Origin of the sequence: Peribacillus sp. NJ11 (assembly GCF_030348405.1) — a bacterium.
Taxonomy (GTDB): domain Bacteria; phylum Bacillota; class Bacilli; order Bacillales; family DSM-1321; genus Peribacillus.
Genome location: NZ_JAUCFO010000001.1, coordinates 2767453 through 3228825 on the forward strand (window position 1 = coordinate 2767453; position 461373 = coordinate 3228825).

466 protein-coding genes, 1 other RNA gene, 1 pseudogene, 3 riboswitches and 4 other annotated features (1 of these 475 only partly in view) are annotated in these 461373 nt (G+C 41.3%); of the genes and pseudogenes, 396 read left to right on the forward strand and 72 right to left on the reverse strand.

Features of this window, described 5'->3' with window-relative positions:
* The first annotated feature begins 337 nt into the window (after positions 1 to 337).
* The 4 genes from clpX (at position 338) to yihA (ending at position 6624) form a co-directional block, all read left to right on the forward strand.
* Positions 338 to 1606, forward strand: a complete 1269-nt coding sequence (gene clpX / locus QUF86_RS13655; protein WP_101222811.1) for an ATP-dependent protease ATP-binding subunit ClpX — start codon at positions 338 to 340, stop codon at positions 1604 to 1606.
* A gap of 194 nt (positions 1607 to 1800) precedes the next feature.
* Positions 1801 to 3471, forward strand: a complete 1671-nt coding sequence (lonB, locus tag QUF86_RS13660) for an ATP-dependent protease LonB (protein WP_289315460.1) — start codon at positions 1801 to 1803, stop codon at positions 3469 to 3471.
* A 253-nt stretch (positions 3472 to 3724) separates the two neighbouring features.
* Complete coding sequence (gene lon / locus QUF86_RS13665) at positions 3725 to 6046, forward strand: endopeptidase La (protein WP_289315461.1); 2322 nt, start codon at positions 3725 to 3727, stop codon at positions 6044 to 6046.
* Positions 6043 to 6624, forward strand: a complete 582-nt coding sequence (yihA, locus tag QUF86_RS13670; RefSeq protein ID WP_289315462.1) for a ribosome biogenesis GTP-binding protein YihA/YsxC — start codon at positions 6043 to 6045, stop codon at positions 6622 to 6624. The genes lon and yihA overlap by 4 nt, the downstream gene beginning before the upstream one ends.
* Before the next feature lie 74 nt (positions 6625 to 6698).
* On the opposite strand, the gene QUF86_RS13675 is transcribed toward yihA, so the two are convergent.
* Entirely contained in the window at positions 6699 to 7181 is a 483-nt protein-coding gene (locus QUF86_RS13675; RefSeq protein WP_289315463.1) for a LiaI-LiaF-like domain-containing protein, read from the reverse strand.
* Positions 7182 to 7433: 252 nt separating this feature from the next.
* On the opposite strand from QUF86_RS13675, the gene hemA reads away from it, so the two are divergent.
* The 8 genes from hemA (at position 7434) to ysxE (ending at position 16847) form a co-directional block, all read left to right on the forward strand.
* The gene (hemA, locus tag QUF86_RS13680; protein WP_289334638.1) at positions 7434 to 8783 is read left to right on the forward strand and encodes a glutamyl-tRNA reductase; all 1350 of its coding nucleotides are present in this window, start codon (positions 7434 to 7436) and stop codon (positions 8781 to 8783) included.
* A 10-nt stretch (positions 8784 to 8793) separates the two neighbouring features.
* Positions 8794 to 9624 carry a cytochrome C assembly family protein gene (locus QUF86_RS13685; RefSeq protein WP_289315465.1) on the forward strand — a complete coding sequence of 277 codons (831 nt, stop codon included), beginning with the start codon at positions 8794 to 8796 and terminating at the stop codon, positions 9622 to 9624.
* Between the two features lie 9 nt (positions 9625 to 9633).
* Positions 9634 to 10566, forward strand: coding sequence for a hydroxymethylbilane synthase (gene hemC / locus QUF86_RS13690; RefSeq protein ID WP_289315466.1), 933 nt, complete (start codon positions 9634 to 9636; stop codon positions 10564 to 10566).
* On the forward strand, positions 10566 to 11363 hold the full coding sequence (locus QUF86_RS13695; RefSeq protein WP_289334640.1) for a uroporphyrinogen-III synthase: 798 nt from the start codon (positions 10566 to 10568) through the stop codon (positions 11361 to 11363). Before hemC ends, QUF86_RS13695 begins: the two co-directional genes overlap by 1 nt.
* Entirely contained in the window at positions 11360 to 12355 is a 996-nt protein-coding gene (hemB, locus tag QUF86_RS13700; RefSeq protein WP_289325928.1) for a porphobilinogen synthase, read from the forward strand. The genes QUF86_RS13695 and hemB overlap by 4 nt, the downstream gene beginning before the upstream one ends.
* Positions 12356 to 12393: 38 nt before the next feature.
* A complete protein-coding gene (gene hemL, locus QUF86_RS13705) occupies positions 12394 to 13683 on the forward strand; it encodes a glutamate-1-semialdehyde 2,1-aminomutase (RefSeq protein WP_289334641.1) in 1290 nt (429 codons plus the stop codon).
* Positions 13684 to 14225: 542 nt separating this feature from the next.
* On the forward strand, positions 14226 to 15629 hold the full coding sequence (locus tag QUF86_RS13710; protein ID WP_289334642.1) for a LysM peptidoglycan-binding domain-containing protein: 1404 nt from the start codon (positions 14226 to 14228) through the stop codon (positions 15627 to 15629).
* Between the two features lie 147 nt (positions 15630 to 15776).
* Complete coding sequence (gene ysxE, locus QUF86_RS13715; protein ID WP_289318323.1) at positions 15777 to 16847, forward strand: spore coat protein YsxE; 1071 nt, start codon at positions 15777 to 15779, stop codon at positions 16845 to 16847.
* A 56-nt stretch (positions 16848 to 16903) separates the two neighbouring features.
* Here the strand turns inward: ysxE and QUF86_RS13720 are convergent, their stop codons facing one another.
* Positions 16904 to 17095, reverse strand: coding sequence for a hypothetical protein (locus tag QUF86_RS13720; protein ID WP_289315471.1), 192 nt, complete (start codon positions 17093 to 17095; stop codon positions 16904 to 16906).
* 238 nt (positions 17096 to 17333) lie between these two features.
* Positions 17334 to 17563, forward strand: a binding site (T-box leader).
* Positions 17564 to 17607: 44 nt separating this feature from the next.
* On the opposite strand from QUF86_RS13720, the gene QUF86_RS13725 reads away from it, so the two are divergent.
* A complete protein-coding gene (locus tag QUF86_RS13725) occupies positions 17608 to 20259 on the forward strand; it encodes a valine--tRNA ligase (protein WP_289315472.1) in 2652 nt (883 codons plus the stop codon).
* An 80-nt stretch (positions 20260 to 20339) separates the two neighbouring features.
* On the opposite strand, the gene QUF86_RS13730 is transcribed toward QUF86_RS13725, so the two are convergent.
* Together QUF86_RS13730 and QUF86_RS13735 are read right to left on the reverse strand one after the other, a co-directional pair.
* Positions 20340 to 21182: an ATP-grasp domain-containing protein gene (locus QUF86_RS13730; RefSeq protein ID WP_289334644.1), complete on the reverse strand. Its 843-nt coding sequence runs from the start codon at positions 21180 to 21182 to the stop codon at positions 20340 to 20342.
* Entirely contained in the window at positions 21151 to 22092 is a 942-nt protein-coding gene (locus QUF86_RS13735) for an ATP-grasp domain-containing protein (RefSeq protein WP_289315474.1), read from the reverse strand. The genes QUF86_RS13730 and QUF86_RS13735 overlap by 32 nt, the downstream gene beginning before the upstream one ends.
* Before the next feature lie 99 nt (positions 22093 to 22191).
* Between QUF86_RS13735 and QUF86_RS13740 the strand changes: the two genes are divergently transcribed.
* The 10 genes from QUF86_RS13740 to minD all read left to right on the forward strand — a co-directional run bounded on the left by QUF86_RS13740 (position 22192) and on the right by minD (position 31839).
* Positions 22192 to 23475, forward strand: coding sequence for a bifunctional folylpolyglutamate synthase/dihydrofolate synthase (locus QUF86_RS13740; protein WP_289334646.1), 1284 nt, complete (start codon positions 22192 to 22194; stop codon positions 23473 to 23475).
* Between the two features lie 482 nt (positions 23476 to 23957).
* A complete protein-coding gene (locus QUF86_RS13745; protein WP_289334647.1) occupies positions 23958 to 24710 on the forward strand; it encodes a prepilin peptidase in 753 nt (250 codons plus the stop codon).
* Between the two features lie 306 nt (positions 24711 to 25016).
* Positions 25017 to 25985, forward strand: a complete 969-nt coding sequence (locus QUF86_RS13750; protein ID WP_289334648.1) for a hypothetical protein — start codon at positions 25017 to 25019, stop codon at positions 25983 to 25985.
* 189 nt (positions 25986 to 26174) lie between these two features.
* Complete coding sequence (locus tag QUF86_RS13755; protein WP_289315478.1) at positions 26175 to 26744, forward strand: Maf family protein; 570 nt, start codon at positions 26175 to 26177, stop codon at positions 26742 to 26744.
* Positions 26745 to 26802: 58 nt separating this feature from the next.
* Entirely contained in the window at positions 26803 to 27477 is a 675-nt protein-coding gene (gene radC, locus QUF86_RS13760; RefSeq protein WP_289318324.1) for a RadC family protein, read from the forward strand.
* A 148-nt stretch (positions 27478 to 27625) separates the two neighbouring features.
* Positions 27626 to 28645 carry a rod shape-determining protein gene (locus QUF86_RS13765; RefSeq protein ID WP_034308871.1) on the forward strand — a complete coding sequence of 340 codons (1020 nt, stop codon included), beginning with the start codon at positions 27626 to 27628 and terminating at the stop codon, positions 28643 to 28645.
* Between the two features lie 201 nt (positions 28646 to 28846).
* Positions 28847 to 29719 carry a rod shape-determining protein MreC gene (mreC, locus tag QUF86_RS13770; RefSeq protein ID WP_289334649.1) on the forward strand — a complete coding sequence of 291 codons (873 nt, stop codon included), beginning with the start codon at positions 28847 to 28849 and terminating at the stop codon, positions 29717 to 29719.
* The gene (mreD, locus tag QUF86_RS13775; protein WP_289315480.1) at positions 29716 to 30234 is read left to right on the forward strand and encodes a rod shape-determining protein MreD; all 519 of its coding nucleotides are present in this window, start codon (positions 29716 to 29718) and stop codon (positions 30232 to 30234) included. The genes mreC and mreD overlap by 4 nt, the downstream gene beginning before the upstream one ends.
* Before the next feature lie 115 nt (positions 30235 to 30349).
* The gene (minC, locus tag QUF86_RS13780; protein WP_063232834.1) at positions 30350 to 31033 is read left to right on the forward strand and encodes a septum site-determining protein MinC; all 684 of its coding nucleotides are present in this window, start codon (positions 30350 to 30352) and stop codon (positions 31031 to 31033) included.
* Positions 31034 to 31035: 2 nt separating this feature from the next.
* Positions 31036 to 31839 carry a septum site-determining protein MinD gene (minD, locus tag QUF86_RS13785; protein ID WP_289315481.1) on the forward strand — a complete coding sequence of 268 codons (804 nt, stop codon included), beginning with the start codon at positions 31036 to 31038 and terminating at the stop codon, positions 31837 to 31839.
* 125 nt (positions 31840 to 31964) lie between these two features.
* On the opposite strand, the gene QUF86_RS13790 is transcribed toward minD, so the two are convergent.
* Entirely contained in the window at positions 31965 to 32408 is a 444-nt protein-coding gene (locus tag QUF86_RS13790) for a S1 domain-containing RNA-binding protein (protein ID WP_034308861.1), read from the reverse strand.
* Between the two features lie 283 nt (positions 32409 to 32691).
* Between QUF86_RS13790 and QUF86_RS13795 the strand changes: the two genes are divergently transcribed.
* The 10 genes from QUF86_RS13795 (at position 32692) to pheA (ending at position 40862) form a co-directional block, all read left to right on the forward strand.
* Positions 32692 to 33441, forward strand: a complete 750-nt coding sequence (locus tag QUF86_RS13795; protein WP_289334650.1) for a M23 family metallopeptidase — start codon at positions 32692 to 32694, stop codon at positions 33439 to 33441.
* Complete coding sequence (locus QUF86_RS13800) at positions 33434 to 34300, forward strand: M50 family metallopeptidase (RefSeq protein WP_289334651.1); 867 nt, start codon at positions 33434 to 33436, stop codon at positions 34298 to 34300. Before QUF86_RS13795 ends, QUF86_RS13800 begins: the two co-directional genes overlap by 8 nt.
* 42 nt (positions 34301 to 34342) lie before the next feature.
* Entirely contained in the window at positions 34343 to 35812 is a 1470-nt protein-coding gene (locus QUF86_RS13805; protein ID WP_289336228.1) for an Rne/Rng family ribonuclease, read from the forward strand.
* Between the two features lie 75 nt (positions 35813 to 35887).
* Positions 35888 to 35971 (forward strand) — a sequence feature (ribosomal protein L21 leader region).
* Between the two features lie 13 nt (positions 35972 to 35984).
* On the forward strand, positions 35985 to 36293 hold the full coding sequence (rplU, locus tag QUF86_RS13810; protein WP_034308849.1) for a 50S ribosomal protein L21: 309 nt from the start codon (positions 35985 to 35987) through the stop codon (positions 36291 to 36293).
* 13 nt (positions 36294 to 36306) lie between these two features.
* Positions 36307 to 36639 (forward strand): ribosomal-processing cysteine protease Prp, encoded by a 333-nt coding sequence (locus QUF86_RS13815; protein ID WP_061464244.1) that lies wholly within the window; start codon positions 36307 to 36309, stop codon positions 36637 to 36639.
* Between the two features lie 12 nt (positions 36640 to 36651).
* Positions 36652 to 36942, forward strand: a complete 291-nt coding sequence (gene rpmA, locus QUF86_RS13820; RefSeq protein ID WP_061143474.1) for a 50S ribosomal protein L27 — start codon at positions 36652 to 36654, stop codon at positions 36940 to 36942.
* Between the two features lie 544 nt (positions 36943 to 37486).
* On the forward strand, positions 37487 to 38026 hold the full coding sequence (locus QUF86_RS13825) for a Spo0B domain-containing protein (protein WP_289334652.1): 540 nt from the start codon (positions 37487 to 37489) through the stop codon (positions 38024 to 38026).
* Between the two features lie 48 nt (positions 38027 to 38074).
* Positions 38075 to 39364: a GTPase ObgE gene (gene obgE, locus QUF86_RS13830; RefSeq protein ID WP_289315486.1), complete on the forward strand. Its 1290-nt coding sequence runs from the start codon at positions 38075 to 38077 to the stop codon at positions 39362 to 39364.
* Positions 39365 to 39404: 40 nt separating this feature from the next.
* Positions 39405 to 39854, forward strand: coding sequence for an ACT domain-containing protein (locus tag QUF86_RS13835; RefSeq protein ID WP_289336229.1), 450 nt, complete (start codon positions 39405 to 39407; stop codon positions 39852 to 39854).
* Between the two features lie 132 nt (positions 39855 to 39986).
* A complete protein-coding gene (gene pheA, locus QUF86_RS13840; RefSeq protein ID WP_289315488.1) occupies positions 39987 to 40862 on the forward strand; it encodes a prephenate dehydratase in 876 nt (291 codons plus the stop codon).
* A 281-nt stretch (positions 40863 to 41143) separates the two neighbouring features.
* On the opposite strand, the gene QUF86_RS13845 is transcribed toward pheA, so the two are convergent.
* The 3 genes from QUF86_RS13845 to QUF86_RS13855 are packed head-to-tail and all read right to left on the reverse strand — an operon-like array spanning position 41144 to position 43139.
* Positions 41144 to 41386 carry a hypothetical protein gene (locus tag QUF86_RS13845; RefSeq protein ID WP_289334653.1) on the reverse strand — a complete coding sequence of 81 codons (243 nt, stop codon included), beginning with the start codon at positions 41384 to 41386 and terminating at the stop codon, positions 41144 to 41146.
* Positions 41387 to 41433: 47 nt separating this feature from the next.
* Positions 41434 to 41964, reverse strand: coding sequence for a transcription repressor NadR (locus QUF86_RS13850; RefSeq protein ID WP_430102565.1), 531 nt, complete (start codon positions 41962 to 41964; stop codon positions 41434 to 41436).
* Between the two features lie 50 nt (positions 41965 to 42014).
* Positions 42015 to 43139 (reverse strand): IscS subfamily cysteine desulfurase, encoded by a 1125-nt coding sequence (locus QUF86_RS13855; protein WP_289334654.1) that lies wholly within the window; start codon positions 43137 to 43139, stop codon positions 42015 to 42017.
* A 103-nt stretch (positions 43140 to 43242) separates the two neighbouring features.
* Here QUF86_RS13855 and nadB point away from each other — a divergent pair, with 103 nt between their 5' ends.
* The 3 genes from nadB to nadA are packed head-to-tail and all read left to right on the forward strand — an operon-like array spanning position 43243 to position 46761.
* On the forward strand, positions 43243 to 44826 hold the full coding sequence (gene nadB / locus QUF86_RS13860) for an L-aspartate oxidase (protein ID WP_289334656.1): 1584 nt from the start codon (positions 43243 to 43245) through the stop codon (positions 44824 to 44826).
* On the forward strand, positions 44807 to 45658 hold the full coding sequence (nadC, locus tag QUF86_RS13865; protein ID WP_289315492.1) for a carboxylating nicotinate-nucleotide diphosphorylase: 852 nt from the start codon (positions 44807 to 44809) through the stop codon (positions 45656 to 45658). Before nadB ends, nadC begins: the two co-directional genes overlap by 20 nt.
* A complete protein-coding gene (gene nadA, locus QUF86_RS13870) occupies positions 45655 to 46761 on the forward strand; it encodes a quinolinate synthase NadA (protein ID WP_289334657.1) in 1107 nt (368 codons plus the stop codon). The genes nadC and nadA overlap by 4 nt, the downstream gene beginning before the upstream one ends.
* Positions 46762 to 47161: 400 nt before the next feature.
* Here the strand turns inward: nadA and ypfJ are convergent, their stop codons facing one another.
* Positions 47162 to 48007 (reverse strand): KPN_02809 family neutral zinc metallopeptidase, encoded by an 846-nt coding sequence (gene ypfJ, locus QUF86_RS13875; RefSeq protein WP_289334658.1) that lies wholly within the window; start codon positions 48005 to 48007, stop codon positions 47162 to 47164.
* 410 nt (positions 48008 to 48417) lie between these two features.
* Here ypfJ and safA point away from each other — a divergent pair.
* The 10 genes and pseudogenes from safA to yajC all read left to right on the forward strand — a co-directional run.
* Positions 48418 to 48562 (forward strand): annotated as a pseudogene (gene safA / locus QUF86_RS13880) (SafA/ExsA family spore coat assembly protein); the annotation flags it as partial.
* A 2784-nt stretch (positions 48563 to 51346) separates the two neighbouring features.
* Positions 51347 to 52105, forward strand: coding sequence for a phosphotransferase (locus QUF86_RS13885; protein WP_289334659.1), 759 nt, complete (start codon positions 51347 to 51349; stop codon positions 52103 to 52105).
* Between the two features lie 102 nt (positions 52106 to 52207).
* A complete protein-coding gene (locus QUF86_RS13890) occupies positions 52208 to 52813 on the forward strand; it encodes a YhcN/YlaJ family sporulation lipoprotein (protein WP_289334660.1) in 606 nt (201 codons plus the stop codon).
* Between the two features lie 101 nt (positions 52814 to 52914).
* The gene (locus tag QUF86_RS13895; RefSeq protein WP_289315498.1) at positions 52915 to 53424 is read left to right on the forward strand and encodes an intercompartmental signaling factor BofC; all 510 of its coding nucleotides are present in this window, start codon (positions 52915 to 52917) and stop codon (positions 53422 to 53424) included.
* 355 nt (positions 53425 to 53779) lie between these two features.
* Entirely contained in the window at positions 53780 to 54394 is a 615-nt protein-coding gene (gene ruvA / locus QUF86_RS13900; RefSeq protein WP_289325897.1) for a Holliday junction branch migration protein RuvA, read from the forward strand.
* An 11-nt stretch (positions 54395 to 54405) separates the two neighbouring features.
* Positions 54406 to 55404, forward strand: coding sequence for a Holliday junction branch migration DNA helicase RuvB (gene ruvB / locus QUF86_RS13905; RefSeq protein ID WP_289315500.1), 999 nt, complete (start codon positions 54406 to 54408; stop codon positions 55402 to 55404).
* Positions 55401 to 55607: a DUF2905 domain-containing protein gene (locus QUF86_RS13910; RefSeq protein ID WP_289315501.1), complete on the forward strand. Its 207-nt coding sequence runs from the start codon at positions 55401 to 55403 to the stop codon at positions 55605 to 55607. Before ruvB ends, QUF86_RS13910 begins: the two co-directional genes overlap by 4 nt.
* 38 nt (positions 55608 to 55645) lie before the next feature.
* Complete coding sequence (gene queA / locus QUF86_RS13915; RefSeq protein WP_289315502.1) at positions 55646 to 56674, forward strand: tRNA preQ1(34) S-adenosylmethionine ribosyltransferase-isomerase QueA; 1029 nt, start codon at positions 55646 to 55648, stop codon at positions 56672 to 56674.
* 36 nt (positions 56675 to 56710) lie between these two features.
* Complete coding sequence (gene tgt, locus QUF86_RS13920) at positions 56711 to 57850, forward strand: tRNA guanosine(34) transglycosylase Tgt (protein WP_289315503.1); 1140 nt, start codon at positions 56711 to 56713, stop codon at positions 57848 to 57850.
* Between the two features lie 42 nt (positions 57851 to 57892).
* The gene (gene yajC, locus QUF86_RS13925) at positions 57893 to 58177 is read left to right on the forward strand and encodes a preprotein translocase subunit YajC (protein ID WP_289315504.1); all 285 of its coding nucleotides are present in this window, start codon (positions 57893 to 57895) and stop codon (positions 58175 to 58177) included.
* Between the two features lie 46 nt (positions 58178 to 58223).
* Here yajC and QUF86_RS13930 read toward each other — a convergent pair whose 3' ends face one another.
* Positions 58224 to 58595 carry a TIGR04086 family membrane protein gene (locus QUF86_RS13930; protein ID WP_289315505.1) on the reverse strand — a complete coding sequence of 124 codons (372 nt, stop codon included), beginning with the start codon at positions 58593 to 58595 and terminating at the stop codon, positions 58224 to 58226.
* 169 nt (positions 58596 to 58764) lie between these two features.
* On the opposite strand from QUF86_RS13930, the gene QUF86_RS13935 reads away from it, so the two are divergent.
* Entirely contained in the window at positions 58765 to 59445 is a 681-nt protein-coding gene (locus QUF86_RS13935) for a DUF421 domain-containing protein (protein ID WP_289315506.1), read from the forward strand.
* 28 nt (positions 59446 to 59473) lie between these two features.
* Here the strand turns inward: QUF86_RS13935 and spoVB are convergent, their stop codons facing one another.
* Positions 59474 to 61036: a stage V sporulation protein B gene (gene spoVB, locus QUF86_RS13940; protein WP_289334662.1), complete on the reverse strand. Its 1563-nt coding sequence runs from the start codon at positions 61034 to 61036 to the stop codon at positions 59474 to 59476.
* A 166-nt stretch (positions 61037 to 61202) separates the two neighbouring features.
* Here spoVB and QUF86_RS13945 point away from each other — a divergent pair, with 166 nt between their 5' ends.
* The 6 genes from QUF86_RS13945 (at position 61203) to dtd (ending at position 69952) form a co-directional block, all read left to right on the forward strand.
* Complete coding sequence (locus tag QUF86_RS13945; RefSeq protein WP_289315508.1) at positions 61203 to 61508, forward strand: post-transcriptional regulator; 306 nt, start codon at positions 61203 to 61205, stop codon at positions 61506 to 61508.
* A 186-nt stretch (positions 61509 to 61694) separates the two neighbouring features.
* Entirely contained in the window at positions 61695 to 63956 is a 2262-nt protein-coding gene (gene secDF, locus QUF86_RS13950; protein WP_289315509.1) for a protein translocase subunit SecDF, read from the forward strand.
* 144 nt (positions 63957 to 64100) lie between these two features.
* The gene (recJ, locus tag QUF86_RS13955; protein WP_289334663.1) at positions 64101 to 66476 is read left to right on the forward strand and encodes a single-stranded-DNA-specific exonuclease RecJ; all 2376 of its coding nucleotides are present in this window, start codon (positions 64101 to 64103) and stop codon (positions 66474 to 66476) included.
* Positions 66467 to 66979, forward strand: a complete 513-nt coding sequence (locus tag QUF86_RS13960; RefSeq protein WP_061464220.1) for an adenine phosphoribosyltransferase — start codon at positions 66467 to 66469, stop codon at positions 66977 to 66979. The genes recJ and QUF86_RS13960 overlap by 10 nt, the downstream gene beginning before the upstream one ends.
* Positions 66980 to 67294: 315 nt before the next feature.
* Positions 67295 to 69493, forward strand: a complete 2199-nt coding sequence (locus QUF86_RS13965) for a RelA/SpoT family protein (protein WP_289315511.1) — start codon at positions 67295 to 67297, stop codon at positions 69491 to 69493.
* A 15-nt stretch (positions 69494 to 69508) separates the two neighbouring features.
* Positions 69509 to 69952 (forward strand): D-aminoacyl-tRNA deacylase, encoded by a 444-nt coding sequence (gene dtd, locus QUF86_RS13970; RefSeq protein ID WP_289325890.1) that lies wholly within the window; start codon positions 69509 to 69511, stop codon positions 69950 to 69952.
* Positions 69953 to 70039: 87 nt separating this feature from the next.
* Here the strand turns inward: dtd and QUF86_RS13975 are convergent, their stop codons facing one another.
* Positions 70040 to 71809: an N-acetylmuramoyl-L-alanine amidase family protein gene (locus tag QUF86_RS13975; RefSeq protein ID WP_289334664.1), complete on the reverse strand. Its 1770-nt coding sequence runs from the start codon at positions 71807 to 71809 to the stop codon at positions 70040 to 70042.
* A gap of 129 nt (positions 71810 to 71938) precedes the next feature.
* On the opposite strand from QUF86_RS13975, the gene QUF86_RS13980 reads away from it, so the two are divergent.
* The 5 genes from QUF86_RS13980 to QUF86_RS14000 all read left to right on the forward strand — a co-directional run bounded on the left by QUF86_RS13980 (position 71939) and on the right by QUF86_RS14000 (position 77115).
* Positions 71939 to 72112 (forward strand): hypothetical protein, encoded by a 174-nt coding sequence (locus QUF86_RS13980; RefSeq protein ID WP_289315514.1) that lies wholly within the window; start codon positions 71939 to 71941, stop codon positions 72110 to 72112.
* 78 nt (positions 72113 to 72190) lie between these two features.
* Positions 72191 to 72429 (forward strand) — a binding site (T-box leader).
* A gap of 94 nt (positions 72430 to 72523) precedes the next feature.
* The gene (hisS, locus tag QUF86_RS13985; protein ID WP_289334665.1) at positions 72524 to 73795 is read left to right on the forward strand and encodes a histidine--tRNA ligase; all 1272 of its coding nucleotides are present in this window, start codon (positions 72524 to 72526) and stop codon (positions 73793 to 73795) included.
* A gap of 12 nt (positions 73796 to 73807) precedes the next feature.
* On the forward strand, positions 73808 to 75577 hold the full coding sequence (gene aspS, locus QUF86_RS13990; RefSeq protein WP_289334666.1) for an aspartate--tRNA ligase: 1770 nt from the start codon (positions 73808 to 73810) through the stop codon (positions 75575 to 75577).
* An 87-nt stretch (positions 75578 to 75664) separates the two neighbouring features.
* Positions 75665 to 75850: non-coding RNA, 6S RNA (gene ssrS / locus QUF86_RS13995), on the forward strand.
* A gap of 293 nt (positions 75851 to 76143) precedes the next feature.
* On the forward strand, positions 76144 to 77115 hold the full coding sequence (locus QUF86_RS14000) for an NERD domain-containing protein (RefSeq protein ID WP_289334667.1): 972 nt from the start codon (positions 76144 to 76146) through the stop codon (positions 77113 to 77115).
* Here the strand turns inward: QUF86_RS14000 and QUF86_RS14005 are convergent.
* Positions 77101 to 77256, reverse strand: a complete 156-nt coding sequence (locus QUF86_RS14005) for a hypothetical protein (RefSeq protein WP_289334668.1) — start codon at positions 77254 to 77256, stop codon at positions 77101 to 77103. The genes QUF86_RS14000 and QUF86_RS14005 overlap by 15 nt on opposite strands.
* Positions 77257 to 77417: 161 nt before the next feature.
* Here QUF86_RS14005 and QUF86_RS14010 point away from each other — a divergent pair, with 161 nt between their 5' ends.
* The 13 genes from QUF86_RS14010 (at position 77418) to QUF86_RS14070 (ending at position 91687) form a co-directional block, all read left to right on the forward strand.
* On the forward strand, positions 77418 to 78524 hold the full coding sequence (locus QUF86_RS14010; protein WP_289334669.1) for a M20 family metallopeptidase: 1107 nt from the start codon (positions 77418 to 77420) through the stop codon (positions 78522 to 78524).
* Between the two features lie 111 nt (positions 78525 to 78635).
* Positions 78636 to 79397 carry a tRNA threonylcarbamoyladenosine dehydratase gene (locus QUF86_RS14015; protein WP_230155021.1) on the forward strand — a complete coding sequence of 254 codons (762 nt, stop codon included), beginning with the start codon at positions 78636 to 78638 and terminating at the stop codon, positions 79395 to 79397.
* Positions 79398 to 79582: 185 nt separating this feature from the next.
* On the forward strand, positions 79583 to 80770 hold the full coding sequence (locus QUF86_RS14020; protein WP_289315522.1) for an ABC transporter substrate-binding protein: 1188 nt from the start codon (positions 79583 to 79585) through the stop codon (positions 80768 to 80770).
* Between the two features lie 75 nt (positions 80771 to 80845).
* Positions 80846 to 81724, forward strand: coding sequence for a branched-chain amino acid ABC transporter permease (locus tag QUF86_RS14025; protein ID WP_098369668.1), 879 nt, complete (start codon positions 80846 to 80848; stop codon positions 81722 to 81724).
* A gap of 13 nt (positions 81725 to 81737) precedes the next feature.
* Positions 81738 to 82709: a branched-chain amino acid ABC transporter permease gene (locus tag QUF86_RS14030; protein ID WP_289315523.1), complete on the forward strand. Its 972-nt coding sequence runs from the start codon at positions 81738 to 81740 to the stop codon at positions 82707 to 82709.
* On the forward strand, positions 82684 to 83463 hold the full coding sequence (locus QUF86_RS14035; protein WP_289334670.1) for an ABC transporter ATP-binding protein: 780 nt from the start codon (positions 82684 to 82686) through the stop codon (positions 83461 to 83463). The genes QUF86_RS14030 and QUF86_RS14035 overlap by 26 nt, the downstream gene beginning before the upstream one ends.
* The gene (locus tag QUF86_RS14040; RefSeq protein WP_289315525.1) at positions 83463 to 84170 is read left to right on the forward strand and encodes an ABC transporter ATP-binding protein; all 708 of its coding nucleotides are present in this window, start codon (positions 83463 to 83465) and stop codon (positions 84168 to 84170) included. The genes QUF86_RS14035 and QUF86_RS14040 overlap by 1 nt, the downstream gene beginning before the upstream one ends.
* A 556-nt stretch (positions 84171 to 84726) precedes the next feature.
* Complete coding sequence (locus QUF86_RS14045) at positions 84727 to 85905, forward strand: ABC transporter substrate-binding protein (protein ID WP_289334671.1); 1179 nt, start codon at positions 84727 to 84729, stop codon at positions 85903 to 85905.
* Between the two features lie 164 nt (positions 85906 to 86069).
* Positions 86070 to 86948: a branched-chain amino acid ABC transporter permease gene (locus tag QUF86_RS14050; protein WP_289315527.1), complete on the forward strand. Its 879-nt coding sequence runs from the start codon at positions 86070 to 86072 to the stop codon at positions 86946 to 86948.
* A 13-nt stretch (positions 86949 to 86961) separates the two neighbouring features.
* Entirely contained in the window at positions 86962 to 87924 is a 963-nt protein-coding gene (locus QUF86_RS14055) for a branched-chain amino acid ABC transporter permease (RefSeq protein WP_289315528.1), read from the forward strand.
* Positions 87899 to 88678 (forward strand): ABC transporter ATP-binding protein, encoded by a 780-nt coding sequence (locus QUF86_RS14060; RefSeq protein WP_289315529.1) that lies wholly within the window; start codon positions 87899 to 87901, stop codon positions 88676 to 88678. The genes QUF86_RS14055 and QUF86_RS14060 overlap by 26 nt, the downstream gene beginning before the upstream one ends.
* A complete protein-coding gene (locus QUF86_RS14065; RefSeq protein WP_063232914.1) occupies positions 88678 to 89385 on the forward strand; it encodes an ABC transporter ATP-binding protein in 708 nt (235 codons plus the stop codon). The genes QUF86_RS14060 and QUF86_RS14065 overlap by 1 nt, the downstream gene beginning before the upstream one ends.
* A 418-nt stretch (positions 89386 to 89803) precedes the next feature.
* Positions 89804 to 91687: a S8 family serine peptidase gene (locus tag QUF86_RS14070; RefSeq protein WP_289334672.1), complete on the forward strand. Its 1884-nt coding sequence runs from the start codon at positions 89804 to 89806 to the stop codon at positions 91685 to 91687.
* Positions 91688 to 91752: 65 nt separating this feature from the next.
* Here QUF86_RS14070 and QUF86_RS14075 read toward each other — a convergent pair whose 3' ends face one another.
* Both QUF86_RS14075 and QUF86_RS14080 read right to left on the reverse strand, forming a co-directional pair.
* Positions 91753 to 92205 carry a VOC family protein gene (locus QUF86_RS14075; RefSeq protein ID WP_289334673.1) on the reverse strand — a complete coding sequence of 151 codons (453 nt, stop codon included), beginning with the start codon at positions 92203 to 92205 and terminating at the stop codon, positions 91753 to 91755.
* 127 nt (positions 92206 to 92332) lie between these two features.
* Positions 92333 to 92524 carry a hypothetical protein gene (locus tag QUF86_RS14080; protein WP_289334674.1) on the reverse strand — a complete coding sequence of 64 codons (192 nt, stop codon included), beginning with the start codon at positions 92522 to 92524 and terminating at the stop codon, positions 92333 to 92335.
* A gap of 751 nt (positions 92525 to 93275) precedes the next feature.
* Here QUF86_RS14080 and QUF86_RS14085 point away from each other — a divergent pair.
* Positions 93276 to 94043 (forward strand): tyrosine-protein phosphatase, encoded by a 768-nt coding sequence (locus QUF86_RS14085; RefSeq protein ID WP_289334675.1) that lies wholly within the window; start codon positions 93276 to 93278, stop codon positions 94041 to 94043.
* 48 nt (positions 94044 to 94091) lie between these two features.
* On the opposite strand, the gene QUF86_RS14090 is transcribed toward QUF86_RS14085, so the two are convergent.
* Complete coding sequence (locus QUF86_RS14090; protein WP_289334676.1) at positions 94092 to 94874, reverse strand: SGNH/GDSL hydrolase family protein; 783 nt, start codon at positions 94872 to 94874, stop codon at positions 94092 to 94094.
* Between the two features lie 197 nt (positions 94875 to 95071).
* Here QUF86_RS14090 and QUF86_RS14095 point away from each other — a divergent pair, with 197 nt between their 5' ends.
* The 16 genes from QUF86_RS14095 (at position 95072) to QUF86_RS14170 (ending at position 112097) form a co-directional block, all read left to right on the forward strand.
* Positions 95072 to 95812 carry a YveK family protein gene (locus QUF86_RS14095; protein ID WP_289334677.1) on the forward strand — a complete coding sequence of 247 codons (741 nt, stop codon included), beginning with the start codon at positions 95072 to 95074 and terminating at the stop codon, positions 95810 to 95812.
* Positions 95805 to 96497 carry a CpsD/CapB family tyrosine-protein kinase gene (locus QUF86_RS14100; RefSeq protein WP_289334678.1) on the forward strand — a complete coding sequence of 231 codons (693 nt, stop codon included), beginning with the start codon at positions 95805 to 95807 and terminating at the stop codon, positions 96495 to 96497. Before QUF86_RS14095 ends, QUF86_RS14100 begins: the two co-directional genes overlap by 8 nt.
* A 96-nt stretch (positions 96498 to 96593) precedes the next feature.
* On the forward strand, positions 96594 to 97361 hold the full coding sequence (locus QUF86_RS14105; protein ID WP_289334679.1) for a tyrosine-protein phosphatase: 768 nt from the start codon (positions 96594 to 96596) through the stop codon (positions 97359 to 97361).
* A gap of 270 nt (positions 97362 to 97631) precedes the next feature.
* The gene (gene galU / locus QUF86_RS14110) at positions 97632 to 98507 is read left to right on the forward strand and encodes a UTP--glucose-1-phosphate uridylyltransferase GalU (RefSeq protein WP_289334680.1); all 876 of its coding nucleotides are present in this window, start codon (positions 97632 to 97634) and stop codon (positions 98505 to 98507) included.
* A 73-nt stretch (positions 98508 to 98580) separates the two neighbouring features.
* Positions 98581 to 99216, forward strand: coding sequence for a sugar transferase (locus QUF86_RS14115; RefSeq protein WP_421157112.1), 636 nt, complete (start codon positions 98581 to 98583; stop codon positions 99214 to 99216).
* A gap of 19 nt (positions 99217 to 99235) precedes the next feature.
* Complete coding sequence (wecC, locus tag QUF86_RS14120) at positions 99236 to 100507, forward strand: UDP-N-acetyl-D-mannosamine dehydrogenase (protein WP_353957660.1); 1272 nt, start codon at positions 99236 to 99238, stop codon at positions 100505 to 100507.
* 54 nt (positions 100508 to 100561) lie between these two features.
* On the forward strand, positions 100562 to 101305 hold the full coding sequence (locus QUF86_RS14125; protein WP_289334682.1) for a WecB/TagA/CpsF family glycosyltransferase: 744 nt from the start codon (positions 100562 to 100564) through the stop codon (positions 101303 to 101305).
* 37 nt (positions 101306 to 101342) lie between these two features.
* Positions 101343 to 102398, forward strand: coding sequence for a glycosyltransferase family 4 protein (locus tag QUF86_RS14130; RefSeq protein WP_289334683.1), 1056 nt, complete (start codon positions 101343 to 101345; stop codon positions 102396 to 102398).
* Positions 102399 to 102482: 84 nt separating this feature from the next.
* A complete protein-coding gene (locus tag QUF86_RS14135; protein ID WP_289334684.1) occupies positions 102483 to 103700 on the forward strand; it encodes a hypothetical protein in 1218 nt (405 codons plus the stop codon).
* A 250-nt stretch (positions 103701 to 103950) separates the two neighbouring features.
* A complete protein-coding gene (locus QUF86_RS14140) occupies positions 103951 to 104928 on the forward strand; it encodes a glycosyltransferase family 2 protein (RefSeq protein WP_289334685.1) in 978 nt (325 codons plus the stop codon).
* 90 nt (positions 104929 to 105018) lie between these two features.
* Positions 105019 to 106095, forward strand: coding sequence for a polysaccharide pyruvyl transferase family protein (locus QUF86_RS14145; RefSeq protein ID WP_289334686.1), 1077 nt, complete (start codon positions 105019 to 105021; stop codon positions 106093 to 106095).
* A 257-nt stretch (positions 106096 to 106352) separates the two neighbouring features.
* Positions 106353 to 107750, forward strand: a complete 1398-nt coding sequence (locus QUF86_RS14150; RefSeq protein WP_289334687.1) for a lipopolysaccharide biosynthesis protein — start codon at positions 106353 to 106355, stop codon at positions 107748 to 107750.
* Between the two features lie 144 nt (positions 107751 to 107894).
* Positions 107895 to 109037, forward strand: a complete 1143-nt coding sequence (gene wecB, locus QUF86_RS14155; protein ID WP_289334688.1) for a non-hydrolyzing UDP-N-acetylglucosamine 2-epimerase — start codon at positions 107895 to 107897, stop codon at positions 109035 to 109037.
* 658 nt (positions 109038 to 109695) lie between these two features.
* Positions 109696 to 111270 carry a glycosyl hydrolase family 28-related protein gene (locus QUF86_RS14160; RefSeq protein WP_289334689.1) on the forward strand — a complete coding sequence of 525 codons (1575 nt, stop codon included), beginning with the start codon at positions 109696 to 109698 and terminating at the stop codon, positions 111268 to 111270.
* A gap of 213 nt (positions 111271 to 111483) precedes the next feature.
* Positions 111484 to 111615, forward strand: coding sequence for a YwzD family small protein (locus QUF86_RS14165; RefSeq protein ID WP_289334690.1), 132 nt, complete (start codon positions 111484 to 111486; stop codon positions 111613 to 111615).
* A complete protein-coding gene (locus QUF86_RS14170; RefSeq protein ID WP_289334692.1) occupies positions 111612 to 112097 on the forward strand; it encodes a VanZ family protein in 486 nt (161 codons plus the stop codon). Before QUF86_RS14165 ends, QUF86_RS14170 begins: the two co-directional genes overlap by 4 nt.
* A 925-nt stretch (positions 112098 to 113022) precedes the next feature.
* Here QUF86_RS14170 and tagU read toward each other — a convergent pair.
* Positions 113023 to 113952, reverse strand: a complete 930-nt coding sequence (tagU, locus tag QUF86_RS14175; protein ID WP_289315569.1) for a polyisoprenyl-teichoic acid--peptidoglycan teichoic acid transferase TagU — start codon at positions 113950 to 113952, stop codon at positions 113023 to 113025.
* A gap of 154 nt (positions 113953 to 114106) precedes the next feature.
* On the opposite strand from tagU, the gene QUF86_RS14180 reads away from it, so the two are divergent.
* The 4 genes from QUF86_RS14180 (at position 114107) to QUF86_RS14195 (ending at position 116690) form a co-directional block, all read left to right on the forward strand.
* On the forward strand, positions 114107 to 114895 hold the full coding sequence (locus QUF86_RS14180; RefSeq protein WP_289334693.1) for a hypothetical protein: 789 nt from the start codon (positions 114107 to 114109) through the stop codon (positions 114893 to 114895).
* Between the two features lie 3 nt (positions 114896 to 114898).
* Positions 114899 to 115276, forward strand: a complete 378-nt coding sequence (locus tag QUF86_RS14185) for a GntR family transcriptional regulator (protein ID WP_289334694.1) — start codon at positions 114899 to 114901, stop codon at positions 115274 to 115276.
* On the forward strand, positions 115273 to 115965 hold the full coding sequence (locus QUF86_RS14190; protein WP_289334695.1) for an ABC transporter ATP-binding protein: 693 nt from the start codon (positions 115273 to 115275) through the stop codon (positions 115963 to 115965). Before QUF86_RS14185 ends, QUF86_RS14190 begins: the two co-directional genes overlap by 4 nt.
* Positions 115966 to 116207: 242 nt before the next feature.
* Positions 116208 to 116690 (forward strand): hypothetical protein, encoded by a 483-nt coding sequence (locus QUF86_RS14195; protein WP_289334696.1) that lies wholly within the window; start codon positions 116208 to 116210, stop codon positions 116688 to 116690.
* A 506-nt stretch (positions 116691 to 117196) separates the two neighbouring features.
* Here the strand turns inward: QUF86_RS14195 and QUF86_RS14200 are convergent.
* Together QUF86_RS14200 and QUF86_RS28610 are read right to left on the reverse strand one after the other, a co-directional pair.
* The gene (locus QUF86_RS14200) at positions 117197 to 118468 is read right to left on the reverse strand and encodes a replication-associated recombination protein A (protein ID WP_289325838.1); all 1272 of its coding nucleotides are present in this window, start codon (positions 118466 to 118468) and stop codon (positions 117197 to 117199) included.
* 509 nt (positions 118469 to 118977) lie between these two features.
* On the reverse strand, positions 118978 to 119190 hold the full coding sequence (locus QUF86_RS28610; RefSeq protein WP_353957661.1) for a nuclease-related domain-containing protein: 213 nt from the start codon (positions 119188 to 119190) through the stop codon (positions 118978 to 118980).
* Positions 119191 to 119631: 441 nt separating this feature from the next.
* On the opposite strand from QUF86_RS28610, the gene cymR reads away from it, so the two are divergent.
* From cymR to QUF86_RS14270, 14 genes are all read left to right on the forward strand, one after another.
* A complete protein-coding gene (gene cymR / locus QUF86_RS14205) occupies positions 119632 to 120051 on the forward strand; it encodes a cysteine metabolism transcriptional regulator CymR (protein ID WP_034308657.1) in 420 nt (139 codons plus the stop codon).
* A 61-nt stretch (positions 120052 to 120112) separates the two neighbouring features.
* Positions 120113 to 121258 (forward strand): cysteine desulfurase family protein, encoded by a 1146-nt coding sequence (locus QUF86_RS14210; protein WP_289334697.1) that lies wholly within the window; start codon positions 120113 to 120115, stop codon positions 121256 to 121258.
* Positions 121259 to 121287: 29 nt separating this feature from the next.
* Positions 121288 to 122403: a tRNA 2-thiouridine(34) synthase MnmA gene (mnmA, locus tag QUF86_RS14215; RefSeq protein WP_289315576.1), complete on the forward strand. Its 1116-nt coding sequence runs from the start codon at positions 121288 to 121290 to the stop codon at positions 122401 to 122403.
* A gap of 121 nt (positions 122404 to 122524) precedes the next feature.
* Complete coding sequence (locus QUF86_RS14220) at positions 122525 to 123190, forward strand: tetratricopeptide repeat protein (RefSeq protein ID WP_289315577.1); 666 nt, start codon at positions 122525 to 122527, stop codon at positions 123188 to 123190.
* A gap of 36 nt (positions 123191 to 123226) precedes the next feature.
* On the forward strand, positions 123227 to 125635 hold the full coding sequence (gene recD2, locus QUF86_RS14225; protein ID WP_289315578.1) for an SF1B family DNA helicase RecD2: 2409 nt from the start codon (positions 123227 to 123229) through the stop codon (positions 125633 to 125635).
* A gap of 107 nt (positions 125636 to 125742) precedes the next feature.
* The gene (locus tag QUF86_RS14230; RefSeq protein WP_370694013.1) at positions 125743 to 126312 is read left to right on the forward strand and encodes a LemA family protein; all 570 of its coding nucleotides are present in this window, start codon (positions 125743 to 125745) and stop codon (positions 126310 to 126312) included.
* Positions 126312 to 127085, forward strand: a complete 774-nt coding sequence (locus QUF86_RS14235) for a TPM domain-containing protein (RefSeq protein ID WP_289334699.1) — start codon at positions 126312 to 126314, stop codon at positions 127083 to 127085. Before QUF86_RS14230 ends, QUF86_RS14235 begins: the two co-directional genes overlap by 1 nt.
* 147 nt (positions 127086 to 127232) lie before the next feature.
* Positions 127233 to 127691 carry a PRC-barrel domain-containing protein gene (locus QUF86_RS14240; RefSeq protein ID WP_483313918.1) on the forward strand — a complete coding sequence of 153 codons (459 nt, stop codon included), beginning with the start codon at positions 127233 to 127235 and terminating at the stop codon, positions 127689 to 127691.
* Positions 127681 to 127896 (forward strand): hypothetical protein, encoded by a 216-nt coding sequence (locus QUF86_RS14245; protein WP_063233024.1) that lies wholly within the window; start codon positions 127681 to 127683, stop codon positions 127894 to 127896. Before QUF86_RS14240 ends, QUF86_RS14245 begins: the two co-directional genes overlap by 11 nt.
* A 227-nt stretch (positions 127897 to 128123) precedes the next feature.
* Positions 128124 to 129200, forward strand: coding sequence for an AI-2E family transporter (locus QUF86_RS14250; protein WP_144479414.1), 1077 nt, complete (start codon positions 128124 to 128126; stop codon positions 129198 to 129200).
* A gap of 309 nt (positions 129201 to 129509) precedes the next feature.
* A complete protein-coding gene (gene alaS, locus QUF86_RS14255; RefSeq protein WP_289334701.1) occupies positions 129510 to 132146 on the forward strand; it encodes an alanine--tRNA ligase in 2637 nt (878 codons plus the stop codon).
* A gap of 66 nt (positions 132147 to 132212) precedes the next feature.
* The gene (locus tag QUF86_RS14260; RefSeq protein ID WP_034311358.1) at positions 132213 to 132482 is read left to right on the forward strand and encodes an IreB family regulatory phosphoprotein; all 270 of its coding nucleotides are present in this window, start codon (positions 132213 to 132215) and stop codon (positions 132480 to 132482) included.
* Positions 132482 to 132907, forward strand: coding sequence for a Holliday junction resolvase RuvX (gene ruvX / locus QUF86_RS14265; RefSeq protein WP_064463555.1), 426 nt, complete (start codon positions 132482 to 132484; stop codon positions 132905 to 132907). The genes QUF86_RS14260 and ruvX overlap by 1 nt, the downstream gene beginning before the upstream one ends.
* An 11-nt stretch (positions 132908 to 132918) precedes the next feature.
* A complete protein-coding gene (locus QUF86_RS14270; RefSeq protein ID WP_289315584.1) occupies positions 132919 to 133209 on the forward strand; it encodes a DUF1292 domain-containing protein in 291 nt (96 codons plus the stop codon).
* 59 nt (positions 133210 to 133268) lie between these two features.
* Here the strand turns inward: QUF86_RS14270 and QUF86_RS14275 are convergent, their stop codons facing one another.
* A complete protein-coding gene (locus QUF86_RS14275) occupies positions 133269 to 133433 on the reverse strand; it encodes a hypothetical protein (RefSeq protein WP_289336305.1) in 165 nt (54 codons plus the stop codon).
* 295 nt (positions 133434 to 133728) lie between these two features.
* Between QUF86_RS14275 and mltG the strand changes: the two genes are divergently transcribed.
* The 8 genes from mltG (at position 133729) to QUF86_RS14315 (ending at position 142134) form a co-directional block, all read left to right on the forward strand.
* A complete protein-coding gene (mltG, locus tag QUF86_RS14280; RefSeq protein ID WP_289334702.1) occupies positions 133729 to 134865 on the forward strand; it encodes an endolytic transglycosylase MltG in 1137 nt (378 codons plus the stop codon).
* A gap of 270 nt (positions 134866 to 135135) precedes the next feature.
* Entirely contained in the window at positions 135136 to 135801 is a 666-nt protein-coding gene (locus tag QUF86_RS14285) for an O-methyltransferase (protein ID WP_289315586.1), read from the forward strand.
* Complete coding sequence (locus QUF86_RS14290) at positions 135788 to 136717, forward strand: peptidase U32 family protein (RefSeq protein ID WP_289315587.1); 930 nt, start codon at positions 135788 to 135790, stop codon at positions 136715 to 136717. Before QUF86_RS14285 ends, QUF86_RS14290 begins: the two co-directional genes overlap by 14 nt.
* Positions 136718 to 136749: 32 nt before the next feature.
* Positions 136750 to 138021: a peptidase U32 family protein gene (locus QUF86_RS14295; RefSeq protein ID WP_289315588.1), complete on the forward strand. Its 1272-nt coding sequence runs from the start codon at positions 136750 to 136752 to the stop codon at positions 138019 to 138021.
* Position 138022: 1 nt separating this feature from the next.
* The gene (gene udk / locus QUF86_RS14300; protein ID WP_144479404.1) at positions 138023 to 138661 is read left to right on the forward strand and encodes a uridine kinase; all 639 of its coding nucleotides are present in this window, start codon (positions 138023 to 138025) and stop codon (positions 138659 to 138661) included.
* Between the two features lie 304 nt (positions 138662 to 138965).
* Positions 138966 to 139442: a transcription elongation factor GreA gene (gene greA / locus QUF86_RS14305; RefSeq protein WP_289315589.1), complete on the forward strand. Its 477-nt coding sequence runs from the start codon at positions 138966 to 138968 to the stop codon at positions 139440 to 139442.
* 124 nt (positions 139443 to 139566) lie between these two features.
* On the forward strand, positions 139567 to 141318 hold the full coding sequence (locus tag QUF86_RS14310) for a peptidoglycan D,D-transpeptidase FtsI family protein (RefSeq protein ID WP_289325823.1): 1752 nt from the start codon (positions 139567 to 139569) through the stop codon (positions 141316 to 141318).
* A gap of 87 nt (positions 141319 to 141405) precedes the next feature.
* On the forward strand, positions 141406 to 142134 hold the full coding sequence (locus QUF86_RS14315) for a YrrS family protein (RefSeq protein WP_289334703.1): 729 nt from the start codon (positions 141406 to 141408) through the stop codon (positions 142132 to 142134).
* Positions 142135 to 142197: 63 nt separating this feature from the next.
* Here the strand turns inward: QUF86_RS14315 and QUF86_RS14320 are convergent, their stop codons facing one another.
* Positions 142198 to 142410 (reverse strand): DUF2536 family protein, encoded by a 213-nt coding sequence (locus tag QUF86_RS14320; protein ID WP_289315592.1) that lies wholly within the window; start codon positions 142408 to 142410, stop codon positions 142198 to 142200.
* A 160-nt stretch (positions 142411 to 142570) separates the two neighbouring features.
* Here QUF86_RS14320 and QUF86_RS14325 point away from each other — a divergent pair, with 160 nt between their 5' ends.
* The 6 genes from QUF86_RS14325 (at position 142571) to QUF86_RS14350 (ending at position 147099) form a co-directional block, all read left to right on the forward strand.
* Positions 142571 to 143209, forward strand: a complete 639-nt coding sequence (locus QUF86_RS14325; protein ID WP_289334704.1) for a class I SAM-dependent DNA methyltransferase — start codon at positions 142571 to 142573, stop codon at positions 143207 to 143209.
* A gap of 16 nt (positions 143210 to 143225) precedes the next feature.
* Positions 143226 to 143921, forward strand: coding sequence for a 5'-methylthioadenosine/S-adenosylhomocysteine nucleosidase (gene mtnN, locus QUF86_RS14330; RefSeq protein ID WP_289334705.1), 696 nt, complete (start codon positions 143226 to 143228; stop codon positions 143919 to 143921).
* A gap of 95 nt (positions 143922 to 144016) precedes the next feature.
* Positions 144017 to 144940, forward strand: coding sequence for a PLP-dependent cysteine synthase family protein (locus QUF86_RS14335; protein ID WP_289334706.1), 924 nt, complete (start codon positions 144017 to 144019; stop codon positions 144938 to 144940).
* 1 nt (position 144941) lies between these two features.
* Positions 144942 to 146078 (forward strand): bifunctional cystathionine gamma-lyase/homocysteine desulfhydrase, encoded by a 1137-nt coding sequence (locus QUF86_RS14340; RefSeq protein ID WP_289334708.1) that lies wholly within the window; start codon positions 144942 to 144944, stop codon positions 146076 to 146078.
* 115 nt (positions 146079 to 146193) lie between these two features.
* A complete protein-coding gene (locus QUF86_RS14345) occupies positions 146194 to 146460 on the forward strand; it encodes a YrhC family protein (RefSeq protein WP_289315597.1) in 267 nt (88 codons plus the stop codon).
* A gap of 498 nt (positions 146461 to 146958) precedes the next feature.
* On the forward strand, positions 146959 to 147099 hold the full coding sequence (locus tag QUF86_RS14350) for a YrzI family small protein (protein ID WP_072273247.1): 141 nt from the start codon (positions 146959 to 146961) through the stop codon (positions 147097 to 147099).
* 234 nt (positions 147100 to 147333) lie between these two features.
* On the opposite strand, the gene QUF86_RS14355 is transcribed toward QUF86_RS14350, so the two are convergent.
* The gene (locus tag QUF86_RS14355) at positions 147334 to 147522 is read right to left on the reverse strand and encodes a hypothetical protein (RefSeq protein WP_289315598.1); all 189 of its coding nucleotides are present in this window, start codon (positions 147520 to 147522) and stop codon (positions 147334 to 147336) included.
* Positions 147523 to 147712: 190 nt separating this feature from the next.
* On the opposite strand from QUF86_RS14355, the gene sigK reads away from it, so the two are divergent.
* Positions 147713 to 148444 (forward strand): RNA polymerase sporulation sigma factor SigK, encoded by a 732-nt coding sequence (sigK, locus tag QUF86_RS14360; protein WP_289315599.1) that lies wholly within the window; start codon positions 147713 to 147715, stop codon positions 148442 to 148444.
* A gap of 176 nt (positions 148445 to 148620) precedes the next feature.
* On the opposite strand, the gene QUF86_RS14365 is transcribed toward sigK, so the two are convergent.
* Positions 148621 to 148923 carry a hypothetical protein gene (locus QUF86_RS14365; RefSeq protein WP_289315600.1) on the reverse strand — a complete coding sequence of 101 codons (303 nt, stop codon included), beginning with the start codon at positions 148921 to 148923 and terminating at the stop codon, positions 148621 to 148623.
* 163 nt (positions 148924 to 149086) lie between these two features.
* On the opposite strand from QUF86_RS14365, the gene QUF86_RS14370 reads away from it, so the two are divergent.
* Positions 149087 to 150877, forward strand: a complete 1791-nt coding sequence (locus QUF86_RS14370) for a M3 family oligoendopeptidase (RefSeq protein WP_289334709.1) — start codon at positions 149087 to 149089, stop codon at positions 150875 to 150877.
* A 65-nt stretch (positions 150878 to 150942) separates the two neighbouring features.
* Here QUF86_RS14370 and pssA read toward each other — a convergent pair whose 3' ends face one another.
* Complete coding sequence (gene pssA / locus QUF86_RS14375) at positions 150943 to 151482, reverse strand: CDP-diacylglycerol--serine O-phosphatidyltransferase (RefSeq protein ID WP_289315602.1); 540 nt, start codon at positions 151480 to 151482, stop codon at positions 150943 to 150945.
* A gap of 135 nt (positions 151483 to 151617) precedes the next feature.
* On the opposite strand from pssA, the gene QUF86_RS14380 reads away from it, so the two are divergent.
* A complete protein-coding gene (locus QUF86_RS14380) occupies positions 151618 to 152403 on the forward strand; it encodes a phosphatidylserine decarboxylase (RefSeq protein ID WP_289315603.1) in 786 nt (261 codons plus the stop codon).
* Between the two features lie 53 nt (positions 152404 to 152456).
* Here QUF86_RS14380 and QUF86_RS14385 read toward each other — a convergent pair whose 3' ends face one another.
* Positions 152457 to 152597, reverse strand: a complete 141-nt coding sequence (locus QUF86_RS14385; protein WP_034311351.1) for a sporulation histidine kinase inhibitor Sda — start codon at positions 152595 to 152597, stop codon at positions 152457 to 152459.
* 465 nt (positions 152598 to 153062) lie between these two features.
* Between QUF86_RS14385 and QUF86_RS14390 the strand changes: the two genes are divergently transcribed.
* The 8 genes from QUF86_RS14390 to QUF86_RS14425 are packed head-to-tail and all read left to right on the forward strand — an operon-like array spanning position 153063 to position 158076.
* On the forward strand, positions 153063 to 153584 hold the full coding sequence (locus QUF86_RS14390; protein ID WP_289334710.1) for a YqeG family HAD IIIA-type phosphatase: 522 nt from the start codon (positions 153063 to 153065) through the stop codon (positions 153582 to 153584).
* The gene (gene yqeH, locus QUF86_RS14395) at positions 153581 to 154690 is read left to right on the forward strand and encodes a ribosome biogenesis GTPase YqeH (RefSeq protein WP_421156041.1); all 1110 of its coding nucleotides are present in this window, start codon (positions 153581 to 153583) and stop codon (positions 154688 to 154690) included. The genes QUF86_RS14390 and yqeH overlap by 4 nt, the downstream gene beginning before the upstream one ends.
* 20 nt (positions 154691 to 154710) lie before the next feature.
* The gene (aroE, locus tag QUF86_RS14400) at positions 154711 to 155553 is read left to right on the forward strand and encodes a shikimate dehydrogenase (protein ID WP_289315606.1); all 843 of its coding nucleotides are present in this window, start codon (positions 154711 to 154713) and stop codon (positions 155551 to 155553) included.
* Positions 155547 to 155837, forward strand: a complete 291-nt coding sequence (yhbY, locus tag QUF86_RS14405; protein ID WP_207437102.1) for a ribosome assembly RNA-binding protein YhbY — start codon at positions 155547 to 155549, stop codon at positions 155835 to 155837. Before aroE ends, yhbY begins: the two co-directional genes overlap by 7 nt.
* Positions 155838 to 155848: 11 nt before the next feature.
* Entirely contained in the window at positions 155849 to 156418 is a 570-nt protein-coding gene (locus QUF86_RS14410; protein WP_289315607.1) for a nicotinate-nucleotide adenylyltransferase, read from the forward strand.
* Positions 156408 to 156980, forward strand: a complete 573-nt coding sequence (gene yqeK, locus QUF86_RS14415) for a bis(5'-nucleosyl)-tetraphosphatase (symmetrical) YqeK (protein ID WP_289315608.1) — start codon at positions 156408 to 156410, stop codon at positions 156978 to 156980. The genes QUF86_RS14410 and yqeK overlap by 11 nt, the downstream gene beginning before the upstream one ends.
* On the forward strand, positions 156980 to 157336 hold the full coding sequence (gene rsfS / locus QUF86_RS14420) for a ribosome silencing factor (RefSeq protein WP_057218744.1): 357 nt from the start codon (positions 156980 to 156982) through the stop codon (positions 157334 to 157336). The genes yqeK and rsfS overlap by 1 nt, the downstream gene beginning before the upstream one ends.
* On the forward strand, positions 157333 to 158076 hold the full coding sequence (locus tag QUF86_RS14425; protein WP_289315609.1) for a class I SAM-dependent DNA methyltransferase: 744 nt from the start codon (positions 157333 to 157335) through the stop codon (positions 158074 to 158076). The genes rsfS and QUF86_RS14425 overlap by 4 nt, the downstream gene beginning before the upstream one ends.
* Before the next feature lie 99 nt (positions 158077 to 158175).
* Here the strand turns inward: QUF86_RS14425 and comER are convergent, their stop codons facing one another.
* A complete protein-coding gene (gene comER / locus QUF86_RS14430) occupies positions 158176 to 159006 on the reverse strand; it encodes a late competence protein ComER (RefSeq protein ID WP_289334711.1) in 831 nt (276 codons plus the stop codon).
* A 110-nt stretch (positions 159007 to 159116) separates the two neighbouring features.
* Here comER and QUF86_RS14435 point away from each other — a divergent pair, with 110 nt between their 5' ends.
* The 3 genes from QUF86_RS14435 to QUF86_RS14445 all read left to right on the forward strand — a co-directional run bounded on the left by QUF86_RS14435 (position 159117) and on the right by QUF86_RS14445 (position 162719).
* Entirely contained in the window at positions 159117 to 159752 is a 636-nt protein-coding gene (locus QUF86_RS14435; protein ID WP_289334712.1) for a helix-hairpin-helix domain-containing protein, read from the forward strand.
* A 74-nt stretch (positions 159753 to 159826) separates the two neighbouring features.
* A complete protein-coding gene (locus tag QUF86_RS14440) occupies positions 159827 to 160387 on the forward strand; it encodes a ComE operon protein 2 (RefSeq protein ID WP_289334713.1) in 561 nt (186 codons plus the stop codon).
* A 25-nt stretch (positions 160388 to 160412) separates the two neighbouring features.
* A complete protein-coding gene (locus tag QUF86_RS14445; RefSeq protein WP_289334714.1) occupies positions 160413 to 162719 on the forward strand; it encodes a DNA internalization-related competence protein ComEC/Rec2 in 2307 nt (768 codons plus the stop codon).
* A gap of 75 nt (positions 162720 to 162794) precedes the next feature.
* Here QUF86_RS14445 and QUF86_RS14450 read toward each other — a convergent pair whose 3' ends face one another.
* Positions 162795 to 162929, reverse strand: a complete 135-nt coding sequence (locus QUF86_RS14450; protein WP_289315614.1) for a YqzM family protein — start codon at positions 162927 to 162929, stop codon at positions 162795 to 162797.
* Between the two features lie 341 nt (positions 162930 to 163270).
* Between QUF86_RS14450 and holA the strand changes: the two genes are divergently transcribed.
* A complete protein-coding gene (gene holA, locus QUF86_RS14455) occupies positions 163271 to 164287 on the forward strand; it encodes a DNA polymerase III subunit delta (protein ID WP_289327355.1) in 1017 nt (338 codons plus the stop codon).
* 88 nt (positions 164288 to 164375) lie between these two features.
* On the opposite strand, the gene rpsT is transcribed toward holA, so the two are convergent.
* Positions 164376 to 164642, reverse strand: a complete 267-nt coding sequence (rpsT, locus tag QUF86_RS14460) for a 30S ribosomal protein S20 (protein WP_034308554.1) — start codon at positions 164640 to 164642, stop codon at positions 164376 to 164378.
* A 286-nt stretch (positions 164643 to 164928) separates the two neighbouring features.
* On the opposite strand from rpsT, the gene gpr reads away from it, so the two are divergent.
* From gpr to deoC, 13 genes are all read left to right on the forward strand, one after another.
* A complete protein-coding gene (gpr, locus tag QUF86_RS14465) occupies positions 164929 to 166047 on the forward strand; it encodes a GPR endopeptidase (RefSeq protein ID WP_289315616.1) in 1119 nt (372 codons plus the stop codon).
* 86 nt (positions 166048 to 166133) lie between these two features.
* Complete coding sequence (gene spoIIP / locus QUF86_RS14470) at positions 166134 to 167333, forward strand: stage II sporulation protein P (RefSeq protein WP_289315617.1); 1200 nt, start codon at positions 166134 to 166136, stop codon at positions 167331 to 167333.
* 20 nt (positions 167334 to 167353) lie between these two features.
* Entirely contained in the window at positions 167354 to 167677 is a 324-nt protein-coding gene (locus tag QUF86_RS14475) for a YqxA family protein (protein ID WP_289334716.1), read from the forward strand.
* Positions 167678 to 167853: 176 nt separating this feature from the next.
* Positions 167854 to 169689, forward strand: a complete 1836-nt coding sequence (lepA, locus tag QUF86_RS14480) for a translation elongation factor 4 (RefSeq protein ID WP_289315619.1) — start codon at positions 167854 to 167856, stop codon at positions 169687 to 169689.
* An 89-nt stretch (positions 169690 to 169778) separates the two neighbouring features.
* Complete coding sequence (gene hemW / locus QUF86_RS14485; RefSeq protein WP_289315620.1) at positions 169779 to 170930, forward strand: radical SAM family heme chaperone HemW; 1152 nt, start codon at positions 169779 to 169781, stop codon at positions 170928 to 170930.
* A 124-nt stretch (positions 170931 to 171054) separates the two neighbouring features.
* On the forward strand, positions 171055 to 172083 hold the full coding sequence (gene hrcA, locus QUF86_RS14490) for a heat-inducible transcriptional repressor HrcA (protein WP_289315621.1): 1029 nt from the start codon (positions 171055 to 171057) through the stop codon (positions 172081 to 172083).
* 98 nt (positions 172084 to 172181) lie between these two features.
* Positions 172182 to 172778, forward strand: a complete 597-nt coding sequence (grpE, locus tag QUF86_RS14495) for a nucleotide exchange factor GrpE (RefSeq protein WP_375089561.1) — start codon at positions 172182 to 172184, stop codon at positions 172776 to 172778.
* A gap of 37 nt (positions 172779 to 172815) precedes the next feature.
* Positions 172816 to 174648 carry a molecular chaperone DnaK gene (gene dnaK, locus QUF86_RS14500; protein ID WP_289325800.1) on the forward strand — a complete coding sequence of 611 codons (1833 nt, stop codon included), beginning with the start codon at positions 172816 to 172818 and terminating at the stop codon, positions 174646 to 174648.
* A 329-nt stretch (positions 174649 to 174977) separates the two neighbouring features.
* Positions 174978 to 176093, forward strand: coding sequence for a molecular chaperone DnaJ (gene dnaJ / locus QUF86_RS14505; RefSeq protein WP_207437135.1), 1116 nt, complete (start codon positions 174978 to 174980; stop codon positions 176091 to 176093).
* Positions 176094 to 176129: 36 nt separating this feature from the next.
* Positions 176130 to 177071, forward strand: coding sequence for a 50S ribosomal protein L11 methyltransferase (prmA, locus tag QUF86_RS14510; protein WP_289334717.1), 942 nt, complete (start codon positions 176130 to 176132; stop codon positions 177069 to 177071).
* 144 nt (positions 177072 to 177215) lie between these two features.
* On the forward strand, positions 177216 to 177968 hold the full coding sequence (locus QUF86_RS14515; protein ID WP_289315625.1) for a 16S rRNA (uracil(1498)-N(3))-methyltransferase: 753 nt from the start codon (positions 177216 to 177218) through the stop codon (positions 177966 to 177968).
* 6 nt (positions 177969 to 177974) lie between these two features.
* Entirely contained in the window at positions 177975 to 179312 is a 1338-nt protein-coding gene (mtaB, locus tag QUF86_RS14520; RefSeq protein ID WP_289334718.1) for a tRNA (N(6)-L-threonylcarbamoyladenosine(37)-C(2))-methylthiotransferase MtaB, read from the forward strand.
* 157 nt (positions 179313 to 179469) lie between these two features.
* A complete protein-coding gene (gene deoC / locus QUF86_RS14525; protein ID WP_289315627.1) occupies positions 179470 to 180141 on the forward strand; it encodes a deoxyribose-phosphate aldolase in 672 nt (223 codons plus the stop codon).
* A 33-nt stretch (positions 180142 to 180174) separates the two neighbouring features.
* Here deoC and QUF86_RS14530 read toward each other — a convergent pair whose 3' ends face one another.
* On the reverse strand, positions 180175 to 181107 hold the full coding sequence (locus QUF86_RS14530) for a Na/Pi symporter (protein WP_289334719.1): 933 nt from the start codon (positions 181105 to 181107) through the stop codon (positions 180175 to 180177).
* Positions 181108 to 181331: 224 nt separating this feature from the next.
* Between QUF86_RS14530 and rpsU the strand changes: the two genes are divergently transcribed.
* The 26 genes from rpsU (at position 181332) to QUF86_RS14660 (ending at position 205617) form a co-directional block, all read left to right on the forward strand.
* Entirely contained in the window at positions 181332 to 181505 is a 174-nt protein-coding gene (rpsU, locus tag QUF86_RS14535; RefSeq protein WP_028391853.1) for a 30S ribosomal protein S21, read from the forward strand.
* Between the two features lie 14 nt (positions 181506 to 181519).
* The gene (locus tag QUF86_RS14540; RefSeq protein ID WP_289315629.1) at positions 181520 to 181963 is read left to right on the forward strand and encodes a GatB/YqeY domain-containing protein; all 444 of its coding nucleotides are present in this window, start codon (positions 181520 to 181522) and stop codon (positions 181961 to 181963) included.
* 304 nt (positions 181964 to 182267) lie between these two features.
* Positions 182268 to 183587, forward strand: coding sequence for an NfeD family protein (locus QUF86_RS14545; RefSeq protein ID WP_483313954.1), 1320 nt, complete (start codon positions 182268 to 182270; stop codon positions 183585 to 183587).
* 50 nt (positions 183588 to 183637) lie between these two features.
* Complete coding sequence (gene floA / locus QUF86_RS14550) at positions 183638 to 184639, forward strand: flotillin-like protein FloA (RefSeq protein ID WP_421157110.1); 1002 nt, start codon at positions 183638 to 183640, stop codon at positions 184637 to 184639.
* Between the two features lie 22 nt (positions 184640 to 184661).
* Complete coding sequence (locus QUF86_RS14555) at positions 184662 to 185165, forward strand: hypothetical protein (protein WP_289315631.1); 504 nt, start codon at positions 184662 to 184664, stop codon at positions 185163 to 185165.
* 126 nt (positions 185166 to 185291) lie between these two features.
* Positions 185292 to 185576 carry a sporulation protein YqfC gene (gene yqfC / locus QUF86_RS14560; RefSeq protein ID WP_034308511.1) on the forward strand — a complete coding sequence of 95 codons (285 nt, stop codon included), beginning with the start codon at positions 185292 to 185294 and terminating at the stop codon, positions 185574 to 185576.
* A gap of 15 nt (positions 185577 to 185591) precedes the next feature.
* Entirely contained in the window at positions 185592 to 186779 is a 1188-nt protein-coding gene (gene yqfD, locus QUF86_RS14565; RefSeq protein WP_289315632.1) for a sporulation protein YqfD, read from the forward strand.
* Positions 186780 to 186782: 3 nt separating this feature from the next.
* Positions 186783 to 187745 carry a PhoH family protein gene (locus QUF86_RS14570; protein WP_289315633.1) on the forward strand — a complete coding sequence of 321 codons (963 nt, stop codon included), beginning with the start codon at positions 186783 to 186785 and terminating at the stop codon, positions 187743 to 187745.
* A 191-nt stretch (positions 187746 to 187936) separates the two neighbouring features.
* The gene (locus tag QUF86_RS14575; RefSeq protein WP_289334723.1) at positions 187937 to 190111 is read left to right on the forward strand and encodes an HD family phosphohydrolase; all 2175 of its coding nucleotides are present in this window, start codon (positions 187937 to 187939) and stop codon (positions 190109 to 190111) included.
* Positions 190108 to 190584 carry an rRNA maturation RNase YbeY gene (gene ybeY / locus QUF86_RS14580; RefSeq protein WP_289334724.1) on the forward strand — a complete coding sequence of 159 codons (477 nt, stop codon included), beginning with the start codon at positions 190108 to 190110 and terminating at the stop codon, positions 190582 to 190584. Before QUF86_RS14575 ends, ybeY begins: the two co-directional genes overlap by 4 nt.
* On the forward strand, positions 190562 to 190939 hold the full coding sequence (locus QUF86_RS14585; RefSeq protein WP_089361538.1) for a diacylglycerol kinase family protein: 378 nt from the start codon (positions 190562 to 190564) through the stop codon (positions 190937 to 190939). Before ybeY ends, QUF86_RS14585 begins: the two co-directional genes overlap by 23 nt.
* 38 nt (positions 190940 to 190977) lie before the next feature.
* Positions 190978 to 191376 carry a cytidine deaminase gene (cdd, locus tag QUF86_RS14590; RefSeq protein WP_289318330.1) on the forward strand — a complete coding sequence of 133 codons (399 nt, stop codon included), beginning with the start codon at positions 190978 to 190980 and terminating at the stop codon, positions 191374 to 191376.
* On the forward strand, positions 191369 to 192298 hold the full coding sequence (gene era, locus QUF86_RS14595; protein WP_289334725.1) for a GTPase Era: 930 nt from the start codon (positions 191369 to 191371) through the stop codon (positions 192296 to 192298). Before cdd ends, era begins: the two co-directional genes overlap by 8 nt.
* Before the next feature lie 99 nt (positions 192299 to 192397).
* Positions 192398 to 192541 (forward strand): YqzL family protein, encoded by a 144-nt coding sequence (locus QUF86_RS14600; RefSeq protein ID WP_101222596.1) that lies wholly within the window; start codon positions 192398 to 192400, stop codon positions 192539 to 192541.
* 33 nt (positions 192542 to 192574) lie between these two features.
* Positions 192575 to 193327 (forward strand): DNA repair protein RecO, encoded by a 753-nt coding sequence (recO, locus tag QUF86_RS14605; RefSeq protein ID WP_289315637.1) that lies wholly within the window; start codon positions 192575 to 192577, stop codon positions 193325 to 193327.
* Positions 193328 to 193385: 58 nt separating this feature from the next.
* Positions 193386 to 193562: a binding site (T-box leader), on the forward strand.
* Between the two features lie 100 nt (positions 193563 to 193662).
* Complete coding sequence (gene glyQ / locus QUF86_RS14610) at positions 193663 to 194559, forward strand: glycine--tRNA ligase subunit alpha (RefSeq protein WP_061140675.1); 897 nt, start codon at positions 193663 to 193665, stop codon at positions 194557 to 194559.
* Positions 194546 to 196615 carry a glycine--tRNA ligase subunit beta gene (gene glyS, locus QUF86_RS14615; protein WP_289334726.1) on the forward strand — a complete coding sequence of 690 codons (2070 nt, stop codon included), beginning with the start codon at positions 194546 to 194548 and terminating at the stop codon, positions 196613 to 196615. The genes glyQ and glyS overlap by 14 nt, the downstream gene beginning before the upstream one ends.
* A gap of 162 nt (positions 196616 to 196777) precedes the next feature.
* Positions 196778 to 197416, forward strand: coding sequence for a transcriptional regulator CcpN (ccpN, locus tag QUF86_RS14620; RefSeq protein WP_286182260.1), 639 nt, complete (start codon positions 196778 to 196780; stop codon positions 197414 to 197416).
* Positions 197417 to 197432: 16 nt separating this feature from the next.
* Positions 197433 to 198254: a pyruvate, water dikinase regulatory protein gene (locus QUF86_RS14625; RefSeq protein ID WP_289315639.1), complete on the forward strand. Its 822-nt coding sequence runs from the start codon at positions 197433 to 197435 to the stop codon at positions 198252 to 198254.
* A gap of 500 nt (positions 198255 to 198754) precedes the next feature.
* Positions 198755 to 199210 (forward strand): YaiI/YqxD family protein, encoded by a 456-nt coding sequence (locus QUF86_RS14630; RefSeq protein ID WP_289336231.1) that lies wholly within the window; start codon positions 198755 to 198757, stop codon positions 199208 to 199210.
* 51 nt (positions 199211 to 199261) lie between these two features.
* Complete coding sequence (gene dnaG / locus QUF86_RS14635) at positions 199262 to 201067, forward strand: DNA primase (protein ID WP_289336232.1); 1806 nt, start codon at positions 199262 to 199264, stop codon at positions 201065 to 201067.
* 35 nt (positions 201068 to 201102) lie between these two features.
* Positions 201103 to 202236 (forward strand): RNA polymerase sigma factor RpoD, encoded by a 1134-nt coding sequence (gene rpoD / locus QUF86_RS14640; protein ID WP_289315640.1) that lies wholly within the window; start codon positions 201103 to 201105, stop codon positions 202234 to 202236.
* Between the two features lie 206 nt (positions 202237 to 202442).
* Positions 202443 to 202973: a hypothetical protein gene (locus QUF86_RS14645; RefSeq protein WP_289334727.1), complete on the forward strand. Its 531-nt coding sequence runs from the start codon at positions 202443 to 202445 to the stop codon at positions 202971 to 202973.
* A gap of 236 nt (positions 202974 to 203209) precedes the next feature.
* A complete protein-coding gene (cccA, locus tag QUF86_RS14650) occupies positions 203210 to 203578 on the forward strand; it encodes a cytochrome c550 (protein ID WP_133352846.1) in 369 nt (122 codons plus the stop codon).
* 216 nt (positions 203579 to 203794) lie between these two features.
* Entirely contained in the window at positions 203795 to 204502 is a 708-nt protein-coding gene (locus tag QUF86_RS14655) for a tRNA (adenine(22)-N(1))-methyltransferase (protein ID WP_289334728.1), read from the forward strand.
* A complete protein-coding gene (locus QUF86_RS14660; RefSeq protein WP_289315643.1) occupies positions 204499 to 205617 on the forward strand; it encodes a Nif3-like dinuclear metal center hexameric protein in 1119 nt (372 codons plus the stop codon). The genes QUF86_RS14655 and QUF86_RS14660 overlap by 4 nt, the downstream gene beginning before the upstream one ends.
* A 47-nt stretch (positions 205618 to 205664) precedes the next feature.
* Here QUF86_RS14660 and QUF86_RS14665 read toward each other — a convergent pair whose 3' ends face one another.
* Positions 205665 to 206609 carry a 4-hydroxy-3-methylbut-2-enyl diphosphate reductase gene (locus QUF86_RS14665; protein WP_289325779.1) on the reverse strand — a complete coding sequence of 315 codons (945 nt, stop codon included), beginning with the start codon at positions 206607 to 206609 and terminating at the stop codon, positions 205665 to 205667.
* A 127-nt stretch (positions 206610 to 206736) separates the two neighbouring features.
* Positions 206737 to 207411: a VrrA/YqfQ family protein gene (gene vrrA / locus QUF86_RS14670; RefSeq protein ID WP_289334729.1), complete on the reverse strand. Its 675-nt coding sequence runs from the start codon at positions 207409 to 207411 to the stop codon at positions 206737 to 206739.
* Between the two features lie 423 nt (positions 207412 to 207834).
* Here vrrA and QUF86_RS14675 point away from each other — a divergent pair, with 423 nt between their 5' ends.
* Both QUF86_RS14675 and QUF86_RS14680 read left to right on the forward strand, forming a co-directional pair.
* On the forward strand, positions 207835 to 209148 hold the full coding sequence (locus QUF86_RS14675; protein WP_289315646.1) for a DEAD/DEAH box helicase: 1314 nt from the start codon (positions 207835 to 207837) through the stop codon (positions 209146 to 209148).
* A 12-nt stretch (positions 209149 to 209160) separates the two neighbouring features.
* Positions 209161 to 210057 (forward strand): deoxyribonuclease IV, encoded by an 897-nt coding sequence (locus QUF86_RS14680; protein WP_289315647.1) that lies wholly within the window; start codon positions 209161 to 209163, stop codon positions 210055 to 210057.
* A gap of 86 nt (positions 210058 to 210143) precedes the next feature.
* On the opposite strand, the gene QUF86_RS14685 is transcribed toward QUF86_RS14680, so the two are convergent.
* Positions 210144 to 210404, reverse strand: coding sequence for a DUF2624 family protein (locus QUF86_RS14685; protein WP_063233031.1), 261 nt, complete (start codon positions 210402 to 210404; stop codon positions 210144 to 210146).
* A gap of 214 nt (positions 210405 to 210618) precedes the next feature.
* Between QUF86_RS14685 and QUF86_RS14690 the strand changes: the two genes are divergently transcribed.
* From QUF86_RS14690 to QUF86_RS14700, 3 genes are read left to right on the forward strand one after another with little or no spacing between them, the layout of a single operon-like run.
* The gene (locus tag QUF86_RS14690) at positions 210619 to 211383 is read left to right on the forward strand and encodes a metal ABC transporter ATP-binding protein (RefSeq protein ID WP_289315648.1); all 765 of its coding nucleotides are present in this window, start codon (positions 210619 to 210621) and stop codon (positions 211381 to 211383) included.
* A 21-nt stretch (positions 211384 to 211404) separates the two neighbouring features.
* Positions 211405 to 212238: a metal ABC transporter permease gene (locus QUF86_RS14695; RefSeq protein WP_289315649.1), complete on the forward strand. Its 834-nt coding sequence runs from the start codon at positions 211405 to 211407 to the stop codon at positions 212236 to 212238.
* Positions 212239 to 212253: 15 nt separating this feature from the next.
* On the forward strand, positions 212254 to 212679 hold the full coding sequence (locus tag QUF86_RS14700; protein ID WP_289325774.1) for a Fur family transcriptional regulator: 426 nt from the start codon (positions 212254 to 212256) through the stop codon (positions 212677 to 212679).
* Between the two features lie 39 nt (positions 212680 to 212718).
* Here QUF86_RS14700 and QUF86_RS14705 read toward each other — a convergent pair whose 3' ends face one another.
* Positions 212719 to 213303: a 5' nucleotidase, NT5C type gene (locus QUF86_RS14705; protein ID WP_289315651.1), complete on the reverse strand. Its 585-nt coding sequence runs from the start codon at positions 213301 to 213303 to the stop codon at positions 212719 to 212721.
* A gap of 168 nt (positions 213304 to 213471) precedes the next feature.
* Between QUF86_RS14705 and QUF86_RS14710 the strand changes: the two genes are divergently transcribed.
* On the forward strand, positions 213472 to 213942 hold the full coding sequence (locus tag QUF86_RS14710; RefSeq protein WP_289334730.1) for a DUF308 domain-containing protein: 471 nt from the start codon (positions 213472 to 213474) through the stop codon (positions 213940 to 213942).
* Positions 213943 to 214041: 99 nt separating this feature from the next.
* On the opposite strand, the gene ispG is transcribed toward QUF86_RS14710, so the two are convergent.
* The 3 genes from ispG to QUF86_RS14725 form a co-directional block, all read right to left on the reverse strand.
* Complete coding sequence (gene ispG, locus QUF86_RS14715; protein ID WP_289318333.1) at positions 214042 to 215154, reverse strand: flavodoxin-dependent (E)-4-hydroxy-3-methylbut-2-enyl-diphosphate synthase; 1113 nt, start codon at positions 215152 to 215154, stop codon at positions 214042 to 214044.
* Positions 215155 to 215367: 213 nt separating this feature from the next.
* Positions 215368 to 215700: a type IV pilus assembly protein FimV gene (locus QUF86_RS14720; protein ID WP_289334731.1), complete on the reverse strand. Its 333-nt coding sequence runs from the start codon at positions 215698 to 215700 to the stop codon at positions 215368 to 215370.
* Positions 215701 to 216126: 426 nt separating this feature from the next.
* Complete coding sequence (locus tag QUF86_RS14725; protein WP_289334732.1) at positions 216127 to 216894, reverse strand: DUF1189 domain-containing protein; 768 nt, start codon at positions 216892 to 216894, stop codon at positions 216127 to 216129.
* Between the two features lie 163 nt (positions 216895 to 217057).
* Here QUF86_RS14725 and QUF86_RS14730 point away from each other — a divergent pair, with 163 nt between their 5' ends.
* The 9 genes from QUF86_RS14730 to phoU all read left to right on the forward strand — a co-directional run bounded on the left by QUF86_RS14730 (position 217058) and on the right by phoU (position 227038).
* Positions 217058 to 217543, forward strand: coding sequence for a DUF456 domain-containing protein (locus QUF86_RS14730; RefSeq protein ID WP_207440841.1), 486 nt, complete (start codon positions 217058 to 217060; stop codon positions 217541 to 217543).
* Between the two features lie 144 nt (positions 217544 to 217687).
* Positions 217688 to 218296: a superoxide dismutase SodA gene (gene sodA, locus QUF86_RS14735; protein ID WP_034308436.1), complete on the forward strand. Its 609-nt coding sequence runs from the start codon at positions 217688 to 217690 to the stop codon at positions 218294 to 218296.
* A gap of 558 nt (positions 218297 to 218854) precedes the next feature.
* Positions 218855 to 220075 carry an MFS transporter gene (locus QUF86_RS14740; protein WP_289334733.1) on the forward strand — a complete coding sequence of 407 codons (1221 nt, stop codon included), beginning with the start codon at positions 218855 to 218857 and terminating at the stop codon, positions 220073 to 220075.
* Between the two features lie 188 nt (positions 220076 to 220263).
* Positions 220264 to 222432 (forward strand): peptidoglycan D,D-transpeptidase FtsI family protein, encoded by a 2169-nt coding sequence (locus QUF86_RS14745; RefSeq protein WP_289315657.1) that lies wholly within the window; start codon positions 220264 to 220266, stop codon positions 222430 to 222432.
* Positions 222433 to 222637: 205 nt separating this feature from the next.
* Positions 222638 to 223600 carry a PstS family phosphate ABC transporter substrate-binding protein gene (locus QUF86_RS14750; RefSeq protein ID WP_289315658.1) on the forward strand — a complete coding sequence of 321 codons (963 nt, stop codon included), beginning with the start codon at positions 222638 to 222640 and terminating at the stop codon, positions 223598 to 223600.
* Positions 223601 to 223738: 138 nt separating this feature from the next.
* Positions 223739 to 224638: a phosphate ABC transporter permease subunit PstC gene (pstC, locus tag QUF86_RS14755; protein ID WP_289318334.1), complete on the forward strand. Its 900-nt coding sequence runs from the start codon at positions 223739 to 223741 to the stop codon at positions 224636 to 224638.
* A gap of 3 nt (positions 224639 to 224641) precedes the next feature.
* Complete coding sequence (pstA, locus tag QUF86_RS14760; protein WP_289334734.1) at positions 224642 to 225520, forward strand: phosphate ABC transporter permease PstA; 879 nt, start codon at positions 224642 to 224644, stop codon at positions 225518 to 225520.
* A 31-nt stretch (positions 225521 to 225551) separates the two neighbouring features.
* Positions 225552 to 226364 (forward strand): phosphate ABC transporter ATP-binding protein PstB, encoded by an 813-nt coding sequence (gene pstB / locus QUF86_RS14765; protein ID WP_483313955.1) that lies wholly within the window; start codon positions 225552 to 225554, stop codon positions 226362 to 226364.
* 20 nt (positions 226365 to 226384) lie between these two features.
* Entirely contained in the window at positions 226385 to 227038 is a 654-nt protein-coding gene (phoU, locus tag QUF86_RS14770) for a phosphate signaling complex protein PhoU (RefSeq protein ID WP_289315661.1), read from the forward strand.
* A gap of 72 nt (positions 227039 to 227110) precedes the next feature.
* On the opposite strand, the gene QUF86_RS14775 is transcribed toward phoU, so the two are convergent.
* Together QUF86_RS14775 and QUF86_RS14780 are read right to left on the reverse strand one after the other, a co-directional pair.
* Positions 227111 to 227563: a hypothetical protein gene (locus QUF86_RS14775; protein ID WP_289334736.1), complete on the reverse strand. Its 453-nt coding sequence runs from the start codon at positions 227561 to 227563 to the stop codon at positions 227111 to 227113.
* A 2-nt stretch (positions 227564 to 227565) separates the two neighbouring features.
* On the reverse strand, positions 227566 to 227946 hold the full coding sequence (locus QUF86_RS14780; RefSeq protein ID WP_289334737.1) for a hypothetical protein: 381 nt from the start codon (positions 227944 to 227946) through the stop codon (positions 227566 to 227568).
* 423 nt (positions 227947 to 228369) lie between these two features.
* On the opposite strand from QUF86_RS14780, the gene QUF86_RS14785 reads away from it, so the two are divergent.
* From QUF86_RS14785 to QUF86_RS14805, 5 genes are all read left to right on the forward strand, one after another.
* The gene (locus QUF86_RS14785) at positions 228370 to 228975 is read left to right on the forward strand and encodes a hypothetical protein (RefSeq protein ID WP_289315664.1); all 606 of its coding nucleotides are present in this window, start codon (positions 228370 to 228372) and stop codon (positions 228973 to 228975) included.
* Positions 228976 to 229094: 119 nt separating this feature from the next.
* Positions 229095 to 229244: a 50S ribosomal protein L33 gene (gene rpmG, locus QUF86_RS14790; protein ID WP_028391797.1), complete on the forward strand. Its 150-nt coding sequence runs from the start codon at positions 229095 to 229097 to the stop codon at positions 229242 to 229244.
* Positions 229245 to 229414: 170 nt separating this feature from the next.
* A complete protein-coding gene (locus QUF86_RS14795; RefSeq protein WP_289334738.1) occupies positions 229415 to 229987 on the forward strand; it encodes a 5-formyltetrahydrofolate cyclo-ligase in 573 nt (190 codons plus the stop codon).
* A gap of 76 nt (positions 229988 to 230063) precedes the next feature.
* A complete protein-coding gene (locus QUF86_RS14800; RefSeq protein WP_289315666.1) occupies positions 230064 to 230252 on the forward strand; it encodes a hypothetical protein in 189 nt (62 codons plus the stop codon).
* A gap of 176 nt (positions 230253 to 230428) precedes the next feature.
* Positions 230429 to 231967: a rhomboid family intramembrane serine protease gene (locus QUF86_RS14805; RefSeq protein ID WP_289334739.1), complete on the forward strand. Its 1539-nt coding sequence runs from the start codon at positions 230429 to 230431 to the stop codon at positions 231965 to 231967.
* On the opposite strand, the gene QUF86_RS14810 is transcribed toward QUF86_RS14805, so the two are convergent.
* The gene (locus tag QUF86_RS14810) at positions 231962 to 232819 is read right to left on the reverse strand and encodes a hypothetical protein (RefSeq protein ID WP_289334741.1); all 858 of its coding nucleotides are present in this window, start codon (positions 232817 to 232819) and stop codon (positions 231962 to 231964) included. The genes QUF86_RS14805 and QUF86_RS14810 overlap by 6 nt on opposite strands.
* A 239-nt stretch (positions 232820 to 233058) precedes the next feature.
* On the opposite strand from QUF86_RS14810, the gene QUF86_RS14815 reads away from it, so the two are divergent.
* The 5 genes from QUF86_RS14815 to QUF86_RS14835 all read left to right on the forward strand — a co-directional run bounded on the left by QUF86_RS14815 (position 233059) and on the right by QUF86_RS14835 (position 238935).
* A complete protein-coding gene (locus tag QUF86_RS14815; protein ID WP_076365307.1) occupies positions 233059 to 233268 on the forward strand; it encodes a YqgQ family protein in 210 nt (69 codons plus the stop codon).
* A gap of 14 nt (positions 233269 to 233282) precedes the next feature.
* The gene (locus QUF86_RS14820; RefSeq protein ID WP_289334742.1) at positions 233283 to 234254 is read left to right on the forward strand and encodes an ROK family glucokinase; all 972 of its coding nucleotides are present in this window, start codon (positions 233283 to 233285) and stop codon (positions 234252 to 234254) included.
* Between the two features lie 161 nt (positions 234255 to 234415).
* Positions 234416 to 236269: an LTA synthase family protein gene (locus QUF86_RS14825; protein ID WP_289334743.1), complete on the forward strand. Its 1854-nt coding sequence runs from the start codon at positions 234416 to 234418 to the stop codon at positions 236267 to 236269.
* A 153-nt stretch (positions 236270 to 236422) separates the two neighbouring features.
* Positions 236423 to 237589, forward strand: a complete 1167-nt coding sequence (locus QUF86_RS14830) for a M14 family metallopeptidase (RefSeq protein ID WP_289334744.1) — start codon at positions 236423 to 236425, stop codon at positions 237587 to 237589.
* A gap of 356 nt (positions 237590 to 237945) precedes the next feature.
* Positions 237946 to 238935, forward strand: coding sequence for a YqgU-like beta propeller domain-containing protein (locus QUF86_RS14835; RefSeq protein WP_289334746.1), 990 nt, complete (start codon positions 237946 to 237948; stop codon positions 238933 to 238935).
* A 41-nt stretch (positions 238936 to 238976) separates the two neighbouring features.
* On the opposite strand, the gene QUF86_RS14840 is transcribed toward QUF86_RS14835, so the two are convergent.
* Complete coding sequence (locus QUF86_RS14840) at positions 238977 to 239150, reverse strand: DUF2759 domain-containing protein (RefSeq protein WP_289315672.1); 174 nt, start codon at positions 239148 to 239150, stop codon at positions 238977 to 238979.
* Between the two features lie 233 nt (positions 239151 to 239383).
* Here QUF86_RS14840 and QUF86_RS14845 point away from each other — a divergent pair, with 233 nt between their 5' ends.
* A complete protein-coding gene (locus tag QUF86_RS14845; protein ID WP_289315673.1) occupies positions 239384 to 240010 on the forward strand; it encodes an MBL fold metallo-hydrolase in 627 nt (208 codons plus the stop codon).
* Between the two features lie 451 nt (positions 240011 to 240461).
* On the forward strand, positions 240462 to 241559 hold the full coding sequence (locus QUF86_RS14850; protein WP_289334748.1) for a class I SAM-dependent methyltransferase: 1098 nt from the start codon (positions 240462 to 240464) through the stop codon (positions 241557 to 241559).
* Positions 241560 to 241614: 55 nt separating this feature from the next.
* Here QUF86_RS14850 and QUF86_RS14855 read toward each other — a convergent pair whose 3' ends face one another.
* The gene (locus QUF86_RS14855) at positions 241615 to 241857 is read right to left on the reverse strand and encodes a DUF2626 domain-containing protein (protein WP_289315675.1); all 243 of its coding nucleotides are present in this window, start codon (positions 241855 to 241857) and stop codon (positions 241615 to 241617) included.
* Between the two features lie 85 nt (positions 241858 to 241942).
* Positions 241943 to 242644: a helix-turn-helix transcriptional regulator gene (locus QUF86_RS14860; RefSeq protein WP_289334749.1), complete on the reverse strand. Its 702-nt coding sequence runs from the start codon at positions 242642 to 242644 to the stop codon at positions 241943 to 241945.
* A 214-nt stretch (positions 242645 to 242858) separates the two neighbouring features.
* On the opposite strand from QUF86_RS14860, the gene QUF86_RS14865 reads away from it, so the two are divergent.
* From QUF86_RS14865 to QUF86_RS14905, 9 genes are all read left to right on the forward strand, one after another.
* Positions 242859 to 243239 (forward strand): Spx/MgsR family RNA polymerase-binding regulatory protein, encoded by a 381-nt coding sequence (locus tag QUF86_RS14865; RefSeq protein WP_289315677.1) that lies wholly within the window; start codon positions 242859 to 242861, stop codon positions 243237 to 243239.
* 106 nt (positions 243240 to 243345) lie between these two features.
* On the forward strand, positions 243346 to 244422 hold the full coding sequence (gene comGA, locus QUF86_RS14870) for a competence type IV pilus ATPase ComGA (protein WP_289336233.1): 1077 nt from the start codon (positions 243346 to 243348) through the stop codon (positions 244420 to 244422).
* Positions 244388 to 245440 (forward strand): competence type IV pilus assembly protein ComGB, encoded by a 1053-nt coding sequence (gene comGB / locus QUF86_RS14875; RefSeq protein WP_289334751.1) that lies wholly within the window; start codon positions 244388 to 244390, stop codon positions 245438 to 245440. The genes comGA and comGB overlap by 35 nt, the downstream gene beginning before the upstream one ends.
* A gap of 89 nt (positions 245441 to 245529) precedes the next feature.
* A complete protein-coding gene (comGC, locus tag QUF86_RS14880) occupies positions 245530 to 245838 on the forward strand; it encodes a competence type IV pilus major pilin ComGC (RefSeq protein ID WP_289336234.1) in 309 nt (102 codons plus the stop codon).
* Positions 245831 to 246289, forward strand: coding sequence for a competence type IV pilus minor pilin ComGD (comGD, locus tag QUF86_RS14885; protein ID WP_289315679.1), 459 nt, complete (start codon positions 245831 to 245833; stop codon positions 246287 to 246289). Before comGC ends, comGD begins: the two co-directional genes overlap by 8 nt.
* Complete coding sequence (locus tag QUF86_RS14890; RefSeq protein WP_289325722.1) at positions 246276 to 246614, forward strand: hypothetical protein; 339 nt, start codon at positions 246276 to 246278, stop codon at positions 246612 to 246614. The genes comGD and QUF86_RS14890 overlap by 14 nt, the downstream gene beginning before the upstream one ends.
* The gene (gene comGF, locus QUF86_RS14895; RefSeq protein WP_289334753.1) at positions 246562 to 247041 is read left to right on the forward strand and encodes a competence type IV pilus minor pilin ComGF; all 480 of its coding nucleotides are present in this window, start codon (positions 246562 to 246564) and stop codon (positions 247039 to 247041) included. Before QUF86_RS14890 ends, comGF begins: the two co-directional genes overlap by 53 nt.
* Positions 247034 to 247420, forward strand: a complete 387-nt coding sequence (comGG, locus tag QUF86_RS14900) for a competence type IV pilus minor pilin ComGG (protein WP_289315682.1) — start codon at positions 247034 to 247036, stop codon at positions 247418 to 247420. The genes comGF and comGG overlap by 8 nt, the downstream gene beginning before the upstream one ends.
* A gap of 127 nt (positions 247421 to 247547) precedes the next feature.
* A complete protein-coding gene (locus QUF86_RS14905) occupies positions 247548 to 247733 on the forward strand; it encodes a YqzE family protein (protein ID WP_289315683.1) in 186 nt (61 codons plus the stop codon).
* A 45-nt stretch (positions 247734 to 247778) separates the two neighbouring features.
* Here QUF86_RS14905 and QUF86_RS14910 read toward each other — a convergent pair whose 3' ends face one another.
* Positions 247779 to 248576, reverse strand: a complete 798-nt coding sequence (locus tag QUF86_RS14910; RefSeq protein WP_289325719.1) for a YqhG family protein — start codon at positions 248574 to 248576, stop codon at positions 247779 to 247781.
* Positions 248554 to 250242 carry a DEAD/DEAH box helicase gene (locus tag QUF86_RS14915; RefSeq protein WP_289334754.1) on the reverse strand — a complete coding sequence of 563 codons (1689 nt, stop codon included), beginning with the start codon at positions 250240 to 250242 and terminating at the stop codon, positions 248554 to 248556. Before QUF86_RS14915 ends, QUF86_RS14910 begins: the two co-directional genes overlap by 23 nt.
* A 374-nt stretch (positions 250243 to 250616) precedes the next feature.
* Positions 250617 to 250704, forward strand: a riboswitch (glycine riboswitch).
* 3 nt (positions 250705 to 250707) lie between these two features.
* A riboswitch (glycine riboswitch) is annotated at positions 250708 to 250791 on the forward strand.
* 134 nt (positions 250792 to 250925) lie between these two features.
* Here QUF86_RS14915 and gcvT point away from each other — a divergent pair.
* Genes gcvT through gcvPB form a run of 3 tightly spaced genes read left to right on the forward strand, consistent with a single transcriptional unit; the run spans position 250926 to position 254849 of the window.
* Positions 250926 to 252032, forward strand: a complete 1107-nt coding sequence (gene gcvT / locus QUF86_RS14920) for a glycine cleavage system aminomethyltransferase GcvT (RefSeq protein ID WP_289334755.1) — start codon at positions 250926 to 250928, stop codon at positions 252030 to 252032.
* A gap of 17 nt (positions 252033 to 252049) precedes the next feature.
* Positions 252050 to 253396 carry an aminomethyl-transferring glycine dehydrogenase subunit GcvPA gene (gene gcvPA / locus QUF86_RS14925; protein WP_289334756.1) on the forward strand — a complete coding sequence of 449 codons (1347 nt, stop codon included), beginning with the start codon at positions 252050 to 252052 and terminating at the stop codon, positions 253394 to 253396.
* Complete coding sequence (gene gcvPB, locus QUF86_RS14930) at positions 253389 to 254849, forward strand: aminomethyl-transferring glycine dehydrogenase subunit GcvPB (protein WP_289315688.1); 1461 nt, start codon at positions 253389 to 253391, stop codon at positions 254847 to 254849. Before gcvPA ends, gcvPB begins: the two co-directional genes overlap by 8 nt.
* A gap of 160 nt (positions 254850 to 255009) precedes the next feature.
* Here gcvPB and QUF86_RS14935 read toward each other — a convergent pair whose 3' ends face one another.
* Positions 255010 to 255393, reverse strand: a complete 384-nt coding sequence (locus tag QUF86_RS14935) for a rhodanese-like domain-containing protein (RefSeq protein WP_289315689.1) — start codon at positions 255391 to 255393, stop codon at positions 255010 to 255012.
* 214 nt (positions 255394 to 255607) lie between these two features.
* Between QUF86_RS14935 and QUF86_RS14940 the strand changes: the two genes are divergently transcribed.
* Positions 255608 to 256444 carry a lipoate--protein ligase family protein gene (locus tag QUF86_RS14940; RefSeq protein WP_289334757.1) on the forward strand — a complete coding sequence of 279 codons (837 nt, stop codon included), beginning with the start codon at positions 255608 to 255610 and terminating at the stop codon, positions 256442 to 256444.
* Between the two features lie 390 nt (positions 256445 to 256834).
* Entirely contained in the window at positions 256835 to 259405 is a 2571-nt protein-coding gene (locus tag QUF86_RS14945) for a vitamin B12-dependent ribonucleotide reductase (RefSeq protein ID WP_289334758.1), read from the forward strand.
* Positions 259406 to 259579: 174 nt separating this feature from the next.
* On the opposite strand, the gene QUF86_RS14950 is transcribed toward QUF86_RS14945, so the two are convergent.
* Positions 259580 to 259765 (reverse strand): hypothetical protein, encoded by a 186-nt coding sequence (locus QUF86_RS14950; RefSeq protein WP_289315692.1) that lies wholly within the window; start codon positions 259763 to 259765, stop codon positions 259580 to 259582.
* Positions 259766 to 259908: 143 nt separating this feature from the next.
* On the opposite strand from QUF86_RS14950, the gene splB reads away from it, so the two are divergent.
* Positions 259909 to 260934 (forward strand): spore photoproduct lyase, encoded by a 1026-nt coding sequence (splB, locus tag QUF86_RS14955; RefSeq protein ID WP_289334759.1) that lies wholly within the window; start codon positions 259909 to 259911, stop codon positions 260932 to 260934.
* Positions 260935 to 261017: 83 nt separating this feature from the next.
* The gene (locus QUF86_RS14960; RefSeq protein WP_289334760.1) at positions 261018 to 261899 is read left to right on the forward strand and encodes a patatin-like phospholipase family protein; all 882 of its coding nucleotides are present in this window, start codon (positions 261018 to 261020) and stop codon (positions 261897 to 261899) included.
* A 22-nt stretch (positions 261900 to 261921) separates the two neighbouring features.
* Here QUF86_RS14960 and QUF86_RS14965 read toward each other — a convergent pair whose 3' ends face one another.
* Together QUF86_RS14965 and QUF86_RS14970 are read right to left on the reverse strand one after the other, a co-directional pair.
* A complete protein-coding gene (locus QUF86_RS14965; RefSeq protein ID WP_061464010.1) occupies positions 261922 to 262296 on the reverse strand; it encodes an SA1362 family protein in 375 nt (124 codons plus the stop codon).
* A 137-nt stretch (positions 262297 to 262433) separates the two neighbouring features.
* Positions 262434 to 263387, reverse strand: coding sequence for a DUF1385 domain-containing protein (locus QUF86_RS14970; RefSeq protein WP_289334761.1), 954 nt, complete (start codon positions 263385 to 263387; stop codon positions 262434 to 262436).
* 334 nt (positions 263388 to 263721) lie between these two features.
* On the opposite strand from QUF86_RS14970, the gene QUF86_RS14975 reads away from it, so the two are divergent.
* The 27 genes from QUF86_RS14975 to QUF86_RS15105 all read left to right on the forward strand — a co-directional run bounded on the left by QUF86_RS14975 (position 263722) and on the right by QUF86_RS15105 (position 289078).
* On the forward strand, positions 263722 to 264234 hold the full coding sequence (locus tag QUF86_RS14975; protein ID WP_289334762.1) for a YqhR family membrane protein: 513 nt from the start codon (positions 263722 to 263724) through the stop codon (positions 264232 to 264234).
* A gap of 94 nt (positions 264235 to 264328) precedes the next feature.
* The gene (aroQ, locus tag QUF86_RS14980; protein ID WP_289315697.1) at positions 264329 to 264775 is read left to right on the forward strand and encodes a type II 3-dehydroquinate dehydratase; all 447 of its coding nucleotides are present in this window, start codon (positions 264329 to 264331) and stop codon (positions 264773 to 264775) included.
* The gene (locus QUF86_RS14985) at positions 264776 to 265837 is read left to right on the forward strand and encodes a M24 family metallopeptidase (protein ID WP_289315698.1); all 1062 of its coding nucleotides are present in this window, start codon (positions 264776 to 264778) and stop codon (positions 265835 to 265837) included.
* A 26-nt stretch (positions 265838 to 265863) separates the two neighbouring features.
* The gene (gene efp / locus QUF86_RS14990) at positions 265864 to 266421 is read left to right on the forward strand and encodes an elongation factor P (RefSeq protein ID WP_034308328.1); all 558 of its coding nucleotides are present in this window, start codon (positions 265864 to 265866) and stop codon (positions 266419 to 266421) included.
* Positions 266422 to 267136: 715 nt separating this feature from the next.
* Complete coding sequence (gene spoIIIAA, locus QUF86_RS14995) at positions 267137 to 268069, forward strand: stage III sporulation protein AA (protein WP_289325709.1); 933 nt, start codon at positions 267137 to 267139, stop codon at positions 268067 to 268069.
* Entirely contained in the window at positions 268062 to 268577 is a 516-nt protein-coding gene (gene spoIIIAB, locus QUF86_RS15000; protein WP_289334763.1) for a stage III sporulation protein SpoIIIAB, read from the forward strand. Before spoIIIAA ends, spoIIIAB begins: the two co-directional genes overlap by 8 nt.
* A 21-nt stretch (positions 268578 to 268598) precedes the next feature.
* Positions 268599 to 268802, forward strand: coding sequence for a stage III sporulation protein AC (spoIIIAC, locus tag QUF86_RS15005; RefSeq protein ID WP_034308319.1), 204 nt, complete (start codon positions 268599 to 268601; stop codon positions 268800 to 268802).
* A 14-nt stretch (positions 268803 to 268816) separates the two neighbouring features.
* Positions 268817 to 269206: a stage III sporulation protein AD gene (spoIIIAD, locus tag QUF86_RS15010; RefSeq protein ID WP_289336235.1), complete on the forward strand. Its 390-nt coding sequence runs from the start codon at positions 268817 to 268819 to the stop codon at positions 269204 to 269206.
* Positions 269207 to 269239: 33 nt separating this feature from the next.
* Positions 269240 to 270448 carry a stage III sporulation protein AE gene (gene spoIIIAE / locus QUF86_RS15015; RefSeq protein ID WP_289334764.1) on the forward strand — a complete coding sequence of 403 codons (1209 nt, stop codon included), beginning with the start codon at positions 269240 to 269242 and terminating at the stop codon, positions 270446 to 270448.
* A 16-nt stretch (positions 270449 to 270464) separates the two neighbouring features.
* Positions 270465 to 271073 (forward strand): stage III sporulation protein AF, encoded by a 609-nt coding sequence (gene spoIIIAF / locus QUF86_RS15020; RefSeq protein WP_289334765.1) that lies wholly within the window; start codon positions 270465 to 270467, stop codon positions 271071 to 271073.
* A gap of 7 nt (positions 271074 to 271080) precedes the next feature.
* Complete coding sequence (gene spoIIIAG / locus QUF86_RS15025) at positions 271081 to 271749, forward strand: stage III sporulation protein AG (protein ID WP_289315703.1); 669 nt, start codon at positions 271081 to 271083, stop codon at positions 271747 to 271749.
* Positions 271750 to 271763: 14 nt separating this feature from the next.
* Positions 271764 to 272357, forward strand: coding sequence for a SpoIIIAH-like family protein (locus QUF86_RS15030; protein ID WP_289334766.1), 594 nt, complete (start codon positions 271764 to 271766; stop codon positions 272355 to 272357).
* A gap of 624 nt (positions 272358 to 272981) precedes the next feature.
* Positions 272982 to 273479, forward strand: coding sequence for an acetyl-CoA carboxylase biotin carboxyl carrier protein (gene accB, locus QUF86_RS15035; RefSeq protein ID WP_289315705.1), 498 nt, complete (start codon positions 272982 to 272984; stop codon positions 273477 to 273479).
* 14 nt (positions 273480 to 273493) lie between these two features.
* The gene (gene accC / locus QUF86_RS15040) at positions 273494 to 274846 is read left to right on the forward strand and encodes an acetyl-CoA carboxylase biotin carboxylase subunit (protein ID WP_289315706.1); all 1353 of its coding nucleotides are present in this window, start codon (positions 273494 to 273496) and stop codon (positions 274844 to 274846) included.
* Between the two features lie 37 nt (positions 274847 to 274883).
* Entirely contained in the window at positions 274884 to 275288 is a 405-nt protein-coding gene (locus tag QUF86_RS15045; protein WP_222620245.1) for an Asp23/Gls24 family envelope stress response protein, read from the forward strand.
* Between the two features lie 451 nt (positions 275289 to 275739).
* Positions 275740 to 276132 (forward strand): transcription antitermination factor NusB, encoded by a 393-nt coding sequence (nusB, locus tag QUF86_RS15050; RefSeq protein WP_289315707.1) that lies wholly within the window; start codon positions 275740 to 275742, stop codon positions 276130 to 276132.
* 71 nt (positions 276133 to 276203) lie between these two features.
* Complete coding sequence (gene folD, locus QUF86_RS15055; RefSeq protein ID WP_289315708.1) at positions 276204 to 277079, forward strand: bifunctional methylenetetrahydrofolate dehydrogenase/methenyltetrahydrofolate cyclohydrolase FolD; 876 nt, start codon at positions 276204 to 276206, stop codon at positions 277077 to 277079.
* A gap of 124 nt (positions 277080 to 277203) precedes the next feature.
* The gene (gene xseA / locus QUF86_RS15060) at positions 277204 to 278556 is read left to right on the forward strand and encodes an exodeoxyribonuclease VII large subunit (RefSeq protein ID WP_289315709.1); all 1353 of its coding nucleotides are present in this window, start codon (positions 277204 to 277206) and stop codon (positions 278554 to 278556) included.
* Positions 278553 to 278786 carry an exodeoxyribonuclease VII small subunit gene (locus QUF86_RS15065; protein ID WP_064463276.1) on the forward strand — a complete coding sequence of 78 codons (234 nt, stop codon included), beginning with the start codon at positions 278553 to 278555 and terminating at the stop codon, positions 278784 to 278786. Before xseA ends, QUF86_RS15065 begins: the two co-directional genes overlap by 4 nt.
* A 1-nt stretch (position 278787) precedes the next feature.
* On the forward strand, positions 278788 to 279681 hold the full coding sequence (locus tag QUF86_RS15070) for a polyprenyl synthetase family protein (protein WP_289315710.1): 894 nt from the start codon (positions 278788 to 278790) through the stop codon (positions 279679 to 279681).
* A 250-nt stretch (positions 279682 to 279931) separates the two neighbouring features.
* Positions 279932 to 281824, forward strand: a complete 1893-nt coding sequence (gene dxs, locus QUF86_RS15075) for a 1-deoxy-D-xylulose-5-phosphate synthase (protein WP_289315711.1) — start codon at positions 279932 to 279934, stop codon at positions 281822 to 281824.
* 4 nt (positions 281825 to 281828) lie between these two features.
* The gene (locus QUF86_RS15080; RefSeq protein ID WP_289315712.1) at positions 281829 to 282656 is read left to right on the forward strand and encodes a TlyA family RNA methyltransferase; all 828 of its coding nucleotides are present in this window, start codon (positions 281829 to 281831) and stop codon (positions 282654 to 282656) included.
* A 316-nt stretch (positions 282657 to 282972) separates the two neighbouring features.
* Complete coding sequence (gene ahrC / locus QUF86_RS15085; RefSeq protein ID WP_061144401.1) at positions 282973 to 283422, forward strand: transcriptional regulator AhrC/ArgR; 450 nt, start codon at positions 282973 to 282975, stop codon at positions 283420 to 283422.
* A 22-nt stretch (positions 283423 to 283444) separates the two neighbouring features.
* On the forward strand, positions 283445 to 285160 hold the full coding sequence (recN, locus tag QUF86_RS15090) for a DNA repair protein RecN (protein WP_289334767.1): 1716 nt from the start codon (positions 283445 to 283447) through the stop codon (positions 285158 to 285160).
* Positions 285161 to 285322: 162 nt separating this feature from the next.
* The gene (gene spoIVB, locus QUF86_RS15095; RefSeq protein ID WP_289334768.1) at positions 285323 to 286615 is read left to right on the forward strand and encodes a SpoIVB peptidase; all 1293 of its coding nucleotides are present in this window, start codon (positions 285323 to 285325) and stop codon (positions 286613 to 286615) included.
* Positions 286616 to 286937: 322 nt separating this feature from the next.
* Positions 286938 to 287729, forward strand: a complete 792-nt coding sequence (gene spo0A, locus QUF86_RS15100) for a sporulation transcription factor Spo0A (protein ID WP_289315716.1) — start codon at positions 286938 to 286940, stop codon at positions 287727 to 287729.
* Positions 287730 to 288343: 614 nt separating this feature from the next.
* Entirely contained in the window at positions 288344 to 289078 is a 735-nt protein-coding gene (locus QUF86_RS15105) for a glycerophosphodiester phosphodiesterase (RefSeq protein ID WP_289334769.1), read from the forward strand.
* A 48-nt stretch (positions 289079 to 289126) separates the two neighbouring features.
* Here QUF86_RS15105 and QUF86_RS15110 read toward each other — a convergent pair whose 3' ends face one another.
* Positions 289127 to 289363 carry a DUF2627 domain-containing protein gene (locus QUF86_RS15110; RefSeq protein WP_101222519.1) on the reverse strand — a complete coding sequence of 79 codons (237 nt, stop codon included), beginning with the start codon at positions 289361 to 289363 and terminating at the stop codon, positions 289127 to 289129.
* A 207-nt stretch (positions 289364 to 289570) separates the two neighbouring features.
* On the opposite strand from QUF86_RS15110, the gene QUF86_RS15115 reads away from it, so the two are divergent.
* The 16 genes from QUF86_RS15115 to QUF86_RS15190 all read left to right on the forward strand — a co-directional run bounded on the left by QUF86_RS15115 (position 289571) and on the right by QUF86_RS15190 (position 308818).
* Positions 289571 to 291628 (forward strand): sigma-54 interaction domain-containing protein, encoded by a 2058-nt coding sequence (locus QUF86_RS15115; RefSeq protein WP_289334770.1) that lies wholly within the window; start codon positions 289571 to 289573, stop codon positions 291626 to 291628.
* A gap of 368 nt (positions 291629 to 291996) precedes the next feature.
* Positions 291997 to 293094: a branched-chain amino acid dehydrogenase gene (gene bcd, locus QUF86_RS15120; protein ID WP_289315719.1), complete on the forward strand. Its 1098-nt coding sequence runs from the start codon at positions 291997 to 291999 to the stop codon at positions 293092 to 293094.
* A 113-nt stretch (positions 293095 to 293207) separates the two neighbouring features.
* Entirely contained in the window at positions 293208 to 294629 is a 1422-nt protein-coding gene (gene lpdA, locus QUF86_RS15125) for a dihydrolipoyl dehydrogenase (protein ID WP_289334771.1), read from the forward strand.
* A 24-nt stretch (positions 294630 to 294653) separates the two neighbouring features.
* Positions 294654 to 295649, forward strand: a complete 996-nt coding sequence (locus tag QUF86_RS15130; RefSeq protein WP_289334772.1) for a thiamine pyrophosphate-dependent dehydrogenase E1 component subunit alpha — start codon at positions 294654 to 294656, stop codon at positions 295647 to 295649.
* A 12-nt stretch (positions 295650 to 295661) separates the two neighbouring features.
* Positions 295662 to 296645, forward strand: coding sequence for an alpha-ketoacid dehydrogenase subunit beta (locus QUF86_RS15135; RefSeq protein WP_289334773.1), 984 nt, complete (start codon positions 295662 to 295664; stop codon positions 296643 to 296645).
* A 26-nt stretch (positions 296646 to 296671) separates the two neighbouring features.
* On the forward strand, positions 296672 to 297961 hold the full coding sequence (locus QUF86_RS15140) for a dihydrolipoamide acetyltransferase family protein (protein ID WP_289315723.1): 1290 nt from the start codon (positions 296672 to 296674) through the stop codon (positions 297959 to 297961).
* Between the two features lie 351 nt (positions 297962 to 298312).
* Positions 298313 to 300190, forward strand: coding sequence for a methylmalonyl-CoA mutase family protein (locus QUF86_RS15145; RefSeq protein WP_289334774.1), 1878 nt, complete (start codon positions 298313 to 298315; stop codon positions 300188 to 300190).
* A gap of 1 nt (position 300191) precedes the next feature.
* Complete coding sequence (gene scpA, locus QUF86_RS15150) at positions 300192 to 302384, forward strand: methylmalonyl-CoA mutase (protein WP_289315725.1); 2193 nt, start codon at positions 300192 to 300194, stop codon at positions 302382 to 302384.
* A complete protein-coding gene (gene meaB, locus QUF86_RS15155) occupies positions 302384 to 303511 on the forward strand; it encodes a methylmalonyl Co-A mutase-associated GTPase MeaB (RefSeq protein WP_289334775.1) in 1128 nt (375 codons plus the stop codon). Before scpA ends, meaB begins: the two co-directional genes overlap by 1 nt.
* A gap of 192 nt (positions 303512 to 303703) precedes the next feature.
* Complete coding sequence (locus QUF86_RS15160; protein WP_289327348.1) at positions 303704 to 304141, forward strand: BrxA/BrxB family bacilliredoxin; 438 nt, start codon at positions 303704 to 303706, stop codon at positions 304139 to 304141.
* 68 nt (positions 304142 to 304209) lie between these two features.
* Positions 304210 to 304449, forward strand: a complete 240-nt coding sequence (locus tag QUF86_RS15165; protein WP_289334777.1) for a hypothetical protein — start codon at positions 304210 to 304212, stop codon at positions 304447 to 304449.
* A gap of 330 nt (positions 304450 to 304779) precedes the next feature.
* Entirely contained in the window at positions 304780 to 305583 is an 804-nt protein-coding gene (locus tag QUF86_RS15170; protein ID WP_421157108.1) for a transporter substrate-binding domain-containing protein, read from the forward strand.
* 130 nt (positions 305584 to 305713) lie between these two features.
* Positions 305714 to 306373: an amino acid ABC transporter permease gene (locus tag QUF86_RS15175; RefSeq protein WP_289334778.1), complete on the forward strand. Its 660-nt coding sequence runs from the start codon at positions 305714 to 305716 to the stop codon at positions 306371 to 306373.
* Entirely contained in the window at positions 306366 to 307088 is a 723-nt protein-coding gene (locus tag QUF86_RS15180; protein WP_289325684.1) for an amino acid ABC transporter ATP-binding protein, read from the forward strand. Before QUF86_RS15175 ends, QUF86_RS15180 begins: the two co-directional genes overlap by 8 nt.
* Positions 307089 to 307281: 193 nt before the next feature.
* Positions 307282 to 308271 (forward strand): aromatic acid exporter family protein, encoded by a 990-nt coding sequence (locus QUF86_RS15185; protein ID WP_289315732.1) that lies wholly within the window; start codon positions 307282 to 307284, stop codon positions 308269 to 308271.
* Positions 308272 to 308302: 31 nt separating this feature from the next.
* The gene (locus QUF86_RS15190) at positions 308303 to 308818 is read left to right on the forward strand and encodes a L,D-transpeptidase (RefSeq protein ID WP_289334779.1); all 516 of its coding nucleotides are present in this window, start codon (positions 308303 to 308305) and stop codon (positions 308816 to 308818) included.
* 42 nt (positions 308819 to 308860) lie between these two features.
* Here QUF86_RS15190 and prli42 read toward each other — a convergent pair whose 3' ends face one another.
* Positions 308861 to 308956, reverse strand: coding sequence for a stressosome-associated protein Prli42 (gene prli42, locus QUF86_RS15195; RefSeq protein ID WP_155726463.1), 96 nt, complete (start codon positions 308954 to 308956; stop codon positions 308861 to 308863).
* Between the two features lie 167 nt (positions 308957 to 309123).
* On the opposite strand from prli42, the gene mce reads away from it, so the two are divergent.
* From mce to gndA, 6 genes are all read left to right on the forward strand, one after another.
* Positions 309124 to 309549: a methylmalonyl-CoA epimerase gene (mce, locus tag QUF86_RS15200; RefSeq protein WP_289315734.1), complete on the forward strand. Its 426-nt coding sequence runs from the start codon at positions 309124 to 309126 to the stop codon at positions 309547 to 309549.
* Positions 309546 to 311096, forward strand: coding sequence for an acyl-CoA carboxylase subunit beta (locus QUF86_RS15205; RefSeq protein ID WP_289315735.1), 1551 nt, complete (start codon positions 309546 to 309548; stop codon positions 311094 to 311096). Before mce ends, QUF86_RS15205 begins: the two co-directional genes overlap by 4 nt.
* Positions 311097 to 311320: 224 nt before the next feature.
* Positions 311321 to 312442 carry a tripeptidase T gene (locus tag QUF86_RS15210; RefSeq protein WP_289315736.1) on the forward strand — a complete coding sequence of 374 codons (1122 nt, stop codon included), beginning with the start codon at positions 311321 to 311323 and terminating at the stop codon, positions 312440 to 312442.
* 329 nt (positions 312443 to 312771) lie between these two features.
* The gene (locus QUF86_RS15215; RefSeq protein WP_289315738.1) at positions 312772 to 312912 is read left to right on the forward strand and encodes a hypothetical protein; all 141 of its coding nucleotides are present in this window, start codon (positions 312772 to 312774) and stop codon (positions 312910 to 312912) included.
* Positions 312913 to 313009: 97 nt separating this feature from the next.
* Entirely contained in the window at positions 313010 to 314284 is a 1275-nt protein-coding gene (locus QUF86_RS15220; RefSeq protein WP_289315739.1) for a DNA polymerase IV, read from the forward strand.
* Between the two features lie 41 nt (positions 314285 to 314325).
* A complete protein-coding gene (gndA, locus tag QUF86_RS15225; protein WP_289315740.1) occupies positions 314326 to 315738 on the forward strand; it encodes an NADP-dependent phosphogluconate dehydrogenase in 1413 nt (470 codons plus the stop codon).
* Between the two features lie 120 nt (positions 315739 to 315858).
* On the opposite strand, the gene QUF86_RS15230 is transcribed toward gndA, so the two are convergent.
* The gene (locus QUF86_RS15230) at positions 315859 to 316032 is read right to left on the reverse strand and encodes an asparagine synthase (RefSeq protein WP_089361468.1); all 174 of its coding nucleotides are present in this window, start codon (positions 316030 to 316032) and stop codon (positions 315859 to 315861) included.
* Positions 316033 to 316324: 292 nt separating this feature from the next.
* On the opposite strand from QUF86_RS15230, the gene QUF86_RS15235 reads away from it, so the two are divergent.
* Positions 316325 to 316486 (forward strand): hypothetical protein, encoded by a 162-nt coding sequence (locus QUF86_RS15235; protein WP_289334781.1) that lies wholly within the window; start codon positions 316325 to 316327, stop codon positions 316484 to 316486.
* Positions 316487 to 316532: 46 nt separating this feature from the next.
* Here QUF86_RS15235 and zwf read toward each other — a convergent pair whose 3' ends face one another.
* The gene (gene zwf / locus QUF86_RS15240) at positions 316533 to 318032 is read right to left on the reverse strand and encodes a glucose-6-phosphate dehydrogenase (protein WP_289315742.1); all 1500 of its coding nucleotides are present in this window, start codon (positions 318030 to 318032) and stop codon (positions 316533 to 316535) included.
* Positions 318033 to 318260: 228 nt separating this feature from the next.
* Here zwf and rnz point away from each other — a divergent pair, with 228 nt between their 5' ends.
* The 5 genes from rnz (at position 318261) to QUF86_RS15265 (ending at position 323105) form a co-directional block, all read left to right on the forward strand.
* Complete coding sequence (gene rnz, locus QUF86_RS15245) at positions 318261 to 319202, forward strand: ribonuclease Z (RefSeq protein WP_289315743.1); 942 nt, start codon at positions 318261 to 318263, stop codon at positions 319200 to 319202.
* A gap of 63 nt (positions 319203 to 319265) precedes the next feature.
* On the forward strand, positions 319266 to 320084 hold the full coding sequence (locus QUF86_RS15250) for a squalene/phytoene synthase family protein (RefSeq protein WP_289334782.1): 819 nt from the start codon (positions 319266 to 319268) through the stop codon (positions 320082 to 320084).
* A 192-nt stretch (positions 320085 to 320276) separates the two neighbouring features.
* A complete protein-coding gene (locus tag QUF86_RS15255) occupies positions 320277 to 321272 on the forward strand; it encodes an ABC transporter substrate-binding protein (protein ID WP_289315745.1) in 996 nt (331 codons plus the stop codon).
* A 32-nt stretch (positions 321273 to 321304) separates the two neighbouring features.
* The gene (locus tag QUF86_RS15260) at positions 321305 to 322336 is read left to right on the forward strand and encodes an ABC transporter permease (RefSeq protein ID WP_289315746.1); all 1032 of its coding nucleotides are present in this window, start codon (positions 321305 to 321307) and stop codon (positions 322334 to 322336) included.
* Positions 322311 to 323105: an ABC transporter ATP-binding protein gene (locus QUF86_RS15265; RefSeq protein WP_289315747.1), complete on the forward strand. Its 795-nt coding sequence runs from the start codon at positions 322311 to 322313 to the stop codon at positions 323103 to 323105. Before QUF86_RS15260 ends, QUF86_RS15265 begins: the two co-directional genes overlap by 26 nt.
* 172 nt (positions 323106 to 323277) lie before the next feature.
* Here QUF86_RS15265 and QUF86_RS15270 read toward each other — a convergent pair whose 3' ends face one another.
* Positions 323278 to 323832 carry a MerR family transcriptional regulator gene (locus QUF86_RS15270; protein WP_289315748.1) on the reverse strand — a complete coding sequence of 185 codons (555 nt, stop codon included), beginning with the start codon at positions 323830 to 323832 and terminating at the stop codon, positions 323278 to 323280.
* Positions 323833 to 324120: 288 nt separating this feature from the next.
* Here QUF86_RS15270 and QUF86_RS15275 point away from each other — a divergent pair, with 288 nt between their 5' ends.
* Complete coding sequence (locus tag QUF86_RS15275; protein WP_289334783.1) at positions 324121 to 324552, forward strand: VOC family protein; 432 nt, start codon at positions 324121 to 324123, stop codon at positions 324550 to 324552.
* 141 nt (positions 324553 to 324693) lie between these two features.
* Here the strand turns inward: QUF86_RS15275 and proC are convergent, their stop codons facing one another.
* Positions 324694 to 325539, reverse strand: coding sequence for a pyrroline-5-carboxylate reductase (gene proC, locus QUF86_RS15280; protein ID WP_289334784.1), 846 nt, complete (start codon positions 325537 to 325539; stop codon positions 324694 to 324696).
* Positions 325540 to 326050: 511 nt separating this feature from the next.
* Here proC and QUF86_RS15285 point away from each other — a divergent pair.
* From QUF86_RS15285 to QUF86_RS15295, 3 genes are all read left to right on the forward strand, one after another.
* Positions 326051 to 327019, forward strand: coding sequence for an MBL fold metallo-hydrolase (locus QUF86_RS15285; protein ID WP_289334785.1), 969 nt, complete (start codon positions 326051 to 326053; stop codon positions 327017 to 327019).
* Complete coding sequence (locus QUF86_RS15290) at positions 327019 to 327834, forward strand: SDR family NAD(P)-dependent oxidoreductase (protein WP_483313919.1); 816 nt, start codon at positions 327019 to 327021, stop codon at positions 327832 to 327834. Before QUF86_RS15285 ends, QUF86_RS15290 begins: the two co-directional genes overlap by 1 nt.
* 150 nt (positions 327835 to 327984) lie before the next feature.
* Positions 327985 to 328512: a DUF3221 domain-containing protein gene (locus tag QUF86_RS15295; RefSeq protein WP_289315753.1), complete on the forward strand. Its 528-nt coding sequence runs from the start codon at positions 327985 to 327987 to the stop codon at positions 328510 to 328512.
* Between the two features lie 89 nt (positions 328513 to 328601).
* On the opposite strand, the gene QUF86_RS15300 is transcribed toward QUF86_RS15295, so the two are convergent.
* Positions 328602 to 329261, reverse strand: coding sequence for a C40 family peptidase (locus QUF86_RS15300; protein WP_289334787.1), 660 nt, complete (start codon positions 329259 to 329261; stop codon positions 328602 to 328604).
* Positions 329262 to 329674: 413 nt separating this feature from the next.
* Between QUF86_RS15300 and QUF86_RS15305 the strand changes: the two genes are divergently transcribed.
* The 3 genes from QUF86_RS15305 (at position 329675) to QUF86_RS15315 (ending at position 331864) form a co-directional block, all read left to right on the forward strand.
* Positions 329675 to 330934 (forward strand): Y-family DNA polymerase, encoded by a 1260-nt coding sequence (locus QUF86_RS15305; protein ID WP_289334789.1) that lies wholly within the window; start codon positions 329675 to 329677, stop codon positions 330932 to 330934.
* A 26-nt stretch (positions 330935 to 330960) separates the two neighbouring features.
* Complete coding sequence (locus QUF86_RS15310; RefSeq protein WP_289315755.1) at positions 330961 to 331293, forward strand: YolD-like family protein; 333 nt, start codon at positions 330961 to 330963, stop codon at positions 331291 to 331293.
* A 247-nt stretch (positions 331294 to 331540) separates the two neighbouring features.
* Positions 331541 to 331864 carry an iron-sulfur cluster biosynthesis family protein gene (locus QUF86_RS15315; RefSeq protein WP_289325663.1) on the forward strand — a complete coding sequence of 108 codons (324 nt, stop codon included), beginning with the start codon at positions 331541 to 331543 and terminating at the stop codon, positions 331862 to 331864.
* Between the two features lie 45 nt (positions 331865 to 331909).
* Here QUF86_RS15315 and QUF86_RS15320 read toward each other — a convergent pair whose 3' ends face one another.
* Entirely contained in the window at positions 331910 to 332809 is a 900-nt protein-coding gene (locus QUF86_RS15320; protein WP_289334790.1) for an alpha/beta hydrolase, read from the reverse strand.
* Positions 332810 to 332939: 130 nt separating this feature from the next.
* Between QUF86_RS15320 and QUF86_RS15325 the strand changes: the two genes are divergently transcribed.
* Complete coding sequence (locus tag QUF86_RS15325) at positions 332940 to 333200, forward strand: YqkE family protein (RefSeq protein ID WP_289334791.1); 261 nt, start codon at positions 332940 to 332942, stop codon at positions 333198 to 333200.
* Between the two features lie 163 nt (positions 333201 to 333363).
* Positions 333364 to 333801 carry a MarR family winged helix-turn-helix transcriptional regulator gene (locus QUF86_RS15330; RefSeq protein WP_289315759.1) on the forward strand — a complete coding sequence of 146 codons (438 nt, stop codon included), beginning with the start codon at positions 333364 to 333366 and terminating at the stop codon, positions 333799 to 333801.
* 571 nt (positions 333802 to 334372) lie between these two features.
* Here QUF86_RS15330 and QUF86_RS15335 read toward each other — a convergent pair.
* The 3 genes from QUF86_RS15335 to mciZ form a co-directional block, all read right to left on the reverse strand.
* Positions 334373 to 334798, reverse strand: coding sequence for an Ohr family peroxiredoxin (locus tag QUF86_RS15335; RefSeq protein WP_252281220.1), 426 nt, complete (start codon positions 334796 to 334798; stop codon positions 334373 to 334375).
* A 307-nt stretch (positions 334799 to 335105) separates the two neighbouring features.
* Positions 335106 to 336014, reverse strand: coding sequence for an aldo/keto reductase (locus QUF86_RS15340; protein ID WP_289315761.1), 909 nt, complete (start codon positions 336012 to 336014; stop codon positions 335106 to 335108).
* 56 nt (positions 336015 to 336070) lie between these two features.
* Positions 336071 to 336232, reverse strand: coding sequence for a Z-ring formation inhibitor MciZ (gene mciZ / locus QUF86_RS15345; protein WP_289315762.1), 162 nt, complete (start codon positions 336230 to 336232; stop codon positions 336071 to 336073).
* A gap of 75 nt (positions 336233 to 336307) precedes the next feature.
* On the opposite strand from mciZ, the gene QUF86_RS15350 reads away from it, so the two are divergent.
* Entirely contained in the window at positions 336308 to 336859 is a 552-nt protein-coding gene (locus QUF86_RS15350; protein WP_289334792.1) for an NUDIX hydrolase, read from the forward strand.
* Positions 336860 to 338038, forward strand: a complete 1179-nt coding sequence (locus QUF86_RS15355; RefSeq protein ID WP_289334793.1) for an endonuclease Q family protein — start codon at positions 336860 to 336862, stop codon at positions 338036 to 338038.
* Between the two features lie 47 nt (positions 338039 to 338085).
* Here QUF86_RS15355 and QUF86_RS15360 read toward each other — a convergent pair whose 3' ends face one another.
* Positions 338086 to 338649, reverse strand: coding sequence for a GNAT family N-acetyltransferase (locus QUF86_RS15360; RefSeq protein WP_289334794.1), 564 nt, complete (start codon positions 338647 to 338649; stop codon positions 338086 to 338088).
* Between the two features lie 139 nt (positions 338650 to 338788).
* Here QUF86_RS15360 and spoIIM point away from each other — a divergent pair, with 139 nt between their 5' ends.
* From spoIIM to lysA, 17 genes are all read left to right on the forward strand, one after another.
* Complete coding sequence (spoIIM, locus tag QUF86_RS15365; RefSeq protein ID WP_289315766.1) at positions 338789 to 339436, forward strand: stage II sporulation protein M; 648 nt, start codon at positions 338789 to 338791, stop codon at positions 339434 to 339436.
* 119 nt (positions 339437 to 339555) lie between these two features.
* Entirely contained in the window at positions 339556 to 340014 is a 459-nt protein-coding gene (fur, locus tag QUF86_RS15370; RefSeq protein ID WP_289318338.1) for a ferric iron uptake transcriptional regulator, read from the forward strand.
* 207 nt (positions 340015 to 340221) lie between these two features.
* Positions 340222 to 340449, forward strand: coding sequence for a YqzK family protein (locus tag QUF86_RS15375; RefSeq protein ID WP_095389711.1), 228 nt, complete (start codon positions 340222 to 340224; stop codon positions 340447 to 340449).
* Positions 340450 to 340454: 5 nt separating this feature from the next.
* The gene (gene xerD / locus QUF86_RS15380) at positions 340455 to 341348 is read left to right on the forward strand and encodes a site-specific tyrosine recombinase XerD (protein ID WP_289315767.1); all 894 of its coding nucleotides are present in this window, start codon (positions 340455 to 340457) and stop codon (positions 341346 to 341348) included.
* Between the two features lie 295 nt (positions 341349 to 341643).
* Positions 341644 to 342846, forward strand: a complete 1203-nt coding sequence (deoB, locus tag QUF86_RS15385) for a phosphopentomutase (RefSeq protein ID WP_289334795.1) — start codon at positions 341644 to 341646, stop codon at positions 342844 to 342846.
* Positions 342847 to 343659 (forward strand): purine-nucleoside phosphorylase, encoded by an 813-nt coding sequence (locus QUF86_RS15390; protein ID WP_289334797.1) that lies wholly within the window; start codon positions 342847 to 342849, stop codon positions 343657 to 343659.
* A gap of 66 nt (positions 343660 to 343725) precedes the next feature.
* On the forward strand, positions 343726 to 345030 hold the full coding sequence (locus QUF86_RS15395) for a pyrimidine-nucleoside phosphorylase (protein WP_289334798.1): 1305 nt from the start codon (positions 343726 to 343728) through the stop codon (positions 345028 to 345030).
* Positions 345031 to 345230: 200 nt separating this feature from the next.
* A complete protein-coding gene (locus QUF86_RS15400) occupies positions 345231 to 346397 on the forward strand; it encodes a D-alanyl-D-alanine carboxypeptidase family protein (RefSeq protein WP_289315771.1) in 1167 nt (388 codons plus the stop codon).
* Between the two features lie 131 nt (positions 346398 to 346528).
* Complete coding sequence (gene spoIIAA, locus QUF86_RS15405; RefSeq protein ID WP_061463936.1) at positions 346529 to 346879, forward strand: anti-sigma F factor antagonist; 351 nt, start codon at positions 346529 to 346531, stop codon at positions 346877 to 346879.
* 1 nt (position 346880) lies between these two features.
* On the forward strand, positions 346881 to 347321 hold the full coding sequence (gene spoIIAB, locus QUF86_RS15410) for an anti-sigma F factor (RefSeq protein ID WP_289315772.1): 441 nt from the start codon (positions 346881 to 346883) through the stop codon (positions 347319 to 347321).
* 13 nt (positions 347322 to 347334) lie between these two features.
* Positions 347335 to 348102, forward strand: coding sequence for an RNA polymerase sporulation sigma factor SigF (gene sigF, locus QUF86_RS15415; protein WP_289315773.1), 768 nt, complete (start codon positions 347335 to 347337; stop codon positions 348100 to 348102).
* 307 nt (positions 348103 to 348409) lie between these two features.
* On the forward strand, positions 348410 to 349699 hold the full coding sequence (locus QUF86_RS15420) for an NCS2 family permease (RefSeq protein ID WP_289318339.1): 1290 nt from the start codon (positions 348410 to 348412) through the stop codon (positions 349697 to 349699).
* Positions 349700 to 349849: 150 nt separating this feature from the next.
* Positions 349850 to 350473 carry a stage V sporulation protein AA gene (locus tag QUF86_RS15425; protein WP_353957662.1) on the forward strand — a complete coding sequence of 208 codons (624 nt, stop codon included), beginning with the start codon at positions 349850 to 349852 and terminating at the stop codon, positions 350471 to 350473.
* The gene (locus QUF86_RS15430; RefSeq protein ID WP_289318341.1) at positions 350463 to 350885 is read left to right on the forward strand and encodes a stage V sporulation protein AB; all 423 of its coding nucleotides are present in this window, start codon (positions 350463 to 350465) and stop codon (positions 350883 to 350885) included. The genes QUF86_RS15425 and QUF86_RS15430 overlap by 11 nt, the downstream gene beginning before the upstream one ends.
* 43 nt (positions 350886 to 350928) lie before the next feature.
* Entirely contained in the window at positions 350929 to 351510 is a 582-nt protein-coding gene (gene spoVAEA, locus QUF86_RS15435; RefSeq protein ID WP_289315774.1) for a stage V sporulation protein SpoVABEA, read from the forward strand.
* Entirely contained in the window at positions 351488 to 352981 is a 1494-nt protein-coding gene (locus tag QUF86_RS15440; RefSeq protein WP_483313920.1) for a spore germination protein, read from the forward strand. Before spoVAEA ends, QUF86_RS15440 begins: the two co-directional genes overlap by 23 nt.
* A gap of 280 nt (positions 352982 to 353261) precedes the next feature.
* On the forward strand, positions 353262 to 354590 hold the full coding sequence (gene lysA, locus QUF86_RS15445; protein WP_289315776.1) for a diaminopimelate decarboxylase: 1329 nt from the start codon (positions 353262 to 353264) through the stop codon (positions 354588 to 354590).
* A 37-nt stretch (positions 354591 to 354627) separates the two neighbouring features.
* On the opposite strand, the gene QUF86_RS15450 is transcribed toward lysA, so the two are convergent.
* A complete protein-coding gene (locus QUF86_RS15450; RefSeq protein ID WP_370017074.1) occupies positions 354628 to 355488 on the reverse strand; it encodes a DUF1002 domain-containing protein in 861 nt (286 codons plus the stop codon).
* A 590-nt stretch (positions 355489 to 356078) separates the two neighbouring features.
* Between QUF86_RS15450 and QUF86_RS15455 the strand changes: the two genes are divergently transcribed.
* A complete protein-coding gene (locus tag QUF86_RS15455; RefSeq protein WP_289315778.1) occupies positions 356079 to 356423 on the forward strand; it encodes a GNAT family N-acetyltransferase in 345 nt (114 codons plus the stop codon).
* Between the two features lie 27 nt (positions 356424 to 356450).
* On the opposite strand, the gene QUF86_RS15460 is transcribed toward QUF86_RS15455, so the two are convergent.
* Both QUF86_RS15460 and QUF86_RS15465 read right to left on the reverse strand, forming a co-directional pair.
* The gene (locus tag QUF86_RS15460) at positions 356451 to 356987 is read right to left on the reverse strand and encodes a DUF309 domain-containing protein (protein ID WP_289334801.1); all 537 of its coding nucleotides are present in this window, start codon (positions 356985 to 356987) and stop codon (positions 356451 to 356453) included.
* Between the two features lie 164 nt (positions 356988 to 357151).
* Positions 357152 to 357244, reverse strand: a complete 93-nt coding sequence (locus QUF86_RS15465; RefSeq protein WP_081108854.1) for a YjcZ family sporulation protein — start codon at positions 357242 to 357244, stop codon at positions 357152 to 357154.
* Between the two features lie 218 nt (positions 357245 to 357462).
* Here QUF86_RS15465 and QUF86_RS15470 point away from each other — a divergent pair, with 218 nt between their 5' ends.
* The 18 genes from QUF86_RS15470 (at position 357463) to QUF86_RS15555 (ending at position 375457) form a co-directional block, all read left to right on the forward strand.
* Complete coding sequence (locus tag QUF86_RS15470) at positions 357463 to 358230, forward strand: segregation/condensation protein A (protein ID WP_289315780.1); 768 nt, start codon at positions 357463 to 357465, stop codon at positions 358228 to 358230.
* Positions 358217 to 358798, forward strand: a complete 582-nt coding sequence (gene scpB / locus QUF86_RS15475) for an SMC-Scp complex subunit ScpB (RefSeq protein ID WP_289315781.1) — start codon at positions 358217 to 358219, stop codon at positions 358796 to 358798. The genes QUF86_RS15470 and scpB overlap by 14 nt, the downstream gene beginning before the upstream one ends.
* A 55-nt stretch (positions 358799 to 358853) precedes the next feature.
* Positions 358854 to 359270 carry a hypothetical protein gene (locus tag QUF86_RS15480; RefSeq protein ID WP_289315782.1) on the forward strand — a complete coding sequence of 139 codons (417 nt, stop codon included), beginning with the start codon at positions 358854 to 358856 and terminating at the stop codon, positions 359268 to 359270.
* A 22-nt stretch (positions 359271 to 359292) separates the two neighbouring features.
* Positions 359293 to 359781: a YpuI family protein gene (locus QUF86_RS15485; protein ID WP_289315783.1), complete on the forward strand. Its 489-nt coding sequence runs from the start codon at positions 359293 to 359295 to the stop codon at positions 359779 to 359781.
* Positions 359782 to 359901: 120 nt separating this feature from the next.
* The gene (locus QUF86_RS15490) at positions 359902 to 360777 is read left to right on the forward strand and encodes a superoxide dismutase (protein WP_289334803.1); all 876 of its coding nucleotides are present in this window, start codon (positions 359902 to 359904) and stop codon (positions 360775 to 360777) included.
* A 442-nt stretch (positions 360778 to 361219) separates the two neighbouring features.
* Positions 361220 to 361783: an alkyl hydroperoxide reductase subunit C gene (gene ahpC / locus QUF86_RS15495; RefSeq protein WP_063233159.1), complete on the forward strand. Its 564-nt coding sequence runs from the start codon at positions 361220 to 361222 to the stop codon at positions 361781 to 361783.
* A 178-nt stretch (positions 361784 to 361961) separates the two neighbouring features.
* Positions 361962 to 363608 carry an FAD-dependent oxidoreductase gene (locus QUF86_RS15500; protein WP_289315785.1) on the forward strand — a complete coding sequence of 549 codons (1647 nt, stop codon included), beginning with the start codon at positions 361962 to 361964 and terminating at the stop codon, positions 363606 to 363608.
* A gap of 163 nt (positions 363609 to 363771) precedes the next feature.
* A complete protein-coding gene (locus QUF86_RS15505; protein ID WP_289315786.1) occupies positions 363772 to 364932 on the forward strand; it encodes a D-alanyl-D-alanine carboxypeptidase family protein in 1161 nt (386 codons plus the stop codon).
* Positions 364925 to 365518 (forward strand): nucleoside recognition domain-containing protein, encoded by a 594-nt coding sequence (locus QUF86_RS15510; RefSeq protein WP_289315787.1) that lies wholly within the window; start codon positions 364925 to 364927, stop codon positions 365516 to 365518. The genes QUF86_RS15505 and QUF86_RS15510 overlap by 8 nt, the downstream gene beginning before the upstream one ends.
* 1 nt (position 365519) lies before the next feature.
* Positions 365520 to 366059: a spore maturation protein gene (locus QUF86_RS15515; RefSeq protein ID WP_289334804.1), complete on the forward strand. Its 540-nt coding sequence runs from the start codon at positions 365520 to 365522 to the stop codon at positions 366057 to 366059.
* A 312-nt stretch (positions 366060 to 366371) separates the two neighbouring features.
* Positions 366372 to 367112, forward strand: a complete 741-nt coding sequence (gene rluB, locus QUF86_RS15520; RefSeq protein WP_289315789.1) for a 23S rRNA pseudouridine(2605) synthase RluB — start codon at positions 366372 to 366374, stop codon at positions 367110 to 367112.
* A 204-nt stretch (positions 367113 to 367316) separates the two neighbouring features.
* Positions 367317 to 367847: a thiol-disulfide oxidoreductase ResA gene (gene resA, locus QUF86_RS15525; RefSeq protein WP_289334805.1), complete on the forward strand. Its 531-nt coding sequence runs from the start codon at positions 367317 to 367319 to the stop codon at positions 367845 to 367847.
* An 18-nt stretch (positions 367848 to 367865) separates the two neighbouring features.
* Positions 367866 to 369515, forward strand: a complete 1650-nt coding sequence (gene resB / locus QUF86_RS15530; RefSeq protein WP_289334806.1) for a cytochrome c biogenesis protein ResB — start codon at positions 367866 to 367868, stop codon at positions 369513 to 369515.
* Entirely contained in the window at positions 369508 to 370686 is a 1179-nt protein-coding gene (gene ccsB / locus QUF86_RS15535) for a c-type cytochrome biogenesis protein CcsB (RefSeq protein WP_289315792.1), read from the forward strand. The genes resB and ccsB overlap by 8 nt, the downstream gene beginning before the upstream one ends.
* A 295-nt stretch (positions 370687 to 370981) precedes the next feature.
* Positions 370982 to 371698 carry a response regulator transcription factor gene (locus QUF86_RS15540; protein WP_289315793.1) on the forward strand — a complete coding sequence of 239 codons (717 nt, stop codon included), beginning with the start codon at positions 370982 to 370984 and terminating at the stop codon, positions 371696 to 371698.
* Positions 371695 to 373488: an ATP-binding protein gene (locus QUF86_RS15545; RefSeq protein WP_289318342.1), complete on the forward strand. Its 1794-nt coding sequence runs from the start codon at positions 371695 to 371697 to the stop codon at positions 373486 to 373488. The genes QUF86_RS15540 and QUF86_RS15545 overlap by 4 nt, the downstream gene beginning before the upstream one ends.
* A 219-nt stretch (positions 373489 to 373707) precedes the next feature.
* Positions 373708 to 374268 carry an RNA polymerase sigma factor SigX gene (sigX, locus tag QUF86_RS15550; RefSeq protein WP_289336236.1) on the forward strand — a complete coding sequence of 187 codons (561 nt, stop codon included), beginning with the start codon at positions 373708 to 373710 and terminating at the stop codon, positions 374266 to 374268.
* Positions 374234 to 375457: a hypothetical protein gene (locus QUF86_RS15555; protein ID WP_289334807.1), complete on the forward strand. Its 1224-nt coding sequence runs from the start codon at positions 374234 to 374236 to the stop codon at positions 375455 to 375457. The genes sigX and QUF86_RS15555 overlap by 35 nt, the downstream gene beginning before the upstream one ends.
* 79 nt (positions 375458 to 375536) lie before the next feature.
* On the opposite strand, the gene serA is transcribed toward QUF86_RS15555, so the two are convergent.
* Positions 375537 to 377111 (reverse strand): phosphoglycerate dehydrogenase, encoded by a 1575-nt coding sequence (gene serA / locus QUF86_RS15560; protein WP_289334808.1) that lies wholly within the window; start codon positions 377109 to 377111, stop codon positions 375537 to 375539.
* Positions 377112 to 377435: 324 nt separating this feature from the next.
* A riboswitch (FMN riboswitch) is annotated at positions 377436 to 377570 on the forward strand.
* A gap of 165 nt (positions 377571 to 377735) precedes the next feature.
* On the opposite strand from serA, the gene QUF86_RS15565 reads away from it, so the two are divergent.
* Entirely contained in the window at positions 377736 to 378317 is a 582-nt protein-coding gene (locus QUF86_RS15565) for an ECF transporter S component (protein WP_289334809.1), read from the forward strand.
* Between the two features lie 135 nt (positions 378318 to 378452).
* On the opposite strand, the gene QUF86_RS15570 is transcribed toward QUF86_RS15565, so the two are convergent.
* Positions 378453 to 378701 (reverse strand): ferredoxin, encoded by a 249-nt coding sequence (locus QUF86_RS15570; protein WP_034308087.1) that lies wholly within the window; start codon positions 378699 to 378701, stop codon positions 378453 to 378455.
* Positions 378702 to 378991: 290 nt separating this feature from the next.
* Here QUF86_RS15570 and QUF86_RS15575 point away from each other — a divergent pair, with 290 nt between their 5' ends.
* The 20 genes from QUF86_RS15575 (at position 378992) to fni (ending at position 397647) form a co-directional block, all read left to right on the forward strand.
* Positions 378992 to 380056, forward strand: a complete 1065-nt coding sequence (locus QUF86_RS15575) for a YpbB family protein (protein ID WP_289334810.1) — start codon at positions 378992 to 378994, stop codon at positions 380054 to 380056.
* Positions 380056 to 381567 carry a RecQ family ATP-dependent DNA helicase gene (locus QUF86_RS15580; protein WP_289334811.1) on the forward strand — a complete coding sequence of 504 codons (1512 nt, stop codon included), beginning with the start codon at positions 380056 to 380058 and terminating at the stop codon, positions 381565 to 381567. Before QUF86_RS15575 ends, QUF86_RS15580 begins: the two co-directional genes overlap by 1 nt.
* Complete coding sequence (locus QUF86_RS15585; protein ID WP_289315799.1) at positions 381557 to 382183, forward strand: CPBP family intramembrane glutamic endopeptidase; 627 nt, start codon at positions 381557 to 381559, stop codon at positions 382181 to 382183. The genes QUF86_RS15580 and QUF86_RS15585 overlap by 11 nt, the downstream gene beginning before the upstream one ends.
* Positions 382161 to 382919, forward strand: coding sequence for a LysM peptidoglycan-binding domain-containing protein (locus QUF86_RS15590; protein ID WP_289334812.1), 759 nt, complete (start codon positions 382161 to 382163; stop codon positions 382917 to 382919). Before QUF86_RS15585 ends, QUF86_RS15590 begins: the two co-directional genes overlap by 23 nt.
* Positions 382920 to 383324: 405 nt before the next feature.
* Positions 383325 to 383783: a YpbF family protein gene (locus tag QUF86_RS15595; RefSeq protein WP_289334813.1), complete on the forward strand. Its 459-nt coding sequence runs from the start codon at positions 383325 to 383327 to the stop codon at positions 383781 to 383783.
* Between the two features lie 97 nt (positions 383784 to 383880).
* Positions 383881 to 384696: a metallophosphoesterase gene (locus QUF86_RS15600; protein WP_289334814.1), complete on the forward strand. Its 816-nt coding sequence runs from the start codon at positions 383881 to 383883 to the stop codon at positions 384694 to 384696.
* A gap of 98 nt (positions 384697 to 384794) precedes the next feature.
* Entirely contained in the window at positions 384795 to 385688 is an 894-nt protein-coding gene (locus QUF86_RS15605) for a MerR family transcriptional regulator (protein WP_289334815.1), read from the forward strand.
* Between the two features lie 88 nt (positions 385689 to 385776).
* Positions 385777 to 386352, forward strand: a complete 576-nt coding sequence (locus tag QUF86_RS15610; RefSeq protein ID WP_289315803.1) for a genetic competence negative regulator — start codon at positions 385777 to 385779, stop codon at positions 386350 to 386352.
* A gap of 271 nt (positions 386353 to 386623) precedes the next feature.
* Positions 386624 to 387901: a Glu/Leu/Phe/Val family dehydrogenase gene (locus tag QUF86_RS15615; RefSeq protein WP_289315804.1), complete on the forward strand. Its 1278-nt coding sequence runs from the start codon at positions 386624 to 386626 to the stop codon at positions 387899 to 387901.
* A 151-nt stretch (positions 387902 to 388052) separates the two neighbouring features.
* Positions 388053 to 389021 carry a YpdA family putative bacillithiol disulfide reductase gene (locus QUF86_RS15620; RefSeq protein ID WP_289315805.1) on the forward strand — a complete coding sequence of 323 codons (969 nt, stop codon included), beginning with the start codon at positions 388053 to 388055 and terminating at the stop codon, positions 389019 to 389021.
* A 26-nt stretch (positions 389022 to 389047) separates the two neighbouring features.
* The gene (locus tag QUF86_RS15625) at positions 389048 to 390013 is read left to right on the forward strand and encodes an asparaginase (protein WP_289315806.1); all 966 of its coding nucleotides are present in this window, start codon (positions 389048 to 389050) and stop codon (positions 390011 to 390013) included.
* 97 nt (positions 390014 to 390110) lie between these two features.
* On the forward strand, positions 390111 to 390797 hold the full coding sequence (gene prsW, locus QUF86_RS15630) for a glutamic-type intramembrane protease PrsW (protein ID WP_289315807.1): 687 nt from the start codon (positions 390111 to 390113) through the stop codon (positions 390795 to 390797).
* 135 nt (positions 390798 to 390932) lie between these two features.
* Positions 390933 to 391763, forward strand: a complete 831-nt coding sequence (gene sleB, locus QUF86_RS15635) for a spore cortex-lytic enzyme (protein ID WP_421157106.1) — start codon at positions 390933 to 390935, stop codon at positions 391761 to 391763.
* 14 nt (positions 391764 to 391777) lie between these two features.
* Positions 391778 to 393133, forward strand: a complete 1356-nt coding sequence (ypeB, locus tag QUF86_RS15640; protein ID WP_289334816.1) for a germination protein YpeB — start codon at positions 391778 to 391780, stop codon at positions 393131 to 393133.
* A 152-nt stretch (positions 393134 to 393285) separates the two neighbouring features.
* Positions 393286 to 393483: a flagellar brake domain-containing protein gene (locus QUF86_RS15645; protein ID WP_289334817.1), complete on the forward strand. Its 198-nt coding sequence runs from the start codon at positions 393286 to 393288 to the stop codon at positions 393481 to 393483.
* Positions 393484 to 393590: 107 nt separating this feature from the next.
* The gene (locus QUF86_RS15650; RefSeq protein WP_289315811.1) at positions 393591 to 393776 is read left to right on the forward strand and encodes a YpfB family protein; all 186 of its coding nucleotides are present in this window, start codon (positions 393591 to 393593) and stop codon (positions 393774 to 393776) included.
* Positions 393777 to 393967: 191 nt separating this feature from the next.
* Complete coding sequence (gene cmk, locus QUF86_RS15655) at positions 393968 to 394642, forward strand: (d)CMP kinase (protein WP_289315812.1); 675 nt, start codon at positions 393968 to 393970, stop codon at positions 394640 to 394642.
* Complete coding sequence (locus QUF86_RS15660; RefSeq protein ID WP_289315813.1) at positions 394639 to 395226, forward strand: lysophospholipid acyltransferase family protein; 588 nt, start codon at positions 394639 to 394641, stop codon at positions 395224 to 395226. The genes cmk and QUF86_RS15660 overlap by 4 nt, the downstream gene beginning before the upstream one ends.
* Before the next feature lie 215 nt (positions 395227 to 395441).
* On the forward strand, positions 395442 to 396581 hold the full coding sequence (gene rpsA / locus QUF86_RS15665) for a 30S ribosomal protein S1 (protein ID WP_289334818.1): 1140 nt from the start codon (positions 395442 to 395444) through the stop codon (positions 396579 to 396581).
* A 19-nt stretch (positions 396582 to 396600) separates the two neighbouring features.
* A complete protein-coding gene (gene fni / locus QUF86_RS15670) occupies positions 396601 to 397647 on the forward strand; it encodes a type 2 isopentenyl-diphosphate Delta-isomerase (protein WP_289315815.1) in 1047 nt (348 codons plus the stop codon).
* Between the two features lie 65 nt (positions 397648 to 397712).
* On the opposite strand, the gene QUF86_RS15675 is transcribed toward fni, so the two are convergent.
* Complete coding sequence (locus tag QUF86_RS15675) at positions 397713 to 397844, reverse strand: YpzI family protein (RefSeq protein ID WP_289315816.1); 132 nt, start codon at positions 397842 to 397844, stop codon at positions 397713 to 397715.
* A gap of 133 nt (positions 397845 to 397977) precedes the next feature.
* Here QUF86_RS15675 and QUF86_RS15680 point away from each other — a divergent pair, with 133 nt between their 5' ends.
* The 32 genes from QUF86_RS15680 to QUF86_RS15835 all read left to right on the forward strand — a co-directional run bounded on the left by QUF86_RS15680 (position 397978) and on the right by QUF86_RS15835 (position 430773).
* On the forward strand, positions 397978 to 398598 hold the full coding sequence (locus tag QUF86_RS15680) for a YphA family membrane protein (RefSeq protein ID WP_289334819.1): 621 nt from the start codon (positions 397978 to 397980) through the stop codon (positions 398596 to 398598).
* 506 nt (positions 398599 to 399104) lie between these two features.
* On the forward strand, positions 399105 to 400415 hold the full coding sequence (gene der, locus QUF86_RS15685) for a ribosome biogenesis GTPase Der (RefSeq protein WP_230156953.1): 1311 nt from the start codon (positions 399105 to 399107) through the stop codon (positions 400413 to 400415).
* 16 nt (positions 400416 to 400431) lie between these two features.
* Positions 400432 to 401484 (forward strand): NAD(P)H-dependent glycerol-3-phosphate dehydrogenase, encoded by a 1053-nt coding sequence (locus QUF86_RS15690; RefSeq protein WP_289315819.1) that lies wholly within the window; start codon positions 400432 to 400434, stop codon positions 401482 to 401484.
* 398 nt (positions 401485 to 401882) lie between these two features.
* Complete coding sequence (locus tag QUF86_RS15695) at positions 401883 to 403220, forward strand: APC family permease (protein WP_289334820.1); 1338 nt, start codon at positions 401883 to 401885, stop codon at positions 403218 to 403220.
* Positions 403221 to 403926: 706 nt separating this feature from the next.
* Complete coding sequence (locus QUF86_RS15700) at positions 403927 to 406032, forward strand: sigma 54-interacting transcriptional regulator (RefSeq protein ID WP_289315822.1); 2106 nt, start codon at positions 403927 to 403929, stop codon at positions 406030 to 406032.
* Between the two features lie 292 nt (positions 406033 to 406324).
* Positions 406325 to 407698 (forward strand): putrescine aminotransferase, encoded by a 1374-nt coding sequence (locus QUF86_RS15705; RefSeq protein ID WP_289334821.1) that lies wholly within the window; start codon positions 406325 to 406327, stop codon positions 407696 to 407698.
* Between the two features lie 225 nt (positions 407699 to 407923).
* A complete protein-coding gene (locus QUF86_RS15710; protein WP_284470311.1) occupies positions 407924 to 408121 on the forward strand; it encodes a DUF2768 domain-containing protein in 198 nt (65 codons plus the stop codon).
* Positions 408122 to 408134: 13 nt separating this feature from the next.
* Positions 408135 to 408860 carry a hypothetical protein gene (locus QUF86_RS15715; RefSeq protein ID WP_289315824.1) on the forward strand — a complete coding sequence of 242 codons (726 nt, stop codon included), beginning with the start codon at positions 408135 to 408137 and terminating at the stop codon, positions 408858 to 408860.
* A 231-nt stretch (positions 408861 to 409091) separates the two neighbouring features.
* Positions 409092 to 410570, forward strand: coding sequence for a stage IV sporulation protein A (gene spoIVA, locus QUF86_RS15720; RefSeq protein ID WP_289315825.1), 1479 nt, complete (start codon positions 409092 to 409094; stop codon positions 410568 to 410570).
* A 504-nt stretch (positions 410571 to 411074) separates the two neighbouring features.
* Positions 411075 to 411347 carry an HU family DNA-binding protein gene (locus QUF86_RS15725; RefSeq protein WP_034308023.1) on the forward strand — a complete coding sequence of 91 codons (273 nt, stop codon included), beginning with the start codon at positions 411075 to 411077 and terminating at the stop codon, positions 411345 to 411347.
* Positions 411348 to 411648: 301 nt separating this feature from the next.
* Positions 411649 to 412215, forward strand: a complete 567-nt coding sequence (gene folE / locus QUF86_RS15730) for a GTP cyclohydrolase I FolE (protein ID WP_285766234.1) — start codon at positions 411649 to 411651, stop codon at positions 412213 to 412215.
* Positions 412216 to 412236: 21 nt separating this feature from the next.
* On the forward strand, positions 412237 to 412485 hold the full coding sequence (gene mtrB, locus QUF86_RS15735) for a trp RNA-binding attenuation protein MtrB (protein ID WP_283897147.1): 249 nt from the start codon (positions 412237 to 412239) through the stop codon (positions 412483 to 412485).
* Positions 412486 to 412732: 247 nt separating this feature from the next.
* Positions 412733 to 413563 (forward strand): heptaprenyl diphosphate synthase component 1, encoded by an 831-nt coding sequence (locus QUF86_RS15740; protein ID WP_289315826.1) that lies wholly within the window; start codon positions 412733 to 412735, stop codon positions 413561 to 413563.
* Between the two features lie 3 nt (positions 413564 to 413566).
* Positions 413567 to 414277: a demethylmenaquinone methyltransferase gene (locus QUF86_RS15745; protein ID WP_289315827.1), complete on the forward strand. Its 711-nt coding sequence runs from the start codon at positions 413567 to 413569 to the stop codon at positions 414275 to 414277.
* Between the two features lie 34 nt (positions 414278 to 414311).
* Positions 414312 to 415274: a heptaprenyl diphosphate synthase component II gene (hepT, locus tag QUF86_RS15750; RefSeq protein WP_289315828.1), complete on the forward strand. Its 963-nt coding sequence runs from the start codon at positions 414312 to 414314 to the stop codon at positions 415272 to 415274.
* Between the two features lie 96 nt (positions 415275 to 415370).
* Positions 415371 to 415817 carry a nucleoside-diphosphate kinase gene (gene ndk / locus QUF86_RS15755; protein WP_034308008.1) on the forward strand — a complete coding sequence of 149 codons (447 nt, stop codon included), beginning with the start codon at positions 415371 to 415373 and terminating at the stop codon, positions 415815 to 415817.
* Positions 415818 to 415975: 158 nt separating this feature from the next.
* The gene (locus QUF86_RS15760) at positions 415976 to 416749 is read left to right on the forward strand and encodes a CheR family methyltransferase (protein WP_289334822.1); all 774 of its coding nucleotides are present in this window, start codon (positions 415976 to 415978) and stop codon (positions 416747 to 416749) included.
* A gap of 250 nt (positions 416750 to 416999) precedes the next feature.
* A complete protein-coding gene (gene aroC, locus QUF86_RS15765; RefSeq protein ID WP_289315830.1) occupies positions 417000 to 418172 on the forward strand; it encodes a chorismate synthase in 1173 nt (390 codons plus the stop codon).
* Positions 418173 to 418175: 3 nt separating this feature from the next.
* On the forward strand, positions 418176 to 419255 hold the full coding sequence (gene aroB, locus QUF86_RS15770; RefSeq protein ID WP_289325604.1) for a 3-dehydroquinate synthase: 1080 nt from the start codon (positions 418176 to 418178) through the stop codon (positions 419253 to 419255).
* A gap of 24 nt (positions 419256 to 419279) precedes the next feature.
* The gene (gene aroH, locus QUF86_RS15775; protein ID WP_095389661.1) at positions 419280 to 419648 is read left to right on the forward strand and encodes a chorismate mutase; all 369 of its coding nucleotides are present in this window, start codon (positions 419280 to 419282) and stop codon (positions 419646 to 419648) included.
* Positions 419649 to 419729: 81 nt separating this feature from the next.
* Positions 419730 to 420842: a histidinol-phosphate transaminase gene (hisC, locus tag QUF86_RS15780; protein ID WP_289315832.1), complete on the forward strand. Its 1113-nt coding sequence runs from the start codon at positions 419730 to 419732 to the stop codon at positions 420840 to 420842.
* Positions 420843 to 420889: 47 nt separating this feature from the next.
* On the forward strand, positions 420890 to 421993 hold the full coding sequence (locus tag QUF86_RS15785) for a prephenate dehydrogenase (protein WP_289334823.1): 1104 nt from the start codon (positions 420890 to 420892) through the stop codon (positions 421991 to 421993).
* 23 nt (positions 421994 to 422016) lie between these two features.
* Entirely contained in the window at positions 422017 to 423303 is a 1287-nt protein-coding gene (gene aroA, locus QUF86_RS15790) for a 3-phosphoshikimate 1-carboxyvinyltransferase (RefSeq protein ID WP_289315834.1), read from the forward strand.
* A 373-nt stretch (positions 423304 to 423676) separates the two neighbouring features.
* Positions 423677 to 424948, forward strand: a complete 1272-nt coding sequence (locus QUF86_RS15795) for a tetratricopeptide repeat protein (protein WP_289334824.1) — start codon at positions 423677 to 423679, stop codon at positions 424946 to 424948.
* A gap of 41 nt (positions 424949 to 424989) precedes the next feature.
* Positions 424990 to 425541, forward strand: a complete 552-nt coding sequence (locus QUF86_RS15800; protein WP_289315836.1) for a ReoY family proteolytic degradation factor — start codon at positions 424990 to 424992, stop codon at positions 425539 to 425541.
* A 162-nt stretch (positions 425542 to 425703) separates the two neighbouring features.
* Positions 425704 to 426165 carry a YpiF family protein gene (locus QUF86_RS15805; RefSeq protein WP_289315837.1) on the forward strand — a complete coding sequence of 154 codons (462 nt, stop codon included), beginning with the start codon at positions 425704 to 425706 and terminating at the stop codon, positions 426163 to 426165.
* A 160-nt stretch (positions 426166 to 426325) separates the two neighbouring features.
* Positions 426326 to 426829, forward strand: a complete 504-nt coding sequence (locus QUF86_RS15810; RefSeq protein WP_289315838.1) for a ubiquinol-cytochrome c reductase iron-sulfur subunit — start codon at positions 426326 to 426328, stop codon at positions 426827 to 426829.
* A gap of 3 nt (positions 426830 to 426832) precedes the next feature.
* Positions 426833 to 427507 carry a menaquinol-cytochrome c reductase cytochrome b subunit gene (gene qcrB / locus QUF86_RS15815; protein WP_034307974.1) on the forward strand — a complete coding sequence of 225 codons (675 nt, stop codon included), beginning with the start codon at positions 426833 to 426835 and terminating at the stop codon, positions 427505 to 427507.
* A 56-nt stretch (positions 427508 to 427563) separates the two neighbouring features.
* Entirely contained in the window at positions 427564 to 428331 is a 768-nt protein-coding gene (locus tag QUF86_RS15820; RefSeq protein ID WP_289315839.1) for a menaquinol-cytochrome c reductase cytochrome b/c subunit, read from the forward strand.
* A 179-nt stretch (positions 428332 to 428510) separates the two neighbouring features.
* On the forward strand, positions 428511 to 429107 hold the full coding sequence (gene lhaT, locus QUF86_RS15825) for a lipoprotein heptaprenylglyceryl N-acetyltransferase LhaT (protein WP_289327342.1): 597 nt from the start codon (positions 428511 to 428513) through the stop codon (positions 429105 to 429107).
* A 120-nt stretch (positions 429108 to 429227) separates the two neighbouring features.
* The gene (ypjB, locus tag QUF86_RS15830; RefSeq protein ID WP_289315840.1) at positions 429228 to 430013 is read left to right on the forward strand and encodes a sporulation protein YpjB; all 786 of its coding nucleotides are present in this window, start codon (positions 429228 to 429230) and stop codon (positions 430011 to 430013) included.
* Between the two features lie 85 nt (positions 430014 to 430098).
* Positions 430099 to 430773: a zinc metallopeptidase gene (locus tag QUF86_RS15835; protein WP_289315841.1), complete on the forward strand. Its 675-nt coding sequence runs from the start codon at positions 430099 to 430101 to the stop codon at positions 430771 to 430773.
* A 155-nt stretch (positions 430774 to 430928) separates the two neighbouring features.
* Here QUF86_RS15835 and QUF86_RS15840 read toward each other — a convergent pair whose 3' ends face one another.
* Complete coding sequence (locus tag QUF86_RS15840; protein WP_289315842.1) at positions 430929 to 431801, reverse strand: YitT family protein; 873 nt, start codon at positions 431799 to 431801, stop codon at positions 430929 to 430931.
* 167 nt (positions 431802 to 431968) lie between these two features.
* Here QUF86_RS15840 and QUF86_RS15845 point away from each other — a divergent pair, with 167 nt between their 5' ends.
* The 19 genes from QUF86_RS15845 to hpaB all read left to right on the forward strand — a co-directional run bounded on the left by QUF86_RS15845 (position 431969) and on the right by hpaB (position 451368).
* Positions 431969 to 432328 carry a nucleotide pyrophosphohydrolase gene (locus QUF86_RS15845; RefSeq protein ID WP_289325596.1) on the forward strand — a complete coding sequence of 120 codons (360 nt, stop codon included), beginning with the start codon at positions 431969 to 431971 and terminating at the stop codon, positions 432326 to 432328.
* Entirely contained in the window at positions 432321 to 433121 is an 801-nt protein-coding gene (gene dapB, locus QUF86_RS15850) for a 4-hydroxy-tetrahydrodipicolinate reductase (protein ID WP_289334825.1), read from the forward strand. Before QUF86_RS15845 ends, dapB begins: the two co-directional genes overlap by 8 nt.
* An 18-nt stretch (positions 433122 to 433139) precedes the next feature.
* Positions 433140 to 433565, forward strand: a complete 426-nt coding sequence (locus tag QUF86_RS15855) for a methylglyoxal synthase (protein WP_289325594.1) — start codon at positions 433140 to 433142, stop codon at positions 433563 to 433565.
* Positions 433549 to 434262 (forward strand): bacillithiol biosynthesis deacetylase BshB1, encoded by a 714-nt coding sequence (bshB1, locus tag QUF86_RS15860; RefSeq protein WP_289334826.1) that lies wholly within the window; start codon positions 433549 to 433551, stop codon positions 434260 to 434262. The genes QUF86_RS15855 and bshB1 overlap by 17 nt, the downstream gene beginning before the upstream one ends.
* A gap of 4 nt (positions 434263 to 434266) precedes the next feature.
* On the forward strand, positions 434267 to 435406 hold the full coding sequence (gene bshA / locus QUF86_RS15865; protein WP_289334827.1) for an N-acetyl-alpha-D-glucosaminyl L-malate synthase BshA: 1140 nt from the start codon (positions 434267 to 434269) through the stop codon (positions 435404 to 435406).
* Between the two features lie 13 nt (positions 435407 to 435419).
* Positions 435420 to 436613, forward strand: a complete 1194-nt coding sequence (locus QUF86_RS15870; RefSeq protein WP_289334828.1) for a CCA tRNA nucleotidyltransferase — start codon at positions 435420 to 435422, stop codon at positions 436611 to 436613.
* Entirely contained in the window at positions 436598 to 437578 is a 981-nt protein-coding gene (locus tag QUF86_RS15875; protein ID WP_289334829.1) for a biotin--[acetyl-CoA-carboxylase] ligase, read from the forward strand. Before QUF86_RS15870 ends, QUF86_RS15875 begins: the two co-directional genes overlap by 16 nt.
* Before the next feature lie 341 nt (positions 437579 to 437919).
* Positions 437920 to 438756, forward strand: coding sequence for a 3-methyl-2-oxobutanoate hydroxymethyltransferase (panB, locus tag QUF86_RS15880; RefSeq protein WP_289315850.1), 837 nt, complete (start codon positions 437920 to 437922; stop codon positions 438754 to 438756).
* The gene (gene panC / locus QUF86_RS15885; RefSeq protein ID WP_289334830.1) at positions 438753 to 439601 is read left to right on the forward strand and encodes a pantoate--beta-alanine ligase; all 849 of its coding nucleotides are present in this window, start codon (positions 438753 to 438755) and stop codon (positions 439599 to 439601) included. Before panB ends, panC begins: the two co-directional genes overlap by 4 nt.
* A gap of 25 nt (positions 439602 to 439626) precedes the next feature.
* On the forward strand, positions 439627 to 440010 hold the full coding sequence (panD, locus tag QUF86_RS15890; RefSeq protein WP_289315852.1) for an aspartate 1-decarboxylase: 384 nt from the start codon (positions 439627 to 439629) through the stop codon (positions 440008 to 440010).
* A 191-nt stretch (positions 440011 to 440201) separates the two neighbouring features.
* On the forward strand, positions 440202 to 442982 hold the full coding sequence (gene dinG / locus QUF86_RS15895; protein WP_289334831.1) for an ATP-dependent DNA helicase DinG: 2781 nt from the start codon (positions 440202 to 440204) through the stop codon (positions 442980 to 442982).
* A 155-nt stretch (positions 442983 to 443137) separates the two neighbouring features.
* Positions 443138 to 443308, forward strand: coding sequence for a YpmA family protein (locus tag QUF86_RS15900; protein WP_064505144.1), 171 nt, complete (start codon positions 443138 to 443140; stop codon positions 443306 to 443308).
* An 18-nt stretch (positions 443309 to 443326) separates the two neighbouring features.
* On the forward strand, positions 443327 to 443803 hold the full coding sequence (locus tag QUF86_RS15905; RefSeq protein WP_289315854.1) for a cell wall elongation regulator TseB-like domain-containing protein: 477 nt from the start codon (positions 443327 to 443329) through the stop codon (positions 443801 to 443803).
* 19 nt (positions 443804 to 443822) lie between these two features.
* Complete coding sequence (locus tag QUF86_RS15910) at positions 443823 to 445007, forward strand: pyridoxal phosphate-dependent aminotransferase (protein WP_289334832.1); 1185 nt, start codon at positions 443823 to 443825, stop codon at positions 445005 to 445007.
* A 219-nt stretch (positions 445008 to 445226) separates the two neighbouring features.
* Positions 445227 to 445904: a GntR family transcriptional regulator gene (locus QUF86_RS15915; RefSeq protein ID WP_289315856.1), complete on the forward strand. Its 678-nt coding sequence runs from the start codon at positions 445227 to 445229 to the stop codon at positions 445902 to 445904.
* 108 nt (positions 445905 to 446012) lie between these two features.
* Positions 446013 to 446930, forward strand: a complete 918-nt coding sequence (gene hpaI, locus QUF86_RS15920; protein WP_289325583.1) for a 2,4-dihydroxyhept-2-ene-1,7-dioic acid aldolase — start codon at positions 446013 to 446015, stop codon at positions 446928 to 446930.
* 77 nt (positions 446931 to 447007) lie between these two features.
* A complete protein-coding gene (gene hpaE, locus QUF86_RS15925) occupies positions 447008 to 448522 on the forward strand; it encodes a 5-carboxymethyl-2-hydroxymuconate semialdehyde dehydrogenase (protein ID WP_289334833.1) in 1515 nt (504 codons plus the stop codon).
* Positions 448523 to 448551: 29 nt separating this feature from the next.
* Positions 448552 to 449535 carry a 3,4-dihydroxyphenylacetate 2,3-dioxygenase gene (gene hpaD / locus QUF86_RS15930; RefSeq protein ID WP_289334834.1) on the forward strand — a complete coding sequence of 328 codons (984 nt, stop codon included), beginning with the start codon at positions 448552 to 448554 and terminating at the stop codon, positions 449533 to 449535.
* Between the two features lie 360 nt (positions 449536 to 449895).
* Positions 449896 to 451368 (forward strand): 4-hydroxyphenylacetate 3-monooxygenase, oxygenase component, encoded by a 1473-nt coding sequence (gene hpaB / locus QUF86_RS15935; RefSeq protein ID WP_289334835.1) that lies wholly within the window; start codon positions 449896 to 449898, stop codon positions 451366 to 451368.
* Between the two features lie 93 nt (positions 451369 to 451461).
* Here the strand turns inward: hpaB and QUF86_RS15940 are convergent, their stop codons facing one another.
* Genes QUF86_RS15940 through QUF86_RS15950 form a run of 3 tightly spaced genes read right to left on the reverse strand, consistent with a single transcriptional unit; the run spans position 451462 to position 453436 of the window.
* Positions 451462 to 451845, reverse strand: a complete 384-nt coding sequence (locus tag QUF86_RS15940) for a 5-carboxymethyl-2-hydroxymuconate Delta-isomerase (protein ID WP_289315861.1) — start codon at positions 451843 to 451845, stop codon at positions 451462 to 451464.
* A 17-nt stretch (positions 451846 to 451862) separates the two neighbouring features.
* The gene (locus QUF86_RS15945; RefSeq protein ID WP_289334836.1) at positions 451863 to 452651 is read right to left on the reverse strand and encodes a fumarylacetoacetate hydrolase family protein; all 789 of its coding nucleotides are present in this window, start codon (positions 452649 to 452651) and stop codon (positions 451863 to 451865) included.
* Entirely contained in the window at positions 452648 to 453436 is a 789-nt protein-coding gene (locus QUF86_RS15950) for a fumarylacetoacetate hydrolase family protein (protein ID WP_289334837.1), read from the reverse strand. The genes QUF86_RS15945 and QUF86_RS15950 overlap by 4 nt, the downstream gene beginning before the upstream one ends.
* 811 nt (positions 453437 to 454247) lie before the next feature.
* Between QUF86_RS15950 and asnS the strand changes: the two genes are divergently transcribed.
* The 4 genes from asnS to QUF86_RS15970 all read left to right on the forward strand — a co-directional run bounded on the left by asnS (position 454248) and on the right by QUF86_RS15970 (position 457564).
* Positions 454248 to 455540: an asparagine--tRNA ligase gene (asnS, locus tag QUF86_RS15955; protein WP_289315864.1), complete on the forward strand. Its 1293-nt coding sequence runs from the start codon at positions 454248 to 454250 to the stop codon at positions 455538 to 455540.
* A gap of 116 nt (positions 455541 to 455656) precedes the next feature.
* Positions 455657 to 456352, forward strand: coding sequence for a DnaD domain-containing protein (locus QUF86_RS15960; RefSeq protein ID WP_289315865.1), 696 nt, complete (start codon positions 455657 to 455659; stop codon positions 456350 to 456352).
* A gap of 22 nt (positions 456353 to 456374) precedes the next feature.
* Positions 456375 to 457031 (forward strand): endonuclease III, encoded by a 657-nt coding sequence (gene nth / locus QUF86_RS15965; protein ID WP_101222378.1) that lies wholly within the window; start codon positions 456375 to 456377, stop codon positions 457029 to 457031.
* Positions 457028 to 457564 (forward strand): YpoC family protein, encoded by a 537-nt coding sequence (locus tag QUF86_RS15970; protein ID WP_289315866.1) that lies wholly within the window; start codon positions 457028 to 457030, stop codon positions 457562 to 457564. The genes nth and QUF86_RS15970 overlap by 4 nt, the downstream gene beginning before the upstream one ends.
* Positions 457565 to 457588: 24 nt before the next feature.
* Here the strand turns inward: QUF86_RS15970 and QUF86_RS15975 are convergent, their stop codons facing one another.
* Positions 457589 to 460315, reverse strand: coding sequence for a penicillin-binding protein 1A (locus tag QUF86_RS15975; protein ID WP_289334838.1), 2727 nt, complete (start codon positions 460313 to 460315; stop codon positions 457589 to 457591).
* 27 nt (positions 460316 to 460342) lie between these two features.
* Entirely contained in the window at positions 460343 to 460954 is a 612-nt protein-coding gene (recU, locus tag QUF86_RS15980) for a Holliday junction resolvase RecU (RefSeq protein ID WP_289315868.1), read from the reverse strand.
* Between the two features lie 143 nt (positions 460955 to 461097).
* On the opposite strand from recU, the gene QUF86_RS15985 reads away from it, so the two are divergent.
* Positions 461098 to 461373: the 5' end (the start) of a DUF2515 family protein gene (locus QUF86_RS15985; protein WP_289334839.1), read on the forward strand. It continues 672 nt past the right edge of the window; only the first 276 of its 948 coding nucleotides appear in the window; its start codon is at positions 461098 to 461100; the stop codon falls past the right edge of the window.

Below are 461373 nucleotides of genomic sequence, written 5' to 3' on the forward strand. Positions count from 1 at the left end.
ATTTCAAATATCGGTTATTTCCTGATTGATTTTTTTTGGATTTCAGTGTAGATTAGTTCTAATACCGCATATACATATTTATACAGCAAATCCTGATTTTAAAAATCAAAAGTTTTGGGCATACTGGTAAAGGGCAAATACATATTGATTGATTATTGTACTTATTTAACAACTCGGACGCGTGAGCATTTTTGTTACTAAACTTCCAAGAACATGATAAAATGCAAAACATACTAGGAATGTTGGAATGCTTAAGTAGATGTGTGCCTAGTTTTTTCATTCGATTGGGTACCGCTATGTAATAGAGTTGGAAGAGTATTTAAAGGGGTGAACGTACATGTTTAAATTTAATGATGAAAAAGGACAGTTAAAATGTTCTTTTTGCGGTAAAACACAAGAACAAGTTCGTAAACTGGTTGCTGGTCCAGGTGTCTATATTTGTGACGAGTGTATCGAGCTTTGTACGGAGATCGTCGAAGAAGAGCTGGGCACTGATGAAGAAGTGGAATTCAGGGATGTTCCTAAACCTATGGAAATCCGTGAAATTCTTGACGAATATGTGATTGGACAAGAACAGGCGAAGAAATCTTTGGCTGTCGCTGTTTACAACCATTATAAACGTATCAATTCCAATAGCAAAGTCGACGATGTGGAACTTTCTAAAAGTAACATCGCCCTAATCGGACCGACGGGAAGCGGGAAAACCCTTCTTGCGCAAACATTGGCACGATTACTGAATGTTCCTTTTGCCATTGCTGATGCGACTTCATTGACGGAAGCTGGATATGTTGGGGAAGATGTCGAAAACATCCTTCTAAAATTAATCCAAGCAGCTGATTATGATGTGGAAAAAGCGGAAAAAGGCATTATTTATATTGATGAAATCGATAAAGTTGCCCGTAAATCGGAAAATCCTTCCATTACACGTGACGTGTCTGGTGAAGGTGTGCAACAAGCTTTATTGAAAATTCTTGAAGGAACGGTTGCAAGCGTTCCGCCTCAAGGTGGGCGTAAACATCCGCATCAGGAGTTCATCCAAATCGACACGACCAATATTTTGTTCATCTGTGGCGGTGCCTTTGATGGCATCGAACCGATCATCAAACGCCGTCTTGGTCAAAAAGTCATTGGTTTTGGCTCTGACGTGAAGAAGGATGATGTTGCAGAAAAAGAATTGCTTTCCAAAGTCCTTCCTGAAGACTTGCTTCGTTTCGGTTTAATTCCGGAATTCATCGGACGTCTTCCGGTAATTGCGACTCTTGAGCAATTGGATGAAGCTGCTTTGATCGAAATCCTGACAAAACCGAAAAATGCCCTTGTTAAACAATATCAAAAATTGCTTGAACTAGACGATGTTGAATTGGAATTCGAACAGGAAGCGCTTAGTGAAATTGCTAAAAAGGCAATTGAACGTAAAACTGGTGCACGTGGCCTGCGATCCATCATTGAAGGCATCATTCTTGAAGTGATGTTCGATCTGCCTTCACGTGATGATGTTGCAAAATGTGTAATCACAGGCAGCACGATTTCAAAAAATGAATCTCCAAAGCTCGTCCTAAAAGACGGTACTACCATCAAAGGACAAGAAAAGAAGACATCTGCTTAATTAATAGGAAAAGTAAGACTGCCAGTTCATCCTGGCAGTCTTTTTCTTTTGTCTTTTTTTATGTTTATTGAAAAATTGTTGTTCTTAAGGATGAAAACCCCAAAATTTACAACACGAATTTCTTGGATAATATCGCCCTTCCAAAGGAGATACTAACAGAAATGACAAACTAGGAGAGTGCAGGAGGGAATACGATGAATTGGACAGGATTGGCGTTGTTTATCCAGCTGTTTTTTGGGATTATTATTGGATTGTATTTTTTGAACCTATTGAAAGGCCAGCGGACACAAAAAGTTTCCATTGACCGTGATTCACGTAAGGAAATGGACCAATTACGGAAGATGAGATCGATTTCGTTAACTGAGCCATTGGCTGAGAAGGTTAGACCAAGCTCATTTAATGAAATCATCGGTCAGGAAGATGGCATTAAATCTTTAAAGGCTGCTTTATGTGGGCCGAATCCCCAGCATGTGATAGTTTACGGTCCTCCAGGGGTAGGGAAAACAGCAGCGGCCAGACTTGTTTTGGAAGAGGCTAAGAAAAACGGGAAGTCCCCTTTTAAGAATTCGGCAGTGTTTGTTGAATTGGATGCCACCACAGCCAGGTTCGATGAACGGGGGATTGCCGATCCGCTGATTGGTTCGGTGCATGATCCAATTTATCAAGGGGCCGGGGCAATGGGACAGGCTGGCATTCCGCAGCCAAAGCAGGGTGCAGTCAGCAATGCTCATGGAGGCGTATTGTTCATCGACGAAATAGGGGAGCTACATCCAATACAGATGAATAAACTATTAAAGGTATTGGAGGATCGTAAGGTCTTTCTGGAAAGTGCCTATTATCAAGAGGAAAACCAAAATATTCCCACTCACATCCATGATATTTTTAAAAATGGACTTCCGGCTGACTTTCGATTGATTGGCGCCACAACGAGAACGCCAAATGAAATTGCACCTGCAATACGCTCGAGATGCATAGAGGTATTTTTCCGCGAACTTGATCGGGAAGAAATAATCACCGTGGCTAAAAATGCATCAGATAAAGTGGGAATCACCATCAGTGAAAAAGGCTTGCATTCGATTTCGGATTATGCCCGAAATGGCAGGGAAGCCGTCAACATGATTCAGACTCTTGCAGGAATTTCAATTAATGAAGACAGGACTTTTATCAGAGAAGAAGATATAGATTGGATGGCACATAGCAGCCAACTGACCCAAAGAATGGACAGGAAAATAGAATCGAATTCTAAAATAGGCCTTGTCAACGGTCTTGCAGTCTATGGTCCCAACAGCGGGGCATTGCTTGAAATCGAGGTTACGGTCATGGCCGCCTCTGATGAAAAAGGCTCGATAAATATTACCGGCATCGTTGAAGAAGAAAGTATTGGCGGTGGTAGCGGCAAGTCGATTCGCCGTAAGAGCATGGCAAAAGGTTCGATTGAAAATGTCATTACGGTTTTACGGTCGATGGGAGTGCCTGCCGATCAATTCGATATCCATGTGAATTTCCCGGGCGGAAGTCCTGTAGATGGTCCTTCTGCCGGAATCGCGATGGCAACTGGCATATACTCGGCCATTTATAAAATCCCTGTTGATCACACAATGGCGATGACTGGGGAAATCAGCATTCATGGCGGTGTTAAACCGATTGGCGGTGTCATTCCGAAAATCAAGGCCGCAAAACTTGCCGGCGCAAAGAAAGTAATCATCCCAGCCGATAACATGCAGCCTTTGCTATCTGAAATCAAGGATATAGAAATCATTCCGGTTACGAATGTAAAAGAAGTGCTCGATCAGGCACTGAAAAAGGAAATGATATCGGAACAAATCCTCACATCCTTGGACCTATCGAAAAAAGAAAGTGTATAAACGAAATGCCCCGGCTAAAATAGAACCGGGGCATTTTAAGGACCATATTGGAGTCCGTCTTAAACCTAAAGAAAAAATAAACACGTGTTCAGACGTGCTTTTTTATCTAATATTGGAGATAATAATAGCAGTCGAAACGTGTTAAGGTAAACGAATAGACACTTCTATATAAATAGGATAGAATTGTTAAAAGGTTGAGTACATGGGTAAATAGTTTACAACGACGATACTAATTAGATGGAGGTGTCAGGAAATGACTGATAAAGAAATCATCGTCCCCCTCCTGCCGCTTAGAGGACTGCTTGTATATCCAACGATGGTACTTCATTTAGATGTAGGCCGAGATAAATCGGTACAAGCCCTTGAGAAAGCAATGGTGGAAGACCATCTTATATTTTTGACGACACAACAAGATGTTTCGTTGGACGAACCAGGTGAAGAAGATTTATTTACAATGGGAACTTTAACAAAGGTAAAACAGATGCTGAAGCTTCCGAATGGTACAATCCGGGTGTTGGTGGAAGGATTGAACCGGGCAGAGGTCATTGAATTTTACGATTATGAGACACATTATGGTGCCAAGATTAAAATATATGAAGACAGTGATGAAAAGGATGCTGAACATCAAGCATTAATGCGCACACTATTGGATTATTTTGAACAATACATAAAAATGTCCAAGAAAATAACCGGTGAAACATTTTCTTCCACTTCCGATATTGAAGAGCCTGGGAGATTAGCCGATATAATCGCTTCCCATTTGCCTTTGAAATTGAAGGAAAAGCAAGAAGTGCTCGAGACCATTGATATGAAAAAGCGTTTAAGCCGGGTAATCGAGATCATCAATAACGAGAAAGAAGTTCTTTTCCTCGAGAAAAAGATCGGCCAGCGTGTTAAGCGTTCGATGGAACGGACTCAAAAAGAATATTATTTACGTGAACAAATGAAAGCGATCCAAAAGGAATTGGGCGATAAAGAAGGGAAGACAGGGGAAATTGAAGTCCTCAACGAAAAGATAGAAGAAGCGGATATGCCGGAGCACATCAAAGAAACGGCATTAAAGGAATTGGACCGTTATGAAAAAGTACCGTCCAGCTCAGCCGAGAGTTCTGTCATCCGCAATTATATCGAATGGTTGATCTCGCTTCCTTGGTCCAAAGCTACTAAAGATGACTTGAATATTCACAAAGCTGAAAAAATCCTGAACCGGGACCACCATGGATTGGAAAAGGTGAAAGAGCGGGTGCTTGAGTATTTAGCCGTCCAGCAATTGACCAATTCATTGAAGGGACCTATCCTTTGCTTGGTTGGACCACCAGGTGTCGGGAAAACCAGCCTCGCTAAATCGATCGCGTCATCACTGAATAGGAATTTCGTCCGTATATCTTTAGGCGGGGTGCGTGATGAATCGGAAATCCGCGGACATCGCCGCACATATGTAGGGGCGATGCCGGGACGGATCATCCAAGGCATGAAAAAAGCTGGAACGATCAATCCTGTCTTTTTACTGGACGAAGTGGATAAGATGTCCAATGACTTTAGGGGAGATCCATCTGCAGCGATGCTGGAAGTACTCGATCCTGAGCAAAACCATAATTTCAGTGATCATTATATTGAAGAAACGTATAATCTTTCCAAGGTCATGTTCATTGCGACGGCGAACAATTTGGGATCGATTCCTGGCCCTCTTCGTGATCGTATGGAAATCATTTCGATTGCAGGTTATACTGAGATAGAGAAACTTCACATAGCCAAGGATCACTTACTGACTAGACAGTTGGAAAACCATGGTTTATTGAAGACACAATTGCAAATCCGTGAGGAAGCTCTTACCAAAATCATCCGTTATTATACTCGGGAAGCCGGTGTCCGGAGTCTGGAGCGACAGCTTGCAAGCATTTGTCGTAAGACTGCAAAAATCATCGTGTCCGGAGATAAAAAGCGGGTCGTCATTTCTGAAAAGAATGTCGAGGAGTTTTTAGGGAAAACCATGTTCCATTATGGACAGGCGGAAGTCGAGAACCAAGTCGGTGTTGCTAATGGATTAGCATACACGTCGGTTGGTGGCGATACGCTGCAAATCGAGGTTTCCTTATCACCAGGTAAAGGCAAGCTTATCCTGACAGGAAAGCTTGGCGATGTAATGAAAGAGTCAGCCCAGGCTGCTTTCAGCTATGTCCGTTCAAAAACCGAGAAACTTCATATTGATACGAACTTCCATGAAAAATATGATATTCATATTCATGTCCCCGAAGGTGCCGTCCCTAAAGATGGCCCATCTGCAGGCATCACGATTGCAACAGCGTTAATATCGGCCCTAACTAATAGGCCGATCAGAAAAGAGGTAGGCATGACAGGCGAAATTACATTACGCGGACGGGTTCTTCCGATCGGCGGGCTTAAAGAAAAATCTTTAGCGGCCCATCGCGCAGGACTTACGAAAATCATCATCCCGCAAAATAACGAAAAGGATATTGATGATATCCCGGAAAGTGTCCGTAAAGCATTAACATTTGTTCCAGTTTCACACGTCGATGAAGTCCTTGAGCATGCATTGGTAGGTGTGAACGAATGAAAGTAACAAGTTCAGATATTGTCATCAGTGCTGTGAAGCCTGAACAATATCCCAATACTCCAATACCGGAATTTGCCTTGGCAGGCCGTTCCAACGTTGGGAAATCCAGTTTCATCAACAAAATGATCAATCGAAAAAACTTGGCGCGGACATCCTCTAAACCGGGTAAGACGCAGACCTTGAATTTTTATATCATAAATGAAGCACTCCATTTTGTGGATGTACCGGGTTATGGTTATGCAAAGGTATCAAAAACGGAGCGCGATGCTTGGGGAAGGATGATCGAAACGTACTTCACTTCCCGTGATCAGCTCCGCGCTGCGCTTCTGATCGTCGATTTGCGTCATCCTCCGACTAAGGATGATATCGCAATGTATGAATTCCTGAAGCATTATGATCTGCCCAGGATCGTCATTGCCACCAAAGCGGATAAAATCCCAAAGGGCAAATGGCAGAAGCACTTGAAGATCACGCGCCAAACGTTGAATATGGAAAGAGAAGATGAATTGCTTCTTTTCTCAGGGGAAACAGGAGAAGGTAAGGAACAAGCATGGGGCGTCCTTAAGAAATATATGTAAAAGAAAAGGGTATTCCGCATCTGGAATACCCTTTTTCATTATGGAATTCACATAAAATGCGAATCGGTCCATATTCACTTTTTTCGAACCAAAAAGAAAATGCCGATCGCCATCAAGGCAAATGGCCAAAACCTTTCGATGTTCGCCGTGCTTGTTTCAACAATCCCGAAAGACGTTGTGATTTTATCATAGAACAAGAAAAGGATCGAGATGATGAGTATTACCATCCCGTGAAACATTCCAGAATTTGTTTTACGTGCACGAAGAATAAATCCCAGCGAGATGATTAAAATAAAGATACCTATATTGTCCGGCCAAATATCCAGGTTCTCGACAATGTGGAAGTGGGCCCCGAACCCCAGTAAGATGACGCCAGGCAGGATGGACTCATATTCATTACCGCTATAAGCCTGAATCAAGAAGGCGGCACCAACTATACATAATAAAGTGGGCCAGCTAAAAAAGCCTGGAAAGATCTCCATTTGGGAATGTTCAAGAAAAAAATAGAGTCCGAAACCGATTAAAACGATTCCAGGGAAAATACGCTGCGTTTTCATTTTATCCTCCTATCCAATTCGATTACTTGAAGTTTTTTGCCATTTTTGATATGGTACTTTTGTACACAATGTCGAAATATGTATGTAACTTACAAATCCCGCTTAGACACCTTTTGTAGCAATCAGGCGTTTTGGCTGTCTTTTCATGGTAGCATACGTTTTCATAAACTGTTCATATTATTTGCGTGAATCAATTTTAGTACATGGTATAATAAATTTACATGAAAAATTTTGGGGGTGCAAAACAAAAGGATGCATATTCTAGCGGTTGGTATTAATTACAAAACTGCCCCTGTAGAAATTCGGGAAAAACTATCGTTCAGCGAAGCCGAACTTGCCGAGGCAATGAAAGCTCTTAAAAATAAAAAAAGCATCTTGGAAAATATTATTATTTCAACATGTAACAGAACGGAGATATATGCGGTCGGTGACCAGCTTCATACAAGCAGGTATTATATAAAGGAATTTCTTTCGGAATGGTTTAATATCGATAAAGAAGAATTTTCTAAATATCTCTTCATATATGAAGGCGATGGGGCTGTCGAGCATTTATTTTCTGTTACCTGCGGCTTGAATTCCATGATACTGGGAGAAACTCAGATTTTGGGACAAGTACGTTCAAGCTATCTGTTAGGGCAGAAGGAAGATACGATCGGTACCGTTTTTAACCATCTCTTCAAGCAAGCCCTTACATTGGCTAAAAAAGCTCATTCGGAAACCGAAATCAATACCAATGCCGTTTCCGTCAGCTATGCGGCAGTCGAGCTTGCAAAAAAAATCTTTGGAGGCCTGAACGGCAAGAATGTCTTGATTCTTGGGGCCGGTAAGATGGGTGAGCTAGCCATTCAAAATCTTCATAGTAATGGAGCCGACAGCATCACAGTCATTAACCGCACCTTTCAGAAAGCGGTCGACCTGGCGGAAAGATTCAATGGTACAGCAAAACAGCTTCAAGAGCTGCAATGCGCTTTAGTGGAAGCTGATATCCTGATCACTTCCACTGGATCAAAAGATCTTCTCGTAACAAAAGAAATGATGTCATTCGTGAATAAGCTTCGTAAAGGCCGTCCTATTTTCATGGTCGATATCGCAGTGCCGCGTGACCTCGATCCAACATTGGGCGAGCTGGAAAATGTATTCCTGTATGACATTGACGATCTTGAAGGGATCGTGCAAGCCAATATCGAAGAACGTAAAAAAGCTGCCGAGAAAATAGAATTGATGATTGAATCTGAAATTGTGGATTTCAATCAATGGATTAATTTGCTTGGTGTGGTGCCAGTCATTTCTTCTTTACGGGAAAAATCCCTTTCGATACAAAAGGAAACGATGGAAAGCATCGAAAGAAAGCTTCCGCATTTAAGCGAACGTGACAAAAAGGTTCTGAACAAGCATACGAAGAGCATCATCAACCAAATGCTAAAAGATCCTATTCTTTATGCAAAAGAGCTTGCAGATGAGCCTAATGCAAAAGAGCAATTAAATAATTTCGTTAAAATCTTCAATTTAGAGGAATTGATAGAAGACCAGCTGGTTGCGGATGATGAAAAAGAACGGAACAGTTCCAAGGCATCCCTATTGAATCCAGTTCCTGTCCAGTAATGAGGTAGATATGGAATTACTAATGACAAGATTGCATGAAGCCACTGTGTTGTTGTATGCCATCAGTATGCTTTTATATTTTATTGACTTCCTTAATAATAACCAGAAGGCTAACAAGGTCGCCTTCTGGTTGCTTTCTATTGTTTGGGTACTGCAAACAATTTTTTTGTTTCTGTATGTAATGAAAACGGGAAGGTTCCCGGTATTGACGATTTTTGAAGGCTTATATTTTTATGCATGGGTCCTTATATCGTTATCTTTGATCATTAACCGATTGCTAAGAGTCGATTTTACGGTCTTTTTTACGAATGTATTAGGTTTCATGGTTATGGCCATCCATACCTTTGCACCTGTTCAGATAGAATCTCAAGTGCTTGCACAGCGTCTGGTTTCAGAGCTATTGCTCATACATATCACTTTTGCCATCCTATCTTATGGGGCATTCACGCTTTCTTTCGTTTTTTCACTACTCTACTTAATTCAATATGATCTGTTGAAACGGAAGAAGTGGGGGAAACGGCTGCTTCGACTCGGCGATTTAACTAAGCTCGAGCAAATGTCCTATGTCCTAGCAGTAATAGGTGTTCCATTATTGGTGGTCTCACTTATCTTGGGGATTCAATGGGCTTATATAAAAGTGCCTGGGGTATCCTGGCTGGATATGAAGATCATCGGCTCATTTATTTTGCTTATCGCATACAGTGTATTTTTATACTTGAAAATTCGGAAACAAATGTATGGAAGGACGCTAGCCTTTCTGAATATTGGATCTTTCATGATTGTGTTAATTAACTTTTTCCTTTTCGGAAGCCTTTCAACATTCCACTTTTGGAATACATAGGAGGAAACTATGAGAAAAATAATTGTCGGTTCTAGACGTAGTAAATTAGCGATCACCCAAACGAACTGGGTTATCGATCAACTTAAAGAGCTTGGGGTTCCATACGAGTTCGAGGTGAAGGAAATTGTCACAAAGGGTGACCAAATCCTTGATGTAACGCTTTCCAAGGTAGGCGGAAAAGGCTTATTCGTTAAAGAAATCGAACAAGCGATGCTGGACAAAGAAATTGATATGGCTGTACATAGTATGAAAGATATGCCGGCAGTGCTTCCTACAGGCTTGACGATTGGGTGCATACCACCGAGGGAGGACCATCGGGATGCCTTGATTTCCAAGAACCATGAAACCCTTTCTGAACTGAAACCCGGTTCCATCATAGGTACAAGCAGCTTGCGCCGTGGCGCTCAAATTTTGGCTAGAAGGCCGGACCTTGAAATTAAATGGATTCGCGGGAATATCGATACCCGTCTGAATAAGCTGAAAACGGAAGATTATGATGCTATCATTTTAGCTGCAGCAGGACTATCAAGAATGGGATGGGAACAGGACATCGTATCGGAATTCTTAGATGAAGATATTTGCATTCCGGCAGTTGGACAAGGAGCACTTTCCATTGAATGCCGCGAAGATGACAAAGATCTGCTGGCAGAACTTGCGAAATTGACCTGTGAAAAAACGAAAAGAACGGTTGAAGCGGAACGTGCCTTTTTGGATAAAATGGAAGGCGGATGCCAGGTTCCGATTGCCGGATTTGCGGTAGCAAAAGATAATGGATCCGTTTCCTTGACGGCTTTGGTCGCTTCTCCTGACGGAAAGGTGATTTATAAAGAAATGGTCGAGGGGGCAGATCCCGTGACGGTTGGGCATGATGCTGCCAAGCAGATTAGTGAAATGGGCGGTAAAGAATTGATTGATCGCGTAAAAGAGGAGCTTGACCAGTAATGAAACCCTTTCAACCTCTTAAGGATTATCGGGTATTAATCACGAGAGGGAAAGGGCAGGCAGATGGTTTAAAAGATTCGATCGAGAAAAATGGCGGAACGCCGCTTCTTGTGCCATTGCTTGAGTTCACTCTTCCTGATCATATGGAAGAGGTTCATCAGCGTTTAGGTGAGTTGCTTACCTATGACTGGATCATTCTGACAAGTCAAAATGGGGTGGATTTCTTCTTTAAGCTTCTTGGTAAACAGCCTTTAAAGCTTCCGAAAATAGCCGTTATCGGCTCCAAAACGGAAGCGGCCCTGAAACGGCATGGGTATAAGGCGGATTTCGTGCCAGCTCAGTTTGTTGCTGAAGGGTTTGTTTCGGAGTTCATGACCTTGCTTGATCCCGGGTCACGCGTGTTGCTGGCAAAAGGAAATCTCGCCAGGGCGGTTATTGCGGAGGCAATCAATGAAGGTGGAGCATCATGTGATGAAGTGATTATTTATCATACCGTGCTTCCTCGAAGCAGTGAAAAAAAACTCGTGCAACTTATAACGAATCACGAAATCGACATCATAACCTTTACGAGTTCTTCGACGATCCATCATTTTTTGCAGATTATGGAACGCTGTGAGTTGGATACATACATAGACCGGATCATCATCGCATGCATCGGACCGATTGCCGCTAAAACGGCTGAAAAACATGGGCTATCCGTCGATGTTTGTCCAGATGTTTATACGACGGATGCCATGGTTGCTGATTTAATACGCTTCATCGTGAAAAGAAATAATAAGGGAGGAACTTTAAAATGAAAAACATTCCATTCAATCGCCACCGTCGCTTGCGTGCAAGTGCTGGCATGAGGGCTTTAGTCCGTGAAACACAATTGCATAAAGAGGATTTGATCTATCCGATTTTCGTCATCGACGGTGAAAATGTAAAAAATGAAATCAACTCGATGCCGGGTATCTATCAGTTATCCATGGATAATCTGGGAGCGGAAATGGATGAAGTCGTGAGTCTGGGCATAAAGTCAGTCATTTTATTCGGTGTCCCTTTTGATCATGATAAAGACGAACAGGGCACAGGTGCTTTTCACCATAACGGACTTGTGCAAGAGGCAACCCGCTTTATCAAAAAACAATATCCTGAAGTCATTGTCATTGCTGATACCTGCCTTTGTGAGTATACAAGCCATGGACATTGCGGGGTCGTTGAAGGGGAAAAGATCCTGAATGACGCTTCTCTTGACCTTCTTGCCAAAACGGCAATCAGCCAGGCTGAGGCCGGTGCCGATATCATTGCCCCTTCCAATATGATGGACGGTTTCGTTGCGGCCATCCGTGCAGGTCTGGATGAAGCGGGCTATGAAGATATTCCGATCATGTCCTATGCAGTGAAATATGCCTCGGCTTTTTACGGTCCATTCCGTGATGCTGCGAATGGTGCACCACAATTTGGCGACAGGAAAACTTACCAAATGGATCCCGCGAATCGCCTTGAAGCATTCCGTGAAGCTGAATCCGATGTTGCTGAAGGTGCGGATTTCCTAATCGTAAAACCAGCCCTATCCTACATGGACATCATCAGGGACGTTAAGAATAACTTTAATCTCCCGATTGTTTCCTATAATGTCAGCGGTGAATATTCAATGGTTAAGGCAGCTGCCCAAAATGGCTGGATTGATGAAAAAGCGATAGTGATGGAAATGCTGACAGGCTTGAAACGCGCAGGTTCCGACTTGATCATTACGTATTTTTCAAAAGAGGTAGCACGCTGGATAAACGAAGATAATCAAGGATGATGACAAATAAAACCTGTAATGGAAAAGGGGATTGAATCATGCGGTCATATGAAAAATCGAAAAAAGCGTTTGCCGAAGCAAAAAACTTGATGCCAGGCGGCGTGAACAGCCCGGTACGTGCCTTCAAATCTGTGGACATGGATCCAATTTTCATGGAGCGCGGAAAAGGCTCAAAAATGTATGATATCGATGGGAATGAATATATAGACTATGTTCTTTCATGGGGACCGCTTATCCTGGGTCACACGAATGACCGTGTCGTGGAATCATTGAAAAAGGTAGCGGAATCAGGTACAAGCTTTGGAACCTCTACACTGATTGAGAATGAACTGGCTAAGTTGGTCATTGAACGGGTGCCTTCGATTGAGATGATCCGGATGGTATCTTCAGGAACCGAAGCGACGATGAGTGCCCTAAGATTGGCGCGAGGCTTTACAGGCCGGGATAAAATCCTGAAATTCGAAGGTTCTTATCATGGGCATGGCGATTCATTGCTAATCAAAGCGGGATCCGGTGTTGCAACATTAGGTTTACCCGATAGCCCGGGAGTACCGGAAGGCATTGCGAAAAATACGATTACCGTACCATATAATGATCTTGCTGCAACCAAATATGCGTTTGAACAATTTGGCGAAGACATCGCCTGTATCATCGTAGAACCTGTTGCGGGGAACATGGGCGTCGTTCCGCCACAGCCAGGTTTCCTCGAAGGCTTACGTGAAGTGACGACCCAATACGGGGCTCTATTGATCTTTGACGAAGTGATGACCGGGTTCCGTGTCGGCTATAATTGTGCACAAGGCTATTTTGGCATCGTACCGGACCTGACTTGCCTTGGGAAAGTAATTGGCGGTGGCTTGCCGGTCGGAGCTTTCGGAGGAAAGCGCGAATTCATGGAACAAATCGCCCCGAGTGGGACAATCTATCAAGCGGGAACATTGTCTGGAAACCCTCTGGCCATGACGGCTGGTCTTGAAACGCTGAGCCAATTGACTCCAGAATCTTATGAAGAGTTCACCCGAAAAGGTGATATCCTCGAAAAAGGCATTGGAGAAGCAGCGGAAAAATACGGAGTTCCCCATACATTCAACCGTGCCGGTTCCATGATTGGACTTTTCTTTACAAATGAAGAAGTCGTAAATTATGATACAGCAAAAACATCCGATTTAGAGTTCTTTGCTTCTTACTATAGGGAAATGGCGAATCAAGGCATCTACTTGCCGCCATCCCAGTTTGAAGGTTTATTCCTATCAACAGCACATAGTGATGAAGATATCGAAAAGACCATTGAAGCGGCAGAACAGGCCTTTGCAAAATTAAAAAAATGATGCAAAAAAACTATCTGGCTAATTAAGCAATCATAAATATTAAACAGGCTACCATTTTCCCAAAAACTTTGGGAGAATGGTAGCCTGTTTTTTTGAATTCAATCAGTAAGCGGCAGAATGCTGATTAAAAGTTGAAGGCCGAATAAAAGGGTGGTAGGACGGAATATAAGGTTGAAGGCCGTATTAATAGGGAGATAGGAAAGAATAATAGGTTGAAGGCCGAAATAATAGGGAGATAGGACAGAATAAAAGGTTGAAGGACGAAATAATAGGGAGGTAGGACGAATAAATAGATTGAAGGTCGAAATAAAATGGAGATAGGACCGAACACTGGTTTTAGGACCAAATTTAAATGGTTTCTGGCCGATTGATCCAATTCTACATTGATTTTAGCCTGGAAAAGTAGAATCTCCTCCTTTTTAGTGGTTCAGGATAAATAAGGTGGATGGCGGCAAATGAAATTAAGGAATAATCATCTTCCTACCTTCATAGATTGATAATGGTATAGGTACCGTTTCCTGAAGCTGAAAGGAGGAGTTGTCTTGTCGCAAGAAAATGAATCGTATTTACGATTTTCTTTAGAGGAATCCGTTTGGTTCCAGAAGGGACAGGAAGTGGCTGAGCTCTATTCCATTTCCCTGGATCCGAATGTGACGATTCAAGAAAGTGATCAATATGTTTTTATACGAGGCTCGTTAGATTTATGCGGTGAATACAAAGACTCGCAAAATGGTGAGGAAGAGGAGTTTTCGCAGACCTTTTTGCCAAAATCCGTTCAAAAGGTCGAGAGGCATCCCAATGGACTTAATGAGTTCACACACCGTTTTCCGGTTGATATAACGATTCCGAATAATCGGATTGCCTCATTAGAGGAGATCGATGTCTCTATTCAAAGCTTTGATTATGCCCTGCCTGAGCTAAACTGTTTGAAATTGCAGGCGGATTTGTTGATAACCGGAATCTATAATGATTCATATGTGGAAGAACGGTTCGATACGGAGCAGGAAGTTGGGGAAACAGAGGGAGAAGAAACGGATAGGGAAAACGAGTCATACATTCCTTATGCGGCTGCAGTGCCGCCAATCCCGGATTTTCAGCCTGTTTTCCGTGATGAGCAGGAGGAAGAGTTATACACGCCTTTTTCTGCAGAGGCAAGGCGAGTATCTGAAGCGAACGAAGAAGAAGAAGAGGAACCAATCTATTTAAGCGATCAGCATAGTGCCCCAGTTTTTGAAATTCCCGTTTCACCATATCCTGAAGAGGAGGAGTGGGAAACGGAAGTGCACAGACAGGAAGATGCTGAAGCTGAAGAGGAAGAAGGGAATTTTATAAGTGATCAGCCTGACTCCACAGAGGAGGTACCTGTGTCATTCGTGGATGAGGAGAAACTGGAGGAAGATGTAAGCAGGCAGGATTCCATAGTGGAGACGGAGACTCCTAGAGTGACTTTGAAAGAAGAAGTGGTAGAAGAGCCTCATCAAGATAGCCCAGTTTCAAATCTTGAAACCGAGGACGTCATCCGGCAGGAAGAAAATGACGTTGTAACGGGACCTATCCTAAATGAACATGTGAAGGTGGAACAGGAAGAGGAGTCCAATTCATCCATAAGCGATTTATTCAAAAAGAGGGAAAGACCAGCGCCCCCAGCCAAGGAAGTCAAAAATTTCAAAGGCAGGAAACAAGCAGCTGAGCGTGATGATAAAGATACGGCTGATCATGATGAAAAGCAGATTTCCATCATGGATTTATTCGGACGGAAACAAGAAGAAGAACTGGTAAGGATGAAGGTTTGCATTGTCCAGCAAGGGGAAACGATTGATGACTTGGCTCAACGTTATGATGTTACGGTTCAATCCATACTTTTCAGCAATGAATTGGAGTCGAATCAAAACGTCCATGAAGGGCAAGTCATCTATATACCGAAGGCGGTTGCATATAAGAATTGACCAGGACAGAGAGCAGAGCATATGGTCTGCTCCTGTTTTTTACTAGGATAAAGTTGTTGAACGGCGTTAGAGCAGCCTGATTGGCCACTGGACTTTGGTGACTAGAGGAATCGGGTTGAGTTTTTTTAGAGAAAGTGAGTGAGTCTCGTGAGGGAAAACGAGAATCAGCAGCCTGCTAATCGGGATCTTGACACGGAAACCGTCTTGAAGGAATATGCCATGTATGTACAATACATTGAAGATTTCGGGCGTGTAAAAAAAGTATACACTGATCGCGGTACATTTGCCTTGAAATCGATTTTACCGCATAACGGCATTGATTTTATAAAAAATGTTCAAAAACTGTACCATCGCGGCTATAACCGGATCGTTCCCATTTATCAAACGATGGATCAGCGTTACGCCGTTCTTCATAATGGACGTTTGTATTACCTGATGCCCTGGTTGAATAATGAAGGGGACGGGGAGCGCGTTGAAAAGCATAAGCAAATGTTCAGGGAGCTTGCCCGGATGCATACGCTGTCCGTTAGGGAAATACAGGTGGATCCAGAGGAACGGGAAGCCCATTATGAGCGGACGCTTGATGCCTGGAATAATGAGAAGGACTTTATGGATGAGTATATTGTCAGCTGTGAAAAGAAGTGGTATATGTCTCCAGTCGAAATGACGGTTTGTTCTTTCTACACTGATATTTCACAGGCAATGAAGTACTCGATCAAGAAGTTTGAAACTTGGTATGAAAAAACGAAGGAAAGTGAAAAGGTTCGAACCGTTGTCACGCACGGAAAGGTCTCTTTGAAGCATTTCGTTTATGACGAACGCGGATATGGCTACTTCATCAATTTTGAGAATTCGAATACGGCACCGCCTCATTTCGATTTACTGCCATTTCTCGTTAAGTCGGCCAGGACCTATCCTGTCCAATGCGATGACTGCGTCGACTGGCTATATAACTATTTTCGTTATTTTCCGTTGAAAGAAGAAGAATTGCTGCTCATGCAAAGTTATCTGGCTTTCCCCGGATCAGCTTTGGAATTAGTGAAGGGTTATTCCGATGGCAGGGGACATCGTTCAGAGCTTGATAATGTTACTCAACTGCAGCGGCAATTTTGGCTCCTGAAGAATATTGAGTATATGGTGATGAAAATCGAAGAGATCGAACAGAAGAAAAAGGCGGCTGCCGAGGCTGCCAAAGAAGAGCAATCACCCCCAAGCTAAATATACATGATTGGATAATCTCCAGTCATGTATATTTTTTTGCTGTAAGGGAATAATTAAATCCATTCGAAATACAAAGACATGGCCAAGAAAATAAAGGCGATTAGCAGGAGCATATCGAAGAAAGTAGGGAAGATCAGCGTACGCAATCCTTGGAATACGACAAAGGGGATGATGAACTGCTGGCAAACACCCCTGAATTTTTTCATCCATGGCGGTAAAGTATAGGGGGTATATCTTCGCTTCATATTATTACCTTCCTTTTTAGGGCTTCTTATATTCTATGGGCTGGTAGTGGAAAAGGTGAAAAAACCGTCACATTCACTGTTCCTGGAGGATAAAATAAAGAAAATGGCCGGGCAGCGGGATCGAATGCATGTAATGGAATGTTTCCTAAAGAAAGAAAGCGAAAAGATGATTGACTGGAGCCCCATATTTTTTGTACTATATACTATATGCATTCAATGATTTTACATATGAATATAAATCAATGCAAAGACCGGAAATAGTAAGATGAAATGCACTTTTCAGAGAGGAAACCAATTGGTGCGAGGTTTCCAGGCAGCAGCATCCGAAGTCGTCCGCGAGCAGTTTTCGTGAAAGATCTTAAGTAGCGAAGGCCGGTGAAGAGCCGTTATCCGATTTGAGAGCCGAAAGAGATTTTTTACTTTTTCGGAAAAAAGGTGGCACCGCGAACAACTTCCTTCGTCCTTTTGTGATGATGGAAGTTTTTTTTATGCCTAAATAAGGAGGAAATGACATGGAAGAGAACCAAATTTCAATGCCGACTAAATATGATCCGCAGACGATAGAGAAAGGCCGCTACAAATGGTGGCTTGATGGGAAGTTTTTCGAAACGACGGGTGACGATAAAAAAGAACCATATACGATTGTCATCCCCCCGCCGAACGTGACTGGTAAGCTGCATCTAGGCCACGCATGGGATACGACACTTCAAGATATATTGACACGCATGAAAAGGATGCAAGGCTATGATGTTTTATGGTTGCCGGGCATGGATCATGCCGGTATCGCCACTCAAGCGAAAGTTGAACAGAAACTTCGTGCGGAAGGCGTGAGCCGTTATGACCTTGGACGTGAAAAGTTCGTGGAAGAGACATGGAAATGGAAAGAGCAATACGCGAGCCATATCCGTGAACAATGGTCAAAGCTGGGTCTTGGACTTGATTATACCCGTGAACGCTTCACTCTTGATGAAGGGCTTTCAAAAGCAGTGCGCGAAGTGTTCGTTTCGCTTTATAAGAAGGACTTGATTTATCGCGGTGAATACATCATCAACTGGGATCCATCAACGAAAACGGCGTTATCCGATATCGAGGTTATTTACAAAGATGTACAGGGCGCATTTTACCATTTGAAATATCCGTTAGTTGACGGATCAGGTGAAATTGAAATAGCCACCACCCGTCCGGAAACGATGCTTGGCGATACTGCGGTTGCTGTACATCCTGAAGATGATCGGTATAAACACTTGATCGGCAAAAAGGTTCGCTTGCCAATTACAGGCCGGGAAATCCCGATTGTCGGTGATGACTATGTCGATATGGAATTCGGTTCAGGCGCGGTTAAAATTACTCCTGCTCATGATCCGAATGACTTCGAAATCGGGAACCGTCACGATTTGGAGCGCATCCTTGTCATGCATGAAGATGGCTCAATGAATGAAAAGGCCGGTAAATATGAAGGCATGGACCGTTTTGAATGCCGTAAACAAATCGTCAAAGACCTTCAGGAAGAAGGAGTACTATTCAAAATCGAAGATCACCTTCACTCAGTCGGTCATTCAGAGAGAAGCGGTGCTGTTGTTGAACCATATCTATCGACTCAATGGTTCGTAAAAATGCAGCCTCTAGCTGATGCATCCGTTGATCTTCAAAAAGGATCCGATGAGGAAAAAGTTCATTTCGTACCGGATCGTTTCGAAAAAACGTATCTCCATTGGATGGAAAATATCCGCGACTGGTGCATTTCCCGTCAGCTTTGGTGGGGTCACCGCATTCCAGCCTGGTACCATAAAGAAACAGGTGAAGTGTATGTAGGACATGAGGAGCCTGCGGATGCTGAAAACTGGGAACAGGATACAGACGTTCTGGATACATGGTTCAGCTCGGCTTTATGGCCGTTCTCGACTATGGGTTGGCCTGACAAAGACAGCGTCGATTTCAAACGATACTACCCAACAGGAGCGCTAGTGACGGGCTATGATATCATTTTCTTCTGGGTTTCACGGATGATTTTCCAAGCACTTGAGTTCACGGGCGAACGTCCATTTGAAGATGTACTGATTCACGGTCTTGTTCGTGACGAACAAGGACGCAAGATGAGTAAATCGCTTGGTAACGGTGTCGATCCGATGGATGTCATCGATCAATACGGTGCCGATTCGCTGCGTTACTTCTTATCAACGGGCAGCTCACCAGGTCAGGACCTTCGTTACAGCACGGAAAAAGTGGAAGCGGTTTGGAACTTCTCCAACAAAATTTGGAACGCATCCCGTTTTGCATTAATGAACATGAATGGCATGACGTATGACGAAATCGATTTAAGCGGTGAAAAATCTGTAGCCGATAAATGGATTTTGACACGTTTGAACGAAACGATTTCAAACGTGACAAGACTCGCTGACCGTTATGAGTTCGGTGAAGTCGGCCGTGTGCTTTACAACTTCATTTGGGATGATTTCTGTGACTGGTATATTGAAATGGCGAAGCTTCCGTTATATGGCGAAGATGAAGCGGCTAAGAAAACGACGCGCTCGATCTTGGCTTATGTACTGGATAATACGATGAGATTGTTGCACCCGTTCATGCCATTCATTACCGAAGAAATCTGGCAGAACCTTCCGCATGAAGGTGAGTCGATCACTGTTGCCGCTTGGCCGGAAGTGAATGAAGGATTGACAGATACAGCTGCAGCCGAGGAAATGAAGCTGCTTGTTGAAATCATCCGCTCCGTCCGTAATATCCGTGCTGAGGTGAACACGCCGCTAAGCAAAAAAATCAATTTGATTTTAAAAGCGAAAGATGAGTCCATCTTAGAAACGTTACAGAAAAACAGCAGTTATATCGAGCGTTTCTGTAATCCTGAACAATTGACGATCGGTATCGAAGTCGAAGAACCTGCTCAAGCCATGACAGCTGTCGTAACTGGCGTAGAACTAATCCTTCCGCTGACAGGGCTGATCAATATCGACGAAGAAGTGAAACGTCTTGAAAAAGAACTCGACAAACTTAATAAAGAAGTTGAACGCGTACAGAAAAAATTAGGCAATGAGGGCTTCGTTAAAAAGGCGCCGGCAAGCGTCATTGAAGAAGAACGTGCCAAAGAAAAAGACTATAGCGAAAAACGCGACTCTGTGATCCACAGGATCAGCGAACTGAAACAACTGTAAAACAAAAGGATGAACCAGCTAATATGCCGGTTCATCCTTTTTTGTGTTGGACGACATTGATTCGAAAATCAAATGTTCCGTTAGGAGGATAGACTATCTTTTATGAATGTAAGGTACTCCGATACGATATTGATGTCACTTAGTGCACTTAATGTCCGGCTGCCGACGACATCCTCGATTTCGTTGAGCATGAGGCTGCCATCCTCGGCAAATATGAAATCGATCCCGACCAGACCGAAATCAAACGCTTCGATAACTCTTTCTACAAGGGCTAAATCGGAAGCGGTCAGCTCATATATGGAAGCCGATCCCCCTAGCGTATAATTTGCCTTGAAACTTGAAGCGGATTCCCTAAGTACAGCAGCCTTCACTTTTTTACCAACTACAAAAACGCGGATATCCTTTCCGAATAAGCCGGGTTTTTGGACAATCCAATTTCCGTCATTCAGTTCGGCCAAATCATCGGCATGCTCGATTAAATACACTTGTTTCCCGCCGCGGCCACGTGTTTCTTTAGCAATGAAAGGGAACTCCATGTCATCGGCATTCGGCTTTCCGTTGCAATATATGGTATCGGCCATTGGAATTCCCATCGAGGACAAATATTGATGCGTCCTTGCTTTGTCATTAGCGATTTCCGATACGAATGAGGAGTTAAAGCAGGCAATCCCCATTTGCTCCAGTTGCCTTGTTAGAAAAGGATCGATGGCCCGGACGATAGCAAAGTCTGGCAATACGATTGGCTGAGCTGTATGTTCCACGTACAATTCGTTGGAACGATGACCGATTCTAAGGTCTTCCCGATGGTAAAAGTGTAAATCAAGATCAAGCTTACTGGCTTCGTCAAGCATCCAATCTATGTATCCTTGATTTTTCACGGCATCCTCACGGTTATAAATCAACCAACCTGCTTGTTTTTTCATCAGATGCACTTCCCTTTCCTAATTTGTTCAAGATATAATCGAACATGCTATCAGCAATGTTGATGCCAGTACATTCATAAATATTTAGTAAATGCGAATTCGAATTCACTTCGCACAAAAGCGGACCCTCTTTACCGAACAACAAATCGACGCCAGCGAAGTCGGCACCTAGTATCTCCGCACAACGGATGGCAAGTTGTGCTTCTTCCCTAGTGGGTGTATAGGGGGCAGCCTGACCACCGGCAGTCATATTAGCTCGGAAGTCGTTCTCGGAATGGCGTTGCATCGCTGCTATGACTTGATTGCCGACGACATTCACACGAATATCCCGTCCTTTACTATGTTCGATGAATTCCTGAATGATAAATGGTTTGTGGCCAAGATTGCGGATGGTCTTTAGTAACTCATCCTCTGTTTGGATCAAATATACTTGTTCCCCAAAAGAACCGTATGCTTCCTTAACGATAAGTGGATACCCAAGTTCAATGCCGATTTGTATGAAGGCATCCATATTGACCCTTTCAATACCTTCGTACGTGAAAGGTGGAAACAAGGTTTTTGGCATCGGTATGCCATGACTGGCCAATGCTTGATGTGTTTTTGCTTTGCTGTCGCAAATATCGATTGCCGTACTGCTGTTATGTACGGGGATGCCGAGCAATTCCAAATGGCGTGCCAAATGAATGTCTTTATCCATGAACAGAACAAAATCAGGCAGCTTATCAAAGGCTCCTTTAATTAGCGGCACTCCTTTTTCGATTATGGGAATAAGATCTGAATTGCGGATAAGGGTTGCCGTGATTTCTTTCCTTTCAGCCGCCTCTTTAATGAACAAAGCTAAACTGGAAAACTTATCATGCTGTAAATAGCCGTTAACGACAATCCAACAGTGGAAATCTGAAGGTTTCATGGTAAAACACTACCTTTCATCTAGGTTAATCGTTCATATATTGATAAAATAATCTTAACGCATAAGAGCGGTATAAAGAAAGAGGAGGCTCAATGATTAATGGTAACAACCATGAAAGACATCAATTATTTTTTTGAACGGCGCCAAGTTCAATTTGGCATGAATTTTGGCCTATCACGGATGGAAACATTGTTAACTGAATTAGGTGACCCCCATAAGGAGCTAAAGTATATTCACATTGCAGGATCAAACGGGAAAGGATCAACCTTGCAATATATTAAAGAAATCCTTCTTGCTGAAGGGATCCGGGTCGCTTCCTTCACTTCACCATATTTAGTGCGGATGAATGAACAGCTGAAGATAAATGCGGATGAAATAAGTGATAAGGATTTTATCGCTGCCTTCCGCGCGCTGTGGCCGTTCATCCAAGAGATGGACAGTAAGGGGAATGGTCCCACTCAGTTTGAAATATTGACTGCGATGGCATTCTCTTATTTTAGCAAAAAGGAAGTGGATTTGGTTTTGATGGAAACAGGGCTTGGAGGCAGGCTCGATACAACGAATGTCATCCAGCCGTTTCTTTCGATCATTACCTCGATTTCTTTGGAGCATACGAGCATCCTGGGTAACACACTTGGGGAAATTGCTTCAGAGAAGGCAGGCATCATTAAAAGCGGGGCGCCGGTCATCAGCGGAGTCAACGCTAGGGAACCAGCAAAAGTAATCGAAGAAAAAGCATCTTCATTAGGCGTACCCCATTACCAATTAGGCAAAGACTTTCATGTAGGGAATGTGAAGCAAAGTGAGCAAGGACAAAGTTTCTCCTTTTCGCTTGCCGATAGGTCCATCGAAAATGTGGAAATGCAGATGTTGGGACGTCACCAAATCGAGAATGCGGCACTGGCCATTGCTGCTGTCCTAGTAGGAATGGAAAATATCGATGAAAAAAGCATCCTTAAAGGAATAGGGGAGGCGAAATGGGAGGGGCGTTTTGAAAAAATATCGGATGAGCCGTTGGTGATCATTGATGGTGCACATAATCCTGCCGGCATCGATGTATTGATGGAAACGCTAAAATTGAATTATCCTGAATATAAGTACCGGTTCATATTCAGTTCATTTAAAGATAAAAATTATTCCCAGATGCTTCGTGGACTGGAAACGGAAACGATTGAAATCATCATTACCGAATTCGAACATGAACGGGCGGCGGATGCGCAAACGCTTTATGAAGAATGTCGTCATGAAAATAAAACAATAAACAAGGATTGGCAGACGGCGATAAGGGAAGGCAGAAGAAAAACAGGGGAGAAAGAGGTTCTTGTCATAACAGGTTCCCTTCATTTCCTTTCACTTGTGAGGGGATTTCTATCTGAAAGATAAAAAATTCAAAGTGGATGATTGATGTGGTACCTCCATAGAGAATGCTTAATGGATAGATGGTGAACTGGTTATTTTTTCTTCTCCATATGCAGAGGCACGATTGGAATTGAACTAGTGATTAATTAACTTACATCAGTAACAGTCTCAAAAAAAGGACCTTTTCAATGGTCCTTTTCCCTTTTTAAGAAGGACAGCTCATTTCTATTTAACAGAGACTTCGAAAAAGAAAAAAACTCTAATAGAGTGATTGATAACAAAACACCACGTATATTTGTTAAAATATGTTTATATATTGATTCTGAATAGTAGTTTGGACTTAACGCCTTTAAGCAGAGCCGGTTAGGGAAAATAAAATATGGGAGGAATGAATAATCATGAAGAACCCAAATGATTATTACAAAGTCGCATATCCTGTGAAAGGAATGGGACATGACCTTAGAGATACAACGAAAGTGAATCGAATCCTCGTGCAATCTGTATAAATGATGGGTATCCATTTCTATCTCTTCGTCCTGGGCTTAATTTTAGGCTCATTCTTTAACGTCGTCGGTTTAAGTGTTCCAGCAAATAATCCATTTGCGAATCGTCGCTCCGCTTGCCCATCTTGTGGGCGTACATTGACCTTCTTCGAGTTGATACCGGTTATTTCTTATATGTTGCAAGACGGAAAATGCCGGGGCTGTAAAGCAAGGATTTCCCCCCTTTATCCGGTAGTGGAATTGCTGACCGGTGTTTTGTTTGCCTCAGCTCCCATATTTCTTGGCTGGTCGGGTGAACTCTGGGTTGCCTGGACATTGATTTCATTATTTATGATCATCTTGGTGTCTGATGTAGCCTATATGCTCATACCTGATATAATACTGCTTTTCTTTACGGTGATTTTTATGGTTTTAAGGGTTTCATTTCCGCTGTCACCCTGGTGGGATTCAATTTTCGGGGCAGCGGTTGGTTTTAGCCTTCTGCTATTAATCGCTGTTGTGAGTAAGGGGGGCATGGGTGGCGGTGATATTAAGCTCTTTGCAGTGATTGGCTTTGCATTGGGGATGAAGATGGTCCTGTTATCATTTCTTTTTGCGTGCTTTTATGGGGCATTCCTTGGCATCATCGGGTTGCTAACCGGAATTCTAAAAAAGAAAACGCTGATTCCTTTCGGTCCGTATATCGTTTTTGGGACATTGACTGCCTATTTTTGGGGCGACTCCATTTTATATTGGTATATAACTTTTCTAAGATGAGCTTAAAGGACCATCACAGTTCACGGGGAATTTGTCAAAAATCATCTGAACAATGGGGCAGTAGGGAACTATCCCCATGCGGCTGCAAGTGAAGGTGACATGGAAGAGGAATGCATGTAATTGTTGAGAGGCAATATTAAAATGTTATGAAACAGAAGCACCAGTACCTGGAAGGCCCTTTTGGTTAACGGGATATGAATAGGGAAATTTGACGAAACCTATTAATGACAAGACGACAAAAGTCTTGTTATTTTTTTTTACCTCTATGATAGGATGAAAAAAATGACCTGGAGGGGAGGAAAAAAATTGGGCAAGCCGGAACAAAGCAAGGGTGTAACGATTAAAATAAATGGGGAAGAAAAAGTATTTGCCGATAAAAAGATTGAAAGTCAAGAGGCTGCGAGTGAGGAGCAGGAACATCCAGATGAGAGTTTCGAATGGATACTCCCTGAGGATTCAAACGAGAACAAGATCGTATTGGTTCCCACACCTCCAAAGAAGAAAATGCCAAAGCTGATCGGTTTTGGTACGAGTTCGCTGAAAAGCTCGGATAAAAGACCGATCAAGACATTCATGATCGCCGTCATTTGTGCTGTTTTTTTTGGGTCGATTCTTGGCTTGATTGCCGTTAAAACGATTACAAAGGAAAAAGCCGCAGTATCTTCGGTCGAGACCACGATTCCAACGGAAGCCACTGTTGAGGATAAAAAAGCGGCAGTGAATGAACCAGGTACCCAGCTGAAGACATTCCTTGTACAGGGAGGTGTATTCAGCAGCGAGGATGCGGCAAGGCAAATACAAAAGAAAATCATTGAAAAGCAGGTTCCAGCTGAAATTTTCAAATTGGAAGACAGCTATTATTTATTCTTGGGATCGGCAGAGAGTCTAGTTGCAAGTAAGGAGCTGGCCTTGTTCTTAAAGTCCTATGATGTGGACGTATATTGGAAGGAAATCAATTTTGAAGCTGCTGGGACAAGCCAGGAAGATGAGAAAACCCTCGACAAGATGAAGGAAGTATATGCTTCATTGGCAGAAACATCTTCAACCAAGCTTCGTGGAAAGGAAGGGACGGTAAACGAAGAAACCCTGAAAAAAAACATGGATGAACTGAAGGCGGGGAAATTATCGCCGGAGTTTTCGAATTTGAACGATGACTTGACTGCTGCGGCAAAGTCGATTGACGAATATGAGACTTCCAAAAAGGAAGAAAAGCTATTCAAGGCTCAAGAAAGTCTTCTTGATTTTTTATTGAATTACCAAAACATATCGAGTTAAGTAAAGAAAAAGGGGAGCTGTCTAATGGGACAAGCTCCCTTTTTGAACTCTCAGGTGACACTTTTTTTATTTTCCGGGAAATACTTACAGATATTTGTCGATTCCTAGTAAACAATAATTGTGGATTGCACCATAATTTGATAGGATAGATATGTATCTCCCTATGTAAAGAAAGGTGACTTTTTTATTATGCAGCCATTGATTTTAGCTTCTTCATCACCACGTCGTAAAGAACTTCTACAATTTCTTCAAATCCCCTTTGAAAGCATGAATTCCAATGTCGATGAAAGTATTGATGAAAACATGTGTCCGGATGCTGCTGTGAAAGAGCTGGCCTCCCGTAAAGCGGAAGCCATCTCAGCAAAATTTCAGGAAAGCTGGGTTATCGGCTCGGATACCGTTGTTGTCCTTGATGGTGAGATATTGGGTAAACCGACAAGCCGGGCGGATGGAAAAAGAATGCTGGAAATGCTATCAGGACGGACACATGAAGTATACACTGGTGTCGCGATCCTATTCGGCAGGCATCGCAGAGTATTCGCAGAAAAAACGGAAGTGACATTTTGGGAGTTGCCAGATGCTGAAATCGAACGTTATCTGGATAGCGGTGAACCCTTTGACAAAGCTGGCGGCTATGGGATTCAAGGATACGGATCTCTTCTTGTCGAACAGATCAAAGGCGACTATTTCTCTGTCGTCGGGCTTCCGGTCTCAAGACTGGCCCGGGAACTTAAAGCGATGCAGGCAGACTTAGGATAATGGATTTCCTCTGGCATCTTCCCTTTTCTAAGGAAGGGTGGATCTTTTGAGTGAAAAAATGTTAATACGGGATTACCCGAAAGAAGAGAGGCCGCGCGAAAGGTTTCTGCAGGACGGACCGCAAAGTCTCTCCAATCAAGAATTGCTTGCACTGCTCTTGAGGACGGGATCGAGGGAAGAATCCGTTCTGCAACTATCCGGCAGGCTCATCAATTCCTTCAAGGGCCTGCGCCTGCTAAAAGAAGCTTCAGTGGAAGAACTGACCGTGATGAAAGGGATTGGTGAAGCGAAAGCGATTCAAATCCTGGCCTCTGTCGAACTTGGCAGGAGAATTAATAAATTGAATGATCAAGACCGTTATGTGATTCGATCTCCTGAAGATGGGGCCAATTATTGCATGGAAGAAATGCGGTTTTTGTCACAGGAACATTTCGTCTGTCTCTATTTAAATACGAAAAATCAAGTGCTACAAAAAACTACGGTCTTCATCGGCAGCCTCAATGCCTCAATCGTGCATCCGCGTGAGGTTTTTAAAGAAGCTTTCAGAAGGTCCGCTGCCTCTATCATCTGTCTTCATAACCACCCCTCCGGAGACCCCTCTCCCAGCAGAGAAGATATTGAAGTGACAAAAAGATTAGTCGAATGTGGTAAAATTATCGGGATCGAAGTATTGGACCATATCATTATCGGGGAGCATAAATATGTTAGTTTGAAGGAAAAAGGTTATTTATGACACTATCAAAATTTTTGACGATACGATATAATATTATTTATGATTTTTAAAAGAGGAAACTTTTTCAAAACTCTTATTGTCAAAAAACGACAAATTATTATTTGAACTTATAAAAAGGCATTTTTGTTTACGAAAGGGAGATACCATAATGTTTGGAATTGGCGCTAGAGATATAGGGATTGATTTAGGAACGGCGAATACGCTTGTATATGTAAAAGGAAAAGGGATTGCTGTACGTGAACCATCAGTTGTAGCTGTGCAAACAGATACAAAGCAAATCGTTGCAGTCGGAAACGATGCGAAAAACATGATTGGCCGTACACCTGGTAACGTGGTTGCCCTTCGCCCGATGAAGGATGGGGTAATTGCCGATTATGAAACGACGGCTACCATGATGAAGTACTATATGAAGGAAGCTCAAAAGAAGGGCGTATTCGGCAACAAGCCATATGTCATGATTTGTGTGCCTTCTGGAATTACGGCAGTTGAGCAGCGTGCTGTCATCGATGCAGCTAGACAAGCTGGAGCCCGTGATGCATACCCTATCGAAGAACCGTTTGCAGCAGCGATCGGGGCGGACCTTCCTGTTTGGGAACCTACAGGCAGCATGGTCGTTGATATCGGCGGAGGAACAACGGAAGTGGCAATCATTTCCCTTGGCGGAATCGTAACAAGCCAATCCATCCGTATTGCCGGTGACGAAATGGATGATGCCATCATCGTTTACATCCGTAAGAACTACAATTTGATGATCGGTGAGCGTACTGCTGAAGCGATTAAAATGGAAATTGGTTCTGCTGGAGACACGGAAGGCGTAGAAAACATGGAAATCCGCGGCCGTGACCTATTGACTGGATTACCGAAAACGATCGAAATTACTGCTGAGGAAATATCCAAAGCATTAAGCGACACAGTTTCCGCAATTGTGGATTCCGTGAAAAACACTTTAGAGAAAACACCACCTGAATTAGCCGCTGACATCATGGACAGAGGTATTGTATTGACAGGCGGGGGTGCTTTGCTGCGCAATTTGGATAAAGTCATCAGTGAAGAAACGCAAATGCCGGTGATCATCGCTGAAAATCCGTTGGATTGTGTTGCAATCGGAACGGGTAAAGCGTTGGACCACATTCATTTGTTCAAGACTAAATCAAGAGATTCCCGATAAGCATTACTTCTCAAATAGGGCCGGCTCAACAAAAGGTGCAATTTTGAGCCGGTTTTTCTTATGTTTTGCTGTTTAATTTAACAGTTTTTTGGTCTGGATGAACAAGATAATTAAGTAAATTTTAGACCATTGAGTGAATTTTAGACCATTGAGTAAATTTTTAGACCATGGAGTAAATTTTTAGATAGAGGTGCAATTATCATGCCACAGTTTTTTAATAAAAAGCTCCTTCTCTTGCTCGTTAGTATTATCGTTCTCGTGGCATTGATCGGTTTTTCATTAAGAGAAAGAGAAGAGTTGACATGGCCGGAGCAATTCCTGAAAGATACGACAGGCTGGGTCGGAAATGTGTTTAATAAGCCGGTATCGGGTATAACAGGTTTTGTAGGGGGCTTAAAAGACCTTCAACATACATACGATGAAAACAAAAAATTGAAAGCCCGCTTGGATGAATATGTATTATTGAAAACCCAAGTCCAAGATTTAAAAGAAGAAAATGAAGAACTTCGCGATAACCTCAAAAAAGAAGATGACCTGCGGAAGTATTCGCCCACTCAGGCGACGGTCATCGGACGTAATCCTGACCGCTGGCATGAAATGCTGACGATTAATAAAGGGAAGCGTAATGGGGTAGAAAAAAATATGGCTGTCATCACTGCCAATGGATTAGTGGGTAAGGTAAAATCCGCGACGGATTTCACCGCTTCGGTTCAACTCTTAAGTTCGATCGATAAAGCCAATCGTGTCTCAGCCATTGTTCAAGGCGATGATAAAGCATATGGCTTGATTGAAGGATTCGATGATAAGAAGAACCTTTTGCTGATGAAACGTATTCCTTACGATAAAAAGATCAAGAAAAATTCATTGGTCATCACATCCGGTTATGGAGGGATCTTTCCGAAAGGTCTGCTGATCGGGAAGGTTGTCGATGTCAAAGTGGATCAATATGGGTTGAACCAGACCGCATATATTGAACCTTCGACGGATTTTTATGATATTAACAATGTTATGGTCGTTCAGCGCGAAGTGGACGGTGCACCGGAAGAAAGTGAAGGGGAGGATGAAGCTGAGTGAAATATTTCATCCTTTCTTTTATAGCCTTGGTTTTTTTTGTTTTTGAAAGCATCTTCGCCCAGATGTTCGCTGGAGATGCATTCGGGGCAGATAAAATCCTCGTGCCCCATTTCATGATGGTTTTCGTTTTTTTCCTGACCATGTTCGGGTCCAGGAAAATGGGTATGCTTTATGGAGCAATTCTTGGGTTGACCTATGATGTCGTATATACGGAAATCCTTGGGACTTACATGTTCCTGCTGCCTTTTCTTGCCTATCTGATATCGAAATGCATGAAAATCCTGCAAAATAATATATTGATTGCCTGCCTTACTGCGTTTTTATTCACGGCAGTTTTAGAGGTTGTCATCTTTCAGATGAATATCATCCTATCTTTTGCAGATATGGGATTTGGTGAATTTGCGGAACGAAGATTGCTGCCGACATTATTATTGAATCTCGCATTCATTATTATCAGCTGCTATCCTTTAAAGAGAATGATTGAAATGCTTGATTTACAAGGAGAAACGGAATAACGTTCCTGTGTCTTAAGAAGCAGGAGGAAATGTATTTTCTCTTTTCCGTGTACGTAGAAAAAGGAAATTTGTTTTCCTATGTCGAATTATATTTCATTGAGGTGAAACAAACGTCATGAATAAAAGAATTCAGCAAAATGTCATGATTAAGGGAACAAAAGACGGGTTTATGCTTCATCTCGATGATTCTTGCTCATTTTCCGAGTTATTGAAAGAGTTAGAAGTGAAGCTTTCGGCAAACTATCAGTTTCAAGAAAATGACCCGTCCATTTCCGTTAAAGTACATACAGGGAACCGCTATCTTGATGAACAACAAGAAGAAAAGATTAAAGAGGTCATCCATAAAAAGAAGAAGCTTTTCGTAGATGAGATGATTTCGAATGTCCTGACGAAGGATGAAGCGAAACGATGGAAAGATGAAAACCAAGTGACGACCGTGACCAAGGTGATAAGGTCAGGACAGGTTTTTGAAGTTCCCGGAGACTTACTGCTAATAGGGGATGTCAATCCCGACGGAACGGTTCGTGCGGGTGGCAACATATATATCATGGGACAGCTAAAAGGAATAGCCCATGCCGGATATAAAGGGAATAATGAGGCCATTATAGCTGCCTCTGTCATGAAGCCTGCCCAGCTGCGCATTGCCGGACAAGTGAATTTATCTCCTGACCAATATACGAAATGGGGACATGACTTGGAATGTGCCTTCATGGATGAAGAAGAAAATATCATAATAGAAAAACTGCAAGTCTTAAAGAAATATAGACCTAATTTAAATAGATTAGAAGGGGGTCTCTAATCGTGGGAGAGGCAATAGTTATAACATCCGGTAAGGGTGGTGTCGGGAAAACGACCACCTCCGCCAATTTAGGAACATCTTTAGCTCTTCTAGGCAAAAAGGTTTGCTTGATTGATACGGATATTGGTCTTCGGAACTTGGATGTGATCATGGGATTGGAAAATCGCATCATCTATGATTTGGTCGATGTGGTCGAAGGGCGCTGTAAGATACACCAAGCGCTTATTAAAGATAAACATTTCGAGGATTTGCTTTATTTGCTTCCAGCTCCACAAAATAGTGATAAATCAGCGGTGGATGAAGAACAGATGAGGAAACTCATAAGTGATATGAAGCCTGACTATGATTATATCATCATTGATTGCCCTGCAGGCATTGAACAGGGCTTCAGGAATGCCATAGCTGGGGCAGACAAAGCGATCATCGTTACGACTGCAGAGAGACCGGCTGTCAGGGATGCAGACCGTATCATTGGCCTGCTTGAAAAAGAAGAGCATATTGAACCGCCTCAATTGATCATCAACCGGATACGTGGCCATTTGCTTCATGAGGATGAAGAAATGGATATCGATGGAGTTGCCGATTTTCTTAAAATTGATTTGATCGGCGTCATTCCTGATGATGACCAAGTCATTGTGGCAGCGAATAAAAAGGAACCCATTGCCTATAATCCGGACAATAGAGTCTCGCTTGCCTATCGGAACATTGCCAGGAGGATCCTTGGTGAATCTGTACCCTTGACTCCAATTGGCGGCGAACCTAAAGGCTTCATGTCCAAATTGAAAAAATTCTTTAGCGTGCGGTAAATCTATATTTCATATTAAGAAGCGGGAGCACTTGATGCCCTCGCTTTTTTTTATGCTGAACATGTAAAATAAAAAAGGCAAGCCATATCCTGGCTTGCCTTATCCATATGCTGAAATCCAACGGGTTATCCGCGTCTTCCGCCTCTGCCGCCGCGTTTTGATTCGGTGCTGCGTTTAAGAGTCGATAAATTTTCTTCACTAGTCTTTAAAAAGCGAACCATTTTATCTTCGAAATTTTCCTTTGGTTGGAAATTACCTTTTGAACGAAAATCTTTAGAACGGCTATCCCCTTGGCGTGGTGGGCGTTTGGTATAAGAAGAGGTTTGCCCTTCGGGTCTATCTATAGCCTTTTTGATGGACAAGGCAGTTTTTCCGTCTTTCTCACTAATCACTTTTACTTCAATTTGGTCGCCTACTTTAAGATGGTCATTTACGTCTTTTACATAGCTATCTGCTACCTCACTGATATGCACAAGACCTGTTGAGCCTCCTGGTAATTCTACGAATGCTCCAAAATTAGTGATACCTGTTACTTTACCTTGTACTTTGCTGCCTATTTCGATTGACATAAAAAAATGTTCCCCCTCAATAATGTTAAAACCACTTTATTATAACAAATTCAGGGGAACAATATCAATTGGATTTTTCCCCAATTATTCGTTTTTCTGAATCGATGCCCAAATCACCATGGGAATTCATAAGTTTCTGGTTAATTTTTCATCAAAAAAATATTTTTCTGTCAATAAAAATTCAGGGGTGTGCAGAAAGAAATTCTTTTCTCCGGCATAGTCTGGACAAGATACTCATACGTTGTAATATAGCGCTTTGACATGAGCAGGGGGGAGATCTGGAATGGATGATCGCAGGAAAGATATCCGTAATCGTATCGCCAAGAGACGTAAGTTTAAGGATAATCCGGCAGGAAGCAGTAGTTGGACGGAGATCAATAATGAGGAACCATATGGGATTGATTCATATAATGGGTATTCCGAGAAAGATCATCCGCTCTTCAAGAAAGAATATTTTTTCTTTAAAATCCTTGCCAGTGTATGCCTGTTCCTGATTATCGCGGTGATGTTCAAACACCCTTCTGTGCGGCTCGACCCTGCCAGAAGTTTTGTCACGGAGAACATGAACAAGGAATTTCAGTTCGCTTCAATCTCCAATTGGTACGAAAGTGCATTTGGTAAACCAATCGCTTTCTTACCGAATGAAGCCGGTACGGAAACTGTCGAATCGGGTGAAGGCTATGCAATGCCAGCATCTGCGAAGATTACCCAAACTTTCGAAACGAACGGTGAGGGTATCATATTGGAAACGAGCAAAGGCTCGAAGGTCGAGGCAGTCAATGAAGGGGTAGTCATTTTTGCCGGTGAAAAGGAGGGGATTGGAAAGACGGTCGTCATTCAGCATGCCAACAAAAGTGAATCTTGGTATGGGCAGCTGGAAGAGATTGATGTGAAATTGTATGAGTTCGTTAAAAAGGGCAATGAAGTCGGACAGGTTACAGTAAGTGAAGATGGATCCAAGGGCAGATTTTATCTAGCGATAAAAGAAAATGACGCTTTCGTCGATCCTAAAAAGGTGATTTCCTTTGAGTGAATATGGGAAATTACTGTTTAAAGTCAGGGTGCACCCGACATTGTGGTTTGTCATTGGAATTGCCATCCTCACTGCTCATTTCGTTGAAGTGATGATGCTTCTGCTCATCGTCTTCATTCATGAGATGGGGCATGCCGTTTGTGCCCAGCACTTCAAATGGCGGATAAAGTCAATTCAGCTGCTTCCTTTTGGAGGCGCTGTCGAGACGGAGGAGTATGGTAATAAGAGTTTGAAGGAGGATTTGGCGGTGGTGCTTGCCGGTCCGCTTCAACATGTTTGGCTCATTGGTGCAGCTTTTTTGCTCTATTTCTTTTCTATTATTCCCTATGAGCTGTATCAGCCCTTTTTGTATATGAATCTTATGCTGTTGGTTTTTAATTTGCTGCCTATTTGGCCCTTGGACGGGGGACGGCTGCTATTCATCGGTGTTTCCCTATACTGCACCTTTCTAGAAGCGCAGAAACACACACTTCATTTTTCTGCAGTATTCGCTTCCCTGGCTTTTTTGACCTGGATCATTCTTGATCCGCTCAACTTGAACATCTGGCTCATCATCTTTTTCATAAGTCTCTCACTCGTCATGGAATGGCGGCAGCGGTATTATGCGTTTATCCGATTTCTTTTGCAGCGCCATTACGGGCATACGAATGATTTGGCGAAACTGAAGCCGATCTCGGTAGATTCACAAGAACCGATTTATAAAGTGCTGGAACTGTTCCAACGCGGATGTAAACACCCCGTCATCATCACGAAAAACGGGAAAGAGAGCGGTTCGTTGGATGAAACGGAGATCCTGCATGCCTATTTTTCCGAAAAAATGACAAACGGGAAAATCGGCGACCTATTATATTCTTATTAAATATGTTATCCTTTCTTCAAATTGAGGAGAGGATTTTTTTTGATGAAAAAGATGATCGCGAACCTAGCTTCACGCGAAAAAAGAGTGGCCGTACTTGAGAATGGTGTTTTACGTAAACTTGAAATCATGCCGCCCCACCAGCGCAGTACGGTCGGTAATATTTATCTTGGGAAAGTGACGAAGGTGTTACCGGGTATGGATGCCGTCTTCATTGATTATGGTGCAGAGAAGAATGGTTTTTTACACCGTGACGAGATTCCCTCTTTCCAGCTGACAAAAAAAAGCGATGGGAAAGCATCCATCGGTCAATATGTCCGTCAAGGAGAAAAGCTGCTCGTTCAGGTGACCCGGGATGAAACGGGCACAAAAGGAGCTAAATTGACAGGGCTGATCGAATTTTCAACGGATTCCCTCGTATACATACATGGAATGGATTATGTTGGCGTTTCAAAGAAATTCAAAAACGATGAATTGCATCAGCGGTGGCGGGAAACGGCCTTGCAATATAAAAAGCCTGATGAGGGATTGATTGTCCGCACCTCGATGGAGAACGAAAGCGAAACGGTCTTCCTGGACAGGTTAACCATATTGCGGGAGCTCTTTAAAGGACTTGAACTAAAGGCTGCGTCGGTCAAGGCCCCGACCCTTCTCTATGAGAGGGACACATACCTCGACATGATCATTTCTGAAATGTCGGGAACGGCTACCGGAGAACTTGCCATCGATGATTTCAAGGCCTATCAGGAATTGAAAAAATGGGTACAGGAAAACGGTAAGGAGTGGGAAATATCCCATGAATCGGGTAAGAATATTTTTTCCGAATGGAATGTGGAAGCGCAAGTGGAGAAACTGGCCAAGAAAATTGTCTGGCTTGATAATGGTGGATATTTAATTTTTGAAGAAACGGAAGCTTTCACCGTAATCGATGTCAATTCAGGTAAGTTCACCGGTAAGGTGGCGAAGGAAGCAACATTGTTTGCGGTGAATCAGGCTGCTGCGAAAGAGGTCGCCCGTCAATTGAGATTGAGGAACATCAGCGGGATCATCTTGGTAGATTTCATCAATATGGACCAATCGCGACATGCACAAGAAATCATCGACATCGTCAAAAAGGAAGTGGCGAGGGATGAGAAGCGGGTCCAGGTCATCGGCTTTACGGAACTGGGGATTTTACAAATGACGAGAAAGCGAACGTCCCCGTCTTTAAGTGAAATGATGACGGTGCCTTGCCCTGTGTGCAGTGGAAGCGGTAAAATCGAGAGCCCTGAAACGGTGGCTTTCCGGTTGGAACGTGACTTGCTGGAACACCGGAAGACTGATGATGAAGCGGTCTGGGTGGAGGTCAGTAAGGCGGTGGCGGACGTGCTGCTTGGTGAAAAGGAATCATACCGGCCGACACTGGAGGATTTGATCGCTAAAAAGTTATTTCTATCTTTAATCCCCGGTTCCAGTAATACCTATTCCATCAAGCGTTTCGGGAGCATTCAGGAAATCGGGCGGGCTTTCGAATGAAGGACGGGAATTCTTACAAATATATTGACAGCCATTCCAGTTTCATGTTAGGATTTTAATGTTATGTTTGTAGCACCCGTGCTACAACCGCTCAACAACAGGTCATAAGCTTTTGCCTTTCTGGTAAAACGCCTGTGATTGGCGAGTCTGAGACATTTAAGGAGGTGCAAGTATGTACGCAATTATCGAAACTGGCGGTAAACAAATTAAAGTAGCAGCTGGCGAAGCGGTTTACATTGAAAAATTAAACGCAGAAGCAGGCGAAACTGTTACATTTGACAAAGTTTTATTCGTAGGTGGCGAAGACGTGAAAGTCGGTGCTCCACTAGTTGAAGGCGCTACTGTAACAGGTACTGTCGAAAAACAAGGTAAGCAAAAGAAAATCACTGTTTTCAAATACAAAGCGAAGAAAAACAATCGTAAAAAACAAGGTCATCGTCAACCATACACAAAAGTTGTTATCGAAGCAATCAACGCGTAAGGGCTGATTCTAGATGATTAAAGTTGTCTTTGACGCTCCGCAGGAACGGATTACTTCGTTCACTTTAAGCGGACATGCTAATTTTGCTAAAAAAGGTTCTGATATCGTTTGTGCAGGTGTATCGGCTGTTTCCTTCGGGGCAGTCAATGCGATCATGTCCTTAACGGACGTGGAGCCTGAGATTGAGCAAGGGAGGGAAGGCGGCTATCTTCGCTGCGTCATTCCGGGGAATCTTTCGCCGGAATCGGAAGAGAAGGTTCAGCTCCTTTTGAACAGTATGCTCATATCGTTGCAAACCATCGAACGTGATTATGGTAAATACATGAAAATTATCCTCAACCAATAGGAGGTGGAACAAATGTTAAGATTAAATCTTCAGTTCTTCGCTTCGAAAAAAGGAGTAGGTTCTACAAAGAACGGACGTGACTCAATCTCTAAGCGTCTTGGCGCTAAACGTGCAGATGGTCAATTCGTTTCTGGTGGTTCTATCCTTTACCGTCAACGCGGAACAAAAATCTATCCTGGTGAGAACGTAGGCCGTGGTGGAGACGATACTCTATACGCTAAAGTAGACGGTGTTGTTAAATTCGAACGTTTCGGACGTGACCGTAAAAAAGTAAGCGTATATCCAGTAGCACAAGAAGCATAATTGGCATCTTTGAACAGAGGCTGACTCAAAAGGGTCTGATTCCTTCTACGAAACACTATATACCGCGTCATTTTTAATAATGGTATGTGATATAGTGAAGAAGGGGTCCGGCCCTTTATTTATACTATAGGAACGATAAATAACCAGCATTTTGCAGGAGACTTTAGTCATTAGTATAAGGAAAACAACCTCTGACTTAAAAAAGGCTCGCCAATCGGCGGGCTTTCTTAAACTTTCAGGGGGGAAATCCAAGATTACTCTTCCATCCCATTTGGTTAAACCAAATAGACAGTCCACTTCAACTATAATATCTCCAATTGGTGCATAAAAAAGGCCCATTCTCTTTTTTAGTTCAAATGGCTCTACCATCGTCCAAAGAACTCAGGGTGTGTGGCTGTATTTTTTGGACGGGGGCTTTCATGTGAAGGCATGTGAATCGAGCTTCATTTCCTGTTTGTTGTTTTTTTGATATACTGTACAAATGGAAGTATTCAACATGATAGAGCTGAAAAAAGTTTCTTTATCATAATTGAAGGTGTTAATAATGGATAAAAATTGGACGACTATTGAAACTCTGCGTCAAACCAGGCATGACTGGCTGAATAAAATTCAAATCATCAAAGGGAATCTGGAGTTGAACAGAATTGATCGTGTCAAGGGAATCATTGATGAAATCATTGTTGAAACCCAGAATGAAGCACGCCTTTCCAGTTTGAATTTACCTAAGTTCACCGAGATGCTGTTGACGTCGAATTGGAATAATGGATCATTTTATTGCGAATATGAAATCATTGATGTTTTTGAAGGCTCTTCTGAGATGGACGTGCTGATGCATCGCTGGACGAACGATTTCTTTAAAATTCTGGATAAGAATCTGGACCCCTATTTTGAAAATATACTAGCTGTTTCTATGTGTAAAAAAGAAGTGAGTGATATGCACTGTTCATTTCATATGCAAGGGAGGTTCATTGATCAATCCGCAGTGATGGAGTTTTTGGGAAGTTCATTAACGGCAGAGCAATCAATTGAAATTCTTGAATGTAATGAGGATGAAATATTTTTAAAGATGGATATTAACTTTTAGAGAAGTATACAGCAAGAAATGACTTGCAGAAAACAAGGAAGTGATAGCATGTTTGTCGATCAAACGAAAGTCTATATAAAAGGCGGAGACGGTGGTAACGGGATAGTTGCTTATCGTCGTGAGAAATTCATACCAAAAGGCGGACCTGCCGGCGGAGATGGCGGCAATGGAGCCAATGTCGTATTTGAAGTGGAAGAGGGCTTGCGTACGTTAATGGATTTCCGTTATCAACGTCACTTTAAGGCACCTCGCGGAGAACATGGCATGTCCAAAAACATGCATGGTGCGGCCGCAAAGGATATGGTCATCAAAGTTCCACCAGGCACGGTTGTCATTGATGAAAAGACGAAGGAAGTCATCGCTGATTTAGTTGAGCACGGGCAGCGCGCCATTATCGCTAAGGGCGGTCGCGGAGGCCGGGGGAATTCCCGTTTTGCTACACCAGCCAATCCTGCACCTGAAATCGCGGAGAACGGCGAACCTGGCCAAGAACGCGATATAATCATGGAATTGAAATTGTTGGCTGATGTCGGTTTGGTTGGTTTCCCAAGTGTAGGGAAATCCACTTTGCTTTCCGTCGTATCCGCAGCAAGACCTAAAATTGCCGAATACCATTTCACGACGATCGTCCCTAACCTCGGAATGGTGGAAACGGAAGATCACCGCAGCTTCGTCATGGCCGATTTACCGGGTCTGATTGAAGGTGCTTCAGAAGGAGTGGGCCTTGGACATCAATTCCTGCGCCATATTGAAAGAACGAGGGTAATCGTTCATGTAATCGATATGTCGGGTCTTGAAGGCAGGGATCCATATGAAGACTACCAAACAATCAATAAAGAGTTGGAAGAGTATAACCTACGCTTGACTGAACGTCCGCAAATCATTGTGGCAAGTAAAATGGATATGCCGGACTCAGCAGATAATTTAGCGGCATTCAAAGAAAAACTGGAAGAAGATTATCCTGTCTTCCCGATTTCTGCCGTAACGCGTGAAGGGATCCGTGAGCTTCTTTATGCAATTGCTGATAAAATCGAAGAAACGCCTGAGTTCCCTCTTGACCATGAAGAAGAGAATACTGGAATCCACCGGGTTCTTTATAAACATACATCACAGTCTGATGAATTTAATATTGAACGCGAATCCGATGGCAGCTTTGCCGTATCAGGATTCAAGATCGAGCGTTTATTCAAAATGACTGACTTCACCCGTGAAGAGTCCATACGTCGTTTCGCTAGACAGCTTCGTTCATTCGGAGTCGACGAAGGCCTTCGCCAAAAAGGTGCGACAAATGGCGATATCGTCCGTATCCTTGAATATGAATTTGAATTTGTTGATTGATTGGAGACCATGATGGCAGGCAAAAGGAGGCGTGCGGAGTTTGAATAAGTCCGATCAGAAGTTTTTCCTCGTTCGAGAGGATGTCCTTCCCGAAGCGATGAAAAAAACGCTGGATGCAAAAGAAATGATTGAACGGGGAAAAGCAGAATCAGTTTGGGAAGCGGTACAGCGGGTGGACCTAAGCAGGAGTGCTTTTTACAAATACCGTGACACGGTTTTTCCGTTTCATACAATTGTTAAGGAAAAGCTGATTACACTGTTCTTCTATCTCGAAGATCGTTCTGGTACTCTATCGTCGCTCTTACGGCTCGTCGCCTCATCCGGTTGCAACATCATGACTATCCACCAAACGATTCCCTTGCAGGGACGTGCCAATGTTACCCTATCTCTTAACACGGGTGGGATGACAATGGATATTAATGATCTGCTCACTAAACTGCGTAAAATGGAGTTCGTCGAAAAAGTCGAAATTATTGGTAACGGCGCATGAAAACAGCCTGTACATTTTAAATGTACAGGCTGTTTTTATTTGTAAGAGGAAGATTTAACGATTAAGTATTGTAAAAAATCAGAAAATGGCATAACATAAACATTAGATTTTCCGTGAAAAGGAGTTTATAATATGACATCAAAAATTGCATTTCTTGGACCAAAAGCAACGTTCACGGATTTAGCTGTTTCGCGACTATTTCCTAATGATATTAAAATACCGATGAACACGATTCCAGACTGTCTTGATGCTGTCCGGGACGGGGAAGTGAATCACACGCTCGTACCGATCGAGAATGCTTTGGAGGGGTCGGTAAATATAACGATGGATTACTTAGTCCATGAAGTTCCATTACCGATAAAAGGGGAAGTGACGATTCCCATCCAACAGCATTATATGGTGCATCCGGATCATGCATATCCTGGTTTCAAACCGGACATGGTTTATTCGCATTCCCATGCCATCGCTCAATGCCGTAAATTCCTACATAATGAACTTAGGGGTATTCCGTATGAGTATGTCACATCCACAGCAGCCGCTGCGAAGATGGTGATGGAGAATCCCGATATCAATATTGCAGCGATTGCAAATGATATGGCTGCAGCGGAGTATGGTTTGACGATTGTAAAACAAAATATTCATGATTACGAACATAATCACACCAAGTTTATTGTCGTATCCAACAGTGAAGTCGACTATGAAGGGCATTTGACCGTTGAAGGGAACAAGAAAACGACCCTGATGATTCAGCTGCCTGCCGATCATTCAGGTCAGCTGCACCAAGTCCTTTCCGCTTTTTCCTGGAGGAAGCTAAATCTTTCCAAGATAGAATCAAGACCCATGAAAACAGGATTAGGCAATTACTTTTTCATCATCGACATTGAAATGGGCCTTGACGATGTTCTCATTCCAGGAGCGATCTCTGAGCTCGAGGCCCTTGGGTGTACGGTTTCGATCATGGGAAGCTATACATGCTTTAAAGTTCAAAATGGTGTGCCGCAACGATGATTTCCCAGGAATAAAGAACGCTTAAAGCAGAGGTGGAAATTTTCCTTGGGTTCACAAAGTTATCGTTTTCCAAGTGTTGAATGGTACAACCTCAGTTTTTTTTACAATGTAAAAGGGAAATAATGAATAAGAAGGGTGTCCCGGAAGTATTTCCGGGGCATTTTTTTGTGAAGGTTTACGTTAAGGTTTGTATTTCCCTTCTGTACAAGTTCCTAAATTGGTTGGCTGTCATTTTATGAAAATATGGAAATAGGCAAGTAAGGAACGATGAAGGAATGAATTTAATTTTTTGGATTTTGAGGATGAGAAGTAAATAAACACCGTTCATGATGAACGCGTATACAATAGGTAAATCCCGGTAGGCTCCCTGTGGAAATAGGCATATGAATACATACCTTGATGACTAATTCAGTGGATGTACCATTGAGAAGTAACAATGAAGAAAACTCCGAGGATGGCAGCTCCAATGCAAGCAATTCCAATGATGGAGCGAGCATATAATCATACATGCGCTTTGGAGCCATTAAAAAAAATCCTCAAAAGATCTGGCTTTTGAGGATTTTTCGTTTATTCAATCGACCAAAATGCCGGCATCCCTCAATGCACCCTCCGCTTCGTCAAGCAGCTCTTCAGATGAAGCGCTCAGTGTATGGAGATGAATGCCACTCGTTAGTTCCGATAAAAAAGATGCGTTCGTTTCCGTTACCCTAGAGAGAAATTGCTGGACTTCCTTACGGCTGCTGACCATGATGGAAGCAGTAAGGTCACCGTATACGGGGTGCTCGATTTTGACATCTTTCACCGTGATGCCGATATCCACGAGTAAATATAGCTCTTCCTGGGTCCGGGAAGGATCATGCTGGCAAGCAATGATCCTTTCCGGCTTTTGAGTGCTCCCTGTTTGTAAGTACATATAGCCTTGGCTCGTGGCAATGATAGGTTCATTCCGCGCTTTCAGGAGAGTTATGTCACCAACGATAACCTGCCGGCTTACATTCGTTAATTGCGAAAGCTCGCTGCCTGTTACTGGCTGCGCGCTCGTTTGCAATATATGTAAGAGTTTCGTCCGTCTTTCTTCCCCGAGTAATTTCTTTCTTTCCATAATCATTCACCTCTTTATTTACAAAACATTCTACCACAGAATGGAGGGTTTTATCGAATGCCAGCTATTCCTTCGATGCAGTCTGCCAACTTGTGAATGTCATCGGCCGTCGTATTTTTCCCAAAGGAAAAGCGGACGAATTGATGGGCTTCATCTTCGCTTTTCCCGATGGCCATCATGGTTTTTGAAGGATCCTGTTTACCGATTTGACAGGCGCTTCCAGTCGATACAGCGAATCCTTTCTGGTTTAATTCGAGCATGATGTACTGTCCTTGCAATCCAGCAAAGGTCAGCGCCAGAATGTGAGGCAATTGGTTTTTCGCTTCGATGATTTGAAAATCGACTTTCCTTACCGTGAGCTGCTCGATCAATTGCATCCTAAGCATGCAAATCCGTTTCCGTTCATCTTCCATGTTATCCCCTAATTTCTTGGCAGCGGTTACGAAGGAAGCTATACCGGGGACGTCCACTGTCCCTGGGCGGAAACCATATTCATGGGTAATATTCGGTACCGGAGCCTTCAACTGATGGATGGCTGGGAAAAAGACGGCTCCAGTCCCTTTTGGACCATAAACTTTATGGCTGGAAACTGATAATCCATCACATAAGGCAGATATCTTCCCAAGCGGCAATTTAGAAAATGATTGGACACAATCCACATGTAAAAAAGCTTGGTGTTTTCGAACGGCTTTACTTATTTGCTCAATGGGTTGAATGACCCCGATTTCTGAATTCACATGTTGGACAATGACCAAGCAAGTTTTCTCCGTCAGACATTCCTCCAGATGTTCAATATCAACGCGGCCATCTTCCAAATGCCGTAAATATGTTACATCGAAGCCTTCTTGTTCAAGCTTTGCGACAAAATTGGCAATGGATGCATGTTCAGTTCGACTAACGATCAAGTGGTTCTGCCAGGATGGTTTTGAAGCGATAAATGTATCTATGGCAAGCATATTGCTTTCTGATCCGCCGCTCGTAAAGATGATTCCTTCCTTTTTTATGTTCAGCATATCTGCGAGTTGCTGCCGTGACATATCCAATAAACGTGCCGCTTCAGAACCAATATCATGCAAGCTGCTCGCATTCCCGAAAAACTTCCGGGATGCTTGGCTGAATACTTCGAGTGCCTCATCATCAATCGGCGTTGTAGCTGCATAATCCAAATAAATCAAGAAATCACTTCCATCCTTTAATCTTAAAAAACTCTTGATAATAGTTTAATAATATGTAAATATAGTTGTCAAGACACCTGTCATAAACAGGAGGAATGAAATAATGGTAAAAGCGGAAATCATCGTGATAGGCAGCGGGATTGCTGCCTTGAAAACGGCATTGGAAGCAAGTGAACATAAGCATGTGATACTCATCACAAAATCAGATATCCGTGATAGTAATTCCTATTTGGCTCAAGGTGGGATTGCTGCTGCAATATCTGATCGTGACACAGTATCCTTTCATAAAGAAGATACGCTGACGGCAGGACAGCGATATAACAAGGTGAAGGTAGTGGAAAAACTCGTTGAAGAGGCCCCTTCGATCATAGCTGAACTTATTAGATCCGGTATGCAATTTGACCATGATCATGACGGCACTCTCATGCTTGGCATGGAGGGCGCCCATAGTGAAAGAAGAATCCTTCATAGTCACGGGGATGCTACCGGAAAGTATATCATGGAACATCTAATAGGGTGCTTGAAAAACTCATCGATTACTGTGATCGAGAATGTGGCTGCAGTTGAGTTGATCATCGGGGAGGATGATTCTTGCATAGGCATCAAAACTCTTGATAAGACAGGGGAGCTAGTAACCTATCATGCAGAACAAACGGTTTTGGCAACAGGCGGCTGTGGTTCCCTATACCATTTCACTTCAAATTCACAAACGGTTTCAGGGGATGGAATAGCACTTGCATTCAAGGCTGGGGCAAAAGTTCGTGACATGGAATTCATTCAGTTTCACCCGACACTGCTTTTTATAAATGGTAAAGCGGAAGGGCTGGTTTCAGAAGCGGTCCGCGGGGATGGTGCAAGATTAGTGACTGAAACGGGAACGCCGATCATGGATGATGTCCATAGCATGAAAGATCTAGCTCCAAGGCATATTGTGGCACAGACGATTTTTTCTTATTTACAGCGCGGTGAAAAGGTATTTTTGGATATTTCGATGATTAAGGATTTTAAAAAACGTTTTCCGACTGTGAGCTCATTATGTGAAAAAAGTGGGCTTGACCTTCAATTCGGGAAAATTCCTGTTGCACCTGGAAACCATTTTCTAATGGGGGGGATTGAAGTGGATGAATGGGGGCAAACCTCTGTACCCTCTCTGTATGCAGTTGGAGAAGTGGCATGCACTGGTGTACATGGGGCGAACCGGTTGGCAAGCAACTCCCTTCTCGAGGGTCTGGTTTTTGGCAATACGCTTGGTCAGCTGCTTGCTAACATGCCAGTAAGGTCGATACCGGAAGAAAAAGAGCTGTCCAAAAGTTCCTGTCAATTTACCTTTTTACCTGATTTCACGACATTGCAGGAAAAATTAATGAGTGAAGCGGGAATCGTTCGAAATGAAGCGGGTTTAACGCGACTGAAGGATTATCTAGAGACATTTAATATCGAAGAATTGCTGCAAATGGAAGTAACTGCATTATCGATAAAAGAAATAACGAAAATCAATGCCATAATCGTAGCGTGGCTGATTGCCGAATCTGCATTGACCAGAACGGAAAGCAGGGGCGGTCATTTCCGCAGTGACTATCCAAGCGAAGATGACTCCCAATGGCTTGAAAATTCGGTTATCCTTGCTCGCACGGATGTGAAAAATCGAGTGAAAGGGAGACGACTAGATGAATATATTGAAGCTTAAGCAGATGCTGCAACAATTTTTAATGGAAGATATAGGTGAATGCGATGTAACGAGTGATACGATTTTTGATCAAGGTGAACAAGGGACCTTGACATTCATCGCAAAAGAAGGCGGGGTCTTTAGTGGAGGTGACGTCATCAAGACGGGGTTTGCATTGTTGGATGAACAAATCGAGGTTTTCCTTTTTGTTCAAGATGGTGAAGTTTTTGCAGAAGGACAGCAGCTTGCAAAAATGACCGGCGATATGGCCTCTCTTTTAAAAGGGGAACGGGTGGTTTTGAATTTAGTGCAGCGTATGTCCGGCATTGCGACACAGGCTCATAAAGCTACCATGATTTTAGCGGGGACGAAGACGAGAGCTTGTGATACGAGGAAAACTACTCCGGGCCTGCGGATGCTTGAAAAATATGCGGTCCGTTCCGGTGGTGCATTCAATCATCGATATGGTCTGTATGATGCCGTGATGATAAAGGACAACCATATTTCTTTCGCTGGGTCCATAACTAAAGCGGTTCAAACGGTAAAATCCAAGCTGGGACATACCACTAAAGTGGAAGTGGAAACGGAAACAATCGAACAGGTGCTTGAAGCAGTGGAAGCCGGTGCCGATATCATCATGTTCGATAACCGGAGCCCCGAAGAAATTAAGCAAATGGTCAAATTGGTTCCTGCCCACATCATAACTGAAGCTTCTGGAGGAATCCATTTAGGCAATCTAGCTTCATATCGGGAAACAGGGGTTGATTATATATCGTTGGGCAGCCTGACACACAGTGTCAAGGCACTTGATATTAGCGCAAAGGTCAAAGAACGTGAGGGGATAATGAAATGAACATATTGGAGATGGCTAGCACAGCAGGAAATGTATTGCCTGAAAAGTATAAAACGATGACTAAGGAAGATATGGAGAATCGGGTCCATGACATTAAGAAACGGTTGGGGAACCGTCTTTATATCCCAGGTCATCATTATCAACGGGAGGAAGTCATTCAATTTTCGGATGTAACGGGAGATTCACTTCAATTGGCCCAACTTTCCGCGCAAAATCGCGAAGCGGATTATATCGTGTTTTGTGGCGTGCATTTCATGGCTGAAACAGCAGATATTTTGACAGAGGAAAGGCAGACCGTTATCCTTCCTGACATGCGTGCAGGCTGTTCCATGGCAGATATGGCGGATATTGAACAAACGGAACGGGCCTGGACAAAGCTTCAGGATTTATTTGGCGATACGATCCTTCCGCTTACTTATGTTAATTCGACTGCGGCCATCAAAGCATTTGTAGGGAAAAATGGCGGGGCGACGGTGACTTCTTCAAATGCACAAGGGATGGTCTCATGGGCCCTCTCGCAAAAAGAACGGATCCTTTTTCTTCCCGATCAGCATCTTGGGAGGAATACAGCCTTTGACCTTGGCATTCCATTGAATGAAATGGCTGTCTGGGATCCTTATAAAGACGAATTGATCTATGAAGGAGAACTCGAAGATCTGAAGGTACTTCTTTGGAAAGGTCATTGTTCGGTGCATGAAAATTTCACTACGTCGAATATTGAAACGCTTCGGGCGGAGCAGCCCGAAATGAATATCATCGTCCATCCCGAATGTCGCCGTGAGGTAGTCGCCGATTCAGATTATGCGGGTTCGACATCGTACATCATAAATATGATCGAAAAGGCTGAACCAGGTAGTTCTTGGGCAATCGGCACGGAAATGAACCTTGTTAAGCGACTTATCGCCAATAATCCTGACAAGAACATCATCTCGTTAAATCCGAATATGTGCCCATGTCTTACGATGAACCGGATTGACCTGCCACATCTGCTTTGGGCGCTTGAATCAATTGAAGAAGGTATAATCATTAATCCGATAAAAGTGGAGAAGAGCATTGCGGATAATGCCATCCTAGCTTTAAACAGAATGCTGGAACGCGTTTGAGTTAGTCTTTTCAATGTTATGGACCCAAGAAAAAAGAGGGGACAGGAACCAATGGGGAATGGAATGGTCTCCTCCCCAATCCCTTTCATGATTTTATCAAGGGAATTATTGCCATGATTTTAAACCAAGACCTAGTTATCCTCATGTATTTTTACTGTTTTATATAACTGAAAACTCACTGGATTGAAGAAATTTGCGACACTCCTGCCGAATAATTGGCTAGCCGAGACCCTACAGACGCTTGGCAGACAGTCGGTGGAAAGGGAGCGGATTTCTGAAATCAACTGCCATTTTTAAAATAAAAAACTGCAAGCAAACTCGCTTTTCTTCGAATTTGTCTACAGTCTGAAAGGGGGCCAAGCCCCCCTATTTCTTATGTAATCGAAACATGTAAGAACTTTTAAAGATTACTCGCTTTAAAAGTATTGCCTTCATTCATATCACCGGATTTAAATCCTTTATTGAACCACCGTTTCCTCTGTTCGGAGGTACCGTGCGTAAAGCTGTCTGGAACCACGTACCCTTGTGCCTTTTTTTGGATACGGTCATCTCCCACACCACTTGCTGCATTCATGGCCTCCTCAAGATCGCCTTCTTCAAGCAAATTCTCTCCCTGGACATGATGTGCCCAAACTCCAGCCAAATAATCGGCCTGTAATTCTAGGCGGACAGAATACTTATTATATTCGGTCTCGCTGACCTTTGAACGATCGGGCATTGCCTTTTCCGTTGTCCCTAAAAGTGTCTGAACGTGATGTCCGACTTCATGGGCAATGACATAGGCCATGGCGAAATCCCCGGGTGCCTGGAATTCTTGCTTCAACTCTTGATAAAAGCTGAGATCAATATATAGTTTCATGTCACCTGGACAATAAAATGGCCCAACGGATGAACCTGCCAACCCGCATGCAGATTCGACGCTTCCTGAGTATAGGACAAGTTTCGGTTCCTTATATTCCAAGCCATTTTTACGGAATTCATCTGTCCAGACCTGCTCCGTATCTGCAAGGACGACAGATACGAACTGCGCAAGTTCCTTCTCTTCATCGGTTTCCACATAAGTACTGCCGTTGTCCGAATCAGTGGAGTTCAAGCTGCCTAGCAATTCGCTGGGATTACCGCCAAGGAGCGTCACGATCAGGATGATTACCAATCCAACCCCTCCGCCGATCCCAGCCATACCCTTGCCGCTCATACCTCTTTTGTCCTCGACATTTGAGCTGCCTTGCCTTCCTTTCCATTTCATTATTATTCCTCCCAGAATGTAAGATAAGTGCCTGAAGACAAAGCCTTAGGTCATTTACTTTCTTATACCCGGATTTCCATGAGTTTAGACAGGAGCTTGAAAGAAGCGTTTCATTCATAATGGCTTCCTAACCTAAAAAACCACTGTCTCCTTTTCTTGGGATGTATGCAATGGTTCATTTTTAATTATATATTCTTATTCGATCAATCAACCAGAATGGGTTCCAAAGTGGTGGTTCCGAGATGGCATATCGAATATTTCCTCTCCAAAAAAACACCTTTCATGTCCATAAATCATTGATCCAATCATAAAAGTCCTTTTTCAAGCATAAGTTTTCATGATAAAAATAATAGCAATTCATCCACTGCATCATAGAATATATGGACATATGCACAGGAGGGGTTAACAGCGTGAAAATTCATATAGTCCAAAAAGGCGATACACTTTGGAAACTCGCCAAAAAATACGGCGTCAGTTTTGAAGAACTTAAAAAAGTTAACGCGCAATTGAGCAACCCGGATATGATGATGCCCGGAATGAAAATTAAAATACCAGGGACATCCGGAGCTGTAATAAAAGAAAAGGCTACACCAAACGTGAATATTCAACCGGGAATGAAAGAATCCCAAGTTCAACCGTATCAGGCTCAGCCTGCACTTATGAAAGAGCAGCCAATCATGCAAAAACAGCCGGTCAAAGAACAGCCGGTCAAAGAGCAGCCGAAATTTCAGCAGCCAGTGAAAGAGCAGCCGAAGATTCAACAGCCGGTCAAAGAGCAGCCGAAATATCAGCAGCCAGTGAAAGAGCAGCCGAAGATTCAACAGCCAGTGAAAGAGCAGCCGAAATATCAGCAGCCAGTTAAGAAAGAACAGCCGAAATTTCAACAGCCAGTTAAGAAAGAACAGCCAGTTAAGAAAGAACAGCAAATCGTTCAGCCAAAGCCAATAAAAGGAAAGGAAATGATCGTTCCAAAAGAAGTACCGGTACCCATGCCGGTGATTCCGGAAGTTGATATCAATAATTATTATATGGTCAACATGACCAATATGAGTGTGCAAAAGCCTCCTGCACCGCCACCTTTACCAAAGAAAAAGGAAGAGCCGGCAGTCACTAAAAAGAAGAAGAAAAAGCCAGCTGTTCAGCCAGTTCAGGAAGAGCCAGTGGATGATTGTATTCCAGTAACGCCAATCATGCCTGGAAGTGGTTATTGTATTCAGCCGCCACCGTGGGCGCATATGCACATGCAAGGGATGCAAGCCCCATATCAAGACGCTCAAGGGTATCAGGCGGCTCAGGAACCACAAGGTTATTACATGATGGAAGAAAGCTCTGATTTTTGGGAAGAATCTCCTGACATGCAAACGATGGGTCAAGGATTCGTTCAAGGAGCAAGTATGAATCCACCAAGCCAGCAACATTATCCATATCAAGCCTCAGCACCCGTTCCGCACCATTTATATGGGGGGATGAATCAACAGGCTCAAGTAGCAGGTTCATATATGCAACAAGATTATGAGTCACCAGCCGAATCGCCATCTTCATACAATAACAATAACAATAACTACCCTCAGCAGTATGCCCAGACTGCCGGTGAAGAAGATTGCGGTTGTAATAAGGGGCTACTTGGAACCTATGGGCCGGAAGTGAAGGGGCAGTATCAAGCAAACAAAAAAATGGATTCCAATCCAAAACTTCATCCAGATTATCACCAATATCAATCCGTACAATCACAGCAGCAACATCAAGGGCAGTATCCAGGGGTACCAGCTAAAGAGTCTCAGATGGGAAAAGAGATGCAATATCAATATGAATCAGAGTCAGCAGAATCGCCTCAAGCGCAACCATATGAAGGATTCATGATGATGGGCGGTCAAAACGGAGGCCAGCCGGGCATGATGATGGGTGGTCAAAATGGAGGCCAGCCGGGCATGATGATGGGCGGTCAAAACGGAGGCCAGCCGGGCATGATGATGGGCGGTCAAAACGGAGGCCAGCCGGGCATGATGATAGGCGGTCAAAATGGAGATCAGCCAGGCATGATGATGGGTAGCCAAAATGGAGGTCCTCCAGGCATGATGGGCGGTCAAAATGGAGATCAGCCAGGCATGATGATGGGCGGCCAAAACGGAGGCCCTCCAGGCATGATGATGGGCGGCCAAAATGGAGGTCCTCCAGGCATGATGACGGGCGGCCAAAATGGAGGTCCTCCGGGCATGATGATGGGTAGCCAAAATGGAGGTCCTTCAGGCATGATGGGCGGCCAAAACGGAGGCCCTCCAGGCATGATGATGGGCGGTCAAAACGGAGGCCAGCCGGGCATGATGATGGGCGGTCAAAACGGAGGCCCTCCAGGCATGATGATGGGCGGTCAAAATGGAGGCCCTCCAGGCATGATGATGGGCGGCCAAAATGGAGGTCCTCCAGGCATGATGATGGGCGGTCAAAATGGAGGCCAGCCGGGCATGATGATGGGTAGCCAAAATGGAGGTCCTCCAGGCATGATGACGGGCGGCCAAAATGGAGGTCCTCCAGGCATGATGATGGGCGGTCAAAATGGAGGTCCTCCAGGCATGATGATGGGCGGTCAAAATGGAGGTCCTCCAGGCATGATGATGGGCGGTCAAAATGGAGGTCCTCCAGGCATGATGATGGGCGGTCAAAATGGAGGCCCTCCAGGCATGATGATGGGTGGCCAAAATGGAGGCCAGCCGGGCATGATGATGGGCGGCCAAAACGGAGGTCAACCGGATATGATGGGTGGCCAAAATGGAGGCCCTCCAGGCATGATGATGGGTGACCAAAATGGAGGCCCTCCAGGCATGATGATGGGCGGCCAAAACGGAGGTCAACCGGATATGATGGGTGGTCAAAACGGAGGTCAACCGGATATGATGGGCGGTCAAAACGGAGGTCTACCAGGCATGATGGGTGGTCAAAACGGAAGTCAGCCGTGGATGATGGGTGGTCAAAACGGAAGTCAGCCGTGGATGATGGGCAGTCAAAACGGAAGTCAGCGGAGCATGATGCCGGGACAGTTTGGCGGTCACCCGGAAGCTATGTTACCTGGACAAATGGGAGGCCAGCCTGGCCAATTCGGGGGCGTTCGTGCGCCTGAAACATTTGGGATACCGACATATGTAGATGAAAGCGATGACTACTAATTATCAAGGAGACAGTGTTTTTAACACTCGTCTCCTCTCTTATTTAAATCGTAAGCCAAAGAATGTCCAACATCTTCAAAGTAGTGTCTATTTAATAACTTTTGACAAGGGCCACCCAATAATCCTTAAAGGATTCGACAGTTTTGAAAAATGGGATCGGCAAAGAGAATTGACTACTTTGTTAAAACAAAAGGGATTCCATCAAACTTATTATATTCATCAGAATTTAATGCCCTTTCAATTTAAAGGGAAATGGTATGGCAGCATGGACTATTTCCAGCCGAATAAGAAAAAATTTCGATTTTCCAATCATAAAGACCGATTGGAGGGGATTCAGTTACTGGAAAGCTTCCATGATGTGTCGGAACACCTCTCCATTAACGCACCTGTTTTCAATCAATCAAAAAAATGGAAAGAGCGTTTATCACTATTTAAAAAGAACTTTTCTTATGTTCGCCAATATGTTTCCGAAGATACAATCAAAGAATGGATTAGATGGGGTGAGTGGGCACTAGAGGGTTTTGAAAAAAATCAATCTTTATGGAATGAAGAAAAGAAAGTCATCATCCATGGTGATTGTGCCCACCATAATTTCTTGCGGAGAGCAGACGGCACATTGACCTTAATCGATTTTGACCTAATGGCAAGTGCTCCAAGGTGCATTGACTATTTACAGTATGCGAATCGAATTTCGCATCATTTGGAAGATGCAGCCACTACGCTGTGGGAAGTGCCGCAATTGCAAAGGTATCAGTCAGACCTGGCCTTTTTATATGCTTTAACTTATCCAACGGATATTTTCCGTGAATGGAATCGCCTTAATAAAAGTTCTTCCCAGCTTCATTCGGTCTGGAAAATGACTGTGGAAGGCTTTTCGGAGCGGATGCAGATGAATGAAAAATTGGAGAAAAAGATTTCTTCCCTAAATAGGAAATAAAACGGGCTTTTGGCCGTAACTTACAGAGTACATTTCCCGTTCGACACCCATGCTAATTATGAGCGGAATATAGCTCATTCTATCGCAATGGGAGGGTTATTGGTGCAGAAAATAAAATGGGCACTGCCGCTTTACACGGTATTAGCCGCCGTCAGTTTGGTTGGATGTGCTAATAATGATACAGCGGAGAACGAAAATATCACGAATGATACAGGGTACCATTCAACTGAAAAAGATGTATTGGTACGAAACATCAATTATCGGAATATGGCCCAAGGTCTATACGATAAAGATGATGCGTACAGTGAACGTGACCGTAATTACCATGGCCATGAAAGTAAACCGCTTAGGGCACGATCATCTTATTATAATTCTTATGAAGGCACTTTAGCTGACAAAGTTAATGGGGTTGCCAATGAAGTGGGGGCGGTCACCGATGCCAGGACAATCATCATGAAAGACGAAATGCTGGTTGCCTTGCTGCTTGACGACTACAGTCAAGCAAAAGATGTTAAAGAAAGGATTAAGAAGGAAATCGGCCCCCTTTCTAATGGTCGAACCATACATGTCACCACCGATGAAGGTGTTTATTTTAGGACGATGACACTTGATAACAATCTTCGTGATGGCGATACGAGGGAAATGGTCATTCAGGATGCCAATGACATGTTCGATAACCTTAACATTCACGAAGACCACTTAAAGTAATTCGTGAGCTGACCCGATCAGGAGTCAGCTCTTTTTGATTTTTTTCTGGTTAATAATCCTTATTTGGGGTCAAACTATTTAAAAAGTAAACGCCTTAAGAGGTGAGTAAATTGACTAATCAACTAAGAATTCAATTTTTCATGATCCTATTCATATTGCCATTTTGCTTAACCGTTTTTGCTGAAGAACCAGTTCAAAAGGAAAATGAACCAATTGAAAGGAAGGTCATCCTTCAGCGTATGTATCTGGATGGCGAGTTAAGTGAGGAGAAATTGACAGAAAAAATTTGGTCGATGGAAGACTTTTGGTCAAAATATCAAGGATGGAAAGTAGTCGATCAAAATGAAGAGCAGATTGTCCTTAAGAAAATAGAAAATGACATATCTCCGCTTTTAAAAGCGAATGGATACCTTGGGATGAGGGAAGATGGTACGTTATCCATTTTTATAGGAAGGCCGGAGCACGCCAAGATCATTCATACTTTCTACCAAATAGACGTTGGTAAACTTGAAGTATACAAGCAGGAGGAACTGCAAAAAGGGATACCGATCATGAATAAAGACCAATATAAACAGCTCATTAAAGAATATGAGCCATATTCGGTAAACTAGGATGGGATGATATCCCATCCTTCAGACTGTAAACAAACCCGATAATAAGGGAGTTTGTCTACAGTTTTTTTTAGTATTTACAATTTGACCGTTGATTTCCACTGCAGGTACTCGCTTTCCGCGGGCGGTCCGGGAGCCTCCTCGGCGCTTTTACGCCTGTGGGGTCTCCCTTGGACGCGTATTTCCCGCAGGAGTCTCGCACCTTCCGTTTCAATCAACTTTTGTTTTAAGAATGATAGTAGCACCCGGAAATCCCTGTGAATAGACTTTGCCGATTATGAAATAACTTTTAATGAACAACCCTCCCTTTTTATGATAAAATGAGAGGTACAGCAAAATCAGGGAGAGAATTAATTTGTATGATTATATAAAAGGCAAGGTCGATTATATTGGACCTGAATACATAGTTGTGGAAAATGGGGGGATCGGATATCAAGTGATGACACCGAATCCTTTTATTTTTTCCGCTCAATACCAGAAAGAGATCCAAGTTTTTTTGTATCATTATGTGCGTGAGGATATGGCTGCATTTTACGGTTTCCAGACTCGTCAAGAAAAGGCATTATTCACAAAACTTTTGAATGTAACTGGAATCGGGCCGAAGGGTGCACTAGCCATATTAGCATCAGGCCAGGTTGATCAGGTGGTGCAGGCGATCGAAAATGAAGATGAGTCGTTCTTGGTGAAATTCCCGGGAGTCGGTAAGAAAACGGCACGGCAAATGATTCTCGATCTAAAAGGGAAACTTGAGAACATTATTCCGGATGCTTTTCCAAGCTTGTTTAACGAAGGCGTCACGGCTGCACTCAGTCCAAATGGTTATTCGGAGGAATTGGATGAAGCCATTCTTGCCTTGAAGGCTCTTGGTTATTCTGAAAAGGAAATCCAAAAGGTTGCCAAGAAATTGCAGACGGAAGATATGACGACCGAGCAATATATTAAGAAAGCATTGCAAATGATGTTAAGATAAGGAGTGGCGCAATGGAGGAGAGAATATTCAATCAGGAAGCCGATTTGAACGAACTATCCTTTGAACAAAGCCTGCGGCCCCAAAACTTAAAGCAATATATTGGACAGGATAAAGTTAAAGCGAATTTGAGTGTTTACATTGAAGCGGCAAGGATGCGTGAAGAAACGCTCGATCATGTACTATTATATGGACCACCCGGTCTTGGAAAGACGACGCTTGCCGTCATCATCGCCAATGAAATGGGTGTCAATATCCGCACGACTTCCGGTCCCGCCATTGAGCGGCCGGGGGATCTGGCGGCCATTTTGAGTGCACTCGAACCCGGTGATGTATTATTCATTGATGAGATTCACCGTCTTCCTCGTGTTGTCGAAGAAGTGCTATATCCGGCTATGGAAGACTTCTGTCTGGATATTGTAGTCGGTAAGGGACCGGAAGCCCGTTCGATCAGAATCGACTTGCCGCCGTTCACCCTCGTGGGGGCCACGACACGTGCAGGCTCACTGTCTGCACCGCTCAGGGACCGTTTTGGCGTTTTGAGCCGTCTGGAATATTATACGGAAAACCATTTGACTGATATCATCATCCGTACATCAAGAATCATGGATACGGAAATGGATGATCAAGCAGCTAGCGAACTTGCTAGAAGGTCAAGGGGCACCCCGAGAATTGCTAATCGGCTATTACGGAGGGTCAGGGATTTCGCCCAAGTACGCGGTGATGGTACGATTACGGCCGAGCTTGCCGATTATGCGCTTGAATTAATGCAGGTCGACCGTTTAGGACTCGATCATATTGACCATAAATTACTTAAAGGGATCATTGAAAAATTCCGTGGTGGCCCCGTGGGTCTGGAAACGATTGCCGCAACGATTGGCGAAGAGGCACATACGATCGAAGATGTGTATGAACCATATCTGTTACAAGTCGGTTTTCTTCAGCGGACCCCTAGAGGCCGGATGGCAACACAGCTGGTTTATGAGCATTTCGGCATGGAGATGCCTGAATGATGAATATACCAAAAATGGTCATGATGCTTGGTGTGATTATATTCGTGATTGGTTTTGCGATGAAATACATTCATCTCGGCAAACTGCCGGGAGATATTTTGCTGAAAAAGGGGAATACGACGTTTTACTTTCCTATCGTCACATCAATCATCGTCAGTGTTGTGTTGTCCGCCATTTTTTATTTGATTGGCCGTTTTAAATAAATATTACAGCTTGAAAGACAGGTTAGGAAGTGGAACAGATGAAATTGGATATGTTTGATTTTCATTTACCGGAGGAATTGATTGCCCAAGTTCCTTTGGAGGATAGGGAAGCAAGTAGATTGATGGTGTTGGACAAAGGAACCGGTAAGCTCCAGCATGATGTATTCAGCCATATCACGGAATATATCAAGCCGGGAGATTGCTTGGTTTTGAATGATACGAAGGTGCTGCCGGCCCGACTGTACGGCAGTAAGGAAGAAACAGGTGCAAAAATCGAGGTATTGCTGCTTAAGCAAGAGCATGATGATGTATGGGAAACGCTTGTGAAGCCAGCCAAAAGGATTAGAGAAGGCTCGACAATCATTTTTGGCGATGGTAAGCTGAGTGCCGTCTGCACAGGTGTACTTGAGCATGGAGGCCGAATCCTTGAATTTAAATATGAAGGCATATTTTATGAAATACTAGAAAAGCTTGGCGAAATGCCATTACCTCCATATATCAAGGAACAACTCGACGATCAGGACCGTTATCAAACGGTATATGCACGTGAACGGGGATCTGCAGCGGCACCAACCGCAGGCCTGCATTTTACGGAGGATTTGCTCGAGAAACTTAAAGGGATGGGTGTCCACATCGCTTTCATCACGCTTCATGTAGGGCTTGGTACGTTCCGTCCAGTCAGTGTCGACGATATTGACAGCCACGAAATGCATTCGGAGTTTTATCAAATGACGGAAGGCACAGCCAGGTTACTGAATGATGTGAAAGAAAAAGGCGGGAAAATCATCACGGTCGGCACAACGTCCACAAGGACATTGGAAACGATTGCGTCCCGTAATGATGGGGTGTTCAAGGAAGAGAATGGCTGGACGAGCATCTTCATCTATCCTGGATATGAGTTCAAAGGGATCGATGCGATGATAACGAACTTCCATTTACCGAAATCGACTTTAATCATGCTTATTTCTGCACTTGCAGGCAGGGAGCATGTCCTTCATGCCTATGAAACGGCCGTGGAAGAAAAATATAGGTTCTTTAGTTTTGGAGATGCAATGTTAATTAAGTAATATAAGAGTGAGAAGCTCTTGAAGGGAGTTATTGCGTTGACTGCAATACGATATGAGTTAATCAAAACATGTAAACAGACAGGGGCACGGCTAGGCCGGGTTCATACGCCGCATGGTTCTTTTGACACGCCGGCATTCATGCCGGTTGGAACGATGGCTACTGTCAAAACGATGTCCCCGGAAGATTTGAAACAAATGGGGGCAGGCATCATCCTGAGCAATACGTACCACTTATGGCTGCGTCCGGGGCATGAAATCATCAAGGAAGCTGGCGGATTGCATAAGTTCATGAACTGGGATCGGGCGATCTTGACGGACTCTGGCGGCTTTCAAGTCTTCAGTTTGAGCGAGTTCCGTAAAATTGAAGAAGAGGGCGTACATTTTAGAAACCATCTGAATGGCGATAAATTATTTTTATCTCCGGAAAAAGCGATGGAAATACAAAATGCACTTGGCTCCGATATTATGATGGCATTCGATGAATGTCCGCCATTTCCGGCGACTGAAGAGTATATGAAGAAGTCGGTTGAACGGACATCACGCTGGGCAGAACGCTGTTTGAATGCCCATGAGCGTCCAAATGACCAAGGGCTGTTCGGGATCGTTCAAGGCGGGGAGTTTGAAAATCTTCGCAAACAAAGTGCAAAAGACCTTGTCTCCCTTGACTTCCCGGGTTATGCTATTGGAGGATTATCCGTAGGGGAACCGAAGGATATCATGAACCGCGTTCTTGAGTTTACAAGTCCGCTGCTGCCAACTGACAAACCGCGTTACCTGATGGGAGTCGGTTCGCCGGATTCATTGATCGATGGTGCACTCCGCGGAGTCGATATGTTTGACTGTGTACTGCCGACGCGAATTGCGCGTAATGGTACGCTGATGACGAGCAATGGGCGGCTGGTTGTGAAAAATGCGAAATATGCACGTGATTTTGGTCCAATCGATGAAAATTGCGATTGCCATGTTTGCAAGAATTATAGCCGGGCATATATCCGCCATTTGATTAAATGTGAAGAAACCTTTGGGATTCGTCTTACGACTTATCATAACCTTCATTTTCTGTTAAACTTGATGGAACAGGTCAGACAAGCTATTCGAGAAGATCGTCTTGGAGACTTTAGGGAAGAGTTTTTTGAGCAATATGGTTTCAATGAACCTAATGCGAGAAACTTCTAATTCCATAAATATTTTAATGTATGAAAGGAGTGAATTTTACAAATGGGTAATTTAACACAAATACTTCCGTTGATCTTAATGTTCGTATTGTTCTATTTCTTATTGATCCGTCCGCAGCAAAAACGCCAAAAGGCTACGCAAAACATGCAAAGCAGTTTGAAAAAAGGTGATAAAGTTGCTACTATCGGCGGCATGCACGGAACAATCGATGCGATCGATGAATTGCAAATCGTCATTAAATCACCAGACGGTACAAAACTAACTTTCGACCGTGCGGCAATCCGTGAAATTAAGGAAAGCGCACCAAATAAAGAAGCAACTTTATAAGACAAACGAAAACCGGGCCATGTGCCCGGTTTTTTGCTGTGCTTTTTTAATTGGTACGTTGTTCGGAACTCATGTTGACCCCAAGCACGCCACCCATCATGGCCGTAATGACAAAACAGCCATAGTATATCCATTGCTTGATGGTGAAGAGCGCATCGTGACCTAAATATTGAAAAAGGAACACGACCAACAGATAAAGCAGCCCAGTACTACCGCCTAAGAATAGTCCTTGCTTTTTCCCTTTGCCTCCTGAGATGAATCCACCAATGAACAGTGATAAAAAGGACACGATCATGATCACGTATGTCAGGGATGATTCCGTCAGTGAAGTGAAACGTAGAAGGATGGAAACGATTAAACTTGCAATCATCACTATGGCAAAGATGGAGCCTACGCCATAAATTACGGCGACACTCATTTTTTTAGTTTCGATTGGTATTCCTCCTTTTTAAAAGGCTGATACGTATAGCCTGTTTATGTGTTTGTACAAGCATATTCCCCGTATCGAACCTTTAGACCAGGTTTAAGAAGCTTCCCGCAAAATTAGCAAAGATTATGGAGTAATTTTTCAGTTCCCAAGCCATGCTATGGATGAAGGAAGTGTTATTGAAGTGGATATCTATCTAGGGATTATTTTCCGAACGACGGTAATCTATCTAGTCATCTGGTTCCTTTTTAGAATGATGGGTAAGCGGGAAGTTGGGGAACTGAGCGTTCTTGATTTAGTGGTATCCATCATGATAGGGGACATTGCTGTGCTATCCTTTGAAGATTTGGAAAAACCGTTTATCCGACAGACTATCCCAATGTTTGTCCTTGCGATCCTCCAAATTACATTGGCATTTGCCTCATTGAAAAGTGTCAAATTTCGCTATTTCATGGACGGTAAGCCGCAGATCATCATTAATCAGGGGAAAATAGATGAAAAAGCGATGCGCAGACAACGATATAATTTTGATGACTTATTGACCCAGCTTCGTGAACAAGGAATTATTGATATGAACGAAGTTCAATTTGCCATCCTTGAAACTTCAGGAAGGCTCTCAGTGATTAAAAAATGCGACGAAGAAAGGTCGGAAAGTGAGGTACCATTTCCGCTAATTGTCGACGGAGAGATACAGGAAGAAAATCTTGATAAAATTGGGAAAAACCATTTTTGGCTCCGGCATCAGTTGAAAAAATTGGGAGAAACGAATATTAAAGAGATTTCGATTTGCGGGTACATAGATGGCCAATTTTACATTGATAAAAATGAAGTGAAGAAATGACCGAAGCCTTTGAATGCTTCGGTTCATTTTATTTCCAAGCCAATTTTGATAAAAAGCCTCCCACTACAGGTATCCTGATTAGATCCGCCTTTTTTATGCTGCCGGTCATGAGCAGGAAAAATGTGAACAGCAGGATAACGACCGTCACGGAAAGCAAAAGCCGTATGCCAAGAGGCTGTGAGGAGAGCGGGAATTGATAAAGATAATAACCGCCCCATCCGGAAATTAAAGCAAGGACCAAAGCTGACATATAGCTGCGGAAATGAAGCGTGAAAGGGACGACCTTCAGCACGGTTGAAAAATGCAGGAAGGTAACGAGCATCGTACCGACGGCTATCCCGATTGCGGCTCCCATGATCCCGAAGCTTTCCTTTGACGCCAGCAGCCAGATCACACCGATTTTAAGGATGTTCCCAGCCAGGCTGTTGAACATTGCGGCCTTTGCAAGATCCAGTGCTTGCAGCATGGATTGCAGCGGATATTGAAAGTAATAAAGGATGAAAAAAGGTGCCAGGAATTTAATGAAAACAGCAGCATGCGAAGAGCCATACATGACTTGTAAAATCGGTTCGGCAAAGATAAACAGAATGACGATAGCTAAACAGCCTGTGATAAAGGTGATTTTCAGGGCCTGCTGAAGCCTGTGTTCAACGAGTAAAAAGTTTCCGGTCGTACGGGCTTCGCTCACTGCCGGGACAAGAGCCGTCGCCAAAGAGGATGTAACGAATGATGGAAGCATGAGTAAAGGCAGTGCGTATCCTGTCAACTCCCCGTATTGACTGGTGGCTGCACTTGCGGTGACGCCGGCGATTGCCAAACTCTGAGCGACCACTATCGGTTCGAAAAACCACGAAACCGATCCAATCATCCTGCTTCCGGTGGAAGGAAGGGCAATCCCCATCAATTCGGTGAGCGTTCCTTTTCCGGATTTGACATTCTTGAAGAAACCTTTCCGGAACTTAAAATGTTTCTTTAATTTAAAACTAGTCAATAAGTAGAAGAGAGATACAAGCTCTCCGATAATAGAAGCGAACATCGCCCCGGCTGCAGCGTATTCGATTCCATATGGTAAAAAGGCCTTCGTCAGGACGGCTATGAACGTGATTCGCGCCACCTGCTCGATAACTTGTGAGAAAGCGAAGGGCTTCATATTTTGCTTGCCTTGGAAATAACCGCGCAGTACGGATGAAATGGCGATGATCGGTACGATAGGAGCAATCGCCATGAGCGGCCATACCGTCCGTTCGTCAGTGAATAGATATTCTGAGAGCACCGGCGCGAAAAGCAGCATTGCGGGAGTGAAAATCATCGATAGCGTAAAGGTGCAGGCCAAAGAGACGACAAGGATTTTCTTTATTTTCCGTTCATCACCTCTGGCATTTGCCTCTGCCACGTATTTGGAAATGGCGATAGGCAGGCCTAACTGGGTAATGTTTACGACGAGAAATAGGGTCGGTAAAGCCATCATATATAAACCAACGCCCTCTTCGCCGATGAAGCGGGCGATGACAATGCGGTTAATGAAACCAAGAACCCGTGTTATCAGGCTTGCGATTAATAAAATCAGCGTCCCTTTTAAAAATTTGGACATTGAACTCCCTCCCTTCTCAAAAAAGCGGTTATGCTATACAATTATCTATATGCTTGTACTTGGACAAAGCATGACAAAAGTGTTTGTTTGCGTTCTAACAAATGATTGAAACCCTTCTAAGAAAATGCGCATTCATTTGAGAATCATTTTTACTGGAGGCAAAGTGATGGCGAAAAAGAATCATCCCTATCAAAGGTATTATCTAAAGGTACGCCCATTTTTGAAGAGCAAGCGTGAGGAATTCGAAATGGTCGGATTGAATGCCGTAACAGAGGAAGACATATGGGGAACCTTGACCAAAAATAAATGGAAGCGTCCGCAGGAAAACATTCACCTTCATGAACTTGTCGCAGATATCGTGACATTTTCAAGCAACCAGTTCATGACCTTCCAAATGGTCGAAGCTTATAAATCACCAAACCTATTTGAGCCGCTTTCTGAAGAGGAACTGAAGGAACTTTTAAAAGAATGATGCAAAGATATACTTAAATTGACAGCTGTTTGTATATGACTCATAATGGTTATGGTTATGCTTTTTTTGGGAAAAAGTATGGGAAGCTGTGTCTTTTTTCTCTAGAAGCAAAGGGTATGCAGTTATCATATGAACTTTTTTTAAACTTCAGGAACAGGCGTATTATAGAAAGGGGCCTACTACATAATGGTAAAAAGAGGCAGGATCGTTGCATTTTTTCTAATTGCACTTTTGATTTTCGCAGCGATGGGATCGACTTCAAAAGGAATCCTAAAGGATATCAAGCTGGGTCTTGATCTTCAAGGCGGTTTTGAAGTGTTATATGAAGTAAAACCGCTGTCTGGGGAAAAGATCACCCCGGATGTTTTACGGGCTACAGTAAGCTCGCTTGAGCGGCGTGTCAATGTTTTGGGCGTTAGCGAACCTAACATTCAAATCGAAGGGAAAGACCGGATCCGCGTTCAATTGGCTGGAGTCAAAGACCAAAACAACGCTCGGGAAATCCTTTCGACACAAGCTAAATTATCCTTCCGTGATTATAACGATAAGGAAATGATGACAGGTGCTGACCTGAAAGAAGGCGGCGCGAAACAAACGTTCCAAGATAATAAACCGGTTGTCGAAGTCACATTGAAAGATGTGAATAAATTTAAGGATATCACCCAAAAAATTTCCTCGATGGAAAGTCCGACTAATGTCCTTGCAATCTGGTTGGATTTCGAAGAAGGAAAAGATTCCATTAAGGATACAGCTTCACAGGACAATATGATTTCAGCTCCAGCTGTCAGTGAAGTTTTCAATACGAAGAAGGTATATATTACCGGTCAATTCACGGTGGAAGAAGCGAAAGAGCTTGCAGCCCTTCTGAATGCAGGTGCACTGCCAGTAGATTTAACAGAAAAGTACTCCACTTCTGTAGGTGCCCAATTTGGCGCGGGTGCGCTGAATGATACCATTTTTGCGGGAATCATCGGGATTGCACTTGTTTTTATTTTCATGCTTGTGTATTACCGCTTCCCGGGATTCATTGCAGTCGTCACTTTAAGCATATACATTTTCTTGACGCTATTAGTGTTTGATTGGATGAATGCAGTCCTTACGCTGCCTGGTATTGCGGCATTGGTACTCGGGGTCGGGATGGCTGTCGATGCCAACATCATAACCTACGAGCGAATCAGGGATGAGCTGAAACTTGGCCGTTCAGTTAAAGCAGCTTATAAAGAAGGTACGAAAAATTCACTTGCTACGATCACGGATGCGAACTTAACGACCTTGCTGGCTGCGGCCGTTCTGTTCTATTATGGAACAAGCTCGGTTAAAGGGTTTGCAACAACTTTGATCATTTCGATTTTAATGAGTTTCATTACAGCCGTCTATGGTACACGTCTTTTCATGAGCCTGTGGGTGAATAGCGGGTTCCTGGACAAACGTACATCATGGTTTGGCGTGAAGAAGAAATACATTCACGATTTATCCGAGAAAATTGAATTAATGTCATTGCCAACGCGCTTTGATAAAATCGATTTCGTCAAACATCGGAAAGTTTTTTATGGCATTTCAATCGGTGTCACGATTATCGGGATCATTTTCCTGCTCGTCTTCAGATTGAATCTAGGGATTGATTTCACGAGCGGTACCAGAATTGAGATTGCGTCCAAAGATGTCTTGACGACTCAGCAAGTCAAAACCGAAATGAGCAAGGTCGGTATTGATAAGGATGACATCAAGGATGTCAGGCTCGCTGGAAAAGAAAATAAAAATGCTGTCGTTCGGACAGTCGGTGTCCTTGATAAACAGGAAATTGCTGAATTGAAGGACCATTTCAAGGAAGATTATGGAGCAGAACCGAATGTCAGCACCGTTTCGCCGACAGTCGGGAAAGAACTTGCGAAAAATGCCATGTTTGCGTTAGCGATTGCATCAATAGGAATCATATTGTATGTATCGATACGATTTGAATGGCGAATGGCTGTACCGGCCGTCGTAGCGCTAATACATGACGCATTCTTCATCATAACGGTTTTCAGCTTACTTCGGCTTGAAGTGGATATCACCTTCATTGCTGCGGTTCTGACGATCGTCGGTTATTCGATCAATGATACGATCGTAACCTTTGATCGCATTCGTGAAAACTTACGCTTCAGTCGTAAAGTCAAAACCGTCGAAGAGCTTGAGAACATTGTAAACATCAGTATCAGGCAAACTTTGACGAGATCCATTAACACAGTATTGACCGTTCTCATTACGGTTATCGCGTTGGCGATTTTCGGCAGTGAAGCTATCCGAAACTTCTCCATTGCACTGTTTATCGGTTTAATATGCGGCGTGTATTCATCACTATTGATCGCTTCCCAATTCTGGCTTGATTTGAAAATCAGGGAATTGAAGAAGAAAGGTCCGCTGAATACCGCAAAAGAGAAGAAACAAAGTCTTGAAGGACAAGTTTAATAGGTGAGAGGGGGCTGGCATGATGCCAGCCTTCTTTTTGTGAGACTAACTTGTTGAATAGGGAATTACAGCCATTTTTGAGTTTAAAATAAATTGAAACCGTTATTGCCGTTTTGTATAATGAGTAAGTTGAGGGGTGAATTAATGTTAAAGCCAAAAACTCGGTGGAACCTGCGAACTGCCGATGAAAACAAAGTTGCTGCACTAGCTGAAGAGCTCCATATCACACCTTTGGTTGCAGCGTTGCTTGTGAATCGAGGCCTGGATACGATTGAAAGTGCCCGATCATTTTTATTTGTAAAAAATCAAACTTTTCATGATCCATTTTTATTGAAAGATATGGATAAAGCAGTATATAGAATAAGAGAAGCCATTCAAAATGGAGAAAAAATACGTATATTCGGTGATTATGACGCGGATGGCGTGACATCGACCACAGTGATGATGACGGCACTAACGAGATTGGGAGCCGATGTGGATTTTTATATCCCGAATCGGTTTACAGAGGGGTATGGACCGAATCCAATGGCGTTCCACCTTGCAGCTGAGCAAGGGGTGAAGGTATTGATAACCGTCGATACAGGAATTTCTGCAATCGATGAAGCGAAGCTTGCCGGAGAGCTTGGAATGGATTATATTTTGACCGACCACCATGAACCGGGACCGGAATTGCCTGAAGCATTGGCAATCATCCATCCTAAACTAGAGGGCAGTTCCTATCCATTTAAAGACCTCGCGGGAGTAGGGGTCGCCTTTAAGCTGGCACACGCCTTGCTTGGAGAATTGCCTGAAGATTTGCTTGAAATAGCGGCAATTGGCACCATAGCGGATTTAGTGCCTTTACAAGGGGAGAACCGCGTCATTGCTGCAAAAGGCATCGAGCAGTTACGTTTGACCCGCCGTCCGGGACTTGTTGCATTAATGAAAGTGGCGAATGTTCAGCAGGAAGCATTGAATGAAGAATCGATCGGCTTTGCGATGGCACCACGGATCAATGCTGTCGGACGTCTTGGAGATGCCGACCCCGCTGTGGATTTATTGATGTCTGCAAGCTTGGAAGAAGCGACGGAACTCGCCAATGAAATCAATGATATCAATAAAGAGCGGCAGGCTATGGTTGCAGAGATGGCGGAAGAAGCGATTTCTGAAGTTGAGGAAAACTTCCCGCCGGATTCGAATGGTGTGCTCATCATCGGCAGGGAAGGCTGGAACGCTGGTGTTGTGGGTATTGTGGCCTCTAAACTGGTTGAACGCTTTTACCGGCCCACGATTGTATTGAGCTATGACCGGGAAAAGGGATACGCTAAAGGTTCTGCCCGGAGTATCGCCGGTTTCGATCTTTTTGAAAGTCTGTCCACTTGCCGTGAATTACTGCCTCATTTTGGTGGCCATCCTATGGCTGCTGGAATGACATTGAAAATTGAAGATGTTCAGGAGCTTAGGGACCGCATGAACTTGATTGCGAAGGAACAACTGAATGAAGAGGACTTCACACCCATTACAAATTTGGACGGTGCTACGACTTTAGCTGAAGTTTCCGTTCAAACGATTCAGGAGATGAGCCTGCTAGCGCCATTCGGGGTTACGAATCCTAAGCCGAAGATTTTGATAGATTCCGTACAACTTTCAAGCGCCCGTAAAATTGGTGCCAACCAAAATCACTTGAAGGTCCAGCTGGAAGATGGCGAAAATCATAAACTTGATGGCGTAGGCTTCGGTCTCGGTCATTTTGTGGATGAATTAGCTCCGCACGCTGAAGTCTCGGTGATTGGAGAGCTTTCCATCAATGAGTGGAATAATATGAAAAAGCCCCAGATCTTTGTCCAGGATGTCTCGGTGAACCATTGGCAGTTATTCGATTACCGCGGTAAGGGCCAGGCAGAGAAGTGGCTTGCCGACATTCCGGCACAAAACCGGAAAATCGTCATTTTCTCGGAAGATATTTATAGCAGATATCCATTTTTACAAAACCATCCGGATCTTGTTCATATCAAGAATGAACAGGATGCAGATCAGCTCGACTGCCTCGAAGGACATGTGGTTTTTATGGACATGCCACCGTTAAGGGAATATTTGAAACGGGTCATTGCCAATAAGAATCCATCGCGTATCTACGCTCACCTTTCACATGAACAGGACCATTTCTTAAGTACGATGCCAACAAGGGACCATTTTAAATGGTTTTACGCCTTCCTTGCCAAAAAGGGTCCGCTCGATGTGAAAAGATATGGTGATGACCTTGCCAAATACCGCGGCTGGTCAAGGGATACCGTGGATTTCATTTCTAAGGTGTTTTTTGAGCTTGATTTTGTTACAATAGAGAATGGGTTAATTATGCTTACAACCAATGCGAAAAAACGCGATCTCAGTGAATCTGAATCGTATATAAGAAAGAAAGAGCAATTTGAGCTTGAACAAGAGCTAGTTTATTCTTCCTATCAGCAATTATTCGATTGGTTCAATCATTATTTAGTCCATGAGGCAACAGACCTTGAGGAGGAAACAAAGCAATGGATTTAAAGCAATATGTAACAATTGTGCAAGACTGGCCAAAACCGGGTATTGTCTTCAAAGATATTACAACATTAATGGATAACGGCGCAGCTTATAAATACGCAACAGACCAAATCGTCGAGTACGCTCGCGATAAAAATATCGATTTAGTTGTCGGACCGGAAGCACGCGGATTCATTATCGGATGTCCAGTCGCATACTCATTGGAAGTCGGCTTTGCGCCAGTGAGAAAAGAAGGAAAACTTCCACGTGAAACGATAAAAGTCGAATATGGATTAGAATATGGCAAGGATGTTTTGACAATCCATAAAGATGCCATCAAACCGGGACAGCGTATCCTGATTACGGACGATTTACTTGCTACTGGCGGAACAATCGAAGCGACGATCAAATTGGTTGAACAGCTTGGCGGAATTGTAGCCGGGATTGCATTCCTTATTGAATTGACGGACTTGGATGGTAAAGATAAATTAGACGGCTATGATGTCTTGACATTAATGAGCTTTTAATAAAGAAGAGCACTCTGACCAGGGTGCTCTTTCTGTTTTACTCGTTTTAACTGGATTTTGTCGAATTTCCAGTGAAAAAATGCATTATTCTTTATAAAATACACGTTTAACCCTTTACATCCTTGCCTTTTTTTTCGATAATAGTAATAATAAAGAGTTTTTCTGCTAATAAGTTTATTTGCACTTGTATCCGTTTAAGCGGATTTATTTTTTTTCGCAAAAATTGTCACGTTTTGCAGAATAAAGGGAAGTGCTACCAATCATACTCAATCCGGATCATACCGGTGGCAGTTAAAGTGGGGTTAAGGTGATTAAATGGCTAATGATCAAATATTGACTGCCGAGCAGGTTGTAGAACGTGCCAGCTTATATCTTCAGCCGGAAGAAGCTGAATTTATTCATAGAGCGTTTAAGTATGCAGAATATGCTCACCGAGAACAATTCCGTAAATCGGGAGAGCCGTATATTATTCATCCGATTCAAGTGGCGGGCATTCTGGCTGATCTTGAAATGGACCCTGCAACTATTGCGGCAGGTTTTTTACATGATGTTGTTGAAGATACGGAGATCACTCTGAAGGATATTGAAGAAAATTTCAGTCCTGAAGTCGCCATGCTCGTGGATGGCGTGACCAAATTAGGGAAAATCAAGTATAAATCACAGCAAGAGCAGCAGGCGGAAAACCATCGGAAAATGTTCGTGGCGATGGCCCAGGATATCCGGGTAATCTTGATAAAGCTTTCCGACAGACTGCACAATATGCGGACATTGAAGCATCTGCCGCAGGAGAAGCAGAGAAGGATATCGAACGAGACGTTGGAAATCTTTGCACCGCTTGCCCATCGTCTTGGTATCAGCACGATTAAATGGGAACTTGAAGATACTGCACTAAGGTATTTGAATCCTCAGCAGTATTACCGAATCGTCAACCTGATGAAGAAAAAGCGTGCAGAACGTGAAGAGTATCTGGAAGAAGTCATTGATGAAGTGCGTAAAAACGTTGAGGAAGTCAACATTAAGGCTGACCTTTCCGGCAGACCGAAACATATATACAGCATTTATCGCAAAATGGCTTTGCAAAATAAGCAGTTCAGTGAAATTTATGATTTGCTTGCAGTTCGGATCGTCGTCAATAGCATAAAAGATTGCTATGCGGTTTTAGGGATCATCCACACATGCTGGAAGCCGATGCCTGGCCGATTTAAAGACTATATCGCGATGCCGAAGCCGAATATGTATCAATCGCTCCATACGACGGTAATCGGTCCGAAAGGCGATCCGCTCGAAGTGCAGATCCGTACTTCCGATATGCATCGCATTGCCGAGTTCGGGGTTGCCGCGCACTGGGCTTATAAAGAAGGAAAAGATGTCGGTGAACAGCCTTCATTAGAAGAAAAATTGACTTGGTTCCGGGAAATTCTTGAATTCCAGGATGACGCGACTAATGCCGAGGAATTCATGGAATCCCTTAAAATAGATCTTTTTTCTGATATGGTATTCATTTTCACACCTAAAGGCGATGTCATCGAACTCCCATCAGGTTCCAACCCAATTGATTTCGCTTACCGTATCCATTCGGAAATTGGAAACAAAACGATTGGTGCCAAAGTTAACGGGAAAATGGTACCGCTGGATTATAAACTGAAAACTGGCGACATCATTGAAATCTTAACATCGAAGCATTCATATGGTCCAAGTCAGGACTGGCTAAAACTCACGCAAACATCTCAAGCTAAAAATAAAATCCGCCAATTTTTCAAAAAGCAACGCCGGGAAGAAAATATCGAAAAAGGCAAAGAGCTTGTTGAAAAAGAAATCAAGGATATGGAGTTCGATCTGAAGGAAATCCTGACTCCCGAGAACATCAGGCGTGTTGCAGATAAATTCAACTTCCTGAATGAAGAAGATATGTATGCAGCAGTCGGATATAACGGAATAACTGCCCTTCAGGTAGCTAACCGCCTTACCGAAAAATGGCGAAAGCAGAAAATGGTCGAGCAGGAAGCAGATATTTCAGAAGCGGTAGCCGATCTGAAAACCTTCTCCAATTCAACTAAAAAACGTGACTCAGGTGTACAGGTGCCGGGGATTGATAACCTGCTTATCCGTTTATCACGCTGTTGTAACCCAGTTCCTGGAGATGAAATCGTTGGTTATATAACCAAAGGCCGTGGAGTTTCAGTCCATAGACAAGACTGCCCGAACCTGGAAAGCGGGGATTCCGATCATCGCCTGGTACCGGTTGAATGGGAAAGTACAATTAACGAACGCAAGGAATACATCGTTGAAATTGAAATCAGCGGGTATGACCGTCGCGGCTTATTAAACGAAGTGCTGCAGGCAGTCAATGAAACCAAGACCAACATTTCAGCGGTCTCTGGTAAATCCGACAGGAATAAGGTCGCGACCATTCACATGTCGATTTACATTCATAACATTGCCCATTTACAAAAGGTCGTCGACCGTATAAAACAAATTTCAGATGTTTATTCCGTCAGAAGGATAATGAACTAAGGAGTTTTTATTACCATGCGTGTTGTTTTACAACGTTCCAAAGCGGCAAAAGTCGTTGTTGCAGACCAAGTAATCGGGCAAATCGACAGCGGACTCGTTCTTCTGGTTGGTATTACCCATGGGGATACAATCGATGACGCCGTATATTTGGCCGATAAGATTGTCAATCTCAGGATATTTGAAGATGAAAATGAAAAGATGAACCACTCACTATTGGATGTAGGAGGTTCCATTTTATCAGTTTCGCAATTTACCCTATATGGCGATTGCCGTAAAGGCCGTCGACCGAACTTCATGGACGCCGCCCGTCCTGAAGAGGCGAATGAATTATATGAAGCATTTAACGAGGAACTCCGCAAGAAAGGCGTCCATACGGAAACAGGTCAATTTGGTGCCATGATGGACGTTCAGCTTACTAATGATGGTCCCGTTACATTAATACTTGAAAGCAAAAAATAACCTGCTGCGGCAGGTTTTTTTGTTTGGGTAAATAAATGCCGACGAATGGAAAAGCCAGCTTCGATGGGAAGCTGGCTTGTCTTGTCTTTATTTGAAATACCGCGCCAATCCATTATAGATGGCCGATGTGATCTTTTCTTGATACTCATTCGATGTTAACGTCAATTCTTCAACCGGATTACTTAAATAACCTAGTTCAATAAGTGTAGCTACACGTTTGTTTTCACGGGTAACATGAAAATTCCCGTAACGTGATCCGCGGTTGGGCACCTGCATGGTGGAACCGAGTGAATTGGCCAGTGTAGTGGCCAATGAACGTTGGTAGTCATGATAGTAGTATGTAGTTATCCCGCTGGTGATCTGGTCCTTGGTGCTATCATAATGGAGGCTGATGAAAGCATCCGCGTTATGGATATGTGAAGTGCCGACCCGGGAAGGAAGTGGAACATAGGTATTGCCGCTTCTGGTCAGGATAACTTTTGCTCCTGCCGCCTGAAGTTTGTCCCGCAGCAACTCAGCCGTCCGGATCGTCAGGTTTTTCTCAAGAGTGCCACCGACCCCTACTGTACCACTATCCCTGCCGCCATGGCCGGGATCGATAACGATGGTTTTATCCTTTAAATATTTTTCAACGCCTGGTCGCTGGATCTGTTCGGAATTCCCTTCGATCGTCACGATCCATCCAGCCACATAAGCGGTTTTTCCGCTCTTTAGTTTAATGGAATACCAGTCGCCTTCCTTACCTGATGCGGAGAACGTTTCACCTTCATTGACCTGCTCTACGATCTCCGAGTCGCCATCAGGCTCACTTCTAAGGATCGTTCCGTCATGAATAATGGTTATCTTGTTTCCTTTTACATCAATCTTCTTTTCCTTAGTCGTTTGTTCAACATTCTCTTTTTCCAAGTACCAACTCACTACCCAGCCCTTTTTTGTACCGGAAAGCTGGATCTGCGTCATTTTCCCCTTTGTTTGCAAGATGGCGTATGTCTCATCCTTGTTCACCGAACCGATGACCTTGCTGCTCAGAGAGGCATCTTTCCGGACATTTAAACCTTCAGCGGTCACCCTTGCAGTCGCGCCTGCCATATTAATTTTCGTATCATCTTCATCTTCGCTTATTTGTATGTAAGGTTCAGCTACCCAACCCCGGACTCCTTGGAAATCAATTTCAGCCCATTCATTTTCAACCCTGTAAACGGTCACTGCCGTATTTTTATTCAGCTTTCCGAGCGCGGCACTGCTTTTCGATGGTTCCGAACGGACATTGAGCCGGTCCACCAAAGTGACTCCGGTTTTTACGGATTGATTCGTTTCTTTTTCCTTAGTAGAATCTTTCTTCGCTGCATTCCCAGATGAGGCGGGAAGCTTAAGGTAGTCAGAAGAGACCCAACCTTCGATATCCGCCGTTTTAACCTTTATCCAATTTTCATTCTTTTCGATAATGTCAACAGCTGTTCCTTTACTCAAGGAACCAACCGTTTGAAATGTAGTTCCGGGACCTGTACGGACGCGGACGGAGCTACCGGATATCATACCTTGTCCGGATTCCTTTTTGACCTGATTGGTATCCGACTCCGATTTTCTCTCCACTAACCAATTGGCGACCCATCCTGTTTTGCCGACGCCAATCCGGATTTCAATCCAGTCGCCATCTTCTTTCAGTATTGGATACGATTCCCCTTTTGCCAGTTTTTTTACGATAGGGAAACTGAGACCTGCACCTTCACGGACATTGACCACTTTGGACGTCACGATAATTTCCCCTTCTTCTTTTCCAAAAGCATGATTGACGGGGAACATTGCTGAGATCATCAGCATCAGGATCAGGCAGAATAAACCCGATTTCTTCTTCATAAGTTGTCTCTCCCTTTTAATGTCTATATGTATGTATTCTCGTTCAATAAAAATTTCCCTCTTTCCCAGTGCAAAAAACATTTTTTTTTGGAAAGAATAAAGCTTATATAACTCGAGGAGGGAACCTACATGAAATTCAGCGAAAAAGATCAAACGAGCTTAAGCGGAGGCAATCAAGTATTAGGTGTCGATTTTCACGATTTCATCCAGAAGGAACAAAGCGCAAACCTTGTTGAATTGGCATCCGAATTCGGAGTCAATGTCCGGACGGTCAAAAATTTGAAAAAACATTTGAACCAATAAAATGCGACAAAATCCTCAGCCTGCCTTGACATTTGATGTTAACGTCCGTATGATTATAAAATATCAGACTTATTACTGCAATAACCAATGATGGAGAAGAGTAATTAAGAAACACATGAAAAGAGAGGAAATGCCGAGGCTGAAAGCATTCCACATGATGACTTAATGAAAGAACCCTCCGTAGGCTTCACTCCGAACGGTTTTACTTAATAGGAGATGGACGTAAAACAGGCGTTAACTGTTTTTGAGCGGGGGCACTTATTTTTTGTGCTTCAACTAGGGTGGCACCACGGGATATCCAAACTCTCGTCCCTTGTAACGGATAAGTTACAAGGGGCGGGAGTTTTTTGTTTGGAAAAAATCAGTATAGCGCTGGATAAAGGGCGTTTTGCTTTAAAGGAGGAAACATATATGTCTATTCAGATTCCTAGAGGTACCCAGGATTTATTGCCTGGCCAAACGGAAATTTGGCAGTATATCGAAAAGACAGCGCGTGATATTTGTCACCGTTATCAATATAAAGAAATCCGCACACCGATTTTTGAACACACCGAATTATTTTTACGTGGTGTAGGTGATACAACCGATATCGTACAAAAAGAGATGTATTCATTTCAAGATCGCGGTGAAAGGAATTTAACCCTTCGTCCGGAAGGCACCGCATCAGTTGTTCGGTCATATATCGAGAACAAAATGTTCGGGTGGGCCAATCAACCGGTCAAGCTTTATTATATCGGACCGATGTTCCGTTACGAACGTCCACAAGCAGGCCGCTTCCGCCAGTTCGTTCAATTCGGCATCGAAGCTTTAGGTAGTAAGGATCCCGGAATCGATGCAGAGGTTCTTTCACTTGCGATGAACCTATACAAAGAACTTGGATTGAAAAAGCTGAAACTTGTGATCAACAGCCTTGGTGATAAGGAAAGCCGGACAGCGCATCGCAATGCTTTAATCAAACATTTCGAACCTCGGATTGGAGAGTTTTGCGGCGATTGTCAGAACCGCCTGGAAAAAAATCCATTGCGTATCCTGGATTGCAAAAAAGATCACGATCATGAATTGATGAACACCGCGCCATCCATCATTGAATATTTAAATGATGAATCCCGTATTTATTTCGAAAAAGTGAAACAGCATCTTACGGATTTGGAAATAGAATTCGTCGAAGATCCTACACTTGTGCGGGGCTTGGATTACTATAATCATACCGCTTTTGAAATCATGAGTGATGCAGAAGGTTTTGGTGCCATTACTACACTTTGCGGAGGCGGCAGATATAACGGGCTGTCTGAAGAACTTGGCGGACCGGAAACACCTGGTATCGGCTTTGCTCTTAGCATTGAACGCCTGATTGCAGCATTGCAAGCAGAGAACATCGAGCTTCCGATCAAAAAGGGAATTGACTGCTATCTTGTTTCATTAGGTGAAACAGCCAAGGATTATAATGTCAAACTTGCCCATCAATTGCGGAAGGCCGGTTTTACTGTCGAAAAAGACTATCAAGACCGTAAAGTGAAAGCTCAATTCAAATCAGCCGACCGCCTGGAAGCGAGATATGTGGCGACACTCGGGGAAGATGAATTGGCAAATAATAAAATCAATGTAAAGTTCATGGAAACTGGTGAACAAGTCCAAATGGACCTTGCCACATTCGTTGAACAATTCAAAAAGCTACAGGCTTAAGGGGGAAATACCATGTTTGGCAGAACATACTTCAATGGTGAAGTGACAGAAGCAGCTATTGGTGAAAAAGTAACATTAAAAGGATGGGTACAAAAACGTCGGGATTTGGGCGGGGTAATCTTCATCGACCTGCGTGACAGAAGCGGAATCGTCCAAGTCGTTTTCAATCCGGACATTTCGGCAGACGCATTGGCCACAGCTGAAAAGATCCGTAATGAATACGTCCTTGATATCCAAGGGATAGTCATCAAACGTGATGAAGCCAACTTCAACCCGAATGTAACAACAGGTACCATCGAAGTTCAAGCAGAAAACGTTACAATTTTAAACGAGGCTAAAACCCCTCCATTCATCATTGATGAAAGAACGGATGTTTCAGAAGATATCCGTTTGAAATACCGTTATTTGGACTTGCGTCGTCCGGCGATGTTCGAAACGTTGAAAATGCGTAACCAAACAACAAAAGCAATCCGTGATTACTTGGACGGTGAAGGCTTCCTTGATATCGAAACACCTATCTTAACGAAAAGTACACCTGAAGGAGCACGAGATTATTTAGTGCCTAGCCGTGTACACGAAGGTGAGTTCTATGCACTTCCGCAATCACCGCAAATCTTCAAGCAGCTATTGATGGTATCCGGTTTCGAACGTTATTATCAAATTGCCCGCTGTTTCCGTGATGAAGATTTACGTGCTGACAGACAGCCTGAATTCACGCAAATCGATATTGAAACAAGCTTCATGAGCCAAGAAGATATCATTAACACCGCAGAAAACATGATGGCTAAAGTGATGAAGGATGTTAAAGGACTTGACGTAACACTGCCATTCCCTAGAATGACATACAATGAAGCGATGAGCCGTTACGGTTCAGACAAACCGGATACGCGTTTCGGAATGGAACTTAAAGATGTTTCGGAAATCGTGAAAGACAGTGATTTCAAAGTGTTCACCGGCGCTGTTGCAAACGGCGGACAAGTTAAAGCGATCGTCGTTAAGGACGGAAATGCGGACTATTCCCGTAAAGATATTGACGGATTGGCTGAATTTGCAGCGATCTACGGTGCAAAAGGCCTTGCATGGCTGAAAGTTGAAGAAGACGGAGTAAAAGGGCCAATCGCTAAATTCTTCGCAGAAGATCAACAGCAATTAGTATCCGTATTGGAAGCTGAAGTGGGCGATCTAATCTTGTTCGTGGCGGATAAAAAAGGCATAGTCGCCGATGCACTAGGAGCACTTCGTAACAAGCTTGGTAAAGAAAGAGGCTTGATCGATCAAAGCAAATTCAACTTCCTATGGGTGACGGACTGGCCATTATTTGAATATGACGAAGAAGAAGGACGCTACTATGCAGCACACCATCCATTCACAATGCCATTCCGTGAAGACATGGACAAACTGGAATCAGACCCAGCAAGCGTCCGAGCACAAGCTTATGACCTTGTCTTGAACGGCTACGAACTTGGCGGTGGATCACTGCGGATTTTCGAACGCGACGTTCAGGAAAAAATGTTCAAAGTCCTTGGATTCTCGAAAGAAGAAGCAAACGCACAATTCGGCTTCCTAATGGATGCATTCGAATACGGAACGCCACCACACGGCGGAATCGCCCTTGGATTGGACCGTATGATCATGCTGCTTGCAGGCCGCACGAACCTTCGCGATACCATCGCATTCCCGAAAACAGCAAGCGCAAGCGACCTACTCGTTGACGCACCGAGTGCTGTAAGTGACAAGCAATTGGCCGAACTTAACCTAAGGCTTGCTGCACTAAAAAAGTAATAAAACTGGGAAAAAATATGAAAAAATACCTAGATGCTTTCTCTTGAAACGGAGTTAAGCATTATGATATGATATCTTCAACAAGTAAGAGTCCTGATGTGTTCGTTCTTTAACCTATAAGTTTTGACCGAACACTTATAGTTACCGGGAGCACTAGTTTCCTGGCCGCGTAAATGCCTCCCTCGAAGAGGACTTACAAACGCGAGGAACCGAGCACCCACCTGCGGAGAGCGGGTTCAAAACAAAGGCGTAAACGGCACAATTGGGACTCTTACATATTACAAAGCAACTCATGTTAAATAACATGGGTTTTTTTGTGCGTTAAAATAGCGTAACTTACGAGTGAATGGCGTGGATTCACGAGTAAAAGCCGAAATTCACTAGTAAGAGGCGCAAATTCACGAGTAAAAAGCCAAAACTCACGAGTAAAAGGCCAAAACTCACGAGTAAGGAACAGATTCACGAATTAAACAGAGCAAACTCAGGGTAAAATGCTGATTTTCAGTTTACCAGCAGGAAAAGAGTGCATTAACAAAGAAGCTAAAGGACAAGGAGTTGATGAATGAATGCTAAAACCGTGTGAAAAGCCATTGAAAATGCTCAAACTGGAGGCATTAAGCAGGAGGCTATCACCAAACCATCCAAAACAGGAAAAGATAAGGAACGATTTCCGTAAAATCGATACAGGTTTTAACGGGGAGCGGAGTATTGGAAATGAGTTGAAGGATCTTTCAAAAGAATATCAAGTATTGCATGACTTGAGGTTAAGCAACGATGGGAGTCGTTATTTTCAAATGGATTTCCTTATAATCACCCGGAATGTCTGTATCATCATCGAAGTGAAAAACTTTGCGGGAATGCTCTACTTTGATCGCACCTATCCTCAATTGATTAGAACAAAAGATGGTCAGGAACAAGCTTATCTGAACCCGCTAATCCAGGTTGACGTGCAAAAATCCCGATTATCGGATTGGCTCGCTTTTCATAAATTCCCCGCGCTTCCGATTGAAACGCTTATAGCCAATGCAAACTCGAATACCATCATCAGGACTACCCCAGGTTTTACCCCCATTTTCAAAAGAATCACGGGAAAAGAAACCCTAATCTCCAAAATTCACACCCTTGAAGAAAAGTATCCTTCTGAGCAATTAACTCAAAGGCAGAGAAATAGACTTTCGAACACAATGATGCTAACAAACACTCCACATAATCAGGATATACTCGAATGGTATCAAATCGATGAGCAAGATCTGCTCAAAAGCGTTCAATGTCCTAAATGCTCAACTCTCCATATGCAATATCACTGGGGCAAATGGTCATGCGGTCAATGTTCTTACGCCTCCAAAGATGCCCACATACAAACTCTTCGTGATTTCGCTCTCCTTATAAAACCCAAGATTACGAATAAACAAGCACGGCTCTTTTTACAAATAGATTCAATCGATATCATGCAACGAATGCTATCTGCCCTGGGGTTGCCTTATTCAGGGCAATTTAAAAATAGAGCTTATAGTCTTGAAGGATTAATTCACGAGTAAACGAGCCGAATTCACGAGTAAAAAGCCAAAACTCACGAGTAAAAGCCCCAAATTCACGAGTAAGAAGCCAAAACTCACGAGTAAAAGCCCCAAATTCACGAGTAAAAAGCCAAAACTCACGAGTAAAAGCCGCAAACTCACGAGTAAACCCCAAAAACTCTCGAATAAACTTCAAATATCCCCATTTAAGTAACATTCCGCAATATAGATTCGTAAATTATAGTAAGGTTGGAATTATAATCAGCCAATGATAGAAAGTAGTGAGGGCTTTGAAAGATTTATTGAATGCAAAGAGGAACGAAATGCTTCAATTAGTGGAGCGGCTAGTGAATATAGATAGTGGTTCTCATACGAAAAAGGGTATTGATGAAATTGGTTCGATTTTAAAAGCGAAATTTGAAAGCCTGGATTTTATTGTGAATACCGTTGAGCAGCAGAATTATGGAAATCAGCTGGTCATCCAGCATCGTGAGGCACATCAACCGCATATTCTGGTCGTCGCCCATATGGATACGGTTTTTCCAGAAGGGACAGCGCAAAAACGTCCTTTTAGAGTGAAGGGAAATCGGGCATACGGTCCTGGTGTAGCTGATATGAAGGCTAGTTTAGTTGAGATTTTTTATGCGGTCCTTTGCTTGAAACAGACGGGGCAGACAGGCTATAAGCATATTCAAATCATTCTCAATAGTGATGAAGAGATCGGGTCTCCGTCTTCCGCTTCACTCATATCGGAAAAAGGGGCCAATAAGAAGTTCGCGTTAATTCTTGAACCGGCAAGGACGGATGGTTCACTTGTCACGGCAAGAAGGGGATGCGGTCAATTTAAAGTGGATATAGTGGGGGTGGCAGCCCACTCAGGGATCGAACCGGAAAAGGGTCGGAGTGCAATTGAAGAATTGGCTAATAAGATCATTGCCTTACACCGATTGAATGATCAAAAGAAAGGTATTAGCGTTAATGTCGGCATGATTGAAGGAGGTTCTGCTGTCAATGCCATCGCTGCCCATGCGGCTGCTTTTGTGGATGTACGGATCTCGGAAAAAAAGCAAGAAGCTATCATTCTTAAACAGCTGAAAAAAATCTGCGCTGAAACTTATATTCCAGGGACGAAAACGACATTAAGCGGGAAAATGGACCGGGCTCCCATGGAAAAGAACGAGAAAACGAACTTGCTTTTAGAGACTATCTGTCAGGCCGGGGAGGAAATCGGCATAAAAATCACAGATACGGCCACGGGTGGAGGTTCGGATGCATCTATTACTTCTGTATTGGGGATAGCGACAGTAGATGGACTCGGGCCCATTGGAGGGAATGCACATAGTGAAGAGGAGTATTTGGAAATTCCCAGCCTGACAGAACGGACTCTCCTGCTGGCGAACGTCATTCAGAAATTAGCAAAAATGACCTAGTACACTAATTCCGATTAGACTGCTCATATTTCGCTTGTCATAAATGATGTTTATGATATATTGTTAATTGGGAAGCTAAATAAGAACAGAATTTATTGGAGTTGAATATATATGCTGCATCAGTTTTCACGAAATGAATTAGCAATAGGCAAGGAAGGCATCGATATCCTGAAAAACACGACCGTTGCTGTCCTGGGTGTAGGAGGCGTAGGTTCTTTTTCGGCTGAAGCATTGGCACGCACGGGGGTCGGCCGTATTATTCTTGTGGATAAAGACGATGTCGACATCACAAATGTAAACAGACAGATTCATGCACTATTATCAACAGTCGGTCAACCGAAAGCGGAATTGATGAAAAATCGCATTCAGGACATCAATCCCGACTGCGAAGTGATTTCCCTTAAAATGTTCTATACAGAAGAAACGTTTGAAGAATTCTTCAGTTATGGACTGGACTATGTCATTGATGCATCCGATACGGTCATTTATAAGATGCATGTGATGAAGGAATGCCTGAAACGGAATATCAAGGTGATTTCAAGCATGGGGGCCGCCAATAAAATGGACCCGACACGTTTTCAAATTGCCGATATCTCCAAGACGCATACCGACCCGCTTGCCAAGGTCATTCGTACTAGATTGCGTAAAGAGGGCATAACAAAGGGAATTCCCGTTGTCTTCTCCGACGAAAGTCCGATTGTCATTCGTGAGGATGTCCGAAAAGAAGTCGGCAATGATGAGGCAAAAATCCGTAAGGCCCAAATGCCGCCATCTTCGAATGCTTTCGTACCATCTGTTGCAGGCTTAATTGCAGCAAGCTGGGTGATCAATGATATTTTAAAAGATATTGAAGTACGCCGTGTAAATGATTGATAAGTTGACTGACTCTATACAGGGTCAGTTTTTTTTGTCTAATAGGAGATATTCCCTTTTAATAACTTTTTTATCCATATCATATAGACGGGGTCGAAAGAATGAGATAAACTATTTTCAGAATATTATTTTTTATTCAAATATTCTATTTATTAAAAAGAACATACAAAACAAGGGGGTTTCAAATGAAGAAGAAAAAGCTAGCAGGAGTGTTCCTATCACTTTCTTTGGTTGCAGGGGCGCTGGCAGGTTGTAGCGGCGACTCGAAAACTAGCAGTTCAGGCGGGGGTTCATCCAAATCGGGTGACACGATCAAAATTGGGGCCAACCTTGAACTGTCCGGAGGTACGGCATCATTCGGCCAATCGGCTGCCGATGGTTTGAAGCTGGCCATCGATGAAATTAATAAAGAGGGCATCGACGGTAAAAAACTGGAAATCGTCAAGGTTGATAATAAATCAGATGCAGCAGAAGCTACAAGCGGTTCGATCAAGTTAGTCAGCCAGGACAAGGTTGTGGCTGTAGTCGGATCAGCGACAAGCACAAATACATTGGCACAGGTTCAGGTCGCACAGGATAATAAAGTTCCTCTTCTCACACCAACTGCAACAAATCCCGACATCACCAACAAAGCTGGAAAATTAAACGATTATGTGTTCAGAACTTGCTTTATCGATCCATTCCAAGGTACGGTGGCAGCCAATTTCGCATCTGACGAAATAGGGGCGAAGACAGCTGCGATCTATGTGGATAGCGCAAGTGATTATTCTAAAGGATTGGCCGCCGCTTTTAAAGAAGCGTTCACTGCCAAGGGTGGTAAAATCGTGGCGGAAGAAGCTTATGTTACAAAAGATACTGATTTCCGCTCTACATTGACACGTATCAAATCCGCCAAACCAGAGTTCGTTTTCCTTCCTGGTTATTATGAAGAAGTCGGATTGATCTTAAAGCAGGCACGTGAAGACGGCATAGACCTTCCATTCATGGGTGGGGACGGCTGGGATTCCCCGAAAGTCGTTGAAATTGCCGGAGCGGAGGCTTTAAAAAATACCTACATCACGAATCACTATTCCCCTGAAGATGAAGATGCAAAAATCCAGGATTTCGTTGCAGCCTTCGAAAAGGAATACGATAAAACACCGGATGCCTTTGCCGCACTTGGCTATGATACTGGTTACTACCTGGCTGATGCCATCAAGAGATCTGGAGATGCTTCCCCCGAAAAAATCAGACAAGCGTTGGAAGAAGTCAAAGATCTTCAATTAGTTTCCGGAACGCTGAACCTGGATGAAAATCATGATCCGATCAAATCGGCGACCATCTTGGAATATGTAGATGGCAAACAAACATTCAAGACGAAAATCAATCCATAATACCTACTTGGATAGGGGGCAAGTCCCCCCTATTCTATATTCACTTAAAAAACACCTTATCGGGGAGAGTGCAATATGGAACTGATTCAACAATTGGTAAATGGCATTTCACTCGGCAGCATTTATGCATTGATCGCGCTTGGTTATACGATGGTATATGGAATCGTCAAACTGATAAACTTTGCCCATGGCGACGTATTCATGGTTGGTTCATTTGTAGGGTTTTACGCCATTACCGTAATGGACTTATCCTTCATCCCGGCTTTATTGATTTCGATGGTCACTTGTGCCATCTTTGGCGTTTTAATTGAACGGATCGCTTATAAACCCCTTCGTAATGCAACACGGATTGCGGCCTTGATAACGGCCATCGGTGTTTCCCTTCTAATAGAAAATGGGCTGATTTACATCCGGGGCGCCCAGCCGGAAGCCTATCCAAATAATGTCCTTCCGATGGATAAACTCGATATATTGGGAGTTTCCATCAGCAGTCAATCGATATTGATCTTATCTGTATCCATCATTTTAATGATCATCCTACAATTCGTTGTCCATAAAACCAAAATCGGCAAAGCGATGCGTGCCGTTTCATTCGATTCCGAAGCCGCTAAGCTTATGGGAATCAATGTGAATAATACGATTTCAGCTACCTTCGCCATAGGCTCGGCTTTGGCAGGGGCTGCCGGCGTCATTTTTGGGATCTACTATATTAAAATCGAGCCGTTGATGGGTGTCCTTCCTGGCCTTAAAGCGTTTGTTGCAGCAGTCTTGGGCGGCATCGGCATCATTCCGGGAGCGATGGTCGGTGGTCTTCTGCTTGGAGTGATCGAGGCTTTGGTCAGTGCTGCCGGTTACTCATTATGGCGCGATGGTGTGGCTTTCGTCGTTCTTATCTTGATTTTGATTTTCTTGCCTCAGGGACTATTCGGTAAAAATAAAAGAGAAAAAGTATAGGGGAGACAAGGCGATGACTACTTTAAAGAATTCAAAGGGTTTTTGGCTCTCGATCGTGCTCGCACTTATTTTTTTCGGAATCATGCAGTACACCATTACAAACGGTATGCTCAATCCATTTTATATCAACACACTCATGTTCATAGGCATCAATATCATGCTGGCAACGAGCCTTCATTTAATCATTGGAATAACCGGGCAGTTCTCGATCGGACATGCAGGGTTTTTAGCGGTAGGGGCCTATGCTTCGGCGGTCATGACAATGAAACTGGAACTTCCTTTCATCATGGCGATATTGACAGGGGGCATCATCGCCGCAGCTGCCGGTATGGTGATCGGGATACCCAGCTTGCGTCTGAAGGGGGATTACTTGGCGATAGCTACACTAGGTTTTGGGGAAATTGTCCGAATAGTCCTCTTGAATATTGAATATGTAGGCGGGGCAAGCGGGATGCAGGTTTCCCATCTGACTACATGGCCATGGGTATTTGCCTGTGTCATGATCACCGTCATAGTCATCCGGAATTTCACCAATTCGACTCATGGACGTGCATGCATATCCGTAAGGGAGGATGAAACGGCGGCTGATGCGATGGGAATCAATACGACCTATTATAAAGTGGCGGCTTTCGTCATCGGAGCTTTCTTTGCCGGAATTGCCGGATCGCTTTATGCCCATAATTTCTATATTATCCAGCCATCGAATTTCGGTTTCCTAAAATCCTTCGATATACTGATTTTCGTCGTACTTGGCGGTCTTGGAAGTCTTTCAGGTTCGGTTTTGGCTGCCATTTTACTGACGATCGTGACGACATTCCTTCAGGATTATCCGGAAACGAGGATGATCATATACAGTCTTGTCCTGATCTTGATGATGATCTTCCGCCCACAGGGTTTAATGGGAACAAGAGAAATCACGACATTGTTCACACATAAAAAAACGAAAGGGGGACCAAAGGATGGGAGCCACAATACCGTTGCTTAAAGTAGATTCGGTGGGTATCCGTTTTGGCGGATTGAAAGCCGTGTCCGATGTGAACATGGAATTATTTCCGGGGGAACTTGTAGGCCTGATCGGACCGAATGGAGCTGGAAAAACGACCTTCTTCAATTTGTTGACGGGTGTGTATGTCCCTACAGAAGGGACGATTGCCTTGAACGGGGAAAATCTAAAAAAGCAGCAGCCTTATAAAATTACCCGAAAAGGGATTTCGAGGACCTTTCAAAATATCCGCCTCTTCAGTGAGTTATCTGTGATCGATAATGTGAAGGTTGCTTACCACTCGCTTGCCAAGCATATGATCCCAAGCTCCATATTCAGGCTACCGGGACATTTTTCCGGTGAAAAGGAAATGGATGAAAAGGCGTTGGAATTCTTGAGGATTTTCAAGCTTGACCATTTTAAGGATGAAAAAGCGAAGAATCTTCCATACGGACAGCAAAGGCGGCTGGAAATTGCACGTGCTCTCGCGGCAAACCCCAAACTGCTTTTACTGGACGAACCCGCAGCAGGTATGAACCCGCATGAAACGAAAGAATTGATGAATCTCATCGCTTTTATCAGGAAGGAATTCAACCTTACCGTATTGCTCATCGAACATGATATGTCACTGGTCATGGGGGTATGCGAACGGATTTACGTACTTGATCATGGACAGCTTATCGCTCATGGAAAGCCGGAAGAAATCCGCAACGATCCTAAAGTTATCGAGGCGTATCTAGGCGAGGAGGTTTCATGATGCTGAAAATAGAGGACATCAATGTATATTACGGCAATATCCAAGCGTTAAAAGGTGTTTCCATGGAGATTAACGAAGGGGAGATCGTGACTCTGATCGGGGCGAATGGAGCCGGAAAAAGCACGTTGCTCAAAACGATATCCGGGCTGTTAAAACCAAAGCAGGGAAAAGTTCTGTTCGAAGGCGATCCGATTGGAGGAAAAGCTGCACAGTCCATAGTGAAAATGGGTATATCCCATGTACCTGAAGGCCGCCGTGTCTTTGCGAACATGACGGTTGCCGAAAACCTGGAGCTTGGTGCCTATTTGAGAAACGACAAAGAGGGCATCAAAAAGGATATGGAAAAGGTCCATGAGTTATTTCCGAGGCTGCTGGAGAGAATCAAACAGCAGGCCGGCACGCTTTCAGGTGGTGAACAGCAGATGCTTGCTATGGGCCGGGCTTTAATGGCGAAGCCACGTTTATTACTGCTCGATGAACCTTCGATGGGCCTTGCACCGCTGCTGGTAAAGCAAATATTCAACATCATACAGGAAATCAGTGAAGCCGGGACAACGATCCTTTTGGTTGAGCAAAATGCCAACCTCGCTTTATCCATTGCAGATCGGGCTTATGTCGTTGAAACGGGCCGAATCGTCCTTTCGGGCAATGCCGAGGAACTCACTTCAAGTGAAGAAATTAAAATGGCCTATTTAGGAGGCCACTGAACCGCCGTTTGGCGGTTTTTTTTGTGGGGAAATGAGGATTGGGATATAAAAAATATACGAAGAAGCTTAAAAATGGGGTGGAGGTTCATGCAGGATTTTATACATTCAAATAGTATTATTCAATTTTGATATAGGAATTAAGACTAAAAAAGAGCAAAGAAACTGGGTTTAATTCCCTATCAAGATGCTTGTATTTTGGCAAAAATGTAATTAATAGGATGATATAAATGAAAGAATGAATAAATTTTTTTGAGTAGTAATAAAGGATTTTACAATATTAATATAGTTAAATTATCAGTTTTTTCTGATTATATCCACTGTTTTCGCAATATTTAAAATATATAAAAATAAAAACGACCTGTACATGCTGTGAAAAATATCCTATTTAGCGAATTCTTCTCACAATTATTGTATAGACGGAATGAAAATTATGCGGTAAACTATTTTTCGAAATATTAATTTAATTTGAAAAATTTCATCTAATCAATTTCTTCTGAAGCATCGTGAATAAATATTCACGCATCAGAGCTATGATTACAAAATGGAGGGATTATTTATGAAGAAGAAAAAACTAGCAGGTGCATTCCTTTCTCTAACACTTGCTGCAGGAGTTCTAGCGGGTTGTTCCGGCTCCGGTTCATCAGATAAATCAAGCGGGGACGGTGATACGATCAAGATCGGTGTCAACCTTGAATTATCAGGTGGTGTAGCTTCATATGGTCAATCGATTGCGGAAGGCCTGGAACTTGCGACTGCAGAAATCAATAAAGAAGGCATTGACGGAAAAAAAATCAAACTAATAAAAGTCGATAATAAATCTGAAGCGTCTGAAGCGACTAGCGGAGCAATCAAGCTGACATCTCAAGATCAGGTTGCAGCTATCGTAGGTGCAGCGACAAGCACGAACTCGATTGCCCAAGTGCAAATTGCACAAGATAACAAAGTGCCGGTCATCTCACCTTCCGGTACAAGCCCTGAAATCACTTTCAGCAAGGATAAATTGAACGATTACATTTTCAGGACAAGCTTCATCGATCCGTTCCAAGGAACGGTTGCTGCGAATTTTGCCAGTACTGAAATCAAAGCGAAAACTGCAGCCATCTATATTGACAGTTCAAGCGATTATTCAAAAGGTTTAGCCGCAGCCTTTAAAGAACAATTCGAAAAAAATGGCGGAAAGGTCGTGGCTGAGGAAGCTTACATTGCGAAGGATACTGATTTCCGTTCCACATTGACTCGTTTGAAATCGGCAAAACCTGATTTCATCTTCCTTCCTGGTTACTATGAGGAAGCTGGTCTGATCGTGAAGCAGGCACGGGAAACTGGACTTGATGTTCCATTTATGGGCGGCGACGGCTGGGACTCTCCTAAGCTAGTAGAAATTGCCGGTACAAAGGCTCTAAATAATACGTTCATCACGAACCATTATTCTTCAGGTGACCCTGATGAAAAAATTCAGAATTTTGTGTCAGCATTTAAAGCGAAGTACAAAGATAAATCCCCGGATGCATTTAACGCTCTAGGCTATGACACAGGATATTTCCTTGCAGATGCGATTAAACGTGCTGGATCGGCGGATTCAGAAAAAATTAAAGAAGCACTGGAAAAAACGGCGGACCTTGAGCTTGTAACGGGTACATTTACATTGGATGAAAAACATAATCCAATCAAATCCGCTACCATCCTTGAATTTAAAGAGGGTAAACAAGTATTCAACACTAAAATCAATCCTTAATTCCGGAGAACAACTCCAACCCTTTCGCCGGCCCTTCGTCAATCTGAAGGTGCTGGCGAATTCTCATTTTTCAAGCATACCAGGTCGCTGAACTTCCCCTTAGCGGAACGAGAAGAGTCTGGAATTATCACTTATAAAATTAGATTTTTCAAGGAGAGTCGAACATGGAATTGATACAACAGTTAATAAACGGGGTTTCACTAGGAAGTATTTATGCCCTTATCGCTCTCGGATATACGATGGTTTACGGGATTGTTAAATTGATAAACTTTGCCCATGGGGATGTCTTCATGGTTGGCTCATTCGTTGGATTTTACTCGATAACGGTTCTGGATCTGTCATTCGTGCCCGCTCTATTAATCTCGATGACGGTGTGTGCGCTCTTTGGGGTATTGATCGAGCGAATCGCGTACAAGCCATTGCGTAACGCAACTCGTATTGCCGCACTTATCACGGCCATCGGGGTTTCCCTTTTGATCGAATACGGATTCATCTACGTCCGCGGTGCACAGCCGGAAGCTTATCCGAATGATGTATTGCCGGCAGACAAGTTCAATATTTTTGGAGTTTCCATCAATAGTCAATCGGTCTTGATTTTTGGAGTGGCTGTAGTCCTGATGATCATTCTTCAAATCATCGTTCATAGAACAAAAATAGGAAAAGCCATGCGTGCCGTTTCCTTCGACGCGGATGCAGCTAAACTGATGGGAATTAATGTTGACAACACGATTTCTGCCACCTTTGCAATCGGTTCCGCATTAGCTGGGGCAGCGGGCGTCATTTTCGGTATTTACTATATTAAGATCGAGCCGCTTATGGGAGTGCTTCCGGGATTGAAGGCATTTGTTGCCGCCGTACTTGGAGGGATCGGAATCATACCGGGCGCGATGGTCGGTGGCTTATTGCTTGGTGTCATCGAGGCATTGGTCAGTGCCGCCGGTTACTCATTATGGCGTGATGCCGTAGCCTTCGTCGTACTGATTCTTATCTTGATTTTCTTGCCACAAGGCTTATTCGGTAAAAACAAAAAAGAAAAAGTATAGGGGAGACAAAGCAATGACTACAATTAAGCGAGCAAAAGGTTTTTGGCTCTCGATTTCACTATCATTGATCTTTTTCGCCGCAATTCAAGTGTTAATCGGCGGCGGATCGCTAAATCCTTTTTATCAAAATACGCTCATGTTCATCGGGATCAATATCATTTTGGCAGCGAGCCTTCATTTGATCATCGGGATAACCGGGCAGTTTTCCATCGGACATGCAGGATTCCTTGCAGTCGGTGCCTATGCTTCAGCCGTTTTGACCATGAAGCTGCAAATGCCATTTGCTCTAGCGTTGATAGTGGGCGGTTTGGCGGCAGCGTTGGCAGGATTGATCATCGGAATTCCAAGCTTACGCTTAAAAGGCGATTACCTGGCGATTGCAACCCTGGGATTTGGGGAAATCGTCCGGATCATGCTTTTGAATATCGATTATGTTGGCGGGGCGAGCGGCATGCAGGTTTCCCATTTGACCACCTGGCCTTGGGTATTCGCTTCCGTTATCGTTACGATCATCGTCATCAGGAACTTCACAAGTTCTACCCATGGAAGAGCGTGCATCTCGATCCGTGAGGACGAGACGGCTGCCGATTCGATGGGGATCAATACGACCTATTACAAAGTTGTCGCGTTTGCGATCGGTGCTTTTTTCGCCGGAATTGCTGGAGGGCTATACGCTCATAACTTCTACATCATCCAGCCATCGAACTTCGGATTCCTGAAGTCATTCGATATCCTGATCTTAGTCGTACTGGGCGGTCTTGGAAGTCTGTCAGGAGCCGTATTGGCTGCCATATTACTGACTGTGGTCACGACATTCCTCCAGGATTATCCCGAAACGCGTATGATCATCTACAGCCTAGTGCTTATCGTCATGATGATCTATCGTCCACAAGGTTTAATGGGGACAAAAGAAATAACTTCCATGTTCAAACGTAAAGGAGGCAGCAGCCATGAAAATAAAAACACCGCTGCTTAAAGTCGATTCGGTCGGCATCCAGTTCGGAGGGCTTAAAGCCGTTTCCGATGTTAACGTCGAGCTGTACCCTGGGGAATTAGTTGGCTTGATTGGTCCGAACGGAGCCGGGAAAACCACCTTTTTCAACTTGCTGACAGGGGTTTACGTCCCGACGGAGGGAACGATTTCTTTAGAAGGGGAGGACTTGAGAAAAAAGCCTCCATATAAAATTACGCAAAAAGGAATCAGCCGGACATTCCAGAACATCCGCTTATTCAGCGAACTATCCGTAATCGATAATGTAAAGGTGGCCTATCATTCCCTTTCGAAGCATAGCATTTTAAGTTCGATCTTCCGGATGCCGATCCATTTTAAAGGCGAAAAGGAAATGGATGAAAAGGCGATTGAGTTCCTGAAGATTTTCAACCTGGATCAATATAAGGATGAAAAGGCGAAGAACCTGCCATATGGTAAACAAAGACGTTTGGAGATCGCCCGTGCACTTGCAGCCAATCCGAAACTGCTTTTGCTGGATGAACCGGCAGCGGGGATGAACCCCCAGGAGACTCACGAGCTCATGAACCTGATTGCCCTCATTCGTGAGAAATTTGATTTGACCGTATTATTGATCGAACATGATATGCCGCTTGTCATGGGTGTTTGCGAACGCATATATGTACTCGATCACGGACAACTGATCGCTCAAGGAAAGCCAGAGGAAATCCGTAACAATCCAAAAGTCATCGAGGCCTATCTGGGCGAGGAGGTTTCATAATGTTAAAAATAGAGGACATCAACGTCTATTACGGAAACATTCAAGCCTTGAAAGGAATCTCGCTTTCTATTAACGAAGGCGAAATCGTAACCCTGATCGGGGCGAACGGAGCCGGAAAAAGCACGATGCTGAAAACCATTTCCGGCCTATTAAAACCAAAACAAGGGAAAATCATATACGAAGGGCAATCCATCGGCGGAAAGGCAGCACAATCCATCGTGAAAATGGGCATTTCCCATGTGCCTGAAGGACGGCGGGTCTTTGCTAACATGACGGTTGAAGAAAACCTTCAGCTTGGTGCTTATTTACGTAAAGATAAGGCAGGCATCAAGCAGGATATGGAGAAAGTCTATGAATTATTCCCGCGTTTGCTTGAGCGCCTGAAACAGCAATCCGGAACCCTTTCCGGCGGGGAACAGCAAATGCTCGCAATGGGCAGGGCACTCATGGCCAAGCCCAGGCTTCTATTATTGGACGAGCCATCCATGGGACTCGCCCCATTATTGGTGAAGCAAATCTTTCATATCATCGAAGAAATCAATAAAACCGGTACAACCATTCTGCTAGTCGAACAAAATGCCAACTTAGCCCTATCCATCGCGGACAGAGCCTATGTTGTCGAAACCGGCCGAATTGTCCTATCAGGTAAATCAGAGGAACTGACCGCAAGCGAAGAAATCAAGAATGCCTATTTAGGAGGACATTAAACCGCATATGGCGGTTTCGGACTGTAGACAAACTCGAAGTAAAGCGAGTTTGCCTGCAGTTTTTTTTGTTTGTAAAACTCGAACGTTGATTTCTACTCCAGGCACTCGCTTTCCGCGGGCGGTCCGCCCTCGGCTTGCGCCTGCGGGGTCTCCCTTGGACTCGCTTTTCCCGCAGGAGTCTCGCACCTCCGTTCCAATCACTTTTGTTTTAAAATTAGATAGAACCCATTTTGTCGACAATCTGAGACCGGTTTATAGCGGTTTTTTTGTTTTTCAAATAAGTTATTTTAACTAGTTAAAAAAGGTTAGTAAAACCAAATCACGCGGTATACAATCTAGTTAGGGATAATAGTAGAATGGGTTCATGATCAAACCTCATCCGTAGCTATTCTTAATCTTATTTTTTTGGAGTGATTTCATGCACAAACATATTCAGGCCTTACTGCCGGTATTATTGCTGTTTATGATTCTGCCAATCTGCCAGCCGGATGCTGCATCTGCAGAAGAGACCCCGCAATCAGATGGTGTCATCGTCAAATATAAAGAGACGAACGATGAGCCGATCAACGACTTGATAGAAAAGGTGGAGGTTCCTAAAGGGGAAACGACCGACAACCTGATCAAGGAACTTGAAGAACGGAAGAATGTGGAATATGCAGAGCCAAACTATCTTTTCAAGAAGATGGAAAGCCCGAACGATCCAGCCTACAATGACCAGTGGCATCATAAAAAGCTTGGTACGAATGCAGCATGGACAAAATCCATGGGTTCCAAGGAATTGATAGTCGCCATCATTGACGACGGTATCGATCGCAACCACGATGATTTAAAAGGGAAGATCGTCAAAGCCTATGATACTGTAAACAATCGGAAGAATATCATACCAAAAGGTGAACATGGAACGCATATCGCAGGCATCATTGCCGGTTCTGCCAACAACGGCATAGGTGGAACGGGTGTTGCGCCGAACATTAAACTAATGCCGATCAACGTTTTTGATGGGGAGTATGCCGATACTGCCGATATCATAGACGCCATACATTATGCCGTTGAGCAAAAGGCGAACATCATCAATATGAGTTTAGGAGACACCAGTTATTCGGAGGCTTTGAACAAGGCCGTCCAGGAAGCCTATAAAAAAGGCATACTGATCGTTGCGGCTGCCGGTAATGAAGGAGATATGGGGAAAAATGTACAGCGTGTCTACCCAGCTGCATTCAGCCATGTCATTTCCGTTGCCGCCACTGACTCAAAGGACAAGCGTCCCAGTTATTCCAACTACCATTCAACAGTCGATATTGCAGCACCTGGGGATGATATCCTTTCAACCTTACCAGGTGAAAAATACGGCTGGATGAGTGGAACGTCGATGGCCACGCCCATGGTGGCGGGTGTAGCGGCACTGATTTGGTCCCATGAGCCCAAACTCAACAAATTGGAGGTCGAATACCGCCTATATGATTCAGCCGTGGACCTCGGTACGAAAGGGAAAGACATATACTATGGAAACGGGCGGGTCAATGCCAAGAAAGCGCTGGAAATGAAGACGCTGACCAAACCGGCCGTGACCGCGATTTCCGATAAGGAAACCAAGATCAATGGGAAAATCCCAACCGATTTCAAAACGGGGACCGTCTCCATTTATACCGATAAAAAACAACTCGCCACAGTGAAGATCAACGGCGAAAAGACGTTTAAAGCGACGATCGGAAAACAACCAGCAGGCACGACCATCTCTACTAGGGTCATTGATAAATCGGGAAATAAAAGCATACCCGTTTCATTTAAAGTGGTTGATAAAACGGCTCCAGCAAGACCTTCAGTAAATTCGGTAGGTGACAATACCGTAAAAGTTACCGGGAAAGCGGAAGCGAGCACTACCGTCACTGTCAAAAATGGCAGCACGATTCTCGGTAAAGCAACTTCCAATAGTGCTGGGAACTTCACCGTAACGATATCAAAAAAACAAAAAGCCGGAAAAGTCCTATCCGTTACAGCAACGGATAAAGCAGGTAATATAAGCTCGATCAAAACAGTGACCGTCACAGACAAAACAGCACCAAGTAAACCGACGGTCAACACAGTGACGACAAAAACGACAAAAGTAACAGGCAAAGCAGAAGCCAACTCCACTGTATCCATCAAAGCATCAGGAAAAGTGATCGGTTCTGCCACTGCAACGACTAAAGGCACATTCTCGGTTAAAATCCCCAAACAAAAAGCGGGGAAGAACCTATATACCTATGCAAAAGACAAAGCGAAAAACGTAAGTGAATCGAGGAAAGTCACGGTTAAAAAGTGATAAAAAAACGGCGGCCCCCAATATTCGATGTGGGGGCTGTTCTTATCAATCTTTATTTCCATACATCAATTCCGTGCTTCAGCTGTAAAGTTCAATGATATTGCCGAAAGGATCTTCACAATATATTGAATAATAGGGATTGTTCTCCCATGTACTCCATATATCGCTACGCCTTTTTCGCCAGAAGAAGCAATTTCACCAGTCAGACTTTCAATATCATCCGCTATTAAGCAAATATGAAAAAAGCCCTCATAACCGCGACTCTTACTTTTCGGCATCCTTGCCTCCTCAAACTCAAAAAGCTCAATCCTCACTGAATTATCCGCCATCAAATGAGCATTTCGCATCATTTTAACAGTATCACCAAGAAGATCATTCGTCATATTATTTTCATTCTCCTCAGCTACATCAAACGAATAGGGACCCGCCAATAACCTGAATCCCAACACCTGCTCATACCACTTAATCGCAGCATCCAAATCAGGTACAGCCAATCCAATATGAGTAATTGCTGTCATATGTATCCCCCTGATAATTAAAATACCCTTTTAAGGTGAGGGGCAAACGGTACCGTTTTGGGACAAAAAAAAGAAGCAATAGCCAATACTGCTTCTTTGATTACATATATCGACTTCACGAAATTCTTTAAATTTCACCCTCTTCAAGCCTCCTATTATACTCAACTTTACTAATTAATCCTTTTGCATTACAGGTAAGACAATCTGTATAAATATCATAGGCACCTGTTCCTGCACAAACATGGCATTTAACATGAGTTTCCGGTATATCCTTTTGCATGAATGAAAAAAGTTTTTCAATATACTGCAGAATAATCATTACCAAAACTCCTTTTTTTTCTATCATACAACGAAAAAGAGAGAAGGAAACAGGGAATACAATAACATTACTTAAAACAAATAAAACCATTACATACTTTACATAGGGTTAAAAAATTGACTGGTTATGAAAGCATTTTTAGAGTATTAGGATAGTAGAGTTTCATGGTGAATAAAAATAAAAAGAGCCCTTGGGCTCTAAAATAAACTATTAATGATTAATTTTACCCATCCAATAAAAGAAATCCATAACGGTATGCTCAAAGATGTACCAAACAAAAGTCCTTTTAAGAAATTCCCTTCATTTTTACCTACCATATTGAACACACCTTTCGGCTTGGTTTTCTTATGATAATTATAAAAGAAAGCGCTTTCTTTGTATATGAGGCATTTGATGCAATTACTTTACAATTTGATCCTTAAGTGTTAGCCGACAAGTGGAAATCAGTCATGTCTAGAGTTTAAAACAAGGGAAAATTAGCGTACTGCTTAAAAAGACACATAGGACATACCTATTGAAATAAGTATTTAGTTATAGTTATTTCAAAAGAGTCATGCCTTTTTCCCTATTGTTCATTAAAAAGAACGGATGTAAGATTTATAAAAAGTGAAATAATTCACAATTCTATGGACTTCCAGCGTTTAATAGTAATTCCTATTAATTTTATTTGTATAAAATTCATTAAAATGTTAGATTTATGTGTAAATAATGACGAAGTTTGTCCGACGGAGCGGAAAGAGGTTTTTTATAGATGATTGATATACACTCTCATATTTTACCAGGTGTTGATGACGGAGCTAAACACATTACAGAGAGTATAGCCATGGCGAAGCTTGCTGTAACGGAAGGTATACAGACCATCATTGCCACTCCTCATCATAAAAATGGTTCTTTTGAAAATGAGAAATTTGATATTATAAAAAAAGTGGCAGAACTAAACAAAGCATTGAAAGCTGAATCAATTGATTTGGAAGTATTGTCAGGTCAGGAAACACGAATCTACGGGGATCTTTTAGCGGATTATCAGGAAGATAGAATTTTAACACTGAACGATGGCGGAAGATACGTGTTCATCGAATTGCCGTCAGACCATGTTCCCGCCTATACTGAACCCTTAATATATGAGGTGCAAATGAAAGGGCTAGTTCCTATCATTGTTCATCCAGAAAGGAATCTGGAGTTTTTAGAATCTCCAAATCTCCTTTACAAGCTTGTTAAACATGGAGCTTCGACTCAGATAACGGCAAAAAGTATTGTTGGTGGTTTTGGAAAGAAAACGAAAATGTTTGCCTTCCAACTCATAGAGAAAAATTTGACTCATTATATAGCATCTGATGCCCATAACACGAAAAGCCGTGCTTTCCATATGACCGAGGCTTTTACTGAAGTTGAAACTAAGTTTGGTGTCGATATGAGGTATTTTTTCATGGACAATGCAGAGCTTCTGGTTCAAGGGAAATTTGCTTACAAGGAAATGCCACAAAAAATAGAATCAAGAAAATTCTTAAGCATATTTTAAATGCAAAAAAGCCACATCTCCGTGATGGTAGATGTGGCTTTTTTTGTTTTAAATCTGCTTAATAAAGAATTCTTCCAGATACAAACTCCATATTTTATAGCCCTTTTCATTAGGTAATTCCCGGTCTTCGTTCAAGAGATCTATCATTTTATCTGATGTTTGATCAGGCCAGTTACTCCAATGATTGAGGTAAGGAATATCGTTGTCTTTTGCATACTTTTCCAATTCATCCACTTGGTTAGGATAGTATGTTGCATTATATAGTGGGTTAGGGGGCTGCAGGATGAATTGTGTTTCTTCATTTACTGCTGTGACATCCTTAATAACCGACGTGATATTTCCGAGAGAATCCTCAATGGCGACATTGCCATTGTCCTTTAATGTGAAAGGTTCGAATAAAATTAAATCGGCTTTAGCTTCTATTAAATCTTTTTGTTTGTTTTGACTTACAAATTGTGAAGACATCATTTCGTAAATTAAACCGTCTACATGAACGGTGTTCCCATAAACATGATTCAGCTGGTCAGCTAAATCATCAGGCAAGTTATACTCCTCATTGCCAAGGGAATTCGAACCAACCATCAAAATCTTAAAAGGTTTCCCTTCCGACAATCTTTTATTATATAATTCTTTGCTTTCTTTCGGCCAATTCCCTATGTATTTTACTAATTCTTCATTATCGGGACTTGGTTTACTAGATTCATCCTTCGACTGTTTTGTCCCAGGCTGGCTTACACCAGCATCAGAGATTTTATCGTTCCAATGAATATTACCTATTACTAAGGATACGATGCATGTTAAAATGATAAAAGTGGGTAAGAAGACCTTCATGTGATTCCTCCATAATATGCCGGATTTAGACACTTTTTTTTGTAATTTATACCAATTATCAAATATCCATACCAATTTATAGGGAAATGAGATTTAATATAGATATCAAATTACCTAAAATTATGACAAAAAAAACAATGAATGGCAAGGTTTTGTGTTATAATACCAATGCTGTTATTTAAAAGTTGGAGGGAATCATGGAAGAAACAATAAGTATAAAAGACCTAGTTTTAACTTTACGGAAACGTTTAAGTCTAATCATCATCATTACAGCACTTGCTGTTTTAGTAAGTGGAATTGTCAGCTATTTTCTATTAACGCCAATCTATCAAGCTTCCACACAATTACTAGTCAATCAATCCAAGAATGAAGAAGCGCTTTATAACAATAATGAAGTACAAACCAATCTACAATTAATAAATACATATAATGTCATCATTAAAAGTTCGGCGATATTAGAATTAGTTAAGGAAGATCTTAATCTAGACATGACAGCAGCAGAGCTAAATGAAAAAATTTCGGTAGCGAGTGAACAAAATTCACAAGTTGTCAACATCATTGTCGAGGATGAAAATCCCAAAACAGCAGTGGATATTGCGAATAAAACGGCAGAAGTGTTCCAAAAACAAATTGTCGAGATCATGAACGTAGATAATGTGACATTATTGGCAAAAGCAGAAATTGCAGATAATCCTTCTCCAATCAAGCCACAACCGTTACTTAACATTGCGATTGCTTTGGTGGTAGGTTTAATGGCAGGTGTAGGTCTTGCTTTCCTATTGGAATACTTGGATAACACGATAAAGACAGAGCAAGATATCGATAAGCAACTAGGTTTGCCTATACTTGGTGTCATTGGGACAATTGATGGTCAGGGAGATAATAGCTTACGTTCGGAAAGACCAGCAACGCGTGGAAGAGGTGAAAAAATTGGCTAAAAAGAAAAAGTTGGATTCTAAAAGAAAATTAATTGCTAAATTCAATCCAAAATCCCCGATATCGGAACAATTCCGTACCATCCGGACGAATATTCAATTCTCTGCCGTTGATGAAGAGGTACGTACGATCATGGTCACATCTACAGGGCCAGGAGAAGGAAAGTCAACCACAGCAGCCAATCTTGCAGTCGTATTTGCGCAGCAGGGAAAGAGGGTTCTGCTTGTCGATGCTGACTTAAGAAAACCAACTGTTCATTATACCTTCAATTTACCGAATGCCTTTGGAATGACGAATGTATTAACGAAACGTATGGATTTGAAGGATGCTGTCGTTGAAACGGATGAAAAAAATCTATATGTGTTATCCAGCGGTCCAATCCCACCTAATCCGGCTGAATTACTAGGCTCAAATTCGATGACTGAGTTATTCGAACGGTTCTACGAAGAATTTGACGTCATTATCATGGATACACCTCCAGTCTTAGCCGTTACGGATGCGCAGATTCTATCGAACAAATGTGATGGAACGATTCTAGTAATCTCGAGCGGAAAAACAGGAACCGAACAAGCGATAAAGGCAAAAGAACTATTGAATGCAGCTTCATGTAACCTTTTGGGTGTTGTATTAAATAACAAAAAAATGCAAAAAAACAGCGATTATTACTATTATTACGGAAATAAGTAAAGTCACTACTTATTTCCTGGTTTTTGTATTATATTCACAATAGGGAATTATTGTAATTTAAGTAGGTTAAAAGAATCAGGGAAAAGAGGTGGAGGTATGATAGATATCCATTCCCATATATTACCTGGGGTAGATGATGGTGCTAAATCGATTGAGGATAGTTTAGAGATGGCGAGAATGGCGGTTTCAGAAGGTATACATAAGATCATTGCTACGCCGCATCATATGAATGGTAAATATGAAAACCGGAAACAAGATATCATACACAGAGTGGCAGACCTTAATGCCGCATTAAAAGCGGAAGCCGTCCCATTGGAAGTACTGCCAGGACAAGAAACAAGGATATATGGAGAGATTTTGAAAGACTATGAACTAGAAGAAATCATCACCTTGAATGATGGAGGAAAGTTTCTTTTCATTGAACTGCCATCGGCACATGTCCCGCGCTATACGGAACAATTGCTCTCAGATATACAATTCGAGCGTCTGACACCGATTATCGTCCACCCAGAACGAAACCAGGAATTAATCCAAAATCCGGATCTTTTATACAAGTTTGTGAACAACGGAACACTTACCCAGGTAACTGCTGCCAGCGTTTCAGGTGCCTTCGGAAAGAACATACAAAAGTTTTCGATGCAATTAATTGAGTCTAATCTAACACATTTCATTTCATCAGATGCTCATAACATCACAAGTCGAAGCTTCAAAATGAACGAAGCTTTTGATGTGATTGAAAAGAAATTCAGCGTGGATTATGTTGATCTTTTTCTAGCTAACGCGGAATTGTTAGTGGAAGGTAAAACGGTTTATAAAGAAGTTCCTGAGAAGATTAAAAAGAAGAAGTTTTTGGGGATTTTTTAATGTCCGAAACTTTATATGGTACTGAATCCGATTACTAATTTTCTGGAATCTTTATTTTCGGTGAATTCTAATAACGGGCAGATAGATTTCTTTTTTTTGAATGTTGCTAATTTTTAAATGAATAAAAAAATTATGGCATTTTATATATCGGATTAAAACTCTAAATGTTTAATCCTTTATGAATCATTAGGAATATACATAAAATTTATCGGCATCCAGATTAATACTTAATTTAATAAATGATCACGAATAACATGAGGGGGAAAAAAAATGAAAAAAGTAAAAAAAGCAATAATACCAGCAGCAGGGTTGGGGACAAGGTTCCTGCCAGCCACTAAGGCTATGCCCAAGGAAATGCTGCCTATCGTGGATAAACCAACCATTCAATATATCATCGAAGAAGCGGTTGCTTCAGGTATTGAAGATATTATTATTGTTACCGGAAAAGGTAAGCGTGCAATTGAGGATCATTTCGATAATGCCTTTGAACTGGAAAATAATTTAATGGAAAAAAACAAATTCGAATTACTAGAAAAGGTCCAAGCTCCTTCCAAAGTTGATATTCATTACATTAGACAAAAAGAACCAAAAGGTCTAGGCCACGCAGTTTGGTGTGCAAGAAAATTCATTGGAAATGAACCCTTCGCCGTTTTATTGGGTGATGATATCGTCCAAGCGGAAACACCTTGCTTAAAACAGTTAATGAATGAATATGATAAAACCTTATCTTCAGTCATTGGTGTACAAACCGTTCCTAAAGAAGAAACCCATCGTTATGGAATTGTTGATCCAAGCAACCAAAACGGACGACGCTACGAAGTAAATAACTTTGTCGAAAAGCCAGCAAAAGGGACAGCCCCATCCGACTTGGCAATCATGGGCCGGTACATTTTCACTCCTGAAATATTTATGTTCTTGGAAAAGCAAGAACTAGGAGCAGGCGGAGAGATTCAGCTGACAGATGCCATCCAAAAACTAAATGAAATCCAACGAGTTTTTGCTTATGATTTTGAAGGAAAACGATTCGATGTTGGAGAGAAATTAGGATTCATTCAAACAACGATTGAGTTTGCATTGAAAGATGAAAATCTTAAAGATGATGTTTTAGAGTTTATAGAAAACCTACTGAAAAAACAAAAGATATAAAAATAAATCAGAGTAAGGAGGAGCCAATTTGAAGGCTGTAGCAGTTGAGCAGAGAGTGGCGTCATCTGAACACATTTTAACAGCAGATCAAGTAAATGCTAATTTGAGCTATTTAAGAATGAAAAGATTAATTGATATTTTTGGATCAATTATTGGACTTATCTTACTATCACCCATTTTTTTGATTGTAGCTATTTTGATCAAATTAGAAGACCCAAAAGGACCTGTTTTTTTCAAGCAGGTTCGAGTAGGGAAAAATGAAACTGAATTTCAAATGTATAAATTCAGATCAATGGTTTCCGATGCAGAAGAGAGATTAAAAGAATTACTAGCATTAAACGAAGTCTCTGGGGCTATGTTTAAGATGAAGAATGATCCTAGGATTACGAGGGTTGGGAAATTTATTCGGAGAACAAGTATAGATGAATTACCACAATTGTTGAACGTATTAAAGGGAGAAATGAGTCTTGTAGGTCCAAGGCCTCCACTTCGTCGCGAAGTTGATGAATACTTACCCTTCGATAAACAGAGATTGCTAGTAACACCTGGATGTACAGGATTATGGCAAGTAAATGGTAGGAATAGTTTGGGGTTTGAGGAAATGGTTAAATTAGATATCTACTATATTTATAACCGCAATTTATTATTTGATATCAAAATAATCTTGAAAACCGTGAAATGCATGATTAACTCGGATGAGGCTTACTAAAAAAATGGAGATGATTAAATTGAATAAAAAAGTATGTATAGTTGGCTTGGGTTATATTGGTTTACCAACAGCTGCTGTATTGGCAGATAAAGGGTTTACGGTCCATGGCGTAGACGTTAATGAAGAGGCTATTAATTTAATAAATAATGGGGAAGTTCACATTTATGAACCAGACCTAGAAAAAGTTGTGAAAAAAGTTGTAACAGCAGGGAAATTGAGTGCTGATATTGAGCCAATAAAGGCTGATGTTTATATTTTAGCAGTGCCTACACCATTTAAAGAAAATCATAAGCCAGATCTAGCTTATGTTGAATCAGCAACGAAATCAATCATTCCGTATATTGAACCAGGGAATCTAATAATCCTTGAATCTACTAGTCCAATTGGTACTACTGAAAAAATTGTTGAATTGATATTAAATGAAAGAACAGATTTAAGTATTGATGAAAATAGCTCTAGTCAAATATATGTATCGCATTGTCCAGAACGTGTTCTGCCTGGAAAAATACTAAAAGAACTGATTGAAAATGATCGTATTGTCGGTGGCATAAATAAAATGTCCACGCAAAAGACCGCAGAGTTTTACGAATCATTTGTTGATGGTAAGGTCCTTCAAACAACTGCAAAGACTGCTGAATTATCAAAACTAACTGAAAACTCGTATAGAGATGTAAATATTGCTTTTGCAAATGAACTTTCAATGATTTGTGATGATTTAGATATAGATGTTTGGGAACTGATAAAATTAGCCAATCATCATCCTCGCGTTAATATTTTACAACCTGGACCAGGAGTAGGAGGACATTGTATTGCGGTTGATCCTTGGTTTATTGTTGATGCTGCACCGGAGAGAGCACAACTAATTTATACTGCCCGTAATGTAAATGATACTAAACCACAGTTTGTTATAGAAAAAGTAGAAGAAGCTATAAGTAAAATAATTAATCCGACAATTGCTTGTTTAGGGCTTTCTTTTAAAGCAAATATTGATGATTTACGTGAGAGTCCAGCTGTAGAAATTGTTTCTAAGGTAGCTTCATTAACAAAAAATATGGTTTATGTTTCTGAGCCACATATAAACGAATTGCCCTTAGACCTTCAAAAATTAAATATTAAACTTTCTAGTACAGAAGATGCACTAAGGCACGCAGATGTTGTTTTATTATTAGTTGAACATGATTATTTTAAATTAATTGATAGTATAAGCTTGGAAAACAAAGTCGTTATTGATACAAAGGGAATATTTCAAATTAATAATAAAGGTATAGAAATTACGTCCAAAGCAAAATAACACTTTTAGTTTGATTTGGTAAATTGAAGAATAAACCAATGGGTGAGGGATAATGTGAGAACAAGTAAAATATATGATTGTGAAATTGCTGCAATAAATATGAATGAGACTTTAAAAGTTGTAGGAGATATTATTGATAAAAAAGTCTATACTCAACATGTTGTGTTGAATGCAAGTAAAGTAGTTTTAATGAAAGAAGATCCCGAGTTAAAAAAAATTATTCAAGATTGCTCATTGATTAATGCTGATGGGCAATCAATTGTATGGGCCTCTAAATTATTAGGTTATCCTTTACCAGAAAGAGTAGCAGGTATTGACTTAATGGAAAGAATTATAGAGATGGCTTCAGAAAAATCTTATGGCGTTTTTTTCTTTGGAGCTAAAGAAGAAGTAGTGGAAAATGTTGTGAACCATTATAAGGAATTATATCCTAACTTAAAAGTTAGTGGTTATAGAAATGGTTACTTTACTGATGATGAAAATCCTGAGATAGTGGAGACTATAAAAAAATCGAAAGCAGACATTTTATTAGTAGCTTTTAGCTCCCCCCAAAAGGAATATTGGTTATCAAAATATGGAGAAGAAATGCAAGTACCGTTTGTAATGGGAGTAGGTGGGAGTTTCGATGTCGTTGCTGGTGTTACTAAAAGGGCACCTAAGTGGATGCAAAATTTAGGACTTGAATGGTTTTATAGGTTCACCCAAGAACCTGGTAGAATGTGGAAGAGGTATTTAGTGGGAAATACCAAATTTATTATTTATACCTTGGAAGAAAAATTTAAAATGTTGAAGGGATAAGTCCAACAACATATAAATGGAAATGGTGAAAAAGTATATGAAAGTTATTATGATAGGCTCGCATTTGCGAACAACGGGTGGTATTACAAGAGTAGTTAAGAATTACTTTCAAGCAGGATTAAACAAAAAAGTTGATTTAGAATATTTACCGACATATTTTGGAAGTAATCATTTTGTTAATATTTTTTACTTTTTTACAAAGTTAATAGGATTGTATATTAAATTGTATTTTCTCAATAAAAGGTATGATGTCGCCCATATTCACATGTCATATAAAGGTAGTTTCATTCGAAAGAAATATATAATTAATTTATTAAAAAACAAAAAAATACCAATAATACTGCACATGCATGGATCACAGTTTAAAGAGTTTTATGATCAAAGTGCCGACAAGAAAAAATCAGATATTTCTAATACACTGAATAAAGTTAGTATCATTTTAGCTTTAGGGACAGAATGGAAGGAATACTACGAAACGATTTGTCAAACTAAAGTTGTTTCTTTAGATAATGCAGTATTCCCCAAAAAATTAGATAGTGATGATTCTAATAATAGAATTTATATTACAACTATGGGTATATTATCGAATCGTAAAGGTACATATGATTTAATTGAAGTGGCCAATAAATTAAAAGGTACAATTGATCCTAAATTTAAATTTCTTTTAGCAGGCGACGGTGAAATAGAAAAGGTTAGAAAGAAAATTAATGAATTAGGATTAAATGATCTCTTTATTGTTCCTGGCTGGATTTCAAATGAAGACAAAATCCAAGAAATATATCAAAAAAGTGTTATTTATATACTTCCTTCCTATAATGAGGGAATGCCAATGTCAATACTTGAAGCAATGAGTTTTGGCCTACCTATTATATCTACAAAAGTAGGTTCAATTCCTTCTGTAATTATAAATAATGAAAATGGTTTCCTTGTTGAGCCCGGAGATATTCAAAATTTAGGTAATGCAGTTGAACAATTACTAAAGGATGAACAAATGATAGAGAGAATGGGAAACAATAATATTAATAAAATAAAAGAGCAATACAATATCCATGAATCTATTGAAAACATTGTTAAAATTTATTCACAATTATAGATAGCTTCCATTTTTGAGTATGAAATAATATTTATACTCAAAAATATAAAACTAATACATTAAATTAAGTTGAGAGGCAATAACATGATTTTGAAGGCAGTAATAGTATTGTCCATTTTTTCTAATTTGTTGGCAGAACATATTCCTTTTTTTACTAACTTTGATGAATTATTAGCAATAGTCCTCTTTTTTAGTGGTGTTGTGCAATTATTCATAAATGAGAAAAAAGGAGTAAATGTATTTACAAAGTTAGAAATTATAATATTTGCATTGTTTTTTATATTTGTATTTTTTGGAGTTTTTTCAAGTGCTTTTTATGATATTAAAAATACATTTGTCCTTAGCGCATATACTTTATTCGCAGACATTAAATATATGCTTATTTATTTCGGAATCCGTATTATTTATCAAAAAATTGATATAGAAAACATTGGGAATTTCTTAATTAAGTTAAGTGTTTTTTTCAGTTATATTTGTTTGGTTCTATTCATATTCAATGTTTTTTTTAACATTCTACCTTCTTTTGGAGTAAGATTTGGAATTAATAATATTGCATATGGGTTTGGTCATCCTGCACAATTCGCTGCATCTATAATAGTACTTACAACTTTTAATTTATATTTCAATTATGTTCTTTATGATAAAAAAGTTAATAAATTATATTTAATGATAAATTTATTTTTAATCTTCACAGCAGGAAGGGTTACATCTATCTCCTTTTTTATAGGGATTATTTTTATTTTAGTATTCCTCTTTTATTTTAAAAGGATATCAATAACTAGTTTAATAATTGCTATAATATCTATTTTCGTATTTGCGAGAGAGAGAATATCTAATCAGTTTTTTAATCCAAATGAAGCGAGAGGTGTATTATTAAGAACCTCAATAGAGATTGCTAAAGATAATTTCCCTTTTGGAGTGGGACTAGGTTTGTTTGGCTCTCATGCATCACGATTAAACTATTCTCCACTTTATTATCAATATGGATTATCTAACTTATGGGGTCTTTCACCACTTTATTCTATGTTTGTTACTGATTCCTACTGGGCTATGATAATAGGAGAGTATGGTTTTTTTGGGCTTATTACAAATCTAATTATTTTTATTTTGATAATAACTAATGTTTTAATATTGTCAAGAAAAGTATTGGGATTCCTTGCGGCAGTTCCTGTAATATATTGTTTAATTACAAGCCCAATAGATACATTAATTGTCTCGAATAGTATAGTTCAACTAATTCTAGCAACTACTTTGTTAGTTAATATTGAGCAGTCAAAAAACTCTTTATTACAAAACAAATAGTTTAATTAATAAAGGCAATTATGGGAATTTACGGTTTGCAAAAAGTAGATCGAAGTTATTTTCCTATTAAGATAATATAAAATCCTCCAAGGGTAGTATGTTTATTTTCCCCCAATTTATTATGCTAAAAGTTAGTCCAATTACTCGAAGGTTTTTTTATGTAAGAATATTATAGCAATCTACCTAAGAGTTTATTTTTTGATTTTTAGTGGAGTCTACCAAAGTAAATTTATATAAGAAAGGAAATATTATGATCCCTAAAGTAAGTATAATAGTGCCGATATATAATGTAGAAAAATATCTAGTACGTTGTTTGGATTCCCTAGTAAACCAAACTTTTAACGAGATTGAAATAATTTTAGTAAATGATGGGTCTACTGATAACAGTATTGATATAATTGAAGAATTTCAAAAAAAATATGAGTTTATAGAAGTAATAAATAAAATAAATGGAGGCTTAAGTTCTGCAAGAAATGCAGGGATAGAAAAGGCAAGAGGGGAATTTTTGTTATTTATTGATAGTGATGATTATATAGAATTAAATATGGTAGAAATGTTGTATAGTGCAGCTAGTACTTCAAATAGCGAAATTGCAATATGTAAATTTTCGTATGTGTACAGCAATAATAACGATAAAGAAATTAATACAAATGAAGACTATAATAAATATAAGTTTGTAAATAATAATCAATTAATTAAACTTTTTTTACTAAATATTGTATCAGGACACGCTTGGAATAAATTAGTTAAAAGGGAATTGTTTATAAAACATAATATAGAGTTCCCATACGGTAAGTATTATGAAGATGCACCTACTATGATGAAATTATTTAGTGTAGTTAATAAATGCACTCTAATAAATGATTCTTTATATAATTATCTACAACGAGAAGACTCAATTATTAAAAGTACAGATATTAAGAAAGTGAAAGATCATTTAAATAACTTAACTGAAATTAAAAATCAATTAAGTATTCAACAAAAAAATGAATTAAATCATGAAATACAATATTTTAGTATTAATCAACTCTTTTATAATTCATATTTATTATCCAAAATAGAAAATAAAGAAAACGTTCTTGAACATAAACCCTTATTAAAGAAAAATATTAAAACAATTGATTATATCTCTTTATTACGTATAAAAAGTCTAAGAGCAAAAATGAAAATTATATTAATGAAATCTTATACCTTTAATATTTGGTTTAAATTTGTAAAAAAAATCTAAATATCCTATTTATATTAGATATAAAAATGTGAAAAAATCTACATTATATGTGAAACAAAATAAAAAACATCAACTCTAGGAGTTTTAATCATGAATAAATTAAAAAAGAATGTTAAGAAATTTGTTCCAAAATCTCTGAAATATAAAGCATACTTCAATTTTGGAAGTAATTATTCTGCACGTTTTAGTAATATTAATAAACCGAAAGTTTTTTTAATGCTTGCAGGGGATTACGGTAATTTGGGTGATATAGCAATTACACAAGCTCAAAAAGAATTTATAAAGAAGACTTTACCTGAACATCATATAGTTTCCATAAATCTAAAAGATACATATAAAATGATTAGGACTATTAAGAAAATTATAAGACCCGTAGATTTAATTACCATTATTGGTGGGGGAAACATGGGGGATTTATATGAAGGATTTGAAAATTTAAGAAGAAATATTATTTCATCTTTCCCTAATAATAAAATTATTTCTTTTCCACAAACAATCGATTTCTCTAATACAAAAAATGGGGCAAGGAGTTTTGAAAAAACTATTAAACTATATAGCCGTCATTCGAACTTACATTTATTCGCAAGAGAGTCTACTTCATATGATATTATGAAAAAGTCATTCCCTAATACTATGGTCAGTTTGATACCTGATATTGTATTAAGTTTAAATGTAAGTAAGAAACAAGAATCCACAAGAGATGGAATAATCTTATGTTTAAGAGACGACTCAGAGGCACAGCTGAAATCTGACACTAAACAGAAAATAATTAGTACGATCAAAAATAAATTTAACAATGTTTCTTTTCAAGATACACACATTGGAAGAGATGGAGATTCAATAAGTTCTTTAAATGAGGAATTTAACAATTTATTAGAGAAGTTCTCAAATTCTGAATTAGTTATTACAGATAGGCTTCACGGGATGATATTTTGCGTAATTACAGGTACACCTTGTATCGTTATGCCTAATAGTAATCACAAAATTACTGGCACATATAATGATTGGCTTAAAGACGTAGAATATATATGTTTAATGACAGAAATTAAGGATATTGACTTATTTTTAAAAAATGTAAATATTATCAAGGGTATTGACACAACAAAGATAGAAATACCAAATCTTAATGAATTTTATGAATCGTTAGAAAAATCACTGAAATTTTAGGGGGATTAATTAACTATTATTTGGCCTTATTTCTATAAGTTTTCTTAATAATGATTAAAACGTTAAGAATGGAATATGGGTATATACTTACTGGCAAACAAAAAACGTAATTTTACTTCAATTTGACCAAAATTTTGATTTAATAATTAGAAATACGGAAGATCTATAACACAGAATTATAAATTTCAAAAGTAAAGTACTACTTAATTGTAGTATTAATGATCCATACATAAATCCAGTAAGGTTGTTAGGTGATTATGAACGTATACAAGAAATTAGTTAATAATTCTCTTATTTTTGCAATAGGGAACCTTGGCACAAAATTAATAATATTTTTACTTTTGCCGCTTTACACAACGTATTTAAAGAAAAGCGAATTTGGACTAGTAGATTTATTCACTACGACATTAAGTTTTTTAATACCAATTTTCACATTGAGTATTTTTGATTCAGTATTAAGATTTGCCATGGATAAAAATTATGATAAACAAGCAGTATTAATTAACTCTATAGTTGTTACGCTTGGTGGCTTTATTTTGTCAATTTTAATTTACCCTATTTTTATTAATATACTACCATTTGATGACTTAATATTATACTTTTATTTAATATTATTCTTTCAATCTATTAACGCAACACTTACACAATACGTAAGAGCTCAAGGGAAAATCAAACTATTTGCAATTAGTGGCATTATAAATGCTTTTACCTTATTATTTTGTAATATAGTTTTACTTGTGATTTATCAAATGGGCATTATCGGGTATCTTGTTTCATTAATTTTTGCTAATTTAATTACAGGTATATTTTTAATATATAAAGGGAAACTTAAACAAAGTTTCAAGGTAAGTAAAATCAATATTAAATTAACAAAAGAGATGCTTTTATATAGTATTCCTTTAATACCTAATGCTTTAATGTGGTGGGTTATGGGGTTGTCAGATAGATATATTATTACCTATTTTCTGGGTTTAAGCGCAACTGGTGTATATGCTGTAGCAAATAAAATCCCAAGTATATTAAATATGGTCAATTCCATCTTTTTCCAAGCGTGGCAGATGTCTGCAATTGAAGAGCATGATTCAAAAGATAAAGATAAGTTTTTTTCTAACGTTTTCAATATTTTTTCTATTGCTATGTTAGTTTCTGCTTCAATAATACTAGTAAATTTGAAACTAATTATGAAATTAGTTGTTGCAGATAATTATTTTGAGGCATGGAAATATGTACCTTTCCTGCTTTTAGGTGTTGTTTTTTCTAGTTTTTCAGGTTTTTTAGGTACAAATTATATAGCAGCTAAAAAAACAAAGGGTGTATTCAAAACATCTGTAATTGGAGCAATAATAAATATTATAATAAATGTTATATTAATCCCAAAAATAGGAATTAATGGGGCAGCCATTGGAACTATGGTAAGTTTTGCGGTAATTTGGATCTTACGGATTATTGATACGAAGTCTTTTGTAGATATAAGTATTAATTATAAAAAAATTATATTAACGTTTATTGTTTTGTTTATTCAAATTAAAATATTATATATGAGTTTAAACTTGGAATATATTATTCAAATATTTTTATTCCTAATTATTGCCTTGTTAAATTTAAGTGAAATTAAAATATTGATTAAAAGGATACTACTGAAACTTCAAAAATAAATAAAGAATATTAGTATTAACGTACTTGTATCAGTAGTAAATGTGCCCAAAAAGTTTGATTGGACTCATAGTTTCCATCATAAAAATAATTAAGGTAAGGAACTCGAAAAAGATGAATATTGAATTAAAGAGAGGGGCTTTTAAATGGACAATAAAATAAAGATAATGACAATATTTGGTACTCGGCCAGAAGCTATAAAAATGGCTCCTTTAGTAATAGAGTTAGAAAAAAATAATGAGATGATTGAATCTATCGTTACTGTTACAGCTCAGCATAGAGAAATGTTGGATCAGGTTTTAGAGGTTTTTAATATTAAGCCAGATTATGATTTGAATATTATGAAAGAGCGACAGTCTTTAACAGGAGTAACTATTGGTGCATTATCAGGTTTAGATAATGTAATGAAAGAAGTGAAACCGGATTTAGTCCTAGTACATGGGGATACTTCAACCACATTTGTAGCAAGTCTTGCTGCTTTTTACAATCAAATATCAGTTGGGCATGTTGAGGCAGGTTTGAGGACTTGGGATAAGTATTCTCCATACCCAGAAGAGGTTAACAGACAATTAACAGGAGTAATAGCAGATTTGCATTTTGCTCCAACCGGACAATCCAAAGAAAATCTAATATTGGAAAGTAAAGAGGAGAAAAAGATTTTTGTAACAGGTAATACAGCTATAGATGCCTTGAAAACTACAGTAATTTCTTCATATAAACATGACCTATTAGATAAGATAGGTTCAGATAGAATGCTATTGCTAACTGCTCACAGACGGGAAAACCTTGGAGAGCCTATGAGAAATATGTTTAAAGCAATAAAGCGCTTGTTAGAGGTGCATAGTGATTTACAGGTTGTATATCCAGTGCATCTTAATCCTGCCGTCAGAGAAGTTGCCGATGAAATACTAGGGAATGATGAAAGAATTCATCTAATTGAACCTTTAGGTGTTATTGATTTTCATAACTTTGCTTCACGTGCATTTATTATATTTACTGATTCTGGTGGTGTTCAAGAAGAAGCACCCTCTTTAGGAGTACCAGTTCTTGTTTTACGTGATAATACAGAAAGACCTGAAGGAGTCAAAGCAGGTACATTGAAGTTAGTTGGAACAAATGAAGATAATATTTATCAGGTTGCAAATGAGTTATTAGAAAATAAAGAGGTATATGATGATATGGCAAGAACAGCTAATCCATATGGTGATGGAAAGGCAGCATACCGTATTGTTCAAAATATATTATATTGTTTTGATAAAATAGATAGTCCTCCAATAGAGTTTGAATAAGTGAACTGTTAATTTTAAAGGTAGGGCATAGTAAATGACTTTATTAAGTAATTTGTAGTAATCGCTCAATCTAGGGCTTTAATTTGGCTCTTAATATTTAAATAGGGAGGACAAAGAATAGAATGTGAAAAAGTGTCAAGTAGGAGAATCGGCTTAAGTATAATCATCTATAAAAATTATCAAGACATAGGCTGGGAGATTTTAATTAGATTCTCGCTATTATATTATGCTATATATACATTTAGTTAAAGTCACGCTGTCGAAAAACTTATTCGACAGCTTTTATTTTAGAGAGTGTCCAAAAGTGGATTAGCTTTTGTAACTCTGGTTATTCAATATCATTATTCAGATAGATATTTAGTATTAATTTTACTTTTCGTAATTTTATTAGAATTTATTAAAAGTTAAACAGGCAATTTAATAACTCGATGATGTCTCAATAACTTAGTTTTGGTTTGATTTGATAAGTTGTTAGATTACCTGCAATAGGAGTTAATTATATTTTGCAAATTTAGTGTTATTTTCCACGATAAAATTATATTTAATATATTATTTTACATTAGTTTTATTGAATTAAAGTTTGCTTAATTATGAATTTTAATGACGATAATTTCTATCAGAAAGTGAATAGTTCTATGCTTTGAAAGGGTGATATACAATGAAACGAAGAAACTTTGTACGTAATATTTTTCTTTTTATATTTGCTCTAATATTTGGTTATACATTAAAAAAAGAGGGAGAAAGTATACTATTAGAACGAAGCGATTCTTCCATGGTAAAAGGAAAAGGCGAGGAGGCAATTGCTGATATAAAATTATTAGAAAAAGAATTGTTGAGTATTTCAAAGTGTTATGATGAATTGAATGTCAATATTTCAAAATATGGAGCAGTAGGGGATAATTCTACAGATAATGCTCCTTTTATTAACCAAGCTATATCTGACTTAAAAGAAAGAGGTGGTGGTATATTATTTATACCAGAAGGCTATTTTAGAATTAAAACACCTATTACAATATCTGCTCCAGGTGTTTATTTAAAGGCAGCAAGTGCCTATAAAACAAGAATTGTTGCAGATTCATCTTTTGTCGGAAATGAATTAATCCGTTTTGAGCAAGATGAAATTACTTTTAATAAAGGAATAGGGATAGATGGATTATATATAGATTGTAATAATGTAGCTGCAAACGGCATTACGGTTGTAAATGGATATGATCAATTATCATTTAGGAACGTGGAAGTTCGGAATTGTAATGATAAGTTTATAAATTTTAACTTTATTCAAAATAAATCGAATCAATTGGGTCAAACGGTACTTCTTGAAAATGCTATTGGAGATCATTTTGGAAATAAGTCTTTACAACCTATTTACTTTTTTGATAGATACCAAGAAATAAACTTAGTGGGTTGTAAAGCGTTTGCAAATAAAGCAAATAGTTCTCCTTTAAACAGAACTTCACGTGTTGGGGATGGGTTTTATTTTAAGGATTGTCGAGGGGTAACTTTAATAGGATGTTCTGCTGCCTTTGGAGAAAATGGTGTTGTAATTCACTCAAAAACCCGAAATATTGCTGGATTTACTATAGTAGGGCAAACTCATGAGCAAATCACGGGGTATGCAATCAAAACGGTTAATCCCAAAAAGCATTCAATAGAAAATATTACTTGTTTACCCATACGAAGAGAAGGAAGTACTGGTGGGTTTTTACTAAGAAAAGCAAGACAATGTACTTTATACACTTTGGATAACAATGTTGAAATAACTAACGGATCAGATCAAAATACAATTTTCACAACAGATAGGAGTAAGGTAATAAATAATGGAATAGGTAATAGTGTCGTGGGGCTTGCGAACGTAAATGTATCTGGATTTTCAGTAAATGATATGTTAAACGTTCAGAAAGGCTCCACTCCTTCTATCCAACTAGAAGTTGAAAAAGCAGATAAGAAAGCAAGAATTGTATATAATGCTTCTGATACAGAGGATAAAGGAATTTCAATTGATAAAATGGTAAGTGGGAGCTATGTAAAGCAAGTTGAGGTTTTAAATGATACTATTGTTTTCAAAGATACAACTAAAAACGCTTATGCCAGTATGACAACTAATATTGCAAATGACAATACAGGACTATTTTTAACGTATAGAGTTTCGGGTGTTAATTATTACAGACAAGTAAGAATAGGAGAGGTGGATAGCGGGGGTACAGGGTTCAGACAATTAATTATACCTAATTAATTTTGAATTTTCGATATCCAGAAGCTAACCCCTTTAATATTATGGATTTTTTTAAATTATTACCAGATGTGTAAAATCCTCCTCTTTTTATCTTGCCAATACCCATAATATATGTAATTATCAAATAAATGAGCTATATTCCTTATTTTTGAAAAAAGGATTAGGACAACAGTATGAAATGGTGGCTCAATTATATTGGAGTGGAAATTTCGAATGGATTTTTTTGATATTTTAAGAGACACTTTTGCAAAGGGAGAGTCTGGGCAGGATGTTACTGTAAATGAACTTGTGGATGAGCTTAAGGAGAAATTAGGTGGGATCATGGAGGAGCCTGATAGAGTATGATCCGAAATTACATATTCCCCGTTCTACTCATTTTATGGGCGATGCTGATCTTCTTTTTTTCCACGCAGACGTATGAGGAGCAAAGTGTTACCCCTTTTTTAGCGCAGTTCAATACTCCGTATTGGTATGATAAGCTAAGTGGCATTTCATTCATGTATGGAGGGGTTGAGGTGAGTGCCCATACTGCTGGAGTGAGTGGTTTTGTGGAGTTTTTCATTCGGAAGGGTGCCCATCTTTTTATCTTTTTTGTGTTTGGTTTATTGACGTTGGGTGTTTGGCGGAGTTTTGTAAGGAATCCTATTCTTTCTTTTTCAGGGGCTCTTATATGTGTCCTTTTTTATGCGAGTGCAGACGAACTTCATCAGAAACTAACGGGTGGCCGTACCCCTTTATGGCAGGATGTCATGCTTGACACATTTGGCGGTTTGCTAGGAATCTTCTGTTTTCTTTTCTTTTATCGGAGAAGGCGTCATAGAATCTAAGAAATCTTTTTCGGTACATATACGTAAGGAGCATGTCTACCAACATGCTTCTTTTTTGTCGTTATCCTTATATATAAATGAATGATAACCTGTGAGGGCGATGAGGTGAGGAGACAAAATAAGATTCCTATAGGAGTATCGGCGAGCTTGTATCATTTTTTGGGAAGTCCAGGGATATGTTAAGTTTTGAAGTGAAGCTTCGGTTTTCCGAACCTGCGGATGTGCAAAATCGGTCCAGCGCGAGCATATGGAAGTGCAGACCTTTCAGTATGATGTAGGCCAATTTAAGAAAGTGAAGAACTGGAGGCTGGATAAGGATGGGAGGCAGCATAAAACGGCCTATGAAATTCCAGTTACACAGGTCTTCAATTCTCGCTTTGGGATGTTTACATGGAACAAGATTGCTATGTCGTGAAAGAAAAAGGCGAATGGCGTTTGTTATGGGATCACCAGTTTGAATAGATTCCTCTCCTTTTTCAGGCTCGAGTTCGTTTTATTGAAAAGGGAGAGGCGATGCTCTCATATAGCGATGATAAGATCTACTTCTCATGAAACATATTTCATTCTTGAACGATCACTGATGGCTTTAAGAATAAACATTTTGTCCTGTGTGCTTAGCATAGCCCAGCTGCCTGCTTTGATTTTCATGTAAATCCGCTCCTTTTGTTTAGGATTGTTTATTATAGTTGATGAATGGTGGTTGATGGAATTCTGGGTCCATAGAATAATAGGTCTAGTGATTTAAAGGGGCAAGGGGAAGATGGAATTTTCAGCTCATATTAGATTATACCGTCTTTTCATGCCTAATAAACAACAAAAATTCCTACAAATCTCTACAATTGGTGTTCGTTTTTTGTCAGAATATTGGACGGGAAAAATGAAAAAGCTGTCAGGATGCGGGTCCGGACAGCTCTTTCATTTTTTCTTATTTGATGGATAATTGTTCTTTTAATTCGGATTGAACCTTTTCTTTTTGTTCATCCGACACAATATTATAGTAGACTCCGTCGATTTTCGTTCCATTTCCTGGAATAGTTGCTTGGGTTATGCTTTTGCTTGCGTCCCTGTAGTTCTTTTGGATGTCCATCATGTCATCAAACGTCAAATTCGTCTGGATATTTTTACTTAATGCAGCGAAGACATCATCGTATTTCGTCAATGATGAAAGGCTTGCGCCTTCCTTGATGACAGCTTCGATGATGGAACGTTGTCTGGATTGACGGCCATAATCACCATTCGGATCTTCATATCTCATTCGCGAATATTTAAGTGCATCTTCCCCATTTAGATTAATGCTTCCCTTTGCAAAATGGACGCCTTCATAGGTGAAGTCCAAATCGTTTTGGACAGTCACGCCGCCGACTGCGTCAACGATATCCTTAAAGCCTTCCATATTGATCTTCATATAATAGTCGATCGGGATATCCAGGAAATTCTCAACGGTATCCATGGACATTTTCGCTCCGCCGAAAGCAAATGCGTGGTTAATTTTATCCTGTGTACCATGACCGACTATCTCGGTCCGTGTATCACGCGGAATGCTAAGCATTTTTACCGATTTCTTTTGTGGATTGACTGTCAAGACGATCATAGTATCTGAACGGCCTTTGTCGCCATCACGTTCATCGACACCGAGCATGAGCATCGAGAATGGCTCCTGATCTGATAGTGCAAGGTCTTTGGTTCGTTTATCCGTGGTACGGTCTATTGGTGTATGCATCGTGTCAACGGTTTTTGTCAGTGAATTCCATACAGAGTAGGCAAAAGCTCCCCCTGCTAATATAAAAAGTAGGACAATTATACCGACTACCTTCAGCCATGTCCGTTTCTTTTTCTTCTTTTTTTCATGTCTCATATTTTACTTCCTTCCTCTTTTTGTAACCACATCATCTATTATATTTAATTTTAGTATAAAAGAATAGTATATTTTGTTATTTTATAATACCTTTGACATAATTTGGTGTAACTGTGTACTATGTAACTAGAACAATTATGAAGGGGTTGGGAAGTTGAATTCATTTAAAGGTTTAGTGCAAAAGGAGTGGTTGATTGGGAAATCCACACTTCTGTGGTTGTTGGTTGCGCAAGTCGGCTTTGTGTTCATTTCTTTTTTAGTATCCAAATTTTTGGAAGTTGCAGGTCTTTTTTATATGTGTACATGGGTGATCTTGTTCTTACAGCCATTTATTATGTTCTCTTTGATTTTTGGTTGTTTGAATTATGAGGGAAAGACGCAATTGTGGATTCACAATCCCCAGTCTGCAGCGATTTTGCTTGGAAGTAAATTATTGTCAAGTGTGCTGTTTCAAGTGGTTTCCATTTTATTTGCCAGCTGTTTAGTTATTGTGGCATTTAAGGTTCCGACTAGTTATTTTCAGCAAGACTTTCAGGTGGGAAATATTACAGAATTAGGTGGCTTGTTACAGATAGGCGGGGTTATGACGGCGGTTAGTATTGGCATAGCTGTGCTTATGATGTTTTTATGGGTAGTGTATCATGCACTCGCAAGGATTCAATTTATTAAAAATATTCGTTGGCTGTTAGTGTCTCTTCTGTTTATAGGAATGGTTTTGTTGAAAAATTGGGTTGGTCATACAATGGTATATCAGAAACTGGATGATATATGGGCTGTACCGGCTTTTAGCGGTTCGTCGTTTAGCTTGTCTCAAGCCAAGTTGGAGTTTTATATAGAAAGCGGGGGAAATATTTCGCTTTTGACAAGCGGGTTGGATGTTATTGGATTAGTGATATTGTTCCTCGCTTCATGTTGGCTGCTGGACCGAAAGATTGAGGTGTAAAGGATGCCAGAGGATTTTCATGCATCAAAGCCGATTTATTTACAGGTTGCGGATCGAATTTGTTATTCAATTGTACGGGGTGAAATAAAGAGTGGGGATAAATTGCCATCGGTCCGCGAAATGGCTGTCGAAATGGGTGTCAATCCGAATACGATACAGCGTACTTATAGCGAGATTGAGAGGGATGGAATTGTGGAGACGAGAAGGGGGCAAGGTACATTCGTTAAAAATGATTCGGCGCTGATGGCTTCACTGCGTACTCGGATTCAAACGGAAGTTATTGAGACATTCGTTGAGAACATGAAAGAAATTGGCTTGTCGAGAGAAGAAATGCTGACGGCGGTACAGCAATTTCTGAAGAAGCAGGGGGATGCGGAATGACAGTTGAGCTGCATGATGTAACGAAAAGGTATGGAAGCATTGCTGCCCTTGATGGTGTATCACTCACGTTTGAAGTGGGGAAGATTTATGGGGTGTTAGGAGCCAATGGTAGCGGTAAGTCAACATTGCTCAAACTGATTGCGGGTCTCGCGAAACCGGATCATGGTGAAGTGACGGTCGCTGGGATGCCGGTAAGCAGGAGGACAGCTTCTGTTGTTTCTTATCTGACAGAGCTTGATTTTTTCTATCCCAATTTTACGGCAGGTCAGTATATTGAATTTCATGCATCGCAGTTTGCTGATTTTAATCGGGATAAGGCAATTGAAATGCTGGCATTCATGAAATTGGATGACCGGAAGAAGGTCCGTACGATGTCGATAGGTAATCGGGGAAGGCTTAAATTAGTGCTAGCCCTTTCCCGTGAGGCACCGGTCATATTATTGGATGAACCATTCTCAGGGTTGGACGTTATGGTCAGGGAGTCGATTGTACGGTGCTTGCTGTCTTCTATCGATTTTGAAAGGCAAATGGTTATTATGGCGACTCATGAAATTGAAGAAATCGAGAACATCCTTGATGAAGTCATTCTGATTAAGGATGGCGAGATCATTTCCAAGGAAAATGTCGAGGACCTCCGCGAAAGTAGTGGGAAATCGGTGGTCGGTTGGCTAAAGGGACATCATAGCTAACATGAAGGGAAAAATGTAAAGTAGCTTCGATTCCGAGGCTATTTTTTTGTTTGCAAGGAGAAAAAACTTTGAGTCTAATTAAATTGACCAGGTAAAATTGAATCACCAAATATTCCCAAGAGAATGAAGTTTTACTTTAAAATGGGTGATAAGCAAAGTCCCTATTAGAAAGAAGGAGCATATATATGCAGTACGGATATCCCTAAAGAATAAATAAATAAATATTGGAGGTTAAAAAATAAATGGAATATTCAACTGAAAGTTCATCGTACGAAAGTGATTCAACGGAAAGCTCATCGTATGAGAGTGATTCAACGGAAAGCTCATCGTATGAGAGTGATTCAACGGAAAGCTCATCGTATGAGAGTGATTCAACGGAAAGCTCATCGTATGAGAGTGATTCAACGGAAAGTTCATCGTATGAGAGTGATTCAACGGAAAGTTCATCAGATGAAAGTAGTTCAACGGAAAGCTCATCATCAGATGAAAGTAGTTCAACGGAAAGCTCATCATCAGATGAAAGTAGCTCAACGGAAAGTTCAGCAGATGAAGGCAATTCAAATGAAATCCTTTCCGGCGAAATTGGTACAAATGAACTCACCGCAGAAGAAAATTCAGCTGAGGGACAAGAGAATGGCAGTCCTCGTCGTGTAAATGTATTTAAGAAAATGTGGCTGGAAAATATGATTAAAGCATCGAAGGGTATCTATAAAGAAGAAGATTGACCACACAGGTACAGCAACCAAAAAGTTGTTGTGCCTTCTTATGAAAGTGGACATGCCGCTAGCAATCGCAATTGACATATCCTTTTATTGGATACGAGGAAACCTAATTTTTCTGCGGCTAAAAGTGCGCGGATTGCAGTCTGCAATAATCTAAGATTAAATGCTGTAAAAGTTATCGGGCTAGAATCATATATTGAAATGTTGTTTCTGCCCTTGATGCGGACTAATTCCCGGGGAAAATTGTCCAAGTAAGGCGATTCAAAGGGAATTTAGCCTAAGCGTTCCGGTTTTTAACTAAGAAAGTCCTAGCCGGAGCGTTTGGCTGACAGGTGTACATACAAACCAATAAACTGGTCGTTCTCAATTTAGTTATGCATCCGCAGAATATTGGAATGAGTAATAAGGTTGATGAATGCTCATGAGGAGGCGGTCTTTGTCAATCTGAGGAATATTAAAAGTTTTCATTTCCCACAATAAAAAAACTCCGGGTCTGAAGTGATCCGGAGTTATTTCTTTTTCTCGATATTTTCATAGACCGAGGCAAGGGCTTGTTCAAATTTTCCGCTCTTTTTAGGTTTGTAATATTTTTTGCTGCGCAGTTTGTCCGGTAAGTATTGCTGCTTCACCCAGCCATTCTCGTAGTCATGCGGATAAAGGTAGCCGATGCCGCGTCCGAGGTCAGTGGCGCCTTTGTAATGGGCATCCTTGAGATGATCTGGTACATCTCCACTATGGCCGCTGCGAATGTCGGACAGAGCTGCATCAATTGCGACAATGGCCGTATTCGATTTCGGTGATAGGCATAACTCGACCACTGAGTTGGCAAGTGGAATCCGGGCTTCAGGAAACCCAAGTCGTTCAGCGGCTTCGACGGCAGCGAGTGCCCTGGGACCAGCCTGGGGATTGGCAAGACCTATGTCTTCGTAGGCAATGACCACCATGCGGCGGGCAATGCTGACAAGATCACCGGCTTCGACCAATCGCCCCAAATAATGAAGGGCTGCATTCACATCACTTCCGCGAATTGATTTTTGGAATGCCGACAGAACATCATAATGGGCATCTCCGTCCTTGTCATGTGAGAAGCTTTTTTTCTGCATGCATTCCTCGGCAATTTGCAGATCTATATGAATCGTTCCGGACTCATCGGTTTCGGTGGAAATGACGGCGAGTTCAAGAGCGTTAAGGGCACTGCGGACATCTCCGTTGGAAGCAGTCGCGAAATGGGTAAGGGCATCAAGGCTGACATCGGTTTTATACGCACCAAGCCCCCGTTCTTCATCATGAAGTGCCCGTTCCAGAGCTTTGGTTATATCATTGGTTTCCAATGATTTGAGCTCGAAAATCTGGCACCGGCTTCTGATGGCCGGATTGATTGCATGATAGGGATTGCTGGTCGTTGCACCGATCAAGGTGATCATCCCGTTTTCAAGATAAGGCAATAGGAAATCCTGCTTTGCCTTATCGAGTCGATGAACCTCATCAAGCAGCAGAATCACTTTCCCGGACATCTTAGCCTCGGCTGCCACGATTTCCATATCCTTTTTATTATTGGTCACCGCGTTCAGCGTCCGAAAAGCAAACTTCGTGCTTCCTGCAATCGCACTTGCAATCGATGTCTTGCCAATTCCCGGCGGACCATACAAAATCATGGAAGAAAGCTGCTTGGCTTTCACCATCCTTGCGATAATTTTTCCTTCACCGACCAGATGCTCCTGCCCGATGATCTCATCAATCGATCGAGGCCGCATCCGGAAAGCAAGCGGTTTAATATTCATTGCGCACCTCTCCTTTTTATATAAGGTATCACAACTGATAGGGGAAATGCGCTGATTATGGTGTAAAAGAGAGCGAATTCTTAATATAGTAGTCCGTTTGGGGATTTAATTTGTGCTATAGTTCGATAAATCGACCTACCGGGGCAATAATCCGTCCTAAAAAGAATTAATTCGACCTGCCAGCAGAATAATCCGACCTACCAGGGAATAATTCGATCTATCCTTCTAAGAGAGAATTTAATAGATAAACTCACCCTCTAGTATGGCCGGAAAGATTCAATTTCAGTGAAAGTAATAGTTTTTTTGCACTGGATGGGGATTGGAGTTGGACGAAGTTTCGAAATTCGCTGTTTGTAATTGTAGGTTTAACGAGGTATAGATAATCATAAATTGCCGAAATGTGAGCATCAAGGGAAATATCCAAACAGGTACGGCAAATCCACTTTTTTAATTTTCGCTCCATGGTAAATGCAGAACACTTAAAGATTTCACCAGCCATGTTTTTGACTTCAAGGATTAAAAGGAAAGAGGATGTGGATGTCCATTTGGAAGGGAAAAGGTGATCCAAATAGACGGAGGTCATGAAAGAGTAGATACTCTTTTTCAGGAAGGGATTTAAGAGATTGGAAGACTCTGTATTCACCGTTGTATCCTGCCTTGATTTTTTTGATATCTGCAATTATTGCAGGTTGCCTCGCATGTCCGGGAGGTAAGTGTCTCATCAGAGCAGAGCTTCTAGCATGTCTATCTTAAAAGGCATCTTGCAGTTTTTAATGATCATGATAACCACTCCTTATAGATTTAAGTGAAGTATTCTCGGTTAATAAAGTGATTTCCGTATTTGGTGAAAATAAATGTGGCATGGAACGAACTTTTGTATTAAATCGATCTAGGGCCCAATAATCCGGCCGTCCGAGCGGGAAATTCGACCTATCCCCACTATCCGACCGTGCGTACGAATAATCCGTCCTAACCCAAAATTCCGTCTACACCGGAAAAAAATCCGTCATCCGATCGGTTACATTTCATTCTTTTTTGCATTTTCCTACCTTTCCAATTAGGATAATTTGACAAATGAAGGGCGGGTGAATGCATTTCCGGCGGGAATATGCTATAATTTCAAAAGAATTTAGAAACGGATAAATAATTTGAGGTGTATATGTATGAAGATATCTACTAAAGGCCGTTATGGTTTAACGATCATGATCGAGCTTGCTAAACATTATGGAGAAGGCCCGAAAAGTTTGAAATCGATTGCCCAGACGCATAATTTGTCGGAGCATTATTTGGAGCAGTTGATTGCGCCGCTTCGTAATGCAGGGTTGGTGAAGAGTGTCCGCGGTGCTTATGGCGGGTATGTCTTGTCTAAAGATCCTCAGGAGATCACTTCGGGTGATGTTATCCGCGTATTGGAAGGGCCGATTACCCCGGTTGAAGGCATTGAGGATGAAGAGCCGGTTAAGCGCCAGCTTTGGATCCGGATTCGCGATGCTGTGAAGGATGTATTGGATAATACGACGCTTATGGATTTGGCTAGCTACAAGGATACGGGTGAAATCGATTCTTATATGTACTATATTTAAGTGATTAGCAATGCGCCTATTATGTAGGCGCTTGCGTTTTTTTAATGGAGGCGACAAAAAAGTGGACAGAATATATTTAGATCATGCTGCGACTTCACCGATGCATCCGAATGTGATCGATAGGATGATGGTAGTCATGAGCCATGACTTTGGCAATCCGTCGAGCATTCATGCTTTCGGGCGGGAGGCGCGCCATGTTTTGGATGAAGCGCGTTCGAGTATTGCTACGAGCATAGGTGCCGGGCGGAATGAAATCATTTTCACGAGCGGTGGAACCGAGGCAGATAATACGGCAATCATTGGTGTTGCCAATGCTTATAAAGAAAAGGGAAAGCACATCATCACGACAGAGATTGAGCATCATGCGGTCTTGCATACGTGCCAATTCCTTGAGAAGTCTGGCTTTGAAGTCACATATTTACCTGTGAATGAAGCGGGGCTTATTTCAATTGCCGATTTAAAGGCTGCATTGCGGGACGATACGATTTTGGTTTCGGTCATGTTCGGCAATAACGAGGTTGGAACGATCCAGCCGATTGCTGAAATTGGACAGCTGCTCAAGGGGCATCCAGCCATTTTCCACACGGACGCAGTCCAGGCATATGGTTTGATCCGTATTGACGTTCGTGAGTTGGGGGTGGATTTGCTGAGTGTATCAGCACATAAAATCAACGGTCCCAAAGGAATCGGCTTTCTATATATGCGTGAAGGTTTGAAGCTGAATCCGCATTTATATGGCGGGGAACAAGAACGCAAACGCCGTGCAGGTACGGAGAGTGTGCCGTCAATTGCTGGTTTTTCAGAAGCTGTTTTACTTGCACAAAGCTCGATGGAAGAGAAAACGGAGCAATACAAGCGATTTAAAGACGTATTGCTTGCCGTCTTTGATGAGGCGGATGTACAATATGAAATTAACGGATCTATGGAACAGTCGCTGCCACATGTGCTGAATGTTAGTTTTCCGGGTACGAATGTGGAATCGATGCTCGTCAATATGGACTTGGCAGGTGTTGCGGTATCGAGCGGATCCGCTTGTACAGCCGGGTCAATCGATCCGTCGCATGTACTAGTGGCGATGTTTGGGAAAGATTCGGAGCGGACGAAGAATTCGATTCGTTTCAGCTTCGGTTTGAACAACACGGAAGAGGACGTCAGGCAGGCAGCTGAAACCACCGTTAAAATCGTTCAAAGATTAGTGGGAAGATAATTCCTTCTTTAAATAAATGAGGTGACAGAATGAATAAAGCACCAAAGGACACCCGCGTCGTCGTGGGCATGTCAGGAGGCGTGGATTCTTCTGTGTCAGCCCTGCTATTGAAGAATCAAGGCTATGATGTGGTCGGGATTTTCATGAAGAACTGGGATGATACAGATGAAAACGGAGTTTGTACGGCAACGGAAGATTACAATGATGTAATTGCCGTATGTAATCAAATCGGTATCCCTTATTATGCGGTCAATTTCGAAAAGCAATATTGGGATAAAGTTTTCACTTATTTCTTGGATGAGTATAAAGCGGGCCGCACTCCGAATCCGGATGTAATGTGCAATAAGGAAATCAAGTTCAAGGCATTTCTTGAACATGCGGTAAGTCTTGGTGCTGACTATGTGGCTACAGGTCATTACGCACAGGTTGAATACCGGGATGGCGAATACAAAATGCTTCGCGGTATCGATAATAATAAGGATCAAACGTACTTCTTGAATCAACTTACTCAAGAACAATTGGAAAAAGTCATGTTTCCGCTTGGACATATTGATAAGAAGGAAGTCCGTGAGATTGCGAAAGAAGCGGGTCTTGCTACGGCAACGAAAAAAGATTCTACAGGCATCTGTTTTATCGGTGAACGTAATTTCAAAGAGTTTCTAAGCAATTACCTTCCAGCTCAGCCAGGAGATATGGTCACGATGGATGGCAAGGTCATGGGCAAGCATGACGGATTGATGTATTACACCATCGGTCAGCGTCACGGTCTGGGGATTGGCGGCAGCGGCGATCCTTGGTTTGTTGCGGGTAAAGACTTGAAACGCAATGTTTTATATGTGTGTCAAGGGTTTGATAATGATGTGCTGTATTCCAATTCGCTTCGTGCAGTGAATGTTAGCTGGGTAGCGGAACATATACCTGCGGATGAATTTACATGTACGGCAAAGTTCAGGTACCGTCAAGAGGATAGCGGTGTTAAGGTGAAGGTCTTGGAAAATGGTGATGTCGAAGTCATCTTTGACGAGCCAGTCCGCGCGATCACACCTGGACAAGCAGTCGTATTCTATGATGGTGAAGTGTGCCTTGGTGGCGGTACGATTGATGAGGTATTTAAAAAAGGTGAAAAACTGACTTACGTAGGGTAAAATAAGCATGTCCCCAGCTGTGTTTGCGGTTGGGGACTTCTTTTGGATTGCGGGTGTGCTGTCTGAATTCGACTACTGTTATGCTATACTTTTTAATATAAAAATGGAGTGTGAAATGATAATGGATAAGAATCAACTAGGAATTGAGTTAATGCAGCAAGGGAAATACGAAGAAGCGGCGAAAGTTTTTAATGAGGCGATCGAGGAAAATCCGAATGAGCCTGTTGCCTACATAAATTTCGGGAATGTATTGACTGCCGTTGGTGAAACGGATAAAGCGGTCAAGTTTTACAGAAAGGCGATTGAGCTGGATGAAAATGCAGCTGCGGCTTATTATTCATTAGGTAACTTATACTATGAATCCGATTCTAAATTAGTCGAAGCGAAGGATATGTTTGAAAAGGCAATCCGCTTGGGACTGGAGAACAGCGATGCTTACTTCATGCTTGGATTGACATTGATGGCGTTGGATCAACCGAAGTTGGCGATGCCTTATTTACAGAGAACGGTGGAGCTGAGCCCAGAGGACGTTGACGCGAGATTCCAATATGCACTATGTCTTGCCAATGCGGAATTATACGATGAATTGATCAATCAACTGAATTTAGTTGTGGAGCAGGATCCGGGACATGCCGATGCTTATTATAATTTAGGTGTTGCGTTTGCCGGGTATCGTGAAGATGCGCAAGCAGCGATTGCTTATTTTGATAAGGCTTTGGAAGCACAGCCTGACCATATGCTTGCTGCACACGGTAAGAAACTGATGGAAGAAATGAATGCTGAGTAAATAGTCGGCATATGCATGGAAAGGTGGGGAGTAGCGTTGAGCCAGCAAGATTCGTTGGATTTGTTTTCAGAGGAGAAAATGTTCATGAAAGGAAGTCATTTAGTGACGATCTTTCATAATGAAGAAAATATGTACTCGGTTGTAAGAATTCGTGTGCATGAAACGAATCTGAATTATGAAGAGAAGGAAGCTGTCGTAACAGGTTATTTTCCAAGGATGCATGAGGATGAGATCTATATTTTTTATGGGGCGATGAAGGAACATGCGCGTTTTGGCCTTCAATTTCATGTGGAGCATTTCCGTAAGGATTTGCCTCAATCCAAGGAAGGGATCGTCAGTTATTTATCCGGTGATCTTTTCAAGGGCATTGGGAAAAAAACAGCCGAAAGCATTGTTGAGACACTAGGGGAAAAGGCAATTTCCAAAATTCTGGCTCAGCCTTCGTTACTTGATGATATCCCGAAGCTATCAGGGGAAAAGGCAAAGGGCCTCTATGATACATTAGTCGAGCATCAAGGTTTGGAGCAGGTGATGATCGCCCTGAATCAATATGGCTTTGGACCACAGTTGTCGATGAAGATTTATCAAATGTATAAACAGGATACGATCACGATGGTTCAGGGAAATCCTTATAAGCTCGTAGAGGATATTGAAGGGATTGGTTTTGGACGGGCGGATGAGCTTGGGCATCAGCTTGGCATTTCCGGCAGCCATCCCGACCGAATCAAGGCTGCGTGCTTGTATACACTTGAATCACAATGCCTCCAGGATGGAAATATCTACATAGAAGCCGAGCAGCTATTGGAAGCGGTCAAGCGGCTGCTTGAGGAAAATAAACGGGATCGCATTGAATTCACAAACATTTCCTCGGAAATAATCGAATTGACGCAAGAGGGGAAAATAGTTGTCGAGGATCAACGAATTTATCCGCCTTCACTATTCTATTCCGAAAAGGGAATCGTCATGAACATCAAGCGGCTGCTTGCTCAAACGGAGTATGAGGACCAGTTCCCGGAATCGGAGTTTTTGCTGGCACTTGGGAAGCTGGAAGAGCGGCTTGATGTATCCTACGCCCCGGCCCAAAAGGAAGCGATACAAACAGCCCTGCAATCCCCCATGTTAATCTTGACGGGGGGACCGGGTACCGGTAAGACGACAGTGATCAAAGGAATTGTTGAGCTTTATGCGGAGCTGCATGGTGTATCCATGGACATTAACGATTATAAAAAAGAAGGAAGCGATCCATTTCCATTCGTACTTGCGGCTCCTACTGGCCGTGCAGCGAAACGCATGGCCGAATCGACTGGACTTCCCGCTGTTACGATCCACCGTTTGCTGGGGTGGAACGGGAGTGAAGGCTTTTCCCATGATGAGGATAATCAGTTGGATGGCCGGATCGTGATCATCGATGAGGTTTCCATGGTGGATACGTGGTTGGCCCATCAATTGTTTAAAGCCTTGCCGGAAAATGTCCAAGTGATATTGGTAGGTGATGAAGATCAGCTGCCATCAGTCGGCCCTGGGCAGGTTTTAAAGGATTTGCTTGCATCGGATTGTGTACCGACTGTCAGTTTGGAACATATATACCGTCAAGCTGACGGCTCATCGATCATTGAATTGGCGCATGACATCAAAAAAGGAAGACTCCCGGATGATGTTACGAAGCAGCAGGAAGATCGATCGTTCATTCGCTGCCAGACCGGGCAAATCGCCCAGGTAATCGAGAAAGTGGTTGCGAATGCCAGGACAAAGGGTTTCACGGCCAGGGATATACAGGTGCTGGCTCCGATGTATAGGGGGCCTGCCGGGATTGATGCACTTAATAAAATGCTTCAGGAAGTGTTCAATGGCAATGCGGATGAAAAGCGACGGGAAATTAAATTCGGTGACGTGATATACAGAACGGGTGATAAGGTGCTTCAACTGGTGAACCAGCCAGAGGAGGGTGTCTTTAATGGCGATATGGGTGAAATCGTGTCCATACTGTTCGCTAAGGAAAATACCGATCATGTCGATAAAGTTATCATATCTTTCGAAGGTATCGAGGTGACCTACACGAAACAGGACTTGAACCAGATTACTCATGCATATTGCTGCTCCATCCATAAGTCGCAGGGAAGCGAATTCCCCATTGTCATTTTACCTGTAGTGAAAAGTTATTATCGGATGCTCCGCCGAAATTTATTGTATACGGCGATTACCCGCAGTAAAAATTTCTTGATCCTTTGTGGTGAAGAGGATGCATTCCGTTTAGGGATCGAGCGTAATGATGAGATGCGCCGGAAAACGACTTTGCGTGAAAAGCTGCGGGAGATTTTGAGTGAGGAAGATATGCCGGTTGAAAAGGGAGAGGTACATGCACAAGAGGCAAGTTACCTTGATACTCTCATGCATGCTGACCCGATGATCGGGATGGAAAGTGTCACCCCTTATGATTTCATGTAGCTGGTGATCAATGTTTTGTTTCTTCATTTAATGAATTTTGTTTAAAATTCATAGTTTTGGTGGAACTAATATAGAATATAACTTAAACGTGAAAGAGCAGGGGGGATTTGATGAAAAAAGGGTGGATAATAGGTATAGTCGTTGTCGTTTTACTGGTCATTTATGGGGCATCTTCGTACAACGGCCTTGTAAGTGCCAATGAAGACGTCGACAATAAATGGTCACAGGTGGATAACCAATTGAAACGAAGGGCGGATTTGATTCCGAATCTTGTCGAAACGGTGAAGGGTTATGCTTCGCATGAAACGGAAGCCATTAAAGCGGTGAGTGATGCACGCTCAAAGTTGGCTGGTGCCAATTCGACTGAAGATGCGATTGATGCCGATCAAGAATTGAGCGGGGCATTGAGCCGTCTTTTGGTGGTTGTCGAGAACTATCCGGATTTAAAGGCCAATGAGAACTTCAAGGGTCTCATGGATAGTTTGGAAGGAACGGAAAATCGACTGACGGTAGCACGAAAAGACTATAATGATGAAGTTACCAACTATAATAAGATGATTAAACGCTTTCCGAAGAATATGATGGCAGGAGCGTTCGGGTTCGATGCTAAACCATATTTTGAAGTGACCGATCAAGAAAAAGAAACGCCAAAGGTTGATTTCGGGAGCGATAAATAATGAAAAGACTCGCTGTGTTTGCGCTATTCTTCATTCTCACGTGCAGTTTAGCAAACGTGGTCGCAGCACAACCTAACATCCCTGAACCAGTTGGGGATATATATGTTCAGGACTTCGCCGGAGTCCTGGATGATCAGGAAAAATCCGAACTCATCGAACTTGGGAAACGATTGGATGATGCCACAAAAGCACAAATTTCCGTTTTGACGGTTGATTCGATGGAAGGATCCGAGATCGAGGAGTACTCGGTCGAGGCATTGAGATCATTCAAGCTTGGTGATGCCGAGCAGAACAATGGAGTCCTCATTGTTCTGGCCATGGAAGAACAAAAAATCCGTATTGAAGTGGGTTACGGTTTGGAAGGGGCCATTACCGATATAAAATCTGGACAGATTTTGGACAATGTGGCTATCCCTGCGCTGAAAGAGGGTAAATATGATGTTGCCCTGACGGAAACCTATAAGGCCGTATATAAAGATGTCACGAAAGAATACAACCTAGGTGACGAGTTTTATCAAGATCTCTCCGTTCAGCCTGAGTCAGAAAACTTTCAGCCATCAGGTTTACAGATTTTCCTCATTATCATCGTAGTCATCATCGTATTCATCCTCGATGCCAAGTTCTTTAAAGGATTTTTCCTTCAAATGCTAATCAATATCCTTTTGATAATCATTAGTCGCGGAGGCGGCGGTGGCCGTGGAGGCGGCAGCGGCGGTCCACGGGGCGGCGGCGGAGGAAGTTCCGGTGGCGGAGGTGCCAGCAGGGGATGGTAAAGCAGGTGGGTCAGACCGGGAAACCGGTCTTTTTTTTATGCCTGTTCCCTGTATTTCCGGAAGATCGAGCAACAATGGAAAACCTTTCAGCACATCTATTTTCAGCAGAAAAGAGATAATAAGAATGTTCGGAAAGGCGGGATGACCTTGCGGACGTTTTCATTATTGAAAGGGATGCCGGTTTTTACAATCAAAGGAGAAAGAGTCGGCACGGTCCACGATTTATCAATTTCTGAAATGGGTCAGGTAACAGGCTTGGTCGTTCATCAGCAAGCATTGTTCAAAAGAGCTTTTCATTTGAAACTTGACGATATTTCTTCATTCGGTCCAGATGGGATCGTCATCTTGCAACAGGATTCAAGCTTAAGGAAAGTACCTGCGGATTCCATATGCCTTTCGAAGGACGAATTATTGGGACGCATGCTTTTTTCAGAAATGGGCGAAGAACTGGGTTTACTGCAGGATGTATATTTCAAGGAGAAAATGGGCACGATTATAGCGTATGAAACAACGGATGGGTTTTTCTCGGAGTCGACAGTGATAGAATCAAAACAGCCGCCTGCATTAGGGAAGGATACCATCATTGTTTCAGTTTATGAACAGTGAGGTGTCCATTTTGGAAATTAAATGTCCGAATTGCCGCAGTAAAGATGTTGGGAAGATTGGCGTGAATCAATATTATTGTTGGAATTGCTTTATTGAAATGACCTTATCCGAAGGCCTAATTAATACGCACCAAGTCGAGGAAGATGGAAGTTTAAGCTCATTGGACGATTTGTTTGAGGAAAATGACCGCCGCTTCAGTATGTAATTTAACGGAAGAGGTGTTTGCAATGGCTAGACGTTCACGGAATACTTTAATGAATATGGGTTCGGACTTGATGAATTCGAAGATAATCAAGCGGAACATGAAGAAAATACGCAAAAGATTAAAGTCATTATTATAGCGGGAATGGGTGTCCTGATAATGAGGACACTCTTTTTTATGTATGAAAACCTTCCGCCTTTCGAAGAATAAATGAGCGGGAGGTGTTTATAGTGAGTATTCGTCTAAAGTGGTTTTATCGCCTGGGTTTTTTATTGCTCTTATTTTTCGTTATCTATATTTTTATGAAACTTAAGCCCATGTGGGGACCTGCCTTTACTGTATGTGTGACGGTACTGCTGCCTTTTTTGATTGGTGCGTTCATCAGTTACTTGCTGCATCCTGTTGTGGAATATTTAAATGAGAAAGGGATGCGTCGCTGGCTTTCGATTACGATTATCTATTTGTTGTTTTTCGGAGGGATCGGCTTTGCTGTGTATAAAGGTATTCCAGTGATGGTCAGCCAGGTACGCGAGCTGTCGGAAAGCGTACCGGAACTGGTTGAACAGTACCGGGGCAGAATTGATAAACTCAACCATCAGACGGCGGCCTGGCCATTCGGAATTCATGAAAGATTCGAAGAAGGTGTCACCCTTTTCGAAAATTGGCTGAAGCGTATACCTGAAAAGGCGATGGAGTATGCAATGAGGATGATTGATTTCATACTCCTTATTGCGTTGATTCCATTCATTGCTTTTTATATCCTGAAAGATTTCACAGCTTTAAAAAAAATGGCATGGTATATGACTCCGAAGAAGTGGCGCAAGCAGGGACGGGCATTCGTTCGTGATGTGGATGCGTCGCTTGGCGGATATATCCGCGGACAAATCATCGTCTGTGCCGTGATCGGTTTGATTTCCTCGCTGCTCTTCTGGGTAGTCGGAATGCAATATCCGCTTCTATTGGGGGCGATAATCGGAATAACGAATGTCATTCCGTATTTCGGACCGATTATTGGAGCCATTCCCGCAGTGATCATCGCCGCGACAATGTCAGTTAAAATGGTGTTGATCATCGCCGTAATCGTGCTTGTACTTCAATTTCTTGAGGGAAATATCCTGTCGCCGCTAATAGTCGGTAAAAGCCTCCATATGCATCCGCTGTTCATCATGCTCGCATTATTGGCCGGAGGTGAAATAGGCGGTATCACGGGCATGGTCCTTTCGATTCCCATTTTGGCTGTGTTGAAAGTATTTGTACTTCATGCCCGCGTTCACTTTAGAAAGAAGCCGCCCCTTATTGACAAATAAAAGTCTTGTGAATATAATCCATTACATAAGATAATTCGTTGAAGGATGAAGTATGCTGAAGTCCATCTAAAAGAGAGGGGTCCCCCAGGCTGAAAGGGACTGCAAGGTGAAGAGCAGCAGAAAGCTAGTCCTGAGAGCAGCTAATACCTGCCGTCATGCCGCGTTAAGGCTTTTATGAAGGTGATGGACCCGGGAATGTTTCTGCGTCCATAATCAGGGTGGTACCGCGAGTTAACTCTCGTCCCTGTTTTTGGGATGGGAGTTTTTTGTGTGCTCAAAATTACATAATTTTAAAAGGAGGATATATATATGAAGTATTTAACTGGTGCTCAAATCCGCCAAATGTATTTAGATTTTTTTAGTGAAAAAGGCCATAACATCGAACCAAGTGCGTCATTGGTTCCTCATGAAGATCCATCATTGCTATGGATCAATTCCGGGGTGGCGACGTTAAAGAAATATTTTGATGGACGGGTGATTCCTGAAAATCCAAGGATTACAAATGCTCAAAAGGCCATCCGTACAAACGATATTGAAAACGTAGGGAAAACGGCACGTCATCATACGTTTTTCGAAATGCTCGGAAACTTCTCCATTGGTGAATATTTCAAAGAAGAAGCCATTACATGGGCATGGGAATTTTTGACGGATGAAAAATGGATTGGGTTCGACAAAGAGAAATTGGCTGTGACGATCCATCCTGAAGATGATGAAGCATTCGAACTCTGGAATAAGAAAATCGGTGTTCCTGCTGAAAGGATCATTCGCCTGGAAGAAAACTTCTGGGATATCGGTGAGGGTCCAAGTGGCCCGAATACAGAGATTTTCTATGACCGCGGACCAGCATATGGCGATGATCCGAATGATCCGGAACTATATCCAGGCGGGGAAAATGAACGGCATCTGGAAGTCTGGAATCTTGTGTTTTCTCAATTCAACCATAATCCTGACGGTTCTTACACACCGCTTCCAAAGAAAAATATCGATACAGGAATGGGCCTTGAACGTATGGCTTCCGTCGTTCAAGATGTGGCTACGAACTATGATACAGATTTATTCATGCCAATCATCCGGGCAGTCGAAGAGATTTCCGATGTGAAGTATGGTGTTGATTCAGAAAAAGATGTTGCATTCAAGGTCATTGCCGACCATATTCGTACGGTAGCCTTTGCAGTAGGTGACGGGGCTCTTCCATCCAACGAAGGCCGAGGTTATGTACTGCGCCGTTTACTCCGCAGAGCGGTTCGATATGCTAAGCAAATCAACATCAATCGACCATTCATGTTCGAGCTTGTGACGGTCGTCGGCGAAATCATGAAAGACTTCTACCCTGAAGTCCTCAATAATAAAGAATTCATTGCAAAAGTTATCAAGAATGAAGAGGAACGCTTCCATGAAACCCTTCATGATGGACTGGCCATCCTTTCTGAAGTCATTAGAAAGGAAAAGGAAAAAGGCGGTACAACCATTCCAGGCAGTGATGCATTCCGTTTATATGACACATATGGTTTCCCGATCGAGTTAACGGAAGAATATGCAGAAGAAGAAGGCATGACCGTCGATCAAGCCGGTTTTGAAAAAGAAATGGATGCACAGCGTGAACGTGCCCGTTCAGCACGTCAAGATGTTGATTCCATGCAAATCCAAGGCGGGGTATTAGGCGATATTAAAGTTGAAAGTGAATTTGTCGGCTATGATCAAGTTGCGGTTGAAGCCAAAGTTTCTGCCATCATTAAAAATGGCGAGCTTGTTACGGAGGCACAAGAAGGTGAAGAAGTTCAGGTAATATTGAACAAGACTCCTTTCTACGCGGAAAGCGGCGGGCAAATAGCTGATAAAGGAACGATGGCTAGTGAAGCCGTGAAGGTTGATGTCCATGATGTTCAAAAAGCTCCTAATGGCCAAAATCTGCACCGTGTAACAGTGGCTGCCGGCACTTTAACATCAGATTCCGATATCGTTGCTGCGGTAGATCAAGAAAACCGCATCCATATCACGAAAAATCATACTGCGACACATCTTCTGCACCAGGCGTTGAAAGATGTGCTTGGTACACATGTCAATCAGGCTGGTTCACTCGTACAAGCTGAGCGCCTTCGCTTCGATTTCTCTCATTTTGGCCAGATAACGGCGGAAGAGATTGAGCGGATCGAAACGATTGTAAATGAAAAGATTTGGCAAAGCTTACAAGTGAATACGGACTATAAAAACATTGAAGAAGCTAAAGCGATGGGTGCAATGGCCTTGTTCGGCGAAAAATACGGCAAGATTGTCCGTGTCGTTCAAATAGGCGATTATAGTCTTGAACTTTGCGGGGGTGTCCACGTCCCGAATACAGCGGTGATCGGTTTGTTCAAAATCGTTTCAGAAAGCGGCATCGGTGCAGGGACTCGCCGGATAGAAGCGGTAACGGGTGCCGGGGCATACAAATTGATGACTGATCAAATCGGTGTCTTGAAAGACGCGGCTGCTAAGTTGAAAACGAACTTGAAAGATGTACCTTCAAGAATTGAAACGGTCTTAGCTGAAGTGAAGGATCTTCATCGTGAGAATGAAAGCCTGACTGCAAAGTTAAGTAATATTGAAGCAGGAAGCCTTGTTTCTAACGTAAAAGACATAAATGGGGTTCAAGTATTGGTGGCAAAAGTTCAAGCTACCGATATGAATAATCTGCGTGCCATGGCTGATGATTTGAAACAAAAGCTCGATTCTGTCATTATCGTATTAGGATCGGCCCAAGGTGATAAAGTCAATTTGATTGCCGGGGTTACCAAGGATTATATCGATCGCGGTTTCCATGCTGGTAAATTGATCAAAGAAGTTGCTTCCCGTTGCGGCGGAGGCGGTGGCGGACGTCCAGATATGGCCCAAGCCGGCGGAAAAGACCCTGAAAAATTGGATGCAGCACTTAATTTTGTTGAAGAATGGGTCTTATCGATTTCATAATCAATGAAAAGTGTTGTACAATGTAGGTAATAGTGGATTCTGGACGCTGAGGAGAGGTGCATGTTAATGAGTTCCTTTGATAAAACGATGAAATTTAATTTTCCCGAAGAACCATTCGAAAGAGATGTACAAGAAGTATTGTCTCAAGTTTATGTTGCTCTTCAGGAAAAAGGTTATAACCCGATCAACCAAATTGTCGGTTATCTATTATCTGGTGACCCGGCCTACATCCCGCGCCATATGGACGCTCGGAACATTATTCGTAAGCTTGAACGCGATGAAATCATCGAAGAATTGGTTAAGTCGTATCTTAAGAACCATCGAGAGGAATACTAATGCGCACAATGGGACTTGATTTAGGTTCAAAAACCATCGGCGTTGCCGTGAGTGACGCGATGGGTTGGACTGCACAAGGATTGGAAACGATCAAAATTAACGAAGCTGGAAATGACTTCGGCTTTAAACGTCTCAATGAAATTATAAAAGAGCATGAAGTTTCTAAAATTGTCCTGGGGTTACCTAAAAATATGAATGGAACTGTTGGACCGCGAGGCGAGATCAGTCAAGATTTCGCTAAACGATTAGAAAAAAAATTCAAGCTGCCGGTGTTTCTCTGGGATGAACGGTTGACAACTATGGCGGCTGAACGTGTCCTTCTTGAGGCGGACGTGAGCCGAAGCAAACGCAAGAAAGTCATTGATAAAATGGCTGCTGTCATGATTCTGCAGGGATTCTTGGACAGACAAACAAATTCAATATGAGGTGAATACAAATGGAACACGGCGAAAACAACATTACAGTAGTAGATGAAAACGGAAACGAGCAGCTTTGCGAAATCCTTTTCACATTCGACTCAGATAAATTCAACAAATCTTATGTACTTTACTATCCGATGTCTGCAGAAGATGAAGAGGAAGAAATTGAAATCCACGCTTCATCATTCATACCAAGCGAAGATAATAAAGATGGTGAACTTACACCGATCGAAACAGAAGAAGAATGGGATCTAGTCGAAGAAATGTTAAATACATTCCTTGACCAAGAAGAAGCTGAAGAAGAATAATATCAGAAAAAACCGACCTCGATCGAGGTCGGTTTTTTCATTTATGTACCAGTAAACCCTTATCTTTTAGCTGCGAATAAAAGAATAAAAGTAGCGAGCGGACCCAAAAATAATGAGAGCAAGAACCAATTCAGCGCCGTTCTATTTTTACCTTGAGCAAGTCCTGCGTTAATGAGTGCCAATGTCCCCCAACCTACAAAATAAGAATTATCCAACTCCTTCACACCTTCCCTCATCTGAAAATTAATATCGGCATCACTACATGATATTCCTGTCATTGACTGAAATGCCTAACACATGCAGGGAAACAAATTTAAGGGCTTTTTCTATTAAATAATACCTGAATATTGACAAAACTAGTGCTTTTTTGCCATAAATAGAGTAGTAATGAATGTAGTTTTGCAAAAACCATGTAATTATTTGTTGATTTTAGTATAATGTTCGAAGCAAAGTTTAATTAGAGAAAGCATCATCGAGAAACCATTCTGTAGTTGGTGTGAGTTTGCAGGGGGAATGAAAATGGATGAAAAAGATAAAAATTTATCTAAAAAGGAACATATCCGTATGAAATTGTTAGAACAGCAAGGAGAAGCCAGGCTGGTCCGTAAAATCATCATGATTACGATAGCTTCGCTTATTGTATTAATTGGGATAGTTGGTCTTGTGGGCTTTTTATATATCAACTCAGCCATGAAACCAGTCGATCCTGATGATGATACCATCAAGAAAGTGAAAATCCCAATCGGTTCTTCCGTGAATGGAATTTCAACACTGCTAGAAGAACAGGGAATAATCAAGGACGCACGTGTATTCAAATATTACATTAAGTTCCGTAATGAATCCGGTTTTCAGGCAGGTGAGTATAAATTATCGCCTTCGATGCCAATTGAAGATATTGTCACAAGCATCAAAACCGGGAAACTCATGAAAGAAGCTGCATTGAAGATAACGATTCCTGAAGGAAAGCAGCTTATCCAAATTGCCGATATCATCGCAGTGAAGACCGGTGAAGATCCGAAAAAGGTCTTTAAGGTATTGAATGATAAGAAATTCGTCAAGTCCATGCAAGAGAGATTTCCGGAGCTCTTGACGTCGGAAATTGAAAATGAAAAGGTATTATATCCGCTTGAAGGATACCTTTTCCCAGCTACTTATGACTTTTATGAGGAAAAGCCGACCATGGAATCCATAGTCATCGAGATGCTGAAGAAAACGGAAGAGACATTACAGGCATACGAAACCCAGATGGACAAAAACGATTATTCCGTACACGAGATGCTGACCTTCGCTTCGCTTGTCGAAGAGGAAGCGACGGCACAAGTCGATCGCGGAAAGATAGCTTCCGTCTTTTACAATCGTATCGAGGAAGATATGCCGCTTCAAACGGATCCGACTGTTTTGTATGCAAAAGGTTCACATAAGAGCAGGGTATATTACAAAGACCTTGAAGTGAAATCCCCTTATAATACGTATAAGAACAAGGGGCTGCCGCCAGGACCGATTGCCAATGCCGGAACGACATCGATCGATGCGGTATTGAAACCTGAGAAAACAGATTTCCTATACTTTTTGGCAACACCTGAAGGGGAAGTCCTGTACTCCAAAACCTTGGATGACCACAATAACAAAAAGGCAGAGCATATTTCCAATAAATAAATAAAAAATGCAATGCGACTGAGGGGGGAGAGATATTACTTTCCCCTTGTTTTTATGATAGAATAGTACAAGTGAATTTTAGATCCGATTTTTATCGGTGACGTAACTCGGCGAATGCCGGGTTTTATTTTGAAAGATAAGGAAATGTAGATCGTCAAGCATACTTGTTTCAGCTCCTTGTGAAAAATTGTAGGCAATAGTTTTTGACCGATCAATTTCTTCATGCACTGACCAAGCGCTTTCGTTTTTCTTATAATTGGAGGAAACGTTTTGAACGGAAAAATAGAACAATATCTTCATTCCTTAATTCCGGAGCGTACGGGTTTGATTAAGGAGTTGGAAGATTTTGCAATGGAAAATAATGTGCCGATCATGGAGCCGGAAGGCATTGAGGTGCTGCTTCAGATTTTAAGGCTCCACCAGCCTAAGTCGATATTGGAGGTTGGTTCAGCGATTGGATATTCGGCCATAAGGATGGCTGAGACCCTTCCGGAGGCTAAAATCGTCACACTTGAACGGAATGAAGCCCGTATTGAGCAGGCAAGAGCTAACATCAAGAAGGCTGGGCTTTCGGAAAGGATTACCCTCATTGAAGGGGATGCCCTTGAAGCAGGACCGAAAGTCATGGAACATGGTCCGTTTGATATCATCTTCGTTGATGCAGCTAAAGGGCAGTACAAGCGATTCTTTGAACTGTTTGAACCATTCCTTGCTGATGCTGGCATTATCATTACTGATAATGTTTTATTTAAAGGCTTGGTTGCCGAAAACATTGAAGAAATGGAAATGACGAGACGAAAGCGAGCTCTCATCAAAAAAATCAGAGACTTTAACATCTGGTTACATGACCATCCTCATTTCGATACCGTAATTTTGCCGATTGGTGATGGTGTGGCCATAAGTAAACATAGAGGTGACAAAAATGAAAAAGCCTGAATTACTCGTGACTCCGACAAGTGTCGATCATATAAAAGAACTTATCGATGCTGGAGCTGATGCCTTCGTCATTGGCGAACAACGTTATGCGCTTAGGCTGGCAGGGGAGTTCAAACGTGAAGACGTCAAGAAGGCGATTGAGCTTGCACATGCCGCAGGCAAGAAAGTATATGTATCCATGAACGCCATTTTTCATAATGAAAAAGTGGACGAGCTTGAAGGGTATGTCACATTCCTTAAGCAGGCTGGGGCCGACCGGATCATATTCGGTGATCCAGCGGTCTTAATGGCTGTCCGTGCCGTGGCACCTGATATGCCCCTGCACTGGAATACAGAGATGACGGTAACGAACTGGTACACATGTAATTATTGGGGGAAACGCGGTGCTGTCCGTGCCGTGGCTGCCCGTGAGATAAGTATGGACGAGATAGTGGAAATGAAGGAAAATGCCGAAGTGGAGATTGAAGTGCAAGTGCACGGCATGACATGCATGTTCCAATCGAAGCGGACGCTCCTTGGTAATTACTTTGAATACCAAGGCAAGGCATTGGAAGTGGAAAATCGGAAGGAACATAGAAATATGTTCTTGCATGATAAGGAACGAGAAAATAAATACCCGATTTATGAAGATGAAAATGGTACACATATCATGAGTCCGAATGATATGTGCATGATCGATGAACTTCAGGAATTGATTGAAGCGGAAATTGATTCCCTGAAAATCGAAGGGATATTACAAACACCGGAATATATCAACGAAATGACAAAGTTGTATCGGGAAGCGATTGACGTTTGTGCAGAAGACCCTGAACGTTATGATGACCTGAAAACGGAACTTTTTGAAAAAGTAAAAGCGGTTCAGCCGGATACCCGTGAGTTGGATACAGGATTCTTCTTTAAGGAATCGGTTTATTAAAGAAAAGGGTAAGAGAAAGAGGAGGAATAGCCTTGAATGCTATTGCTGATAAAATTTCCAAGATCGTTGATGGAAAGAGAGTCATTGTAAAAAAACCGGAATTGCTGGCTCCGGCTGGCAACCTGGAAAAATTAAAAATTGCCGTCCATTACGGTGCGGATGCCGTGTTCATTGGCGGTCAGGAATATGGCCTTCGTTCCAATGCCGGCAACTTCACGTTTGAGGAAATGCAGGAAGGCGTCGAATTCGCTAAAAAATATGGCGCTAAAGTATACGTAACAACCAATATCTTCGCACATAATGAAAATATCGATGGTCTGGATGAATACCTGGAAGGCCTTCAGGAAGCTGGAGTTCATGGTATCATCGTCGCCGATCCATTAATCATCGAAACGTGTAAACGGGTCGCTCCGAACGTCGAAATCCATTTAAGCACGCAGCAATCGCTATCGAACTGGAAGGCTGTTCAGTATTGGAAAGAGGAAGGCTTGGAGCGGGTTGTTTTGGCACGTGAGACGAGTGCTGATGAAATCCGTGAGATGAAGGAGAAGGTCGATATCGAAATCGAGGCTTTCGTTCACGGGGCCATGTGCATTGCCTATTCTGGACGCTGCACCCTTTCGAACCATATGACGGCGCGGGATTCGAATCGCGGCGGCTGCTGTCAGTCTTGCCGTTGGGATTACGATTTATATGAGTTGGATCAAGAAGGGGAAAAGGCTTTATTCGATAAAGAAGATGCTCCATTCGCAATGAGTCCAAAAGACCTGAAACTGATAGAATCCTTGCCAGGCATGATTGAAATTGGCATAGATAGCTTAAAAGTCGAAGGAAGAATGAAGTCCATTCATTATATTGCTACAGTTGTCAGCGTTTATCGTAAGGTGATTGATGCGTATTGTGCCGATCCGGACAATTTCAGGATTAAACAAGAATGGCTGGAGGAGCTTGATAAGTGTGCGAACCGTGAGACGGCATCATCGTTCATGGAAGGGGAAATTCCTGGGTATAAACAGCAAATGTTCGGGAATCATACCGTAAAGACTCGCTTCGACTTCGCTGGTTTGGTGCTTGATTACAACGAGGAAACTCAAATCGCCACCATGCAGCAACGTAACTTCTTCAAGCCTGGAGATGAAGTGGAGTTTTTTGGACCGGAAATCGAAAACTTCACTCAAAAAATCGGTACGATCTGGGATGAGTCAGGTAAGGAGCTGGAGGCAGCCCGCCATCCGCTTCAAATTGTCCGCATTCAAGTAGATAATCAAGTATATGTGAACAATATGATGCGGAAGGAGAATTGACATGACAAGGAAGAAACCAGTGGTCATCGGAGTTACCGGAGGTTCGGGATCAGGTAAAACAAGTGTTACCCGTTCCATTTTTGAATTCTTTCAAGGACATTCGATCTTGATGATCGAACAAGATTATTACTATAAAGATCAAAGTCATCTGCCTTTTGAAGAGCGGTTGAAAACGAATTATGATCATCCGCTGGCATTTGATAATGATTTGTTGATCGATCACCTTAACGCATTGCTGCGCTATGAAACGATAGAAAAACCAGTTTATGATTATTCGATCCATACACGTTCGGAAGAAGTCATCACAGTTGAGCCGCAGGATGTCATCATCCTTGAAGGGATCCTTGTACTGGAAGATGAGCGCCTTCGAGACCTGATGGATATGAAACTATATGTTGATACAGACGCAGACTTGCGGATACTCCGTCGGATGACCCGTGATATTAAAGAACGTGGACGTTCCATAGATTCAGTCATCGAGCAATACATCAGTGTCGTTCGCCCGATGCATAATCAGTTCATAGAACCGACGAAGCGTTATGCCGACATCATCATTCCAGAAGGCGGTCAGAACCATGTGGCGATTGACCTTATGGTGACAAAAATTCAAACAATCCTTGAACAAAAGTCTTTTTTGTAATAACATAGCATAAATAATGATAGGTGCCATTTTCCTCCGTTTTTTAAATAATCCCATTTATTTATTGGGAAAGACTGGACAAATGCTGGAAAACGCAATACTCTATTCTTGATACAGAACGAACCGGCTGCCACCGCAGTCGGTTTATATACTAAGGACCGAGTTGTTCCTTAGTATAAATGCGCGTACTTTTTAAGTCGTGCAAATATATATTTTGACTCGAGTTTTAGAGTTAAGCATTATATACTACATAAACTTGTCACAGCGAAAGCTTGCTGTAAAGAATTTGAAGGAGTGAAGGGTTTTGGCAATCGAAAAAGAATATCCAATGACTAAAGAAGGTAAGTTAAAGCTTGAACAGGAACTGGAACAATTAAAAACGGTTAAACGTAAAGAAGTGGTGGAGAGAATTAAAATCGCCCGCAGTTTTGGGGACCTTTCCGAGAACTCAGAGTACGATTCCGCAAAAGAAGAGCAGGCATTCGTTGAAGGACGTATTACAACAATCGAAAACATGATCCGTAATGCAAAAATCATTGAAGGCAATGATTCGAATACAGATACAGTTTCACTTGGAAAGACGGTAACATTCGTGGAACTTCCAAATGGTGACGAAGAAACATATTCCATCGTAGGAAGTGTTGAAGCGGACCCATTCGATGGGAAAATATCAAATGATTCTCCAATCGCGAAAAGCTTAATAGGGAAAAGGGTCGGCGACAAGGTATCGATCATGACACCTGGCGGCGAAATGAGCGTCAAGATTGTATCCATCAGCTAATTAACGGCTTAAGAGGATGTCCATACGGGCATCCTCTTTTCATATCGGAAAAACGCCGCGTTAAATTTGTTCATAATTGTTTAAAAATTCGCACCTCGTCAACAATGGTTACGAGGTGTATTTTATGAAAAAGAAACGAATGAGGTTGCTGGCTCTTTTTTTGACCACTTTTATGCTGATGCTCATAGGCAGGCTTGCCTACATCCAACTTGTATCGACAGAATCTTTTTCGAAGCATGATGTGAACCTGATAGAAGCAAGTGTGAATCAGCGTTCACAGATATTAAAGATTGATGATGGGCGTGGAAAGTTTTATGACAGAAATGGGGAACCACTTGCACATGAAGAAATCCCAACACTCGTCCTATTTCCATTTTTGAACAAAATGACATGGCCTATAGATGAAATTGCCTCGATCATAGGCAGATCGGAAGCGGAGCTGAAACGGGCAATTGAACAAGCGGATGAACCATTCGTATTTGGCGGAGATGAACCGATAGAGTTAACGCCCAGCCAATCAAAGGCAATCAATCAATTGAAGATACCCGGAGTCTTTGCGGTGAACGAGAAATTATATCATGATCAAACCCCTGCAGCCCAATTGATCGGCACGACGAATATATCGGATGCGGAAAAGAAAAAACGTTATCCGGACATGAATTTATCTCCTGAAACGAAAATAGGAAATACGGGACTGCAAAGGACCTTTGATGAGTTCTTGCTTTCCGCTGGGGAATCGAAGCTCGTATTTCACGTGGACGCCAGTGGGGGCCCCATGTTCGGTGTCGATGTAAAATACGTAGAACCTGCTAATCCTCTTTACCCAGTGAAGGTCGTGACGACGATAGATAAAGAAATTCAGGAAAAAGCGGAGAAGCTCGTTGATGACCGCGGGATAAAAAAAGGCGGTCTCGTCCTCATCGATATCGAAAAAAGTGAAATCGTCGCCATGGTATCACGTCCGGCGCTTAATATAAAAGATCCGAATGGCGAAGGGGCCGTCAATATGATGTTGACTCAAAAAACGCCGGGTTCCGTCTTTAAAACGGTTACGGCAGCAGCTGCCATCGATTATGAAGCGGCAAGTCCCACTAGGACATTTAATTGTAATTTAACGATTGACGGCAAAACGGATAAGCAGAGGGAACTGGGCATACTTAATTTTGAAAATAGTTTTGCCCAAAGCTGTAACAGGACATTTGCCGAATTGTCCCAGGAAATAGCTGAGAAGGATCCCGAATTTTTGGATAAATATGCAAAAATGTTAGGGTTGGTTGGCGAAACGGGCTGGCAAGGGGACGTATATCACACGGAAGTTACTCAGTTGCATCATGAACAAACCGGGAAGGTCTGGCATGATGACGACTTAAAAAAAGATCCCAAAATGATTGCCAAAACAGCCATTGGCCAGCAGGATGTCCAAACGACACCGCTCGCGATAGCGAATATGATGGCCACGATTGCCCGCGGTGGCAAGAAGGAACAGGTCAAAGCCGTTTCCAAGGTCGAATTTAACAATAGTACGACCGTAGTCGATTTCCCTAATCAAAGTATTGGCGGCGAAACGCTGTCTCCATATACAACGATGAAGATGCAGCATCTTCTGAGGAAAGTCGTAACGGAGGAGAAAGGGACTGGCGCTTCTTTGAGAGATTTACCTGTGGAGGTCGCTGGCAAGTCTGGAACAGCTCAGACGAATATTAAAAAAGGAGAGCTCAATAAATGGTTTGCGGGCTACTTTCCATATAAAGATCCAAAATATGCCCTTGTTACCGTAAGTTTTGAAACAAAGGAAAACAGTTCCAGTATGACGCCGCTTTTTTCAGATATTGTAAAAGTCCTGTACTCCAAGAACCAGGACAATAGCGAGAATTGACGAAAAGTGTAGGAAACCCTTCCCTTCTATCTCTAGCTAAATCATGTTAAAATGAGGCAGTAAGAAATGGTAAGGGAGGAATGGACCTTGGGCTCACGTTTCAATCAGCGAGATCAAAAAAGAAAAGTAAATAAAATATATAATATTGCAATCACCATCGTTTCCATTTTAATTGTCATTGTCGCAGTCACGATTTTCTTAAGTGATGATGGCACAGAATCAAAGAAAACCACGACCGAACCTAAGCAAATTGCCGAAGAAAAGGGAAAAGTAGTGGACAAACCTGCTGGGAAAGAGGAAGAAACGGATTCAGAGAAGGTAGAGGCAGAAGAGGATAGTAAAGCAACAGAGGAAGAGGTAGAAGATAGTAAAGCAACAGAGGAAGATGAAGAAGATAGTAAAGCGACAGAGGAAGATACAGAAGAGAAGGCTGAAGATGGTTCAGACCCAGAAAAAGCAGGGGATGCCGAACTTGTGGAAGTGGAAGGCAGCGGAGATGGCAATGTCGCGGCTACATATACGAGTGAGGGCTGGAAACCAGTTGGAACTGAGCAATCCGGGGAACACACTACAAGCTTCGAAAAGGGCTCGGTCGATTGGAATGAAATGAGTAAAGCCATTGCTAATGGCGCTGGAATCGATGAAGGAAGCATGATGCTATGGTGGCTTCAAAACGGCGGTTCGCCTAACACGGCAATCGGAACCGTTTCTGAAGGGGACAATCCTAAAACCTTCCGTGTCCATATTGAATGGGTGGACGGATCAGGTTGGAAACCTGTAAAAGTCGAAGAGCTGAAGTCAAACGATAAAAAGTAATAGTTAAATTATTCAAACTAAAAACCCCCGAAAGGAATCTTTTCGGGGGTTTTTTCATGGAGATTACTTTTGGGCTTTAAAGTGAACGACTGCGCTATAAAATCGTCTGCCTTCCTCACTAACATACATTTGGTGTGACACGGATTGAACCTGAAGCATGATCGCTTTATTGATTTCAATTTGTGATTGGATTTTTTCTTCAAGATTCTTAATGCTTTCTGCCTCGAAAAATTCTATTTTATCTTCGAATAATTTTAAGTCGAGTTGAAAACCCATGATTGTTCCCCTCCAACATTTAGATACTGTTAGTTTAACATACCTTTTTGTTTGTATTTGAACCTAATGATGGATTTGCCTAAAAAACAAGAACTGTTTTTGTGTTTAATTCATATTATGCTTATAGGTTTTATTATTCCATCATAAAAAGGTGATTAAAATGGGCAGAGAATTTTTAGATTTATTCGAAGAATGGTCAAAATCGTATGATGATACTGTTGGTGGACACGATATTGAGTATCAAGAAGTTTTTAAACATTATGATAGGATATTGGACAGCGTCACGTATCGGGCACAGGGTCACGTGCTGGAGTTCGGCGTAGGTACCGGGAATTTAACGGAAAGGCTTTTGAAGAAAGGCCTAAAGGTATCGGGAATCGAGCCTTCACCCGCCATGAGGGAAATAGCGGTAAGCAAAGTGGGCGAAAAAACGGAAATTGTAGATGGCGATTTCATCGATTTTCCGAAGCCGGAACAGGTGGATTCGATCGTGAGTACGTACGCGTTTCATCATTTAACCGATGAAGAAAAAGAAAAAGCGATAGCCAACTATGGAAAGTTACTGAATACTGGTGGTAAAATAGTGTTTGCGGATACGATGTATCAATCAAGGGAAGCGCATGAACGAGCGATTCTAGATGCAAGGCAGGCAGGCTTTCATAATTTGGCGAACGATTTGCAAACGGAATATTATACTACGATTCCTTTTTTGGAAAAAGTACTTGAAGAAAATGGATACAAAGTGAACTTCGAGCGCTGCAATCAATTTGTCTGGATTATGGAGGCGGAAAAATTATAGGAAGAGGTTTTTACTAATGAAAGTAGCCATAATCGGAGCAATGGAAGAAGAAGTTACGATTTTACGTGATAAATTGGAAGGTTTGGAACAGGTGACCATTGCCGGTTCTGAGTTCAATACAGGCACACTGAATGGTGTTGAGGTCATTTTGCTTAAATCGGGAATCGGTAAAGTGAATGCGGCAATGTCCACTGCGATCCTTTTAGAAAAATTCAAACCGGATGCTGTCATCAATACTGGCTCTGCCGGCGGTTACCATCCAGCACTTAATGTCGGGGATGTGGTCATATCCACGGAGGTTCGCCACCATGATGTCGACGTGACGATTTTTGGATATGAGTACGGTCAAGTCCCTCAGCTGCCGGCAGCTTTCATTCCGGATGAAAAGCTTTTCGCAATCGCAGAAGAAGCAGCTAAAGAAATCGAGGATATACAAGTGGCGAAAGGGTTGATCGTGACAGGGGATTCTTTCATGAACGATCCTGATCGGGTTGAATTCGTCAGAGGGAAATTTACGGATTTATACGCGGTGGAAATGGAAGCGGCAGCCATTGCTCAAGTGGCCTTCCAATTTAAAACACCGTTTGTCATCATTCGTTCCCTTTCGGATATCGCAGGTAAGGAGTCCAATATTTCCTTTGATAAATTCCTGGAAACTGCGGCTCTTCATTCAGCGGCACTGATTTTAAAAATGGTTGAAAAAATGAAATGAAATGTTAAGTGATCAGCGGAAGACTTTCCGCTGGTTATTCTTTATTGCATAAACCTCATTAAATTGGTAGGATAACTATGAAAGGATGTCCGAATATGAAAGTCTTTCAAAATATTCATGAGTTGATAGGGGAAACGCCGATGATGGAAATCACCCATTTCCCGCTTCCGGATGAAGTCCGTATCTTTGCCAAACTGGAATACTTTAATCCGGGAGGCAGTGTGAAGGACCGGCTTGGTCAAGAACTGTTAGCCGAAGCTTTGCGGACTGGGAATGTAAAAAAGGGTGGGACGATAATCGAACCGACTGCCGGAAATACTGGGATTGGCTTGGCGTTGGCGGCGATAAACAGTGGAGTGGACGTGATATTTTGTGTTCCGGAGAAATTCAGTGCCGAGAAACAGGAATTGATGCGTGCCCTTGGAGCAAAAGTGATCCAGACCCCGACAGAGGAAGGAATGAAAGGAGCAATCGCCAAGGCTAAGGCGTTGCTGGCTGAAATTCCGGGATCCTATTGTCCCCAACAGTTTGCCAACCCATCCAATCCTGATGCATATTATAAAACGCTGGGACCTGAAATATGGGAACAGATGGATGGCGATGTGGATGTGTTTGTTGCCGGTGCGGGTACGGGGGGGACATTCATGGGAACATCGCGATATTTAAAAGATAAGAATGCTGCCGTCAAAACGGTCATTGTCGAACCAGAAGGATCGATTTTAAACGGTGGCAAAGCAGGACCCCATAAAACCGAGGGGATAGGGATGGAATTTTTACCTGCCTATATGGATGAAACGTATTTTGATCAAATTCATACGATAAGCGATCATGACGCTTTCCATATGGTGAAGGAATTGGCGATCAAAGAAGGCCTGCTTGTCGGCAGTTCTTCCGGAGCGGCATTTGCAGCGGCCATGAAGGAAGCGGCCAAGGCTTCCCAGGGTACGAATATCGTCGTCATATTTCCGGATTCCAGTGAACGATACTTAAGCAAAAAAATTTATCAGGGAGGTATATGAAATGAGGAAAAAAACACAATTGATCCATGGCGGCATTTTTGGTGATGAAAAAACAGGAGCGGTTTCGGTGCCGATATATCAAGTGAGCACTTATAAACAGGATGGTCCGGGGAATCACCGGGGATATGAATATTCCCGTACAGGCAACCCCACCCGCCATGCACTCGAGGAATTGATCAAGGACCTGGAGGAAGGAGAAAGAGGATTCGCCTTCGGATCGGGAATGGCAGCGATGACGGCGGTTATGATGCTGTTCAATCAAGGTGATCATGTATTGATGACCGATGACGTTTATGGAGGGTCTTTCCGGGTCATCACTAAAGTGCTTAACCGCTTTGGGGTGGAAGCTACGTTCATCAATACGAGTGACATACATTCGATCGAAAACGAGATCAAGGACAATACCAAGGCACTGTTCATTGAAACCCCGACGAATCCATTATTGAAGATTACTGATCTAGAAGCGGTATCAAAAATAGCTAAAGATAACGGCATCCTTACAATTGTGGACAATACCTTCAGTACGCCATATTGGCAAAATCCACTTACACTTGGAGCCGATATCGTACTTCATAGCGCTACGAAGTATCTGGGGGGACACAGCGATGTTGTAGCGGGTCTTGTAGTGGTGAATGATGAAAAACTTGGCAATGACCTTCATTTCATCCAAAACTCTACAGGAGGCGTGCTAGGGCCCCAAGATTCATGGTTGCTGATGCGTGGCATTAAAACGCTGGGAATCCGGATGGAAGAACATGAAAAAAATACATCTCGGATCGTCAGCTTCCTATCCGGGCATAAAGACGTTTCCAAGATTTATTACCCAGGTCTTGAAAACCATCCAAACCATGATATTGCAAAAAAACAATCGCGTGGCTTCGGCGGTATGGTTTCGTTCGATGTCGGCAGTGCCGAAAAAGCCGAATCCGTTTTGAGTAAAGTGAAATTCTTCACACTGGCTGAAAGCCTAGGGGCAGTGGAGAGCTTAATTTCGATTCCAGCCTTGATGACACATGCCTCGATTCCGGCAGAGCGCCGTGCAGAGCTTGGAATAACCGATGGGTTGATTCGTATTTCAGTTGGTCTGGAAGACGTTGAAGACTTATTGGAAGACTTGGAACAAGCGCTAAAAGGATAAATCGGAAAAGGAACCGCTTCATAGCTACCTGCCATTATTTACACCCTGTCATTTGGAATAAATATGGTAGAATGAGATATCGATATCTTATTAGCTTGAAAGAAGGTGGAATGGCATGAAAAACCGCAAAAAACAAACGGCGGCAATGCTCCGTTCGAAAATGGTCGATTTTAAACAATTTGCGATCACATTGTTATGTGTGGGCTCGTTCTTCTATTTAGGAACCATCCTTCCCTCGGGCGACAAAACGATGATTGACACATATGTCTATATGGGAGCGACAATAATGTTCCTTGGCATATCCATAGTATTTTTCCGATTATCCAATAAATATAAAAGGACCCTGGCGGAAATGGATGACCAGGATTCTTTACAACAATAGAAGCAAACCTGATTCTTTCAAGAATCAGGTTTTTTTGTTTTTTCTTACGTTATTGCCCGTTGTATGGGCAGATATATCATACTCATTGCCTCCTTGAGGTAATAGTTGCTCTTGAAAATGGGAAAAAAGAATGAAGTTTCAAAAAAATAGGCAAAAGCCGTTTACAAATATCGAATTTATGGATATACTTACCAGGTAATAAAAAATATTCCAAAGGGAGGTCGAAGAAAATGAAGTTGTATCTATATGATGGAATCGTTACTGATCAGATTAGCCGGTCCGTTTCAAATGACAATCACATACAATTCGACCTGTGCCAAGCGGAATATTTCTAAAGCAATTTTTTGGCTTTATTAATCATTCACATAGCGGCCGCAGGGAGAAGTGTTTTATCCTGCGGCCTTTTTATATTTTCTAAAAAATCCCGCAGGAGGACGTAACTTTCTGCGGCCTTTTTATGCCTTTTTGTTGGGCCGCTCCCTTAAAGGAGGTGATATTATGACACTGAATATGCTTTTTTTCACAATCACGATAAAAATGAAAAAAATGACTGCTGAGGAATGTTTGCAACAGGAGAGAATCCACAAGATTAGAGAAGAACATCTGGACAAAGCGATGAAACATCGTCCTTTTTTCTAAAGACATAAGAGGTTGGTATCCCGATAATAATTTAAAGAAAGGTGGAGGTTAATATGTTGAATCTGGTATACGCAAAAGGAGAGAAGCGTTGCTATTGGCAGGAGAAGGATACCGGCTAACGGCCGGAACTGTGATAGCCGTTTCCGTTGTTGTCGATCAGTCGCTACGCAATTTGAAATGAATAGTAAAAGAGGAAAACTCGGCACTCGGGCCGAGTTTTTTTCTTTGCTTGCATCAGCAGCACGGACCAGATCCGCCATAACCAAACCCACATCCGGTGAACCACCAAAACCCGAAAATGAGCAATAAAATCAAGAGGACGATAAACAGGCCATAACCAAACCCGTAACCGGATCCGGCATAACAAGGTGCAGGAGCCGGATAACCATAGCTGCACCCGTATGGTCCATAGTTATATCCCATCCCTAAAAACCCCCTTTCCTTAAAAATTCCCTTTCATTATATGAACGTTTGCCCGTGTCCGTTTGGGAATTCAACCAGTCTGGTTTGAACATTTAATACTTTCATGATTTCTTTTAGCTGGACAGACACGAACAAGCCCATTGCTGCATAGGTATGAATAGGGAAACCAAAGAAACGGGGGATGAAACCAATGCCCGGAATACTTACAGTTGTCGGTTACATTATCAAAGAATTTTACTTATTTGTTTCCTATGTGAAAAACAACGCTTTTCCCCAGCCCTTGTCATCTCAGGATGAAAAGAGATATCTGAAGCTTATGAGTGAAGGGGATGGTGATGCCCGTAACATCCTGATCGAGCATAATCTCAGGCTTGTTGCCCATATTGTCAAGAAATTCGAGAATACGGGCGAAGATACAGAGGATTTGATTTCGATTGGGACAATTGGATTGATAAAGGCCATTGAGAGTTATTCGGATGGAAAGGGTACGAAGCTGGCCACATATGCGGCGCGATGCATTGAAAATGAAATCTTGATGCATTTACGGGCTACTAAGAAAACGAAGAAGGATATTTCCCTGCATGATCCAATCGGTCAGGATAAAGAAGGAAATGAAATCAGTTTAATCGATGTGCTGAAATCGGAATCGGAAGATGTAATCGATACGATTCAGCTTAATATGGAAATTGAAAAAGTGAAAAAGTACATTGATATTTTGGATGAACGGGAAAAGGAAGTCATTGTAGGCAGGTTCGGACTCGATTTAAAAAAGGAAAAAACCCAGCGGGAAATAGCTAAAGAGCTTGGCATTTCCCGCAGTTATGTATCAAGGATCGAAAAACGTGCCTTGATGAAGATGTTCCACGAATTTTACAGGGCGGAAAAAGAGAAGGAAAAAAAAGCTAAAGGATATGAAAAGTAAAAAGAGTGCGGGGATCTTTCCCCGCACTCTTTTTTTAATATTTATTTCTGATCAAATCTGCAAATGCATGATAAATCTCGATTCCCTGAAAAAGAAACAGACGTGAAGCGGTTAAAGAAAAGACCCCTATCATAATTAGTCGGAACCACATATGAATCACTCCTCCATTTTATTTTTTATAAAATGTCAGAGCGTAAGGCAACGTAATTCGCCTGATAAAAAACTGGACTGAGATATCGTTGGCGGAGATTTGAGTGAAAATAAAGAAAACTTAAAATGGAAAATTCGAAAATGAAAACAATGATAATGGACTGCCAGGAACTAAGGAAAGGAACGAAAGGCAGCTTCTTGTCGGCCTTTTCCCATTGATGAACATCTGTATGTTCTTCAATGGTTAGCTGCTGTGCATGATGGTGGAACTGTATGGGCAGTGTCCATAGGAGAAGGATGATAGCAGACAGGTGGATAAATAATTTCATATGAATCAACCACCCCTTTCCCAAGAATATAATTATCATATCATGCTTTTATTGTGGGATATAGAAAAATGTTCTGACAAAAATACTGAAAATTCTTTTTAATTAGAAAAATTTTGAAAAAACCTCTATAATAGGATTATTGATAAAAAGGGGGCAATGCAGTATGGGATATTCTTTGACATGGGATTTGGATATCTTTTTTAAAGGAGGAAGTTCTTCCAAGGAGTTCCTGCTTTTTTTAGATGAAATTAACGAAGAGGTAAAAGAATTAGACCGACTTGTAAGCAATATCAATCCAGAAGGAAATGATGAAATCAGTTTAATCAGGGCATTTGACCTTTTAAAAAACACTAATATGAAATCGTCACAGGCCGGTGCTTTCATCGGGTGCCTGCAAGCTCAAAATGAGCAGGATAAAAAGGCAGGTCAGCTGCGGATCAAACAAATGAAGATAGTCGCTTCACTAAAAATGGTGTTAAGCAAGCTGGATGAAAAGTTGTTGCAGCTTGATGATGCGTTTTTTAAAAAAATCCTTGAAAAAGAACCATTGAATGAATTGAAATTCGTATTGAACGAACGTCGGGAAAGGGCAAAGGAAAAGCTTTCCGTAAAGGAAGAATCATTAATCACCCAATTGTCCATGGACGGTTTCGAAGGTTGGGGCCAAATGTATGATACGATCGTTGGTTCAATGACCATCCCTTATAAGGGTGAAAATCTTTCTGTAGGCCAAGCGGCGAATAAATTTTCTGATCCCGATGGAATGGCCCGAAAAGAATTATTTACTGCATGGGAAAAGGCTTGGGAGGAAAAAAATGATCTTTTTGCCCGGACTTTGAACCACTTGGCGGGATTTCGTCTCAGCGTGAATGAAAAAAGGGGCTGGGATGATATTTTGAAGGAGCCTCTTGAAATAGGGAGGATGAAAAAAGAAACCCTCGAAAGTATGTGGAATGTAATTGCCGACCATAAGGAGCCGCTTGTGAGGTTTTTACAAAGGAAGGCAGAGTTACTGGACTTGGATAAATTAAGTTGGGCGGATTTGGATGCACCGCTGGCTGTCACAGCCGAGTCCAAAGTGATGGATTATCAAGAAGGTGCGGACTTCATCGTGCAGCAGTTCTCTAAATTTGGCACTCAATTAGCAAACTTCACCCAAAAAGCTTTTGAAGATAGCTGGATTGAAGCGGAGGACAGACCAGGTAAGAGGCCAGGAGGTTTTTGCCCGGGCTTTCCATTAAATAAGCAGTCAAGAATTTTCATGACGTACTCGGGCACCCCTTCCAATGTATCGACATTGGCCCATGAATTGGGGCATGCATTCCATTCTTATGCGATGAGGGATATCCATCCATTGAATCGATCATATGCAATGAATGTGGCTGAAACAGCCTCTACTTTTGCTGAAATGGTTGTATCGGATGCAGCTGTGAAGGAAGCGGCCAGTGAAGAAGAAAAGCTGGTTCTTTTAGAAGATAAAATTCAGCGTTCCGTATCATTATTGATGAATATCCATGCCCGTTTCTTATTCGAGACAAGATTTTATGATGAGAGGAAACAAGGATATGTCAGTGCCGAACGGTTAAATGAACTGATGGTTGATGCACAAAAAGAAGCTTATGGTGATGCGTTAAGTGATTATAATCCAACGTTCTGGGCATCAAAGCTACATTTCTATATTACAGGTGTACCATTTTATAATTTCCCGTACACCTTCGGATACTTATTCTCATTAGGCATATACGCGAATGCCCTGAAAGAACCGGCAGGATTCGAAGAAAAATATATCGCCCTATTAAAGGATACCGGTTCCATGAAGGTCGAGGATTTGGCGGAGAAACATTTAGGCGTCGATTTGACGACCCGGGATTTTTGGGAAGAAGCGGTTAAGTCCTGTTTGGAGGATGTAGAAGAATTCATACGATTGACTGATCCCCTTGTCCGAAAGGCATAAAAAGCTTTAGGCTGAATATGAACGAAAAAAAGCGGATGTCCGGTTTAGGACATCCGCTTTCCTATTTAAACTTTCCTCATTTTAAATGGACTGACCATGAGTAATGATAATATAATCATAAGGGATAAGAAAAAGACCGGATGAAAATATGGAATGGCGAGATAACTTAAGGTAGCGATGCAGCCGGCAACCGTAATGGGAACTCCTGTAAAATACCCATTGCTTTCACTTATATTGAAGCGGGCGAGGCGAAATGCGCCGCAGCCGATATAGAAAACCGTGAAGAGTGTGCCAGGTGCTCCGAATTCTATTAATATTCCTTGGTATAATAATAGAGCTGGTGCGACGCCAAAAGAAATGATGTCACACATGGAATCAAGTTGCTTACCCAATTCCGATTCAATGTTGAACTTCCGTGCAACCATACCGTCAAAGCGATCTGCAAGGGCAGCCAGGAAGATTAAAAGCAGGCTTAAATTCAATTGGCCGTGCATCACGGCAATTATCGCAAATCCACCAAGGGATAAATTCATTAAAGTAAGTATATTTGCTGTTTGTGCTTTCACTTTTTTAATGGTTTGATCTAGGGCGTGTAATAAAAACATCTTTTCACTCCTTTCAAATGAAACAAAATAAAACAAAATATAGTAAACATAAGTATTTATTATATAATAATATTTTATTTAACACAATTTATGCAAGTCATTTTTGAATAATTTTACAATTTGGAGTGGTTTTATTTGTATCAGTCTTTGTATCGCATTCTTATTGAACTGACGAATGGTCGGTATTCATCAGGTTTATTAAAGCATTTTAGCCAATCTCGTTGGAGCAGGCCCTTAATTTTACTATATGTAAAAACTTTCAACCTTAATCAACAAGAATTTGGTAAGGATTTAAAAGGGTATACGAACCTGCATGATCTATTTACAAGGCGGTTAAAGGCGGACGCCAGGCCCATCACTGCCGTTCCTTCTGCAGTGGCTTGTCCCGTGGACGGTATACTCGAGGATTCAGGGGAGATATCCGCTGATAAAAAGATCATCGTTAAGGGAAAGGTATATTCAATGGAGGAGATGCTCGGGGATGAGCTTTATTTGGAAAAGTACCTAGGCGGCAAATATCTCGTGTTATACTTAAGCCCAAGTCATTACCATAGGATCCATGCACCAATCAAGGGTTCCGTAGTCAAACGATGGACGCTTGGAAGAAAATCGTACCCCGTTAATAAATGGGGGATGAAATATGGAAAAGAGCCATTGTCAAAAAATTACCGTACAATAACTGAACTTCAAAATGAAGCTGGAAGCCTGGCAATGGTGAAAGTCGGGGCCATGTTTATAAATTCAATCGTCATTACCGATGAATCGGATGAATTGGAAAAAGGACAGGAATTTTCATATTTCAGCTTTGGGTCGACAGTGGTACTTCTTTTTGAAAAAGGCAGTTTTGAACTTGAAGGAAACTTATCCATTCCGGCTGATGTCCGTGTCGGTGAAACAATCGGATTCATGAAAGCCGTCTAACTCCAAATGAAAATAAGAAGGCTGACATTTAATGTCAGCCTATGTATTTCATATTAAAAAATTGATCGGATTTTATGTGTTAAGGATCTTCGATGAATTTCCGTTTCTATGAGGCGGATGAAATCGGTACTTAACTTTAAATTCTGCGCTTTAAAATAGGATTCCAGCAACAGGTCATCAGATAGTTTTTGCATCAGAACGCCATTTACGGCTGCTCACCTCCAGTAGGTATTGCGAGGAATAATTTGGTTTTCGCTTGCATATATTGATAAGTCTTCCTTGATGTACCCCTACTGTATCAGAAATAAACGTGGAGAACAATCGTTCTGTTATCCACAGTTAAAAGTGGATAACCTGTGGTTAAGTTGTTTACAAGGTGGACGAAATGGTGCACATCAGTATGGAAAATGTTAGTAAAGTTATCCACAGGTTGAACAAATGAAATTTTTGTCGAAATCTTTTAGGAATAATTAGTTCTTTGGTTCTGGTCTACCTGCTAATTTTCCATTCCTTAATAAAAAATGCCTTTCCATATCAGAACACATACATTATGATGTTTTTTTACCGTCAGCCTTTCTTTCCTAATTTTTTTTGAAAGTAAGCCGGAAATTCGATATGATGGAGACGGTAAATTTTAATGAAAATACAGAGGTGTCAATATGCTTAAATTATTTTTGCCGAGTGAACATGTTAAAAGCATTTTTAATATAGATCCTCAAGAATTGAAAAAAAGAGGGATTAAGGGAGTCATTACCGATTTGGATAATACTCTCGTTGAGTGGGATAGGCCAACTGCCACCCCCGATTTGATCAAATGGTTCGACAATATGAGGGATCATGGGATTTTAGTGACGATTGTATCCAATAATAATGAAAATCGGGTTCGGTCTTTTTCCGATCCGCTTCACATTCCGTTTATCTTCCAGGCAAGGAAACCGATGTCAAGGGCTTTTCATAAAGCACGTAAGTCAATGGGATTGAAATTGGAAGAAACGGTTGTAATCGGTGATCAGTTATTGACGGATGTATTGGGAGGAAACAGAGGCGGGTTCCATACGATCTTAGTGGTCCCTGTCGCACAAACCGACGAATTCAGAACGAAAATCAATCGTTATTTTGAAAGAAAGATCATGGCGTTTTTTAAACGAAAAGGAATGATAGAATGGGAGGATCACAATTGAACAATCATCAAGAATTAGTGTGCATCGGCTGCGGTGTGAAAGTCCAGACTGAAGATCCGAAGGAGTTGGGCTTTGCCCCTACATCGGCTCTGGAAAAAGAGAGCATCGTTTGTCAGCGCTGCTTTAAATTGAAACATTATAACGAAGTTCAGGATGTATCCTTAACAGACGATGACTTCTTGAAAATCTTGAATAAAGTAGGCGAAACCGATTCTTTAATCGTCAAAATCGTCGATATTTTTGATTTCAATGGAAGCTGGCTGCCTGGCCTGCATCGATTTGTAGGAAGAAATGATGTTCTTCTGATCGGTAATAAGGTCGACTTATTGCCTAAATCAGTAAAACCGAACAAGTTGATTAATTGGATGAAGCAATCGTCCAAGGAATTAGGGCTTAACCCAGTTGATGTCCTGCTTGTCAGTGCGGAAAAGGGAAAGCACATACTTGAAGCGGCTGATGCGATTGAGCGGTATCGTAAAGGTAAGGATGTCTATGTGGTAGGCTGTACGAATGTAGGTAAATCGACTTTCATCAACCGTCTTATAAAAGAAGTGAGTGGTGAAGGGGATATCATCACGACATCCCACTTCCCAGGGACAACATTGGATATGATCGAAATACCTTTGGATGATGGACAAGCATTGATCGATACACCAGGAATCATCAATCATCATCAAATGGCTCATTATGTGGACAAACGGGACTTCAAGGTGATTATGCCGAAGAAGGAAATCAAGCCGAGAGTGTACCAACTGAATGAAGCGCAGACGCTATTTTTTGGAGGGTTGGCCCGGCTGGACTATGTCTCAGGCGGAAGGCGTTCACTGACTTGCTACCTTTCGAATGAATTGAATATCCACCGTACGAAATTGGAAAATGCAGATGAATTGTATAAAAACCATGCCGGGGAATTATTGACGCCCCCACGGCCTGAACAAATCGAGGAGTTCCCGAAGCTGATTCCACATGAATTTTCCTTGAAAGATGGTAAAATGGATATTGTGTTTTCAGGTCTTGGCTGGGTTACGGTCAATGAGCCAGGAGCGAAAATCGTTGCCCATGTACCAAAGGGCGTAAATGTGATCGTTCGTAAATCATTAATCTAAATATAGGGGTCGTCTAGGCTATGAAAAAGATATATGGGGTAATGGGAGATCCAATTGCACATTCGATGTCACCGGACATTCATAATGATGCATTTGAAAAAGAAAATATAGAAGCGGTTTATCATCATTTTCATGTGACGAAAGAAGGTTTGAACGATGCTGTAAAAGGCATGAAAGCCCTTGGTATAGAAGGGTTTAACATCACGATCCCTCATAAGACTTCAATCATTCCATTCCTTGATGAAGTGGATGAACTGGCCCTTGCAATCGGGGCTGTAAATACGGTTGTTAACAAAAATGGTCGGTTTATAGGGTATAATACAGACGGAAAAGGATTTTTTAAATCTTTATGCGATGAAATATCAGGTGACATTAAGGCTAAAAAAACGTTAGTGATCGGAGCGGGCGGTGCTGCGCGTGCGATTTATTTTACCCTTGTAAAAGAAGGGGTAAAGCAAGTTGATATTGCAAACCGGACAAAGGAAAGAGCGGCCCAGCTTGTTTCTGATTGCCCATATGATAAAGTATCGAAGGCACTCTCGATTATCGAAGCGGAAGAAAGCTTATCACAATATGATTTAATCATCCAAACGACTTCTTCAGGAATGAGCCCGGAATTGGATCATTCACCGTTGAAGGTCGACCAGCTTAAAACCGGTGCAATTGTCAGTGATATCATCTATAACCCTCTGCATACCAAGCTGCTGCGTGAAGCGGGGGAAAAAGGGGCGAAAACGCAAAATGGTTTGGGGATGTTCATCAACCAGGCTGCGCTCGCTTTCGAGATATGGACGGGCATTATGCCGGATACAGCAAGAATGACAGATATTGTCTTGAACAAACTAGGAGGTAACACATGTTAACAGGAAAACAGAAAAGATTTTTACGATCAAAGGCCCATCACCTCAATCCAATTTTTCAAGTTGGTAAAGGCGGGGTCAATGATAATCTCATCAAGCAAATTGGTGAGGCGCTTGAAGTACGTGAATTAATCAAGGTCAGCATCCTGCAAAACTGTGAAGAGGACCGCAATGATGTGGGACGTTCTTTATCAAAAGGTGCACGGGCGGAATTGGTTCAGATTATCGGCAACACAATTGTGCTGTATAAAGAATCAAAAGAAAACAAACAACTTAAATTACCTTAAGGAACCTATCTATGAAAAAAATTGGAATTCTTGGCGGTACATTCAACCCTCCACATATCGGGCATTTAATTATAGCGAATGAAGTGCTGGATGCCCTTGAGCTAGATGAAATCAGATTCATGCCAAATCACGTTCCTCCACATAAAGAAAAATCGGAGGAAGTAACCGATATGGACAGGCTGGCTATGTTGGAAAACGCGATAGCCGGAAACCCATCTTTTTATATTGAGGGTATTGAAATAGAAAGAAAAGGCACATCTTATACGTATGATACGATAAAATTGCTGAAAGAACTTGAGCCAAGCAATGAGTTCTATTTCATAATTGGCGCAGATATGATTGAGTATTTACCGAATTGGCACCGTATTGACGAGCTGGTGAACATGGTCAATTTCGTCGGGGTGAAACGCCCTGGCTATAATGAAAAGACCGTATACCCAATCACGATGGTGAAAGTCCCTCAGATGTTCATTTCTTCTTCCATGATACGAAGGAAGTTAAGAACGGGGAAAACCGTGAAATATTTAATAGCAGATCCAGTGGTGAAGTATATTAAAGGGAATGGTTTATATGAATCGTGAGAAAGCTTTGGCGCTGGTCAAAGAACAAATCACCGAGCGCAGGTACATTCATACCTTGGGTGTGGTCGAGTCGGCGATTGAACTTGCTGAACTGTATGGTGCCGACGTCAAAAAAGCGGAACTGGCAGCCATTTTCCATGATTATGCAAAATTTCGTCCAAAAGAGGAAATGGAGCAAATTATAATCGCTGAAAAAATGGATCCGGAGTTACTTGAATACAATATGGAGCTGTGGCATGCTCCTGTCGGGGCTTATCTTGTAAAAAAGGAAGCCGGTATCACTGACGCTGAAATATTGGATGCGATTGCCCATCACACGTCTGGCAGGGTTGGCATGAGCCTTTTGGATAAGGTCGTATACCTTGCTGACTATATTGAGCCGGGACGTTCCTTTCCCGGAGTCGACGAAGTCAGGCAGACAGCAAAGCGAAATTTGGATCATGCTGTCATCCAGGCTTTAAGGAATACAGTTGTTTTTTTAATGAAAAGAAATCAGGCAATTTACCCTGACACATTTAAGACATATAATGATTTGATCATGAATTTGAAGGAGAAGATGTAATGACTGAACGTGAACTTCTTGTAATTGCAGCAAAAGCGGCGGATGATAAAAGAGCGGAGGATATCGTAGCATTGAACATGCAAGGTATTTCCCTTGTAGCGGATTACTTTTTGATCTGCCACGGTAATTCTGAAAAACAAGTACAAGCAATAGCTCGTGAAATGAAGAGCAAAGCTGATGAATCAGGAATCAATGTAAAACGTCTTGAAGGTTTTGACGAAGCGAAATGGGTGCTTGTGGATCTTGGCGATGTAGTGGCCCACATCTTCCATAAGGATGAAAGAAACTATTATAACCTCGAACGTTTATGGGGAGATGCACCTTTTGAAGATCTAGAGAGTGAACTGACTCCATGACTTACGAACGCTTTGCCTATGTATACGATGAATTGATGAAGGACGCTCCCTATGAAAAATGGCTGATGATCCTTACGGCGAAGCTGGAACAGTACGGAATTGGTGGAAGGAAAGTCCTGGATTTAGCGTGTGGAACCGGGGAAATGACTGTTGGATTGGCGCAACACGGATTCGAAGTCACCGGCGTGGATTTATCCGATGAAATGCTTCTCGTTGCCAATGAAAAAGCGGTGAAGCTTGGATTATCGATTCCACTTTTCCAACAGAATATGGCAGAACTCGAGGGACTTGGTCAATTTGACTGTGTCACGATTTTTTGTGATTCGCTGAACTACCTTCGCGACGAGGCGGATATAGTGAAAACGTTCAGCCGGGTTCATGAGCATTTGAAGGATGGCGGATTATTCTTGTTTGATATCCATTCCATTTATAAAATGGAAGAAATCTTTCGTGATCATACGTTTGCTGTCAATGGTGAAGAAGTATCCTATATATGGGACTGTTTCCCAGGTGAAGAACCTTACAGTGTGGAACATGATTTAAGTTTTTTCGTGAGGGACGATGAAAGTGGTCTGTATGACCGTTTTGATGAGTTGCATTATCAACGGACCTATCCGGTTGAACAATATAAACAGTGGTTGCAGCAAGCAGGTTTTACCGTTTCTGACATTCTGGCGGATCTTGAAGAAGAACCGCTTGTAACGGAAACCGAAAGAATCTTGTTTGTAGCAAGTAAATGAATTAAGAGGTCAGTAATCGCCGTTCGTACATCACTGTACGAGTGGAGGTCTGACCTCTTTTTTTATTTTTAGAAGGAAATGAGATATTGATTACGAATATTAATAAGGATGGCCGAACTGTTTTTCCACTTCTTGAAGATCCTCTGCAAACTTTTCATGTGTAGCTTGAAAGAGATGATGGAACATTTCCCCTGTTTCAGCTTCTAAAACCTTGATCCCTTCACCCGTGATTCCACCCTTTACACAAACCTTTTCCTGCAAGGCCGGCAATGTATAAACTCCTTTACCAAGTAGTTCACCTAAGCCAATCAACATGTTCTCAGTCAAAGTCGTAGCGGTTTCTTTATTAATCTTCGTCGTTTGGCATGCCGCGTCAATGAAAGCTTGTGCTAAATAGCTGAAGAAGGCAGGACCGCAGCTGACGATGTCGGAAGCTACCCGGGTGATATCATTTTCAATGATGACCGGTGCCGATATGGCGGAGGCCAATTCATATAATTCCGACTTTTTTTTCTCACTACAGCCATTGCCGAAACTCAGTAACGATACCCCTGAGCCCACCCGGTTGGTTATGCTGGGGATAAAACGGGCGCAGGGGGCTTTCACTGCCGATTCAAGCTGGGACACTGAAAGCGGGCTTGTAATGGAGATAACTAGTTGTTCCATTTTTATATGATGTTTGATGCCCTGTAACAGGCTGTCAATTTGTAATGGTTTTACACAGAGAAAAATAAAGTCCGCTTGCTGGACGACTTCGGCTGCGCTTTCCGCCACCTTGATTCCGGGGTGTTTTTCTTTCAGCACCAATGCTTTGGAAAGCGTTCGATTTGTAATGATTAGATCAGCCGGATTCAAAATTTTCGCCTCCAGCCACGCCTCGATTAAAATGGTACCCATATTGCCGGTTCCGATTACACCGATTTTCTTCAATGCCGATCAACTCCTCTCACTTAAAGCGATTGATACTCCTAAAAACACTATGTATTTTTAATCTGTCCTATGACAATGTATCTTGAGAAATCAAACAAGGAGGCAAAGAAATGGATAAAATTTTAAAAAAGAAAATGGCGTTGATTACCGTTGCAGTGGCATCTGGGGCAGCGGGAATTTACTTTTTTTTGCAACCAGGGGAGGATCCGGTTGATACGGAAGATATATTTTCCGTTACGGCAAAAGGAGATGAAATCGAACAAAGTGAAAATGAAACGGAAACCGAACCGGTGATCATTAAAGTGGACGTTAAAGGGGCTGTACAGGTCCCAGGGTTATTTACGGCACAGGCAGGTGACCGGGTGATCGATTTGATTTCGGCTGCAGGCAGTTTTACGGACAAGGCCGATAAGGATAAAGTGAATTTTGCCCAAATCGTTGAAGATCAAATGGTCATTTATGTACCGGAAATAGGTGAAGAAGACAAAGGGAACTTGGAGGACATATCAGTCGTTTCGTCTGGTAATGCTGCTTCCAAAGGGACATCAGAAGGACGGGTGAACTTGAATACAGCTACCCAGGAAGATTTAGAAACCCTGACGGGAATTGGACCATCCAAAGCGATTGCGATCCTAGAATATAGGGAAACGGTAGGGAAATTCAAGCAGGTAGATGACTTGAAGAAGGTATCGGGAATCGGCGATAAAACGTTTGAAAAGTTACAGGAGTCCATTTCGGTGCAATGAATGATTGAATATGCTACACAAATGAACGGGAAGAGGGTAAAATTGAAGAAAATCATTGAGTAAGGGGATACAACATGAACAGGATTAGTTGGGATCAATATTTCATGGCGCAAAGCCATTTATTAGCTTTAAGGAGCACATGCACACGCCTCACTGTAGGAGCGACGATCGTCCGGGATAATCGAATCATTGCTGGAGGATATAATGGGTCAATTGCTGGCGGAACCCACTGTATTGATGATGGCTGTTATGTAATTGATAATCATTGTGTCAGAACGATACATGCTGAAATGAATGCACTTTTACAATGTGCGAAATTTGGAGTGCCTACTGATGGGGCTGAAATATATGTGACGCATTTTCCATGTCTGCAGTGCTGTAAATCACTCATCCAAGCTGGAATCAAAGCTGTTTATTATGCGGAGGATTACAAAAATCATCCATATGCTCTGGAATTATTTAAACAGGCTGGTGTCAAGACTGAAAAGGTTGAAGCAAAAGGGGCCATCGATGTTAATGGAAAAGAAAAAAAGGACTTTGTGTTCTCATTGCTAGCTCAACTTGAACGAACAGGTCTGGGAAAAGAAGCTGTATTGGAGCTGGAAAAGCAGGCCAAACAGATATTTGACAATTAAATCTTAAATCGGACGGGGGGCAGGCATGGCTAGGCACCTTCTCTTATTAGCCGTCTCGGCCACATTTGGAGTTTCGGCCCATTCATTTTTAAATGTAAGGCTTTTGATCATTATCTTTATTTTTCTCTGTTTCCTTTATTTTTCGGTCGGGTTAAGTGTGAAGGCCCTTAGCATTCATTTAATGATTATGGGGATTTTTTTAGGGGCCGCCTCCTTCTCCGATCACCGAAACAACACGGCCTATCATGGAACGGAAAGCCAATTTATCATCACATTTACCAATCAGCCGAATATAGATGGAAATTCATTAAAAGGATTCGTGGGCAGTGAGAAAGGCGAACGGTTAATGCTTCGTTATAAAATCAACACCGAACAAGAAAAGGAAAAGCTGGGCCAGCTTCTGCGTATCGGTTTATCCTGTCCCGCTGTAGGGAACTTGCAAATTCCCGACAAAAACAGGAATGAAAACAGTTTCGATTATCAGCGCTACCTTTTCCGCCAAGGCACCCATTGGATATTTAACGCTGATTCCATATCATTTCGAGAATGCCAAGAAGTTGGAAACTCGATTGTCATTTCGATTCGTAATTTGCGCCTGAAGGGAATTACGTATATTAGAGAACACTTTCCGGAAGAATCGAGCGGTTTTGTCGCAGCACTCATATTCGGCGACCAGACATATATAGATGAAGGTGACCTTGCTAATTATCAGCGGCTGGGTCTGGTTCATTTACTGGCGATTTCCGGTCTTCATGTCAGTTTTTTAACGGGGATGTTATTTTATCTTGGCATCAGGGTTGGAATTACAAGGGAAAGAATGATGGTGGCCATCCTGATTTTCCTTCCAGTTTACATGATACTCTCAGGTGCTAGCCCATCAGTGGTAAGATCCTGTTTAATGGCTATGCTTTTCTTTTTACTCCTGCTATTCAAGAAGCGGATCTCGGCGGGTGCCGCAATCGGATCGGTTTATATGGCACTATTGTTTTTTCAACCTAATATGCTCTATGATATAGGTTTTCAGCTCTCATTCGCAGTCACTTTCTCCATTATCATGTCTTCAAGCATTTTCTTAAGATACCCCCAAAAAACGATGCAGCTATTCATCATCAGTTCCATCTGCCAAATGGCAGCCCTTCCCATTTTGCTTTTTCACTTTTTTGAAGTATCTTTTCTTGGCGTGTTCTTGAACGTATTGTATGTTCCGCTTTATTCGATCATTTTGCTTCCATTTTCATTAATTACCCTCTTCATTCATTTATTACTGCCTTCCCTGGGGCAGCTCCTCATAACTATATTGAACTTCACCTTCATACTTTGTAATAAAGTCGCGGATGTAGCATCCGAGTTGCCACTAGCCTCCATTGCATTTGGAAAACCACCCTTCATCATGATGGCATTACTTGTTATTTCCCTTTTAGGGTTATACCTGACTTGGGATGAATCTTTTGGAAAAAGTAAAATTTGGTGCGGAATACTGATTGTCCTATTACTTCTTCAATATAATTTACAAAGGTTCTCACCTTTTGGTGAAGTACAGATGATCGATGTTGGACAAGGTGATTCCATTTTAATTATCCTGCCGTTCAATCGCGGTAATTATTTGATTGATACGGGTGGACAAATTACATTTCCAATCGAAACATGGGCAAAAAAGCGAAAGAAGTTCAACACGGCGGATGATATCATCGTTCCATTATTGAAAAGTAAAGGAATCCACCAATTGGACAAACTGATTTTAACCCATCCGGATGCAGATCATATGGGAAGTGCAGGAGAATTAATTGAGAATTTCAAAGTTGGGGAGATCGTCATAGGAGGCTGGAGTGAGGAGCATTATCGGAATTTGGATTTTGTGTCCATGGCAAGAGATAAAAAGATGAAAATGACAGTCTTGAAGAGGGGGGACCTTTGGGTAGTGGGCGGAGCGCAGTTTTCCGTGCTAAGTCCATATGAAAAGGAAGACAATAAGAATGATTCATCGATAGTCCTTCACTCAGAGATTGGGGGATTGTCATGGATATTTACTGGAGATATGGGAGAAGAGGGCGAAAGGGAGCTATTAAGCACATTTCCGCAGTTGCAGGCGGATATCTTGAAGGTTGGTCACCATGGCAGTAAAACTTCTTCTTCCACGTTATTCCTTGAACAGCTACAGCCGAAAGCTGCTCTTATTTCGGTTGGAAAAGAAAATGGCTACGGTCACCCACACGGAGACGTAATTGGGAATCTGGAGGGAAATGGCATTAAGGTGTTCAGGACGGATGAGGATGGATCTATAATTTATAAGTATTACAAAAGGAGAGGAACCTTTCGGAAGACACTTCCATAGTATGTAGAAAATCAAAAAGAAAGAGACTGCAACGGCAGCCTCCATCAGGAAAAATAAGTGCATGTAGTAATGAAATCAGGATCCGACAGCTTTAACGACGACAGCTATGGTGAACAAGGCAGCGAAAAATACAAAAGAACCGATGAATCCCATAGCGGAATCAGCGACGTCATCTGTCTTGGATTGGACATTCTTTTCGAATTCGTTCATTATTACCCCTCCTATTTCTGCTAATAGTATAAAACATTACCAAAAAAAAATCTACAGGCTTCATTTCTTCATTTCCTTTACTGACAAGAGTTGTCACAAATAGTTTGGGATTTTGAGGTCAAAATAAAAGTACAAACAAAGCAAGCGAAAAAAGAAAAGCCAATTTTTGTTCTACATGAATACTTTACCCGCTTTCAAGGAAGATTACCCGGGCCTTGCTTGAAAGTGTTCATATAGATCCGGAATTAGTCCTTTAGGGGGCTAGTTCCCTTTATAGCTTGTCAAATGGTCCATCCACCTATACCATTAGAGAAGAATACATAAAAAAGAGGCGGATTCTATTGGTATTAGACGTATGGAAAAGTATAAAAAAAGGGCAGTTCGCTCCAGTATACTTGTTATATGGAACGGAAGCCTACCTAATTAATGAAACGAAGCAGCTATTGATCGAGAATGTCCTTCACGAAGATGAGATGGATTTTAACTTTTCTCAATTTGATTTAGAAGAGACGCCTGTTGAAACAGCGCTTGAAGATGTCGAAACCCTCCCATTTATCGGGGAAAGGCGCCTTGTTTTCATGCAAAACCCATTTTTTTTGACAGCAGAAAAAACGAAGTCAAGAGTTGAACATAATGTGAAAAGACTGGAAGCTTATTTGGCTGATCCGGTTCCTTATTCTATTGTCGTTTTGACCGCACCTTATGAGAAACTGGATGAACGGAAGAAAATCACCAAGGAACTGAAGCGTAAGGCGGTTCTCGTTGAAGCGAAGAAGCTTGGTGATCATGAGTTAAAGGTGTGGGTGAAGGAGCGGGTAGAAGCTTCTTCTGTCCAAATAGATGAACAGGCTACAGAGCTTTTACTTGAACTTGCAGGAACGAATCTGATGATGCTGACGAATGAACTGGATAAAATGGTCCTTTATGCAGAAGCTGATAAACATATTACGGTCGAGATAGTGGAAAAGCTGGTCGCTAAATCCCTTGAGCAGAATATCTTCACGCTAGTTGATCATGTCTTACAGCGGAAGATGGAAAGTGCCATGACGATTTTACACGATCTGCTCAGGCAGAACGAAGAGCCGATCAAGATCTTAAGTGTCATGGCTGGACAAGTCAGGCTAATGTATCAAGTGAAAGAGCTTTCCCGTCAAGGCTATAGCCAGCAAAAAATTGCGGGACAACTGAAGGTGCATCCATACAGGGTGAAACTGGCACTCGAAAAGACGGGGAAATTCCAGGAACGCGAGCTGTTGTCCATCATGAACGACTTAGCGGAGGCGGATTATAAAATGAAGACCGGCCAAGCCGATAAGGCGATCACGCTTGAGCTGCTGCTTTTAAAAATCAGATCATAAAAAAGGTGGCAGGAACCCTGCCACCTTTTTTATACGAAAAAACACGCACAAAAAAAACGATCCAATTGGATCGTTTAATTTTTTGTCATTATGCGTTAAGAGCGTTAAGTCTTTTCGCTAAACGAGATTTTTTACGGGCTGCCGCATTTTTATGGATTAATCCTTTAGATGCAGCTTTGTCTAATTTCACAGCAGCTGTTAATAGAGCTTCTTTAGCAGCTTCAACGTTTTCACCAGCTAATGCAACTTCAGCATTTTTCACTGTAGTACGCATAGTTGATCTAACAGTAATGTTATGAACGCGTTTTTTGTCGTTGATTTTTACACGTTTAATAGCAGATTTAATGTTTGGCATTCCGTTCACCTCCTACAAAGAAATCGAGATTATATGAACTCGACTTTTCAAATCCATATCAAATAGCACAAGTGATATTCTATCAGACTGCTCATAAATATGCAATACTTCAGATTGAGAATCGAAAAGGAATTATAAAAGGAATTATAATTTCAGTAATAAATTCATCTCGTCATAATTCATTGTATCAAAAAAATGAATAATAAAAAAGCAAAAACGACAGAATGTTTAAGAGAGACCATGAAAATTACTAGATTAGATACAATTCAAACATCAGGAGGCCGTTATGGAAAATAATTTGGACCTTAGTGAATACGGAATTCGAACAGATTTGGCGATTGAAGCAAAGGAAATTGCCCTTGAACATAAAGGTGTCGTTGAGGAAGTGGATGTATCCCATATTGAAGGGGTCATAATTAAGGAAAAAGAAGTGGAAGATCTGAAGGTATCCTTAGTCGAGGTCACGGCTGAAGGGGAAAAAGAAATCGGTAAAAAACAGGGCAGCTATTTGACCATCGAAGTCCAGGGAATCCGCCAGCAGGATACGGATACTCAGCAACGGGTGGAAAAGGTGTTTGCCAATGAACTGGCGTACTTCTTGAAACGGAATAAAATCACCAAGGAAAGCAGTTGTTTAGTTGTCGGCCTTGGTAACTGGAATGTTACTCCCGATGCTCTGGGACCTGCAGTCGTTGAGAACCTTGTAGTCACAAGACATTTGTTCGAATTGCAGCCTGAGTCGGTCAAGGAGGGCTATCGGCCGGTCAGTGCGATCTCCCCTGGTGTGATGGGGATTACGGGAATCGAGACGAGTGACATCATAAAAGGAGTCATCGAAAAAAGTAACCCTGATTTCCTGATCGTCGTTGATGCATTGGCTGCCCGTTCGATTGATCGTGTAAATTCCACGATTCAAATTACGGATACAGGCATCCATCCAGGGTCTGGTGTTGGAAATAAACGAAAAGAATTGAGTCAGGCTACCCTGGGAGTTCCTGTTATAGCCATTGGAATACCTACCGTCGTGGATGCCGTATCGATAGCAAGCGATACGATTGATTATATCTTGAAGCACTTTGGCAAGGAAATGAATGAAGGGGACAGACCATCCCGTTCGTTGGCACCCGCTGGATTCAGTTTTGGAAAGCGGACAAAGCTGACCGAAGAGGATATGCCAGGTGAACAGGAACGCCAAACTTTCTTGGGAATGATAGGTGTCCTCCCTGATGAAGAGAAACGGAAATTGATTTATGAGGTGCTTTCGCCACTTGGTCATAATTTAATGGTTACGCCCAAAGAAGTGGATGTTTTCATTGAAGATATGGCCAATTTGATAGCTAATGGATTAAATGCTGCCCTGCATAATTCAATAAATCAAGAAAATACGGGCTACTATACCCGTTAAATCATTTTCAGTGCCCAAAAATGGTGTTCTACCCTTTCTAGCAAAGTCATAGGTATTAATAGACAAGCTATAGAGAGGGTGGAAAGATGAAAAGAAGAAATTCCCCAGGGATCATAACAGCTATTCACGGATCAACAATAATAAAAACTTTTCTAGGTATTCTCGCCTTGCTTCTTTTTGTATTTTCAGTCAGTGGTGTCATGACTTCCCTAAGACCGGAGTATCGGATATCTTCGAATTCCGTACATACTGTAGCCAACCAATTCTCGGGAAAAATGCTGTTCTCGATGCTGGCCAATGAAAACCATTATTTTTTTAATGCCCTGCCAGAAGGTAAGCAGGAATCGGTTATCACGAATCAATTGATAAAAGTCTCTACTAACATTTCATTGGAGGACCCGAGAAGTTTACTTGGCAGGGAACTTCCTGGCTTTTCGATTTTTGATAATGAGATCCTCGTGGCTGGTGAAGGAACGAATTATACGAATATGCCGTATGAATCCTCGCCGCCAGTAGACGTCCTGAATGAAGAAAGGGATGCATCCCTGCAAAACCTGGATGAGATTGAAGAACCGGAAAAAGGAGTGGCCAATCAGCCGAATCAAACGACCAATGGACGGAAAGTGGTCGAGATTTACCATAGCCATAACCGGGAATCGTATCTTCCTTATTTAAAAGGGGTGACAAATCCGAATCTAGCCTACCATTCTAAAATCAATATTACGAAATTGGGGGAACGGATGGTGGAGGACATGGCTGATAACGGGATAGGGTCATCGCTTGATAAAACAGATATCATGGGCAATTTGAATAATAAAGGATTGAATTATGCCAAATCCTATCAAGAGTCTCGTAAATCTGTTCAGACTGCGTTGGCTACCAACAAAGATCTAGAATATATCATTGATATCCATCGTGATTCTAAACGAAAAAAACATACGACCATTAACATTAACGGTAAAGATTATGCCAAGATTGCCTTCGTGGTCGGGGGCAATAACCCGAACTTCGAAAAAAATGCAGCGCTTGCCAATAAGCTTCATAAAGCTTTGGAGAAAAAATACCCAGGCATTTCACGAGGGGTTATGAAACAAGGCGGAGCGGGGCAGAATGGAGTATACAATCAGGATTTGTCAAGCAATGCCATGCTCTTGGAAATTGGCGGTGTTGATAATACTTTCGAGGAAATGTACTTAACCGTTGATGCCTTTACCGATGTTTTCAGTGAATTTTACTGGGATGCCAAAGCGGTTGATAAAACGACTGGGGAATCGGAAGCGAAGTAAGTTGAAAGGAGTTCTCTATCATGGTTCGGTTTTGGTTGAAATGTACAGGGATTGTGCTCGTATTATTTTTAGGTGTTCTGATTGGGATGCAGCAAGCGAACGATGGGATGAAAAAAATGAAGGGGTATGAAGATCCCACTTTGAATAGTGCATTCATTATTAACCAATCGGATCAAGGGGAGATGGAAGCGGATATTCTTGGCGAAAAAGTAACAAGTCATGATTTGGAGACGAAAAAAGAAAAGCTTGAAGAAATGAAAGCCTTCAACTTTTTCTCATCGGTCGGCAAAACGCTTGGAGATACGATATCAGGGGCCTTTCAAGCACTTATTGATATGATTTAGGTATGGAATAAGTTGAGTGTGCCTTATCAAAAGGTTGCATCCGAATCCGGAATGCAGCCTTTTTTTATCCTTTGCCCTACAATGATGCTTCTTTTGTAACTATTCTGTTGAATCTTGCATTTTCTATTGATATAATAAAAAATAGTGTATTGTGTCGACTAGTGGGAGTGAACGTCATGAATAGAGAAGAAAAATTAAAAAGACAATCAAAGATTCGTAACTTTTCCATCATCGCTCATATTGATCATGGAAAATCTACATTGGCGGATCGTATCATTGAAAAAACGAACGCAATGACTCAGCGTGAAATGAAGAGTCAACTGTTGGATTCCATGGATTTAGAGCGAGAGCGTGGAATTACGATTAAATTGAATGCGATTCAATTGAAATATAATGCGAAAGATGGCGAAGAATATATTTTCCATCTTATTGATACACCGGGACATGTCGATTTTACGTATGAAGTTTCACGAAGCCTTGCAGCGTGTGAAGGTGCTGTCCTTGTTGTCGATGCGGCACAGGGAATTGAGGCCCAAACGCTTGCAAACGTGTATTTAGCTTTGGACAACAACCTGGAAATCATTCCGGTCATCAATAAAATTGATTTGCCGAGTGCCGATCCGGAACGGGTACGTGGAGAAATCGAGGAAGTAATCGGATTGGATGCTTCCGATGCAGTTTTGGCTTCCGCTAAAGCGGGAATCGGAATCGAGGAGATTTTGGAGCAGGTCGTTGAATTGGTGCCAGCACCACAGGGAGATCCCGATGCCCCGTTCAAGGCGCTTATTTTCGATTCACTGTTTGATGCGTACCGCGGTGTGGTTGCCTATATCCGTGTTGTTGAGGGTTCCATTAAAGTGGGCGACAAAATCAAAATGATGTCCACTGGCAAGGAATTTGATGTAACCGAATTGGGTGTCTTCAATCCAAAAACCCAGCTTTTGGATGAACTTAACGTCGGTGATGTAGGTTTCCTTACTGCCGCCATTAAAAACGTTGGTGATACGACTGTTGGTGATACGATTACCAGTGCCGTGAATAGTGCGACAGAGCCATTGCCGGGTTACCGGAAGATGAATCCGATGGTATATTGCGGTTTATACCCAATTGACGCATCGAAATTCAATGATTTAAGGGATGCATTAGAGAAGTTGGAATTGAACGATTCAGCGTTACAGTTCGAAGCGGAATCATCGCAAGCATTGGGCTTCGGTTTCCGTTGCGGATTCCTTGGACTCCTTCATATGGAAATAATCCAGGAACGGATTGAACGTGAATTCAAAATTGATCTGATCACCACTGCGCCAAGTGTTATTTATGATGTGATCCTGACAGACGGAACGGTCCTGAAAGTAGATAACCCGTCCAATATGCCGGATGCTCAAAAGATTGAACGAGTCGAGGAGCCATATGTCAAAGCAACGATGATGGCACCGACAGAGTTCGTCGGAACGATCATGGAAATCTGTCAAAATAAACGCGGTAACTTCATTGATATGGAATATATCGATGAGACTCGTGTGAGCATTCATTATGAAATACCATTATCGGAAATCGTTTATGATTTCTTCGATCAGTTGAAATCCAATACTAGAGGCTATGCTTCATTCGATTATGAGTTGATCGGCTACAAACCGTCCAAGCTTGTGAAGATGGATATCTTACTGAACGCTGAAACTGTGGATGCGTTGAGTTTCATCGTTCATAAGGACTTTGCTTATGAACGCGGTAAAGTCATTGTTGAAAAATTGAAGAAATTGATTCCAAGACAACAATTTGAAGTGCCGATCCAAGCAGCGATCGGGCAAAAGATCGTGGCCCGTTCTTCGATTAGTGCAATGCGCAAAAACGTATTGGCTAAATGTTACGGCGGCGATATTTCCCGTAAACGTAAGTTGCTCGAAAAACAGAAAGAAGGTAAAAAGCGGATGAAACAGGTAGGTTCCGTTGAAGTGCCGCAAGAAGCTTTCATGGCTGTTTTGAAAATGGATGATACGACACCGAAAAAATAAATAAAATAAACGATAGATAGAAAAAAGAGGGTAGAGGAGATCTAGCCTCTTTTTCTATCGACTCATTCGATTAAAAGGTTGTGAACACAATGATTAAAAGCGCCTACCTCCATATACCATTTTGTGAACATATTTGTCACTATTGTGATTTTAATAAAGTATTTTTACAGGGACAGCCGGTCGACGAATATTTACAGATGATGAAAAGGGAAATGGTGATGCAACTTTCCAAATACCCGACTGCAGGTTTGGATACGGTTTTCGTCGGTGGAGGGACACCGACCTCCCTAAATGAAAAGCAGCTTGCTTTTTTATGTGAAGCGATCAATGAAACCCTGCCATTTGATCCAAAAAAGGCTGAATATACATTCGAAGCTAATCCAGGGGATCTTTCGCGAGAAAAACTCGAGATACTTTATCATTCAGGTGTCAATAGACTTAGCTTTGGAGTGCAAAGCTTCAATGATGAATTATTAAAGCGAATAGGCCGGACTCATCGGGCTTCTGAAGTATATGAAACGATTCATTTGGCTCAAGAAGTTGGCTTTACGAATATCAGCATCGATTTGATTTACGGATTGCCGGGACAAACTATGGAAGATTTCAATGACACGTTGGATAAAGCGATTGCCCTTCAATTGCCGCACTATTCCAGCTACTCATTGATCGTTGAGCCGAAAACGGTTTTTTATAATCAGATGCGAAGGGGTAAATTAAACCTGCCGCCGCAGGAGCTCGAGGCTTCGATGTATGAGAAGTTGATGGAAGAGATGGAGAAGCATGGACTGCATCAATATGAAATCAGTAATTTTGCCCGTGCTGGGTTTGAAAGCCGGCACAACCTGACATATTGGGATAATGTGGAGTATTATGGGATTGGTGCCGGTGCACATGGCTATACTGGAGGAAAAAGAGTGGCCAATCATGGACCGGTGAAGAAATATATCACACCATTGATGGCGAACCAGCTGCCTGTATTGGAGGAACGCCCAGTACCGCTTCATGAACGGATGGAAGAGGAGATGTTTTTGGGTCTCCGAAAAACGGAAGGAGTTTCATTGGAAACCTTCAAGAATAAATTTTTTGTTGAAATGACGGAGATTTTCAGGAAACCGCTCGAAGAAGAAGCGGCAAAGGGTCTGCTTAAGGTGGAAGGCGGGTTCGTGCGCTTGACGGAGCGGGGGAAACTGCTTGGAAATGAAGTGTTCCAATCATTTTTAGGCATAATTGATTCCGAGTGAAGTTAATCCATGTTATTTTAACGAGTAATTAGCGGTTTTCATTGTTGACATCATAAGCTTCATTTGATAATTTATTAGTATATTAGCACTCGAAGAGACAGAGTGCTAACAGAGGTGATCATACATGCTAACTGATCGTCAATTATTGATTCTACAAGTGATAATCGAGGATTTTATCCATTCTGCCCAGCCAGTCGGGTCACGAAGCTTGTCGAAGAAAGATGAAATTACGTTCAGCTCTGCCACAATTCGCAACGAAATGTCTGATCTTGAAGAAATGGGATTTTTAGAAAAAACCCATACTTCTTCCGGTAGGATTCCTTCTGAAAAAGGGTATAGATATTATGTGGATCATTTACTTTCTCCTCAAGCTCCGAAAAAGAATGAAATGAAGATATTAAAATCCGTTTTTGTAGAACGAATTTATGAATTGGAAAAGATCGTTCAGAAGTCAGCGAAAATACTTTCGGAACTGACGAATTATACGGCGATTGTACTGGGGCCAAAAGTGAATGAGCATAAGCTGAAGAAAATCCAGATCATTCCTTTGAGCCCGGAAACGGCAATAGCCATCATTATTACTGATACAGGTCATGTGGAAAATCGAATGATTTCCTTACCGCCTTCTTTTGATATAAACGAAATTGAAAAGATGGTGAACATATTGAATTCCCGTTTGGTCGATGTTCCGCTAGTTGATCTAAAGGATAAGATCTACAAGGAAGTGGCTGTTCTTTTGAGCCGTCACATCCATAACTATGGATCGATGGTCTCTGTCCTGGCGGATACCCTGACGGACACAAAGCCCGAAAAAATATTTTTCGGCGGGAAAACGAATATGCTAAGGCAGCCTGAGTTCCATGATATTGCTAAAGTAAGCACGCTTTTATCGATGATTGAGCAGGAGCAGGGTTTTTATGAACTCATTACTCAAAATCCATCGGGCATCCACGTCAAGATTGGCCGTGAAAATCAAAACACAGTGCTCGATGACTGCAGTTTGATTACGGCAACATACTCAATCGGGCAGGAGCAAGTGGGCACATTAGCCATATTGGGTCCGACGAGAATGGAATATTCGCGAGTGATCAGTTTGCTTTCGTTTTTCTCGAAAGATTTAACGGCCCTAATGACAAAACTGTATCAAAAATAGTAGCAAAGGTAATATTGTTAAGGTGGCGGAGGTCATATTCCGCAGCCTGACCTATTACTTTAGCATAAATTGTATAACCCTTTTAGGGAGGTGAGATTGTGACAGAAAATAAAAATGAAGAAAAAACATTGGAAAATGAAACAATCGAGGAAAGCGCTGCAGAAGCAGTTTTCGCTGAAGAAGAAACTCCAGCAGAACAAAACCAGGAGGAAACTCCGGTTGAAAAAGATGAACTTCAATTGGCTCATGAAAAGATTGCTGAGCTTCAGGCAAAAATCGAAGAAATGGATAACCGTTATCTTCGTCTGCAGGCCGATTTTGATAATTCAAGACGCCGTGCCAAGCTTGATATGGAGGCGGCTCAAAAATATAGAGTTCAAAGTATTGCCAGTGATTTAGTGGAAGCTCTTGATAATTTTGAAAGAGCTACAAAAATCGAAGCGGAAAATGAACAGACGAAATCCCTGCTTCAAGGCATGGAAATGGTCTACAAAGCGATTACTGATGCATTGACTAAAGAAGGCATCGAACCGATCAGTTCGGTTGGTGAAGAGTTCGATCCGCGTTTGCATCAAGCGGTCATGCAAGTTCAAGATGAAAACTTCGGTTCTAACATCGTCGTCGAGGAATTCCAAAAAGGATACCTTCTAAAAGACCGTGTGATTCGACCTGCAATGGTTAAAGTGAACGAATAAGATTATTACATATAGAAAATTGGGAGGTAGTGAAACTATGAGCAAGATTATTGGTATTGACTTAGGTACAACAAACTCTTGTGTATCTGTACTTGAAGGCGGGGAACCAAAAGTAATCCCGAATCCAGAAGGAAACCGTACAACACCATCCGTAGTGGCATTCAAAAATGGAGAAAGACAAGTGGGGGAAGTGGCAAAACGCCAAGCGATTACAAACCCTAACACAATCATTTCCATTAAACGCCATATGGGTACCGACCATAAAGAAGTAATTGAAGGAAAAGAATACTCACCTCAGGAAGTTTCTGCAATCATCCTTCAATACTTAAAATCATACGCTGAAGAGTATCTTGGCGAAAAAGTTACAAAAGCGGTTATCACTGTACCTGCTTACTTCAATGATGCAGAACGTCAAGCAACTAAGGATGCTGGTCAAATTGCTGGTCTTGAAGTGGAACGTATCATCAACGAACCTACAGCTGCAGCACTTGCATACGGTTTGGATAAAACGGAAGAAGATCAAACGATCCTTGTATTCGACCTTGGCGGCGGTACATTCGACGTATCGATCATGGAACTTGGAGATGGCGTTTTCGAAGTTAAGTCCACAGCCGGTGACAACCGTCTAGGTGGAGATGATTTCGACCAAGTCATCATCGATTACCTAGTTGAAGCATTCAAGAAAGAAAACGGAATTGACCTTTCAAAAGATAAAATGGCGGTACAACGTTTGAAAGATGCAGCTGAAAAAGCGAAAAAAGATCTTTCCGGCGTAACTTCAACTCAAATTTCATTGCCATTCATCACAGCTGGGGATGCTGGCCCGCTTCACTTGGACGTAACGATGACTAGAGCAAAATTCGATGAGCTTTCTTCAGGTCTTGTTGAGCGTACTATGGGACCAACTCGTCAAGCATTGAAAGATGCTGGCCTTTCAGCATCTGAAATTGACAAAGTAATCCTTGTTGGTGGATCTACACGTATTCCTGCAGTTGTTGAAGCGATCAAAAAGGAAATCGGTCAAGAACCAAGCAAAGGTGTAAACCCTGATGAAGTAGTGGCTATGGGTGCTGCAATTCAAGGTGGCGTATTAACAGGAGATGTTAAAGACGTTGTCCTTCTGGATGTAACTCCACTTTCACTTGGAATTGAAACGATGGGCGGAGTGTTCACGAAACTGATTGACCGTAATACTACGATTCCAACTAGTAAATCACAAGTATTCTCGACAGCGGCTGATAACCAAACGGCAGTTGATATCCATGTTCTTCAAGGTGAACGTCCAATGTCAGCGGATAACAAAACGCTCGGTCGTTTCCAATTGAGTGACATTCCACCTGCACCGCGTGGAATTCCGCAAGTTGAAGTGACATTCGATATCGATAAAAATGGTATCGTGAACGTTCGTGCGAAAGATCTTGGCACGAACAAAGAACAAGCGATCACCATCAAATCATCTTCAGGACTTTCTGATGAAGAGATCGAACGCATGGTACGTGAAGCGGAAGAAAATGCCGATAGCGATAAACAACGTAAAGAAGAAGTTGAACTTCGTAACGAAGCTGATCAATTAGTCTTCCAAACGGAAAAAACGCTTAAAGATCTAGAAGGTAAAGTGGACGAAGCGGAAGTAACAAAAGCAAATGAAGCGAAGGACGAACTGAAAGCTGCAATCGAGAAAAATGAGCTTGAAGAAATCCGCGTGAAAAAAGATGCACTTAATGAAATCGTTCAAGCTTTGACAATGAAGCTTTATGAAGAAGCGGCAAAAGCTCAGCAAGCTGGCGAAGCCGGTGCTGGCGAATCTGCTAAAGACGATAATGTCGTTGATGCAGAATACACGGAAGTTAACGAAGAAGAGAAAAAATAAAAAGTGACCCAATCGGGACACTGATAAATATTGGGCAGTTCATTTCTGCCTGCCATTGTAGAAAAGTCAAAGTCAGGTTATCTTGACTTTGGCTTTTTTTACAGTGAAGGGAATCATTGTCAGGGAGCGTTGGCATCTGGTTTTCTTTTAATCTTACAATCGCTGGTGGGGAATCATGGGATTTTAGAAATAAATGTGTGCAATTTGGGGCTGGCATTACCAATTACAAAAAAGTGTTAAAGCCTGTTTGTACTTTTCTAGTTGATTATTATCTTCGTTCAGTGATAATATTACCTTTATGTGAATCGAATCGGGAGTGGATTTTAGATATGAGTAAACGCGATTATTATGAGGTGTTAGGCCTTTCGAAGAGTGCTTCGAAGGATGAAATCAAAAAAGCGTATCGAAAGCTCTCCAAACAATATCACCCTGATATTAATAAAGCGGACGATGCTGCGGATAAATTCAAGGAAATCAAGGAAGCTTACGAAGTATTGAGTGACGAACAGAAAAAGGCCCATTATGACCAATTCGGACATACAGATCCAAATCAGGGCTTTGGTGGTCAGGACTTTGGTGGTTTCGGCGGTTTTGAAGATATTTTCAGTAGCTTCTTTGGTGGCGGCGGACGTAGGAGAGATCCTAATGCACCGCGTCAAGGGGCGGATTTACAGTATACGATGACGCTTTCTTTTGAAGAGGCTGCATTTGGAAAAGATACTGAAATCGAAATTCCGCGTGAAGAGAATTGTGATACATGTAAAGGATCCGGTGCCAAACCAGGCACAAAAGTGGAAAATTGTTCACATTGTCATGGAACCGGTCAATTGAATGTTGAACAAAACACAGCGTTCGGAAGGATTGTGAACCGGAGAGCATGTCACCATTGTCAAGGAACAGGAAAAATCATTCCTAATAAATGCTCAACATGTGGCGGTGACGGAAAAGTCCAAAAACGTAAAAAGATCCAAGTTAAGGTGCCAGCCGGAATTGATGATGGTCAACAATTGCGTGTAACCGGCCAAGGAGAGCCAGGAATCAATGGCGGTCCAGCTGGAGACCTGTATGTTGTCTTCCATGTACGCAGCCATGAATTCTTTGAGCGGGATGGCGATGACATCTATTGTGAAATGCCGGTTACTTTTGCTCAGGCAGCATTAGGTGATGAAATAGAAGTTCCGACCCTTCATGGAAAAGTGAAGCTGAAGATCCCTGCCGGTACACAAACAAGCACGCGTTTCCGTTTAAAAGGCAAAGGTGTTCCTAACGTCAGAGGATATGGCCAAGGAGATCAGCATGTAGTCGTATTAGTGGTAACGCCTAAAAAATTAACGGAAAAACAAAAGGATCTGCTTCGTGAGTTCAGCGATATCAGCGGACAAGGTATAGATGAACAAGAAGATGGCTTTTTCTCAAAAGTGAAACGTGCATTTAAAGATAGGTGAATAAAAGTAAAAGAACAAATTGGGAGTTGGTAGATTATGAAGTGGTCTGAATTTGCAATCCAAACAACGAATGAAGCGGTTGAACCTGTTTCTAATATTCTTCATGAGGCAGGTGCGAGCGGTGTTGTCATTGAGGATCCTCTAGAATTAGTCAAGGAACGCGAAAATGTTTTTGGCGAAATCTACCACTTAAACCCAGATGATTATCCGGATGAGGGTGTAGTCATTAAGGCTTATCTTCCCGTAAACAGCTTTCTTGGTGAAACCGTTGATGCTATTAAGGAATCAATCAATAATCTCCACCTTTTTGATATAGACCTTGGGAAGAATGTTGTTTCAATTAGTGAAGTGAATGAAGAAGAGTGGGCGACGGCTTGGAAAAAATATTATAATCCCGTCAAGATATCCGAACGTTTTACCATCGTGCCAACATGGGAAGATTACACTCCAGTAAGCAGTGACGAACTGATCATCGAACTTGATCCGGGCATGGCCTTCGGAACAGGTACACACCCGACAACGGTCATGTGCATCCAAGCGCTGGAACGTACAGTGCGGCCTGGGGATTTAGTTGTTGATGTAGGAACGGGTTCTGGTGTTCTAAGCATTGCTGCTGCATTATTGGACGCAAAACGAATCCAGTCCCTTGATTTGGATGAAGTGGCTGTACAGTCAGCTATACAGAATGTGGAACTTAATAACGTTCAGGATAAAGTGTCCGTTTCAAAAGGTAACTTGCTGGATGGTGTAAATGAACAAGCGGATGTCGTCGTGGCTAACATTCTTGCCGAAGTGATCATGCGCTTTACGGATGATGTAGCGAAAGTCGTCAAACCGGGCGGATATTTTATAGCTTCTGGAATCATTCAACCTAAGAAACAAGATGTGAAGGATGCGATTACAGGATCTGGCTTCACCATTTCCGAAACCATCTTGATGGAAGATTGGGTAGCGATAATCGCGAAAAGAAATGATTAATTGAAAAAAGTTACTCTGATTATCGGGTATTTTGATAGTCAGAGTACCTTTTTTTAGCTTGAATCTTTGCATGGCTTGCATTCGGGTAATAAGTCTCTGACTGTTAGCCTGTAAGTTTTTAGACTAGACGAAGTGGGTGGCAGTGTGCAACGGTATTTTCTTAACGAAGAAGACATCAATGGAAACACGGTGACGATATCAGGCGATGATTTTCACCATATCGCCAGGGTCATGAGGATGGGACCGGGGGAGCGGATCATCACGGTGAAAGGCAATGGTATGACAGCTATCACGGAAATTTCGGAAATTAGTGATGATGCTGTTATAGGGACCGTTATCGAATGGAAGAATGAAGAAAAGGAACTTCCTGTGAGGGTTGTGATAGCGAGCGGTCTGCCTAAAGGGGATAAATTGGAATATATCGTTCAAAAGGGTACGGAACTGGGTGCCGTTGAATTTATCCCTTTTATTGCGGCTCGTTCGGTGGTAAAATGGGACCACAAAAAGGTAGGTAAGAAATTGGAGAGGCTCCAGAAGATTTCAAAAGAGGCGGCTGAACAATCTCACCGCACAGTTATCCCTGCCATCAAGGAACCGATGACGGCAGTTCAGCTAGCTGGGTATGCTTCCGGTTTCAATCATAAATTAATCGCTTTTGAAGAAGAGGCAAAACGTGGGGAAACTTCTGTACTCGCATCTGTCTTGAAAGATATCACCCCAGGGCAATCGATCTTATTCGTGTTTGGTCCTGAAGGTGGGTTAGCAGATAAGGAAATTGAAAAACTGACTGATGCCGGTTTTGTGGCTTGCGGTCTTGGACCAAGGATATTAAGAACTGAAACAGCACCTTTATATGCACTTTCCGCTGTTTCTTATCATGTAGAACTTTTGAGGTGATGAAAAATGGCAACGGTCGCTTTCCATACATTAGGCTGTAAAGTGAATCATTATGAAACAGAGGCTATTTGGCAATTATTCAAAACTGGGGGATATGATCGTGTTGAGTTTGAAAACACATCAGATGTATATGTCATCAACACATGCACGGTGACAAACACTGGCGATAAGAAAAGCCGTCAGGTCATCCGTCGTGCCATTCGTAAGAATCCGAATGCCGTCATAGCGGTAACGGGATGCTACGCTCAGACATCGCCAGCAGAAATCATGGCCATACCAGGTGTGGATATTGTTGTAGGAACACAGGACAGGGTTAAACTGCTTGATTACATCGAGCAATTCAAGGTTGAACGTGAACCAATCAATGCTGTAGGAAATATCATGAAAAACCGTGTCTACGAAGAGTTGGATGTACCTGCTTTTACAGACCGTACACGTGCTTCATTAAAGATTCAGGAAGGGTGCAATAATTTCTGCACTTTCTGCATCATCCCTTGGGCTCGTGGATTAATGCGTTCCCGCGACCCAAAGGAAGTCGTTCACCAAGCTGAACAGCTTGTGGAGGCAGGATATAAAGAACTAGTCCTGACCGGAATTCATACTGGTGGATATGGAGACGATTTGAAGGACTATAATTTGGCGATGCTGCTGCGGGACCTGGAAAAAATCGATGGGCTGAAGCGCATCCGTATTTCATCCATTGAAGCCAGCCAAATTACAGATGAGATCATTGAAGTGCTGACGAAATCGAAAAAAGTCGTACGTCATTTGCATATTCCAATCCAATCGGGTTCCGATACGGTTTTAAAACGGATGAGACGTAAATATACGATGGATTTCTTCGGTGATCGAATCGAAAAGTTAAAAATTGCACTTCCGGGTCTTGCTGTTACTTCGGATGTCATCGTAGGTTTCCCGGGTGAAACCGAAGAAGAATTCATGGAGACATATAACTTTATAGAAAAATATAAATTCTCCGAACTCCATGTCTTCCCTTATTCAAAACGGACAGGGACTCCGGCTGCGCGTATGGAAGATCAAGTGGATGAAGATGTCAAAAATGAACGCGTCCACCGTCTTATCGCTTTGTCGGACCAGCTGGCAAAAGAGTATGCATCACGATTTGAGGGGGAAGTTCTTGAAGTCATTCCTGAAACGAAGTTGGAAAATGGCCTTTATGAAGGATACTCCGATAATTACATGAAAATCGTCTTCCCGGCTTCGGAAGAGATGGTCGGTGAAATCGTAAAAGTAAAGATTACAAAGTCTGGCTATCCATTTAGTGAAGGTCAGTTCGTGACGGTCGTGAAGGATTTTCCGTTGCAACAAGTTTCCAATATTTAAGACAGCCGTTTTCTGCTGTCTTTTTTTTTTTATCCTCTGCTTGCGTGTTTCTTGGTACATTCGGGTAAAGACTATATATATCGTCAAATTGGATAAACTATGGTATCATGAGAGGTACGTACAACTAGTTATAGATTGTTTTTGAGGAGGATTATTAATGTCACAAAATGTAGCAGGTTTAATTGACCACACGTTATTAAAAGCAGATGCAACCAAAGAGCAAATTAAGGTATTATGCGAAGAAGCGAGAGAATATAACTTTGCTTCCGTATGCGTAAACCCGACTTGGGTTAAGTATGCAAGCGAACTTTTGGAAGGTTCAGATGTAAAAGTTTGTACGGTTATCGGGTTCCCTCTAGGTGCAACCACACCGGAAACCAAAGCTTTTGAAACGAAAGATGCCATCAGCAATGGCGCCCACGAAGTCGATATGGTGATTAATATCGGCGCATTGAAGGACAAGGATGATGAGCTGGTAGAGCGGGATATCCGTGCTGTGGTAGCGGCATCCACTGGTAAAGCTCTATCGAAAGTAATCATTGAGACCGCTCTATTGACTGAGGAAGAAAAAGTCCGTGCTTGTGAACTTGCAGTAAAAGCGGGAACGGATTATGTTAAAACATCAACTGGTTTTTCGACCGGCGGTGCGACTGTTGAAGATATCGCGCTCATGAGAAAAACGGTCGGTCCCGATATCGGTGTCAAAGCTTCAGGAGGAGTCCGCAACACGGCTGATGCCCAGAACGTGATTGAAGCTGGTGCAACAAGAATTGGAGCGAGTGCAGGTGTCTCCATCGTAAAGGGCTTAACGGCTGATTCGGATTATTGATATTGCAATAAGCCGCATTCTTTCGAATGCGGCTTATTTTTTTATATGTGGCCGATGTGCCAAAAGAATGAAATTGGAGAATTGGCGTGCGAAAGGCAAGACAGCCAAAGAAGTCAAGATATTGAAAATGACACTCGCATGGGCGAGCTGTGTCCCCTTGTTTTCGGTGAAAAAGGCAGCCGCTCGTTCCAGGGTGTCCACAAAAGGCAGGAATGCGGCAACCCCGATGACGTTTAGCCAAATATGTGCATAAGCCGTGAAGGCGGCTTGTCTCCCAGAACCGATGCTGGCCATGTATCCGGTGATGCAAGTGCCTATATTGGATCCGAGCATGATGATGATTGCGGAAGCGACGGATAACTCCCCATTCATCAAAAAGCTCATGGCTATCCCGATGGTTGCTGAACTGGAATGAATGAGTGCCGTCAATAGTATTCCGGCTAATAGGGCATAAATCATATGACCCTCTATGTAATGGATGAGCGTCTGTATGGATGGATAGGCAGCAATCGGTGTCGAAAGCGTTTTAAAACCACTCATTGCCGCGAAGATGGCAGAGATTCCGATCAGGGACATCCCTAAGCTTCTCGGTAATACTTTAGGCATGAAGCAAAGGAAAGCGCCGCTGACAACTCCGGGAATGATCCAACGATCCAAAGAGAAGGTCATGAACTCTGCTGTAAAGGTAGATCCGATATTCGTTCCAAGAATAATCCCGATTGTTTGCGGGAATGTTAAGCTTCCTGCAGAAACGAGGCCGACCGTCATGACCATGACCGCCGAGCTGCTTTGCAGGATCCCCGTAAAGATGGTTCCGGCCATGAAACCTTTCCATGGCTTATCCGTTACCTTAAATAGAAAAGTTTTTAATGCTGCACCGGACATATTGAACAGTCCGATTCGTAAAACTGACATACCTGCCAAAAATATCGCAATGAATAGCAGGAATAAAAATAGCTCAAACATGACTGTCACCCCTTAATAATCTTATGGTCCATTATGAGGAGACATGCTATAAATTGGATTTCCATGCCGTTTTGAGAAAAGTTATGATAATAACATGATTAAATTCAAAATAAGTTTGATTTTATTGGTTGACCTGCTAAAGATGATATATTATAATTGTTTAGTACATGTATAACATGTTGACAACTTGAGTTAGTGTGTTGTTTTCGGAGGGAGGGAAAGAGATGTCTAAAACCGTCGTTCGTAAAAACGAATCGCTTGAAGATGCTCTTCGTCGTTTCAAACGTACTGTATCTAAAGCAGGATCGCTTCAGGAAGCTAGGAAGCGTGAATTTTATGAAAAACCAAGCGTAAAACGTAAGAAAAAGTCTGAAGCTGCTAGAAAACGTAAATTCTAAGAGAGGGTGGAAAGATGAGTCTTCTCGAGCGTTTAAATAATGATATGAAACAAGCGATGAAGAACAAGGAAAAGGACAAACTATCTGTTATTCGGATGCTGAAAGCTTCTATTCAAAACGAAGCTCTAAAGCAGAGACAAGAATTAACAGATGATGAAGAATTGACAGTGCTCTCTCGCGAATTAAAACAACGCAAAGACTCCCTCCAGGAGTTTGAAAACGCAGGTCGTTCCGATCTCGTGGATAAAGTCCGCACCGAACTAGTATACGTAGAGGCATATATGCCTGAGCAACTTTCAGAAGAAGAGATTTCTACTATTGTTAAACAAACGATTGAAGAAGTCAATGCAACATCCAAAGCAGATATGGGGAGAGTTATGGGAGCTTTAATGCCTAAAGTTAAAGGTAAAGCGGATGGTTCTCTAGTAAACAAATTAGTACAACAACATCTATCTTGAACTCGAAACTTAAAACTCGAAACCTAACCGCAGGCAAATTGCCTGTGGTTTTTGTGTATTTCACGGTTTTTATGCGTATATTTTTGAAGCAAAGTCCAAGATAATATAGGGTACTTTCAATTTTATTTGCTTTTTTTGAAACCTTTTTCATATACATACGTAATAACTAAAGAACAGAGTAAAGGGTTGCTTCATTTGCTCCTTATTCGAATTTAGTTGCGGCCTGAATTTTACTGGTAAGTATCTTCATGAAATTGGAGGCACTTACAGCGTTTAATACGGGAAAGGGGGCGTTCCGTTGAAAATTTGGCGTTATTTATCTGTACTCCTGTTTGGATTGCTGTTCACCATGTCTTCATTTGGGATATCGTCGGTTTCTGCAAAAGAAAAGATCGTTTACCATGTTCCAATTGAAGAAACGGTGGAAAAGGGGCTCTCGGCCTTTTTGGAACGTGCGCTGACCACTGCTGAAGCAGCTGATGCAGATCTTGTCGTATTCGAAGTGAATACCCCTGGAGGTGCTGTGGATGCGGCAGGGGAAATCGCAAAGTTACTGTCCGATTCACCAATTAAGACAGTTGCCTACGTCAATAACAGGGCACTATCTGCAGGTGCATATATTTCTCTAAGTGCAGATGAGATCTATATGGTTCCAAGTGCTACCATGGGATCGGCGGCTGTCATTGATTCAACAGGGAACGCTGCAGGTAAGAAAGCGCAATCTTATTGGCTGGCTGCCATGAAGACTGCTGCAGAACAAAATGGACGCGATCCCATTTTCGCTCAGGCGATGGCGGATGATGACATCAATCTTCCCGAATATGGAGCGGAAAGAGGAAAGTTGCTGACATTTACAGCTGAACAGGCAAAAAAGGCTGGATATAGTGAAGGCACCGTCTCTGGGGAAGCGGAGCTGTATAGTATACTTGGGGTTGAGGATGCCGATATTCGGTCAATCGAAGAAAGCTTTCCTGAGAAACTTGCCCGCTTTTTGACCAATCCGATCGTCGTTCCCATTTTATTGACGCTAGCGGGAATCGGGATTGTGATGGAATTGTTCTCACCTGGTTTTGGAATTCCAGGGGTAATTGGGATCTCAAGTCTCGTCTTATTCTTCTATGGCCATCTTGTCGCTGGTATCACCGGGTACGAATCGTTAGCTATGTTCATCATTGGGGTCATTCTCGTTCTAATTGAGTTTTTTCTCCCAGGGGGGATTATCGGACTGCTTGGATTTACAGCGATCGTGGGGAGTTTATTCCTCGCATCAGATGATCCTGTTCATATGACGATATCCTTGCTAATTGCGGTCACCGTATCCATTTTGGTATTCATCCTACTTGTAAAGGTGTTTGGAAAACAAATGAAATTTTTCAGGAAAATGATATTAACCGATGCAACAAAAACGGAACAAGGGTATGTCAGCAATCCGAATCGAGTTGATTTATTAGGTGTGGAAGGGAAGGCCATGACAGACTTGAGGCCTTCGGGAACAGCTTTGATCAAAGATGAAAGAGTCGATGTCGTGACTGAAGGAAGCTTTATTTCCAAAGGTTCGTCAATCATGATCGTTAAAGTTGAAGGATCTAGGGTGGTCGTCCGGGAAATTCCGGATTCGAATTAAAATTAAAAGATACAGGAAGGATGAATCATTAAGTGATAACTTCAGGAACGATATTTATTGTACTGGCAGTGATTGCTGCCATCATCGTATTGGCAGTGTTTTTCACATTCGTACCAGTAATGTTATGGATTTCCGCTTTAGCGGCAGGAGTCAAAATCAGTATATTTACATTAGTTGGGATGAGGCTTCGCCGTGTTATACCAAGCAGGGTTGTTAATCCCCTTATCAAGGCTCATAAGGCTGGAATCAATGTTTCAACGAATCAATTGGAGAGCCATTACCTTGCAGGGGGTAATGTCGATCGCGTAGTGAATGCTTTAATTGCTGCAGAACGTGCCAATATCGTCTTACCTTTCGAACGGGGTGCAGCTATTGACCTGGCAGGTCGTGATGTTCTTCAAGCCGTTCAAATGAGCGTTAACCCGAAAGTGATCGAAACTCCGTTCATCTCTGGTGTAGCGATGAATGGGATTGAAGTGAAAGCGAAGGCAAGGATTACGGTCCGTGCCAATATTGAACGTCTAGTCGGTGGTGCCGGTGAAGAGACGATCATTGCCCGTGTAGGTGAAGGGATCGTATCGACGATCGGTGCTTCTAAAATGCATACGGATGTACTGGAACACCCCGATTTGATTTCTAGAACGGTTTTATCAAAAGGGTTGGATTCTGGAACGGCATTCGAAATTCTTTCCATTGACATAGCTGAAGTGGATATCGGGAAAAATATCGGGGCCATATTACAGACCGATCAAGCGGAGGCAGATAAGAAAATAGCCCAGGCGAAGGCCGAAGAACGGCGTGCAATGGCTGTTGCACTTGAACAGGAAATGGTTGCCCGTGTTCAGGAAATGCGAGCGAAGGTTGTTCAATCCGAAGCGGAAGTTCCGTTGGCCATGGCCGATGCACTGAAAAGCGGAAATCTTGGAGTGATGGATTATATGAATATCCAAAATATCACGGCCGATACGGATATGCGCGATTCCATCAGTAAAATATCCGAAAATCCAAAGGATAACAATAATATCAACAACAACAATAACAATAATAATTAGGTCAGGGAAGGGAGGTCTTTAAATGGGAGATTTTATTGATTTCTTTCTCAAGAACCCATTCCTTATCATTGTCTTGATCGGTATTTTAACGTCCATGTTAGGAAAGAAAAAGCAGCCTCAGCAAAATGATGATCCAAACACGCCTCCGAAAAAGAAATGGCAGGAGGTCATGCGGGAGCTTCAGGGCGAAATGTCGCAAGGGGAACAGCAGCAAAGGCCTGCCCCTGCTCCCGTAAGGAAAGTCGATCAGCAGGCAACACAGGCTTTTGAAGTAATCGATGAGACGAATAACGAAGCGAACAAAAGGATTGCGGAGCTTAGACGGCTTCAGCAGAAGTACGATCAAGAGCGTTTATATCAAAAAGCGAAGGCAGATCAAATTACATCAGCGATATCTGATAATAACAGTCCGGTCTATCGCAAAGGACCGTCTTTTGGGAAAAAGCAGCTGATTGATGGCATCATCATGTCAGAAGTGCTGGGACCGCCAAGGGCGAAGCGAAGTCTTCAGCGGTCCAGAAGGTAATTCGGCACCCCGGGCCTTTTTCAGCCTGTCCTTGGTGCATGAAAAAAATAGACTTTCATTCCCTTATAATTTTGTGCTAGAACCCTCTTTCATTTCATACATTGAGATGAAAGGGGGTTCTTTTTTATGGCACGCAATTGGGGAAAAAAAGTGAAACAGCTTATGACCAAAACAATGGACCTTCCGCAAGATGTCATGATGGACCTGCCGCGAATTACTATGATCGGACAATTACATATTTATATTGAAAACCATCGTGGCTTATTGGCTTTTACAGACAGCGAAGTACGATTGATGCTGAAAAATGGGCAGTTGCTGATAAAGGGAAACGCCTTTGTCATAAAGACGATTTTGCCGGAAGAAATCATGCTCGAAGGCAAAATTGACAAGGTTTATTTTATCAATGAATGATCCCGGGAGGTCTCCATGAAAAACCAATGGACAAACTATTATACAGGCTATGTAAAAGTGAAGGCTTATGGCAAAGGTGCAGAACGGCTGATAAATATGCTGACGAGAAGGGGGCTTCATATCTGGGAAGTGAAGCGCGTCGGCAGCGAGGCCCTGATTTTCCATATGGATGTCAGGGATATCCCTAAACTCCGTCAGGTCATGCGAAAGAGCGATTGTAAAGTAAAGTTCATGCAGGGAAAGGGTTTCCCTTTCCTAATGAAGAGAATTATGAAAAACAGCGGGTTTTTAGTGGGTCTGATCGCTTTCCTGCTTTGCATATTTGTACTTTCCAATATGGTATGGGGCATCGAGGTGCAAGATGCCAAGCCGGCTACCGAGCATGCCATCCGAAAAGAATTGGACAAGATGGGTGTGAAGATCGGTAAAGTACAATTCTTTGTTGATGATGTGGATACGATTCAGCGTAAGCTGTCGGACCGGATTGGTGCATTGACATGGGTAGGGGTAGAGCTAAAGGGAACGACATACCATTTCCGGGTGGTTGAAAAACGGCAGCCTAAAGAGGTCGAGAAAACATCTCCACAAAATTTGGTCGCTTCCAAAAAAGCGATCATCACTGATATGTTCGTTGAAAAAGGACAATCTATAGTAAATGTGAATGATTATGTAGGAAAAGGACAGCTTCTTGTTTCGGGACTTATTGGAAAAGAGGATAAACAGGAAATTGTATCAGCCCAGGGAGTAATAAAAGGGAAAACGTGGTATAAAGCGAAAGTGGATGTGCCGTTAAAAACCAAGTTTTCTGTTTTTAACGGAAATGAAACGAGCAGGCACTTTTTGAAAATGGGGGACTTCTCCCTGCCTGTTTGGGGATTCAAGGACCCAGGTTATGAAAAACAGGTAAAAGAAACGACAGTGAGGCCGTTTCATTTTCTTCAATGGGAACTGCCCATTTCCTATAAACAGGTGACCTTAAGGAGCAAGGAAGATATAGTTCGAAGTTATACGGAGGAAGAGGCTGTGAAGGAAGGCAGGAAAATGGCTAAAGCGGAATTGAAAAAGCATTTAGACGAGGAAGATGAAATCGTCGAAGAAAAAATTTTGCACGAAAGCATGGAGAATGGTAAAGTTAAATTATCTATACATTACCAAGTTATTGAAGATATAGCGATTGGACAGCCAATCATTCAAGGAGACTAACGAATGGCAGATGATGTGAAAGTAATTAAGCTGGAAATAGAATCACCTAATGAAGCAATCGCTTTATTGGGCAATGGAGATTCAAATGTAAAAGTGCTTGAAGAGGAGCTTGGGATTTCCGTCATTACCCGGGGTGAAGCGGTGAGTGTTGCCGGGGAAATCGAGCGGGTAACGATGGGGCAGGATATCCTTAAGGCACTATTGACAGTGATCAGAAAAGGAATTGCAATCAGTTCCAGAGATGTGCTTTATGCGATTGAATTGGCTAGGAAAGGCACATTGGAGTATTTCGGAGAATTATATGATGAGGAAATCGCTAAAACGGCTAAGGGGAAATCCATTAAAGTCAAAACTATCGGCCAGAGATACTATATCCAGGCAATAAAGAAACAAGACCTGGTATTTGGAATTGGGCCTGCCGGTACAGGGAAGACCTATCTTGCTGTGGTGATGGCAATCAATGCATTGAAAAATGGACATGTTAAACGGATCATCCTGACACGGCCTGCCGTCGAAGCGGGCGAAAGCCTCGGTTTTCTGCCTGGTGATCTGAAAGAAAAGGTAGATCCTTATCTACGTCCGCTGTATGACGCTCTCCATGACCTTCTTGGGATGGAACAGACCCAAAGGATGATAGAGCGCGGAACGATCGAAATAGCTCCTCTGGCTTACATGAGGGGCCGTACGCTTGAAGATGCCTTTGTCATATTGGATGAAGCTCAAAATACGACAGAAGCCCAAATGAAGATGTTTTTGACCCGGCTAGGTTTCGGATCGAAAATGGTCATTACGGGAGACCGGACCCAAATTGACCTTCCAAAAGGCATGAAGTCAGGTCTGGTCCGGGTAGAAGAGATTTTGAAGAATATTAAAGGCCTTTCCTTTGTTTATTTTGAACAAAGTGATGTAGTGAGGCATCCGCTTGTCGCCAAAATCATTACTGCTTACGAGCAGGCGAAGTCATAAGAAAAAATCCGCCATTTTCAATCGGCGGATTTTTCGTGATGTGTCGAAATGACCTATCTTTTCGGTGAAAAAGTGGATATGGATCGAAAGAAGCTTTACATTTATTAATACGAGGTGAAAATTTATATGAAAACTGTTATGATTTTACATATCTAGAATAATAAACATCATTTTTTTTAGGAGGACCTTCCTTGAATCGTATCCAGAAATTTTTCACTCAAATAAAAGGGCTGTTGGTCCATCGTTTTTTTCAAGTGCTATTGTTTATCATACTTGGTTTGATAGCTTATGGGTTAATGTTCTCCAACGTAAAGCCGGAAAGGGTCCAGGTAGAGCTTTTTAAGCCTGCGGAACAAACAATCCGTTCAACCAAGACCGTGGAAGATACCTATAAGACGGAACAGGAAAAAGAAGAGATTTCAAAACAGGTGGCCGATGTTTATTCTTTAAAAAAAGAATATGCCAAAAATAAAGTCGACTTGATTTCATCCATTTTCGATTCAGCGATTGAGGTGAATAAAGAAACGGACCCCGATGAAGATCATAAAGAAGATGAGGGAAAAGAAGATAAAAAAGGGACCGTAAAGACGGATGCTCAAAAAGTATCCATATTAAAAGAAAAATTGACCGATGAAGTCAATAAAGATATTGAGGAATCCGTTTTTCTGGCTTTAGTGCAGGCGGATGAAGATGAGTTGAAAATTGCGAAGGATTCAACCATTACTGCCGTGAATAATGTGATGAGCTCCCGGATCGCTGCCAGTGACGTCGAAAATGCCAAGAAAAAGGTTGTAGAGGAATTGGGCTATATGAGCATCAATGGCGATATGAAAAAAGCCTCCAATTCCCTTGCCCGTACGGCAATCATTCAGAATGTGTTTTTCGATAAGGACAAAACCGAGGAACAGCGAAGGAAAGCGATCGAGAGCGTGGAGCCGATCAGGATCCTCCAAGGACAGATCATCGTTGAAGAAAATCAGTTAGTGGACAGGGATGTATATAGGCAGCTGGAATTGGCAGGCTTTTTAAATACCGAGTCTACCATCTACCCGTATATCGGCCTGCTGCTATTCATCTTTCTGACCATTGGCGCTTTTTATTACTTTTTCCACTTTTCCATTTCAAAAAAGGACAACAAGTACAATCAGTTATTGATCTTCAGTCTTGTCTTTATCCTTTCAATGGCTACCATGAAAACGGTCAGCATTCTGGCCGACCTTAAAAATTCGAATTTGGAATACATTTTCCCGGGTGCCATGGCGGCGATGCTCATCAAGATATTATTGAATGATAAGTTAGCGGTAGCCATGATCATATTGTTAGGTTCGTATGGTACGATTATATTTAATGGTGATACACCTGGAAATCTGGATTTCTCGATGGGGCTTTATATCATTTACGGGGGATTGACGGCAATCATCATCTTATCAAGACCCAATTTCAAATCAAAGGTGTTGGTAGCAGGGCTGCTATTGTCTTTAATCAATATCGCATTTGTTTTTTCTCTCATTTTTATTATGGACGGCCATTATACTAGAATGGAGTATTTATATTATGCTGCTGCTGCCATGGGTTCCGGAGTGGGCTCAGCCGTTTTGACAATGGGGCTGTTGCCGTTTTTCGAGGCTGGTTTCGGGATTTTATCATCCATTAAGCTTATCGAGCTTGCGAATCCCAATCATCCGTTACTGCGGAGGATCTTGATTGAGTCTCCTGGGACGTATCATCACAGTGTAATGGTCGCCAATTTGGCGGAATCTGCTTGTGAAGCCATCGGGTCGAATGGATTGCTGGCAAGGGTCGGCAGTTATTATCATGATATCGGTAAAACGAAGCGGCCGCATTTCTTCATCGAAAACCAGATGAATGAGGAGAATCCGCATGATCGGCTGCAGCCGGAAACGAGCAGGGATATCATCATTGCCCATGCCGTAGATGGCGGGGAGATGCTGCGCAGTCATAAATTCCCGAAAGAGATTGTGGATATTGCAGAGCAGCATCACGGGACCACTTTATTGAAATTTTTCTACCATAAGGCAAAAAAACAGGATGAAGCCACACTGGAAGCAGCTTACCGATATCCCGGGCCAAGGGCGATAATGAAGGAAGTAGCTGTCATAGGCATTGCCGATAGTGTGGAAGCTGCAGTGAGATCGATGCAGCATCCAACGCCAGAGAAGATAGAAGAACTGGTAAGTTTCATCATTCAGGATAGGATTCAAGATGGTCAATTTGATGAATGTGACATTACTATGAGAGAATTGAGTATCGTTAAGCATTCCTTATGTGAATCGCTGAATGGTATCTTCCACTCCAGGATTGAATATCCGGAGACGGATAAATTAGGACAGAAGGTGAAAGAATGATTTTAGCTATCGATTTAATGGATGAAACGAACGAAGTAACTGAAGAGGCCCAGCGACTTGTTGAAAGCATTTTGCAATTTGCTGCAAAAAAAGAAAACATTGAAAAAGATACCGAGCTGTCTGTTACATTTGTAGACAATGAGAGAATTCGGGAAATCAATAAAGAATATCGTCACAAAGATTCAGCTACCGATGTCATTTCTTTTGCACTAGAAGAAATGGGAGAAGATGAAGTGGAAATTGTCGGGGCGGAAATGCCACGCATGTTAGGCGATATCATCATTTCGATTGAACGGACGAAAGAGCAGGCTGAAGAATATGGTCATTCTTTTGACCGTGAACTTGGATTTTTAGCGCTGCATGGTTTCCTTCATTTATTGGGATTCGACCACATGAATGAAGAAGATGAAAAAGTGATGTTCACTAAACAAAAGGAGATCTTGGAAGAATATGGACTTTCAAGAGAAGGGTAAAAAAAGGTATCCTTTATTAAAAAGTTTCTCTTTTGCCTGTCAGGGAATTTTGGAGGCTGTTCGAACGGAACGCAATATTAAGATTCATTTCGCGTTAACGGCAATCGTCGTATTCTTTGGCTGGTACTTCTCGTTGAATGGGATGGAATGGCTTTTCATTTTGGCAGCCATTGCCGGTACGATTACGTTAGAGCTCGTTAATTCAGCGATTGAAAGGGTAGTTGACCTGGTGACGGATCAAATCCATCCCCTTGCCAAGCAGGCAAAAGATATTGCAGCCGGAGCTGTATTCATATATGCTATATTTTCTATAATAGTTGGATTGATTATCTTTTTGCCTAAGTTTGGCCTGTAGGTTGCCGAATGGTACTCAATTTGAAAGGAAGATGTGAATTGAATACGAATGAATTGATTGTTGAAGCTAAAAAAGCAAGGGAAAAAGCATATGTGCCTTATTCCAAATTTAAAGTGGGGGCAGCCCTTTTAACCGCTGATGGGAAGGTCTATCATGGTTGTAATATAGAAAATGCTGCATACAGCATGTGTAATTGCGCCGAAAGGACCGCTTTATTCAGCGCTTATGCCCATGACGATAAAAAATTCACTAAACTTGCAGTAGTGGCAGATACCGATGGTCCCGTTTCTCCATGCGGGGCGTGCAGGCAGGTTATTTCAGAACTGTGCGAACAGGATATGCCGGTTGTTTTGACCAACTTAAATGGAGATATAAAAGAACTAACAGTAAAGGAATTGCTTCCAGGAGCTTTTTCACCGGAGGATTTAAATGGATAAATTATTTGACGATACACAAGTAAAAGGTTACAAATCAGGTTTCATTTCGATTATTGGACGACCTAATGTTGGAAAAAGTACGTTTCTTAATCGTGTCATCGGTCAAAAGATCGCCATTATGAGTGATAAACCGCAAACAACAAGAAATAAGGTTCAGGGTGTACTAACACAAAACGATTCACAAATGATTTTCATTGATACACCCGGCATTCATAAACCAAAGCATAAGCTTGGTGACTTCATGATGAAAGTGGCAACGAATACATTGAAAGAAGTCGATTTGATTCTCTTCATGATCAATGCGACTGAAGGGTACGGACGCGGTGATGAGTTTATCATCGAAAAACTTCAATCCGTAAAAACGCCTGTTTTCCTGGTTGTAAACAAAATCGATGCGATGCATCCAGATGATTTACTTCCGATCATTGAGAAATACCAACAGCTTTACCCTTTTGCGGCAGTCGTTCCGATTTCTGCGCTTGAAGGAAATAACGTCGAGACATTGCTTGAACAAATCAAGGAACACTTGCCTGAAGGTCCCCAGTTTTATCCAGCTGGTCAAGTGACCGATCACCCGGAACGTTTTATCATTTCCGAATTGGTCCGCGAGAAGGTGCTGCACCTGACACGTGAAGAAATTCCGCATTCAGTGGCTGTTGTCATCGATTCAATTAAAAAAATGGATAACAGCGATACAATTAATGTCATGGCGACGATCGTTGTCGAACGTGATTCACAAAAAGGCATTGTCATCGGAAAGCAAGGGAAGATGCTTAAAGAAGTCGGCAGCCGTGCCAGAGTGGACATCGAAAACTTATTGGGCTCGAAAGTTTTCTTGGAACTGTGGGTAAAGGTACAGAAGGATTGGCGTAACAAAGCCAGCCAGCTTCGTGATTATGGTTTCAATGAGAGCGAGTATTAATTAACAAAATTTACGCGTCATGAAAGTTTGGAAAACGGTCAAGCTAATCATATGGTCGGATATTCATATTGCTAGTTAAAAACGAAAGGTGGGCTTTATATGTTGGATTTTACCTGGGAATTATTTAGTGAAACAGGTAATGTGGACACCTATTTGCTGTTTAAGGAGATAGAAGTCGAAAGACAGGAAAGACACTTGGTATTGAATGATGAGCTAGCAGAAATTGATTTTCCTGTTTCATAGGTTAGTCTTGGCGAGCATGGGTGGTGTCTTGGTATGCTCCAAAAATGTGAGGGCATTGTCATAAGGCGAACTGCATATGGAGAAAATAACAAAATCATTACTATATATACCCGTGAGCTAGGAAAAATTGGCGTTATGGCCAGGGGAGCCAGTAAACCTAACAGCAGGCTTTCTGCCGTCACACAGCTTTTTTGCTCCGGGTATTTTCTTATAACCACATCAACCGGACTCGGAAGTCTTCAGCAAGGCGAAATGGTCGATTCACTCCGTTTCATAAGGGAGGATCTTTTTGCCACTGCTTATGCCTCATATATTGTTGAATTGCTTGATAAAAGCGTCGAGGATAAGAAACCGAATCCATATTTGTATGAATTGCTTTCGCAAACCTTGCATTACATAAACGAGGAATATGACGCAGAGGTTTTGAAATTCATTTTTGAAATGAAGATGCTGCCCGTCAATGGGATTAACCCAGTGCTGAATCAGTGTGCCGTATGTGGTGAAACGGAAGGGGAATTCTCCTTTTCGCTTCGGGAAGCGGGCTTTATCTGTCACCGCTGTCTGGGGAAGGACCCTTATCATTATAAAATTTCACCTGCAGCCGTCAAATTGCTGCGGATCTTTTATTATTTCGATTTATCAAGGCTCGGAAACATTTCCGTCAAGCCTGAAACGAAAAAAGAACTGCAAAAAATCATCGATGCTTATTATGAGGAATATTCTGGTCTGCATTTGAAATCAAAAAAGTTCCTGAAACAGATTGATACGATGAAAGATATGTTTTAGGATCTGACCTATTGACATTCCATGCTAGTTTGTATAAAATTCTAATCATCAAAATAAGAAGATTGCGTTGATGGAAAAGAGTATCTGTCATTCTCCATAAAAAGCGAACCCGGGACGGTGGAAGCCGGGATATGGATTTACAGGGAAGGGCGTTTCCGGAGCATGTTGCTTTGAAAAGAGGCCGTTTTATAAACGGCAATTAGGGTGGAACCGCGGGTATACTCTCGTCCCTATGCATTTCGCATAGGGACGGGAGTTTTTTGTTTGCCAAAATGTGAATGGGTTCCGAACCTTTAATTTTCAAAGAGCCGTTTTAAATAACCTGGAGGTGTACGATGAATATTCAAAATATGATTTTAACGTTACAAAAGCATTGGTCTGAACAAGGCTGTATATTAATGAATGCTTATGATGTCGAGAAAGGGGCAGGAACGATGAGCCCATACACGTTCCTGAGAGCCATTGGACCTGAGCCATGGAGCGTTGCTTACGTGGAGCCATCCCGCCGTCCGGCTGACGGTCGTTATGGTGAGAATCCTAATCGACTGTATCAGCATCATCAGTTCCAAGTGATCATGAAACCCTCGCCTGACAATATCCAAGAGTTATATTTGGATTCCCTGCGTGCATTAGGGATTAATCCGCTTGAGCATGATATTCGCTTTGTGGAGGACAATTGGGAAAACCCATCACTAGGGTGTGCTGGTCTTGGTTGGGAAGTTTGGCTAGATGGAATGGAAATTACGCAATTTACATATTTCCAACAAGTGGGCGGCCTTGAATGTAAACCGGTTTCCGTGGAAATTACATATGGGATCGAACGTCTCGCCTCTTACATTCAAGATAAGGAAAACGTATTTGACCTAGAATGGACAGAAGGATTCACAGTTCGGGATATATTTGGACAGCCGGAATACGAACATTCAAAATATACATTTGAAACCTCCGACCTTGATATGCTGTTTCAACTTTTCACGATGTATGAAAAGGAAGCGCATCGCCAAATGGAAGAAGGGCTTGTACATCCTGCCTATGATTATGTTTTGAAATGTTCACATACATTCAACCTTTTGGATGCGAAAGGTGCCATCTCGGTGACGGAAAGAACTGGATATATTGCCCGGTGCCGTAACCTAGCGCGTAAGGTTGCCAAAACCTTCTATGAAGAGCGGGAAAAATTAGGCTTCCCGATTCTTAAAGTGAAAGGGGAGAATACAAATGAGCAAGCGTGATTTGTTATTGGAAATTGGATTGGAAGAGCTGCCAGCCCGTTTTGTGACAGCATCCATGAAACAGTTGTCAGATAAAGTGCAGCAATGGCTAACGGAAAAAGCGATTGATTTCGGAACGGTTGAAGCCTTTTCCACACCAAGACGTTTGGCCATATTGGTGAAAGAAGTGGAAGAATCACAAAAGGATATCGAAGAAGAAGCAAAAGGACCGGCTAAGAAAATCGCTTTGGACAGCGAAGGCAACTGGTCTAAAGCCGCATTGGGATTCGTCAGGGGCCAAGGCATGACTTCAGAGGATATTTATTTTAAAGAACTCAAGGGTGTGGAATATGCCCATGTGAATAAATTCATAAAAGGACAGCAGACTGTTCAGCTTTTATCCGAGCTGCAGGAAATCATCAGTGGTATGACGTTCCCGAAAAATATGCGCTGGGCCAATCAAGAGCTCCGCTTCGTCCGTCCGATTAAATGGCTGATTGCCTTATTCGGGAATGACGTAGTGCCATTTAGCATCGCTGATGTGGAAACGGGCCGTGAAACAAAGGGACACCGTTTCTTGGGCGATAGCTCAATCATCGAGCAGCCGGATCAGTACGAAGAAACGTTAAAAGAACAATTTGTAATGGCGGATCCAGATAAACGCCGACAAGTTATTTTAGATCAGATTAAAGGGCTTGAGCAGGAAAAGGGTTGGATTATCCCAGTCGATGAAGAACTGCTTGAAGAAGTGAATAATTTGGTAGAGTATCCAACGGTGTTATTTGGACAATTTGAGGAAGAATTCCTTGAGCTTCCAGCAGAGGTATTGATCACATCAATGAAGGAACACCAACGTTATTTCCCTGTTAAAGATCAGGACGGGAAGTTGCTTGCTTTCTTTGTAACCGTACGTAACGGGGACGATCGCCATTTGGATAAGGTTTCTAAAGGAAATGAAAAAGTCTTGCGAGCCCGACTATCGGATGCAGCATTCTTCTATAAAGAAGATCAGAAAAAAGGGATTTCGGAAGCTTTGAAAAAGTTGGACAGCATCGTTTATCATGAAGAAATTGGTACATTGGCCGAGAAAGCTGCCCGGGTAACTGCAGTGACCGGTGCCCTTGCTGATGCTTTGAATTTAAAGGCAGAAAAAGAAATGGCGCTTCGTACAGCAGAAATTGCCAAGTTCGATTTGGTGAGTCATATGGTTTATGAATTCCCTGAATTGCAAGGGTATATGGGTGAAAAATATGCGCTCCTAAAAGGAGAAGCCAAGGAAGTGGCCGCGGCTATCAATGAACACTATATGCCAAGGCATGCGGATGACAATGTGCCGCCTTCAGTCATTGGAGCGGTTGTGAGTTTAGCTGAAAAAATTGATACTTTGGCTTCATTCTTCGCTATTGGCGTCATTCCGACAGGTTCCCAGGATCCATACGCTTTAAGAAGGCAGGCGAGCGGTGTCGTTCAAATTCTAGCTGAGAAGAAATGGAATATCCCTTTAGAGGAGCTTATTGTTTTAGGCCTTAAAGGACTTGAATCAAAAGGCATCTTAAAACGTGAACTTGAGGAAGTTAAAGCGGATATGTTCACATTCTTTAAAGCCCGTGTCAAACACCTACTGCAAGAACAGCAAATCCGTTACGATTTGATTGACGCAGTTCTGTTAAATGAGATCGGTTATATCCATTCCATCGTGGAACGGGCACACGTCTTGGATGCTAAAAAAGACGAAGAAGGCTTTAAAGAAAGCCTGGAAGCTTTGAGTCGCGTTATGAACATTGCAGTAAAATGTGACAATAAAGTGACGGTCGACCCTAGTGCCTTTGAAAATGATCAAGAAACAGCGCTATACGAAAAATTCCAAAAAGTAGCCATGCGTTATACTGAATCTAAAGACGAGAATGAGCGCTTTGAACAGCTTGTTTCTCTCCAAACGGAAATAGAGTCATATTTCGAGAATACAATGGTCATGGCGGATGATGAAGCAATCCGTAATAACCGTTTATCCCTTATGAAGGAAATCAGTGATTTGATTGCAGGCTTTGCTGCCATGAATAAAATCATCCTTTCATAATTGAAAGGATGTATGGAAATCGGAAACACTTTAAATAAGGGTTTCCGATTTCTTAAAAAGATAAATGGTCAATAAATAGGACAAACATGCCCTTATTAAATAATTTAGTATATAATTATTAAATGAATAACTTTTGTTACTTTACTCTGCGAAAGCAGTGGGGTGGTGATTATAATCCAACTGAATAAGCGTCAGGAACATATTTTACAAATTGTAAAAGAGAACGGACCGATTACTGGAGAACATATTGCCGATAGATTGAACCTTACCAGGGCGACCCTTCGTCCAGATCTAGCCATTTTAACGATGGCAGGTTTTCTTGATGCCAGGCCGCGGGTGGGGTATTTCTATACAGGCAGGTCAGGAACACAGCTTTTGACCGACAGCCTTAACCATCTTTATGTACGAGACTACCAATCGATCCCTGTCGTTGTTGACGAGGGCATTTCCGTATATGATGCAATCGTCATGATGTTTTTAGAAGATGTCGGGACCATGTTCGTCGTCGATAAGCACGCATTGCTTGTCGGTGTCTTATCAAGGAAAGACTTGTTGCGTGCGAGTATTGGGAAACAAGAGCTTAACTCCATTCCAGTCAATATCATCATGACCAGGATGCCCAATATTACAATGTGTTCAAAAGAAGACCTTTTGATTGATGTTGCCAAAAAATTGATAGATAAACAAATCGACTCATTACCGGTCGTCAAAGACACAGAAAAAGGCTATGAAGTAATTGGAAGAATTACAAAAACCAATATAACGAAAGCATTCGTAGCTTTGGCTGATGAAGGCTATTAGGGGGCTTGCAAAAGGAATGACGGAGAAAATGAACGGTTCTATTATATATGTTGTATCGGATTCAGTAGGGGAAACAGCGGAATTGGTTACAAAAGCAGCTGCAAGCCAATTCTCGGGATCTGCTTTTTCCATTAAGCGAATCCCGTATATTGAAGATGAACAAAACGTGGATGAAGTGATTTCACTGGCTAAATTGGATGGGGCGATCATTGCTTACACCCTTGTGAAGCCAGCTATTAGAGCGTATATGAAAGCACAGGTCGAAAAAGAAAACCTGTCTGCTTATGACATTTTAGGGCCGCTCATGGACATACTTCAGGAAAGGGCACCAAAAGGCCCGCTTAATGAGCCTGGTCTGGTAAGAAAACTGGATGATGATTATTTCAAGCGTGTTGAAGCCATTGAATTTGCGGTAAAATATGATGATGGACGTGACCCTCGAGGCATTTTACGTGCTGATATCGTCCTTGTGGGTGTTTCACGCACTTCAAAAACACCATTATCACAGTATTTAGCCCATAAACGCTATAAGGTGGCGAATGTACCTCTAGTGCCTGAGGTGGAACCTCCAGAAGAGCTGTTCCTGGTACCTCCTGAAAAATGCATTGGTCTAAAGATCAGTCCGGAAAAGCTGAACCATATTCGCAAAGAACGATTAAAGTCACTCGGGCTCAATGACCATGCGATTTACGCAAATGTTGAGCGCATAAAAGAAGAATTGACATACTTTGATAAAATCATATCAAGGTTGAACTGTCCAATTATTGATGTGACCAATAAAGCTGTTGAAGAAACAGCCAATTTGATTATCAATATTCTTCAAAACAAAGATCGTTGATCCTTATAATTAAGGCAAACAAAATGTGAGCTAGACACTTTAAGTGTCGGCTCACATTTTAATGCAAAGGTCAAAAAAGGGAATATCAAGAATAAGTTGAAAATAATTACATATAATTCCTTTTGGATTCCAAATGTTAACCGTTGATTTGCATGAAAACATAATCGGAATTTAAATGTTGGCATCTTCTAAACAAATAGACTATAATAAAAAATTGTGAGAAAAAAGTAATCTTAAGGTTTAGACTTAATTAATAAGGAATAAACTAAAGGTTAATGAGATGTCAAGGTTTTTATCATAAAAATAATTCGACATGTTCCGTATAATTCAAAATGGGCTTGCCCTATTCAAGGCAAAAGAGGCGCTTTCACTTAAATAAGCAGGTATAATGTTGGCACTATTAAAGGGAACACTTGTGAGCTAATGCTGAAAATTCACTATATCTTCATAAAGTTTAGGGGAGAAAAAGGATTATGCAGAAAGATGTAGAATTAGAAGGTATGAATAATAAACCTACCATACACGTCGATGCCGATGCATGCCCGGTGAAAGACGAGATCCTTCATTGTGCAGGTTTGCACGATGTCGAAGTCTGTTTTGTTGCATCATATAAAAATATGATGAATAACCCTGAAGGTAAATGGGTTTATGTCGATGCAGACAAAGAAGCGGCAGATCTTTATATTGTAAACTCAGTAAAAAAGGGTGATATTGTCGTTACTGCGGACATTGGTTTGGCTGGGACCCTGCTTCCTAAAAGCGTTTATGTTCTTTCCCCAAGGGGAAAAGAATACACAGACGAGAATATTTTCATGCTCTTGGACATGCGTTATCAGTCGGCGAAACTCCGCAGGCAGGGTAAACATACCAAAGGGCCGAAAGCATTCACAAAGGAAGATCGTACAAGTTTTACAAATAAACTTTTGAAAACTTTGTCGAACTTTGCAGGGGATTAGGAAACAGTATCGAATTAGAAACTATCACCAATATTGCAAGGTGGAAAAATGATAAATGGCCGTATAGAAGATGAGAAAATTAACCAAATTCGCGAAGCTGTTGACATTGTTGATTTAATTGGGGAGTATGTCCAGCTGAAGAAGCAAGGACGCAATTATTTTGGCCTTTGCCCTTTTCATGGTGAGAACTCTCCCTCGTTTTCCGTTTCAACGGAAAAACAAATCTTCCACTGTTTTGGTTGTGGGGCAGGCGGGAATATTTTTACCTTCTTGATGGATATAGAAGGCTACAACTTTGTGGAATCTGCAAAAGTTTTAGCTGAAAAAGGAAATGTTCCTTTGGATGTTGAAATGAATAAGGATTCCAAGCGTTCTAACATGCCCGCAGGATCGCAGCAAATGGTTGAAGCCCATGATCTGCTGCGGAAGTTTTATCATCATCTCCTCGTTAATACGAAGGAGGGGCAGGATGCCCTCGAATATTTACTTAAACGCGGGTTTACTGAAGAGACGATAGAGAAGTTCCAAATTGGCTACTCTTTGGATTCATGGGACTTCGTGTCCAAGTTTCTTTTAAAACGTGGTTTTCCAGCGGAATACATGGAGCAGGCAGGGCTTATTATCTACAGGGAAAAAGACGAGTCATATTTTGACCGTTTCAGAAATAGAGTCATGTTTCCAATTATGGATCATCAAGGAAATACGATTGCGTTTTCAGGGAGAGCGATGGGGGACGATGAGCCCAAATATTTGAATAGTCCTGAAACGCCAATCTTTAATAAAAGTAAAACTTTATATAATTTCCATCATGCAAGACCTCACATACGAAAGAAAGAACAAGTAGTCATTTTTGAAGGCTTTGCCGATTGCATTTCAGCTGTTCGAGCAGGGGTAGAGAATTCGGTCGCTACAATGGGGACTGCCCTGACGGACCAGCATATCCAGCTTTTAAAAAGAAATACTGATCAGATACTTATTTGCTACGATTCGGACTCTGCGGGATTGAATGCAGCCAATCGTGCAGTTAATATGCTTCAGGACCATGAGTTTTCCGTGAAAGTCGCTCTCATGCCTGATAAGATGGACCCCGATGACTACATAAAGGAATTCGGTGAAAAAAGCTTTGTTTCTGAAGTAATAGGGGCCAGTTTAACCTACATGGCATTCAAAATGCATTATTTGCGTCGAGGGAAAAATGTAAATAATGAAGGAGATCGAATTCAATATATCGAAGAAGTCCTTAAAGAAATTTCGCGATTGCCCAATGCAGTGGAGAGGGATCATTATCTCCGGCAGTTATCCTCTGAATTTTCCCTATCATTGGATGCGCTGGAACAGCAGCAGCGACAGGTGTTCTTTACGGAACGCAAGAAGGGAACACTGCCGCAGCCCGCAACCCAAAAGAAAATGGCCCTGCAATATGAGCATAAGTTAAAGCCTGCTCATCATAATGCTGAAACGAAGTTGATTGCCCATATGCTAAAAAGCAGGGATATAACTTTCAAAATTCAGCAGTTGCTTGGGCAAACGGCCTTTCATGTAGACGAACATCAGGCAATCATCACCTATTTATATGCGTTCTATGAAGATGGACACGAACCGGATACAAGCTTTTTCCTTACTTATTTACCGGATCCAAACTTGAGAAGGATCGTTTCGGAAATAGAAATGATGTCAGTGAATGAGGAAGTTACCGATAAAGAACTGACCGATTGTATAAATCAAGTGTTGAAATATGAAAAGTTGTTAAAGATAAAAGAAAAACAAGTTGAAGAAAAAGATGCAGTGAGACGAAGTGATTATGTCACTGCTGCACAAATAGCCATGGAAATAATTAAATTGCGTAAAATGTTGTAGTCGTTTAGGTGTAAGTCCTGGAAGGAGGGGAACTAATGGCTGAAAAACCAGCACGTTCCAAACAAGTTGATAATGAATTTAGCCTTGAACAGGTGAAAGAAAAATTAATAGAGCTAGGTAAAAAACGAGGCTCTTTGACTTTAGAAAAAATCGCAGAAATGATTGGCGGTTTTGAGTTAGATTCCGATCAAATGGATGAGTTCTATGAGGTGTTAACAGAAAACAGTGTCGAAATACTCACGGATGGTGAGGAAGACGATGATGAAGATGATCCTGATGAGAAGAAACTTGCAAAAGAAGAAGAGTTTGACTTAAATGATTTAAGTGTTCCTCCCGGCGTTAAAATTAATGACCCGGTCCGTATGTATTTAAAGGAAATTGGACGGGTAGACCTTTTATCGGCAGAAGAGGAAATTTCTCTGGCTACTCGAATTGAAGATGGGGATGAAGAAGCGAAACGCCGTTTGGCTGAAGCTAACCTTCGTCTTGTTGTCAGTATTGCCAAGCGCTATGTCGGACGAGGAATGCTTTTCCTTGATTTGATTCAGGAAGGTAATATGGGACTTATCAAAGCGGTGGAAAAATTCGATTACCGCAAGGGATTCAAATTCAGTACCTATGCAACATGGTGGATTCGCCAAGCCATAACCCGTGCCATTGCCGACCAAGCAAGAACGATCCGGATACCGGTGCATATGGTGGAAACCATCAATAAATTGATCCGTGTCCAAAGACAGCTACTTCAGGATTTAGGACGTGAACCTTCTCCGGAAGAAATTGCGGAGGATATGGACTTAACTCCTGAAAAAGTTCGTGAAATCTTGAAAATAGCTCAGGAGCCTGTTTCCCTGGAAACGCCAATAGGTGAAGAAGACGATTCCCATTTAGGTGATTTCATTGAAGATCAGGATGCGACTTCGCCATCGGAACATGCAGCATATGAACTATTGAAAGAACAGCTTGAAGACGTATTGGATACTCTTACTGATCGTGAAGAGAACGTCTTGAGACTCCGCTTTGGACTTGATGATGGCCGCACTCGGACACTTGAAGAGGTAGGTAAAGTGTTTGGAGTCACCCGCGAGCGTATCCGTCAAATCGAAGCGAAGGCGTTACGTAAACTGAGGCATCCAAGCCGCAGCAAACGCTTGAAAGATTTCTTGGAATAAAATATATAAGCCCTTAACAGAGCCCTCTTTGAATGCCCAGCGTTCGGGAGTGGCTTTTTTTTTACGATCCGATGTAAAATTATCCATGTAATAACAAAATTTATCCAGTTACTATATAATGGAGATCTGTTTAACACGATAACTGAGTATCCACAACTTAGGCCAAGGTCCGTTAAAAAAGAAATGCCCGCAAGGATGTGAAATTCATGAATGAGATGAGAAAGAAAATCATCATTAAAGAAATAAACTCCTGGAAGGAAAGTCGTATGCTTCCGGAGCAATATTGTAATTACCTGCTTGCATTATACCGTCAAGGTGAACTGCCGCCATCAAATTCTAATAACACCGGGAGCGATAAAAAGGACATTCTTTTCGGGCTGTTGATTGGGGCTCTTTTTGCATTTATTGTATTTTTGAATTATTTTACTGAAATACCCATAAGAATGCAAATGCTTATGACAACAATTTCAATCATTGTCTTTGGACTGGCGGTCCGCCGCTTTATAGGCAGGAAAATCATTTTTCAAATGGCATTGATGGGAATGGCACTATCCTTGCTTTTATTAACAGTCAGTTTGGCTGAATTCATGGCACCCGGCAAAGTGGGCATCCTTTATGTTTTCTTGTTCATTAATTGCGGACTCTGGATTTTAATGGGCAAAAAACTGAAGCTGCTCCATTTCTTCCTGGCGGGAAGCTTGGGAGCAATGGTCACTCTTTACTCTTTATTAATATAATTTAAGGACGAGCAAACGGTTTTAAATTAATGAATTTAGGGTATTATGAAACATATGTAAGAAAAAGTAAAATTGTTTGGAAATATACATAAGTTTTTGACAATTTTAAGAAATTATATAATATCTTCTATTTTTGGGCTTTTACTTGAAACTCTTTTCAAGTAAAATAATATATAGCTGTTTGTATATAATATTAAATATGGTAAGTTTAGGTTCTACATAGGGGAGGAAATACTATGAATCGCAATCCAGTAATGCCTTTTATTATTATCATGGTTTTTGGTATTGGACTTATGTTTTTACTTTCGTTTAAAGGTTTGGGTGATGCCAAAGATCTTGCTAAGGAAAAAGAGGGCGGCGAAAAGACAGAAGAAACAGAAAGTGCCTCTGCATCACCTGAGGACATTTATAAGCAAAACTGTATCTCTTGTCATGGTGACGCCTATCAAGGCGGTGTCGGACCTGCTCTAAAAGGAGTTAGCGATCGACTGTCGGTCGACGAGGTTAAAGACGTGATCACTAATGGACGGGGTGCCATGCCACCAGGCTTAGTCGAAGAACAGAACATTGACGCCATGGCCGAATATATTCATGGACTGAAATAATTCACGAAACTGACTCAAGAAATCGTTGGAAGGCGAACTTTTTGAGTCAGTTTTCTTTTATTCCAAAAAGGAAGATTCCGGATGGAAGGTTTCCTTTGCCCAGTGATAGAAAGACCCATGTTTCTCCTTCCTGTAATTTTTCGATTGAACTTGGTATAATCGAATGGGAAACTAATTATATGCAAGACATTATTTGAATTAAGAGAGTTGATAAATATGAATCATGAGAAACTATCGATGAGATTAGAACGTGTTGCCATACATATACCAAAAGGAAGTATCCTTGCAGATATAGGGTCCGACCATGCTTACTTGCCGTGCTATGCGGTGACTAACGGCCTGTGTGACAGTGCTATAGCCGGTGAGGTTGTAGAAGGGCCCTATCAGTCAGCCCGCAAGCAAGTGGCCATAACGGGGCTCGGGGACAAGATAGAGGTACGTAAAGGAGACGGGCTTGAAGTATTGAATCCCGATGAAGCGACATGCATTACGATAGCAGGCATGGGAGGGACTTTAATATCAAGTATATTGGAAAGCGGAAAAGGAAAACTCGGCAAGGCGGAAAGGCTTATCCTTCAGCCTAATGTCGGTGCAGCGAATGTCCGCAGCTGGCTAATCGATAACGGCTGGGAACTTAGTGGAGAGGAAATCCTTGAGGAAGATGGGAAAATCTACGAAATCTTAATTGCTGAAAAAGGGGACCCGCTTCGCCCTTATCGTGTAAACATGCAAACCGGCCTGATTTTCGGTCCTTACTTAAGAAAGCAATTCAGTGACATTTTCATAAAAAAATGGCAGCTTGAGAAAAAACATTTGGAAAGAATCATCGAACAATTGGATGAAAGCGGACGAAGCGGATTGGAAACGAAACGCAATGAATTAAAATCCCAAATTTCCGTAATTGAGGAGGTGCTTATAGGTTGAAGACAGTAAATGGTCACAAAATCATTGAAATGTTTGAACAATTCTCCCCGAAGCAATATGCAATGGAGGGAGATCCTATCGGTTTGCATGTCGGGCAGCTGAATAAGCCGGTTACTAAAGTGATGATTGCCCTTGATGTATTGGAAGAGGTTGTGGACGAAGCGATAGAACATGGCGTGGAATTAATCATCGCTCATCACCCGCTTATATACCGACCATTGAAAAGAATCGATACAATGGCTGCTGGAGGCCGGATCATCGAAAAGCTGATCAAACATGATATCGCTGTTTATGCTGCACATACCAATCTGGATGTAGCTAAGGGTGGAGTAAATGATTTACTTGCCGAAGCGCTCCAATTGCAGGACACAGAAGTATTGGTTCCTACTTACGAGACGGCCCTAAAAAAATTGGTCGTATATGTTCCGGAGGCCGATGAACAAAAGGTGAGGGAAGCCTTAGGTAAGGCAGGTGCCGGAGCAATCGGGGATTACAGCCAGTGTTCGTTTTCTGGAAAAGGTACAGGACGCTTCCTACCAGGTGAAGGCAGTGAACCGGTAATCGGCTCCAAAGGAAAGCTTGAAGCGGTAGCTGAAATGCGGGTTGAGATGATATTCCCGGAAAATATCGAGAAGAAAGTGCTTGCTGCGATGATTAAAGCCCATCCATATGAGGAAGTTGCTCACGATATATATAAACTGGAGAATAAAGGGGAGTCACTTGGCTTAGGAAAGATTGGTGTACTTGCTGAAGAAATGACACTTGAACAGTTTGCTGAACATGTGAAGCGGACACTTGATGTGGAAAAGGTACGTGTCGTTGGAGATTTGCAAAGCCCGATAAAAAAAGTGGCCGTGTTGGGCGGAGACGGGAATAAATACTTTACGACGGCAAAATTCAAGGGTGCTGATGTATATGTTACAGGTGATATGTATTACCATACAGCCCATGACGCGATGATGATTGGCTTGAATATTGTGGACCCAGGCCACAATGTTGAAAAGGTGATGAAAAAAGGTGTGGCACGAATCCTTGAAGAAATGTGTCGCGAAAAGAATTACGATGTGGAATTCATTCCATCCCAGCTGAATACAGACCCTTTCCGCTTCATTTAAATAACACGAAAAAAGGCAGCCATAGTGGCTGCCTTTTCTTGTGTGTATCATTTCTTCACTTTAATCTTAGGTAAAATTTTATGCAATGGCGTTTTCTTTTCGGTATTCCAAGTCAATTCATCATTTGCTTCATATTGCTCTAGAAAAGCGATAACTTCCTTCGTTATCGGAGTTGGTGTAGAAGCCCCGGAAGTGACTGCAACCGTTTCTGCATCCTTTAGCCATTCAAGGTTCAGCTCGGAAATGTCAGCGATGCGATAAGCTCTCGTGCTGGCAATTTCTTCGGATACTTGTGCAAGGCGGTTTGAATTATTACTCTTGGGATCTCCGACGACGATTAAAACATCAGCTTCGCCTGCTTGCTGGGCAACCGCTTCTTGGCGTACCTGTGTCGCTAAACAAATTTCCTTATGGACTTCGGCATGTGGGAATTTTTCCTTAACCTTATCCATGATATCCAAAACATCCCATTGGCTCATCGTTGTTTGATTGGTCACAATGATCTTATCACTATTCAATGTCAAGGCTTCAACATCTTCATCTTTCTGAACCAGGTGTACGACATCGGGTGCAACTCCGACTGCGCCCTCAGGTTCCGGATGGCCTTTCTTGCCAATATAAATAATTTGATAACCTTCAGCTTCTTTTTCCCGAATTAAGTCATGAGTTGCGGTAACATCGGGACACGTTGCATCAAGCGTAACAAGACCTTTTTTCTCAGCGATCTTCCTAATCTCAGGGGAAACGCCGTGAGCAGTGAAGATGACGGTTCCGCTGTCCACCTGTTCAATGATATCGTTACGGTTGCTGCCGTCCAACGTGATGATGCCTTCCTCTTCAAACGCATCAGTCACATGTTTGTTATGCACGATCATTCCTAAAATGTAAATGGGGCGTGGCAAGGTTTTATCTAAAGCCGCATTTCGGGCGATGACCATGGCATCGACAACGCCATAACAATAGCCGCGCGGGGAAATTTTAATCACTTTCATCTATGTGTCCTCCTTCAAGGCAAGAAACTCTCACTTTTTATACCTTTCTATTATATAAGACCATAGATGATATTACAAAACATCCTATTTGCATAAATTCGGTTACTGGTAAAAATTTTTTATAACTTTAAATATAAAGCTTTGGACCGGATGACCTTTCCCTTTTGGTATTGTTACGAACTTGGGCGATGGGTTTAGCTTTTTCTTTTTTCTTCGAATCGGTTTTTACCTCACTGTTTTTTGCCTCTACATTAGGCCCGCTTTCAACGGAAGTTTCCTGGTCACCGGTATCACCGGCTGACGATATGCTCCGGAAAACTTTCCACATTGAAGGCAGGTTTTTAATCACTGGTCCGTATTGTTCCACCATAGGGGTGAATTGTTCGGCTGCCTGCAGCACCTTTTGCGTATTGGAAAGCATATTGTTCAGGGAATCGGGGTTTTTTAGTGTTTCTAAGATACCGCCTCCGCTGCTTCTTGAAGAACTTTGGTTAGTGGAACCAGCTGGAGCAAACAAGTTAGGCGAACCAGCTTTTTGTTTTGACTTACCGAGTATCTTTGACAATAGCCCTTCCTTCTTTGCAGGCGGCATTTCCTGGCGCTGCGGTTGGGTGAAAGGACCTCGGAAACCTTGAGGTCCCTGTGGCCCCTGCGGTCTGTTTTGTATAATTGGCCGCCGCATCTGCTGATAAGGGTGGGGGATTTGTGGTGTTTGCCTGAATGGAGCAGGGAGCTGTTGCATCCTTCGACCATTGGGTGGCTGAAAACCGGGTCCGAATTGACGATTTCTATCTGGGAACATGGGTTTCACCTCCTCTATTTTATTATGCTGGTGTATTCTTCTATATAAAATATGCAGCTCGACAAAAAAGGTTTGAGGAAAGAGTGACTGGGCAGTTGTGAAGTGACCGGAAAGAAGGTAAGATGGTAACGGTAGTCTTTTAGCTCCATGTCTGCGGGGGATACGCTATGACCAGGACAGGGGCTTTTCGTTTGCAAGAGTCCATCTTAAGAGAACTAACCTCAGCGCTTGCGCTTTTTGTATAATCCAGCTTCAGCGCCCAGCTCGTTGTGAAAAAGATGATGGACCACATAAGGCAAAAGAGCGCCTTATGGGTCAATCCCTATTTTCTTCACGAGCAACCCAGGCGCTTGCGCTTTTTGTATAAAATTTATTATAATAACAGGACATGTCTAATGACTGACAGGATAAAGGAGTTTTTTGATGAAACAAAACCAATTTGAACGATTTAATTTGAAAAGCTACATTCTAGATGCGGTTCGTACTTTAGGGTTCGATAAGCCGACGGAAATTCAAGAGCGCGTGCTTCCGTCGCTTTTAAAGGGAAGTAGCTTAATTGGACAGTCGCAGACAGGTACAGGAAAGACACATTCCTATTTGCTGCCGATTATGAACAAGCTTGATGCTGGTAAAAATGAGGTTCAAGCGATTATTTCCGCACCAACCCGTGAGTTAGCGAACCAAATCTACAAAGAAGCTTTGAAAATTGCCGACCATTTCCCTGAGGATGAGCAGATTCAAGTCCGTTGTTTCATCGGTGGTACTGATAAACAGCGAATGATTGATAAATTGAAGACACAACCTCAACTGGTAATCGGTACGCCAGGCCGGATCAAGGATTTGGTTGAAGCTCAGGCACTTCAAGTGTATACAGCAAAAATGCTTGTAGTAGATGAAGCGGACCTTATGCTAGACATGGGATTCCTTGAAGATGTCGATGTATTTGCATCACGTATGGCTGAAAAAATTCAAATGCTTGTCTTTTCGGCAACCATCCCGGAAAAATTAAAGCCGTTTTTGAATAAATATATGGAGAACCCAAAGTATGTTCAAGTGAATCCCAAGCAGGCGACCGCTGCGAAAATTGAACATGTTCTGGTACCGCTTCGCCACCGAAACAGAGAGCAGTTACTTCATGATATCATCGTTCGATATAATCCATATTTGGCGATTGTTTTCACGAATACAAAAAAAATGGCGGATCATGTGGCGAATTCCTTGATCGAAAAAGGGTTGAATGTCGGTCGTATTCATGGGGATTTAACGCCTCGTGAGCGTAAAAAAATGATGAAGCAAATCAATGATTTGGAGTATCAATTCATTGTTGCTACAGATCTGGCTTCCCGTGGAATCGATATTGAAGGTGTAAGTCATATCATAAACTATGAATTGCCTTCAGATTTGGATTTTTACATCCATAGGACGGGAAGGACGGCTCGTGCAGGATATTCCGGCATTGCCACTACCATTTATAATACATCCGATGAAGATTCATTGAACCGCCTTGAAAAAATGGGCATTGAATTCCGTGATGCCGATATCCAAAACGGTGATTGGGTTGATATCGATGAACGTAATAAACGGAAAAACCGTAAAAAACAAAAATCTGATATCGATGTTAAAGCGAGCAGGCACGTCAAGAAGCCAACTAAAGTCAAGCCAGGTTACAAGAAGAAAATTCAACGTGATGTGGAAAACTTTAAAAAACGTGAACGTCGTATACAGAGAAAGAAATAAGGGAGAAATCAGATGCTGAAGATTGGATCGCATGTTTCAATGAGCGGGAAAAATATGCTTCTTGCTGCGAGTCAAGAAGCGGCTTCATATGGCTCCAACACATTCATGATCTATACGGGGGCCCCTCAAAATACAAGACGTAAAAAAATCGAGGATTTAAATATCGAAGCCGGAAGACTGCATATGGAGGAGAATGGAATCAGTGATATCGTAGTCCATGCCCCGTATATCATCAATATAGGAAATACTACGAATCCAGCCACATACGAGCTGGGAGTCAACTTCTTACGTAGCGAAATCGATCGGACCGAAGCGATTGGTGCAAGGCAGATCGTACTTCATCCAGGTGCGCATGTTGGTGCAGGCAGTGAACTGGGCATCAAGAGAATCATCGAGGGATTGAATGAAGTGCTTACCGCTGACGATAAAGTTCAGATCGCCCTTGAAACGATGGCGGGTAAAGGTACTGAATGTGGCAGGTCTTTCGAGGAGTTAGCGATGATCATTGATGGTGTGACCCATAATGAAAAATTATCGGTTTGCTTCGATACTTGCCATACTCACGATGCAGGATATAATATCATTGAGGATTTTGATGGCGTACTGAATGAATTTGATAAATTGGTTGGTATTGAACGCATCAAGGTACTGCATATAAACGATAGCAAAAACGAACGCGGCATGCGTAAAGACCGCCATGAAAACATAGGATTTGGTCATATCGGTTTTAAAGCGTTGAATGATATTGTCCACCATCCTCAATTAAGCACTGTTCCAAAAATCTTGGAAACACCTTATGTGGGGGAAGACAAGAAAGACAAAAAGGCACCTTATAAATTTGAAATAGATATGTTCAAGAATAATCAGTTTGAAGAAGATTTATTGGAAAAGATCAGATTCCAACAATAATCATAATAGAAAGGGACGATTCATCTTTATTTTGATGAATCGTCCTTTCATTTTACATTGGTTTAAGTATGCCGTTCTAAGATCCTTTAAAAGGTGGAAGTAAGGTTGTTAAATAGGGATTCTATTTCCCTTGCTGTGCTTGCACCGGCAACTTTTGTAATTTGACCAAGTACGTTCTGTCTTTGACGTATATCAAAAATGTTAATATTTTTACCTGCTAGAAGTGCAGTGATATCCTGTGCTTGCTTTTGGGTGAGTGCAACCTTGTGCTGCTTAGCAAGGGAAAGCAGTTCATCTGGGCGTATGCTGTTGATTTTATGATTGACCATCATTTCAAATAATTTCAAACGATCTCCTCCTTTGTTAAAACATATGAAGGAGGAAGACGTATGTGAACATGAAACTTTGTTTGATTTGCGGGAATTTGGTTCCGCTAACGTTTTTTGGTGGTTCTGGGCGGATGGGCACTTGTTTTGAGGACCGGATTCTTTACATCTGGACTTCTTTGATTTATACTAACGATTGTTAATCGTAATGATTCTTAAAAAATAGGTGATCTCTTTGGATAATGTAGTAAACCCCATAGTTAAATTAGAAGATATATCTTACAAATATACAAAAGATCTAGTGCTGGAACATGTTTCGCTTGAAATTCCTAGAGGTGCCTTCTTAGCTATCGTCGGGCCGAATGGATCCGGTAAGTCAACACTTTTGAAATTGCTGCTTGGTCTGTTCAAGCTTCAAAAGGGAAAAATTGAAATATTCGGGGAAGACATACGACGATTTAAAGATTGGCAAAAGGTCGGGTTCGTTTCCCAAAAGGCGAACTCCTTCAACTCTGGATTCCCTGCCACTGTCTTTGAAGTGGTTCAAAGCGGTTTGACCAAAAAAATAGGATTATTCAAGTTTGCTGGTAAAGAGGATAAGCAAAAGGTGAAGAAGGCCTTGGAATCAGTGGACATGCTTGAATATCAGAACCGCAATATCGGAGAATTGTCCGGAGGGCAGCAACAGAGGGTATTCATTGCCCGTTCACTGGTCAGCGAGCCGGAATTGATGATATTGGATGAGCCCACGGTTGGCGTTGATTCAAAGAACGTCCACCAATTTTATGAAATGCTTGAGATGTTGAATAAAAAATTAGGAATAACCCTGATTTTAGTAACCCATGATGTTGGTACTGTGACCGATAAAGTCACACATGTCGCCTGCTTAAATAAAAAGCTTCATTTTCACGGGGATGCCTGTGAATATAATGAGTTGAATGAAGGCGAGCTCTCGTCCATTTATGGACATGGGGTCCAATTTTTAAATCATGATCATTAATATGTTTTGGAGGATAGCCCAATGATATCGGGGATATTGCAATTTGAATTTTTGCAGAACGCATTCTTGACCGGAATCATCATCGGAGCGATTGCGCCATTAGTGGGCGTTTTTGTCGTGGTAAGGCGGATGTCGATGATTTCCGATGCGCTCAGTCATGTAGCGCTTGCTGGTATAGCGTTTAGTTTACTGCTTCAGAAGAGCTTTCTATCTCTAGCAGGATTGAATCCACTTTATATAGGGATGGCTTTTTCTGTAGGTGGTTCATTATTCATTGAAAAATTAAGAGGGGTTTACAAGCATTACCAAGAGCTTGCAATCCCGATCATAATGTCCGGCGGCATGGGTCTTAGTGTCATTTTCATATCCATTGCAGATGGTTTCAATACGGATTTATATAGTTATTTATTCGGCAGTGTAAGTGCCGTCAGCCGGGCGGACTTGTATGTCATATTGGCAGTGGGGATAGTAGTTGCCTTGATGCTAACCCTCTTGTATAAAGAATTATTTCTGTTATCTTTTGATGAAGAGCACGCGAAAGCGTCCGGAATACCTTATAAAGCCATTCATTTTATTTTCATTGTCATGGTCGCATTGGTCATTGCCGCTTCCATGAAAATAATTGGCATATTACTGGTTTCTTCGCTCATGACGCTCCCGGTAGCAGCTAGTCTCCGCTTTGCGAAGGGCTTTAAGCAGATGATTGTTTTTTCGGTATTATTCGGTGAAATATCTGTCATAGGCGGATTGTTTTTATCATACAACCTTGATCTCGCTCCTGGTGGGACCATTGTAATAATAGCTGTGCTAATTCTCATCTTGTCAATTTTGTTTGATAAGTGGAAAAATCGATAGATGGGGTGATTTTTTTTGAACGTAACTACTGCCATGCAATTATTAAAAGATAAAGGTTTTAAACATACAGGAAAGAGGGAGGAAATGCTTCAGCTTTTCTCTTCCAGCGATAAATATTTAACGGCAAAAGATGTTTTGGAGAATATGAAAAAAGACTATCCAGGGTTAAGTTTCGATACGATTTACAGGAATCTTTCCTTATTTGTGGAACTAGGCATCTTTGAAGCGACCGAGTTGGAAGGGGAAAAGCATTTTCGCTTTACTTGCGGTCATTCCTCCCACCATCACCACTTCATCTGTTTGAATTGTGGAAAAACGAAAGAAATCGAATTGTGCCCGATGCAGGAACTTCAGGAAAGCTTGAAGGACTATGATGTTTCGGGGCATAAATTTGAAATTTACGGACGCTGTCCCGCATGTAGCGTATCTTTGGAAGCATAAAAAACCATCGACCCTCGGTCAATGGTTTTTTTTCTTGTATCATTTTATGGCTGCAGGTTTACCTGACATCCAATTATTCACCCAAACTGATGCTTCTTGCCAATTGTTGACCCGAATCACCCTTTCAGGCACAGGATCTTGGTTGTAAGGAGTATTAAATAAAATCACTGGTATTTTACACTCCTCCGAAATGGCCACTGCATTATCGTGCTTGTCCTCTAAAAACAGGTCGATATCAAATTTCTTGGCTGCAGCCACTTTATCGTGTGAACCTACAAGCTCTATATGATCATAAAGGACTTGATTCGTCGTGAACCAGTTCTTCGTTACATCCAATAAACGGGAGCTCCTGGCACTGATGAAATATAAGTTGGCTTTTTCTGTCCATTTTTCCAATACATCTTTCGCTCCTTCAGCCAATAAAGATTCGGAATAGATGAGTGGCTCGGTTTCAATGAACCATTTAGTGAATTCTTCTTTTGGAACATTCACGAAAGGGAATAAGTCATACTCCGTAATGTCTTCATAAGCTAAATTCAGCTGAAAAGCTTTATTTAAAAAGGGGACCATGGAATCTGGTCTCGTAACAGTCCCGTCTATATCAATGCCAAAACGTTTTTTCATGATGAATCTCTCCTCATTTTCAATACTTGTAATAGTGTAACATATACCATCATAGCTTTGGTAAAAACCCATATTTATTTCCAAGATATGAAACCATTTTCACGATGGATTCCAGCAATTTTTACATACACTATAAATGCTCCACAAACGAAAGTGAGGGATGCAAGAATGGAAAAAGATCAATACTCCAGTATTGACGATGAGATTCAATTGGCTAAAGAGGGCAGTGATCCATCCGTTGTGGATGATCAGCATCATGAGCGGTACTATAATGAAGATACACCTTCAGATGACAGACGATATGAAAGTCGCGGGACCAATACCAATATGGATAACCGTTATCAGGAAGAAACGTCTGCCGAAATTTCAACACCACCTCAGCGAATCAGGACATATAAGGATGACGAGTCTGCAGGTGCTGCTGATTCCGGGGATGTGGAATCAAGAGGGAAAGTTATTGGTGTCATAGCTTTGATCATCTCCATTTTATCGTTATTCATGATGCCTTTCATCTTAGGGGTTGTGGGTATCATTGTAGGGATAATGGCAAGAAGCCGAGGATCGAACATGGGTACTTGGGCCATAGTCATAGGTGCAATCTCCATCATCGTTGGTATATTCATCCTGCCATTCTTTTAAGCGTTATGAAACCCTTTGATGTCATTTCTCCAAAAATGCATCAAAGGGTTTTTCTAATGAAAAAAAAATCCCGAAAATGAAAATTCGGGATTTTTTGCTTTATTTATTTAGTAAAGCTGCAGCAGCAGCTTCGGCTCTTTGTTTTTCATAGTACTCTTCAGCAATTTTGTCAATTTCCTTTTTCAGTTCCTCGACCATCGTCTCTTCAGGCACTTTACGAACAATCTGACCTTTTCTAAACAGCAAACCTTCACCACGAGCCCCGGCTATGCCGATATCAGCCTCACGGGCTTCCCCAGGACCGTTTACCGCACAACCAAGCACTGATACCTTGATTGGTGCTTTAATCGTCTGGATGTACTCTTCAACCTCATTCGCGATGGAGATTAAATCAATTTCGATTCGACCGCAAGTAGGGCAGGAAATTAAAGTGGCCATGTTAGAAGCAAGGCCAAATACTTTTAGGAGCTCCCTTGCCACCTTCACCTCTTCTACAGGATCGGCACTTAAGGAAACACGCATCGTGCTTCCAATACCTTGACTTAGGATTGCACCTAGTCCGGCAGCACTTTTTACTGTTCCGGAGAACAGTGTACCTGATTCCGTGATCCCAAGATGTAAAGGGTAATCGAATGCTTTTGAAGCTTTTTCATATGCTTCGATGGCTAAATTCACATCGGAAGCTTTCATGGAAACGATAATGTCATGAAAATCGAGATCTTCCAGGATCTTGATATGGTGTAAAGCACTTTCTACCATTCCATCAGCAGTTGGGTACCCATATTTATCCAGGATTTTCTTTTCAAGAGAACCGGCATTGACCCCGATGCGGATTGGAATTCCTTTGGCCTTCGCAGCTTTCACGACTGCCTCAACCTTTTCACGGCGTCCGATGTTACCGGGATTTATCCTGATTTTATCCGCTCCGCCTTCAATGGCCTTCAGAGCAAGTTTATAATCGAAATGAATATCGACTACAAGAGGGATGTTAATCCGTTTTTTTATTTCAGGGATTGCATCGGCTGCCCTTTCATCCGGACATGCGACCCGTACGATTTGACATCCCGCTTCTTCAAGACGAAGGATCTCTGCAACCGTTGCTTCAACATCATGTGTTTTTGTAGTTGTCATGCTTTGTACTATAACTTCATTATTGCCGCCAATCGTTAAGTTTCCGACTTTAATTGGCCGCGTCTTGGTGCGATGTATGATTTCACTCAAGTGGAATTCTCTCCTTTAGGAAAAAATCAGTTTTGATTTTTAATTTGCTTCTCTCAAATATTGTATCAATGTACATACCGGTTGACAAGGAAATAGGACGCATTATCTTTTTTCAACAAGAAGGATTCCCTATTCCTGGATATATTCGTTGCTTGGAAACCCCTCTTAATGGTTCTTGGAAGGGGTAGTTCTCCATTAAGACGGTTATTTATAAACGGGTATCTTATATGTTTTGCCAATTTGCATATTTTCGGGCTGCAATCCTTCATTCAAACTTTGAAAGTCAGAGATGATCGTTTCGATTGGCTGATTGGATCCGCCTTTTTCCGTTTCAACAATGGAGAGTAAGGTATCCCCGGGTTTCATGGTGATTTCTTTATAAGCAGCAGTTGGTGCGGATGCTGGCTGACTGGCCGGGACGGCCGGTTCGCTTGTAGTGGCCGGTGGATGGGAAGCCGGCAGGGTCCCCGTAGTCAGATCGAAATAAATAATAAATAAAGTGAAACAGAATGAGATAAAAAGCAGTAGCCGTTTCAATTTTCCATCCTCCCAAGCTTGTCTTTAATTCATATATACTTGGAAGGGTCCGAAAATATGCCTAAAAATGGGCGGTTTTTCAAATGGAATGTGGAGTACCATTCAAATTCTCTATTTCAGTTGAGTAAAATCCTTATTTGAATGGGAGCTAAGAAAGGAGCTGATTTCCTTTGTAGTCAGACCAACCTCTCTTGCCTGCATTATAAGTAACAACCACTGTACATCAATATTACTCTCCTTCACGTCTATCACCTCTTAATTACTATTTCAACTATAAGTATAGGAATAACTTGGTGAGTATTTTGTCGAATTAAGTAGATATGAAAAAATGATGACTGTAGTCATATGCGGGGAAAGGATTACCCGATTATTAGCAAAAGAAAAAGATCCGCACCAGGATGGGTCCGGATCTTTTTCTTTTTAAAATCAATCTTCGATCTTATTAGTTGATGTTTCTTTAATGGATAAATATAACATCATCAATGTCACAAACCAGCTAATGATTGAAGCGAATGGAACCGTTGCTTGAAAAGCATCCATGATGGTGAAGAATATGGTGGCAAGCGTAATGCTGTAAGCACTAATTCTCCATAAATACCTATAGGAAAGCGAACGGCCAAGGGCATTTTTGAAAAGAAGACCGAAAGCGGCAAGGATTGTCACTTTAATGAAAATTCCGCTGGCAGTAAACAGGTATAATATAAGTAGTAGCAATGGAAGGATGATCGGTAGCACAGATTCGACTGAATCAAGCCAAGTGGATATGTCCTGATTATCTCCTTCCAAAAGTGAATATGGAGAGGATTGCACGTTGCCTCCAGATACGAAAACCAGATCAGACTTTAAAAGAGCGACGGCCTCATCAGCTTTTGCAGCCACTTCTTCCGGGGTTAAGGCTCCCGTACCATCTACAAAAATTTGATAACCGTTTTTATTCAAGCTAAATGGTTCACCTTCTTCAGTCGTCAACGTGCCATTTTTGATTTCAAATGCCGGTAAGTCTTCGGATACTGTTTCATGCATGGCATCTATCCCGTCAACTATCATTGTACCGAAATAATAAGCTGAAGGGAGAAAGGCGATTAGACTTATAAAGAATACGAATAAAATCGTTTTCCCGATACCTTGGTTTTGAAAGGAAGCGATATCTTTAGGAGAATATAAGCTTACCCAAAGTTGTTTGAATATGTTCAATGTTTTCAGCACCTAACTATATAAGATTCCTAACCAATTTTAACTATATGGGAAAAATAAAACAACCTGTATTCTGCTTCATTGGTTTCAACCATCAATAAAGAGGCAATTATGGAGAGATAAAGGCAATTTATAATTGAAATGAGAAAGGGCGTTTTTGGTTATGGATACACTATTTTGGATAATAATCATCCTCATGTTCATAATGGGCTTCGTCGGTCTGATTTTTCCGATCATCCCAAGTGTTTTATTCATATTCGGCGGAATATTGTTATATGGACTATTTTATTCGTTTGAACCATTTGGCTGGTTTTTCTGGACGGTACAAATTCTATTCGTCATCCTTTTATTCGCAGCCGATTATATCGCAAACATGGTTGGGGTCAAAAAATATGGCGGCACGAAAGCGGGGGTTTGGGGCAGTACGATTGGGCTTCTGGTCGGACCATTCGTGATTCCGTTCGTCGGAATTTTAATAGGTCCATTCATCGGGGCATTCCTGGCAGAAATCCTAGTCCATAAAAAAGACCCGGTCACTGCTTCTAAAATCGGCCTTGGTTCCGTCGTAGGTTTTATAAGTAGTGTAATCACAAAAGGCATCATTCAATTACTGATGATCGGATATTTTATATTCGTGGTATTCTCATAGGAAATAAAATCGAAAAATGAAAAATTGAGGCATAAGGTTTGAAACGGTTACAAAAATTTGATACTCTATTGCTAGCGAGCTTCAGGTATCTTTCGAGAACTGAAGCCCTCAAAAAAAACAGCTTACATAGGGAGGAATTTTATTATGGCTTTTGAACTTCCACAATTACCGTATGCATACGATGCATTGGAACCACACATCGACAAAGAAACAATGAACATTCACCACACTAAACATCACAACACATATGTGACAAACCTGAACAATGCTCTAGAAGGCAACCAAGAACTTCTAAGCAAAAGCGTTGAAGAAATTGTCGCTAACCTTGACGCAGTACCTGAAGCTGTTCGTACAGCTGTACGCAACAATGGTGGCGGACATGCTAACCACACTTTATTCTGGGAAATCCTTTCACCTAACGGCGGCGGACAACCAACTGGTGAATTAGCGGATGCTATCACTTCAAAATTCGGAAGCTTTGACAGCTTTAAAGAAGAGTTCGCTAAAGCGGCTACAACTCGTTTTGGATCTGGCTGGGCTTGGCTTGCTGTCAACAATGGCGAGTTGGAAGTAACAAGCACACCTAACCAGGACAATCCTTTATCAGAAGGTAAAACTCCTCTTCTTGGATTGGATGTTTGGGAACATGCTTACTACCTAAACTATCAAAACCGTCGTCCTGAATACATCAATTCTTTCTGGAATGTTGTAAACTGGGATGAAGTTGCAAAACGTTACAGCGCTGCAAAATAATTTGTAATTAATTAAAAAAGACAGGAACCCCCTTTCCAGGGAATCCTGTCTTTTTTTTGTTTCTTCTAATGAGGGGACTACAACAGTATAAGTGCAACTACTTCTCTGTCTTCGCCAATCGAAGAGTTTTCTGTACACTGTTCTTGATCCCTGATTTCAAGAGATAGGAAAACAGTGTAAGGGCAACTACTTCTCTGTCTTCGCCAATCGAAGAGTTACCTTTACACTGTTCTTAATCCCTGATTTCAAGAGATAGGAAAACAGTGTAAGGGCAACTACTTCTCTGTCTTCGCCAATCGAAGAGTTTTCTTTACACTGTTCTTGATCCCTGATTTCAAGAGATAGGAAAACAGTATAAGTGCAACTACTTCTCTGTCTTCGCCAATCGAAGAGTTTTCTTTACACTGTTCTTGATCCCTGATTTCAAGAGATAGGAAAACAGTATAAGGGCAACTACTTCTCTGTCTTCGCCAATCGAAGAGTTTTCTTTACCTTTTTTTACATAAATTCTTTTGTTTTTTCAAACACTAGAGTGGAATTTAAAGGAGAGTTAAAACAATGGGTATTTTAGAGAGATGGTTGGGTGAAGCGGGAGGGAAGAAGGATCTGCATCTCCTTTTGTTTATTGGCGGTCTGTACAGCCTAAGTATTGCTTTATCCAATACATTCGTTAATGTGTACTTGTGGAAACAATCCGGTCAAATTATTGATATTGCCGTATATAATCTAACCGTGGTGCTTTTTCAACCACTAACTTTTATCTTTGCTGGCAGGCTGGCGAAAAAAGTGGATCGAATCATTGTTTTGCGTCTAGGCGTTATCTTTTTGGCCCTATTTTATTTATCTGTCCTTTTGGTCGGCACACGTGCAACTGATTTCCTATGGCTGCTTGGTGCACTGTTAGGTATTGGTTATGGGTTTTATTGGCTTGCCTATAATGTATTGACTTTTGAGATCACTGAACCGGAAACAAGAGATTTCTTCAATGGTTTTTTAGGGATTTTATCATCCCTCGGGGGAATGGTTGGTCCGATTCTTTCAGGGTTCATCATTTCGAGGCTTGAAAAATTCACGGGATATTCCATTGTATTCGGATTGTCTTTGCTATTGTTTTCCATTGCGGTGTTTCTTAGCTTTTCGTTAAAAAGGCGTCCGGCTCATGGGAAATACTTTTTCCTTCGGATATTACAAGAACGTAAAAATAATCGAAATTGGCTCTTGATCACCCGTGCTCACTTTTTTCAAGGGATACGAGAGGGCACATTCATGTTCATCATTTCGATTACAGTTTTCATTCAGACGGAGAGTGAACTGGCCTTAGGTAGCTATGGGCTGTTAAATTCAGCCATTTCATTCGTTGCGTATTTTTTTGCTTCGCGATATATAAAACAGCCGATGCGGAAAAAAGCGATTCTTATTGGGGGAATCCTGTTGTATGCAGGGGTCTTATTGATTGCATTTGATATCACATTCGGAAAGCTTCTCATTTATGGGGCGATTGTTGCTACCGCTTATCCTATTCTTTTGGTCCCTTATATTTCATTGACTTATGACATTATAGGCCGCGCTTGGAAAGCAGCGGAAATGAGGATTGAATATATCGTTGTCAGGGAACTGTTCGTTCATATTGGAAGGATTGTATCCATATCGGGATTCATTCTTTCCGTCATGTTTTTCGACCTAAAGCAAGTACTGCCGGTTTACCTTTTGATCGTCGGGGCAGGGCATACAGTGATATATTGGTTTGTACGGAAAATCGATATCATTGACCAAGATTAGAGGCCTTAGTGGCCTCTTTTCAATATCCATGACTTACGGTTTTCGGAATTATGAGCCGTAAGTCACTTTTTATGTAAAGTTCGTTAGATGTTTAATATTTCTAGAACACTAAGGTAGAAAAAAATATAAATGTTCTATAGAATAGTATAGGACTATTATGACTATGTAAAAAGGATGTGTGGCTTAGTGTGAATAAAAAGAAAAAGAAAAAGACGCATGTGCCTTTCAGATTGAATATTCTTTTCTTTTTAGTGTTTGTTTTGTTTTCCGCTTTAATTTTACGCTTGGGTGTTGTACAGATTGTTTATGGTGATGATTACCGGCGTGAGATTGAAAGAACAGAGGAAGTGACCGTGAATAATTCGGTGCCCCGTGGGAAAATGTATGACCGGAATTTAAAACTGATGGTCGATAACCAACCACTGGATGCAATTACATATACACGAAAGCAAGGTACGAAACAAACAGAAATGGTGGAAACGGCTGAAAAACTCGCGAAACTGATCGAAAAAGACACCAAAAAAGTGACTGAGCGCGATAAAAAGGATTTTTGGATTTTAAATAATCCAAAGTTGGCCGAGAAGAAGGTTACGGATAAAGAGAGGAAAAAGGTGGAAGAGGGAGAGCTGGAAGAAAGTGATTTGTATAAGATTCAGCTTGATCGAATTACTTCAGATGAAATAAAGCTTTCGAAAGATGAGCTGGAAGTCCTTGCGATCTATAGGGAATTTGCTAGCGGATATGCCCTTACCCCGCAAATTGTGAAAAACAAGAAAGTAACGAAAGAAGAATTCGCCAAGGTGAGTGAAAACCTTGATTCCCTCCCAGGGGTCGATATATCAACGGATTGGGATCGTTTCTATACGTATAATAAAACACTTAAATCTGTATTAGGTAAAGTTTCCTCATCTGAAGAAGGATTGCCTAGTGAAAGCCTGGACTATTATCTAGCACGCGATTATAGCCGGAATGACCGAGTTGGCAAGAGTTATATTGAGGCGCAATATGAGGATATTCTTCAGGGACAGAAAGCTAAGGTAAGGAATGTGACCGATAAATCGGGAAATGTCGTCGATTCCGAAGTGATTACTGAAGGTTCGCGAGGAAAAGACCTTATATTGACAGTCGATATGGATTTACAGCTTGCAACTGAGGAAATCATTGAAAAGCAATTGATTGCCAAGAAAAAATTGGGCAACACCAAATTCTTGGATAGGGCTTTTGTCGTCATGATGGATCCCGATACAGGTGAAGTATTGACGATGGCTGGTAAGAAATACGAGAAGAACCCAGAAACCGGGAAATCTTACATTGAGGACTTTGCATTGGGAAATATCACGACTTCCTATACAATGGGTTCTGCAGTTAAAGGTGCTACCGTTTTAACTGGTTATCAGCAAGGTGCGATCCAGCCGGGTACTTACTTTTATGATACGAAGTTGAGAATCAAAGGTACCCCTCCTAAAGGTTCTTATAGTGACTTCGGGAACATTAATGATTTGACTGCGTTAAAAGTATCTTCTAACGTTTATATGTTCAGAACGGCAATTAATATTGCAGGTGCGAATTATGTGCCGAATGAACCTTTGAATATTAGTTCAAGCGCCTTTTCAACAATGCGGAATTCTTTCGCACAGTTTGGCTTGGGTGTGCGGACGGGGATTGATCTTCCGAATGAAATGAGTGGATTCAAAGGTTCTGAAACTTCTCCAGGTAAGCTGCTTGACCTTGCTATAGGACAGTATGATACGTACACACCAATGCAGCTCGTGCAATATGTTTCGACCATTGCGAATGGCGGTAACCGCATGAAGCCGCATATGGTTAAGGAAATCCGCGATCCTGTTGATAATAATGAGGAATTGGGTCCTATTGCCGAAGACGTTTCTCCGACTGTCCTTAATCGACTTGATATGAAGGAAGAATGGGTTGAACGTGTTCAGAGCGGTTTCGAGAAAGTTTCAATGGAACAAGGCGGAACAGCTTATACCTATTTTGGGAAAAAATCTTATACAGTGGCTGCTAAAACCGGAACGGCGGAAGCATTCTATGACGGCCCGAACCGGATGGATTATAGCGAGCCACAAGAAACGATGAACATCACGCTTGTTGGCTATGCACCTGCCAAAAATCCGGAGGTTGCTTTTGCAGTCGTTGTGCCTTGGGCATACCAAGGACATACGGGCCATAGCATGAGTAAAGAAATAAGTGAAGAAATCATGGATACTTATTTCGATTTGAAGAAAGAACGGGCAAAGAAGGAAAATACTGAAACCTCGACTGATTTGAAAGTGGAGAACGGTAAAGACGTCCAAAAGGACCAGGCTGAAGTTAGAAAAAGCCAGGAAAATGAATAAAAGGTTAAAACACGTTTTTGGGTAAACCGAAAACGTGTTTTTTTGCATTTTAAGAACGAAATCAGTTCAGTTTCTTTCATCTTTACAATAAGCACACAATAATTTACTGAATATTTACAAATGCTTTAAACGGAATTTACAGTCTGAAAGTATGATATGAGAGTAGTACAAAATATTCATATAAAATTCTTAGGGGGATTTACAAATGAGACGTTTCAAAGGTATGGCAATGACTGTAATGATGGGCGGAGTAATTGCAGTAGCGGCGGGTTGTGGATCCGATGACACTAAGACAAGCAGCGGTGAAGGAAAAGGATCTGGCCAACTGCAGGGAGAAGTGATTACGGATGGTTCTTCAACAGTCTTTCCAATCATGGAGGCAGTTGCAGAAGAATATATGGCTACACAGCCTGATGTGAAGGTTTCAGTGGGATCGTCAGGAACAGGTGGGGGATTCAAGAAATTCATCGCTGGTGATACGGACCTAGCCAATGCATCCCGTCCGGTCAAAGAAGAAGAAACTGCCTTACTTGAAAAAGAGGGAGTTAAATATACAGAATTGAAACTGGCATTTGACGGTATTTCAATCGTTGCCAATAAAGATAATGAATTCATCGATTCACTAACAGTTGAAGAACTTCAAAAACTGTGGGTTGATAATGGAAAGGTGAAGAAATGGTCTGATATACGTCCTGAATGGCCGAAGGAAGAAATTAAATTCTACTCTCCGGGAACAGATTCAGGCACATATGATTATTTCAATGAAGTGATCCTTGAAGAAAAACCGATGGTGGAAAATGCTACGCTTTCAGAAGATGATAACGTTCTTGTACAAGGTGTAGAAGGTGATAAAAATGCGATTGGATTCTTCGGTTATGCCTACTATTCAGAAAATAAAGATAAGTTAAAGATCATTTCCATCGACAACGGCAAAGGTGCCGTAGAGCCAACACATGAAACGATCAAAAGTGGCGAGTATGCCCCGTTATCACGTCCACTATACACATATGTAGCTAATAAGTCTGTAGCTGAAAAAGAACAAGTGGCAGATTATACTCAATTCGTCATTGAAAATGCAGGAGAGCTTGCTGAAGAAGTGGGTTATATCAGCCTGCCGGAAGAAGAGTACCAGAAAGATCTTGATAAATTAAAAGAACTGGAAAAATAACCGATATTACAGGCTACTGAAATCCCGCCTTGACTCGATTAAGGCGGGGGTAACAGCTTGTAAATCCAAAAATTGCGTGTCTGAAATGGAGGATGCAAGTTGGAACTTAGAAAAACAGAAACCTATTCTGTACAGCAAATGATCCTGGAAAAGAAAAGTAAGAAAAAAATGAATATGGAAAAAATCATACCTAAGCTTTTGTTCCTTACGGCGGCAATTTCCGTTTTCACTACACTCGGGATTATCCTGACGCTTATATTTGAAACATTTATCTTTTTTGACAGAGTGTCCATCGTGGAATTTTTTACAGAAGCTAAATGGCTGCCATTTGCATCTACACCTTCCTATGGGATTATGCCCCTTATCGTTGGAACGTTGAAGATAACAGTCATAGCAGCGGTGGTTGCAGTTCCAGTAGGGCTTGCAACAGCCATTTTCTTGAGTGAATATGCATCTGAGAAAACACGGAGAATCATCAAGCCGATTTTAGAAGTTTTAGCTGGGATTCCTACTATCGTTTACGGCTTCTTTGCCTTAACTTTTGTAACACCGGTTTTGCGGGATATATTTCCTTTCCTTGACATGTTCAATGCTTTAAGTCCAGGAATCGTTGTAGGTATCATGATCATGCCGATGATAGCCTCATTGTCGGAAGATGCCCTTGTATCAGTGCCGAAGTCGATTCGCGAAGGTGCGTATGCTTTAGGAGCAACGAAACTCGAAACGACAATCAAAGTGGTATTGCCAGCAGCCATTTCAGGAATTGTGGCATCCATCGTTCTTGCTTTATCCAGAGCGATCGGGGAAACCATGATTGTGAGTGTTGCCGGTGGCTCGACCCCAAATATGAGCATGGATGTGACTTCATCGATCCAAACGATGACTGCTTATATCGTACAGGTCAGTTCGGGGGATGCAGGGTACGGGACAACGATTTACTACAGCATATATGCGGTTGGAATGACACTGTTCGTCTTTACGCTTATCATGAATTTACTGGCGCAGTTCATCTCTCGCAAGTTCAGGGAGGAATATTAAGACATGAAACTGATAAACAAAAGTCATGTTGCAAAAAAGATGCCCGTTAGGCTGGCTGTTAACACGATTTGTAAAGGATTATTCTTCTTGGCAACATTGGTTGGCCTCGTAGTACTGGCCATCTTATTTTATCGGATATTCACTCAAGGAATTGGTAGTCTGAATGTGGATTTCCTTCAGAATTTCGCTTCCAGGAAACCAGAAGAGGCTGGTATAAAGGCAGCATTGATCGGTTCAATATGGTTGATGGTAGTCGTGGCTCCAGTTTCCCTGCTGCTTGGTGTCGGAACGGCCATTTATTTAGAGGAATATGCCAGGAAAAATTGGATCACCACTTTTATCAAAGTGAATATTTCCAATCTGGCAGGTGTCCCGTCAATAGTATTTGGACTGCTGGGCTTAACGGTTTTCGTTCGTGCTCTAGCATTGGACCGGTCCATATTGGCAGCAGGCTTGACCATGAGCCTACTCGTTCTTCCGGTCATCATAGTAGCTGCCCAAGAGGCCATACGTGCCGTACCGCGTGATTTAAGGGAAGCTTCCTTTGGAATGGGTGCAACAAAGTGGCAGACGATATTGAAAGTGGTCCTACCGGCTGCGGTACCTGGCATTTTAACTGGAGGAATACTGGCTTTGTCACGGGCAATCGGTGAAACGGCGCCACTTGTGGTGGTTGGCATACCGATGTTCATCGCCTTTTTACCACAAACGGTCATGGATACATTTACAGTTCTGCCAATGCAAATCTATAATTGGACATCTCGTCCACAGGAGGAATTCCAGCAGGTTGCTGCCGCGGGAATCATCGTTTTACTCATCCTGTTAATTATCATGAATTCAATAGCGGTTTTAATTCGAAATAAATTCCAGAAAAGATACTAATAGGAGGAAGGTAAGCATGAATATGACCTTAATGAGAGAAAATGAGTCACCGGCTATCGGGTTCGAAAATGTCGAGTCCGTTCCCTTATCGGAAAAGGTATATGAAACGTCCAATCTCAATTTATGGTATGGAGAAAACCATGCTTTGAAAAATATTAATTTGGATATGCATCAAAATGAGGTGACAGCCATCATAGGACCTTCGGGATGTGGGAAATCCACCTACATCAAAACATTGAACCGAATGATCGAACTAGTCCCGAATGTTAAAACGACAGGCCAGATTAAATATAGGAACAGGAATATCCTCGATCAGTCCTACAAGGTGGAAGATTTAAGGACACAGGTGGGAATGGTCTTCCAAAAGCCTAATCCCTTTCCTAAATCAATTTATGAAAATGTTGTATACGGACCGAGGATCCATGGAATAAAAAATAAAAAAATTCTTGATGAGATAGTTGAAAAGAGTTTAAAAGGGGCAGCCATTTGGGATGAAGTGAAAGACCGTCTGCATGAAAATGCATATGGACTTTCAGGTGGACAGCAACAGCGTCTTTGTATCGCCAGATGTTTGGCAATCGAACCAGATGTCATATTAATGGATGAACCGACATCTGCCCTTGATCCGATTTCCACTTTGAAAATAGAAGAATTGGTCCAAGAACTTAAAAAGGATTACAGCATCATCATCGTTACCCATAACATGCAGCAGGCAGCACGTATCTCTGATAGAACAGCCTTCTTCTTAAATGGGGAAGTCATCGAATATTCTGATACCAACACCATCTTCTCTAATCCGAATGATAAAAGGACAGAAGATTACATTACCGGACGCTTCGGTTAAAGAGAAAGGGAGATGCGATAATGGTCGTTCGTGAAAATTTCGAGCTTCAGTTGAAAGAGTTACAGGAGAAAATAGTGAAGTTGGCTAATTTAGCTTCAGGGGCAATATCAAAATCATATGCCGCACTGGAAAACAATAATGTTGATGATGCTCTTGAAGTTATTGATGATGATACAATAGCTGATTTACTGGAAGAGGAAATTAATGACTTTGCGATTTTACTGATTGCGAAGCAGCAGCCGGTTGCAATTGATTTGCGGCGTATCATTGCTGCCATAAAAATTGCCTCGGATATTGAAAGGATGGCGGACTTTGGCGTCAATATCGCTAAATCAGCCATCCGAATCGGTGACCAGCCATTTATTCTGCCTTTAACACCTTTAAGGCAGATGCATGATATTACATTAAAGATGATTGAACTTTCGATAGAAGCATTTGAGAAGGAAGATGTTGTCCTTTCAAGAGAAATCATTGAAATGGATGATGAGGTCGATCGCTTTTATGGAGAGATGATTCGAAGTCTCCTTCGGCTTTCAGATGAAAAAAACCTACAGCAGGTCACACAGCTTTCCTTAATTGCCCGATATTTAGAAAGAACGGCAGATCATACAACGAATATCGCAGAGAATATTTACTTCCTGGTAAGAGGGAGATATATCAGCAGGAATGAATGAATTCATTCCTATTTGAAAAAAAGAGAGGCTTTTTTTTCGGACAAAGTCCAATTAAAAAGTCTCTCTTATTCATTAATGGGTCAAAGTATTGGCCAATTGTCTATATGTCATATTATTCGTAACGACAAACTCGCCGATTTGAACTTTTTTTGAGAAATCATGTTCATACATATAAGCGTCAAATCCAGCAGCATCATCGATGATCTTTTCCTTGGAGAGCCTATCGGCAATTTCAGTTGTGTTCATATTCGTTTTCACTTTAATCGTATAGGAGACGATGGAGTGATCTTTTTTTGAAGCTTCATTCTCCATTAAAACTTTATCTGCATCCTTTGGTTGGACGGTCTTTTTTGTTTCCTCCATAGGAAGGGAAACGACGAATCCCTGCTTCACGAGCAATTCCTTAGCTTCCTCTGCAGTCGGAGTGGTACCTTCGATTAATCCGGTGCCATAATAAAAACCGGCAAAGATTGTTGTTGTAAAGATGATACCGGCGGAAAGACCTTGCAGTATTGCTTTGTTCATCTTCATTCACCCCGCAATCTTTGTTGCTCGATCACTGAAATGGTTTGTTCCTTCGTTAACGAGGATTGTCTAGCGATCTGGTCCAAAGAAAGACCTTGACTATATAAGGATAGAACCTGACTTTTTAGAATTTCATGAATAGGTTCAACTTCATTGGAAGTGACAAGTGATTTAGTCTTAACGGGAGGAACAGGGTCATCCTGGATAACGAATTCCTCTTCAAGAATCTTCACCTTCTTCTTTAATTGGTAGATATCCTGCATATACGTAATGGTCATCTGTTCTAAATCTTCTTCTAATTTGGCAACTTTATCTTTACTGAAAAAGGAAATGATAAGAAGGACAATTGCTAATGAAAAAAGAAGGATGATAAGTGTTTCCATGATTTCACCTCAGAAGCTAAATTTCGACATTTACTTATATTTTACACATATTATAAAAAAATTGGAGATTTTCATATTTTTATATCTTCGGAAGTGGCAGTTACCTTCAATTATTGTCTGTTTTGTTTCAAATTATTGTCGAAATGCCTCATGGTTATCGTTGAAGAAAAAAATTCAGGCACTAAAAAGGGGAAAAAACCCTTTAGATATAACATACATAAAATTCGACAAAATGTGTTTATTGTCCATCAGCCAATTCAGTGCTAACATAAAGATAGAATAAATCGAAAAAACGAAATATTTTGAATAGTTAAAATTAATGAACCTATAAGGAAATGGTGTGCAGATTCTAAAGTGGATAGTTTCACTGTCAGCGCCTAACGATAAGTTATATAAGGATAAAGAAGGGGAAGGGATGATTATATGAATTCGATCGCGTATATGCCGCAGGATAACCAGGATATGTATCGTAAGGGGTTAAAGGCTGGGTTATGGATGGATGAGAGTTTTGATTGGTATCCTGAGGAAGATATGATGAGTCATCCTAATGGGGAGATCCGGACACTTTCACAAACTTATACCCAAGGGCAGGTGACTTTTTCGAAGTTCACGATTAGGAATACCTCATTTGAGACTAAGCGCCCAAAAGTGTTTTTTCACTATGAAAACGCTTTCGAACGACAGGCGGTGGCTTTTTATAGCCCGAATGAACGGGCGATTTTACATGTAGCCCCTCAATCGATTGCCTTATTGGGTGGATTGGTGAAAGGGAAAAGCATTTCTCAATATTGCATCCAAGGTAAGGGAAGCCTTTATCAAGAGGGATGCTTCAAATCATTGAAAGAAGGGCTCCTGGCTTATTCACCGCTCGCCAAAGGGGAGGTAACCAGCGTTTTCACACTAGAGACGGAAATCTTACCGAAGGAATGTGTGGAAGCTGTGGCTTGGGTCATTCATGCTGAAACGAAAGAAGAAGCGAAAATCATTAATAATCAGCTCCTCCTGACGATGCAAAACGTAACCAATTAAAAATTAAAAAAAAGTTAATGTTGGATTTCCCAAAAAACATACTAGCAATTCGCATCGAATAATGCTATTATAGAAAAGTCCTATGTGAAAAAGTCAATATGTTTGGAGGGAAATACACAATGCGCGTGAATATTACATTAGCTTGCACTGAATGTGGAGACCGTAACTATATTTCTAAAAAAAATAAACGTAACAATCCAGACCGTCTTGAGCTTAAAAAATACTGCTCAAGAGAAAAACGCAGCACGACTCACCGTGAAACAAAGTAAGCAACAGGATTTTTCCTGTTGTTTTTTTTTGCATTTTTTTAATGTCTTCTCCCCATCTTTCCTTTAGTGAATATTTTCAGAATGCACTCGGCAATTTCCCATTTCGTATTTTCGTAAATGAACAAATATTATGAGATAATAATAGAATTAGACTAAAGGAGTCGGAAATGATGAGAGAAAACAAAAATAAGCTCCGCCAAGAAGTTAGGTCCCGTTTAATGGAGCTGACCAAAGAGGAACATAAAGAACTTTCGAACAGCATCGCTGAAAACTTATTTTCACTGGAGGAATGGAAAAAAGCTAAAACCATTGGGATCACCATCTCCATTCCGCCTGAAGTTCCAACGGTACGGATCATCGAACAAGCATGGAGTGAAGGAAAAGAAGTGGCAGTACCAAAATGTGATCCTGAAAAAAAGACAATGGAATTTAAAAAGATTTCGTCCTTCAATCAGCTGGAGTCTGTTTATTATGGATTGCTTGAACCAGTGGAAGAAACAGCCAAGGCCAGCAAAGAGGAATTGGATGTAATGATCGTCCCCGGTCTTGCTTTTACCAAAGAAGGGTATCGCCTGGGCTTTGGGGGCGGCTATTATGACCGTTTCCTCTCTCATTACCGAGGAGCTACATTGGCCCTTACATACGAGCTTCAATTAATGGATGATCTGCCGATAGAGGTTCATGATATAGCTGTCAGCAAACTCATCACCCCATCCAGGGTTTTACGCACGTACGCCCACTAGAAGAAGTTTATTAATTATCACTTTTTTGCTCATAAAAATCCTGTCCTGTATCACACTAATGATAGGAGGGATCGTTATGCTTCGATTAATTATTCAAATCTTCTTGGTTGGTTTAGTGGTTTATGCAGGTTATCAAAATCGGTACCGCTTGTTAAATGTTGTGCTGTCTAGCGGTATACTAAGAAGATTTCTAGTGACTAAATCCTTGGATATGCCAATGTTCAGGGATAAAATGATGCAAAGCATGTTCAGTCAGACCAAATGATGATGCCGGCATCTTAAAAGGAACCTGATCAGGGGTTCCTTTTTTATTTATAACCCAGAGGGAGAGAGGGGTTAAAACAGTCTCCTTTTTTACTTTTTTCATGATTTCGTCTATAGTTTTAATTATAGAAACAGGAATTTCAGAAGCTTAAGATTCATTGGAAAGTGGGGAAGGCATTGGGATTTAAAGAGGATTATTTGTTTTGGGAAACCATAAGGGAGTTGTCGGCCCATTATGATTATCGAATGATCACTGTCACGGAAAACCATCAGGAGATTTGGCTTGAGAGCGATAAGAATAAGGAGTTTCCAGTCATCAGACTCATTCGACATGATTTGGATTGGGCTAATTGGCTCAAGCGCGATATCGACCGAACATTGCAGAATGGGGAAAGGATCAGAAGGAAATTATACAAAAAGCCCATAGACATATTAAGTATCTATGTTAGTAAATTTGCCCCGGTCGATGATCATGACTTTAGTTTACAGGTGGCTTCCTTTAAAAAAACGAATGTTAACACGTTTATTCTAACTTGTGAATCATTTAATGATTCGTTGCAAAACCTTGAGCATGTATTGAAAAAACCACTTTCAATTCAAGTTCTTGAAGAAGATGAAATAGATGAGGAAAAGATTCTCGCAGTAAAGAAAGACGCAATCTCGGAGTCGGTCAAAAAGGCTAGGGCTGAGCAGAAGGTATTTCAAAATGCCAATAAGCCATTCTTTACATATATATTCATGGCGATACAAATAGCTGTGTTCATCTTGATGGAGTTCAATGGAGGCAGCACCAATTCCAAGACTTTGATTGAGTTTGGCGCTAAATTTTCTCCTTATATCATACAAGGGGAATGGTGGCGGTTCTTTACACCAATGATTGTCCATATTGGGTTTATTCATTTACTGATGAATACATTTTCATTGTATTTGATCGGTGCTGAAGTGGAAAGGATTTACGGTAATGCCAGGTTCCTTTTCATCTATATATTCGCTGGTTTCGCTGGAACTCTAGGCAGCTTCATCATGACCCCGAATCTTTCGGCAGGGGCGAGCGGGGCCATTTTTGGCTGTTTTGGGGCACTTCTGTACTTTGGCATCGTCTATCCGAAATTGTTCATGCGCTCGATGGGTTCATCGGTGATCGTGTTGATCATCATTAACTTAATATATGGTTTCACCGTTTCGGGAATTGACAATGCAGGGCATATCGGAGGTTTGATCGGAGGGTTCTTGGCTGCTGGAGTGGTCCATCTGCCAAAATCCAAGAATATCTTTCGGCAGCTGGCTTTTCTGATAGGGACGGCAATACTGACCTATGGCCTGCTTCAATTTGGTTTCAACCATCAGGACAGTGCAGCTATGGATGATAATACCATGGCCATGCTTGCCCAAAAGTATATTGATGATGAAGAAGAAGATAAAGCGGAAGAGATGTTATTCAAATATGTGGATGCAAACCCTGATGCACCACTATCGCTTTTTATGCTAGGGAATTTATCTTTTGAGAAAAAGGATATATATAAAGCGAGGGATTATTATGAAAAGGCGGTTGAAAGCAATCCGAATTTGCATGAAGCCCATTACAATCTTGCCTTAGTCTACATGAATCTCGAATCATTCGATCAAGCTAAGGAGCAAGCTGAAAAGGCTATTGAGCTTGCCCCGGATAATAAGTCATATACTAAACTGCTGCCAGAAATTGAAAAACGGCTATAACTTTTGACGTAGCATGATTGGGGTACCGTCTTTCAGTGTAAACAAGACAAGTATTTCACTTTGATTCTTAGCCAGGAGCAATTGGGGGATGGTGCTGCCCTGTGGACTCACAGTGGATCCATCCTCCTTTTTTATTCCTAACACATAATTTTTATAAAGCCCTTCCCACAGCTTTCCCACAATTTCTTCCCGTTTGAATTGGGGAAAGGCAGAAAGCCATTGGTTTTTTTTTGAGGGCAGGTCTGTCAATGAGATGATTTTGTACTGATCCAGATTAACTTGAAATGCTTGACCGGCTTTCTCCAAACCATTTCGAACCGTTTGATCGGTAAAGCCGTCCAGCGTTTTTTTCCACTGAATCTGTTCCTCTGAAAGGGGACGGTGGAAGTATTGAAAAGTTGGTGTAGTTACTGTATAAAGTTTTTCTTTACTCAGCTGCTGGGCACTGGTGAAAATTGTGTCGCTCGGATGAACCTCGGCATAATGAAAAGTTACCGCTTCATAACGCCCACTCTCGGTTTCTTTAGATTTCGCTTTTTGAGAGAGTTCTTGTTTATTTTGCCGCCAATTTTTTAACGCTCCTGCCAATTTTCCATTTTTGTATAAGAGCGATACATCCTGACGTAAGTAAGCAGGCTGGTCCAACGCAGAATTCACCTTCCAAGTGATTGTATAGGTGGAATTCCCGGTACCCTTCGGTGTCAGGTGGGTGGAAGCATGTTCAAAATGGAGCGAGGAATCGATGGGAAAAAAAATGATGGTTTCCTCTGTCTGTTCATTATTTGAAAAATAAAGGATGACAAAAATGGTAGTTAAGACTAAAAAGACGGTATACTTCAATTGTAGTTTCATTTTTCCCCTCCGTTTTTACGCATGATGAATGGTTTAAAAAAATATTAAGCAGTTTCAAATTTTCAAATCAAATCGAAAGAGTCCATATTGGGCGTTCACATTCTTGATATTTCATCATATGAATAGAGTTGGACATGTATGTGGAGGATGGGGAAAATTATCAAAAGTGGAAATGGACGCTTGTTACAATGAGGCTGATTCGATATACTTTCCTATAGAAAAGAGTAAAGAGGCTTACTATGAAAACATATTATGATCTTCAACAATACCTGAAAAGATTCGGCACATTTATTTACATTGGTGATCGATTAGCCGAGCTTGAACTGATGGAAGCTGAAATCAGGGAAATCCACCGTATGCAGATGATGGATACGAAAGATTATCAAATGGCGATCCTTTTAATTAGGCAGCAATTGTCTCTTGAAAGGGAAAAACAGAAAAAAAATTGATAAAAAAGGTGAGAATGATGGAAAAGTGGCTGATGGGTGTAGATTTAGGCGGTACAACTACCAAACTGGCTCTGATCAATTCATACGGAGAGATTATTCATAAATGGGAAATCAGCACGGATATCTCCGAAAAGGGCAAATTCATTACGATTAACATAGCCAAAGCGATTGATGCGAAGCTCGTGGAACTTAATGAACCAAAGAGTAAGATAGTAGGGATAGGAATGGGTGCCCCCGGCCCTGTGAAATTTGTTAACGGTTCCATATATGAAGCTGTCAATCTAGGTTGGAAAGACTATCCATTAAAAGATTTATTGGAGGTGGAGACATCTCTCCCTGCGGTGATCGATAATGATGCCAATATGGCAGCTTTGGGAGAAATGTGGAAAGGTGCCGGTAATGGTGCCAAAGACCTCGTTTGTGTAACTCTGGGAACGGGTGTAGGCGGAGGGATCATCCATAATGGGCAAATCGTCCATGGTACTAGTGGAGCTGCTGGTGAAGTGGGGCATATAACGGTCGTAACGGACGGCGGCGCACCATGCAATTGCGGCAAGACAGGTTGTTTGGAAACGGTTGCTTCAGCTACGGGAATCGTTCGTATGGCTTTAGAGGCCTTGAATACTGCCGATGAAAAGTCAATGCTTCAGCAGAAAGTCGACGAGGGAAATGTGGTTACTTCCAAATTGTTATTCCAATGCGCTGCAGCAGGCGATCCTTTGTCCAAAGCAGTGGTGGATAAGGTAGGCAATTACTTGGGGCTAGCACTATCACATGTTGGGAATGTCATGAATCCGGATAAAATCGTCATTGGTGGGGGCGTTTCACAAGCGGGAGACATTTTGCTCGATCCTGTCCGAGCTGCCTTTGGAAAGTATGCCTTTAAACGGGTTAGTAAATCAACGAAAATCAGCCTGGCAACACTAGGCAATGATGCAGGGGTTATTGGTGCAGCCTGGCTCATTAAAAGCCAATTGAATGGTTGATCCGTTGTTGTGCCCTTCTGGGGTGTGTAAATTATCGAATTTTCAAAAAGTTCCCCATTTGAAGGGGTGGGTGCATATTGCATAGCGGGGAGAACTATGACCCAAGTTTGAAGCGCTCTGGATCATAGCTCCATCGCTTCTTCGATGAGGAGGGACCAGGATTGAAAAGGGTCTTCAAAAAACAGGGATATTCATTGTTTTGGGTCGTATTAATATCACTTTGGCTTAAGACATACATTGCTTATAAAACAAGTTTTGAGATGGATATTGAAAATTGGATCCAGGAATTCATCCTTTTCATCAATCCGGTCAGTTTCCTTTTACTTACTCTTGGCGTGTATATATTTTTAAAAGAAAATAAACGGACGGCATACTTATTGATCATGAGTTTTTTCATCACCTTCGTCCTCTTTGCCAACCTTGTGTTTTTTCGCTTTTTTAATGACTTTTTAACGATTCCCGTTCTTTTTCAAACGAGCAATATGAACGACCTTGGAAGCAGTGTACATGAATTGATCAATCCGAGTGACCTTTTGTATTTTGCCGATATTCTGTTCCTGATGCTTCTGGTGAAATACAAACCGGAATCATTCCATGACCGTTCATACAATCCTCAGGACCGTAAATTCTTTGTGTTAATGGCTTTAGGAGTGACCTTCTTTAATTTAGCTTTAGCGGAAGCTGAGCGTCCTGAACTCCTGACGCGAACGTTTGACCGTGAAATCCTCGTCAAGAATATTGGTACGTACCATTATCACCTCTATGATGCAATATTACAGACGAAATCATCGGCCCAACGTGCCCTTGCGGATGGCAGTGAATTGTCGGAAATTGAAAATTATGTCCGTGCCAATCAAAAAGCGGTTAATGATGATCTATATGGTCTGGCAAAAGGAAAAAATGTGATTCTTGTTTCATTGGAATCGACTCAAAGCTTTGTCATCAATAAAACTGTGAACGGTGAAGAAATCACTCCTTTTCTGAACGAATTCATTAAAGATAGCTATTATTTCAATAACTTTTATCACCAAACTGGCCAGGGGAAAACATCCGATTCAGAATTCATTATTGAGAATTCCCTCTATCCTTTAGGCAGAGGTGCAGTATTTTTCACTCATGCCCAAAATGAATACAGAGCCACCCCTGAAATCTTAACGGAAAAAGGTTACTATACGGCTTCCTTGCATGCCAATAATAAAAGTTTTTGGAATCGTGACATAATGTACGATTCTCTTGGGTATCAGCAGTTTTATGATAGTGATGAATACAAAGTCTCTGAAAAGAATTCCGTCAATTGGGGTTTGAATGATAAATCGTTCTTCCGGCAATCAATTGCCCACCTGAAGGGGATGCCGGAGCCTTTTTATGCCAAGTTCATAACGTTAACCAATCATTTCCCATTCACTTTGAATGAAGAAGACCGGACATTGGAACCTTACGATTCGAGTTCCAAAACATTGAATCAGTATTTTCCGACCGTGCGCTATACTGACGAAGCATTGGAACGATTTATCGGTGATTTGAAACGTGAGGGGTTATATGACGATTCCATTATTGTATTATATGGCGATCATTATGGCATTTCGGAAAATCACAACTCTGCCATGGGCCAGTTCCTTGGGAAGGAAATCACGCCTTTCGAATCCATCCAGCTTCAGCGTGTCCCGCTCATCATACATGTCCCAGGGCAGAAGGGTAAAACGGTTTCCACCGTTTCCGGTCAGATTGATGTAAGGCCGACTCTCCTTCATTTATTGGGGATTGAAAATGATGATTATATCGAATTCGGCAAAGATCTATTTTCTGAAGAGAAAATAGAATTCACCGTTCTTCGTGATAGCAGTTTCATCACGAAGGATTATCTCTATACGATGGATACCTGTTATGATAAAAAGACCGGAGCGGCGACGGAAAAGGATCCATGTGAGAAGTACTTGGAAAAGGCGAAGCAGGAGCTTGATTACTCCGACAAAATCATATACGGGGATTTGCTCCGATTTTATGAGCGACGTTGAAAACCTGGAGCAATCCAGGTTTTTTTGTTTTTGTAAGGAGATTCAGGTCCATAAAAGGAGAACCTAGAATCAATTATGAAACATGGAGACTTCCTGAACATCTTTCTACCTTTCGTTTCATAAAGATTAAACAATGAAAGGGGCGGAGGCTGAATGAAAGTCGTGAGCAGAAACGGGGATAATTTGGCATATTACAGCCAAATGTTCCAAATTCCCCGAGTTTTGATTGAGGATGCAAATCCCGGTATTACTGACGGGGTTTTGCCAAATGGCATGGAAGTACAGATACCGGGGTACATTGTTCAGGAAGAGTCCCGGTTAGATATCGATTTTGCCGAAATCGCTTTACTATATCACCTGCCCATCGATGGGATATTATTATTGAATCAAGTAGAACAAAAAACGATTTCCGTACCCGTCCAAATTATGAATCCCATGCTTGTCACCGAAAAACCCTATGATTATCAATCACTTCTTAACGATCTTGATATTCTATCTTTTCATTACCCCTTTATTAAAGTTGAATCGATCGGAAAGAGTGTATTGGGAAAAGACCTCCTTGAGGTAAGAATCGGTCAAGGTGAAAAAATCATACATTATAACGGTTCATTCCATGCAAATGAATGGATCACTTCGGCGGTCTTGATGAAGTGGCTGAATGATTTTCTGCTGGCAGTAACGAATGATCGTACATTATGCGGTATGGATTGTATGCCCTTCTATAGGGATACTACAATTTCGATGGTTCCAATGGTTAATCCGGATGGAGTAGAGCTAGTCCTAAAGGGGGAGGAGGCGGCAGAGGGGAAAGTCGATGTTTTGAAAATGAATAATGGAAATCCTGCCTTTTATGCTTGGAAAGCCAATATCCGCGGTGTCGACCTGAATAATCAATATCCGGCCAATTGGGAGATTGAAAAGCAAAGAAAGATTCCAAAAGCCCCTGCCCCGAGGGATTTTCCAGGCGAGACCGCATTATCGGAACCAGAAGCATTGGCCATGAAGGAGCTGGCAAAAAGACGGAATTTTGAAAGAGTGTTAGCACTTCACACACAAGGAAAAGAATTTTATTGGGGATATGAAGGACATGAACCTGAACAGGCTGCGAATGTTGCGAGGGAGTTTGAGAAACGGAGCGGATATCAGGCTGTACAATATGTTGACAGCCATGCTGGGTATAAAGATTGGTTCATTCAGGAATTCAAACGCTGCGGATTCACAATTGAGCTGGGAAAGGGCATCAATCCACTTCCCCTATCCCATTTGCCTGGTATATATGAAGATTCCGTTAAGATTTTGATGGCTGGCTTGTATATGTGATGCCATTAATCCGAGGAATATACTTCCAAAAAAATATAAGGTAATTATTCGCCACATTTTCTCTTTTTTACTTTATAATGAAAGTCGTAAGGGTTCGATTGGTTAATCCTTACTCTCTTTCTAATGTCTCGCTCACATATGCCAGGCGTTTTTAGTTATGAAGTGGGAGGTGTGTGGAGATTAAAGTATCCAAAGCAGCACTTTGTATGCGGCTTTCCATTTGTAAGATGTTGTGTTTCATCCCATTATTTATCTCCACTATCCTTCTTATCTCGGCTTGTGAGCCTTCCAAGGACCTTAGTAAACCCGTAAATGATTCGGAAAAAGAACACTCCCAATCTACCAAGGAAACTTCAGTGAGCAAATTAAAGGTCCCGACTGCAGAAACGGAAAAAATCGAAGCCATTTTTGGATGGCTGGATTCTAAAACCATTTTATATTCTGTGAAGCGGGATGGTCATGAATTATCCCAGTTGATGTCATGGAATTTGGAAACGAATGACACTTCCGTTTTCTATCAGCCGGCTTTTGCGTTTTCTGAAGTATCCATCAGTCCGTCTGGTACGCATATTTTGTTATCGTCCTTCACCTCTTCGGGTAAAGCATCAATCACAATACTCGATAAAACGGGAAATCCACTGTATTCCGTGGCGATCCCAGCCTATGAATTAGCTTATGAGTGGAATTCATATCAAGATGGCATGTTGTTTTTATCGAGTTTTTATGAAGATTGGACATACAGCAGTTATGTATTGAATCCAGGTGATCAAACAATGGAAACACTGGACTTTCCACAGCCCTTTGCTCAATGGGCAAGTGAAAAAGAATTGATGTTTCTCGATTGGGATAAGCAAGAACCTGCTTTGACGGCTCCCCTAGAAAGAAAAGCGCTGAATGATGCTGGAGCGGAAAGCCTTATGCTCGATGTCATTCACTTTAAAAAAATGAAACAAGCGCTGATGACAATTCAAGTGGAGACAGAAAAACAAGATCGGGGTACATATGCATTTTATGATCGAACAAACAAACCGATCCACTCTTTTTCCGTGCCACTATTGAAAAGCTTTTCAGATTGGGTGATTCCATCCTATGATTTCATTGAAAAAAACAAGGAATTCATAACGTTTATTCCTAATGAATCAAAAGATGCGGACCAATATAAGGGAAGGTTTACCTTAACTAAATTAAATTGGGAAAAAGGCACACAAGAAGAATTGATGAAGGACATGGAAAATGAACCATTAAGCTGTTCGCTTGATGGCAACCTCTGCTTATATGGATATCAATTTGAGAAAATCATTGATATGAAAACCCATCAAATACAAAGATTGTTCAAACAAACATAATGACCTAAAACAAAAGCTCGCCGGATGGCGAGCTTTTTTCTTTAATGGGCAACAGGAAAACCACTGTTGATGACAGTCATGACAGTGAACCAGCCAAACACGACTGCACTGCCGGCTGCAAAAAGGAATCCTAAGAAGTTTCTCTTTTTTAATGAGGTAAACACAGCTGCAACTCCTAAGATGGCCACAAGTCCGAAAACAACCATTAATATCATATCAAAACCCCCTTTTTTGTAATGAATACCTAATCTCTAATAATATACCCAGAGAATAAAGCAACTACCAAAAATATGTAGAAAAGATTGCATTTGTTAATATCTTAATATTTTTTCAATTATTTGTCGAGGTTTAAAAGGTGACACTTATATGACTTGAGTAAACTGAATTAACATTAGCAGCTTTAATTGGTGTAAGATGAAGATAGAAAATCATATAGGAGTTGATGAAAATGAAATGGACACAAATACCTCTAGGCCCGCTGCAAACGAATTGTTATGTAGTTTCCGATGGACAGGATTGCGTCATTTTCGATCCGGGTGAAGAGCCTCAAAAAATCATACAGTACATACAGACAAAAAAATTGAAGCCATTGGCGATTTTATTGACACATGCACATTTTGACCATATCGGTGCTCTTGATGCTATTCGCGATTATTATGAGATACCTGCATATATTCACGAAAAAGAGGCCAAGTGGCTACTTGATCCCGCATTGAATGGTTCCCAAAAGTGGTTCCCTGAAAATCCAATGCGCATGAAGCCAGCCGATCACATCCTCGCAAATGAGCAAGAACTTACTATTGGAGGATTCACTTTCGAAGTATTCGAAACCCCTGGACACTCACCAGGGAGCGTGTCGTATTATGTGAAGGAGGAACGTCTTCTATTTTCAGGGGACGTATTGTTCCAGGGAAGCGTTGGCAGAACCGATTTAATAGGCGGAAGCGAAGCAGTGCTGTTAAAAAGCATTGAAACGAAGCTGCTGACACTTTCTGATGATGCTATCGTTTTTCCAGGTCATGGGCCAGTCACGACCATTTTAGATGAAAAGAATACCAATCCCTTTTTAAGATAATGACTATTGCAGGTGCCATATGGCACCTGTTTTATTTTACGTTCTTTGTAATGTAAAAATATTGAAATCGGTCATCTCCCGAACTATACTGAATATAAAAAATGTTTTGTCTCTCACCGTGATCGGGGAATGGAGGGGATGAAAAGGGAGGCCCAAGAAATTTACGGGACTTCCTGGGAGTGGATGACTTTCCTGATTCCTGCTCTGAAATAAGATGCTTATTTTAATGTTGGTTTTAGGGAGAACATTCCTTTTTTTCGATTAAAGTTATCAAGGTGCATCTTTTATGAACTGTGTCAAAAAAGTGAACATTCTGTGAACTTTAAAATACAGTTTTTTGCATGTTGGTCGATAAAAAAACTTATTCATGAAATAGAACCTATTTTTATTAAAGATAAAGGAAGGTTTAATTTTCCAATTGATGAAAGAGCGTGGAGACGGAGGCATTGTGTTGAAAAATCACTTGAAGGAATTGATTGCAAGCAGCCCCCAAAGGAGAATTTCCTATCATGACTATATGGATGCTGTTTTATATACACCTAATATAGGCTACTATGTGCGCGAAAAAGAAAAGATTGGCTCAAGAGGGGATTTTTATACGTCTGGTAATGTAGGGGATGCATTTGGGAGGTCACTTGCCAGATGGTTCGTTTATTTAATAAAAATGTGCGGAGTTTCACCAAGAATCATCGAAGTCGGTGCTGGGGATGGTAAGCTGGCTTATGACATCCTCGTTTTCATAAAAGAAATGGAACCGCTTATATGGGACTCCCTGACTTATATTCTGGTCGATGGCAGTCCGTATCATAGAAAGATCCAGCAAGAACGTGTAGGGATGTTCAAACAGGCAGTTTCTGTTGCCAGTTTAGAAAAATGGACGAAAGTAAATGGAATCGTCTTTTCAAATGAACTTTTCGACGCGTTGCCTGTACATGTCATTGAAAAGTATAAGGGAGCGCTTGTAGAGGTATTCGTTGCTGAAAAGGAAGGCGATTTGGTAGAAGTGAGGGAACCTTTGGTCAACCCTGGCATTCTATCTTACCTTACAGAACGAAACATCACATTAAATGAAAGACAACGATACGAAGTTCCGCTTAAAATGGTCCAGGAATATGAGAATATCATTTCCCATATCGATTCGGGCATGCTCCTTACAATTGATTATGGTTATACCGAACGGGAATGGAAGGAGCCAACCCACCTTCAAGGGAGCTTGAGGGGCTATTATCAGCATGAAATGATCAAAGATCCACTTATGTATCCTGGTGATATGGATTTGACGACACATATCCATTTTGACACATTAATCGAAATCGGAAAAAGAAAGGGTTTTTCCAATCAGAGGCTTTTTCTTCAAAATGAATTCCTGATTAAAGCTGGGATACTTGAGGAATTGAAGGACCACCAAGGAACGGATCCATTCTCCAAAACGGCAAAGCGTAATCGTGCAATTCGGGGGCTAATCGTTCCAGGGGGATTTAGTGAACATTTCAGAGTGTTGCTTCAATCGAAGAATTTAGCTGAAGATGCAAAGATCCTCCCTGAATGAGGACAAGTAAAAACCCATGAATTAAAATTCATGGGTTATGTAATATTGCTTGTTCTTAATGCGCAGTACCCGGAGTCATCATAAATACGCTCCAGTAGGAAAATCCTACAAAGAAAACGGTAAGATAGGCGCCGAAAACATAAATATACATGCGCTCAGATAATTTCAAATAACTTAAAAGTACGAAAAAGCCGGTTTGTGCAAAGAAAAGTAATGACGTTTGATGCATATGGCCAAGATAAAAGAAAATTGCCATAATTCCTGTCCAAAATCCACATACTCTGAACATGCGTTCCATCCGAATCCCTCCTTATGTCTAGTCGTGTACATTCTAAATAATTATAAATGAGATTGTAAGGTAATGTAAAGGATGCCTTTTGTTTCTATGTGAGAACCGAAGCCTGATAAGAGCATGTTGCGCAATTAGACATCATATTTTCTAATTCCACAATATGTACATTTTCAAACAAGGCTTCGAACATACCTTTTAAAAATGAATTGTGCATGGAACAGATCGCTCCTGGTTCTAATTCAGTAACTTCCTTAAACGGGCAATTGTAGATACTGAAGTAGATTTTATTTTCTTCTTCGCTAGCTTGTATTTCAGGCGACAAGCCTGCAATGGTAGCCGCATTTTTAAGCATGTTGACTTTTTCCGCAAAAGCGATTTGATCGATCGGTGTTGAGTTCATGGATAGTTGCTGATTGATCAATTCCTCTCCGAATACTTTTCCCGTTTCATAAAGAGCCTGTTTTCCTGGTTCCCCTAATGTCATAATCGTCTGGATTGCAATCTTTGAAAGGAGCTGGTAGTTCCTATATGGAAAATTAAGCTGAATGACTTTATCAGACAATCGATAAAGTCTGCTAGGGCGACCGCCTTTCCCAGTTTTACGGGCATCAGAGGTCAACATATCGATATCTTCCAGTTTTGACAAATGTAGACGGGCCACATTGGGATGGATTTTAAAAGAATCGGCGATTTGCTGAACCGATACATCTCCATGGCTTTTCACTATATGTTGATATATATAATATCTGGTGGGATCTGCTAACACGTTTGTTATTCTTAACGTTTGTTCCATTTTACCCTCCTCATGTTCCATAGTTTAACTATGTTCATTATAATGCAGGAAGAAAAAAATGGAATAATAGAAATGGCAAACTCCCCTTAGTTTAAAAAAAGTTCACAATTCAAACGGTTTTATAAGGTAAAATAATATACAAAAATTGTACAAATGTTATACAATCATTATATGGGTGATTATATATACAAAATGTGAACGGGGAGTGATAAGTATGCAACAGTTAACATTCTTTTCGTACCCAAGTTGTACATCTTGCCGAAAAACAAAAAAATGGTTAAAGGCCAATCATGTTTCCTTCGATGAGCGACATTTATTCAGGGAAACTCCAACAGTAGCAGAGTTAAAAAGAATTCTTGAATTGACAACGGAAGGACTTGATGAAGTCTTGGCAACCAGAAGTGAAGCTTACAAAGGCTTACATATTAATATTGACGAAATGATGCTTTCTGATGTCATCCAATTATTAACAAAAGAACCGAAGTTATTAAGAAGGCCCATCCTTATCAACGGGGAAAAACTGGTGATTGGTCATAATGAGGACGCATTAAGAAATTTGGTATCACACAGGATTAATTTGAAAATGAGCATGTAAGTCGATTCTCGAAGTTTCCTTTCGGGGATTTTTTTTATTCATAAGCAGGAATTTGTCGTGGATTGTCGAATTCATACAACAAGAAACATAGGAGGTGATGAATGAATTGATATCGATTGAAAAGACCGCAGAAAAAATACTTACCCGTGCCATAAAGTTATCAGCATCGGATATCCACATTTTTTTTCGCAGGGAGGGGCCTCTCATCCAATTCAGGATAGACAATAAACTCGTTCCCCAGGAAACATTATCATTCTTTGAAGCTGAAAGGCTGATAGCCCATTTGAAGTTCCTTGCCGCAATGGACATAGGGGAGAAAAGGAGACCCCAGAGTGGTGCCATCACCATCAATTTGGCTAATCAAGTGGTTGGACTCCGCCTTTCCACTCTACCCACTTCCTATCTCGAAAGTTTGGTCATCCGCTTAATACCCCAACAGAATATCCTTCCTCTAGAACAGTTATCCTTATTTCCAAACACCGTTCAAAAATTGATTGCACTTTTGAAGCATTCCCATGGCATGCTCATATTTACCGGTCCGACCGGCAGTGGGAAAACCACGACACTATATTCCCTGCTTCATCATGCCCATGAGATGATCAATCGAAATATCATAACGCTTGAAGATCCCATTGAAAATGTATCTGAAAAGGTACTGCAAGTCCAAATCAATGAAAAGGCGGGCATTACTTATTCTGTCGGTCTTAAAGCTGTGCTAAGGCATGATCCCGACGTGATCATGGTAGGGGAAGTCAGGGATGCCGAAACGGCCAAAATCGCTGTGCGTGCAGCTCTAACCGGCCATTTGATACTTACAACCATGCATACAAGGGATGCACAGGGTGCTATCTCCAGGTTACTTGAATTTGGTGTCAGCTTGCTTGAGATTGAACAGAGTTTGATTGGCGTGACAGCACAGCGGCTGGTTGAATTGAGGTGTCTTCCATGTAATGGGGACTGTGCTTTTGCTTGCCAAATGACTGCCAGGAATAAAAGGGCAAGTGTGTATGAATTGCTTTATGGAAAAAGCCTGGCCGAGGTTCTCCGGATGATGGGGGATGAAAAAGGAAAGGCAACGGCCAGCTACCGCCTATTGAAGGATGAAATAGGAAAAGCTGTTGCGATGGGCTATGTGGATTCGCAGGAATATGAACGGCTTGTATACCATGAAGCTAAAAACTAAATGGAAGTTAAAAGAACAGGCGGTCTTTATTTCGAAGCTAGGTGAATTATTACATCATGGTTATCCCTTGGCGGAAGCTTTACATTTTCTCGAATTTCAGGAATCAAAGAATAAAGCGGAAGACTTCACTCTGGCCATAAAGGAATTAAGGAACGGTTACCCGTTGCATCAAGTGCTTACCCATCTTAATTTTCATCCGCAGCTTGTAAGTTATATATTTTATGGAGAGCAATACGGCGACCTGGATCGGGCATTGAAAGAGGGAGGGCGATATTGGAAGAAAAGAACGGAGGATATGGATAAAGTAAAAAAGTTAATGGTGTATCCCGTATTCTTAATCTTTTTTGTAAGCATCGTTTTTTACATTCTTCAGAGTGTTCTCCTTCCTAAATTCCAGACCATCTATTTCACGATGGATGTTGAACAGAATACAATCTTGAAATTACTGTCAGCTTCTACATTCATTCTTCCGGCTCTCCCCTTCATTTTTCTCGTATCGCTCCTATTCTTGTTTGTACTCAAACGATTTTGGTTTAACGGATTATGCCCATTACGGCAGCGGAGGATTTTGATGGGAATTCCGATATTAGGAACCTTCATCAAGTTATACGAAACTTATTTTTTTGCAAGCCAATTCAGTGGCTTACTTTCCGGAGGGTTATCGATTAACGACAGCATCAAATTATTCTCTATAAATCAGCAGCAGCCTTTTTACCAAAAACTATGCTCGATCATTAAGGATGACCTTATCGAGGGCAGATCGCTTGAAATGATCTTTCGTGAACTCCCCTATTTTGATGGGAATTTACCGGTGGTCGTTGCAAATGGTCAAAGATATGGCAGACTTGATGCGGAGCTACTTCATTACAGTCGTTTTTTACTGGAGAAAATTGAAGAGAGAATGAATGCAGTCTTGAAAATCATTCAGCCCCTTATGTTTTTACTGATAGGTATTGTGATCGTGTCCATTTATTTAGCGGTTTTGCTGCCGATGTTCTCTCTGCTCGAAGGTATATAGAATTTGATTTTTGCATTCTGGAGGTGAAATTGCTCTGAAACCATCTAATCCATCTGGTATTCAGATGGTTTCAGGAGCAGGATGATATGATGAAGAAAGTGATGAATGAACGAGGTTTTACACTAATTGAGATGCTCATTGTTTTACTTGTAATATCCATTCTTTTGATTATTACAATACCCAATATCACAAAGAACCAATCGACAATCCAGTCTAAAGGGTGTGAAGCATTCGTGAAAATGGCTCAAGCACAGGTTCAGGCATATGAGATCGACAATGCTAAACTGCCCGTAAGTATCAGTGAATTGGAAAGCCAAGGCTATCTCAAACAGACATCCTGTCCTAATGGGGATGATATTAGTTTGGATAGCAAAGGAAAGATAACGGTCGTTGAGTAGGAGAAAAGTGAATGCACGGCGCTCCAATGGCGGGTATACCCTGTCTGAAACCCTTATAGTCCTCGTTATTTTTGTACTCCTGATTTCCATCAGTCCAAATTTATATCCAAGCTTCACTAAAGGAATGGAAAATAGGCTATTCATTTCCCGGTTCCATGAAGATCTTTTCCATGCACAGCAGTATGCCATCAGTCATGAGAGCCTGATTTACCTCCAGATTGATAATAACAAAAAGGTTTATACCATTTTGTCTTATAAGGAGGGAATCGTTCTAGAGAGAAGCATACCAAAGGATATACAGTTTTTAAATGGCACATTAGGGTTCAGCTTTCATTTTAATCAGTTTGGAAATGCTTCAAAAGCAGGAACGATGATCATTGACACTTCAAAAGGACAGTATAAATTGGTCCTCAATATAGGTAAAGGGAGGTTCAGGATTGAGAAATTGTAAAGGTTACGTCTACCTTGAGCTGATGGCCGCATTTTCCGTTTGTATTTTCTTGATCCTTTCCATTTTACCGATTATTGACGAGTTAATCACGCATCGGAAAGATATCGTCATCAGGACAGAAGCCCACCATTTATTATATGAAAGATTGACGGCTTTCATGGATGGGGAGATACAAGCAATTGGACAGGAAATCATCAACAAAAAAAAATCCTATGAATTGATTTGGAAGGATCATGGGGATTTCCCGGGGATGATTGAAGGGTGTGTACGTTATGAAAATGAATCGGGTAAATTTGAAACCATTTGTGATGCTGCGAAAAGATGATGGTTTTACGATGATAGAATTGCTTTTTTCTTTAATGATCTTAATGACGACGTCCCTTTTTGTCCTACAGCTTTTTTCAATCATTCACACCCAGATGAGATCCATTGATAAATTGCATCCTAAAGAGTGGGAGGTCTTTACCATGCAAATGAAGCAGGAGGTCCGGAGTTCCAAAGTTCAGGATGTAATGGGAAATAAATTATATTTGCTTTCAGGTGAACAATTATCATCCATTGAACAATATGAAGATAAGGTCCGAAGGAGAGTGAATGGTAAGGGGCATGAGGTCATCTTGCAGAACATTTCGGAATTCCAGGTTGAGAAGGATGGAAGTGTCATTGTTCTAAATATAACGGATAAAGCAGGGACTACTTTCAGTCGAAGATTTCATCCTTTCTTAAGACATGTGACGAAAGTCGATGAATAATCAAAAAGGAGTCGTTTTCCCGATGGTCATGATTGTAGCGAGTGTTTTCATCATGTTCACGATATTAATGATCGATCAGTTTATCATCGATAAAATGTTTTATAAAGAAGTGGAAGAATCGCTTGTGGCCGATCATCTTGTCCACCTTGCCGTTAAGGATGTGACGTCAGAGTGGGGGGAAGAGGTCCCGGAAATCATCCAGGGGGAAATTTTATACCCCAATGGTACGGTGCGATATTCCTTAATGGAGGAAGACGGTCCTTACGTCTATATAGAATTTTCATCGACGACTAAAAATGACCGAAGGGGTAGGGTCATCATTCAATACGATACAGAAGCGGGGCGAGTGATACAATGGATAGAAAAGCAGGCTGTGTAATACGTAAAATACACAGTCTTTTATAAAGGTTCAATCATGTTCAAGCGATAGATTCGCGTGTTTAGGGAACAAGTGAAGGAATAAAACAAGCGTAAACCGGGCATACTTTGTTTAGGGTGATTTTTATATGTCTACAAACGCTTATATTAAATATCTGACGCAACAGCTTGTCGAATATTTTAATCTGACCAAAAAAGAACGAAAAGAAAAGCGACGTCATAGAAAAGAGGATAAAAACCATGGTATGTCCCATTGGTTTGGCATTGTCCCTTTTGCTTTGTCGATGTTCTTAAGGAAAAATATCAAGAAATAGAACAGATGTCCTTAAATTAGGACATCTGTTTTTTTATTAAGGATCCTATCCCAACGCCCTATCTGAAAGGTAAAATAAACCTCCATTGATGATGGATATTCGGATGTTCGGTTCATATTGTGCTTTTAAGGCTTCTTTTTCGGTAAAATAGCTCTCACTTTTTTCGTCCATATCCTTGTAAAAATGCTCCAATAAATTCAAGTCATTCTGCCAGCGAAGCATTGCTTCTTCCGCCCAAGAATGGTCATCATCCTCGAAACTGGTTCTGATGTATGTATCCAGTCTTGCCAATCCACTCTTGGGCATGATGAGCGGTGAAAGCGTAAAGGAATAATCCGGAATTTTTGGGGTGACCTTAACCGGTAAAACCCGATGGTGAAAGCTTTCCATGATCTCGCCTGAGATTAAATTCAATCCGATGGACATAAATGTATCTTTTTTACGATCGCATTGATAGGATATTTTCACATTAAGGGTTAGCCAAGGAAACAATGGATTATTCCCGCCTTTTGATGGAGGAGTATCCTCAAAAAGTCTAGTATACCCTGCCAGATTTTTTGTTGATTGAATAATTTGATGAAGGCGAGGGGAGCCAAAATGAATCATTTCTCCCTTTAAATCGGGTGGAGCATGTTCTGGGTCGGTAATGAAAGTCATCTGGGCTGGGTTCGGAATGCCACCGGTTTTTTCTAGATAGTGCCAATAAAAGGGTCTGTTCATTAATTCTTTATCCATTTCAATTGTCAGTTGAACGGTAAGGTGGGTGGGTGTATTATCCAGTATTTCACAATCATTGGCTTTAAAGTAAGTTAATAAAAAATCATGAATTTCCCGTTGCTGCATGAACCTCACCTTCCTTCATGGATTGAGCGAATTGAATTAACGATGAGAAATTATCCATCTTGATTTTCATTTCGCCCTCTGTTTTGGACTCGCCGACTACATCAATTAAGTATTCTTCAATGTTGTTAATTTCCAGTTTGGTTAGAATATCATCCAGTTCACCAATTACTTTTTCAAATAAATTAATTTTTTCGTATAGTAACTTCAGAATATGTTCTTCAACTGTATTTTTCGTGGCAAAGTTATAAATCATGACATCTTCTTCCTGACCAAGCCGGTGAATCCGCCCAATTCTTTGCTCGAGTCTCATGGGGTTCCATGGTAGGTCAAAATTAATCAAGTGATGGCAAAACTGAAGGTTTATCCCTTCCCCGCCCGCTTCGGTTGCGATTAATACCTGTATTTTCTTTTGGAATAATTCGCGCATCCAGTCTTTCTTTCCACGCTTAAATCCGCCTCGGAAAGGGACTGAAGAAATCCCATTCTGTTGCAGGTACCATTGCAGATAAAGCTGGGTCGCTCGGTATTCGGTAAAGATAATCACTTTGTCATCAATTTTCTTGATCAGTTCCAAAGCTTTTTCAGCTTTGGAGTTCTGAACCGTTTCGTTCACTTTAGAAAATAAATCATCAAGCTTTGCCAAAAAGTCAGGGGAAGGCTGGTCGTATTTTGCTTTCATATTTTTTAAAGTATAAAAGACTGCCTCCCTGCTGCTGCAGGCTTCCCTTTGGAGAGTGAGAGCTGAAAAAGCGCTTCCTTTTGTTCCATCCGAAATAGGCTTGAATTTGGAAACGGCATCGTACAATGCCTGCTCGGTTGGAGAAAATTCAATTGTGATGGTTTCCACATGCCTTTTTGTCCATTCAATACCAGTATCGGCCCGCCGGTTTCGTATCATAACAGTGTTGACCAGTTCCTTTAGGTGTTCATCTTCAATTATGTTCCGGCCTTTCCCTTTATATTTTTCCGAAAAGAGTGAGGCATTTCCCAAGTGGCCTGGTTTCAATAACGAAACGAGGTGGAAAATTTCCTCGACTTTATTTTGAATGGGAGTAGCTGTCAGGAGTAAACAAAATTTCTTTTTCAGATTTTGGACGAATTCATAGTTCTTCGTCTTATTATTTTTAAGTTTATGAGCTTCGTCAATAATGATGAAGTCATATTCCTGATTGAAAATGATATCACGATGTGGATCGCGTTTCGCTGTATCAATGGATGAAATGACCACATCACAGGAGTCCCAAACATAACTTTTTCTCTGAACGACTGCCGGAATATGAAACTTGGTATTCAATTCAAAAGCCCATTGTGTGACAAGTGAGGCCGGTACAAGGATCAATACTTTTTTTACAAGGCCTCTAATCATATATTCTTTTAGGATCAAGCCGGCTTCAATTGTTTTTCCGAGCCCTACCTCATCAGCTAAAATGGCCTTTCCATTCATCTTTTCCACCACTTGCTTTGCTGCTTCCAATTGGTGGGGAAGCGGGGTTAACTGCGGAAGGTGCTTGGGCGCCTGTAATCCCTCAAAATCAGGGATGATGAGATTTTCCTCCATTTGAACCGCCAACTTATAAAGCTCCCAATTTCCCCATGGACCGTCATTTTCCATCTTTTGCAGAAACTCGTCATTCCATTCAGAATTGAAGGATATATTGATTTTCATAGAAATAACTCCCTCTTAAATCATAATTTCCTTAATAAAAGGTCAAAACCCGAACATTTCATATGTGAAGTAAGAAAAATATTTCTCTTCAAAAGATATTGCAGAGATAAGTTTCTTAGGGTAGGATATAAGTATATTTAGAAAATTCCAATTTCCAAACGCTGTAAAGAATCTTTGTATTTCAGTTTTGCAGTTCGCGTTTTCTTAGTATGCGCTACAGGCTCCTATTTTATCCAAGATACTGAAGGAGATCATTCAAATGGTTCCTGAAGTTTTAGGAGAGTTGGCAGAGAATGCATTCCATGATGCTCAAAGGTTTTACTAATGCTTGGGGCTTGTTCGCTTACTTTCATTGGTAGACCATTTATATGCGGGTGAAGATAAGGGGAGAGACTACGGATGTAGCGCCGAAGGAGCAAACTTAGCAGTGAATCTCTCAGGCAAAAGAACTCTTATTGGACGCAACTCTGGAGAGCGCCGCCCATTTTGGGACGGCCACCAAAGGGGAAAACCTATTATATAGGTAAACTTTCAGGTTTCAGGACAGAGAAAAAGCTCAAACGGGCTTTCTCTGTCCTTTTTTGTGCTTTTTTCACATCATGAATCAGGATATCTGATGCGTAATGACAAGAAGCTTTGATAATGAAGCCATTTAAATTAAAAAATCTGAGGGGGGTCATTTTTTGACCAATTTAAAAAGAACACCACTATTTGAAGTTTATCGTGAATGCGGCGGTAAAACGATCGATTTTGGCGGCTGGGAACTTCCTGTCCAATTTTCGGGTATAAAGGACGAACATGAAGCCGTACGTACAAAAGCGGGGTTATTCGATGTTTCCCATATGGGGGAAGTTGATGTTAAGGGGCTTGGGAGCCTTTCCTTTTTACAGAAGATGCTGACTAATGATATATCAAAGCTGCAACAGGGCGGTGCCCAATATACGGCTATGTGCTATGAAAACGGCGGGACGGTTGATGATCTCATCGTTTATAAGCGGGCTGAAGACGACTATCTGCTCGTGGTCAATGCAGCGAATACAGATAAAGATTTCGATTGGCTGCAAGCTAATCTACCGGAAGATGTCCAAATCACAAATGTATCGAGTCACTATACACAGCTAGCACTTCAAGGGCCATCTGCAGAGAAGATATTACAAAAACTATCAGAAAATACTGCCTTAAGTGAAATTGGATTTTTCAAGTTCAAGGAAAATGTCATGATAAATGGTATCTCCACGATGGTATCCCGTACCGGATATACTGGTGAAGATGGTTTTGAGATATATAGCGACAGTGAAAACGGTCCTGCCCTTTGGAAGGCGATTCTGGATGCCGGAAAGGAAGAAGGGATTCAGCCGATTGGTTTAGGTGCTCGTGATACCCTGCGTTTTGAAGCGAAACTTCCGCTGTATGGGCAGGAACTTTCAGCGGACATCACCCCAATAGAGGCCGGGATCGGTTTTGCGGTAAAAGTGGATAAGGAAGCAGATTTTTTCGGGAAAGCCGTTCTTGCTGAACAAAAGGAGAAAGGGGCTCCCCGCAAGCTTGTGGGAATTGAAATGATTGACCGTGGCATTCCACGTCATGGGTATAAGGTCTACAGCGGGGACAAAGTCATTGGCGAGGTCACGACTGGTACCCAATCACCAACGTTGAAGAAGAACGTAGGGTTGGCACTTATCGATAAGGAATTTTCGGTGCTGGATGCGGAAGTCGAAGTGGAAATTCGATCCAAACGTTTGAAAGCCGTTATCATACAAACACCTTTTTATAAAAAACCACGTAAATAGAGGGGAATGGTCATTAGATGAAACATCGTTATTTACCCATGACAGAGCAAGATAAACAAGAAATGCTTGAAGTGATAGGTGTACCTACTGTTGAAGAACTTTTCAATGATATCCCTGAAAGTGTTCGTTTTCAAGGCGAATACGATATCAAGCCCGCTAAATCGGAACCTGCCTTAATAAAAGAATTATCAAGGCTTGCTGCCAAGAATGCGGATCTTAAAAATTATGCTTCCTTCCTTGGTGCGGGTGTCTATGACCATTATGCACCGGTCATCGTCGATCATGTTCTTTCCCGTTCTGAGTTTTATACGGCTTATACACCCTATCAGCCTGAAATTTCACAGGGCGAGCTTCAGGCCATCTTTGAATATCAAACGATGATTTGTGAATTGACGGGTATGGATGTGGCTAACTCCTCCATGTATGACGGCGGGACAGCGCTAGCTGAAGCAGCCATGCTTGCTTCAGGTCAGACACGACGCAAGAAGATTCTCATTTCAGGGACGGTTCATCCTGAATCAAGAGAAGTTGTTAAGACCTATGCGAAAGGACAACGCGTGGAAGTGATCGAAATTCCTTATAAAGACGGTGTGACGGATATGGCCGCCTTAAGGGAGTTGGTGAAAGATGATATTGCAGGAGTGATTGTGCAATATCCGAACTTTTTTGGCCGTATCGAGCCATTGAAAGAAATGGAAGAAATCATTCATGGCGTCAAGTCCATGTTTATCGTTTCCAGTAATCCGCTTGCACTGGGAGCCTTGACATCCCCTGGTGCCCTCGGTGCAGATATCGTAACGGGGGATGCTCAGCCATTCGGCATTCCAGCAGCATTCGGTGGACCTCATTGTGGATATTTTGCCGTTACGAATAAACTTGTACGGAAAGTTCCGGGCAGACTCGTCGGTCAAACAGTGGATGAAAATGGAAAAAGGGGTTTTGTGCTGACGCTTCAAGCTCGTGAGCAGCACATTCGCCGTGATAAGGCCACATCCAACATTTGTTCCAATCAAGCGTTGAACGCCTTGGCAGCTTCTGTTGCAATGACCGCTCTTGGGAAAAAGGGGGTCAAAGAAATGGCCGTGCAAAATATTCAAAAAGCGCATTATGCGAAAAAAGCTATTGAGGCAAAAGGGATAAAAGTAATGTTCGACGGTCCTTCGTTTAATGAATTTGTCATTAAACTGCCTGCTTCGTTTTCAGAAATCAATAAAAACCTATTTGAAAAAGGGATGATCGGCGGCTTTGATTTAGGAAAGGTTTATCCTGAGCTGGAAGACCATATGCTGGTCGCGGTAACGGAACTTAGAACAAAAGAAGAAATTGATGCACTTGCGCAGGAATTGGGGGATCAACATGAATAATCAAGATCAATCACTCATTTTTGAAATCAGTACATCCGGTCGAATCGGGTATAGTCTGCCAGAAATGGATGTTGCAACTACTCCGCTCGAAGAAATTCTTCCTGCCGACTACATCCGTGAAGAAGAGGCGGAGCTTCCTGAGGTGTCCGAATTGGATATCATGCGTCACTATACAGCACTTTCCAAACGGAATCATGGAGTGGATTCGGGTTTTTATCCGCTGGGTTCATGCACGATGAAATATAATCCGAAAATAAATGAAAATGTGGCACGCTTTAACGGTTTCGCCCATATCCATCCATATCAAGATCCGAGTACTGTTCAGGGAGCCTTGGGACTATTATTTGATTTGCAGGAACATCTAACGGAAATCACAGGGATGGATCAAGTGACATTACAGCCTGCAGCAGGTGCACACGGTGAATGGACAGGGTTGATGATGATTCGCGCTTTTCACGAAGCTAATGGCGATACAGAACGGACGAAAGTGATCGTACCCGATTCTGCACACGGTACGAATCCAGCTTCTGCCACTGTGGCCGGACTTGAAACGATAACAGTGAAATCCGATGAAAACGGGTTAGTCGACCTTGAGGATTTAAAGCGTGTTGTGGGACCGGATACGGCGGCTTTGATGCTGACGAACCCCAATACGTTGGGATTGTTTGAAGAGAACATATTGGAAATGGCACAACTTGTCCATGATGCCGGTGGGAAGCTTTATTATGATGGTGCCAATCTGAATGCAGTACTTTCAAAAGCACGCCCGGGTGACATGGGCTTTGATGTGGTTCACTTAAATCTCCATAAAACATTCACTGGCCCGCATGGCGGCGGCGGTCCGGGTTCTGGCCCTGTAGGAGTAAAGTCGGATTTGATTCCTTACTTGCCTAAACCGCTTGTGGTCAAACAAGATGAGCAATTCGTTCTTGATTATGATCGCCCGCAATCCATTGGCAGGGTAAAACCCTACTATGGGAATTTCGGGATAAACGTAAGGGCATATACGTACATTCGTTCAATGGGTCCTGATGGCCTTAAAGCCGTCACCGAGAATGCGGTCCTCAATGCAAATTATATGATGCGTAGGTTGGAACCATTTTTTGACCTACCATATAATCGTCATTGTAAGCACGAATTCGTATTAAGCGGACGTCGGCAAAAGAAATTGGGAGTCAGGACTCTCGACATAGCCAAAAGATTGCTGGATTTCGGGTATCATCCTCCAACCATTTACTTCCCGTTGAACGTGGAAGAAGGAATGATGATAGAACCGACCGAAACGGAGTCCAAGGAAACTCTGGATGCATTCATCGATGCAATGATCCAGATTGCCAAGGAAGCGGAGGAAACTCCGGAAATCGTTCAGGAAGCTCCGCATACGACCGTTATAAAGCGGCTTGATGAAACTCTTGCTGCAAGAAAACCGGTTCTGCGTTTTCAAGCCGACTGAAAGCTTACATGAAAAACCCCCTGCCGGACGGCGGGGGTTTTCATGTTTATGTATCTTGTAAAGAACTAATCAAAGTCAATGAGTTAACTTTCATTTTCATTGAGCCCGCATTGAACATGTAGACGTTTTAATTAAAAAGAGCCCATGCGGAGATGGGGTCTTATTTCTTTGCTTTGATTTTCCCGGTCCACATTTTGAAACCGCCTTTTAGGTGAAAAAGTTCCTTGTAGCCCTTTTTGTATAGCATGGCTGCAGCTCTTCCGCTGATGATTTCGCTTTGAGCGTACAAGTATACAGGCTTGTCCGGCCTAATTTCGACCAAGCGAGTTTTCATTTGCGTCATAGGGATGTTTCTTGCGCCTAAGATATGACCGTTATCAAAATCATTCGGTTCCCGAACATCGATCAGCTGCACTTTTCTGTAGTTAGCGATAAATTCGTCCTGTGTTAATGTTTTAACGATTTTACGCTGGCGGTACCAATTAAAAAGTGAATACGCAATAACCACTCCCAAGATGATGAGCAGTGTATATAATAATTCCAAACATTAAAACTCCCTTCTACCTTAACGAATACAGACAATACTTATTATATAATTGCTTTACTTAATAATCAAAAAGAATTTTCATCAAATTCTTTATCGACTTGATAGCACTTTCTTTTTTAGAGTGTTAAAGTCTGTTAAACTACTACATGTGAGTTTTTTGTGGGGTATAACGTAATTACTGAAAAACAGTCTATTGAAACGAGGGTTTAGGATGACTAAAGAAAAATGGGGTTTTATAGATTCTGGAAATTGTTCACCGGCTTTTAATATGGCGATGGACGAAGCGCTTTTAAATTGGCAAAGCAAAGGGGAAATTCCGCCAATCATACGCTTTTATGGTTGGGATCCAGCGACATTGTCGATTGGTTATTTTCAAAAGGCAGAAGCGGAAATCGATATGGAAGAGGTCAAAAGGCAAGGCCTCGGTTTTGTTCGCAGACCAACAGGAGGACGAGCGGTGCTGCACGAGCATGAATTGACTTATAGCGTAATCGTTCCAGAAACCTATCCGGGAATGCCAACTACCGTTACTGAAGCATATCGCGTCATATCCGAAGGAATATTAATGGGGTTCAGGAATCTTGGATTGGATGCTTATTTTGCTGTGCCTCGAACCGAGCAGGAAAAAGCGGCTTTAAAAGTGCCCAAGTCTTCCGTCTGCTTTGATGCTCCAAGTTGGTATGAACTGGTTGTTGAGGGCAGGAAGGTCGCTGGCAGCGCACAAACCAGGCAAAAGGGCGTCATCCTTCAACACGGGGCCATTTTGCTTGAACTTGATGATGAAAAGCTCTTTAGCGTATTTAAATTCTCAAATGACAGGGTTAAAGAGAGAATGCAAAAAAACTTAAAAAACAAAGCTGTAGCCATGAATGACATTGCCGGAAGAAAGATTACCATCCCCGAAGCGAAAGTTGCTTTTGAAAAAGGTTTTGCCGAAGGACTATCGATCGATCTAGAACCATACGTCCTCACTGAACAACAATTGCTGGAAGTGAAGGCCATAGCAGAAAGCAAATATGAAAGCGATGAATGGAATTTCATGAGATAGAAGAAGCAGAATAATTAAAGTGGAAAATAAAAAAGTTTTTTCAGATTTGTTTACCAAATAAGCTATTCCTTGCGGGAATAAGTCCTAAAAGGGATGGGGAAAAAGCAAGGTCCAAATTAATTGAAATCTGATGAAAAATTATCGTAAATCGACATTTTCCTCCCTTTTGCTAACTATATTAATTGATTTATCGTTTGACAAAATTAAAAGTCATTCAAAACAAACACAATATATAGTAGTTGAAATATTTAATGCGACACTATATGTTGATTTTTGAGTTTCGCTATGATAAATTTAGGGTACTTGTTAAGCGAAACGGACATGTAAGGCTACATATAGATTTTTGCGGCGGCAAGAACGGATCTTGAAACATATAAAGGAGAGGGAATTATGTCGGTTGTAATAAAAGAAGCTTTAAAGGTTGATCTAGAAAGGTTGAATAAGGATATTTCTTTATTTCCCCAGGTTCACCCTGTAACGGCTGATATGAAAATGGCGCATAAGGGAGTGTCCCGTCTAGTCATGCTTGACCGCTATTCTTTTAAGGATACTGAAAAAATCACACTCTCGGCAGGCGATTTCGTAGTGTTGACGATCAAGGAAGATCCGAAATTCCCAGCACGGGGTCTCGGTCACATCGTTGAAATAGATTGGGAAACCAAAAAAGCCAAGGTATTGGTGGATGAAGAATTCCGCGGCGTATTGGATAGTCCGGAAGAAGTGGAGACCGGGATTGTAAACCGTCCGCTGGATATTATCGAAAAACCGCTTGAAATATACTATGAACAAATTGCGAAACGTAATGCAACAGGCTTGGCTTCAGTGGAAACCACTGAAGAAAAAAGAACGGAATGGTTCAATAAATTCTATGAAGAATTAAAGAACCTTAATTTTGTCCCGGCAGGTCGAGTATTATATGGTGCGGGTTCCAATACGGATGTTACTTATTTCAACTGCTATGTGATGCCATTCGTACCTGATTCACGTGAGGGAATTTCAGAACATAGGAAACAAGTGATGGAAATCATGAGCCGCGGCGGCGGAGTGGGTACGAACGGATCGACATTGCGTCCAAGGAACACTCTGGCAAAAGGGGTAAATGGAAAATCCTCGGGTTCAGTGTCATGGCTTGATGATATTGCGAAATTGACGCATCTAGTTGAACAGGGCGGTAGCAGACGCGGTGCGCAAATGATCATGCTCGCTGATTGGCATCCTGATATTGCAGAGTTCATCATTTCTAAAATGCAAAATCCAAGGATCCTTCGTTATTTAGTGGAAAACACTAAAGATGAGGCCATCAAGAAATATGCGACAGATAAATTGAAATTCACGCCGCACACCGAACAGGAAACGGCTATGTATCAAGGAATCATCAATTATAAAGAGATTCCTGGTCTAGGTGGATTTAGCGAGAAAATCATTAGGGATGCAGAGGAAAAGATCCATACAGGCGGTACGTATAGTGTCCATAATTCCGATTTTCTAACTGGCGCCAACATTTCGATTTGCTTGACTAAGGAATTTATGGAAGCGGCAGAAAAAGATGAGGAATACGAATTGCGTTTTCCTGATGTTGAAAGCTATAATGCCGAAGAAATGGCTATTTATAATGCCGAATGGCATAATGTCGGTGATGTTCGCGAATGGGAGAGAATGGGTCACAAAGTTCGTGTTTATCGTAAAATCCGAGCTAAAGAGCTTTGGAACTTAATAAACATTTGTGCAACATATTCTGCTGAACCAGGTATTTTCTTTATCGATAATGCTAATGAAATGACGAATGCCAAAGCATACGGTCAACAGGTCGTAGCTACGAACCCATGTGGCGAACAGCCATTGGCCCCATATTCAGTATGTAACCTTGCTGCTGTCAATTTGGCTGAAATGGCCGATAAAGATAAAAAAACCGTTAATTTCGAGAAACTTAGGCAGACCGTCGAAGTCGGTGTACGTATGCAGGACAATGTCATTGACGCAACTCCTTATTTCTTGGATGAAAACAAAAAACAGGCACTGGGCGAGCGACGGGTTGGCCTTGGTGTAATGGGTCTGCATGACCTGTTAATCTACTGTGAAACGGAATACGGATCTGAAGAAGGAAACATCCTGGTCGACAAGGTGTTTGAAACGATTGCGACTACAGCCTACAGGGCATCCGTGGAACTTGCTAAAGAAAAAGGCAGTTTCCCATTCCTGATCGGATCAAATGATAAAGAAACCGATGAGCTTAGAACGCGTTTCACACAAACCGGATTTATGGAAAAAATGCCGGAAGACATCAGGGAAAGTGTTGCTGCACATGGCATCCGTAACTCTCATTTATTGACAGTGGCTCCTACAGGAAGCACAGGAACGATGGTTGGGGTATCTACAGGTCTTGAACCATACTTCTCCTTCACGTATTTCCGCAGTGGCCGACTTGGCAAATTCATTGAAGTTAAGGCTGATATTGTTCAGGAATACTTGGACCGTCATCCAGAAGCTAATCCAGAGGAGCTTCCAAAATGGTTCATCTCCGCTATGGAATTGGCACCTGAAGCCCATGCGGATGTTCAATGCATCATTCAACGCTGGATTGACAGTTCGATCAGTAAAACGGTCAATGCTCCAAAAGGATATACTGTCGAACAGGTTGAAAAAGTATATGAACGTCTATACAAAGGCGGAGCAAAAGGCGGTACCGTTTATGTGGACGGCAGCCGTGACAGTCAGGTTCTCACGCTTAAAGCGGAAGAAAACCAAATGGACGAACAGCTAGAGATGGACGAATTGACAGATGTGGAAGTAAAGAAAAAAGTCGTATTGGTCGATACGATAAATGAACTCCGTTCGACGAATGTTACGATTGGGTCGGAAGTGGGCAACACTTGTCCGGTCTGCCGTAAAGGTGAAGTCCAGGAAATGGGCGGATGTAATACTTGCACGAATTGTGGAGCACAATTAAAATGTGGGCTATAAGCTAAGCTGATAGAAGAAGTCGTTAAGTGTGCTGAAAAGCTGATCTTAACGGCTTTTTTTTAATAAACATAATGGATTGAACTTGTAGGTTGTTAACTTCTGTTCAATTTACATTCCATTGAACTTAAATAAAGAGAAGCCGAATCGTTGGATTCGGCTTCTCTTTGCGTTCATTCATCCATTTTCATTTTGCTGGCCTATTTCCTTCTCGGCGAGATATTGGTTTCCATCTTTCAATACCGAAAATTCATCGACCGAGTCTCCAGGTATATTCCTGGGATTTGGATATTTATTATCTGTTTGGACGGTAATCGATTGTTTCCCCATTCCATTTGTCAAGAAGTCTCGTTTATTAGCCATACCATATCGCATCTCCTTCATCTTGGATTTTCCAATTAAAAACAATCATGAGGATAACAGAATAAAGAAAAACTATCCCTATTAATTAGATTGTGTAGTTCGATTGAAAGTATGAACAAATCCAGAAAAGAACGGAGAACGAAATGAAACCATTTATGCCACAGTTAGTATATATCGAGCCCAGGGCACTGGAATACCCGCTTGGCCGGGAATTGAAAAAAAATTTCGAGGATTTGAACATTGAAATCCGTGAGACTACCTCACATAACCAAATTAGGGATCTTCCTGGAGAAAATGATTTACAAAAATATCGTGTCGCCAAGTCCACGCTTGTGGTAGGGATCAGAAAGACATTGAAATTCGATTCTTCAAAGCCATCTGCTGAATATGCCATCCCTCTTGCAACCGGGTGTATGGGGCATTGTCATTATTGTTATTTACAGACGACACTCGGAACAAAGCCATACATTAGGACATACGTGAATCTCGAGGAGATTTTCGAGGCAGCCGAAAATTATATCAATGAGAGAAAGCCTGAAATTACACATTTTGAGGCGGCCTGTACATCAGATATCGTCGGAATTGATCATTTGACACATTCATTAAAAAGGGCTATAGAATATTTTGGGAAAAGTGAATATGGGGTTCTAAGGTTCGTAACTAAATTTCATCATGTCGACCACCTGTTGGATGCTGAACATAATGGAAAAACTAGATTTAGGTTCAGTATAAATTCACGTTACGTGATAAAGAATTTCGAGCCCGGCACTTCGAGCTTTGAAGAAAGAATGGAAGCGGCGCGAAAAGTGGCAGGTGCCGGATATCCCTTGGGTTTTATCGTAGCTCCAATATATCGTCATGAAGCATGGAAAGAGGGCTACCGTGAATTATTCGAACGGTTAAGTGAGGCGTTAAAAGGCGTGGATATCCCAGACTTGACTTTCGAATTAATCCAGCATCGGTTTACTGGCCCTGCCAAAAAAGTGATTCAAAAAAACTACCCGAAAACGAAATTGGAACTGGACGAAACGAAGCGTAAATATAAATGGGGCCGATACGGTATTGGTAAATATGTTTACCAAACCGAAGAAGCCGCAGAACTGGAAACGGCCATTCGTGGGTATATAGCAGAATTTTTCCCTAAAGCGGAAATTCAGTATTTTACCTGATGAAGGCAATCTTTCATATAAAACTGTCATAAATCGCTCTAATCCTGCTTAAAAATGTAAAGACCGGATTAGGGAGGGCAGCTATGATTATTGACGGCGTTTTTTCCGGAGGCGGGATTAAAGGCTATGGTTTAGTTGGAGCCCTGCAGGAATTAGAGGAACGAGGATTTGTATTCCATAGGACAGCGGGTACAAGTGCTGGTTCCATAATTGCAGCTTTCGTAGCCGCTGGATACACAGGTAAAGAGATGGAAGAGCTTTTTCTTGATATAGATTTAAGCGGCATGCTGGATAAAAGGCGTGGTCTATTGCCTATCCCGCTTGCTAAGTGGCTCCTTATTTACTGGAAACTGGGCCTTTATAAAGGCGACGCTTTGGAATCATGGGTTGCCGGTAAACTTGCCGAAAGGAATGTAGTTACCTTTAAGGATGTTCGACCGGAGTCTCTCCGTATCATAACCTCTGACATTACAAATGGGAAATTGGTGGTACTGCCTGATGAGTTACCGAATTATGGAATTGATCCGCTCGCATTTCCAGTGGCTAAGGCAGTGAGAATGAGTTGTAGCATTCCCTATTTTTTTGAGCCAGTAAAACTTGATGTCGGAAAAAGCACGTTCCTTTTTGTTGATGGAGGTGTGTTAAGCAATTTTCCAATGTGGTTATTCAATTCAGATCATGTAAGGAAGGAACGACCGGTCATAGGCTTGCGACTAAGTGTCGATGAGATATGGAAACCGCATGAGGTGGATAATGCGGTAGAATTGTTCTCCGCACTATTCAAAACGATGAAAGATGCCCATGATGCACGTTATATTTCCAAAAAACACGTCCAGAATATTGTATTTATCCCGATGAAGGGAATTTCTGCAATGGATTTCAATCTGAATGATGATAAAAAGGGTGAATTGATGAATCAGGGCAGACAGTGTACTAAAGAATTCCTTAAGAATTGGACATATTAATAATCATAAAAAAATCGGGCTCTTAAAAAGAAGCCCGATTTTTCTTTTTATTCTTTTTCCCCTCGATGACGGTTAAGTGACTATCCGTTTTCTTTCTCACTTTTATTTTTTTTGATGATTTTGCTGCAGAGAAGCTAGCCACATTATCCTTTTTCGAAGTTCGGTTTTTTAGCCTTTTTTTCGATTGGCGGGCAGCCTTTCGGAATGCTTGCTGCTCTTTTTTAACTGGTTTTCCCTTTGTTAATCCGGTATAAATCATATAAATAATCCCTGCGACAATGGCTATTATGAGAATGTTTCTAAAAAAGCCAATCGGGTCATTAAATAGTCGGCTCATTAGTCCGAGGACTCCGAGGGCGATGATTCCGTATATCATGAAAGATATGAAACGTTTCAACAAAGACACCTCCTTAAGAGCATCATAAGCATTTTTTGCTTATTTTAAACATTCTCCATGTAAAATATTTGAAATAAATGAAGATCATTCCTTAAGTTAGTATATGATTTACCATAATCAAAATGTGTATAGATGTTTTACACAATAACATCTGATTCTAAACCTTTTTCAGTTCTTTTTTCCATTTTTAACAGTTCATGGAAGGACGCCAATGCGACTTCGACTTGATCGTCGGTAGGGGCTTTGGTTGTCAATAACTGAAGCCAAAGGCCAGGATAGCCAAGGTAACGCAGGATGGGGATATCTCTTACTTTGTTGGTCAACTGCAATACCTCGAAGGCTATGCCTAGCACTACGGGGATAAGTAAAACGCGATCCACGACACGGAGCCATAATGGATCGGTCGGAACGAGCATATAAACAAACATACCTACAATGACTGTAAATAAAATAAAGCTACTGCCACAGCGATAATGAAGGCGTGAACTTGCCTGCACATTTTCAACGGTCAATTCTTTTCCGCTTTCAAAGCAATTGATCACCTTATGCTCTGCTCCGTGATACTGAAAGACCCGCTTGATCAATGGGGTCATGGATACTACATAAATGTATACCAGCAATAATATCAACTTGAACAAGCTTTCGATTAAAACCTGAGCCATATGGCCACTGAAGATGGGTCTTGTCAATTCGGCAAGAAAGACTGGAATCAAAGTGAAAAGCAGCTTCCCAAATAGGAAGGAAAGAACACCGATTACGGCAACTCCAAGCCATACACTTAATTTAGAAGATTCTTTTGTTTCTTTTTTCTTTTCGTCCTGCTTTTCCCCGTCTTCTTCTTCATACTGTTCAGTGGAAAAGTTCAGATGTTTCGAACCGGTGGCACTTGACTGAATCAGTGATACGATACCCCTTAGAAACGGCACTTTTTTTAATTGGTTGACAACAGGTTTTGATTCTCGCGGCAGGTGATAATATACAATCGTTGAATCTTTGCGGCGTACCGCAGTTACTGTGTGATGTTTGCCCCCGAACATGACGCCTTCCACAACAGCCTGCCCTCCATAAACGGGTTTTTGGACCTCAGACATTTCTACACCAACCTAATAGTTATTCACGTAGCTCTCTCATGGGTGCTAACATGTTTATTATCAAGCATCACAAGGGTTTAAAGGCGTTCCTCCAAAATTGAATGGCGGCTTTATCCCTGCGATTGCTTTATGAATGTTGACTCACAGGAAGTTAGTATCCTGTGTACATTATAAACTTCAACAGAGGATAGGTATTTTCCTCTGAAAAAAGTACAATATTTATGATTTAATCATACAGAATAAATCCCAAAACCTCTAGTGATTCTCCTCCTTAAGAATAAAAAAAAATAGTTCTATTTAACAAAGGGCATACTACGTAGCGGAGGTGTTTGATATGTCTTCTAATGAAAATGGACAAATTCAACAGGAAAATGAAAGCGTGTTGATCTACAATGTACTAGCTATCGGTTTTGTTGGCGGGGCTGCAGCCAGTTTTGCCGGAATCATCGCCCATTATGTTAATTTTATGGGGTTTAGCCCAAAATTCATACTTACTTCGTGGTCGAATATGACTTGGATCGATCACTGGCTTGGTACGGTAATGACCATACTTTTGTTCGGAATTCTATCCGTGGGGATCGCTTTTATATACTATGGTCTTTTTAAAAGGATGAAGAGTATTTTTTCGGGTATTTTTTTGGGAGTGGTTTGCTGGGCGTTGCTCGTATTTGTCCTGAAACCGATGTTCGCCGATTTGCCAACCATTTCGAAAATGTCGGCAAATACGATTATAACCAGTGTCTGCATTTTTATTTTATACGGTCTTTTTGTAGGGTATTCTATATCATACGATCATCAGGAATATATACGTCAACAAAAGCACGCCGAGAAACGAAAGGAAAGCTGATCGCTTCTTGGTTGTAAAAAAGTAGTAAGACAATTTGTAATTATGATAGAATGTTCATGGAAAGCATTCTTTTAATTATGAGCAGGTGTTGATGATGACAAAAATCTTACTAATCAATGGTCCGAATTTAAATCGCTTGGGGAAGCGGGAACCTGCACATTATGGATCCTCGACGCTTGCGGATGTGGAAGCTCTACTGCTGCAGCAAGCTCAAGGCTTGAATGTGGAATTTACCTCTTTTCAATCTAACCATGAAGGGGCGATTATCGACAAGCTCCATTGGTCAGAAGATCATGGGATCGACGGGATTATCATTAATCCTGGAGCTTTTACTCATTATAGCTATGCGATTCGTGATGCAATTGCCGGAATTGATGTTCCAGTTGTGGAAGTGCATATTTCGAACATACATGCCCGTGAAAGCTTTCGGCATGAATCAGTGACCGCGCCGGTATCGGCGGGACAGATTGTCGGCTTGGGGATACACGGTTATGAATTGGCGTTGCAGGCGATCACAAAGATTGCAAAGGGGAGAAATTAAATGAATAAACTAATGCGCTTAAGAGCCTCAATGGAAAAGGTGGGCATTGATGGTTTTTTGATCACCAGTACATATAACCGCCGGTACATGACCAATTTTACGGGAAGTGCAGGCGTCGTCCTGATTTCCCAAAAAGAAGCTAAATTCATCACTGATTTCAGATACGTGGAACAAGCGGGCAAGCAGGCTGCAGACTATGAAATCGTCCAACATAAGGGAACCATCATCGAAGAAGTCGGTAAGCAGGCAAAAGAGATGAATATCGGCACACTGGGCTTTGAGCAAGAGCATATGACTTTTGCGACATATAAAGCATACGAAGCGGGCATTGAAGCACAACTTTTGCCGGTGTCTGGAGTTATTGAGAATTTACGCTTGATAAAGACTTCATCAGAGATTAAGATATTAAAGGAAGCGGCTGCTATTGCTGATGCTGCCTTTACACATATTCTGGATTACATGCGTCCAGGGATTTCAGAACTGGATGTATCCAATGAACTTGAATTCTTCATGAGGAAACAGGGGGCAACTTCCTCATCCTTTGATATTATCGTAGCATCTGGTGTAAGATCCGCTCTTCCACATGGAGTGGCTACGGATAAAATCATTGAAAAAGGCGATTTTGTCACATTGGATTACGGAGCATACTATAACGGATATGTGTCTGACATAACTCGGACATTGGCAGTTGGCAAGCCAAGTGAAGAACTTATTAACATTTATGACATTGTTTTAGAAGCGCAACTGCGCGGAATGGCTGGGATTAAACCTGGGATGACGGGCAGGGAAGCGGATGCACTAACTCGTAATTTAATTGAAGAAAAGGGATTCGGGCAGTATTTTGGACATTCGACTGGACATGGAATCGGTCTGGAAGTTCATGAAGGTCCGGCATTATCCTTAAGGTCTGATATCATTTTAGAACCAGGTATGGCCGTAACCGTCGAGCCGGGGATTTACTTACCGGGGGTAGGCGGAGTGCGGATTGAAGATGATACAATCGTTACAAATGAAGGTAACGAAGCACTTACTCATTCAACGAAAGAGTTAATCATTCTGTAAACATGTACATGTAGGAGGACAATTTTATGATTTCTGTAAACGATTTTCGCACGGGTGTTACGATTGAAGTAGATAATGGAATTTGGCAGGTTATCGAGTTCCAACATGTTAAACCTGGTAAAGGTGCAGCTTTTGTACGTTCTAAACTTCGTAATCTTCGTACAGGTTCGATCCAGGAGAAAACATTCCGTGCTGGTGAAAAAGTTGCTAAAGCACATATCGAAAACCGCAAAATGCAGTACCTTTATGCAAGCGGAGATAGCCATGTATTCATGGATAACGAAACGTATGACCAAATCGAGCTACCAGCTTCAAGCATTGAACGTGAACTGAAATTCCTTAAGGAAAATATGGAAGTACATATCATGACTTTCCAAGCCGAAACACTTGGGGTCGAGCTTCCAAACACAGTAGAACTTGAAGTTGCGGAGACTGAGCCAGGAATAAAAGGCGATACATCTTCAGGCGGAACGAAATCAGCGGTACTTGAGACGGGCCTTTCGGTTCAAGTTCCATTCTTCATCAACCAAGGTGACAAATTATTGATCAATACAAATGAAGGTTCTTACGTATCACGCGCATAAATGAAAGAAGGCCGAGATGAATTTCTCGGTTTCGTTTGTAGACAAAAAGGTTTCGGAATGGTTTCATTCCGAAACCTTTTTGATTTTTTATTGGATATGGATGATTTGTACTCACGATAGCCCTCTTTATTTGTTGTTGTATACTTTAAATCCCCATTTTACGAACCAAATGTTTCGATGGCACCAATTGGTCTAAAGTAGTAATCATTTCAAGCTGATCTCGCTGAATAGAATCATGATCATGTTTAAAAAGCATCCTCATCACCTCAAGTTTTCAGCCTTTTATTTTAAAAAGACTGTAGGCAACTCGCTTTCTTCAATTTTGTCTACAGTCTGGAGGGTCCGTTTGGTCTAATCCCAAACCATGATTTTATAAGAAGACTTGGTTATCCTTCATGGTGTGGACCCCTCACTGGATTGAAGAAATCTGCGACACTCCTGCCGAATAACTGGCTGGCCGAGACCCCACAGGCGCTTGCGCCGAGGAGGCTTGGCAGACAGTCGGCGGAAAGGGAGGGATTTCTGAAATCAACTGCAACTTTCTTTTAATAAAAAGACTGTAGACCGAGATTAATTTCTCGGTCTACAGTCTTTTTTAGATCCAGGAAGTAATAAAAAAATCAATAAATGGTCGGTTTCTTTAATAGCCTGTCATCATTGTGGGCTGGTCGGCATATATTTTATTGAAAGTGGTGTATACAGGAGGATTATCAAAATGGAAACGATTCTTTCCTTTTTACCGAAAAAATTATACGAGCAACTCCGGGGTATGACACCGATGATGATCGAAAAGATGGAAGAGCTGCGGATTCGGGTTGGAAGGCCGCTTGAGGTCATTGTAGGTGGGGAACCTTTCTTCTTTTCCTATGAAGTGACCCATTCGGATGCAGATCAATTATTGAATCAGATAGGTCAATTTTCGTTATATACACTTGAGGAAGAATTAAAACGAGGATATATAACTATAGCGGGTGGACATCGGGTGGGTCTTGCTGGCAAGGTTATCCTGGAAAATGGGGCGGTCAAAGCGATCAGGGACATTTCCTCATTCAATATTCGGATTGCACGTGAAAAAATAGGTGCTGCTGAACCGCTCACTTCTTATTTATATAATGGGGAATGGCAACATACGATGTTGATTGGTGCTCCGCAAACAGGAAAAACGACGGTATTACGTGATATCGCAAGGATGATATCCAGTGGAGATGAAAAACGGGGCATTCCCCCTCAAAAGGTGGGAATAGTGGACGAGCGCTCAGAAATTGCCGGGTGTGTTCATGGAGTGCCGCAGCTCGAATTTGGAACAAGGGTGGATGTGCTCGATGGATGTCCCAAAGCGGAAGGGATGATGATGATGATCCGTTCGATGTCCCCTGATGTATTGATCGTGGATGAAATAGGCCGCGCGGAGGATACACAGGCTGTGCTGGAAGCTGTGAATGCAGGTATTAAACTCATGATAACTACGCATGGCCATACACTGGCTGAAGTTAAGAAGCGGCCCTTCATCACAGAAATATTACAGCAAAACATCTTTGAACGTTTTATAGAATTACAGAGAAGTAAATCCGGAAAGAGGGGCTACAAAGTCCTTGATGCAGCGGGGGTTCCCATTTTCTTGGGAGAAAGTGTGAACCCGCATGTTTAAGTTAATTGGAGCAGCGATCATTATCATTGCAACGACATGGGCAGGTTTCGAAGCTGCGAAAAAATTAAGTATGAGGCCCCGCCAACTGAGGCAGCTAAAAGTTGCCATGCAATCACTTGAAGCAGAAATCATGTATGGTCACACACCTTTGAAAGAAGCCACAAGGAAACTTTCTAAGCAGATGCCCAAACCTTTATCCATCTTTTTCGATACCTTTGCAAATCGACTCGAATCAGGTGAGACCACCGTCAAAGAAGCATGGGATGATAGTTTGAAGAAAATATGGCAATCCCTTGCTTTAAAACAGGGAGAATTCGAGATTCTTTCACAGTTTGGGGAGACGCTTGGAAAAAGCGATAAATATCATCAGCAAAAGCAAATCATGCTGACGATGGCACACTTGGAACGGGAAGAGAGCGATGCACTCGACCGACAGGGGAAATATGAAAAAATGATGAAAAGTCTTGGTTTTTTATCAGGTCTATTATTGATCATCTTGCTGATGTAGGAATATGTGGGGGGAATGAAAATGGGCATTGATGTGGACATCATATTTAAAATAGCTGGTGTAGGGCTTGTTGTGGCATTTCTTCACACGATACTCGATCAGGTTGGGAAGAAGGAATATGCCCAGTGGGTCACACTTTTCGGATTTATCTATATTTTATTCATGGTAGCTTCTGTAGTAGAGGATTTATTTCAAAAAATTAAATCTGTATTCCTATTTCAGTAAGGGAGGGATTCACGATTGAAATCATAAAAATCGTGGGCGTTGCCCTAGTTGCCACCTTTTTGGCCCTAGTCGTCAAAGAGCAAAAACCAAATTTCGCATTCCTGCTTGTCGTTTTTGTAGGCTGCTCCATCTTTCTTTTTCTAGCGGATAAGATATACGAAATCATTTTGATGTTAGAAAAAATTGCTGTGAATGCGAATGTAAATACCGTGTATCTGGAGACCATCCTAAAAATAATCGGAATTGCCTATATTGCCGAATTCGCTTCTCAAATTACAAAAGATGCAGGGCAAGGGTCGCTCGCTTCCAAAATAGAATTGAGCGGAAAAATCTTGATTCTTGCCATGGCGATTCCGATTTTGACGGTCATCATCGAAACGATTTTACAGATGCTCCCAAGTTAACGGATTACTTCTACTAGTCAATGAGGTGAATGTATGAAGCAGCGGATGCCTTACTTATCCATTCTATTCGTTTTACTCTTTTTTTTGCATACATCTATTGGACAAGCTGCCGAAGATCCTGAAAGTGGTGAAATCGATCAAGAGTCGATCATGCAGTCGGAACTGGTACAAGCCCAAATAGAAAGGCTCGGTGTCGATGAACTCAAACAATATTGGGATAACATCGTAACGGAATATGGAGGATTCTTACCGGAAAGCCAGAAAGGGAGCTTCATGGATTTTGTAAGCGGTGATAAGAAATTCTCCTTTGAGCAATGGATAAAGGGGATTACAAAATTCATTTTTCATGAACTGCTCGTGAATGGAAAGCTGCTGGGATCACTCATTTTATTAACAGTTTTCAGCATGTTCCTGCAGTCTTTGCAGAATGCGTTCGAACAAAGCTCCGTAAGTAAAGTCGCTTATGCAATCGTTTATATGGTGCTGATCATTTTGGCACTTAACAGTTTTCATGTGGCGATTGAATATACAAAAGATACGATAGATTTGATGATTTCCTTTTTAATGGCGCTCATCCCTTTACTCTTGGCCTTAATAGCCGCTTCAGGCGGACTTGTATCAGCAGCTTTCTTTCACCCGGTATTAATGTTTTTGATGAATACAAGCGGTATCTTGATCCAGTTTGTCGTCCTTCCGTTATTATTCTTTGCAGCGATTTTAAGCATCGTCAGCACGCTGACCGAACATTATAAAGTGACACAGCTGGCACAGCTTCTCCGTAATTTTGCCATCGGGATCCTTGGAGCATTCATGACCATATTCCTTGGCGTCATATCCGTTCAGGGAGCATCCTCAGCTGTAGCTGACGGAGTGACGATCAGAACGGCCAAATTCGTGACAGGTAACTTTATACCGATAATAGGGCGCATGTTTACAGATGCAACGGATACGGTCATCAGTGCTTCCGTTCTTCTGAAAAATACAGTTGGCTTGTCAGGCGTCATTATTCTCTTGCTCATAACCACATTTCCCGCCATAAAAATCTTGATGATTTCTTTTATCTATAAATTGGCAGCGAGTCTTTTGCAGCCGCTGGGCGGAGGGCCTGTAATAAAGTGCCTTGACATTATAAGTAAAAGCATGATTTATATTTTCGCAGCATTGGCCATTGTCTCACTCATGTTTTTTTTAAGTATCACAGTAATTATCGCCTCTGGAAACATTACATTGATGGTTCGTTAGAAAGGAGGAGGGCTTGGTGAGTTTTTTAGCTGGCTGGGTATCCAACATCATCATATTTGTATTGCTGGCTACTGTGATCGATATGCTTCTACCGAATTCGGCTTTACAGAAGTATGCCAAAATGGTAATCGGACTTTTACTGATTGCGATAATCATCACTCCTATATTGGGATTATTCAATAAGGATTTCGACGAAATCCTCTCTGCGGCTACAAGTGAATTTGAAGATCAGAAAAAAAAAGATTTAGGAAATTTGACAGAAATGAAGAAAAAAGAAATACAAGCAGCACAGGGTGCATATATTTTAGAACAAATGGCTGTCCAATTACAGACAGAAGTGGAAGAGGAGTTGATGGCGGATTATAACATGAAAATTAGTTCAATTGATGTAGGAGTCAAGAATGAGGAAAAGCCGGGCGTTGATGATTTGCAAAACATAACCATATCATTGGAAAAGGCAGAGGGGAAAGAAGACTCGGAGATAGAGGCAGTAGCGAAGGTTGATATCAATGCAGATAGACCTTCCACTTCGAATGATGCCAATCTGGATGCTGTCAAAAGGTTTCTGGCAACAAGTTGGTCCGTTGATGAAGAGATCATTGAAATCGCCGGGGAAAGGAAGTGACTGAGTATTGAACAAAGACAAAGGTCCATTATCCTGGCTGCAAAAACTATTAAATAAAGACCCTGACCAAAAAGAGCCTAAGGAAAAAAAACCTTCCCTGTATGTCTATGCTCTAATAGTTGTCCTTTTGGGAGCGGGAATTATGATGGCCGGGAATTTGTTAACCACCAACCAGACGGGACAAACACCTGAAGTGAAGACGGTATTCAATAATGATAAACAAGATGACGAAGGGGATGTTGAAACATTCGGCCAGAAGAAATCCGAATTCAAGACGACAAAAGACTATGAAATATATCTTCAGAATGAAATGAAGGAAGCGCTTGAATCCATCGCAGGCGTCCAGGATGTAAAAGTCGTAATCTACGTGGATGCATCCGAGAAAAAAGTATATGAAAGAAACAAAGTCACCCAAAGTCAAGTCACAGAAGAAACCGACCAGGAAGGCGGCAAAAGGACGGTCGAAGACACATCGGTTGATGAACAGCTCGTTTTGGTCAAAAGCGGTGAAAAAGAAGGGCCGATCATTTCGGAAACGAAAAAACCTAGTGTACGAGGCGTCCTGGTAGTCGCTAAAGGGGCTGAAAACATCCAAATAAAGAAGTGGATCATCGAGGCTGTCACACGTTCACTTGATGTACCGAGTCACAGGGTTTCTGTCATGCCTAAAAAATAAGGGGGAAAATCTACATGTTATTAAAAAAACAAACCGTTTGGTTATTGACTATGCTAAGTCTGGTCGTTGTACTTTCAGTCTATTATTTAACAGCTCCTGAGGAAAATGCTACCGATATGACGGCAACGGAAGAAATGGAACAGGCAGAAAATAAAACAGAAAGTAAAACAGATAGCAAAGCGGATACCAAAGGGGAAAATAAAAGTGATAAAGAAACGTCCAAAAATACAGAAGGTTCCTCTGTAACCATTGCATCAGGGGACGAGTTCGAATCGTTAAGGATGCAGATTGAAGATGAACGGGCTAAGCTGAATGAAGAATTGACTGCAAAGATGGGCAATACAGACCTATCCGCTGAAGAACGAGATGAGGCTTATGCGAAAATCGAGCAATTAAGTGAAACGAAAGTAAAAGAAAATATCATCGAAAACTTAATTGTAGCCATGGATTACAATGCCGCACTGGTCCGGGTGGATGGAACGGATGTAAAGGTGAGTGTCAAGGCCGATAAACAAACGAAAACAGAGGCCAATAACATTATCCGCCTCGTAAGGAAAGAAGTGAGCGATGCACAAAATGTAGTGGTAGATTTCCAACCGGAAAAGTAATCTCAGATACAGAAATAAGGGCTGATACACAACAGTTCATAATCGTAAAAATTTGAAAGTCCCCCTTAAATAAAAAAGGGAGGCTTTTTTATTATTATTTTTTCACTAACTTACAACCGGGAAACTTTAGAGGAAAAGTTTTTTTTATGTAAATTGATACCAGGAACTCAAACAGAAATGGGTATTATGATCATCCGTAATATTCTAGAAAAGTAATTTAGATGGAGATTAATGCAGGTTTCAAAGTGGGAATTAGCAGAATTCAAGTGGAAACGCTAAGGGTGCCCGGTTGAAAAATATTCACAATATTAGAATAAAGGTGTAATATAAAAGCATGGATAACAAGTTGCAACTAATCTATCATTGAATTTGTATAAGCTAATATTGTATGATGTTAGAAGCTGGTCATAAACTTTTCAATTCTCTAATGGGAACAATATTTTGAGAAAATGAAATATCTGTTATAATACAGACGGAGGGTGCATTCAGTTTATACGCTTTCGGATGGAGAAAGCGGCTACATTGTGCAGAATTGGACAAAGTAGGATAAGCTAAGGGTAAAAGGTTACATAAAATATTATTGCCTCACAAACTCATATTAAATTAGACAAGGGGTGCCACAAAATGAAAGTGCAAGAAATTCGTGAAATTATTAAGCTAGTCGGTCAATCAAATATCAGTGAATTCGTTTTTGAAAATGAAGGAACGAAAATTAAATTGAAAAAAACTGAAACGGGTATAGTATTACAGCCATCAGCTGCTCAAGAAGTTGTTCAAGCCAATGCAGCAGTAGAGGTCAAGCCCGCAGCGGCTCCTGTCTCTGTAGCGCCAAAAGCTGTTGAACCTGCAAAACCGGCTGCTGCCGTCACTGAACAGGAAAATTTACATAAAATCACTTCTCCGATGGTGGGTACATTCTACCAATCTCCTGCACCGGATTCACCTGCATACGTAAAAGCAGGCGATAAAGTAACAGGGGATTCCATTGTTTGTATCGTGGAGGCTATGAAACTTTTCAATGAAATCGAGGCCGAAGTAAGCGGTGAAATCGTTGAAGTCCTTGTAAAAGAAGGTCAACTTGTAGAATATGGACAACCATTATTTTTAGTAAAGCCGGAATGAGGAGCTGTTTCTAAATGATTAAAAAGGTATTAATTGCCAATCGTGGGGAAATTGCTGTCCGAATCATCCGGGCATGCAAGGAATTAGGAATCGAGACTGTAGCGGTCTATTCAGAAGCAGATAAAGAAGCATTACATGTTCAAATTGCTGATGAAGCATATTGCATCGGTCCTAAATTATCAAAAGACAGTTATTTAAATACAACGAACATAATCAGTACAGCCAAGAAGACGGGATCCGATGCGATTCACCCTGGATATGGATTCCTTGCTGAAAATGCGGACTTTGCTGAGCTATGCCGTGAATGTAATATCATTTTCATCGGTCCTAGCCCAGAAGCCATCAATAAAATGGGAACGAAGGACGTAGCAAGGGAAACCATGCGTAAAGCTGGTGTACCGATCGTACCAGGTTCCAAAGGCATAATTAAAGATACGGATGAGGGTGTAGCCCTGGCTAATGAAATGGGCTATCCAGTCATCATCAAAGCTACTGCCGGCGGGGGCGGTAAAGGTATCCGCGTCGCAAGGACCGAAGAAGAACTCATTAAAGGCATAAACATCACGCAACAGGAAGCCGCGACTGCATTTGGGAATCCAGGCGTGTATATTGAAAAGTTCATCGAGGACTTCCGTCACGTTGAAATTCAAGTCATGGCAGATAATCATGGCAACGCCATTCATTTAGGTGAGCGTGATTGTACGGTTCAGCGACGTTTGCAAAAACTTGTTGAGGAAACTCCTTCTCCAGCCCTGGATGGTGAAACACGGGCGGATATGGGGCAGGCTGCAGTTACGGCTGCTCTTGCCGTAAACTATTCAGGTGCCGGTACAGTTGAATTTATTTATGACTATGTGAATAGAAAATACTACTTTATGGAAATGAATACACGTATCCAGGTCGAACACCCAGTTACAGAAATGGTAACGGGCGTCGATTTGATTAAAGAACAGATCAAAGTTGCTTCAGGTGACAAACTATCACTTTCACAAGAAGATGTCACGTTTAACGGATGGTCCATCGAATGCCGGATCAATGCGGAAAATCCAGAAAAGAATTTTATGCCTTCAGCAGGTAAGATTCACATGTATTTACCGCCAGGTGGCTACGGAGTACGTGTGGATTCTGCGGCATACCCTGGGTACTCGATACCTCCGTATTACGATTCCATGATCGCTAAATTGATTGTCCATGCACCGACGAGAGACGAGGCGATTGAGAAGATGAAACGCGCTTTAGGTGAGTTTGTCATTGAAGGGATCAGCACGACAATTCCTTTCCATATTAAGTTACTTCAGCATGAACAATTTGTTTCCGGAGAATTTAATACCAAATTCCTTGAAATATATGATGTAATGAACTCATAATGTAAAGGAAGACAGGAGGTGCTTTTGAATGAGTGAAATGGAAGGCCAATTACTCGAAATGAATGATTATAATAGTGGTTTGGGCAAAGTTGAAATTGCGCCTGAGGTGATTGAGGTGATTGCGGGTATCGCTGCATCGGAAGTTGAAGGTGTTGCACATATGCGCGGGAATTTCGCTACAGGTGTAGTTGAAAAGCTTGGTAAAAAGAACCACGGTAAAGGTGTTAAAGTTGACTTAACGGGAGAATCCATCAAAGTCGAACTTTATTGTGTCATGAAGTTTGGTGTCTCAATTCCGAAAGTTGCTCAGGAAGTGCAAGATAACATTCGTGAAGCCTTGTTGAACATGACCGCTATCGACGCGGGCGAAGTGAACATTCATGTAGTGGGCATTGCGTTTGAAAACGCTAAACAAGAAGCGGATTACGAACAAGAAGTGTAAGTTGGCTTCATTCGATTCACACCTGCAAAAACCCGGCAAAAAGCCGGGTTTTTGTTTTTTTGAATTTTTGACTCAATGATACCCTGCTTTTGGAGCCCGCTAATAATATTACGTTAAATGAACATAATAAGGCGGTATCTGGAAGTTTCCCTTTAATTCAAGGGTGATTTCTGTTAGAGTGTAAAAGGTGAAATATGAGCATGAAAGCTAGGCAAGAGCTTTTTGACACTTTCAAAAAGTATATGACTGTGTTGGCCGTTTAACTGGAAATGAATCTTGAGATGTTGTCTTGAATCAAGATATTTGAGTCTTTTGGCCTTAATTCAAGTGGGATTCAGCTTAATTTATAAAAAAATAAGCGAAAATCTTAATATTTTTGAAAAAATGTTATTAAATGTTCGTTTGTTCTAGCGTTTTCATATATAATAGTAGATGTTAAAGGAGTAAGATTATGAAAAGAAGAGTAGCCCGTGAAAAATCCCTTCAAGCACTATATCAGATAGATATTGCCAAGTCGAATGCAGAAGAAGCAATGGAAAGCGTACTGGATGGTGCTCCTACTGATGAATATTTCAAGAAATTAGTAATGGGGATAACGGAAAATCGTGAACAACTTGATGGAATGATCAGGGACAATTTAGAGAATTGGACGTTGGAAAGACTGGCGAACATTGATCGGAATTTACTGCGGATCGCGGTTTATGAAATGGTTCACAGTGAAGATGTTCCTGTAAGTGTTGCAATGAATGAAGCTATTGAAATTGCTAAGAAATTCGGTGATGATCAATCGAGCAGCTTTGTAAATGCCGTTTTATCCAAAGTTAAGGTGAAAAGCGGCAGCTAAGGCTGCAGCCTTTAACCAGGGGATTCTCTCAGCAATTTCTTTAGCAAAATTATCTTGGGAGGAATATACACATGTCAGCTCAAATCATTAATGGTAAAGAAATTGCAGAGGCAGTTAGGCAAGAAATCAGTAAGGAAGTTCAACAATTACGGGAAAAAAATATCGTTCCGGGTTTGGCTGTAATCCTTGTGGGGGACAACCAAGCATCGCAAACCTATGTACGCAATAAGCAAAAGGCGTGTGAAGATCTGGGCATGCATTCTGTATTGATTAAAAAGCCTGCGGGACTCTCTCAGGAGGAATTAATTCAGAGCATTGATGAATTAAACCAGGATGACAGCATTCATGGTATATTGGTGCAGCTGCCGTTACCTGGACATATTCAGGAAAAAGCGATCATTGAAGCGATTTCCCCCGAGAAGGATGTAGATGGATTCCATCCCATTAATATTGGGCGGATGATGACTGGGCAGGATGCTTATTTACCTTGTACGCCATACGGGGTGATGGTGATGCTTGAGTATATCGACTATGACCTTGAAGGTAAGCATGTTGTTATCGTAGGGAGAAGTAATATCGTGGGAAAACCGGCCGGACAAATGTTTCTAAATGCGAATGCAACCGTCACATACTGTCATTCAAAGACAAAGGACCTTGCGTATTATACAAAGCAAGCTGATGTCGTTGTGGCAGCTGTCGGCAAGAGGGACACGATCACGAGTGACCATATTAAAGAAGGTGCTGTCGTCATTGACGTCGGAATGAACAGGAATGATGAAGGGAAGCTTTGCGGTGATGTGGCGTTTGATGAAGTGAAAACCAAGGCTTCATACATTACACCTGTTCCTAAAGGCGTTGGTCCCATGACGATTACGATGCTTATGAAGAATACGGTCAAATCTGCTCAAAAAACACTTGAACAGAATAAGCAAGCCTTAAAAAGCTAAAAAAACGTTAAATTATTTTAAAGAAGCGGACCTCTTGTTTTATAATAACGGGAGACCGCTTTTTTTCATTCATAGAATAAGCGAGTTTTCTTTAAATCCGATTTCCATCGGAAGGAGACATTATATGAGCAACCAACAATATTTGAGTGTATCGGCTTTAACGAAATACATCAAAAGGAAGTTCGATGCCGATCCCCATTTGCAAAATGTATACATAAAAGGCGAAATTTCAAATTTTAAACAACATACAAGCGGACATATGTATTTTACTCTAAAGGACGAGAAGGCCCGACTCCTCTCCGTTATGTTTGCCGCCAATAACAAAGGGATGAAATTCCTGCCTGAAAATGGAATGAAGGTACTTGTTAAGGGCGATATTTCATTATATGAGGCAGGCGGACAGTATCAGCTTTATGTGAAAAGCATGGCCCCTGATGGTGTCGGGGATTTGTATCTTGCTTATGAACAGCTGAAGAAAAAGCTGGAGGCGGCAGGTTTGTTTTTGGCCGAGCATAAGAAACAGATTCCACAATACCCTAAGTCTGTAGGGGTCATAACATCACCGACCGGAGCTGCATTAAGAGATATCCTGATCACCATCAAGCGGAGATATCCAATTGCCAGAGTCATCGTTTACCCAGCATTAGTCCAAGGGAATAATGCCGCTAAATCGATTGCCAAGGCAATTTCCATGGCTAACGCTAGGGCGGAAAGCGATGTACTCATTGTCGGAAGGGGCGGCGGGTCGATCGAAGAGCTATGGGCCTTTAATGAGGAGATAGTGGCTGAGTCAATCTATGATTCTGATATACCGATAATTTCTGCTGTCGGTCACGAAACCGATTTTACAATTGCTGATTTTGTCGCCGATATGCGGGCTCCTACACCGACTGGTGCAGCAGAGTTAGCGGTTCCCCACCTTAATGAAATACTTGAACGCCTGATGAACCGTAAGAATCGCTTGACCCGCTCCATTCGTGAAGTGGTGAATTTCGAACGAACCCGTTTGACCAGGATGGAGAGATCTTATGCTTTCCGTTATCCACATAAAATGTATGAACAGAAGCTTGAACAGCTAGACAAGACGGTGGACAGGCTCGGGAGGTCCGGCACGCGGTATTTCATGAAAAAGAGGGATGAGCTGAACCAGTTGAACGATATTCTGAAAAAGCAGCATCCTGAACAAGCGGTGCAAAATTCCAAAGATGAATTGCGGCAGCATGCAAAAGTATTGCGGAGGGCAATGGAAGCCATTTATCGGCAAAAATCACAGCAGTTCGTTCATATTACAGCCACTTTGTCTGCCCTCAGTCCATTAAAAATCATGGAACGGGGCTATGGATTGGTTTTTGCTGAGGATGAGACGTTAGTGAAAAGTACACAGCAAGTATCCAGAGGGGATAAGATAGCCGTTTCCATAAAAGATGGAACGCTTGAATGTGAAATTAAAGAAATAAAGGAGCGAATAGAACCATGACAAAAAAACAGGAAGCCACTTTTGAAGAAGCGATGGAGAATCTTGAGAAAATTGTAGAACAGTTGGAAGAAGGCGATGTGCCCTTAGAGGAAGCCATCTCCATATATAAACAAGGAATGGATTTATCCAGGCTTTGTCATTCAAAGCTTAAGGCGGTTGAAGATCAGTTGACTCAAATTTTGCGCGAAGATGGGGAACTAGAAAACTTCACTGTACAGGAGGAAGAATAACATGGGTACGGCGTCCTTTGATATGTTTTCTAAAGAATATAAGGCGATTATAGAACGGGAAATCGTTGAATATGTCAATAAACTTAATGCTCCTGCTGTGGTCAAAGAAGCCATGATCTATTCATTGGAGGCAGGCGGTAAACGGATTCGCCCTTTATTGGTCTTTGCGGTTCTGGAGGCCTTTGGAAAAAACTTGAGGATGGGGATACCTGCAGCTGCTGCCATTGAAATGATTCATACATATTCTTTGATTCATGATGATCTTCCAGCGATGGATGATGATGATCTCCGCCGCGGAAAACCGACGAATCATAAAGTGTTCGGTGAGGCGGTAGCAGTACTGGCAGGTGATGCCCTCCTTACATATAGCTTTCAATTGGTGACGGATATGAACGATCCAGATGTGACGGCTGAAATGAAGCTGAACCTTGTAAGTGAAATTGCTAAGTCTGCCGGTGCCGAAGGGATGGTTGGAGGTCAAGTTGCCGATATGGAAGGTGAAAATAAACAGTTGACCCTTCAGGAATTGGAATATATACATGAACATAAAACAGGGAAGTTATTGACTGCAAGCATCCTTTCCGGTGCTATATTAGCCGGTGCGAATGAAGAACAGCGACTCCATTTACGTGACTTTGCATACCACCTGGGACTTGCTTTTCAGATTCGGGATGATATTCTGGATATTGAAGGGTCAGTCGAGTTGATCGGCAAGCCGGTTGGCAGTGATGAGGGAAATCATAAAAGCACATATCCTTCTTTACTTTCGCTTCAAGGGGCAAAGGAAAAGCTGGAACATCATATTGAACTTGCTCATGCCGCTTTGGGAAAAACAACCTTACAAACGGGTTTGTTGAATGAACTAACCGATTTAATAGCGAACCGTAATCATTGATTGTGGCTAAATTTGTTATCAATTGAGGTTTTATGGTATACTCATTGTGCAAAAATATGCGAAAATCAAAATGAATTTTTTAATTGAGATACGTGATAAAATAGGTCTATTAAGCCGCCGAAATCACCTGGGTGTTGGCGGCTATTTTTTAACTTAAAACCAATTTTTCGGTCAAGTCTTCCATATAGCCCTCCTTATGAGGCTTTGTTTATGCTAACAACCGAAAATGACAGAAAGTGAGTGGTCCTGTTTGGATCTTCTATCTATAAAAGACCCTTCTTTTTTGAAGAAGATGAATAATGAAGAACTAGTCGAGTTAAGTGTGGAAATACGTAAATTCCTTGTGGAAAAATTATCGGTGACCGGTGGGCATATCGGTCCCAATTTAGGAGTAGTCGAGTTGACTATAGCCTTGCATAAAGAATTCGACAGTCCGAATGATAAAATATTATGGGATGTCGGACACCAATCCTATGTCCATAAAATCCTGACAGGCAGAGCAGGGGAGTTCAATACCTTAAAGAAATATAAAGGTCTTTGCGGCTTTCCTAAAATGATTGAAAGCCCCCATGATGTTTGGGAAACCGGTCACAGTTCGACTTCCCTTTCAGCTGCAATGGGAATGGCCGCTGCCCGTGATATAAAAGGTGAAAAAAGTTTCATTTTACCTGTAATCGGTGACGGGGCCCTAACAGGCGGAATGGCACTTGAAGCATTGAATCATATCGGGGATGAAAAAAAGGACATGATCGTTATCCTGAATGATAATGAAATGTCGATAGCGCCTAATGTGGGGGCTTTGCACACGATATTGGGAAGATTGCGGACCGCAGGTAAATATAACTGGGCAAAAGATGAATTGGAGTTACTTTTGAAAAAAATTCCTGCAGTCGGTGGTAAGCTTGCAGCTACCGCTGAACGCTTGAAGGATAGCATGAAGTACTTATTGGTCTCAGGAATCTTTTTCGAAGAACTCGGTTTCACATACCTTGGACCTGTCGATGGTCATAATTATGAAGAGTTGCTGGAGAATTTAAGATATGCCAAGAAAACGAAGGGACCCGTACTGCTACATGTCATCACGAAAAAAGGCAAGGGCTATTCACCTGCCGAGTTGGATACAACAGGAAATTGGCATGGGACAGGCCCCTACAAGATAGAGACAGGCGATTTCGTGAAATCCCCTAGTAAAGCTCCTGCATGGAGTGCCCTTGTAAGCGATACTGTCAGCAGGCTCGCCCGTGAAGATGAACGGATTGTCGCGATTACACCTGCAATGCCAGTAGGTTCGAAATTGGTGGGGTTTTCCCGAGAGTTCCCAGAGCGTTTCTATGATGTAGGGATTGCCGAGCAGCATGCTGCAACTTTTGCAGCTGGATTGGCAACGCAAAAAATGAAACCGTTCCTGGCCATTTATTCAACCTTCCTGCAAAGGGCTTATGACCAGGTGGTCCATGATATCTGCCGACAGAATTTGAACGTATTCATAGGAATCGATCGTGCCGGATTGGTTGGTTCCGATGGTGAAACGCATCAAGGCGTTTTCGATATTGCATTCTTACGGCACATTCCTAATATGGTGTTGATGATGCCGAAAGATGAAAACGAAGGCCAGCATATGGTCAATACGGCCTTAAGCTATAATGATGGTCCAATCGCTATGCGATTCCCTCGTGGGAATGGTTGTGGTGTTGTGATGGATGCTGAATTACAGCAGATTCCAATCGGTTCGTGGGAAGTTCTTAAAGATGGAACGGATGCTGCCATCTTAACGTTCGGTACCACCATTCCAATGGCCCTTGAAGCGGCAGAACTGCTAGAGAAAGAGGATTATTCAGTTAAGGTGATCAATGCCCGGTTCATTAAGCCTTTGGATGAGAACATGCTAAGCAGCCTACTTGGTGAAAAAATGCCTATCTTGACAATAGAAGAAGCGGTTCTTCAAGGTGGTTTTGGCAGTTCTGTACTAGAATATGCTCATGACCAAGGGTTTTATGGAGCAATTATAGATCGAATGGGAATACCTGATTATTTCATTGAACATGGCAGTGTCGATGAACTTCTTGAAGAAATCGGTTTAACGACTGAAACAGCCATCAAAAAGATTAAAATGATAACACCCAAAAAAGAAAAAAGGGCCTGACAATATGAAAGTGATGAAAGAAAGAGTAGATGTATTACTTGTAGAACAAGGCTTGGCAGATACACGAGAAAAAGCGAAGCGTATGGTTATGGCTGGTCTTGTCTACGCGAATGAAGAGAGGTACGAAAAACCTGGGGAAAAAGTACCGGTTGATCTCGAATTTACTATTAAAGGAAAAGTCATGCCTTACGTTTCAAGAGGCGGACTTAAACTTGAGAAGGCTTTAAAGGAATTCGATTTACAAGTGAACGGAAAAATCCTGCTTGATATCGGATCATCAACAGGAGGGTTCACGGATTGTGCCTTGCAAAATGGTGCCACAATGTCTTATGCCCTTGATGTAGGATATAATCAACTTGCCTGGAAGCTTAGGCAGGATGAACGGGTGAAAGTAATGGAACGGACGAATTTCCGTTACGTTACACCCGCCGATCTCGATGGGGAGATGCCTAACTTTGCAAGCATTGATGTTTCTTTCATCTCCCTAACGTTAATTTTACCGGTGCTGAAGACCTTACTCGTTCCGAATAGTGACGTCGTTGCCTTAGTTAAACCGCAATTCGAAGCTGGGAAGGATCAGGTGGGTAAAAAAGGGATTGTTCGTGATCCCAAAATCCATAAACAAGTGTTGGATAAGATCATTTCTTTTGCTAAAAAGGAAGGCTACGATATTAAAGATGCCTCATTCTCACCGATTACCGGCGGTGATGGAAATATTGAATTTTTACTTCATTTATACTGGCAAGGGTCAAAGGAAGATGGAGCGATATTGCTTTCGAAAACGGTTGATGACATCGTTGGGGAAGCCCATGCGCAATTTAAAAAAGAATAGCAAGAACGTGTACGGCTCCTTTGGCTGAATGGTTGGCTAAAGGAGCTTTTTAACTTGAAATGGTGTTGAAATGCACTTGAATCATTTAAGTGTGGATACATAATATAGGTAAGAATAAATAATAGACTTGTTATGCATTTTAGAGAAAAAGTTGTACAATTGCATAAAAATCCGATAACATTAATTTTAGCCACTTTCAAGAGCGGCCTATTTGCACGTACGGATGATACCGAAGCAATCCCATATTGGGAGCTTACTAAGTATGATATCGATTGCCATTAAAATGAGCAACAGATGAGAAGAGGTGCTACTACTTATGAATAAAGGACAACGACATATAAAAATAAGGGACATTATAACTAATAACGATATTGAAACCCAGGATGAGCTGGTTGAAGAACTGAAATTAGCTGGATACAATGTAACTCAAGCAACCGTTTCAAGGGATATTAAAGAGCTTCACCTAGTTAAGGTCCCTTTAACGGATGGAAGGTATAAATATAGCCTGCCAGCCGACCAACGTTTCAATCCACTTCAAAAATTAAAGAGAATCCTGGTTGATGCATTTGTACGTATTGACGCAGCCAATAATCTACTGGTTATGAAGATGCTCCCGGGTAATGCCCAGGCAATTTGTGCATTGATTGATAATTTAAATTGGCAAGAGATACTCGGGACGATTGGCGGCGATGATACTTGTTTAATTATCTGCCGTTCTGAGGAAGATGCAAAGATCATTTCCGGCAAATTCTTGGACATGCTCTAATAATTTTGTGAGGTGACCTAGTTTGTTAACAGAACTATCGATTAGGAATTTTGCGATCATAGAAAGCCTGTCCGTTTCATTTGAGAAAGGCTTGACTGTCTTGACCGGAGAAACAGGGGCAGGGAAATCAATCATTATAGATGCCGTTCATCTTTTGGTTGGGGGACGTGGTTCTGCAGAGTTCATTCGGCATGGTGAGTCCAAGGCCGAAATAGAGGGATTATTTCAAATTGAAGATGAAAAACACCCGGTATTTGCCAAAGCAGAAGAATTTGGACTGGATATGAATGATGGGATGGCCATTCTTCGAAGGGATATTTCACAGAGCGGCAAAAGCGTTTGCAGAGTAAATGGAAAACTTGTAACGATTGCCATTTTACGCGAGATAGGACGGACATTGATAGATATTCATGGTCAGCATGAACATCAGGAATTAATGGATGAACGACTCCATCTTCCTCTGCTGGATCAATTCGGCGGTGAAAAAATCGCCTCTGCACTCACGGAATACCAAAAGCTCTATAAACGTTATGAAACCGCTTCAAAACAATTGAATGGTTTGAGCCAAAATGAACAGCAAATGGTCCACCGTCTTGATTTGATCCAATTTCAATTCGATGAAATTCAAAAAGCTGATTTGAAACTACGTGAAGATGAAGAATTAATGGAAGAGCGGAAGAAAATTAATAATTTCGAAAAAATTCATGAAGCGCTGCAAACCAGTTATAATGCTTTAAATGGAGAGCAGCATGCAATTGATTGGCTTTCCGTAGCCATGAATAACCTGGAAGAAGCTGCAGGTCTTGATGAAGGTTTAAAAAACAGCTCCGAAACCGTTTCAAATAGTTACTTCCTGCTTGAAGAGGCCGTGTCAAACATCCGGGATCAATTAGACTCTTTGGATTATGATACAGAACGTGTCGAATTCATTGAAAGCCGCCTTAATGAAATAAATCAATTAAAACGTAAATACGGGCGGACCATCGAGGAAATCCTGGAATATGGTGCAGGCATAGAAGAGGAAGTCGAAAAGCTGCAAAATAGGGAAACGCATATAGCGAAGCTTGAAAAGGAAATGAAATCCATCAAGGCCGATTTAATTGTTGAAGCAAAGAATCTGTCTGAACTTCGTCAGACATTCGCTCAGCAGTTAACCAAAAAGATCCATCAGGAATTAAAAGATTTATACATGGAAAAGACCATTTTCGAACCACATTTCCTTCAAACGGCTTATTCTTTCGATGAGTTGTCAGATAGGGGCATTAATCAGTCGGGGCTGGATTCGATGGAATTTTATATTTCCACAAATCCAGGTGAACCGTTAAAACCTCTATCTAAAATCGCATCGGGTGGAGAACTCTCGAGGATCATGCTGGCTTTGAAAAGCATTTTCTCCAAGCACCAAGGCATAACGTCCATTATATTTGATGAAGTGGACACCGGTGTGAGCGGACGGGTTGCACAATCCATTGCTGAAAAGATCTATAAAGTGGCAACGGGATCTCAAGTACTGTGCATATCCCATTTACCACAAGTGGCAGCTATGGCGGATACTCACTTATTCATAGCGAAAAATGTAAGGGCCGGACGCACGAATACCTCGGTAAAGCCTTTAATTGAAACGGAAAAGATAAAAGAAATTGGCAGGATGATTTCTGGAGTCGAGATTACGGATTTGACGAAGCAGCATGCCAATGAATTAATCCAGCTGGCAAAAAGGTTGAAAATCACATCTTGATGGACAGGTAAAGTAGATAATTTAAACTTATCATAAGCATTCATTGTAAAGCTATCCAAAAACGGATAGCTTTTATTTTGTGCATCTGTTATAAATGACTGTCTTGAGGGCTAAATTAAAGGTGTAGCCATAAAGTTTCAGAGAGCGAGGAGAGTGAATGGGTTGAAATTTGTATGGATAAACAGGATCATCGGTGGAATTCTCCTTGTTTCGCTATTAACATTAGGGTTATACCAGCCATCTCGTGAATATTTTTTAATTCCAAATCATCTTGTACTATTTGAAGGAAGTCAATATAGTATTTCCAAATCATTGCCTGTTTCTGCAAAAGCTTCGGGATTCAGTGATGGGATTTCGCTTCATGATGAGCAAGCTTCAATTACGCTTGGTGCTGAGAAACCAGGTACGAATGAAGTGTTGCTGGATGTAGCAGGCTTGCCCGCCAAAAAGGTCGACATTAGGGTGTTGAAAGACTTTAAAGTCATGCCTGGAGGCCAATCCATTGGAGTGAAGCTAAATACTCTCGGAGTGCTCGTAGTAGGTCATCATCTTATTGATACTGCGCAGGGGAAAAAATCACCAGGAGAAAAAGCGAAAATTGAAATCGGTGATATTATTACAGAAATCAATGGTCAGACGATAAAGAAGATGGGGGATGTAACCCCTTTTGTTCAGCAGGCAGGTGAAAAGGGGGAGGCGTTGAATCTAGTCATCAACCGTGATAATGAAGTGCTTCAAAGCACCCTTTTACCTCTAAAAGATAAGAATGAAGGAACTTACAAATTGGGTTTGTATATCCGTGATTCAGCAGCTGGCATCGGAACGATGACGTTTTATCACCCGGATTCGAAAAAATATGGAGCATTGGGACATGTCATTTCCGATATGGATACCAAAAAGCCGATTGTTGTAAAGGATGGACAGATTGTTCAATCCACGGTCACGTCCATTGAAAAGGGAAGCAATGGTGATCCTGGAGAAAAATTGGCACGCTTTTCTTCCAACAAAGAAAAAATAGGAAATATCAATCGCAATAGTCCCTTTGGGATTTTTGGGAAATTAAATCAAGATTTTAAAAATGGGATTAATGACAAGGCTCTCCCGATCACCCTTTCCCATGAGGTAAAGGAAGGACCAGCAAAAATCCTGACTGTGGTGGATGGTTCTAAAGTGGAGGAATTCGATGTGGAAATCGTCAGTTCCATACCACAGAAGTTTCCTGCGATTAAAGGAATGGTCTTAAAAGTGACGGATAAAGAACTGCTTCAAAAAACGGGTGGGATCGTTCAAGGTATGAGCGGCAGTCCTATCATACAAAATGGGAAATTAATCGGTGCAGTCACCCATGTATTTGTTAATGATCCAACAAGTGGGTATGGAGTCCATATCGAATGGATGTTAAACGAAGCCGGTATAAATATATACGACAAAGATAATTATGAAAAGGCAAGCTAAAGAAACCGGGTATCCTTTTGGATGCCCCTTTTTAATTGATTAGCCCAAGTCATGGATGGTAATTAAATATGATTTCTCCAAAAAATAGAGGTTTTTTTGAAACGTTGTGATAAAATGATAACAAAATGAAGATTTTTCGACAATCGGTTTATTCGAATAGCAAACGAAGTCGAAAACAAGAGATATCCGGAGAATAATATTGAATTCCTTATATTTTTTCAAAAATAAAAGGAATTTAGTTTCCATTGTCGAAAAGTTCAATTACAATAGAATTTAGTCATATAGAAAAAAAGACCAATTGTAGTTGAGGAGGAAATCAAGCGTGAAAAAAATTAAGGTGTGCGTTGTAGACGATAATAGAGAACTTGTTGGCCTTCTGGAAGAATACATTTCAGCACAGGAAGACATGGAAGTAATTGGGGTGGCACATAACGGTCAAGATTGCCTGGGTATGCTTGAAAGTGTTGATCCGGATATATTGATCCTCGATATTATCATGCCTCATTTAGATGGGTTAGGTGTACTTGAAAAACTTCGTGAAGTAAAACGGGGTGCTATGCCTAATGTCATTATGCTTACTGCCTTTGGTCAAGAAGATGTAACGAAAAAAGCTGTTGATTTGGGCGCGTCTTACTTTATCCTGAAACCTTTTGATATGGAAAATCTGGCCAATCACATTCGTCAGGTAAGCGGTAAAGGGCAGGCGGTTTTAAAAAATCATAGTCAGTTTAGCTATCGTCCCCAAAATGAAGCCAAGCCGAAAAACCTCGATGCCAGCATCACAAGCATCATTCACGAAATTGGAGTGCCTGCACATATCAAGGGCTATTTGTATTTAAGGGAAGCCATATCCATGGTATATAATGATATTGAACTATTGGGTTCGATCACGAAAGTTTTATATCCGGATATCGCAAAAAAATACAATACTACGGCCAGCCGTGTTGAAAGAGCCATCCGACATGCGATTGAAGTGGCTTGGAGCCGTGGCAATATAGAATCCATTTCATCTCTTTTCGGTTATACTGTCAGCATGACTAAGGCAAAACCTACAAATTCCGAATTCATTGCCATGGTTGCCGATAAGCTTCGTCTCGAACATAAAGCTTCTTGACAGTAGGGGAACACCGGTTGTTCGGATTCAGGATAACAATTGACCATATAAAGGCTAGAGCCGCTAAATATAAATAGGAACTCTCCGTCTGGTGGTATGGACAGGAAGAAGTTGCTTTCTGATTTTTTCTAATCGGCAACTTCAATTTTTTTCGCTGCCGGTTAAAAAAAATTAAACGCCTTTTATTTATTGGATTTGCAGGAAATCCAATAAATAAAAGGCGTTTTTGTTTGCGTTAAAAAGCGACACTAATTAAAATGATTTATGAAAAAATGAGCATTTTGCATTAGAAGTGGATATTGAAATGGTTTTTATCACCGTTTTTCAAAAAGACTTTTCCATTCTTCAATTTAATCCCATCCTATTGGATTTTCCGCAAAGCATGCTGGAGAATGTCAAACAATAGCTGCTGATAAAATGTCCGTAAGTGTAAAACTCAATTGTTCTGATAACTACATTAAAAGGAACTTTTCAGTAATTATAGGGAATATTTCAGAAAACCTTCTACGAAGAAAATAATCACCTCTATTTCGATTGAAAGAAGATGAAAATAATTTATCGTTTCTGTTCATAAAATTGGGTTATAACAATTTTTGGGAGAGGCGGCTTTCATCATGACCTTAATCTTTGCACATCGAGGCTCTGCAGGAACACATCCGGAAAATACGATGTCGGCGTTCAAAGAAGCTGCCCGTGTTGGGGCGGACGGTATTGAAACGGATGTCCAACTCTCGAAAGATGGAGAAGTGGTCATCATTCACGATGAAAAGCTCGATCGGACCACGAATGCCTCAGGGTATGTAAAAGACCGGACCTTGATGGAGTTGAAAACTCTTAATGCGTCCTCAAGCTTTAAGGGTAAATTGGGTAAAGAAAAAATTCCGACGCTAGAAGAACTATTTATATGGCTTAACGATAACCAGCTTTTTTGTAATATTGAATTGAAAAACACGCTTATTCTGTATCCAGGCTTAGAAGAGAAAGTCATAAGGCTCATTCGTGCCTACGAAATGAAGGAAAGGATAATCCTTTCTTCTTTCAATCATTATAGTTTGGTTAATTGTCATCAATTGGCACCTGAACTGGAAACGGCACCGCTTTATAGAGATGGTCTATACATGCCATGGATATATGCCAAGGCAATAGGCGGGAGCGCAATCCATCCAAATATCAGGTCTGCCTCTGATGCACTAATTCAAGCATCGTTGAGCATGGGTGTTCCTGTACGGCCCTATACCATTAATAAGGAAGCCGATATGAAGCGATTATTCAAATTGGGGTGCAGTGGCATCATAACCGATTTTCCTGAGGCAGCCGTACGGGTCAGAGAAGAACTTAAATCAAGATAAAGAAAAAGAAAAAGGTGCCCATTTATACATGGCACCTTCTTTTTACGTTTAAAATTTATTGAACCTGCTTTGGACCTTATTTTGTTTTCGATCTCGATGAAGGACGAAGCCTGCGATAAAGGCTATTCCTCCAATCGTAATAAGCAGTCCGATTAAAAATTGCAGCCAAAGGACTGGATAGGGAGGCTGTAAAATACCGAACACCATGTCCCTCATTATTTTAATGCCATAGGCAGCAAAGGCCCCGGGTATAAAAAGAATCAAAAAAGCGATTAAACGTTTCATGCGGTCAAATCCCTTCCGAAAATTCCGTCTTTTAAAAATGATAAAGGATATAAAATATTTGTCAAGTTTCGGGAAACTAGAAAATGACTGGAAGTTAGAGGCTGTGTTTAAAAGATGCCAATATGGTAAAATGAGGTGTGAAGTATGAAAAAAATTGCAGAGATATATCTAATAATAGGGGTAATTATATATTAAGGGGGATGGCTCATGCAAAAAGTCATGATAGTAGGGGGAGGAGTGGGGGGGACAACGGTGTTGAAACTCCTCTCGGAAAGTGAAGTATTCTCAATTGTTTGTATGGCTGATACGAATGAATCCGCTGAAGGGATGCTTGCTGCAAAAGAAAGAAGGATTCCTACAGTGACTAATTGGAGCGAGGGATTGGATGGGGATTTGGATATCATTTTTGATACCACCGGAGACCCGACCGTCTATAGTAAGATAAAACGGGATATGAGCGATCAAACGATACTCATTCCTGGAAGTGTCGCCCTCATTATGACAAAGTTGTTTGAAGAGAAAAATCGTTTAATAAATAAATTGGAAAATACCTCGGCAAAAATGGACTTGATCCTTAATACGACCAGTGAAGGAATGGTGGTGATTGATCATGATGGATTCATCATCATGTTCAATGATAGTGCAGAACGAGCATCTGACACAAAGCGCGAGGACGTGATAGGCAAACATATCAAAGATTTCGTTCCTTCAACTGGATTACTTCGAGTGATGGAAACGAACCAAAAAGAAGTGAATCAGGAGATTACCCTTACTAATGGGATGGAGCTCATAACGACAAGGATTCCTCTGGTGAATGCCGATAAGGAAATCATAGGGGCTTTTTCCGTGTTTAGGAATAAAACGGAAGCTGTACAATTGGCGGAGCAGATCACTGATTTAAAAGAGATACAGACGATGCTCCAGGCAATCATTCAATCCAGTGATGAAGCCATCTCGGTCGTGGACGATCAAGGGAGGGGACTTTTGATCAATCCGGCATATACAAGAATCACTGGCTTAACCAAGGACCAAGTGATTGGTAAGCCGGCTTCCATCGATATTTACGAAGGTGATAGCATGCATATGAAAGTGCTTCAGACAAAAAAGCCTGTTCGGGGTGTCAATATGCGTGTCGGCCCAAAACATAAGGAAGTGATTGTTAATGTTGCTCCAATCATTGTGGATGGGTACCTGAAAGGTAGCGTTGGCGTCATTCATGATGTATCGGAAATTCAAACCTTGACTCACGAATTGAATCGGGCAAGACAGATTATCCGGACATTGCAGGCTAAATATTCCTTTGATGATATAATAGGGGCTTCCGAAGAGATGAAGCTTCCCATCGAACAGGCGAAATTATCGGCAAGGACACCGGCTACCGTCTTATTAAGAGGGGAATCAGGGACCGGCAAAGAGTTATTTGCCCACGCCATCCATAATGCGAGTGATAGGAAATTCAATAAATTCGTTCGTGTAAACTGTGCGGCCATCTCGGAATCATTACTCGAAAGTGAACTGTTCGGTTATGATGAGGGAGCGTTTACAGGGGCAAGCAGGGGCGGAAAGGTCGGTTTTTTTGAAGAGGCAAATCAAGGAAGCATCTTTTTAGATGAAATTGGTGAATTACCAGCTAACATCCAAGCTAAATTACTTCGGGTTTTACAAGAACGGGAAATCATCAGAGTGGGGGGGACAAAGCCAATTTCCATCAATGTCCGTGTCATAGCCGCCACGAATATCAATCTTGAACACGCCATTGCAAACGGATCATTCAGGGAAGACTTATATTTCAGGCTGAACCGCATGCCTATTTTCATTGCTCCTTTACGAAAACGAAAAGAAGATTTGAGAGAATTGGCGGAGCATTTGATTCATAAAATCAATCAGGAGTATGGACGGAGCATAGAGGGGATTACTGAAGCAGCTATACATAAGATGCAAATCTATAACTGGCCAGGGAATGTAAGGGAACTGGAAAATATCTTGGGACGGGCAATCATTTTCATGAAATTGAACGAGACAATCATTGATATACAGCATATTCCTGATTTTATCGAAGAGATTCCATTAAAACAGGAGAAACTCTTAATGGAGCCTTCGGGCTACGTATCGGGTAAACCGCTCTCGGAGATAATAGACCAGTATGAAGCCGAAATCATTCAGCAAGCGTTCGATACCCACAAGGGAAATAAAACACTTACGGCAAAAGCGTTGGGTATTTCAGTTAGAAATCTATATTATAAAATGGAAAAATTAAAATTGTGAAAATATTTGCATGCAAGGAATTGCATAGTATGAAAAAAACTGCGCAGAATTTTCTGATTTATTTTAATTTAAGCGAGAGTTCACTTCCAACATGAAATTTTTTTGAATTTGTTATAGGCTATAGTTGCCCAATATATTAACCAGCATCTCCTTTTTTTGGGTGAAAAGGCTCTCATTATTTCATTTATTGGCATGTTATTTGCATATTTAAAGGTGCATGGATTTTTCAAGGGAACCATTCCCAATGGGGGAAATATCATGTGATTAGCGGATTTTATTTAAAATGAACGTAGTGACCAGTAAGAATGAGGAGTGATTCAGTGTCCTCATATCTGACATTTATTAAAACATCTAGGGAGGATTCCTGTATGGAAATTTTTAAATATCTTGAGAAGTATGATTACGAACAACTGCTATTCTGTCAGGATAAACAATCGGGTTTGAAAGCGATTATTGCCATTCATGATACGACATTAGGACCAGCACTTGGTGGCACAAGGATGTGGACGTACGCTTCCGAAGAAGATGCCATAGAAGATGCTTTAAGGCTTTCGAAAGGAATGACATATAAAAACGCAGCGGCCGGCTTGAATTTAGGCGGGGGAAAAACCGTCATCATCGGCGATCCTCGCAAGGATAAAAATGAAGAAATGTTCCGTGCATTCGGAAGGTATATCCAAGGGCTGAATGGGCGTTATATAACTGCTGAAGATGTAGGGACCACGGTTGAAGATATGGATCTCATCCACGAGGAAACGGATTTTGTCACTGGGATTTCCCCTGCATTCGGTTCTTCAGGTAACCCTTCGCCTGTAACTGCATATGGGGTATACCGCGGTATGAAAGCTGCTGCAAAAGAAGCATTCGGCACTGATTCATTAGAAGGCAAGGTTGTTGCAGTCCAAGGCGTCGGGAATGTAGCTTATAACTTATGCCGTCACCTTCATGAGGAGGGCGCTAAGCTGATCGTTACCGATATCAATAAAGAAAGCGTGGCACGTGCGGTTGAATCCTTTGGGGCGACTGCAGTGAATACTGATGAAATTTATGGGGTTGAATGTGATATCTATGCTCCTTGTGCATTAGGTGCCGTCATTAATGATCAAACAATTAATCAAATTAAGGCGAAAGTCATTGCAGGTGCAGCCAATAATCAATTGAAGGATCCTGTTCATGGTGATCAAATTCATGAAAAAGGCATTATATATGCTCCTGATTATGTAATTAATGCAGGTGGTGTCATAAACGTGGCTGATGAACTTTTAGGGTATAATCGAGAAAGAGCCCTTAAGAAAGTGGAAATGGTTTATGATACGATTGAACGAGTCATGGAGATTGCCAAACGCGATCAAATTCCAACTTATAAAGCAGCGGACAGGATGGCAGAGGAGCGCATTGCTCGTATGCGGAATTCAAGAAGTCAATTCTTGCAAAATGAAAAACATATCTTGAATGGAAGAAAATGAATATAGTTGACAAGATATGGATTCCTGTGTTTTTTTAAATATAAACACAGGAATTTCAACATGGATAACGTAATAACGGTGACAATAGTGTGTATTTGTGAGGAGGAGTGGTTTTGGCTGAAGAATTTGACCTCGTTATCCTCGGAGGAGGAACAGGCGGGTATGTGGCAGCAATAAGGGCTGCTCAATTAGGATTGAAAACGGCTGTCGTGGAGAAAGGCAAGCTCGGCGGAACGTGTCTACATAAAGGCTGTATCCCTTCAAAAGCACTTTTAAGGAGTGCTGAAGTTTATCAGACTGCAGTGAAAAGTGAGGAATTCGGTATTGTAACCGGGGATGTAAAGGTGGATTTCCTTAAGGTGCAGGAAAGAAAGAATAAAGTCGTCGATCAACTCTATAAAGGTGTTCAGCACTTGATGAAACAAGGGAAGATAACGGTTTATGAAGGTTTAGGACGTATACTTGGTCCATCTATATTTTCACCGATGCCTGGGACAATTTCAGTGGAAATGAATAATGGCAGTGAAAATGAAATGCTCATTCCTCAGAATATCATCATTGCTACCGGTTCGCGTCCGAAAACACTGCCCGGTTTGACAATTGACGGGGAATTGGTGCTTACATCGGATGAAGCTCTAAAGCTTGAGAGCCTGCCGAAATCAATGATTATTGTAGGCGGTGGGGTTATCGGCATTGAGTGGGCTTCGATGCTGAATGATTTTGGTGTGGAAGTAACCGTACTGGAATATGCGGATAGGATCATCCCGACTGAAGACCAGGATATTTCCAGTGAAATGCTTCGTCTCCTAACTAAAAAAGGCGTCAAATTCATTACAGGTGCCAAGGTATTGCCTGAAACCCTGAAAACGGATGTTTCAGTATCCATTTCTGCTGAAGTAAAAGGATTGGTAGAGGAATTCACAGCTGAAAAAATGCTGGTATCCGTAGGCAGAGCAGCAAATGTTGAAGGGATCGGCCTTGAAAATACAGAAATTGTGAAAGAAAAAGGTTTTATTGAAACCAATGACTTCTTCCAAACGAAGGAAACGCATATCTATGCGATCGGTGATTGTATCGGCGGTCTGCAATTGGCTCACGTTGCCTCCCATGAAGGTATTACGGCCGTTGAACATATGGCAGGCCAAAAACCGGAACGCTTGGATTATTCGCTCATTTCAAAATGTGTGTATTCAAGCCCTGAAGCGGCAAGTGTCGGTTTGACGGAAGAACAGGCAAAAAAGGAAGGCTATGAGCTTAAAATTGGAAAATTCCCATTCCGTGCAGTTGGTAAGGCCCTGGTTTTCGGGGAAGCGGATGGTTTTGTCAAAATCATTGCAGATAAGAAAACGGATGATATATTGGGCGTTCATATGATCGGTCCACATGTTACGGATATGATTTCAGAAGCGGGACTTGCAAAAGTGCTTGATGCGACACCTTGGGAGGTAGCCAAGACAATACATCCACACCCAAGTCTTTCTGAAGCAATCGGAGAGGCGGCGCTTGCTGTCGATGGACTTGCCATTCATTCATAAAGAATAAGGTCAGGAGGTTTTATGATGGTAGAAAAACGTCATGAACAATTAGGCTTAAATGAGGAAACGGTTTTAGATATGTACCGGACAATGCTTTTGTCCCGCAGGATTGATGAGCGTATGTGGCTTTTAAACCGTTCCGGGAAAATTCCCTTCGTGATTTCCTGCCAGGGGCAAGAAGCTGCGCAAGTTGGGGCAGCGTTTGCGCTGGATCGGCAAAAGGATTATGTACTTCCTTATTATCGGGATGTAGGTGTGGTACTTACCTTCGGAATGACAGCAAAGGACTTGATGCTTTCAGGTTTTGCGAAAGAGGAAGATCCCAATTCAGGCGGACGCCAAATGCCTGGCCATTTCGGTCAAAAGAAAAATAGGATCGTCACTGGTTCATCACCTGTAACGACACAGGTCCCGCATGCAGTTGGAATTGCCCTTGCTGGGAAGATGGAAAGCAAGGATTTAGTAACATTCGTTACGTTTGGTGAAGGTTCATCCAATCAGGGCGATTTTCATGAAGGGGCCAACTTTGCAGGTGTACATAAGCTGCCGGTCATTTTCATGTGTGAAAATAATAAATATGCGATTTCGGTTCCTATTTCGAAACAACTATCATGTGAAAATGTTTCCGACAGGGCGATTGGCTATGGGATGCCTGGAATAACGGTGGATGGCAATGATCCATTGGAAGTGTATGCAGCAGTGAAAGAAGCGGCTGACCGTGCACGAAGGGGAGAGGGGCCTACCCTTGTAGAAACCGTCTCATATAGGCTCACTCCTCATTCAAGTGATGATGATGACCGAAGCTACCGGACAGCGGACGAGGTGGCCGAAGCCAAAACGAAGGATTCCATAATTACATTTGGAGCGTATTTAACAGAAGCGGGAATCATGGATGATGATCTTGAGAAACAAATGAATGATGATGTCATGAAGATAGTCAACGAAGCAACTGATTATGCTGAAAATGCTCCATATCCGAAGGCTGAAAGTGCTATGAATCATGTGTATGCACAAAAGTAAGGGGGTAATAGAATGCCAGTGATTTCTTATATAGATGCCGTGACAATGGCAATGAGGGAAGAGATGGAACGTGATTCCCGTGTATTCGTATTGGGAGAGGATGTTGGAAAAAAAGGTGGGGTCTTTAAAGCCACTAACGGTTTATACGACCAATTCGGTGAAGCCAGGGTCATCGATACACCGCTCGCTGAATCTGCAATTGCTGGAGTGGGAATTGGAGCCGCCATGTACGGGCTTCGGCCAATAGCTGAAATGCAATTTGCTGATTTCATCATGCCTGCCATTAACCAAATTGTTTCAGAGGCAGCTAAAATTAGATACCGTTCTAATAATGACTGGAGCTGTCCTATGGTAATCCGTGCTCCTTATGGAGGAGGGATTCATGGAGCTCTTTATCATTCGCAATCGGTTGAAGCGATTTTTGCTAATCAACCGGGCTTGAAAATTGTGATGCCTTCCACTCCTTATGATGTCAAGGGGTTGCTTAAAGCTGCCATCCGAGATGAAGATCCAGTTCTTTTCTTTGAACATAAACGCGCATACCGCTTGATTAAGGGTGAGGTACCCACTGAAGATTATGTACTTCCAATCGGTAAGGCGGATGTGAAAAGGGAAGGGGAAGACATTACTGTCATATCCTATGGCCTTTGCGTGCATTTTGCTCTTCAGGCAGCTGAAAAATTAGCTGCAGATGGAATCTCTGCACATGTTCTTGACTTGCGCACCGTCTACCCTTTAGATAAGGATGCTATCATAGAAGCAGCTTCTAAAACAGGGAAAGTTTTACTGGTTACGGAGGATAATAAAGAAGGAAGCATTATGAGTGAGGTGGCAGCCATCATTGCCGAGAATTGCCTTTTTGATTTGGATGCCCCTATAAAACGATTGGCCGGACCTGATGTACCTGCCATGCCATATGCGCCTACGATGGAAAAACATTTTATGGTGAACCCTGATAAAGTGGAAAAAGCGATGAGGGAATTGGCCGAGTATTAATGACTGTTAAGAAGGAGGAACGATTTATGGCTATGGAATTAATGAAGATGCCTCAATTAGGCGAAAGTGTCACAGAGGGAACCATCAGTAAATGGCTAGTAAAGCCTGGGGATCATGTCACGAAATATGATCCGCTAGCTGAAGTGATGACGGATAAAGTAAATGCTGAGGTTCCTTCTTCCTTCACCGGCATCATCAAGGAATTGAAAGCGGAAGAGAATCAAACGTTGGCAGTCGGGGAAGTCATTTGCTCGATTGAAGTTGAAGCGGCAAAGACGGATAACGAAAACGCAGGCCAAGCTGTTTCTCATAGCGAGGAAAATGTTGATGCACCTGTTACAAAAGATGTGCAGCAAGCAGGTGAACCATCAAGGAAAGCTCGCTTTTCACCTGCCGTGTTAAAACTTTCCCAGGAGCATGGGATCGACCTTTCAAAAGTGAAAGGAACGGGGAATGAGGGACGAATCACCCGTAAAGATCTACTGAAACTTGTTGAATCCGGAACTCTTCCTAAGGCGGATGAACCTTCCGCAATATCCGATTCGGCTCATGAAGAGAACACGCCTCCAATTAATCGTCAAACTAGTGCAGTGACTACTAACGTGCCGACTGCTATTGGTGACAAGGAAATACCTGTTACGGGTATCCGTAAGGCAATTGCATCCAATATGTTAAAAAGTAAGCACGAAATTCCGCATGCATGGACAATGGTGGAAGTCGACGCAAGCAATATGGTGAAGTTGCGTGATAATCTCAAGTCCGGCTTTAAACAAAAAGAAGGCTATAATTTAACTTACTTTGCCTTTTTTGTAAAAGCGATTGCTCAAGCCCTTACGGAATTTCCAGAGCTCAATTCGATGTGGGCTGGCGATAAAATCATACAAAAGAAAGAAATCAATATTTCTATAGCCGTTGCAACTGAAGATGCCTTATTTGTACCTGTCATAAAAAATGCAGATGAAAAATCAATCAAAGGTATAGCAAGGGAGATACAGGAACTCGCATCCAAAGTGAAGGCGGGTAAGTTAAAAGCAGAGGATATGCAAGGTGGCACGTTCACTGTCAATAACACTGGCTCATTCGGTTCAGTCCAGTCCATGGGAATCATCAATTATCCACAGGCCGCCATTTTACAAGTTGAAACGATCGTAAAACGTCCAGTGGTCATAAATGACATGATTGCAGTTCGGGATATGGTGAATCTCTGTTTATCACTTGATCATCGTGTTTTGGATGGATTGGTATGCGGACGTTTCCTCGCAAGGGTTAAAGAAATCATCGAAAAGATTTCCAAAGACAACACTTCCATATACTAAAGTGAAGAAAAAGGAAGGCCATTAGGTTCCTTCCTTTTTTTTGCACTTTATTTTTCAGTAGAAAAACATCGACAAAAATTTTATTTTTGCTATTATTTTAATTAGAGCTGTTCTAATACAGAGAAGGGGCTGTACTTCATTTTAAATAGGAGAAATAGGCTTTTGGTTTCCCATACAGCAGCTTTGTAATTTCTATTAACATAAATTTCAAGAAAATTATGATAGAATGTTAGTATAATCCAGATTAAATTGATGGGAGGGTGGTTTTCTTACCTAAACCGACTGAGCGTTCGTTCTCCAGTGGAATGGACCAGGCATTTGAGGCGGCAGACGATAAGAAAGCGATTACAGATGGAACTGAAAGATGTGAAAAACATAACCTTTCCTAGGCCTTCTTTTGAAGAGTGGAAAGAAGCTGCGGAAGCCAGTTTAAAAGGAAAAAGTATAGAAAAGTTAAAAACGAATACATATGAGGGCATCACGTTATATCCGCTCTATACAGAAAAGGCGGATTCGACAGTAAAAGTATCTGAATTGCCAGGATTCTTCCCTTTCACCCGAGGAACGTCCCCAATGGGTTATTATGAAAAACCTTGGCTTGTCGTTCAACCTGTAAGCGGTACCACGGCAGAAGAGGCAAATGAAAAGATGAAGGCGTCATTCAAGCGCGGTCAAAATGTTGTGGCATACCCTGCACGATTGCTTGCTGAGGGGGCAAGGGCCGAAAAGTTGTTTAAGGATATCCCATTAAAGGAAATCCCGATTTTCATTGACCTTAAGGGGAAACAAAAAGGATTATTCCCGCAATTCAAAGCTATTGCCGAATCGCAAAATGCCCAATTGACAGGTGTAGTTGCAGAAGATCCCATTGCAGAATGGCTCATTGGCGGACAGCTGCCAGAAGATACGGATAACTATTTTGCAGACTGGATGAAGACGATCCAAGATTATCAGAAGATAGGCCGGGATTTAAAGACAGTTCTGATTAATACGGCAGTCTATCATAATGGAGGGGCTAATGCCGTACAAGAAATAGCGTACGGATTATCCGCAGCCGTCCAATATCTATTGGAAGGGCAAAAACAAGGGCTTTCTATTTCTTCAGTATCCGAAAGAATAGTATTTTCGTTTGCAGTGGATTCCAATTACTTCATGTCCATCGCTAAACTGAGGGCTGCCAGGAGGCTTTGGGCAGGTCTTGCTGAAGCCTTCGATACAGCTCAGGACCATTTTAAAATGGCCATACATGCTGTTACTTCCGAATTGACAGAAACGCTATATGATCAGCACGTCAATATTCTTCGGACCACAAACCAAGCTTTCGCTGCAGCTATTGGAGGCATTCAATACCTTCAAATTCATCCATTTACTCACGCAACTGGTGAAGTTGATGATTTTTCAGAAAGAATCGCCCGCAACACTCACTTGATATTAAAAGAAGAAACAAATATCACGACAGTGGTCGATCCTGCTGGCGGTTCATGGTATGTTGAGCAATTAACGGATGAATTGGCTGAAAAGGCTTGGGCGAACTTCCTTGAAATCGATGAAGCCGGGGGGATTTTAGAGCTAATTAAGCAAGGCACCCTGCAAAAAGAAATAGCTGAAGTTTACCAAGGCAGAGTTCAAAATGCGGCTTTCAGAAAAGAAAGTATCATCGGAACGAATGTATATCCGAATCCAGCGGATAAGATTAAAACTCCGACACAGGATAACCAAGTGTCATATATGAAAGTCGAGAAACCGGTTGGCATTACGTCAATTTCCAGGAATAGGGTATCCATTCAGTTCGAACAGGTAAGACAACGTAGTGAAACGTATAAAGAAATAAGTGGAACGGCTCCAACGATTGGTTTAATTAACTTGAAAAATCTTAAATCCTATAAACCCCGTGCAGATTTCGTTAAAAGTCTGGCTGCAGCAGGAGGTATTGAAACACTCGGTAGTAATGGGTGTCAAACCACTAAGGAAGCAGTCGATTACGTAGCTTCCACCAAGCTCTCTGTTTATTGTGTTTGCGGCAGTGATGGTGACTACTCGGAATTAGCGCCAATCACCATTAAAGAAATCAAAAAGCAATTCCCGGAAATCAATATTTATATGGCTGGCAAGCAGCAAGAAGAATTGGATATTACACTAAGTGAAGCCGGAGTCAAAGATTTTATCCATGTTAAAACGAATGCAATAGCCATTTTATTGGAATTATTGCAGAAGCTAGGGGTGAGCTGAAATGAAAAAACCGAATTTTTCTGCTATAAATCCTGCCAAGGCTGAGATTAAAGGGACGGTAGAAGCATGGAAAAAAGAAGCCGAAAAAGCCGTTGGGGAAAATATCGAGGATCTTCTGTTTGAAACCAATGAACAAATAAAAGTCAAACCGCTTTATGTTAAAGAAGATAATCGCAACTTGGAGCATATGGAGAGTGTACCAGGCATCGCCCCATTTACAAGAGGGCCCTATCCTTCGATGTATGTCAACCGTCCTTGGACAGTACGTCAGTATGCAGGTTTTTCTACTGCTGAGGAATCGAATGCGTTTTACAGACGTAATCTCGCAATGGGGCAAAAAGGGCTCTCAGTTGCCTTTGATTTAGCCACACACCGTGGTTATGACTCTGATCATCCGCGAGTTGTCGGTGATGTGGGGAAAGCGGGAGTTGCCATTGATTCCATTCTAGACATGAAAATCCTGTTCGACGGTATTCCGCTTGATCAGATGTCCGTGTCAATGACCATGAACGGGGCGGTATTACCCATCCTGGCATTTTATATCGTGACAGCTGAGGAACAAGGCGTTACACAGGATAAACTTTCAGGCACGATTCAAAATGACATTTTAAAGGAGTATATGGTTCGGAATACGTATATCTACCCACCTGAAATGTCCATGAAAATCATAGCTGATATATTCGAGTATACATCGAGATATATGCCCAAATTCAATTCCATTTCCATCTCCGGTTATCATCTGCAAGAAGCGGGTGCGCCGGCGGATATCGAACTTGCCTATACGTTGGCTGATGGGCTTGAGTATGCACGTACCGGCATGAAAGCAGGTATTGATATCGATAAATTTGCACCACGACTGTCATTCTTCTGGGCTGTAGGTATGAACTATTTCATGGAAGTGGCGAAAATGAGGGCGGCTCGTTTCATCTGGTCAAAACTGATGAAACAATTCGAACCGAAAAATAATAAAGCGATGGCATTGAGGACTCATTCCCAAACCTCCGGTTGGAGCCTCTCCGAGCAGGATCCGTTTAATAATGTCGCAAGGACCCTGATTGAAGCGCATGCGGCCGCACTTGGACATACTCAGTCCCTGCATACGAACGCATTGGATGAGGCCATTGCACTTCCAACTGATTTCTCGGCACGCATTGCACGCAACACACAGCTTTATCTGCAGGAGGAAACCGGGATCACAAAGGTAATCGATCCATGGGCGGGTTCATACTATGTAGAATCGCTCACAAATGAATTAATCGAACGTGCATGGGCTCACATAGAAGAAATCGAAGGACTTGGAGGAATGGCAAAGGCAATTGAAACCGGCGTTCCAAAAATGAGAATCGAGGAAGCGGCTGCAAAGCGTCAAGCTAAAATCGATTCTCAAGATGAAACGATCGTCGGCGTCAATAAATATCGTTTGAAAAAAGAAGATCCGATTGAAATACTGGAGATTGATAATACTGCAGTTCGCGAGAGTCAGCTTAAGCGTTTGGGCGAATTAAAAGCGAAACGTGATCAGGCAAAGGTGGATGAAGCCCTTCAGGCGCTATCCTTGGCTGCTAGAACGGGTGAAGGCAACCTGCTGGAATTGGCTGTTCAAGCTACAAGAGTACGAGCTTCACTAGGTGAAATCTCCGATGCAATCGAAGAGGTGGCTGGACGTCACAAAGCAACCATCCGTTCAATCAGCGGCGTATACAGCTCAGCATACTCAAAAGAAGCGGAAATTGAGGAAGTCGTCCGCATGACGGAAGAGTTCCTTGAAAATGAAGGAAGAAGGCCGCGTTTGTTAATGGCTAAAATGGGTCAGGATGGTCATGATCGCGGAGCTAAAGTAGTAGGAACGGGTTTTGCGGATTTAGGCTATGATGTCGATATCGGTCCATTATTCCAAACACCGGAAGAAACTGCTTTACAGGCCGTGGAAAATGATGTGCATGTTGTCGGAATGAGTTCGCTTGCTGCCGGCCATAAAACATTATTGCCTCAGCTTATGTCGGAACTGAAGAAATTGGGCCGTGAAGACATTATCGTGATCGTCGGTGGCGTCATACCTGCACAGGATTATGAGTACTTAATGGAAAATGGCGCTTCAGCCATTTTCGGACCTGGTACTGTCATTCCCCAGGCAGCGAAAAAAGTGCTTCAGGAAATATACAATCGCCTTGGATATGAGGAAGTGGCCCAATAATGAGTGAAGACAAGAAGCCGGAATGGGTCGATGATAACAATCAGGAAGGTTTTGCTTCATCATTAAAGCCAGGTGTAGAATTAGCAGCCAGCCATAACAAAGCTTCAAAAAGCAAATTCGTCAAAAGACAAAATGTAAACGTACCGATCCTTGAACTTAAGGAGGGAATCATAAAAGGGGACAGGGCCAGGCTTGCTAAAGGGATTACACTGATTGAGAGCAATGCATCCCACCACTTCGATCCTGCACAGGAATTATTGCATGCCATCCTTCCTCATACCGGGAACTCGATTCGAATCGGGATTTCCGGAGTGCCTGGTGCCGGAAAAAGTACGTTTATCGAGACTTTCGGAACCTACTTATGTGAAAGGGGTCATAAGGTTGCTGTCCTAGCCGTCGATCCAAGCTCTTCGATAAATGGGGGAAGTATACTAGGCGATAAGACGAGGATGGAGGAGCTGGCAAGAAACCCCCATGCCTTCATAAGGCCCTCACCATCCGAAGGCACCTTAGGAGGAGTTCACCGTAAAACGAGGGAAACGATGTTGCTTTGTGAAGCGGCAGGATTTGATGTCATACTGATAGAAACCGTTGGTGTCGGTCAGAGTGAAGCTATAGTACGAAGCATGGTCGACTTCTTCATGCTCCTTGTACTAACAGGTGCCGGGGATGAATTACAGGGGATGAAAAAAGGGATCATGGAACTTGTGGACGGAATTGTGGTCAATAAAGCGGATGGAGAGAACATTCCGCTGGCGATTAGGACAAAGTCCGAATATAGCAGAATCTTGCACTTCCTTCAGCCAGCAACAAAGGGATGGGCAGGAAAGGCATATACTTGTTCTGCCATAACCGGTAAAGGAATTCCTGAGCTTTGGGATGTATTGAATGAATTTTCCGATATGACCAAGGAATCGGGTGTTTTCCAGGAACGGAGAAGAATGCAATCTAAGGAATGGCTTTATTCATTAATGGATCACCAGCTTAAAACGATGTTCTATAAAAATGAAACCGTCAAAGGTCTTCTCCCTATACTCGAGAATCAAGTGATGTCAGGGAATAAAACGGTCACAGCTGCTGTTAAGCAGGCGTTTCAATCTTTTACTGATACGTTTAAGCCGAATTAAACTAGAAAAGGATGGGGCATGCCCCATCCTTTTCTAAGAAGTCTTCTTGTTGTTACACATATAATTCCCGCTTCGCTTTCGTTTTAAACATATTCGGAACGCTTTATGCTGTTTAGCAGGTAAATTTATTGAATCACGAAGAGGCAATTGTTATGATAGGATTGAAGAGAAAACTTGGAAGGAGCACATACCATGAATATGGATTTTAATTTTTTAATGAACGACGTAGTCAAACAGGCTCGCGATGAGATTAAGACTGCTGGATATACAGAATTGACCACTCCCGAGGAAGTAGAAGAAGTATTTGCACAAAAAGGAACGACGCTTGTTATGGTCAACTCCGTTTGTGGCTGCGCCGGGGGTATAGCTAGACCTGCAGCGGCTCATGCGATTCATAATGATAAACGCCCAAATCAGCTTGTTACGGTTTTTGCTGGACAAGATAAAGAGGCAACGGAGAGAGCACGTGATTATTTCGAAGGGTATCCGCCGTCATCCCCATCATTTGCATTGTTGAAAGATGGAAAAATCGTCACTATGGTAGAACGCCATGAAATTGAAGGTCACCACCCGATGTCCGTAGTTGAAAAATTGCAAGACTACTTCGACCAATATTGCGAAGAAGTGTAAGCCATAGTCATAACTGAAAAACCCGCCCAATCGGCGGGTTTTAGTTTGTTGACAAAATGGGGTTCGGAATGCTCTCATCCCGATCCATGATTTATAAAAAGAAGACTTGGTTATCCTTCATGAATTTTTACTTTTTTATATGGAATGAAATCCTCTCTGGATTGAAGAAATTTACGACACTCCTGCCGAATAACTGGCTAGCCAAGACACCACAGACGCTTGCTTTGATGAGGCTTGGCAGACAGTCGGCGGAAAGGGAGCGGATTTCTGAAATCAACTGGAATATTTTTTTTAGAAAAAATCCGTAGACTAACTAGCTTTTCTTCTAGTTTGTCTATAGTCTGAAACCCGCCCAATCGGCGGGTTTTTTTATTCATGAACTTGCATAATTAAGGAACGTTTAGGAAAGAAGATAGATAAGGAAGCCAGATATATCCTCATGGAGGAAAGTCCGAAAACTCAGAAAGAAACTTGTGTAAATATTCTGAAAAATAAATCTATTATTTACGTTATTGAATAATTATTAGAGTGTGTTAAAATACACATTAGTGTATGAATATTAGTTATTCAAAATTTAACTAAACCAAATTTAATAACAAGAGAATTGAAAATATCATTTTGGAGGAATAATAATGAAGTTGAAAAAGCAGTTAGCATTGTTGCTTACTTCTGTTTTATTAGTAGGTATTTTAGCGGCATGCGGAACATCAGAGAAAGAAGATAAGAACACAGCTGGCAACGAAGACAAAAAGGTCCTGGTTATGGGAACATCTGCGGATTATCCGCCATTTGAATTTGTTGAAACATCTAAAAGTGATGAAATAAAAGGATTCGACATTGATATCGCTAAAGCAATCGGTAAAAAATTAGGTTATGAGGTCCAAGTTAAAGACATTGACTTTAATAGTCTTGTGCCGGCTCTGGAAAATAAATCGGTCGATTTCGTTATCTCTGGAATGACTCCGACAGAAAAACGTGAGCAATCCGTTGATTTCAGTGATATTTACTATACAGCTAAGAACATGATCATCACGACAGAGGACAGTAAGATCAAAACTGTTGAAGATTTAAAAGGGAAAACGGTAGGCGTACAGCTTGCATCCATTCAGGAGACATTGGCAAACGACTTGAATAAATCCAAAGATATCGGGATGAAAGTTGAAAAACGGAATCGTATTCCCGAAGTTGTTCAAGAAATGTCTACTGGACGTTTTGACGCCGTGATCATGGAAGATACTGTGGCTAAAGGCTATTTGAAAGATAACAAGGATTTGGTGGGCCATGTGATCGAGTCTGGTGAACAAGATGCCGGTTCGGCAATCGCTTTCCAAAAAGGAAGCGAGTTAACTGACGAATTCAATGCCGAATTGAAAAAAATGCTAGAGAATGGCGAAATGGAAAAATTAATACTAAAATGGTTCGGTGGCAGCGAAACTGAATAATGCAGAGAGATGAAAAACGTTCAGAAGAGATGCAATATGCCTTCTGAACGTTTTTCCGCGCTTTATTGTTATTAAAATGAAGCAGGAGGAAGGCCTGGGATAACGGCCTTCATAAGAGAGGATGAATGGAGTGAATCTGGAATTTGATAGGATTATACCCTCCCTTCCATATATCTTGGAGGGAATACCGACTACATTAAAAGTTGTAGCGGTTGCGGCTATAATCGGTTTTGTTTTGGGAATATTATTATCTATACTAAAAATCAGTAGAATCAAGCCCTTGAATTGGATTGCTGACTTTTATACATCCATTTTCCGCGGTACCCCTTTAGTGCTGCAATTAATGCTTATTTATTTTGGTTCACCACAAATATTAGGGATTCAAATCGAAGCATTCCAAGCAGCATTTTTAGCATTCGGGTTAAATTCTGCGGCATACATTTCTGAGATTATCAGGGGGGGGATTTTAGCGGTCGATAAAGGGCAACGCGAGGCTGCACTTGCACTTGGGGTCCCTTATTCAGGGATGATGCTTAATATTATCCTTCCGCAGGCCATCAAGAATATCCTGCCCTCCCTTGTGAACGAATTGATTTCCTTAACGAAGGAATCAGCCGTTGTCACAATCATTGGATTAGGGGATATCATGCGTCGTGCTTATATTGTCGGCGGTGAGACATATAAATTCTTCGAGCCTATTTTATTTGCCGGACTCATTTATTATGTGATGGTCATGGTTCTTACCATCTTAGGCAAAGTGATTGAAAGGAGAATGAGGCGCAGTGATTAAAATTGATGAACTCAAAAAAAATTATGGTAAGCTCGAGGTATTAAAAGGAATCAGCACCGAGATAGGGCAGGGTGAAGTGTTGGCGATCATCGGCCCATCCGGTTCGGGAAAATCAACTTTCTTGCGCTGTATCAATATGCTCGAGACTCCAACTGATGGTCAAATAAGATTTAAAGATCAAATTATCACTGAAAAAAAGACCAATATCATGAAAGTGCGTGAAAATGTCGGGATGGTATTTCAACATTTTCATTTATTTCCTCATAAAACCGTACTGGAGAATTTGACATATGCACCTATGAAGGTGAAAAAATTATCAAAGGCTGAGGCAGTGAAACAAGCTCGTGAGCTATTGACTAAAGTCGGTTTGGCCGATAAAGAATCAGCTTATCCGAATCGTCTGTCAGGCGGGCAAAAACAAAGGGTCGCCATTGCACGGGCATTGGCAATGAACCCGGAAGTAATGCTTTTTGATGAGCCGACATCTGCTCTTGATCCCGAGATGGTAAAAGAAGTGCTCGAGGTTATGAAGTCACTGGCACATACAGGGATGACCATGCTGATCGTAACGCATGAAATGGGATTTGCCAAAGAAGTGGCCGATCGTGTCCTTTTCCTGGATGGAGGTCTGCTCGTTGAGGAAAGTGCTCCGGAAGAATTCTTTTCCAATCCGAAAAGCCAGCGTGCAAAAGACTTCTTGGAAAAAGTTTTATAAGCTAAAGCAAATAGTATATAATTATGAAAAAAAGGTAACGTTTAGGTTACCTTTTTTTATTTTATTCCTATAATGTATTTTTGAGTGAATGTATTTTGAATAATTGGAAATTTCACTCGCAAAGGACTGTGAAAATATCTGAATTCCTGATAGTATTATAATAGATAGCGAAAGAGCCAGGTGATACATAACAATGTTTAAAATCGGATACAGAACGATTAAAACTGCTTTGGGGGTTACCCTGGCAATCATTATTGCACAAATGCTTAACCTGGAGTATTTTTCGGCTGCGGGAATCATTACGATCTTATGCATTCAAGTCACGAAAAAGAAGTCGGTGTATGCCTCCTGGCACCGGTTTTTAGCTTGTTTGATCGCAATGGCCTATTCATCCCTAATGTTTCAGTTCATCGCGTTCCATCCACTGATAATAGGATTGATTCTCTTGATTTTCATTCCAACGACAGTTGCCTTGAAGATTAATGAGGGGATTGTGACGAGTAGCGTCATCATCATGCACCTATATGGGTCGGGTGACATCACTTTCTCACTGCTGATCAATGAAACGATATTAATTGCCGTTGGTGTTGGAGTGGCGCTTGTCATGAATCTGTACATGCCCAGTGTCGATAAGAAACTGCTTGCCTATCAGGAACGTATCGAAACTAACTTTAGTGCGATCTTGATGGGGATTGTCCGCTATTTAAGGGATAATGATCACACATGGGATGGTAAGGAAATTACTGAAACAGCCAATCTTCTTAATCAAGCCAAAAGCCTTGCCTTCAGGGACGTGGAAAATCATTTTTTAAGGGAAGAAGACCTGTATTACCATTATTTCAAAATGCGTGAAAAGCAATTTGAAATCATTGAACGAATTCTTCCCCTAGTCACGAATATTCCATTGGTCGTCAAGCAAAGCGGGATAGTGGCTGATTTTATAGAAGATCTGGCAGAAAACGTCCACCCACAAAATACGGCCATTCTTTATCTTAAGAAGCTTGAAGAAATGGAGATTCATTTTAGGGGAATGGCACTGCCGCAGACACGGGAAGAGTTCGAATCCAGGGCCGCATTACTGCAGCTCATGAAGGAAATGGAACGCTATTTATTGTTGAAGCATTCCTTCAAGGGATTACCCAAGCTGACCAGCAACCGAATGAAAAAGAGGCACTTGGCTTAAACTAAGCAAAAAAGTAAAGGGATTGAGACGAATGAAATGGATCCTTTCTTTGTTGCTTATGCTATCTTTGTGGCCGCTGCAGGTACATGCCCAACCTCAACCTGTTAAGCCTGGCGATCCTTTTATCATCATCAATAAAGCCAACAATAAATTGGCGTTCATTGATGATAACGAGGTCAAGGAGATACTGCCGGTCGGTACGGGAAAGAGCCAGGAACTGACACCTGAAGGGATTTTCACGGTTAAAGTAAAAGCGGTCAATCCTTATTACCGTAAAAAGAATATTCCCGGCGGCGATCCCAGGAACCCTCTGGGGTCGCGGTGGATTGGCTTCGATGCACGAAATACCGATGGGAGGATTTACGGAATTCATGGTACGAATCAGCCATCATCAATTGGTAAATACATCTCAAATGGCTGTGTACGGATGCTTAAATCCGATGTAGAGCGTTTGTACGAAAAAGTCCCTATCGGCACTAAGGTGTTGATTACCATATCGAACGAGGATTTCAAAACTTTGGCAAAGAAAAACGGAGCGATAAAATAAGGAGAGGGAAGCTTTTTGCTCCCCTCCCCATTACGATGTCTATTACAAAAGAAATGCGATACCTGATAATAAGCTCGTTAATAACATTGAGATAAGCATTAAATACACGACGATCTTTCTTATTTTTTTGTTTCCCATATGCTCTCTCCTTCAAAACAGTTTAATTGATTTCATTTTAACTTGAACATTTAGTAGAAACAAGTAAAAGTATTATGTTCATATTATTCCGAATCTTAAAGGACTTTAATGCAAGATTAGTAGTGTTTAAATGGAGTCATCCAATAATACATAGCATGGGGGTTTGAATGATGATAAAAAATATCGATCATATCGGGATTGCCGTCAAGTCACTTGATGATACTTTGCCACTTTACACGGAAACGCTGAAATTGAAACTTGAAGGAATTGAGATAGTGGAGAACCAAGGCGTAAAAGTGGCCTTCATCTTGGCAGGCAATACCCGTTTGGAGTTGTTGGAAGCGTTATCACCTTCAAGTCCAATCGCCAAATTCATTGAAAAACGCGGTGAAGGTATTCATCATGTGGCGCTTGGCGTCGATCGTATCGAAGATCGAATTGAAGAAATTAAAGAATCGGGATTGCGCATGATTGATGATTCATCAAGAAAGGGAGCGCACCATGCAGATGTTGCTTTCGTTCATCCCAAGTCTACTGCGGGTGTATTATATGAGCTTTGTGAACGAGCCGAATCAAAGGAGGAGCAGGAATGACAGACATATATGAAACGATCAATGACTTATATGATAGACGCCGAAAAGTGGAAATGGGCGGTGGAGAAGAAAGAATCGATAAGCAGCATGAAAAGGGCAAACTTACTGCAAGGGAAAGAATCGAACTTCTAGTTGATCCGGGAACTTTCATTGAACTCAATCCTTTTATCAAACACCGTAATACCAATTTTGGCATGGAAAAGGAAGAAGGACCGGGAGAAGGGGTTGTCACCGGTTACGGAAAGGTGAACGGCCGCGACATTTACCTGTTTTCGCAGGACTTTACTGTATTTGGCGGTGCACTAGGGGAAATGCATGCTCTGAAAATTGCCAATGTTATGGATTTGGCAGCGGAAAATGGAGCCCCTTTCATAGGTTTGAACGATTCTGGTGGAGCGCGTATTCAAGAAGGTGTTGTTTCCCTTGACGGATATGGTCAAATATTTTATCGAAACTCCATTTATTCAGGCGTCATTCCACAAATTTCCGTTATTATGGGACCTTGTGCAGGCGGAGCCGTATATTCTCCAGCCATAACCGATTTTGTCTTCATGGTTGAAAAAACGAGCCAAATGTTCATAACAGGACCCAAAGTCATTGAAACGGTAACGGGTGAGAAGATTTCATCTGAAGGATTGGGTGGAGCGACTGTACATAATACCATAAGCGGTAATGCGCATTTCAAGGGAGCAACAGAAGAACAAGTATTGGCCGACGTTAGACGTCTCCTGAGCTATCTTCCACAAAATAATGAAGAGAAGCCGCCCGTTGTGGAAGCGGACGTAGGCGATGACTACCGTCCGGACTTAACGGATGTAGTCCCTTATGAAGGGATCCGTCCATATGATGTTCGGAAAGTATTGGAGCAAATTGTCGATGAGGATTCCTTTATGGAAGTGCAAGAGGGCTTTGCGAAGAACATAGTGATCGGTTTAGCGCGAATCAAAGGGAAATCAGTGGGGCTTGTCTGTAACCAGCCAAAAGTATTGGCAGGGGGACTGGATATTGATTCATCTGATAAGGCTGCCCGTTTTATTCGTTTCTGTGACTCGTTTAACATTCCGTTAATTACGTTTGAAGATGTTTCCGGGTTCTTTCCGGGCGTTAAACAAGAGCATGGCGGAATCATTCGCCACGGTGCAAAGCTGCTATACGCTTATTCGGAAGCAACAGTACCAAAATTGACGATCATTCTGCGTAAAGCATACGGGGGAGCTTACGTGGCTCTTAATAGTAAATCCATCGGTGCGGATCTTACGTTTGCATGGCCGAATGCTGAAATCGCGGTAATGGGTTCTGCTGGAGCGGCAAATATCATTTTTGCCCGTGAAATTCAAAATAGTGAAGATCCAGATGCGACCCGTGCAGCTAAAATAGAAGAGTACCGTGAGAAATTCGCCAATCCATATGTTGCCGCAAGTCTTGGAATGGTGGATGATGTAATTGATCCCCGTGAAACAAGGATTAAGATCATTCAATCACTTGAAATGCTTCGCAACAAAAAAGAAAAACGTCCATGGAAAAAACACGGCAATATCCCGTTGTGATCCAACTGCAAGGAGCCCAAAATAAATCCATTTTGGGCTCTTTCCATATTGGGAAGAAATCATGATTAAAGGAAATCATTTATAAGACATCATTCACCAGTTTAAAACGACCTTTTGGGAGGGAAATGACCATTAAGCAGGGTTCTTCATTTTCACATTATTTGCCGGGGCGCCGCTTTTAGAAGTATAATTAAAGAGGAAAACTTTTTTGGAGGTTTTATTTTATGATTAATGAAGAACGTTTAGTTAGTGAATTCATGGAATTGGTGCAGATTGATTCCGAAACGAAAAATGAAGCAGCCATCGCCAAAGTGCTGAAAGAAAAATTCGGGGCACTGGGTGTAGAGGTTTTTGAAGATGATACAACAGCAGTTACCGGTCATGGTGCAGGCAATTTAGTATGTACTTTAAAAGGAATGAAAGAAGGCGTAGATACCATTTATTTCACCTCCCATATGGACACGGTTGTTCCTGGGAACGGAATCAAGCCTTCCATCAAAGATGGATACATAGTGTCAGACGGAACGACCATTTTAGGGGCGGATGACAAAGCTGGATTAGCGGTCATGTTAGAAACGCTTAAAGTGTTGAAAGAACAGAATATCGAGCATGGAACAATCGAGTTCATCATAACAGTCGGTGAAGAATCTGGCTTGGTTGGAGCAAAGGCATTGGATCGCTCCCTTGTAACGGCTAAATTCGGTTTTGCACTTGATAGTGATGGAAAAGTGGGCAATATCGTCGTTGCTGCACCTACTCAGGCGAAAGTGTCTGCGACAATTTTAGGCAAGACTGCTCACGCTGGTGTCGCTCCAGAAAAAGGAGTTTCGGCTATTACGATTGCAGCAAAAGCAATCTCTAGAATGCCATTAGGCCGAATCGACGAGGAAACGACAGCCAACATCGGACGTTTCCAGGGTGGACAGCAAACCAATATTGTTTGTGACCATGTTGAAATCCTTGCAGAAGCAAGATCCTTGATTCCTGAAAAAATGGAAAAACAGGTAGCAAGAATGAAAGAGGCATTCGAGACTGCCGCTATTGAAATGGGCGGACGTGCCGAAGTTGAAGTTAACGTCATGTATCCTGGTTTTAAATATGGGGCTGGTGACCATGTAGTCGAAATTGCGAGAAAGGCAGCAGAGAAAATCGGCCGTCCATGCGAGTTGGTTAAAAGCGGCGGCGGAAGCGATGCGAATGTCATTGCAGGCTTTGGGATTCCTACTGTCAATCTCGCAGTGGGCTATGAAGATATCCATACTACGAATGAAAGAATTCCAGTTGAGGAATTAACGAAGCTTGCTGAGATGGTTGTCAGTATCATCAAAGAAGTATCCGGCGAATAATCAACCCGGAAAATGACAGGAGTTTCCTGAATATATCGAAGCAGGTTACCGACGGGAAACCTGCTGCATTACATTGGTTCCCACTTTCCAGGATTTGTTGCTGGCATGACAAAGTCTGGAATGAATTGTAACCACTGATTGATATGAATGAGGTATTATATCCAGGTAAATCAGGTATCGGCAGATGAACAGAGGGGGATTACATTAAAGGTGGATATCCCCTTCATTGTCCAGGCAGCCCGTGAAATACTTGATTTACGGATATACCCTTTGAACGGATAGGCTAATTAGGCAATCAAAAAACTGAATATATGCAGGGTGTTGCCAATGTGGGTAGCCGTTTGATTACGATCATTGATCCGCAAAAACTCGTATCATCTTTGGAAGGAGTTCAGGTATTGCAGGAATTTATGTACAGTCATCAATACATGATGGCTGTTTTTCTTGGAGTGGAAGCACTTTTACAGTGATTACCAAAGATAAATAGGGGTATCTTAAAAGAAATGTTTTTTTTATTGACCCTATTATCCGGTGTTTTTTATTTTTACAAGGATGTGACGGTCAAACATGAAGGACATGTATCCCAAAAATGGCAGGGTCATTCTCCATGTAGACATGAATAGTTTCTATGCTTCAGTGGAAATGTCATATGATGTTTCATTGAAAGGCAAACCGCTTGCCATAGCAGGCAATGTTGAAGAGAGAAGAGGCATAATCGTCACTTGCAGCTATGAAGCAAGGAAGTTTGGGGTTAAAACGACCATGCCGATTTGGCAGGCGAAAAAACTATGTCCTCAATTAGTCATCCAGAAACCGAATTTCGAGCGTTATCGAAAGGCATCACTGGCTATTTTCGATGTATTAAGGCAATATACAGAGATGGTTGAACCGGTTTCGATAGATGAGGGATATCTGGATATTAGTGAATGCGCCGAATTGGGTTCACCTTTAGATATAGCCAAGAGCATTCAGGAAAGAATTTATAATACGATGGATCTCCCTTGCAGCATCGGGATTGCCCCTAATAAATTTTTGGCCAAAACTGCCTCAGATATGAAGAAGCCTATGGGAATCACCGTATTTAGGAAAAGGGATATTCCGGAAAAGCTCTGGCCTTTACAAGTCGGCGAAATGCATGGCATCGGGGATAAGACCTCGGAAAAGCTTCATACTATTGGCATAATGACGATAAGGGACCTTGCACACGCCAATGATCATCAACTGAAACAGCTTCTTGGGATCAATGGCATCCGTTTGAAAGATAGGGCTAATGGAAACGATCCCAGGGTTGTCGATCCCGAAGCGATTTTTGATCATAAAAGCATTGGGAACTCGACAACTCTTCCACATGACACCACCAATCAAAAAGAACTGATCGGTGTATTGGAAAAGCTTTCCGGTAAGGTAGCCGTCCGTTTAAGAAATAAACGCCTGCTTGGTCAAAAAATTGGTGTGACGATCCGTTATAAAGACCGCCGCACTATAACGAGAAGCAGAACGGTTCCTAATCCAGTTTTTGAAAAAAAGGATATTTTGGATGTAGCTACCGATCTATTTATGAAAAATTGGAATGGGGAAGGAATCAGGCTTCTTGGTGTCACTGCCTATGATGTCATCGAGAAAGAGTCGGCCTTCAAGCAGCTGGATATTTTCTCCTTTAAAGAGGATGCAGAAAAAGAACCTCTGTATGAAGCGATGGAACACTTGCAAAATAAGTACGGAGAAAATATTATTAAAAAGGGATTACCCTTGAAGAATCGTTCGATTGGAACAGACACTAGCTTCAGCAAAGATTTCTTTGAGCAATCCAGAAGGCATGATGATTCTTTTGACAAAGAATAGCGTATAAGCTGTGTAAAGATATAGAGAAGGGAAAGATGATCATGACAAAACAACAGATTGGCGTTATCGGACTAGCTGTAATGGGCAAAAACCTTGCATTTAATATTGAAAGCAGAGGATATTCAATTTCCGTGTTTAATCGCTCAGGGTCAAAAACGGACGAAATGATGAAGGAAGCGGAAGGCAAAAACGTAACAGCCACTTATACGCTTGAAGAATTCGTCGATTCTTTGGAAACGCCACGTAAAATTTTATTGATGGTTAAAGCTGGTGCTGCAACAGATGCAACAATCGAGCAGTTAAAACCGTTACTTGATAAAGGTGATATCGTTATTGATGGAGGGAATACCTTCTTCAAGGACACTCAGCGCCGTAATGAGGAATTAAGCCAGCTTGGCATCCATTTCATCGGTACAGGCGTGTCAGGAGGGGAAGAAGGAGCTCTGACAGGTCCATCTATCATGCCTGGAGGTCAAAAAGAAGCATATGAACTGGTTGCACCGATCTTGAAGGATATTTCAGCTAAGGTCGATGGTGATGCTTGCTGTACATATATCGGACCGAATGGAGCAGGTCATTATGTGAAAATGGTACATAATGGTATTGAATACGGGGACATGCAGTTGATTTCCGAATCTTATTTCCTTTTGAAAAATCTTCTGGGACTATCCGCTGAAGAATTCCATGAAGTCTTTACTGAATGGAATGAAGGGGAACTTGATAGCTATTTAATAGAAATTACTGCTGATATTTTCAAAAAATATGATGAAGAAACTGGCAAGCCGATGGTCGATGTCATTTTAGATAAAGCTGGCCAAAAAGGTACAGGGAAATGGACAAGTCAAAGTGCGCTTGATCTTGGTGTTCCGCTTCCAATCATTACAGAATCCGTATTTGCCCGGTTTATTTCAGCAATCAAGGACGAGCGTGTTGCAGCGAGTAAAATCCTTCGCGGTCCAAAAGCCGAATCATTTACTGGTGACAAAAAGGCTTTGATTGAAAATATCCGTAAAGCACTTTACATGAGCAAGATCTGTTCATATGCACAAGGATTTGCACAAATGAAAGCAGCATCAGAAGAAAATGACTGGAACTTGCAATATGGGGAAATCGCGATGATTTTCCGTGGCGGCTGTATCATCCGTGCACAATTCCTACAAAAAATCAAGGAAGCGTACGATCGTGAAGCGAACTTGAACAACCTTCTTCTAGATCCTTATTTCCAAGGAATCGTTGAAAGCTATCAAGGAGCTTTACGTGAAGTAGTGTCAACGGCAGTGATGAACGGAATTCCGGTTCCTTGCTTGTCATCAGCTCTTGCTTATTTCGACAGCTATCGTACAGAAACGCTGCCAGCTAACCTAATTCAAGCTCAACGTGACTATTTTGGAGCTCATACTTATCAACGCATTGATAAAGAGGGAACGTTCCATACCGAATGGATGGAAAAATAAAAAGTTCAAGCCGGCTTAAAAGGAAATTTCCTTTCAAGCCGGCTTTTTTTGTATTCATCGATTGAAGTAACTTGTATGTACAGAAAAAGAGAGGGCGCCCCAATGCGCCCTCTCTTTTTACTATCTCCGATGCTCTACAAGGTCAATGACCCCTAATACAATATGTGCCAAACCGAAACCAAAGACCGTATTAGCCACCATTTTGTTTGAGCGCCTGTTCTGCTTCATTGCATAGCCCGCAGCTGTCACGGCTGTGCCCAAGGCTGTTGGAATTAATCCTTCACGAATGTCCATCGTTTAATCCCTCTACATCGAAGTTAGTGGTGCCTTAATATCACCTTCTCTAGTGTAACCTCAGCATTCTTTTCTTATAAAGAGAATAAAAGGGTGAAAATGGTAAAAATGAACTAATTGTAAATAGTGCTAATTGATTTACCTTTTTTATGGAAAACGTAGTATGATGTATGTCATTCATCCAGGCCTTTTAGGTTTAAACACCTGCGGAAAAAGGAATATAAACATGGAAAGCCATGGACGGACCCTAGGATACAGTAGGCAGATAAGAGAGAGAAGGAGCGGATGGCAGATGTTCATCATCTGGTTGGCTGTAGCCATTTTTTTATTTTTCATTGCCTTAGAATTTGGTGTTTCATTTTGGCTTAATTCAGAAATGGATGAAGAAATGTCCAAGCCCAAGGAAATGCTTCGTATTATCAGGGAGAAGTTGGTCAGGAAGAGTTTTTCATGAATGAAGAAGGGATGCAGATTCAAATCTGCATCCCTTCTTTATTTAATCAATCATCATTATTTTCGTTTTTCTTGATTTGCCACCAAATATGCCCATCCTTTTCCAGGAGTTCATCGGATGCAAGTGGACCTGTGGATCCTGCTTCATAGTTAGGGAAAGACTCTTCTTTAGTATTTTCCCATGCATTGGAAATGGTATCGACGAACTTCCATGAGAGGGCAACCTCGTCCCAGTGCGTAAAGTTTGTAGCATCGCCGCGCATACTATCAAACAATAGCTTTTCATATGCCTCGGGAGAATTGATGTGTTCGATCCCTTTGTTGGATACGGTCAGCTTCACTGGCTTTGTATTGGATGTCGTCCCGGATTTCTTGACATTTAAGTATAGTGTGATGCCTTCGTCTGGCTGGATATGGATAACGAGAAGATTCGGGTTCAACGTTTCTTCCGTTTTATAATACAAATTCATTGGGATATCTTTGAATTGAACAACGATATTCGTTGATTTGACATCCATTCTCTTACCGGTACGGATATAAAAAGGTACACCGGCCCAACGGAAGTTATCTATCATCAATTTGCCCGCAACATAGGTCTCTGTGTTGGATTCGGGATTTACGTTATGTTCATTGCGGTATGCCGGAAGTGTTTGATCGTCTACCGCTCCTTCACCATATTGGCCACGGACGAAGTATTGATCGACTTCGTCCACTTTCATTGGGCGAAGTGAACGCAAAGCCCGCACTTTTTCGCTTCGGATCTCTTCGGTAGTCAAAGCGATTGGGGGTTCCATGGCAAGCAAGGCAACCATTTGCAGCAGATGGTTTTGGACCATATCCCTTAGGGCACCGCTAGTTTCATAATAACGCCCACGTTCTTCAACGCCAAGTGTTTCGCTTGAAGTAACCTGGATGTTAGATATATATCTGTTATTCCAAAGCGGTTCGAAAAGGGCATTTGAAAAACGTATGACCTCAATATTTTGAACCATTTCTTTTCCTAAATAATGATCGATACGGTAGATTTCATCTTCAGCGAAGGCAGTTCGAATCTGCTCATTCAATTTTTGTGCTGTTTCGAAACTGTGTCCAAATGGCTTTTCTATGACCAGGCGCTTGTATCCTTTCGAGTCAGTCAGGCCTTGAGCTTTAATCTGTTCGGCAATCGTTCCGAAAAACTCGGGTGCCATCGCTAAATAAAAGATCCGGTTTCCTTCTAATTGATATTGTCCGTCTAATTTTACGGCAATGTCCTTTAACTGCATGTATGATTCCGAGCTAGTTACGTCATGGGAGTGATAATGGAAATGGGAAATGAATTCGTCTACCTTTTCTTCCGCATGTCCGAACGTAAGTATAGAGTCCTTGACACTTGTTTGAAACTCCTCGTTCGTCAATGGTCTCCTTGCTACTCCAACGACAGCGAATTTATTGATTTTCTCTTTTTGAAATAGTCGATATATGGAAGGAAACAATTTCCTTTTCGCTAAATCTCCGGTAGCACCAAAAATCATGATCAATGCTGTGGGTTTATTGTTTTCTGTCATGTTAAAACCTCAACTTTCCCTTAAATCTGTCTATAAAGTTGGAATTCCCGAATGTGTACCAATTTCTAATTTTACGTTTAGCTTTCCCTCAAAGCAATCAATTTGCGCATTTTTTCTCATATTTCATTAAAAGATTAATTTGGTTTCGGTTTTAATGGACCATAAATGAAAGAGCACCTTGGTTATGCTATAGTTAAGTCATAAAGTATTTGCAACGGAGGTAGTATCGTGGATTTTGTTTTATTGGGTACAGGCGCTGGCGTTCCGGCTAAAGCGCGTAATGTGACGTCAATCGCTCTTCAATTATTGGAAGAGCGGGGGAAGGTTTGGTTATTTGATTGTGGTGAAGCGACGCAGCATCAAATTTTAAAAACGGCAGTCAAACCGCGAAAGATCGAAAAAATTTTCATCACCCATTTGCATGGTGATCACATCTTCGGACTCCCTGGGTTTTTAAGCAGCCGATCTTTTCAGGGCGGACTGGAAAAATTGACCGTATATGGTCCACATGGCATTGATGCATTTATTAAGACGAGCTTACAGGTGAGTGGCACTCATTTAAAATATCCATTGGAGATCATTGAAATAGAGGAAGGCGTAGTATTTGAGGACGAACAATTCATAGTGACGGCGATGTCGCTTGATCATGGCATTTACAGTATCGGTTACCGGATTGTGGAAAAGGATCGTCCGGGAAGCTTACTGGTCGACCGGCTGCTAAAAGAAGGTGTAAAGCCGGGTCCGCTTTTTAAAGCATTGAAAGATGGACAAACGGTCAATCTCGATGATGGCCGTGTCCTAAATGGGAAGGATTATCTCAGTGCTCCGCAAAAAGGCCGGGTCATCACGATTCTTGGTGATACACGAGTGTGCAGCAATGCCCTCATTCTTGCTGAATCGGCGGATTACCTTGTTCATGAAGCTACATTTTCAGCGGAAGAATCTGAAATGGCATCCGCCTATTATCATTCGACCACGGTTCAGGCTGCAGAAACGGCTTTGAAAGCGGGAGCTAAGCATCTAATCCTTACCCATATCAGCTCACGTTATACTCCAGAGGATTCGGAGAGGTTAAAAGCGGAAAGCGAAGCGATCTTTGCAAACACGATCATGGCAGAAGATTTAATGACCATTAAAGTTCCTTTATATTCAGAGGAAGAGGGTAGCTGAAATCGATGCTGATGTTTGATATAATTAATCAATTGTTCATTGGATATTTAAAGGAGTGTAAATATGACTGACCAAAGTAACCTACATACTAAAGCAATGGATTTTCTCTTAAAAACAAGCCGGACTTTCTTCATACCAATCAGCTATCTTCCAAAGGGATTACAGGAGGCCATTGGAGCAGCATACCTTTGCATGCGCGCCATCGATGAGATCGAGGATCACCCAGGTCTTCCTGCTGATATTAAGTTTTCCCTGTTACAGGATCTCAGTGAGCTGCTTGGTTCGGATTATAGGGAAGAAGAACTTCAATCGTTATTTGAACCATATAAGGATGAACTGCCCGACGTGACCCTGCTTCTTTCGGACTGGATTCAATATTGTCCTCCCGGTGCAAAAGCCAAAGTCCTGGAGTCGACAAAGGAAATGGCCGAAGGCATGGCCAAGTGGGTTAAGAAAGATTGGCAAATCCATAATGAGGAAGAGCTCGATGATTACACTTATTATGTTGCGGGTTTGGTTGGAGTCATGTTGTCTGATATGTGGAACTGGTATGATGGAACGGAAACGGACCGTGAACTTGCCATCGCATTTGGCCGTGGACTCCAAACGGTCAATATCCTGCGTAACCGTGAGGAAGATGCAGAACGTGGTGTGAACTTTTATCCGGATGGCTGGGGTTTCGATGAGATGCTTGCCCATACGGAACATAATCTTACATTAGCCGATGCCTACATTGGGGAGATTGAAACGAAAGAGATCATCCACTTCTGTAAAATACCCTTGGAATTGGCAAAAGCCACATTGAAGGCCTTGAAAGAAGGCAAAGAAAAAATTGATCGTGCTACAGTTACCGAAATTGTTAACCAAGTAGTCGAACACTGATATTCCATTTAGCTGCTGTGAAAGTTATCCCCTTTCACAGCAGCTTTTTTGATGTTTTACAATTAAAACTCAAAAAATTCTAAAAAGTTAAAAAATAGATTGGAATAATTGGGACTAAACGATTATAATTTAGGACATAAAAGCTAAAAAGCTGGCGTCGTTATTAAATAAGAAAAAAGCGGGGGGAAACATATGAGAAAGAAATTATATTCAACTGCAGCCATGACATTGGTCGCAGGTTTATTACTGGCTGGGTGTGGAAATGACAAGGAAAAAGATACGGCCAAGGATGAAGGCGGAAAGGATACCTTCAAGATTGGGGTATCACAAATCGTTCAGCATGATTCCCTGGATCAGGCATATGAAGGATTCCAGGCGGCATTGAAGGACAGCGACATCAATGCCAAGTATGATCTTCAAGTTGCACAGGGTGACCAAAACAACAGTCAGACGATTGCCAATAACTTCGTTGGGGATAAAGTGGATCTGATTTTTGCGAACTCCACTCCTAGTGCCCTAAGCTCATTAAATGCGACCAAGGATATTCCAATCGTTTTTACATCGGTTACCGATCCCGTAGCGGCGGAGCTAGTTACATCTTTGGATAAGCCAGGCGGAAATGTAACGGGCACGACGGATTCCCATCCTGAAGCCATTGCAAAGTCAATGAAATTCCTAGCGGAAGAACTTGGCGCCAAGACAATTGGAACCGTTTATAATACAGGGGAGCAAAATTCCGTCGTCCAAATAAAAAATGTGAAAGCGGAAGCGAAAAAAGCAGGATTGAAAGTCGTGGAAGCATCTGTCTCGACTTCAGCCGAGGTAAAACAGGCAGCGGAATCATTAATCGGAAAAGCGGATGCTTTCTATATCATTACTGATAATACAGTTGTCTCGGCTCTGGAATCGGTCATTTCCGTCGCAGATGATCAAGATATCCCTTTGTTTGTTGGCGAGCTTGATTCCGTTAAAGCGGGTGGTTTTGCAGCCTATGGCTTCAGTTACTATGATATTGGTTATGAAGCGGGGCAAAAAGCGGTTGAAATATTGAAGGATGGTAAAAAGCCTGGGGATATCTCGGTTCAATATCCACAAAAACTTAAATTGGTCATTAATGAAAAGGCAGCAAAAGATATGGGTGTTGAAATAAAAGAAGAATGGAAAGCAGATGCTGAGTTTGTAAAATAAACTCTGCTTTTGTTCGGGGAAGGAAGAAAAAAATGTTCTCAGCCTTATTCAACTCTTTTGAGTCGGGAATGATTTATGCGATTATGGCACTCGGTGTCTATTTAACATTCAGGATTCTCGACTTCCCGGATATGACAGTGGAAGGTAGTTTTGTGACAGGGGCCTCTGTTGCCGCCATTATGATCGTTAACGGTTTCTCGCCAATCGTAGCCACATTGAGTGCTATGGTGGCAGGGTTCATCGCTGGGACAATAACGGGTTTCCTGCATACGAAAGGAAAAATCAATCCACTCCTGGCAGGTATCTTAATGATGATTGCGCTCTACTCCATCAATTTAAGGATCATGGGTGCATCCAACATTCCGTTGCTTTCTCAAACGACCATTATTACGAATATCCAGGATGCATGGGTCGGCACCGGGCTGGACAATTTGTTGAATGGTCTTTTATCGATCGTGGGTCTCGGTGATAGCCTGCCAAAGACGTGGGCCATATTAATCGTTATGCTGATTGTGGCCGTTGTCATTCAAGCTGGAATGTCAGCTTTTTTAAAAACGGAAATCGGTCTGGCTTTACGGGCAACTGGTGATAATGAAGCCATGGTCAAGAGTTTTTCAGCCCATACCGGCAACATGAAAATCCTCGGACTTGCAATCGGAAATGGACTTGTGGCATTCTCGGGATCCTTGGTTGCCCAATATAACGGTTTTAGTGATATTGGCATGGGGATAGGAATCATCGTCATCGGATTGGCATCCGTCATAATCGGTGAGGCTTTATTTGGGGCAAAAACGATTGCACGTGCGACGCTTGCGGTTATTGGAGGGGCGATTATTTATCGAATCGTCGTAACTTTGGCACTTCGCGTAGAATTCCTTGATACAGGTGATGTTAAATTAATTACGGCACTTATTGTGGTCGGGGCACTTGTCATTCCGAAAATTTCCGATAAACAAAAGGAAAAAAACCGGAAGAAAAGACGGCTTAAAGAAATACAGATGCGTCATGGAGGGACTTTACCGAAAGGGGGGGAAGGATATGCTTCGGTTAAATCAGATTTATAAAGTCTTCAACGAGGGAACACCGGATGAAAAACTTGCCCTTGGAAATCTGGAACTGCATATGACAAAAGGCGAATTTGTAACAGTCATCGGAAGTAATGGAGCAGGTAAATCGACGTTGATGAATATGATTTCCGGTAAGATTCTCCCTGATGCCGGTGAAGTCATCATTGATGGGGAAAACGTATCGGCAATTGAAGAACATGCACGTGCCAGAATGATTGGCCGCGTTTTTCAGGATCCCATGCTGGGAACGGCACCACATATGACGATTGAAGAAAATATGGCGATCGCCTATGGCCGAACCAATAGAAGAGGTTTAGGCTTCGGGGTGACAAAAAAACGGAAAGAACTATTTAAAGAATGTTTGGGTACCCTTCATTTAGGCTTGGAAAACCGGATGACAGCAAAAGTGGGATTATTATCGGGAGGGGAGCGCCAGGCTCTATCATTGCTGATGGCGACCTTCACCGATCCTAAAATCCTGCTTCTTGATGAACATACAGCAGCACTTGATCCTTCCAGGGCAGAGCTTGTTACAAATCTGACGAAGGAAATCGTCGAAAAGAACCAGTTAACGACGTTGATGGTGACTCATAATATGCAACAGGCGATCGATCTTGGAAATTCCTTGATCATGATGGATAAGGGACAGATCATTTTTGAAGCTAGAGGCGCTGAAAAGCAGAAGCTAACTGTTGAAAAACTGCTTAACGAATTCCAGCGCATCAAAGGTGAAAAAATGCTAAATGACCGTGCAGTGTTGATTTAAGATGATGAAAAGGCCCGACCCAGGTGGAAGATTAACCTTGGGGCAGGGCCTTTTTATTTTGGGCAATTATCAGATCAGGCCCTATTTCTGAACGAATGTCGATGAAGTACCTGAACATAGGGAAAATGGCTATGGTGGAGCAATCATTAACGATCTTGGATGATAACCGATGCTAATCGCTGTCGGCTGTGCTCCATGATGAAGTATCGTTCTTTCTGTAATTTCCAAAAATCATTTTTATGAATGGTCTTTTTTTCGGCTTTTTCGTGGCAGCAGCTTCTTCAGCCGCGAGGAAATAATCAAAGTGCTGGTCCATTGGTGTTTCTAACGCTTCAATACGGGCTTCGAGCTTCTTAACGAGTTTGTGCATTTCTTCCATTTCACTTCTGTGCTGTAAAAGTTGATAGGATACAACATCGTCCGCTTTTGTTTTCAGTCCATTTTCAAGCCTGACGACCCGTTCTATCAATTGTTCATGTTCTTTATTCGTTTCGGAGTGTTTCTGGACGGTTGCTTTTCTAATTTTTTTCTCTGATATGCTGACCTTTTGGAGAATGATGCCCTCGTTCAGCTGATCTTGGACTTTTCTCAATAATGCAATGTCATCATCTGAAAACTGGTAGTGGCCAAGTTGATTCCGTTCTACTTCCATGTTCAATTGGGTAACCCAGCGTTGAATCGTACTATGGGAAACATTCAGTAACCGGGCAACTGCACTTGTATTCATCGAGATTCCCCCTTTTGGTTGTTGAATTCGATAAGTATGAGGCAATTCCTTTACAGATGACAAAACATGTTTTCATTCGGCAAAGAAAGTGGATTTCCTACGTAATTTGCATGCGAAACGATCAATAAGGGGGAAATTCTCTTGGAGTCGGTTTTGGAAAATGGTGAGCCTTGTTAGGAGCTTTAAAGAGCATTTGTGAGTGCGTGGTTTGCCGGTCAATTAAGCTTTTAAAGGAAAAATGATTCAAATGTCGAATTACCAATGAACAATGTAAAAAGGAGGACTAGTATGAACAGGATCAACATTATAACTTTAGGTGTCAGGGATATTAATGAATCATTAAGGTTTTACCGGGACGGGTTGGGATTCCATACATCGATTAAAGAGGACGAACCCGCAATCGTTTTTTTTAATAATGCAGGAACGAAACTTGCTTTGTATCCTTTAGAGGAGCTAGCAAAAGACATCAATGAGATAGAACCGCCTAAGAAAAATGGTTTCCCGGGTCTTACGCTCGCTTATAATGCTAAATCAACTGAAGAAGTCGATGAGGTGATCAACAAGGCTGAAAAGGCCGGGGGAACAATCGAGAAATCACCTCAAGATGTTTTTTGGGGAGGATACAGCGGATATTTTTCAGACCCCGATGGTTACTATTGGGAGGTTGCGTATTCGAAGGATTGGAGTTTTGATGAATCGGATATGCTGATTATAAAGTAACGCTCACTGCAGCTGTGAAATCAAATTGACCTGGACCTTCCCTATGCCTCTTATAAGGAGTCCGGATCATAAAAAGGGCTGTTGCCTAGCCGCTGCCTGTAAGGGAGTGCTAGGCAACAGCCAATCATCATTTCTGGGCATTTACTGAGAAACTACATGCTTGGCAAGTTCTTTACTTATTTGATTGCCCATTCGCTTCGATTGCTCAGTCGCTTCTTGTACACAGGCAATGAATGCTTCTTGCACTTGATGTGCTTGAAGTGCTTTCAGACCTGCTTCGGTCGTTCCGCCTGGTGAAGTTACTTCCTTTCTTAGCACGGCTGGGGTTTTAGGTGATTTCTGCAACATATCGGCCGCACCCATCAGTGTCTGGAGAATTAATTGCTTCGCGGTTTCGGAATCGAGACCTATTTCTTCTGCTGATTTTTCCAAAGCTTCGACCAAGTAATAAATATAAGCCGGTCCGCTTCCTGATAAGCCTGTTACCGCATCGAGCTGCGTTTCGTCAACGACTGCCACCGTACCCACCGTTTCAAAGAGAGTAATCGCCGTTTGTAATTGCGATTCTTTCGTATGACCATTAGCCGCAAGGGCCGTTGCTGATTTTCCCACAGCTGCCGATGTATTAGGCATGGCACGGACAATCGAGAACCGCTTGTTGGCGATTCCTTCCAAGCTTGCAGTTTGAACCCCGGCCACAACTGAAATGAATAGCATTTCTTCCCGAATATATTCTTTTATTGATTGCATTGTTTCTAAAATATCTTTCGGTTTCACGGCCAGTACGACAAGGTTTGCATCCTGTACTAAAAGCTTCAGCGATCTTGTGGCAGTTACACCGTATTGTTCCTTTAAATAATTGAACCTATCATCATTGGATTTATTTGTTACAAAAATATTTGCTGGGTCAATTACCTGTTGGGTCACCAGCCCCGAAATGATTGCTTCTGCCATCGATCCAGCTCCGATAAACGCGATTTTTTTCATATTTCCCGCTCCTTTTCCTATTAAATTTCTAGCTTTTTTTGAAAAACAAAAAGACCCCTCATCCAATAAAGGACGAAAGGGTCTAGCTTCCGTGGTACCACCTTTGTTCAACTTTTCCATAATAAATAAACAGAAATGCTGCACTTGAATCCTCTAACGCGGGAATTACGTCAGGTTTTCCTGAAGGCTCATAAGGTAGGTTCAATAATGAGGGGGCGATGAAGCCTTTCAGCACATTCCAGCTTCACTCTCTTTACGCCATCAATAAATTTACTTGGCCTTAATCAAAGCCATGCCGTCTTTAATTACTTGTGATTATGAAGGATATATCAGTACTCTGTCAATGATAATATATGCATGGACGACAAAAAATAGACATGAATTATGTGAAAATAATGACAGTAATTAAAAATACATGTAAAATGGTAATTATACATGATAAGTATACTTAGAATCCTGTTTAACGTATAAAAAGATTTATATAAATATAATTTCTAAGGTGGAAAAGATTATGGCGAATTGGAATGGAAATATTGCGAAAATTGCTTTGCCCACGCCGTTTGCAGTGGGTGATGTGAATGTTTATGTAGTTAAAGGGGATGCCTTGACGCTCATTGATACTGGTGTTAAAACCAAACGATCAAAGGAAGCCTTGACTAACGGGCTTGGGGATTTGGGTCTGAAACTGACCGATATCGAACAAATCATTTTAACCCATCATCACCCTGATCATGCTGGTGCACTCGATTTCTTCGATAAAGAAATCCCGGTTTATGGACATAAAAACAATCAGCGCTGGCTTACTATCAGTGATGAGTTCCTTGAAACCCATAATCGTTTTTTCCTTGATTATGCCAAAAAGTTCGGAGTGGCAGAAGAGCTGAAAAATAAACTGATCCATAGCCGCGACGAAATCAGTTTCCTTAGTGAACGGAAGCTGCATGGATATTTGGCTGAGGGGGATGAGCTTCCTGGTCTTCCAGGCTGGAAAGTGATCGAGACTCCAGGGCATGCGCAAAGCCATTTATCCTTTTACCGGGAAAGTGACGGGGTCATGATTGCGGGCGATCACTTGCTTGCCAAGATTTCACCAAATCCATTACTGGAACCGCCTTTACTTCCGGGAGGCATGAGGCCTCGTCCGTTACTGCAATATAATGCATCACTTCAGAAATTATTGGATTTTTCGATTTCCACTGTTTATTCCGGACATGGATCTGAAGTGGAAGGAGATGAGGTTGCCGACTTGATTCAATATCGATTCGAGCGGCAGCATAACCGTGCCATGCAGGTGAAAAGCATGCTTCAAGATAAGCCTTTATCGGCCTTTGAAGTGTGTCAGCAGCTTTTTCCAAAAGTATACCTTCAGGAAGTGGGCCTGACACTTTCGGAAACGGTCGGTCAGCTGGACTATTTAGAAGACTTGGGTGAAGTCGAAACAGAAATCCAATCAGGGGTCATTCTGTATTCAATCGCTTAATGTTAGCAAGGAGGCCACTTTTTTTGAATAAGTTGCAAGGCAAAGTTATTGTTATTACCGGTGCTTCCGGAGGGATTGGCAAGGAAGTTGCCATCCGAAGTGCAAAGCAGGGAGCCCGTCTTGTCCTCTTGGCCAGAAGCATGGATAAATTACTACAGCTAAAGAATGAACTAATCAACCAATATGGAATTGATGTATATGCCTATAAGCTCGACGTTGCAGACACTGATCAGGTGACAAATGTATTTAATGACATCCATGCGCAAATAGGTGAAGTGGATGTGTTGGTCAACAATGCTGGTTTCGGCACGTTTAAAGAAGCGCAGGATACGGAATTGAATGAAACGAAAGCAATGTTTGCTGTCAACGTCATTGGATTAATGGCCTGCACAAAGCTGGTTCTTCCGTATATGAAGCAGAGAAAATCGGGGCATATCATCAATATCGCTTCACAGGCCGGTAAAATTGCCACTCCTAAATCAACATTGTACTCTTCGACCAAGTTCGCAGTTCTTGGCTATTCAAACGCACTTCGGCTTGAGCTGATGGATGATCATGTTTTTGTGACCACCGTCAATCCCGGACCCATAGAAACGAATTTCTTTAACATTGCGGATGAATCAGGGACATATTTAAAGAATGTCGAAAAGTTCATGCTTAAACCTGGAGATGTCGCGGCTAAAATCGTAGCGGCGATGCTGACCAATAAGAGGGAAATCAACCTCCCTGGCTGGATGAATTTAGCTGGGAAATGGTATAACATGTTTCCAAAGATCACCGAAACATTAGGGAAAAAAGCATTTTTTAAAAAGTAGGCTAGTTCAAAAAGGCGAAAGATGGTCTAATAATAGGCAAAGGGGAATGTCGATGACATTCCCCTTTTTTATGAAATAACGGAAGTTTTATTCCGAATAAATTGGTAACTATTTCATGGGGAATCCGTCTATTTCTTAGGAGGGATTTTCATGAAGATGATTGTAAACCTTTTTATATATATAATTGTTGCCTTTATTCTGGTTAGCTGTCAATCCTCTGATTGGAACATGCATGAAGCCATAGATAAGGGGGAAGAAGGTTTCATTACGGATCTTGACGATAAAAGGATTTTGATTAAAGGGACGTACTATAAGGTGACCAATGATACATATATTCAAGATCAACATGGTAATGACCTCGATTTCTCTGACCTGGAAATCGGGATGAAAGTGAAACCATGGCACCGGGGCGGGGTCAAGAAATCATTTCCTGGGAAAGCGGAAGCGGAATTGATTCTTGTTTTGACGGATGAAAAAAGTTTGGCCGAACAAAGGGCGGTCACTGCTGCCCTCGATCATGTCAGCAAAGCGGAAAGTCAGCGATTCATGGTTCTCGATGTCGTCCATTTGCCCTCAGAGCATGTGTATAATATTGAAATGATGAATCGTTCCAATTTGGATTCATCATTCATGGTGACTGTAGAGGATTTAACGGATGAAATATTATATATAAAATAAATCAATAAAACCGGACTGAATCATTTATGAATTCAGTCCGGTTTTTTTAATGGGATTTCGCTCACAAGGATGAGCTCATGTCCTGGATTTTATAACGTTTTCGCACCTAAATATTTTGGTTTCCAATAAGAATTATCCATATCCGTGATGGTTATTCCTTTAGAAGACGTAGCACTGATGAATTGACCATTTCCGATATAGATCCCAACATGGGATACTCCTGTTCTTCCAGAAGAAGTATCAAAGAATACAAGATCACCTTTAGCTGGTGATGATACTCTTAAACCTGTATTGGAATAGAGCAATGATGTTGTACGCGGTAAGGTAATTCCTTGTGATTTCTGGAATACGTAATAGACGAAGCCTGAGCAGTCGAATCCAGTCGGTGTTGTCCCGCCCCATTTATAGGGTTTGCCTATTAAGGTTTTTGCATAGCTAATCAGGCTTGTATTATTGACATTATAAACACCAAGCGCATTAAATGTGCCTCGGCCGGCAATTCCGTCGACAGTTAAGCCTTTGGCTTTTTGGAATTTTTTTACTGCAGATACAGAATACGTGCCGTAATATGTAGTAAGTGAACCTGAATATGTGAAATAACCTTTGGTTTTTAAAAGTTGTTGTAGTTGTTTGACATCGCTATGTGTCATTCCGGGTCTGAGGGTTTGATCTCCGATATTTGCAAAGGCTTGCAGTGGGGTTAGCATCATGGCAGATGCAACAGCAGCTGAAGCGATCCATTTCTTCATAATTTTCATTTCCTCTCTATCTATCTCTCTATTATTCTTAACAATATTATCCTACAATACCATTATGACAATTAGACATAATTTTGGTTACAATTACATTACAAAAAATGAGTAGTAAGACTAAAATTAAATAGACGAAAGCCTGTTGAAAAGGGTGGATGAATTTTAAAAAACTAAGCATATGGATCCACTTGAAATTATTCAAGTTACTAATTAATCTATTTTAAAAAAACTATATGGAAACATAGTTTAAATATGGTAATTTATCCGTTTTTAGGATCTATTATATTTTTCAAGGAAATTACAATAAAAAGTAGAAATTTGTATGAAAACTTCCATTGAATAAGAACGTATATTCGGTTAAAGTTATGAATATAATAAAAGCGAACGTATATTCTTGTTAGGGTGAAGAAATGATGGATTATGGGACGATGCCGAAACAATCAATTATGTGTATCGATATGAAAAGTTTTTATGCAAGCTGTTCTGCGGTCATGCTTGGTCTGGACCCACTCGATTGTTATCTGGCGGTGGTTGGTGATTTGAAGAGGACGGGGAGCATTGTGCTTGCAGCTTCTCCAAAAATGAAGAAGGAATTTGGCATCAAGACAGGTTCGCGGATGTTTGAGATTCCGAATGATCCAAGGATTGTCGTCGTTGAACCCAAAATGGCGACCTATTTAAGGGTCTCGACGGAAATCACCCGCTTGTTCAACCGTTATGTGCCCAAAGAAGCGATTCACGTGTATAGTGTGGACGAAAGTTTTGTGAAAGTCGATGGTGCCGCTTCTTTATGGGGAGATGCCCGGGTGATAGCTGAAAAGATAAAAGATGAAATCGAACGGGAATTACAGCTCCCCTGTGCCATTGGAATTGGTCCGAACATGCTTATGGCAAAACTTTGCCTGGATTTGGAAGCCAAACATAAAGGGATTGCAGAATGGAAGTATGAGGATGTGCCAAACAAACTTTGGCCGATTTCCCCGCTTCGTGAAATGTGGGGAATCGGCAGGCGCGTAGAAAAAACCCTTCATGGAATGGGAATATTCACGGTTGGACAGCTTGCCAATTATGATCTTGAATTACTTGAAGCGAAGTTTGGAATTATGGGCAATCAGCTTTACCACCATGCGTGGGGAATAGATTTATCGGATATGGGGGCAGTGATCATTGAAGGGCAGGTCAGCTTTGGCAAAAGTCAAATCCTGCTTAGGGATTATAAGGCGGAGCATGAGGTCAAGCAGGTCATGCTGGAAATTTGCGAAGAAGTTGGAAGAAGGGCACGTACCCATCGCAAGGCAGGAAGGACGGTCAGCCTAAGCATTGGTTACAGCAAGGATGAGTTTGGCGGTGGTTTCCATCGTTCGCGTTCGATCAGCGAACCGACCAACATTACGATGGAGTTATATAAAGTTTGCCTGGAGCTTTTTCATGAGAACTATAAGCAAAAAACGGTTCGGAGCATAGAGGTCAGACTCTCGAATATTGTGGATGATAACGAAATGCAGCTGACTTTATTTGATGCTCCGCGCTGGAAAAAGCGGGAATTGAGTTACACGGTTGATCGAATCCGCCATAAATATGGACCCAAATCGTTATTGCGTGCAGTTTCGTATACAGAAGCGGGTACAGCTGTTCACCGAAGCAGGCTGCTTGGTGGGCATAAGGCGTAAGGTTGACTTTGAAGGGAGGGAAAAGAATGATTCGTGATCGCGGCCGTATCAAATGGACATCGATGATGTTGCCGGAGCATGTGAAGATGCTGCGGGATTGGGTGGTGGAGGATGGCTATGAAACGGAGCGCATCCTGGATGAGCAGCAACTGGAAGAAATGAATGCGGTAATGGGGGAAGCGATGGAGGAAAGAAAGGATGTCGCGATTGCTCATTATGAAGGAAACCGGTATCAGCTGTTAATCGGCAGGATCCATTATTATAATGAGCTCACCCAAAAGCTTCATATCGTTGATCGCTTTCAGCAGGCTCACTATATCAGGCTTTCCGATATAGCGGATGTAAGGATAATGGAATAATGAGCGGAAGGGCTGTTCTCAAGGGACAGCCTTTCATTTTCGAAACGACATCGATCCTCTTTACTGTATTTTCTTCTTGATAAAAGGAAATCATTGGGCAAAAGAGAATCTGACTTGTAGCACGGTCAATGGAAAAAGTGATTTTCATGTCGGCCGATCTTGCAGAAGGAAGCAGGCAGTTTCGTTAACAGAAACATTTTTATCGTTTATAATGGGGGAATGCAAAGACATCGGGAGGCATGTAATCATGTATATTGAATGGACGGAAAGAGCGGCTGAGAAAATAGCCGATAAGGTACAGGGACAAGAAGGATATTTACAGTTGAAATATGATACTGATGGCTGTGGCTGCGTGGTAAGTGGTGTGACGGCGCTATGGTTGGTCAACGAACCTGAGGAAGGTACCGAAAAAGCGGAAACAAACGGAATCCCTCTATATGTGGAGAAATCAAAAATGATTTTTTTGGATGAAGTCATGAAAATAGACTTTGTTCCGGAAGCGAACAGCTTTCAGTTAAAAAGTCCGAATCAAATCTTAAATCCGAGGATGAGCTATTTTAATAAAATCTAACCTGAAGAAAATGAGAGGGAATCTTGGATCCCTCTCATTTTCTTCTCAGACAAGTTCGAGAAACTGATCGATTTGATTTTCATATTCTTTTGGATTTTCATTATAAGATTGAGCATGGGCCCCTTTTTTAGCGATGTACAACTGCTTTGGGCCCTCTTTTGCTGCATATAATTCCGCTGTCATGGAAGCAGGAATAAAGCTGTCATTCTCACTATGGATAAAGAGCACGGGGTTTCGGATATTTTTCATATAATCGATTGGGGACACTTCATTGGTCCAATATCCATCACGGAGTTTGATGAACGTACGCCCAAGCGGAAACACGGTCCAAGAGGGAAATGGGATTTCAAGCTTGAGTTGGTGTTTGATCTGATCCTCGAAATTTGAAAATGGACAGTCCGCAATGTAAAAGTCAGCACCATCTTCAAGCATTCCGGCATATAAAAGCAGGGTTACGGCCCCCATGGATTCTCCATGAATGCCAATATGAAGATCAGAACCTTTACGCCTTTTCAATTCATCGATTACGGCCTTCAGGTCGAATTTTTCATAATGTCCATAACTGCTCGTCTTGCCACCGGAATCCCCATGCCGGCGGTGGTCATAAATGATGGCATTGAAGCCCCGCTTAAGAAAAATATTCATGTACTTAATAGAATTGACTTTGTTCTCCGTCACACCATGGGAAATGACCACCCACTTATTGGTATCGTGCGGTTCGATAAACAAGCATTTCAAGGAATATCCGGATGGTGAGGATACCCAAATTTCCGTTTTAGGCAGATTATCAAAATCCTCCCTGATCAGGCGTTTAGCCGTGATTTCACGATTCTGGATAAAATCAGCTTCCTTTTTTTTCATGTACATGATCCGATTGGAAAAATAAATGCCGACGCCGATGATATAGGTTAGGATTCCAGCGAGTGTAAACCACCATTTCTTCATGAAGGATCCTCCTCGGTTGATTTTCTTTATTTTACCATGAGGGAAATGGGAAAACACTGTTTGAAAACCATAACGAGGAAAACGGCAGTCGTGATATAATAATTTCATAAATGGCCAGGAGGTTTTAAGGATGAAAAAGAAACAGCCGCGAAATCAAAATCAAAGCAAAAACCAAGATAAAGATTCATCATCATTGAAACTTGGTGATATGATCAATCAAGATATCATGTCCCAGCTTCGTCAAAAGCAAAAGGAACTGAATGATGCTGAACAAGAGAAAAGGGCAGCGGAAGAAGAAAAAAAACGCGAAGAAAGAAAGCAGCGGGAGAAGAACAAATCATTCGAAGAACTATTGGGTGAAAGCAATATGAACTGGAAGAACTATAAATGAAGAACAGGGAGCAGTTTAAGTTTTAAGAGGGCTGGCTCCCTTTTTCTGTTCAGGAGGACCATTCCTTGCTGATATTCCTTTATTTTATAAAGTATAACGATTATATTAAAGATAAGTTCGATATGCTTTCATATCGGATGGACTACTATTAGCTGGTGATATGATGCAAAGTAAAATAGAAAATGTACTGGAAAACCAATTATGTTTCCTGCTTTATGCAAGTTCAAGGGAAATGACGAAAAAATATAAACCGCTGCTCGATAAACTCGAAGTGACATATCCTCAATATCTGGTTCTTCTTCTACTATGGGAACAGGATACACTTACAGTGAAAAAACTAGGGGAGCTGCTTGCCCTCGACTCAGGAACGCTAACCCCCATGTTGAAACGAATGGAGCAGAATGGCTTGATTGTCCGTGAACGTTCCACTGAAGATGAACGGTCTGTCATGATAAAGCTGACGGAAAAGGGACATGGTTTACAGGAAGAGGCCTGTTTCATTCCCGATCGCATTTCGGCTATGTCGGGTGAGGATAAGAGGGTGGTTGAGGATTTGAAAGCTTCACTGCTCCAACTATTGAAAACATTACAGGAATTTTAGCAAAAAGGAAAAACGCTTGGGAATCCCAAGCGTTTTAGTTTGTCGAAAAAAGGAGATTCGGAATGGTCTTATCCCAAACCAAATTATAAAAGAAGGCTTGGTTATCCAAACCTTAGTAGATTGAAGAAATTTGCGACACTCCTGCCGAATAACTGGCTAGCCGAGACCCCACAGACGCTTGCTTTGATGAGGCTTGGCTGACAGTCGGTGGAAAGGGGGCGGATTTAATCCGTGGATCTTAAATAATTGCTTCGGCGTCCGAATAGTGAAATGAAGGTCGAAATAATTTGTGAAAGATCGAATAAAGTGCTGTGTAGGTCGAAAAAAATAGTGAACGGTCGAATAATGTGCGTGAACGGCCAAAAAAAATGTGGTGTAAGTTGAAAAACTGCGTGGACTGCCGGGAAAAAGCTCCGGATAACGAAAAAAGTACGGTGTAGGTCGAAAAAAGTGCACCGGCTGAAATCAACTGCAACTTTCTTTAAATAAAAAACTGCAGGCAAACTCGTTTATCTTCGAGTTTGTCTACAGTCTGAGACGCTTGGGAACCCCCAAGCGTCTTTTTGTCGGATTAATCTACATCTATTTCAATGGCGACATCCACATTGCCGTTGATTGCTTTTGAATAAGGACACATTTGATGTGCTTTATGAACAAGGGTTTCGAATGTCTCCTTATCGACCCCGGATCCCTTCACGGCCAAAGTTACAGCCAAGCTGTACTGATGCATCTCACCCATCAATAGACTGACGCTTGCAGTGACTTTGGAATCGAAAGAAACTCGTTCAATTTTACCAACTGATTGCAAGGCACTATCAAAACATGCAGCATATCCAGCTGCAAAAAGCTGTTCCGGATTAGATGCTTCAGGCATCTGTTTAGCCCTTGGCGTTCCCGGCATCGCAATATCAACCGTGAAGTTACCGTCAGCGGAAATAGCCGTTCCTTCTCTTCCGCCATCTACTGTTACTGATGTTGTAAATAATGTTTTTGTCATGATTTTTCTCCCTTACCTTCTTATTTTTAATTGCGCACAACTGAATTGTACAACATTAACTTTAGAATGGCAATGAAAAAGTTGAAAAACTATATCGAATGAAGTTATCGATCAAAATTCATCAACTGAATATATTAGAAGTGGGGTTTGGAAAGGATTAGAATGATAGGAGATACAGAAGCACTATGGCAAATAAAATGACGGAACGGAAATAGGCTGCCTATCCCGTTGGTTAAACGCAGATAAGGCAGCCTCTAAAGATCGTCCTGACATTCCTTTGAAACATTTAGTTTAGTTCGAAATCTTTTTATTCCCGGTGACTTTCATATTTGTTCGCTTTGGTCAACTGCTTCAAGATATCAAGCTCGGTTTTGGACAGTGAAGAGCTGTTAGCGGCCTGGCAGTTTTCACGGAGCTGCTGTACTGAGCTTGCTCCTGGTACAACGGTAGCGACGCTTTGATGGGACAATACATATTGAAGTGCCGTTTCATTCAACTTCCTATCAGAAAGTTTGTCCTTTAATTGCGGAAGTAAATCCTTAAGCTCGTTATAGCTATAGTCGAGGTATCCATCCTCTTTTGCCTTTGCAAGCATTTTCTCACTAAGCAACCCTTTAGCGAGGGGCCCACGGGCGATGATGCTGATCTGTTTGTTGTCCAAAAGGGACATCCACTCTTCTGGGCGGCGGTCGAGAAGATTAAACTGCATCATTACGGAATCGAGCTCGGATTTTTCAGTGAATTCCTTGATCACATTCGGACGAATCGAGGAAATTCCATAATATCGGATATAGCCTTCTTTTTTCAGCTCTTCAAATGCTTCTACCGTTTCTCCGATATTGTCTGAAATGGTGCCTCCATGTAACTGATAAAGGTCAATATAATCAGTCCCTAACCGTTTTAAACTATCTTTTACTGCCGTTTTAATATAAGAGCCAGATGGATCCCAGCTCCAGGCATCCTTATTTTCATTCCAACGGTTTCCAACCTTGGTGGCTATGTATACCTTATCGCGGACCGATTTTAAATTCTTTCCGACGATTTCTTCATTCATACCGAAATCATATAAGTCAGCCGTATCAAAGTAATTGATTCCTTCATCTAAAGCGGCCTGTATGATTTCGGATGCCTGATTTTCAACAGTCCCCAATGACATGCATCCGAGCCCGATTTCAGATACTAGCAATTCTGAATTGCCTAGTCTGCGTTTTTTCATGTTATCCACTCCCTTTACATTCATTGTAAAGGAGAAATCCATTTCACTCAAAGAATTCACTTGATCCGTTTTAAAGGAGCGGGTGGCGCCTGATGGTGTATGTCGGCAATCCAATCATTGATATAGACATATTGATTTTGCAATTGTTTTAGTTTTTGAAGGATTTCCCAACTCTTTCCGGATAAAGTAACGCTTTTTTCCAATACGTAAACTTTCATTAAATCGCCCTCCCTCTCTATTATGGTAAAATGTATGAGAAATCATGCTGCAATTAGAACAGAGGAGTGGTCAGGATGAAAAAATTTGAAGAAAAAACGCTGTCTTCGGAAAAAATCTTCACAGGAAAGGTAATCAGCCTGCAAGTGGATGATGTAGAACTTCCTGATGGGAAAACGAGTAAACGTGAAATAGTCAAACATCCGGGAGCGGTTGCAATCATAGCTCTTACTGCAGAAAATAAAATCATCATGGTTGAACAGTACCGTAAAGCGCTGGAGAGAAGCTTGGTGGAAATCCCTGCAGGAAAGCTGGAAAAAGGGGAAGAACCGGTTCTGTCGGCAGAACGGGAGCTGGAAGAGGAGACAGGTTATGAATGCGAAAAAATGGAGCACATCATATCCTTCTATACTTCACCAGGTTTCGCCGATGAATTGGTCCACCTGTATGTGGCCCACAATTTGAAAAAGAAAGAAAATGCGGCCCCACTGGATGAAGATGAATTTGTCGAGATGATTGAACTCACGTTGGAGGAAGCTCAAACTTATATGGATGAAGGGAAAATCCAGGATGCGAAAACGGCATATGCCGTGCAGTATCTGCTATTGAAAAAGGCGATGACTTCATAAATGAAGGAGTTTTACGCTGACCTGCATATCCATATAGGCAGAACGAGAAGCGGAAGGGCCGTGAAAATAACAGGTGCTAAGTCGTTAACCTTCAGCAAGGTGCTGCAAGTGGCAAGTGAAAGGAAGGGCATTGATCTAATCGGGATAATCGATTGCCATTCTCCTGAAATTATCGAAGAGATCGAAGCGGGGATTCTGGATGGCGAAATCACGGAAAAGATGGAAGGTGGACTTCAATACAGGAATACAACCATCATTCCAGGCTCGGAGATTGAAATTTATGACCAGAATTGTAATGGACCAATCCATGTCCTCGCCTATTTTCCCACTTTACAAGCGATGAAGGAATTCTCATCATGGATGAGCGGACATGTTAAAAATATAACCTTGAGCTCCCAAAGGATTTATTGTGATGGAAGAACGCTGCAAAAGATGGTGAAGTCACTGGGCGGCCTGTTTATCCCGGCACATGTTTTCACCCCATTTAAAAGCTTGTATGGAAAAGGGGTGCGGTCCAGTCTGACAGAAGTATTCGATCCGAAGCTGATTGATGCCATCGAACTTGGCTTAAGTTCAGATACAGAAATGGTCAAGGATATCGAGGAGTTGGACTCCTATGTATTCGTGACAAATTCCGATGCTCATTCGCTTGGGAAAATCGCTCGTGAATATCAAAAAGTCCTGCTTGAAGAACCAAGTTTCAATGAGCTGGCAAAAGCCCTTAAAGAAAAAGGGGATCGTAAGGTGACCGTCAATTATGGATTGAACCCCTTATTGGGAAAATATCATCAAACCGTATGTTCAGGGTGTTTACACCAGGTGTTGAGGGATAGTGAACAATGTCCTGAGTGTGGTAATATCTCCATTATAAAAGGAGTATCGTCCAGGATCAAAGAACTCTCCATTTCCAAAATCAACGGAAGATATGGAAGGGAAAGGCCACCATATATCCATCAAGTACCACTCGATTTCATCCCAGGACTTGGACCTAAATCGATGGAAAAACTGCTGGTGGCATTTGGAACAGAGATGAATATCCTTCATGAAGTTACGCTTGAACAGCTCATGGAAATCGTGCCTGAAAAATTGGCTCGCTACATCGATTCTGCCAGAAAAGGGACGCTTTCTTTTGAGGTGGGGGGCGGAGGCAAATACGGAAAAGTCAAAAAGGAAAGCTAACCTGAATAAAAGTCCTGACAGATGATTGTTAACTGTCAGGACTTTTTTTAGTTTGTAGTTTTTGCATAAATGGAGGTGTCCCGCAATTCCTTGCCATCAGCACTTAGACAGTCATAATGCAAAGTTCCTTCAAGGATAAACCCTAGCTTCTCGGGAATCCGTTTGCTGGCAATATTTTTAGGGTCACAGCGGATTTCAACTCGCTTTGCCCCATAATGGTAAAAAGCGAATTTGGTTAACTTTTCGACCGCTTCCATTATGTACCCTTGTTTACTGTACCTCGTATCAATCCAATAGCCAATTTCGAATTTAGGGATATCCCAGTTAATCCGGTGCAGACCAGTGGAGCCGATGAATTGATCGTCTTCTTTCCTATAAATATGAAGTCTAATATCCTCTTTTAAAATAAAGTCCGCAAAGGACTTAAGAACGTTCTGTTCTGAAGTTTCCGGAGACGCATCTTGATGGGCAAATGGCAGCCACTGTTTCAATTCATGTTTAGAATGGACAATGGCCTCGTAAACGTCAAGGCCATCACCAGGCTGACATGGTCTTAAATATAATCGTGGGGTTTCAATTTTTTCGGGGAAATCCATTAATGTAGCTTTCATATCCTACCTCCATATAATGATTTTGGAAAATTATAACACGAATTCAGGGTAAGGTGTTCTGTTGATGGGGAATGTTTTCTTAGCATAAATGAGAGAGTGAAAACATAGATTCTAGTAAGCGGAGTTGGGAGGATGAAAGATGAAAAAAAAATCTGTCGTACAAAATGCCGTAATGAAACATATTAACGAACATTCCTCATTATATGTCTTTATCACTGTGCTTTTTTTGATGGGTGTCATTTTTGGGGCAGTACTGGTGAATAGTTTGAGCTTTACCCAAAAGGAAGACTTGTTCTATTATTTATCGCAATTTTTCGGACAAGTATCCAAAGGTGAATTTGCATCTTCGCATGATATGTTCAGCCAAAGTATTATGCATAATATAAAATATATCGGCGTCATCTGGATTCTCGGAATATCGGTCATCGGTTTGCCTGTCATCTTGGTTTTGCTATTTATAAAAGGGATGGTTGTTGGATTCACAGTCGGCTTTTTAGTCAATCAAATGGGGTGGAGTGGGTTTTTATTGTCGTTTGTCGCCATTCTGCCCCAAAATATATTCATAGTCCCTATATTCATCGTGATAACCGTCCTTGCCGTCTCACTATCAATGAAAATGATTAGCCGGATTTTCCTTAAGCAGGTTCGTGAGCCACTGAAGCCGATAATATCACGGTATATTTTCTCATTGATTTTGTCGGGGTTATTTTTGGTTACAGCTGCTGCATTTGAAGCGTACCTATCCCCTTCCTTAATGAAAAATGTCGTAAGTTTATTGGGTCATTGATCGAAATTTACGGTTCCCGCAAATTTTTTTATCATTAACAAGAAATCTATTTTGACAGTTTTCCCTCATTTGATATAATGGATAGGATAGCGGCGCGGGAGGGAATATTAGGTATGGAAATAGAAAACAGAATTGATAGGATAAAAAAGCAGTTGCACTCGTCCAGCTACAAATTAACGCCTCAGCGAGAAGCGACCGTCCGCGTTTTACTTGAGCATGAAGAGGACCATTTAAGCGCAGAAGACGTTTACCTCCTTGTCAAAGAAAAGTCGCCGGAAATTGGATTGGCAACAGTTTACCGTACGCTAGAGTTGCTGACTGAATTGAAGATAGTAGATAAAATTAACTTTGGAGACGGGGTTTCCCGTTATGATTTAAGACAAGAAGGAGCTGCGCATTTCCATCATCATCTTGTTTGTGTGGAATGTGGTGCGGTAGATGAGATCCAGGAAGACCTACTTGAAGACGTAGAAGACATTGTGGAACGCGACTGGAACTTCAAGATTAAAGACCATAGATTAACCTTTCATGGCATTTGTCATCGATGTCATGACAAAGAAGACAACAAAGGTGAATGAAGTTGGACCTTTTCCATTTAGTGGAGAAGGTTTTCTGCATTTTTAAAGGGCTAAAAACCTATTGCGAGGCATCAGGAAAATATCAGGATGAAGGAATGAATTTTCTCACGTAAGTGCAGTTTTTGCTTTCTCCTTACCTAAACACGTATAAAACTTGTCCTGTTGGGCATAGATTGATACAGAGGATCGAATGGGAGGGGAAAGATGATGAAAACATCATTATCGCTTATTTTGCATACGGCTAAAGTGATGGTTCTCTTTGTTAGCTTCACTGTTCTTTTTTATATAGGAATGGTATGGTTAAATCAGGAATATCAGAGTTATCATCGTTATGATGAACCCAAAGGTATGGCTGTAAAAGTATCGAAGGCTGTTGATACGGGTGATGATGCATGGCTTGAACGCTTAATGTTGTTTTATTTAAACGGGGAGTAATGAATATGGAGAATCAAATTAGGGATTTCATTCATTTTTTAACCATTGAAAAAGGACTGGCCAAGAATACGCTCGTCTCCTATGAGCGCGACTTAAAATCATATTGGGGCTATCTGAAAGATGTTGAAACCATTAACGACTGGAATGATTCACGGCGGGTGAACATCTTGCATTTTCTCGTGCATTTGAAGGATCAAGGGAAATCATCGAAGACGGTAGCACGTCATATTGCGTCCATCCGCTCTTTTCATCAATTTCTTCTAAGGGAAAAAGTAACCGATCAAGATCCGTCCATACATATAGAAACGCCAAAACCGGAACGAAGCCTTCCGAAAGTATTAAGCATGGAAGAGGTTGAAGCACTATTGGAAGCCCCGAAGATAATGGATGAATTCGGTTTACGAGACAAGGCGATGCTAGAACTGATGTATGCGACAGGTATGCGTGTCAGTGAGTTGATATCCATGGATGTGAGTGATGTTCATGCATCGATGGGTTTTGTCCGTTGTGTAGGGAAAGGAAATAAAGAGAGGATCATTCCGATTGGACAAACGGCATTGGGTGCCATTGAACATTATATGGAAAGTTCCCGAGGGAGATTGTCCAGCCCAAAGCACAGGACAGATTCACTTTTTTTGAATCATCATGGCAATAGGCTGACAAGGCAGGGGTTTTGGAAGATTCTAAAAAAACTTGTGAAATCGGCACAAATAGAAAAAGAAATTACACCACATACACTGAGACATTCTTTCGCGACTCATCTATTGATGAATGGGGCTGATTTACGTGCCGTCCAAGAAATGCTTGGTCATGCGGATATTTCGACAACGCAAATTTATACACATATTACGAACGTACGGATCAAGGATGTATATTCAAAATTCCATCCGCGAGCATAATAGAATAGCAGAATGATAGAAAGGTTGTGAATTTAACTGCGAGGCAGTTGAAGGGAGCAGCCTTTTTCCGATCTGTCTCGACCCCCATAATGCTGCTGAGATTCTTGCGCACATCCAATGGAACTTTATTTCATTCGTGAAATATATTATTTGTCTCCATCTAGGTAATCGTTTACAATATAGAGAGGTCAGACTTCTGACGTTATCATCATTGCATTTATTTGAAGAGTAACTGTGCAGTATAAGGGTATTATAGAGAGTATAAAACTGATTACTATTTTAGGAGGAATGACTCATGAATGGAAATTCAGCATTTAAACGTATATTTGTAGTTGTTATGGATTCTGTTGGAATCGGCGAAGCACCTGATGCAGATTTATTCGGTGATAAAGGGGCGGATACACTTGGCCATATCGCAGAAAAAATGAATGGATTGAACATGCCGACTCTCGCAAAATTGGGTTTAGGCAATATAAGTGAAATCAAAGGGATTGATAAAGCTCAGCATCCTCTCGCATACTATACGAAAATGAAAGAGGCATCTACAGGAAAAGATACGATGACTGGACATTGGGAAATCATGGGGTTGAATATATCCACTCCATTCCGTGTATTTCCAGATGGTTTTCCGGAATTGTTAGTCAATGAACTCGAGGCGAAAATGGGACGGGGAATTATTGGGAACGTCCCGGCAAGCGGTACGGAAATCATGGAAAGACTTGGCGAGGAACATATGAAAACGGGTGCGTTGATCGTATATACATCAGCTGATTCAGTTTTACAGATTGCTGCACATGAAGATATCGTTCCGATAGACGAATTATACAGGATTTGTGAAATTGCACGTGAGGTGACAATGGCTGATGAGTTCAAGGTTGGGCGCGTGATTGCCAGACCTTTCACAGGTGAACCAGGCAGCTTCAAAAGAACCACTAACCGTCATGATTATGCATTGAAGCCTTTTAACCGGACAGTAATGGACGAATTGAAGGATTCTGGATATGATGTGCTCGCAATCGGGAAAATCTCGGATATCTTTGATGGGGAAGGCGTCACAGAATCATTAAGGACCGTATCCAATATGGATGGAATGGATAAATTAATCCAAACGATAGAACAGGACTTCAAAGGGCTAAGTTTCCTTAACCTGGTCGACTTCGATGCTTTGTACGGTCACAGGCGCGATCCAGAGGGATACGGAAAGGCATTGGAAGAATTCGATGCTCGGATGCCGGAAGTCCTAGATAAACTGAAAGAGGATGATTTATTGATCATCACTGCCGACCATGGGAATGATCCGGTACATGAAGGAACCGATCACACACGTGAATATGTGCCATTATTAGTCTACTCCAAACGATTTACAGAAGGTGCGGAGCTCCCGGTAAGAGATACATTTGCTGATATCGGGGCGACGGTCGCTGCTAATTTTGATGTGAAAATGCCTGCCTTCGGGAAAAATATATTGGGCGAACTAAATAAAGGGGAGATTAAATAGATGTTTAATAAAATAGAGACAGCTGCGTCATTCATAAAAAATAAGATTGAAGGCTCCCCGGAGATAGGACTGATTCTTGGTTCTGGACTTGGAGTATTGGCAGATGAAATTGAAAATCCCATAACGATTCCTTACCACGAAATTCCGGAATTTCCGGTATCGACTGTTGAAGGACATGCTGGACAGCTTGTGATTGGTCATTTAAGTGGTAAAAAGGTAGTGGCCATGCAAGGGCGTTTCCACTTTTATGAAGGGTACTCCATGGAGAAAGTCACATTTCCAGTACGTGTAATGAAACTTCTTGGTGTTGAGCAGCTAATTGTAACGAATGCTGCCGGAAGCGTTAATGAAAGCTATGAACCAGGTGACTTGATGCTCATTTCGGATCATATTAATTTAATGGGGGCAAACCCATTGATTGGTCCTAATGAGGAGCGTTTCGGCCCTAGATTCCCTGATATGTCAGAAGCTTATAATAAAGACCTTCGGACTCAAGCTAAACAAATAGCATCTTCACTAGGCCTGGATATTAAAGAAGGTGTCTATATCGGAAATACAGGACCGACCTATGAGACACCGGCAGAAGTGAAAATGGCAAGGATCCTTGGCGGGGATGCAGTTGGGATGTCGACAGTTCCGGAAGTTATCGTAGCAAGGCATAGCGGTATGAAGGTGCTTGGAATATCATGCCTTACCAATATGGCTGCAGGCATTCTGGATCAGCCTTTGTCGCATGAAGAGGTAATTGAAACGACGGAAAAAGTGAAAAGCAGTTTTCTGGAATTTGTTAAGCAAATCGTTAAAGACATATAAAACGATCCAAAAAAATACAAGTACACCTGAGAGAAGCGGTGTCTTTAAAAAAGTGGGGATTCCAATATGAGAATGGTAGATTTAATTGAGAAAAAGCGTGATGGAAAGGCTCTTTCTACAGAAGAAATACAGTTCATTATCAAAGGGTTTACCGATGGATCGATTCCGGATTACCAAATGAGTGCCTGGTCAATGGCTGTTTATTTCAAAGGGATGAATGAGCAGGAACGTGCTGATTTAACCATGGCAATGGTCGAGTCGGGCGATCAAATTGATTTATCGATGATTGAAGGAATTAAGGTCGATAAACATTCAACAGGCGGTGTTGGTGACACCACAACACTAGTGCTTGGACCATTGGTTGCTGCTGTAGGTGTCCCAGTTGCAAAGATGTCAGGACGCGGGCTCGGCCATACAGGCGGTACGATCGATAAATTGGAGTCTGTAAAAGGTTTCCATGTCGAAATAGAAAATGACGAGTTCATTAGACTTGTAAATAAAAATAAAATAGCTGTCATTGGGCAAAGTGGTAACCTGACTCCAGCGGACAAAAAGTTATATGCATTGCGCGATGTTACGGCTACGGTTAATAGTATCGGTTTGATTGCCGGCTCGATCATGAGTAAGAAAATCGCTGCAGGTGCTGATGCTATTGTACTTGATGTTAAAACGGGAGCAGGCGCTTTCATGAAAACTCTCGAAGATTCCGAAGAGTTAGCGCATGCGATGGTAAGCATTGGGAACAATGTGGGGCGAAACACGATGGCTGTCATTTCCGATATGAGCCAACCTCTGGGTTACGCAATCGGAAATGCATTAGAAGTGAAGGAAGCCATCGATACGCTTAAAGGGGAAGGACCGGAAGATTTAACGGAACTTTCTTTAACACTGGGAAGCCATATGGTGTACCTTGCCAAAAAGGCAAGCTCGCTGGAAGAAGCAAGAACCTTGCTTGAAAATGCGATCAAAGATGGTTCTGCACTTAACTCATTCAAAGTCTTCCTAGAAGCGCAGGGAGGCGATGGTTCGGTTGTGGATCAGCCGGAAAAACTTCCGCAGGCTGCTCATGTTTTCGAGCTAGAAGCGAAAGAGGAAGGATATGTATCGGAAATCATCGCTGATGAAGTAGGAACGGCAGCTATGCTTTTAGGCGCCGGGCGGGCGACAAAAGAATCAGAGATTGATTTGGCAGTCGGACTGGTACTCCGTAAAAAAATCGGGGAATCCGTGGCAAAAGGTGAATCCCTTGTGACGATTTACAGCAATTTTGAAGATGTTTCAAAGGTAAAGGAAAAATTGTATGAAAGCATTGCGATTTCTAAAGAGAAAGTGGAAAAACCTACTTTGATCTATAAAGAGATCATGGAATAATAAAAAAAAGGCCGCGGTTTTGAGCGGCCTTTTTACGTCTGTCCCATTGAATGTTTAAAAGAGGATGCCCATGCGCATCCTCTTTTATTTTTTGTTAATATGTTACTCAATATCCATTATATGTTCAAAATTCATCTTTATTTGTATAAAAATGGGTTTGATGGAAAAAATAAATCATATAAAGATTGGAGGGTATGGAGATGAAGCGGATTCTTTCTCTATTTTTAACCGTATTAGTAGCAATGGGTTTTAGCATCCCGCATACAGAGGCAGCTGAAGAAAAGGGAGTCGACCTGGCGGCCAATGCTAAATCAGCCATTTTGATTGAACGGGATACAGGCAATGTACTCTATGATAAAAATGCAGATGCTCGCCTTTCACCGGCAAGCATGACGAAAATCATGACGATGCTGCTGATCATGGAAGCGATAGATAAAGGCGAACTCAGCATGAAGGAGAAAATCAGGACTAGTGAGTATGCAGCATCGATGGGCGGTTCCCAGATCTTCCTCGAGCCAGGTGAAGAAATGACCACTGAACAAATGCTTAAGGGCATCTCGATTGGTTCGGCGAATGATGCATCGGTAGCGATGGCTGAACGTCTTGCTGGATCGGAAGAAGAGTTCGTTAGGAAAATGAACAAAAAGGCGAAAGACCTCGGGTTAAAAAATACGAAGTTCCAAAACGCAACAGGCCTTCCTGTTAAAGATCATTACAGTTCCGCCCATGATATGTCGATCATGGCGAAGGAATTATTGAAATACGATACGATAACAAGGTTCACGGGAACATATGAAGATTACCTCCGTGAAAATACCGAAAAGAAATTCTGGCTTGTCAATACGAACAGATTGGTGAAATTTTACCCTGGAGTGGATGGACTGAAGACAGGATTCACAAATGAAGCGAAGTATTGTCTGACAGCCACAGCAAAAAAAGGGAATATGCGTGTCATTGCCGTCGTTTTCGGGGCCGTTTCTCCAAAGGAACGAAACGCTCAGGTCACCAAGATGTTGGATTATGCATTTTCACAATACATCACATATCCGATTTATAAACGCGGCGAGGTGTTAGGTGAAGCAAAGATAAGTAAAGGCAGCAAGAAATCCGTGATGGGAGTGACAAGTGAACCCATTTCAGTTTTGACAACCAAGAACGGGACGGCAAAGGACTTTACAAAAAAAATCACTCTTGATAAAGATTTGGATGCCCCCATTAAAAAAGGCGATCAAATTGGTACACTTGAATTGAAGAAAAACGGTAAGGTGTATGTCGAATCTCCAATTGTCGCGAAAGAAACCGTTGAAAATGCCAGCTGGTGGCAATTGTATAAACGGGCTTTCGGCATGTTTACCCAAGCGAAATAGAATAAATTGTCGCAATGCCTGTTAATCGTACTAATTTAGGCGAATCTCCACTAGTTTTGCCAGTAAGAAGGAATCTGCAGGTGAAAAAGAGAATTTGACTCTTTATAAGACAGTGAAGGAGGCTGTATATAATGAGTCTTACGATTAATATGGAGGCGAAAAATCGTGTATTGTGCATTCGTCTCAAAGGTGATTTAGATCATCATACAGCAGAAAAATTGAAAAACCAGGCAGAGGCAGCCATTCAAAAGCATAATATCAAGCATATTATCCTCAACATGGAAGAATTGCATTTTATGGACAGTTCAGGGCTTGGAGTTATTTTAGGACGCTATAAGCAGGTAAACAAAAAGCAAGGTGAAATGGTGGTTTGTGCAATTTCTCCAGCGGTAAAGCGGTTATTTGAGATGTCAGGGTTGTTTAAAATTGTTAAAATGGAACTATCCGAAAAAAACGCTTTGCAAAGACTGGGGGTTGCCTAAGATGAAAAATAAAATGGAAACGAAATTTTCTGCACTAAGCCAAAATGAATCTTTTGCAAGGGTAACTGTTGCGGCTTTCATTGCCCAATTGGACCCGACGATGGATGAATTGACTGAGATCAAGACTGTCGTGTCAGAAGCCGTTACGAATTCGATTATCCATGGGTATGAGAGCGACCCTGAAGGTTGGGTCTACATTTCAGTGGTCATCGAAGGTGATACTGTGGAATTGACCATCCGGGATGAAGGACTGGGCATTGAGGACGTCGAGGAGGCTAAACAGCCGTTATTTACGACTAAACCCGAACTTGAACGTTCCGGTATGGGATTCACCATCATGGAAAACTTCATGGATGAAATCCATATAATTTCCCATAAGGGCGAAGGCACGATCATTCGATTAAAAAAGCACTTAACTACAAGCAGAGCTTTGTGCAATTAAGGGAGACTTGCATATGGATGTGGAGGTTAAAAACCAGAAGAGCAAGAAAGGCCAGCCCCATTTAAAAGATGAGGAATTGCGGAGTTTAATCCAACGCAGCCAGAGCGGTGACCAGGATGCAAGGAACCTGATTGTCAATAGCAATCTTAGGCTTGTATGGTCAGTCGTGCAAAGATTCCTCAATCGAGGTTACGAACCGGACGACCTTTATCAAATTGGCTGTATTGGTCTGTTGAAGTCCGTGGATAAATTTGACTTATCGTTTGAAGTGAAATTCTCAACGTATGCTGTGCCAATGATCATTGGTGAAATCCAACGTTTTATCCGTGATGATGGAACGGTTAAAGTAAGCCGGTCTTTAAAGGAAATGGCGAATAAAATTCGCAGGGCCAAAGAGGAACTTTCAAAGACGTATGGCCGTGTCCCGACTGTCAACGAATTGGCGGAACACCTTGAGCTATCGCCAGAAGAAATTATCATGGCCCAAGAAGCCAGCAGGAGCCCTTCATCCATCCATGAAACGGTTTACGAAAATGATGGAGATCCGATTACCCTTCTTGACCAGATTGCCGACCATAACGAAACATCTTGGTTTGATCAAATCGCTTTGAAAGAAGCCATACATGAATTGAATGAACGTGAAAGGCTGATTGTTTTCCTGAGGTATTATAAGGATCAGACGCAATCGGAAGTAGCGGCAAGGCTTGGTATTTCCCAAGTTCAGGTGTCAAGGCTGGAAAAGAAAATTCTTCAGCAAATGAAAAACCACATGAATCAGTGATTCATGTGGTTTTTCATTTGGCTGGAGATAAATCTTTATTTAAGGAAAAAGTAAAGGTAATTCCCTCAGGATATCTTGGTGGGATGAAAATTTTTGAAAATATGAGTGGGGGTCAAATTTTTTAGTTGAATTTAAAATTAAAAACGAATAATATAGTAAAGGTCGCGTTTTTCATTCGTTTTTCAATTGTTTTAAACGAAAAATTAATCAGGAAAAGCGTCGATGCAGTACAATTTTAGGACACCTTGTCTTTGCGTGCAAACGGTTGTCGGTGTTTCCTTTAGATCTGGAGGTCTAAAATATGTTTATGGAAAAGTTTTTTTCCCTGAAAGAAAATGGGACGGATGTCCGTACAGAAGTCATGGCGGGTATTACGACATTTTTAACAATGGTTTATATCCTTATTGTGAATCCGGCTTTATTGTCTTCTATCGGAATTCCATTTGAACAAGTTTTCATGGCAACGGTTATATCAGCGGTAATTGGGACCCTTATCATGGGGCTGGTAGCAAAATACCCGATTGCGATAGCACCAGGGATGGGTTTGAATGCTTATTTTGCCAGCGTTGTGGGGGCACAGGGCCTCTCATATCAGACTGTATTCGGTACGGTTTTCATTGCTGGTTTGCTATTTCTATTAATTAGCGTGACGAGCTTGCGTAAAATGATAATTGATGCGATCCCTAACTCATTAAAATATGGCATAACATCCGGAATCGGTTTATTCATTGCATTTATCGGATTGAAAAACGCTGGAATCGTGGTGTCTAATGAATCAACGATGGTGACGCTAGGCGATTTGCATCAGCCAGGAACCGTTTTAGCGTTAGCGGGCTTATTCATTACCTTGATTTTTATGGCCCGTAATATAAAAGGGGCAATTTTTATTGGTATGATCATCACGGCAGTCATTGGCTACTTTATCGGTTTGCTCAACTTTGATGGAGTCGTATCTGTACCTCCAACACCGGTATTTTTCGATATCGATATTGCCGGGGTCTTCACGCATTCTTTATATTCAATCGTTTTCGCCTTTTTACTTGTGACGATCTTTGATACGACAGGTACCTTGATTGGTGTCACGGAACAGGCAGGACTAACGAAGGATGGGAAAATCCCACGTGCCAAGAAAGCATTTTTAGGTGATGCGATTGCGACGATAGTCGGCTCGATGTTTGGAACAAGTCCCTCAACGGCTTACGTTGAATCGAGTACTGGAGTCGCCGCAGGCGGACGTACCGGGTTAACTGCTACTGTTGTGGCGATCCTGTTCGCTGTATCGATTTTCTTTTCTCCATTAATATCGGCCATTTCTTCAGTTCAAGCCATTACAGCCCCCGTTTTGATCATCGTAGGATGTTTCATGATGGAAGGCTTGGCTAAAGTCAATTGGAAAATTTTCGATGAAGCATTTCCTGCATTTGCGATCATTTTAACGATGCCGCTTACTTCAAGCATATCTACAGGGATTGCAATCGGGTTCATTACTTATCCCCTAATGAAGGTATTCAGTGGAAAAGGAAAATCGGTACATCCGCTCATTTATATTTTTGGATTGATATTTTTGGTTCAGCTGATTTTCTTCCCCACTCATTAATCTATGAATGTAAATCAAAAAGACATGCTGTCATTACAGCGTGTCTTTTTTGTTTTCAATTAGTAATATTTGGACATGGTTCACTTCCTGCATTTTCAAACTGTTTCCAATCCATACTACTAGCATAAGGAAATAAAAGGTCGGGATGTGATGATAGTGGCAGTTGTATATATCAGGATGAGAAACCGTGTACAAGTAAAGGGAAATCAAACGGTGAGGATAAAAGATATTGCAAGGATAATCGGACCTGAAGAAGTGATTCGAAAAATTGAAGAAATCATATTATTAACGGTCAAGAAGGAAGATAGGAATATTATTGTCATTGATTTGGCTCAAGTTATCATGGCCATTCGTAAGGTGGATACGACCATTGAGGTGGAGACGTTCGGACCCTCCCAAACGATCATCGAAATCATCCTCTCGAAAAAGAAAATGTCGGTTTTGACTTTCGCCTTAGTCTGGTTCTTGTTGTTTGTCGGCGGCGGGATGACCATCATGAACTTCCATGTGGATGTCAGCATGGGGGAAGTGCATCAAAAGATCTTTACTTTAATAACGGGAAAAGTGGAAGAAAAGCCGTTATTGATCCAAATCCCATATAGCTTCGGACTTGGCATGGGCATGATTTTATTTTTTAATCACTTTTTTAAAAAACGCTTCAATGAGGAACCTAGTCCGCTCGAGGTTGAAATGTTCAACTATCAGCAGGATTTGGACCGTTATGTAATCATGAATGAAAATAAGGAGAACGTGCGCCATCTTGATGACAGGTAAAGTTATCTTCGGAATCTTTGTTGGTTTAGCCGGAGGTTTTGCGACAGGTGCCGGTTTTGTAGCGTTTTTAACTGTACTTGGGGTGATACCGAGGCTGACTCAGCTGACAAAAACAATGAAAATGATACATTACTACGAAGGAGCTATCATTGCCGGGGTTGTCGCAGGAACTTGGCTAGGGTTACAGGGTACGGAATTTTCCCTCCCACAATTTTTATTGATTCCGATCGGCCTGGCTGACGGGATCTTTAATGGGATGCTTGCGGCTGCCTTAACTGAAGTCCTGAATGTATTTCCGGTTCTGTCCAAGCGAATCGGCATTCAAGAGAAAATCATTTATCTGTTAATGGCACTCGTATTGGGGAAAATAGCCGGATCATTATTCCAATGGATTTATTTTGTCGATTTATAAGTTTATGAGGTAACTATTCCTGATGATGAAAGGTAGGCCCAAGATGGTGACCAAACGAAAAGTGATATTGATTACGGATGGAGATGAGTATGCAAAACGGGCTGTTGAGCTTGTAGCCAAGGAAATTGGGGGAAGATGTATCTCCATGTCCCAGGGTAATCCATCACGATATACGGGCTTGGAGCTAGTTGAATTAATAAAAAAGGCGAAGTATGATCCTGTATTGGTCATGTTTGATGATAGCGGTTTTATCGGTGAAGGATCCGGCGAACAGGCAATGAAGGTAGTTGCCGGTCACCCTGATATTAATGTCCTTGGAGTGATAGCGGTCGCTTCAAAGACTAGAAGGGAAGAATGGACCAAGGTGGATATCTGTATTGACCGGGATGGTAATTTGACACCGAACGGGGTTGATAAATACGGCGCCGAGGAATTTGAACTGGGCAAGATTACAGGAGATACGGTGTATTGCATCGATCAATTGCATGTTCCCATAGTAGTGGGGATAGGGGATATCGGAAAAATGTCCCATCAGGACGATTTTAAAAGAGGAGCACCGATAACGAAGCTAGCGGTGGAAATCATATTGGAAAGGAGTGGTCATGATGACTTCAGAAAAACCTGAAAACATGAAACCGATTCCGGATAGGGTAGCGGAAGTTGACGCGTACATGAAAGAGAAAGTAGGTCTGGGTGTCAGCTTCGACTTAGGGGTAAGAAGGATAAAGGTCCTTAGAAAAGATGTGCATCTTTACTATATAAACGGGCTGACGGATACAGAGTTCATCATGGAAATCCTCGAATCTCTTATTCATAACAAAAATGCTGAAATCTTGACTACTAAAGTTTTTGATGCAGTCAAAGGTTTGCTCGTACACCAATCCGTTGAGGAAATAAAGACGATGGATGAACTTGTTGATCAGGTATTATCCGGTTTAATAGTCATTGTTGTTGATGGTAAACCAATAGGATTGGTTGTGGATGTCAGGAGTTATCCCGGGAGACAGCCAGTAGAACCCGATACGGAAAAAGTCGTCCGTGGATCAAGGGATGGTTTTGTCGAGAATATCATCGTTAACACTGCGATAACCAGACGGAGAATACGGGATGAAAGATTACGTTTCGAAATGTTGCATGTAGGGGAACGATCGAAAACGGATATTTCCATCGGCTACATTAAAGATATTGCCGATCCTGATTTAATAGAAATCATTCGTAAGGAATTGAATAACATTGAGGTTGATGGCATAACGATGGCTGATAAGACGATCGAAGAGTTCATCGTCAAGCAAAGATATAACCCATATCCGCTTGTCAGGTACACGGAACGGGCTGATGTAGCGGCAACACATCTACTTGAGGGGCATGTCCTTATTTATGTGGATACTTCACCGAGCGTCATCATTACCCCGTCCACTCTTTTCCATCACATGCAACACGCTGAAGAGTATCGGCAGGCGCCAGCAGTTGGAACCTTGGTGCGCTGGGTACGTTTTTTCGGGATTTTCGTTTCGTTATACTTGCTGCCTATTTGGTTATTGTTTAGTTTAGAGCCTTCTCTTTTACCGGATAAGTTGGAATTTATCGGGCCGAATGAAAAAACGCATATACCAATTGTGATCCAAATCTTCATTTCCGATATAGGAATAGAATTTTTAAGGATGGCAGCCGTACATACCCCATCCCCGCTTTCTACGGCAATGGGCTTGGTTGCGGCCGTTTTGATTGGACAGATAGCGATAGATGTCGGACTATTTGTTCCTGAAGTGGTTCTCTACGCTTCCGTAGCGACAATCGGTACTTTTGTCACTCCAAGTTTAGAATTAGGGGTTGCGAATAAAATTTCCCGTTTAATACTGATAGTGTTGGTCGCTTTCTTTAAAGTGCCTGGCTTGATCATAGGCATCACACTCTACATTATTATGCTTACTAGTATAAAAACGTTAAATACACCTTATTTATGGCCGCTTATCCCATTTCAGCCGAAGGGTTTGTCACATATACTATTAAGAAGACCTTATCCAGGAACTGCTGAGCGTCCGAGTATTGTGCATCCCCAGGATAAATATAGGCAGCCGAGAAAATCTAAAGGTTGATGTTGTCGAAAAGTTATGGTAATTTAATTTTATTCGGATAAAGCGGTAAAGTTAAGGCTTCACAAAGAGATAGAGCGTTTATGCCTCTTTGAAGTTAAACCAATCTGTCTTTCCCTTCGAACTATTAAGCAGTCATAGAGAACAATATTAAATGGGATAATCGATACGGATGAGGCTTGTTCATATAGAGGACCCTACTCACTTACAGCAGGGTTTCTTTATTTGAGGCTGCCTCATTTCTTATTAATCTTTAGATCTAAGTAAGGAAGGTGAGGCTATCATGCATTTGTACGGAACCGGTGGTGTCAATGAACGTGGACATCTGGAGATCGGAGGAGTGGACACGATCGAACTGATCGAACAATTTGGTACACCATTATATGTTTATGATGTAAAGCTAATTCGTGAACGGGCAAGAGGGTTCAAGAAAACTTTTGAGGAATTGGGGATTTCTGCTCAAGTTGCTTACGCAAGTAAGGCCTTTTCTTCGATTGCCATGATCCAGTTGGCCGATCAAGAAGGACTTTCTCTCGATGTTGTCTCAGCGGGGGAATTGTATACGGCAATTAAGGCAAATTTCCCAACTGAACGGATTCACTTCCATGGAAACAACAAAAGTGAAGAAGAGCTACATATGGCTTTGGATTATGACATTGGCTGTATAGTAGTCGATAATTTTTCAGAGTTGACACTGTTGGAAGAAATTTGTACAAACCGTGAACAAAAAATGAAAATCCTTCTTCGTGTAACACCAGGTATCGAAGCCCATACGCATGATTACATCTTGACAGGGCAAGAAGATTCGAAGTTTGGTTTTGATCTTATTAACGGGCAGGCGGAAGGCGCCCTTCGACAAGCGCTGCGAAGTGAATTTCTGGAAGTTTTGGGACTACACTGTCATATCGGTTCCCAGATTTTTCAAACGACCGGTTTCCTTCTTGCAGCCCAAAAAATTATCGGCAAGCTGAATGACTGGCATGGCTCGATAGGGTTTCAACCAAAGGTATTGAATCTCGGAGGGGGATTCGGAATTCGGTATACACAAGAGGACGACCCGCTACCGGCATCTCAATATGTAGAAGAAATCGTTACGGAAGTGCAGAACCTGATTGCCGATTCTGATTTAATGATGCCTGAAATCTGGATCGAACCTGGCCGTTCATTAGTCGGAGACGCTGGTGTGACCTTGTACAAGGTCGGATCTGAAAAGGAAGTGCCTAATGTCCGTAAATATATTGCCGTTGATGGGGGCATGAGTGATAATATACGTCCTGCTCTTTATGAAGCGAAATATGATGCCATTCTTGCAAACCGGCCACTTGATCCTGTAGAAGAGACGGTGTCCATTGCTGGGAAATGCTGCGAAAGCGGTGATATGTTAATTTGGGACTTACCATTGCCAAAAGCCGGACGAGGTGATGTCTTGGCAGTCTTTTGTACAGGGGCATATGGATATTCCATGTCGAATAATTACAATCGGATTCCGAGACCGGCTGTCGTCTTTGCCGAAAATGGAGAAGCCCGATTGGTCATCAAACGCGAAACGTATGAAGATCTTATCCATTTGGATTTGGCCCTACATGAAGCAGCGGTCGTCAATAAAAAATGAAAAAAGGATGGCATTGGCCATCCTTTTTTCATTTGAATCAGCTGAAAAATGATTTGATTGCGTCTATTAAACTACTGAATACTTCTTTCAATTTATCCAAGAATGATTGACCCTCTTCGGACTCAAGAAAATTGGATAGCTTATCTTTAGCTGCAGTAAGCTGATCCCCGACAGCGTTCCAATCGATATTCAATTCTTTTAACTTATTGAATAAATCAATTAGACTTTGAACTTGATCATCATTTAAGGCGATTCCAAGTTCTTTTGCTGAAGACTCGACAACCTCGCGGACCTCTTCAGTATTGGCTGGTGGATTTTCAGCCATTTCTTCTTTTATTTTCGTTACTAGTGCAGAGGCTTCCTCTGTACCGATTTCGTCACCCAATTTAGCTGTTTTCACCATTTCTTCATTCGCTGCCTGTTTCACATCTTCCGGAATCTTCTTGTCGGAAGAAATCTCATAGGCTTTAATGACCCCTGTCAAAGCTGCTGTACCGGAAACGGGTATAGGTGCAGTGACATAAACGGTAGCATCTTTTACTCCAGCAGTTGCCAGTGCATTGATATACATTTCATCTGAGACCCAGTTAATGTTTTTCGATTCCAATTTAAGGCCAGTACCTTTTTCCTCCAAAGTAATCGCAGAGGATGAAATCGCTTTTGTACCGATCAGCCGGCTAGCGATATAGTCTCCTAAGTATTCATGTTCCTCCGCATTTGTAACCGTCAGTACCTCAACATCATTAGGGGCTTTCATTTCTGACAAAATCATATTTTTTTGTTCATTTGTCAAATTTTCACCAAGTGTGACGATCATTTCACCAACAGCTGCATCTGCAAAAGCTTTATATGGCAATAATAGACATAATAAAATGGTTACAATGACCCATTTATTCATTTTTTTCATGATAATCCTCCTTAACTTTTCCTGCTGAATTGGAATCTTTCAATAAAAGGGCAGCGCTTTAAAAAAAGATTCATAGTATTTGACGAAACAAAGGATAAAAAAGATACATATATTCCGAAAAATATTTGTATAGCCAAAGATAGCCAAGGTTCTTTCAACGGAGAAAAAGTGATTGCTTCCTTGTATTTTATACCTAAGACCACTCTATGAACCTAAGATTACTTTACCAATGTAGTAAAATCGAAGCAAGATTGCAAGGATATTTGTCAGATTGTGTTAAGTTATAGTAAAATGAATTCGTTATTTAAATATTTGGACCATTCATAAAGGGAGTATGGGATGAGGAAAAGTAATAAAACTCTTTTACTTATGATGCTTATTATCGCTTTGATGTGGGGAATCGTATATTGGCTGTTTATCGCTTAGCACATAGCACATCGATAAATCAAGTGCTGAAAGTGATGTTGAAACGAACGAAGTTTTTATGTATGATGGAAATGTTATATGTGAGGTTTATTATTCAAAGCGAATTATTTGAAACAGGTAGATAATAAAAACGTTATTTAGTAACGAGGGATATTATGTTGATTAAGTATAAGAAAAGTTATGAGAAGTTTGCCATGGGATTATTATCTTTCATGCCAAATGAAAAAGAGATAAAAACGCTTCGGAATACGATGAAGAATTATGAAACGGATGAAAATCTACAGCTGTTCTTATGGAAAGATGAAGAGATTACGGGCTTGATCGGAATAGAAGTCTCTCCAAACCACATTGAGATACAACATATATCTGTAAATCCATCCTTTCGGAAACAAGGTATCGGTAAAACGATGGTCAGGGCCATCAAGGAGCAATATCCTGACAAAGAATTAAAAGCAAATGAGTTTACGGAAAGCTTTCTTGACAGGTGTGAAGAAGTCTGAATATGAAAGTTGAATGGAGGACCACCTTTAAGGGCGGTCCTCCATTCTTGTTTTTCGAAGGGATAACTGACGATTCCTTTCAGAAATGACATCTGAACGGTCGCGCATTAGATGCTTATCAACTATTGATGAATTAGCCATGTTGCTACCTGCGCCCCATATGTACCCTTCGTGCAAACACATGGATTGGCATTGCTCGATCAACCCTTGATCCGCTATCGGAAGATTAATGCTTTCATATGGCTTTTGGGATAACATTCGTTCATGTGTGTCCTCGAGCATTTTGAACAGTTCTTCTGGATCGAGCCCCAACTTCAGGAGCTCGGCCTTTTTAGTGTGGAGATTTGCCAGGGCTTTAGCCAGGGTCCTTGCAGCCCCTTTTTTGTTTCCCCTGCGATCATGGTACAGGGCAACCGCAATTTGTATGAGCCCGACCCAATGCGAGTCACGCTCTTTTGGAGCGGTTTCCTTCCAATATTCTTCAAGAATTTCATGACATTCGAAGTAATCCCTTGTCCCATGGAAATGGACAAGGAAAGAAAGGTAGTCTTCCGCGTAATTCAATAGGAGCACCCCTTTTGTTTGATGGAATCTCTAATGTAAGGAAAAAAGCCATTTCCATAGCTTAACACCCACCATATATACTCTCTAAGTTTAGCATAGAATTTTTTCTTGGAAAATAAAGAAAGCCGATTGCAAGGCAATCAGCTTGATTCATCAGTCTTCCATTAACACCAAGAAGCACCGACAATAACTAATAAAATGAACAATACTACGATAAACGCGAATCCGCCGCCGTGTCCAAAACCACCTGCACCCATAATGAGTACCTCCTTTGTTCTGCTATTCTTACATTTCTAGGTTATGTTGGATTTTAGAATGTGATTGGGCACCGACCCATTTGTCGCAAATCCCTTTTAAGAACTTTTCTAAGGTCCGGAAATTATTATTATTGGATAAAGGGCGGCAATCCACTATACTTGATTAGTGAAAGAAATAGGCCTATTATCGGCCAATTAGATTTAAATGGGGTAATTTAATGGGTTATAATATAAAAATTGACGCTTTCGAAGGTCCGATGGATTTACTCCTGCATTTGATTAATCGCCTGGAAATAGACATCTACGATATTCCGATGGCTGATATTACAGATCAATACCTTGGGTACATCCATACGATGCAGCACCTGGAATTGGATGTGGCCAGCGAATATCTGGTGATGGCTGCAACACTGCTTGCCATCAAGAGTAAAATGTTGCTGCCAAAACATGAAGATGAACAATTGGTTGATGAAGATGGGGAAATATTTGAAGAAGATCCACGGGATGAGCTTGTGGAGAAACTATTAGAATATAAAAAGTATAAGTATGCAGCTGAAGAATTTAAAGGGATGGAAGAAGAACGCAGCTTGATGTTCACTAAACCCCCAAGTGATTTATCTGTATATGTTAAAGAAGCGGAAAGTGATAAACAAGAGTTGAACATAAGTCTATACGATATGTTGGGAGCTCTGCAAAAACTGCTGCGAAGGCAAAAAATACAAAAGCCGCTTTATACGAAAGTAACGAAACAAGAGATCTCGATAGAAAAACGAATGGATGAAATCATGATTGAGTTACAATCAATTAAAGGGAAGAAAAGTTTCTTTGAACTATTTTCGCTTCCGGTTAAAGAGCATATCGTCGTCACTTTTATGGCGGTGCTGGAACTTATGAAACTAAATGAAATCATTGTTGAACAGGAAGATAATTTTTCGGAAATCATGATTGCTGCTAAGGAAGGTGTAGAGCCAGTTGGAAGTTATTAATTGGAAAGGGATTCTTGAGGCATTATTGTTTGCTGCTGGAGATGAAGGACTCTCAGTCAAACAAATTGCCTCTGTCCTTGAAATTACGGAATATCAAGCAACGGACATCGTTGAAAGTTTAAAGGAAGAATATTTATCGGATGTACGCGGGATTCAGGTGATCGAAATAGCGGGTGTTTATCAAATGACGACAAAGAAAGAACACTCGGATTACTTGAAAAGACTGGTGGAAACATCAAACACTCAAGGTTTGTCCCAGGCCGCTTTGGAAACACTCGCAATCATTGCCTATAAGCAGCCGATTACCAGAGCTGAAATTGATGAAATTCGCGGTGTCAAAACGGACCGCCCCATCCATACACTTGTCACTAAAGTCTTAATAAAAGAGGTCGGACGTGCTGAAGGTTCCGGCCGGGCTTATTTATATGGGACAACAAAAGAGTTTTTGGATTACTTCGGCCTGAATTCCATTGATGAATTACCGCCGCTCGCCGATAATTCGGATGATAGCTTTGAAAATGGTGAAGCCGATCTGTTTTTTGAAAAATTTCAGCAAACAATCGAATAACATTTTTCTTTAAATTGTGATAATATAGAAAAAAATGAATGCGGGGGGATTGCGGGTGCGAATTGTAGCATGCAATGGATTTGGGCTTGAAAAAGAAAAGCCAAATTCGCCGGAGGAATTTTTTAACCGATCCGTTATTGAATACATAAAGGATGGAGAAGAAAAGACGCTGAATGTACTGTATCTTCGTTATTTTGATGAGATGGTCACTCGTTGGACTCCTTATCCCGCCAATCCGCTATTCAAAAGTTCTAAGAGAGATATTTATATGGCTGATATCATTGCAATGGTCTGTCTGCTCAAAGACCCGAGCCTGGTTAACCGAAAACGTGTATATATAAATGCAGAAAAAGAGCTAGCTGGTTATTTTGAAAATATAGATTTTGAAAAATTGGAGAAAGTGTTTATATCTATTGACCAAGCTAAACCATATGATATAGAGTCACATGTTGACTATTATATTCAATCTTAATCATTTTGAGGAGGGTTCACGGTTGGGGAATACATTGGTTAAATCTCAGCTTGAGGATGTAAAAGGCTTTTTGGAAACGACAGTGGCTCAGCTAGAGGAATTTATAAATGAGACGACCTATACTAAGCTGCAAGAGGAAAAAAGCGGGGATGAAACTTATTATAAAGGGATCCTTTCTAGTTTAAGAAGAATGCTTGTAAGTTGTGAAGAGGGCTTGGAGGCTTGCCAAATCGTTCTGAAAAATGATGTTTTCAATAAAGCTGCAGCTGAAAAGACGCTTTATAGGGTTTATCATCAATGTATCGAAGAATACTTTTCCCCAAAATCGGATCGGTGGTTTGAGGACAGCAGATCTGCCTATACAGGAAAAAACTCGATTAAATTTCACCAAAGTGTGCCAGACAGCATAATAACCATTCTGAAGGCCGTGGAAAGTGGATTCCAGACCATGCGTGAAGAATTGGAGTTTTATGAAACGGATTACCGGACGAAAATGTTACAGTCAAGATAAAGGAAACAGCCAGGCTTAATAGGCCTAGCTGTTTTTTTATTTATAAATGGAATCTCCGCTTAATCGAAACATAGAATACTTTGATGATTATGTGCATGAAGGTTAAGAGGAGGTTGAAAGATGTCTGATGTTAGAGATTATGCTAAAGAGGTAAGTGATTGGGTTGATGGAGTCATGGAATATCTTGAGAAGATCGATATCACCGATTCGTCAGTGTTATCAAATATTGAACGGCTTTCCCAATTGACAAAAGATATGGATGAGGAAGAAATGGATTATGAGGATATGGTCCTGATTGAAGAAGAGATGGCTCAGGTCTATGAAGAAATTGAAGAACTCGCTAGAGAATTCAATATACAGGATAGGCAATCAGTCCCAATTGGGAATCATACACTTCCGCCGTTACCTTATGCCTATGATGCGTTGGAACCGACGATTTCAAGGGAAATCATGTATCTGCACCATGATAAGCATCATCAAGCATATGTCGATGGGCTGAATAAAGCGGAATTGATGATGAAAAAAGCGAGGGAAACGAAAGATTTCTCCTTGTTGAAACATTGGGAAAAGGAAGCAGCCTTTCATGGGTCAGGCCATTATCTCCATACGCTTTTTTGGGAAGTGATGATTCCAGGAGGAGGCGGACAGCCAAAGGGAGATTTACTTAAACAGATTGAAAAGGATTTTGGAAGCTTTGCAGCTTTTAAAAGTCATTTTAGTGAAGCGGCCAAACAGGTAGAAGGTGTTGGCTGGGCGATATTAGTCTGGGCTCCACGTGCGTGGCGGCTAGAAATACTTCAATCGGAATTGCATATGGTTTTGACCCAGTGGGATACGATTCCAATCCTTGTTCTTGATGTATGGGAACATGCTTATTACCTACAATATAAAAATAATCGGGCAGCCTATGTGGACAAATGGTGGGACGTTGTAAACTGGCCGCAAACGGCCGTAAGGTTCACGGAAGCGAAGAAGCTGATTTGGAAAAAACAATAACTGATAAAATCTGGGAATATTTAGGATAACCAATTTGAAGATACGAGCCGTGACGGTTCGTATTTTTTTGCTGAAATCCTGTATTAAGAATTTTTTAGGGAAAATATGTAAATGATATAAAAGAATCACCTACCCATTTATTTGCAAACGACTATTGATTCTCATTTGGATATTCTTATTTGATTGAAAAGGGGATGGTATCATCTTTCGAAATAATGAGCATGCGTCTTATTTTAAACCTTGAAATAACATCGGAAATGTGTTAAATATGCTATTTTGAAGTACTATGGGTTTTTAAAAATATTTAATTTATATCAATATAAAAACTGTGACTAATTTGTGAACTTAAAAATTATTAAGGTATATTTATTGACTAGTTTCTATTTAATAATTATTATAAACAGGAGCATATAAAAAAAATAGCTAATTGGAGGAATTTATTATGTCATTGATCAATAAACAAGTAGAAGATTTTAAAGTACAAGCTTACCATGCAGGAGAATTCAAAGAAGTTACACTTGAAGATGTTAAAGGAAAATGGGCAGTATTCTTTTTCTATCCAGCTGACTTCTCATTCGTATGTCCAACTGAATTAGCTGATCTTCAAGATAACTACGAAACATTCAAGGAAATTGGTTGTGAAGTTTACTCAGTATCAACAGATACTCATTTCAGCCACAAAGGATGGGCTGATGCTACTGATACAATCGGTAAAATTCAATATCCAATGTTAGCTGACCCAGCAAACGTTTTATCCCGTCAATTCGGTGTATTGATTGAAGAAGATGGATTGGCTCTACGTGGAACTTTCATTGTAAATCCAGAAGGACAAATTAAAGCATACGAAATTAATGACTTAGGGATTGGCCGTAATGCAGAAGAACTAGTAAGAAAAGTTCAAGCTGCACAATTCGTAGCAGAACACGGAGATAAAGTTTGCCCTGCAAAATGGACTCCAGGTGAAGCTACTCTTGAACCAAGCCTGGACCTTGTAGGTAAACTTTAATTTTTAATGGGATGATCCCTTTCTTCAGTTAAAGGGTACATCCAGCAATTGATTACGATTACTGGGACAATTCGTCCGACAAGATTTAATGACAAAAGGCACTTACCTAAAATAAGTGCCTTTTGTTTTTCAAAATAATCAGTTTAGCAGACATTATCATTCAGCAAGGAGAACAAAAATGAAAAAAATATATGATTTATTAATTATTGGCGGTGGTCCTGCAGGCCTCTCAGCAGGCGTTTATGCAGGAAGAGCTAAATTAAAGACAATTATTCTTGAAAAAGGAACTGGCGGCGGACAAGCTGCAACTACATCGGAAATAGCCAATTATCCTGGTATCCGCCATATATCGGGCCCAAGGTTAGTTGAAGAAATGAAGCTGCAAAATGAAGATTTTGGGGTTGAGTTTGCCAAAGCTGATGTAACGGGCGTGGATTTCTCCGGTGAAGTAAAAGTGGTTAAAACCCTTGGTGGGGACTACCATTCCCGCGCGGTCATCATTGCAACAGGTGCTTCTCCAAGAACACTAGGATTTCCAGGTGAAGAGGAATTTACTGGTCGCGGTGTAGCTTATTGTTCAACATGTGATGGCGAATTCTTTGAAGGGTTGGAAGTTTTCGTTATCGGGGCAGGATATGCAGCCGCTGAAGAAGCTATATTCCTGACCCGCTTTGCTACAAAAGTTACAATCATCGCCCGTGAATCAAGCTTCTCGTGTGCCCCGTCCATTGTTGATAAGGTAATGGCAAATGATAAGATTGAAGTGAAATTCAATACGGAGATCCTTGGGGTATATGGAGATGGGATGATTCAAAGTGCCCGATTCATCAATAACGCGACTAAAGAAGAATTTGAATATAAGGCGAAGGAAGAAGACAGTACGTTTGGAGTATTCGTTTTCATAGGTTATGAGCCGAAAACAGAGATTTTCAATGGCCATATCGAAATGGATCATGCGGGTTACATTCTCACCGATGATGATATGAAGACTAATGTGAATGGTGTATATGCGGCAGGCGACCTAAGGCCAAAATCCTTGCGCCAGATTATCACAGCTGTATCTGACGGTGCGATTGCAGCAACGGATGCCGGTAAATATATTGCAGAAGAAAAAGATCGCTTAGGCATTAAAGATGAACCTGAAGTTGAAAAACCGGCCAAAAAAGAACAGGCCGCTGTCCCAGCAGGAAAGAGCGCTTTATTAAGTGATGCGTTACGTGGCCAATTAAAGGGCATCTTCGGCAAGATGGAGAGTGACGTAACATTGGTGTCCATCGTCGATGAAAGTTTGCCGAAATCAGTCGAATTGCGAGACTTCTTGTTGGATGTTGCTGAATTGGGGGACAAGCTTCATCTTGAGTTATACAACAAGGGGGAAAATAAGGAAATCGAAGAAAAAATCAATGCAGATAAGTTCCCTGTCGTTTCCCTCTTAAATTCGAATGGTGAATACAGTGGCGTCAAATACCACGGTGTACCTGGCGGCCATGAGTTGAATTCCTTCATTTTGGCTATCTATAACCTAGCTGGACCTGGTCAAGCATTGGATTCAGTCGTATTGAATTCAATTAAGGGAATCAGTAAAAAAGCGAACATTAAGGTTATGGTTTCATTGGCATGTCACTACTGTCCAGACGTTGTAGTTGGCGCACAGCGCATTGCGATTGAAAACCCTAACGTTGAAGCTGAAATGGTCGATATAAGCAATTTCCAGGAAATTAAGAAGAAATATAAAGTCATGAGCGTGCCGGCCATGATCATCAATGATGAAGAAGTGGTATTCGGCGCTAAGAAAATTGATGAAATCGCAGCGTTATTAGTATGATAGAACACTAAATCGATAGGGGAATGTCCTCCTATCGATTTTTTTATGGGAAATGACCCTTGAAAATCGGTAGATATCATGGCGGTTTACATTCTTTTATTCATAACCCTTGTCCTTTTGCATAAACTTGTACAAAAACAAGTAAAGAGACGAGGGGGCACTCATGCGTTTTCCATATAAAGGGTTATCGAGTTTGTGTATCGTCATTCTCCTGTTGTCTTTTATGGCACCTGTACAAAACGTCAATGCAAATGTAGCTGTAAGTGCCCATAGCGCGATTTTAATGGATGAGGATAGCGGAAGGGTCATTTATGAAGTGAATGCTCATGAAAAGAATCGCATAGCAAGCATTACGAAAATAATGACGGCTATCTTAGCTATTGAATCGGGACAAATGGATGAAACAGTTAAGGTAAGCAGCAATGCCTTCGGGACGGAGGGATCTTCCCTTTATTTAAAAGTGGGAGAAAAGATTAAGCTCGAAGATTTGGTTTATGGCTTGATGCTTCGCTCAGGTAATGATGCAGCAGTCGCAATCAGTGAAAAGGTTGGTGGAAGCCTGGATGGATTCGTCTGGATGATGAATCAAAAGGCAGAAGAAATCGGGATGAAAAATACACATTTTTCAAATCCACATGGTCTGGATAATACGAAAAACCATTATTCAACTGCATATGATATGGCCATACTTACTCGTTATGCCATGCAAAATGAAACGTATGTAAAGATTGCCGGCACTAAGGAGCACAGGGCGCCTAATTCTACAGAACAATGGGATTATGTATGGAAGAACAAAAATCGCCTGCTTACACAATTATATGAGTATTGCACAGGCGGGAAAACAGGGTATACCAAACTAGCAAAACGTACCTTGGTGACGACGGCAACAAAAAAGGAGCATGACCTGATTGCTGTGACATTGAATGGTCCCGATGATTGGAATGATCATATTCAAATGTACGAATCCGCTTTTAAGGATTATAAGCCTACAGAAATTTTACCCGAAGGCATGGTAGAAAATTTGCAAAATAAAATGTATAAAGGGCATGTTTACATTAAAAATGATTTCTCGTACCCACTGACAAAAGAAGAGAGAAAATTGGTCAATGTGAAAATGAAATTATTGAAGCCACAGAAGGCTTGGAAAGATAAAAGGAAAATCCCGGAAGTGGTCGGCAGAGCATCCATCTATCTCGATGGAAAGAAAATAGGAACGCGTTCGATTTTTTATGGGGAATCGAAAGAAAGCTTCAAACAACAATCATTCCAATCTTCATGGGCCGAGGTATTTGAAGCGGTATTGGGAATCGAACGAAATGGTTAATTACATTTGGGTTGGGATGTTTGTGATCGGTATTGTATTCGGCATGATTAATGGGACGATGGATCAGGTCAATGAAGCTCTTTTTGTCAGCGCAAAGGAAGCGGTCACCCTTTGTCTGGGACTGATGAGCATTCTTGTTTTTTGGCTAGGTTTGATGAAAATAGCGGAGGAATCGGGACTGCTTGATAAACTATCCAGCTTGTTCAGGCCATTCATGAGATGGCTGTTCCCTGAAGTGCCGCCTAATCATCCGGCTATGGGGTATATACTTTCGAATATGATGGCAAACACATTCGGTTTGGGGAATGCAGCTACACCTCTTGGCATTAAAGCGATGGAGCAGCTAAAGAAACTGAATGGAGGAAAAGCAACGGTCAGCCGCTCGATGGTCACTTTTTTAGCGATCAATACCTCAAGCGTAACGTTGATTCCAACGACTGTCATTGCGATTCGCATGAATTATGATGCCCAATCCCCTACGGACATCGTTTTTCCAACCATAATAGCTACGGCCATTTCTGCCGTTGGAGGAATCGCGATAGATCGATATTTTTATTACAGGAGAAAGAGAAGCGGGAGGGAATAGGATGTTGCACTGGATGACCACCATTTCAATTTGGATGATACCGATTTTGATCCTCAGTATATTACTGTACGGCACATTGAAAAGAGTCCCCACCTATGAGATGTTCGTCGAGGGGGGGAAAGAAGGGATCAACATGTCCTTTTCCCTCATCCCTTTCCTGGTAGGCATGCTTGTGGCGATTTCAGTATTTAGGGCATCAGGGGCCTTGGATTTCATTGTACAATCACTAAACCCATTGCTTTCCCTTCTTCATTTTCCGTCTGAGGTTTTACCCCTTTCGATTATTCGGCCAATATCCGGAACAGCCGCATTAGGAATGACCAGCGACCTGATATCGGTTTATGGACCGGATTCTTTTGTCGGACGCTTGGCTGCCACTATTCAGGGAAGTACAGACACCACCTTCTATGTATTGACGGTTTATTTTGGAGCCGTCGGAATCAAAAAAATGGGTGATGCCCTTAAGGTTGGTCTTTTGGCAGACTTGATTGGAATCATAGCCGCCGTTATCGTCGTCACATTAGTATTCGGAATGAATTAAAAGTAAGGAAATGGGCGATTCCATTTCTTTTTTTTTGCCTTTTTTCTTAAACGATCGGTTATGGATAGCTATCAATTTTTATAGGGTTCGAACATTCATCTTAAAGAAACATTTTTTTGTATGGAAAAATAAGCTATGTTACACTCATTATGGAAACCAACCCATTTAACCGCCACATTATTGATAAATTATAAAAGAAAAGCTCTTAATCGCGAAAAACCTTTTGTTTTTGCCTCTCCATATGTAATAATTGTATGATTGTGTATGTATCGACAATAACAAACGAATGATTATATTATGGGGTGAAGATAGATGGAACGATTACAAAAGGTGATAGCACATGCTGGACTGGCTTCCCGCCGTAAAGCAGAAGAGTTGATTTTAGAAGGTAAGGTAAAAGTGAACGGCAAAGTAGTGAAGGAATTAGGTGTGAAGGTGGGTCCTAATGATAAGGTTCAGGTTAATGAAGTCCCGCTTGAAAAAGAAGCTCCTGTTTATTTCCTATTCTATAAACCGCGCGGTGTCATTTCGGCAGTTTCTGATGATAAGAATAGAAAAGTCGTAACGGACTATTTCCCTTACATCAATGAACGGATTTATCCAGTTGGCCGCTTGGATTACGATACTTCGGGTTTGTTGATTTTAACCAATGACGGAGAATTTGCAAACACGTTAATGCATCCTAAGCATGAAGTGGATAAAGTGTATGTGGCAAAAGTGAAAGGGATGCCTTTGCGTGAAAGCTTGAAAAAGTTGGATAAAGGTATCAAATTGGAGGATGGCAAGACTGCCCCAGCCAAGACTAGGGTATTGTCCACCGACAAAAAAAAGGAAACGGCCATAGTTGAAATCACAATACATGAAGGCCGGAACAGGCAAGTCCGCCGGATGTTTGAAGCAATCGGCCATCCCGTCATAAAATTGAAGAGGGAACAATATGGTTTCTTGACATTGGACGGTTTAACAGCAGGAGATTCCCGTGAGCTGACTCCACATGAAGTTAAATTAATGCGGACTTTAGCAACGACCGAACCAAAACAGCGGAGAATGTAAGAAAGAATTTTTCCTGTATTAATAGGTTGAAACCACTACCCCATTTTTCCCCTGGAGGATTGGGTGGTGGAAAACAACCTGTAAATACCTTTCCTTCAATCGGGAAAAGATGTCACAAAACCTTCAGAAATGTAAATAAAATGGACATGGTGTTAAATGGTATAATGGTATGGTTAAATTTAGTGTGGCCTTAGGAGGATCTCTATGGATAAAAAGAAGCGACGCTTAATTATCAGGACCATCATTCTCCTGCTTTTAGGTGCAGCTTTAGTGTTTGCCCTTTATACGAACTTCACTAAAGATAAGAATGAAAGTCTGAGTAAAGGATCCGATGCACCCAATTTCGTTTTGACTGATATGGAAGGCAAAGAACATAATCTTTCCGATTACAAGGGAAAAGGCGTCTTCCTGAACTTTTGGGGTACATATTGTAAGCCGTGTGAATATGAAATGCCTTATATGGAAAATCAATATAAGGAATTTAAAGACCAGGGCGTTGAGATATTAGCGGTTAATGTCGGAGAATCTGACTATGCTGTCAATAATTTCATCACAAAGCATGATCTTACCTTTCCTGTCATGATCGATAAAGGTAGGGAAGTGGAAAATGCCTATCGCGTGGATATTTTGCCAGTCACCTTTTTGGTTGATAAAGAGGGGAAAGTGATAGATATCATCACCGGAGCTTTGACAGAAGAGAGCATCCAAAAGCATATGGAGAGAATTAAACCATAATATTGGGGAGTTTTTGACATGAAAGAAGTAAAATGCGATTGTGGTCATGTAAATCCATTTGGCACAAAGATTTGTGGGAAATGCGGGATGGTGCTTGGTAACGAAAAAGAAAACAAGCTAATTGATATGCGATATGAAGGAAGTGCAAGGCGTTCACAAACATATAAAAAAACAGTCATCGATAAAATATGGAACTTCTTTTCTTCCGTAAAGGTAGGGGTGACGCTCATTGTCATTGCCTTGGTCGCTTCAGCTATCGGGACGATTTTACCTCAGGAAATGTATATCCCTTCAACGGCGACGCCTGCAGAGCATTATGAACTGGAGTACGGCTGGTTCGGAAAGGTGTATTATGAACTCGGGTTTCATAATTTGTACAGTTCATGGTGGTATTTGATTATCATAGGCATGCTCGGCATATCACTATTGATTGCCAGTATCGATCGGTTCTTTCCCTTATATCGATCGTTAAAAAAACAAGGGGTCACACGTCATGAAGGTTTCATGAAACGTCAGAGGATTTTTGGAGTGACAAAGCTTGAAGATCAAGATATAAACCTTGAAGAAGTAAAGAATAGGCTAAAAAGGCAGCGTTATCATATACGAGAGGAAAACGGTCATATACTTGCCGAAAAGGGTCGTTTTTCACGTTGGGGACCTTATGTAAATCATATTGGACTTATCATTTTCTTAATTGGAGCATTATTGCGTTCTGTCCCTGGGATGTATATTGACAAAGTACTTTGGCTGCGTGAAGGCGAAAGAAAAGAAATCCCGGGTACAAATGGTGAATACTACCTCCAGAATAATGAATTTACCTTAGAGGTATATGACAAAGAAAATGAAGAAGATGAACAATACAGTGCTGCAATAGATAAAACCGGTACGATAGCTAAAACCTATCAATCCGATGTAACGCTCTATGAGCGCAAGGGAGAAACCATACCAGGGGAGAAAGTGGACCTTGATAAGCTTAAAGATTATAAAATCAAAGTCAATGAACCTCTGAAACATGATCATTATGCCCTCTACCAAGTAGACTATAAACTGGATGAGCTCAGTACGATGTCTTTTAATTTGATAAATAAAGAAACCGAAGAGAAATATGGCAGCTTAAAGGTTGATTTGAATAATCCTCAAAAGAAATACGAGTTGGATGAAGGTTATTCTGTTGATTTGATCAGTTACTTCCCTGATTTCGAGTTCGATGAAAAAGGTGAACCTAGAACGATATCGAAGATTCCGAATAATCCAGCATTTATCTTTAAAATGCATACTCCGGATAAGCCAGAGGGTGAAGTCAGTTTCGTAGCGATTAAAGAGACTGTGGAGCCTTTAGGGGAAAATACATATAAAATGGCCTTTAATGGTGTGGAAACCCAAGATGTCACGGCTTTGACCGTTAGGAAGGATTTAACGCTTTGGATCCTATTCTCTGGTGGAATCATTTTCATGATAGGTGTTGTCCAAGGCTCATATTGGAATCACCGGCGTATATGGATTAAGAGGAAAGATGATGAGATATTAATGGCCGGCCATACAAACAAAAACTGGCACGGCATTAAAAGAGATATAGGACAAGCGATAGAATCAACATCTCTTTGCGAACCAACGGATCAACTTGAGGAGGAGAAATCTTCTAATAAGGGGGAAGTTTTAAATGGCTGAATTAAGCAGTAACTTTTTATATGCAGCTTTCTTATCATATCTGATCGCTACCTTTTTATTTGGGGGATCGATAAAGGATAAACGTGGAGCGGAGGAAAAGAAACAAAACAAATGGGCTAAACTTGGCATTTTCATCACCATTCTCGGTTTCGCTGCGCAAATTGGGTATTTCATCACTAGATGGATTGCTGCTGGCCATGCCCCGGTAAGTAATCTGTTCGAATTTACGACCTTTTTCGGAATGATGCTGGTCGGTGCTTTCATACTAATTTATTTCCTTTATAAAACACCTGCACTTGGGTTATTCGCTTTACCGATTGCGTTATTGATAATTGCATATGCAAGTATGTTCCCTACAGAAATTTCGCCGCTCATTCCTGCTTTGCAGAGCGATTGGCTTCATATTCATGTAACGACCGCAGCGGCAGGACAGTCGATCCTTGCGATAAGTTTCGTTGCAGCCATCATTTATTTAATCAAATTCGTCGATCAGTCACAAGCAAGCAAAAGAACGTTTTGGCTTGAAGTCATCATGTTCACATTAGTCAGTACCATCGGTTTCGTCATCATCACTTCTACTTTTGCCGCCATGGATTATAAGGCGAATTTTGATTGGGTCGATAAAAAAGGTGTGCCAGCTAAGCAAGAATTTAACCTTCCAGCACTTGTAGGTCCCCATGAAGGGGAACTAACCGAGACGGATCGGTTTGAACCACTGGTGAACATGCCTGCCCTGATCAATGCCAAAAAACTGAATACAGTCATTTGGTCAATCGGTATGGGACTCGTCCTGTATGGTCTAATAAGATTGATTGCCCGTAAAAGAGTGGCAGCATTGATTAAGCCGATCGTTAAAAATGTGAATTTGAATTTATTGGACGAGATTAGTTATCGTTCAGTCCTTATCGGTTTTCCGATCTTTACACTCGGTGCCCTCATTTTTGCAATGATCTGGGCTCAAGTGGCCTGGACACGATTCTGGGGCTGGGATCCGAAAGAAGTCTGGGCTCTGATTACTTGGTTGTTTTATGCGGCCTTTTTACATCTGCGCATGTCAAAGGGGTGGCAAGGGGAAAAATCAGCATGGCTTGCCGTCATCGGTTTTGCCATAATGATATTTAACTTGATATTTGTTAATCTTGTTATTGCTGGTTTGCATTCATATGCTTGATTCTGTATTGTAATAATTAGATGAAGGGGGTCTTTTGATAGAAACGTCGAGGGTTGGCTTATCGATTTTTCTAGAGAATGATCCCTTTTTCCGTCCTCACTTTATATATGATATTTCAGTGAAATACCCACTATGAATTCACAGAGGAAACGGTTGAGGTCTTTTTTTGTGACAATATGGTGAAAGGTCCATAAAAGACATGCGAAATTGGCTCATTATCGTACTTTGGGAGGAAAAATTATTAGTCAGGAAAGTTTTCATTTTGTAGAATAAATGATAGGAGGCTGATTACATAATGTATAATGCTATTAAAATTCTCGTGGTGGATGATGAGGAAAGAATCCGCCGGCTGTTAAAGATGTATTTGGAAAGAGAAGATTATATAATTGATGAAGCTGAAAATGGAGATGCGGCTTTAACAAAAGCCCTTGAAAATGATTATGATTTAATTTTATTGGATATTATGATGCCTGGTAAAGATGGAATCGAAGTTTGCCGTGAATTAAGGGAGAAGAAAACGACACCTATTATCATGCTGACTGCTAAAGGGGAAGAAGTGAACCGCGTTCAAGGGTTCGAAGTGGGGACCGATGATTATATCGTAAAGCCGTTCAGTCCCCGTGAAGTCGTGTTAAGGGTTAAAGCTTTATTGCGCCGCTCCTCAAGCACGGGGTACATGCAGACGGAAACGACGGCAAAAGATGTGATCGTCTTCTCGCATCTAACCATTGATAATGATGCCCACCGTGTACTTGCTGATAACAAAGAGGTTTCATTAACACCAAAAGAATATGAATTATTATATTTCTTAGCTAAATCCCCAGATAAAGTTTTCGATCGGGAGCAATTGTTAAAAGAAGTGTGGCATTATGAATTCTTTGGAGATCTTCGAACTGTTGACACGCATGTTAAACGCTTACGTGAAAAATTAAACCGCATATCCGAAAACGCAGCCAAGATGATTGTCACTGTTTGGGGTGTAGGTTACAAGTTCGAAGTCGTTAATGACTGATGCTATGGGGCAGTGTCGTAGGGAAGCTATGGGCAACGATCCTATTGCTCGTGTCATTCGTATTAATCGTTTTAACCGTTCTGCTGGTCGAATTCTTTGAGAATTTCCAAATTGAAAATATTGAAAATGATTTAACCAAAACGGCCGAACAAATCATTAAGGTAACAAATGACCATCAGGGATCTAACAATGAGGTTTTACAAATAGCTTCGGAATTAATAGGAAACGAAACGAAAATGATCATTCTAAACGATGACAAAATGATTTTCTCATCCATTGGAGGAGATAAGGAGTTTGAAATCACGCCGGAATCCATTAAGAATGATCCTGAATTGCTCAAGGTTTTTACCGAAAGAAAGACTGTAAAAAAGGAAATGGCGCTATCCGATGATCCGGGTAACGAGGAATTATCCGCAATCGTTGTTGGGATTCCACTTGAATTGAATGGGGAACAGGATGAAGTTTTCCTATTTCAATCATTGGAGTCCATGGAAGAAACCACAAAATCAACTACACAGTTCATTTTATTGGCAGCGGGCATCGCCATTATTTTGACAACGATTTTTGCTTTCTTTTTATCTACAAGAATCAATGCCCCATTGGTGAAGATGAGGGAAGCCGCACTGGCGATTGCCCGGGGGAAATTTGATACAAAGGTTCCAATCTTGACTCAAGATGAGATCGGTGAGTTGGCCATTGCGTTTAATCAGATGAGGAAACAGCTGAAATTCAATATGAATGCACTCAGTCAGGAAAAGGAACATCTCTCAAGCATTCTTAGCAGTATGGCTGATGGGGTCATTACCTTCAATAAAGATGGCACAATCCTTGAAACGAATCCGCCAGCGGAAAGGTTTCTCCAATCCTGGTACTTTGAAAAAGGCAATAACCGGGAAGATAACGTGAATGTCCCCTTGGTTTTGATGAATCTTTTTGATGAATCAGAGTCCTTCGATAAGGAGCAAGTCGGGGAAATTACCTTGCAGGGCCGAGATTGGGGATTCATTGTCAGCCCGCTATATACAAATGCCGACAATATTAGGGGAGCGGTGGCCATCATACGGGATATGAGTGATGAAAGACGTATGGACAAACTTCGGACGGATTTCATAGCCAATGTCTCCCATGAGTTAAGAACGCCCATTTCAATGCTCCAAGGATATAGTGAAGCGATCGTTGATGATATTGCGGGCAGTGAAGAGGAAAAGGTGGAGATGGCCCGCATCATCTATGATGAGTCTTTGAGAATGGGACGTTTAGTTAATGATCTGCTCGATCTGGCTAAATTGGAATCGGGAAAAATGAACCTTAGCTTTGAACATGTACCAATTTCACCTTATTTAAAGAGGATTACAAGTAAGTTTTCCGGGCTAGCCAAAGAAAAAGGGATTACAATATCAGCTAGTCTTCAAGACAATGAAATTGAATGGCATTTTGATCCTGACCGTATTGAACAGGTTTTGACTAATTTAATTGATAATGCGATTCGTCATACTCCTCCAGGCGGTAACATTGATGTCATTCAGAGGACAAGTGATCGAAGAGGTTTGATCATTGATGTGAGGGACTCTGGATCTGGTATTCCCGAAGAAGATTTACCTTTTGTATTCGAGAGGTTTTATAAAGCGGATAAGGCAAGGACCCGCGGCCGATCAGGTACCGGATTGGGTTTGGCCATCGTAAAAAATATAATCAATGCCCATGATGGCTACATTTCGGTAAACAGTCTACCTAATAAAGGGACAACGTTCAGTTTTATCCTGCCTCGAATTATGGAAAATGCCGATTGAATGACGGACAGCTTTCCAAAAAAATCTTGTTTCATAGGGAACTGTGAAGACAAAGGCAATTGGATTCATTTCCAACTTGTCTTTGTTTTTTTTTAGGGAACAAGATAAGAAGTTCCGGACATGTGGAAATTGACGGAATTTTATATTAAGATTAAAGCTGAAGTATGTAACTTTTATTGAGGAATGACGACTATATTTATGAACGGATGTGGGGAAATGATGGATTCCGTTTTCCACGATCTATATGAAAAATATCATCAGGAAGTTTATCAATTCATTTTTTATATGACTAAAAATCGAGAAACGGCAGAGGACCTTGTTCAGGAGGTCTATATCCGGGTTATGAAGGCTTATGAACGCTTCGAAGGAAAAAGCAGTGAAAAAACGTGGATTTATTCGATTGCCAGAAATGTGACGATTGATTATTTTCGGAAACAAAAAGGGTGGAAAGACAAAATCTTTCCTAACTTTGATTGGGATAGGCAATTGATTAAAGATACTCAGCCCATTCCGGAAGAAGTGGCCATCATGAACGATGATATCCAAGATATTTATCAATGCTTAAACAGGTGTACCGTCGATCAAAGATCCGTCATCATTTTAAGGTACATACAGGGCATGTCCATTACGGAAACTACAGAAATATTAAATTGGAGTGAAAGTAAGGTAAAAACGACCCAGCACCGTGCTTTAAAGGCTATCAAAAAATTGATGGAAGATTTATCAGGAAAGGAGGGCCACCGCATTGAGAAAATCCCGTTGGAAAGAAAACGAAATTGAAGACATGCTACGCGGGCTTCCGAAATTAAAAGATGACCGAACAAAGGCAGAGGTGTATGCGAGAATACATGATAATAAAAGAAAGAAACACTGGATACCTCTAATTGCGAGTGTGGCCTCCTTATTCTTAATGGTGGTTTTGGCGTCATCGTTAATTATTGGAAACAAGGGAACTACAAGGGAAGAGGACAGCGGCGGTAATGGGAAATTATCCATATCCGAAAATAAGGAAATGGCAGATCAGGAACGGCAAAATGCAAATATCAAAGAAAATACCTCAGAAGATAAACAGGGTAATCAAGAGTTTTTGAGTAAGCAAGCGGAGATTGAATCTAAAGACGAGGTTTCAGAAATAGAACCTCTAACAGGGGAAAAGGAAAAAACTTTTGCACATGCGATTTATAAAGATGACCTTAAAAATGCATCGATCATTACCATGGGCGTACCTGATGATCAAATGAATTTCATCGTTCCCATATCAATTAAACTCAAACATTATGACAAAGCGGATACACTGAATCGGTTAACGAATCAAATGTCCAATATCGATGAAGAGCAATATGGGCTATCTGACTATTTTCCGCTTGATATAAAGATTAGCCAAGGAAACGATATGACCACTGCTCATATTGAGTTTCGAGAAAACAGCCGATTATTGAAAGAGGATACTCTTTTTCTCCATTCGATGGAAGAAACGCTTTCCTATAATGATATAGAGAAGATGACTTTTTCTACAGATGGTAAGCAAGGGGCAATGTTTGCCAATAAGGGATTTTTAAAGGAGGCAGATATACCTCATCAAAAAAAACGCACATACCTACTTTACCAAAGAGATGGATCCTCTCCAAGGTTCCTAGTTCCAAGCAATATGAATTATCGGGACATTGAAGAGGCACTTCAAGCTGGAAAAGGGGAGCCGGACATGGAGGGGATTTCACCTGCAATTCCGGATGACCTTAAATGGGAAAGTATACGTTCAAAAGGAGATCTTGTGTCCATTCAATTATCAGATCAAGCAGCTATTGAAAATAGTGAGGAATCCCTTCAAGCTTTAGAAGCCATACTCTTCATTGCTAAGGATTTTGGTTTTGAAAAAGTGAAGTTTGAAAATGCACCAATTGAAGAGGTCGGCCAGTTGAATTTAACTGAAGACATATGGGTGCCCAAAGCACCGAACCTAGTGAATTGATGCAGGGGCCGGGCTAATTGATGGAGGGTTGCTCTATACATTAAAAAAAGTGCCCGCGCTGACGGGCACTTTTTTCTTCTTATAATGAAATACGGGCCATGAATGTAATTTCTTCTGTTTCCATTAAAAATTGTTTCATGTTGTCTGCCAATGGTTCATCAAAGCTTAAAACCATGATTGCTTCCCCACCAGCTTCTTTTCGGCCTACCTGCATGGTGGCGATATTCACTCCGTGATCACCAAGAACCTTACCTACGTTACCGATTACACCAGGTTTATCGGTATGCTGGATATAAAGTAAATTCGATTCCGGATGAAAGTCGATTTTGAAACCATTCAAGCTTATAATTCGAGAACCGTAATTTTCGATATAAGTTCCACTTATTGTTAATTCGCGGTTGTCACCTTTTATTTTAAGGCTGATCAAGTTAGAGTATCCTAAAGAGTCCGTAGAGATTTTTTCACCAACTGTGATGCCACGCTCTTTTGCGACCAGCAAGGCATTCACCTCATTGACTGATGCATCAACTCTTGATTTGAAGAAACCTGAGATTAGACTTTTTGTCAGAATCGCTGTATCGAAGTCCAATGATTCTCCTGCATACGTAACGGAGATTTCCTGAATCCCTTCATTCATGCACTGAGAAGCAATGGATCCCATTTGCTGAACAAGTTGATAGAATGGCTGTACCTTTTCAAACACTTCTTTAGAAATCGCTGGAAGGTTGATTGAACTGGAAACCGGTTTTCCTTCGAAATAGGTCAAAACTTCTTGGGCAACCTGTACGGCTACATTTAATTGGGCCTCTTTCGTAGATGCACCTAGATGAGGTGTAGCAATGACGCTATCCAGTTCAAGCAGTTTATGGCCAAGTGGAGGTTCTTCAACGAAAACATCCAGCGCCGCCCCTGCAACATGTCCTTCAACTATCATTTCATATAAATCATCTTCGTCTAGAATTCCACCACGGGCGCAGTTCAGTACATAAACTCCTTTTTTACAGGTAAGCAGTTTTTCTTTATTGATTAAACCTCTAGTTTCATTCGTTAGTGGAGTATGTACAGTAATGATGTCTGCTTTAGGAAGCAATTCATTTAACGGCAGGGACGTTACGGCCATTTTCTTTGCACGATCAGCAGTCAGGAACGGATCATAGACAATCACATCCATCCCAAACACTTTAGCACGTTTGGCAATTTCCCCTCCGATACGTCCAAATCCAACTATACCTAATACTTTGCCGCGAAGTTCAGTTCCAGTATATGAAGAACGTTTCCATTCCCCATTCTTCAGTGAAGCATAGGCTTGCGGAATATGGCGCATTAAGGAAGCCATCATGGCAAATGTATGTTCTGCAGTTGAAATGGTATTGCCGTCAGGAGCATTAACCACGACAATCCCGCGTTTTGTCGCAGCGGGGATGTCTATGTTATCGACGCCGACACCCGCGCGTGCTATAATTTTCAACTGCGGCATACGGTTCATTAAATCTTCCGTAACCTTCGTTGCACTTCTTACAAGTATTGCATCAATCTGATCAAGTTCGTTTTCCGCTTCCTCTACTGTCTTCTGAATAAGGTGAATATTGGAAGCCTCTGATAGCGGTCCGAGTCCTTCTGGTTTGATGGCATCTGCTACTAAAATCCGATACACGTCTAAACACCTTCCTAGGGAAAAGAATTATCTTAAATTTCAGTTAATTTTACAATTTAAATGCCAATTGTGTCAATTTGGCTTCACTGATTGTAAGCGCTTAAAACAATAATTACATTTGGATCGTATGTTTAATGCCGCACTATTAATGGCTTCAACATCGATTGCCTTAAAAGAAAAAATATTTTCATTATTTAAAATTTTGTGTATCCAATTTTTCTTTTAAGAGATCAATATTCATCCTAAATGTATCAACTGAGAAAAAATGCTATCACAAAAAAGGAATTTCGGATATAATGGGAAAGATAAAACAAAATTTTATAGGTCTATCTTCGGGGCGGGGTGTAATTCCCCACCGGCGGTGATGAAGGAAATTCTCTTCTAAGCCCGCGAGCCTTATGGGCAGGATTTGGTGTGATTCCAAAGCCGACAGTATAGTCTGGATGGGAGAAGATGGAGGTTCCTGAGTGCGTTTCAACAGTTATTTGCTGAACGTTTGTTTGATGTAACCTTTAATTTATCCCTTTAATTCTATTGGAATTAAAGGTTTTTTATTGAGCATCAACATGATTAAGGAACCCTAACCTCTTTTTCAGGTAGATCGGAAAAGAAGGAGAGAGAACTATGAAAAAGAACAAAGTGAAAAAAACGGTCACACTGGCCATGATGGGAAGCATTTCTTATTTATTAATGCTTTTAAATTTTCCGTTTCCAGGATTCCCGCCTTTTCTCAATGTTGATTTTAGCGACATACCAGCACTGATGGCGGCATTGATTTTCGGTCCGATGGCCGGGATTCTAGTTGAATTCCTTAAAAACCTATTGGATTTTGTCATGACAGGGACCTTGACTGCTGTACCAGTGGGGCATATCGCTAACTTTATTGCGGGAATACTGTTCGTCTTGCCGACTTATTATGTATTTAATAAAATCAATTCAAAAAAAGGGATGACGTTCGCTTTACTTGCGGGTACAGTTTCCATGGCGGTATTTATGAGTGTGTTAAACTATTTTGTCTTTTTACCGGCTTATACCTTCTTTATGGGATGGGATGCAATGTCGGCACCCGAGTCGAGAAAGTTCGTCACGACGGCAATCTTGCCTTTCAACGTGATTAAAGGCGTGCTCATCACATCTGTATTCATGTTATTGTTCATTAAATTACAGACATGGATCAATAAGCAAACATTATATAAAAATGCTTAATGGCATTGACGATAGAAATATAAAAAACAACCGGATATACATATCCGGTTGTTTTTTATGTCTTTGGCATGGGAATATGTGGAGCTACATTGGCCAAAAGAAAAAGCCATTCTCGATTGAAAATGGCTTGTACGTTTATTCGAATTTTAGTGCATCCCCGTCAAATGCCTCGTCAGCAACTTTAATAGAATCCGTTGGACATCCTTCAAATGCATCCATCATATCATCTATAAGTACATCTGGAATTTCAACGATTCCCTCATTATCGTCAAGGGTAACAAATGCAATCCCTTCGTCATCATAATCATATATATCTGGTGCTGCTGCTCCACAAGCACCACAAGCGATGCATGTTTCTTTATCCACAATAGTAAATTTAGCCATGAATATAACCCCTCCTAAGTTGATTAACAACTGATAATCTTTTTATTTCAGATTATTATCTCTTTCTTATTGTAAGACCGAATGCCAAACTTTTCAATAGAAATTGTATTGATAATAACTATCATGTAGTAGAATGTCAACGAAAAACATCGTAATAATTAACTTGGGTCTTACCATGGTTCGTCATTTAGTCACATAATTTTCCTTGTATTCATCAATAATAACGGCGATTTTTGCAGATATTTGTTACAATGGGTTTATTGGTTAAATGAAACAAGGATGTGAGTCCCATGAATAATTATCTACAGGCAATCATTCTATATGCGATAAAAAAATTTCAAGGCGAACGTTCCATTTATGCTATATACCATATGCTACAGGGAAAGAAGTCGTCACAAACAATCCAGGATGCCCATTTATTCGGGTTAACGAATATATTTGGGACAATACCTCGATTTACCCGTCAGCAATTAAATCAAAACATTGAACAGTTCCTTAAACATGACTACATTAATTTAACGGATAAATCAGATGCATATGAAATTAGTCTGCAAGGAGAGGGAATTTTAGTCGATTACTTTAAAAATAATCCTTTTCCGACGTATATAAATGGTTGGAAGTATCACAATATCACCCCTGTTTTCTGGGGAAGGTTAAACTTACTCATTCAAACCATATCCCATATTGTCCACAATGAAAGACGTTTTTATCCGATACAACGAAATCCGAAAATCCAATATTTCGTAAAGGAATTCTTACATGCCAATCGTCAGGATCGAGTGTTGATTGCCCAACATCTATATGAAGAACTGATTTCCCTTTTAGAAAGTCAAAGTGATTTGAAACGAGACATTTTCATTTTGAAATTAACTGGGGTAAACAGGATTGGGCTTACGTTTGAACAGATTGCGAAAAGTAAAGATGTAGAAGAACAATATGTACGCTTTACATTTCTTGACTCGTTGCATCAAATGCTTTCAGAAATGGAAACGGGAACGGAATACCCCCTTTTGTCCTCGTTAACCAATGATTGGAAAAAGAGTGAGAATCCTCATTTGACACAATCTACACAGACTACTTTACGATACATACAGGCAGGGAAAAACCTGGGGGAAATAGCTGAAATCCGCCGATTGAAAGTCAACACCATTGAAGATCACCTCGTTGAAATTGTCCTATCGGATAAAGGTTTTCCCATATCCGATTATGTGTCTATCGAGGATGAGAGAGAAATTGCTGCAGCTATTAAGGAACTTGGTACGAAAAAGCTTAAAGCAATCAAGAATATGGTCGATAATAAACAGATAAGCTTTTTCCAAATACGGCTTGTACTTGCGAAATTAGGTGATGGATGATGAATATAGAACGAGTCCTCAAAGAAAAATTCGGATTTGATGAATTCCGTCCAGGACAAAAAGAAGTGGTTGAATCATTGATGTCCGGCCGTCATACTTTAGCGATGCTGCCAACCGGATCCGGTAAATCATTATGTTACCAGTTGCCGGCCTATCTTTTGCATAAGACTGTCCTAATTGTCTCCCCATTATTATCATTAATGCAGGATCAGGCAGATCAGCTGAAGATGAGTGGCGAAAAAAGGGTTTTGACCCTCAATTCTTTTTTGAATTTAAATCAAAAAAGGAAAGCTTTCGACCGGTTACATAGTTATCGTTTTATCTTTTTATCTCCTGAAATGCTGAGCCTGGAGACTGTGATAAAATCCTTGAAATCCATAGAAATAGGTCTATTCGTCATCGATGAAGCACACTGCATCTCACAATGGGGATATGATTTCCGACCGGATTATTTGAATTTAGGAGAAGTGAGGCGTGAATTGAACAATCCATTGACTCTTGCCCTGACAGCAACTGCAACCACTGAAGTCCGAAGGGATATCATTGGTAAACTCAACATTGGACAAGCCAAGGAAACCGTCTCATCTGTTGACCGCGATAATATTGCAATGATTGTCGAGCGCAAGTTCAGCTACGAAGAGAAACTATCCCGTGTACTGGAGCTTGTCAGGAAATTTACAGGTAGCGGAATTATTTATTTTTCCTCTAAAAAAGTGGCGGAATCGGTCACTGGGTTTTTACAGGAAAACGGGATAGGGAGCGTCAATTATTATCACGGTGGCATGGAACAGGAACAAAGGATGCTCATTCAGCAGCAATTCATTTCCGGTCAGTTGAAAATTATATGTGCAACGAGTGCTTTTGGCATGGGTGTAAATAAATCCGATGTCAGGTATGTTATCCATTTTCATATGCCATCCACGATGGAAGCTTATCTTCAGGAGATAGGCAGGGCGGGACGAGATAGGAAGCAAAGTGTGGCTGTCTTATTATATAGTGATGGGGATGAAGGGCTTCCCCTGCATCTGATGGAGCAACAGTTGCCTACGGATATGCAAATCGATGGTGTTTGCTCTTTCCTTAATGCTTCACAAAAGATTCCGGCGAATTTGTCCCTATCAGAAAAAGAACAGCTGTCTCAAGCCTTTTCGTTGAACGAAATCCAGCTTCGTTTTTTTACCCAGTTCATTACAGGAAATAAAGATCCTTTATATCAAGTGGCAGAGATGAAAGAGTATTGTCAAAAGAGGAAATCCGGGAATCAAGAAAAGCTTCATAAATTCCTTATTTGGATGCAAGCACAGGAATGTCGCCGTTCAGGAATATTGGACTATTTTGAAGAAAAGCAGCGGGAAGTGAACCCCATCTGCTGTGATATCTGTGGTATGGATGCCGAGAAAATGGCTGATGTATGGCCGGAAGTCAAGGTGGATCCGGTTAATTCCTATTCAACGTGGAAAAAGGAATTGGCTTTTATCTTATTAAAGAAGGAAAATGGGAATGAAAAATAAGCAAGCTGAAATAATTAAACAACTAACAGATAAACAGTTGCTAAATAATTTGTTTCTTACACAAATTATTCTCTTAACGTTATCCATTTTTTTAGGTATTATTTTATTTAAAGACCGTTCTGCTTTTTTCGACTTATTTATCTTTGATGACCTGAATATTTTGCTGATTGGAATTCCCGCTGGAGTCATTGTCGTGTTATTTGACATTTTCTTTATGAAAGTGACACCATCTTCCTATCAGGATGATGGTGGTGTTAACGAACGCATTTTCAGTAATTTGTCATACCCGATGATTTTTGTCGTTGCTTTAGTGGTAGCGATAAGTGAAGAGTTATTATTTCGTGGAGTGTTACAAACACATTTTGGTTTGCTTCTTACGAGCCTCATTTTTGCAGCTGTTCATTATCGATACCTTTTTAATTGGTTTTTATTTTTAAATGTTTTGGTTTTGAGCTTCTTTATCGGTTTTCTCTTTGAAATGACCAATAATATCCTGGTGACGATTACGGCACACTTTTTGATTGACTTTATCCTGGGTATTTTAATCAGGAGCAAAAAGCAAAGAGGGTTGAGCAAGAAAGGGGGTGACTTTAATGAGTCGAGTGCAGAAGAGTGAAAAGGAAAACGATCAGGCTGGTGAACTTCGTTCGCGAATTGAACGTCAGAAGGCTAAGTCATCATTGCCCAAGCGCAGCAAAGTTCACCAGAATAAAAAGAAAAAAAGTAAAGTGAAGATTAAGTTTCCAATGATACAATTATTAGCATTGTTTTTTATTTTGCTTCCAATTGGATTTTACAGCCTTTATACATATTTACAGGAAAAACCTTTCCCTGTACATGATCCAAAAAGTGACCCAGTCGTCTTTGAAGAAAATAAGGAAGATAAAGAAGCGATTCCTACTACAGCAACGGCAGAGGATTTAAAGGAAAAGAAAGAAAAAGAAGTAGCTGAGGCTAAAGCAGAGGAAGAAGAAAAGAGAAAAGCCGAAGAAAAAGCTAAAGCACAGCAAGAGGCCGAAGAAAAAGCCAAAGCACAGCAAGAGGCCGAAGAAAAAGCCAAAGCACAGCAAGAAGCCAAAGACAAAGCCAAAGCACAGCAAATAGCTGACGAAAAAGCAAAGGCTGAAGCGGCAGAAAAGAAAAGGGAAGCCGAAAGAGTTCAAGCGGCGAAATTGGATAAAGAGGAATACAAGGTTGTCTTACATACTGTTCAAGGTGAGGAAACATTATTCCGAATTTCCATGAATTACTACAAATCACAGGAAGGCATTACTCTGATCAGGGAGTGGAATGGTCTGAATGGCAATGAAATTTCCAGGGGTCAGGTTTTGAAAATTCCGATCAAGAAATAATGATGGCACCTTTAGAAAACATCAAGTTTAAATCCTTCTATTTCAAAACAAAAAAGACTTTAGGCAAAAGGAGTTCTACCTTAATGTTAAAAACGAGACTCCTGCGGGGAAAGCCCGTCCAAGGGAGACCCCGCAGGCGCAATGGCGCCGAGGAGGCTCCCGGACCGCCCGCGGAAAGCGAGTGCCTGAAGTGGAAATCAACATTTAAATTTTAAAAACCTAAAAAAACTGGAGACAAACTCAATTATTATCGAGTTTGTCTCCAGTCTGACCCTGTCTTTATAGGCAGGGTATTTTTAATATTGTTCAACTTGGTTCAGTATGAAGCCAAACATGACAGGTACTTTATCATTTTTTCCTCTACTTTTTCATATCATGATTTGAAAGAGTAGAGGAGGAAATGCGATGGAATCTACAATCATTTTATTGGATGAAAAAACGGATCAAGCAACTAAACAGATGCTGCAGAATGTCGTGGATCGAAAAAAAAAGTTCGAGGCTCTTAAAAGGAAACACCTTCAAAGCTTATGGGCAACCATGATTGTTGCTGCCCTTTTTTTGGTTTATCTTTATTTATATATCGTTGTACCTTATTCTTATTCCTTTTTCAGTATGTTTAGTGTTTTCGTCGATCATTTTAGCCATTTCCTTTTTTTGGCGGCAGCCATAGGGCTATATGGATATATGATATTAATTAAAAAAAAGCTCGATAAAGCAGAAAAGGAGTTTCAGTTGCTTCGCTGTGAAATTATTAATAAAAGTAAGCAGTTATGGGAAAAAGAGGAAGAATGGAAAAGTCGCCATAAGATTTTTGAAATGATGAAGAAGAATTATGATATTAACTTATATCATGAAAATAAATGAATGATCGCGTTAAATCAAATTTAATTGCGAGTAATATGGTTTTATGGTTATATGAAGGTAACTCTTGGGATTAGGATGGAAAGAAGGTTTACGAAAGATGTTATTGGTATCTGGATTATTTTTAGTCATCATTCTGCTGGTATTTGCCACGATTATTTACATGTGGCGTATGGCCAAGCAAGATAGGTTGATTTTTCAAGACTTATTTTTCAATGACTTTCCTGAAGGGTTTGGCGATGTTCGGATTTTTTTCATATCAGATCTTCATCGACGGATCATATCGGATAGATTAATTGAGGGAGCACGTGACAAGGCTGATCTGGTGATAATCGGCGGGGACATAAGGGAAAACGGGGTTCCCTTGGAACGTGTGGAAAAAAATATATTGAAATTAAAAGAACTTGGCCCCCTTTATTTTGTTTGGGGAAATAATGATTATGAAGGGGATTTCCATGAGCTTGATGCAACCCTTTTGAAACATGGAGTGAAAATCCTTGATAATACTGCTGTTTCTTTTGAGTCTCAAAATGGCAGCAAAATCGCTCTTCTGGGCATTGATGATATAACGGAAGAACGAGATAGGCTCGATCTTGCGTTGTCGGATTGCGGGAATGAAGATTTTCGGATTTTGGTGAGTCATAACCCATTGGTTAAGAAACAATTGACCCCGGAACACCATATAAGTCTCGTCCTGTCAGGTCACACCCATGGGGGGCAGATTCGCATATTCGGATTCGGTCCCTATCAGATCGGCAGCATAAAAAAAGAGGGGGACTGTTTGTATATGACGAGTAATGGCTATGGGACAAGTACAGTGCCTTTAAGGCTTGAAGCAAAGCCGGAAACGCACTTATTCACCCTGAAAAGGGGGGCATGCACTAAAATAGGCGAAGCGGTGGAGCAGACCTATTAAGCTGCTTTTAATCGAGCCTATCGAGATTTTACAGACTTAAAAAAATCCACTATAATTTCAACAATTGAACGTACAGTTATTGGAGGCCTTGTAAAACCATGCAAGAAGGTAAATATAATATAAAGGCAGTTTCAAAACTGCTAGACATTCAGCCAGGAACCCTAAGGGCGTGGGAAAGGCGCTATAAATTTATCGAACCTGTCAGGAATGAATCAGGGCACCGGCTGTATACAGAAAAACATCTGCAAATCCTTAAATGGCTCATCAATAAAACAGAGCAAGGTTTTACGATAAGCCAAGCCGTTTCGCTACTTGAAAGTACAGGCTATCTGGCGACTGGAGTTCCTGAAAAGAGCCGTAAGGATGAACAAACGACTAAGTTATCGGATGAATTAATTGAAGCTCTATTAAATTTCAATGAAAATAAAGCCCATATGCTGATAAGCCAAGCATTCAGTATGTATACAATCGAACATACCATAGTTGATCTACTCGGTTCAATATTGGTTCAGATAGGGGATAAGTGGGAAAGGGGGGAAATTACTTCCGCTCATGAACACTTTGCGTCGAACATCTTAAAATCCAGGATCAGCTCAGTCATGCATACGATTCCGACTAACGGTTTTCTTCCGAAAGCCCTTACCGTTTGTGCTCCTGGTGAAAAACATGAATTCGGACTGTTGGTCTTTACCATTTTTTTAAAGCGGAAAGGATATGAAACCATTTATTTGGGAGAATCCATCGCCGATAAGGATCTTTTTACCGTTTTAAACATCATAAGACCCTCTTACTTATTCATGTCATGTTCACTAAAAGAGAATCTCGATGGAACATTTAGGCTGGTTGAGGAGTTAATGAAGGATTTCCCGGATTTGAAGGTGGGTCTTGGAGGTGCGGCGCTGAGCCTTATATCCGAAGAGAACCGTACTGCCTTCAGCGGAGTTTTGATGGGGGACACGCAATCGAAATGGGAAGAATGGCTGAAAGGTTAGCGATCGGCTATGGAGAAATAATGGATATGCACCCTGCGACCAAGGCTTCATATGATGTATGAAGATGGTAACCAGGGGGCATTTTTTTATGAAGCTGGAGCGATTAACTAATAATAAAATCAAGATTTTTTTGACCCTTGATGATTTGATTGATAGAGGTATTTCAAAAGAAGATATTTTAGGGAATTCCTTAAAGGTCCACAAGTTATTCCAGGATATGGTTGAAGAAGCGTGCGAAGAACTCAGCTTTAAAATGAGTGGTTCCGTTGCAATCGAAATTTTTTCCCTGCCTGCACAGGGATTGATAATCATCGTAACAAAGGACGAAGAGGAACTATTGACAGACGAAGAGGAATTCTTGGATTTGCAGGTGAAAATTGATGACTTCCCCCATATTCTGTATGTTTTCAATGACTTTGAAGATATCGTCCAATTATCTCATCGATTGTCTTTACAAGGTTTGCTTAAAAGTACTCTTTATCATTATGAGGGAAGATACTATTTACTTATCGAAAATGTTAAAGACACGACCTATGACACGGTCATCTCTTTAGCGGCTGAGTATGGCCATGCATCAACATTGACACTTTGCCGCATCAATGAATATGGAACATGCATAATCCAGAATGAAGCGATACATGTTTTGATCACACACTTCAGTTAGCTGCAATACGAATGAGACAAGGCAACCACATAATGGAAAAACAATGCGGTTTGCCTTATCTGTCTCACCTTTTTGGCCGGAGAAGATGTACGGTAAAATAGTAAGAAAACAGTTGATATGATAACGTTTTCATTTTTAGAATATTTCCAACTTTTAAATTCCCATTTTTACTCTTGCATAAATATATCGAAGGTGTATACTAGCACATGAAGAGGACTATTTGTACATTATAATATTATATATGGATGAGATTTTCTAGGAGGTACTTTTAATGGAATCGGCAAAAGGCAATAGCCATGTAAATGAAGAAGAAAAACACGACGTACTGAGGTCTACCCAAACTGTAATACATAAAGCTTTGGATAAGCTGGGTTACCCGGAAGAAGTTTATGAGCTTTTGAAGGAACCATTGCGTTTATTAACGGTGAAGATGCCAATCCGCATGGATGATGGGACGGTTAAAATTTTCACGGGTTACCGTGCACAGCATAATGATGCTGTTGGGCCTACAAAAGGTGGTATCCGTTTTCACCCTAATGTAACGGAACGTGAAGTGAAAGCATTATCCATTTGGATGAGTTTAAAATGCGGCATCGTTGATTTACCATATGGCGGGGGTAAAGGCGGTATCGTTTGTGATCCTCGTAATATGTCCTTCCGTGAGTTGGAAAGGCTAAGCCGGGGCTATGTTCGCGCAATTAGCCAAATCGTGGGGCCGACTAAAGATATCCCGGCACCTGATGTATTTACAAATTCTCAGATCATGGCTTGGATGATGGATGAATACAGCCGTATGGATGAATTCAACTCACCAGGATTCATTACGGGTAAACCGCTTGTACTTGGTGGTTCTCATGGCCGTGAATCAGCAACTGCCAAGGGTGTAACGATTTGTATCAATGAAGCTGCCAAGAAACGCGGCATTGATATTAAAGGGGCACGGGTCGTCATTCAAGGTTTTGGTAACGCAGGTAGTTTCTTAGCTAAATTCATGCATGACGCAGGTGCTAAAGTTATTGGTATTTCAGATGCCTATGGTGCTCTACATGATCCTGAAGGACTGGATATCGATTATCTTCTCGATAGGAGAGATAGTTTCGGAACCGTAACGAAATTGTTTAAAAGCACAATTTCAAATAAAGAATTGCTTGAGTTGGATTGTGATATTTTAGTTCCGGCTGCAATTGAAAACCAGATCACTGAAGAAAATGCTGCTGATATTAAAGCATCGATCGTTGTCGAGGCAGCAAACGGGCCTACAACAATTGAAGCGACACAAATCCTAACGGATCGTGGAATCCTTCTTGTTCCAGATGTCCTCGCTTCTGCTGGTGGAGTAACGGTTTCTTACTTCGAGTGGGTACAAAATAATCAAGGATATTATTGGTCTGAAGAAGAAGTGGACGAAAAGCTGGAAAAAATCCTTGTGAAATCTTTTAATAATATTTATGAACTTGCACAATCCAGACGTGTTGATATGCGACTTGCGGCTTATATGATTGGCGTAAGAAAAATGGCTGAAGCTTCACGCTTCCGTGGTTGGATCTAAAAGATTCAAATTCATGTATTGATTATAGTGAAAATCATGTTCATTGCTTTATCATTGAAATGATTTGTAAAAACTCCTATCATGTATTGATAGGAGTTTTTATTTTTAGACGAACGAATTACATAGTGTATGGAAAGGCAGTGTTGTATAGATGAATGTTGAAGAAGTCATTATCATAGGTGGGGGCCCTTGTGGATTGGCAGCTGCGATCGCTCTTAAAGAAGTGGGAATTCAGTCCCTGATCATTGAAAAAGGTAATGTGGTGGATTCCATTTACCGTTATCCAACACACCAAACATTTTTCAGTTCAAGCGAAAAACTGGAGATTGGTGATACCGCATTTATTATCGAAAATCGTAAACCGGTCCGTAATCAAGCGCTAGCCTATTATAGGGAAGTAGTCAAAAGGAAAGAATTGCGAATCAATAAATTCGAAAAAGTGGAAAAGGTGGAAAAACGTGAAGATGGGAAGTTTTTAGTCAAGACATCAAAAGGTGACTATACAGCTCTACATGTGATCGTATCGACCGGATACTATGATCATCCAAACTATATGTGCATTCCGGGCGAACAGCTTCCTAAAGTGTTTCATTACTTCAAGGAGGGCCACCCCTACTTTAATTGTGATGTTGCCGTCATCGGTGGTAAAAACTCAAGTGTGGATGCGGCTCTGGAATTGGTCAAATCCGGCGCAAGGGTTACAGTCCTTTATAGAGGATCGGAGTACTCTTCAAGTATCAAACCATGGATTCTCCCGGAATTTGAATCATTAGTCCGGAATGGAACGATTACGATGGAGTTTAATGCGAATTTGGACAAGATAACTGAAGATAGTGTCATATATCATGTAGGTGAAGAGGAAAAAGTTATTAAAAATGATTTTGTGTTTGCCATGACTGGTTACCATCCTGACCATTCCTTTTTGGCTTCAATGGGCATAAATATTGATAAGGAAACTGGAAGGCCTTCATATAACGAGGAAACGATGGAGACGAATGTTAAAGGTCTTTATATTGCAGGGGTTCTGGCAGCCGGAAATAATGCGAATGAAATCTTTATCGAAAATGGCAGGTTCCATGGTGGTTTGATTGCCTATCATTTGGCTGTTAAAGAAAAGTGAATTAAATGAAATGGAGCTGGGACAGTATGGAAAGAATATCATTAATTACCACAGGTGGGACTATCGCCAGTAAAGAAACCGCGAATGGTATGTTGGCCTCTGGTGCTTTGACTGGCCATGAGTTGGCATCACTTTGCGACTTGCCAAATGATATCGAGGTTAAAGTGGTTGATCTTTTTCAGATTTCAAGCATGTCCATGTCCTTTGAGAAAATGCAACAGCTTAAATTGGCCATTCATAAGGAATTTGAGGACCCGGAAGTTACGGGAATTGTCGTGACCCACGGTACGGATACACTGGAGGAAACGGCTTATTTCCTTGATGTCACGAATAAGGATCCACGTCCAATCGTATTAACCGGATCCCAACGGTCACCTCAAGAGGTGGGAACCGATGTATATTCCAATTTAAGGAATTCGATATTATGCGCTGCAAGTGATCTAATTAGGGATGTTGGCGTAGTTGTCGTTTTTAATGAGCGGATCTATTCAGCAAAGTATGTTAAAAAAGTGCATGCTTCCAATTTGCAGGGATTCGAATCTTTTGGTTATGGATATTTGGGGATAATTGATAATGATGTCGTCAGCATCTATCAAAAACCTTTACATAGGGAATGTTATGATATTCGGAATCGCATTCCAAGAGTGGATATCATCAAGTGCCACACAGGCGCTGATGGCCTCTTTATTGATGCTGCGGTTGCCAACGGTGCGAAAGGCATCGTGCTCGAAGGTGTAGGAAGGGGACAGGTTACTCCACAAATGGTGACTTCCATACAAAATGCAATAGATAATGGCGTAACGATCATCATGGCTACTAGTGCAGAAGAAGGAAAAGTTTACCCAGCTTATGATTATGAAGGCAGCGCATTTGATTTAAAACAACGTGGCGTGATATTAGGTGCTGATTATGACTGCAAGAAGGCTAGAATTAAGTTAGCTGTCGTGCTGGCAAGCGAAAACTCTATAGATGAAACTTTCTTTAAGTACTGACGGATTAAATAATTGTTGGAAGACTTGATTCTTGGATTCAGTTTTTCTTCATTCCATGGTACGATTAAGGAAAAGAAGAGGAAAAGAGGGTCAGCTAATGCTGGTCATGTTGTCAGCGGCCATTGCGCCAGGATTGGCGCTACTGAGCTATTTCTATTTGAAAGATCAATATGAAACCGAACCGATATCGGTTGTGGTCAAAACATTCTTATTCGGTGTCTTTCTTGTTTTGCCGATAATGTTCATACAGTATGTGCTCGAAACGGAACATATCTTGAATACCGATTTAGCTAATGCTTTTTTATGGGCTGCACTACTTGAAGAATTTTTCAAGTGGTTCATACTCATTTATGTTATTTATCAGCATGTGGCTTTCGATGAGCCATATGATGGGATTGTTTACGGAGCTGCAGTCTCCCTTGGATTCGCTACGATGGAAAATATTCTGTACCTGCTAGCCAACGGGGTTGAACATGCATTTCTAAGAGCCGTTCTCCCTGTATCCAGTCACGCTTTGTTCGGTGTGATCATGGGGTATTATTTGGGCAAGGCGAAATTTTCAGCTTCGAATAATAAGTTCTTTCTATTATTGGCATTGATCATACCAATTTCGTTACATGGGGTTTATGACTATATTTTGGTTTCTCAAAAATTTTGGGTGTACTTCATTATGCCATTTATGATTTACCTGTGGTGGTTAGGCATGAAAAAAGTAAAAAAAGCACGATTGTTGTCTGACTTTCATGCCGAAAAACTTTCCCAAGACCATTTCCTTAGCAAATGACGAATACTACCAAAACGGAGTGCTGGCATATTTTGCCCGCTCCGTTTTTTTTATGGGTTGGAATAAAAAAGACAGTTAAGAAGAAAATAGAATTACATTAATTCAAGAAAAAGAGGAGTGTTTTTGATGAAAGGAATTTCGTCAAAATGGAAATGGCTGTTGCTGTTTTCGTGTATTACTATTTGTTTCGGAATTTACCCGGAAGCAAGAACAAATGCCTTTTCGAGCCAAGTCATTCAAAAAGGTGCGGTTGGCGATGATGTAATTGAACTGCAGGCACGCTTACAAAACATCGGATACTATAATGGAAAGATTGATGGAGCCTATGGATGGGGCACTTATTGGGCACTTCGAAACTTTCAACAAGATTTCGGGCTTCCAATCGATGGCTTTGCAGGGACTTCAACAAAACAGAAGTTGGCGAATGCATCTAATTTCAATAAGAAATTTGTTCACGAACAGATCAATAAAGGGAACGAGTTCACCTATTATGGGGGTGTACCCATTGAAAACCAGGTGAAAGTGAAAGGGAATGGATCCAAGTCTGGTGGAGGCACACCTGGAAAAGCCCCTTCCAAAACAGCGACATCAGCCAATCTTCCAGGAGGATATTCTCAAAACGATATTCAGCTGATGGCCAATGCCGTTTATGGGGAGGCGCGAGGGGAGCCGTATACAGGTCAGGTTGCCGTTGCGGCTGTAATACTGAATAGGGTGGAAAGTGCAGCTTTTCCGAATACCATTTCGGGCGTGATTTTTGAACCTGGAGCCTTTACGGCTGTTGCGGATGGACAGATTTGGCTGACACCAAACGAAAGGGCAAAAGAAGCCGTGGTGGATGCCATCAATGGTTGGGATCCAACCGGTAATGCAGAATATTATTTTAATCCCGATACGGCAACAAGCAAATGGATCTGGTCAAGAGAACAAATTAAAAGAATCGGAAAACATATCTTTTGTAAGTAAAGAGGTGAAGGAAAATGATCAGGAATATAGTGATTGCCCTGCTTGTTGTAGTTGTTGCAGGAACTGCATTCTGGGGCTATCAAGAACATAAGGAAAAAAATGCTGTACTAATCAACGCGGAAAATACGTATCAGCGAGCCTTTCATGATTTAAGCTATCAAGTAGATTTATTGCACGATAAGGTCGGCAGTACTTTGGCTATGAATTCACGTTATTCATTAAGTCCAGCATTAACAGATGTTTGGCGTATCACTTCAGAAGCACAAAGTGATGTCGGGCAGTTGCCGTTGACCTTGCTTCCTTTTAATAAGACAGAAGAATTTTTATCGAAAATTGCGGACTTCAGTTATAAAACGGCTGTACGTGACCTTGAAAAAGAACCATTGAATGATCAGGAATATTCGACTTTACAATCCTTGTACACACAGGCAGGGGACATCCAGGACGAGTTAAGAAAAGTGCAGTATCTAGTCCTTAAAAACAATTTAAGATGGATGGATGTCCAAATGGCACTTGCATCAGGAAAAGAAAATTCGGATAACACGATCATCGACGGATTAGAAACGGTAGAGAAAAAAGTATCTGGGTATGGGGAAACGAATGAGATGAATCCGACTTTTACTTCTGCACAACAGAGGGATGAAAACTTCAAAAATTTGCAAGGTGAAACCATTTCAAAAGAAGAAGCAATTGAGACAGCAAAAAGCTATGCCCATTCAAAAAGCAGAAATTTGAAGGTGAATGTTGAAGAAAATGGCAAAGGTTCCGATTATGGATTTTACAGTGTGAGCATCCTCGATAAAGAATCCGATATCGAAATGAATATGGATTTGACAAAAAAAGGCGGTTACCCTATTTGGTATATCAATAATAGGGATGTGAACAAAACAACCATTGATTTGAATCAAGCCTATACAAAAGCCGAAGAATTTTTAAAGGAACATGATTTTAGTTCACTTGAATTATTTGAAAGTGCTCAGTACAATAATATCGCATTACTGAATTTCGTGACATCTGAAAATGGAGTCAAGATTTATCCTGATTCAGTCAAGGTTAAAATTGCATTGGATGACGGATCCGTTATAGGGTTTTCAGCCGACGAGTATTTAAAATCACATAAAACCAGGGAAATAGGGAATCCGAAAATATCCGAGAAAGAAGCTAAGGACAAAATCAACGCGAATGTGAAAATAATGGATGAAGGAAAGGCGTTAATCACCAATGATATTGGTGAAGAAGTTCTTTGTTATGAATTCCTTGGTACGATTAAAGATGATACGTACCGCATTTTCATTAATGCAGACACCGGTCAAGAAGAAAAGGTGGAAAAATTAAAGAATTCCGAACCGGTATATGAAAATTTAATTTAAACTGCTAAGAAGATTCATACACAGTGGGGAAATGTGCCTAGCACTTTCCCTTTTTTTATTTCATGACATAATAACTTAAATGATTTATGGATTATATGGGAAGATTCATCGGTAATATTGTGAATTTCCTTCATACAAGGACGTGGACCTCGATGTTTAAAATTGGTGATATTTTAATGCTCGAACAGAAATACTCTTCCCAGAAAGAAAAGTTCAAAAGTATGGTTGTCGATGTGGGACCGGGTTGTGTCTATACGGATTTTCCCATCAATTTAGAGACAGGAAAAATTGCATTCCTGATGGATGGGGCACAGTTGAACGTCACATTTTCCAATGAGATTTATTCTTGAAAAGCAGGTGGACTAAAAGAAAAAAGGCTTGTATGTATGACATGATTGAATGAAAAACAGTGATTCCATCCATACTGCTAATATAAACAGTATGGAAGGTGCGGCTTATGAAAACATTTGAAAGACTATTAATTAAAGTGATCATCATCCAATTGGTCTGCTTATTTTTTTTCCAGTTCCTTTTGAGCAGGGAGGATCAAATTTTTGATTTGACCAAGCTCTCGAGATACGAAGGTGTCACTAGCAATAATTATACGAAAATCATTGAAACTTTCAATGGGACCTCAAAGTGAAAGCGGTGATCCGCTTTTTTTGTATGAAGATTTTTCGATAAAGGATAATTTTGATGGCTGTATAAAACGAAAGTTGAACAAAGGTGATTTTAAACGAACACATCCCTTTTATTAATGATTTTCCTGCTAGTTGTGATAAAATGAAAGGGTACTAAATAATCAGCATGATTGTATGATTCTTGGGAGGATTTATGGAAAAAAAATTATCAGTTGCAATCGATGGACCAGCTGCTGCTGGGAAAAGCACGGTTGCTAAAATTGTTGCAGAAAAGTTCAATTACATATATGTGGATACAGGTGCTATGTACAGGGCCCTTACCTATAAGGCCCTTAATCAAAAGATTCGCCTGAATGATGAACAAGCATTATCTGAAGTTCTCATCAATACAGAAATCGAATTAAGACCAAGTGAAAATGGGCAGTTGGTGTTCGTTGATAATGAGGACGTGACAGCCCAAATCAGGAACAATGAAGTGACCGGTTCTGTTTCGGAAGTGGCAAAGCACAGGAGCATCCGGGAAGAAATGGTGCGCAGGCAGCAAATCTTTGGTGAAAATGGCGGAGTCGTCATGGATGGCAGGGATATCGGTACGCATGTCTTACCAAACGCCGAGGTAAAGGTATTTCTTATCGCTTCTGTAGATGAAAGGGCACAGCGGAGGCATCAGGAAAATATTTTGAAAGGTTTTCCATCCGATATTGAAAAATTAAGGGAGGAAATTGCTACTAGGGACAAGCTGGACTCTGAACGCGAGGTATCGCCCCTGAAGAAGGCAGCCGATGCTATCGAAATTGATACGACTTCATTATCGATTCAAGAAGTTGCAGAAAGTATCATGTCTTTAATAGAAGAGAGGAAAAGATGACATTGGATTTTTACACATTTGCCAAGAACGTCGTAAAAGGCGTTTTAATGCCTTCGTTTAGGGTTAAAACGCTCGGAAAGGAACATTTCCCTAAAGAGGGCGGAGTATTGATCTGTGCCAATCACATTGATAATTTGGATCCGCCTATAGTTGGCATAACTTCACCAAGGGATATTCATTTCATGGCGAAAGAAGAGTTGTTTCATGCACCGGTTTTAAAGGGTATATTACCAAGAGTAAATGCATTTCCGGTGAAGCGGGGCAATAGCGATCGCGAATCTCTTAGAAAAGGGTTAAAGATTTTGAAGGAAGGCAAGGTGATTGGACTGTTTCCCGAGGGTACCAGAAGTAAGACAGGTGAATTGGGAGAAGGTTTGGCGGGTGCTGGATTTTTCGCGCTGAGATCTGATGCCGTGATCATACCGTGTGCGATCATCGGCCCATATAAATTTTTGCGTCCGTTGAAGGTCGTATACGGCCCTCCAATAAATTTTACCGAATATCGGGAACGGAAAATATCAGCTGATGAAGCTACCAAAATCATCATGGACCAAATTGGGAAATTGATTTCCGAGCATAAATAGTCCTTCATACTTGACAATTTTCTGATTTTGTTAGAATTTATAAAATAGGGGTATTGTTCCTTATTGGGGATGAAAAGGAATATAACCTTATAACTCTAAAGAAAACTGTTTTTATCTTTATTAGGAAAGTGTTTTTATTGAACCACTTTAAATAAAATATGTGGCCGATGAAGAGGAAGTTAGCTGATCAGTCATGGGTTAAGGAGGAGTTAGTAATGACAGAAGATATGAACCAGGTAGAAGTGAACAATTACAAAGTTGGGGATCAAGTTAAAGCAACCGTTTCAAAGGTGGAAGAAAAACAGGTCATTGTCGATGTGGAAAACAGTAAGACTAATGGGATCATTCCTATAAGTGAGCTTTCAAGCCTTCATGTCGAAAAGGCGTCAGATGCCGTTTCGGAAGGTGATGTATTGGAGCTGGAAGTCATTAAAGTTGAAGAAGAAGCTCTCATTCTATCAAAACGTAAAATTGACGCTCTGAAAGCATGGGATGACCTGGAATTGAAATTTGAGAACGGAGACGTTTTTGAGGCCGAAGTTAAAGATGTCGTCAAAGGCGGGCTTGTTGTAGATCTAGGCGTACGTGGATTTGTTCCAGCTTCTCTTGTAGAAGACTATTTCGTTGAAGACTTTTCTGATTACAAAAACAAAACTTTAACATTCAAGATCGTTGAGCTTGAGAAAGACAAGAATCGCTTGATCCTCTCACATCGGGCAGTCGTTCAAGACCAAAAGGAAAAACAAAAAGCAACCGTTTTGGATAAAATCGAAAGCGGGCAAGTGCTTGAGGGCGTGGTCCAAAGGATTACCGATTTTGGTGCATTCGTGGATATTGGAGGCGTAGACGGTCTTGTCCACATTTCCCAGCTTTCCCATCAGCATGTCGAAAAAGCATCCGATGTCGTTTCAGAAGGCGATAAGGTGCAGGTGAAAGTCCTATCCATTGATCGTGATAATGAAAGGATTTCACTTTCCATTAAGGATACTCTTCCGGGACCATGGGCAGGCGTTGCCGAAAAAGCGGCAAAAGGCTCTACACAAGAGGGAATCGTTAAACGCCTTGTTTCTTTCGGAGCATTCGTGGAGATTTTCCCAGGGGTAGAAGGGCTTGTCCATATTTCACAGATTTCGCACAAGCATATTGCCACACCACAAGAAGTACTTAAAGAAGGCCAGTCAGTCGAAGTGAAAGTCCTGGATGTCAATGAAACGGATCAACGTCTATCATTGAGCATTAAAGAACTTGAGGAGCCACAATCCAATTACAACACATCAGATTATGAGCTTCCTGAAGAAACGAAAGGCTTTCAGCTAGGTGAAATGATCGGTGATCAATTGAAAAAACTAAAATAAGATAATAATGGTGATGGCCTTGGAGAGAGAACAACGAAAGTTAGATCATATAGAATTTGCGCTAAAAACAGGTCAGCAGCATAAAACAGGATTAGAAGATATTTCGTTCATTCACCAAAGCTTACCAGGGATTTCCTTGAATAATGTGAACCTCACAGCAGAAGTTGGCGGACTTGAATTAAGTTCGCCGATTTTTATAAATGCCATGACTGGAGGCGGAGGCCCTGAAACCGAAAAATTGAATGGTGACCTTGCCATTGCAGCCCGGGAAACAGGAATCGCCATGGCTGTTGGATCACAAATGGCAGCCATCAAGGATTCTAGCCAGCAGGCCTCCTTTAAAGTGGTAAGACAGGAAAATCCCGATGGGGTGTTGATTGGTAATCTCGGTGGTGAAGCAACAGTCGAACAGGCAAAGCGAGCTAGCGAAATGATCGGGGCTAATGCACTGCAGATTCATATTAACGTCATTCAGGAATTGACGATGCCTGAAGGGGATAGGAATTTTGCGGGTACCCTTTCGAGAATAGAGAAAATTAACAGAACTATCGGAATTCCTGTCATCGTGAAAGAGGTTGGGTTTGGGATGAGTATGGAAACGGTGCAGCAGTTACATTCCGTGGGTGTTTCGATCATTGATGTAGGTGGGTTTGGCGGAACGAATTTTGCTAAAGTCGAGAATGAAAGACGAGCGAAGATACTCGAGTATTTTAATGAATGGGGAATACCGACAGCTGCTTCGATAGTCGAAGCTGTTAATGTCTCACCTCAGCTGTCAGTCATTGGATCGGGTGGGATTCAAAGCCCCTTGGAAATAACAAAAAGCCTGGCCTTAGGAGCGAAAGGTGTCGGGTTAGCCGGACATTTCCTCAAGCTGCATAAAGAGTTGGGCCTGGTACAACTGATTAAAGAAATAAACTACATACATGAAGATTTAAAGATCATCATGACTGCACTCGGGTGCTGTAATATTTCAGAGCTAAGGAAATCCAAAATAGTCATCAAAGGCAATACCTATCATTGGTTATCTCAAAGAGGCATTGATTGTTCGGCATATGCTAAATGAATGACCACAAAAAGAAGCATCTCGATTGAAACAAATTGAGATGCTTCTTTTTTTTGGGGATAGACCTAACTATTCCTTCTTCTTGCCTCTTCAGGACTTTCCATGCTTGTTGCCCCTTTTTTATCCAATGATTGGTCCCTGTCGGACTCCACCCGTTTACTTTCTTTCAATTTCTTCTCTTGCCGATCTTTGCCCATGTTTACACCTCCTTCTTTAGTTGATAGTGGGAAGGTTTTATGCATAAATATTTGCAGTTCCACATTAAATGCTGGGCTTACGTTTATACTTTGAATAAACAAGCCATAATGTTTCCTAAAAGGGGGACGATGCATGGATGGAATTTTGTTTTATTGGATGTCATGGATAGTTTGGGTCATTGTCATGTATTTTATTCCAAAAACGGTTCCCTTTCGTTTTGATTTTCTTTTTCATCTATTGGCCGTAATGGTATTGGCGGGGTATAAACTGGAATTTCCCCTGGTTTCCGTGCATTTGAGCGGTCCATATCTTTTCTTTATACTGTGTGTGTATATTAGGAAGCAATCAATCCTCAAGATAATGGAACTGATCAGCGGCAGTCTTATCATCACTCTCGCTTATGCCAGTTTTCAACTTTTTTCTTTGCTTGATCCGATATGGCTCATCATGAAACCCTCTTATCTTTTGTGTATTTTCCTGAATTATCTAATCCTTTTGCTTTTTAAAAATTGGAAACATCGATTGTTCGTCCTTTTAAATGGCTTGATAATGGGTGATATCATATATTCCGGATTGCTTGTTTATCACTCTTTGCCCCATGTGGGCCTTGCATACGCATGGCATGATAATGCAGTGCTGATATTGGGCGCAAACATACTATGGAGAATGTTGGAGCTTTTTGGCCAATACATTTATTTATCATCCCAATCGAGATTTTTATCAAAACAAGGAAAAGAGAATTTTAATCAATGAAGAGTATTGTGGAAAATTAAGGAAAATAGGCAAAGGGTGTTGTCCGCTTTATCCAAAAGGCAGTAGTTAAAATGGAATCAATTGGAATTGGAAGGCTTTAATGCATACAATCATTGTTGATTGGCGAGAAATTTGTTACTATAGGATAGTTAGAGGTCTGTAGATAAATCGTAAAATGCTCTAAACAATTAAAAAGGAAGCAGTATGCCGAAAGCTTTCTTCATTTTTTTGGGCTGTTTATAATCACGTTTTAGCATGCTGAGGGTTCGGCTTCACGTCACCTGAGGAACTGGGTAGTAAAGTGGACAAACTGCCTGTTAATACTTGATACGTTTAACTGAACATCAGTAGGATTACTGATGAAAGTTTCCCTTATATGATGATGGATACAGCCTTTTCCTTTAAAAGGAAAAAATGAAAATCAATAATGCAAAGCAACCGTAAAAAATGCATTCATGAATTTCGTGACTTTGACAGAGATATAGTAGCAGAAAGGGTGAATAGCAATGCCAAAACCGGTAATTGCGATAGTCGGTCGTCCGAACGTAGGAAAATCGACAATCTTTAATAGAATAGTGGGAGAACGGGTTTCGATTGTCGAAGACGTTCCTGGAGTAACACGGGACAGGATTTATAGTTCAGGTGAATGGTTGACACATGATTTTAACATTATTGATACAGGTGGAATTGATATCGGTGACGAGCCGTTCCTTGAACAAATTCGCCAGCAGGCTGAAATTGCCATCGACGAAGCGGATGTGATCATTTTTATGACGAATGGTCGTGAAGGTGTAACGGCTGCTGATGAAGAGGTCGCTAAAATTCTCTTTAAATCGAGAAAGCCAGTTGTCCTTGCAGTCAACAAAGTCGATAACCCAGAAATGAGAGATCAAATCTATGATTTCTATGCGTTAGGTTTTGGCGATCCATTCCCGATTTCCGGGTCTCATGGACTTGGTCTTGGTGACCTTCTGGATGAAGCGGCCAAACACTTCCCTAAATTCAGCGGTCAGGATTATGCTGATGATGTCATTAAATTCAGTTTGATCGGAAGACCGAACGTAGGTAAATCATCCCTGGTCAATGCGTTGTTAGGTGAAGATCGAGTCATCGTAAGTGATATTGAAGGAACGACTCGCGATGCGATCGACTCTCCTTATAAATATAATGGCAAAGAATATGTCATTATTGATACAGCTGGGATGCGGAAAAAAGGGAAAGTGTATGAAAGTACGGAAAAATATAGCGTACTTCGTGCATTAAGGGCAATTGAACGTTCAGACGTTGTTCTTGTGGTCCTTAACGCTGAAGAAGGTATTCGTGAGCAGGATAAAAAAATTGCCGGATATGCCCATGAAGCGGGTAGAGCGGTCATCATCGTCGTCAATAAGTGGGATGCCATCGAGAAAGATGAAAAAACGATGAAGGATTTTGAAGAAAAAATCCGTGCCCATTTCCTATTCTTGGATTATGCGCCAATCATTTATCTTTCTGCCTTAACTAAAAAACGGACACATACCTTAATTCCAGTCATTGATCAGGCTAGTGAGAATCATGCTATCCGTGTTCAGACAAATGTATTGAATGAAGTGGTCATGGATGCCGTGGCGATGAATCCGACACCGACTCATAATGGCAACCGTTTGAAAATTTATTATACGACTCAGGTAGCGATCAAGCCGCCTACTTTCGTTGTATTCGTTAACGATCCTGAGTTATTGCATTTCTCATATGAGAGATTTTTAGAAAATCGAATTAGGGATGCCTTTGGTTTTGAAGGAACACCAATACGGATTTTTGGACGTCAGAGAAAATAGTAAAGGTGGTTTTATAATGGTGAAAGCAAAAGAAAGCATCGCAGTGATTGGTGCAGGTAGCTGGGGAACTGCTTTAGCGATGGTAATAGCAGATAACCAGCATGAAGTGAGATTATGGGGACATAATCAGAAACAAATTGATGAAATCAATCAAAATCATACGAATGAAAAATATTTGCCTGGAATTGAATTGCCTTTGGGGATTCAAGGGTATTCTTCCATTGAGGAAGCGTTGGTCGGGATTGAAATAATAATCTTGGCTGTGCCGACTAAAGCCTACCGGGAAGTGCTGGGTCAGATTAAAGAGGCTCATAATAAACCATTGACAATCGTTCATGTGAGTAAGGGGATTGAACCTGATTCCCTGCTTCGTATTTCGGAAATGATTGAAGAAGTATCTTCGGCGGATTGGCTTAAAGATATAGTGGTTCTTTCAGGACCGAGCCATGCAGAAGAAGTCAGTCTTCGTCACCCGACAACAGTTGCCGTTTCTTCAAAGAATATGAAAGCTGCCGAAAAGGTTCAGGACATCTTTATCAACAATAATTTCCGTGTGTATACAAATCCGGACTTGATTGGCGTTGAAATCGGAGGGGCATTAAAGAACATCATTGCCTTAGCTGCCGGCATTACGGATGGGTTAGGTTATGGTGATAATGCCAAGGCTGCCTTAATAACACGTGGATTGGCTGAAATTTCCCGTCTAGGGGTGGCCATGGGAGCTAACCCACTTACTTTTTCCGGATTAGCTGGAATAGGTGATTTGATCGTCACTTGTACAAGCGTTCACTCCCGAAATTGGAGAGCTGGGAATATGCTTGGTAAAGGGCAAAAGCTTGAAGAAGTATTGGAAAACATGGGTATGGTCGTCGAAGGTGTCAGAACGACTAAAGCCGCCTATCAATTAGCTCAGAAGTACGAAGTGAATATGCCGATTACTGAAGCCCTGTACGATGTCTTATTCAATGGGGAAGAAGTGAAAAAGGCAGTTGACCTTTTAATGAATCGTTCAAAAACGAATGAAATGGAAGAACTTTTTAACATATTGGATAGCAGACAGCAGGATTAACCTCGAATCTGTTGATTTTAATAAAAGAATTTCATTAAATTAGGCATTCGATGATGCGCCTTGCCATGTATCAGCATACAATGCAACGAAAGTAAACTAGTAATTTGACCTCGGCACGGGGGGATTTAGTCAAATGAGCGGAAGATATCTTGATATCTTCTGCTTTTTTTTATGGGCAAAAATCAGCGGTTCTCTTTTAGCTAACTTTAAGGGTTATGAATAATTGAATAGGTTATTCAAATTTGCATCAAATATTCTCCTTATTTCCTTATTTTTTGTTGAATTTCGACTATTTTTTTTGGTATGAAAATTGCGAAGTGTAATATGACCAATAAAATTATAAGGAATTCCAGAAAAGTTGGTTAACTTTTCTGCTTAAATGGGAAGGGGAATGATACATGCAAACAGGTCAATTGAAAAGATCTTTAAACTTATGGCATATCGTATTGCTTGGTGTTGGATATATGACGCCGATGGTTGTTTTTGATACATTCGGGATAGTTTCCGAAAAAACGGGGGGGCATGTGCCAACCGCTTATGTCATCGCTCTTTTAGCGATGTTATTTACAGCAGCCAGTTATGGGAAAATGGTGAAAATTTATCCGCAGGCAGGTTCAGCCTATACTTATACACAAAAAACGATCAATCCGCATTTAGGCTTCCTTGTCGGATGGTCATCGATGCTTGATTACTTATTTTTACCGATGGTGAACGCCATTTTAACAAAAATATACTTAACAGCACTTTTTCCGGAAGTATACCCGTGGATATGGGTGGTAGCATTTGTCCTTTTAATGACAGGCATTAACTTATTCAATGTTAATTTTGCTGCCAACTTTAATAGCTTTCTTGTTTTTTTTCAAATGTTGGTCATCATTATTTTTGTGGCACTTGTCGTTAAAGGGGTCATGAGTGGAGAAGGAACAGGAGAGGTCTTATCGGTTCAGCCATTCATCGGGCCTCATATTGAAATGTCGACGCTCATAACAGGTGCTACAATCCTTTGTTTTTCATTTCTGGGGTTTGACGCTGTCACTACATTATCGGAAGAAACACCAAATCCAACCAAAACGGTTCCCCGGGCCATCTTTTTGACTGCCCTTATCGGAGGGATTTTATTTGTGACGGCTTCATTCTTTACACAGTTATTTTTCCCGGATGTTTCCCGTTTTAGCGATCCTGAAGCGGCTTCACCGGAAATTGCCCTCTTCGTGGGCGGGAAGTTATTTCAAGCCTTCTTTCTTGCAGGAACTTTATCCGGTACTCTTGCCTCCGGTCTTGCATCTCACGCTAGTGTTTCCAGGTTGTTATATGTCATGGGGCGTGACCAAGTGATCCCGAAAAAACCATTTGGGTTTGTTCACCCCAAATACAACACGCCATTCTTTAATGTCATATTCGTCGGGGTCATTTCAATGGTTGCCTTATTCCTTGATTTGGTTACGGCTGCTTCCCTCATAAACTTTGGGGCTTTAATTGCTTTTACTTTCGTGAATATTTGTGTAATCGTCCATGCAATAAGAAACAAAAGTTTCCTTACGATTAAGGGATTTCTTACAACTATTCTATCCCCGGTTATTGGTGCGGCATCGGTTTTCATCCTTTGGCTTAATCTCGATATGAGTTCATTGATTCTAGGAGTTGTCTGGGCGGTTATTGGAATTGGTTATCTTCTGTACCGGACAAAATGGTTTACGGACTCCCCTCCGCTATTTCATTTTGAAGAAGCCCAGTGAATCCAAGCTATTCACGAAACGAAGGAGGTTGTTATATATTGCTGATTACGTACAGTTACGGACAGATGGCAAAGGTCATTTGATAGGGCCGGTTCGGCATATGCTTACACGAAAAAGTCGATTAATCCAAATGATACTAAAGGATTATTTATTCATTTCAATGGTTAATTACTTGTTATTCAGCTTTTCTTTTCAGCAGCTTTTGCTTCTGTACCAGCCTATGCATGGGTGTTGAGTTTACTGATTATTGTGACGGTTATCAATGTTGTTGATGAGAAAATGGCTACGAAAGCAAGGCTTTCCTTACGATGTCTCCTTGCTTTCCATTGCCATATTCGCCACTTTTTCTATCCGTGACGGGGAAGGAACGGGAACTATTTGAAGTTTTCATTCTTTTAATAATCCAAATGAGTCATTTTCTTACATCTTGCAGGTGCGGCACTCCTATTTTCTCGTTTCCCGGCTTTGATTCGGCAATGCGATTTACTGAGGAAACGGCCGATTATATCCTGAACTTAGAAAAGGTGAACGGTCGAAAAAAGTTTAAGATGATCTGGTTTTAGGTCAAAAGGGTCCCTTAAAGGACCCTTTTGTTGTGGGTTGAATAAAGGTAAATTATGGATATATGTAAGGGTGCGTATTATTTTTTATCTTGCAATTCAGAATTATGTTAAAATAGGTTAGGTTACAAAAGGAGAGTGAAACTGTGTTATCTATTCCGGATGATAAAATTAGACCATTCATAACTATAACAATTGATCAGCCAACATTTTCAGAGCAAAAAATTGATGAGATACAGGAACCTTTCTTCTTTCTTATGAAGGAAAATCAAGTATTTGCGTATATCCGCATGGATGACCTCCCGTTAAATGAAAAAATAACGACAGTCGATCAGCTTTTACAGTATGCTTTTTCGATCGATAATGTCTGTAAATTAACTCCTAACATATCCTTGCCGCTTCTGTTTCAAATTATTGGTGAACCTATCGTACTGATAAAAACGGATGATGGCCTGCTTACCGGTTATGTAAAAAGGGAAGATGTGTTAGCTGAATTATTCAAGCAGGACAGCAAACAAAATTTAGACCTGCTAAATGTTATTTTAACTTCGATTCCTATGGGGATTTTTGTGGCTGATAAAGAAAAAAATATCGTGAACTTCAATGAATCAGGCTTGAAGATGATAAAAAAGCCTTCTGAACAAGTCCTAAATGAGCCTGCTGCGAACATCTTCAATAAGCAGCATATACATAGCGTGTTTGCCAGTGGGAGCAGTATTCTTAATCAGCTGGAGATCACTGATGTCATGAGTGTGCTTGTCGATTATAGCCCGATTCTAAACCATGAAAAAGAAGTCGAAGGGCTGATCATCATCGTTCAGGATTTACCGATGGTTGAGGAAATGGCCATGGAAATAGAATTGATAAAAAGCTCGAATAAAGACTTGAATGCCATTTTAGCGAATATCTATGATGAAATACTTGTAGTCAATCAAAAAGGGGAGCTGCTGCGCTATAGTGACAGCATCATCTCAGGATTCTGGGGGAAGGATTTAAAAGATTATATCGGGAAGAATCTCTTGCAACTAGAAGATGAAGGGATTTTTAATCCTTCGGTCACCCGATTGGTCCTTGAACAAAAAAAGAAAGTATCGATTGTCCAAGATACGAAAATGAATAAGAAAGTCCTTTCCGTCGGAACTCCTGTATTCAATGAAAAAGGGGATATAGATCGTATAGTCATTGCTTCAAGGGATATAACGGAAACGACACAATTGAAATCGGAATTAAATGAAATGAGGAAAGAACTGGACTCATTCAAAAAACAAGATCAATTTTATAAAGAGTTGATTTTTGCCAGTCCTAAAATGGAGCAGATAATCAGCCAAGTCAAGAAAATCGCTCATTTTTCATCTACTGTTTTAATCAACGGGGAGTCAGGGGTAGGTAAAGAAGTGATAGCCGAAGCCATTCATAAAATGGGTAGGCGGTCCAAGCAACCTTTCCTGAAGATAAATTGCGGGGCGATTCCGGAAAACCTCCTCGAAAGTGAATTGTTTGGTTATACGAAGGGTTCATTTACAGGAGCTGATAAAAATGGGAAGGTAGGATACTTTCAACAGGCCAATAGAGGTGTTTTATTCCTTGATGAAGTGGGTGACATGCCTATTCATCTTCAAGTCAAGCTGCTGCGGGTCCTCCAGGAACAGGAAGTGATCCCGATAGGCAGTACTACACCTATCTCCATTGACGTTCAAATTGTTGCGGCCACGAATAAGAGTCTGGAAAAAATGGTCGAGATGGGGACGTTCAGAGAAGATTTATTCTATCGATTGAACGTCATTCCCATTCATGTGCCTCCTTTAAGGGAAAGGCCGGAGGATATACCGCCGCTAGCCTTTCATTTTCTGCAAAAACTGAATGAAAGGTATCAGCGGAATTACCACTTTTCCCCCGATGCCTTAAATATACTGGAAGTCTATACATGGCCGGGGAACATTCGTGAATTGCAGAACATGATTGAAAGATTGGTTGTTTCTGCTGATGAAGAGATGATCGATGCTGACTTCATTCAAAGGTTCATTCCGGTCGGCAGTGACTTTAAACAAACGAAACCCATCATTACCAGAATCCTTCCTTTACAGGAAGCACAGGATCATGTCGAAGAGCAATTGATCATGCTTGCCATGAAACAGTATAAAACTACGACCAAAGCGGCAAAGGCTCTGGGGATAAGTCAATCGTCAGTGAGCAGGAAGTATCAAAAAGTTTTAGCTGAACAGAGTAAGAGAATCGAAAAAAATGCATATTGAATATAAGCCGTTGTCGAGTGATGATAATCACTTGTCAGCGGCTTTTTTTAAGAAAAGAAAAAGCTTTTCAATGAATTTTCAAGGGTGATTATGCAACGGGAAATAGTAATATGCAAATTTGCATAGTTTAAGAGCGGTTTATTAAAAATAATGCGATTTTATTGGGAAATTATATTGGCACGGTTCTTGCTTGATTAGTAAGTATAAGAAAAAAGGGAGGTAATCATTAAAGTTTCATCAGAGGCGTTCTTCATTACAAATCCACTAAAGTTATAAAAAAGGAGATTTTAAAATGTCAATTAACGTAGAAAGTAAAAATACTCAAGTCAACCAAACAGCAACCCAGGATTATATTAAAAAAGTGCTTCAATTAATCGAACAAAAGGAAATTTCAAAAGAAGATGCGCAGTGGATAACAAAAGAAACGGTCGAGAATTTCCGGAACCATGTAAACCCAGGGTTCTTGGAATATCGGAAGACGGTCACTAAAGACACACAATTCGCTGCGGTGGAGTGGTCTGATCAAGATTCCTGTTTTACGGATGTTAATGGAAAAAAATATATTGATTGTTTAGGTGGCTTTGGTATTTATAATGTTGGGCATCGTAACCCTAAAGTCGTTAAGGCCGTAACCGATCAATTGCAAAGACAAGCACTTCATAGCCAGGACTTACTTGATCCATTGCGTGCAATGCTTGCAAAAATCCTAGCCGATATCACGCCAGGGGATTTAAAATACTCATTCTTTACGAACAGCGGTACGGAGAGCGTGGAGGCTGCACTTAAGCTCGCTAAAATGTATAGTGATAAATACACGATTATTTCCACGACAAAATCATTCCATGGTAAAAGTCTTGGTTCCCTATCGGCAACGGCAAAGGGCATGTTCCGTAAACCGTTCATTCCACTGATTCCTGGTGTGCGTCATGTACCTTTCGGAGATGTGGATATGATGAGAAAAACGTTTGAAAGCTGTGCGTTGGTCGGTGAAGATGTTGCTGCTGTGCTGTTGGAGCCTATCCAGGGTGAAGGAGGGGTCATCCTCCCACCGCAAGATTATTTAAAGCAGGTTCGGGCATTATGTGATGAATATGATGCGTTATTGATATTGGATGAAGTTCAAACAGGAATGGGACGTACAGGTAAAATGTTCGCTTCTGAGCTTTATGATGTTGTTCCGGATATTATTTGTTTAGCGAAAGCATTTGGCGGCGGAGTAATGCCTGCAGGGGCTGTGGTAGCCAACGAGAAAGTGTTTAAAAGCTGGTTCGATAATCCATTCATGCACACTACGACATTTGGTGGGAATCCACTCGCGTGTGCTGCTGCCATCGCTACGATCGACGTCCTTTTGGAAGAAAAATTACCTCAGCGTGCTGCAGAAGTTGGAGAATACTTCCTAAATGGGTTAAAGGAAGTGGCTAACGAGCACAAAGATAAAGTATTGGAGATTCGCGGCCAAGGATTGATGATTGGTATCGAGTTCCATAAAGACGAAGTGGGTTATGAATTTTCAAAAGCCCTCTTTGATAAAGGCATCTTGGTGGCAGGTACGCTTATAAACTCCAAAACAATCAGGATTGAGCCGTCATTGACTATTCATTTGGATGAAGTGGATACAGTCATAAAAGCGTTTAAAGAGGTCTTGCCGACGCTTCAATCTTAATTTGAATAAGCAGAAAAACAGCCTTTGGGCTGTTTTTTTTGTTGATTGGAGGGAGAAAGTATGGAAAATTCATTACATATTTCTCGTTATTTAACTGCACCTCAGAAATTTTTTTTGCTAAAATTAGTCATGAAAACGAGAATTACACAGTTTGGACAATGATTTAATTCCTTTAACGTAATTTGGTATGTTATAATAATTTCTGGAAAAAGGAGTGATGAAGATATGACACCTGCTCTGCAAAAAATGTGGATATCCTTTATAGCTATGGGCTTTATGGTTATCTCTATATTTCTAATCTACTTAAGCCGTTATAAATTAAAAGGTTTTTGGAGAGGCTTGACAGCAATTATTGCATACATACTTATGATTCTAGCCGGCTTGATCATCCTTATCGTTGTTCTTAGCGGGCCAACCACTTGATAGGTGAGGAGAAATGATGAAGAATTTTTTCAAAATATTATGTTTATTATGCATCTCCGTATCATTATCTGGCTGTTTATATCCGGAGAAGCAAAAAATGCAAAACCAACTGCCTTATAAAGAGCAAATACAATCCGTCCAAAGTGCAGTCGATCAATTTCAGAAAGACGAAGGCGGCATACTGCCCATCGTTACAAAAGATGCAGAGACACCGATTTATCAAAAATATGTCATAAAGTTTTCTAAGATCTCGCCGAGGTACATGGCTGAACCGCCGGACAATGCCTTTGAATCAGGAGGCGTCTTTCAATACATCCTCGTTAATGCCGAAAAGGATCCGACTGTAAAGCTGTTGGATGTCAGGATGGCACAGAAGATTCAGGATGTTTCCTTGAGATTGACTGCTTATCAGCAAAGCAATGGATACCCGCCATTTAAGGAAAGGTTATCCGATAATGTCTTTACGCTCGATTATGAAAAAATGGGCCTGAAGGAAGCTCCTACGGTCACGAGTCCATTTTCACAAAAAGACTTATATCTTGTAGTCGATGGCCAAGGTGATATTTTTGTTGACTATACCCCGGATTTACTTGAGGCATTAAAGAAGCATGATGGGGAAGTCAAGCCAGGTGAGGATATCCGGGACCTGCTAGTGCAGAGTTCGGAGTTCGTACCAGCCTATTCATTGCCATATACAATTGATGAAAAAACAAATAATCCAATATTTCTTGCAAAATAGGCATAACCCTTCTTCTACAAAATATATTGTAGGGGAAGGGTTATTTCTTTATCTTTATTTCATCTTACTTTTAAAATAACAACCCTTATATAAAATTTCTGGTGGAGGAAGGGAATGAACCAGGGAAATAATTGGAATAAATTTTTAGGACAACATCATAGATATATAGTGTCCTAAATAAAAGCAAATGGATAAACGAAATCCCAAAACTCTAATTCGGGAGGGGATACCTTGGAAAAGGTAGATATTTTTAAAGATATAGCTGAACGGACCGGTGGCGATATTTATTTGGGGGTGGTCGGTGCCGTCAGGACTGGGAAATCCACATTTATTAAAAAATTCATGGAGTTAGTCGTTATTCCGAATATCCCTTCAGAGGCCGACCGTGCAAGGGCACAGGATGAATTGCCTCAAAGTGCTGCTGGAAAGACGATCATGACGACAGAACCAAAATTCGTACCCAATCAGGCAGCATCGATTCAGGTAGCTGAAGGGCTCGAAGTTAACATTCGTTTAGTCGATTGTGTCGGTTATACAATACCAGGGGCTAAAGGGTATGAAGATGAAAATGGTCCCCGCATGATTCACACGCCTTGGTATGAAGAGCCGATTCCGTTCAATGAAGCGGCTGAAATAGGTACTCGCAAAGTAATTCAGGATCATTCAACATTAGGTGTAGTCGTTACGACGGATGGGTCAATAGGGGAAATTCCTCGTAGTGATTATTTAGAGGCCGAGGAAAGGGTTGTTGAAGAATTGAAGGAGGTTGGCAAGCCATTTATCATGATTGTCAATTCCGTTCAGCCTCACCACCCAAATACGGTAGCATTGAAGGAATCCTTGCAGGAAAAGTATGATATCCCTGTATTGGCCATGAGTGTCGAAGGAATGCGGGAATCGGATGTTTACAGCGTACTCCGTGAGGCCCTTTACGAATTCCCGGTTCTCGAAGTCAATGTGAATCTCCCAAGCTGGGTAATGGTTCTGCGAGAAGATCATTGGTTAAGGGAAAGTTACCAGGAAGCGGTTAAAGAAACCGTTAAGGACATTAAACGCCTGAGGGATGTAGATCGTGTTGTCGGTCATTTTAATGAATTCGAGTTCATTGACCGTGCCGCGCTTGCAGGCATTGAGATGGGGCAGGGTGTTGCGGAAATCGACCTGTACGCCCCTGATGAACTCTATGATGATATTCTGAAGGAAATAGTCGGTGTGGAGATTCGGGGCAAGGATCATCTGTTATCTTTGATGCAGGACTTTGCGTATGCCAAAGCAGAATATGATCAGGTGGCAGATGCACTGAGAATGGTCAAACAAACCGGATATGGTGTCGCAGCACCTTCCCTTAACGATATGAGTCTTGATGAACCGGAAATCATCCGTCAGGGAGCCAGGTTCGGTGTAAGGCTAAAAGCTGTTGCTCCTTCCATCCACATGATCAAGGTCGATGTCGAATCCGAATTCTCGCCAATCATCGGGACGGAAAAGCAAAGTGAAGAATTGGTCCGGTATCTGATGCAGGATTTCGAAGACAATCCACTTTCCATTTGGAACTCTGATATTTTTGGCAGGAGCCTAAGTTCCTATGTAAGGGAAGGCATACAGGTGAAATTAGCGATGATGCCAGACAATGCGCGCTATAAATTGAAAGAGACACTGGAGAGAATTATTAATGAGGGCAGTGGGGGATTGATTGCCATCATCTTATAAAACGTTTTAAAGCTGGACCAATTCCTTCAATGGATTGGTCTTTTTGCATTCAATGGACGAAAGTATCCCAAGAAAAATACCCCTTTATGAAGGCTAATATTTGAGAAAACCTGTTATTTTTTAGTATAATCTTGAAAAAACCCTGTGGTTAAGCGATTTTCAGTAATATAATAAGTTTAATTTCTATAAAAAAGGGAAATGATGAATAGCGAAAGACAAAATTTATAATATATACAATTATTAATGAAAAGATTCCCATTATTTTTTGAATTCCCTTGCTAAGCCAATAGGATTTGTGATAATCTACATACAGAAAACGCGTTATAACAGCGATTTCAACCTATTTTCAAATTTTCGGATGCATTATTTGGAAATTAATTCGGCTTGGTAATCCTTGATTTCCATGGAATGAATTTTTTTGGACCGAAACTAATATCAAATCACTATTATAGTGTTGTAATAATGATTTTTTATAAAGAATCCTTTTGGGAGGAGGTGAATGGCATGAACAAAACAGAATTGATTAATGAAGTTGTTACAGCAACTGAAATTTCTAAGAAAGACGCTACAAAAGCTGTTGATGCTGTTTTTGATACAATCTTAGAAGCTCTAAAAAACGGTGATAAAGTCCAATTGATTGGTTTTGGTAACTTTGAAGTTCGTGAACGTGCGGCTCGTAAAGGCCGTAACCCACAAACTGGTGACGAAATTGAAATTGCAGCTAGCAAAGTGCCAGCTTTCAAACCTGGTAAAGCACTGAAAGATGCAGTGAAGTAATTCTACCATTACATACGGGTGCTTAACCGAAAAGGGCCGCGTGAAAACGCGGCCCTTTTTTTGCTTCTTAATTTCTATCTGTGATAATATAAAAGACAGTGAATATTTCAGAAACGCTGTAAATGGCAAATCCGTCAAAAGCCATGACAAAAAAGCCGATTCCGAGGAAACTGCCTTTCAAGAGTGTCAATGCAAGTGGGAATGGGTGGCCTTGATAATAGGAAATATGGATGTCAGGGTGTAATGCCTTGAATTTTATTCTGAATACATAATATTAATGATTTTTTAGGAGGTACTATAAATGGCTAATGTTGATCATGCCAAAATAGAAGAAGCGGTTAAAATGCTTCTTGAGGCTGTAGGGGAAGACCCAACGAGGGAAGGATTGCTGGATACTCCTGGCCGTGTAGCCAGAATGTATGAAGAAATTTTTTCTGGACTTAATCAGGATCCAAAAGAGTATTTCGATACTGTTTTTGGAGAGGACCATGAAGAACTGGTACTTGTAAAGGATATTCCGTTTTACTCAGTCTGTGAACATCATTTAGTCCCTTTTTACGGAAAAGCCCATGTAGCATATATCCCGAAAAACGGAAAAGTAACGGGGTTAAGTAAATTGGCACGGGCGGTTGAGGCTGTATCGAAGCGTCCGCAACTTCAAGAGCGGATAACTTCGACAGTTGCTGACTCGATAATGGAAAAGCTTGAGCCTCATGGTGTAATGGTTGTAGTGGAGGCTGAACATATGTGCATGACCATGCGAGGTGTAAAAAAACCCGGATCTAAAACAGTGACTTCAGCTGTAAGGGGAACGTTTGCGAAGGATCACCGCACTAGAGCGGAAGTGCTGGCATTCATAAAAGACTAAGGACATGGGGGCAGGAAAAAAATGAATGAAAAAAAGATTCTGAATGATTTTGTCGTAATCAAAGCCATTGAGGATAGTGTGAATGTCATCGGGTTAACAAGAGGTACGGACACTAAGTTTCATCACTCCGAAAAACTTGACTCAGGAGAGGTGATGATCGCACAATTCACAGAGCATACCTCGGCGATTAAAATCAGGGGCCATGCAAAAGTTTATACTCCATTCGGGGAGATAGAAAGTGATTCTAAAAAGAATTCACTTGACAAATGATAGCTCCAATTTAATTGGTTAAATATAAATCAATCATCTGATATCGCGTTTAACAAGCCGTAAATTTCCCGCATCCATTTTCTTGAAGAGCAAATGATGAAGGTTTCCTTATTTTTGGAAGTTTCATTTTATAAACGTTGTCCATTTCATCTGATTGTTTTTATGGTATAATAATGTGTATTTTACACAGACAGAAACCAATATGTATGAAAAAAATTATCTTTCGGGGATGCAAGGGTGATCTCAATTGTTAAACATAACGGACGACATAAGGCAATTAAAACGATTAATAGAAACGAAAGCTCAACATCCATATTTATTGAAGCATATACAAAAGCCAAGCTTGGACGAAGATAAACTGATATTGCTTTGGGGATTGTTTAACGATTTGGACGTTTTAAACGAAAAACGGAATCAATACATCATTTCAACCATGTTAGTGCAAATAGCTCTGGATACCCATGAAATCGTCTCGAATTCGGGTGATGGAATCGAGTTGCCTGAGGTATTGAAAAATCGCCAATTACAAGTGCTTGCTGGAGATTACTATAGTGGCTTATACTATCAAGGGCTTGCCAGTGTAGGTAATGTTGAAATGATCCGTATACTTTCAAGCGCAATAAAAAAAATAAATGATAATAAAATCATTCTTTATCAACAAGGGTCCATTAATGATGTACCAACGCTTTTAATGACGATAAAAGCGATCGAGGCTTCGCTGATCCATAAACTGGCGGATTACTATAATGAGCCTGCCTGGATAGACATATCGGAAGATCTGCTGCTTTTGAAAAGGCTGCATGCCGAGAAGCGGAGTTATCTGAAAACGGGTCAATCTATAGTTTTTGATGTCCTAAGGGCAATGCCTTTTGATGACTCGATTATTGGGGACGTACTCATTTCGGAAAAAGAAGAACAGGTACGGGCCCAATTCGATAAGTGCCTGAGGGATGCCAGGCAATCTGTACAGTGCTCGATGCGGAAACTGGCAAAGTTTGATGATGAACTTCTTGATAGAGTGAAAGTCATCTTGGAACAAACAGAGAGTATAGCAAATTCATATGTGAAAGAAGGGTGAGTCATGGAGCAGTCTAAAGAGCAAAAAGTTCATCATGTCTTCGAAAAGATCTACGGAAACTATGACAAGATGAATTCCCTCATCAGCTTTAAACAGCATCTTAAATGGCGGAAGGCTACAATGGCCATCATGAATGTCCCAAAAGGCGCCCATGCACTTGATGTATGCTGTGGAACAGCGGACTGGACCATTGCCCTTGCTAACGAAGTAGGACCGGAAGGAAAGGTTGTTGGTCTCGATTTTAGTAAGAACATGCTGAAAATCGGCGAACAAAAGGTGAATGAACTCAATTTAGATCAAGTTTCCCTAATGCATGGGAATGCAATGGAACTTCCTTTTGAGGATAATAGCTTTGATTATGTCACGATTGGTTTCGGGCTGCGGAATGTCCCTGATTACATGCAAGTGCTTAAAGAGTTAAACCGGGTAGCCAAGCCAGGTGGAATGGTCGTTTGCCTGGACACTTCACAGCCAACGATGCTTGGCTTTAAACAGGGCTATTACTTTTATTTCCGTTTCATCATGCCTATGTTCGGCAAATTATTCGCAAAAAGTTATAGCGAATATTCATGGTTGCAGGAATCAGCTCGAGATTTCCCAGGCATGAAAAAGCTTGAAAGCATGTTCAAGCAGGCAGGAATGGATAATGTCAGTTACAAGGCCCATTTCGGCGGTGTTGCAGCAACACATTTCGGGTACAAGCCTTCAAAATAAGCATAATAGGAATGGACAAAGCTGGGTGGAATGTATGAAATTTAAAATGATGTATTCGTTTTTGAATGCAGATTTGCAATTAATAGAAAAAGAACTGGAAGCCGCAATTGAAGCGGATTCCACTGTTTTAAGGGAGGCTTCCCTGCATTTACTGCAATCCGGTGGAAAGCGGATCCGTCCGGTATTCGTCCTTTTGGGTGCGAAGTTTGGCGATTATGATATACATGTCGTAAAGCATGTCGCAGCGACATTGGAACTGATCCATACAGCTTCCCTTGTACATGATGATGTTGTAGATGATGCAGATTTACGCAGGGGATCTGCCACCATTAAGTCAAAATGGGATAATCGCGTCGCCATGTACACAGGCGACTTCATTTTTGCTCGTGCACTGGAAATGATGGCGGTGATCGAGTCGCCCCTTGCGCATCAAATTCTCGCTGATACTATGGTTGAACTATGCCTTGGGGAAATTGAACAAATAAAAGATAAATACAATTTCGAACAGAATTGGCGGATATATTTCAGAAGGATCAAACGAAAAACGGCATTACTCATTGCATCCAGCTGCCAGTTGGGAGCCATTTCAGCCGGTGTTGAAGAGAAAATTCACCAAAAGCTATTTAAATTCGGATATTATGTCGGTATGTCTTATCAAATCACCGATGATATATTGGATTTTACAGCTTCGGAAGAAGAGCTTGGTAAACCAGCCGGAAGTGATTTGATTCAAGGGAATATCACTTTACCAGTTTTGATTGCAATGGAAGATCCAAAGTTGAAAAAGCTAATTGAAACAGTTCGGGAAGATACGCCAAAAGACGAAATGTCCCACATAATCAATGAGATAAAATCTTCCGGTGCCATTGAACAGGCTGCGAGGATCAGTGATATGTATTTAGAAAAGGCTTTTACTGAGTTGAAAGGTCTTCCTGCAATTAAAGCCAGAAAAACTTTATCCGATATCGCGAAAAATATCGGAAAAAGAAAGTTTTAATACTGGGAGTTGCGAAACTCATCAAACAATGGTAATATTCTAAAAGGATTGCCTTATATAGGCAAATAACAATGATACATATTAGGAGTGACATTCATGGAAAGAACATTTTTAATGGTTAAACCTGACGGCGTTCAACGTAATTTAATCGGTGAAATCGTTTCCCGTTTTGAAAAGAAAGGCTTCCTTCTTGCAGGAGCAAAATTAATGGTCATCTCTCAGGAATTGGCTGAGCAACATTACGGCGAACACAAAGAACGTCCTTTCTTTGGCGAATTAGTGGACTTCATTACTTCAGGTCCTGTCTTCGCAATGGTTTGGGAAGGTGAAAATGTAATCGCTACTGCACGTCAAATGATGGGTGCTACTAACCCTAAAGATGCAGCTGCAGCAACAATTCGTGGTGATTTTGCCGTAACTGTTGGCAAAAACATCATTCACGGATCTGATTCAGCTGAAAGCGCTGTACGTGAAATCGGTTTATTCTTCAAAGAAGAAGAACTTGTTGAGTATTCAAAACTTGTTAACGAGTGGGTTTATTAATTAATACGAACACAATTAAAAAAGCGGGTTCCATCGTCATTATGAGATGGAACCCGTTTTTTTATTTAGAGCTTATTTTATTTAAAGAAAATATGGCATTTTCCGATATATAAAGAGTAGAACCACTTAAAATAATTATGTGCAGGGGAGTCGTAGGAATGCCTCAAGAATATGAAGAGTTTATTCGTAATATCAAAATGTTGACAGGCATTGATTTGGCATTATATAAGGAAGGGCAAATGAAAAGGAGACTAACTTCTCTATATGAAAAAAGAGGATATCATTCATTTCGTGAATACTATAAAGACATTCAAACAAGTCCGGGAGTATTAAATGAGTTTTTGGATAGAATGACAATCAATGTTTCAGAATTTTATAGAAATGCGAAAAGATGGGAAGTGTTGGAGCGGAAAATCCTTCCTGGGTTATTAGGAAGCAAAAAAAAGTTGAAAATTTGGAGTGCCGCCTGTTCTACTGGTGAGGAACCATATACGATTGCAATGATATTATCCAATCTCGTTCCACTTAGCCAGATAGAGATATTGGCGACGGATCTGGATGAAAATGTATTGGCGCGTGCGAAATTGGGAATTTATCCTGACCGATCCTTAAATGAAGTACCTCAAGAAATAAAAAGGAAATACTTTAAAAAAGAAGCGGATTTTTATCGTGTCGATGATGAAATCAAAAAGAGAGTGACATTTAAAAAGCAAAACCTTCTCGCAAATCGGTTCGAACAGGGATTCGATTTAATCGTTTGCCGCAATGTTTTAATTTATTTCACTGAAGAAGCCAAAAGTTTATTATATGAAAAATTCAGTGCATCACTAAAAAGCGGCGGGGTTTTTTTTGTAGGAAGTACCGAGCAAATATTCACCCCAGGAAAATATCAATTTGAAACGATCGACACATTTTTTTATAAGAAAAAGTAAATACCTTGAAAGGGACTGATTCTGCACATGAGCATTCAGTCCCTTTTCGGTTGTCGTGTAATAGCAAATCCAGTAGAACTTCAATTTGAAAGATTAAACTATATCGAAAATGTTTAAGTACTTGTAAAATAGAAAGAAAAGTGATTAAATTCAAACAATATGGTTTTTACGTTTTACATATACCCACATTTCATAAAATTGTGGTATATTGATACATATACACTTTAAAGTGCTAAAAGGGGGCTGGAAGATGAGATATTTAACAGCGGGAGAATCACATGGTCCGCAACTGACTACTATAATTGAGGGATTACCGGCAGGAATGCCGATAACGAATGAGGATATTAATCAAGAATTAGGACGCCGGCAAAAAGGGCATGGGCGTGGAAGAAGGATGCAAATCGAGAAAGATCAGGTTTTCATATCTTCGGGAATCAGACATGGCTACACACTAGGTTCACCGGTGGCTTTGGTGGTTGAGAACGACGACTGGAAGCATTGGACAAAGATCATGGGAAGTGAAGGGCTTTCAGAGGAAGAGGCTGAAGAAATCAAACGTAAAATCACCCGCCCTCGCCCTGGTCATGCCGATTTGAACGGTGGGATTAAATACGGTCACCGTGATCTGAGAAATGTTTTGGAACGGTCTTCAGCCCGTGAAACGACTGTAAGGGTGGCAGCTGGGGCTGTCGCTAAAAAGCTATTATCTCTATTGGGGATAGAAGTGGCATCGCATGTTTTGGAAATTGGTGGAGTGAAGGCAGAACCCCCAAAATACGAAACGATTCAGCAGTTGCAACAGGTGACAGAAGAATCTTCTGTAAGATGTTTTGACAAAAACGTAGAGCAACAAATGAAAGATGCAATTGATGAAGCGAAACAAAAAGGAGATTCCATCGGAGGCATCGTTGAAGTCATTGTAGAAGGAATGCCGGTGGGTGTAGGGAGTTATGTGCATTATGACCGTAAGCTTGATGCAAAACTTGCAGCAGCGATAATGAGCATCAATGCATTTAAAGGTGTGGAAATAGGTCTTGGATTCGAAGCGGCCCATCTATTCGGCAGTGATGTCCATGATGAAATCGCATGGGATGAAGAACAGGGTTATTACCGGAAAACCAATCGCCTAGGCGGTTTTGAAGGCGGTATGACAACGGGAATGCCGATAGTTGTGCGCGGTGTAATGAAGCCGATCCCTACTTTATATAAACCTTTGAAAAGTGTTGATATTGACACGAAGGAAGTGTTCGAAGCAAGTGTGGAACGTTCCGATAGTTGTGCAGTTCCTGCAGCGGCAGTAGTTGCCGAGGCAGTAGTTGCGTGGGAACTGGCGGCTGCCATCGTTGATCAATTCCCTTCAGATCGTTATGAGCAATTAGCTGAATACATTAGATCTTATCGGGAAGAAGTAAAGGAGTTTTAAATCATGGAATCCATCCAAATAAAAACGGCTTCCAAGCAATATCCGGTTTTAATTGGCAAGAAGGCGATTAATGAATTGCCCGAATTAATAACACATGAATTAAATCATCTAAACAAGATTCTGATTATAACTGATGAGAAAGTGGCGGAACTTCATTTGCAAACTGTGAAAAACGCCCTTGTCAAGACGGGGAAACCTGTCCTGCATCATGTTGTGCCAGAGGGGGAGCATGCTAAAACTTTCGATGTGTTTTATGAATGCCAAAGCTACTGCTTATCCCAACAGCTTAATCGCAAGTCATTGATTATCGCCCTTGGTGGTGGTGCGGTCGGTGACTTGGCTGGATTTGTTGCGGCTACATTTATGAGAGGGATTCCATTCATACAGGTTCCGACGACTTTGCTCGCCCACGATAGTGCAGTGGGCGGCAAGGTTGCCATCAATCATCCACTAGGAAAAAATATGATTGGGGCCTTTCACCAGCCTGAAGCGGTCATATATGATCTTGAATTCTTAAAAACCCTGCCGCTTAAAGAATTAAGGTCAGGTTTTGCCGAAGTCATTAAACATTCCTTGATAGCCGATAATGAGTTTTATCTATGGTTAAAGTCGAATATTGTGGATTTGAATGATATTACGGATGAGCAATTCCTAACAATGATTACAAAAGGGATCGGCATCAAAGCTAAAATTGTCGAAGAGGATGAGAAGGAAACCGGCATTCGTGCCTTTTTGAATTTTGGTCATACGCTTGGGCATGCAGTGGAAGGTTCAATGGGATATGGAAACTTTACGCATGGGGAATCCATTTTAATCGGGATGGTATATGCTCTTAAATTAAGCAAAAAGAAAGTGGGTCTCGATTTTAAACTGGATGAGTTTATTAATTGGGTTTCTTCTTTAGGTTATCAAATGACCATTCCAACCCGACTTGAACATGCAATGCTACTGGAATTAATGAAAACGGACAAAAAATCAGTCAATGATGCAGCTACCTTTGTCCTGCTAAACGAAGTGGGGTCACCGCAACTAATGGATATAGGCGACTCTGATCTGATAGAGGAAATGGCGGATATGATATAAAGTTCAGAAGAAGGGGGACTATGTGTGATAAGAGGAATAAGGGGTGCCACCACAGTAGAAAGAGACACAGAAATGGAAGTGATTTCAGCTGTCGAAAAGTTGATGGCAGAGATCATTCAGGTCAACGAGATTGATCCCGATATGGTGGCTTCTGTATTTTTTTCTGCTACGGAAGAGATTCGTTCTGTCTTCCCTGCCAAAGCCTTGAGGAAATTCGAAGGCTGGACTTATGTACCGGTTACATGCATGAAAGAAATACCGGTGAGCAATTCCTTGCCATTTTGCATCCGGGTCATGATCCACGTAAATACGACGAAATCTCAAAAAGAGATACAGCATGTATATCAGGCAGGAGCTACGGTATTACGGCCAGATTTGACAAAGCAGATATAAGATGATTTTAAAACTATGAATATGATATACTATTCTCACACTTTCTTACTTTAAAGTGATAAAAATATAGAGGTGATTGACATGAAATGGAATGAAGCGGTCCTTTCCTTGAAGTCTTATCAACCGGGAAAATCCACTGATGAAGTGAAAAAATTATACGGGTTGGAAAAAATCACGAAATTAGCTTCAAATGAAAATCCTTTTGGCTGTTCGGAAAAGGTCAAGGAGTCCGTTAGGAATTCAACCCATTCTTTTGCCATCTATCCGGATGGATATGCAACGATGCTTAGGGAAGCTGTTGCAAAACATACAGGTGTGAAAGAAACTCAGCTTATATTTGGGAATGGATCTGATGAGAACATTCAAATCATATCCAGAAGCATATTGGGAGCCGGGAAGAATACGGTCATGGCAACAGGCACTTTTTCGCAGTATCGCCATAATGCCACGCTTGAAGGTGCGGAAATCAGGGAAGTTCCTCATATTGACGGAGCTCATGATCTAGAAGGAATGCTAAAAGTTATAGATGAAAAAACCGCGGTTGTCTGGCTTTGTACACCAAATAATCCTACAGGTAAATACATCTCGGAACAGGACTTATTATCGTTCATCGAAAAAGTTCCGGAAGATGTTCTTATCGTTCTGGATGAAGCTTATTGTGAATATGCAACGGCTGAGGATTACCCGAGAACGAATCAATGGATTAATAAATTTAAAAACTTGATCATACTTCGTACATTTTCAAAAATTTATGGTCTAGCCAGTTTTAGGGTAGGGTACGGATTAGCTGATGAGGATATCATTCAGAAACTGGATCCATCCCGGGAACCATTCAATGTCAACACATTCGCACAGAATATTGCTATAGTCGCTTTGGAAGATCAAGCTTTCATTGAAAAATGCAAGGAAGAAAATCAGAAGGGGCTCAAGCGGTACTATGAATTTTGCAGTAAAGAAAATTTAGCTTATTACCCGTCACAAGGTAATTTTATCTTTATCCATTTTAAACAGGATGCCGACATGGTATTTCAATATTTGCTTGAGCGCGGATACATTGCAAGGTCGGGGAAATCTTTCGGTTTTCCTAACAGCCTAAGGGTAACGATTGGTTCTACTGAAGAAAATGAAGGAATGATTAACGCTATTAAAACTTTCTTGAATGAAGTTGAGGCACCTTCTGATTCGCTGCTATAAGGTTTTATCAAACCTAGAGGAGCATAAAAGATGCGGGGGAGAGAAGAGTGAAGGGTAAGGTTTTTGTAATAGGTCTAGGTCTAATTGGCGGATCATTGGCCATGGCTGTACGCCATGCACATCCTGAAGCCGTGATTGTTGGTACGGACCTAAGTGAAAAGAATATTCAACTATCGATGCTATTGGGGATCATTGATGATTCTGTATCATCTCTGGAAGCGGGAGCATGTGAAGCTGATTTGATTCTACTTGCTGTGCCTGTAAATGAAACCGTCAAGATTTTAGCTCAATTGGCTGAAATGGATTTAAAAAGTGATGTAATCATATCGGATGCAGGAAGTACGAAGGATACAGTCGTTAAGGCAGCAAAACCATTGATAGATAAAGGGGTGGCCTTCATCGGAGGGCACCCTATGGCTGGTTCCCATAAAAGCGGTGCCGGAGCAGCCAAACTTCATTTATTTGAACATGCATTTTATTTGCTTACTCCCGGTGATTCCATCGAAGAAGAAAAAGTGGAGCAACTGAAAGAGTGGTTACAAGGGACAAGAGCGAACTTTTTGGTTGTCACTCCTGCTACCCATGATAAACTGACTGGAGTCATTAGTCATTTTCCGCACATTGTCGCATCGGGGCTTGTTAAGCAGGCAGAAAATTATAGTAAGGAAAATAAGTTGATTTCAAGGCTTGCAGCAGGTGGTTTTCGGGATATTACAAGAATTGCTTCAAGCAGTCCGGAAATGTGGCGTGACATTTTGTTACATAACCGGGATGTGTTACTAGAATTAATGAATGATTGGCTTAATGAAATGGAGCATATAAAAGGGCTGGTAGCAGATGAAGATGGTGAAGAAATCCTTCGATTCTTTACTGATGCAAAGATTTTCAGGGATGATTTGCCAACCCATGCGAAAGGCGCCATACCAGCGTTTTATGACTTATATATCGATATACCGGATTATGCCGGGATAATTTCTGAAATTACCGGATATTTGGCACAAGAAGGTATCAGCATTACAAACATAAGGATCATAGAAACCAGGGAAGAGATATATGGAGTGCTGGTCATCAGCTTCCAAACGGATGTTGATCGCATAAAAGCCGCGGATTGTATCTCAAGACATACAGATTATGAAACGATTCTAGCATGATATTAATAGGGAAGGATGGTTGTATGAATACAAAAAAATTACAAACGAACATCCAATCATTACGTGGTTCGATTGCCATACCGGGAGACAAGTCCATCTCCCATCGTTCGATAATGTTCGGAGCCCTTGCCGAGGGGGAAACGACAGTCACTAATTTTCTTCCAGGAGCCGATTGTTTAAGTACGATTTCCTGTTTTAAGCAGCTTGGAGTCCATATTGAACAAGAAGGCCAGCACGTCAGAATTGAAGGCAAGGGTTTTAATGGATTAAAGGAACCGGAAGCAGTGCTTGATGTCGGAAATTCGGGTACAACGATCAGGTTAATGATGGGCATTTTGGCGGGTCAAGATTTTTCGGCTGTTTTGGCTGGTGACGAATCGATAGCCAAACGTCCAATGACAAGGGTGGTCAACCCACTTCGTCAGATGGGAGCGGTCATTGATGGCCGTAAAGGAGCCGAATATACCCCGCTCTTCATAAGAGGAGGCAAACTACAAGGGTTTCGCTATGAATTACCTGTGGCAAGTGCGCAGGTCAAATCTGCGATAATCCTGGCTGGTCTACAGGCTGAAGGGGAAACGATCATTATCGAACCGGAAGAGACCCGTGATCATACAGAACGAATGATCCAAGAGTTTGGCGGGAAAATCGAAAAAGACGGTCAAACGATTAAAGTAAGCGGAAATCAAGTCTTCAAAGGAACGGCCATCCATGTGCCGGGTGATATTTCTTCAGCGGCTTTCTTCATGGTGGCTGCAGCGATTACGGAAAATAGCGAAGTGGTATTAAAGAATGTGGGTCTTAATTCGACCAGAACTGGAATCATCGAAGTCATGAAATCGATGGGGGCGGACATTACGATTGAGAAGAAGACGAGCGTAGGTGAACCTGCAGGAGATATCATTGTCAGAAGCTCCCGACTAAAAGGAACCACCATCAGCGGTGATCTGATTCCCCGTCTCATAGATGAAATACCGGTAATTGCACTATTGGCAACACAGGCTGAAGGGATAACGACAATCAAGGATGCAGCAGAACTAAAAGTGAAAGAGACCAATCGAATTGATACGGTCGCAAATGAGCTTTCCATCCTGGGGGCAGATATAACTCCGACAGCAGACGGATTGATTATCAAAGGACGTAATGCCCTGAATGGAGGTACGGTTACAAGCCATGGAGATCATCGTATCGGAATGATGCTCGCTGTGGCAGCTTTGATAACGGATGGGGAAGTGGAACTTGCCGACCCTGATGCCATAGATGTATCATATCCACAATTTTTTGAGCATTTGACGGAATTGATAAAGTAAATATTAAAAAAGTTTACAAACCTTATTTGGTCTGTAAACTTTTTTTTAAACGCTCTAAAGTGTTGAAAGCGCTAACATTTAGGCGTTTTTGCCTGTATTAATCATGAAAATTATGAAAAAGGGATTCCTGATCAAAAAGGAGAATGAATGTATCATGGAGAATTAACTAGTAACCTTTTTTTAATGAGAATGAGGAGGGGACTTCATCAATGGAATACAGGGCTACAGTATGGTAAAATAATAAATACTGTTTACTATGCATCTCACTATTACAACATGGGTATTTTGTTCTTTATGGCAGAAAATGTCACATAATGACGTGAGTGTGTATGACTAGAGACCAAGTCAATCATGCAAAAGGAAGGAATCAACAATGAACACAGTGGAACAAGTTATACAGCATTTAAAAAAAGGGGAATTAACAGACGCTCTTAAACATATAAATCGAATTAAATCATCAGAGTCAGCAGAGGACATATTGTTGCTGGCCGAGGAAATGCTCCAGCTTGGTTTTGTGGAGGAGGCAAAGGATCTTTTTGAACATCTTCTGGAACTCTATCCTGATGAAGGAGAATTGATTGTTTCGTTGGCGGAAATCCTGATTGACATGGACCAGGAAGATGAAGCGATGCTGATGCTTGAAAAAGTAAGTGTAGATGATGAAGTATATCCAAGTGCTTTGCTTTTGGAAGCGGACCTTTATCAATTACAGGGGATGGATGAGGTCAGTGAACGAAAATTACTACAGGCAAAGGAAATACTTCCCGATGAGATCATCATTGATTTTGCGCTAGCTGAACTGTTCTTTCATCAAGGAAGGGATCAGGAAGCCATTGCAAATTACATAAAGGTTTTGGAACAGGAACAAGAAATCGCTGGAGTTAATGTCAATCAGAGGCTTGCTGAAGCATTAAGCAGTTCCGGGAAATTCGAGGAGGCCCTTCCGCACTTTGAAAAGGCCTTGAATGATGGACTTGAAATCAATACCCTATTTGAATATGCATTTACGGCTTTTCAGGCAGGTCTTTATGAGACAGCGGTACGAAAGTTTGTTGAATTGAAAGAATTAGATCATGAATACCATTCCCTTTATTTATACCTGGCAAAGAGTCATGAACATCTTGAGGATTTGGAAAATGCCCTGAAAACGGTCAAAGAAGGAATCAAGGCTGATGAATTCAATAAGGAACTTTACTTCTTCGGTGGAAAAATTGCCTTGAAAAGCGGACTTGATGAAGAGGCGGAAAATCTATTTAAAGAAGCTCTTGCCATTGATCCAGGATACCTGGAAGCTGCACTTACCCTCTTGAAACTGTATATGCACCACGAAAGGTATGAAGATGTACTCGAGTGTATTGGTGAAGTAAGGCGGTATGGAGAGGATGATCCGCAGTTTGACTGGATAGCTGCTGTATCTTATCAACACACCGAACAATTTAAAGAGTCATTAACCAGCTATCATAAAGCATATAATTCATTCAAGAACAATCAAGATTTCCTGGAAGACTATGGTTTCTTTTTAATTGAAGAAGGAGACAGAGCCACATCTAGAGAAGTATTTAATAAGCTGCTTGAGATAAACCCAGCAAATGATGAGTATGCGATGATTTTGGAGCGGCTAGGTGAAAGTACAGATGAACTGTAGATAAGGGAAATGAAACTAAATCAAGACAGAGGAGGGAATTCATGGTGGCTGCCCCTGTTTCTGTGAATGAGAAGAAGGATTTTATTCGGTGGTTTTTAAATCATTATCAACTAAAACGAAGAGAATGCGTGTGGATATTGAATTACTTAATGAGTCATGATCAACTAATGAAAAAGGTTCATTTTGTAGAAAATGCCCAATATTGCCCACGCGGACTAATTATGTCGACACATTGTGTGGATGAAGTCCCTTTCAGGTTCTATAAGTCCAATATCATGACGACCGATGCAGAGAAATCTTTTCATGATATCCGGTTAAATCGGGATGAAGACATTTATATTCAGCTCAATTTTAAATCCGCTTACTCTTCCTATCAATATGCAGCGGTATTGGAAAACAATCCCTTCATGCCGAAATCTACGGCATCGAACGAAAAAGATCAGCTGCTGGCTGAACAATTTTTAGAAAAAAGCATGCTTTATTTTCAAAGGGATCGTCTGCTGAAGGAAATCGATGAAGCACTTGATAAGCATGATGAACAAGCATTTAAGGATTTAACCGAACAATTGAATCAACTAAAAGTACTTGGATGAAATAAAATGACCTTTCCGTAATCAGGAAAGGTTTTTATTTTTTATAAAACATTGATAAAATCCACATTTTTGTAAAGACTATGGGTATATGGTAAAGATGTTATAAAAATAATGGTAAAATGATAAGGAGTTGATTTAAAAAATCGGGAGTGAAGAAAAAGCATGAAGTGGACAGCAAAAGATCTTGACATGTATATGCAATCTAAAGAGTATGTGGATACCGTATTAATTCCTTTGGTTCCCCTATCTTTTGGAGCGCAAATGAAGCAAACGGGTTCAATGAATGAATTTCTTACCATTTTAAGCTTGGAACTTGAAAAGCAGATGAAAGGAAGAATTCTTTTATTGCCAACATTTCATTATTTAAGTGATGAATTGGATAAGATTAAGCGGTTAAAGGGTTGGGCCAATGAAGTGAAAGAAAATAATTTCAAGCACGTCTTTTTTCTTACATCAGATTTCGAGTGGAAAAAGGAAGAGCGGGAATTGGAAAATAATTTAGTATGGATTCCTGCCGTCCCCTTGGAGGGGCTTGAAATTGAACAAGCCAGGGAAATGATTAACCAGCAGGTTCTCCAGATCCTTGATATATTCACTTATAATTGGAAAAATGAAAAAAAGTAGGATTTTTCGCATTATTTGACACATTGTTGCCACCTTTTGGGTTTTACAAATATTGACCTTGGTAAATTATTGAGATATCATGGAAATGTCCTAGTTTTATAGTGTTGCTATTTATTGGTCCTTTGGGCTCTCAGTATAGTAATAGAGGGGGGGAAAACGCATGAGCAAGAATGTTTCACGACGTCAATTCCTTAATTACACACTTACTGGCGTTGGTGGATTTATGGCGGCCGGTATGTTGATGCCTATGGTTAGGTTTGCAATTGATCCTGTATTATCAGCAGATAAAGGCGGGGATTACATTGCAACTAAGCAGAAGGTAAGTGAACTGACTACCGAACCAACCCGTGTCGACTTTAGTTTCAAGCAGGTCGATGGGTGGTATGAGTCTGAAGAAACAAATACAGCGTGGGTTTACAAAACGGATGATGGCAATATCGTTGCATTATCTCCAATCTGTAAGCATTTAGGCTGTACGGTAGCATGGAATACGGATAAGTCTAATCCGAATCAATTTTTCTGTCCTTGCCATTACGGCAGGTATACGAAAGATGGAATGAACGTGAAAGGGACACCGCCGGTTTCACCATTGGATGTCTATGGCACGAAAGAAAAAGATGGAATTCTTTATTTGGGTCAACTAAAACCGCATGGGGAGGCGTAAACATTGCTAACAAAGTTATATGACTGGGTGGACGAGCGTTTAGATATTACGCCATTATGGCGGGATATTGCTGACCATGAGGTTCCTGAACATGTTAACCCCGCACATCATTTTTCTGCATTCGTATATTGTTTTGGTGGGTTAACTTTCTTTATTACGGTCATCCAAATCTTGTCAGGCATGTTCTTGACGATGTACTATGTCCCGGACATTAAAAACGCTTGGGAATCTGTTTATTATTTGCAAAATGAAGTTGCCTTCGGTCAAATTGTCCGTGGTATGCATCACTGGGGAGCAAGTCTAGTTATCGTTATGATGTTTTTACATACTCTTCGTGTCTTCTTCCAGGGAGCTTACAAAAAACCGCGTGAATTGAACTGGATGGTCGGCGTATTGATTTTCTTCATCATGCTGGCATTAGGCTTGACTGGTTATTTATTGCCATGGGATATGAAAGCGCTATTCGCAACGAAAGTTACATTGACAATTGTCGAATCGGTACCGTTAATGGGACCGGCACTCAAGACATTGATAGCAGGAGATCCAACCATCGTTGGAGCACAGACATTGACACGATTCTTTGCAATTCATGTATTCTTCCTGCCTGCAGCATTATTTGCTTTACTAGCGGCTCATTTCCTAATGATCCGAAAACAAGGTATTTCAGGACCACTATAAAAGAATGGTGAATCAAGAACCAAAAAAACCTTTTCATAAAGGAGGGGAATTGTTCAATGCATCGTGGGAAAGGTATGAAATTCGTAGGTGACTCGCGTATCTCCGCGGACCGTAAACCGAATATTCCGAAAGATTATTCTGAATATCCTGGGAAAACTGAAGCATTTTGGCCTAATTTCCTTTTAAAAGAATGGATGGTCGGAGCCGTATTCCTTGTAGGTTACCTATGCCTGACAATCGCACATCCGTCACCATTGGAAAGGATAGCAGATCCTACAGATACAGCGTATATTCCGCTGCCAGACTGGTATTTCCTATTCCTTTACCAATTACTTAAGTATACTTATGCTTCAGGCCCTTATAATGCAATCGGGGCTCTGGTAATACCTGGTTTGGCATTCGGAGCATTGCTCTTGGCGCCTTTTTTAGATCGTGGTCCAGAGCGGAGCCCGGCGAAACGTCCTTTTGCTGTAGGCTTCATGCTATTGGCGATGGCTGGTGTTTTCTATTTAACATGGGAGTCTGCGGCACATCACGATTGGGAAGCTTCCAAGAAACAAGGAGCAATCGTGGAAGGTGCAGACATTGATAAAGAAAGCGATGGGTATAAACTGATGGATTCTAGTGGCTGTATTAGCTGTCACGGAGCAGAATTAACTGGTGGAGCAGGAGCGCCAAGCTTAATTGACACTGGTTTAAGTCCGGAAGAAGTCTCTAAAATCGCTGTCAAAGGCCAGGGTGCCATGCCAGCTGGCATGTTTAAAGGTACAGATGAGGAATTGGCAACATTAGCTGAATTTGTATCTGGATTATCAGCAAAATAATATAACCATCAACAGCATTTTCTTTCATATGCTGTAAATGAAAAGCTGACGACTACGGTTGTCGGCTTTTTTATTGGTAAATTGAAGCGTAAATGAAAGGAAATTGAAATGAATGCTTGGTTTTCAAGGTGATGGAATGTAAAATGAGTATACATGAGTATGTAAGTGAGGGTAAAAGAATGAATGTTATCTACAGTTGGCTTGCAAATCGGCAAATGCTCTTTTTGTTATTAATAATAAATATATTCGGAACAGCCTTTGGATATTATTGGTACGGAAGTCAATTGGAAAACACTCCAGCCATTTTTTTGGCTTTTGTACCGGACAGCCCGACAGCTAGCCTGTTTTTTGTATTTGTTTTATTGGGGTTCCTATTAAAAAGAAATTTTGGACTTATGGAAGCGTTGGCGATAATAACACTATTCAAATATGGTATATGGGCAGTTGTTATGAATCTAATGACATTAGTGACAACCGGTTCATTGCCATGGGAAGGCTATATGTTAATGGCTTCTCATTTGGGAATGGCGATTCAAGGGGTATTATATGCACCATTTTATCGAATAAAACCTTGGCATTTGATAGTCGCAGGGATTTGGACCATACATAATGACATAATCGATTATGTTTTTGAAATGATGCCAATATATCGTGATCTATTGGTATATATGAACTCGATAGGTTATTTTACTTTTTGGCTCAGCATACTTTCCATTTTTGTCGGCTGGTATTTTGGATATAGAAAAAAGCGAATCACCCTATCCTTCATCCATTAAAAAGTTAACCCTGTATACAGCTTTGTAAAAGCAGGGTTAATTTTTTTTATGTTGAACGAGGTCTACTCATGTTTGTTCTTTCATATCGTTTTAGTAGAGATATGAGGAGGGACGAGTAGCATGTTGAAAAAATTCATATTAACCATTGCTGTTTTATTTGTCGTCTTACATTTCCCTGTCTATGCAGAATCCTCTTCAAGTTTGGAGCAATTAGATAACATTTCCGATAGTGCCTTGGAAATGGCCAAGTTGAAGCGATATGGTGATTCGGAAAAGATGCTGACGTTTTTTTCTGACCGGTTTTTAAAAGAGACAGCGAAAGAGCAGATCCTTGACATGGACGAACTTCGAATTATTACTGTAGCTCATAATGAGGCGTTGATGACAATAAAGGATATGAATAAGGGAGATTCCGAAAAGGTTAATTCTGTAACAAAGTTCCGGCTCGTCGTTGATGCGGTCAAGTCTACCCATCAGCCCCTTTGGACAGAGATGGAGGATCAAATGATGAATTCTTTCCAGCAGACAAAGAATGCAGCCATCAATCAAGACACGATTACATTCAATAGCCAATTGAACTTATTCCTTTCACAATATGAAATGATATATCCTAGCTTGAAAGTCGACCTTTCTAAAGAAACGATGCAGCAACTGGACACGAGGATTCAATACATCAACCAATACCGACCGGAAGTAATCAGTGATGGAGAGAGTCAAAAGGAACTGGATGCATTACAAAGCGAACTAACCTCCATTTTTGATGAAATGGGGGAAGATGATGCAGATCCTTCCCTTTGGTGGGTCATCATATCGACAGGCAGTATCATCATCATGACGCTTTCTTATGTAGGCTGGAGAAAATATAAAGGTGATAGGGAGAAACCAAGGAAAGAACATAATGATTAAAAAGACAGGGGAAGAGAACACTATATTTGACAGGGGTGCCTTCAATCCATAGAATTAAGAGTAATTATAGTCATAGGAGGATACCATGTATTTCATTTATTTGGCGATTATCATTTTAATCCCGATTTATGCACAAATGAAAGTGAAAAGCACGTATAAAAAATATGCAAAGGTACCGGCTTCTTCTGGTATGAATGGTGCTGAGACGGCGCGGGCCATTTTGGATCAAAATGGACTGTTCAATGTCAGGGTCGAAGAGACACCTGGAATGCTATCGGACCATTATGATCCAAGGGATAAAACGGTGCGTTTATCAACAGATAACTATCATGGCCATTCAGTTGCCGGTGTAGCGGTTGCAGCCCATGAAGTTGGACATGCGATTCAAGATAAAGAAGCATATGCATTCTTACGTTTCCGCCATGCGTTAGTACCGGTAGCTAACTTTGGTTCTAACATATCTTGGATTTTAATTTTAATCGGGATGTTAGCCTCAATTCCTGGGCTGCTATTGGCGGGTATCGTTTTCATGGCAGCCGCTGTTCTCTTCCAAGTGATAACTCTGCCGGTTGAGTTCAATGCTTCTTCGCGCGCGATGGATCAACTCGTTTCAGTTGGGGTCATCCGAAATGATGAAGAACGGGAAACGAAAAAAGTATTAAGTGCAGCTGCAATGACTTATGTTGCTGCCGCTCTTGTAGCCGTACTGGAATTAGTTCGTCTTCTGCTTATGTATACAGGAATGAGAGAAGAAGATTAATGATAAAAGGACGCCATCATGGGATGGGGTCCTTTTTAACATGCGATTATAAACGCTTTTTAAAAATATTTGTTGTACATTGCTTATAAAAGTCAGGTATTCGGGGAAACATTCAAAAGGATTACATTCCATTCGGTATGCCACCAGCCCCTCGATTACCTTTCAATGGGGTTCTTATTCTCATCAAGTGTAAAGCCCTCGCCCAATACGTCATGCACTTCACTTACAGATACGAATGCATGAGGGTCCACCGATGTTATGGCATTTTTTAAGCGGACAAGCTCATTTTTCCCAACAACACAATAGAGGACTTCCCGGTCATTGCGTGTAAAGGACCCGTATCCCCGTAATACCGTTACGCCCCGCTCCATATCATTCATGATTTTTTCGGCAATTTCCTTGTTCTTCTCACTAATGATCATTGCACCTCTGGCTGCATAGGCTCCTTCTTGCATAAAGTCGATTACTCTAGCGCCTATAAATACGGCAACGAGGGTATACATCGCTTCCCGGTAATCCAAGTAGGTAAGGATGGACAGGCCAATTACAACTGCATCAAAGATGAACATGGTCCGTCCCATGCCCATTCCTAAGTAACGGTGGGCAAAACGGGCAATGATATCTACTCCGCCTGTTGTCCCTCCGTAACGAAAGATGATCCCGAGCCCGACACCAACAAAGACCCCGGCAAACAATGCCACCAGCATCAAATCGTTTCCGAGATCGATATCGATTTGGTATCTCTCGAAAACCCAGAGCCAAACGGAGAGGCCGACTGTTCCGATAATCGTATAAAAGAAAGATGTGCGGCCTAAATATTTCCACCCTATTAAAAATAGGGGAATATTCAAAATCAAATTAGAATAAGAAGGATTTATCCCGATAAGTTGATATATAATCAAGGTGAGACCGGTGAATCCGCCTTCGGCCAAGTGGTTCTGCATGTTAAAATGCACTAGGCCAAAGGCGAAGATTCCAGCCCCAAAAAGGATGAATATAGTATTTTTCAATTTTAAGCCCAAAAGCATGTCCCATACCTCCAAAGGTTAGCATATCAGTAATTTACTTATTATAACTAATTAACCAACTATGGGCAATTTTGATTCACAAACGTATCTGTTGTCATCCGTTTCACTTTTAGCTAACATGGAGAAGGTATAATGTTTGAAAACGAAAATCAAGAATGGGTGACTATATGGAAAAGCAAAAGACGCTCCAACAAATGCAAGCGGAAGTCGACCAATACATAGGACAATTCAAAGAAGGATATTTCAGCCCTTTGGCCATGCTTGCCCGCATGTCTGAAGAACTTGGGGAATTGGCTAGGGAAGTCAATCACTACCATGGTGAAAAACCGAAGAAACCAACTGAGGAAGAGAATAGTATTGAAGCGGAATTGGGGGACATGCTTTTTGTGTTAATTTGTTTTGCCAATTCTTTAGGGATTGACCTTCAAAGCTCACATGATAAGGTCATGGAAAAGTTTACAACCCGTGATAAAGATAGATGGACAAGAAAAGAAGAGGAAATGGAAGGGGAAGGTAAAAATGAGTAAAGTGAAAGTGATTGTAGCTGGTCCTCGTGGCAGAATGGGAAATGAAGCGGTGAAGCTCGTACATGGGACAGAAGGGTTTGAATTGGCCGCTGTCATAGATCGTAAGCATAACGGGGAAAGCCTCTCCGCAATAGAAGGTTTCCACGGTATTGAAGCACCTGTTTTTTCGGATATAAATGAATGCTTTTCTTCTGTAGAAGCAGACGTATTGATCGATTTAACTACACCTGAAGTGGGGATGTTTCATACCGAAACGGCACTTAATCATGGCATCCGCCCTGTAGTGGGGACGACAGGTTTTACAAAGGAAGATTTAGCGAAGCTTGATTCACTTACAAAAGAAAAGGGCATCGGCTGCATCATCGCGCCAAACTTTGCAATCGGAGCCATTTTGATGATGAAGTTTTCACAAATGGCCGCAAAGTATTTCCCGGATGTGGAAATCATCGAAATGCATCATGATCAAAAACTGGATGCACCTTCTGGTACGGCTTCCAAAACGGCAGATATGATTGCAGCGGTACGTGAAACAAAACAACAAGGACACCCAAATGAAAAAGAAACCATCCAGGGGGCAAGAGGAGCAAATGTAGACGGTATGCATATCCATAGTGTACGGCTTCCGGGCCTAGTTGCTCATCAACAGGTGCTTTTTGGAAGTGAGGGAGAGCTATTGACCGTCCGACATGATTCCTTTAATCGAGCATCCTTCATGTCAGGAGTCAAACTAGCTGTCGATACCGTCATGAAATTGGATGTTCTTGTATACGGACTGGAAAATATTATCGAATAGGGAGAAGGAGGATTTACGATGAGAATTGCCTTAATTGCCCATGATAAGAAAAAAGAAGATATCATTCAATTTATAACAGCCTATAAAGCTGTATTTGAGCAGCATGAATTATTTGCTACAGGTACGACTGGTAAAAGAATTATGGAAGAAGTATCACTGCCTGTCCATCGTTTTCATTCAGGACCTCTTGGCGGAGATCAGGAAATAGGTGCAATGATTGCGCGCGGAGAAATGGATATGGTCCTATTTTTCCGCGATCCATTGACATCACAGCCACATGAGCCGGATGTATCAGCGCTTATACGCCTATCCGATGTCTATGAAATTCCCTTAGCGACAAATATGGGCACGGCAGAAGTGCTGATACAAGGTTTGAAACATGGGTATATGGACTGGCTAAAACTACGGAAAAAACAAGGTGAGATAAATGATAAACAAAAGTAACATAGATATCCTGGCTTTCGGCGCGCATGCGGATGATGTTGAAATAGGTATGGGCGGCACGATTGCTAAATATGTGAAGCAAGGAAAGGAAATTGTCATTTGTGATTTGACAAAAGCTGAAATGTCATCCAATGGAACCGTTCCATTGCGTCAGGAGGAAGCGGATAAGGCTGCTGAAATCCTTGGGGTGAAAAGGATTTCCCTTGATTTACCCGACCGGGGTTTATATATGAAAGCGGAATACATAGATCAAATCATTACAGTCATTCGTCAATATAAACCTGCCCTTGTATTTGCACCTTTTTTTGAAGATCGCCATCCCGATCATGGAAACTGTGCCAAATTGGTCGAAGAAGCAGTTTTTTCGGCAGGAGTCAGAAAGTATAAGGAAGAAGAAGGCCTGGATTCTCATCGTGTCCAGAATATGTACTATTATATGATAAATGGTTTTCACAAACCGGACTTCGTCGTGGACATCACTTCTTCAATATCACAAAAGCTGGATAGTCTTAGAGCCTATGGCAGCCAATTCGATAAAAGTGAACGAACTGTTGAAACCCCGCTAGTGAATGGCTATATCGAGACAGTGGAGGCACGGGAGCGGATGTTCGGAAAAGAAGTGGGTGTCGCCTATGCGGAAGGATTCATGACAAAAAAACCGTTACTGATCGATGCCGACTTGTTAGGAGAAAAATAATCTTATGAAATTAAAAATTGGAATTACCTGTTACCCTACAGTTGGGGGTTCTGGTGTCGTAGCAACTGAATTAGGTAAAATGCTTGCAGAAAAAGGACATGAAATACATTTCATTTCATCAAGCCTCCCTTTTCGCTTGAATAAGATGTACTGTAATATTTATTATCACCAGGTTGAAGTGAACTCTTACTCAGTCTTTCAATATCCACCATATGACCTGGCCCTTGCCAGCAAGATAGCGGATGTCGTAAAAAGGGAGAAACTAGATATCCTTCACGTTCATTATGCAATTCCACATGCTGTTTGTGCGATCCTTGCAAAACAGATGTCAGGTAATGAAGTAAAGATCGTGACCACACTGCATGGTACGGACATAACCGTATTAGGCCATGATCCCTCATTGACCAATTTGATAAAATTCGGGATAGAGCAGTCCGATGTCGTTACAGGGGTATCTAATTCCCTTGTCCAGGAAACGCATGAATTAATCGCACCGGATAAGGAAATCAAAACCGTTTATAATTTTATTGATGAAAGGGATTACCATAAATCCAATTCAGAATACCTGAGGGATGAATACGGAATCAGGGAAGATGAAAAAGTGATCATACACGTCTCGAATTTCCGTTCGGTCAAGCGTGTGAAAGATGTCATCCAGGCTTTTTATTTAACACAAAAGAAAATGCCTGCCAAGCTTCTACTCGTAGGTGACGGACCGGAAGTGACAACCGTTTTGAAATTGGCTAAAGATCTTGGGATCGATGGATCGGTCTTGTTTCTTGGCAAGCAGGATAACCTTGCCGAATTATATTCAATCAGTGATCTGATATTCCTATTATCTGAAAAGGAGAGTTTCGGACTCGTGCTTCTCGAGGCGATGGCATGTGGAGTTCCTTGTATCGGGACGAATATCGGGGGAATTCCTGAAGTCATCGTAGATGGGGAGACTGGTTATATTTGTGAATTGGGTGATGTCAAAATGGTTGCAGAAAAAGCGATTGGACTTTTAAGCGACCCGATTTTGCATAAACGCTTTTCTGAGGCTGCGATGGAAAGGGCCAATACCGATTTTCATTCGGCTACAATCATGTCAGAGTATGAAGCCATCTACCTTCAAGCACTTGAAAGTAAATCTATGGAATAGGGAGGGGATGCTGATGGATCAGTTATTCTTAAAATCAGTACCCATTCTCGAATTGATTGAAGGAGCAGGATTCGAGGCCTATTTCGTTGGTGGCTCAGTAAGGGATTATATCCTCGGCAGGCCCATCAACGATGTGGACATTGCTACTTCCGCAACACCCCAGGAAATCAAACTGATTTTTCCTAAAACGGCTGATATCGGGATTGACCATGGAACAGTCCTTGTAATTACGGATTCGGGTACATACGAAATTACGACGTTTAGAACGGAAAGCGGGTATTCGGACTTCCGCAGACCCGATTCTGTGCAATTTGTCCGTTCTTTGACTGAGGATTTACGGAGAAGAGATTTCACGATGAATGCAATGGCCATGGATAAGTCCGGAAACATTATCGATCCATTTAATGGAAAGCGTGATTTGACTGAAAAAAGGATCATCACGGTTGGCAACCCGCATGAAAGGTTTCATGAGGATGCTTTGAGAATGATGCGTGCATTAAGGTTCGTCAGTCAACTTGATTTTGAACTGGATCAAGAAACCTTTGATTCTCTTAAAGAAAACGCCCAGATCATCAGTGAAATCGCTGTCGAAAGAATCCTGGTTGAATTTGAAAAGTTATTGGCCGGATCCAATAAGTTAAGGGCTCTCTCACTCTTGCTAGAAAGCGGATTATATCGATACCTGCCTCAATTCTCCAGTAAAAAGGAGCATTTAAGTAAATTACTAAATCTTCCGCTTCATCAGCTTAAAGTGGCAGAAATATGGTCAGTAATCATGGTTCATACAAGTGATCGGGAAATGGAAGAGTCATTAAGGGCATGGAAGCTGCCATTGAAAACGATAAGAAACGTTCAACGTATCATACAGCTAGTAAAGAAAGAACCCTCTTTTGAAAATTCAGCTATCGATGTATTTCAGGCAGGTCATGGCGTAACTGTACAAGCTGCTAAAGTCAGGGCAGCACTGACTGGGGGAAATGTATCGCGTGCAGAGGAGAATGCACATCTACGCTACAATGAACTCATTATTAAACATATGTCGGATCTTGCCGTAACGGGGACGGATTTATTGAATTGGCATCAAGAGAAACCAGGTCCATGGGTGAAAGAATACTTGGAAATAATATTGAAAGCTGTCTTGAATGAAGAATTAAGAAATGATAAAGAAGAAATAAAGAGGTGGCTGGAGAAATGCAATCTGAGTTAAGAACAAAGTTGATGGAAGCCCTCTCAAAAGCGGATGGTGCATTTATATCCGGTCAGGAAATTGCAGAATATATTGGTTGTTCGCGTACGGCAGTATGGAAGCATATAGAAGACCTGCGCAGTGAAGGTTATAATGTTGAAGCCGTTAGGAAAAAAGGCTACCGGATCATATCAGCGCCGGAAAAAGTGTCAGAAAGCGAAATACAACTTGGCTTGGAAACAAAAACGATCGGCAAAATGATCCACTATCAGGAAACTGTGGAATCCACTCAAAAAATTGCGCATCAACTAGCAAATGAAGGTGTTCAGGAGGGGACCCTCGTCGTTGCCGAGGAACAGTTATCCGGAAAAGGAAGATTGATGAGATCTTGGCATTCCCCAAAATTCAGCGGCATATGGATGAGTCTCATACTAAGACCGAAAATCCCGATTCATGAGGCTCCACAACTTACATTATTGGCCGCGGTCGCCGTGGCTCAGGCTATAGAGGATACCACTGATTTGAAGCCACAAATAAAGTGGCCGAATGATATTTTGGTGAATCGCAAGAAAGTGGTGGGCATCCTGACGGAGATGCAGGCGGAGTCAGATAGAATCCATTCTGTCATTATCGGAATTGGAATGAATATCAACCAGCAATTGGAGGATTTTCCTGAAGAACTGCAGGAAAAAGCGTCTTCCCTTCTCATAGAAAGTGGAGGGATGGTTTCAAGGTCCAAGGTCATTCAACGAGCATTGTTTCGTCTGGAAAACTTGTACGAACTCTATTTAGAACAAGGCTTCATGCCAATAAAGGACCTATGGGAGAGTTATGCGATCAGCCTTGGACAGGTTATCAAAGCCAGTACCGTCAATGACACGATTGTCGGAAAAGCATTGGGCATAACGGATTCAGGTGTTTTACTTCTTGAAGACGGAAAAGGAAAAGTACATTCGATTTATTCTGCAGATATTGAAATTCAGTAGATTTTTGTCAAATCCGCGAAAAATAAATAGAATTATTGAATTTGGCTTGATATAATGCAAGTGGGCAGTATCTCATGTGAACTGCACCCCCATAAATACCAAATTATTTGAAAATCTGCCTTGATCCAGAGATTGGACTGGGACGGAGGGATGAAACTTCTGATGGAACAAAGGGATTGACTAAAATGACAAGTGCTGTTTATTGAACGGAATCTGGCTTTTTAAGCCATTTTTCTTAGCTAAACAGATACTTTTTTAGTCAGTCTTTTTTTGCGTATGAATGTATAGACACCAGTTTACTCTGATGTTTTCATCTCCTCCAACAAAAAGGAGGAAACGTAATGAAATTGTCCGGAGATTTTTTGAAAATGAAACAAAATCAAGAGAAAATTGTCATGCTTACGGCTTATGATTATCCGTCGGCAAAGTTAGCCGAACAATCAGGTGTAGACATGATTTTAGTCGGTGATTCTTTAGGAATGGTCGTTTTGGGTTATGACTCTACGATCCCTGTTACGGTGAATGACATGATCCATCATACAAAAGCAGTAAAACGCGGGGCCCCAAATACATTTGTCGTGACTGATATGCCCTTTATGAGCTATCACCTATCCATGGATGAAACACTTAAGAATGCAGCCCGTATCATGCAGGAAGGTCATGCGGATGCCATAAAGCTTGAGGGAGCAGACGATGTTGTATATAAAATATCAGCATTGACGAAGGCGGGCATCCCGGTTGTAGCCCATCTTGGCTTGACTCCTCAATCAGTCGGCGTTCTGGGCGGATATAAAGTGCAAGGAAAAGACGCCGAAGCTGCAGCACAGCTTGTGGAAGATGCGAAAAAGTGTGAGGCGGCGGGTGCGATGGCAGTAGTGTTTGAATGTGTACCATATCAAGTGGGGGAACTCGTCACACGGAACCTGGGGATTCCTACCATTGGAATTGGGGCAGGTGCAGACACGGATGGTCAAGTCCTCGTTTATCATGATGTCATCAAGTATGGGGTAGATCGGGTTGCAAAATTCGTAAAAGTTTATGGAGATGCGAATGAACTGATTGGCCAATCGATAACAAGGTATGTCAATGAAGTGAAATCTAAAGATTTTCCGTCGAAAGAACATTCATTTACGATGAAGGAAGAGCAGCTTACAGAACTTTACGGAGGGAAAAGATGAAAATTTTTACATCAGCAGCAGATTTACAAAAGGCGCTCCGGGAGGAAAAAAGCAATCACAAAAGCATTGGCTATGTAGCGACAATGGGCTTTTTACATGAGGGGCATGCAACTCTAATGGAAAAGGCTCGCAAAGAAAATGATATTGTGGTATTGAGTATCTTTGTTAATCCGTTGCAATTTGGACCCAATGAGGATTTTGAAACATATCCACGGGATTTGGAACGGGATGAAAATGTCGCAGCCAATGCCGGAGTGGATTATCTCTTCTATCCAACAGTCCACGAAATGTACGGTGAAGAACCATCAGTCAAAGTTGTTGTCCAAAGCAGGACGGATTGTTTATGCGGGAGACAAAGGCCTGGACACTTTGATGGTGTAGCGACGGTCTTGACGAAATTCTTCAATATCATCCTTCCTGATAGAGCTTACTTCGGGAAGAAGGATGCCCAGCAAGTCGCCGTGATAGATGGATTGATCAAAGACTTTAATTTCCCGATCCAGCTTGTAGCTGTAGATACCGTACGAGAAGTAGATGGGTTAGCGAAAAGCTCGCGAAATGTTAACCTATCAGATCAGGAACGAATGGAAGCTAAAGAGCTGTACCAAAGTTTATTAAAGGCCAAAGATGCGGTTATATCAGGTGAAAGAAATACTGCAACCGTCACGGCTCTGGTAAGTGAACATATTGGTGCCCATACAAATGGGGTGATCGACTATATTGAAATCTATCAATATCCGGAACTTAAACCAATTGAAATGCTTTCTGGAAACGTCATCATTGCAATCGCCGTTAAGTTCAGGCATGCAAGGCTAATTGATAATATTACTTTAAATGTAGAATAATTCATGAAGATCAGGGGGAAATGTGATGTTTCGAACGATGATGAATGGAAAGATCCACCGTGCACGGGTAACTGAAGCTAATTTGAACTATGTTGGCAGTATTACAATTGATGAAGACATAATCGATGCGGTGGGTATTCTGCCTAATGAAAAAGTCACCATCGTGAACAATAATAATGGTGCTCGACTTGAAACGTATGTGATTGCGGGTGAACGGGGGAGCGGTGTCGTGTGTTTGAACGGAGCGGCAGCAAGACTGGTGCAGCCGGATGATATCGTGATAATCATTTCTTACGTGATGGTTGCCGAGGATAAACTGGGAGATCACCAACCAAAAGTTGCGATCATGGATGAAAATAACAAAATCATTGAACTGATTTCAAAAGAACCTGCAGCTACAATCATGTAAGCGGAGGGCCGGCACTTGTGCATGAATCATGCACGGGTGCCGGCCCTTTTCGGCTGATGATGAATGGTGGAACGGGTTTTAGAATAGGTATGATGAACGGCTTGTTTCCTTTATTACGATTATTATGGTATAAAAAAGATAAGAGAATTCCATCAGGAAGTGGAGAAAGCGAAGTTTGAGGTGTACAATTCATGATGCAACGATATGTAGTGGTCGATTTGGAAACAACAGGGAATTCTCCAAAAAAAGGGGATAGGATTATTCAATTTGCTGGCGTGGTCATCGAAAATGACCAAATTGTTGATGAATACTCGACATTCATCCACCCTGGACAGGAAATTTCCTTGTTTATTGAAGAATTGACCGGAATAAGCAACGAGACGGTAAAAAATGCACCTGACTTTGAAGATGTCGCAGAAAATATTGCCCGGCTGATAGAAGGGGCTTGTTTTGTTGCCCATAATGTTTTATTTGACTTATCTTTTTTACAGGAAGAACTAGTACGCTGTGGGTTTGAGCCGTTTTATGGTTCCACCCTTGATACAGTAGAATTAGCGAAAATATTAAAGCCAACATCCGATGGATATAAGCTGCACCAGCTGGCTAAAGAAGAAAACCTAGATCATTCCAGGCCCCATCAAGCGGATAGTGATGCATATGCCACCGCTCTATTATTATTGGAATTGAAAAAAAAGCTGATGAATCTTCCGTTGATGACGCTTAAACAATTATATCGATTATCTTATTCCTTACAAAGTGAGATTTCCGAATTGATAGATGCTTGCATAGCAAGCAAACTTGCTAAAGCAGAAGTCCATTCACCAGATCTTATAACTCATAGGGGCCTTGCATTTAAAAAGGCCGAAGAAGAGAGTGACCATAAAGACACGGAGTCAGAATTCCCGCTCGATGATGAGGAAAAGATCGCCATGCTTCAAAGTGCATTCCCTGCTTTTGAAGCAAGAAGCGGTCAGCTTGATATGATGAACATGATTCACCATTCCTTCGAATCCAGCCAAGATGCAATCATTGAAGCTGGGACAGGTATTGGAAAATCCATAGGCTACCTGCTTCCAGCCGTTTATTTTGCAAGGAAACATCAAAAACCGGTCGTCATTTCGACGTATACGCTTCAGCTACAGGATCAACTTCTCCAAAACGAAGTCCCTAAGCTTAAGTCAATCCTTCCTTTTACCTTTCAAGCTGTTTTGTTAAAGGGAAGAAGTAATTATTTGAGCTTGGCAAAGTTCGAAAGGGCATTGCGTGAAAAGGAAGATAATTATGAAACGGCATTAACTAAAATGCAGATATTGGTTTGGCTTACTGAAACCGTAACAGGCGATAAAGATGAATTGAATCTCACAAGCGGCGGTCAACTGTTTTGGAATAGGCTGCAAAGTGATGGTCTTACATACGCCGGTTTAAAACAGCCCTGGCTAGAATTGGATTTTTTTGAAAGGGCAAAAAAAACGGCGACCAAGGCGGATATCATCATCACTAATCACTCATTTTTAATGACGGATCTACTTACAGAAGACGCTTTGATTCCCAAGAAAGGGTATCTGATACTCGATGAAGCACACCATTTGGAACAGGCTGCATCTAAACAGCTTGGGAGCAGGCTTAATTATATTTCGGTGAAGACGGTTTTGAATAGACTAGGGACATCAGATCAAAAGCAATTATTGTACAAATTGGACAGGTTACTCTTAAATAATGGACTGACGGATGGGAAGTCTTCGCATGAATTAGATCAAAAGCTTAGTGACTTTTCCTATGAATTCGAACAGCTTTTTTATTACATCTCCAGTCAGGCGGAAAAACTTTCCCGTTCCATGAGTCCGAAACGGCTTTCATTCAAAATAGATGATGGCAGATGGGGTAAAGCGATCCTGGTGGCTGAGCGATTGGTTGACTTGTTAGGTTATATCATCACGGAATTAGAGAAAAGATTGGCGCTTTTATTGAATAAAGAGTCCCCCTTGGGTAAAAATTCATTATTTTACTTAAATGATATTGAAGTGCTGCTTGGGCATTTGCAGGATACCAGGGACTCCCTACATGAATTTTTCATTAAGCCTCATGAAGAAAATATTTATTGGCTTGATTATACGAATTCAACACCTCAGCACGGGGTGACTCTTACGGTTCAGCCGATTTCAGGAAGTAAATGGTTGTGGGATTCCTATTTCGGGCGCCAAAAAAGTGTGATCATGACATCAGCAACCCTTGTGGTGAAGGATTCTTTTAATTATTTTAAAGAACAACTCGGTTTAGAGAATGAGCTTATTCAGACAGCGAGTTTTCCTTCGCCCTTTCCTTATAAGGAACTCGTAAAGGTTCTGGTTCCAAATGATATACCGGATATCAATTGCTTAACGGTGGAGGAATTCTCGGAAACCGCAGCAAACCATATTATTGCCGCCGCTCAGGCAGCTAAAGGCAGGATGATGGTATTGTTCACCTCCCATGAGATGCTGCGGGCAACGTATCATTCCATTAAAGACACTGGTGTCCTGGATGAGTTCACCCTGTTTGCACAAGGGATTTCTGGTGGAAGCCGTATGAGGCTGCTCAGGAATTTCCAAAATTTCGAAAAAGCCGTCCTTTTTGGGACAACCAGCCTTTGGGAAGGCGTCGATATACCAGGCGAGGATTTATCTTGTTTAATCATTGTCAGGCTGCCTTTTTCTCCTCCGGATGAACCAGTGACAGCTGCAAAATGCCAACTTCTCGAGAAGCAAGGGCGTAATGCTTTTTCTGCGTATTCTTTACCTGAAGCCCTGTTAAGGTTCCGACAAGGATTCGGCAGGCTTATACGAACTCCAGAAGATAAAGGGATTTTGGTTATTCTTGATCGCCGCATCGTCACTGCCAAATATGGTCCCGAATTTCAAAAGGCCATTCCGGCAGTCGACTGGCACCAAGCCTCAATAATAGAAATGGCTGATATGATAGAAGAGTGGATATAAAGAATCTTTAGATTATTCATTAATCCAATTGAATTTTTATCAATTTATAAAGAAAAATAACTTATGAACTGGTATAATGTGAAAGGTGGTAAAGCCTTCAAATCCTTTTCATACCAGTGGTTGTTGACAATATTTAAAAATGGAGGGGCGTTTTCATGGAAAGTAAAATTGAAGTAATTTCAACAGTCAGGTTGCAACATTCTCCTGATCTGTATAAAATTGTGGATTCTTTGAACCGAACATTGAAAAAAGATGATTTAATGTTCGGTCTGGCATTGGATTCCGAAGATCAAGAAAAAGCGATATTTACAATTTATCGTACATAGAAAGAGGGAAAAGCAGCATTGAAAAAATGGTTGATTATTGCTTCTATCCTGGTCCTTTGTTTTATCGGATTTGTCAGCGGGGCATATATTAAAGCGTTGCAGCCTAAAAAAGAAGCTGGTGATGAGGCTTTTAAAAAGGCGAAGGAAGAGGGCGGCCTTGTGACCATGGAAGAATTCTACCTTTATAATGGGCAGGATTCATACTCTGTCATCATTGGTAAGGGAGAAAAAGGGACTAAAAAAATAGTCTGGCTTCCTGAGGACAAGAAGAAAGAAATAGTAGTGGAAAACTATAAAGATGGTAAATCAAAAAAAGAAATCTTAAGCATTGTCAATGAAAATCTCAATCCCCAAAAAATCATTTCAGTTAAGCTAGGCATGGAAAAGAACGTTCCGCTTTGGGAAGTAACTTATCTTGATGAATCAGAGCGTTTTAACTATGATTATTACGATTTTAAAACTGGGGAATGGCTTAAGTATTATCGAAGCATTTAGAATGGAGGATTAATTTACAATGAAATTAGCGAACCGGGTTCAGTCATTAACCCCATCAACAACATTGGCCATCACGGCAAAAGCAAAGGAACTTAAGGACCAAGGTCTTGATATAATTGGTTTGGGGGCAGGTGAACCAGACTATAATACGCCCCAACATATTATAGATGCCGCCCTTCAATCCATGAATGAAGGTCAAACAAAATACACGCCATCCGCTGGTCTGCCGAAGCTAAAAGAAGCAATTGCAGCTAAATTGAAGCGTGATCAAGGCCTGGAATACAAACCTTCTGAAATTTTAGTTGGCTCTGGTGCAAAGCACGCACTTTACACATTGTTTCAAGCGATCCTGGATGAAGAAGATGAAGTGATTGTTCCGATACCGTATTGGGTAAGTTATCCTGAGCAAATCAAGCTTGCTGACGGAAAGCCAGTTTATGTTGTCGGAACGGAAGAAAACCAATATAAAATCACTAAGGAACAATTAGAACAAGCGATTACCGAAAAAACCAAAGCTGTTATCATCAACTCGCCAAGCAATCCAACGGGCATGCTTTATTCCAGGGAAGAACTAGCGGCTATCGGGGAAGTTTGCCTAGCTCATGATATCTTGATCGTTTCCGACGAGATTTACGAAAAGTTGGTTTATGGAAATGCTAAACATACATCCATTGCAGAGATTTCACCGGAATTGAAAAAGCAAACGATCATCATCAATGGTGTATCTAAATCGCATTCGATGACTGGCTGGAGAATTGGTTATGCAGTCGGTGAAGAGTCCATCATTAAGGCAATGACGAACCTCGCTAGCCATAGCACATCCAACCCTACGACAACCGCTCAATATGGAGCGATTGCCGCTTATGAAGGTTCGCAGGAGCCTGTGGAAGAAATGCGTCAGGCATTTGAAGGCCGTTTGAATAAGATATATGATAAATTGGTTGAGATTCCGGGTATTAGCTGCATTAAACCACAAGGGGCATTTTACTTATTCCCGAACGTTAAAAGTGCAGTTGAATTAACGGGTTACAGCAATGTCGAAGAGTTTACGACTGCATTGCTGGAGGAAGCACAAGTGGCTGTTATTCCAGGTTCAGGATTTGGTGCACCTGATAACATCAGACTCTCTTATGCAACTTCATTGGAATTGCTGGAAGCAGCCGTTGAAAGAATCCATTCATTCGTTAAATCAAAAATGGCATAATTTTTTTAAAAACCTGCAGACTACCTGGCTACAACAGGGTCTGCAGGTTTTTTTAGTGGAATTACTAACCCTCCCTTTTAAAGGGAGTTTTTATCATATCAAACCTTCCATAGGTAACTGAACATTATATAATGCAAATCAAGCTTGCAAAGGAAAATCATATATGATTTTTAATAAAAACCGATTGCAATCATATATGATTTCATATATGATGAAAATATGGAAGATAAAAACAAAAACCCCAGCAAAAAGCAAATTGCTTATGAACACCTTCGTAAATTAATTTTGGATGGAACATACGGTTCTGGACAGCGGATCATTATCGATCAAACGGCAAAAGAACTTAGTTTAAGTCCGATTCCTGTCAGGGAAGCAATCAGACAACTTGAATCTGACGGCCTTATTCAATATAAGCCTTATAGTGGAGCAGTGGTTACAAGCATAAATGAGAGCGAATACATTGAAACTCTTTCTGTTTTATCTTTGCTTGAAGGCTATGCAGCCGCACTCAGTTCTTTAACGATGAATGATCATGATTTTGAAAATCTAATTAAATTAAACAAAGAAATGGAAAAAGCGCTCCATAACTTTGAATTAGAGCTGTTTGGTAAGTTAAACGAGTGTTTTCATGCTGAAATTTATGAAAGGTGCGGAAATTCCTTTTTAATAGAGGAAATTAAACAGGCGCAACAAAGAATGAATAGAGTCAGAAAGTCAATGTTCACCATGGTGCCGCAACGCGCAGTCCAATCCATTCGTGAACATGAAAGCATCATAAGGCTTTTAAAGGAAAAAGCTTCTTTTGAAGATATTGAATCATTGGTGAGAAAGCATAAACTGAATGCCATAAGTACATTCAAGCAGAGGTCGGAAACTAATCACGATCAGGCACTTTGATGATCTAGGCTTTGTTTTATAATAGTCGATCGATTATTTATAAAAGCAAGGCCGATTTTTTTACCTATATTATTCCGAATATTCAAATAATAAAAAGGTGGTAGGGAAATGTACGAAGAAATCAAAAGTCGTTTAAGAGGATCCATCGCTCCAGTAATCACTCCGTTTGATGACAAGATGGAAGTGGATGTAAAAGCAATTGAAAATCTGGTAAACTGGCATATTGAAAGCGGTTCCCATGGAATCTCGGTATGCGGGACTACAGGCGAGCCCAGTTCACTAACGATTGAGGAGCGGGAATTAGTGATGGAAACGGCCATTAAAACAGCAAATTCCCGTGTTCCAGTCGCTCCTGGTACTGGATCTGCTAATCAGAAAGAAACGTTACATTTGACAAAAAGGGCACAGGAAATGGGGGCGGATGCTGCTTTAGTGATCGTTCCATATTACAATAAGCCAAATCAACAGGCACTTTACAATCATTTTAAGACAGTAGCTGATTCTGTTGACATCCCGCTTATCGTTTATAACATTCCTGGAAGAACGGCGACGAATTTAGAAGTGAAGACATTGGCACGTCTTGCTGAAGATTGTAAAAATATTATTGGTGTAAAGGAATCTAATAAGGATTTCGAACATGTGAACCGTGTCTTATTAAATTGTGGAAGGGATTTTCTCTTATATTCAGGCATAGAATTATTATGCTATCCAATGCTGGCTATAGGAGGAGCGGGACATATAAGTGCTACAGCCAATATCACTCCTAAAGAAGTGGCGGAAATTTATAACCATTGGGTGGAAGGTGATGTGAATAAGGCTCTGGACCTCCATTATAAATTAATGCCATTGAATGATGTTTTGTTTAAAGAAACAAATCCAGGACCTTTAAAAGCAGCGATGGGGATGATGGGAAAAATCAATCCTGCATTAAGGCCGCCTATGGGCCCGCCTTCGGAACCATTAGAAAAGGAACTGCGTGAAACCCTTCAATCATACGGACTTATTGACCAAGTGATCGGATCATAATTGGTAGATTGGGAAGATAGCAGAATTTCATACGATTTTTGGCTTCTTCCCGAATTAATTATTAAGGAGGATTTATCATGCCAACTTTTCCCGTGCAAGATGTCCAACATTACATCAATGGTCAATTTGTTGATGGTACCTTAGGGAAAACATTTGAAAATCTTAGCCCTTTTAATAATCAAGCAATCAATAATGTGGCAGAAGGGTTTAAACAGGACATTGATCTAGCGGTAGCTGCTGCAAGAGATGCATTCGATAACGGTCCATGGAGAAAGATGAAAGTGGAAGAAAGATTGAAATACATTAATAGGATTGCTGATTTAATTGAAGAAAATGCCGAAGAAATTTCCTTCTTGGAATCACTTGATACAGGGTTGCCGATTAGCCAGACAAAAAAACAGGCTGCAAGGGGAGCGGAGAATTTCCGTTTTTATTCTGAAATGGTGAAAAGCAGGCTTATAGGAGAATCGTATCAAGTGGATGACACTTTCATTAATTATACGATTCATAAACCGATAGGAGTGGCGGGATTGATCACTCCTTGGAATGCGCCTTTCATGTTAGAAACCTGGAAAATCGCCCCGGCTCTGGCTACAGGTAATACATGTGTCCTTAAACCGGCGGAATGGTCTCCGTTGACAGCAAATAAATTGGCTCAAATCGTGGACCAATCCGGTTTGCCAAAAGGCGTATTCAATATCGTTCACGGTTTTGGGGAGACAGCAGGAGCGTCCTTGGTCGCCCATCCTGATGTCCAATTGATATCCTTTACCGGAGAAACGACTACTGGAGCTGAAATCATTAAAAATGGTGCGGATACAATGAAACGTTTTTCCATGGAACTCGGAGGTAAATCACCAGCTATCATTTTTGAAGATGCCGAACTGGAAAAGGCCATGGATTCAGTGGTTTGGGGAATCTATTCATTCAATGGGGAGCGCTGCACGGCTAATTCCAGGTTATTTGTCCATGAATCGATAATAGACCAGTTCGTTGCAGAATTGAAGGAACGTGTTCATAATATTAAAATTGGAAATCCAATGGAAGCAGGAACGGAAATTGGACCGCTGATTCATCGAAATCATTTTGATAATGTCTCCCGTTATCTGGATATAGCAAAAGATGAAGGGGCAGAAATTGTGAGCGGTGTCATACCGGTTGAATTTAAAGAAGGGAATTATATCGCCCCGACGCTTCTCTTGAACTGTACAAATGATATGACGGTAGCACAGGAAGAAATTTTTGGACCTGTCATGGCAGTTATTCCTTTCAAGACGGAAGAGGAAGTACTGAAAATGGCCAACGATGTAAAGTATGGGCTTGCTGCTTATGTATGGACCAATGATATGAAACGAGGACATAGATTTGCTCAAGCTGTCGATAGTGGGATGGTCTGGGTGAATTCTCAAAATGTAAGAGATTTACGGATACCATTTGGAGGATCGAAATATAGTGGGGTTGGACGTGAAGGTGGCCATTATAGCTTTGAATTTTATACAGAAACACAAGTTATCCACGTGGCGATTGGAGAACACCATATTCCAAAATTCGGGGATTCGAAACGAAATGCCGTTTCTTCTGCTGAAAAATAATTCGGATTTCAAAAGAAGGGGAGAATACTATGAATTTTTCTATTATTCGTGTTGCGAGAACGATACTTAATGTAACAGATTTAGATAAATCAAGGGCCTTTTATGTGGATGCTTTAGGTTTTGTTGAAACGGAAAGAACAAATGAACACATTTATTTACGTGGTTTAGAGGAAGCGCATCATCACTCGCTTATCTTGAAAAAGGCAAAAAAGCCAAGCGTTGAAGCGATAGGATACAAAGTTGAAAAAGAGGAAGACCTTAAAGAATTGGAATCTTTTTTCCTTTCAAAGGGGATGAAAATGAAGTGGATGAAAGAGGGAACACAGCATGCATTAGGCAAATCGCTTCGAGTTCAGGATATTTCCGGTTTGCCAGTGGAATTTTTCAGCAAAATGGATAAAGCCGAGAGATTGCTGCAACGATTCGATTTGCATAGGGGTTCAAGGGTCCAAAGGATCGATCATGTGAATTGTAGTGTAACAAATGTGCAAAAAGCCCATGATTTTTATGTGAAGGAATTAGGTTTCGCCTGTTCGGAAGATACTGTTGATGAGTCGGGTCAATTATGGGCGACATGGCTACATAGAAAACAAACGGTCCATGACCAGGCATTCATGAACGGAATCGGTCCAAGACTTCATCATGTAGGCTTCTTTCTGCCAGATCCCCTTGCACTTATCCATGCATGTGATGTGCTGGCATCACTCGGATATGCACAGTCCATCGAACGCGGCCCCGGAAGGCATGGTCTATCCAATGCATTCTTCCTATATTTAAGAGACCCGGACGGTCATAGGATCGAATTATACAATGGGGATTATTTAACGTCCGACCCAGATACAGAACCAATCCATTGGGATTTGAATGATCCAAGGCGTCAGACATTCTGGGGAGCCAAAGCTCCGGATTCATGGTTTGATGAGTCTTCCGCTGTTCTTGATATAATATCAGGTGAAGAAGTTACTCTTGAAGAACCGATCCTGGAAAAAAGCAAGCCTGAATTCATCATCTGATTGCAGCGCGGATATAGGGTGAATGAACGAGCGTCTCGTCAAAACTAACGTTACTCTGATTTTGGAGTGACTATGCATGTGTTCACGTTTCCGTGACAAACTATTCATCCGATCATACCAACTGTTTACCGGTTAAGGGAAAAAGTGAACTGGTGAATATAAAATGGAAAACCGCTATATTATGAAAGAACTGCTTACTGAAATTTTTAATGGAACCTTTCTTGTAGAAGAGGAAGGAAGATGGATTTGATATCATTCATGTTCAGCACAAACTTAACTGTATTTCTATTAATTAATTGAATTTTTTAAATTATTCATTTGTAAGCGCTTCGTTTATTGATGCTGAAGGGGGATTCAATCATGCCGGCAAAAACGGGTAAAGAATATATTAATAGGGTAGACAAAGCAAAGGCGAATGTATGGATCAATGGGGAGCAAGTAGAGGATAAGATCAGTGAACATCCAGCTTTTAAAGGGGTCATGAAAACACAGGCGGAATTATATGACCTCCAACATGATTCTGCGAAAGAAGACATCATGACTTATATTTCACCAACTTCCAATGAAAGAGTAGGAACCTCATTCATGCAGCCCCGTACTAAGGAAGACCTTGAAAAAAGGAGGAAAATGATTCAAGAATGGGCAAGACATAATAATGGAATGATGGGACGTTCCCCTGATTATATCAACAGTGGGATGATGGCGTACGGTTCTGCGGCGGATATGTTCGGCAACCAGGATTCGGCATTTGCGAAAAATATGAAAGATTACTATGAGCTCTGCCGGGAAAAGGATTTGTCGTTGACACATACCCTGATTCAACCACAGGTAAATAGGGGAGTTAGTGCGGCAAAGCTTCCGGACCCTTACATCGCTGCCCGGATTGCCGGCAAGAATTCGGAAGGGCTTATTATAAAGGGAGCCAGATTATTAGCTACACAAGGAGGAATTACGGATGAAATCATGGTTTTCCCTTCAACATTGCTTAAACAATCTGAAGAAGAAAACCCTTATGCATTCGCATTCTCCATACCAAATAATACACCGGGGTTAAAATTCATCTGTCGTGAATCATTTGACTATGGCAAATCACATTTCGACCATCCACTTGGTTCACGATTTGAGGAAATGGATTCGATTATCGTTTTTGATGATGTAGTCGTTCCTTGGAATCGGGTATTTGCATATGGGGATGTCGGCATTTGCAACCAGGCTTATAATGAAAGCAATGCGGTTGTTCATATGACCCATCAGGTAGTATCGAAGAATATCGTCAAAACCGAGTTCGTTCTAGGGATTTTGCAACTAATGGTGGAGACCATCAATATAGGGCAATACCAGCATGTTCAGGAGAAAATTTCGGAAGTCATCATAGCCCTTGAAACGGTAAAAGCTTTCATTACAGCTTCGGAGGCAAACGCGAAAGTGGATAAGTGGGGAATGATGACACCTGATTTCACACCGTTAAACATAGCCCGTAATTATTATCCGAAGATTTACCCTAGATTCAGTGAAATAATGCAGCTTCTTGGTGCTAGTGGCTTAATGGCGATACCTAATGAAGCCGATTTCAATTCGGAGCTTCGACCGGATTTGGATAAATATCTTCAGGCCGCTAATGGTGGAGCCTATGACAGGGTTAAATTGTATCGCCTCGCATGGGATGTATGCATGAGTTCATTTGGAACCAGGCAAACGCTGTACGAAAGATTCTTTTTTGGGGATCCGGTCCGTATGGCCAGCGCTTTATATAACGGCTATGATAAACAGGAATATGTGGATCGTGTCAAGGAGTTCTTGAACCGTACTGAACATCTTGCAGAAATCAACTGAGTCCGGTAGCGGTATCCGATCATTTCATAATAAAAGGCCTTCCCGACGATCGGGAAGGCCTTTTATTATACAGTCGGAATTCCAATAGTTCATTTATTTATATCGATCATGAATATTATTTTTTTTATATGTGCCAAAATCACTGAATTCCGTAAGTTCCATGGAAAGGGCAAGATATCTTTTTGAAAAGAGGGATGCCAAATGGGCTTCCATCGTTTCGAAAAGTTGGTCACATACTTTGATTTTATCACTGTCCTGGCGCCCAGCGCCAATTTTTAGTATGGCATGAACAAAGGCATCATCCTCTGTTCCATCGGCAACACGATAATGTTTCAATTCAATGGCCCGGGATCGGATGCCGCCGATTGGAAAGATGGAAGGATAGGAGATCAGTACATCATTCACCTTGCTCAATAAGCTGTCAATCTGGATTTCATCTTTGATATTATCCGTATACTCTATAATAATATGAGGCATGTAATTAGTCCCTTCCGTTATTTATGGATTTTTAAATGTGGCCGATCCCCGCCTTCTGTAAATATATCGTCACCGACTATTGTGCTGACGAGTTTTCCGATACCTTCAATTTCAGTGATGATTTCATCGCCTACAGCAGTATCCGCCAATCCTTCCGGTGTGCCTGTCAATATTATATCGCCTGGACTCAATGTCATGAAGCTGCTGAAATATTCAATTAAATCAGCGATGCTGAAAATCATATCTTTCGTGTTGCCTTCCTGAGTCAATTTTCCGTTGACATATGACTTGATGGCAAGATTTGAAGGGTCTGTAATATCTTCGGCATCTACTAGCCAAGGACCGATGGGGGTGCAGGTATCGCGATTTTTAACCTTTAAGTTTGGTCGATAGTAATTCTCAAGATAATCCCGTATTGCATAATCATTTGCAATGGTATATCCACTTATATACTTAAAGGCTTCTTCCTTTTTTATGTTCTTCGCCTTTTTACCGATGACGACTGCCAGTTCACATTCATAGTGCATATAAGATGCATCAGCAGGCCGTCTTGTCTGCCCACGGTGGCCGATAAAGGTATTGGGACCTTTTAAGAACGCCAGGGGTTCTTCCGGGGTTTTAAAAGCAAGCTCCTTCGCATGGTCTGCATAATTCAAGCCAAGTGCGAACACAGTCCGCGGTTCCACTGGGGGAAGCCAGACAACATCTTGCTCATGGACAATCCGGCCATCCGCCAATTGGAGCTGGCCATTATATTCACTTGCTTGATGTATGGCACCTGCATAGGCTATACGTGCTCTCTTCATAAAATTCCCTCCATTGATAATTTTTCTTCGGAAATGATTGTATTTTCCAAATATCCGATTTCGTCAATTTCTATTCTAATATGGTCATTGGCTTTTGCCAGTGGTGCATTCTCTGGAACTCCCACTAAAAGGACGTCACCCGGATTCAAAGTCATGAAGTCTGTTACATCCTCAATTAGGTGGGGGATGGAGCGAATTAGATTTGAAGTTGAATTTTCTTGCCTAAGCACCCCATTAATATATACACGGATTCCTAGAGAATCGGGGTTGGATATGGATTCCTTGAATACGACCCAGGGACCGATCGGGCAAAATCCATCACGTGCTTTATAGCGGATCGCAGGGCGGTAAACGCTTTCATGCGGGATGCTAATATCATTGGCGATCGTAAAACCTTCTATAAAATCCAGTGCATGTTCTTTTTTGACTCTTGTTGCCGTTTTATTGATTACTATTCCAAGTGCCGCCCCGATTTCCAATGCAGGTATACCTTTTGGAAGGGGAACTGGATTTGAAAAAGAAGATAACGTGTTTCTAGGTTTAATATAAAGGATCGGCCCTTTAGGAGGTTCATTATAAGGAGCTTGGTGGAACTTCCCCTTCAATGCATCCAATGATCCTTTATAGTTTAATAATGTCCCATATACCGTTCCTGAAATAGGGATATCCAACTTTATTTGTGATACCTCATATTTATCACCGTTCATTAATAAATACTTTTTTGACAATATTTCAATTTCTTCGGAATATTCCGATTTTTGGAGTTTCACTCTTGCTTTTGTCATGGACACTCACCCCTTGATTTATTATTAATCATATATGATATCGTATATGATTTTTTGTTTAAGTTCAACATTTTTAGATTATTCAGTATAATTATACAAAAATTGTTAAAAAGATTGGTTTTACTGAAAAATGTCTTGAACATTTAGTTAGTAGAGCATCCAGACATCGTCCTTGGTCATAACTCATAGGAGGATTCTCTTATAATAATGTGGAAATTCCCTTTGGGTTCAGATTTAAGAATGGGTGGTTGAACCGATATGAATTCATGGCTGCACACAGTATCCGAAAAAAATTGGACTTTATGGCTGTGCTTCTCTGCAGGCTACTGAAATGGCAATATAGGGGAGTTCGTGCCTATATTTGGAGAAGTAAATTTGTTTTGGGCATGATGGATATAAATACGATGAAAGGACCTAATGGCATGGTTCTGCCCAATAGCACATACATAACTGCTTATAGGTGGTTGTTCGCATCAATGGTCTGGGAACAAGAAAACAGATATTTGAACAGGTCCTGTAGCAGATATTTAAAAGTTTAGATGATAGGGTTCAATCATAGTTTTAAAAGCTGAAATGTCAATCGATACATATACCGAGTTGATCATACTGGCTTGGGCGGCTGCCATGTCAGCAAATTCGTTAGGGCAGTATCTACCATGCAATCTGGCGAATACGCTCAAAAAACCTGAAAGTGATATCAAAGGCGTGGAACTTCCGCTTCAATTGATTTATTTGCTTGTAAGCAGGGCTATGGGTATAATAAGTAGAGTATATTACATAGTAAGTTAAGCTATTTTTGGAGGTAAATTCCGTGAAAATTACAATAAAAGATGCTAGCAAATTCGTCGATCAAGAAGTTACCATTGGAGGCTGGCTTGCCAGCAAGCGTTCCAGTGGGAAAATTGCTTTTCTTCAAATCCGTGATGGCTCCGGTTTCATTCAAGGAGTGGTCGTGAAAGCTGAAGTGGGTGAAGAAGTTTTCGCTCGTGCGAAATCGGTTTCGCAAGAGACATCCATGTATGTAACTGGTGTCATTCAAAAGGATGAACGCTCGCCGTTCGGTTTTGAATTACAAGTGAAAGATATTGAAATCATTCATGAATCATTGGATTATCCAATTACACCTAAAGCGCATGGTCCTGAATTCTTAATGGATAACCGCCATTTGTGGCTGCGTTCAAAACGACAGCATGCAGTCATGAAAATCCGTAATGAAATAATCCGGGCTACATATGAATTCTTTAATGAAGAAGGTTTCGTAAAAGTCGATCCCCCCATTTTAACAGGAAGCGCTCCAGAGGGAACGAGTGAATTGTTCGCGACTAAATATTTTGATGAGGATGCATACCTTTCACAAAGTGGACAGCTTTATATGGAAGCGGCAGCCATGGCACTAGGGAAGGTATTTTCTTTTGGTCCTACCTTCAGGGCAGAAAAATCCAAAACAAGACGGCATTTAATCGAGTTCTGGATGATTGAACCGGAAATGGCTTTCATCGAATTTAAAGAAAATCTGGAGGTTCAGGAACAATTCGTATCTTCCATCATCCAATCTGTATTGAAAAACTGTCAGCTTGAGTTGAATACCCTGGGCCGTGACACAGCAAAGCTTGAACAAATTAAAGCTCCTTTCCCGCGTATTACCTATGATGAAGCCATTAAGTTCCTTCATGAACAAGGATTTGATGATATCCAATGGGGTGATGATTTTGGGGCGCCGCACGAAACTGCAATAGCAGAAAGTTATGAAAAGCCAGTTTTCATAACTCATTATCCAACCAAAATCAAGCCTTTCTATATGCAGCCTGCTCCTGACAGGGAAGAAGTCGTTCTTTGTGCCGATTTGATCGCTCCCGAAGGATACGGGGAAATAATTGGCGGTTCGGAGCGGATTCATGATCTGGAATTGCTTGAACAAAGAATCAACGAGCATGGCTTGAGCGAAGATGCTTACAAATGGTATATGGAATTAAGAAAATACGGATCTGTACCGCATTCGGGCTTCGGGTTGGGGTTAGAACGTACTGTTGCTTGGATCAGTGGAGTTGAACATGTCCGTGAAACCATTCCGTTCCCACGTCTATTAAATCGTTTATATCCTTGATCTCTTAAAGAAGCGGTTATCTGGCCATATTGGGCAGATAACCGTTTTTTGTTAAAATTATAAGCTTATTCGGGGAGCCATATTCATGTTATACTTAATCAGAGGTGTCCAAAAACATGAATAAAGAACATTTATATGCGTGGTTTAAGGAAGGAACGATAACGATTCCATCCTTTTTGTTGACTAACTATAAGACAATGGGACTGAATGAACAAGAAATGGTCCTATTATTACAATTGCAAAGCTTTATCGATAAAGGTAACCATTTCCCTGCACCATCCCAACTATCTGACCGAATGACATTGCAGGAAACGGAATGTCTATTCCTAATCCAGCGTTTGGTTCAAAGGGGATTTGTTGAAATGGTGGTTGAAGGGAGTCAAGAAATCGGACAGGAAAAATACTCGTTGTCTCCACTTTATGAAAAAATGATGGACTGTTTCTTAAAAACTTTGAAACAGTCAGAGTCGGCTGAGGTCCAAAAAGCGGGGGAGAGCCTTTATACGATTTTTGAACAGGAGTTTGGCCGCCCTTTATCTCCATTTGAATGTGAGACATTGGCAATGTGGATGGAGGACGACCATCAGCCTGAGATCATTAAGTCAGCTCTTAGGGAGTCTGTCATTTCCGGTAAATTGAATTTCCGATACATTGATCGGATTTTATTCGAGTGGAAAAAGAATGGAATAAAAACCTTGGAACAGGCAAGGGAGCAAGGACAAAAATTTAGAGTTCATCAAAAGAGGGACCGGAAGACGGAAACTGCACAACCATTGAAAGATGTGCCTTTTTATAACTGGCTCGAGCAGTAATGTAAATTGAAGGAGAACCAATATGTTGAATAAAGCTCAAATTCGATATTGTCTGGATACAATGGGGGAAATGTTTCCGGATGCCCATTGTGAGCTGAATCACTCCAATCCATTTGAATTGGTGATTGCCGTTGCCTTGTCAGCTCAATGTACGGATGTATTAGTCAATAAAGTCACTAAGGATTTATTTCAAAAATATAAAACGCCTGAGGATTACATAAGCGTTCCGATAGAAGAGTTGGAAAATGACATTCGCTCAATCGGTTTGTTTCGTAACAAGGCTAAGAACATACAAAAGTTGTCGCGCATGCTGATCGAAGAATACGGTAAGGAAGTACCCAGAGATCGTGATGAGCTTGTTAAATTGCCTGGTGTGGGCAGAAAGACGGCTAATGTAGTCGTTTCCGTTGCGTTTGATGTGCCAGCGATAGCTGTGGATACCCATGTAGAGCGTGTTTCCAAGCGCCTGGGATTATGCCGTTGGAAGGATAGTGTCCTCGATGTTGAGAAAACGTTGATGGCTAAGATACCAAAGGATGAATGGTCCGTTACGCATCACCGCCTGATATTCTTTGGACGCTATCATTGCAAGGCACAGTCACCAAGATGTGAAACCTGCCCACTTCTCGAATTATGCCGTGAAGGAAAAAAAAGAATGAAAAGGAAAGAGGCCAATTGACGCAGTCCATATCATTAAAAGTCCCTGCAGAATTGGACCATCCTTTGTTTTTCCCTGAGAAGGAAACCATCTTGGAAAAAGAACACTATGCAGGGTGGAGTGTTTCGATCCCATTCGAGGCTTTTCCGTACGAGTTACTTTACTATAATGATGTTGAATCGTATACTCCTTGGACTAAGGGGGCAATTCATGTAAAGGAACTACTGGAAAAATGGAAGGGAATCGATACAGAATGCAGCTTGCTATTTTCAGAGCGAAAAGTGGGACGGACCTTGGGACTCATGAAGCAGGGTATAGGATTATTTTTAACTGCAGTCTTCTGGATGCATGGAAAGCCTGTGTTATTGAGTGATTTTCGGCTACAAATAAAATCTTTAAATCATATTCCAGTGAATCTGGCCGAAAGGCTGTCTTTCATCCTTGAAAGACCTGCTTCTTTCCATTCGTATAGACAACTTAGTGAGTTGTTCCGAGAATTTGAAAAACAACATGTGAAGTTCATGATTAAAAATAAGAATAAAAAAAACGTCTAAGCTTATAGCTTAGACGTTTTTTAGTCAATCTTGATTTTCTTTATCCTTGTCTTTCTCTTTTTCTGGATCAGGGTCCGGGTTAGGATTAGGGTCCGGGTCAGGGGTTTCGACTGGTGTTTCTTCTACCGTCCCAGGGTCGGTGCCAGGATCCCCGCCTTCAACGTCTTCATCATCCTTATTGCCATTTCCATCATCAGTATTGTTTCCATTGCCATTGTTATCAGTGTTTCCATCCTCATTACCATTTCCATTGTTTCCATTGTTGCCGTTGTTATTTTTGTCTTCGTCTTGTTTATCTTCTTCGCCTTCAGCAGGAGTTTCTTGTTCCATATCTTCACCTTCGGCCGGATCTTCAATCTCCTCTTCAGTATCCTCAGGTTCTTCCGCTTCAGCCGGTATTTCGACAGATGTACTTGCAGGATCACTTTGTTGGTTATCCACTAACGCGACCACTGAGAAAGTATATTTACTTCCAGGGGTTGGATTAGGGATCGTTAAACTAGTATCCTTCGATTTTTTTAACACGCTCTGCGCTCCGCCATCAACGGACATCATAACCTCGAATTGGGCTTTTCCTTTAGGATATGACCATGATAGATTGATTGCATTACTTTCTTGATTGTAAGAAGCGTTAATGCCTGGTGAGTCAATTTTCTCATATTCTGTCGTCACTTGTGTTGGCTCGTGACCTTTAACATAATATTCATAAGTGATTTTACTGCTTGGTGTATATTCATTGGCTTTAACAGCCGGATTCGAACCTTTTATGACTCCAACTTTTACAACGCTGTCAGGTTGATCAAAGTCTTTCGTTTCTTTTGATTGAGCCATATGTTCCATTAAATTCTTAAAGATTGATTTAGGGATCCTTTGAGAAGAATCACCCAGATACTCCAATTTCTCACCTGATGCATTATCATAACCAGCCCATACTGCGACTGTATAATTGGTTGTATAACCCGCCATCCAGCTATCTTTTACACCGGAAGATGGGATGTTGTTCGCTGCACGCTGTTCAGGCGTGAAATTGGTTGAACCCGTTTTACCGGCTACTGGGAGATTAGGTATATTGGCTAACCTTCCTGTTCCATAAGGTTCTTTCATTACGCTCTTCAACATGTCCGTAACGATGAAAGCCGTGGAATCTTTCATGACCGGTTTCGAATCAGTCTTGTTTTTGATGGTTGTTTTGTCACGTAAAACAATCTTTTTCACACTATGCGGTTCATTATAGATACCGTTGTTTCCGAATGAACTGTATGCACCGGCAAGTTCAAGAGTAGAAACGTCTTTACCGCCACCCAATGCTGCTGATTCTGTTATTTCCTTTTCAAAAGGAATGCCCAGGTCAGTGGCAAAATCACGCGCACGGTCCAATCCGACTGCTTGAAGCGTTTTTAAGGCAGGGATATTTAATGAACGTGCCAGTGCTTCGCGAGTCGTTACGGTACCATAATGTCGCCCGGAAGCATTTTTAAGCGGTGTTCCATCAGTGTAACTATATTCCTCATCTTTGATTTGATGGTAGGTGGACCAATTTAAATATTCTACGGCAGGGCCATAATCCAAAATTGGCTTAATGGTCGAACCAGGTGAACGCTTGGCATCCGTTGCATAATTCCAGCCACGTTTAACTGTCGTGTTCCTGCCGCCGCCCACTGCTTTTATTTCACCAGTTTCAGTATCGAGTAAGGTGACTCCAGCTTGGAGATCTTTACTTGGATAATTAATGATTTCATCACTGTTCAACATGTTATAGACATATTCCTGGGCATCTTTATCAATGGTCGTTTGGATTTCCAAACCATCGGTAAAGACGTTATAGTCACCCATATCTCCGACTTCCTCAATTACCAAATCGATGAATGCATCATAAGCAGTCGTATCGATTTGGCTTTTATCGATTTCTTGAAGTCCTTCTGTTATATCGATGCTTTGTGCACTTTTCATTTCATTTTCGGTGATATATCCATGTTTATTCATTAAGTGCAGGACAATATCACGGCGTTCTTTCGCACGTTCAGGGTATTTATAAGGGTCATAACGGCTTGGACTTTGCGGTAATCCGACAAGCATGGCCGCTTCGTTCAATTTCAATTCGCTTAGATCTTTTCCATAATAAGTCTGGGAAGCAGTTAAGACCCCGTTGGCACGGTTTGCAAAGAAGATCTTATTCACATACATTTCGAAAATTTCTTCTTTTGTATATTTTCTTTCAAGCTGAATGGATAGCCACATTTCCTGGACTTTCCTTTTAATGGTCTTATCAGGTGTTAAATAAGAACGCTTGATAACCTGCTGGGTCAATGTACTTGCACCCTCTGAGCCGAATCCGTTTTTGAAGTTGGCTATGACGGCACTGCCCAGACGTAAGAAATCCACCCCGTGGTGTTCATAAAAGCGGGAATCTTCCGTAGCAAGGAAAGCTTCTTCGACAAGATCAGGTATGTCTTCATAATTTACATAATCCCGGTTTTCCGTTCCGACTTCAGCAAGCAATTTTCCGTTTTCATCCAGAATTTTGGATGTGACTGGATCTTTCAAAAGCTTTTCGTCAAGTTTTGGAGCATCGCTTATAAAGTAAGCCATTGCAGCTCCTCCGGCAACCAAGCCTATAATTCCGATCGTGACTAGTATAAGGAAAATGCGCTTAAGCATATTGGTTGGCTTTTTAGGTCCATTCTTCGGTCCCTTTTTTTGTGTCTGACTCTGCTTTCGGCGTTCTTCTCTAGTATTATATTTTTCAGCCATTACAGCTAACCTGCCTTTCTAAAAAAACTAAAAATTTTCTGCGATGAGCGAATCTACTACTTTAATATAGTCAATTCTCGGTTGAAAGCCAAGAGTAATCTTTCGTGAACTGCTTTCAACCTCTTGAAGAGTTATAGATTTGCGCCCGCCGTCTTTCATTCTTTTCCAATAAAAACTCAGTTGTTCAGAACTCATTAGATATATATCATCCATTGCGGAAAACCGGATGATGACAAATGCAATTCCATCATGCTGAATGATCTGTTTCATATGTTCAATTTGATGGTCATGAAAATTCTTCAGTGGGAACGAACTGCTGTTTTTCGTTTCCTTTGCCTCAAAATCAATGTACTTTCCTTTATAAACACCATTGTAATCGGTGGTCGACGCTTGTTTGAAGTAGGCTTCTTTAATGACTGCAGCACTTCTCTTCGGGTAGTGGACATCGACAATTTGAATAGGTGTCGGTTTTTTATGGATGACGGCAATGCCGTGTGCTAAATAATACTGATTGGTTTCGTTCAAATCGTCTTCCAATGTTTTTCCCCGGTTGCTATAACTGATTTTTTTTAGTGGGCTTTTTTTTTCTTCCATAGCCTGCGGTACAAATCTTCGTCCGTTGGGATAATGAAATGCCACTTTTACCCCTCCTTTTTTTCACTTATCTATATTAGCAAAAAAAGAATCCAATATGTGAATAAAAAGAATTGTTTCTTAGAACGATAGGATTAATGTACAACTATATGTCACAATTCATCGCTATAGAAAGGCTGGACACATAGATGCGAATGTTAAAGACTGAAAAGCAATTGCTCCATTCCATAAAAGTCCAAACCGATAAAGGGAATAGGGATAATATATCAAGAACAAAGGCATATGAACAATTTTTCAAAATGCATCCAGAAATACAATGGTCTTTTTTAGCGGGGATGGTTTCTAGAAATGCAGGCTGGAATATGTGTGACCTTGAAGGGATTTGGCTTTCCCATTTGCTTAGCCCCAAATACAGGCATCATTTCTTTCTAACGTATGAAGATGCCAATTGGAGAATATTTCAA

What these genes read in the sequence shown, in the direction of transcription:
- clpX (WP_101222811.1), top strand. Translation starts at nt 338, where the DNA reads ATGTTTAAATTTAATGATGAAAAAGGACAGTTAAAATGTTCTTTTTGC.
- lonB (WP_289315460.1), top strand. Translation starts at nt 1,801, where the DNA reads ATGAATTGGACAGGATTGGCGTTGTTTATCCAGCTGTTTTTTGGGATT.
- lon (WP_289315461.1), top strand. Translation starts at nt 3,725, where the DNA reads ATGACTGATAAAGAAATCATCGTCCCCCTCCTGCCGCTTAGAGGACTG.
- yihA (WP_289315462.1), top strand. Translation starts at nt 6,043, where the DNA reads ATGAAAGTAACAAGTTCAGATATTGTCATCAGTGCTGTGAAGCCTGAA.
- QUF86_RS13675 (WP_289315463.1), bottom strand. Translation starts at nt 7,181, where the DNA reads ATGAAAACGCAGCGTATTTTCCCTGGAATCGTTTTAATCGGTTTCGGA.
- hemA (WP_289334638.1), top strand. Translation starts at nt 7,434, where the DNA reads ATGCATATTCTAGCGGTTGGTATTAATTACAAAACTGCCCCTGTAGAA.
- QUF86_RS13685 (WP_289315465.1), top strand. Translation starts at nt 8,794, where the DNA reads ATGGAATTACTAATGACAAGATTGCATGAAGCCACTGTGTTGTTGTAT.
- hemC (WP_289315466.1), top strand. Translation starts at nt 9,634, where the DNA reads ATGAGAAAAATAATTGTCGGTTCTAGACGTAGTAAATTAGCGATCACC.
- QUF86_RS13695 (WP_289334640.1), top strand. Translation starts at nt 10,566, where the DNA reads ATGAAACCCTTTCAACCTCTTAAGGATTATCGGGTATTAATCACGAGA.
- hemB (WP_289325928.1), top strand. Translation starts at nt 11,360, where the DNA reads ATGAAAAACATTCCATTCAATCGCCACCGTCGCTTGCGTGCAAGTGCT.
- hemL (WP_289334641.1), top strand. Translation starts at nt 12,394, where the DNA reads ATGCGGTCATATGAAAAATCGAAAAAAGCGTTTGCCGAAGCAAAAAAC.
- QUF86_RS13720 (WP_289315471.1), bottom strand. Translation starts at nt 17,095, where the DNA reads ATGAAGCGAAGATATACCCCCTATACTTTACCGCCATGGATGAAAAAA.
- QUF86_RS13725 (WP_289315472.1), top strand. Translation starts at nt 17,608, where the DNA reads ATGGAAGAGAACCAAATTTCAATGCCGACTAAATATGATCCGCAGACG.
- QUF86_RS13730 (WP_289334644.1), bottom strand. Translation starts at nt 21,182, where the DNA reads ATGAAAAAACAAGCAGGTTGGTTGATTTATAACCGTGAGGATGCCGTG.
- QUF86_RS13735 (WP_289315474.1), bottom strand. Translation starts at nt 22,092, where the DNA reads ATGAAACCTTCAGATTTCCACTGTTGGATTGTCGTTAACGGCTATTTA.
- QUF86_RS13740 (WP_289334646.1), top strand. Translation starts at nt 22,192, where the DNA reads ATGGTAACAACCATGAAAGACATCAATTATTTTTTTGAACGGCGCCAA.
- QUF86_RS13745 (WP_289334647.1), top strand. Translation starts at nt 23,958, where the DNA reads ATGATGGGTATCCATTTCTATCTCTTCGTCCTGGGCTTAATTTTAGGC.
- QUF86_RS13755 (WP_289315478.1), top strand. Translation starts at nt 26,175, where the DNA reads ATGCAGCCATTGATTTTAGCTTCTTCATCACCACGTCGTAAAGAACTT.
- radC (WP_289318324.1), top strand. Translation starts at nt 26,803, where the DNA reads ATGTTAATACGGGATTACCCGAAAGAAGAGAGGCCGCGCGAAAGGTTT.
- QUF86_RS13765 (WP_034308871.1), top strand. Translation starts at nt 27,626, where the DNA reads ATGTTTGGAATTGGCGCTAGAGATATAGGGATTGATTTAGGAACGGCG.
- mreC (WP_289334649.1), top strand. Translation starts at nt 28,847, where the DNA reads ATGCCACAGTTTTTTAATAAAAAGCTCCTTCTCTTGCTCGTTAGTATT.
- minC (WP_063232834.1), top strand. Translation starts at nt 30,350, where the DNA reads ATGAATAAAAGAATTCAGCAAAATGTCATGATTAAGGGAACAAAAGAC.
- QUF86_RS13790 (WP_034308861.1), bottom strand. Translation starts at nt 32,408, where the DNA reads ATGTCAATCGAAATAGGCAGCAAAGTACAAGGTAAAGTAACAGGTATC.
- QUF86_RS13795 (WP_289334650.1), top strand. Translation starts at nt 32,692, where the DNA reads ATGGATGATCGCAGGAAAGATATCCGTAATCGTATCGCCAAGAGACGT.
- QUF86_RS13805 (WP_289336228.1), top strand. Translation starts at nt 34,343, where the DNA reads ATGAAAAAGATGATCGCGAACCTAGCTTCACGCGAAAAAAGAGTGGCC.
- rplU (WP_034308849.1), top strand. Translation starts at nt 35,985, where the DNA reads ATGTACGCAATTATCGAAACTGGCGGTAAACAAATTAAAGTAGCAGCT.
- QUF86_RS13815 (WP_061464244.1), top strand. Translation starts at nt 36,307, where the DNA reads ATGATTAAAGTTGTCTTTGACGCTCCGCAGGAACGGATTACTTCGTTC.
- rpmA (WP_061143474.1), top strand. Translation starts at nt 36,652, where the DNA reads ATGTTAAGATTAAATCTTCAGTTCTTCGCTTCGAAAAAAGGAGTAGGT.
- QUF86_RS13825 (WP_289334652.1), top strand. Translation starts at nt 37,487, where the DNA reads ATGGATAAAAATTGGACGACTATTGAAACTCTGCGTCAAACCAGGCAT.
- obgE (WP_289315486.1), top strand. Translation starts at nt 38,075, where the DNA reads ATGTTTGTCGATCAAACGAAAGTCTATATAAAAGGCGGAGACGGTGGT.
- pheA (WP_289315488.1), top strand. Translation starts at nt 39,987, where the DNA reads ATGACATCAAAAATTGCATTTCTTGGACCAAAAGCAACGTTCACGGAT.
- QUF86_RS13845 (WP_289334653.1), bottom strand. Translation starts at nt 41,386, where the DNA reads ATGGCTCCAAAGCGCATGTATGATTATATGCTCGCTCCATCATTGGAA.
- QUF86_RS13850 (WP_430102565.1), bottom strand. Translation starts at nt 41,964, where the DNA reads ATGGAAAGAAAGAAATTACTCGGGGAAGAAAGACGGACGAAACTCTTA.
- nadB (WP_289334656.1), top strand. Translation starts at nt 43,243, where the DNA reads ATGGTAAAAGCGGAAATCATCGTGATAGGCAGCGGGATTGCTGCCTTG.
- nadC (WP_289315492.1), top strand. Translation starts at nt 44,807, where the DNA reads ATGAATATATTGAAGCTTAAGCAGATGCTGCAACAATTTTTAATGGAA.
- nadA (WP_289334657.1), top strand. Translation starts at nt 45,655, where the DNA reads ATGAACATATTGGAGATGGCTAGCACAGCAGGAAATGTATTGCCTGAA.
- ypfJ (WP_289334658.1), bottom strand. Translation starts at nt 48,007, where the DNA reads ATGAAATGGAAAGGAAGGCAAGGCAGCTCAAATGTCGAGGACAAAAGA.
- ruvB (WP_289315500.1), top strand. Translation starts at nt 54,406, where the DNA reads ATGGAGGAGAGAATATTCAATCAGGAAGCCGATTTGAACGAACTATCC.
- QUF86_RS13910 (WP_289315501.1), top strand. Translation starts at nt 55,401, where the DNA reads ATGATGAATATACCAAAAATGGTCATGATGCTTGGTGTGATTATATTC.
- queA (WP_289315502.1), top strand. Translation starts at nt 55,646, where the DNA reads ATGAAATTGGATATGTTTGATTTTCATTTACCGGAGGAATTGATTGCC.
- yajC (WP_289315504.1), top strand. Translation starts at nt 57,893, where the DNA reads ATGGGTAATTTAACACAAATACTTCCGTTGATCTTAATGTTCGTATTG.
- QUF86_RS13930 (WP_289315505.1), bottom strand. Translation starts at nt 58,595, where the DNA reads ATGAGTGTCGCCGTAATTTATGGCGTAGGCTCCATCTTTGCCATAGTG.
- QUF86_RS13935 (WP_289315506.1), top strand. Translation starts at nt 58,765, where the DNA reads ATGGATGAAGGAAGTGTTATTGAAGTGGATATCTATCTAGGGATTATT.
- spoVB (WP_289334662.1), bottom strand. Translation starts at nt 61,036, where the DNA reads ATGTCCAAATTTTTAAAAGGGACGCTGATTTTATTAATCGCAAGCCTG.
- QUF86_RS13945 (WP_289315508.1), top strand. Translation starts at nt 61,203, where the DNA reads ATGGCGAAAAAGAATCATCCCTATCAAAGGTATTATCTAAAGGTACGC.
- secDF (WP_289315509.1), top strand. Translation starts at nt 61,695, where the DNA reads ATGGTAAAAAGAGGCAGGATCGTTGCATTTTTTCTAATTGCACTTTTG.
- recJ (WP_289334663.1), top strand. Translation starts at nt 64,101, where the DNA reads ATGTTAAAGCCAAAAACTCGGTGGAACCTGCGAACTGCCGATGAAAAC.
- QUF86_RS13960 (WP_061464220.1), top strand. Translation starts at nt 66,467, where the DNA reads ATGGATTTAAAGCAATATGTAACAATTGTGCAAGACTGGCCAAAACCG.
- QUF86_RS13965 (WP_289315511.1), top strand. Translation starts at nt 67,295, where the DNA reads ATGGCTAATGATCAAATATTGACTGCCGAGCAGGTTGTAGAACGTGCC.
- dtd (WP_289325890.1), top strand. Translation starts at nt 69,509, where the DNA reads ATGCGTGTTGTTTTACAACGTTCCAAAGCGGCAAAAGTCGTTGTTGCA.
- QUF86_RS13975 (WP_289334664.1), bottom strand. Translation starts at nt 71,809, where the DNA reads ATGAAGAAGAAATCGGGTTTATTCTGCCTGATCCTGATGCTGATGATC.
- QUF86_RS13980 (WP_289315514.1), top strand. Translation starts at nt 71,939, where the DNA reads ATGAAATTCAGCGAAAAAGATCAAACGAGCTTAAGCGGAGGCAATCAA.
- hisS (WP_289334665.1), top strand. Translation starts at nt 72,524, where the DNA reads ATGTCTATTCAGATTCCTAGAGGTACCCAGGATTTATTGCCTGGCCAA.
- aspS (WP_289334666.1), top strand. Translation starts at nt 73,808, where the DNA reads ATGTTTGGCAGAACATACTTCAATGGTGAAGTGACAGAAGCAGCTATT.
- QUF86_RS14000 (WP_289334667.1), top strand. Translation starts at nt 76,144, where the DNA reads ATGCTAAAACCGTGTGAAAAGCCATTGAAAATGCTCAAACTGGAGGCA.
- QUF86_RS14010 (WP_289334669.1), top strand. Translation starts at nt 77,418, where the DNA reads ATGCTTCAATTAGTGGAGCGGCTAGTGAATATAGATAGTGGTTCTCAT.
- QUF86_RS14015 (WP_230155021.1), top strand. Translation starts at nt 78,636, where the DNA reads ATGCTGCATCAGTTTTCACGAAATGAATTAGCAATAGGCAAGGAAGGC.
- QUF86_RS14020 (WP_289315522.1), top strand. Translation starts at nt 79,583, where the DNA reads ATGAAGAAGAAAAAGCTAGCAGGAGTGTTCCTATCACTTTCTTTGGTT.
- QUF86_RS14025 (WP_098369668.1), top strand. Translation starts at nt 80,846, where the DNA reads ATGGAACTGATTCAACAATTGGTAAATGGCATTTCACTCGGCAGCATT.
- QUF86_RS14030 (WP_289315523.1), top strand. Translation starts at nt 81,738, where the DNA reads ATGACTACTTTAAAGAATTCAAAGGGTTTTTGGCTCTCGATCGTGCTC.
- QUF86_RS14035 (WP_289334670.1), top strand. Translation starts at nt 82,684, where the DNA reads ATGGGAGCCACAATACCGTTGCTTAAAGTAGATTCGGTGGGTATCCGT.
- QUF86_RS14040 (WP_289315525.1), top strand. Translation starts at nt 83,463, where the DNA reads ATGCTGAAAATAGAGGACATCAATGTATATTACGGCAATATCCAAGCG.
- QUF86_RS14045 (WP_289334671.1), top strand. Translation starts at nt 84,727, where the DNA reads ATGAAGAAGAAAAAACTAGCAGGTGCATTCCTTTCTCTAACACTTGCT.
- QUF86_RS14050 (WP_289315527.1), top strand. Translation starts at nt 86,070, where the DNA reads ATGGAATTGATACAACAGTTAATAAACGGGGTTTCACTAGGAAGTATT.
- QUF86_RS14055 (WP_289315528.1), top strand. Translation starts at nt 86,962, where the DNA reads ATGACTACAATTAAGCGAGCAAAAGGTTTTTGGCTCTCGATTTCACTA.
- QUF86_RS14060 (WP_289315529.1), top strand. Translation starts at nt 87,899, where the DNA reads ATGAAAATAAAAACACCGCTGCTTAAAGTCGATTCGGTCGGCATCCAG.
- QUF86_RS14065 (WP_063232914.1), top strand. Translation starts at nt 88,678, where the DNA reads ATGTTAAAAATAGAGGACATCAACGTCTATTACGGAAACATTCAAGCC.
- QUF86_RS14070 (WP_289334672.1), top strand. Translation starts at nt 89,804, where the DNA reads ATGCACAAACATATTCAGGCCTTACTGCCGGTATTATTGCTGTTTATG.
- QUF86_RS14075 (WP_289334673.1), bottom strand. Translation starts at nt 92,205, where the DNA reads ATGACAGCAATTACTCATATTGGATTGGCTGTACCTGATTTGGATGCT.
- QUF86_RS14080 (WP_289334674.1), bottom strand. Translation starts at nt 92,524, where the DNA reads ATGATTATTCTGCAGTATATTGAAAAACTTTTTTCATTCATGCAAAAG.
- QUF86_RS14085 (WP_289334675.1), top strand. Translation starts at nt 93,276, where the DNA reads ATGATTGATATACACTCTCATATTTTACCAGGTGTTGATGACGGAGCT.
- QUF86_RS14090 (WP_289334676.1), bottom strand. Translation starts at nt 94,874, where the DNA reads ATGAAGGTCTTCTTACCCACTTTTATCATTTTAACATGCATCGTATCC.
- QUF86_RS14095 (WP_289334677.1), top strand. Translation starts at nt 95,072, where the DNA reads ATGGAAGAAACAATAAGTATAAAAGACCTAGTTTTAACTTTACGGAAA.
- QUF86_RS14105 (WP_289334679.1), top strand. Translation starts at nt 96,594, where the DNA reads ATGATAGATATCCATTCCCATATATTACCTGGGGTAGATGATGGTGCT.
- galU (WP_289334680.1), top strand. Translation starts at nt 97,632, where the DNA reads ATGAAAAAAGTAAAAAAAGCAATAATACCAGCAGCAGGGTTGGGGACA.
- QUF86_RS14130 (WP_289334683.1), top strand. Translation starts at nt 101,343, where the DNA reads ATGAAAGTTATTATGATAGGCTCGCATTTGCGAACAACGGGTGGTATT.
- QUF86_RS14135 (WP_289334684.1), top strand. Translation starts at nt 102,483, where the DNA reads ATGATTTTGAAGGCAGTAATAGTATTGTCCATTTTTTCTAATTTGTTG.
- QUF86_RS14140 (WP_289334685.1), top strand. Translation starts at nt 103,951, where the DNA reads ATGATCCCTAAAGTAAGTATAATAGTGCCGATATATAATGTAGAAAAA.
- QUF86_RS14145 (WP_289334686.1), top strand. Translation starts at nt 105,019, where the DNA reads ATGAATAAATTAAAAAAGAATGTTAAGAAATTTGTTCCAAAATCTCTG.
- QUF86_RS14150 (WP_289334687.1), top strand. Translation starts at nt 106,353, where the DNA reads ATGAACGTATACAAGAAATTAGTTAATAATTCTCTTATTTTTGCAATA.
- wecB (WP_289334688.1), top strand. Translation starts at nt 107,895, where the DNA reads ATGGACAATAAAATAAAGATAATGACAATATTTGGTACTCGGCCAGAA.
- QUF86_RS14160 (WP_289334689.1), top strand. Translation starts at nt 109,696, where the DNA reads ATGAAACGAAGAAACTTTGTACGTAATATTTTTCTTTTTATATTTGCT.
- QUF86_RS14165 (WP_289334690.1), top strand. Translation starts at nt 111,484, where the DNA reads ATGGATTTTTTTGATATTTTAAGAGACACTTTTGCAAAGGGAGAGTCT.
- QUF86_RS14170 (WP_289334692.1), top strand. Translation starts at nt 111,612, where the DNA reads ATGATCCGAAATTACATATTCCCCGTTCTACTCATTTTATGGGCGATG.
- tagU (WP_289315569.1), bottom strand. Translation starts at nt 113,952, where the DNA reads ATGAGACATGAAAAAAAGAAGAAAAAGAAACGGACATGGCTGAAGGTA.
- QUF86_RS14185 (WP_289334694.1), top strand. Translation starts at nt 114,899, where the DNA reads ATGCCAGAGGATTTTCATGCATCAAAGCCGATTTATTTACAGGTTGCG.
- QUF86_RS14190 (WP_289334695.1), top strand. Translation starts at nt 115,273, where the DNA reads ATGACAGTTGAGCTGCATGATGTAACGAAAAGGTATGGAAGCATTGCT.
- QUF86_RS14195 (WP_289334696.1), top strand. Translation starts at nt 116,208, where the DNA reads ATGGAATATTCAACTGAAAGTTCATCGTACGAAAGTGATTCAACGGAA.
- QUF86_RS14200 (WP_289325838.1), bottom strand. Translation starts at nt 118,468, where the DNA reads ATGAATATTAAACCGCTTGCTTTCCGGATGCGGCCTCGATCGATTGAT.
- QUF86_RS28610 (WP_353957661.1), bottom strand. Translation starts at nt 119,190, where the DNA reads ATGAGACACTTACCTCCCGGACATGCGAGGCAACCTGCAATAATTGCA.
- cymR (WP_034308657.1), top strand. Translation starts at nt 119,632, where the DNA reads ATGAAGATATCTACTAAAGGCCGTTATGGTTTAACGATCATGATCGAG.
- mnmA (WP_289315576.1), top strand. Translation starts at nt 121,288, where the DNA reads ATGAATAAAGCACCAAAGGACACCCGCGTCGTCGTGGGCATGTCAGGA.
- QUF86_RS14220 (WP_289315577.1), top strand. Translation starts at nt 122,525, where the DNA reads ATGGATAAGAATCAACTAGGAATTGAGTTAATGCAGCAAGGGAAATAC.
- QUF86_RS14235 (WP_289334699.1), top strand. Translation starts at nt 126,312, where the DNA reads ATGAAAAGACTCGCTGTGTTTGCGCTATTCTTCATTCTCACGTGCAGT.
- QUF86_RS14245 (WP_063233024.1), top strand. Translation starts at nt 127,681, where the DNA reads ATGAACAGTGAGGTGTCCATTTTGGAAATTAAATGTCCGAATTGCCGC.
- alaS (WP_289334701.1), top strand. Translation starts at nt 129,510, where the DNA reads ATGAAGTATTTAACTGGTGCTCAAATCCGCCAAATGTATTTAGATTTT.
- QUF86_RS14260 (WP_034311358.1), top strand. Translation starts at nt 132,213, where the DNA reads ATGAGTTCCTTTGATAAAACGATGAAATTTAATTTTCCCGAAGAACCA.
- ruvX (WP_064463555.1), top strand. Translation starts at nt 132,482, where the DNA reads ATGCGCACAATGGGACTTGATTTAGGTTCAAAAACCATCGGCGTTGCC.
- QUF86_RS14270 (WP_289315584.1), top strand. Translation starts at nt 132,919, where the DNA reads ATGGAACACGGCGAAAACAACATTACAGTAGTAGATGAAAACGGAAAC.
- mltG (WP_289334702.1), top strand. Translation starts at nt 133,729, where the DNA reads ATGGATGAAAAAGATAAAAATTTATCTAAAAAGGAACATATCCGTATG.
- QUF86_RS14290 (WP_289315587.1), top strand. Translation starts at nt 135,788, where the DNA reads ATGAAAAAGCCTGAATTACTCGTGACTCCGACAAGTGTCGATCATATA.
- udk (WP_144479404.1), top strand. Translation starts at nt 138,023, where the DNA reads ATGACAAGGAAGAAACCAGTGGTCATCGGAGTTACCGGAGGTTCGGGA.
- QUF86_RS14310 (WP_289325823.1), top strand. Translation starts at nt 139,567, where the DNA reads ATGAAAAAGAAACGAATGAGGTTGCTGGCTCTTTTTTTGACCACTTTT.
- QUF86_RS14320 (WP_289315592.1), bottom strand. Translation starts at nt 142,410, where the DNA reads ATGGGTTTTCAACTCGACTTAAAATTATTCGAAGATAAAATAGAATTT.
- QUF86_RS14325 (WP_289334704.1), top strand. Translation starts at nt 142,571, where the DNA reads ATGGGCAGAGAATTTTTAGATTTATTCGAAGAATGGTCAAAATCGTAT.
- mtnN (WP_289334705.1), top strand. Translation starts at nt 143,226, where the DNA reads ATGAAAGTAGCCATAATCGGAGCAATGGAAGAAGAAGTTACGATTTTA.
- QUF86_RS14335 (WP_289334706.1), top strand. Translation starts at nt 144,017, where the DNA reads ATGAAAGTCTTTCAAAATATTCATGAGTTGATAGGGGAAACGCCGATG.
- QUF86_RS14340 (WP_289334708.1), top strand. Translation starts at nt 144,942, where the DNA reads ATGAGGAAAAAAACACAATTGATCCATGGCGGCATTTTTGGTGATGAA.
- QUF86_RS14345 (WP_289315597.1), top strand. Translation starts at nt 146,194, where the DNA reads ATGAAAAACCGCAAAAAACAAACGGCGGCAATGCTCCGTTCGAAAATG.
- QUF86_RS14350 (WP_072273247.1), top strand. Translation starts at nt 146,959, where the DNA reads ATGACACTGAATATGCTTTTTTTCACAATCACGATAAAAATGAAAAAA.
- QUF86_RS14355 (WP_289315598.1), bottom strand. Translation starts at nt 147,522, where the DNA reads ATGGGATATAACTATGGACCATACGGGTGCAGCTATGGTTATCCGGCT.
- sigK (WP_289315599.1), top strand. Translation starts at nt 147,713, where the DNA reads ATGCCCGGAATACTTACAGTTGTCGGTTACATTATCAAAGAATTTTAC.
- QUF86_RS14365 (WP_289315600.1), bottom strand. Translation starts at nt 148,923, where the DNA reads ATGAAATTATTTATCCACCTGTCTGCTATCATCCTTCTCCTATGGACA.
- QUF86_RS14370 (WP_289334709.1), top strand. Translation starts at nt 149,087, where the DNA reads ATGGGATATTCTTTGACATGGGATTTGGATATCTTTTTTAAAGGAGGA.
- pssA (WP_289315602.1), bottom strand. Translation starts at nt 151,482, where the DNA reads ATGTTTTTATTACACGCCCTAGATCAAACCATTAAAAAAGTGAAAGCA.
- QUF86_RS14385 (WP_034311351.1), bottom strand. Translation starts at nt 152,597, where the DNA reads ATGCAAAAACTATCTGATGACCTGTTGCTGGAATCCTATTTTAAAGCG.
- QUF86_RS14390 (WP_289334710.1), top strand. Translation starts at nt 153,063, where the DNA reads ATGCTTAAATTATTTTTGCCGAGTGAACATGTTAAAAGCATTTTTAAT.
- aroE (WP_289315606.1), top strand. Translation starts at nt 154,711, where the DNA reads ATGAAAAAGATATATGGGGTAATGGGAGATCCAATTGCACATTCGATG.
- yhbY (WP_207437102.1), top strand. Translation starts at nt 155,547, where the DNA reads ATGTTAACAGGAAAACAGAAAAGATTTTTACGATCAAAGGCCCATCAC.
- QUF86_RS14410 (WP_289315607.1), top strand. Translation starts at nt 155,849, where the DNA reads ATGAAAAAAATTGGAATTCTTGGCGGTACATTCAACCCTCCACATATC.
- yqeK (WP_289315608.1), top strand. Translation starts at nt 156,408, where the DNA reads ATGAATCGTGAGAAAGCTTTGGCGCTGGTCAAAGAACAAATCACCGAG.
- rsfS (WP_057218744.1), top strand. Translation starts at nt 156,980, where the DNA reads ATGACTGAACGTGAACTTCTTGTAATTGCAGCAAAAGCGGCGGATGAT.
- QUF86_RS14425 (WP_289315609.1), top strand. Translation starts at nt 157,333, where the DNA reads ATGACTTACGAACGCTTTGCCTATGTATACGATGAATTGATGAAGGAC.
- QUF86_RS14435 (WP_289334712.1), top strand. Translation starts at nt 159,117, where the DNA reads ATGGATAAAATTTTAAAAAAGAAAATGGCGTTGATTACCGTTGCAGTG.
- QUF86_RS14440 (WP_289334713.1), top strand. Translation starts at nt 159,827, where the DNA reads ATGAACAGGATTAGTTGGGATCAATATTTCATGGCGCAAAGCCATTTA.
- QUF86_RS14445 (WP_289334714.1), top strand. Translation starts at nt 160,413, where the DNA reads ATGGCTAGGCACCTTCTCTTATTAGCCGTCTCGGCCACATTTGGAGTT.
- QUF86_RS14450 (WP_289315614.1), bottom strand. Translation starts at nt 162,929, where the DNA reads ATGAACGAATTCGAAAAGAATGTCCAATCCAAGACAGATGACGTCGCT.
- rpsT (WP_034308554.1), bottom strand. Translation starts at nt 164,642, where the DNA reads ATGCCAAACATTAAATCTGCTATTAAACGTGTAAAAATCAACGACAAA.
- gpr (WP_289315616.1), top strand. Translation starts at nt 164,929, where the DNA reads ATGGAAAATAATTTGGACCTTAGTGAATACGGAATTCGAACAGATTTG.
- spoIIP (WP_289315617.1), top strand. Translation starts at nt 166,134, where the DNA reads ATGAAAAGAAGAAATTCCCCAGGGATCATAACAGCTATTCACGGATCA.
- QUF86_RS14475 (WP_289334716.1), top strand. Translation starts at nt 167,354, where the DNA reads ATGGTTCGGTTTTGGTTGAAATGTACAGGGATTGTGCTCGTATTATTT.
- lepA (WP_289315619.1), top strand. Translation starts at nt 167,854, where the DNA reads ATGAATAGAGAAGAAAAATTAAAAAGACAATCAAAGATTCGTAACTTT.
- hemW (WP_289315620.1), top strand. Translation starts at nt 169,779, where the DNA reads ATGATTAAAAGCGCCTACCTCCATATACCATTTTGTGAACATATTTGT.
- hrcA (WP_289315621.1), top strand. Translation starts at nt 171,055, where the DNA reads ATGCTAACTGATCGTCAATTATTGATTCTACAAGTGATAATCGAGGAT.
- dnaK (WP_289325800.1), top strand. Translation starts at nt 172,816, where the DNA reads ATGAGCAAGATTATTGGTATTGACTTAGGTACAACAAACTCTTGTGTA.
- dnaJ (WP_207437135.1), top strand. Translation starts at nt 174,978, where the DNA reads ATGAGTAAACGCGATTATTATGAGGTGTTAGGCCTTTCGAAGAGTGCT.
- prmA (WP_289334717.1), top strand. Translation starts at nt 176,130, where the DNA reads ATGAAGTGGTCTGAATTTGCAATCCAAACAACGAATGAAGCGGTTGAA.
- mtaB (WP_289334718.1), top strand. Translation starts at nt 177,975, where the DNA reads ATGGCAACGGTCGCTTTCCATACATTAGGCTGTAAAGTGAATCATTAT.
- deoC (WP_289315627.1), top strand. Translation starts at nt 179,470, where the DNA reads ATGTCACAAAATGTAGCAGGTTTAATTGACCACACGTTATTAAAAGCA.
- QUF86_RS14530 (WP_289334719.1), bottom strand. Translation starts at nt 181,107, where the DNA reads ATGTTTGAGCTATTTTTATTCCTGCTATTCATTGCGATATTTTTGGCA.
- rpsU (WP_028391853.1), top strand. Translation starts at nt 181,332, where the DNA reads ATGTCTAAAACCGTCGTTCGTAAAAACGAATCGCTTGAAGATGCTCTT.
- QUF86_RS14540 (WP_289315629.1), top strand. Translation starts at nt 181,520, where the DNA reads ATGAGTCTTCTCGAGCGTTTAAATAATGATATGAAACAAGCGATGAAG.
- QUF86_RS14555 (WP_289315631.1), top strand. Translation starts at nt 184,662, where the DNA reads ATGGGAGATTTTATTGATTTCTTTCTCAAGAACCCATTCCTTATCATT.
- yqfC (WP_034308511.1), top strand. Translation starts at nt 185,292, where the DNA reads ATGGCACGCAATTGGGGAAAAAAAGTGAAACAGCTTATGACCAAAACA.
- yqfD (WP_289315632.1), top strand. Translation starts at nt 185,592, where the DNA reads ATGAAAAACCAATGGACAAACTATTATACAGGCTATGTAAAAGTGAAG.
- QUF86_RS14570 (WP_289315633.1), top strand. Translation starts at nt 186,783, where the DNA reads ATGGCAGATGATGTGAAAGTAATTAAGCTGGAAATAGAATCACCTAAT.
- ybeY (WP_289334724.1), top strand. Translation starts at nt 190,108, where the DNA reads ATGATTTTAGCTATCGATTTAATGGATGAAACGAACGAAGTAACTGAA.
- QUF86_RS14585 (WP_089361538.1), top strand. Translation starts at nt 190,562, where the DNA reads ATGGACTTTCAAGAGAAGGGTAAAAAAAGGTATCCTTTATTAAAAAGT.
- era (WP_289334725.1), top strand. Translation starts at nt 191,369, where the DNA reads ATGGATAAATTATTTGACGATACACAAGTAAAAGGTTACAAATCAGGT.
- QUF86_RS14600 (WP_101222596.1), top strand. Translation starts at nt 192,398, where the DNA reads ATGTTGGATTTTACCTGGGAATTATTTAGTGAAACAGGTAATGTGGAC.
- recO (WP_289315637.1), top strand. Translation starts at nt 192,575, where the DNA reads ATGCTCCAAAAATGTGAGGGCATTGTCATAAGGCGAACTGCATATGGA.
- glyQ (WP_061140675.1), top strand. Translation starts at nt 193,663, where the DNA reads ATGAATATTCAAAATATGATTTTAACGTTACAAAAGCATTGGTCTGAA.
- glyS (WP_289334726.1), top strand. Translation starts at nt 194,546, where the DNA reads ATGAGCAAGCGTGATTTGTTATTGGAAATTGGATTGGAAGAGCTGCCA.
- QUF86_RS14625 (WP_289315639.1), top strand. Translation starts at nt 197,433, where the DNA reads ATGACGGAGAAAATGAACGGTTCTATTATATATGTTGTATCGGATTCA.
- QUF86_RS14630 (WP_289336231.1), top strand. Translation starts at nt 198,755, where the DNA reads ATGAATAATAAACCTACCATACACGTCGATGCCGATGCATGCCCGGTG.
- rpoD (WP_289315640.1), top strand. Translation starts at nt 201,103, where the DNA reads ATGGCTGAAAAACCAGCACGTTCCAAACAAGTTGATAATGAATTTAGC.
- QUF86_RS14645 (WP_289334727.1), top strand. Translation starts at nt 202,443, where the DNA reads ATGAATGAGATGAGAAAGAAAATCATCATTAAAGAAATAAACTCCTGG.
- cccA (WP_133352846.1), top strand. Translation starts at nt 203,210, where the DNA reads ATGAATCGCAATCCAGTAATGCCTTTTATTATTATCATGGTTTTTGGT.
- QUF86_RS14655 (WP_289334728.1), top strand. Translation starts at nt 203,795, where the DNA reads ATGAATCATGAGAAACTATCGATGAGATTAGAACGTGTTGCCATACAT.
- QUF86_RS14665 (WP_289325779.1), bottom strand. Translation starts at nt 206,609, where the DNA reads ATGAAAGTGATTAAAATTTCCCCGCGCGGCTATTGTTATGGCGTTGTC.
- vrrA (WP_289334729.1), bottom strand. Translation starts at nt 207,411, where the DNA reads ATGTTCCCAGATAGAAATCGTCAATTCGGACCCGGTTTTCAGCCACCC.
- QUF86_RS14675 (WP_289315646.1), top strand. Translation starts at nt 207,835, where the DNA reads ATGAAACAAAACCAATTTGAACGATTTAATTTGAAAAGCTACATTCTA.
- QUF86_RS14680 (WP_289315647.1), top strand. Translation starts at nt 209,161, where the DNA reads ATGCTGAAGATTGGATCGCATGTTTCAATGAGCGGGAAAAATATGCTT.
- QUF86_RS14695 (WP_289315649.1), top strand. Translation starts at nt 211,405, where the DNA reads ATGATATCGGGGATATTGCAATTTGAATTTTTGCAGAACGCATTCTTG.
- QUF86_RS14705 (WP_289315651.1), bottom strand. Translation starts at nt 213,303, where the DNA reads ATGAAAAAACGTTTTGGCATTGATATAGACGGGACTGTTACGAGACCA.
- QUF86_RS14710 (WP_289334730.1), top strand. Translation starts at nt 213,472, where the DNA reads ATGGAAAAAGATCAATACTCCAGTATTGACGATGAGATTCAATTGGCT.
- QUF86_RS14730 (WP_207440841.1), top strand. Translation starts at nt 217,058, where the DNA reads ATGGATACACTATTTTGGATAATAATCATCCTCATGTTCATAATGGGC.
- sodA (WP_034308436.1), top strand. Translation starts at nt 217,688, where the DNA reads ATGGCTTTTGAACTTCCACAATTACCGTATGCATACGATGCATTGGAA.
- QUF86_RS14740 (WP_289334733.1), top strand. Translation starts at nt 218,855, where the DNA reads ATGGGTATTTTAGAGAGATGGTTGGGTGAAGCGGGAGGGAAGAAGGAT.
- QUF86_RS14750 (WP_289315658.1), top strand. Translation starts at nt 222,638, where the DNA reads ATGAGACGTTTCAAAGGTATGGCAATGACTGTAATGATGGGCGGAGTA.
- pstC (WP_289318334.1), top strand. Translation starts at nt 223,739, where the DNA reads ATGATCCTGGAAAAGAAAAGTAAGAAAAAAATGAATATGGAAAAAATC.
- pstA (WP_289334734.1), top strand. Translation starts at nt 224,642, where the DNA reads ATGAAACTGATAAACAAAAGTCATGTTGCAAAAAAGATGCCCGTTAGG.
- pstB (WP_483313955.1), top strand. Translation starts at nt 225,552, where the DNA reads ATGAGAGAAAATGAGTCACCGGCTATCGGGTTCGAAAATGTCGAGTCC.
- phoU (WP_289315661.1), top strand. Translation starts at nt 226,385, where the DNA reads ATGGTCGTTCGTGAAAATTTCGAGCTTCAGTTGAAAGAGTTACAGGAG.
- QUF86_RS14775 (WP_289334736.1), bottom strand. Translation starts at nt 227,563, where the DNA reads ATGAACAAAGCAATACTGCAAGGTCTTTCCGCCGGTATCATCTTTACA.
- QUF86_RS14780 (WP_289334737.1), bottom strand. Translation starts at nt 227,946, where the DNA reads ATGGAAACACTTATCATCCTTCTTTTTTCATTAGCAATTGTCCTTCTT.
- QUF86_RS14785 (WP_289315664.1), top strand. Translation starts at nt 228,370, where the DNA reads ATGAATTCGATCGCGTATATGCCGCAGGATAACCAGGATATGTATCGT.
- rpmG (WP_028391797.1), top strand. Translation starts at nt 229,095, where the DNA reads ATGCGCGTGAATATTACATTAGCTTGCACTGAATGTGGAGACCGTAAC.
- QUF86_RS14795 (WP_289334738.1), top strand. Translation starts at nt 229,415, where the DNA reads ATGAGAGAAAACAAAAATAAGCTCCGCCAAGAAGTTAGGTCCCGTTTA.
- QUF86_RS14800 (WP_289315666.1), top strand. Translation starts at nt 230,064, where the DNA reads ATGCTTCGATTAATTATTCAAATCTTCTTGGTTGGTTTAGTGGTTTAT.
- QUF86_RS14810 (WP_289334741.1), bottom strand. Translation starts at nt 232,819, where the DNA reads ATGAAACTACAATTGAAGTATACCGTCTTTTTAGTCTTAACTACCATT.
- QUF86_RS14815 (WP_076365307.1), top strand. Translation starts at nt 233,059, where the DNA reads ATGAAAACATATTATGATCTTCAACAATACCTGAAAAGATTCGGCACA.
- QUF86_RS14820 (WP_289334742.1), top strand. Translation starts at nt 233,283, where the DNA reads ATGATGGAAAAGTGGCTGATGGGTGTAGATTTAGGCGGTACAACTACC.
- QUF86_RS14830 (WP_289334744.1), top strand. Translation starts at nt 236,423, where the DNA reads ATGAAAGTCGTGAGCAGAAACGGGGATAATTTGGCATATTACAGCCAA.
- QUF86_RS14840 (WP_289315672.1), bottom strand. Translation starts at nt 239,150, where the DNA reads ATGATATTAATGGTTGTTTTCGGACTTGTGGCCATCTTAGGAGTTGCA.
- QUF86_RS14845 (WP_289315673.1), top strand. Translation starts at nt 239,384, where the DNA reads ATGAAATGGACACAAATACCTCTAGGCCCGCTGCAAACGAATTGTTAT.
- QUF86_RS14855 (WP_289315675.1), bottom strand. Translation starts at nt 241,857, where the DNA reads ATGGAACGCATGTTCAGAGTATGTGGATTTTGGACAGGAATTATGGCA.
- QUF86_RS14860 (WP_289334749.1), bottom strand. Translation starts at nt 242,644, where the DNA reads ATGGAACAAACGTTAAGAATAACAAACGTGTTAGCAGATCCCACCAGA.
- QUF86_RS14865 (WP_289315677.1), top strand. Translation starts at nt 242,859, where the DNA reads ATGCAACAGTTAACATTCTTTTCGTACCCAAGTTGTACATCTTGCCGA.
- comGB (WP_289334751.1), top strand. Translation starts at nt 244,388, where the DNA reads ATGAACGGCTTGTATACCATGAAGCTAAAAACTAAATGGAAGTTAAAA.
- comGC (WP_289336234.1), top strand. Translation starts at nt 245,530, where the DNA reads ATGAAGAAAGTGATGAATGAACGAGGTTTTACACTAATTGAGATGCTC.
- comGF (WP_289334753.1), top strand. Translation starts at nt 246,562, where the DNA reads ATGAAAATGAATCGGGTAAATTTGAAACCATTTGTGATGCTGCGAAAA.
- comGG (WP_289315682.1), top strand. Translation starts at nt 247,034, where the DNA reads ATGAATAATCAAAAAGGAGTCGTTTTCCCGATGGTCATGATTGTAGCG.
- QUF86_RS14905 (WP_289315683.1), top strand. Translation starts at nt 247,548, where the DNA reads ATGTCTACAAACGCTTATATTAAATATCTGACGCAACAGCTTGTCGAA.
- QUF86_RS14910 (WP_289325719.1), bottom strand. Translation starts at nt 248,576, where the DNA reads ATGCAGCAACGGGAAATTCATGATTTTTTATTAACTTACTTTAAAGCC.
- QUF86_RS14915 (WP_289334754.1), bottom strand. Translation starts at nt 250,242, where the DNA reads ATGAAAATCAATATATCCTTCAATTCTGAATGGAATGACGAGTTTCTG.
- gcvPA (WP_289334756.1), top strand. Translation starts at nt 252,050, where the DNA reads ATGAAACATCGTTATTTACCCATGACAGAGCAAGATAAACAAGAAATG.
- gcvPB (WP_289315688.1), top strand. Translation starts at nt 253,389, where the DNA reads ATGAATAATCAAGATCAATCACTCATTTTTGAAATCAGTACATCCGGT.
- QUF86_RS14940 (WP_289334757.1), top strand. Translation starts at nt 255,608, where the DNA reads ATGACTAAAGAAAAATGGGGTTTTATAGATTCTGGAAATTGTTCACCG.
- QUF86_RS14945 (WP_289334758.1), top strand. Translation starts at nt 256,835, where the DNA reads ATGTCGGTTGTAATAAAAGAAGCTTTAAAGGTTGATCTAGAAAGGTTG.
- QUF86_RS14950 (WP_289315692.1), bottom strand. Translation starts at nt 259,765, where the DNA reads ATGGCTAATAAACGAGACTTCTTGACAAATGGAATGGGGAAACAATCG.
- splB (WP_289334759.1), top strand. Translation starts at nt 259,909, where the DNA reads ATGAAACCATTTATGCCACAGTTAGTATATATCGAGCCCAGGGCACTG.
- QUF86_RS14960 (WP_289334760.1), top strand. Translation starts at nt 261,018, where the DNA reads ATGATTATTGACGGCGTTTTTTCCGGAGGCGGGATTAAAGGCTATGGT.
- QUF86_RS14970 (WP_289334761.1), bottom strand. Translation starts at nt 263,387, where the DNA reads ATGTCTGAGGTCCAAAAACCCGTTTATGGAGGGCAGGCTGTTGTGGAA.
- QUF86_RS14975 (WP_289334762.1), top strand. Translation starts at nt 263,722, where the DNA reads ATGTCTTCTAATGAAAATGGACAAATTCAACAGGAAAATGAAAGCGTG.
- aroQ (WP_289315697.1), top strand. Translation starts at nt 264,329, where the DNA reads ATGACAAAAATCTTACTAATCAATGGTCCGAATTTAAATCGCTTGGGG.
- QUF86_RS14985 (WP_289315698.1), top strand. Translation starts at nt 264,776, where the DNA reads ATGAATAAACTAATGCGCTTAAGAGCCTCAATGGAAAAGGTGGGCATT.
- efp (WP_034308328.1), top strand. Translation starts at nt 265,864, where the DNA reads ATGATTTCTGTAAACGATTTTCGCACGGGTGTTACGATTGAAGTAGAT.
- spoIIIAA (WP_289325709.1), top strand. Translation starts at nt 267,137, where the DNA reads ATGGAAACGATTCTTTCCTTTTTACCGAAAAAATTATACGAGCAACTC.
- spoIIIAB (WP_289334763.1), top strand. Translation starts at nt 268,062, where the DNA reads ATGTTTAAGTTAATTGGAGCAGCGATCATTATCATTGCAACGACATGG.
- spoIIIAC (WP_034308319.1), top strand. Translation starts at nt 268,599, where the DNA reads ATGGGCATTGATGTGGACATCATATTTAAAATAGCTGGTGTAGGGCTT.
- spoIIIAE (WP_289334764.1), top strand. Translation starts at nt 269,240, where the DNA reads ATGAAGCAGCGGATGCCTTACTTATCCATTCTATTCGTTTTACTCTTT.
- QUF86_RS15030 (WP_289334766.1), top strand. Translation starts at nt 271,764, where the DNA reads ATGTTATTAAAAAAACAAACCGTTTGGTTATTGACTATGCTAAGTCTG.
- accB (WP_289315705.1), top strand. Translation starts at nt 272,982, where the DNA reads ATGAAAGTGCAAGAAATTCGTGAAATTATTAAGCTAGTCGGTCAATCA.
- accC (WP_289315706.1), top strand. Translation starts at nt 273,494, where the DNA reads ATGATTAAAAAGGTATTAATTGCCAATCGTGGGGAAATTGCTGTCCGA.
- QUF86_RS15045 (WP_222620245.1), top strand. Translation starts at nt 274,884, where the DNA reads ATGGAAGGCCAATTACTCGAAATGAATGATTATAATAGTGGTTTGGGC.
- nusB (WP_289315707.1), top strand. Translation starts at nt 275,740, where the DNA reads ATGAAAAGAAGAGTAGCCCGTGAAAAATCCCTTCAAGCACTATATCAG.
- folD (WP_289315708.1), top strand. Translation starts at nt 276,204, where the DNA reads ATGTCAGCTCAAATCATTAATGGTAAAGAAATTGCAGAGGCAGTTAGG.
- xseA (WP_289315709.1), top strand. Translation starts at nt 277,204, where the DNA reads ATGAGCAACCAACAATATTTGAGTGTATCGGCTTTAACGAAATACATC.
- QUF86_RS15065 (WP_064463276.1), top strand. Translation starts at nt 278,553, where the DNA reads ATGACAAAAAAACAGGAAGCCACTTTTGAAGAAGCGATGGAGAATCTT.
- QUF86_RS15070 (WP_289315710.1), top strand. Translation starts at nt 278,788, where the DNA reads ATGGGTACGGCGTCCTTTGATATGTTTTCTAAAGAATATAAGGCGATT.
- QUF86_RS15080 (WP_289315712.1), top strand. Translation starts at nt 281,829, where the DNA reads ATGAAAGTGATGAAAGAAAGAGTAGATGTATTACTTGTAGAACAAGGC.
- ahrC (WP_061144401.1), top strand. Translation starts at nt 282,973, where the DNA reads ATGAATAAAGGACAACGACATATAAAAATAAGGGACATTATAACTAAT.
- QUF86_RS15105 (WP_289334769.1), top strand. Translation starts at nt 288,344, where the DNA reads ATGACCTTAATCTTTGCACATCGAGGCTCTGCAGGAACACATCCGGAA.
- QUF86_RS15110 (WP_101222519.1), bottom strand. Translation starts at nt 289,363, where the DNA reads ATGAAACGTTTAATCGCTTTTTTGATTCTTTTTATACCCGGGGCCTTT.
- QUF86_RS15115 (WP_289334770.1), top strand. Translation starts at nt 289,571, where the DNA reads ATGCAAAAAGTCATGATAGTAGGGGGAGGAGTGGGGGGGACAACGGTG.
- bcd (WP_289315719.1), top strand. Translation starts at nt 291,997, where the DNA reads ATGGAAATTTTTAAATATCTTGAGAAGTATGATTACGAACAACTGCTA.
- QUF86_RS15130 (WP_289334772.1), top strand. Translation starts at nt 294,654, where the DNA reads ATGGTAGAAAAACGTCATGAACAATTAGGCTTAAATGAGGAAACGGTT.
- QUF86_RS15135 (WP_289334773.1), top strand. Translation starts at nt 295,662, where the DNA reads ATGCCAGTGATTTCTTATATAGATGCCGTGACAATGGCAATGAGGGAA.
- QUF86_RS15140 (WP_289315723.1), top strand. Translation starts at nt 296,672, where the DNA reads ATGGCTATGGAATTAATGAAGATGCCTCAATTAGGCGAAAGTGTCACA.
- QUF86_RS15145 (WP_289334774.1), top strand. Translation starts at nt 298,313, where the DNA reads ATGGAACTGAAAGATGTGAAAAACATAACCTTTCCTAGGCCTTCTTTT.
- scpA (WP_289315725.1), top strand. Translation starts at nt 300,192, where the DNA reads ATGAAAAAACCGAATTTTTCTGCTATAAATCCTGCCAAGGCTGAGATT.
- meaB (WP_289334775.1), top strand. Translation starts at nt 302,384, where the DNA reads ATGAGTGAAGACAAGAAGCCGGAATGGGTCGATGATAACAATCAGGAA.
- QUF86_RS15160 (WP_289327348.1), top strand. Translation starts at nt 303,704, where the DNA reads ATGAATATGGATTTTAATTTTTTAATGAACGACGTAGTCAAACAGGCT.
- QUF86_RS15165 (WP_289334777.1), top strand. Translation starts at nt 304,210, where the DNA reads ATGCTCTCATCCCGATCCATGATTTATAAAAAGAAGACTTGGTTATCC.
- QUF86_RS15185 (WP_289315732.1), top strand. Translation starts at nt 307,282, where the DNA reads ATGTTTAAAATCGGATACAGAACGATTAAAACTGCTTTGGGGGTTACC.
- QUF86_RS15190 (WP_289334779.1), top strand. Translation starts at nt 308,303, where the DNA reads ATGAAATGGATCCTTTCTTTGTTGCTTATGCTATCTTTGTGGCCGCTG.
- prli42 (WP_155726463.1), bottom strand. Translation starts at nt 308,956, where the DNA reads ATGGGAAACAAAAAAATAAGAAAGATCGTCGTGTATTTAATGCTTATC.
- mce (WP_289315734.1), top strand. Translation starts at nt 309,124, where the DNA reads ATGATGATAAAAAATATCGATCATATCGGGATTGCCGTCAAGTCACTT.
- QUF86_RS15205 (WP_289315735.1), top strand. Translation starts at nt 309,546, where the DNA reads ATGACAGACATATATGAAACGATCAATGACTTATATGATAGACGCCGA.
- QUF86_RS15210 (WP_289315736.1), top strand. Translation starts at nt 311,321, where the DNA reads ATGATTAATGAAGAACGTTTAGTTAGTGAATTCATGGAATTGGTGCAG.
- QUF86_RS15220 (WP_289315739.1), top strand. Translation starts at nt 313,010, where the DNA reads ATGAAGGACATGTATCCCAAAAATGGCAGGGTCATTCTCCATGTAGAC.
- gndA (WP_289315740.1), top strand. Translation starts at nt 314,326, where the DNA reads ATGACAAAACAACAGATTGGCGTTATCGGACTAGCTGTAATGGGCAAA.
- QUF86_RS15230 (WP_089361468.1), bottom strand. Translation starts at nt 316,032, where the DNA reads ATGGACATTCGTGAAGGATTAATTCCAACAGCCTTGGGCACAGCCGTG.
- QUF86_RS15235 (WP_289334781.1), top strand. Translation starts at nt 316,325, where the DNA reads ATGTTCATCATCTGGTTGGCTGTAGCCATTTTTTTATTTTTCATTGCC.
- zwf (WP_289315742.1), bottom strand. Translation starts at nt 318,032, where the DNA reads ATGACAGAAAACAATAAACCCACAGCATTGATCATGATTTTTGGTGCT.
- QUF86_RS15250 (WP_289334782.1), top strand. Translation starts at nt 319,266, where the DNA reads ATGACTGACCAAAGTAACCTACATACTAAAGCAATGGATTTTCTCTTA.
- QUF86_RS15255 (WP_289315745.1), top strand. Translation starts at nt 320,277, where the DNA reads ATGAGAAAGAAATTATATTCAACTGCAGCCATGACATTGGTCGCAGGT.
- QUF86_RS15260 (WP_289315746.1), top strand. Translation starts at nt 321,305, where the DNA reads ATGTTCTCAGCCTTATTCAACTCTTTTGAGTCGGGAATGATTTATGCG.
- QUF86_RS15265 (WP_289315747.1), top strand. Translation starts at nt 322,311, where the DNA reads ATGCTTCGGTTAAATCAGATTTATAAAGTCTTCAACGAGGGAACACCG.
- QUF86_RS15270 (WP_289315748.1), bottom strand. Translation starts at nt 323,832, where the DNA reads ATGAATACAAGTGCAGTTGCCCGGTTACTGAATGTTTCCCATAGTACG.
- QUF86_RS15275 (WP_289334783.1), top strand. Translation starts at nt 324,121, where the DNA reads ATGAACAGGATCAACATTATAACTTTAGGTGTCAGGGATATTAATGAA.
- proC (WP_289334784.1), bottom strand. Translation starts at nt 325,539, where the DNA reads ATGAAAAAAATCGCGTTTATCGGAGCTGGATCGATGGCAGAAGCAATC.
- QUF86_RS15285 (WP_289334785.1), top strand. Translation starts at nt 326,051, where the DNA reads ATGGCGAATTGGAATGGAAATATTGCGAAAATTGCTTTGCCCACGCCG.
- QUF86_RS15290 (WP_483313919.1), top strand. Translation starts at nt 327,019, where the DNA reads ATGTTAGCAAGGAGGCCACTTTTTTTGAATAAGTTGCAAGGCAAAGTT.
- QUF86_RS15295 (WP_289315753.1), top strand. Translation starts at nt 327,985, where the DNA reads ATGAAGATGATTGTAAACCTTTTTATATATATAATTGTTGCCTTTATT.
- QUF86_RS15300 (WP_289334787.1), bottom strand. Translation starts at nt 329,261, where the DNA reads ATGAAGAAATGGATCGCTTCAGCTGCTGTTGCATCTGCCATGATGCTA.
- QUF86_RS15305 (WP_289334789.1), top strand. Translation starts at nt 329,675, where the DNA reads ATGATGGATTATGGGACGATGCCGAAACAATCAATTATGTGTATCGAT.
- QUF86_RS15310 (WP_289315755.1), top strand. Translation starts at nt 330,961, where the DNA reads ATGATTCGTGATCGCGGCCGTATCAAATGGACATCGATGATGTTGCCG.
- QUF86_RS15315 (WP_289325663.1), top strand. Translation starts at nt 331,541, where the DNA reads ATGTATATTGAATGGACGGAAAGAGCGGCTGAGAAAATAGCCGATAAG.
- QUF86_RS15320 (WP_289334790.1), bottom strand. Translation starts at nt 332,809, where the DNA reads ATGAAGAAATGGTGGTTTACACTCGCTGGAATCCTAACCTATATCATC.
- QUF86_RS15325 (WP_289334791.1), top strand. Translation starts at nt 332,940, where the DNA reads ATGAAAAAGAAACAGCCGCGAAATCAAAATCAAAGCAAAAACCAAGAT.
- QUF86_RS15330 (WP_289315759.1), top strand. Translation starts at nt 333,364, where the DNA reads ATGCAAAGTAAAATAGAAAATGTACTGGAAAACCAATTATGTTTCCTG.
- QUF86_RS15335 (WP_252281220.1), bottom strand. Translation starts at nt 334,798, where the DNA reads ATGACAAAAACATTATTTACAACATCAGTAACAGTAGATGGCGGAAGA.
- QUF86_RS15340 (WP_289315761.1), bottom strand. Translation starts at nt 336,014, where the DNA reads ATGAAAAAACGCAGACTAGGCAATTCAGAATTGCTAGTATCTGAAATC.
- mciZ (WP_289315762.1), bottom strand. Translation starts at nt 336,232, where the DNA reads ATGAAAGTTTACGTATTGGAAAAAAGCGTTACTTTATCCGGAAAGAGT.
- QUF86_RS15350 (WP_289334792.1), top strand. Translation starts at nt 336,308, where the DNA reads ATGAAAAAATTTGAAGAAAAAACGCTGTCTTCGGAAAAAATCTTCACA.
- QUF86_RS15355 (WP_289334793.1), top strand. Translation starts at nt 336,860, where the DNA reads ATGAAGGAGTTTTACGCTGACCTGCATATCCATATAGGCAGAACGAGA.
- QUF86_RS15360 (WP_289334794.1), bottom strand. Translation starts at nt 338,649, where the DNA reads ATGAAAGCTACATTAATGGATTTCCCCGAAAAAATTGAAACCCCACGA.
- spoIIM (WP_289315766.1), top strand. Translation starts at nt 338,789, where the DNA reads ATGAAAAAAAAATCTGTCGTACAAAATGCCGTAATGAAACATATTAAC.
- QUF86_RS15375 (WP_095389711.1), top strand. Translation starts at nt 340,222, where the DNA reads ATGAAAACATCATTATCGCTTATTTTGCATACGGCTAAAGTGATGGTT.
- xerD (WP_289315767.1), top strand. Translation starts at nt 340,455, where the DNA reads ATGGAGAATCAAATTAGGGATTTCATTCATTTTTTAACCATTGAAAAA.
- deoB (WP_289334795.1), top strand. Translation starts at nt 341,644, where the DNA reads ATGAATGGAAATTCAGCATTTAAACGTATATTTGTAGTTGTTATGGAT.
- QUF86_RS15390 (WP_289334797.1), top strand. Translation starts at nt 342,847, where the DNA reads ATGTTTAATAAAATAGAGACAGCTGCGTCATTCATAAAAAATAAGATT.
- QUF86_RS15395 (WP_289334798.1), top strand. Translation starts at nt 343,726, where the DNA reads ATGAGAATGGTAGATTTAATTGAGAAAAAGCGTGATGGAAAGGCTCTT.
- QUF86_RS15400 (WP_289315771.1), top strand. Translation starts at nt 345,231, where the DNA reads ATGAAGCGGATTCTTTCTCTATTTTTAACCGTATTAGTAGCAATGGGT.
- spoIIAA (WP_061463936.1), top strand. Translation starts at nt 346,529, where the DNA reads ATGAGTCTTACGATTAATATGGAGGCGAAAAATCGTGTATTGTGCATT.
- spoIIAB (WP_289315772.1), top strand. Translation starts at nt 346,881, where the DNA reads ATGAAAAATAAAATGGAAACGAAATTTTCTGCACTAAGCCAAAATGAA.
- sigF (WP_289315773.1), top strand. Translation starts at nt 347,335, where the DNA reads ATGGATGTGGAGGTTAAAAACCAGAAGAGCAAGAAAGGCCAGCCCCAT.
- QUF86_RS15420 (WP_289318339.1), top strand. Translation starts at nt 348,410, where the DNA reads ATGGAAAAGTTTTTTTCCCTGAAAGAAAATGGGACGGATGTCCGTACA.
- QUF86_RS15425 (WP_353957662.1), top strand. Translation starts at nt 349,850, where the DNA reads ATGATAGTGGCAGTTGTATATATCAGGATGAGAAACCGTGTACAAGTA.
- QUF86_RS15430 (WP_289318341.1), top strand. Translation starts at nt 350,463, where the DNA reads ATGACAGGTAAAGTTATCTTCGGAATCTTTGTTGGTTTAGCCGGAGGT.
- spoVAEA (WP_289315774.1), top strand. Translation starts at nt 350,929, where the DNA reads ATGGTGACCAAACGAAAAGTGATATTGATTACGGATGGAGATGAGTAT.
- QUF86_RS15440 (WP_483313920.1), top strand. Translation starts at nt 351,488, where the DNA reads ATGATGACTTCAGAAAAACCTGAAAACATGAAACCGATTCCGGATAGG.
- lysA (WP_289315776.1), top strand. Translation starts at nt 353,262, where the DNA reads ATGCATTTGTACGGAACCGGTGGTGTCAATGAACGTGGACATCTGGAG.
- QUF86_RS15450 (WP_370017074.1), bottom strand. Translation starts at nt 355,488, where the DNA reads ATGAATAAATGGGTCATTGTAACCATTTTATTATGTCTATTATTGCCA.
- QUF86_RS15455 (WP_289315778.1), top strand. Translation starts at nt 356,079, where the DNA reads ATGTTGATTAAGTATAAGAAAAGTTATGAGAAGTTTGCCATGGGATTA.
- QUF86_RS15465 (WP_081108854.1), bottom strand. Translation starts at nt 357,244, where the DNA reads ATGGGTGCAGGTGGTTTTGGACACGGCGGCGGATTCGCGTTTATCGTA.
- QUF86_RS15470 (WP_289315780.1), top strand. Translation starts at nt 357,463, where the DNA reads ATGGGTTATAATATAAAAATTGACGCTTTCGAAGGTCCGATGGATTTA.
- QUF86_RS15490 (WP_289334803.1), top strand. Translation starts at nt 359,902, where the DNA reads ATGTCTGATGTTAGAGATTATGCTAAAGAGGTAAGTGATTGGGTTGAT.
- ahpC (WP_063233159.1), top strand. Translation starts at nt 361,220, where the DNA reads ATGTCATTGATCAATAAACAAGTAGAAGATTTTAAAGTACAAGCTTAC.
- QUF86_RS15500 (WP_289315785.1), top strand. Translation starts at nt 361,962, where the DNA reads ATGAAAAAAATATATGATTTATTAATTATTGGCGGTGGTCCTGCAGGC.
- QUF86_RS15505 (WP_289315786.1), top strand. Translation starts at nt 363,772, where the DNA reads ATGCGTTTTCCATATAAAGGGTTATCGAGTTTGTGTATCGTCATTCTC.
- QUF86_RS15510 (WP_289315787.1), top strand. Translation starts at nt 364,925, where the DNA reads ATGGTTAATTACATTTGGGTTGGGATGTTTGTGATCGGTATTGTATTC.
- QUF86_RS15515 (WP_289334804.1), top strand. Translation starts at nt 365,520, where the DNA reads ATGTTGCACTGGATGACCACCATTTCAATTTGGATGATACCGATTTTG.
- rluB (WP_289315789.1), top strand. Translation starts at nt 366,372, where the DNA reads ATGGAACGATTACAAAAGGTGATAGCACATGCTGGACTGGCTTCCCGC.
- resA (WP_289334805.1), top strand. Translation starts at nt 367,317, where the DNA reads ATGGATAAAAAGAAGCGACGCTTAATTATCAGGACCATCATTCTCCTG.
- resB (WP_289334806.1), top strand. Translation starts at nt 367,866, where the DNA reads ATGAAAGAAGTAAAATGCGATTGTGGTCATGTAAATCCATTTGGCACA.
- ccsB (WP_289315792.1), top strand. Translation starts at nt 369,508, where the DNA reads ATGGCTGAATTAAGCAGTAACTTTTTATATGCAGCTTTCTTATCATAT.
- QUF86_RS15540 (WP_289315793.1), top strand. Translation starts at nt 370,982, where the DNA reads ATGTATAATGCTATTAAAATTCTCGTGGTGGATGATGAGGAAAGAATC.
- sigX (WP_289336236.1), top strand. Translation starts at nt 373,708, where the DNA reads ATGGATTCCGTTTTCCACGATCTATATGAAAAATATCATCAGGAAGTT.
- QUF86_RS15565 (WP_289334809.1), top strand. Translation starts at nt 377,736, where the DNA reads ATGAAAAAGAACAAAGTGAAAAAAACGGTCACACTGGCCATGATGGGA.
- QUF86_RS15570 (WP_034308087.1), bottom strand. Translation starts at nt 378,701, where the DNA reads ATGGCTAAATTTACTATTGTGGATAAAGAAACATGCATCGCTTGTGGT.
- QUF86_RS15575 (WP_289334810.1), top strand. Translation starts at nt 378,992, where the DNA reads ATGAATAATTATCTACAGGCAATCATTCTATATGCGATAAAAAAATTT.
- QUF86_RS15580 (WP_289334811.1), top strand. Translation starts at nt 380,056, where the DNA reads ATGAATATAGAACGAGTCCTCAAAGAAAAATTCGGATTTGATGAATTC.
- QUF86_RS15585 (WP_289315799.1), top strand. Translation starts at nt 381,557, where the DNA reads ATGAAAAATAAGCAAGCTGAAATAATTAAACAACTAACAGATAAACAG.
- QUF86_RS15590 (WP_289334812.1), top strand. Translation starts at nt 382,161, where the DNA reads ATGAGTCGAGTGCAGAAGAGTGAAAAGGAAAACGATCAGGCTGGTGAA.
- QUF86_RS15595 (WP_289334813.1), top strand. Translation starts at nt 383,325, where the DNA reads ATGGAATCTACAATCATTTTATTGGATGAAAAAACGGATCAAGCAACT.
- QUF86_RS15600 (WP_289334814.1), top strand. Translation starts at nt 383,881, where the DNA reads ATGTTATTGGTATCTGGATTATTTTTAGTCATCATTCTGCTGGTATTT.
- QUF86_RS15605 (WP_289334815.1), top strand. Translation starts at nt 384,795, where the DNA reads ATGCAAGAAGGTAAATATAATATAAAGGCAGTTTCAAAACTGCTAGAC.
- QUF86_RS15610 (WP_289315803.1), top strand. Translation starts at nt 385,777, where the DNA reads ATGAAGCTGGAGCGATTAACTAATAATAAAATCAAGATTTTTTTGACC.
- QUF86_RS15615 (WP_289315804.1), top strand. Translation starts at nt 386,624, where the DNA reads ATGGAATCGGCAAAAGGCAATAGCCATGTAAATGAAGAAGAAAAACAC.
- QUF86_RS15620 (WP_289315805.1), top strand. Translation starts at nt 388,053, where the DNA reads ATGAATGTTGAAGAAGTCATTATCATAGGTGGGGGCCCTTGTGGATTG.
- QUF86_RS15625 (WP_289315806.1), top strand. Translation starts at nt 389,048, where the DNA reads ATGGAAAGAATATCATTAATTACCACAGGTGGGACTATCGCCAGTAAA.
- prsW (WP_289315807.1), top strand. Translation starts at nt 390,111, where the DNA reads ATGCTGGTCATGTTGTCAGCGGCCATTGCGCCAGGATTGGCGCTACTG.
- ypeB (WP_289334816.1), top strand. Translation starts at nt 391,778, where the DNA reads ATGATCAGGAATATAGTGATTGCCCTGCTTGTTGTAGTTGTTGCAGGA.
- QUF86_RS15645 (WP_289334817.1), top strand. Translation starts at nt 393,286, where the DNA reads ATGTTTAAAATTGGTGATATTTTAATGCTCGAACAGAAATACTCTTCC.
- QUF86_RS15650 (WP_289315811.1), top strand. Translation starts at nt 393,591, where the DNA reads ATGAAAACATTTGAAAGACTATTAATTAAAGTGATCATCATCCAATTG.
- cmk (WP_289315812.1), top strand. Translation starts at nt 393,968, where the DNA reads ATGGAAAAAAAATTATCAGTTGCAATCGATGGACCAGCTGCTGCTGGG.
- QUF86_RS15660 (WP_289315813.1), top strand. Translation starts at nt 394,639, where the DNA reads ATGACATTGGATTTTTACACATTTGCCAAGAACGTCGTAAAAGGCGTT.
- rpsA (WP_289334818.1), top strand. Translation starts at nt 395,442, where the DNA reads ATGACAGAAGATATGAACCAGGTAGAAGTGAACAATTACAAAGTTGGG.
- QUF86_RS15675 (WP_289315816.1), bottom strand. Translation starts at nt 397,844, where the DNA reads ATGGGCAAAGATCGGCAAGAGAAGAAATTGAAAGAAAGTAAACGGGTG.
- QUF86_RS15680 (WP_289334819.1), top strand. Translation starts at nt 397,978, where the DNA reads ATGGATGGAATTTTGTTTTATTGGATGTCATGGATAGTTTGGGTCATT.
- der (WP_230156953.1), top strand. Translation starts at nt 399,105, where the DNA reads ATGCCAAAACCGGTAATTGCGATAGTCGGTCGTCCGAACGTAGGAAAA.
- QUF86_RS15690 (WP_289315819.1), top strand. Translation starts at nt 400,432, where the DNA reads ATGGTGAAAGCAAAAGAAAGCATCGCAGTGATTGGTGCAGGTAGCTGG.
- QUF86_RS15695 (WP_289334820.1), top strand. Translation starts at nt 401,883, where the DNA reads ATGCAAACAGGTCAATTGAAAAGATCTTTAAACTTATGGCATATCGTA.
- QUF86_RS15705 (WP_289334821.1), top strand. Translation starts at nt 406,325, where the DNA reads ATGTCAATTAACGTAGAAAGTAAAAATACTCAAGTCAACCAAACAGCA.
- QUF86_RS15710 (WP_284470311.1), top strand. Translation starts at nt 407,924, where the DNA reads ATGACACCTGCTCTGCAAAAAATGTGGATATCCTTTATAGCTATGGGC.
- QUF86_RS15715 (WP_289315824.1), top strand. Translation starts at nt 408,135, where the DNA reads ATGATGAAGAATTTTTTCAAAATATTATGTTTATTATGCATCTCCGTA.
- QUF86_RS15725 (WP_034308023.1), top strand. Translation starts at nt 411,075, where the DNA reads ATGAACAAAACAGAATTGATTAATGAAGTTGTTACAGCAACTGAAATT.
- folE (WP_285766234.1), top strand. Translation starts at nt 411,649, where the DNA reads ATGGCTAATGTTGATCATGCCAAAATAGAAGAAGCGGTTAAAATGCTT.
- mtrB (WP_283897147.1), top strand. Translation starts at nt 412,237, where the DNA reads ATGAATGAAAAAAAGATTCTGAATGATTTTGTCGTAATCAAAGCCATT.
- QUF86_RS15745 (WP_289315827.1), top strand. Translation starts at nt 413,567, where the DNA reads ATGGAGCAGTCTAAAGAGCAAAAAGTTCATCATGTCTTCGAAAAGATC.
- hepT (WP_289315828.1), top strand. Translation starts at nt 414,312, where the DNA reads ATGAAATTTAAAATGATGTATTCGTTTTTGAATGCAGATTTGCAATTA.
- ndk (WP_034308008.1), top strand. Translation starts at nt 415,371, where the DNA reads ATGGAAAGAACATTTTTAATGGTTAAACCTGACGGCGTTCAACGTAAT.
- QUF86_RS15760 (WP_289334822.1), top strand. Translation starts at nt 415,976, where the DNA reads ATGCCTCAAGAATATGAAGAGTTTATTCGTAATATCAAAATGTTGACA.
- aroC (WP_289315830.1), top strand. Translation starts at nt 417,000, where the DNA reads ATGAGATATTTAACAGCGGGAGAATCACATGGTCCGCAACTGACTACT.
- aroB (WP_289325604.1), top strand. Translation starts at nt 418,176, where the DNA reads ATGGAATCCATCCAAATAAAAACGGCTTCCAAGCAATATCCGGTTTTA.
- hisC (WP_289315832.1), top strand. Translation starts at nt 419,730, where the DNA reads ATGAAATGGAATGAAGCGGTCCTTTCCTTGAAGTCTTATCAACCGGGA.
- aroA (WP_289315834.1), top strand. Translation starts at nt 422,017, where the DNA reads ATGAATACAAAAAAATTACAAACGAACATCCAATCATTACGTGGTTCG.
- QUF86_RS15795 (WP_289334824.1), top strand. Translation starts at nt 423,677, where the DNA reads ATGAACACAGTGGAACAAGTTATACAGCATTTAAAAAAAGGGGAATTA.
- QUF86_RS15800 (WP_289315836.1), top strand. Translation starts at nt 424,990, where the DNA reads ATGGTGGCTGCCCCTGTTTCTGTGAATGAGAAGAAGGATTTTATTCGG.
- QUF86_RS15805 (WP_289315837.1), top strand. Translation starts at nt 425,704, where the DNA reads ATGAAGTGGACAGCAAAAGATCTTGACATGTATATGCAATCTAAAGAG.
- QUF86_RS15810 (WP_289315838.1), top strand. Translation starts at nt 426,326, where the DNA reads ATGAGCAAGAATGTTTCACGACGTCAATTCCTTAATTACACACTTACT.
- QUF86_RS15820 (WP_289315839.1), top strand. Translation starts at nt 427,564, where the DNA reads ATGCATCGTGGGAAAGGTATGAAATTCGTAGGTGACTCGCGTATCTCC.
- lhaT (WP_289327342.1), top strand. Translation starts at nt 428,511, where the DNA reads ATGAATGTTATCTACAGTTGGCTTGCAAATCGGCAAATGCTCTTTTTG.
- ypjB (WP_289315840.1), top strand. Translation starts at nt 429,228, where the DNA reads ATGTTGAAAAAATTCATATTAACCATTGCTGTTTTATTTGTCGTCTTA.
- QUF86_RS15835 (WP_289315841.1), top strand. Translation starts at nt 430,099, where the DNA reads ATGTATTTCATTTATTTGGCGATTATCATTTTAATCCCGATTTATGCA.
- QUF86_RS15840 (WP_289315842.1), bottom strand. Translation starts at nt 431,801, where the DNA reads ATGCTTTTGGGCTTAAAATTGAAAAATACTATATTCATCCTTTTTGGG.
- QUF86_RS15845 (WP_289325596.1), top strand. Translation starts at nt 431,969, where the DNA reads ATGGAAAAGCAAAAGACGCTCCAACAAATGCAAGCGGAAGTCGACCAA.
- dapB (WP_289334825.1), top strand. Translation starts at nt 432,321, where the DNA reads ATGAGTAAAGTGAAAGTGATTGTAGCTGGTCCTCGTGGCAGAATGGGA.
- QUF86_RS15855 (WP_289325594.1), top strand. Translation starts at nt 433,140, where the DNA reads ATGAGAATTGCCTTAATTGCCCATGATAAGAAAAAAGAAGATATCATT.
- bshB1 (WP_289334826.1), top strand. Translation starts at nt 433,549, where the DNA reads ATGATAAACAAAAGTAACATAGATATCCTGGCTTTCGGCGCGCATGCG.
- bshA (WP_289334827.1), top strand. Translation starts at nt 434,267, where the DNA reads ATGAAATTAAAAATTGGAATTACCTGTTACCCTACAGTTGGGGGTTCT.
- QUF86_RS15870 (WP_289334828.1), top strand. Translation starts at nt 435,420, where the DNA reads ATGGATCAGTTATTCTTAAAATCAGTACCCATTCTCGAATTGATTGAA.
- QUF86_RS15875 (WP_289334829.1), top strand. Translation starts at nt 436,598, where the DNA reads ATGCAATCTGAGTTAAGAACAAAGTTGATGGAAGCCCTCTCAAAAGCG.
- panB (WP_289315850.1), top strand. Translation starts at nt 437,920, where the DNA reads ATGAAATTGTCCGGAGATTTTTTGAAAATGAAACAAAATCAAGAGAAA.
- panC (WP_289334830.1), top strand. Translation starts at nt 438,753, where the DNA reads ATGAAAATTTTTACATCAGCAGCAGATTTACAAAAGGCGCTCCGGGAG.
- panD (WP_289315852.1), top strand. Translation starts at nt 439,627, where the DNA reads ATGTTTCGAACGATGATGAATGGAAAGATCCACCGTGCACGGGTAACT.
- dinG (WP_289334831.1), top strand. Translation starts at nt 440,202, where the DNA reads ATGATGCAACGATATGTAGTGGTCGATTTGGAAACAACAGGGAATTCT.
- QUF86_RS15900 (WP_064505144.1), top strand. Translation starts at nt 443,138, where the DNA reads ATGGAAAGTAAAATTGAAGTAATTTCAACAGTCAGGTTGCAACATTCT.
- QUF86_RS15910 (WP_289334832.1), top strand. Translation starts at nt 443,823, where the DNA reads ATGAAATTAGCGAACCGGGTTCAGTCATTAACCCCATCAACAACATTG.
- QUF86_RS15915 (WP_289315856.1), top strand. Translation starts at nt 445,227, where the DNA reads ATGGAAGATAAAAACAAAAACCCCAGCAAAAAGCAAATTGCTTATGAA.
- hpaI (WP_289325583.1), top strand. Translation starts at nt 446,013, where the DNA reads ATGTACGAAGAAATCAAAAGTCGTTTAAGAGGATCCATCGCTCCAGTA.
- hpaE (WP_289334833.1), top strand. Translation starts at nt 447,008, where the DNA reads ATGCCAACTTTTCCCGTGCAAGATGTCCAACATTACATCAATGGTCAA.
- hpaD (WP_289334834.1), top strand. Translation starts at nt 448,552, where the DNA reads ATGAATTTTTCTATTATTCGTGTTGCGAGAACGATACTTAATGTAACA.
- hpaB (WP_289334835.1), top strand. Translation starts at nt 449,896, where the DNA reads ATGCCGGCAAAAACGGGTAAAGAATATATTAATAGGGTAGACAAAGCA.
- QUF86_RS15940 (WP_289315861.1), bottom strand. Translation starts at nt 451,845, where the DNA reads ATGCCTCATATTATTATAGAGTATACGGATAATATCAAAGATGAAATC.
- QUF86_RS15945 (WP_289334836.1), bottom strand. Translation starts at nt 452,651, where the DNA reads ATGAAGAGAGCACGTATAGCCTATGCAGGTGCCATACATCAAGCAAGT.
- QUF86_RS15950 (WP_289334837.1), bottom strand. Translation starts at nt 453,436, where the DNA reads ATGACAAAAGCAAGAGTGAAACTCCAAAAATCGGAATATTCCGAAGAA.
- QUF86_RS15960 (WP_289315865.1), top strand. Translation starts at nt 455,657, where the DNA reads ATGAATAAAGAACATTTATATGCGTGGTTTAAGGAAGGAACGATAACG.
- nth (WP_101222378.1), top strand. Translation starts at nt 456,375, where the DNA reads ATGTTGAATAAAGCTCAAATTCGATATTGTCTGGATACAATGGGGGAA.
- QUF86_RS15975 (WP_289334838.1), bottom strand. Translation starts at nt 460,315, where the DNA reads ATGGCTGAAAAATATAATACTAGAGAAGAACGCCGAAAGCAGAGTCAG.